Source organism: Allobosea sp. LjRoot9 (assembly GCF_964252745.1).
Classification (GTDB): Bacteria; Pseudomonadota; Alphaproteobacteria; order Rhizobiales; family Beijerinckiaceae; genus Allobosea.
In genome coordinates, this window is the sequence record NZ_CAXUPC020000003.1 from 224,949 (window position 1) to 586,558 (window position 361,610).

345 protein-coding genes, 2 tRNA genes and 1 other RNA gene (1 of these 348 only partly in view) are annotated in these 361,610 nt (G+C 66.4%); 134 read left to right on the forward strand and 214 right to left on the reverse strand.

Annotated elements, in window-relative coordinates; all coding sequences use genetic code 11:
* A protein-coding gene (locus tag ACSQ3P_RS15550) for an MmgE/PrpD family protein (RefSeq protein ID WP_436166453.1) crosses the window boundary here: on the reverse strand, window positions 1-1,094 show its 5' portion. It extends 337 nt beyond the left edge of the window; the window shows 1,094 of its 1,431 coding nt (coding positions 1-1,094); it begins with the start codon at window positions 1,092-1,094; its stop codon lies off the left edge, out of view.
* A 12-nt stretch (window positions 1,095-1,106) separates the two neighbouring features.
* Window positions 1,107-1,772: an FCD domain-containing protein gene (locus tag ACSQ3P_RS15555; RefSeq protein ID WP_436166454.1), complete on the reverse strand. Its 666-nt coding sequence runs from the start codon at window positions 1,770-1,772 to the stop codon at window positions 1,107-1,109.
* Between the two features lie 210 nt (window positions 1,773-1,982).
* On the opposite strand from ACSQ3P_RS15555, the gene ACSQ3P_RS15560 reads away from it, so the two are divergent.
* From ACSQ3P_RS15560 to ACSQ3P_RS15570, 3 genes are all read left to right on the forward strand, one after another.
* On the forward strand, window positions 1,983-3,044 hold the full coding sequence (locus ACSQ3P_RS15560; protein ID WP_310147084.1) for an ABC transporter ATP-binding protein: 1,062 nt from the start codon (window positions 1,983-1,985) through the stop codon (window positions 3,042-3,044).
* Window positions 3,045-3,096: 52 nt separating this feature from the next.
* Window positions 3,097-4,158 (forward strand): ABC transporter substrate-binding protein, encoded by a 1,062-nt coding sequence (locus tag ACSQ3P_RS15565; RefSeq protein ID WP_436166455.1) that lies wholly within the window; start codon window positions 3,097-3,099, stop codon window positions 4,156-4,158.
* A 114-nt stretch (window positions 4,159-4,272) separates the two neighbouring features.
* Window positions 4,273-6,003: an ABC transporter permease gene (locus ACSQ3P_RS15570; RefSeq protein ID WP_436166456.1), complete on the forward strand. Its 1,731-nt coding sequence runs from the start codon at window positions 4,273-4,275 to the stop codon at window positions 6,001-6,003.
* Here the strand turns inward: ACSQ3P_RS15570 and ACSQ3P_RS15575 are convergent, their stop codons facing one another.
* The gene (locus tag ACSQ3P_RS15575) at window positions 6,004-6,690 is read right to left on the reverse strand and encodes an FCD domain-containing protein (protein ID WP_436166457.1); all 687 of its coding nucleotides are present in this window, start codon (window positions 6,688-6,690) and stop codon (window positions 6,004-6,006) included.
* Window positions 6,691-6,826: 136 nt separating this feature from the next.
* On the opposite strand from ACSQ3P_RS15575, the gene ACSQ3P_RS15580 reads away from it, so the two are divergent.
* Both ACSQ3P_RS15580 and ACSQ3P_RS15585 read left to right on the forward strand, forming a co-directional pair.
* Window positions 6,827-8,245: an MmgE/PrpD family protein gene (locus tag ACSQ3P_RS15580; protein ID WP_436166458.1), complete on the forward strand. Its 1,419-nt coding sequence runs from the start codon at window positions 6,827-6,829 to the stop codon at window positions 8,243-8,245.
* Window positions 8,246-8,247: 2 nt separating this feature from the next.
* Window positions 8,248-9,315 carry an isocitrate/isopropylmalate dehydrogenase family protein gene (locus ACSQ3P_RS15585; protein WP_436166459.1) on the forward strand — a complete coding sequence of 356 codons (1,068 nt, stop codon included), beginning with the start codon at window positions 8,248-8,250 and terminating at the stop codon, window positions 9,313-9,315.
* Here ACSQ3P_RS15585 and ACSQ3P_RS15590 read toward each other — a convergent pair.
* Together ACSQ3P_RS15590 and ACSQ3P_RS15595 are read right to left on the reverse strand one after the other, a co-directional pair.
* Window positions 9,299-10,873 (reverse strand): rhodanese-like domain-containing protein, encoded by a 1,575-nt coding sequence (locus tag ACSQ3P_RS15590; protein ID WP_436166460.1) that lies wholly within the window; start codon window positions 10,871-10,873, stop codon window positions 9,299-9,301. The two genes, ACSQ3P_RS15585 and ACSQ3P_RS15590, sit on opposite strands and share 17 nt — an antisense overlap.
* On the reverse strand, window positions 10,873-11,838 hold the full coding sequence (locus ACSQ3P_RS15595; RefSeq protein WP_436166461.1) for an alpha/beta fold hydrolase: 966 nt from the start codon (window positions 11,836-11,838) through the stop codon (window positions 10,873-10,875). The genes ACSQ3P_RS15590 and ACSQ3P_RS15595 overlap by 1 nt, the downstream gene beginning before the upstream one ends.
* Window positions 11,839-11,915: 77 nt before the next feature.
* On the opposite strand from ACSQ3P_RS15595, the gene ACSQ3P_RS15600 reads away from it, so the two are divergent.
* Window positions 11,916-12,962 (forward strand): PdxA family dehydrogenase, encoded by a 1,047-nt coding sequence (locus tag ACSQ3P_RS15600; protein ID WP_436166462.1) that lies wholly within the window; start codon window positions 11,916-11,918, stop codon window positions 12,960-12,962.
* Here ACSQ3P_RS15600 and ACSQ3P_RS15605 read toward each other — a convergent pair.
* The 5 genes from ACSQ3P_RS15605 to ACSQ3P_RS15625 form a co-directional block, all read right to left on the reverse strand.
* Entirely contained in the window at window positions 12,947-13,648 is a 702-nt protein-coding gene (locus ACSQ3P_RS15605; RefSeq protein ID WP_436166463.1) for an ABC transporter ATP-binding protein, read from the reverse strand. The two genes, ACSQ3P_RS15600 and ACSQ3P_RS15605, sit on opposite strands and share 16 nt — an antisense overlap.
* Window positions 13,635-14,423: an ABC transporter ATP-binding protein gene (locus ACSQ3P_RS15610; protein ID WP_436166464.1), complete on the reverse strand. Its 789-nt coding sequence runs from the start codon at window positions 14,421-14,423 to the stop codon at window positions 13,635-13,637. The genes ACSQ3P_RS15605 and ACSQ3P_RS15610 overlap by 14 nt, the downstream gene beginning before the upstream one ends.
* On the reverse strand, window positions 14,420-15,367 hold the full coding sequence (locus ACSQ3P_RS15615; RefSeq protein WP_436166465.1) for a branched-chain amino acid ABC transporter permease: 948 nt from the start codon (window positions 15,365-15,367) through the stop codon (window positions 14,420-14,422). The genes ACSQ3P_RS15610 and ACSQ3P_RS15615 overlap by 4 nt, the downstream gene beginning before the upstream one ends.
* Window positions 15,367-16,239 (reverse strand): branched-chain amino acid ABC transporter permease, encoded by an 873-nt coding sequence (locus tag ACSQ3P_RS15620; RefSeq protein WP_436166466.1) that lies wholly within the window; start codon window positions 16,237-16,239, stop codon window positions 15,367-15,369. Before ACSQ3P_RS15620 ends, ACSQ3P_RS15615 begins: the two co-directional genes overlap by 1 nt.
* Before the next feature lie 187 nt (window positions 16,240-16,426).
* Window positions 16,427-17,602, reverse strand: coding sequence for an ABC transporter substrate-binding protein (locus ACSQ3P_RS15625; protein WP_436166467.1), 1,176 nt, complete (start codon window positions 17,600-17,602; stop codon window positions 16,427-16,429).
* A 296-nt stretch (window positions 17,603-17,898) separates the two neighbouring features.
* Between ACSQ3P_RS15625 and ACSQ3P_RS15630 the strand changes: the two genes are divergently transcribed.
* From ACSQ3P_RS15630 to paaE, 7 genes are all read left to right on the forward strand, one after another.
* Window positions 17,899-18,558 (forward strand): TetR/AcrR family transcriptional regulator, encoded by a 660-nt coding sequence (locus ACSQ3P_RS15630; protein WP_436166468.1) that lies wholly within the window; start codon window positions 17,899-17,901, stop codon window positions 18,556-18,558.
* A gap of 56 nt (window positions 18,559-18,614) precedes the next feature.
* Window positions 18,615-19,484 carry a phenylacetic acid degradation operon negative regulatory protein PaaX gene (paaX, locus tag ACSQ3P_RS15635; RefSeq protein ID WP_436166469.1) on the forward strand — a complete coding sequence of 290 codons (870 nt, stop codon included), beginning with the start codon at window positions 18,615-18,617 and terminating at the stop codon, window positions 19,482-19,484.
* Between the two features lie 120 nt (window positions 19,485-19,604).
* Window positions 19,605-20,594, forward strand: a complete 990-nt coding sequence (paaA, locus tag ACSQ3P_RS15640) for a 1,2-phenylacetyl-CoA epoxidase subunit PaaA (protein WP_436166470.1) — start codon at window positions 19,605-19,607, stop codon at window positions 20,592-20,594.
* 75 nt (window positions 20,595-20,669) lie between these two features.
* Complete coding sequence (gene paaB, locus ACSQ3P_RS15645; protein WP_436166471.1) at window positions 20,670-20,957, forward strand: 1,2-phenylacetyl-CoA epoxidase subunit PaaB; 288 nt, start codon at window positions 20,670-20,672, stop codon at window positions 20,955-20,957.
* A 10-nt stretch (window positions 20,958-20,967) separates the two neighbouring features.
* Complete coding sequence (paaC, locus tag ACSQ3P_RS15650) at window positions 20,968-21,744, forward strand: 1,2-phenylacetyl-CoA epoxidase subunit PaaC (protein ID WP_436166472.1); 777 nt, start codon at window positions 20,968-20,970, stop codon at window positions 21,742-21,744.
* Between the two features lie 29 nt (window positions 21,745-21,773).
* Window positions 21,774-22,262 carry a 1,2-phenylacetyl-CoA epoxidase subunit PaaD gene (paaD, locus tag ACSQ3P_RS15655; RefSeq protein ID WP_436166748.1) on the forward strand — a complete coding sequence of 163 codons (489 nt, stop codon included), beginning with the start codon at window positions 21,774-21,776 and terminating at the stop codon, window positions 22,260-22,262.
* Window positions 22,263-22,272: 10 nt separating this feature from the next.
* Window positions 22,273-23,358, forward strand: a complete 1,086-nt coding sequence (gene paaE / locus ACSQ3P_RS15660) for a 1,2-phenylacetyl-CoA epoxidase subunit PaaE (RefSeq protein ID WP_436166473.1) — start codon at window positions 22,273-22,275, stop codon at window positions 23,356-23,358.
* A gap of 144 nt (window positions 23,359-23,502) precedes the next feature.
* On the opposite strand, the gene paaK is transcribed toward paaE, so the two are convergent.
* From paaK to paaG, 3 genes are read right to left on the reverse strand one after another with little or no spacing between them, the layout of a single operon-like run.
* Window positions 23,503-24,831 (reverse strand): phenylacetate--CoA ligase PaaK, encoded by a 1,329-nt coding sequence (gene paaK / locus ACSQ3P_RS15665; protein WP_436166474.1) that lies wholly within the window; start codon window positions 24,829-24,831, stop codon window positions 23,503-23,505.
* 24 nt (window positions 24,832-24,855) lie between these two features.
* Window positions 24,856-25,272: a hydroxyphenylacetyl-CoA thioesterase PaaI gene (gene paaI, locus ACSQ3P_RS15670; RefSeq protein ID WP_436166749.1), complete on the reverse strand. Its 417-nt coding sequence runs from the start codon at window positions 25,270-25,272 to the stop codon at window positions 24,856-24,858.
* Window positions 25,273-25,328: 56 nt separating this feature from the next.
* A complete protein-coding gene (paaG, locus tag ACSQ3P_RS15675) occupies window positions 25,329-26,132 on the reverse strand; it encodes a 2-(1,2-epoxy-1,2-dihydrophenyl)acetyl-CoA isomerase PaaG (RefSeq protein WP_436166750.1) in 804 nt (267 codons plus the stop codon).
* Window positions 26,133-26,282: 150 nt separating this feature from the next.
* Between paaG and paaZ the strand changes: the two genes are divergently transcribed.
* A complete protein-coding gene (gene paaZ, locus ACSQ3P_RS15680; protein ID WP_436166475.1) occupies window positions 26,283-28,322 on the forward strand; it encodes a phenylacetic acid degradation bifunctional protein PaaZ in 2,040 nt (679 codons plus the stop codon).
* A 224-nt stretch (window positions 28,323-28,546) separates the two neighbouring features.
* On the opposite strand, the gene ACSQ3P_RS15685 is transcribed toward paaZ, so the two are convergent.
* Window positions 28,547-29,305 carry an alpha/beta fold hydrolase gene (locus ACSQ3P_RS15685; RefSeq protein ID WP_436166476.1) on the reverse strand — a complete coding sequence of 253 codons (759 nt, stop codon included), beginning with the start codon at window positions 29,303-29,305 and terminating at the stop codon, window positions 28,547-28,549.
* Window positions 29,306-29,441: 136 nt separating this feature from the next.
* Between ACSQ3P_RS15685 and ACSQ3P_RS15690 the strand changes: the two genes are divergently transcribed.
* A complete protein-coding gene (locus ACSQ3P_RS15690) occupies window positions 29,442-29,921 on the forward strand; it encodes a MarR family winged helix-turn-helix transcriptional regulator (protein ID WP_436166477.1) in 480 nt (159 codons plus the stop codon).
* 291 nt (window positions 29,922-30,212) lie between these two features.
* Here the strand turns inward: ACSQ3P_RS15690 and ACSQ3P_RS15695 are convergent, their stop codons facing one another.
* The 13 genes from ACSQ3P_RS15695 to ACSQ3P_RS15755 all read right to left on the reverse strand — a co-directional run bounded on the left by ACSQ3P_RS15695 (window position 30,213) and on the right by ACSQ3P_RS15755 (window position 44,410).
* Window positions 30,213-31,229 carry a Gfo/Idh/MocA family protein gene (locus tag ACSQ3P_RS15695; protein ID WP_436166478.1) on the reverse strand — a complete coding sequence of 339 codons (1,017 nt, stop codon included), beginning with the start codon at window positions 31,227-31,229 and terminating at the stop codon, window positions 30,213-30,215.
* The gene (locus ACSQ3P_RS15700; RefSeq protein ID WP_436166479.1) at window positions 31,226-32,113 is read right to left on the reverse strand and encodes a sugar phosphate isomerase/epimerase family protein; all 888 of its coding nucleotides are present in this window, start codon (window positions 32,111-32,113) and stop codon (window positions 31,226-31,228) included. The genes ACSQ3P_RS15695 and ACSQ3P_RS15700 overlap by 4 nt, the downstream gene beginning before the upstream one ends.
* Window positions 32,110-32,946, reverse strand: a complete 837-nt coding sequence (locus ACSQ3P_RS15705) for a carbohydrate ABC transporter permease (RefSeq protein WP_436166480.1) — start codon at window positions 32,944-32,946, stop codon at window positions 32,110-32,112. Before ACSQ3P_RS15705 ends, ACSQ3P_RS15700 begins: the two co-directional genes overlap by 4 nt.
* Window positions 32,943-33,800, reverse strand: coding sequence for a carbohydrate ABC transporter permease (locus tag ACSQ3P_RS15710; RefSeq protein ID WP_092168960.1), 858 nt, complete (start codon window positions 33,798-33,800; stop codon window positions 32,943-32,945). The genes ACSQ3P_RS15705 and ACSQ3P_RS15710 overlap by 4 nt, the downstream gene beginning before the upstream one ends.
* Window positions 33,801-33,918: 118 nt before the next feature.
* Window positions 33,919-35,151 carry an extracellular solute-binding protein gene (locus ACSQ3P_RS15715; RefSeq protein ID WP_436166481.1) on the reverse strand — a complete coding sequence of 411 codons (1,233 nt, stop codon included), beginning with the start codon at window positions 35,149-35,151 and terminating at the stop codon, window positions 33,919-33,921.
* Complete coding sequence (locus ACSQ3P_RS15720; RefSeq protein WP_436166482.1) at window positions 35,124-36,110, reverse strand: alpha/beta hydrolase fold domain-containing protein; 987 nt, start codon at window positions 36,108-36,110, stop codon at window positions 35,124-35,126. Before ACSQ3P_RS15720 ends, ACSQ3P_RS15715 begins: the two co-directional genes overlap by 28 nt.
* The gene (locus tag ACSQ3P_RS15725) at window positions 36,110-36,760 is read right to left on the reverse strand and encodes a GntR family transcriptional regulator (RefSeq protein ID WP_436166483.1); all 651 of its coding nucleotides are present in this window, start codon (window positions 36,758-36,760) and stop codon (window positions 36,110-36,112) included. Before ACSQ3P_RS15725 ends, ACSQ3P_RS15720 begins: the two co-directional genes overlap by 1 nt.
* A 357-nt stretch (window positions 36,761-37,117) precedes the next feature.
* Window positions 37,118-37,194, reverse strand: a tRNA-Arg gene (locus ACSQ3P_RS15730).
* Window positions 37,195-37,447: 253 nt separating this feature from the next.
* The gene (locus ACSQ3P_RS15735) at window positions 37,448-38,380 is read right to left on the reverse strand and encodes a 3-keto-5-aminohexanoate cleavage protein (protein ID WP_436166484.1); all 933 of its coding nucleotides are present in this window, start codon (window positions 38,378-38,380) and stop codon (window positions 37,448-37,450) included.
* A 43-nt stretch (window positions 38,381-38,423) separates the two neighbouring features.
* On the reverse strand, window positions 38,424-39,365 hold the full coding sequence (locus ACSQ3P_RS15740; RefSeq protein ID WP_436166485.1) for a 3-hydroxyacyl-CoA dehydrogenase: 942 nt from the start codon (window positions 39,363-39,365) through the stop codon (window positions 38,424-38,426).
* 205 nt (window positions 39,366-39,570) lie between these two features.
* Window positions 39,571-42,096 (reverse strand): branched-chain amino acid ABC transporter ATP-binding protein/permease, encoded by a 2,526-nt coding sequence (locus ACSQ3P_RS15745; protein WP_436166486.1) that lies wholly within the window; start codon window positions 42,094-42,096, stop codon window positions 39,571-39,573.
* A gap of 8 nt (window positions 42,097-42,104) precedes the next feature.
* Entirely contained in the window at window positions 42,105-42,980 is an 876-nt protein-coding gene (locus ACSQ3P_RS15750) for a branched-chain amino acid ABC transporter permease (RefSeq protein WP_310147140.1), read from the reverse strand.
* Window positions 42,981-43,144: 164 nt separating this feature from the next.
* Window positions 43,145-44,410, reverse strand: a complete 1,266-nt coding sequence (locus ACSQ3P_RS15755) for an ABC transporter substrate-binding protein (protein ID WP_436166487.1) — start codon at window positions 44,408-44,410, stop codon at window positions 43,145-43,147.
* A gap of 118 nt (window positions 44,411-44,528) precedes the next feature.
* Between ACSQ3P_RS15755 and ACSQ3P_RS15760 the strand changes: the two genes are divergently transcribed.
* Window positions 44,529-45,308, forward strand: a complete 780-nt coding sequence (locus ACSQ3P_RS15760) for a GntR family transcriptional regulator (protein WP_436166488.1) — start codon at window positions 44,529-44,531, stop codon at window positions 45,306-45,308.
* A 37-nt stretch (window positions 45,309-45,345) separates the two neighbouring features.
* Window positions 45,346-46,122 carry an SDR family oxidoreductase gene (locus ACSQ3P_RS15765; RefSeq protein WP_436166489.1) on the forward strand — a complete coding sequence of 259 codons (777 nt, stop codon included), beginning with the start codon at window positions 45,346-45,348 and terminating at the stop codon, window positions 46,120-46,122.
* Between the two features lie 159 nt (window positions 46,123-46,281).
* Here the strand turns inward: ACSQ3P_RS15765 and hisE are convergent, their stop codons facing one another.
* The 5 genes from hisE to ACSQ3P_RS15790 all read right to left on the reverse strand — a co-directional run bounded on the left by hisE (window position 46,282) and on the right by ACSQ3P_RS15790 (window position 51,063).
* Window positions 46,282-46,632: a phosphoribosyl-ATP diphosphatase gene (gene hisE / locus ACSQ3P_RS15770; protein ID WP_092168040.1), complete on the reverse strand. Its 351-nt coding sequence runs from the start codon at window positions 46,630-46,632 to the stop codon at window positions 46,282-46,284.
* A gap of 230 nt (window positions 46,633-46,862) precedes the next feature.
* Complete coding sequence (locus ACSQ3P_RS15775; protein WP_436166490.1) at window positions 46,863-47,372, reverse strand: RNA pyrophosphohydrolase; 510 nt, start codon at window positions 47,370-47,372, stop codon at window positions 46,863-46,865.
* Entirely contained in the window at window positions 47,369-48,589 is a 1,221-nt protein-coding gene (locus ACSQ3P_RS15780; RefSeq protein ID WP_436166491.1) for a divergent polysaccharide deacetylase family protein, read from the reverse strand. The genes ACSQ3P_RS15775 and ACSQ3P_RS15780 overlap by 4 nt, the downstream gene beginning before the upstream one ends.
* Window positions 48,590-48,760: 171 nt before the next feature.
* On the reverse strand, window positions 48,761-50,104 hold the full coding sequence (locus ACSQ3P_RS15785; protein ID WP_436166492.1) for a S41 family peptidase: 1,344 nt from the start codon (window positions 50,102-50,104) through the stop codon (window positions 48,761-48,763).
* Entirely contained in the window at window positions 50,104-51,063 is a 960-nt protein-coding gene (locus ACSQ3P_RS15790; protein ID WP_436166493.1) for a murein hydrolase activator EnvC family protein, read from the reverse strand. The genes ACSQ3P_RS15785 and ACSQ3P_RS15790 overlap by 1 nt, the downstream gene beginning before the upstream one ends.
* Before the next feature lie 45 nt (window positions 51,064-51,108).
* Between ACSQ3P_RS15790 and ACSQ3P_RS15795 the strand changes: the two genes are divergently transcribed.
* Window positions 51,109-51,405 (forward strand): hypothetical protein, encoded by a 297-nt coding sequence (locus ACSQ3P_RS15795; protein ID WP_436166494.1) that lies wholly within the window; start codon window positions 51,109-51,111, stop codon window positions 51,403-51,405.
* A 119-nt stretch (window positions 51,406-51,524) separates the two neighbouring features.
* Here the strand turns inward: ACSQ3P_RS15795 and rlmH are convergent, their stop codons facing one another.
* The 5 genes from rlmH to proB form a co-directional block, all read right to left on the reverse strand.
* Window positions 51,525-52,004, reverse strand: coding sequence for a 23S rRNA (pseudouridine(1915)-N(3))-methyltransferase RlmH (gene rlmH, locus ACSQ3P_RS15800; protein ID WP_436166495.1), 480 nt, complete (start codon window positions 52,002-52,004; stop codon window positions 51,525-51,527).
* Window positions 52,005-52,023: 19 nt separating this feature from the next.
* Window positions 52,024-52,380, reverse strand: coding sequence for a ribosome silencing factor (rsfS, locus tag ACSQ3P_RS15805; protein ID WP_244546325.1), 357 nt, complete (start codon window positions 52,378-52,380; stop codon window positions 52,024-52,026).
* Window positions 52,381-52,504: 124 nt separating this feature from the next.
* Complete coding sequence (locus ACSQ3P_RS15810) at window positions 52,505-53,134, reverse strand: nicotinate-nucleotide adenylyltransferase (RefSeq protein ID WP_436166496.1); 630 nt, start codon at window positions 53,132-53,134, stop codon at window positions 52,505-52,507.
* Entirely contained in the window at window positions 53,131-54,372 is a 1,242-nt protein-coding gene (locus tag ACSQ3P_RS15815; protein ID WP_436166751.1) for a glutamate-5-semialdehyde dehydrogenase, read from the reverse strand. The genes ACSQ3P_RS15810 and ACSQ3P_RS15815 overlap by 4 nt, the downstream gene beginning before the upstream one ends.
* A gap of 102 nt (window positions 54,373-54,474) precedes the next feature.
* The gene (gene proB / locus ACSQ3P_RS15820) at window positions 54,475-55,599 is read right to left on the reverse strand and encodes a glutamate 5-kinase (protein ID WP_436166497.1); all 1,125 of its coding nucleotides are present in this window, start codon (window positions 55,597-55,599) and stop codon (window positions 54,475-54,477) included.
* Between the two features lie 307 nt (window positions 55,600-55,906).
* On the opposite strand from proB, the gene ACSQ3P_RS15825 reads away from it, so the two are divergent.
* The 4 genes from ACSQ3P_RS15825 (at window position 55,907) to ACSQ3P_RS15840 (ending at window position 57,768) form a co-directional block, all read left to right on the forward strand.
* The gene (locus ACSQ3P_RS15825; RefSeq protein WP_068179468.1) at window positions 55,907-56,116 is read left to right on the forward strand and encodes a cold-shock protein; all 210 of its coding nucleotides are present in this window, start codon (window positions 55,907-55,909) and stop codon (window positions 56,114-56,116) included.
* A gap of 156 nt (window positions 56,117-56,272) precedes the next feature.
* Complete coding sequence (gene rpsU / locus ACSQ3P_RS15830; RefSeq protein ID WP_069693190.1) at window positions 56,273-56,536, forward strand: 30S ribosomal protein S21; 264 nt, start codon at window positions 56,273-56,275, stop codon at window positions 56,534-56,536.
* A gap of 86 nt (window positions 56,537-56,622) precedes the next feature.
* Window positions 56,623-57,000: a DUF6481 family protein gene (locus ACSQ3P_RS15835; protein ID WP_092168021.1), complete on the forward strand. Its 378-nt coding sequence runs from the start codon at window positions 56,623-56,625 to the stop codon at window positions 56,998-57,000.
* 456 nt (window positions 57,001-57,456) lie between these two features.
* Entirely contained in the window at window positions 57,457-57,768 is a 312-nt protein-coding gene (locus tag ACSQ3P_RS15840) for a hypothetical protein (RefSeq protein WP_436166498.1), read from the forward strand.
* 126 nt (window positions 57,769-57,894) lie between these two features.
* Here ACSQ3P_RS15840 and ACSQ3P_RS15845 read toward each other — a convergent pair whose 3' ends face one another.
* From ACSQ3P_RS15845 to ACSQ3P_RS15855, 3 genes are all read right to left on the reverse strand, one after another.
* The gene (locus ACSQ3P_RS15845; protein ID WP_436166499.1) at window positions 57,895-58,305 is read right to left on the reverse strand and encodes a DUF1801 domain-containing protein; all 411 of its coding nucleotides are present in this window, start codon (window positions 58,303-58,305) and stop codon (window positions 57,895-57,897) included.
* A 27-nt stretch (window positions 58,306-58,332) separates the two neighbouring features.
* Complete coding sequence (hisC, locus tag ACSQ3P_RS15850) at window positions 58,333-59,406, reverse strand: histidinol-phosphate transaminase (RefSeq protein WP_436166500.1); 1,074 nt, start codon at window positions 59,404-59,406, stop codon at window positions 58,333-58,335.
* 89 nt (window positions 59,407-59,495) lie between these two features.
* Window positions 59,496-60,125, reverse strand: a complete 630-nt coding sequence (locus ACSQ3P_RS15855) for a TetR/AcrR family transcriptional regulator (RefSeq protein WP_436166501.1) — start codon at window positions 60,123-60,125, stop codon at window positions 59,496-59,498.
* A gap of 131 nt (window positions 60,126-60,256) precedes the next feature.
* On the opposite strand from ACSQ3P_RS15855, the gene ACSQ3P_RS15860 reads away from it, so the two are divergent.
* A complete protein-coding gene (locus tag ACSQ3P_RS15860; RefSeq protein WP_436166502.1) occupies window positions 60,257-61,285 on the forward strand; it encodes a saccharopine dehydrogenase family protein in 1,029 nt (342 codons plus the stop codon).
* A 189-nt stretch (window positions 61,286-61,474) separates the two neighbouring features.
* Here ACSQ3P_RS15860 and ACSQ3P_RS15865 read toward each other — a convergent pair whose 3' ends face one another.
* Window positions 61,475-62,017, reverse strand: coding sequence for a hypothetical protein (locus ACSQ3P_RS15865; protein ID WP_436166503.1), 543 nt, complete (start codon window positions 62,015-62,017; stop codon window positions 61,475-61,477).
* A 164-nt stretch (window positions 62,018-62,181) separates the two neighbouring features.
* Here ACSQ3P_RS15865 and ACSQ3P_RS15870 point away from each other — a divergent pair, with 164 nt between their 5' ends.
* The 4 genes from ACSQ3P_RS15870 (at window position 62,182) to ACSQ3P_RS15885 (ending at window position 66,036) form a co-directional block, all read left to right on the forward strand.
* Window positions 62,182-62,751 (forward strand): sigma-70 family RNA polymerase sigma factor, encoded by a 570-nt coding sequence (locus ACSQ3P_RS15870; RefSeq protein ID WP_436166504.1) that lies wholly within the window; start codon window positions 62,182-62,184, stop codon window positions 62,749-62,751.
* Between the two features lie 48 nt (window positions 62,752-62,799).
* Entirely contained in the window at window positions 62,800-63,483 is a 684-nt protein-coding gene (locus ACSQ3P_RS15875) for a hypothetical protein (RefSeq protein ID WP_436166505.1), read from the forward strand.
* Between the two features lie 65 nt (window positions 63,484-63,548).
* Window positions 63,549-65,435, forward strand: a complete 1,887-nt coding sequence (locus ACSQ3P_RS15880) for a S8 family serine peptidase (RefSeq protein ID WP_436166506.1) — start codon at window positions 63,549-63,551, stop codon at window positions 65,433-65,435.
* Between the two features lie 301 nt (window positions 65,436-65,736).
* On the forward strand, window positions 65,737-66,036 hold the full coding sequence (locus ACSQ3P_RS15885) for a hypothetical protein (RefSeq protein ID WP_436166507.1): 300 nt from the start codon (window positions 65,737-65,739) through the stop codon (window positions 66,034-66,036).
* A gap of 85 nt (window positions 66,037-66,121) precedes the next feature.
* Here ACSQ3P_RS15885 and ACSQ3P_RS15890 read toward each other — a convergent pair whose 3' ends face one another.
* Entirely contained in the window at window positions 66,122-66,691 is a 570-nt protein-coding gene (locus ACSQ3P_RS15890; protein WP_436166508.1) for a chloramphenicol phosphotransferase CPT family protein, read from the reverse strand.
* Window positions 66,692-66,711: 20 nt separating this feature from the next.
* Window positions 66,712-67,377, reverse strand: coding sequence for an aspartate/glutamate racemase family protein (locus tag ACSQ3P_RS15895; RefSeq protein ID WP_436166509.1), 666 nt, complete (start codon window positions 67,375-67,377; stop codon window positions 66,712-66,714).
* A 202-nt stretch (window positions 67,378-67,579) separates the two neighbouring features.
* Here ACSQ3P_RS15895 and ACSQ3P_RS15900 point away from each other — a divergent pair, with 202 nt between their 5' ends.
* Both ACSQ3P_RS15900 and ACSQ3P_RS15905 read left to right on the forward strand, forming a co-directional pair.
* A complete protein-coding gene (locus tag ACSQ3P_RS15900; protein WP_436166510.1) occupies window positions 67,580-68,734 on the forward strand; it encodes a glycosyltransferase family 4 protein in 1,155 nt (384 codons plus the stop codon).
* A complete protein-coding gene (locus ACSQ3P_RS15905) occupies window positions 68,731-69,393 on the forward strand; it encodes a class I SAM-dependent methyltransferase (RefSeq protein WP_436166511.1) in 663 nt (220 codons plus the stop codon). Before ACSQ3P_RS15900 ends, ACSQ3P_RS15905 begins: the two co-directional genes overlap by 4 nt.
* A gap of 198 nt (window positions 69,394-69,591) precedes the next feature.
* Here the strand turns inward: ACSQ3P_RS15905 and ACSQ3P_RS15910 are convergent, their stop codons facing one another.
* A complete protein-coding gene (locus ACSQ3P_RS15910; RefSeq protein WP_436166752.1) occupies window positions 69,592-70,212 on the reverse strand; it encodes a chloramphenicol acetyltransferase in 621 nt (206 codons plus the stop codon).
* Here ACSQ3P_RS15910 and phnN point away from each other — a divergent pair.
* On the forward strand, window positions 70,211-70,816 hold the full coding sequence (gene phnN, locus ACSQ3P_RS15915; RefSeq protein WP_436166512.1) for a phosphonate metabolism protein/1,5-bisphosphokinase (PRPP-forming) PhnN: 606 nt from the start codon (window positions 70,211-70,213) through the stop codon (window positions 70,814-70,816). The two genes, ACSQ3P_RS15910 and phnN, sit on opposite strands and share 2 nt — an antisense overlap.
* 161 nt (window positions 70,817-70,977) lie before the next feature.
* On the opposite strand, the gene ACSQ3P_RS15920 is transcribed toward phnN, so the two are convergent.
* The 8 genes from ACSQ3P_RS15920 to phnG form a co-directional block, all read right to left on the reverse strand.
* Window positions 70,978-71,673, reverse strand: a complete 696-nt coding sequence (locus ACSQ3P_RS15920; protein WP_436166513.1) for a DUF1045 domain-containing protein — start codon at window positions 71,671-71,673, stop codon at window positions 70,978-70,980.
* On the reverse strand, window positions 71,670-72,809 hold the full coding sequence (locus tag ACSQ3P_RS15925) for an alpha-D-ribose 1-methylphosphonate 5-triphosphate diphosphatase (protein ID WP_436166514.1): 1,140 nt from the start codon (window positions 72,807-72,809) through the stop codon (window positions 71,670-71,672). Before ACSQ3P_RS15925 ends, ACSQ3P_RS15920 begins: the two co-directional genes overlap by 4 nt.
* Window positions 72,809-73,507 (reverse strand): phosphonate C-P lyase system protein PhnL, encoded by a 699-nt coding sequence (gene phnL, locus ACSQ3P_RS15930; RefSeq protein WP_310147169.1) that lies wholly within the window; start codon window positions 73,505-73,507, stop codon window positions 72,809-72,811. The genes ACSQ3P_RS15925 and phnL overlap by 1 nt, the downstream gene beginning before the upstream one ends.
* Window positions 73,508-73,557: 50 nt before the next feature.
* Window positions 73,558-74,364, reverse strand: coding sequence for a phosphonate C-P lyase system protein PhnK (phnK, locus tag ACSQ3P_RS15935; protein WP_436166515.1), 807 nt, complete (start codon window positions 74,362-74,364; stop codon window positions 73,558-73,560).
* 148 nt (window positions 74,365-74,512) lie between these two features.
* Window positions 74,513-75,439, reverse strand: a complete 927-nt coding sequence (locus ACSQ3P_RS15940) for an alpha-D-ribose 1-methylphosphonate 5-phosphate C-P-lyase PhnJ (RefSeq protein WP_436166516.1) — start codon at window positions 75,437-75,439, stop codon at window positions 74,513-74,515.
* On the reverse strand, window positions 75,436-76,554 hold the full coding sequence (locus ACSQ3P_RS15945) for a carbon-phosphorus lyase complex subunit PhnI (RefSeq protein ID WP_436166517.1): 1,119 nt from the start codon (window positions 76,552-76,554) through the stop codon (window positions 75,436-75,438). Before ACSQ3P_RS15945 ends, ACSQ3P_RS15940 begins: the two co-directional genes overlap by 4 nt.
* Window positions 76,554-77,156, reverse strand: coding sequence for a phosphonate C-P lyase system protein PhnH (gene phnH / locus ACSQ3P_RS15950; RefSeq protein ID WP_436166518.1), 603 nt, complete (start codon window positions 77,154-77,156; stop codon window positions 76,554-76,556). The genes ACSQ3P_RS15945 and phnH overlap by 1 nt, the downstream gene beginning before the upstream one ends.
* Window positions 77,156-77,608 carry a phosphonate C-P lyase system protein PhnG gene (gene phnG, locus ACSQ3P_RS15955; protein WP_436166519.1) on the reverse strand — a complete coding sequence of 151 codons (453 nt, stop codon included), beginning with the start codon at window positions 77,606-77,608 and terminating at the stop codon, window positions 77,156-77,158. The genes phnH and phnG overlap by 1 nt, the downstream gene beginning before the upstream one ends.
* A gap of 85 nt (window positions 77,609-77,693) precedes the next feature.
* On the opposite strand from phnG, the gene phnF reads away from it, so the two are divergent.
* Complete coding sequence (phnF, locus tag ACSQ3P_RS15960; RefSeq protein ID WP_436166520.1) at window positions 77,694-78,449, forward strand: phosphonate metabolism transcriptional regulator PhnF; 756 nt, start codon at window positions 77,694-77,696, stop codon at window positions 78,447-78,449.
* A 111-nt stretch (window positions 78,450-78,560) separates the two neighbouring features.
* On the opposite strand, the gene phnE (ACSQ3P_RS15965) is transcribed toward phnF, so the two are convergent.
* From phnE (ACSQ3P_RS15965) to ACSQ3P_RS15990, 6 genes are all read right to left on the reverse strand, one after another.
* Entirely contained in the window at window positions 78,561-79,415 is an 855-nt protein-coding gene (gene phnE, locus ACSQ3P_RS15965) for a phosphonate ABC transporter, permease protein PhnE (protein ID WP_436166521.1), read from the reverse strand.
* On the reverse strand, window positions 79,412-80,293 hold the full coding sequence (gene phnE / locus ACSQ3P_RS15970; protein WP_436166522.1) for a phosphonate ABC transporter, permease protein PhnE: 882 nt from the start codon (window positions 80,291-80,293) through the stop codon (window positions 79,412-79,414). Before phnE (ACSQ3P_RS15970) ends, phnE (ACSQ3P_RS15965) begins: the two co-directional genes overlap by 4 nt.
* A 162-nt stretch (window positions 80,294-80,455) precedes the next feature.
* Window positions 80,456-81,373 (reverse strand): phosphonate ABC transporter substrate-binding protein, encoded by a 918-nt coding sequence (gene phnD, locus ACSQ3P_RS15975; RefSeq protein WP_436166523.1) that lies wholly within the window; start codon window positions 81,371-81,373, stop codon window positions 80,456-80,458.
* A gap of 64 nt (window positions 81,374-81,437) precedes the next feature.
* Entirely contained in the window at window positions 81,438-82,256 is an 819-nt protein-coding gene (gene phnC, locus ACSQ3P_RS15980) for a phosphonate ABC transporter ATP-binding protein (protein ID WP_069693164.1), read from the reverse strand.
* Window positions 82,257-82,395: 139 nt separating this feature from the next.
* Window positions 82,396-82,866, reverse strand: a complete 471-nt coding sequence (locus ACSQ3P_RS15985; protein ID WP_436166524.1) for a DUF1348 family protein — start codon at window positions 82,864-82,866, stop codon at window positions 82,396-82,398.
* Window positions 82,867-82,941: 75 nt separating this feature from the next.
* Window positions 82,942-83,565 (reverse strand): TetR/AcrR family transcriptional regulator, encoded by a 624-nt coding sequence (locus tag ACSQ3P_RS15990; protein ID WP_436166525.1) that lies wholly within the window; start codon window positions 83,563-83,565, stop codon window positions 82,942-82,944.
* A 135-nt stretch (window positions 83,566-83,700) separates the two neighbouring features.
* On the opposite strand from ACSQ3P_RS15990, the gene ACSQ3P_RS15995 reads away from it, so the two are divergent.
* Both ACSQ3P_RS15995 and ACSQ3P_RS16000 read left to right on the forward strand, forming a co-directional pair.
* A complete protein-coding gene (locus ACSQ3P_RS15995; protein ID WP_436166526.1) occupies window positions 83,701-84,816 on the forward strand; it encodes an efflux RND transporter periplasmic adaptor subunit in 1,116 nt (371 codons plus the stop codon).
* Window positions 84,813-87,890 carry an efflux RND transporter permease subunit gene (locus tag ACSQ3P_RS16000; RefSeq protein ID WP_436166527.1) on the forward strand — a complete coding sequence of 1,026 codons (3,078 nt, stop codon included), beginning with the start codon at window positions 84,813-84,815 and terminating at the stop codon, window positions 87,888-87,890. The genes ACSQ3P_RS15995 and ACSQ3P_RS16000 overlap by 4 nt, the downstream gene beginning before the upstream one ends.
* 211 nt (window positions 87,891-88,101) lie before the next feature.
* Here the strand turns inward: ACSQ3P_RS16000 and pbpC are convergent, their stop codons facing one another.
* Window positions 88,102-90,267, reverse strand: a complete 2,166-nt coding sequence (gene pbpC, locus ACSQ3P_RS16005; RefSeq protein ID WP_436166528.1) for a penicillin-binding protein 1C — start codon at window positions 90,265-90,267, stop codon at window positions 88,102-88,104.
* A 250-nt stretch (window positions 90,268-90,517) separates the two neighbouring features.
* A complete protein-coding gene (locus tag ACSQ3P_RS16010; RefSeq protein WP_436166529.1) occupies window positions 90,518-95,770 on the reverse strand; it encodes an alpha-2-macroglobulin in 5,253 nt (1,750 codons plus the stop codon).
* Window positions 95,771-96,020: 250 nt separating this feature from the next.
* On the opposite strand from ACSQ3P_RS16010, the gene ACSQ3P_RS16015 reads away from it, so the two are divergent.
* Window positions 96,021-97,460: a S1 family peptidase gene (locus ACSQ3P_RS16015; protein ID WP_436166530.1), complete on the forward strand. Its 1,440-nt coding sequence runs from the start codon at window positions 96,021-96,023 to the stop codon at window positions 97,458-97,460.
* Window positions 97,461-97,484: 24 nt separating this feature from the next.
* On the opposite strand, the gene ACSQ3P_RS16020 is transcribed toward ACSQ3P_RS16015, so the two are convergent.
* From ACSQ3P_RS16020 to ACSQ3P_RS16060, 9 genes are all read right to left on the reverse strand, one after another.
* Window positions 97,485-98,684, reverse strand: a complete 1,200-nt coding sequence (locus ACSQ3P_RS16020; RefSeq protein WP_436166531.1) for a CaiB/BaiF CoA transferase family protein — start codon at window positions 98,682-98,684, stop codon at window positions 97,485-97,487.
* On the reverse strand, window positions 98,681-99,511 hold the full coding sequence (locus ACSQ3P_RS16025; protein ID WP_436166532.1) for an IclR family transcriptional regulator: 831 nt from the start codon (window positions 99,509-99,511) through the stop codon (window positions 98,681-98,683). The genes ACSQ3P_RS16020 and ACSQ3P_RS16025 overlap by 4 nt, the downstream gene beginning before the upstream one ends.
* A gap of 5 nt (window positions 99,512-99,516) precedes the next feature.
* Entirely contained in the window at window positions 99,517-100,275 is a 759-nt protein-coding gene (locus ACSQ3P_RS16030) for an enoyl-CoA hydratase-related protein (protein ID WP_436166533.1), read from the reverse strand.
* Window positions 100,276-100,289: 14 nt separating this feature from the next.
* A complete protein-coding gene (locus ACSQ3P_RS16035) occupies window positions 100,290-101,246 on the reverse strand; it encodes an NAD(P)H-dependent flavin oxidoreductase (RefSeq protein WP_436166534.1) in 957 nt (318 codons plus the stop codon).
* A gap of 11 nt (window positions 101,247-101,257) precedes the next feature.
* On the reverse strand, window positions 101,258-101,974 hold the full coding sequence (locus ACSQ3P_RS16040; RefSeq protein WP_436166535.1) for an ABC transporter ATP-binding protein: 717 nt from the start codon (window positions 101,972-101,974) through the stop codon (window positions 101,258-101,260).
* Window positions 101,967-102,680, reverse strand: a complete 714-nt coding sequence (locus ACSQ3P_RS16045) for an ABC transporter ATP-binding protein (RefSeq protein ID WP_069693150.1) — start codon at window positions 102,678-102,680, stop codon at window positions 101,967-101,969. Before ACSQ3P_RS16045 ends, ACSQ3P_RS16040 begins: the two co-directional genes overlap by 8 nt.
* Complete coding sequence (locus ACSQ3P_RS16050; protein WP_436166536.1) at window positions 102,667-103,620, reverse strand: branched-chain amino acid ABC transporter permease; 954 nt, start codon at window positions 103,618-103,620, stop codon at window positions 102,667-102,669. Before ACSQ3P_RS16050 ends, ACSQ3P_RS16045 begins: the two co-directional genes overlap by 14 nt.
* 11 nt (window positions 103,621-103,631) lie before the next feature.
* Window positions 103,632-104,504 carry a branched-chain amino acid ABC transporter permease gene (locus ACSQ3P_RS16055; RefSeq protein ID WP_436166537.1) on the reverse strand — a complete coding sequence of 291 codons (873 nt, stop codon included), beginning with the start codon at window positions 104,502-104,504 and terminating at the stop codon, window positions 103,632-103,634.
* Window positions 104,505-104,659: 155 nt separating this feature from the next.
* Window positions 104,660-105,826, reverse strand: a complete 1,167-nt coding sequence (locus ACSQ3P_RS16060) for an ABC transporter substrate-binding protein (RefSeq protein ID WP_436166538.1) — start codon at window positions 105,824-105,826, stop codon at window positions 104,660-104,662.
* 264 nt (window positions 105,827-106,090) lie between these two features.
* Between ACSQ3P_RS16060 and ACSQ3P_RS16065 the strand changes: the two genes are divergently transcribed.
* The 7 genes from ACSQ3P_RS16065 (at window position 106,091) to ACSQ3P_RS16095 (ending at window position 115,619) form a co-directional block, all read left to right on the forward strand.
* Window positions 106,091-108,172 carry a 3-hydroxyacyl-CoA dehydrogenase NAD-binding domain-containing protein gene (locus tag ACSQ3P_RS16065; protein ID WP_436166539.1) on the forward strand — a complete coding sequence of 694 codons (2,082 nt, stop codon included), beginning with the start codon at window positions 106,091-106,093 and terminating at the stop codon, window positions 108,170-108,172.
* The gene (locus ACSQ3P_RS16070) at window positions 108,169-109,866 is read left to right on the forward strand and encodes an AMP-binding protein (protein ID WP_436166540.1); all 1,698 of its coding nucleotides are present in this window, start codon (window positions 108,169-108,171) and stop codon (window positions 109,864-109,866) included. Before ACSQ3P_RS16065 ends, ACSQ3P_RS16070 begins: the two co-directional genes overlap by 4 nt.
* Window positions 109,867-109,880: 14 nt before the next feature.
* Window positions 109,881-111,065 carry an acetyl-CoA C-acyltransferase gene (locus tag ACSQ3P_RS16075; RefSeq protein WP_436166541.1) on the forward strand — a complete coding sequence of 395 codons (1,185 nt, stop codon included), beginning with the start codon at window positions 109,881-109,883 and terminating at the stop codon, window positions 111,063-111,065.
* A gap of 173 nt (window positions 111,066-111,238) precedes the next feature.
* Complete coding sequence (gene pimC, locus ACSQ3P_RS16080; RefSeq protein WP_436166542.1) at window positions 111,239-112,438, forward strand: pimeloyl-CoA dehydrogenase large subunit; 1,200 nt, start codon at window positions 111,239-111,241, stop codon at window positions 112,436-112,438.
* A gap of 152 nt (window positions 112,439-112,590) precedes the next feature.
* Window positions 112,591-113,739 (forward strand): acyl-CoA dehydrogenase family protein, encoded by a 1,149-nt coding sequence (locus ACSQ3P_RS16085; RefSeq protein WP_436166543.1) that lies wholly within the window; start codon window positions 112,591-112,593, stop codon window positions 113,737-113,739.
* On the forward strand, window positions 113,736-114,524 hold the full coding sequence (locus ACSQ3P_RS16090) for a 2-keto-4-pentenoate hydratase (protein ID WP_436166544.1): 789 nt from the start codon (window positions 113,736-113,738) through the stop codon (window positions 114,522-114,524). Before ACSQ3P_RS16085 ends, ACSQ3P_RS16090 begins: the two co-directional genes overlap by 4 nt.
* A gap of 99 nt (window positions 114,525-114,623) precedes the next feature.
* Entirely contained in the window at window positions 114,624-115,619 is a 996-nt protein-coding gene (locus ACSQ3P_RS16095; protein WP_436166545.1) for a DUF808 domain-containing protein, read from the forward strand.
* A 70-nt stretch (window positions 115,620-115,689) separates the two neighbouring features.
* Here ACSQ3P_RS16095 and ACSQ3P_RS16100 read toward each other — a convergent pair whose 3' ends face one another.
* On the reverse strand, window positions 115,690-116,370 hold the full coding sequence (locus tag ACSQ3P_RS16100) for a nitroreductase (RefSeq protein ID WP_436166546.1): 681 nt from the start codon (window positions 116,368-116,370) through the stop codon (window positions 115,690-115,692).
* 117 nt (window positions 116,371-116,487) lie between these two features.
* The gene (locus ACSQ3P_RS16105) at window positions 116,488-118,197 is read right to left on the reverse strand and encodes a lysine--tRNA ligase (protein ID WP_436166547.1); all 1,710 of its coding nucleotides are present in this window, start codon (window positions 118,195-118,197) and stop codon (window positions 116,488-116,490) included.
* Between the two features lie 167 nt (window positions 118,198-118,364).
* Between ACSQ3P_RS16105 and ACSQ3P_RS16110 the strand changes: the two genes are divergently transcribed.
* On the forward strand, window positions 118,365-119,540 hold the full coding sequence (locus tag ACSQ3P_RS16110; protein ID WP_436166548.1) for an amidohydrolase: 1,176 nt from the start codon (window positions 118,365-118,367) through the stop codon (window positions 119,538-119,540).
* On the opposite strand, the gene ACSQ3P_RS16115 is transcribed toward ACSQ3P_RS16110, so the two are convergent.
* The gene (locus ACSQ3P_RS16115) at window positions 119,527-120,129 is read right to left on the reverse strand and encodes an NADPH-dependent F420 reductase (RefSeq protein ID WP_436166549.1); all 603 of its coding nucleotides are present in this window, start codon (window positions 120,127-120,129) and stop codon (window positions 119,527-119,529) included. The genes ACSQ3P_RS16110 and ACSQ3P_RS16115 overlap by 14 nt on opposite strands.
* Before the next feature lie 107 nt (window positions 120,130-120,236).
* On the opposite strand from ACSQ3P_RS16115, the gene ACSQ3P_RS16120 reads away from it, so the two are divergent.
* Window positions 120,237-121,166 (forward strand): LysR substrate-binding domain-containing protein, encoded by a 930-nt coding sequence (locus tag ACSQ3P_RS16120; RefSeq protein ID WP_436166550.1) that lies wholly within the window; start codon window positions 120,237-120,239, stop codon window positions 121,164-121,166.
* 6 nt (window positions 121,167-121,172) lie between these two features.
* Here ACSQ3P_RS16120 and ACSQ3P_RS16125 read toward each other — a convergent pair whose 3' ends face one another.
* From ACSQ3P_RS16125 to uxaC, 9 genes are all read right to left on the reverse strand, one after another.
* On the reverse strand, window positions 121,173-122,006 hold the full coding sequence (locus tag ACSQ3P_RS16125; RefSeq protein WP_436166551.1) for a transporter substrate-binding domain-containing protein: 834 nt from the start codon (window positions 122,004-122,006) through the stop codon (window positions 121,173-121,175).
* A gap of 203 nt (window positions 122,007-122,209) precedes the next feature.
* Window positions 122,210-123,682, reverse strand: a complete 1,473-nt coding sequence (locus tag ACSQ3P_RS16130) for a mannitol dehydrogenase family protein (RefSeq protein ID WP_436166552.1) — start codon at window positions 123,680-123,682, stop codon at window positions 122,210-122,212.
* Window positions 123,679-124,959: a TRAP transporter large permease gene (locus tag ACSQ3P_RS16135; RefSeq protein WP_311913350.1), complete on the reverse strand. Its 1,281-nt coding sequence runs from the start codon at window positions 124,957-124,959 to the stop codon at window positions 123,679-123,681. Before ACSQ3P_RS16135 ends, ACSQ3P_RS16130 begins: the two co-directional genes overlap by 4 nt.
* A gap of 3 nt (window positions 124,960-124,962) precedes the next feature.
* Window positions 124,963-125,493, reverse strand: a complete 531-nt coding sequence (locus ACSQ3P_RS16140; protein WP_436166553.1) for a TRAP transporter small permease — start codon at window positions 125,491-125,493, stop codon at window positions 124,963-124,965.
* A gap of 179 nt (window positions 125,494-125,672) precedes the next feature.
* Complete coding sequence (locus ACSQ3P_RS16145) at window positions 125,673-126,656, reverse strand: TRAP transporter substrate-binding protein (protein WP_436166554.1); 984 nt, start codon at window positions 126,654-126,656, stop codon at window positions 125,673-125,675.
* 95 nt (window positions 126,657-126,751) lie between these two features.
* Window positions 126,752-127,093: a cupin domain-containing protein gene (locus tag ACSQ3P_RS16150; protein WP_436166555.1), complete on the reverse strand. Its 342-nt coding sequence runs from the start codon at window positions 127,091-127,093 to the stop codon at window positions 126,752-126,754.
* Window positions 127,090-127,854: a 2-dehydro-3-deoxy-D-gluconate 5-dehydrogenase KduD gene (kduD, locus tag ACSQ3P_RS16155; protein ID WP_436166556.1), complete on the reverse strand. Its 765-nt coding sequence runs from the start codon at window positions 127,852-127,854 to the stop codon at window positions 127,090-127,092. Before kduD ends, ACSQ3P_RS16150 begins: the two co-directional genes overlap by 4 nt.
* Window positions 127,854-128,705 (reverse strand): 5-dehydro-4-deoxy-D-glucuronate isomerase, encoded by an 852-nt coding sequence (gene kduI, locus ACSQ3P_RS16160; RefSeq protein WP_436166557.1) that lies wholly within the window; start codon window positions 128,703-128,705, stop codon window positions 127,854-127,856. Before kduI ends, kduD begins: the two co-directional genes overlap by 1 nt.
* Window positions 128,702-130,105 (reverse strand): glucuronate isomerase, encoded by a 1,404-nt coding sequence (gene uxaC, locus ACSQ3P_RS16165; RefSeq protein ID WP_436166558.1) that lies wholly within the window; start codon window positions 130,103-130,105, stop codon window positions 128,702-128,704. The genes kduI and uxaC overlap by 4 nt, the downstream gene beginning before the upstream one ends.
* Before the next feature lie 173 nt (window positions 130,106-130,278).
* Here uxaC and ACSQ3P_RS16170 point away from each other — a divergent pair, with 173 nt between their 5' ends.
* Both ACSQ3P_RS16170 and ACSQ3P_RS16175 read left to right on the forward strand, forming a co-directional pair.
* On the forward strand, window positions 130,279-131,022 hold the full coding sequence (locus tag ACSQ3P_RS16170) for a GntR family transcriptional regulator (protein ID WP_436166559.1): 744 nt from the start codon (window positions 130,279-130,281) through the stop codon (window positions 131,020-131,022).
* A gap of 95 nt (window positions 131,023-131,117) precedes the next feature.
* A complete protein-coding gene (locus tag ACSQ3P_RS16175) occupies window positions 131,118-132,500 on the forward strand; it encodes an amidase (RefSeq protein WP_436166560.1) in 1,383 nt (460 codons plus the stop codon).
* A 190-nt stretch (window positions 132,501-132,690) separates the two neighbouring features.
* On the opposite strand, the gene ACSQ3P_RS16180 is transcribed toward ACSQ3P_RS16175, so the two are convergent.
* The 12 genes from ACSQ3P_RS16180 to ACSQ3P_RS16235 form a co-directional block, all read right to left on the reverse strand.
* The gene (locus tag ACSQ3P_RS16180) at window positions 132,691-134,088 is read right to left on the reverse strand and encodes an FAD-dependent oxidoreductase (protein WP_436166561.1); all 1,398 of its coding nucleotides are present in this window, start codon (window positions 134,086-134,088) and stop codon (window positions 132,691-132,693) included.
* On the reverse strand, window positions 134,085-134,699 hold the full coding sequence (locus ACSQ3P_RS16185) for a cysteine hydrolase family protein (protein WP_436166562.1): 615 nt from the start codon (window positions 134,697-134,699) through the stop codon (window positions 134,085-134,087). The genes ACSQ3P_RS16180 and ACSQ3P_RS16185 overlap by 4 nt, the downstream gene beginning before the upstream one ends.
* Before the next feature lie 3 nt (window positions 134,700-134,702).
* Window positions 134,703-136,763, reverse strand: coding sequence for a hydantoinase/oxoprolinase family protein (locus ACSQ3P_RS16190; RefSeq protein WP_436166563.1), 2,061 nt, complete (start codon window positions 136,761-136,763; stop codon window positions 134,703-134,705).
* Window positions 136,760-138,454, reverse strand: a complete 1,695-nt coding sequence (locus tag ACSQ3P_RS16195; RefSeq protein WP_436166564.1) for a hydantoinase B/oxoprolinase family protein — start codon at window positions 138,452-138,454, stop codon at window positions 136,760-136,762. Before ACSQ3P_RS16195 ends, ACSQ3P_RS16190 begins: the two co-directional genes overlap by 4 nt.
* Entirely contained in the window at window positions 138,451-139,353 is a 903-nt protein-coding gene (locus tag ACSQ3P_RS16200) for an isocitrate lyase/PEP mutase family protein (RefSeq protein ID WP_436166565.1), read from the reverse strand. Before ACSQ3P_RS16200 ends, ACSQ3P_RS16195 begins: the two co-directional genes overlap by 4 nt.
* A complete protein-coding gene (locus ACSQ3P_RS16205; protein ID WP_436166566.1) occupies window positions 139,350-140,792 on the reverse strand; it encodes an MmgE/PrpD family protein in 1,443 nt (480 codons plus the stop codon). Before ACSQ3P_RS16205 ends, ACSQ3P_RS16200 begins: the two co-directional genes overlap by 4 nt.
* Before the next feature lie 7 nt (window positions 140,793-140,799).
* Complete coding sequence (locus ACSQ3P_RS16210; RefSeq protein ID WP_436166567.1) at window positions 140,800-141,501, reverse strand: ABC transporter ATP-binding protein; 702 nt, start codon at window positions 141,499-141,501, stop codon at window positions 140,800-140,802.
* Window positions 141,494-142,249 carry an ABC transporter ATP-binding protein gene (locus ACSQ3P_RS16215; RefSeq protein ID WP_436166568.1) on the reverse strand — a complete coding sequence of 252 codons (756 nt, stop codon included), beginning with the start codon at window positions 142,247-142,249 and terminating at the stop codon, window positions 141,494-141,496. Before ACSQ3P_RS16215 ends, ACSQ3P_RS16210 begins: the two co-directional genes overlap by 8 nt.
* Window positions 142,249-143,244, reverse strand: coding sequence for a branched-chain amino acid ABC transporter permease (locus ACSQ3P_RS16220; protein WP_436166569.1), 996 nt, complete (start codon window positions 143,242-143,244; stop codon window positions 142,249-142,251). The genes ACSQ3P_RS16215 and ACSQ3P_RS16220 overlap by 1 nt, the downstream gene beginning before the upstream one ends.
* Window positions 143,241-144,113 carry a branched-chain amino acid ABC transporter permease gene (locus ACSQ3P_RS16225; protein WP_310147282.1) on the reverse strand — a complete coding sequence of 291 codons (873 nt, stop codon included), beginning with the start codon at window positions 144,111-144,113 and terminating at the stop codon, window positions 143,241-143,243. Before ACSQ3P_RS16225 ends, ACSQ3P_RS16220 begins: the two co-directional genes overlap by 4 nt.
* Before the next feature lie 174 nt (window positions 144,114-144,287).
* The gene (locus tag ACSQ3P_RS16230; RefSeq protein WP_436166570.1) at window positions 144,288-145,508 is read right to left on the reverse strand and encodes an ABC transporter substrate-binding protein; all 1,221 of its coding nucleotides are present in this window, start codon (window positions 145,506-145,508) and stop codon (window positions 144,288-144,290) included.
* A gap of 68 nt (window positions 145,509-145,576) precedes the next feature.
* On the reverse strand, window positions 145,577-146,350 hold the full coding sequence (locus ACSQ3P_RS16235; protein ID WP_436166571.1) for a GntR family transcriptional regulator: 774 nt from the start codon (window positions 146,348-146,350) through the stop codon (window positions 145,577-145,579).
* 126 nt (window positions 146,351-146,476) lie between these two features.
* Between ACSQ3P_RS16235 and leuC the strand changes: the two genes are divergently transcribed.
* On the forward strand, window positions 146,477-147,934 hold the full coding sequence (gene leuC / locus ACSQ3P_RS16240; RefSeq protein WP_436166572.1) for a 3-isopropylmalate dehydratase large subunit: 1,458 nt from the start codon (window positions 146,477-146,479) through the stop codon (window positions 147,932-147,934).
* Complete coding sequence (leuD, locus tag ACSQ3P_RS16245; protein WP_436166573.1) at window positions 147,931-148,551, forward strand: 3-isopropylmalate dehydratase small subunit; 621 nt, start codon at window positions 147,931-147,933, stop codon at window positions 148,549-148,551. The genes leuC and leuD overlap by 4 nt, the downstream gene beginning before the upstream one ends.
* A gap of 45 nt (window positions 148,552-148,596) precedes the next feature.
* On the opposite strand, the gene ACSQ3P_RS16250 is transcribed toward leuD, so the two are convergent.
* The 3 genes from ACSQ3P_RS16250 to ACSQ3P_RS16260 form a co-directional block, all read right to left on the reverse strand.
* Window positions 148,597-149,127, reverse strand: a complete 531-nt coding sequence (locus ACSQ3P_RS16250) for a 2'-5' RNA ligase family protein (RefSeq protein WP_436166574.1) — start codon at window positions 149,125-149,127, stop codon at window positions 148,597-148,599.
* A 47-nt stretch (window positions 149,128-149,174) separates the two neighbouring features.
* Complete coding sequence (locus tag ACSQ3P_RS16255; RefSeq protein ID WP_436166575.1) at window positions 149,175-149,735, reverse strand: DUF4337 domain-containing protein; 561 nt, start codon at window positions 149,733-149,735, stop codon at window positions 149,175-149,177.
* Between the two features lie 225 nt (window positions 149,736-149,960).
* Window positions 149,961-150,908 carry a tyrosine recombinase XerC gene (locus tag ACSQ3P_RS16260; RefSeq protein WP_436166576.1) on the reverse strand — a complete coding sequence of 316 codons (948 nt, stop codon included), beginning with the start codon at window positions 150,906-150,908 and terminating at the stop codon, window positions 149,961-149,963.
* 160 nt (window positions 150,909-151,068) lie between these two features.
* Between ACSQ3P_RS16260 and ACSQ3P_RS16265 the strand changes: the two genes are divergently transcribed.
* Entirely contained in the window at window positions 151,069-153,255 is a 2,187-nt protein-coding gene (locus ACSQ3P_RS16265; protein WP_436166577.1) for a primosomal protein N', read from the forward strand.
* An 83-nt stretch (window positions 153,256-153,338) separates the two neighbouring features.
* On the opposite strand, the gene ACSQ3P_RS16270 is transcribed toward ACSQ3P_RS16265, so the two are convergent.
* Window positions 153,339-153,779, reverse strand: a complete 441-nt coding sequence (locus ACSQ3P_RS16270; protein ID WP_436166578.1) for a hypothetical protein — start codon at window positions 153,777-153,779, stop codon at window positions 153,339-153,341.
* A gap of 419 nt (window positions 153,780-154,198) precedes the next feature.
* On the opposite strand from ACSQ3P_RS16270, the gene ACSQ3P_RS16275 reads away from it, so the two are divergent.
* The 5 genes from ACSQ3P_RS16275 (at window position 154,199) to ACSQ3P_RS16295 (ending at window position 159,277) form a co-directional block, all read left to right on the forward strand.
* Entirely contained in the window at window positions 154,199-154,771 is a 573-nt protein-coding gene (locus ACSQ3P_RS16275; protein WP_436166579.1) for a F0F1 ATP synthase subunit delta, read from the forward strand.
* Window positions 154,771-156,300: a F0F1 ATP synthase subunit alpha gene (gene atpA, locus ACSQ3P_RS16280; RefSeq protein WP_092167804.1), complete on the forward strand. Its 1,530-nt coding sequence runs from the start codon at window positions 154,771-154,773 to the stop codon at window positions 156,298-156,300. The genes ACSQ3P_RS16275 and atpA overlap by 1 nt, the downstream gene beginning before the upstream one ends.
* A gap of 44 nt (window positions 156,301-156,344) precedes the next feature.
* Window positions 156,345-157,214 (forward strand): F0F1 ATP synthase subunit gamma, encoded by an 870-nt coding sequence (locus ACSQ3P_RS16285; protein WP_092167801.1) that lies wholly within the window; start codon window positions 156,345-156,347, stop codon window positions 157,212-157,214.
* A 61-nt stretch (window positions 157,215-157,275) separates the two neighbouring features.
* Entirely contained in the window at window positions 157,276-158,757 is a 1,482-nt protein-coding gene (gene atpD / locus ACSQ3P_RS16290; protein WP_092167799.1) for a F0F1 ATP synthase subunit beta, read from the forward strand.
* A gap of 106 nt (window positions 158,758-158,863) precedes the next feature.
* Window positions 158,864-159,277 (forward strand): F0F1 ATP synthase subunit epsilon, encoded by a 414-nt coding sequence (locus tag ACSQ3P_RS16295; protein ID WP_436166580.1) that lies wholly within the window; start codon window positions 158,864-158,866, stop codon window positions 159,275-159,277.
* 51 nt (window positions 159,278-159,328) lie between these two features.
* On the opposite strand, the gene ACSQ3P_RS16300 is transcribed toward ACSQ3P_RS16295, so the two are convergent.
* The 3 genes from ACSQ3P_RS16300 to ACSQ3P_RS16310 all read right to left on the reverse strand — a co-directional run bounded on the left by ACSQ3P_RS16300 (window position 159,329) and on the right by ACSQ3P_RS16310 (window position 160,725).
* A complete protein-coding gene (locus ACSQ3P_RS16300; protein ID WP_436166581.1) occupies window positions 159,329-159,712 on the reverse strand; it encodes a VOC family protein in 384 nt (127 codons plus the stop codon).
* A 143-nt stretch (window positions 159,713-159,855) separates the two neighbouring features.
* Window positions 159,856-160,368: an RNA pyrophosphohydrolase gene (locus ACSQ3P_RS16305; protein ID WP_436166582.1), complete on the reverse strand. Its 513-nt coding sequence runs from the start codon at window positions 160,366-160,368 to the stop codon at window positions 159,856-159,858.
* 51 nt (window positions 160,369-160,419) lie between these two features.
* A complete protein-coding gene (locus ACSQ3P_RS16310) occupies window positions 160,420-160,725 on the reverse strand; it encodes an ArsR/SmtB family transcription factor (protein ID WP_436166583.1) in 306 nt (101 codons plus the stop codon).
* 93 nt (window positions 160,726-160,818) lie between these two features.
* Between ACSQ3P_RS16310 and ACSQ3P_RS16315 the strand changes: the two genes are divergently transcribed.
* Entirely contained in the window at window positions 160,819-161,919 is a 1,101-nt protein-coding gene (locus ACSQ3P_RS16315; RefSeq protein ID WP_436166584.1) for an NADH:flavin oxidoreductase/NADH oxidase, read from the forward strand.
* A 165-nt stretch (window positions 161,920-162,084) separates the two neighbouring features.
* On the opposite strand, the gene putA is transcribed toward ACSQ3P_RS16315, so the two are convergent.
* Window positions 162,085-165,204 (reverse strand): bifunctional proline dehydrogenase/L-glutamate gamma-semialdehyde dehydrogenase PutA, encoded by a 3,120-nt coding sequence (gene putA, locus ACSQ3P_RS16320; protein ID WP_436166585.1) that lies wholly within the window; start codon window positions 165,202-165,204, stop codon window positions 162,085-162,087.
* A 131-nt stretch (window positions 165,205-165,335) separates the two neighbouring features.
* On the opposite strand from putA, the gene ACSQ3P_RS16325 reads away from it, so the two are divergent.
* The 3 genes from ACSQ3P_RS16325 (at window position 165,336) to ACSQ3P_RS16335 (ending at window position 168,776) form a co-directional block, all read left to right on the forward strand.
* The gene (locus tag ACSQ3P_RS16325; RefSeq protein WP_069693100.1) at window positions 165,336-165,791 is read left to right on the forward strand and encodes an Lrp/AsnC ligand binding domain-containing protein; all 456 of its coding nucleotides are present in this window, start codon (window positions 165,336-165,338) and stop codon (window positions 165,789-165,791) included.
* A gap of 201 nt (window positions 165,792-165,992) precedes the next feature.
* Window positions 165,993-167,057: an ABC transporter substrate-binding protein gene (locus ACSQ3P_RS16330; RefSeq protein WP_436166586.1), complete on the forward strand. Its 1,065-nt coding sequence runs from the start codon at window positions 165,993-165,995 to the stop codon at window positions 167,055-167,057.
* A gap of 102 nt (window positions 167,058-167,159) precedes the next feature.
* Entirely contained in the window at window positions 167,160-168,776 is a 1,617-nt protein-coding gene (locus ACSQ3P_RS16335) for an acyl-CoA synthetase (RefSeq protein WP_436166753.1), read from the forward strand.
* Here ACSQ3P_RS16335 and ACSQ3P_RS16340 read toward each other — a convergent pair.
* The 4 genes from ACSQ3P_RS16340 to ACSQ3P_RS16355 form a co-directional block, all read right to left on the reverse strand.
* On the reverse strand, window positions 168,745-169,893 hold the full coding sequence (locus ACSQ3P_RS16340) for a GNAT family N-acetyltransferase (RefSeq protein WP_436166587.1): 1,149 nt from the start codon (window positions 169,891-169,893) through the stop codon (window positions 168,745-168,747). The genes ACSQ3P_RS16335 and ACSQ3P_RS16340 overlap by 32 nt on opposite strands.
* 124 nt (window positions 169,894-170,017) lie before the next feature.
* Window positions 170,018-171,169 (reverse strand): CobW family GTP-binding protein, encoded by a 1,152-nt coding sequence (locus tag ACSQ3P_RS16345; protein WP_436166588.1) that lies wholly within the window; start codon window positions 171,167-171,169, stop codon window positions 170,018-170,020.
* Between the two features lie 18 nt (window positions 171,170-171,187).
* Window positions 171,188-172,090 carry a DMT family transporter gene (locus ACSQ3P_RS16350; protein WP_436166589.1) on the reverse strand — a complete coding sequence of 301 codons (903 nt, stop codon included), beginning with the start codon at window positions 172,088-172,090 and terminating at the stop codon, window positions 171,188-171,190.
* A gap of 10 nt (window positions 172,091-172,100) precedes the next feature.
* Entirely contained in the window at window positions 172,101-173,714 is a 1,614-nt protein-coding gene (locus ACSQ3P_RS16355) for a serine hydrolase (RefSeq protein ID WP_436166590.1), read from the reverse strand.
* A 187-nt stretch (window positions 173,715-173,901) separates the two neighbouring features.
* Here ACSQ3P_RS16355 and ACSQ3P_RS16360 point away from each other — a divergent pair, with 187 nt between their 5' ends.
* The 3 genes from ACSQ3P_RS16360 to ACSQ3P_RS16370 all read left to right on the forward strand — a co-directional run bounded on the left by ACSQ3P_RS16360 (window position 173,902) and on the right by ACSQ3P_RS16370 (window position 177,461).
* On the forward strand, window positions 173,902-174,807 hold the full coding sequence (locus ACSQ3P_RS16360; protein ID WP_436166591.1) for an EamA family transporter: 906 nt from the start codon (window positions 173,902-173,904) through the stop codon (window positions 174,805-174,807).
* Between the two features lie 265 nt (window positions 174,808-175,072).
* Window positions 175,073-176,242: an acetyl-CoA acetyltransferase gene (locus ACSQ3P_RS16365; protein ID WP_436166592.1), complete on the forward strand. Its 1,170-nt coding sequence runs from the start codon at window positions 175,073-175,075 to the stop codon at window positions 176,240-176,242.
* Between the two features lie 25 nt (window positions 176,243-176,267).
* Window positions 176,268-177,461, forward strand: a complete 1,194-nt coding sequence (locus tag ACSQ3P_RS16370) for an MFS transporter (protein ID WP_436166593.1) — start codon at window positions 176,268-176,270, stop codon at window positions 177,459-177,461.
* A gap of 33 nt (window positions 177,462-177,494) precedes the next feature.
* On the opposite strand, the gene ACSQ3P_RS16375 is transcribed toward ACSQ3P_RS16370, so the two are convergent.
* Window positions 177,495-177,767 (reverse strand): BolA family protein, encoded by a 273-nt coding sequence (locus tag ACSQ3P_RS16375; protein ID WP_436166754.1) that lies wholly within the window; start codon window positions 177,765-177,767, stop codon window positions 177,495-177,497.
* Between the two features lie 224 nt (window positions 177,768-177,991).
* On the opposite strand from ACSQ3P_RS16375, the gene ACSQ3P_RS16380 reads away from it, so the two are divergent.
* Entirely contained in the window at window positions 177,992-178,606 is a 615-nt protein-coding gene (locus tag ACSQ3P_RS16380) for a J domain-containing protein (protein ID WP_310147347.1), read from the forward strand.
* 141 nt (window positions 178,607-178,747) lie between these two features.
* Here the strand turns inward: ACSQ3P_RS16380 and ACSQ3P_RS16385 are convergent, their stop codons facing one another.
* The 5 genes from ACSQ3P_RS16385 to ACSQ3P_RS16405 all read right to left on the reverse strand — a co-directional run bounded on the left by ACSQ3P_RS16385 (window position 178,748) and on the right by ACSQ3P_RS16405 (window position 184,421).
* Window positions 178,748-180,754 (reverse strand): methylmalonyl-CoA mutase family protein, encoded by a 2,007-nt coding sequence (locus ACSQ3P_RS16385; protein ID WP_436166594.1) that lies wholly within the window; start codon window positions 180,752-180,754, stop codon window positions 178,748-178,750.
* A gap of 540 nt (window positions 180,755-181,294) precedes the next feature.
* The gene (locus tag ACSQ3P_RS16390; protein ID WP_436166755.1) at window positions 181,295-182,143 is read right to left on the reverse strand and encodes a cell wall hydrolase; all 849 of its coding nucleotides are present in this window, start codon (window positions 182,141-182,143) and stop codon (window positions 181,295-181,297) included.
* Between the two features lie 583 nt (window positions 182,144-182,726).
* Entirely contained in the window at window positions 182,727-183,209 is a 483-nt protein-coding gene (locus ACSQ3P_RS16395) for a DUF1178 family protein (RefSeq protein WP_436166595.1), read from the reverse strand.
* A gap of 146 nt (window positions 183,210-183,355) precedes the next feature.
* Window positions 183,356-183,613, reverse strand: coding sequence for a glutaredoxin 3 (gene grxC / locus ACSQ3P_RS16400; RefSeq protein WP_092167760.1), 258 nt, complete (start codon window positions 183,611-183,613; stop codon window positions 183,356-183,358).
* Window positions 183,614-183,659: 46 nt separating this feature from the next.
* Window positions 183,660-184,421, reverse strand: coding sequence for a ComF family protein (locus tag ACSQ3P_RS16405; protein WP_436166596.1), 762 nt, complete (start codon window positions 184,419-184,421; stop codon window positions 183,660-183,662).
* 317 nt (window positions 184,422-184,738) lie between these two features.
* Here ACSQ3P_RS16405 and ACSQ3P_RS16410 point away from each other — a divergent pair, with 317 nt between their 5' ends.
* The 4 genes from ACSQ3P_RS16410 to ACSQ3P_RS16425 all read left to right on the forward strand — a co-directional run bounded on the left by ACSQ3P_RS16410 (window position 184,739) and on the right by ACSQ3P_RS16425 (window position 186,925).
* A complete protein-coding gene (locus tag ACSQ3P_RS16410; RefSeq protein WP_436166756.1) occupies window positions 184,739-185,833 on the forward strand; it encodes an alkene reductase in 1,095 nt (364 codons plus the stop codon).
* A 132-nt stretch (window positions 185,834-185,965) separates the two neighbouring features.
* Window positions 185,966-186,040, forward strand: a tRNA-Glu gene (locus tag ACSQ3P_RS16415).
* Between the two features lie 210 nt (window positions 186,041-186,250).
* Window positions 186,251-186,472 carry a hypothetical protein gene (locus ACSQ3P_RS16420; RefSeq protein WP_436166597.1) on the forward strand — a complete coding sequence of 74 codons (222 nt, stop codon included), beginning with the start codon at window positions 186,251-186,253 and terminating at the stop codon, window positions 186,470-186,472.
* 162 nt (window positions 186,473-186,634) lie between these two features.
* Window positions 186,635-186,925, forward strand: a complete 291-nt coding sequence (locus ACSQ3P_RS16425) for a hypothetical protein (protein ID WP_436166598.1) — start codon at window positions 186,635-186,637, stop codon at window positions 186,923-186,925.
* Between the two features lie 324 nt (window positions 186,926-187,249).
* On the opposite strand, the gene ACSQ3P_RS16430 is transcribed toward ACSQ3P_RS16425, so the two are convergent.
* From ACSQ3P_RS16430 to ACSQ3P_RS16460, 7 genes are all read right to left on the reverse strand, one after another.
* Window positions 187,250-187,975 carry an amino acid ABC transporter permease gene (locus ACSQ3P_RS16430; RefSeq protein WP_436166599.1) on the reverse strand — a complete coding sequence of 242 codons (726 nt, stop codon included), beginning with the start codon at window positions 187,973-187,975 and terminating at the stop codon, window positions 187,250-187,252.
* 19 nt (window positions 187,976-187,994) lie between these two features.
* Window positions 187,995-188,831 (reverse strand): ABC transporter substrate-binding protein, encoded by an 837-nt coding sequence (locus ACSQ3P_RS16435; protein WP_436166600.1) that lies wholly within the window; start codon window positions 188,829-188,831, stop codon window positions 187,995-187,997.
* A 105-nt stretch (window positions 188,832-188,936) separates the two neighbouring features.
* Entirely contained in the window at window positions 188,937-189,407 is a 471-nt protein-coding gene (locus tag ACSQ3P_RS16440) for a MaoC family dehydratase (RefSeq protein ID WP_436166601.1), read from the reverse strand.
* A 10-nt stretch (window positions 189,408-189,417) separates the two neighbouring features.
* Window positions 189,418-191,004, reverse strand: coding sequence for an acyl CoA:acetate/3-ketoacid CoA transferase (locus tag ACSQ3P_RS16445; RefSeq protein WP_436166602.1), 1,587 nt, complete (start codon window positions 191,002-191,004; stop codon window positions 189,418-189,420).
* Window positions 191,001-192,143 carry an acyl-CoA dehydrogenase family protein gene (locus ACSQ3P_RS16450; RefSeq protein WP_436166603.1) on the reverse strand — a complete coding sequence of 381 codons (1,143 nt, stop codon included), beginning with the start codon at window positions 192,141-192,143 and terminating at the stop codon, window positions 191,001-191,003. Before ACSQ3P_RS16450 ends, ACSQ3P_RS16445 begins: the two co-directional genes overlap by 4 nt.
* Window positions 192,144-192,145: 2 nt before the next feature.
* Entirely contained in the window at window positions 192,146-192,526 is a 381-nt protein-coding gene (locus ACSQ3P_RS16455; RefSeq protein WP_436166604.1) for a tautomerase family protein, read from the reverse strand.
* Between the two features lie 3 nt (window positions 192,527-192,529).
* Complete coding sequence (locus ACSQ3P_RS16460; RefSeq protein WP_436166605.1) at window positions 192,530-193,582, reverse strand: LacI family DNA-binding transcriptional regulator; 1,053 nt, start codon at window positions 193,580-193,582, stop codon at window positions 192,530-192,532.
* Between the two features lie 144 nt (window positions 193,583-193,726).
* On the opposite strand from ACSQ3P_RS16460, the gene ACSQ3P_RS16465 reads away from it, so the two are divergent.
* Together ACSQ3P_RS16465 and ACSQ3P_RS16470 are read left to right on the forward strand one after the other, a co-directional pair.
* Window positions 193,727-194,674: a dihydrodipicolinate synthase family protein gene (locus tag ACSQ3P_RS16465; protein WP_436166606.1), complete on the forward strand. Its 948-nt coding sequence runs from the start codon at window positions 193,727-193,729 to the stop codon at window positions 194,672-194,674.
* Between the two features lie 29 nt (window positions 194,675-194,703).
* Entirely contained in the window at window positions 194,704-195,612 is a 909-nt protein-coding gene (locus tag ACSQ3P_RS16470) for a dihydrodipicolinate synthase family protein (protein WP_436166607.1), read from the forward strand.
* 136 nt (window positions 195,613-195,748) lie between these two features.
* Here ACSQ3P_RS16470 and ACSQ3P_RS16475 read toward each other — a convergent pair whose 3' ends face one another.
* From ACSQ3P_RS16475 to ACSQ3P_RS16545, 15 genes are all read right to left on the reverse strand, one after another.
* Window positions 195,749-196,456 carry an ABC transporter ATP-binding protein gene (locus ACSQ3P_RS16475; RefSeq protein ID WP_436166608.1) on the reverse strand — a complete coding sequence of 236 codons (708 nt, stop codon included), beginning with the start codon at window positions 196,454-196,456 and terminating at the stop codon, window positions 195,749-195,751.
* 10 nt (window positions 196,457-196,466) lie between these two features.
* Entirely contained in the window at window positions 196,467-197,207 is a 741-nt protein-coding gene (locus tag ACSQ3P_RS16480) for an ABC transporter ATP-binding protein (RefSeq protein WP_436166609.1), read from the reverse strand.
* Window positions 197,204-198,259 (reverse strand): branched-chain amino acid ABC transporter permease, encoded by a 1,056-nt coding sequence (locus tag ACSQ3P_RS16485; protein WP_436166610.1) that lies wholly within the window; start codon window positions 198,257-198,259, stop codon window positions 197,204-197,206. The genes ACSQ3P_RS16480 and ACSQ3P_RS16485 overlap by 4 nt, the downstream gene beginning before the upstream one ends.
* Complete coding sequence (locus ACSQ3P_RS16490) at window positions 198,252-199,142, reverse strand: branched-chain amino acid ABC transporter permease (RefSeq protein ID WP_436166611.1); 891 nt, start codon at window positions 199,140-199,142, stop codon at window positions 198,252-198,254. Before ACSQ3P_RS16490 ends, ACSQ3P_RS16485 begins: the two co-directional genes overlap by 8 nt.
* 66 nt (window positions 199,143-199,208) lie before the next feature.
* Window positions 199,209-200,390, reverse strand: coding sequence for an ABC transporter substrate-binding protein (locus ACSQ3P_RS16495; protein WP_436166612.1), 1,182 nt, complete (start codon window positions 200,388-200,390; stop codon window positions 199,209-199,211).
* A gap of 82 nt (window positions 200,391-200,472) precedes the next feature.
* Window positions 200,473-201,276 (reverse strand): enoyl-CoA hydratase/isomerase family protein, encoded by an 804-nt coding sequence (locus ACSQ3P_RS16500; protein ID WP_436166613.1) that lies wholly within the window; start codon window positions 201,274-201,276, stop codon window positions 200,473-200,475.
* Between the two features lie 35 nt (window positions 201,277-201,311).
* Window positions 201,312-202,853 carry an AMP-binding protein gene (locus ACSQ3P_RS16505; RefSeq protein WP_436166614.1) on the reverse strand — a complete coding sequence of 514 codons (1,542 nt, stop codon included), beginning with the start codon at window positions 202,851-202,853 and terminating at the stop codon, window positions 201,312-201,314.
* Window positions 202,846-203,370 (reverse strand): (2Fe-2S)-binding protein, encoded by a 525-nt coding sequence (locus ACSQ3P_RS16510; protein ID WP_436166615.1) that lies wholly within the window; start codon window positions 203,368-203,370, stop codon window positions 202,846-202,848. Before ACSQ3P_RS16510 ends, ACSQ3P_RS16505 begins: the two co-directional genes overlap by 8 nt.
* Window positions 203,358-204,185: an FAD binding domain-containing protein gene (locus tag ACSQ3P_RS16515; RefSeq protein ID WP_436166616.1), complete on the reverse strand. Its 828-nt coding sequence runs from the start codon at window positions 204,183-204,185 to the stop codon at window positions 203,358-203,360. Before ACSQ3P_RS16515 ends, ACSQ3P_RS16510 begins: the two co-directional genes overlap by 13 nt.
* Complete coding sequence (locus ACSQ3P_RS16520) at window positions 204,182-207,142, reverse strand: xanthine dehydrogenase family protein molybdopterin-binding subunit (protein WP_436166617.1); 2,961 nt, start codon at window positions 207,140-207,142, stop codon at window positions 204,182-204,184. Before ACSQ3P_RS16520 ends, ACSQ3P_RS16515 begins: the two co-directional genes overlap by 4 nt.
* Window positions 207,143-207,278: 136 nt before the next feature.
* Window positions 207,279-208,124 (reverse strand): helix-turn-helix transcriptional regulator, encoded by an 846-nt coding sequence (locus ACSQ3P_RS16525; protein ID WP_436166618.1) that lies wholly within the window; start codon window positions 208,122-208,124, stop codon window positions 207,279-207,281.
* Window positions 208,125-208,275: 151 nt separating this feature from the next.
* Window positions 208,276-209,286 carry a dihydrodipicolinate synthase family protein gene (locus ACSQ3P_RS16530; protein WP_436166619.1) on the reverse strand — a complete coding sequence of 337 codons (1,011 nt, stop codon included), beginning with the start codon at window positions 209,284-209,286 and terminating at the stop codon, window positions 208,276-208,278.
* Entirely contained in the window at window positions 209,283-210,404 is a 1,122-nt protein-coding gene (locus ACSQ3P_RS16535) for an NAD(P)/FAD-dependent oxidoreductase (protein WP_436166620.1), read from the reverse strand. Before ACSQ3P_RS16535 ends, ACSQ3P_RS16530 begins: the two co-directional genes overlap by 4 nt.
* Window positions 210,401-211,819, reverse strand: coding sequence for an FAD-dependent oxidoreductase (locus ACSQ3P_RS16540; protein WP_436166621.1), 1,419 nt, complete (start codon window positions 211,817-211,819; stop codon window positions 210,401-210,403). The genes ACSQ3P_RS16535 and ACSQ3P_RS16540 overlap by 4 nt, the downstream gene beginning before the upstream one ends.
* Entirely contained in the window at window positions 211,816-212,088 is a 273-nt protein-coding gene (locus tag ACSQ3P_RS16545) for a (2Fe-2S)-binding protein (RefSeq protein ID WP_083269924.1), read from the reverse strand. The genes ACSQ3P_RS16540 and ACSQ3P_RS16545 overlap by 4 nt, the downstream gene beginning before the upstream one ends.
* A gap of 162 nt (window positions 212,089-212,250) precedes the next feature.
* Here ACSQ3P_RS16545 and ACSQ3P_RS16550 point away from each other — a divergent pair, with 162 nt between their 5' ends.
* From ACSQ3P_RS16550 to ACSQ3P_RS16565, 4 genes are all read left to right on the forward strand, one after another.
* The gene (locus tag ACSQ3P_RS16550; protein WP_436166622.1) at window positions 212,251-213,060 is read left to right on the forward strand and encodes a transporter substrate-binding domain-containing protein; all 810 of its coding nucleotides are present in this window, start codon (window positions 212,251-212,253) and stop codon (window positions 213,058-213,060) included.
* 63 nt (window positions 213,061-213,123) lie between these two features.
* Window positions 213,124-213,798 (forward strand): amino acid ABC transporter permease, encoded by a 675-nt coding sequence (locus tag ACSQ3P_RS16555; RefSeq protein WP_436166623.1) that lies wholly within the window; start codon window positions 213,124-213,126, stop codon window positions 213,796-213,798.
* Window positions 213,798-214,493 carry an amino acid ABC transporter permease gene (locus tag ACSQ3P_RS16560; RefSeq protein WP_436166624.1) on the forward strand — a complete coding sequence of 232 codons (696 nt, stop codon included), beginning with the start codon at window positions 213,798-213,800 and terminating at the stop codon, window positions 214,491-214,493. The genes ACSQ3P_RS16555 and ACSQ3P_RS16560 overlap by 1 nt, the downstream gene beginning before the upstream one ends.
* Entirely contained in the window at window positions 214,465-215,202 is a 738-nt protein-coding gene (locus tag ACSQ3P_RS16565) for an amino acid ABC transporter ATP-binding protein (RefSeq protein WP_436166625.1), read from the forward strand. The genes ACSQ3P_RS16560 and ACSQ3P_RS16565 overlap by 29 nt, the downstream gene beginning before the upstream one ends.
* Before the next feature lie 45 nt (window positions 215,203-215,247).
* On the opposite strand, the gene ACSQ3P_RS16570 is transcribed toward ACSQ3P_RS16565, so the two are convergent.
* The 13 genes from ACSQ3P_RS16570 to ACSQ3P_RS16630 form a co-directional block, all read right to left on the reverse strand.
* Complete coding sequence (locus ACSQ3P_RS16570) at window positions 215,248-215,925, reverse strand: GntR family transcriptional regulator (RefSeq protein WP_436166626.1); 678 nt, start codon at window positions 215,923-215,925, stop codon at window positions 215,248-215,250.
* Window positions 215,922-217,355, reverse strand: coding sequence for a dihydropyrimidinase (gene hydA / locus ACSQ3P_RS16575; protein ID WP_436166627.1), 1,434 nt, complete (start codon window positions 217,353-217,355; stop codon window positions 215,922-215,924). Before hydA ends, ACSQ3P_RS16570 begins: the two co-directional genes overlap by 4 nt.
* Window positions 217,356-217,694: 339 nt before the next feature.
* Window positions 217,695-218,981 carry a Zn-dependent hydrolase gene (locus ACSQ3P_RS16580; RefSeq protein ID WP_436166628.1) on the reverse strand — a complete coding sequence of 429 codons (1,287 nt, stop codon included), beginning with the start codon at window positions 218,979-218,981 and terminating at the stop codon, window positions 217,695-217,697.
* 66 nt (window positions 218,982-219,047) lie between these two features.
* Complete coding sequence (locus ACSQ3P_RS16585; RefSeq protein ID WP_436166629.1) at window positions 219,048-220,442, reverse strand: amidohydrolase family protein; 1,395 nt, start codon at window positions 220,440-220,442, stop codon at window positions 219,048-219,050.
* A gap of 28 nt (window positions 220,443-220,470) precedes the next feature.
* Window positions 220,471-222,054 (reverse strand): ABC transporter substrate-binding protein, encoded by a 1,584-nt coding sequence (locus ACSQ3P_RS16590; RefSeq protein ID WP_436166757.1) that lies wholly within the window; start codon window positions 222,052-222,054, stop codon window positions 220,471-220,473.
* Between the two features lie 260 nt (window positions 222,055-222,314).
* Entirely contained in the window at window positions 222,315-223,214 is a 900-nt protein-coding gene (locus ACSQ3P_RS16595; RefSeq protein ID WP_069693050.1) for a LysR family transcriptional regulator, read from the reverse strand.
* 264 nt (window positions 223,215-223,478) lie between these two features.
* Window positions 223,479-224,909 (reverse strand): amidohydrolase family protein, encoded by a 1,431-nt coding sequence (locus ACSQ3P_RS16600; RefSeq protein ID WP_436166630.1) that lies wholly within the window; start codon window positions 224,907-224,909, stop codon window positions 223,479-223,481.
* An 87-nt stretch (window positions 224,910-224,996) separates the two neighbouring features.
* Window positions 224,997-225,872: a polysaccharide deacetylase family protein gene (locus tag ACSQ3P_RS16605; RefSeq protein ID WP_103719376.1), complete on the reverse strand. Its 876-nt coding sequence runs from the start codon at window positions 225,870-225,872 to the stop codon at window positions 224,997-224,999.
* Window positions 225,869-226,702 carry an ABC transporter permease gene (locus ACSQ3P_RS16610; RefSeq protein WP_436166631.1) on the reverse strand — a complete coding sequence of 278 codons (834 nt, stop codon included), beginning with the start codon at window positions 226,700-226,702 and terminating at the stop codon, window positions 225,869-225,871. The genes ACSQ3P_RS16605 and ACSQ3P_RS16610 overlap by 4 nt, the downstream gene beginning before the upstream one ends.
* The gene (locus ACSQ3P_RS16615) at window positions 226,699-227,589 is read right to left on the reverse strand and encodes an ABC transporter permease (RefSeq protein ID WP_436166632.1); all 891 of its coding nucleotides are present in this window, start codon (window positions 227,587-227,589) and stop codon (window positions 226,699-226,701) included. The genes ACSQ3P_RS16610 and ACSQ3P_RS16615 overlap by 4 nt, the downstream gene beginning before the upstream one ends.
* Window positions 227,586-228,695, reverse strand: coding sequence for an ABC transporter substrate-binding protein (locus tag ACSQ3P_RS16620; protein WP_436166633.1), 1,110 nt, complete (start codon window positions 228,693-228,695; stop codon window positions 227,586-227,588). Before ACSQ3P_RS16620 ends, ACSQ3P_RS16615 begins: the two co-directional genes overlap by 4 nt.
* A 51-nt stretch (window positions 228,696-228,746) precedes the next feature.
* Complete coding sequence (locus ACSQ3P_RS16625; RefSeq protein WP_436166634.1) at window positions 228,747-229,820, reverse strand: ABC transporter ATP-binding protein; 1,074 nt, start codon at window positions 229,818-229,820, stop codon at window positions 228,747-228,749.
* A 192-nt stretch (window positions 229,821-230,012) separates the two neighbouring features.
* Window positions 230,013-230,438: an Lrp/AsnC family transcriptional regulator gene (locus ACSQ3P_RS16630; RefSeq protein WP_310147429.1), complete on the reverse strand. Its 426-nt coding sequence runs from the start codon at window positions 230,436-230,438 to the stop codon at window positions 230,013-230,015.
* A 127-nt stretch (window positions 230,439-230,565) separates the two neighbouring features.
* Between ACSQ3P_RS16630 and ACSQ3P_RS16635 the strand changes: the two genes are divergently transcribed.
* Both ACSQ3P_RS16635 and ctlX read left to right on the forward strand, forming a co-directional pair.
* On the forward strand, window positions 230,566-231,630 hold the full coding sequence (locus tag ACSQ3P_RS16635; RefSeq protein ID WP_436166635.1) for an ornithine cyclodeaminase: 1,065 nt from the start codon (window positions 230,566-230,568) through the stop codon (window positions 231,628-231,630).
* 5 nt (window positions 231,631-231,635) lie between these two features.
* Window positions 231,636-232,577, forward strand: coding sequence for a citrulline utilization hydrolase CtlX (ctlX, locus tag ACSQ3P_RS16640; RefSeq protein WP_436166636.1), 942 nt, complete (start codon window positions 231,636-231,638; stop codon window positions 232,575-232,577).
* Window positions 232,578-232,604: 27 nt separating this feature from the next.
* On the opposite strand, the gene ACSQ3P_RS16645 is transcribed toward ctlX, so the two are convergent.
* The 19 genes from ACSQ3P_RS16645 to ACSQ3P_RS16735 all read right to left on the reverse strand — a co-directional run bounded on the left by ACSQ3P_RS16645 (window position 232,605) and on the right by ACSQ3P_RS16735 (window position 253,706).
* Window positions 232,605-234,224, reverse strand: coding sequence for an ABC transporter ATP-binding protein (locus ACSQ3P_RS16645; protein ID WP_436166637.1), 1,620 nt, complete (start codon window positions 234,222-234,224; stop codon window positions 232,605-232,607).
* Window positions 234,221-235,147: an ABC transporter permease gene (locus ACSQ3P_RS16650; protein ID WP_436166638.1), complete on the reverse strand. Its 927-nt coding sequence runs from the start codon at window positions 235,145-235,147 to the stop codon at window positions 234,221-234,223. The genes ACSQ3P_RS16645 and ACSQ3P_RS16650 overlap by 4 nt, the downstream gene beginning before the upstream one ends.
* Entirely contained in the window at window positions 235,144-236,085 is a 942-nt protein-coding gene (locus ACSQ3P_RS16655) for an ABC transporter permease (RefSeq protein ID WP_436166639.1), read from the reverse strand. Before ACSQ3P_RS16655 ends, ACSQ3P_RS16650 begins: the two co-directional genes overlap by 4 nt.
* 26 nt (window positions 236,086-236,111) lie before the next feature.
* Complete coding sequence (locus tag ACSQ3P_RS16660; RefSeq protein ID WP_436166640.1) at window positions 236,112-237,695, reverse strand: ABC transporter substrate-binding protein; 1,584 nt, start codon at window positions 237,693-237,695, stop codon at window positions 236,112-236,114.
* Between the two features lie 187 nt (window positions 237,696-237,882).
* A complete protein-coding gene (locus ACSQ3P_RS16665) occupies window positions 237,883-239,019 on the reverse strand; it encodes a M20/M25/M40 family metallo-hydrolase (protein ID WP_436166641.1) in 1,137 nt (378 codons plus the stop codon).
* 2 nt (window positions 239,020-239,021) lie between these two features.
* A complete protein-coding gene (locus ACSQ3P_RS16670; RefSeq protein WP_436166642.1) occupies window positions 239,022-240,182 on the reverse strand; it encodes a M20 aminoacylase family protein in 1,161 nt (386 codons plus the stop codon).
* A 23-nt stretch (window positions 240,183-240,205) separates the two neighbouring features.
* A complete protein-coding gene (locus ACSQ3P_RS16675) occupies window positions 240,206-241,705 on the reverse strand; it encodes a M81 family metallopeptidase (protein WP_436166643.1) in 1,500 nt (499 codons plus the stop codon).
* 285 nt (window positions 241,706-241,990) lie between these two features.
* Entirely contained in the window at window positions 241,991-243,226 is a 1,236-nt protein-coding gene (locus ACSQ3P_RS16680) for an amidohydrolase family protein (protein WP_436166644.1), read from the reverse strand.
* A gap of 29 nt (window positions 243,227-243,255) precedes the next feature.
* Window positions 243,256-243,744: a GAF domain-containing protein gene (locus ACSQ3P_RS16685; RefSeq protein WP_436166645.1), complete on the reverse strand. Its 489-nt coding sequence runs from the start codon at window positions 243,742-243,744 to the stop codon at window positions 243,256-243,258.
* 12 nt (window positions 243,745-243,756) lie between these two features.
* Complete coding sequence (locus tag ACSQ3P_RS16690; RefSeq protein WP_436166646.1) at window positions 243,757-244,671, reverse strand: branched-chain amino acid ABC transporter permease; 915 nt, start codon at window positions 244,669-244,671, stop codon at window positions 243,757-243,759.
* Window positions 244,671-245,534, reverse strand: coding sequence for a branched-chain amino acid ABC transporter permease (locus ACSQ3P_RS16695; protein WP_436166647.1), 864 nt, complete (start codon window positions 245,532-245,534; stop codon window positions 244,671-244,673). The genes ACSQ3P_RS16690 and ACSQ3P_RS16695 overlap by 1 nt, the downstream gene beginning before the upstream one ends.
* Before the next feature lie 15 nt (window positions 245,535-245,549).
* Window positions 245,550-246,755 carry an ABC transporter substrate-binding protein gene (locus ACSQ3P_RS16700; RefSeq protein ID WP_436166648.1) on the reverse strand — a complete coding sequence of 402 codons (1,206 nt, stop codon included), beginning with the start codon at window positions 246,753-246,755 and terminating at the stop codon, window positions 245,550-245,552.
* Window positions 246,756-246,833: 78 nt separating this feature from the next.
* Window positions 246,834-247,565 (reverse strand): ABC transporter ATP-binding protein, encoded by a 732-nt coding sequence (locus tag ACSQ3P_RS16705; protein WP_436166649.1) that lies wholly within the window; start codon window positions 247,563-247,565, stop codon window positions 246,834-246,836.
* A gap of 2 nt (window positions 247,566-247,567) precedes the next feature.
* A complete protein-coding gene (locus tag ACSQ3P_RS16710; protein ID WP_436166650.1) occupies window positions 247,568-248,332 on the reverse strand; it encodes an ABC transporter ATP-binding protein in 765 nt (254 codons plus the stop codon).
* The gene (locus ACSQ3P_RS16715; protein WP_436166651.1) at window positions 248,329-248,922 is read right to left on the reverse strand and encodes a TetR/AcrR family transcriptional regulator; all 594 of its coding nucleotides are present in this window, start codon (window positions 248,920-248,922) and stop codon (window positions 248,329-248,331) included. The genes ACSQ3P_RS16710 and ACSQ3P_RS16715 overlap by 4 nt, the downstream gene beginning before the upstream one ends.
* A 195-nt stretch (window positions 248,923-249,117) precedes the next feature.
* Entirely contained in the window at window positions 249,118-249,849 is a 732-nt protein-coding gene (locus ACSQ3P_RS16720; protein WP_436166652.1) for a maleate cis-trans isomerase family protein, read from the reverse strand.
* Between the two features lie 152 nt (window positions 249,850-250,001).
* Window positions 250,002-250,805, reverse strand: a complete 804-nt coding sequence (locus ACSQ3P_RS16725) for an SDR family NAD(P)-dependent oxidoreductase (protein ID WP_436166653.1) — start codon at window positions 250,803-250,805, stop codon at window positions 250,002-250,004.
* Complete coding sequence (locus ACSQ3P_RS16730) at window positions 250,805-252,682, reverse strand: TRAP transporter large permease (RefSeq protein WP_436166654.1); 1,878 nt, start codon at window positions 252,680-252,682, stop codon at window positions 250,805-250,807. Before ACSQ3P_RS16730 ends, ACSQ3P_RS16725 begins: the two co-directional genes overlap by 1 nt.
* Window positions 252,683-252,692: 10 nt before the next feature.
* Window positions 252,693-253,706 carry a TRAP transporter substrate-binding protein gene (locus ACSQ3P_RS16735; protein ID WP_436166655.1) on the reverse strand — a complete coding sequence of 338 codons (1,014 nt, stop codon included), beginning with the start codon at window positions 253,704-253,706 and terminating at the stop codon, window positions 252,693-252,695.
* A 248-nt stretch (window positions 253,707-253,954) separates the two neighbouring features.
* Between ACSQ3P_RS16735 and ACSQ3P_RS16740 the strand changes: the two genes are divergently transcribed.
* Together ACSQ3P_RS16740 and ACSQ3P_RS16745 are read left to right on the forward strand one after the other, a co-directional pair.
* Entirely contained in the window at window positions 253,955-254,833 is an 879-nt protein-coding gene (locus ACSQ3P_RS16740) for an IclR family transcriptional regulator (protein ID WP_436166656.1), read from the forward strand.
* A 35-nt stretch (window positions 254,834-254,868) separates the two neighbouring features.
* Window positions 254,869-256,506: an acyl-CoA synthetase gene (locus tag ACSQ3P_RS16745; protein ID WP_436166657.1), complete on the forward strand. Its 1,638-nt coding sequence runs from the start codon at window positions 254,869-254,871 to the stop codon at window positions 256,504-256,506.
* A gap of 92 nt (window positions 256,507-256,598) precedes the next feature.
* On the opposite strand, the gene ACSQ3P_RS16750 is transcribed toward ACSQ3P_RS16745, so the two are convergent.
* The gene (locus ACSQ3P_RS16750) at window positions 256,599-256,859 is read right to left on the reverse strand and encodes a hypothetical protein (RefSeq protein WP_436166658.1); all 261 of its coding nucleotides are present in this window, start codon (window positions 256,857-256,859) and stop codon (window positions 256,599-256,601) included.
* A 237-nt stretch (window positions 256,860-257,096) separates the two neighbouring features.
* Between ACSQ3P_RS16750 and ACSQ3P_RS16755 the strand changes: the two genes are divergently transcribed.
* On the forward strand, window positions 257,097-257,951 hold the full coding sequence (locus ACSQ3P_RS16755) for a PCC domain-containing protein (protein ID WP_436166659.1): 855 nt from the start codon (window positions 257,097-257,099) through the stop codon (window positions 257,949-257,951).
* Window positions 257,952-258,053: 102 nt separating this feature from the next.
* Window positions 258,054-259,010: an alpha/beta hydrolase gene (locus ACSQ3P_RS16760; protein WP_436166660.1), complete on the forward strand. Its 957-nt coding sequence runs from the start codon at window positions 258,054-258,056 to the stop codon at window positions 259,008-259,010.
* 106 nt (window positions 259,011-259,116) lie between these two features.
* Here ACSQ3P_RS16760 and ACSQ3P_RS16765 read toward each other — a convergent pair whose 3' ends face one another.
* Window positions 259,117-260,766 (reverse strand): AMP-binding protein, encoded by a 1,650-nt coding sequence (locus ACSQ3P_RS16765; protein WP_436166661.1) that lies wholly within the window; start codon window positions 260,764-260,766, stop codon window positions 259,117-259,119.
* Window positions 260,766-261,215, reverse strand: a complete 450-nt coding sequence (locus ACSQ3P_RS16770; protein WP_436166662.1) for a MaoC/PaaZ C-terminal domain-containing protein — start codon at window positions 261,213-261,215, stop codon at window positions 260,766-260,768. The genes ACSQ3P_RS16765 and ACSQ3P_RS16770 overlap by 1 nt, the downstream gene beginning before the upstream one ends.
* 168 nt (window positions 261,216-261,383) lie before the next feature.
* Here ACSQ3P_RS16770 and ACSQ3P_RS16775 point away from each other — a divergent pair, with 168 nt between their 5' ends.
* The 5 genes from ACSQ3P_RS16775 (at window position 261,384) to ACSQ3P_RS16795 (ending at window position 265,691) form a co-directional block, all read left to right on the forward strand.
* On the forward strand, window positions 261,384-261,644 hold the full coding sequence (locus ACSQ3P_RS16775) for an AbrB/MazE/SpoVT family DNA-binding domain-containing protein (protein WP_436166663.1): 261 nt from the start codon (window positions 261,384-261,386) through the stop codon (window positions 261,642-261,644).
* A complete protein-coding gene (locus ACSQ3P_RS16780) occupies window positions 261,641-262,036 on the forward strand; it encodes a type II toxin-antitoxin system death-on-curing family toxin (RefSeq protein ID WP_436166664.1) in 396 nt (131 codons plus the stop codon). The genes ACSQ3P_RS16775 and ACSQ3P_RS16780 overlap by 4 nt, the downstream gene beginning before the upstream one ends.
* Window positions 262,033-262,914: a 3-keto-5-aminohexanoate cleavage protein gene (locus ACSQ3P_RS16785; RefSeq protein ID WP_436166665.1), complete on the forward strand. Its 882-nt coding sequence runs from the start codon at window positions 262,033-262,035 to the stop codon at window positions 262,912-262,914. Before ACSQ3P_RS16780 ends, ACSQ3P_RS16785 begins: the two co-directional genes overlap by 4 nt.
* 141 nt (window positions 262,915-263,055) lie before the next feature.
* Complete coding sequence (locus ACSQ3P_RS16790; protein ID WP_436166666.1) at window positions 263,056-264,204, forward strand: hypothetical protein; 1,149 nt, start codon at window positions 263,056-263,058, stop codon at window positions 264,202-264,204.
* 116 nt (window positions 264,205-264,320) lie between these two features.
* Window positions 264,321-265,691 carry an ABC1 kinase family protein gene (locus ACSQ3P_RS16795; RefSeq protein WP_436166667.1) on the forward strand — a complete coding sequence of 457 codons (1,371 nt, stop codon included), beginning with the start codon at window positions 264,321-264,323 and terminating at the stop codon, window positions 265,689-265,691.
* A 211-nt stretch (window positions 265,692-265,902) separates the two neighbouring features.
* On the opposite strand, the gene ACSQ3P_RS16800 is transcribed toward ACSQ3P_RS16795, so the two are convergent.
* Complete coding sequence (locus tag ACSQ3P_RS16800) at window positions 265,903-266,922, reverse strand: zinc-dependent alcohol dehydrogenase family protein (protein ID WP_436166668.1); 1,020 nt, start codon at window positions 266,920-266,922, stop codon at window positions 265,903-265,905.
* A gap of 92 nt (window positions 266,923-267,014) precedes the next feature.
* Here ACSQ3P_RS16800 and ACSQ3P_RS16805 point away from each other — a divergent pair, with 92 nt between their 5' ends.
* From ACSQ3P_RS16805 to ACSQ3P_RS16835, 7 genes are all read left to right on the forward strand, one after another.
* Window positions 267,015-267,875 (forward strand): LysR family transcriptional regulator, encoded by an 861-nt coding sequence (locus tag ACSQ3P_RS16805; protein ID WP_436166669.1) that lies wholly within the window; start codon window positions 267,015-267,017, stop codon window positions 267,873-267,875.
* Window positions 267,876-268,177: 302 nt separating this feature from the next.
* The gene (locus ACSQ3P_RS16810; protein WP_436166670.1) at window positions 268,178-268,465 is read left to right on the forward strand and encodes an aa3-type cytochrome c oxidase subunit IV; all 288 of its coding nucleotides are present in this window, start codon (window positions 268,178-268,180) and stop codon (window positions 268,463-268,465) included.
* A 38-nt stretch (window positions 268,466-268,503) separates the two neighbouring features.
* Entirely contained in the window at window positions 268,504-269,643 is a 1,140-nt protein-coding gene (locus ACSQ3P_RS16815) for a Re/Si-specific NAD(P)(+) transhydrogenase subunit alpha (protein WP_436166671.1), read from the forward strand.
* Between the two features lie 26 nt (window positions 269,644-269,669).
* The gene (locus ACSQ3P_RS16820; protein WP_069693016.1) at window positions 269,670-270,101 is read left to right on the forward strand and encodes an NAD(P) transhydrogenase subunit alpha; all 432 of its coding nucleotides are present in this window, start codon (window positions 269,670-269,672) and stop codon (window positions 270,099-270,101) included.
* A 6-nt stretch (window positions 270,102-270,107) separates the two neighbouring features.
* Window positions 270,108-271,514 (forward strand): NAD(P)(+) transhydrogenase (Re/Si-specific) subunit beta, encoded by a 1,407-nt coding sequence (locus tag ACSQ3P_RS16825; protein WP_436166672.1) that lies wholly within the window; start codon window positions 270,108-270,110, stop codon window positions 271,512-271,514.
* A 90-nt stretch (window positions 271,515-271,604) separates the two neighbouring features.
* Window positions 271,605-272,084, forward strand: coding sequence for an N-acetyltransferase family protein (locus ACSQ3P_RS16830; protein ID WP_436166673.1), 480 nt, complete (start codon window positions 271,605-271,607; stop codon window positions 272,082-272,084).
* Between the two features lie 41 nt (window positions 272,085-272,125).
* Window positions 272,126-272,971 carry an alpha/beta hydrolase gene (locus tag ACSQ3P_RS16835; RefSeq protein WP_436166674.1) on the forward strand — a complete coding sequence of 282 codons (846 nt, stop codon included), beginning with the start codon at window positions 272,126-272,128 and terminating at the stop codon, window positions 272,969-272,971.
* An 8-nt stretch (window positions 272,972-272,979) separates the two neighbouring features.
* On the opposite strand, the gene ACSQ3P_RS16840 is transcribed toward ACSQ3P_RS16835, so the two are convergent.
* From ACSQ3P_RS16840 to ACSQ3P_RS16860, 5 genes are all read right to left on the reverse strand, one after another.
* Window positions 272,980-273,852 carry a tetratricopeptide repeat protein gene (locus ACSQ3P_RS16840; RefSeq protein WP_436166675.1) on the reverse strand — a complete coding sequence of 291 codons (873 nt, stop codon included), beginning with the start codon at window positions 273,850-273,852 and terminating at the stop codon, window positions 272,980-272,982.
* Window positions 273,853-274,078: 226 nt separating this feature from the next.
* Entirely contained in the window at window positions 274,079-274,312 is a 234-nt protein-coding gene (gene rpsU, locus ACSQ3P_RS16845; RefSeq protein WP_069693011.1) for a 30S ribosomal protein S21, read from the reverse strand.
* Window positions 274,313-274,599: 287 nt separating this feature from the next.
* On the reverse strand, window positions 274,600-275,700 hold the full coding sequence (locus ACSQ3P_RS16850) for a 5-(carboxyamino)imidazole ribonucleotide synthase (RefSeq protein WP_436166676.1): 1,101 nt from the start codon (window positions 275,698-275,700) through the stop codon (window positions 274,600-274,602).
* Window positions 275,697-276,218, reverse strand: a complete 522-nt coding sequence (gene purE, locus ACSQ3P_RS16855) for a 5-(carboxyamino)imidazole ribonucleotide mutase (protein WP_069693009.1) — start codon at window positions 276,216-276,218, stop codon at window positions 275,697-275,699. The genes ACSQ3P_RS16850 and purE overlap by 4 nt, the downstream gene beginning before the upstream one ends.
* Before the next feature lie 177 nt (window positions 276,219-276,395).
* The gene (locus ACSQ3P_RS16860; RefSeq protein WP_069693008.1) at window positions 276,396-276,614 is read right to left on the reverse strand and encodes a YdcH family protein; all 219 of its coding nucleotides are present in this window, start codon (window positions 276,612-276,614) and stop codon (window positions 276,396-276,398) included.
* A gap of 228 nt (window positions 276,615-276,842) precedes the next feature.
* Between ACSQ3P_RS16860 and ACSQ3P_RS16865 the strand changes: the two genes are divergently transcribed.
* The 3 genes from ACSQ3P_RS16865 (at window position 276,843) to ACSQ3P_RS16875 (ending at window position 278,056) form a co-directional block, all read left to right on the forward strand.
* Entirely contained in the window at window positions 276,843-277,031 is a 189-nt protein-coding gene (locus ACSQ3P_RS16865; RefSeq protein ID WP_092167646.1) for a YdcH family protein, read from the forward strand.
* A 212-nt stretch (window positions 277,032-277,243) separates the two neighbouring features.
* Window positions 277,244-277,504, forward strand: coding sequence for a GlsB/YeaQ/YmgE family stress response membrane protein (locus ACSQ3P_RS16870; RefSeq protein ID WP_069693006.1), 261 nt, complete (start codon window positions 277,244-277,246; stop codon window positions 277,502-277,504).
* A gap of 72 nt (window positions 277,505-277,576) precedes the next feature.
* The gene (locus ACSQ3P_RS16875) at window positions 277,577-278,056 is read left to right on the forward strand and encodes a YidB family protein (RefSeq protein ID WP_436166758.1); all 480 of its coding nucleotides are present in this window, start codon (window positions 277,577-277,579) and stop codon (window positions 278,054-278,056) included.
* Window positions 278,057-278,192: 136 nt separating this feature from the next.
* On the opposite strand, the gene ACSQ3P_RS16880 is transcribed toward ACSQ3P_RS16875, so the two are convergent.
* Together ACSQ3P_RS16880 and ACSQ3P_RS16885 are read right to left on the reverse strand one after the other, a co-directional pair.
* Window positions 278,193-279,821, reverse strand: coding sequence for an acyl-CoA synthetase (locus ACSQ3P_RS16880; protein WP_436166677.1), 1,629 nt, complete (start codon window positions 279,819-279,821; stop codon window positions 278,193-278,195).
* Between the two features lie 99 nt (window positions 279,822-279,920).
* Window positions 279,921-280,685 (reverse strand): sulfite exporter TauE/SafE family protein, encoded by a 765-nt coding sequence (locus tag ACSQ3P_RS16885; RefSeq protein WP_436166678.1) that lies wholly within the window; start codon window positions 280,683-280,685, stop codon window positions 279,921-279,923.
* 189 nt (window positions 280,686-280,874) lie between these two features.
* On the opposite strand from ACSQ3P_RS16885, the gene ACSQ3P_RS16890 reads away from it, so the two are divergent.
* On the forward strand, window positions 280,875-282,791 hold the full coding sequence (locus tag ACSQ3P_RS16890; protein ID WP_436166679.1) for a propionyl-CoA synthetase: 1,917 nt from the start codon (window positions 280,875-280,877) through the stop codon (window positions 282,789-282,791).
* A 48-nt stretch (window positions 282,792-282,839) separates the two neighbouring features.
* Here the strand turns inward: ACSQ3P_RS16890 and ACSQ3P_RS16895 are convergent, their stop codons facing one another.
* The 3 genes from ACSQ3P_RS16895 to ACSQ3P_RS16905 all read right to left on the reverse strand — a co-directional run bounded on the left by ACSQ3P_RS16895 (window position 282,840) and on the right by ACSQ3P_RS16905 (window position 285,841).
* Window positions 282,840-283,727 (reverse strand): MBL fold metallo-hydrolase, encoded by an 888-nt coding sequence (locus tag ACSQ3P_RS16895; RefSeq protein ID WP_436166680.1) that lies wholly within the window; start codon window positions 283,725-283,727, stop codon window positions 282,840-282,842.
* Between the two features lie 181 nt (window positions 283,728-283,908).
* Entirely contained in the window at window positions 283,909-284,631 is a 723-nt protein-coding gene (locus ACSQ3P_RS16900; RefSeq protein WP_436166681.1) for a DUF1013 domain-containing protein, read from the reverse strand.
* Between the two features lie 211 nt (window positions 284,632-284,842).
* Entirely contained in the window at window positions 284,843-285,841 is a 999-nt protein-coding gene (locus ACSQ3P_RS16905; RefSeq protein ID WP_436166682.1) for an NAD(P)H-quinone oxidoreductase, read from the reverse strand.
* Between the two features lie 194 nt (window positions 285,842-286,035).
* Here ACSQ3P_RS16905 and ACSQ3P_RS16910 point away from each other — a divergent pair, with 194 nt between their 5' ends.
* Window positions 286,036-286,236 carry a DUF1192 domain-containing protein gene (locus ACSQ3P_RS16910; RefSeq protein ID WP_436166683.1) on the forward strand — a complete coding sequence of 67 codons (201 nt, stop codon included), beginning with the start codon at window positions 286,036-286,038 and terminating at the stop codon, window positions 286,234-286,236.
* A 293-nt stretch (window positions 286,237-286,529) separates the two neighbouring features.
* Window positions 286,530-287,060 (forward strand): protease adaptor protein RcdA, encoded by a 531-nt coding sequence (gene rcdA / locus ACSQ3P_RS16915; RefSeq protein ID WP_436166684.1) that lies wholly within the window; start codon window positions 286,530-286,532, stop codon window positions 287,058-287,060.
* A gap of 234 nt (window positions 287,061-287,294) precedes the next feature.
* On the opposite strand, the gene rpmE is transcribed toward rcdA, so the two are convergent.
* A complete protein-coding gene (rpmE, locus tag ACSQ3P_RS16920) occupies window positions 287,295-287,528 on the reverse strand; it encodes a 50S ribosomal protein L31 (RefSeq protein ID WP_069692997.1) in 234 nt (77 codons plus the stop codon).
* A 134-nt stretch (window positions 287,529-287,662) separates the two neighbouring features.
* Here rpmE and ACSQ3P_RS16925 point away from each other — a divergent pair, with 134 nt between their 5' ends.
* Entirely contained in the window at window positions 287,663-289,459 is a 1,797-nt protein-coding gene (locus tag ACSQ3P_RS16925) for an ABC transporter transmembrane domain-containing protein (RefSeq protein ID WP_436166685.1), read from the forward strand.
* A gap of 147 nt (window positions 289,460-289,606) precedes the next feature.
* Here ACSQ3P_RS16925 and ACSQ3P_RS16930 read toward each other — a convergent pair whose 3' ends face one another.
* Together ACSQ3P_RS16930 and ACSQ3P_RS16935 are read right to left on the reverse strand one after the other, a co-directional pair.
* Complete coding sequence (locus ACSQ3P_RS16930) at window positions 289,607-290,473, reverse strand: urea carboxylase-associated family protein (RefSeq protein WP_436166686.1); 867 nt, start codon at window positions 290,471-290,473, stop codon at window positions 289,607-289,609.
* 42 nt (window positions 290,474-290,515) lie between these two features.
* Window positions 290,516-291,193: a cyclase family protein gene (locus tag ACSQ3P_RS16935; RefSeq protein ID WP_436166687.1), complete on the reverse strand. Its 678-nt coding sequence runs from the start codon at window positions 291,191-291,193 to the stop codon at window positions 290,516-290,518.
* 106 nt (window positions 291,194-291,299) lie between these two features.
* On the opposite strand from ACSQ3P_RS16935, the gene ACSQ3P_RS16940 reads away from it, so the two are divergent.
* Complete coding sequence (locus ACSQ3P_RS16940; protein ID WP_436166688.1) at window positions 291,300-292,163, forward strand: LysR family transcriptional regulator; 864 nt, start codon at window positions 291,300-291,302, stop codon at window positions 292,161-292,163.
* Between the two features lie 137 nt (window positions 292,164-292,300).
* Here the strand turns inward: ACSQ3P_RS16940 and ACSQ3P_RS16945 are convergent, their stop codons facing one another.
* From ACSQ3P_RS16945 to ACSQ3P_RS16990, 10 genes are all read right to left on the reverse strand, one after another.
* Complete coding sequence (locus tag ACSQ3P_RS16945) at window positions 292,301-292,618, reverse strand: c-type cytochrome (RefSeq protein WP_436166689.1); 318 nt, start codon at window positions 292,616-292,618, stop codon at window positions 292,301-292,303.
* A 96-nt stretch (window positions 292,619-292,714) separates the two neighbouring features.
* Window positions 292,715-293,527 (reverse strand): universal stress protein, encoded by an 813-nt coding sequence (locus ACSQ3P_RS16950; RefSeq protein ID WP_436166690.1) that lies wholly within the window; start codon window positions 293,525-293,527, stop codon window positions 292,715-292,717.
* 111 nt (window positions 293,528-293,638) lie between these two features.
* Window positions 293,639-294,655: a peptidoglycan -binding protein gene (locus ACSQ3P_RS16955; protein ID WP_436166691.1), complete on the reverse strand. Its 1,017-nt coding sequence runs from the start codon at window positions 294,653-294,655 to the stop codon at window positions 293,639-293,641.
* 55 nt (window positions 294,656-294,710) lie between these two features.
* On the reverse strand, window positions 294,711-295,679 hold the full coding sequence (locus tag ACSQ3P_RS16960; RefSeq protein WP_436166759.1) for a flagellar motor protein MotA: 969 nt from the start codon (window positions 295,677-295,679) through the stop codon (window positions 294,711-294,713).
* Between the two features lie 132 nt (window positions 295,680-295,811).
* Window positions 295,812-296,600 (reverse strand): inositol monophosphatase family protein, encoded by a 789-nt coding sequence (locus tag ACSQ3P_RS16965; protein WP_069692992.1) that lies wholly within the window; start codon window positions 296,598-296,600, stop codon window positions 295,812-295,814.
* Window positions 296,601-296,754: 154 nt separating this feature from the next.
* Entirely contained in the window at window positions 296,755-297,690 is a 936-nt protein-coding gene (locus ACSQ3P_RS16970; RefSeq protein WP_436166692.1) for a tetratricopeptide repeat protein, read from the reverse strand.
* Entirely contained in the window at window positions 297,687-298,340 is a 654-nt protein-coding gene (locus tag ACSQ3P_RS16975) for a thiamine phosphate synthase (protein WP_436166693.1), read from the reverse strand. Before ACSQ3P_RS16975 ends, ACSQ3P_RS16970 begins: the two co-directional genes overlap by 4 nt.
* Entirely contained in the window at window positions 298,337-299,491 is a 1,155-nt protein-coding gene (locus ACSQ3P_RS16980; RefSeq protein WP_436166694.1) for a benzoate/H(+) symporter BenE family transporter, read from the reverse strand. Before ACSQ3P_RS16980 ends, ACSQ3P_RS16975 begins: the two co-directional genes overlap by 4 nt.
* Window positions 299,492-299,685: 194 nt before the next feature.
* Window positions 299,686-300,006, reverse strand: a complete 321-nt coding sequence (locus ACSQ3P_RS16985) for an EthD family reductase (protein WP_436166695.1) — start codon at window positions 300,004-300,006, stop codon at window positions 299,686-299,688.
* A complete protein-coding gene (locus ACSQ3P_RS16990; RefSeq protein WP_436166760.1) occupies window positions 300,003-300,716 on the reverse strand; it encodes a GntR family transcriptional regulator in 714 nt (237 codons plus the stop codon). Before ACSQ3P_RS16990 ends, ACSQ3P_RS16985 begins: the two co-directional genes overlap by 4 nt.
* A gap of 87 nt (window positions 300,717-300,803) precedes the next feature.
* Between ACSQ3P_RS16990 and ACSQ3P_RS16995 the strand changes: the two genes are divergently transcribed.
* From ACSQ3P_RS16995 to ACSQ3P_RS17015, 5 genes are all read left to right on the forward strand, one after another.
* Complete coding sequence (locus tag ACSQ3P_RS16995) at window positions 300,804-301,712, forward strand: fumarylacetoacetate hydrolase family protein (RefSeq protein WP_436166696.1); 909 nt, start codon at window positions 300,804-300,806, stop codon at window positions 301,710-301,712.
* Between the two features lies 1 nt (window position 301,713).
* Window positions 301,714-302,439, forward strand: coding sequence for an SDR family NAD(P)-dependent oxidoreductase (locus tag ACSQ3P_RS17000; RefSeq protein ID WP_436166697.1), 726 nt, complete (start codon window positions 301,714-301,716; stop codon window positions 302,437-302,439).
* Between the two features lie 71 nt (window positions 302,440-302,510).
* The gene (dctP, locus tag ACSQ3P_RS17005; RefSeq protein ID WP_436166698.1) at window positions 302,511-303,500 is read left to right on the forward strand and encodes a TRAP transporter substrate-binding protein DctP; all 990 of its coding nucleotides are present in this window, start codon (window positions 302,511-302,513) and stop codon (window positions 303,498-303,500) included.
* A 6-nt stretch (window positions 303,501-303,506) separates the two neighbouring features.
* The gene (locus tag ACSQ3P_RS17010) at window positions 303,507-304,025 is read left to right on the forward strand and encodes a TRAP transporter small permease (RefSeq protein ID WP_436166699.1); all 519 of its coding nucleotides are present in this window, start codon (window positions 303,507-303,509) and stop codon (window positions 304,023-304,025) included.
* Window positions 304,026-304,041: 16 nt separating this feature from the next.
* Window positions 304,042-305,340 (forward strand): TRAP transporter large permease, encoded by a 1,299-nt coding sequence (locus ACSQ3P_RS17015; protein ID WP_436166700.1) that lies wholly within the window; start codon window positions 304,042-304,044, stop codon window positions 305,338-305,340.
* A 74-nt stretch (window positions 305,341-305,414) separates the two neighbouring features.
* Here the strand turns inward: ACSQ3P_RS17015 and ACSQ3P_RS17020 are convergent, their stop codons facing one another.
* The 6 genes from ACSQ3P_RS17020 to tkt all read right to left on the reverse strand — a co-directional run bounded on the left by ACSQ3P_RS17020 (window position 305,415) and on the right by tkt (window position 311,828).
* Window positions 305,415-305,738 (reverse strand): low molecular weight protein tyrosine phosphatase family protein, encoded by a 324-nt coding sequence (locus tag ACSQ3P_RS17020; RefSeq protein WP_436166701.1) that lies wholly within the window; start codon window positions 305,736-305,738, stop codon window positions 305,415-305,417.
* Window positions 305,739-305,799: 61 nt separating this feature from the next.
* The gene (fba, locus tag ACSQ3P_RS17025; RefSeq protein ID WP_069692981.1) at window positions 305,800-306,882 is read right to left on the reverse strand and encodes a class II fructose-bisphosphate aldolase; all 1,083 of its coding nucleotides are present in this window, start codon (window positions 306,880-306,882) and stop codon (window positions 305,800-305,802) included.
* Window positions 306,883-306,985: 103 nt separating this feature from the next.
* Window positions 306,986-308,176 carry a phosphoglycerate kinase gene (locus ACSQ3P_RS17030; RefSeq protein ID WP_436166702.1) on the reverse strand — a complete coding sequence of 397 codons (1,191 nt, stop codon included), beginning with the start codon at window positions 308,174-308,176 and terminating at the stop codon, window positions 306,986-306,988.
* Window positions 308,173-308,631, reverse strand: coding sequence for a hypothetical protein (locus ACSQ3P_RS17035; RefSeq protein ID WP_436166703.1), 459 nt, complete (start codon window positions 308,629-308,631; stop codon window positions 308,173-308,175). The genes ACSQ3P_RS17030 and ACSQ3P_RS17035 overlap by 4 nt, the downstream gene beginning before the upstream one ends.
* A 70-nt stretch (window positions 308,632-308,701) precedes the next feature.
* A complete protein-coding gene (gap, locus tag ACSQ3P_RS17040) occupies window positions 308,702-309,712 on the reverse strand; it encodes a type I glyceraldehyde-3-phosphate dehydrogenase (RefSeq protein ID WP_310147564.1) in 1,011 nt (336 codons plus the stop codon).
* A 118-nt stretch (window positions 309,713-309,830) separates the two neighbouring features.
* Window positions 309,831-311,828, reverse strand: coding sequence for a transketolase (gene tkt, locus ACSQ3P_RS17045; RefSeq protein WP_436166704.1), 1,998 nt, complete (start codon window positions 311,826-311,828; stop codon window positions 309,831-309,833).
* Window positions 311,829-312,153: 325 nt separating this feature from the next.
* Here tkt and ACSQ3P_RS17050 point away from each other — a divergent pair, with 325 nt between their 5' ends.
* The 8 genes from ACSQ3P_RS17050 to ACSQ3P_RS17085 all read left to right on the forward strand — a co-directional run bounded on the left by ACSQ3P_RS17050 (window position 312,154) and on the right by ACSQ3P_RS17085 (window position 317,235).
* Complete coding sequence (locus ACSQ3P_RS17050) at window positions 312,154-312,453, forward strand: DUF4164 family protein (RefSeq protein WP_244546312.1); 300 nt, start codon at window positions 312,154-312,156, stop codon at window positions 312,451-312,453.
* Between the two features lie 12 nt (window positions 312,454-312,465).
* Window positions 312,466-312,834, forward strand: coding sequence for a cell division protein ZapA (locus tag ACSQ3P_RS17055; RefSeq protein WP_436166705.1), 369 nt, complete (start codon window positions 312,466-312,468; stop codon window positions 312,832-312,834).
* A 72-nt stretch (window positions 312,835-312,906) separates the two neighbouring features.
* A complete protein-coding gene (locus ACSQ3P_RS17060) occupies window positions 312,907-313,416 on the forward strand; it encodes a YcxB family protein (protein ID WP_436166706.1) in 510 nt (169 codons plus the stop codon).
* A gap of 49 nt (window positions 313,417-313,465) precedes the next feature.
* Window positions 313,466-314,119, forward strand: coding sequence for a TetR/AcrR family transcriptional regulator (locus tag ACSQ3P_RS17065; protein WP_436166707.1), 654 nt, complete (start codon window positions 313,466-313,468; stop codon window positions 314,117-314,119).
* 48 nt (window positions 314,120-314,167) lie between these two features.
* Complete coding sequence (locus ACSQ3P_RS17070; RefSeq protein WP_436166708.1) at window positions 314,168-315,364, forward strand: MFS transporter; 1,197 nt, start codon at window positions 314,168-314,170, stop codon at window positions 315,362-315,364.
* A 241-nt stretch (window positions 315,365-315,605) separates the two neighbouring features.
* Window positions 315,606-315,762, forward strand: a non-coding RNA gene (gene ssrS, locus ACSQ3P_RS17075) — 6S RNA.
* A gap of 9 nt (window positions 315,763-315,771) precedes the next feature.
* Entirely contained in the window at window positions 315,772-316,350 is a 579-nt protein-coding gene (locus ACSQ3P_RS17080; RefSeq protein WP_436166709.1) for a 5-formyltetrahydrofolate cyclo-ligase, read from the forward strand.
* 57 nt (window positions 316,351-316,407) lie between these two features.
* Window positions 316,408-317,235, forward strand: a complete 828-nt coding sequence (locus tag ACSQ3P_RS17085; RefSeq protein ID WP_436166710.1) for a TIGR00282 family metallophosphoesterase — start codon at window positions 316,408-316,410, stop codon at window positions 317,233-317,235.
* A 243-nt stretch (window positions 317,236-317,478) separates the two neighbouring features.
* Here the strand turns inward: ACSQ3P_RS17085 and ACSQ3P_RS17090 are convergent, their stop codons facing one another.
* The gene (locus tag ACSQ3P_RS17090; protein WP_436166711.1) at window positions 317,479-318,843 is read right to left on the reverse strand and encodes a methyl-accepting chemotaxis protein; all 1,365 of its coding nucleotides are present in this window, start codon (window positions 318,841-318,843) and stop codon (window positions 317,479-317,481) included.
* A gap of 254 nt (window positions 318,844-319,097) precedes the next feature.
* Here ACSQ3P_RS17090 and ACSQ3P_RS17095 point away from each other — a divergent pair, with 254 nt between their 5' ends.
* On the forward strand, window positions 319,098-319,847 hold the full coding sequence (locus ACSQ3P_RS17095) for a YebC/PmpR family DNA-binding transcriptional regulator (RefSeq protein WP_436166712.1): 750 nt from the start codon (window positions 319,098-319,100) through the stop codon (window positions 319,845-319,847).
* Between the two features lie 102 nt (window positions 319,848-319,949).
* Here ACSQ3P_RS17095 and ACSQ3P_RS17100 read toward each other — a convergent pair whose 3' ends face one another.
* Complete coding sequence (locus ACSQ3P_RS17100; protein ID WP_436166713.1) at window positions 319,950-320,729, reverse strand: sulfite exporter TauE/SafE family protein; 780 nt, start codon at window positions 320,727-320,729, stop codon at window positions 319,950-319,952.
* 157 nt (window positions 320,730-320,886) lie between these two features.
* On the opposite strand from ACSQ3P_RS17100, the gene ruvC reads away from it, so the two are divergent.
* Genes ruvC through ACSQ3P_RS17125 form a run of 5 tightly spaced genes read left to right on the forward strand, consistent with a single transcriptional unit; the run spans window position 320,887 to window position 324,144 of the window.
* Window positions 320,887-321,402 carry a crossover junction endodeoxyribonuclease RuvC gene (ruvC, locus tag ACSQ3P_RS17105; protein WP_436166714.1) on the forward strand — a complete coding sequence of 172 codons (516 nt, stop codon included), beginning with the start codon at window positions 320,887-320,889 and terminating at the stop codon, window positions 321,400-321,402.
* 42 nt (window positions 321,403-321,444) lie between these two features.
* Window positions 321,445-322,062, forward strand: coding sequence for a Holliday junction branch migration protein RuvA (ruvA, locus tag ACSQ3P_RS17110; protein WP_092167576.1), 618 nt, complete (start codon window positions 321,445-321,447; stop codon window positions 322,060-322,062).
* Window positions 322,059-322,547: a GNAT family N-acetyltransferase gene (locus ACSQ3P_RS17115; protein ID WP_436166715.1), complete on the forward strand. Its 489-nt coding sequence runs from the start codon at window positions 322,059-322,061 to the stop codon at window positions 322,545-322,547. The genes ruvA and ACSQ3P_RS17115 overlap by 4 nt, the downstream gene beginning before the upstream one ends.
* A 26-nt stretch (window positions 322,548-322,573) precedes the next feature.
* Complete coding sequence (ruvB, locus tag ACSQ3P_RS17120; protein ID WP_436166761.1) at window positions 322,574-323,596, forward strand: Holliday junction branch migration DNA helicase RuvB; 1,023 nt, start codon at window positions 322,574-322,576, stop codon at window positions 323,594-323,596.
* A complete protein-coding gene (locus ACSQ3P_RS17125; RefSeq protein ID WP_436166716.1) occupies window positions 323,596-324,144 on the forward strand; it encodes a DUF3828 domain-containing protein in 549 nt (182 codons plus the stop codon). Before ruvB ends, ACSQ3P_RS17125 begins: the two co-directional genes overlap by 1 nt.
* 91 nt (window positions 324,145-324,235) lie before the next feature.
* On the opposite strand, the gene ACSQ3P_RS17130 is transcribed toward ACSQ3P_RS17125, so the two are convergent.
* Window positions 324,236-326,113: a glycosyltransferase family 2 protein gene (locus tag ACSQ3P_RS17130; RefSeq protein ID WP_436166717.1), complete on the reverse strand. Its 1,878-nt coding sequence runs from the start codon at window positions 326,111-326,113 to the stop codon at window positions 324,236-324,238.
* A 449-nt stretch (window positions 326,114-326,562) separates the two neighbouring features.
* Between ACSQ3P_RS17130 and ybgC the strand changes: the two genes are divergently transcribed.
* From ybgC to ACSQ3P_RS17195, 13 genes are all read left to right on the forward strand, one after another.
* Window positions 326,563-327,006: a tol-pal system-associated acyl-CoA thioesterase gene (gene ybgC, locus ACSQ3P_RS17135; RefSeq protein WP_436166718.1), complete on the forward strand. Its 444-nt coding sequence runs from the start codon at window positions 326,563-326,565 to the stop codon at window positions 327,004-327,006.
* Between the two features lie 43 nt (window positions 327,007-327,049).
* Window positions 327,050-327,697 carry a TetR/AcrR family transcriptional regulator gene (locus ACSQ3P_RS17140; protein ID WP_436166719.1) on the forward strand — a complete coding sequence of 216 codons (648 nt, stop codon included), beginning with the start codon at window positions 327,050-327,052 and terminating at the stop codon, window positions 327,695-327,697.
* Window positions 327,698-327,827: 130 nt separating this feature from the next.
* Window positions 327,828-328,265: a DUF2852 domain-containing protein gene (locus ACSQ3P_RS17145; protein WP_436166720.1), complete on the forward strand. Its 438-nt coding sequence runs from the start codon at window positions 327,828-327,830 to the stop codon at window positions 328,263-328,265.
* A gap of 331 nt (window positions 328,266-328,596) precedes the next feature.
* Window positions 328,597-329,307 carry a protein TolQ gene (tolQ, locus tag ACSQ3P_RS17150; protein ID WP_069692956.1) on the forward strand — a complete coding sequence of 237 codons (711 nt, stop codon included), beginning with the start codon at window positions 328,597-328,599 and terminating at the stop codon, window positions 329,305-329,307.
* An 11-nt stretch (window positions 329,308-329,318) separates the two neighbouring features.
* A complete protein-coding gene (locus ACSQ3P_RS17155; RefSeq protein ID WP_069692955.1) occupies window positions 329,319-329,765 on the forward strand; it encodes an ExbD/TolR family protein in 447 nt (148 codons plus the stop codon).
* A 55-nt stretch (window positions 329,766-329,820) separates the two neighbouring features.
* A complete protein-coding gene (tolA, locus tag ACSQ3P_RS17160) occupies window positions 329,821-330,999 on the forward strand; it encodes a cell envelope integrity protein TolA (protein WP_436166721.1) in 1,179 nt (392 codons plus the stop codon).
* Between the two features lie 41 nt (window positions 331,000-331,040).
* Window positions 331,041-332,342, forward strand: coding sequence for a Tol-Pal system beta propeller repeat protein TolB (gene tolB, locus ACSQ3P_RS17165; RefSeq protein ID WP_436166762.1), 1,302 nt, complete (start codon window positions 331,041-331,043; stop codon window positions 332,340-332,342).
* A 264-nt stretch (window positions 332,343-332,606) separates the two neighbouring features.
* The gene (gene pal / locus ACSQ3P_RS17170; protein ID WP_310147614.1) at window positions 332,607-333,110 is read left to right on the forward strand and encodes a peptidoglycan-associated lipoprotein Pal; all 504 of its coding nucleotides are present in this window, start codon (window positions 332,607-332,609) and stop codon (window positions 333,108-333,110) included.
* Between the two features lie 128 nt (window positions 333,111-333,238).
* A complete protein-coding gene (gene ybgF, locus ACSQ3P_RS17175; RefSeq protein ID WP_436166722.1) occupies window positions 333,239-334,168 on the forward strand; it encodes a tol-pal system protein YbgF in 930 nt (309 codons plus the stop codon).
* Window positions 334,165-335,220: a tRNA lysidine(34) synthetase TilS gene (tilS, locus tag ACSQ3P_RS17180; protein WP_436166723.1), complete on the forward strand. Its 1,056-nt coding sequence runs from the start codon at window positions 334,165-334,167 to the stop codon at window positions 335,218-335,220. The genes ybgF and tilS overlap by 4 nt, the downstream gene beginning before the upstream one ends.
* 111 nt (window positions 335,221-335,331) lie before the next feature.
* Window positions 335,332-337,257, forward strand: a complete 1,926-nt coding sequence (ftsH, locus tag ACSQ3P_RS17185) for an ATP-dependent zinc metalloprotease FtsH (RefSeq protein ID WP_436166724.1) — start codon at window positions 335,332-335,334, stop codon at window positions 337,255-337,257.
* A 251-nt stretch (window positions 337,258-337,508) separates the two neighbouring features.
* Window positions 337,509-338,852 carry a phosphoglucosamine mutase gene (glmM, locus tag ACSQ3P_RS17190; RefSeq protein WP_436166725.1) on the forward strand — a complete coding sequence of 448 codons (1,344 nt, stop codon included), beginning with the start codon at window positions 337,509-337,511 and terminating at the stop codon, window positions 338,850-338,852.
* A gap of 459 nt (window positions 338,853-339,311) precedes the next feature.
* Window positions 339,312-340,163 carry an outer membrane protein gene (locus tag ACSQ3P_RS17195; RefSeq protein ID WP_436166726.1) on the forward strand — a complete coding sequence of 284 codons (852 nt, stop codon included), beginning with the start codon at window positions 339,312-339,314 and terminating at the stop codon, window positions 340,161-340,163.
* A gap of 143 nt (window positions 340,164-340,306) precedes the next feature.
* Here the strand turns inward: ACSQ3P_RS17195 and gpmI are convergent, their stop codons facing one another.
* On the reverse strand, window positions 340,307-341,821 hold the full coding sequence (gene gpmI, locus ACSQ3P_RS17200; RefSeq protein WP_436166727.1) for a 2,3-bisphosphoglycerate-independent phosphoglycerate mutase: 1,515 nt from the start codon (window positions 341,819-341,821) through the stop codon (window positions 340,307-340,309).
* A 331-nt stretch (window positions 341,822-342,152) separates the two neighbouring features.
* Between gpmI and ACSQ3P_RS17205 the strand changes: the two genes are divergently transcribed.
* Entirely contained in the window at window positions 342,153-342,839 is a 687-nt protein-coding gene (locus ACSQ3P_RS17205; protein ID WP_436166728.1) for a glutathione S-transferase family protein, read from the forward strand.
* Between the two features lie 132 nt (window positions 342,840-342,971).
* Here ACSQ3P_RS17205 and ACSQ3P_RS17210 read toward each other — a convergent pair whose 3' ends face one another.
* Complete coding sequence (locus ACSQ3P_RS17210) at window positions 342,972-343,559, reverse strand: intradiol ring-cleavage dioxygenase (protein ID WP_436166729.1); 588 nt, start codon at window positions 343,557-343,559, stop codon at window positions 342,972-342,974.
* A 211-nt stretch (window positions 343,560-343,770) separates the two neighbouring features.
* Between ACSQ3P_RS17210 and ACSQ3P_RS17215 the strand changes: the two genes are divergently transcribed.
* Together ACSQ3P_RS17215 and ACSQ3P_RS17220 are read left to right on the forward strand one after the other, a co-directional pair.
* The gene (locus tag ACSQ3P_RS17215) at window positions 343,771-345,444 is read left to right on the forward strand and encodes a formate--tetrahydrofolate ligase (protein ID WP_436166730.1); all 1,674 of its coding nucleotides are present in this window, start codon (window positions 343,771-343,773) and stop codon (window positions 345,442-345,444) included.
* A gap of 218 nt (window positions 345,445-345,662) precedes the next feature.
* Entirely contained in the window at window positions 345,663-347,432 is a 1,770-nt protein-coding gene (locus ACSQ3P_RS17220; RefSeq protein ID WP_436166731.1) for a sensor domain-containing diguanylate cyclase, read from the forward strand.
* Here ACSQ3P_RS17220 and ACSQ3P_RS17225 read toward each other — a convergent pair whose 3' ends face one another.
* The gene (locus ACSQ3P_RS17225; RefSeq protein ID WP_436166732.1) at window positions 347,433-348,470 is read right to left on the reverse strand and encodes an L-idonate 5-dehydrogenase; all 1,038 of its coding nucleotides are present in this window, start codon (window positions 348,468-348,470) and stop codon (window positions 347,433-347,435) included.
* Window positions 348,471-348,611: 141 nt separating this feature from the next.
* Here ACSQ3P_RS17225 and ACSQ3P_RS17230 point away from each other — a divergent pair, with 141 nt between their 5' ends.
* Window positions 348,612-349,379 carry an SDR family NAD(P)-dependent oxidoreductase gene (locus ACSQ3P_RS17230; protein ID WP_069692944.1) on the forward strand — a complete coding sequence of 256 codons (768 nt, stop codon included), beginning with the start codon at window positions 348,612-348,614 and terminating at the stop codon, window positions 349,377-349,379.
* A 216-nt stretch (window positions 349,380-349,595) separates the two neighbouring features.
* Here the strand turns inward: ACSQ3P_RS17230 and ACSQ3P_RS17235 are convergent, their stop codons facing one another.
* Both ACSQ3P_RS17235 and ACSQ3P_RS17240 read right to left on the reverse strand, forming a co-directional pair.
* Window positions 349,596-351,605 carry a hypothetical protein gene (locus ACSQ3P_RS17235; protein WP_436166733.1) on the reverse strand — a complete coding sequence of 670 codons (2,010 nt, stop codon included), beginning with the start codon at window positions 351,603-351,605 and terminating at the stop codon, window positions 349,596-349,598.
* 110 nt (window positions 351,606-351,715) lie between these two features.
* Entirely contained in the window at window positions 351,716-353,008 is a 1,293-nt protein-coding gene (locus tag ACSQ3P_RS17240; protein ID WP_310147640.1) for an MFS transporter, read from the reverse strand.
* Between the two features lie 492 nt (window positions 353,009-353,500).
* Between ACSQ3P_RS17240 and ACSQ3P_RS17245 the strand changes: the two genes are divergently transcribed.
* Entirely contained in the window at window positions 353,501-354,337 is an 837-nt protein-coding gene (locus ACSQ3P_RS17245) for an IclR family transcriptional regulator (protein WP_436166734.1), read from the forward strand.
* A gap of 188 nt (window positions 354,338-354,525) precedes the next feature.
* On the opposite strand, the gene ACSQ3P_RS17250 is transcribed toward ACSQ3P_RS17245, so the two are convergent.
* The 8 genes from ACSQ3P_RS17250 to ACSQ3P_RS17285 all read right to left on the reverse strand — a co-directional run bounded on the left by ACSQ3P_RS17250 (window position 354,526) and on the right by ACSQ3P_RS17285 (window position 361,378).
* Entirely contained in the window at window positions 354,526-354,927 is a 402-nt protein-coding gene (locus ACSQ3P_RS17250; protein ID WP_436166735.1) for a low affinity iron permease family protein, read from the reverse strand.
* A 75-nt stretch (window positions 354,928-355,002) separates the two neighbouring features.
* Window positions 355,003-355,842 carry an S-formylglutathione hydrolase gene (fghA, locus tag ACSQ3P_RS17255; protein WP_436166736.1) on the reverse strand — a complete coding sequence of 280 codons (840 nt, stop codon included), beginning with the start codon at window positions 355,840-355,842 and terminating at the stop codon, window positions 355,003-355,005.
* Between the two features lie 238 nt (window positions 355,843-356,080).
* Window positions 356,081-357,193, reverse strand: coding sequence for an S-(hydroxymethyl)glutathione dehydrogenase/class III alcohol dehydrogenase (locus ACSQ3P_RS17260; protein ID WP_436166737.1), 1,113 nt, complete (start codon window positions 357,191-357,193; stop codon window positions 356,081-356,083).
* Window positions 357,194-357,225: 32 nt separating this feature from the next.
* Window positions 357,226-357,510 carry a metal-sensing transcriptional repressor gene (locus ACSQ3P_RS17265; protein ID WP_436166738.1) on the reverse strand — a complete coding sequence of 95 codons (285 nt, stop codon included), beginning with the start codon at window positions 357,508-357,510 and terminating at the stop codon, window positions 357,226-357,228.
* A 148-nt stretch (window positions 357,511-357,658) separates the two neighbouring features.
* Complete coding sequence (locus ACSQ3P_RS17270) at window positions 357,659-358,561, reverse strand: hypothetical protein (protein ID WP_436166739.1); 903 nt, start codon at window positions 358,559-358,561, stop codon at window positions 357,659-357,661.
* Between the two features lie 177 nt (window positions 358,562-358,738).
* Complete coding sequence (locus ACSQ3P_RS17275) at window positions 358,739-359,308, reverse strand: NUDIX hydrolase (protein WP_436166740.1); 570 nt, start codon at window positions 359,306-359,308, stop codon at window positions 358,739-358,741.
* Between the two features lie 28 nt (window positions 359,309-359,336).
* On the reverse strand, window positions 359,337-360,374 hold the full coding sequence (locus ACSQ3P_RS17280) for a DUF3616 domain-containing protein (protein WP_436166741.1): 1,038 nt from the start codon (window positions 360,372-360,374) through the stop codon (window positions 359,337-359,339).
* 32 nt (window positions 360,375-360,406) lie between these two features.
* Window positions 360,407-361,378 carry an alpha/beta hydrolase gene (locus ACSQ3P_RS17285; protein WP_436166742.1) on the reverse strand — a complete coding sequence of 324 codons (972 nt, stop codon included), beginning with the start codon at window positions 361,376-361,378 and terminating at the stop codon, window positions 360,407-360,409.
* Window positions 361,379-361,610 lie beyond the last annotated feature (232 nt).

The following is a 361,610-nucleotide window of genomic DNA, read 5'->3' on the forward strand; positions in this document are numbered from 1 at the left end:
TCTCCGGCCACGAAGGCGTCCTCGAATTCGTGATGGCTGGCGCGCCGGCACAGCACGATCATCGCCAGCAGCGCCGGCATGGAGAATTTGGCCTGCAGATGGTTCCTGGCGATCGGATAGCGGATCGGTTCGATGATGTTCTTGCCGGCGAAGAAGCGCACGCGCTCCACCTGCTCCGGTTTCAGGTCGTGATCGAGGACGAGCTTCAGCATCGCATCCATGGATTGATGCGTCAGGATGCCGGACGGGTAGGGCTTGATCGAGATTCCCGGGTTCTCGATCGTGAGCCGCCGACCGAAGCCTTCCTTGACCTTCTGCGCATCGAAGCCTTCCCCCATCACCGAGAAAAAGCCCCAGGGCCCGTCCAGCGCCGTGGGGTCGGCGTCGAAGCCGCGCGCAGCGAGAAGTGCGGCGGTGACGCCGTTCTCGCAGGCTCGCCCGACATGCAGCGGCTTGGTCATCGTGCCGAAATTGCAGCGGATGCCGGCGGCGAAGCTCGCCGCCATTCCGAGCGCATGGGCGAGCCGGTCTCCCGACAGGCCCAGAAGGTGGGCGGCGGCGACACAGGCACCGAACGTCCCGACCGTGCCGCTGGTATGATGGCCGCGCCTGTAGTGCCGTGGCGTCATCCATTCCGAGATCTTGCACTCGACCTCGAAGCCGAGCTGGAAGGCCAGCATCACCGCCTTGCCGTCGCGGATGCCGAGCCGCTCCGCCATGACCAGGGCCGCCGTCAACGGCGGAATGGTCGGATGCGTGAGCAGCCCGTAGATATGGGCCGGATCGTGCGAGACCTGCGTGTCGTCCCAGTCATGCGCATGGCCGGCGGTGCCCCAGACACGGGCAGCGAGGGCTGCCGGCACGCGGCGAGCGCCGGTCGCTGGCAGTGGCGCATCGGCCCGCCCGCCCTGTTCGAGGGCGTCAGCGATGAGGATTTCGACCGAATGCTCGCGACTGCCCGCGAGATAGAGGCCGAGCGCATCGACGATGCAGCGTCGTCCTATCCGTAAAGCCTCAGGCGAGAGGTCGGCATAGCTGGTGGTTTCGATGAAGTGGAGAGCTTGGCGGGTGATGTCGCTGGCGGCTGCGCTCACGGGAGGTCCCTCTCAAGTCAGATGGTTCGCCATCAGGCGTGTCTTGGCCGTAGCCACATGGTTGAAATGAGCGGCATAGGCGCGAGCGGGGTCGCGCGCGGCGATGGCTTCCACCATCTCGCGATGCTCTTCGTTGGAGGCGTGCACGGAATCCGCCAGCATCAGGTTGCGGGTGCGGTAGAGCCGCAATTGCTTGACGAGCGCGAGGTAATGCGTGGCAAGCGTGGCGTTGCCGGCGCGGGTGACGATCGCTTCGTGCAAGGCGAAATTCTCAGTGATGTAGCTCTCGAAATCATCGCGTGCGACGGCCTCGTCCATGGCTGCGACATGGCCTCGCAGGCGCTCGACATCCGCTGCGCTGGCCCGGATGGCGAGACATTGCCCGGCGAGGGCGAAAAGCGCGGCGCGCACATCGTAGATCTCGGCGGCTTGCGCGGCCGTGAGCCGTCGCACGAAGACGCCGCGGTTGGGAATGGTGTCGATCAAGCCGGTGCGGTCGAGCGAGCGCAGGGCCTCGCGAATGGGGCCGCGGCTGATGCCGAAACGCAGCGCCAGCGCCTGCTCGTTGATCTTGTCGCCGGGTGCGTATTCGCCGCCCAGGATCACGCGCTCGATCTCCTGCTCGATCAGCATGGGCAGGGAGCGATCCCTCAGCAGCTCGATGGCTTGGGCGAGCATTGGCTTTCCTTCCTTGGGAATCGTCGGTAAAATGTCGTCTGAAGAATGTCAACAATCTGCAAAATGAAATGCTTATTGTTGACAATCGGCTTTGAGATTCCTACCCTTCGGCCGCTAGCTCACACAGAGGCAGACGTGGCCCGGCTTGATGTCGGGCGACGAGCAACGCCCGGGCTGGTGTCGTAACGAGACGGCGTCTGGGAGGATGCATTGGCGTTTCTGGAGCTGGCCGACCTCACCATGCGCTATGGCGCGCTGACCGTGGTTGATCGCGTCGACCTCAAAGTCGAGAAGGGCGATCTCGTCTGCCTGCTCGGGCCATCGGGCTGCGGCAAGACGACGACGCTGCGACTGATCGCCGGTTTCATCACACCCAAGGGCGGTGAGATTCACGTCGGCGGACGCACGATCTCGTCCGCTGGGTGGAGCGAGCCTCCGGAGCGGCGGGGCATGTCGATGATCTTCCAGAGCTATGCACTCTGGCCGCACATGACTGTTCGCGAGAATATCGGCTATGGCCTGATGCTCAGGAAGATGTCGGCCGCCGAGATCGCGCGGCTCGTCGACAAGATTCTCGATGTCACGCGATTGAAGGCGCTTGCCGAGCGCTATCCCGGAGAGCTTTCGGGCGGGCAGCAGCAACGCGTCTCACTGGCCCGTGCGCTTGTCGTCGAGCCCGAGATTCTGCTGCTGGACGAGCCGCTTTCCAATCTCGACGCCAATCTGCGCGAGGAGATGCGCTTCGAGATCCGCCGCCTGCACGATGCCTTCCGTTACACCACGGTCTATGTGACGCATGATCAGGCCGAGGCCATGACCACGGCCGATCTGATCGTCGTGATGAATCAGGGGCGCATCGAGCAGGCCGGGAGTCCCGAGGAGATCTACGAGCGGCCGCAGTCGGAATTTGTTGCGCGCTTCCTTGGCGGCACCAATATCTTGAAGGGCCGCTGGCTCGATGCCGACACGGTGGAATGCGGTCCGCTGAAACTGCGTTGCGGCGCCGGCGATTTCTCCGCCGGTGGGGACGGCGTCGTCTCGGTGCGCCACCACGACATCGTGCTGGACTCCAAGCCCCAGGGCGACGGCCCTAACCGGACGCAGGGCACGGTCCTGCGTCAGGTCTATCTCGGCTCGCATCGCGACTACCTGATCGAGCTTCCCGGCGGCGCGCAGATTCGCACGGTGGCCGAGCCTCATCTGTCCATCGATCGCGGACAGCCCGTCTGGCTGCACTTTCCGCAGGAGTATTGCCGCGCCCTGGCTCGCTGAACGAGGGGCCAAAGGCCGTTTTAGCCAACGATAACAATCGGGAGGAACAAGAATGAAACGTTCAACGTTCGACAGACGCTCCGTGATGGCCGGTCTTCTTCTCTCCACGGCTCTTAGCGGCCTGCCCGCCCTTGCGCAGGCCCCCGCACCCTACGACGTCACGCCGGGGCTCATCGAGGCGGCGAAGAAGGAGGGCATCGTCACCTTCTATACCGCCACCGATGTCGTGGTTGCCGAGCGGGTCGGCAGCGCCTTCGAGGCGAAATATCCCGGCATCAAGGTCAAGGTCGAGCGCTCGGGCGCGGAACGCGTGTTCCAGCGCCTGAGCCAGGAATATGGCAGCTCGATCTACAACGCCGATGTGGTGGAAACCTCGGATGCGGTGCACTTCGTGCTGTTCAAGCGCAATGGCTGGCTGACTCAGGCCGTGCCGGCCGAGGTCGCCAAGGACTGGCCGAAGGAGGCCAAGGATCCGGACGGCTACTACGCCGCCTATCGCGCGCATCTCTCGGTCATCGGCTACAACACCAAACAGGTGAAGGCCGAGGAGGCGCCCAAGAGCCACGCCGACCTGCTCAACCCGAAATGGCGCGGCCGCATCGTAAAAGCCCATCCCGGCTATTCCGGCACGGTGATGACCGGGACCGACGTGCTGAGCCAGGCGCTCGGCTGGGATTTCTTCGAGAAGCTCGGCAAGCAGCGCATCATGCAGGTGCAGTCATCGACCGAGCCGCCGAAGAAACTGGCCCAGGGCGAGCGCTCCATCGAGGCTGACGGCAACGAATACAACATGTTCATGCTGAAGGAGAGCGGCGTTCCCGTCGAGATCGTCTATGCGACGGAGGGCACGCCGATCGCCATCGGCCATAGCGGCCTGCTCAAGAACGCGCCGCATCCCAATGCCGCGAAGCTGTTCTACTCCTTCCTGTTCGATCAGGAGACGCAGCAGCTCAACAGCGATTTCGGCGGGCTGCGCTCCTTCCACCCGCGCGTCAAGGAGAAGGAGACGCGCACGCCGCTCTCCAAGATCAAGCTGCTCTATTCCGACCCGATCAAGCTCGAGCCTAATATCGAGATGATCAAGAAGAAATACGAAGAGTATTTCGGCACCTGATCCGGTCGCGGCCGTCCTCCCGCGGCGCGGGCGTTCCGCGCCGTCCTTTCGCCTTTTGACGACATCAGCGCTCGGCGGCTTCGCGTCGCGTGCTGGCTGCGCACGGAGATCCGCATGACTGCGATAACCGGGATCGAGGCCGGGATTCCCACGCGCCGCATCACCTTCGACTGGTCGCGGCCGATCTTCGTACTGCTCACGGTGATCCTGGCGGTGCTGGTGGTGCTGCCGCTCGGCTGGCTCGGCTATTATGCGGTGACGGACCAGACGGGCAGCCTGAGCCTCGCCAATTTCAGGGCGCTGGTCACCGATGCGACGCTGCGCCGGCCCTTCATCGTCGCCATCACCATGTCGCTGAGCGTCGGGGCGATGTCCTGCGTCATCGCGGTCCCGCTTGCCTGGATCGTGGCGCGCACCGACATGCCGGGCCGCAGCATGGTACGCGGGCTCGTCATGGCCTCCTTCGTGACGCCGCCCTTCCTCGGCGCCATCGCCTGGGAGATTCTCGCCGCGCCCAATAGCGGCATCATCAATGCCGTCTATCGCGGGCTGTTCGGCCTGGACCCTTACGAATACCTCGTCGACATCTACACGCTCTCGGGGCTGGTCTTCGCCATCTCCTGCTACACGTTTCCTTATGTCTTCACATTGGTGACGAACGCGCTCGAACGTGTGCCGACCGAGCTGGAGGAGGCCTCCGCCATCCTCGGCGGCGGCCTTTGGCCGACCTTGCGCAAGGTGACGATCCCGCTCGTGCTGCCCGCCATGCTCGCCGGCTCGCTCATCGCGATCTTGCAGGCGCTGACGATGTTCGGCTCGCCGGCCATCCTGGCCCTGCCGGCGAACTTCCATGTCATCACCACCAAGATCTGGAGCCTGTTCCAGTATCCGCCCAAGCCTGGGCTTGCAGCTGCTGCCGCGCTGCCGCTGCTTCTCGTCACCATCCTGTTGCTGTGGACGCAGCGGCGTATCCTGGGCCGGCGCGGCTACACCACGCTCGGCGGCAAGAGCGGGAGCGTACGCATCACCGTGCTCGGGCGCTGGAAATGGCTGGCGCTCGGCTTCACCTTCCTCATCCTCTCGCTGACAGTGCTGATGCCCTATGCGGCGCTTGTGAAGACAGCGCTCACCCGCACCGTGGCCGAACCGCTGACTTTCGAGAGCTTCACGCTCCATCATATCTGGTTCGTGTTCTTCGAGTTCTCCGCGACCCAGCTCGCGCTGCGCAACACCTTCCTGCTCGGCTTCCTCACGGCGACCATCGGCACGGCGATCGCGCTCGTCGTGGCCTATCTCGTCACGCGCGGCACCTCGCGGGCGGCGCCCTATCTCGGCTATCTCGCGACCGCGCCGATCGCGATTCCCGGCATCGTGCTCGGTGTCGGCCTCTTCCTCAGCTATTCCAGCCCGATCCTGCCGCTTTACGGCACGCTCTGGATCCTGCTGATCGCCTTCCTGACCATCGAGATGCCGGCGGGCTATCAGCAGCTCTCCTCGGCCTTCAAAAGCGTGCATGTCGAACTGGAGGAGGCGGGGCGCATTCTGGGTGCGACGCGGATGACGACGCTGCGCACCATCACCGCACCACTGCTGCGCTCCAATGTCGTGGCGGCCTGGTGCTTCGTCTTCATCGGCACGATCCGCGAACTCTCCGCCACGATCCTGCTGACGACGGCGGACACCAAGCTCGTCTCGGTCATCATCTACGACCTGAACGAATCCGGTGATCTCGGCGCGATCTCCGTGCTCGGGATCATGCTGCTGATGGTCTCGTTCGCCGTCGTGTTCCTCGCCAATCGCCTGCCGCTTCTCGGGGGCGTGAGAGTCGGGCCGGTCCGTGGCTGATCAGGCGTCAGGATAATGACCGAGTGGGCCAAACAGCGCGCTACGGCTGATCAGGACATGCTCTTCCAGTGCAGCTTCGGCCCCTGCGGGATCACGTGCAGCGATGCGTTCGAGGATGGCGCGGTGCTCGTCATTGGAGGTCGCCATCCGGCCCGGCATGTCGAGAGTGCGGCGGCGCAGCAGGTGCATCTCGCGGTGGATCGCGGCGCATTCGGCTGCCAGGCGCGCATTGCCGCCGAATTCGACGATGGCCTCGTGAAAGCGCAAATTGCCGGGATAGAAGCTGTTCAGGTCGCCTGCCGCCATGGCGGCGTCCATCTCCTCGACATAGCCGGTGAGGATGGCGATCTGCTCGTCGGTGACGATCGGCGCCAGCAACCGGCCAGCCAGGCCATAGAGCGCCGCCCGGATCTCGTAGAGCTCGGCCGCTTCGCGCCCGTCGAGCGCGCGGATGAACACGCCGCGGTTGACGACGACATTCACCAGCCCGCTCTGCTCCAGCCCGCGGCAAGCCTCGCGGATCGGCCCCCGGCTGACCCCCAGCTTGGCGGCGAGCGCATTCTCGTTGAGCCGCTCGCCGGCACTCAGCTCGCCCCGCTCGATCATCTGCTCCAGCTCGCGGCGGATGATCGAGGTCAGCGACTGGTTGCGGCGAAGCTGCAGGGCGGAATCGATATCGAGACTCATGCCATGGGGTTCCTGCAATGGGTTCCGTGCGGTTGCCTCAATCTATCAGCCGCAAGTGGCGGATGCCATCGAATCTTAAACTGTTGACAATCGGCAAAAGACAATTAGACGCTGATGACCGATCCTGGAGGACGCCATGAAGACGCCCGATAATCTTTCGCCTTCGGATAACGGCCTGACGCGCTATGTCGCGAGCTTCATCTGCGAGGCTTCGCCGGCGGATCTGCCCGGCGATGTCGTCGCACTCGGCAAGAAATCGATCCTCGACGGGCTCGGGCTGGCGCTGTCGGGTTCGGTCGCCCATAGCGGCGACTATGTCCGCCGGCATCTGATGGATCTGAATCTCGGGGAGGGGCCGGCCACCGTGATCGGCTCGAAATTGAAGGTCGCGCCGCGTTTCGCTGCCTTCGCCAATGGCGTCGGCATTCATGCGGACGATTATGACGACACCCAGCTCGCGGTGGCCAAGGACCGGGTTTACGGCCTGCTCACCCATCCGACCGCGCCCGCGCTGCCGGCGGCGCTTGCGATGGGCGAGGCGAAGGGCGCCAGCGGGCGCGAGGTGATGCTTGCCTATCATCTGGGCGTCGAGGTGGAGTGCAAGATCGCCGAGGCGATCAACCCGCGCCATTACCAGACCGGCTTTCACGCCACGGCCACTTGCGGCACCTTCGCGGCGGCGGCCGCCAGCGCCAAGCTGATGGGGCTCAACCTCGACCAGACCCTGCGCGCGCTCTCCATCGCCGGCAGCCAGTCGGCTGGCCTGCGCGAGAATTTCGGCACGATGACAAAACCCTTCCATGCCGGGCGCTCGTCGGAGAGCGGCGTCGCGGCGGCGCAGTTCGCCGAATATGGCTGGAGCGCCACGGACAAGATCCTGGAGGCGCCGCGCGGCTTCTTCCGCGCCGCCGGCGGCGGCTATGACGAGGCTGCGATCCTGAACCAGCTCGGCGCGCCCTGGACCTTTGCGACGCCGGGTATCTCGATCAAGCCGCATCCGTCGGGCTCGCTCACCCATCCCGGCATGACCGAGATGCTGCGCCTCATCCGCGAGAACAAGATCACGGCCGGCGAGGTCAAGCGGGTTCGCATCGGCACCAACCACAACATGCCCAATGCCCTGATCCACCACCGCCCGAGCAACGAGCTCCAGGCCAAGTTCTCGATGGAGTTCTGCATGGCGGCCCTCCTGATCGAGGGCAAAGCCGGCCTTGCCGAGTTCACCGACGAGGTCGTGAACCGCCCCGACATCAAGGCGATGATCGAGCGGGTCGACTTCGTCGTCGACGAGGAGGCGGAGGCCGCCGGCTACGACAAGATGACGACCCTCATCGCCATCACGCTGAGGGACGGCCGGACGATCTCGGGCCGGGCCGATTTCGGCAAGGGCAGCCCGACCAACCCGATGAGCTATGAGGAGGTCTCCGACAAGTTCCGCGAGACAGCCGGCTTCGCCAGGCTTGCGCCGGAGCGGATCGAAGAGGTGATCGCCCTGGTGCGCGATCTGGAGACGCTGCCCTCGATCGAGCGCCTGATGGCGCCCTTGCGGCTGTGACCATGGCTCAGCTCGTCATCGGCGTCCTCGACGGGGACGATATCGGCCACGAGATCGTGCCGGCGGCGGTAGCGGTGGTGAAAGCTGCCGCTGCCCGGCATGGGCTGGAGATCGACTGGCGGCCGATGCCCATCGGCCGTGCCGCGCTCGACAGCCACGGCACGACGATGCCCGAGGGCACATTGGAGACGCTTGCGACCTTCGATGGCTTCATTCTCGGCCCGATCGGCCATCAAGCCTATCCGAAGGGGCCGGGCGCGATCAATCCACATCCGATCCTGCGCAAGCATTTCGACCTGTTCGCCAATGTACGCCCGACGCGCTCCTATCCCGGCATCGGCTGCATCTATGACGATATCGACCTCGTCATCGTGCGCGAGAACAACGAAGGCTTCCAGCCGGACCGCAACGTGGTGATGGGCTCCGGCGAGTTCAGGCCCAATGACGACCTGACCATCTCGGTGCGCGTCATCTCGCGCAAGGGCAGTCGCAAGGTCGCACGCGCCGCCCTCGATATTGCCCGCTCGCGCAAGAAGCGCCTGACGCTCGTGCACAAGAACACCGTGTTCAAGCTCGGCTGCGGCATGTTCGTGGAAAGCTGCTACGAGGTCGCGCGCGACTATCCCGACGTCACGGTCGACGAGGTGATCGTCGATACTTTCGCCATGCGCCTGATCCGTGATCCGCAGAGTTTCGACACGGTGGTGACGACGAATATGTTCGGCGACATCCTGACCGACGAGGCTGCGGGGCTCGTCGGCGGGCTCGGCATGGCGCCGGGCCTGTGCATCGGGGAGGGCGGGCTGGCCATGGCGCAGGCGACGCATGGCTCGGCCCCCGATATCGCCGGCAAGGACCTCGCCAATCCCTATGCGATGATCGAATCGGCGCGGATGCTGATCGAGCATCTCGGCCGCGCCAGGATGCTCCCGCAGGCGTTGGACGCAGCGCAAACGATGCAGGGTGCGATCGACAAGGCGCTGGCCTCACCGCAGACGCGCACGCGCGACATCCGTGGCACGGCCGGTACGCAGGCCATGACCGAGGCGATCGTCAGCGTGATCGGCTGAGGTCGACTGCATCCAGCCGGTACTCGCTCCGCTCGGCTTCGTCGAGCTGGCCGAGGAGGCCCATTTCCCAGGCGAGGTAGCGCCGGGCTGCATCGAGATTGCCGTCATGCCGGTCGTGCACGAAGAACAGGAAGTCGATCGCCTCAACGTCGGCAGGGGCGCCCAGTGAGGTCTCCAGGGCAAGTCCGGCATCGCGCCAGGTTTGCGCATCGCCCGCGATCCTGTGCACCGAGACAGCGCCGACCTCGATCAGCTCGATGGCGGCCAGCGCGGTGATATTCGCTTCCCCGGCCAGCAGGACGCGGCGCCCGGCCACCGCCGGCAGCCGAGGCCGGATCGACCATGCGGCGCCGGGCAGATGGGCAGCGCGATAGTCGAACGAGCCGCGCAGATCGAGCAGGAGGTCGCCATCCCGGGCTTGCGAGACGGCTTCGCTTGCCGCGACCTCAGGCAGTGCGGCAAGATGCAGCCGCCGGAAGGGCTCGACGGGCAAGCGCCAATCGGCGGGCCAGGCGTCGATGCCGGCGAGCACATAGGTCTCGTAGCCAAGCTGACGCAGCCAGAAGGCGGCAAGCGCCGCCCGCAAGCCGGTATCGTCGGCAAGGATGACGCGGGCGCGGCGCACGCCGATCCACTGATCCGTGGCTTGGACGAGTTGGCCGCCCGGCGCGGATCGCGCGGCGGCGTGCGGTGCGGCCGAATGCTCGGCGGGATCGCGCACATCGAGGAGATAGGTCGTCCGGTCCGGCTCGCGTGCAAGTCTTTCGGCCTTGGCGCGATCGATCTGCGGGAGGCCGTGTGCCGCCATGAAGGCATCGGCGCGCTGCCGGCTCGCATCGGTCTGCGCTGCTGGCAGCGGCGCGGCGGCCTGACCATGCGCCAGCGCGCGGCCCGACAAGGCCCAGCCCTGGGTGCCGTTCTCCAGGGCGAGCACAGGCAATCCGGGTTGCACGAGTGCGAGGCCTGCCGCCCCGATGATGCTGCGTGTGCGCCCCGCGCAATTGATCACGACCGGGTCGGCTTCCAGGGCGAGCGCCTCCCAGCGATGACCCGCCTCGCCATTGGGCATGGAGCGCGACCCGGGAATGGTCATCTTGGCGAATTCGACGGCGGGGCGGCCGTCGAACAGTTGAAAGGACCGGTGCTCGCTCCGCCACGCCTCGAGAGCATCGGGTCCTATAGCGGGAATGTGCCACTGCGCCTCGACCAGCTCGCCCAGCGTCTTGCTCGGCAGGTTCACGCCCTTGAACAGGGTGTAGCCTGCGGCCGCCCAGGCGGGGGCGCCGCCGTCGATCCAGTCAATCTCCGCATAGCCAAGCGCGGCCAGACGCGCCGCAGCGCGCCGTGCCACGCCGTCGCCCTCGTCGACCAGGATGATCGGCACGTCGCGGCGCGGCACGAGAGCCGTGACCATGACCTCAAGCCGGCTATAGGGGCAGGGGACAGCGAGGAAGGGATGACCCTCGCCGTACTGGCCGTGTTCGCGCAGGTCGAGGCAGGCGATCTCACTGGGCGCATGCAGGCGCCGTTTCGCCTCATGCGGATCGATCGCAGCCATCAGGCGGCTTCGCTGTAGGGCGCGGGTTCCCGGCCGGAGAAGAATTCGTGGAAGGTGGCGTAGACGAGGTCGGGCCGGTGCTCGGCCGGGTAATGCCCGGTCGGGATCGCCCAGCCGCGCAGGTCATGCGCCCATTCGCTCCAGGCCTCGATCGGCCTGAAATGCCGGCCGCAATGGCTGTTCGAACCCCAGAGCACGAGGACCGGGCAGTCGATCTTGCGTTTGCCGTAATCGGCCGTGTCCATGGCGAGGTCGAGCGTCACCGTGGCGCGGTAGTCCTCGCAGACCGCGTGGATCTGCTCCGGCGTCGTGCAGCGCGCATAGTCGGCCAGCGCCTCGGGCGTGAAGATCTCGAGCCCGACGCCCTTCTTGTTGAGCTTGTAGCGGATGTAATAATCGAGATCGGCGCAGATCAATCGCTCGGGGAAGGGCGCCTTCTGCGCCATGAAGAACCAGTGATAGGATTCCAGCCCCCAGCCCAGGCTGACATGAGTCAGGACATGGTGGGTCGGCACGATGTCGAGCGCCGCCAGCGCCGTGACGCGATGCGGCTGGTCGAGCGCCATGCGGAAGGCGACGCGGGCGCCCCGGTCGTGCCCCGCAATCGCGAAGCTGTCGAAGCCGAGCGCGTCCATCACGTCGAAATTGTCCTCGCCCATGGCGCGGAAGCTGTACTCGGAATGGTCCCCGCCGCCCTCAGGCTTGGAGCTGTCGCCATAGCCGCGCAGATCGGTCGCCACCACCGTGAAGCTCTGCGCCAGCGAGGGCGCGATCTTGTGCCAGCTCGCCAGGTTGAGCGGGTTGCCGTGGATGAGCAGCAGCGGCGGCCCACTGCCGGCGACGGCGACCTCGATCTCGGCGCCGCGGGTGCGCAACCTGCGCCGCTCGAACCCTGCCATCAGCACGGGGCCATGCGGCAATAAAGGTGGCCGGCTCGTATCGCCGCCCGATCGTTCCAGCATCATCGGCATTGCTCCTCGCCAGATCCCATGCGATGAATATCATATTGTCGACAATAAGCATCTTGAATCTGGGGAACGTCATGGCCGCCATGCAAGACAAGCCTCGCCTCGGCTTCCTCCTTGGAGACGCGACCGGCATCGGCCCCGAGATCGCGGCCAAGGTGCTGGCCGATGGCGGCTGGCGCGATCATGTGCGGCTGGTTGCGATCGGCGACCGGCGCGTGCTGGAGCAGGGCGCGCGCGATGCCGGGGTTCAATTGCGCTGGAGCAGCGTCACCGAAGGCGGCGAGATCGATTGGAACGCGCCCGAGGTTCCGCTGATCGATCTCGGCAATGCCGATCCCGCCGCGCTTGGACGGGGAGCGATGTCAGCGGAATCCGGTCGCATAACCGGTGAGACGCTGGCCCATGCGATCGGCCTCGCGCAGGCGGGCAAGCTCGACGCCATCACGTTTGCCCCGCTTAACAAGGCGGCGATGTTCGCGGGCGGCTGGCGCTTTCCCGACGAGCACAAGCTGTTCGCGCATCTGCTGAAGCATCAGGGCTATTTTTCGGAGATGAACGTGCTCGACGGCCAATGGATGTCGCGCGTGACCTCCCATGTCTCGTTGCGCGAAGCGCTCGACCTGATCGATGCGCGCGCGATCACGGATGCGGTGGAGCTGGTGGACCGGATGATGAAAAGCGCCGGCATCGCAAAGCCGCGCATCGCCGTTGCCGCGCTCAATCCTCATGCCGGCGAGAACGGCCTGTTCGGCCGCGACGAGATCGAGCTGATCCGCCCGACGGTGGAGCGGATCGCGGCGACGGGCATCGCCTGCACCGGCCCCTATCCCGCAGATACCGTCTATATCCGCGCCTTCGCCGGCGAGTTCGACAGTGTCGTTGCGATGTATCACGACCAGGGGCAGATCGCGACGAAGCTGAAGGGTTTCAACCGCGGCGTCACGGTGACGGCCGGGCTCGACATCATCTTCACGACGCCCGCCCATGGCACGGCCTTCGATATCGTCGGCAAGGGCGTGGCCTCGCCGGGCGCGCTCCAGACCGCCATTGAACTGGCCGGCCGGCTGGCCGCGGCGCAAGCCCGTGGCAGTATAGGAAACCTCGTTCAAAGCCCGAGATAGGCAGCCCGCATCTTGGGATCGGCCAGCAATGACTGGGCCGCGCCTTGATGAACCATTTTGCCGGTCTCCAGCACATAGCCGCGATCGGCGATGGCCAGCGCAGCCGAGGCATTCTGCTCCACGAGGAGGATCGTCATCCCCTGATCCCGCAGCGAGACGACGGCATTCAGGATCTGGTCGACCAGCAGCGGCGCGAGGCCCAGCGATGGCTCATCGAGCAGAAGCAGCTTGGGCGCGGCCATCAGGGCGCGAGCGATCGCGAGCATCTGCTGCTGCCCGCCTGACAGGCTCATCGCCGGTATGGCGCGCTTATCCTTGAGGATCGGGAACATCGCATAGGCTTGCGCCAGCCGCTCCGCGAACCCGGCGTCCTGTCTGCGGAAGGCGCCCAGGCGCAGATTGTCCTCGACGCTGAGCGGGCCGAAGACCTGCCGCCCCTCGGGCGACTGCGCGATACCGAGTCCAACACGGGCGTGGGCGGGCATGCGCTCGATCGGCCGCCCATCGAACAGGATGCGCCCTCCCGTCAGCGGCTGCACGCCGGAAATCGTCCGCAGCAGCGTCGTCTTGCCGGCGCCGTTCGAGCCGACCAGCGCGACGATCTCGCCCTGCGCCACGGTCAGGCTGACCTCGTGCAAAACCGCGATTCGGCCATAGGCCGAGGACAATCCTTCAACCGTGAGCACGATCGGCCTCCCTGCTGCCGTGATCGCCGAGATAGGCCGCGATCACCGCTGGATCGTCGCGGATCATGCGCGGCGTCCCTTCCGCGAGCGGGCGGCCCTGCGCCAGGACCAGGATCCGATCGGAAATCTTCATGACCAGCTTCATGTCGTGCTCGATCAGGACGACGGCCGCGCCCGACCGGGCGATCTCGACGATCAGCGCATCGATCGCCTCGGTTTCGATGGCGTTGCAGCCGGCGGCCGGCTCGTCGAGCAGGAGCACCTTCGGTTCGGCGGCGAGCGCACGCGCGATCTCCAGGCGCTTGAGCGCGCCATAGGGCAGCGAGCCGGCATTCGCGTCGGCGTGGGCGGCAAGGCCGACACGTTCCAGCAAGGCGAAGGCGGCGTCGCGCGTCAGGCGGTTCTGCCTGGCGACATTGGGCAGGCCGAGAAGGTCCGATAGGAACGACGAGCGTTCGGTGAGGTGGCGACCGACCATGACGTTCTCGATCGTCGTCATCCGGAAAAAGATCTGCAGGTTCTGGAAGGTCCGCGCCATGCCACGCCGCACCAGGAGATGCGGGGATAGTCCGATCATCGACTGCCCATCGAGCCGCACATCGCCCCTCTGTGGGCGATAGATTCCCGTGACGAGGTTGAACAAGGTGGTCTTGCCGGCGCCGTTGGGACCGATGATGGAGAACACCTCGCCGGGCGAGACCGAAAAGCCGACGCCATCCACGGCGACGACACCGCCGAAGCTGATGCCGAGATCGGAGACGCTGAGCAGGCTCATGACAGGCGCTCCGCAAGCCAGTCGCGCAGCGACGGCACGATCCCCGTCGGCAGCACGATCATGAAGACCATGATCAGCAGGCCCAGAACGGCCTGCTCGTACTCCTGCAAGGAGGTCAGCGCCTGGGGCAGAACGATCAGGAACGCCGCACCCACGACGGCGCCGAGAACGGAACCGAGACCGCCGATGATCACCATCGCGACGAACTCGACCGAGTGCATGAAGCTGGCCGCATCGGGTGTAATCAGGCCGTTCATGCAGGCAAGCAGCCCACCGGCTATGGCAGCATAGACGGCAGCAGTCACGAAGGCGGCGAGCTTCTTGGCCGCGACATCTACGCCTGCGCCCGCTGCCGCGACCTCGCTGTCGTGCACGGCGCGCAGCGCCCGGCCGGACGGGCTGTCGGCGATGTTGAGCGCAATCCAGGCTCCGACGAGCAGCACGGCAGCGCTGACCCAGTACCACTGCATCGCGCCGGCGATGCGCCAGCCGAACACCGTGAGACGCGCCACCGCCATGCCGTCGGGTCCGCCCGTGACCGCGCTCTCGCTCTGGAAGATCAGCGCCAGGATGAGGCCGAAGCCGAGCGTCGCGATGGCGAGGTAATAGCCTTTCAGCCGCAGGATCGGCCGTCCGACGACATAAGCAATGACGCCCGATAGTGCCGCAGCCAGAACCAGCGACAGCAGCGGCGAGAGGCCGAGATGGGTTGGGCCGATCGCCACGCCATAGGCGCCGATGCCGAGAAAGCCGGCATGACCGAGGCTGACCTGCCCGGCATAGCCCATCAGGATCGTCAGCCCGAGCGCGGCCAGAGCGAAAATCCAGACCAGCGCCGCCACGCGCAGATAAAAGGCCGACGGGGCGATCAGCGGCACCACCGCCATCATCAGCGCCAGGACAGCGAGCGTCGCCCAGCGCGACTGCAATGCGCTCCTGAGCATCAGACGCGCTCCACGCTGCCGCCGCCGAACAGGCCGCGCGGCATGAAGAACAGCACCAGAAGGATGGCGAGGAAGGCGACGCCGTCCTTATAGGTCGAGCTGATATAGCCTGCTCCAAAGGCTTCCATCAGGCCGATCAGGACGCCGCCGACCACGGCGCCGAGCGGATGGCCCATGCCACCCACCATCGCGGCGGCGAAGCCCTTCAGCGCAAACAAGGTGCCGATGTCGTAGCGCGTCAGCGTGATCGGCGTGACGAGGACGCCGGCGATCGCGCCGATGGCGGCGGAGACGCCGAAGGCGAGCGCGAGGATGACCTTGACATTGATCCCGACCAGGCGCGCCGCCAGCCGGTTGGCGGCAGTGGCGAGCACTGCCTTGCCGAGCAGGGTCCGTTCCAGGAAGAGATAGAGGGCGACAAACAGCACGATCGCGCCACCGATGACCCAGAGGCTCTGCGGCAGGATGGTCGCGCCGCCCAAAGCGATCGGGGCCGAGCCGGTGAAGGCGGGCAGCGAGTGGAACTGCTTGTCGAAGACGATCTGGGCGACGCCCTTGATGAAGATCGAGGCGCCGATCGTGACCATGATCAGCGCGACTGGCGAGGCGCCGCGCGCCGGTTCGATCGCCAGGCGATGCAGCAGCAATCCGACGGCGACCGCCGCCAGGATCGCGATGAAGGCGGCGAGCGGCAGGGAGAGGCCAGCCGCGGCCAGAAACACCGTGCCCATGCCGCCGATCATGACGAAGTCGCCCTGGGCGAAATTGATCACGTCGGAGGCGTTGTAGATCAGGGTAAAGCCGAGCGCGACGAGGGCGTAGACCGCGCCGACCGTCAGGCCTGAGAAGAGCAGTTGCAGGAACTCGGCCATGGCGTCTCGCACATGATCTGGAGCGTTTTCAAGCGAAGCGGAATCCGGCTCGCATGAAGAAACGCGTTAAAACAAAGGGCTGGAGCTATTGAGCGATCCAGTTGGATCGGAAATTGCCCTGGCGCCGGGGCTGAGGGCCGGGGTTATGCCCCGGGCCGGGGAAAGGGGTGGCCAGGCCCGGCGCGCCCTAGCGCGCGCCGACCTCGACCCAGCCGCCATTCCTGATTTCCAGCATCCGGAAGGACTCGGTGCCCAGCCCGAGATGGTCGGTCGCCGACATCGTGTAGATTCCGGTGACGCCGACATAGCCCTTGGTGGCTTCGAGCGCGTCGCGGATCTTCTGCGGCTCGGTGCCCTTGGCCTTCTGGATCGCCTCGACCACGAGTTGAATCCCGTCGAAGGCATAGCCGCCGAAGGTGGAGACGGGCTGGCCGACGGCCTTCTCGTAGGATGTCTTATAGGCGATCACCACCGCCTTCTGCTTGTCGGCGTCAGCGAGCTTGTCGGCGACGAGCAGGGCAGGGGCCGGCAGCCTTATGCCTTCAGCGGCGGGGCCGGCGAGATCGATGAAGCTCTTCGAGGCGACGCCATGGCTCTGGTAGAGCGGCAGCCCGATGCTGAGCTGGCCGTAGTTGCGCGTCACGATCGCCGGGCCCTGGCCGAAACCGGGGTTGACCACCGCCTGGAGCCCGGCGGTGTTCTTGATCTTGTTGAGCTGCGGCGTCATGTCGGAATCGGTCGCGCCATAGCTCTCATCGGCCACGATCGTGACACCGTAATCCTTCACGACCCGCAGGCACTGGGCGCGCATCGATTTGCCGAAGCCGTCGGTGCCCGAGATCATGCCGATCTTGGTCAGGTTGCGCGCCTTCATGTCCTCGAAGATCTTTTCGCAGGCGGTCTTGTCGGTATGCGGCGTCTTGAACACGAAGCTGCGCACGGGCTCGATGATCTCGATCGCGCCGGCGACGGAAACGAACGGCACCTTGGCGTCCTCGAAGACCGGGATCATCGCCATGGTCGTACCCGTCGTGGAACCGCCGACCATGGCGACGACCTTGTCGTCCTCGATCAGCCGCGTCGCGAAGGTGCGCGCCTTGTTGGCGTCGCCGCCATCGTCATAGAGCACGAGCTCGATCTGCCGGCCGAGCACGCCGCCCTTCTTGTTCAACTCCTCGACATAGATCTTGAGGGTCTTCGCCTCCGGGTCGCCGAGGAAAGCCGCAGGGCCGCTTGCGGAAAGGACGGCGCCGATCTTGATCGGGTCGGCGGCAAGAGCCGGCAGCGACAGCAAGGTTGTGACAGCAAGGGCTTGCAGCGCGGACGCGCGCAAGGATTGCCGTCCGAAGGCGGATTTCGTCATGGGGCGTTCCTCCAAGAAGGCCTGAGCTGGATCAAGCGCGGCGGTTGGCCCGCCGTTTTATTCCCATCGACATCGTAGCTGATGCCGATACGGTAGCAAGCTAAAATTAACCGGCCGATTGGTCAATCTTAAAAGCACGATTTGAGCGTATCATTGATCGACCAGTCGGACAGTCTTTGATATCCAGAAGCGACGGGACCGATTATTCAAGCTGGAAAGCGCAAGGCGGGACCCGCGGTATCAAGTCCGGCGAACGGGGCTGCGCTGGCAGCGACGACACAGGAACACGACACGCAATGGCTCGCACCCGCGCACAAGACTACGACGCCAAGCGGCAAACGATCCTGCAGCGCGCGGCTGAGCTCTTTGCCCAGTACGGCTATTCGGGAACCTCGATCACGATGATCGCGGAGGCTTGCGGGGCTTCCAAGGCGCTGCTCTACCACTATTACCCCGACAAGGTCGCGGTGCTGTTCGACATCCTGTTCGACCATCTCAACGATCTGGTGGCCGTCGTCGAGGAAGCGGGTCGTTCGGCGAAAGATCCCCAGGAGCGCCTCTACGCCCTGTCTGCCGCCCTGTTGGAAGCTTATCGCGACGCCGACGCCCAGCATCAGGTGCAGATAGCCAATCTCAAATTCCTGAGCGACGACCGGCAGGAGACGTTGCGCGCGCTGGAGCGCCAGCTCGTGGCGATCTTCGCCGAGGCGATCGCCGAGACGGTGCCGGAGGTGGGGCACGGACCCCTGCTCAAGCCGCTGACCATGTCCCTGTTCGGCATGCTGAACTGGCACTATCTCTGGTTCCGCGAGGGCAAGGGCCTGTCGCGCCAGCAATATGCGTTGATGGCCTCGCAGCTCATCACCGCTGGAGCTGCCATCGCTGCAGAGGCTGTGGCGCCTGCCACCGCCCGGCCGCCTCGGCGTCAAGCTGCATCCGCCAAGCGTGGGGCGTGATGCAGCTTATCTGTCCTGCCGCTTGCGGTTGCGGCGCCGGGCGCTACTGATCGCCGATGTCCCGCGCCACACTCGACCCGATCCTCGACCATCTTCGCGGCGAGCCTTCTCGGACCTGGTCGATCATCATCACCATCTATGGCGACGCGATCGTGCCGCGCGGCGGTTGCGTCTGGCTCGGCACCTTGCTCGCCTTCTTCCGGGCGATGGGGCTGTCCGACGGGCTTGTCCGTACGGCCATGTCCCGGCTGGCCTCCGACGGCTGGCTGGAGCGCATCAAGGTCGGCCGCAACAGCTTCTACCGACTGGCCGATAAGGGGCGCGACACCTTCCGGCACGCGTCGGAGCAGATCTACACGCTGCATTCGCCGCCTTGGCCGGGGCGTTTCGACATGGTGCTGTTCGACGGCGGCCCTGATCGCGAAGCCACGAAGGCGGTGATGGAGCGCGCGGGTTTCGGGATCGCCTCGCCCGCTCTCTGGCTTGCGCCAGCCGGCGCCGCGCTGCCGGAACTGGCAAACGGCGCGCTGCGCTTCGAGGCGGGCGGCGACCTCTCGACCAATCGAGCGCTTGCAGCGAGGAGCTGGCCTCTCGATTGCATCGCCGAAGCCTATCGCCGCTTCCAGGCTGCGTTCGAGCCGCTCGCGGCCGGCCTCGAGGGCGGCGTTCGCCTGTCCGATCTCGACGCGCTCGTCGCCCGCATCCTGCTGATTCACGAATATCGCCGCGTCGTGTTGCGCGACCCCGTCCTGCCCGCCGATATCCTGCCGGAGGATTGGCCAGGCGCGTCGGCACGCAGCCTGTGCGCTGCAATCTATCGCCAGGTGCTGCCCGGCTCGGAACGCTGGCTCGACCAGAACGCCAGCAATGAGAGCGGCGAGCCGCTGCCGCGTTCGAGCGAGATCGAGAGCCGGTTCACGAACTGAGGCCCGGGCGTCGGCGCATGCGCGCTCGCTTCGCCGTACCATGATATGTTACAAGAAATCATTGACTTTAATTTTTCTGTTACATATAAATTGGACCAACGAGAATAAGAGGAGGAGCGCATGTATACGCAGGCCCTCAACACCAACCCCGATTCCGGCGAACGCCAGCTTGAGGATGCCGGCCTCGCGGCCCGGTTCCAGGCCAGGGTCGATGCCGAGGAGCGGATCGAGCCGAATGACTGGATGCCGGCCGCCTATCGCCGGACCTTGACCCGGCAGATCTCGCAGCACGCCCATTCCGAGATCGTCGGCATGCTGCCGGAGGGCAATTGGCTGACGCGGGCGCCCTCGCTGCGCCGCAAGGCCGCCCTGCTCGCGAAAGTCCAGGACGAGTGCGGCCACGGCCTCTATCTCTATGCCGCCGCCGAGACGCTCGGCGCATCGCGCGAGGAGCTCGTCGACCAGCTTCTGAGCGGCAAGGCCAAATACTCCTCGATCTTCAACTATCCGACGCTGACCTGGGCCGATATCGGGGCGATCGGCTGGCTCGTCGACGGCGCGGCGATCATGAACCAGATCCCGCTTTGCCGCTGCTCCTATGGCCCTTACGCACGCGCCATGATCCGGGTCTGCAAGGAGGAATCCTTCCACCAGCGCCAGGGCTACGAGATCATGCTGACGCTGTCGCGCGGCACGCCCGAGCAGAAGGACATGGCGCAGGATGCGCTGAACCGCTGGTGGTGGCCTTGCCTGATGATGTTCGGACCGCCCGACGCCGCCAGCCTGCACTCCGACACCTCGACGCTGTGGAAGATCAAGCGCTTCTCCAATGACGAGCTGCGCCAGAAATTCGTCGACGCCACCGTGCCCCAGGCGCGGATTCTCGGACTTTCGCTGCCGGACCCGGAGCTTCGCTTGGACGAGGAGACCGGACACTGGCGCTATGGCGAGATCGACTGGGACGAGTTCAAGCAGGTGATCGCCGGCAACGGCCCGTGCAACCGGGAACGGCTGGCGGCGCGGCGCAAGGCCCATGACGAAGGCGAGTGGGTGCGCGAGGCGGCGCTCGCTTACGCGCAGAAGCAGCGCGGCAAGGCGCTTGCTGCCTGACGAGCGCTGCCGGCGGACTGAGCAAACACGACAGAAAGCGCGCCGGCAAAGGCAGCGCGGCAAGGGAGATGACGCATGGCCGGGCCGATGATGCCGCTCTGGGAGGTCTTCATCCGCAGCCGTAACGGGCTCGCGCACAAGCATGTCGGCTCGCTTCATGCCGCCGACGCGACGCTGGCGCTCCAGGCGGCGCGCGACGTCTATACGCGCCGCGGCGAGGGGCTCTCGATCTGGGTCGTGCCGTCGACCGCCATCATCGCCTCGGACCCGGGCGATGCCGGCATGATGTTCGAACCGGCGGAGACGAAGATCTACCGGCATCCGACCTTCTACGAAGTGCCTGATGATGTCGGGCATATGTGAGGACATCGCCATGCCGGTCGCATCGATCTCCGTCTCCGACACGCCGTTGCTGCGCTACACCCTGCGGCGCGCCGACGACGCCCTGATCCTGGGCCATCGGCTCTCGGAATGGTGCGGCCATGCGCCGATGTTGGAAGAGGACATGGCGCTGGCCAATATGGGCCTCGACCTGATCGGTCAGGCCCGCTCGCTCTACGCCTACGCTGCCAAGGTCGAAGCCGCCGGCCGCGACGAGGACGCCTATGCCTATCTGCGCGACGTGCGCGGCTATGGCAATCTCCTCCTGGTCGAGCAGCCCAATGGCGATTTTGCCCAGACCATGCTGCGCCAGTTCCTCTACGCGGCCTTCATCGATCCGTGGTGGCGGGCCATGATGGGCAGCACCGATGCGACGCTGGCTGCGATCGCCGCCAAGGCGGAGAAGGAGACCGCCTACCATCTGCGGCACGCCTCGGAATGGGTGGTGCGGCTGGGCGACGGCACGCCAGAGAGCCATAGGCGGGCGCAAGCCGCGCTCGATGCGCTCTGGCCCTTCACCGGAGAGATGTTCGAGGTCGATCCGAGCGAGCGGGGGCTGATCGCAGAAGGCGTCGCGATCGATCCCGAGAGCCTGCGCGCCGGCTGGTACGAGACCGTCGTCAGCGTGCTGGCCCAGGCGACGCTTGCCGTGCCGCAAAACGACTGGATGCAGAAGGGCGGGCGCAACGGCCATCATACCGAGCATCTCGGCCATCTCTTGAGCGAGCTGCAATATCTGCAGCGCGCCTTCCCCGGTGCCGTCTGGTGAACGCCGTCGCGCGCGATCGCGATGCGGCCGTGCCGGACGAGGCCCGACTCGACGAGGTCCGGCGGATCGCCGGCGCCGTCGTCGATCCGGAAATTCCGGTGCTATCGATCGCCGATCTCGGCGTGCTGCGCGAGGTGCGCCTCAATGACGGCAGGATCGAGGTCCTGATCACGCCGACCTATTCGGGCTGCCCGGCGATGACGATGATCGCGCTGGAGATCGAGCTCGCGCTGGAGCAAGCCGGCCTCGGGCCCGCCATGGTGACGACAGTGCTGTCGCCGGCCTGGACCACCGATTGGATGAGCGAAGACGGCCGGCGCAAGCTGACCGAATACGGCGTCGCGCCTCCTGCCAGGAGCGCCGGGCGACGGGCATTGTTCGGTACGGAAGAGGTCGCCTGCCCGCAATGCGGCTCGCTCGACACATCCCGGCTCGCCGAATTCGGCTCGACCTCATGCAAGGCACTCTGGCGCTGCAATGCCTGCCGAGAGCCTTTCGACTATTTCCGCTGCCATTAGTAGGGGCGCCATGTCCACCGCCACACCCCGCTTCCATCGCCTGGCCGTCCGCGACGTGAAGCGTGAGACGCAGGACGCTGTCTCGATCGCCTTCGCGGTGCCCGAGGACCTCGCCGCCGATTATCATTTCGCACCCGGTCAGTATCTGACCCTGCGCGCGACGATCGAAGGCGAGGACACGCGCCGCTCCTACTCGATCTGCTCGGGTCCGCAGGATGGCGAACTCAGGATCGCGGTCAAGCAGGTCGATAATGGCCTGTTCTCGACCTGGATCAATGGCAATATCGCCATCGGCGATGCGGTTGATGTGATGACCCCGACTGGCCGCTTCGGCCTCGAACGCGATCCGGGCGATGGGCGCATCCATGTCGGCTTCGCGGCCGGCTCGGGCATCACGCCGATCCTGTCGATCATCCGTGGCGTGCTGCAACGCGAGCCGACGAGCCGCTTCTTCCTGTTCTACGGCAACCGCTCGACCGAAGACATTCTCTTCCGGGCGAGCCTGGAGGAGATGAAGGATCGCTTCCTCGGGCGGCTTGCGATCTTTCACGTGCTGTCGCGCGAGGAGCAGGATCTGCCGATCTTGAACGGGCGGCTCGACGGCGAGAAGGCGCGGCTCCTGCTGCGCAGCATCGTCCCCGCAGTGACGGTCGATCATGTCTTCATCTGCGGTCCGGCCGCGATGAGCGAGGATCTGGAAGCGACCCTGCAGGAGATCGGCATTGCCGGGGACGCCATCCATGTCGAGCGTTTCGTCTCGGCGCTCGGTGGCCGGCCTCGGCCGAAACCCATCATCGTCGAGTCGAGCGCTCCGCCCGCCCATCTCGGGGCGATGATCGTCGATGGCAAGCGCCGTGAAATCCCGATCGCCGCAGGCGAAGCCATCCTCGATGCGGCCTTGCGTGCCGGCATGGACCTGCCCTTCGCCTGCAAGGGCGGCATGTGCTCGACCTGCCGGGCCAAGCTCGTCGAGGGCGAGGCGCAGATGACGGTGAACTACTCGCTGGAGCCGTGGGAGCTCAAGGCCGGGTTCATCCTGACCTGCCAGGCTCATCCGACCAGCGCGCGGGTGGTGGTGGATTTCGATCAGGTTTGATCGCAGCGCGCCTGTGCGTCATTGCGAGCACCCGGGTCTTGCCTTCGGCAAGCCCGAGTACAGGCTCCGCGAAGCAATCCAGGGGGCATAGAGCTCTTCGTCTGGACTGCTTCGCTGCGCTCGCAATGACGGGAACGGCTGGCCTTATCCCTTCGGGCGCTTGTCGATCACACGCTTGGCCTTGCCGGCCGAGCGCTCCAGCGTTCCGGGAGGCTGGATCATCACCCGTGTGGTGATGCCGATCGTGTCCTTGATCCGCGTCACCAGCCGCTCGGCCTGGACGGTCAGGCCGGCGCTATCCCACATCCCCTCACGAGCCTCGGCCAGCACCGTCATTTCGTCCATGCGGCCTTCGCGCGTCAGCTCGATCAGGAAATGGCCGGCGCACCAGTCGGTGGCGAGCAGCGCCTCCTCGATCTGGGTCGGGAAGACGTTGACGCCGCGCAGGATCATCATGTCGTCGCAGCGTCCGGTCACCTTCTCCATGCGCCGCATGCCGGGCCGGGCCGTGCCCGGCAGAAGCCGGGTCAGGTCGCGGGTGCGATAGCGGATGATCGGGAAGGCTTCCTTGCTGAGCGAGGTGAAAACCAGTTCGCCCGGTTCGCCGTCGGGCAGCACCGCGCCGGTCTCGGGATCGATCACCTCGGGCAGGAAGTGATCCTCCCAGACGTGCAGGCCATCCTTGGTCTCGACGCATTCCTGGGCGACGCCGGGCCCAATCACCTCCGACAGGCCATAGATGTCGGTGGCGTCCATGGCGAAGGCCTGCTCGATCTCCTCGCGCATCGCATTGGTCCAGGGCTCGGCGCCGAAGACGCCGAAACGCATCGAACTCGCGCGCGGATCAAGTCCCGCCTTGGCGAAGCCGTCCAGGATGGCGAGCATGTAGCTCGGCGTCACCATGATCACCTCGGGCTTGAAATCCGTGATGAGCTGGACTTGGCGCTCGGTCATGCCGCCCGACATCGGCACGACGGTGCAGCCGAGCCGCTCGGCGCCGTAATGGGCCCCTAACCCGCCGGTGAACAGGCCGTAGCCATAAGCGACATGCACCATCATGCCCGGGCGCGCGCCGGCGGCGCGCAGCGAGCGCGCCATGACATTGGCCCACATATCGATATCGGCCAGTGTGTAGCCGACCACGATCGGCCTGCCGGTGGTGCCCGAGGAGCCGTGGATGCGCGCGAGTTTCTCGCGCGGCACTGCGAAAAGCCCGAACGGATAATTGTCGCGCAGGTCCTGCTTCACCGTGAAGGGAAACTTGGCGAGGTCCGAGAGCTGGCGGAAATCGGAGGGGTGGACGCCAGCCGCATCGAAGGACTGACGATAATGCGGCACGTTTTCATAGGCATGCCGCAGCGACCAGGCCAGGCGTTCACGCTGGAGCGCCATGATTTCGTCGCGAGAGGCGCGCTCCGCCGCGTCGAGCCCGTCCTTCACCGCACCGTCGAATGCCATTGCACGAAGCGCCATGGTCGCCGTCTCCTTCCCTCAAGCTTATGACCGGATCGCGCTCTGCGGCGCGTTGGCGGCAGGCTCGATGAACGAGCCGCCGATGGTGCGGGAATGCCCGCGGAATTCGGCGATCGTCTTGCCGTCGCTGCTGACGCGGACATCGTAGATCCCGGAGCGGCCGCTGCGCGAGACTTCGCGGGCAGCGGCGACCAGACGGTTTCCGGCCTTGCCCGGCGCGATATAGGAGATACTGCAATGGGCGGCGACGGTGGTCTCGCCATAGGAGTTGCAGGCGAAGGCAAAGGCGCTGTCGGCGAGCGCGAAGATGAAGCCGCCATGGGCGGTGCCATGGCCGTTGGTCATGTCGGGCGAGATCGACATCGCCAGCACGGCCTCGCCCGGTCCGGTCGAGACGATCTCCATCCCCAGCGCCTGGCTCGCCTTGTCGCTGGCCCACATCACCTGGGCGGCGCGACGCGCGATCTCCTCCGGCGAGAGAGCGGCGACAGGCGCGGTCACGAGTCGCGCCCGGAAAAACGCGGCGGTCGCTTCTCCATGAAGGCGCTCACCCCCTCGCGATAATCGGGTGTGCGGCCGGCCTTGCGCTGGAAATCGCGTTCAAGGTCGAGCTGCTCGTCCAGGCTATTCTCTTGCGCGGCATCGAGCGCCTGCTTGATCAGGCTGAGCCCCTGCGTCGGCTGTGCCGCGAGATGCGCGGTCAACCGTTCGGCCTCTTCTTGCAGGGTCGCGTCCTCGACAGTTTTCCAGATCAGGCCCCAGGCTTCGGCGGTCTCGGCTGGGAGAGGTTCCGCCAGCATGGCGAGCCCGCGCGCCCGCGCGGGACCGACCAGCCGAGGCAGGAAGAAGGTTCCGCCCGAGTCCGGTACAAGGCCGACCTTGACGAAGGACTGGATGAACTTTGCCGAGCGGGCGGCCAGCACGATATCGCAGGCGAATGCGATATTGGCGCCAGCGCCGGCGGCGACGCCGTTGACGGCGCAGACCACCGGCTTGCGCAAAGCGCGCAGCCGCCGCACCAGCGGGTTGTAGAAGGCTTCGATCGTCGCGCCGAGATCGTGCGGTCCATCGCCGCCGAGACGGTCGCTCAGATCCTGCCCGGTGCAGAAGCCGCGACCGGTGCCGGTGAGCAGAACCGCGCGACAGCGCTCGTCGGCGCTGGCCTCGTCGAGGGCCGCGGCCAATGCCTGGTGCATGGCTTCGTTGAAGGAATTCAATCGCTCCGGGCGATTCAAGGTCAGCTTGGTCCAGCCGTCGCGCTGGTCGACGAGAAGCACGGGCTCCAAGCCTGTCGTCGGCATGCCTGTCTTCGGCTGCATCTCTATCCTCCCTGGGGTCGGGCTCTTCGAGAGCCTCTTGAATTAACCGGCCGATCGGTTAATCTTTTACGCAAGGAGCTCGCTTGTCAACCTGCGAACGCAAGGCTCCGCTGACCGGGAGGACACAAAGCCATGACCGCGATCCTGCAAAGCTATGCGCTCGACCAATGGTTCGAGGCATCCTCCGGTCTCGTTGATATTGCGAGCGCGATCGACGGCCGGGTTGTCGCGCGCGCTTCCAGTACCGGGCTCGACTTCGCCGCGGTGGTTGCGCATGCACGCGATGTCGGTGGGCCGGCGCTGCGGGCGCTGAATTTTCATCAGCGGGCCGATCTGCTCAAGGCGCTGGCTACCTACCTCAACACGCATAAGGAGCCGCTCTACGCTCTGGCTGCCGAGACCGGTGCGACGAAGCGCGACAACCTGATCGATATCGACGGCGGCATCGGCACGCTATTCGCTTATGCCTCGCGCGGGCGACGGGAACTGCCGAGCGAGCGTTTCGTGGTGGAAGGCGCAAGCGAGGCGTTATCCAAGGGCGGCAGCTTCGTCGGCCTCCATGTGCTGACACCGCTCCAGGGCGTCGCCGTCCACATCAACGCCTTCAACTTCCCGTGCTGGGGCATGCTGGAGAAGCTCGCGCCCGCCTTGCTCGCCGGCGTCCCCGTCATCACCAAGCCTGCGACGGCGACGGCCTATGTCACCGAAGCCGTCATCCGGCTGATCGTCGAGTCAGGCATTCTGCCGGCGGGCGCCTTGCAGTTCGTCTGCGGCGCGACCGGCGACCTGCTCGACCATCTCGCGGGGCAGGACGTGCTCTCCTTCACCGGCTCGCTCGGCACCTCGGAGAAGCTGCGCAACCACCCGGCCGTCTCGCGCAATGCCGTACGCTTCATCGCCGAGCGCGATTCCCTCAATGCTGCGGTGCTCGGCCCGGACGCAGGTCCCGGCACGCCTGAATTCGATCTCTTCGTGAAGGAGGTCGTGCGCGAGATGACGGTGAAGGCAGGCCAGAAATGCACGGCGATCCGCCGCATCTTCGTTCCGCGCGAGCTGGAGACAGTCGTCGGCGAGGCGCTGACCGTCCAGCTTGCCGCGATCAAGCTCGGCGACCCGCGTCTCGAGGAGGTCCGCATGGGGCCGCTGGTGAGTCTGGCCCAGCGCCAAGACGTCCGCGCGAAAGTGGCGCAGATCGCAGGCGAGGCTGAGATCCTGTGCGGCGATCCGGCGGGCGGCGCGGTGATCGGCGGCGATATCGCGACGGGAGCCTTCATGCAGCCGGTGCTGCTGCGTTGCGCCAAACCGCGCGAAGCCCGCCATGCGCACACGACCGAAGCCTTCGGCCCGGTTGCGACCTTGATGGGCTATGACAGCCTGAATGAGGCCGTCGCGTTGGTGGCGATGGGCGAGGGCAGCCTGGTGGCGTCGGTCTTCACTTACGACCAGGGGGTGGCCGAGGCGCTGATCTTTGGCATGGCCTCCTATCATGGCCGCCTGCTCGTCATCGACCGCGACTGCGCCAAGGAATCGACCGGCCACGGCTCGCCGCTGCCATACCTGCTCCATGGCGGTCCCGGTCGCGCCGGCGGCGGCGAGGAGCTCGGCGGCCTGCGCGGCGTGTTCCACTATATGCAGCGCACGGCCTTGCAGGGCTCGCCTGGGCGCCTCTCGCTGCTGACGGGCAGCTGGATCAAGGGCGCTCCCGCGCCCGTCGCGGCAACCCACCCCTTCAAGCTGGACTTCGACGCCCTTACCGTCGGCGACACGGTGGAGACCGGTGCGCGCGCGATCACGCTCGACGACATCGAGCATTTCGCCCATTTCAGCGGCGACACCTTCTATGCGCATATGGACGAGGAGGCAGCCAAGGCGAACCCGTTCTTCCCGGGCCGCGTCGCCCATGGCTATCTCATCCTCGCCTTTGCCGCAGGGCTTTTCGTCGATCCGGCGCCGGGACCGCTCCTGGCCAATTACGGCCTCGACACCCTGCGCTTCCTCAAACCGGTCTCGCCGGGCGACACCATCCGCGTCCGCCTCACGGTCAAGCAGAAGCAGGCGGCGCGGAAGCCGGAATATGGCGAGGTGCGCTGGGATGCCGAGGTCTTCAACCAGGATGGCGAGACCGTCGCGCGCTACGAGTTGCTGACGATGAGCGCACGCGTCGCGGCGTAGTCGAAGTCGCCACCGCTTGTCGCGTCTCCGGCTATTGCTGGCCAGTCGGGTCGTTTGAGGCGCGGCTGAAGCGGCGCTTTCGTTGCCGCTGAGCCGAGCGAAGGCGAATGCCGCGCTCCCCTCCCAAATCACCGCATGGCTTGATGAGCAGAAAGGGCGGGCCCGTTTTGGGCCCGCCCTTTCATGTCGATGACGACGAATTCGCTGGGTCGTCTCAGCTCAGCTCACTTGGCGTTTGCGGCCTTTTCGATGATCTCGGCGACGACGCCGGGCTTCGAGACGTAGACGGCATGGCTGCCCTTGGTCTCGACTACGGTCGATCCGGCGCGCTTGGCCATCTGGCGCTGGGCGGGCGGCGGGATCATGTGGTCGTCGGTGGCGACGAGATAGAAGCTGGGCTTGGCCTTCCAGGCCGGGTTGGTGACGGCGCCGGTCAGCGCGGCCACGGCCCAGGGCACCTGCGAGTCGGCCATGAAGGCGGCCGTCCTGGCATCGACATCCGCCGCGAAGGCGGCTGCGAACTTGGCCTTGTCGAGGGCCAGGAAGCCGTCGACCGGCGGCAGGATCGGCGGGACGGAAGCGCCCGGAGGCGGGTTGGCGATCAGCGAGGCGACCGACTCGCCCTTATCCGGAGCGAAGGCTGCGATATAGACCACCGCCTTGACCTTCTCGTCGGTGCCGGCCTCGCTGACGACGACACCGCCATAGGAGTGGCCGACCAGGACGACCGGCCCATCCTGCTGGGCGATCGCCCGCTTGGTGAAGGCGACGTCATCAGCGAGAGAGGTGGTCGGGTTCTGGACGATGGTGACGTTGTAGCCCTTTGTCTTCAGCTGGTTGTAGACGCCCTGCCAGCCGGAGCCGTCGACGAAGCCGCCATGGACGAGGACGACGTTCTTGACAGCGGGGGCGGCCTGGACAGTGGTGCCGGCGACGACGGCGGAGAGGGCAAGGGCGGCGGCGGAGATCAGGGTCTTGGTCATGACAGCGGTTCCTTTCCTGTATCTGCGATAATCATTATCGCGATAATCAATCTCATACCGAGCCACCCAGGGCTTGTAAAGCGATTTCTTTATCGCGATATTATTTTTCGCGAAGACGCCATTCCCGAGGACCCCGATGACCGATGCCCCGACCCTGCCGCTCGACGGCCAGCTCTGTTTTTCGATCTATTCCGCCTCGCTGGCGATCCAGCGCGTCTACAAGCCGATGCTCGACGGGCTCGGCGTGACCTACACCCAGTATCTCGTGCTGGGCGCGCTCTGGGAGAAGGATGGGCTGACGATCGGGGCGATCGGCGAGCGGCTGGCGCTGGAACCCAGCACGATCACGCCGGCGGTCAAGCGGCTCGAGGCAGCGGGGTTTCTGACCCGTCGGCGCAGCACCGAAGACGAGCGTCTGGTCGAGGTCCATCTCACGCAGAAGGGCATGAGCCTGCATCCCAAGACGGGCTGCCTGACCGATGCGCTGCTGCGCCATTCCGGCTTCGACGTGCCCGGGATGATCGAACTCAACAAGCTGGTCCAGACTCTGCGGCAGGGCATGCGCGACGCGACGGCCGGGCAGTCGGAGCTGGCGAAGGGAGATGTCGCGGATTGAACGAAGCCACGTGGTGGGGGCTCTGGCCGGGCCTCCCATGCATGCCCGCGAAAACAGCAGGCACGGCGTGCCATCCGACACAGCGGTTTCGCTTGGCTTCGCCGGAGCCGGGTGATTTCAGATTCCTCGCTTCGACGCTGAGCAAGCCCAGGAATTGACGGTCCTTCGGGATGAGGTGGGCATATTTTCATGTGCACCATGGCCGCCTACAGCAGCTTCCTCGGCGCCTTTCCCTGGCACGCGAACGCCTCGTTTCGGGCAAGACGCCGACGTCCGCTACTGACGCGGCGCCTATTCGGAAGCCGCAATGACCTGTTCGAGCAGGGCCATGGCTGCGGCGCCATCCGCTGCGCTCGGCGCCGCCGTCGTTTCGCCCCGCGCAGCCCGAACGAAGTCGCCGAGCAGGGCGTGATAGCCCTTGTGATCCTCATTGGCGGCGGCCGTAAAATTGGGCTCCCAGACCAGCGTATCCTGCCCGTCGATCAGGCTTGCCTCGGGTTTCGAGACCTTGAAGGGCGGATTGCGGAAATAACGGACCTCGTGGAGGTTGCGCACCTCGACGCGGGCATGGTCGCCCATGACCTGCCACCATTCCATCGGCGTGCCGCGCGATTGGTGCGTACCCATGACGAGCGTGCCGATGCCGCCATTGGCGAAGCGGAAATCGACATGGAGCAGCAATTTTCCGGGCGCCAGCTCGTGCCGCCTTGCGCCGACCGAGGCGACCTGCCCCATCAAATGCGGCACCAGGTCGAAATAATGCACGCAATGATGCAGATAGAAGCCGGAATAGTCCGGGTTATTGGCGAAGTAGGTCGGCGCGGTCATGTACTGCCCGAGGAAGCTCGCCGTTTCCCCGAACTCCGTCGAGCCGATGACATTCGCCGCGATGCGATTGGCCGTCGAGTAGCGCTTCATGAAGCCGAGCACGACCGGCACCTTGCGCTGCGCCGCGGCTTCAGCCAGCTCGGCGGCCTGTCGCGCCGTTGGCGCTGGCGGCTTCTCGATGAAGAGCGGCAGGCCGCGCGCGATGGCCGCCAGCCCGATCTCGTGATGCAGGCCGGGACCGACGGCGAGGCCGACAGCGTCGAGATCGTCGCGCGCGAGCAGGTCGCGCCAGTCGCGCAGACGGCTGGCCTCGGCGACGCCATAGCGCCGGCTGGTTGCGTTCAGCCGCCCCTCATCCGTATCGCAGAGCGCGACGATTTCGACATCATGCCGTGTCAGTTGCGGCAGCAGCATTTCGTTGGCGTGGGTGCCGCAGCCGATCCAGCCGACGCGCAGCGTGCTTGTCCGGGGGCCGGTCATGCCGTCCTCCCGGCGAAGGCGAGCGCGGCCTTGAGGAAAGCGATGCTGGCAGCCAGCGGCTCGTCCTCGTTCTCTGTTGGCGCGCGCCATTGGGCGAGCGGCGTGCCGGCCCGCTCATCGCTGCGCCGGAAGGGTTCGAGCACGATCGGCCCGCGATAGGTGACGTCGCGCAGGGCTCGTGCGATCGCGGGCCAGTCGATATGGCCGGAGCCGACGAAGCCGCGGTTGTTCTCGTTGGCCTGGAAATGCACGAGCTGCGATCCGGCTCTGCGAATGGCATCAGTGAGATCGAATTCCTCCATGTTCATATGGAAGGTGTCGAGCATCACGCCGACGGCGGAGCTGCCGACGCGCTCGACGATTTCGAGTGCGTGGCGGGTCGTGTTGCAGATATCGGTCTCGAAGCGGTTGAGCGGTTCGACGCCGAACAGGATGCCGGAATCGGCGGCGCGCCGGCCGGCTTGCGCGAGCCCCGCGACGATGGCGTCGATGCGGCGTTTGCGTTCGCTTTCATCGACGGGGGCGGGCGCTCGACCAGCGAAGACCAGCGGAGCGCCATAGAGTGGGCCGCCGACAATGGTCGCTCCCAAGGCGGCGGCGATATCGATGCAAGCTTCCAGATAGGCGATGCCGGCCTTGTGCGCGCCGATGTCGGCGCTGGCGAGGTCGCGGGTGAGATTGACCCGGGCGGCCAGCACGCAGGACAGGCCAGCGTCCCTGATCGCTGCGCGGGTCTCGACGAGATCGAGCTCGCCCGGCTCAGGCACCAGGAGCTCGACGACATCGGCTCCGGCCCGTTTGATCCGCTGGAAGCAGTCGAAATGCTCGCGCGCGAAGGGCCGCGCATAGAACATCGAGATCACCCCGATGGAATTCGTCATCATGATTTCACCGCTCCGGCCGTGAGTCCGCCCACGAGCCGCCTTTGCACCAGGAGAAACAGGAAGGTGACCGGCAGCGCGATCAACGTGCCGCCGGCCGTGAGAAGGCCCCATTGGATGGTGAATTCGCCGATGAAGAGCTGCAGCGCGACCGTGACGGTGCGCACCGCCTGGCCTGAGAGCATCATGGCGAAGAGATATTCGTTCCAGGAGGTGATGAAGATGTAGATGCCCGCGGTGACGACGCCGGGCATCAGCAGCGGCAGGATGATGAGGCGGATGGTCTGGAGGCGGCTGGCGCCATCGATCATCGCCGCTTCGTCGAGATCCCTGGGGATCGCGTTGAAATAGCTGGTCAGCATCCAGATCGCGAAGGGGATCGAAAAGGTCGAATGGCCGAGAATGACGCCAAGAAAGCTGTCGATCAGCCCGAGTCGACGCATCATCAGGAAGAGCGGGATGATGAGCAGCACGACCGGGAACATGTTGATGACGAGGAAGCCGGTCAGCAGGCCCTGGCGGCCGCGAAAGCGGAAGCGCGAGAAGGCATAGGCCGCCGGGATGCTGACTCCCAGGCCAAGCAGGCTGGCGCCGATCGCGATGATCAGGCTGTTGCCCAGGCTGCCGGCGAAGTTCGTGCGTGCGATCAGGTCGCTGTAATGCTGCAGCGTCGGCTCGCGCGGCCAATAGGTCAGGGGCCAGGTCGAGAGCTCCGCCTGAGGCTTCAGCGAGGTCAGGATCATCCAGCCATAGGGGCCAAGCGCGAAAAGGACGATCAGGAGGACGGGAAGCTCGACCTCCAGAATGCGCCGGGTGCGAGAGCGGCGCTCGATCATGTCTCGATGCTCCTCGCGGCCTGCCGGACATAGAGGAAGACGACGCCCAGCAGCATCGCGGTGAGGATCAGCGCCAGCGCTGCGCCATAGCCGAACTCCATGCTGCTCGAAGCGCGCAGGAAGGCGTAGAGCGGCAGGGTGTGGGTGGCGTAGCCCGGCCCGCCACCCGTCATGACCAGGATGACGTCGAGCGAATTCGCCACCCAGATCGTGCGCAGCAGCAGGGCGGTGGCGATCACGTCGGCGATTGCGGGCAAGGTCACGTGGAAGAGTTGTTGGGGCCCCGTGGCGCCGTCGATCTCGGCCGCTTCGTAGAGTTCGGCCGGCACGGTCTGCAAGCCAGCCAGGATGGTCACGGCGAAGAAGGGGAAGCCCTGCCAGATCAGGGCCAGCATGATGGCGTAGAGCGCGGTGTCGGGCCTCGCCAACCAGGCGATCGGCGCCGCGATCAGGCCAAGGCGCATCGCGATGTCGTTGATGACGCCGAGGTTGAAGTCGTACATCCAGGTCCACATCAACCCGATGATGACGCTCGGCAGCGCCCAGGGGATGATGACGAGCGACCGCGCCAGCCCGCGCCACCAGAAGCTCTGGTTGAGCAGTAAAGCCGCGGCGAGCCCAAGCAGGAATTGCAGTCCGACGACGCCGATGATCCAGATGAAGGATTGGCCGAGCGAGATCCAGAAGACCTCGTCGCTGGCGATCTTGGCGAAATTGCCGAGCCCGATGAAGCGGGCATTGTCGGGGTCGTAGAGCAGGTAGTCCTGCAGGCTGAGCCAGGCCGTCTGCGCGACGGGGACGAGCACGACGCCTGCCGTGACCAGAATGGCCGGGAGCAGGAACCAGAATGGCATCGAGCCGCGCCCAAGGGGCGGCCTGCGTCTGTCCATGGTGGTGAGCGAAGCCACGATGCGAGCCTGTCGAAACGAGGGCAAGGGGCGGGGGCTGGCCGTCCGGCCGCCGCCAGTCCCGTCAACCATGGAAATGCTGCTCGATGGCGCGCATCATCTCGTCGGGCTGGATCTGACCGAGCAGCGCTCTTTGCATGTTGGCCGGCCAGATCCTGGCGATGAAGTCCGGCGTCTTGGGCGAATCGGGCAGCGAGGCTGCGATCGGCAGCGAGGCGGCGCTCGCCTCGACGAAACGTTTGGGGTGCAGCGTCCAGTCCTTTGCCGCCGAGGACGCGATCGGCAACTGTCCGGTGAATTTGTTGAGCACCACGTTGTTCTCCGCGGTGGAGAGGAAGGCGCACCATTTGAAGGCGGCCTCGCGCGCCTTGCTGGCCGCGAAGACGGCGTTGGATTCATCGCCGAAATAGGTCCAGCCCTTGCCGTCCGGGCCACGCGGCACCGGCACGGCCGAGACCTTGTCGCCAAGCACGCCGACGATTTCGTTCGCCGAGCCGACATGGTGGATGGTCATGGCAGTGCGGCCGGCTTTGAAGGTATCGACGATCTGGCGGAAGCTGTCGGTCGGCGCCGAGGCAGGCACCACCTTGTCCTTGAGCGTGAGATCGACGAACCAGCGATTGGCCGTGAGCGCTTTCTCGCTGAGCATGCCGCCCTTTTCGAAGCTGGCGCCGCCGCCGAGCACGAACGGCCCCCAATGGTCGAACCCGCCGGCGCCGCCGCGCAGGCCGAAGCCAGAGAGGTCGGCCTTGGTCAGCGCCTTGGCCGCGCTACGGAAATCCTCGAAGGTCGCGGGCGGTTTCAGGCCCGCCTGCTCGAACAGATCCTGCCGGTAGTAGAGATAGAGCACGACATATTGCAGCGGCAGGTAATATTGCTTGCCGTCGGCGCCCTTGTTGAGCCTCCAGATGTTGTCGGCGATGTCGCTGCGTCCAGCCCAGCCGGCGATCAGGTCGTCGATCGGGGCAAGCGCCTTCATCTGCTGGAAGCGCGCGGCCCAGGACAGGCGGACCATGGCGCAATCGGGACCGTTGCCTGCGACGAGCGCAGCGAAGAGGCGGGTCTGGTAGTCGTTGCCGCCGCCCCAGGGAATGCTCTCCGCCTGAACCTTGATGCCAGGATTCTCGGCTTCGAACTTGGCGACGAGTTCAGCCGGCGAATGCTGCGGATTGTCGAAATGATACCACCAGCGCACGGTCGTCGCGCCTTGAGCGATGGCAGGGCGGGCGAGAGGGGCGGTAAGCGGGATGGACAGTGCGCTTGCGCCCGCTAACTTGATGAAAGTCCTGCGTTCCATGGTTGGTTTCCTCCGGTTTTTTTATCGTTGAGGTGGTCGGCAAGGTATCGGCCGCCGGCCGTGAGCATGGCGGCCGCCCCAGTGAGTTCCCGGCTCATGCGCAGGCAGCCATGCACGACGCCGGGAACATGGTCGAAACGGAAGGGCACCCCGGCTTCGCTGAGGCGCCGCGCCAGCACGATCGTGTCGTCGCGCAGCGGATCGAGCCCCGCGGCGCTGAGATAGAGCGGCGGCAGGCCCGCGAGATTCGACCGGACGGGCGCTGCGAGGCTCGCCGTGCCATCGGGTTCGCCGCCGAGAAAATTGCTCCAGTACCAGCGCATGTTCGCGCTGGTGAGCAGGTAGTCGCCGCCGCCAAAGGCCGCATGGCTCGGTGTCGAGAAATCGGGCTCGTAGCAGCCATAGAACAGCGCTGCGGCCGAGAGCGCCGGCAGGCCTTCGTCGCGCCGGCGCAACAGCGCCGCAAGCGCCAGATTGGCGCCGGCGGAATCGCCTGCCACGGCGATTGCGCCGGCGGGAATGGCTTCGCCCAGGCCGCCTTGCTCCACGAAGGCGATGGCGGCCATGAGATCGTCGAGCGGCGCGGGGAAGGGGTGTTCGGGCGCGAGCCTGTAATCGACGCCGAGGACAGCGCAGCCTGCTTCCACTGCGAGATGGCGCATGGTGCCGTCGTGGGTCTCGATCGAGCCGAAGGTCCAGCCGCCGCCATGGGCATAGACGATGACGGCGGACACCGGCGCGGCTTCGGGTTGGTAAAGCCTCGCGCGCATCGTGCCGCCGGGGCCGGGGATGGCAAGAACGCGTGCCGGGATGGCTGGAGCGCCTTCGCTCCAAGGTCGTGACGCGGCATCGACGGTCGCGCGCGCCTCGGCGATCGGTGCGGCGCGGAAATCGAAGGCCGGACCGGCGCGCATGCGCTCCAGAATCGCCTGCATCTGTGGATCGATCCAGGGCTGCATCAGGCGTCTCCGTCGCGCAGGACGATGGTGTCGATGTGCTCCGCGATCGCCCGCGACAAGCCCTCACCGTCGCGGGCCTCAAGCAATGCAAACAGCTCCCGGTGGCGAGCGGCTGTCTCGACCAGCGGGCGGCGATGGCCCGGCGCCCAGAGCTTCGAGCGATGCGAATGCAGCGTGCAGCGCGTCAGGATCTGCTCGAGCGCGTCCAGCCCTGAGAGCCGGAAGATGGTCAGGTGGAAAGCCATGTCCAGCGCGATCAGGGCATATTCGTCGCCGGCCGCGGCGGCTGCGTCCATATCGGTCTGGATGGCCTGCAGACGCTCCAGATTGGCGCTATCGACATGCTGGACCGCCCGCAATGCGCCGCGGAGTTCGATGCGGCGACGCAACGCCAGGATTTCCTCCGCCTCCTCGGGGTCGAGCCGGGTTACCATGGTGCCGCGATGGCCGGAGCGGGTGACGAGCCCGTCCTCCTGCAGGCGGAAGAGGGCTTCGCGGATCGTGCCTTGGCTGCAGCCATGCTCGCGCGCCATGCCGAGTTCGGTCAAAGCGCTCTCGGGGCGCAGCTCATTGATCATGATCTGTCGCTTCAGCGACTCGTAGACCACATCGCGTGGCCTTCGGATCAGACTGGGAAGGGGTGCGTTCATCAATATCGATAATGATAAATGCGTCTTCAATGTCAAGCGAGCTGCAAGCCGAGGTCAGCGGGGAGGGGCATGCTGCGCGGGTCGGAAACGGGCTTCAGCCGGCGAAGGCGGGAACGCTGGCCCTTTGCCGGCTCCCACACGATTCCCTTCCCGGCAGACTATCCTGGGTGCGCGAGATCGAGTTTGCCGATCCTTCGCAGAGCTTCGAGTGGGCGAACGACTTTGTTCACAGTCGCATTGCGACGTTGCTCAAGCCGAACGGGGCGCAGAAGCCTTGCAAGTTGAACAGCATGTGGACAGCGAGATCTAACGCCGTCGCTGTATATCCCAGGACTGATGCTAAGTCCTTGAAAAGAATGGCGCGCCCGAAAGGATTCGAACCTCTGACCCTCAGATTCGTAGTCTGATGCTCTATCCAGCTGAGCTACGGGCGCGTATCGGAGCGATCAGCGCGAGGCGTGCCGACCCGATGGCGCGGAGATAGCCGCTCTCGTTCGTCTTGGCAACCCTGAAATGATGCGCCGGCCAAGCTGATGTGGATGGCCGGCGGAAACAGCGGCTTGCCCGCTTGTAGAAGCGGTGAGCGAGCAGCCGCGATAAGAGCCACGTTTGATTTTGCACCTTCGCGTCGGGCCGCTTGCAGCGCCGTTGGGCTCTGCAAACACGGAACCGGGCTGTCAGAGCGCGTCAGAAATTGACCTTGTCGGCGCCCTTGAGCTGCAGCTCCTCGCGGGCATCCTCAGGTGTCGCGACCTCGAGGCCGAGGCCTTCGATGATCATGCGGGCGGCGCGGACTTGGTCGGCGTTGGATTTCGCCAGCTGTCCCGGCCCGAGCCAGAGTGAATCCTCCAGGCCGACGCGCAGGTTTCCACCCATCGAAACCGCCATCGCCGCGATCGGCAATTGATGGCGGCCGGCGCCGAGCACCGACCAGTGATACTGGTCGCCGAAGAGCCGGTCTGCGGTGCGTTTCATATGGATGACATCCTCGGGATGCGGGCCGATGCCGCCGAGGATGCCGAAGACCGACTGGACGAAGAAGGGCGGCTTGACCAGGCCTTTGTCGACGAAATGCGCCAGCGTGTAGAGATGGCCGATATCGTAGCACTCGATCTCGAAACGCGTGCCGTTCTCCGCGCAGGTGGTCAGGATGTTCTCGATGTCCTGGAAGGTGTTCTTGAAGATGCGGTCCTTCGAGCCTTCGAGATAGGGTCGCTCCCAATCATGCTTGAAGTCCTTGAAGCGGTTCAGCATCGGGTAGAGGCCGAAATTCATCGAGCCCATGTTGAGCGAGGCGACCTCGGGCTTGAAGTAAGCGCAAGGGCCGAGCCGCTCCTCGATGCCCATGGTCGGCGAGCCACCGGTCGTGATGTTGATGACGGCGTTCGAGCGCTGCTTGATGACCTTCAGGAAAGGCTCGAAAGCTGCGGGCGACTGGTCGGGTTGGCCGGTCACCGGGTTGCGGGCATGGAGATGGACCAGCGCCGCGCCGGCCTCGGCCGCACCGACCGCCGCATCGATGATCTCATCGGCGGTCACCGGCAGATAGGGCGACATGGAGGGGGTGTGGATCGCGCCGGTGACCGCGCAGGTGATGATGACTTTGCGGTTCTTCGCCATGGCGATTCGTCCTTTCGGGCTTGGGGGCGATCTTTGTTTGATCTCAGGAGGGTTTGCGCGTGGAGGCACGCTTATGCGCCTGCAGGGCTGCAAGTCGGGTGTCGCGCCAATCGCTCAGGTGCTTGACGCGATCGGGCGATTGCGTGCCAGGCCATTCGCGCATGACCTCGGCGACAATGTCCTCCCCGAAGGGATTGCCGAGGCCTTCGGACGATTTGACCATGCGATTCAGGGACTCGGCATAGCGGGTGCAATAGTCGGGAATGCCGCCGGGCGCGTTGAGCTCGATCGTCTCGAACGGCCCCATGAAGGACCAGCGCAGGCCGAGCCCGTCGCGGATCGTCTTGTCGACATCCTCGGCGCTCGCCACCCCCTCGCCGACGAGGCGGAAGGCTTCCGCCAGCAGCACGGCTTGGAGGCGGTTCAGCACGAAGCCGGGCTTCTCCTTGCGCAGCGTGATCGGCACCTGGCCGGCCTGCTCATAGAGCGCCTTGGCGCGGGCGACGATCGCAGGATCGGTCCAGGGCGCGGGTGCCAGCTCGACGATCGGCACGAGATGGGGCGGGTTGACGGGATGGGCGACGAGGCAGCGGGCGCGGCCCGCGAGGTTTTCGCTGAAGACGGACGCCATGATGAAGGAGGTCGAGGAGGCAAGGATGGTCGAGGGCGCTGCGAGCGCGTCCATCTCGGCGAAAAGCGCCTGCTTGGCCTCAACCGTCTCCGGCCCGTTCTCCTGGACGAGTTCGGCGCCGGCCAGCGCGTCAGTGAGACCGGTGGCGACGCGAATGCGGGCAGCCGAGCCCTTGGGATCGTCGACGAGGCCGTGGCTGGCGAGCTCCTCGAGATTGGCCGCGATATGGGTGCGGGCCTGATCGGCCGCGCCCGGCGCGACGTCATGCAGCGCGACCTCGAAACCGTGGCTGGCGAAGACGGTGGCCCAGGCGCGTCCGATCAGGCCGGAGCCGATGATGGCGATCTTTGTCATGCGAAAACACCCAGGCTTGGAAGTAGGGAAGCCACCACGTCATTCTGGGGCACGCCGCAGGCGTGAGCCCGGAACCCATAACCGCAGGTGGTTGTTGGCAAGGCGCGACGACGGCCGCGATTCATTCGGGATCTGCAATTGTTATGGGTTCCGGGCTCTTCGCTGCGCGAAGCCCCGGAATGACGGGGGAGAGTGGCCGCCATCATCACAGCCACAACACCTGCCGGCGCAGCGCCAGGTCCTGGCTGAGGGCGCGCGAGGGGCCGGTGTGGACGACCGCGCCGCGCTCCAGCACGACGGTGCGGTCGGACAACGCCAAAGCGAGATCGAGATGATGGTCGACGATTACGATCGCGATCTCCTGTCTCAGCTTGTCGAAGGCCTCGAACAATTCCTCGACGACGGCCGGCGCCAGGCCCTCGAAGGGCTCGTCCAACAGCAGCACGCGGGTGTCGCCGGAGAGCGCGCGCGCTACCGCCACCATCTGCTGTTCGCCGCCTGAGAGGTAATCGGCAGGCGAATGCCAGCGCTGCTTGATGCGCGGGAAGAAAGCGAAGATCTTGTCGTCGTCCCAATGCGAACCATTGCCGGTCAAGCGTTTGAGCCGGCCGAGTTCCATATTGTCCTTGACGCTCATGCCGGCAAAAAGCCCGCGTCCTTGCGGCACATAGGCGATGCCGGCGCGCGCGATCACGGCTGGCGGTTGCCTGGCGATATCGGAGCCTGCGAGCGTGATCGTGCCGGCCGCGGGCGGGGCAATGCCGGTGATGGTCTTGAGCAGGGTCGATTTGCCGGCGCCGTTGCGGCCGAGCAAGGCGACGATCTCGTTCTCATGCACGTCGAGCGCGACCTGCCGCAGGATATGGCTCTTGCCGTAATAGGTGTCGACGCCGTCGAGCCCGAGCAGCACGGCTTCGCGCGCGGCGCTCTCGCGCGGCTTTTCGGCGAGCGCATGGGCGCCCGAGCCGATATAGACCTCCTGCACGCGCGGCGATGAACGCGCATCCTCGACGGTGCCGTCGACCAGAACCGAGCCCTCGTTCATGACCGTGACATGGTCGGCAATGGCGAAGACGCGGTCGATATCGTGCTCGACCAGCAGCACGGGCAAATCGGTCGAGATCGACTTGATCAGATTGCCGACGCGTTCGCGTTCGGCGGCGGCAAGGCCGGCCAGGGGCTCGTCGAGCAGCAGCACGCGCGGCTTGGTCGCCAGCGCCAGCGACATGTCGAGCAGGCGCTGGCCGCCATAGCTGAGCGAGCCCGCTTCCGCGCTCTCGATGCCGCGTAGGCCCATGGTGTCGATGACCTGGCTGGTCTCGTCATTGACCTGCGCCAGCGAGGCGGCAGAGCGCCAGGGCGCGAAACGCTCGCCTGAGCGCGCCTGCACGGCCAATCGAACATTCTCGGCGACTGTGAGCGTCGGGAACAGGTTGGTGATCTGGAAGGCGCGCCCGATGCCGGCCTGCGTGATCGCTTCGGGCGAGAGCCCGGCGATCTGGCGCTCGCGCAGTCGGACCTCGCCGCGATCGGGCTTGAACAGACCCGAGATCAGGTTGAAGGCCGTGGTCTTGCCGGCGCCGTTGGGGCCGATCAGCGCATGCAGGCGGCGGTCCTGCATGGTGATATCGACGCCCTCGACGGCCTTGATGCCGCCAAAGCTCTTGGCGAGGCCGGTCGCGCGCAGGATCGGCCCATCGACGCTGTCGACGGGTTTCATGAAGGCCGGCAGCGTCACCGCGCCGGCCTGGCGGGCCGACATCGCCGCGTCGCCATCGGGCTGCTTGCGGAAGGGGCGCAGCAGGCGCTCTCCGACGCCAACGAGACCGGTCGGGGAGAAGACGATGAAGGCGACGAAGAGCAGGCCGAACCAGAACAGCCAGTTCTCGGTCGCGCTCGAGAGATAGTCGCGGAAGATGACGAAGAAGAGCGCGCCCAGCGCCGGGCCGAGGAAGGAGCGCATGCCGCCGATGACCACCATGGCCAGCAATTCGCCGGAGAAGGCGACCGAGATCGGGTCGGCCGAGGTCATGCGGTTGTTGAACAGCAGGAGCGAGCCGGCAAGCCCGGTCAGCCCGGCAGAGAGCGTGAAGGCCGCAAGCTTGTAGCGGTCGGTCGCATAGCCGAGGAAGCGGGCGCGCTGCTCGTTCTCGCGGATCGCGACAAGCACGGTGCCGACCGGCGAGCGCTGGAAGCGCCAGAGCGCGAAGACCACCGCCATGCCGATGGTGGCGACGAGCATGTAGAAGGGCAGGGCCGCCTCGAAATCGATGCCGAGGAAGAGTGGGCGCTTGATACCGCCCAGGCCATCCTCGCCGCCTGTCACCGCTGTCCAGCGAAAGGCGACGGAGTAGGTCATGGCGGCGAGCGCCAGCGTCAGCAGCGAGAAATACACGCCCTTGCGACGCAGGATCAGCGCCCCGAAGGCGAAGGCGATGAGCGCCACAAAGGCGACCGCGAGCAGGATCGGCAAGGCGAACTGGCCGGGGAACCAGTTGCGCTGCACCAATCCTGCGGCATAGGCGGCAAGCCCGAACCAGGCGCCATGGCCGAAGGAGACGAGCCCGGTCGTGCCGACCAGGATGTTCAGCGCCATGCAGGCGATGGCAAAGACGACGATCTCGGTTGCCGAGGTGGTGCCGAGCCCGATCGCATGCATCAGGGAGGGCAAGGCGAGGAGGCCTGCTGCCGCGATCAGGAGCGGGGCATAGTCGTGCCGGGAGGGTGTCATGGCGTCCCTCACTCGAAGCGCTGGATGCGTTCGCCGAACAGGCCGCGGGGCCTGAACAGCAGGACGAGCAGCATCATCAGATAGATCACGGCGGTCGACCATTGCGTGTAGCCGAGCCCGATGGTGATGCCCTTGACCAAGCCGACCATCAGCGCGGCCACCACGACGCCCCAGAAGGAACCCAAGCCGCCGATGACGACGACGACGAAGGCAGGCGTGATGATCTCCTGGCCCATGGCCGGGTGGATCGAATAGATCGGTGCCAGCAAGACGCCGGCGAGCCCCGCCAGCCCGATGCCGAGGCCGGCGACCGCGACCATATAGGGCTGCAGCGAGATGCCGAGCGCGCCGACCATGTCGGGGTTCTGCACGCCGGCGCGCACGACGCGGCCAAAGGCGGTGCGCTGGAGCAGGAACCAGAGGCCGAGCACGCAGGCTGCCGCAATCAGCAAGAGCAAGGCGCGGTAGCGGGAATAGATAAACTCGCCCAAGAAGATCTGGCCGCGCAATGCGGTAGGAATCGAGAAGGAGAGCGGCGGCGCGCCAAAAATCATGCGCAGCGACTGCTCGGCCACCATGGCGAGGCCGAAGGTCAGGAGCAGCGAGAGGATCGGGTCCGATCGGTAGAAGCGCTGGAACAGGCCGCGCTCGACGACGATGCCGATCAGCGCCACCAGCAGCGGCGAGGCGATGATCGCGCCGCCGAAGCCGATATGGGGCGCGAGCACGATCGTGAGATAGGCGCCGATGGCATAGAAGGCGCCGTGGGCCAGATTGACGATGCCGCCGAGCGAGAAGATCAGCGACAGGCCAAGCGCGATCAGGAGGTAATAGACCCCGTCGAGCAGCCCGTTCAGTACCTGCTGGATGAAGAGGGTGAGCAAGGGAGAGCCTTTGCAGTTTCGATCAATCTACCGCGCGGTCATCCCGGGCGACCGAAGGGAGACCCGGGATCCATGCCGGAACGGTTCAGGCATGGGTCCCGGATCGGCGCGGCTTCGCCGCTTGTCCGGGACGACGGCGCGGATTTGGCAAAGACGGAGCGTTCTCAGCTCATCTTGCAGATGGCCTCGTCGCCCTGGGTGGCGATGACTTCGAGATCCTCGCTCGGGCCGGGGACCGGCGGCGATGAGGTGAAGAGGTCCCACTGGTTCTTCACCTGCGCCGCCGGCAGAGCGGTGATCGTGTACATCTCGCTCATGAGCTGGTGGTCGGAGGCGCGGAAATAGCCGGGCCGCGTCTTCATCACGTCGAACTTCGCGCCCTTCTCCCAATATTCGAGGATCTTTGCGGTGTCCGTGCTCTTCAGCTCGTTCATCGACTGGGCCATGATCTTCACGGCCATGTAGTCGCCCCAGGCTTGGTTCTCCGGCGGCTTGCCGTATTTCTTGGTGAAGGCCGCGACGAATTTCTTGGTCTCGGGTGTGTCGATCAGGTGATGCCAGACGCAGGGCCAGACGCCGCCGAAATTGTCCTTGCCCGCGGCCCAGGCAAGCGCCGTGTCGAAGCCGAAGCCGGCGACCGGGAAGGTCAGTCCGAACTCGGAATACTGCTTCAGGAAATTGGTGATCTGGTTGCCGGCGAGGTTGGAGATCACCAGATCGGGCTTGGCGGCGCGGATCTCGATCAGCAGCGCCGAGAAGTCGGTCGCGTCGGTCGGCACCAGCTTGTCGGCGGCGAACTGGCCGCCATTGGCCTCCATGAAGCGCTTGGCGACCTTGAGCAGGTCATGGCCGAAGGCGTAGTCGGCGGTCAGCGAGAACCACTTCTTGCCCTTGACCAGCCCTTGGGCCATCAGCGAGCGGCCGCAGCTCTTCACATACATCGAGTTCTGATGCTCGACATGGAACATGTAGCGGTTGCAGCTTTCGCCGCGCAGCGCGTCGGAATTGCCGCCGGTGTTGACGAAGAGCGTCTTGTTGCGGGACGCGACCTGCGAGATCGTCAGGCAGGAGGCCGAGGAAATCTCGCCGAGGATGCAGGCGACCTTGTCGCGCTCGATCATGCGCTCGGCCTTGGTCGAAGCGGTCTGCGGATTGACCGAATCCTCCTTCAGCGCCTCGAGCTTGCGCCCGTTGACGCCGCCGGCCGCGTTGATCTCTTCGACTGCGAGATCGACGGCCATCACGCCGTACTCTCCGAGCGGGCCGAGGAAGCCGGTGCGCGGCGTCAGATGCCCGTAGCGGATGGCGTCGGGCGTCTGCGCCAGGATCAGCGAGGGGCTGGCGATCAGCCCGGTGGCTGCGCCCGCACTGATGCCGACCAGCGCCTGGCGGCGTGAGACGCGGATTTTCGATGGCTGTCGATCTGTCATAGGCGTTCCTCCCAGAACGGTTCCGCGCTTTGCGCTGGATTGTCGACCCGTGGTCTTTTTGAAGTCGCGGTCTTGGAGCCGCTTGTCGTGATCTGTGATCACAGTTAGGTTGGCAGACATGATTGGCCATGTCCAGCCCTCACCCGTTCCTGTCGCTGCAGCAGCCGAGGATGCGCCCGGCGCAGCGGAGATGCCGCGCGATGCCTGGGCGCTGGAGGAGGTCGGCGCGCTGGCGCGCGAGACCCTGGGCGAGCGGGTCACCGCCGAATTGCGCGCGCTCTTGGTCGCAGGTCGGCTCGCGCCGGGTGAGAAGTTGTCTCTGCGCCGCGTCGCGGAGGCGCTCGGCGTCTCGATGATGCCGGTGCGCGAGGCGGTCAGCCGGCTTGCCGCCGACGGGGCGCTCGAGGTGCTACCGGGGCGGGCGGTGCGCGTGCCGGTGCTGACGCTGGCACAGTTCCGGGAGCTGACGCGGCTGCGGCTGGTCGTCGAGGGCTTCGCCGCCGAGGAGGCGGCGCGCAAGGCGACCCCGGATCAGCTCGCCCGGATCGCGGCGCATGAGGCCGCCTTCCGGCAGGCTGCGAGCGCCGAGGCGCCGGACCCGGCCGGCGCTGTCGCGGCCAATCGCGACCTGCATTTCGCCCTTTACGAGGCGGCCGGCATGCCGAGCCTGGTCGAGATGATCGAGCGGCTCTGGCTCAAGGCCGGACCGATCCTCAATCTCGACATGCGCCACGAGCCGCGCCGGCTCAAGGGCGGCCGCGCCATGCAGGAGCATGAGAAACTGCTCGTGGCCCTGCGGCGCGGTGATGCCGCAGCGGCGCGAGCGGCGCTGGAAGCCGATATCGGCGCGGCGGCGGCACATATCGAACAGACAGGGCAGCTCGGGGAATCGGATTGATTCCGCCAGCGAGCCCGCAGCACAGGGAGAGAGCGTCATGGATTTGCAGATCGAGGGCTTGCGCGTGCTCGTCACCGCCGGCGCGGGCGGCATCGGGCGCGCGACGGCGCGCGCCTTCGCAGCCGAGGGGGCGAAGGTGCATATCTGCGACGTCGATCGTGAAGCGCTGGCCGCGATGGCGCAGAGTGACCCGGCGATCACGCAATCGGTCTGCGACGTCTCCGACCGCAAGGCCGTGGGCGGGCTGTTCGAGGAGGCGCTCGCGGCGTTGGGCGGGCTCGACTGCCTGGTCAACAATGCCGGCATCGCTGGGCCGACGGGCCGCGTCGACGAGATCGACCCGGCGGATTGGGACGCTTGCGTCGCCATCGACCTGACCGGCCAGTTCAACTGCACGCGGCTTGCGGTGGAGCATCTCAAGCAATCCGCCAACGCCAGCATCGTCAATCTGTCGAGCCAGGCGGGGAAGCACGGCTTTCCCTTGCGCTCGCCCTATGCGGCGGCGAAATGGGGGGTGATCGGCTTCACCAAGGCGCTGGCCGCCGAACTCGGCGAGTTCGGCATCAGGGCGAACGCGATCTGCCCGGGGCTGGTCGACGGCGCGCGCATCCAGAGCGTCATCGCAAACAAGGCGCGCAGCATGAACATCTCGCATGAGGAGATGGCGGCGCGGCTCTTTGCCGGCGTCTCGATCAAGCGCTTCGTCGATCCAAACGACATCGCCAAGCAGATCGTCTTCCTGGCCTCGCCCTTCGGCAAGACGATCTCGGGCCAGGAGATTTCCGTCTGCGGCGACACGCGCATGCTGAGCTGACGGAAGGCGTTCTGACGCAATAGCCTCGCGTTATTCCGGACAAGCCGCGTCAGCGGCGCCGATCTGGAATCCATCGAAGGGCTCCGGCGTTCCAGAATGGATTCCGGATCTCCGCTTTGGCGCGTCCGGGATAACGGAAAAGGGACAGCCTATCGGCCGTCAGCCCGCGTCGATTGGCTGGGCGAGCTTGATCGGGCGGCCCTTCGGCAGCTTCTCGGCGATGCCGTAGAGCTGCTCGCGGCGGTCGATCTCGCGCCAGACATCATCGGGCGCGATGCCGATCTCGCTCCAGAGCACCACCAGATTATAGATCAGGTCAGCGCTTTCGAGGATGGTGCGGCGGCGGTCGCCCTGCACGGCTTCGAGCCCGACCTCGACGGCCTCCTCGGCGACCTTCTTGGCCATTTTCGGCATGCCTTCGCCGAGCAGCTTGGCGGTGCGCGAAAAGGCGGGATCGCGCGAACGTGCTGCGAGGACGGCGGCGTGCAATCTGCTGACCGAATCAACCATTCCTAGAGCGTCACCCCGCCGCATGTGGGTTTCATGACAGCCGTGCCGGGATAGGCTCGACAGGCGAATCATTCGTCGGCTCAATTTAACGCGGATATGCCCAAGGGGAAGGAGAATTGGCGGGTATTGCGCTGGAAGCGCAGCGGTTACAGCATCGGTCCGATGCTGTAACTCTTTGAATTTGCATCGACTTCTTCTAAAAATCGGATTCCACTTTTCAGGCCGATGCTCTAAGGTTTGGCGAAAGGCGCAAACAATGTCGCGACCTGGAGATAGACCTCGCGCTTGAAGGGGATGATCAAGGCAGGCGTCCGCTCCAGCTTCTCCCAGCGCCAGGCATCGAACTCGGCCTTGTGGCCGCCGGCGGGGGTGAGCGTGTTGATCTCGTCATCAGAGCCGTCGAGGCGGAAGGCGAACCATTTCTGTGCCTGACCGCGCCAGCGCCCCCTCCAGGCCTCCTTGCCGATATCGACAGGCAGGTCGTAGCTGAGCCAGCCGGGCGCCTCAGTGAGCAGGGTCGCGGAGGTGACGTTGGTCTCCTCCTGTAACTCACGCCTCGCCGCCTGGAGCGGCGTCTCGCCCGCATCGATGCCGCCTTGCGGCATCTGCCATTCATGGCCTTCCGCGACATGCTCGCGCAGGCTGCGATTGGCGCGTCGGCCGATGAAGACGAGGCCCTGCGCATTGAACAGCGCGAGGCCGACGCAGGGGCGATAGCCCTTGGGCGGGTAAGCGATCATCGCAGAGAGCCTGTCGAGGACGGGTTTCGGAAGCCGCGCGCCGCGCTGACCGGCACGACGAGGATGCCCTTGGCCTCGAGCGACTGGGCCCAACGCGCGATCCGCTCGATCGAGACGGGCAGGGCGCTCGCCGAGGCGATGACGATGCCCTGCTCGCGCGCCAGCGTTTCCAGCATGGCGAGTTCCTTGTCGATCGCATCGGCTCGGGCAACCGTGTCGATGACGCGATCGACCTTCATCGCCGGGATCTGGGCGCGCGCGGCCGAGGTCGCGAGCAGGCTGCGCGAGGAGGAGCCGTCATCGACGACGATGAGCCCGCGCCCGGAGATCTCGCGCAGGATCGGCGAGAGCGCGGCGTCGTCCGCCGTCAGGCGCCCGCCGAGGAAATTGACGATGCCGACATAGCCGGTGAAGCGCCCGAGCACCCATTGCAGCCGGTCGATATTCTCAGCCGCCTTCGGGCCGGTCAGCAGGGTCTGCGGGCCAGGGTCATTGTCGGGATAGTCGAACGGCTCCATCGGCACCTGGAGGAAGATCTCGTGGCCCTCGCCGCGTGCGCGCTGGACGGTGCGCTCCAGCTCCGGACCATAGGGCGCGAAGGCCAGCGACACCGCTCCCGGCAGCTTTGCGATGGCGTCCGCGGTGCCACTCTGGCTGATGCCGAGGCCGCCGACGAGGAGGGCTATCCGCCCTGCCGGCTTGGTCGCGGGCTGCGGTCCGAGCGGGCGGGCATAGATCTGGGCGGGCGTCGTCCCGTCGGGGCCGGTCTTTGGCAGCAAGCCGTGGCGCGTGCGCTCGACCAGCCGGCTGTCGGGGGAGGAGGCGAGCTTTATCGTCGCGGCGCTGTCGGGAATGGTGATGACGATCGAGCCAGGCGCTTCCGCGCCCGCACCCGGGCGCACCACGGTCACGCCGGCTTCGGTTTCGAGCTGGCTGGCGTTGGCCTGGGTTCGGGCTTCCGGGGTGGAGGCCGCCGGCGTTGGCGTTGGCGATGTGGCTTGCGATTGGGGGCTACGTTTTTCGATCAGCGCCGTCGCCATTGGTTGGCCGCCATCGGGATCGCGGCGCGTCGCGACGAGGAAGAGGAGGGCGGCGACCGCAAGGCCGACAGCGCCGCTCGCGCCCAGGGCAAGCCAAAGGCCCCATGGTTTGCCATGAGGCGCGGGGCGATTCTGGCCAAGCGGCCGATTGAGCTCGGTGAGCGGCGTTCCGGCCAAGGGCAGCCGTCCTCAGCTAAGAGAGCAAAGACCTGAAGCAAGCATGCTGGTCCCCGAGAGCGGGTCCGGTTCCCGGCAGCACGATCGCGCGGCCCGAATCAACGGCCCGCGCGTCTAGTCTTGTCGTGTGGCGAGCCGCGCGTCGAGTGCCGGGCGGCGCGTCTCCCGTGCTCAGTTCGGCTTCGGCGCCTCGGGGGCGGGCGTCGGCGCAGGCGCGGCGGCGTCCTTCTTGACGCCGCGCAGCAGGTCGAGCGCCGCGATCAGCTGCGTGTCCTTCAACGGATCGTTGGGCACGTAGGAGGCCGAGCCGGACTGCTCTTCCTTACCGTCGACCGTCTTGAGATGGCCCTTGAGCGAGGCCTCGCCCTTGCTCTCGCCGAGCTTGTCCTTGAGCTCGGCCGGGATCTCCTGCGCGACCTCGACATCGGGCGTGATGCCCTTGGCCTGGATCGAGTTGCCGGACGGGGTGTAGTAGCGCGCCGTGGTCAGGCGCAGGCCGCCATTGGCGCCGAGCGGGATCACGGTCTGGACCGAGCCCTTGCCGAAGGAGCGCGTGCCCATGATGGTCGCGCGCTTGTGGTCCTGCAGCGCGCCGGCGACGATCTCGGCCGCCGAGGCGGAGGAGCCGTTGATCAGCACCACGACGGGCTTGCCCTTGGTCAGGTCGCCGCCGGGCTTGGCGTTGAAGACCTGCGTCTCCTCGGCGTTGCGCCCGCGCGTCGAGACGATCTTGCCGCGCTCGAGGAAGGCGTTGGAGACCAGCACGGACTGGTCGAGACGGCCGCCACGATTGTTGCGAAGGTCGATGACGTAGCCCTTGATCTTGTCCTTGCCGATCTCGGTGTTGACCTTCTCGATGCCCTTGCGCAGGCCCTCATAGGTCTGTTCGCTGAAGGTGCCGATGCGGATATAGCCGACATCGTTCTCGACACGTTCCTCGACAGCCGGCACCACGATGGTGGTGCGGGTCAGGGTGAATTCAAGCGGGTCGGTCTTGCCCGGGCGCTCGATCTTGAGCTTGACCTGGGTGTTGATGATGCCGCGCATCTTCTCGACGGCCTGGGTCAGGCTCAGGCCCTTGACCTCGTCGCCATCGATCTGGCGGATGATGTCGTTGGAGAGGATGCCGGCCTTGGAGGCGGGCGTGTCACGGATCGGCTTGGCGACCTTGAGGACGCCGTCCTCCATCGTGACCTCGATGCCGAGTCCGCCGAACTGGCCGCGCATGTCGGTGTCCATGTCGCGGAAGCTCTTGGCGTCGAGATAGCCCGAATGCGGATCGAGCGAAGAGACCATGCCGTTGATCGCGGCCTCGATCAGCTTCTGTTCATCCGGCTTCTCGACATAATCGGTGCGGATCTTCTCGAAGATGTCACCGAACAGATTGAGACTGCGATAGACCTCGGCGGAGGCCGCAACCGCGCTGGTCGAGGTGAACAGCTTTGTCTGGGTGACCAGACCGGTCAGGCCGGCGCCCATGACCGCACCGGCGAAAACGAGGGAAACCTTGCGCATCATCCGCGAACCTTTTCGCCTTGCGATTTCGTCCACCACGGCGTCGGATCGACCGAAACGCCGTCTTTTCTGAACTCAATATAAAGAACCGGTTGTCCGGTCCCAGAACCTACGATCGTCGCGGCAGCTTCCGACGTTTCGCCCATCACCGCAACCGGTTCTCCCGCGAGGACGAACTGATTCAGCGATACGTCGATGCGCTGCATTCCGGCCAGCAGCAAATAGTACCCTCCGCCGGCATTCAGGATCAAGAGTTGCCCGAAGGAGCGGAAGGGACCCGCATAAACCACCCAAGCGTCCGAAGGTGCCGAAACTAGGGCATTGGGACGCGTACTCACAGATATTCCACGCGTCGTGCCGCCTGCGCCGTCACTTTCGCCGAAACCACGCAATTGTGATCCCGCAGCCGGCAGGGGAAGCAAGCCCCGTGCCTCGGCGAAGGCGATCTTGGGCGCGAGCCGTGCGGGGTCCTTGAAGGCGAGCGCGGCCATGCGCTGGCGCTGCTCGCGGGTTTCTGATTCGAGGGCCTGGCGCGCCGTCTCGGCGGCGCGATTGGCCGTCGAGATCTCTTTTTCCATGCGCTCGACAAAATCGCGCAGGGAGCGCGCTTGCGCCGCGAGCTCGCCACCCACGCTGCGCTGCTCCTCGACGTCGCGAGCGGCGCCCGCTTCGCGCTCGCGCCTGGCCTCGATCAGCGAGGCCAGGCGCTGACGTTCCGTCGCCAGGCCTTCCAGCTCGGTGGTGATGGCCTTGCGGTCGCCGGTGATGTTCTCGCGCAAGCGCACCAGTTCGCCGAGATCCGAGCCCAGGATCTCGATTTCCTGGCGCAGATCGGGCACGACCGCGCCCAACAGCATCGAGGCCCGCACCGCTTCCAGAATATCCTCGGGGCGCACCAGCACCGCCGGCGGCGGACGCCGGCCGATGCGCTGCAGCGCCGCCAGCACTTCGGAGATCAAGCCGCGCCGGCCTTCGAGCGAGCGCCGGATCGCCGCTTCGCTGGATTGCAGCAGGCCGAGCCTGTCCTCGATCGCACCGATGCGCCGCTCGACGGCCTGGGTGCGCTGGGTCGCCTCGAGCAGGGCCTTGTTGAGGGCGGCGCGGTCGGCGCGGATGCCGGCGATCTCCGCCTCCAGCTTGCCGCGCGCTTCGGCATTGCCGGCCAGGCGCTGCTCGATCGCCTTGAGCTCGGCCTCGCGGGCCTGTTTCTCGACCTGCTTGGCCTGTGCCTCGCGGGTCAATTGCTCGGGGTCGGGGGATTGAGCGGCGGCAGGGAGCGAGGCGATGAGAAGGGCCAATGACAGAGTTGCAAAGGCTTTGCCGGCCTGCCGGCAGGACGTGCGGAAGCCATTATCCGGCATGCCGCGATGCCGTGAGCTGGCCGGGCTGCGCCATCCGCGAATCAGGGGCCGGAATGGTCTCATGCGCGATGATAGGGGTGTCCGGCGATGATCGTCATGGCTCTGTAGAGCTGTTCGAGCGCCAGCGCGCGCACGATCTGGTGCGGGATGGTCAAAGCCCCGAACGCGATCGTCAGATCGGCCCGGTCGCGGATCTCGTCGCTGAGCCCGTCCGCGCCGCCGATGACGAGGCTGGCCGCCGCCGTGCCGGCATCGCGCGCGGTCTCGATCCTGGCCGCGAAGGCGTCGCTGGTCAGGCTGCGGCCGCGCTCGTCGAGCGCGATCAGCAGCCCGGGTGCGAGTTTGGCGGTGATGGCCTGGGCCTCGTCGCGCTTGCGCTCATCGGGCCGGCGGCCGCGGCTCTCGGCGAGCTCGACGATCTCGGGACCGGACAAGCCCAGCCCGCGGCCAAGCGCCAGCGCGCGCTCGCGATAGCGCTCGCACAACTCACGTTCCGGCCCGTCCTTGAGCCGGCCTATGGCGATGATGGCGAGGCGCAACGGCGCGCGTCTCGCTGCCTTAACTAACGAGGCGCTCGTTGGGCCTGTCGGCGCCCCACATCTTCTCGAGATTGTAGAACTGGCGCACTTCCGGGCGGAAGACGTGGACGATGATGTCGCCCGTGTCGATCAGCACCCAGTCGCAGGCCGGCATGCCCTCGACCTTGGGCGTGGGCAGGCCCGACGCCTTGAGGGCTTCGACCAGGCTGTCGGCGATGGAGGCGACATGACGGTTCACCCGGCCCGACGCGATGATCATCGCATCAGCCAGTGAGGTCTTGCCGACCAGGTCGATGACCGTAACGTCTTCGGCCTTCATCTCTTCGAGAACATGCAATGCGAGGGCTACGCTGTCGGCGGATGGGTTTTCCGACACAGCGGCCTGGGGAAGCGGCTTGGGCTCGGCTTCACCAAGGGTTGAACGGTTCAGTTCCGTATCCTCTCGATCACGACGCGCTCACAGCGCGACCTGATCAAATTACGCTCAGCGAGGCTAAAATTCAATCGGATTCGGCCTGTTCGCGTAATTGCGTCGAGGAGAGACCGGAGCGGCGGCCGTGCAGGAAGATCCAGGCGGGCGGCTTCGCACCGGCGAGCGCGGCGCCCTGGCTCTCCGAAATCCGCCAGCGTGAGAGCCAGTTGGCGGCGGGCGAGGCGACCGAGCTGTGGGTCGAGCCCGGCCGGTCGATGATCGCGATCGGCATCATCCGGGCGATCGCGCGCCACTCGTTCCAGCGGTGGAAGCTGGCGAGATTGTCCGAGCCCATCAGCCAGACGAAGTGGACGCCGGGGCAACGCAGCTTCAGCGCGCGCAGCGTGTCGGCGGTGTAGCGGGTGCGCAGCCGCGCCTCGATCCCGGTGACATGGATGTGGGCGTGGTCGGCGATCTTGCGCCCGAAGGCGACGCGCTCAGCCAAAGGCGGCAGGGCGGCGTTGTCCTTGAGCGGGTTGCCTGGCGTCACCAGCCACCAGACGCGGTCGAGCTGGAGCCGGCGCAGCGCTGTCAGGCTCGCCATGCGGTGGCCGTCATGGGCCGGGTTGAAGCTGCCGCCGAACAGGCCGATGCGCAGGCCCGGCGCATGGGGCGGCAGCCGCAGGTGATCGCTGCTCAAGGCAAGATTCTGCGTCACGAACGAATCTGGCCGTCGCCATGGACACGGTATTTGAACGAGCAGAGCTGCTCGACGCCGACAGGTCCGCGCGCATGCATGCGCCCCGTCGCGATGCCGATCTCGGCGCCGAAGCCGAATTCGCCGCCATCGGCGAACTGGGTCGAGGCATTGTGCAGCACGATTGCCGAATCGACCTCGGCGAGGAAGCGCCGGGCGGTCTGGGCGTCGTTGGCGATGATAGCCTCGGTATGATGCGAGCCGTAGCGCTCGATATGGTCGATCGCGGCGTCGAGCCCTGCGACGAGCTTCACCGCGATGATGCGGTCGAGGAATTCCGTCGCCCAGTCCTGCTCGGTCGCGGGGGAGACGCGGGCGTCGAGTTCTTGCGTCGCGGCGTCGCCGCGCACGGCGCAGCCGGCGTCGAGCAGGGCGCTCACCAGCGGTTTCAGATGCGTTGCCGCACAGGCCTCGTCGACCAGCAGGGTCTCGGCCGCGCCGCAGACGCCGGTGCGGCGCAGCTTGGCGTTGAGGGTGATCTCGCGGGCCATGGCGAGATCGGCGCTGGCATGGACATAGACATGGCAGTTGCCGTCGAGATGGGCGAAGACCGGCACGCGGGCATCGCTCTGGACGCGGGCGACGAGGCTTTTTCCGCCGCGCGGCACGACGACGTCGACATGGCCGTCGAGGCCTTTGAGGATTTCGCCGACTGCCGCGCGGTCGCGGGTCGGCACGAGCTGGATCGCATCGGCCGGCAAACCCGCCGCTTCCAGCCCCTGGCGCAGGGCGGCGGCGATCGCAGACGAGGTGCGGAAGCTGTCGGAGCCGGCGCGCAGGATCGCAGCGTTGCCGCTCTTCAGGCAGAGCGCACCGGCATCCGCCGTGACATTGGGCCGGCTCTCGAAGATCACGGCGATGACGCCGAGCGGTGTCGCGACACGCTCGAAGCGCAAGCCATTGGGCTGCGTCCAGCTCGCCAGCACGCGGCCGACCGGATCAGGCAGGGCGGCCACGGAAGCGACGGCCTCTGCCACGCCGTCGAGGCGGGTCTGGTCGAGCAGCAGCCGGTCGATGAAGGCGGCGTTCTGGCCATTGGCCTTGGCGTCGGCGATATCGAGCGCGTTGGCGGCGAGGATATCCGCCGCGCTTGCGCGCAGGACGTCTGCCATCGCGATGAGCGCGGCGTCGCGTTTTGCCGCCGGGGCAAGCGCGACCAGACGGGCGGCTGCGCGCGCGCGCCGGCCGAGATCGCCCATCAGCGCCGCGATATCGCCGCGCTCCTTGTCGGAAGAGACCACGCGCAGGGCGCTCTCGCTCGTCATGACCGGCCTATCCAAACCCTTTAATGCCTTCAGACCTTAGCCGACGCCCAGCGCCATGTCGTCCCGATGGATCATCTCAGCGCGGCCGGGATAGCCCAGCACCGCCTCGATGTCGCGCGAGGCCTTGCCGAGCACCAGCGCCGCCTCGTTTGCATCATAAGCGACGAGCCCGCGTCCGAGCACCGTACCGTGCGGATCGCGGATCAGCACGGCGTCGCCGCGCGCGAAATCGCCCTCGATCCGGCTGACGCCGACCGGCAGCAGGCTCGCCCCACCGCGCAGGGCCCGTGCCGCACCCTCGTCGACATGGAGCGCGCCGCGCGGCTCGAGCGAGCCGGCGATCCAGGTTTTCCGCGCGGTCGCGGGCGTGGAGGCGGTCAGGAACCAGGTGCAGCGCGCGCCCTCGGCGATGGCACTGAGCGGGTTCTTGCCCCGCCCGTCGGCGATCAGCATATGCGTGCCGCCGGCGGCTGCAATCTTGCCGGCCTCGATCTTGGTGCGCATGCCGCCGCGCGAGAGCTCGGAAGCGGCCCCACCCGCCATGGCGTCGATCTGCGGCGTGATGCGCTCGACCAGCGGGATATGGCGCGCGCCGGGATCGCTGAGGGGCGGGGCGGTATAGAGACCGTCGATATCGGAGAACAGCACCAGCAGGTCGGCGCCGGCCATGGTCGCGACGCGGGCGGCGAGCCGGTCATTGTCGCCATAGCGGATCTCGGCGGTGGCGACGGTGTCGTTCTCGTTGATCACGGGGATCGCACGCAGATCGAGCAGGCGGCCCAGCGTCGCGCGTGCATTGAGATAGCGCCGGCGCTCCTCGGTGTCGGCGAGCGTCAGCAGAATCTGGCCGGCGGTGAGGCCGTGATGGCCGAGCGCCTCGGCCCAGGTCCGGGCGAGCGCGATCTGGCCGACGGCAGCTGCCGCCTGGCTTTCTTCCAGCCGCAATGGGCCCGACGGCAGGCCAAGCACGGTCCGTCCGAGCGCGATCGCGCCCGATGAGACGACGAGCACATCGGCGCCGCGCTGGTGCAGATCGGCGAGGTCCTCGGCGAGCGCGGCGAGCCAGGCCTGGCGCAAACGGCCGCGCGCCCGGTCGACGAGCAGGCTGGAGCCGACCTTGACGACGATGCGGCGGAACTGGTTCAGTGACGGCGTCTTCACGGCTGCGACCGGTTTGAACTTTCAGGACTTGTTGAACTTTCAAGACTTGCGGCTTTGGCTGTTGGCGAAAACGGCGCGCTTGTAAAGCGCTGCCGGTGGCGGCGCGGCCATGCCGAAAGCGGTTTCATCCGCTGGTTGCATTGACAAGGGCGATTCAAGCGCCCATATGAGGCCTGTCGATATTTAGGCCGAACGACGTGGCCCCGCGCATGAGAGTGCGCCTGCTGACGACCTTCACCGCTCAAAAAATCGAAAATTTGCGCGTGAGCGATCACGCGCTCCCACATACTTAGCGAAAGGTTTCGTTATGGCCGCTGGCACAGTTAAATGGTTCAATTCCACCAAGGGTTTCGGCTTCATTCAGCCGGATGATGGCGGGCAGGACGTGTTCGTCCACATCAGCGCCGTTGAGCGCGCTGGCATGCGCGATCTCCGGGAAGGTCAGAAGATCTCCTACGAGATGGTTCAGGACAAGCGCTCGGGCAAGATGTCTGCCGACCAGCTCCGCGCTGAGTGAGCCGCTAAGCCGCATCTGTCGGCATCGGAATTTGGGTTTGGCGACCACGGATGTACTGGCGCCTGAACCTTCCGGTCCAACGACGATGCGGTCCGACGAGGGGTCGGGGTTCATAGCCCGGCCCTTTTTCCGTCACTATAAACGCAGGAGACAGGCATGCAGGTTCTCGTCCGCGACAATAATGTCGACCAGGCCCTCCGGGTCCTGAAGAAGAAGATGCAGCGCGAAGGCGTCTTCCGCGAAATGAAGCGCCGTTCGGCTTATGAGAAGCCGTCCGAGAAGCGCGTTCGCGAAAAGGCCGACGCCATCCGCCGCGCCCGCAAGGTTGCGCGCAAGCAGATGCAGCGCGAAGGCTTGATCGCCGCGCCGAAGCCCAAGCCGAAGCCGGTCCGCGCTGGAGGCGCAGCGCCTGCGCGTTGATTTGGATACCAATTCGGCGCGATCTGGATTATTGGCCCCTCGCGGGGCACAGATCGCGCCCGTGACAACACGAGAGAAGGCTAGCCTTGAAGAACCCGAACGACCGCAGCTTCACTGATCGCAAGGCCAATTCCGCGGCCGCCAAGCAGGCGCTCCTTGAGCGTTTCAAGGCGAGGCCGGGTCCGGATGACCCGATCATGCAGCAGCGCCGCGCGGAGCGCCAGGCCATTGCCGATGCGCGCGCGGTTCGCGATGCAGAGAAGGCCGCTGCCCGGGCTGAAGCCGAGCGTCTGGCCGCCATCGAGGCCGCCCGCCTCGCCGAGGAAGAGCGCCTGGCCGAGATCGCTCGCGAAGCCGCCCGCAAGGCCGAGCAGGCCCGCCGCGACGCCGAGCGTCCGCGCAAGGTGCTGCTGGAAGCCGTGCAGTACGCCCAGCTCCGCGCCGCCGGCAAGGGCCGCCGCTGATATCAGACGATTGCCAGGGCGATCCGGTCCGCTTGGATCGCTCGGTTGCCCTGGATTCTTACTTTTAGTGCATTATCTTTAGGTGAAGCGGCGAGAGCTGCCTCGCCTGACGATGCTCTAGAGCAGTTTCCGATCCAAGTGGATCGTTCAACCGCTCTGGTTCTTTGTATTAAAGCGTTTTCTTCACGCGAACCGGTATCCACTTCGCTCGAAAACGCTCTAGCTGACGGGGTTCTCGCTCGCGGCCGATCGGCGGCAGGAGGCTCGGCAGTCGACGATTCCGGCCTTGGCCCTTGTGCCTCGGCCGGCGTGACACGCCTCCTCTCAGAGAGACGGGTCGTTTCGGGCCGCACGGTCCAAAACGCGAATTCGCCTCTCGGCTCAAGCGCAGCATCGGAGCGAGCCGCCATGGCGACGCGAGGACTCTCCGCCGACGAAATCAAGCGGCGGGCGCAAATGGCCTTCGACAAGGCCGACGCACGCAAACAGGAAGCATCGCGCGCGATGGAGGCCGAACAGGCCGAACGCGACGCCGTGATGCAGAAGACGGCCCGCTTGCGTGCGCAGCGCCTCGCCAAGGAAGCGGTGGAAGCCGAGACCGCGGCGATCGTTGCGGCTGAGCAGGCACAGGCCAAGGCCGAGCAGATCGAAGCCAAGGCCGCGGCGAAAGCCGCCAAGACCAAGGCGAGCACCGACAAGATCGCCAAGGCGGCGGAAAAGCTAGCCAAGGCCGCCGAAAAAGCGAAGAAGGCCGCCGCGCGCGTCTAGACCGGCAGACGCACGGTCTTGCCTCTGAGCGGACGCGGGTTTTCCCGGATTCAAGAAAAAGCCTGCCCGGCCCCGAGCCCGGCGGGCTTTTCTATTGGGCGTTTGTGCGCATGCCGCCGTATGCGCTTATCGGGCCGAAGCTCCGTTCAGGGCCATGGCCGCCCGAATGAGCGCCTTGAAGGCATCTTGATCGATGTCATCGCCCTCATGGAGATCGATGGCGCGTCTGGTGTTGCCTTCGAGGCTGGAGTTGAACAGGGCTGACGGATCCTCGAGCGAAGCGCCTTTGGCGAAGGTCAGCTTGACGACGCTCTTATAAGTCTCGCCGGTGCAGATGATTCCGGCGTGAGACCATACCGGCACGCCCCGCCATTTCCACTCCTCGACCACTTCGGGGTCCGCCTGCCGGATGAGCGCACGGATTTGGGAGAGTGTCTTGCCCCTCCAGTCGCCCAATTCCTCGATTTTCGCATCGATCAATCGCGCAGGGGATTCGCTTGAAGGGGATTCGCCCGTGGTCGTTGCGGTCTTTTTCATATCGTCGCTCCCCCTCGGCTTCTTTTTCTATGCGTTCGATGGCGTCGCAAGACACTCTGCCAGCGCCTCCGTCAGGCGGTCGAGTTCCGGCTTCGACCCGATGGTGATCCGGATGAAGTCGGATAGGCGCGGACCGGAGAAATGCCTGACGAGCACGGCGCGCTCGCGCAGCGCCACTGAGAGGGCCTGGCCGGTGTGGCCGGGGTGGCGGGCGAAGACGAAGTTGGCGCTGGACGGCAGCACATCGAAGCCAAGCCGGATCAAGGACGCGGTCAGGCTCTCGCGATTGGCGATGATGGCCGATCGCGTCTCTTGGAAATAGGCTTCGTCCTGGATAGCGGCGATGGCGCCCGCCTGAGCCGGGCGCCCGAGCGGATAGGAGTTGAAGCTGTCCTTCACCCGCGTCAGGGCTTCGATCAGCGCCTGGTCGCCAATCGCGTAACCGACGCGGAGGCCGGCGAGCGCGCGCGATTTCGACAGGGTCTGGACCACCAGCAGATTGGGATGGTCGCGGATCAGGGGAATGGCGCTGTCCGCGCCGAAATCGACATAGGCCTCGTCGATCACCACAGGCGCATCGGCCCGCGCGCTCACGAGCCGTTCGATCTCCGCCTGCGGCAGCGCGATCCCGGTCGGCGCGTTCGGGTTGGGAATGATGATGGCGCCGCCCCGGTCGAGATAATCGGCGATGCGGACGCGCATCCCGCCGTCGAGCGGGACCGTCTCATGCGCGATGCCGAACAGCCGGCAGTAGACGGGATAGAAGCCGTAGGTGACGTCGGGAAACAGCAGGGGCGCGGGCTGCTTCAGCAGCGCCGCGAAGGCATGGGCGAGCACCTCGTCTGAGCCGTTTCCGGCAAAAACCTGTTCGGGCGCGACGCCGTGATGCTCGGCCAGCACCTCCCGCAGCCGCGTGGATTGTGGGTCCGGATAGAGGCGCAGCGTCTCGGTGGCGGCGGACCGAATGGCTTCGAGCACCATTGGGGACGGCCCAAACGGGCTCTCATTGGTGTTCAGCTTCACCAACCCTGGAATCCGGGGCTGTTCGCCCGGCACATAGGGCGACAGACCCCGGGCAAGCTCCGACCAATAGCGGCTCATGCAAGCCTCTCCCGCTGCCATGTCCATCGCGTGATGAGGGTTCGGACTCCCGCGGTCAAGGTTGAGATCCGTTAACCTTTGGCCAGTGGTTACGGCCGCGATGCTCCCCGATGAGCTGTCCGGGCCGCCGCGATCAGGGCACGCGCCATTTGGAGGAGGATCGCCGTCGCGTCGTCGTCGGCCAGAATCTGGGAGCTGACAAAGGCCCCGTTGATGACCACCGCCAACTGGGCGGCAAGCTCGTCGGGCCGGTCGACCCGCAGTCGCTCGGCGATGCCGCGCAGACGGCGACGCAGTTCCTGCTTGTGCGTTCGGGCGACGATCCGGGCCGGGTGATCCTCGTCGGGGAACTCGGCGGCGACGTTGAGTTGGGGGCAGCCGCGATAATTGGGGCGGCCAACCCGCTCTCCGATCCAGGCCATGTGCGCCGCGAGCTCGGCTTCGCCGTCCTGTCCATGGGGCGCCGCCACGCGATCCCAGCACGCCCAGAAATCCTCGTCCTCCCGCTGCAGAAATGCGGCGATGAGATCGTCCTTCGTGCGAAAGTGACGATAGAGGCTCGTCTTCGCGATGCCTGCCGCCTCGACGACCAGATCGACGCCGACAGCCCGCACGCCCCGACGGTAGAAAAGGTCGGAGGCGATCGCGAGGATCCGCTCGCGCATGTCGACCTGGCCGGTTTCCGCGCTGGGCTGGCCGCCCGCCTGCTCAGTCTTCATGTGCCGCTCTCATGTGTCGTTCTCATGTGCCGTTCTTCTGGCATCGGCAGAGATAGCAGCTTCACGCTTGACGCGCTACAGACCTGTCTGTAACTAAAAGGAACAGACAGGTCTGTAGCGCTGAGGAAAACATGACTGATCAGCTTTTGAGAGCAGAGAGCACCCGGCCGGTGGTTGCGGTCTACGGGGCCTCCGGACATACCGGCCGCTTCGTGGTTCGGGAGCTGTCGCGACGTGGCTTCAGGGCCATCGCGATCGGGCGCGACGCAGCCAGGCTGGCGGCGGCCAACTTCCCCACGGGCGTCAGACAGGTCGTCGCCAGCCTTGAGGATCCCGCCTCGCTCGCCCGCGCCCTTGATGGGGCCGCTGCGATCATCAACTGCGCCGGACCGTTCCTCGATACGGCCGAGCCCCTGGTCTCGGCGGCATTGCAGGCGCGCATCCACTATCTCGACGTGACGGCGGAGCAAGGCAGCGCCCAGGTGACCTTCGCGCGCTATGCCTCGGCCGCCGAAGCGGCCGGCGTGGCCGTCATCCCCGCTATGGGCTTCTATGGCGGTCTGAGCGACCTCCTGGCGACCGCCGCCATGGGCGACTGGACCCGCGCCGATGAGGCGCGCATCGGGATCGCTCTGGACAGTTGGGAACCGACTGAGGGGACGCGCATCACAGGGCAGCGCAACACCGCCCGTCGCGTGACGATCTCCGGAGGGGCGCTGCAGCCGCTGGCCGATCCGGCGCCGAATGCCGTCTGGTCGTTTGCGGAACCCTTCGGCGCACAGGAGATGGTCGAGCTGCCCTTCACCGAGGCGGTCCTGATCGGGCGCCATCTTCAACTGTCCGAACTCCACACCTATCTGAACACGGCGCCGCTGCGCGATCTTCGAGACACGACAACCCCTGCGCCGGTTGCGGCCGACGCCTCGGGACGCTCGGCGCAAACCTTCCTCGTGGAGGTCGAAATCCGCCGGGGAAGCACGGTGCGCCGGGCGGCGGCCCGCGGACGGGACATCTATGCGATCACCGCGCCTCTGGTCGTCGAGGCCGTCGAGCGAATCCTGAGCATCGAGACGGCACAGGGCGGCGTCTTCGCTCCGGGCGCGCTGTTCGACGCCGCGAACTTCCTGGCGGCGCTCGCCCCCGACCTCGTCTTGTCCTGATCAGGGGCTGCGCGGCAGGATCATCGCAGCGGCGGCCACGCAGGCACTTCGCCAGCCGTTTTCGCTGCGCCGGGCGTGTCGAAGAGGCTGCGTGATTTGGGCCGCCATCGCGCGGGATGGCGGTATCGGCAAACACGGTTTCCGTGCCGAGGATTCGGGAGGGGGGCTTCGAAGTTCGGCCAGCGATGGTCAGGCGCGCCAGGACTGCGAGGCCGCGCTGACATCCTCCGCGAGGTAGGCCTGCAGATAGGTCGACAGGTCACGATAGCGGGACTCGCCATTGGCATCGTAAACCCAGAGTTCCGGCTCGTCCTCGAACTCGATCCAGAGCAGGTAGATCCTCTCATAGCTGTACTCGCTGCCGGCAAAGAGGGAGAGCCGTTCTGGCCGGAACAGGGTGGAGGCTTCATTCGGCCAGCCTTCCGCCGCTGCGATCTGCGACTGCTTTATCCCGTAGAGCAGAGCGTCGGCGGCCGTATCGGCTTCCGACCAAAGGCGCTCCATGTCTGCAGCCGAGAGCCAGTCTCCGTGGCTGGCGACCGTCCAGCGGCCACATCGCTCGAAGCGCTCCTTCAGCATGGGGCTGACGGGCCGATAGACGCCGGCTTGCAGCGTTGGAACACCCTTGCTGAACGGCTCGGGCGGCAGCAGCTTCGGGCGAAACGCTTCGTCGGCAGTTTCCCGATATCGAGCCGTCGCCGCGAACGCCATTTCGATCAGTGCCTTGATCACGGTCCGCCTCTCGCTGAGCCAACGCCTTCTTACTGTTACGCGCTCCACCTGTCCCGAAACACACGGAAACACTGGCGCAATGCGTGGGGCCGATTAATCTCGTTTCCGATTGAACCTTTCACGCGCTCGCTGCGACCAACTCTTGCGAGCCGGAATGCCGGGCCTTGAGGGCGATGCATACGGAATCGGACGACGACCTCGTCAAGCGGATCGCCTCGGGCGACCGGCTCGCAATGCAGGTGCTGTTCTCGCGGCACCAAATTCGGGTCTACCGTTTCGTGCTGCGGCTCGTCCGCGACGAGACGATGGCGGAGGATGTGATCAGTGACGTCTTCATGGATCTCTGGCGACAGGCCGATCGTTTCGAGGCACGCGCCTCGGTCGCGACCTGGCTGCTCGCGATTGCCCGCAACAAGGCCTATTCGCTGCTGCGCAAGCGGCGTGAGGCCGGGCTCGACGACGATTTCGCCGAAAGCATCGAGGACGAGGCCGACGACCCAGAGATCGTGCTGCAGAAGCAGGACAAGGGCCTGGCGATCCGCGCCTGCCTCGGCAAGCTCAGCCTTGAGCATCGCGAGGTCATCGACCTGGTCTATTATCACGAGACTTCGGTCGAGGAGGTCGCCCGCATCGTCGGCATCCCCGAAAACACGGTCAAGACGCGCTTGTTTCACGCCCGCAAGAAGCTGGGCGAACTGCTCAAAACAGCAGGCATCGACCGAGGCTGGCCATGACATGCCGATGCGTTTCTCCACTCACACGATCTCGCAGGGAGGTCTGTCATGACTGACAACATCGCGACCGACCCGAAGCGCGTCGAACTCGAGCAGTTGCTGCCCTTCTATGCCAATGGCCGGATTTCGGCGGCCGACAAGCTGCGCATCGAGACGGCGCTCACGGCTGATCCCGAACTGCGCCTGCGGCTCGACATCATCCGCGACGACATGGCCGAGACCATCCTGTTCAACGAGCAGCTCGGCGCGCCGTCACCGCGGGCACTCGATCGTTTGATGGCCGGCATCGAAGCCGAGCCGAAGCAGGCGCCGCTCTTGTCCCGCGCCAGGAGTGGCCTCCTGGGCTGGTTCGGGCAGTGGCTCGCGGCCCAGCCGCCGCGTCGGCTCGCTTACGCCAGCGCCGCGGCGCTGGCGTTGATCGCGCTCCAGGGCGTGGCGATCACCGGCCTTGCCGTACGGGGCGGTGGCGGCGGTTTCGAGACAGCCTCGGTGCCGGGCGTGCAATCCTCTGACCGCTACGTGCTCCTGAGTTTCGCGGCCGAAGCCAAGGCCGGCGACATCGCCGCTTTCTTCAAGCGCTATGACGCTTCGGTGGTCGACGGACCGCGCGCCAACGGCTTCTTCAAGGTCCGCATCGGCGATGCGAAGCTGACACCGGCGCAAGTCGACGCCATCGCGGCACGGATGAAGGCGGAGAGCGCCATCGTCAGCTTCGTTGCGCCTGCACCCTGACACCGCGTCATGCGCCGCCGAAACGACGTTTGTGCTATGATAAGCCCGGAAGAGGGACGAAGGTGATGTCACACTTTGTCGATCGCTTCGTCATGATCCGCGCTGGTCTGCGCCTTCGGCATGGCGCAGCGCTGGCGCTCCTGCTCGGCCTGATCGCCCCCCTCGGGGAGCTCCGCGCCCAGACCTATGGTGCGCGCGACTTCGACTATCCGGCGACGCGGCAGGGCGTCACGCGCGCCCAGCCTGCGCTGCGCAGCCAAACCGCGATTCCGACATCCCGTGAGAGTGCCGTGCCCGGCCGCGCCAATCCCGATCGGGTTGGGCGTGTCGAAACCGGGCGGCCTGGCCGCCCGCCGCGCTATCCAGGGCGAGGTGGTGGCTGGGGTCCTGCCGCGGTCGGCATCGGCGCCGGGATCATCGGTGGCATCATCCTCGACCAGGCGGCGCGGCGGCCGGTCTACGATCCTGATGAGCCCGAGCCGGTTTTGCCGCGTCGGCCGAGGCGGCCGATCATCCTCGATGGTGACGATCTCGACGAGCCGGTGCTGCGGCATCCGCGCCGGCCGGCTCCGGAGCGCGCCGCCGCGCCAGCGCGCCGGACGCCGCCCCCGGTACAGACGGTGCGCCCCGCCCCCGGGCAGCCGCGCATCATCGTCCCGGCCGCGAGCGAGCGCCGTTTCGTGGCCGACGAGATCCTGGTCGAGCTGGCGCCTAATGCTCAAGCCGATGCCGTTCTGCGCCGTCATCGCGCCACCCTGATGTCGAGCCGTCGCTTCGATCTGGCTGGCGTGACCATCATCCGGGCGCGTTTGAACGATGGCCGCAGCGCCCGCACGGTGCTGTCGCAGATGGCGGGCGATGCCCGCGTCGCCAGCGCGCAGCCGAATTACCTCTATACGCTCCAGCAGGATGCGCAGAAGCCGGAAGCGCCCAAGGACGAGGCCGTGCAAGCCGTGCCTGAAGCCGCAAGCGCTGCCAACGAGCCTGTCGTCTCGCTGCCGAAACCTGAGGATGCGGCGCCGGTCCTGGCAGCGCCGCCCGTCATCGCATCGCCCGAATTGCCGCCGGTCGCGCCATTGGTCTCCGTCGCGCCCAAGCGCGAATTGCAGCCGCAATATGTCGCCGAGACCTTGCATTACGATGCGATCCACAAGCTGGCTCGCGGCGAGAAGATCCGAGTCGCGGTGATCGATTCCGGTGCGGATCTGGCTCATCCCGAATTGCAGGGCGTGCTCGCCGGCAGTTTCGATGCGGTTGGCGGCGATACCGCGCCCCATGCCCATGGCACCGCGATGGCGGGCGCGATCATGGCGCAGGCGCAGTTGCAGGGCGTCGCCCCGGCGGCGCGCCTGCTCGCGGCGCGCGCTTTTTCCGGCAACAGTGCGCCGGCCTCGGCCAACGGCACGACCTACCACATCCTCTCGGCGCTCGACTGGGCGGCGGGTGAGGGGGCGCGGGTGGTCAATCTGAGTTTTGCGGGGCCGCAGGACCGCTTGCTGTCGCGTTCGCTCGCAGGAGCCAAGACCAAGGGCATGGTTGCGGTCGCGGCCGCCGGCAATGGCGGCGCGAATGCCGCTCCGCTCTATCCCGGCGCCGATCCCAACGTCATCGCGGTCACCGCGACCGACGCGCAGGACAAGCCCTTCGCGCAGGCCAATCGCGGCAGCTATATCGCGGTCGCGGCGCCGGGCGTCGATGTGCTCGCGGCCGAGCCGGAAGGGCGCTACGCCTTTTCCTCGGGCACCTCGATCGCAGCCGCCCATGTCTCGGGGCTGGTAGCGCTGCTTCTGGAGAAGCGCCCGGATCTCGAGCTGGAAGGCGTGCGCAAGCTCCTGATGGAGAGCGCCATCGATCTCGGCGGCAAGGGCCGCAACCCGATCTTCGGCGCCGGCCGCGTCGATGCGCCTGCCGCCCTGGCGCGGACGCTGCCGGTCTCGGCGGCGAGGCCCTGAGGCATTCAGTTGCCTTCATCCACGGCCGTCATTCCGGGGCTTCGCGTAGCGAAGAGCCCGGAACCCATAACCGCTGTCATTGCCGAACGAGGCGGCTCGGTCGAGCACGCTGTCTTTTCCACCTGCGGTTATGGGTTCCGGGCTCGGCCCTGCGGGCCGCCCCGGAATGACGGCGAGGATGTGCTTTCGGGAAGCCCACGAAAAATAATCGCTTCCCTTTGAACCTCCCGCTCGTCCGCTGCGACCAATGCTCATGGAGGGCGAATGGTTCGCCCCCGACTGGACCTCGGGAGATACCATCATGACCAGCTTCAAGAAGACCGCGACCGCCGCTCTGGCCGCTCTCACCCTCTCCACCGCCATTCTCGCCGGTGCAGGCAGCGCCGAAGCGTATACGCGCCATCGCGGCCATGGCTGGGGCGTCGGCGCCGGCATCGTCGGAGCGCTCGCCGTCGGCGGCCTGCTCGCGGCCTCCGCCAACCGCGCCTATGCCGAGCCCGTCTATGAGGAGGATGCTCCGGTGCGCCGCTGCGAGATGGTCGAGCGCGTCAACCGCTTCGGCGAGGTCGTCGGCTACCGCAAGGTCTGCAGCCTCTACTGAGCCCGCGCTTCACGATGGATCGTCCGATCGGCTCTCTGGGCGAAATGCCGAGGGAGCCGGCGGCGTTTTGCGAAGGAAGCCAGGCTTAGGCCTCCGCAAACTGCTCCAAGGCCGAGGGGCGCGGGCGTTCCAGCCAGAGTGCGATCAAGCGCTCGGCGTTCTCCTCAGGCAGCAAGGTGCTGTCGAACTCGGCGTCGTAGGCGCAATAGGCGTGGATGGCGTGATAGTCCCGACGGGCATCGCCGATCGGTCGATCGGCTCTCGCGATCTCGCGGCGTTCCAACTCCTCCAATGAGCAATGGATGCCGACGAAGAACACGTCATATCCCTTCAGGAGCCGGGCGGTTCGCTGCAGCCACTCGCGATTCTCCATGATGTATTCGACGATGAGATTGTTGCCGCAATCGAGATAGGCGGTCAGCGAACGTTCAAAGCCAGCAAAGAAGACGCCGCGGATCTCGGCCCATTTGAATTCGCCGCTCTTGATGCGAGCGGATGGAAGGACGCCGGCATCCCGCAGATGGTCGATCGAGATGTGCCAGAAGGACTCGCCGATCCTGGCCTGGACAGCGCGGGCGAGGGTGGATTTCCCGCTGCTGGAGGCGCCGTTGAGGAGGATGACCTTTCCGACTGTCACCGTGCTGGGTTCAGACATGTTCCGGTGGCCTCAAAACATTAGGACCGCTGCAGCACTCTTTCCATTGCCGCGGCCAAGCCAGCGGTCGGGCTGCTCATCGGCTTCGGGCCCTTCTTCACGAACCCGGCCGCGCCCGCCATCGACGCCTGGGCCAAAGCGACGATCGATGCGCCGTCATCATAGGCCGCGTCGGCAGCGTTCGCGATGGCTGCGAGATATCCGTCGCTGTCTCCGGCCTTGAACAAGGCCCATGCACCGGCGACGAGGCGGACTTCAACGGAGGCTCTCGATCGCCTGGCCGCTTCGGCAAAGAGTTCTGTCGTCGGCGCCACGGTCGTTTCGACGGCGCAGAGAGCGATGACCTTTCCGCCGACACTCGCCGCCCTCTCAGCCAAGGCGCCGTCCACTCTCAGGACAGGCACGCCTGCAGCCCCCGCGATGGTGGAAACAGTGGGCCCCAGCGTAGAGCAAGTCAGAATGACGGCGTCGGTATCATGACAAAGACCCAGCAGAGCCGAACCCGTCACCTGGACGATCTCCGGAGTGAGGCGGCCAGCTGCTTCTGCCGCCGCGAGAAGCTCCGCCCGCACCTCATGGCGCAGAACCCCCTTGGGGATTCCAAGCGCGTGAGCGGCGGCGTCAAAAACGGCGACATTGCTTTCGGCCGTGTGCAGGCAGGTTATGTTCACGACGTTGTCTTTCAAGGCAGGGCGTATTGCGAGCAAGACCCGACCGGGCTGCCGCTGACTATTCGATTTCTGTGATACGGCAGATCAGGAATTGCTCTGGATGCCGGACAGATCACTTGGCGGCAGGCTCCGGATCACGCGGTTCGATTACCGGCGACTCCGCCCAACACCCCACTCCCGCTTGACCTTCCGCGCCGCTTGCGCCTGATGTCGCGCCATGCGTCGCCCCAAACTCCTCTTCGTCGCCACGGAAGACTGGTTCTTCGCGTCGCATTTCCTGCCGATGGCGCGGGCTGCGCGCGAGCTTGATTTCGACGTCGTCGTCATCGCCCGCGAGCGTCATCACCGCCGCGTCATCGAAGCGACGGGAGCCCGTCTGATCGCGCTGGAGGCTGAGCGCCGCAGCCTCGATCCGCGCGCGCTTTACCGCCAGATCGCGGCGCTGAAGCGCCTGATCGAGGCCGAGCGGCCCGACATCCTGCATTGCATCGCCTTGAAGCCGATCGTGCTCGCCGGCCTCGCCGGCAAGCTCGCGGGCGTCGAGCGCCGCGTCTATGCGTTGACTGGGTTGGGCTTCCTCGGCGCCAAGCAGGGCCTGGTCGCGGGCGCGGCGCGGCTGGCCGTCCGGTTCTGGCTGCGTGCGGCGATCGACGGGCCGCAAACCCGCTTCCTGTTCGAGAACCCCGACGATCCCGTCTCGCTGGGTTTCGATCCGCAGGATGCGAGCAAGGTTGCGATCGTTGGCGGCGCGGGCGTCGATCCCTTGATCCTGATGCCGGAGCCAATGCCGGCGACCCCACCGCTCAAGGTCGCGCTGGTCGCGCGCATGCTCTGGTCGAAGGGCGTCGATCTCGCGGTCGAGGCGGTGCGATTGGCGCGGGCGGAGGGCGCGCGCGTCGAGCTCACGGTGCATGGCGCGCCGGACCCGTCCAATCCCAAGGCGATTCCCGAGGCGACGCTGAAGCGATGGGCGGCCCGGCCGGGCATCAATTGGGCCGGCCCGACACGCGATATCGAGGGCGTCTGGCGCCAGCACCATCTCTGCATCCTGCCCTCGCGCGGCGGCGAGGGTTTGCCGCGCACGATCCTGGAGGCGGCGGCCTGCGGCCGCGCGATCCTGACCACGGATGTGCCGGGCTGCCGCAGCTTCGTCCGCGACGGGCGCGACGGCATCGTGGTGCCCTCGGACGACGCCGCCGCGCTCGCCAAGGCGCTGATTACCTTCGCCGGCGCGCCGGCGCTGGCCGAGCGCATGGGCACGAGCGCGCGCGCAAGGTTGATCGACGGCTATACCGAGCGCGATGTGATGAACGCGGTCAAGGCGCTCTATCGCGGCCTGCTGGACCAGCCGACGACTGAGGTCGCGGCGTGAGCGCCGTAGCCATAGGGCTCGACCGGCGCGGCTTCATCCTGGCGCAGACGCGGTTGCTGCCGGTGCCGCATGCGCCGGAGATTTCGCTCCATGTCGCCGAGGAGGCGACGGAGCTCTGGCAGAAGACCGAGGATGAGCTCGCCACCCTCGGCCTGCCGCCGCCGTTCTGGGCCTTTGCCTGGGCCGGCGGGCAGGCGTTGGCGCGCTATCTCATCGATCAGCCGGGAAACGTGGCCGGCAAGCGCGTGCTCGATTTCGCCAGCGGCTCGGGGCTCGTGGCGATTGCCGCCGCCAAGGCCGGTGCAGCGCGGGTCGAAGCTTGCGACATCGACGCCTTCGCCGGCGAGGCGATCGGCCTCAACGCGCAGGCCAACGGCGTTCACGTCGAGGTTCTGCTCGACGATCTGATCGGCCGCGACGAGGGCTGGGACGTCATCTGCGCCGGCGATGTCTGCTATGAGCGCGCGATGGCGGAGAGCATCATTGACTGGCTCTCGCAATTGCAGGCGCGTGGCGCGACCGTGCTGATCGGCGATCCCGGCCGCAGCTATCTGCCTCGCGACAGGCTGGAGGCGCTGGCGACCTATCAGGTGCCGGTGACGCGCTCTCTCGAGGATGCCGAGATCAAGCAGAGCTCGGTCTGGCGGCTACGGGGCTGACGAGCACACCGGGTCATTTCGGGGCGTCGCCTCGGGTCCGACCTTTGGTCGGCCCAAGGGCAAACTCCGTGGCGAACCCGGAACCCACGACCGGGTGAGACCCCACGACGGCAAGGGTGTATCACCCGGTCGTGGGTTCCGGGCTCAGGCCTTCGGCCTGCCCCGGAATGACGGTGCTGGTTCCATGCGAAGCTTTCCTCACCCGCCATGCTTCTCCAGGAAGGCCTCGACCGACAGGCTGCGGAAATCCGCTAGCGCCGTGCGCAGGCGCGCATGCTCCCAATCCCACCAGGCCAGCGCCAGCAAGCGCTCGGCGATCGGCTCCGGGAAACGCCGGCGGATCGGCCTGGCCGGGTTGCCGCCGACGATGGTGTAGGGCGCGACATCCTTGGTGACGATCGCGCCGCCCGCGACCACTGCGCCGGTGCCGATGCTGCGGCCGGGCAGGATGATCGCGCCATGGCCGATCCAGACATCGTGGCCGATGGTCACCGGCGTCGAACGCCGCCAGGCAAAGAACGCGGCATCGTCCTCCGCATCGTCGAAATAGGCCGAAGCGCGATAGGTGAAATGCGACTGGCTTGCCCGCTGCATCGGGTGGTTGCCGGGGTTGATCCGGGTCATCGCCGCGATCGAGCAGAATTTCCCGATCGTCGTGTAGATGACATTGGAATCGTTCACGACATAGGAGTAGTCGTCCATCGACGACTCGACGAAGGACGTGCGCGCGCCGATTTCGGTGTAGCGTCCAAGCGTCGCCTGCCGCACCTGCGCGGTCGGATCGATCAGAGGTTCCAGTCCCAGTTTTTTGGCCACGATGTCGCTTCCTTCTCAGATCGCTTCAGGATTGCCGGTCGCAGCGCCGGGAGCTCTCATCCTCGTCGTCGGCCCGTCGGGAGCCGGCAAGGACACATTGATGGACGCCGCCCGTGCGGCGCTCGCCGGCGATGCCCGGTTCCACTTCGCCCGCCGCCTCATCACGCGGCCGGCGATGGCGGGCGCCGAGGATCACGACAGCTGCTCCCAAGCCGAATTCGAGGCGGCCGTCACGCGCGGCGAGATGGCGCTGAATTGGGGCGCGCATGGCTTGACCTATGGCATTCCCGCGACCGAACTTTCCGGCATCGCGCGCGGGCAGGTCGTGATCGTCAACATCTCGCGCGGCGTCATTCCGGTTGCCGAGCGGCTGGCCAGGCGGGCGAGCGTCGTCAACATCACCGCCCCTAACGCGGTGCTGGCGAAGCGGCTCGCCATGCGCGGGCGCGAGAGCGAGGCCGACATTGCAGCCAGGCTCGCTCGCGAGGCGCCCTTGCGGACGCAGAGCGCCGAACTGGTGACGATCCAGAACGACCGTACTGTGGCGGAGGCGGCGGCGGAGTTCGTCGCGATGCTGCGCGGGCTGATGGCAGCTGGAACACTCTGAGCCCTCATCCTGAGGAGCCGCAGAGCGGCGTCTCGAAGGATGGCCAGTGAGGCTCGGGTGTCGGCTGGAGCATCCTTCGAGACGCCATTCCTGGCGGAATGGCTCCTCAGGATGAGGGCTGAGGGGGTGGCCAACGCAAGTGGGTCGCCCGACCGTGCCCATCACCCCAGAACGAAACTGTCGAGCAGGCGGAAGCGGCTCTCGCGCGTGTCCTGCTTGAAGAGCGCGATCCGGTCGATCGCGACCGGGGCCGGCGGGACATGTTCTGCATAGGCCTGCGTCAGCGCCTGTTTGACGGTTAAGACCTGCTCGGCCGGTAGCGAGCCGGTCAGCGTCATGTGGAAGCGGAAGGCGTCGCCGACATAAGGGTAGCCATAGGCCTCGAGATAGGCCCGGTGCGCCGGCGTCAGCGGGCTCTTGAGGCGGCGCGCCAGATCGGCCGGGCTCAATGGGGCGCGGAAGGGCTCGAAGGCCTGGACGACGGAGAAGGCGAGGTTCTGCAGCGGCCGGCTCTCGGCTGAGGGCGTCAGTGCCACGAAGGAGCCGAGCGCGGTGACGCTGAGACCATTGAGCGGAACCGCATCCAGCCCCGAGGCGAAATTATGCGTGAAGGCGCGCAACTGGCCTTCCTGGCGGCCGACGGCCAGTTCGAACGGGGCTTTCAGCGTCGCGTGGAAGCCATAGCGCCGGGGCTCGGCGGTGAGCGTCGGCCAGCTTTCCGCATCGCAGCCGGTCGGGACCGTGAAAGGCGCATCCGCAGCCGTGATCGCGTCATAGCCAAGCGTCGCGCTGCCGAAGCGCCAGAGTGCGCTGTCGGCGGCGGGGGCGTAGTAGAGGGCGTAGCGCGGCGCGGTCAAAATGCCCGCTCGCCCTTCGACCAGACGGCGGCGATGACCGGCGTCGCGCCCAGCACCTTGAAGCGCACCAGGTCGGCGCGCAGGCCGGGCTTGAGATGGCCGCGATCCTTCAGGCCGAGGATGTCGGCGATTTTCCAGGTCACCATACCCATGGCTTGCGGCAGGGTGATGCCATGGCTGGCATGGAGCTTGAGCACGGCCTGGAGCAAGCTTGCCGGGACATAATCGGAGGAGAGCCCATCGAGCAGGCCCTTCTCGGCCAGCTCCGCGACCGAGACGCCGCCGGAATGCGAGCCGCCGCGCACGACATTGGGTGCGCCCGCGACCGTGGCGAGGCCGCGCTGCTTGGCGGCTTCCGCGGCCTCGATCGTGGTCGGGAATTCCGAGATCACGGCGCCCGACGCGATGCCGGCCTCGACATGTTCGAGCGTGGTGTCGTCATGGGTCGCGATCGGGATGCCGCGCGAGCCGAACATCTCGACGACGGCGCTCCAGTTGCGCGAGACATTGGCCGCGCCCTCCGACTGGCGGACGACGACATCGGCCTCGAACTCGGCCTCGGTCTTGCCGTTGCCCATGGCGTAGGTCTTGAGATGCTCGATGTTGCGCCATTGCCGCTGGCCGGGCGTGTGGTCCATCAATGAGACGAGCTGGACGAGCTCATCCTCCTGATAGGGCTCGATGTCCTTCAGCAGGTCCGGGCTCGTCAGTTCGCAGCGCATATGGATGCGGTGGTCGATGCGGAAGACGTTTTCGCGCCGACCCTCGGCCAGCGCCTTCATCACATCGGCGAAGATGTCCTTGCGGTAGTCCTTGGCCGAGAAGGGCGTGCCGGCGCAGATCGCGTCATAGACGGTGGTGACGCCGGCCGCCGCCATCTGCGCGTCATGGACAAGCGCGGCCGCAAGCCCGTTCGGCCAGAACACCTTCGGCCGGGGCATGAAGTGCTTCTCGACATTGTCGGTGTGCATCTCGACGAGGCCCGGCGCGACATAGTCGCCGTTCACGTCGATGGCGCCAGGCAGGGATGACTTGCCCTGATCGACCGATGTGATGCCGGTCTCGTCGAAGGCGATCGTGCCGGAGACGACATCGTTCTCGAGGATCAGTTTGGCATTGGTGAGAACGGTTTGCATCAGGCGGCCTTTCTGAAATCGGTGATGTCGAGATAGCGCGTGGCGACGGCCTCGCGCACCGCCTCGTCATGGAAGATACCGACGATGGCGCAGCCCTTAGCACGGGCTTCCGCGATCAGCGCGACCACGATGTCGCGGTTGGCGGCGTCGAGCGAGGCGGTCGGTTCGTCGATCAGCATGATCGGCGAGGGATCGACGAAGGAGCGGGCGATGTTGACGCGTTGCTGCTCGCCGCCGGAGAAGGTCGCCGGCGCGAGCCCCCAGAGCCGTTCGGGCAGGTTGAGCCGCGCCAGCATGGCCTTGGCGCGCTCGCTGGCTTCCACGGCGTCGACGCCACGGGCGAGCAGCGGGTCGCGCACGATGTCGAGCGCCGAAACGCGCGGGATCACGCGCAGGAACTGCGAGACGAAGCCAAGCGTGCGGCGGCGGATGTCGAGCACGGTGCGCGGCACGGCCGAGACGATGTCGATCTGGCGCCCGGCATGGGTGATGGCGATCATGCCCGCGCTTGGCCGGTAATTGCCGTAGAGGATGCGCAGCAGGCTGGATTTGCCCGCGCCCGAAGCGCCCGCCAGCACCAGCGCCTCGCCGGCGGCGACGCTGAAATTAACGTTGTCGAACACCGGCAAGCGGACGCCGCCCTGGTTGTGCAGGGTGAAATGCTTGGCGACGTTCTCGACGTGAATCATCGTGGTCATGATGTCAGTGCCTTGTGCGGGCGGAGTGACGAGGGTGTGACGGGTGGGCGTCACACACTCAGCACCGCCGAAGTCAGAAGCTGCGTATAGGCGTGGTGCGGATCGTCCAGCACCTGGTCGGTCAGGCCCTGCTCGACGACGCGGCCGTCCTTCATCACCATCAAGCGGTCGGTGAGGAGCCGCGCGACCGCGAGGTCGTGGGTGACGATGATGGCGGCGAGGCCGAGATCGCGCACCAGCACGCGCAGGAGATCGAGCAGGCGGGCCTGCACGGAAACGTCGAGGCCGCCTGTCGGTTCGTCCATGAAGACGAGGCGCGGTTCGGAGACCAGCACGCGGGCGATCTGCAGGCGCTGCTGCATGCCGCCCGAGAACTGACGCGGCCGGTCGTCGATGCGGTTCTCGGCGATCTCGACGCGCTGGAGCCAGTCGAGCGCGCGCTCGCGGATCTTGCCGTAATGCCGGTCGCCGCGATCCATCAGGCGCTCGCCGACATTGCCGCCGGCCGAGACATCCATGCGCAGTCCGTCGCGTGGGTTCTGGTGGACGATGCCCCAGGCGGTGCGCATCAGGCGGCGGCGCTCCTGCTCGGCCACCGAATAGATGTCGAGCGGCTGGCCCGAGCCCCGGAACAGCACCTCGCCCTCGTCGGGCCGATCGATGCCGGCGAGGCAGCGCAGCAAGGTCGACTTGCCCGAGCCGGATTCGCCGACGATGCCGAGCACCTCGCCCGGCCAGAGGTCGAAGGAGACGTCTTGGCAGCCGATACGCTCGCCATAGAAGCGGCTGACGCCGGCAACGGAGAGCAGCGGCTCGGGATCGAGCGCCGCCTCGGGGGGAGAAATGTGGACGGTCATGGGTTAGCTCCCGGCGCGCAGCGCTCCGCCGTCATGCTCGCCCTTGTGGCGAGCATCCACGTCTTGAACACCGCTCTCGCTTGAAGAAGACGTGGATGGTCGGGACAAGCCCGACCATGACGGAAGTGGGTGGGAACAGCGTGGGTACTCACGATTTCACCTCCTCGACCAGATGCAGTGCCGAGGCGTCGGCCAGCATCGTGCCGCGATGGCCTGCCTCCCGCCGCGTCTCGCAATGATGGCTGTCGGAGCAGACGAACATGCGACCGCCCTTGTCGTCGGTGACGACCTCGTCGAGATAGCTGTCGGTCGCGCCGCAAAGCCCGCAGGGCTCGTTCCAGCTCTGGATACGGAAGGGGTGGTCGTCGAAATCGAGGCTCTTCACGCTGGTATGCGGCGGCAGGGCGTAGATGCGCTTCTCGCGACCGGCGCCGAAGAGCTGCAAAGCCGGCGACATGTGCATCTTGGGATTGTCGAATTTCGGGATCGGCGAGGGCGCCATGACATAGCGGCCATTGACCATGACCGGGTAGTCATAGGTCGTGGTCACCTCACCGAAGCGAGCGATGTTCTCGTAGAGCTTGACCTGCATCAGCCCGTATTCGGCCCAGGCGTGCATCTTGCGCGTTTCGGCCTCGCGCGGCTCGAGCCTGCGCAGGGGCTCGGGCGTCGGCACCTGATAGACCATGATCTGGCCGGCCTTGAGCGGCGCTTCCGGGATGCGGTGGCGGGTCTGGATGATCGTCGCCTCCTCCGTCGCCTCGGTGGTGCGGGCATCGGCCGTGCGCTCGAAGAAGCGCCGGATCGAGACGGCGTTGGTGGTGTCGTCGGCGCCCTGGTCGATCACCTTCAGCGTGTCGTCGGGCCCGATGATCGCGGCCGTGACCTGGATGCCGCCAGTGCCCCAGCCGCGCGCCAATGGCATCTCGCGTGAGCCGAACGGCACCTGGTAGCCCGGCACCGCGACGGCCTTGAGCAAGGCGCGACGGATCATCCGCTTGGTCTGCTCGTCGAGATAGGCATAATTATAAGCCGGCTTTGCATCGTCGGCCGGAAGCGTCTGATGGGCGTTCATTCGGCTGCCTCCGGCAGGGTCTCTTGCTCGCGCGCCAGTCGCTGCTCGCGCTCGCGGGTGATGCGGCGGATCAGTTCGAGCTCGCCCTGGAAATCGACGTAATGCGGCAGCTTGAGATGCTCGACGAAGCCCGCCGCCTCGACATTATCGGAGTGGTAGAGCACGAACTCGTCCTGCTGGGCCGGGTAGTTGGCGGCCTCGCCGAATTCGCGGCATTTCAGCGCCCGGTCGACCAGCGACATCGACATCGCCTTGCGCTCGGAATGGCCGAAGGAGAGCCCGTAGCCGCGGGTGAATTGCGGGGCGACATCCTTCGAGCCCTGGAACTGGTTGACCATCTGGCATTCGGTCAGGGTGATCTGGCCGAGATCGACGGAAAAGCCGAGTTCCTCCGGCACGAATTCCACCGAGACCTCGCCGACCCTGATCTCGCCGACGAAGGGGTGGTTGCCGCCATAGCCGCGCTGCACCGAGTAGCCGAGCCCGAGCAGGAAGCCCTCATCGCCGCGCGCCATCGCCTGCAGCCGGACATCGCGATCGGCGGGGAAGGAGACCGGCTCGCGGGTGAGGTCGAAGGGGCGCGGATCGCCCTCGGGCGGTGCCTCCGCCTCCATCAACCCCTCCGCGCCGAGAATGTCGGGCACGCGCGGCATGTGGGTGTCGAGGGCCGTTGCGGCCGGGTGGGCCTCGCCGGCCGAGCCATTGGCCTCATCCATCAGCGCGAAATCGAACAGCCGGTGCGTGTAGTCATAGGTCGGGCCGAGCACCTGTCCGCCCGGCAGGTCCTTATAGGTCGCCGAAATCCGCCGCCGGATCGCCATCTCAGCGGTATCGACCGGCTCGGAAGAGCCGAAACGCGGCAGCGTCGTGCGATAGGCCCGCATCAGGAAGGCGGCCTCGATCGCGTCGCCCTGCGCCTGTTTCAGCGCCAGTGCCGCAAGGTCGAGGTCGTAGAGCGAACCCTCGTTCATGACGCGGGCGCAAGCGAGGCCCTGCTGCTCGCGGATCTGCGTAACCGTGAGCTCCAGCACAGCCTCATCGCCGCGCCGCGCTTCGGCGACAAGATCATGCGTGGCGAGGATCGCGGCCTCGCCGCCTTTGACCGCGACATACATTAAGCCATCTCCTCGATCTGCGTGGTGCGCGGCAGGCCGATCAGGGCGTCGCCGCAGCTGAGAATGAGATCGACGCCGAGCGGGTAGAGCTCGGCATTGGCCGCGACCTCGGCCCAGAAGCCGGGGCGCAAACCCTGCGGGGCGATGCTGCGGCTGCCGGCGATGCCGGGACCGCTCAGGGTCACGCTCCCGCCGCCGGTGAGGGCGGCGCATTGCACGAGCACCGTCGCGGAACGGTCGGGGAACTGGTCGTGGCCGTGGTCGAAGGCGGCGAGTGGCGGGGTCGCACTCGCGCCGTCGATGACCGCGAAGACCGCCCCGGCGGGAGCGTCGAGGATCGCCGCGCCGCAATGGAAGCGCAGCCAGGCGCCGGCCGGCCCATCGCGCAGCTGTTGCGGCAGGAAGATCGGCGTTTCGTAATCGGCCAATGTCAGCAAGGCGGTCGCGGTCGCGGCGCAAAGCCCGTCCGGCGGCAGGATCGCTCCGGACACTCTCTGCAGGGTGCCGGGCTCGGACAAGGCCGCGAGCACGGCGCGAAAGGCGGCTTGCGACTGGAAGACCGGATCCGTGAAGCCGGCTGCGATCAGGTTTTCGGTCTGCATCACGCGCCCCTGACCAGAGTGAAGAAATCGACCTTGGTCGCGGCCGCCTTGCGCGAGGCGTGGTCGCGCGCCGCGGCCTGCGTCGCAGCGAGCTGCGTCACGCCGGCGAGAAGCGCGCCATCGGCAGCCTCGCTCTGCAATCTGGCGTCGAGGATCGCGGCGAGGCGCGCCTTGCGGCCGTCGCGGCCGAGCGCATAGGAGAAACCCATTGCGCCATTCTCCAGCCTGACGACGCAGCGCGTCACCGTCGCCTCGCCGAGGTTGAAGCGCCGCCCGGCGCCTCCGGCGCGACCCTCGACCATCACCGTGCCGGTCTCGGGCGCCTTGAGGATTTCATGGGCCGGCAGCGCGGCGCCAACCAGCGTCTCGATCTCACTGCGCGAGGCGCGGGCGAGGATCGCCATCCAGCGTTGCCGCGCGCTCGTCTTGTCCGGATCTGTCTCGGTCATCATCATGCGCTGTCTGGTCACTCGCTAATGTCTAGACTATGATAGGCTGGTTGCCGGGAAAAGTCTATACATTTTGGATGAAATTTTGATGACGAGCGCTGCGCCGGACCTGAACGAGACCGTCGAGGAACACGGCACGGCCTGGCGTCGCATCGCGGGTGAGCTCGAAAGCGCGATCGGCCGTGGCGATTACGCCGTCGGGGATACGCTGCCGGCCTCGGTCGTGCTGGCTGAGCGCTATGGCGTGCATCGCCACACCGTGCGCCAGGCCTTCCGCCATCTGGCCGAGCAGGGGCTGGTCACGGTCGCGCGCGGCCGCGGCACCCAGGTCAGCGCGCGGCGCGTGCCCTATCCGATCGGCCGGCGTGTCAGCATGCGCAGCAATTTCGGCAAGCTCGGCATCGTCGGCTCAAGCGAGGCGCTGTCGACGGCGATGGTGACGGGCGATGCCGAGACCTGCGCGCAACTCGGCCTGGAGGCGGGCGCGCCGCTGTGGCGGGTTGAAGGCCTGAGCCGTGCCGACGGTACGCCGATGGGGACAGGCACGCATTGGCTCTCGGCCGAGCGCTTCCCGGATTTCGACCGCGTTTTCCGTGAGGCGAGCGCCTCGATGACGGCGGCGTTCAAGGCCGTCGGTATCGACGACTATGTCCGCCTCTCCACACGCTTGACCGCGCGGCTCGCCAGCGAGCGCGAGGCGCTGCTGCTCGAGATCGCGCCGGGTGCGGCCGTGATGGTCTCGGCGGCGATTGACGCCTTGCCGGACCTGACGCCGATCCATCTGGTCAACAGCGTCTTCGTCGGCGAACGCATGGAAATGGTGGTCGAGCCGTTCAAGGAGTGAGGGCTGCGGCCCGTCATGCTCGGGCTTGACCCGAGCATCTGTGAAACCAGCGTCCTTTGGTCGCGAGATTCTCGGGTCAAGCCCGAGAATGACGGAAGGGGCGCGTCGTCCTCACACCGCCCGTTGCCCGATGATCGCGAAGCGCAGTTTGCTGGAGAGGAAGTCGATGGCGGTCACGGCGGCCAGGATCAGCAGGATCAGGAAGGAGACCTGCTGCCATTCCAGCGTGCGGATGGTCTCGGCCAGGTAAAGCCCGATGCCGCCGGCGCCGACAATGCCGATGATGGTCGAGGAGCGGGTGTTGGATTCGATGTAGTAGAGCACCTGGCTCGCGATGACGGGGAGCACCTGCGGAATCAGCCCGAAGCGGATCTCGTGGAGCTTGCTGCCGCCCAGTGAGGTCACGCCCTCGACCGGCTTGCGGTCGGCCGATTCGATCGCCTCGGAGTAGAGCTTGCCGAAGGCGCCGAGATCGCTGGTCATGATCGCGAGCATGCCGGCGAAAGGTCCAAGGCCCACGACATTGACCCAGATCAGCGCCCAGATCAGCGCATCGACCCCACGCACCGTGTCGAGCGAGCGCCGCGCCAGGAAATGCACGACGCGGTTGGCGACGACATTCTTGGCGGCGATGAAGCCGAGTGGAAAGGCGAAGATCGCGGCCAGGATCGTGCCGAGGAAGGCGATTGCGATCGTCTCGAACAGCGCCTTCACGAAGAGCAGGGCGCGTGCCAGCGAGCCGGGGTCGGGCGGCAGCATCAGGGCGACGAAGATGCCGAGATTGTTGAGGCCGTGGATGATCTTCCAGATCGAGACCTCGAGCGTCGTCAGCCCGTAGAGGAACAGGCCGGTGAGACCGACGATGACGGAGATCGTGATCAGGCGCGTCTTCAGCGAACCATCGATCGCGGCCTTGTGGCGGGCGACGAGCGCGGTGCGGTCGTTGGCGGAGAGAGCGAGCGTCATCGGCCGTGCTCCAGGCTGAGAAGGGCGTGGCGCAGCCGCTCGGTGCCGTAGTCGATCAGCATCACGGTGACGATGATCAGCAGCAGGATGGCGCTGATGTCGGTGAAGTAGAATTTGCGGATGGCCTCGATCAGGTCCTGGCCGATGCCGCCGGCGCCGACGAAGCCCATGATCGAGGCACCGCGGACATTGATCTCGAAGCGCAGCAGCGAATAGCTGGCGAAATTGGAGAGGACTTGAGGCACCACGGCAAAGCGGATGATCTGCCACCAGCCGGCACCAGTCGCGGTCATGCCATCGACCGGCTTCATGTCGATGTTCTCGACCACTTCGGAGAACAGCTTGCCCATGGCGCCCATGGTGTGGATCGCGATGGCGAGCACGCCGGGCAGCGGTCCCAGACCGAAGGCGATGACGAAGATCAGCGCGAAGACGATCTCGGGGACGGTGCGGGAGAATTCGAGGAAACGGCGGGTGGCGAAGCGCAAGACACGCGATCTGCCGAGATTGGCAGCCGCGACGAAGCAGAGCAGGAAGCCGCCGAGTGTGCCCAGGATCGTGCCGGTATAGGCGATCAGGATCGTTTGCCAGAGCAGCTTGAGCCAGCCCTTGATGCCCCAGAACCATTCGGCCATGTCGGCACCGAACGTTGCGAGGCGCAAGGTCGGCATGGTCTCAAGGATGTATTTCGGGAAGCGCCAGGCGTTCTCGACGAACTTGCCGGGGTCGACCTCGGAGCCGAGCGCCGCGAGCCAGACGCAGACGAGGAAGATCACTGCTCCGATCAGCGTCTGCAGGCGCTTCGCCGACATGGCGCGGCGATAGCTCTCGACATGGGCATGGATCGCAGGGTCGTTGCGGTCGATCGCGAGGGTCATGGTGTTTAAGGTCCGTCGCGGGGAGGTCGTCACCGTCAGAGCGCCTCTCGCGTCATGCTCGCCCTTGCGGCGAGCATCCACGTCTTGATCACCGCATGCGACGACAGGAGACGTGGATGGTCGGCACAAGGCCGACCATGACGGGAAAAGTGAACGGGCGTTCTACGAGGACTTCTTCTTGCGGAGCGCGTCGACGAACTTGTTCAGTTCGATGATCGGGTCGTAGGCCTTGTTGTCGACGGCGACGAGCGGGCCCTGCTTGCCTTCATAGATCTTGTCGAAGGCGACCTTGTCCTTGGTGGCGAGGTTCAGCACCGCGTCGCGGATCGAAGCCTTGAGCGGCTCCGGCAGCTCCGAGAGATAGGCCATCGGCGAGTTCACGATCTGCGCGGACTTGTAGATGATCCGGAAATCCTCGGCCTTGACCATGTTCTTGCGGGCCATGCGCAGGAGGTTCGATTCCTGCTCGTCGTTCCACCAGTTGGCGGCGATGTCGACAGTGCCCTGGCCGAGCGCGATCACGGCGTTCTCATGGCTGCCGGTGTAGACGACCTTGGAGAAATAGGTCTCGGGCTCGATCTTCATGCCGTCGAGCGCGAAGCGCGGGACGTTGTTGCCCGAGGTCGAGTTCGGGTCGACGAGGCCGAGATTCTTGCCCTTGAGGTCTTCGATCTTCTGATAGGGCGAATCCTTCTTCACATAGAAGACCGAGTAATAGCCTTTGGTGCCGTCGAGATTGGTCTCGATCGCGAAGGCGTCGATCTTGGCGCCGGTCATCAGGGCGCGGGCGAAGGAGGAGGGGCCGTACATGCCGATATGGATGTTGCCGGCGCGCTGGCCCTCGATCAGGGCGGCATAGTCGCTGGCGATGCGCAGCGTGACCTTGGTGCCGAGCTCCTTGGCGAGATAGTTGACGAAGGGGGTGTAGCGCTCGACGACACCGGACGCGTTCTCGGCCGGGATGATGGCGAAAATGATCTCGGGATATTTCGCCTTCCAGTCCTGGGCGAAGGCGGGAGCGGCGAGCGAGGCGGCGAAGGCCGCGGTCGCGAGGGTGAGCGTATGACGACGGGTCAGCATGGTGAGCTCCTGTTGCGGGTTCGTTGAGTTTTCTGGGCGGGCGTTCCCGAGCGGGCTGTCCCGGTCAGGCGACGTTCTGCTTGGCGCGCTGGGCCTCGGAGGCCGCGATGGCATCGAGCGCATCGAGCGCCTCGGCGCCGGCATCCTTGGCCTCGATGCCGTAGAGCTCGGCCGCGATCTCGGTGGTCAGAGCGTGGGGCGGGCCGTCGAAGACGATCTTGCCGGCGGCCATGCCGATCAGGCGGTCACAATATTTCGAGGCGATATCGAGATGGTGCAGGTTGCAGACGACGGTGATGCCGTCCTCGCGATTGATGCGGAACAACGCATCCATCACGACCTGGGTGTTGCGCGGGTCGAGCGAGGCGATCGGCTCGTCGGCGAGGATGACCTTGGGCTCCTGCACCAAGGCACGCGCGATGGCGACGCGCTGCTGCTGTCCGCCCGACAGCGTCTCGGCGCGCTGGGCGAGCAGATGGCCCATGTCGAGCCGCTCGAGCGCGGCGATGGCGCGGATCTTGTCGTCCTGAGAGAAGCTCTTGACCAGGGTCAGGGCGGCCGAGCGATGGTTCAGCCGGCCGAGCAGGACATTGGTGAGAACGTCGAGGCGGCCGACGAGATTGAATTGCTGGAAGATCATCGCCGTGTCGCGGCGCCAGGCCCGCAAGGCGGCGCCCTTCAGCGCGGTCACGTCGCGCTCCTCGCAGACGATGCTGCCGCTGGTCGCGTCAGCCAGGCGGTTGAGCATGCGCAGCAGCGTCGACTTGCCGGCGCCGGAGCGGCCGATGACGCCGACCATCTCGCCTTTGGGGATGGACAACGTGACGTTGTCGACGGCGTTCTTGTCGCCGAAGCGTTTGGTCAGGCCTTCGATCCGAAGCATGCCGAATTCCGTTCGTCGGCCAAGCGCAACATCGCCCGGAGCGGCCGAGGGCCGTCCGGGGTCGCGCTTTCGAACGGGATGATCAGCTAGCCAGCGCAGATGACAGGGCGGTGACAGGGGGAGGAGCTGTCCCCGTTTGCTACAATCCCAATCCCGTCAGCCCTGGATGATCCGTCGGCCTGATCCGCCCCTCCCAGCGGAATTTGCGGTCGCTCTCCTCGATAGGCACGTCGTTGATGCTGGCCTCACGCCGGCGCATCAGGCCGTTCTCGTCGAACTCCCATTGCTCGTTGCCATGCGAACGGAACCAGTTTCCGGCATCGTCATGATGCTCATAGGCAAAGCGCACGGCGATGCGGTCATTGTGGAAAGCCCAGACCTCCTTGATCAGCCGGTATGCGATCTCCTTGGCCCATTTGCGTTGGAGGAAGGCGACGATCGCCTCGCGGCCCGAGAAGAACTCGGCCCGGTTCCGCCAGCGGCTGTCGGGAGTGTAGGCGAGGGAGACGCGCTGCGGATCGAGCGAGTTCCAGGCGTCCTCGGCCATGCGGGCCTTCTGGGCGGCGGTCTCGGCCGTGAAAGGCGGCAAGGGCGGGCGTTGCTGCGACATCTCGGCTCCTCCGGTGAAGGGCCGATCAGAGGTGGAAACCGCAGCCCGCGCAACCTCCTCGAAAGCGGGTTCCGCTCAGGCTGGCGCAACACCGCGCAGGAGCATCTCGACGCAGGAGCGGACATAGGCTTTGCGCTCGCTGGCGGGGATGGCGGGCATGCCGAGCAGTCCGCGAAGCTGATGGAAACCGCGCAACATGCCGATGAACTGCTCGGCCATGCGCCTTGCCTGCGCATTGGAGATGTGCTGCGCCAGCCCGTCACGCAGTTGTGATCGCTGCATCAGCAGGGCCGCGAGGTCGCTGATCATGCGCTCGACGCCGGCCTCATAGGCGGTCCGTCCGAGGTCTGGAAAGCGCGCGGCAGCGCTGAGCACCAGCCGGTGAAGATCGAGCGCTGCGGGGTGCAGCATCGTCGCCAGCGTATCCTCGCCGAGGCGGGTCAGGATGCTCGCCAGATCGGCGCCGGCCTTGCGCGGCTTGCGCAGCGGAATCGTCAGCTTTTCAGTGAGTTCGGCGCAGATCGCGCGGAACAGCGCCTGCTTGTCGGTGAAGTGGCTGTAGATGGTCTGCTTGGAGACGCCGGCGCGATGGGCGATCTGGTCGAGGCTGGAGCGCTCGAAGCCCTCGGCCAGGAACATCTCGGCTGCAGCCTTGGTGATGGCGCTGTGCTTGTCGGGTCGCGATAGCTCGGCAGGCATGCGCACATAATCCTGCGCATCCGTCGACGTGGCCCGGAGAGAGTTGGCCTCAGACATGCTTCCGCCCATAAAGGCCCTTATCAGACTGGACCGTCCAGTCTAGGTTAGTGCCGCGATCCCGGAGCGTCCAGTGTCATGAAGCGGTTTGTCCTACTCATCCTGATCGCCGGTCTGGCGGGTGGCGGCTATTATGGCTACCGCAGCTATCAGGCCAGCCTGCAGCCGACGCAGGCCCGTGCGGCTGCTCCGCCGCCGGCCGGCGTGCCGGTCGAGATCGGCAAGATCGAGGTTACGACCGTCTATGAGGAGGTCGAGGCCCTGGGCACGCTCGCCGCCGATGAATCGGTGGTGATCGCGCCCGAGATCGCGGGCCGCGTCATCGCGCTCGGCTTCAAGGAGGGCGAGCGCGTCCAGAAGGGCCAGGAGCTGGTCAAGCTCGACACGGCCATCCTCGACGCCGAACTCAAGCAGTTGCAGGCGGATCTGAGCCTGGCGCGCGACACTTTCCAGCGCAACCAGTCACTGGTGCAGCGCGGCGCCGGCACGCAGGTCGCGCTCGAACAGGCGACCGCCCAGCTCGCCTCCAACGAGGCCCGCGTCCAGCTCTCCCAGGCCAAGCTGGCGCAGTCGACCCTGACAGCGCCGTTCCACGGCGTCGTCGGCCTGCGCTCGGTCAGCGTCGGCGACTATGTCTCGGTCGGCAAGCAGTTGATCACCCTGACCAATATCGACCCGATCAAGGTCGATTTCCGTGTGCCCGAGATCTTCCTCGCCCGGGTCAAGGTGGGACAGACCATTCAGGTGAAGCTCGACGCCGTGCCGGGACGGGACTTTGCCGGCAAGATTTTCGCGATCGACCCGGTCGTTGACGTCAATGGCCGCGCCATCCGCCTGCGCGCCACGATCCCCAATGCCGATCTCTTGCTGAAGCCGGGCCTCTTTGCCCGCATCGTCATCGTCATCGACCAGCGCGAGAACGCCCTGATCATCCCCGAGACCGCGGTGGTGCCCGATGGCGTCGGCAAGATCGTCTACATCGTCGAGAACGGCAAGGCCAAGCGCGTCTCGGTCGAGCTCGGCAAGCGCCTGCCGGGCAAGGTCGAGATCGTGAAGGGGCTGACCCCCCAGATGCAGCTCGTCAGCGCCGGCCAGATGCGCCTGCGCGACGGCGCGACGGTGGCGATCAAGAACGCCCAACCGGCCTTGCAGACCAGCGCGGCCGAAACCGCCCCAGCGAGCGCCCTGCGATGAGCCTGTTCGAGCTCTTCGTCCGCCGCCCTGTCCTCTCGACGGTCCTGAGCCTGCTCGTCATCCTGATCGGCGCCGTCTCCTATACGCGCCTGACGGTGCGCGAATATCCCAATATCGACGAGCCCATCGTCTCGGTGCGCACGACCTATACCGGCGCCTCGGCCGAGATCATCGAGACGCAGGTCACGCAGATCCTGGAGAACTCGATCGCCGGCATCGAGGGCATCGAGATCATCTCCTCGACCAGCCGGCAGGAGAGCAGCAACATCTCGGTGCGCTTCCGCCCGGATGTCGATCCCGATGTCGCCGCCTCCGATGTGCGCGACCGCGTCAGCCGCGTGCGCGGCCGCATGCCCACCGAGATCGACGAGCCGATCATCGCCAAGGTCGAGGCCGACGCCCAGCCGATCATGTATCTCTCGCTGATCAGCTCGCGCCACAACCCGCTCGAACTGACCGATTTCGCCGACCGCTTCATCACCGACCGCGTCCAGAACATCACCGGCGTCGCCGAGGTCCGCATCCAGGGCGAGCGCCGCTACGCCATGCGGATCTGGCTCGATCGCGCCCGGATGGCGGCCTACACCATCACCGTGCAGGAGATCGAGGCGGCGCTGCGGGCGCAAAATGTCGAGATCCCGTCCGGCCGCATCGAGAGCAACAATCGCGAATTCACGGTGCTCTCGCAGACCAGCCTGACAACGCCCGAGCAGTTCCAGCAGATCGTCGTCAAGGACGCCAACGGCTTCCCGGTCAAGCTGCGCGATGTCGCCAAGGTCGAGCTCGGCGCGCTGGCCGAGCGCAACGCCGCCTGGTTCTCCGGCAAGCCCTCGGTTACGATCGGCATCGTCAAGCAGGCAACGGCGAACCCGCTCGACGTCTCAGCCGGCATCCGCGCGGCGCTGCCCGAGATCATCGACGATCTGCCGGATGGCATGGGGATCGAGACCTCCTACGACACCTCGATCTTCATCGACCGTTCGATCGAGGCCGTCTATCGGACAGTCGGCGAGGCGGTGCTGCTCGTCGTGCTGATCATCTTCCTGTTCCTGCGCTCGGCACGCGCGACGCTGATCCCGCTGGTCACGATTCCGGTTTCGCTGATCGGCTCCTTTGCGCTGATGTATGCCTTCGGCTTCACCGTGAACACGCTGACGCTGCTCTCGATGGTGCTCGCCATCGGCCTCGTCGTCGACGACGCCATCGTCGTGCTGGAGAATGTCCACCGACATATCGAGGACGGCATGGAGGCCAACAAGGCGGCGGTGCGCGGCATCAACGAGATCGCCTTCGCCGTCATCGCGATGACGCTGACGCTGGTTGCGGTCTATGCGCCGATGGCGTTCTCGACCGGGCGCACCGGCAAGCTCTTCGTCGAATTCGCCTTGACGCTTGCCGGCGCCGTGCTGGTCTCGGGCTTCGTTGCGCTGACACTGACGCCGATGATGTGCGCCAAGCTGCTCAAGCATGAGAGCTCGCATGGGCGGCTCTACAACCTGCTCGAAGCCGCCTTCGAGGCGATGTCGCGCGGCTATCGCCGCTCGCTGCGGGCGGCGCTCGCGATCCGCCCTGTCATCGTCCTGCTGGCGCTCTGCGTGGCCGGCGGCAGCTACTACTTCTTCACGCATCTGCGCTCGGAGCTCGCGCCGGTCGAGGATCGCGGCACGATTACCGCGATCGGCGTGGCGCCCGAAGGTGCGACGCTGGCCTTCACCGCCGATTATGCGCGCCGCGTCGAGGAATTCTTCTCCAAACTGCCGGAGGTGCAGAACTACCTGGTCATCGTCGGTTTTCCCGATGTGACGCGCGCCATCGCCTTTGCCCGGCTGAAGCCCTGGGAGGAGCGCACGCGCAAGCAGCAGGACATCGTCACCGAGATCAACAGGGGGCTCTCGCAGATCCCCGGCATCCGGCTCTTCGCGACGAACCCGCCCTCGCTCGGCCAGGGCGGCGCCAACAGCAAGCCGGTCGAGTTCGTGCTGCGCTCGTCGGAGCCTTACGAACAGATCAAGGGCTATGTCGACCAGGTTCTGGCGGAGGTCGCGGGCTCGCCGGTGCTGACGAACGTCGAATCCAACCTGATCCTCGACAAGCCGCAGCTCAGGGTCTCGATCGATCGTCAGCGCGCCGCCGATCTCGGGGTCGGTGTCGATGTGATCGGGCGCACCATGGAGACGCTGCTGGGCGGCCGGCAGGTGACGCGCTTCAACATGAATGGCGAGCAGTACGACGTCGTCGTTCAGGTCGCGGGCCAGGATCGCAACACGCCCCAGGCGATGCAGTCGATCTATCTGATGGGCCGCAACGGTGTGACGGTGCAGTTGTCGAGCCTGGTCTCGATCGAGGAGAACGTCGCTCCCAAGGAACTGATCCGCTTCAACCAGCTCCGCTCCGCCACCATCACGGCGGTGCCGGGGCCGGGCTATTCGCTGGGCGATGCGCTCAGCGTACTGGAGCAGGCCTCGGCCAAGGTGCTGCCCAAGACGGTGCAGATCGACTATTCCGGCCAGAGCCGCGAGTTCAAGCAGTCGGGCTCGTCGATCGCGATCGTCTTCCTGCTGGCGCTGGGCTTCATCTATCTGGTGCTGGCGGCGCAGTTCGAGAGCTTCATTGATCCGGTCGTGATCATGGTCTCGGTGCCGCTCTCGCTGACGGGCGCGCTCGCAGCCTTGTACTTCACCGGCGGCACGATGAACGTCTACAGTCAGATCGGGCTGATCACGCTGGTCGGCCTCATCACCAAGCACGGCATCCTGATTCTCGAATTCACCAACCAATTGCGTGAAGAGGGCAAGGAGTTGGTCGATGCTCTGGTCGAGGCGGCGGAGCTGCGCCTGCGGCCGATCCTGATGACGACGGGCGCGATGGTGCTTGGCGCGCTGCCGCTGGCCTTGGCGCATGGCGCGGGCGCGGAAAGCCGCTCGCAGATCGGCTGGGTCATCGTCGGTGGCATGAGTTTCGGCACGCTCTTGACGCTCTATGTGGTGCCGGTCGCCTATACCTATCTGGCGCGGGCGAAGCGCTCGGTGCACGGCCACGCCGTGCACGAGCCGCATCCGGCGCCGGCGGAGTGACGATCGCGCGCTTGCGCGTGGATCGTCATCCTCGGGCGGAGCCCTCGGGTCCGATTTTCGATCGGCCCGAGGATAAACTCCGCGAAGACCCGGGGATCTCTCCCAGAGAAGACCCGGGGATCTCTCCCAGAGAAGACCCGGGGATCTCTCCCAGAATGGAACGCCTGTGACATGAGATGCTCGGGTCAAGCCCGAGCATGACCGTGAGACCTTACTGCAGCCGCACCGACACGCTCTCGCTCGCGCCGGTTCCGTCGATCACCGAGATTCGGACGAATCCTCTTCCGGGTGGCTGCCAGGCAGCTTCACGGCGACGGGTCAGCTCCAGCACAGGCGCGCCGTCGACCAGCCAGGTATAGGGCGGCGCACCACCCGCGACCTTGAGGTTGAGCTGGCTGCGGCCGTCAAGCGCCGAGGCCGCGAGATCGATGCGCGCACCTTCCGGCGGGAAGGCGAGCTTCAGCACCGGCGTCGTCATCGCGGCAATCGTCTTGGGCACGTCCTGGCGCAGATGGCGCAAGGGCGGCGGCAGATGCGCGGCGGTCGCGATGATGGCATTGGGCGGCTGCGGGAAGGGGCGGGGATCGATGCCGGCCCGGGCGAAGGCGTCGAACAGGATCGGCGCCGCGACAACGCGTCCGACTAGCCCCGGCACCGCGCCGTTGTCGGCCCGTCCGACCCAGACGCCGATGGTGTGCTTGCGGTCGAAGCCGACCGCCCAGGCGTCGCGATAGCCATAGGATGTGCCGGTCTTGTAGGCGATGCGACCGGGCAGGGCGTTCTGAGGCGCGGGCGCGCCGAGCAGCGTATCGGTGACATACCAGGCTGCGACCGGGTCGACGAGGCGAGGCGCGGGCTCGCTCGCCTGGCTCTCTGTCTTCAGCCGCAGCGGCATCATCTCGCCGCCGCGGGCGAGCCCGACATAAAGCCGCGTCAGATCCTGCAGCGTGATCCCCAAGCCGCCCAGACCGACGGCCAGGCCTGGTGCGCCGCCTTCCTTCGGCATGGCGATGGCCGCGCCGGCGTCGCGCAATCGCGACAGGAAGCGCTGCGGCCCGAGCGCGGAGAGCAGCTCGACGGCGGGCACGTTGAGCGAGAGCTGCAGGGCTTTTCGCGCGCTGACCATGCCCTGGAAGCTCAGGTCGAAATTCTCCGGCACATAGATGCCGTAGCGCGCCGGCCTATCCTCCAGCATCGTCTCGGGGTGGGCGATGCCGTTATCGAAGGCGAGCGCATAGATGAAGGGCTTCAGCGCCGAGCCGGGCGAACGCAGGGCCCGCGTCAGGTCGAGCGAACCGGCGCGCTCGGCGGCGAAATAATCGACGCCGCCGACCGAGGCGCGGATCTCGCCGGTCTCATTGTCGGCGACGAGGATGGCGATCGAGACCTGGGCTGCGAGCCCTGTACTGCGCTCGCGGGCGAGGTTCTCCAGATTGGCCTGGAGGCGGCCGTCGATGGTGAGCCTGTGGGCGTGGGCGTCCGGGGCCTCGGCCACGACCTGCTCGGCGACATGGGGGGCAAGGTTGGGGAACGGCCTGCGCGTCGTCGGGATCGGCTCGTCCCGGGCTGCTGCGACTTCTGAGGCCGTCGCCAGCCCCGCCGCCTCGACACGCGCCAAGACCCGCTCGCGGGCTTTGCGGGCGGCCTCGTTGAGGCGGTCGGGTCGACGCGTTTCGGGCGATTGCGGCAGGGCGACGAGGAGTGCCGCTTCCGCCGTCGAGAGGCGCTTCGGCTCCTTGCCGAAATAGGCGAAGCTCGCGGCGCGTACGCCTTCGAGATTGCCGCCGAAGGGGGCGAGCGTCAGATAAAGGTCGAGAATGCCTGGTTTGTCGAAGCGGCGCTCGAGCTCGATCGCGCGGATGACCTGGCGCAGCTTGGCGGATAGCGAGCGCTCCTCGCGCGGCTCCAGCAGGCGCGCGACCTGCATGGTCAGGGTCGAGCCGCCGGAGATCACGCGCCCGCTCAGCAGCATCTGGCCCGCCGCGCGGGCAAGCCCGAGCGGATCGATGCCCCAATGATTGTCGAAGCGCTTGTCCTCATAGGCCTTGAGCATGGCGAGATAGCGCGGATCGACATCGTCGACGGTGACCGGGAGCTTCCAGCGCCCGTCATCGGTGAGGAAGGGCCGCAGCAGCTTGCCCTCGCGGTCGAGCACGACGGTCGAGCGATCCGAGGCGGCGGCGAGGTCGAGCGGTGGCAGGGTCGAGGCGTAGGCGAGGAGGGCGGTGGTGGCGGCCGTTGCGACGAGCCCAAGAGCGGCTGCGGTGATCTTCAGCTTGCGAAAGCGGCGGGTGCCTATCCCTTCTCCCCTTGCGGGAGAAGGTGGCAGCGCGAAGCGCTGACGGATGAGGGAAGGGAATGTGGCGCTTTTCGTCATGGTCGGGCTTGTCCCGACCATCCACGTCTTTCCTTTGGCGAGGGTGGTGTTCAAGACGTGGATGCTCGCCACAAGGGCGAGCATGACGGAAGATGTCTTGCCTTCCCTCACCCCAACCCTCTCCCGCACCAAAGTCGGGTGTTCCCGACTTTGGCATCCATCTCTGCCCATCTCGGGCAAGCCCGAGATGGGTGGGAGAGGGGGCTCGGTTGCGCTCGTCTCGTCGCCCTGTGCCTTCACGGCGAAGCCTCTACCGCGCCGACGAAATATCCACCGTTCCGAACGCGGTCCGCCCGAAACGATCCGGCCTGTACATGTCCTCGATTACGCCCGCCGGCGCGACATAGCGGCCGGGCGAGACGGCCCGGACGATATAGGCGACGGTAAAGGCGAGCTTCTGGCTCGAGCTGCCGTCGCGATCGAAGGCCGCGACATAGCGGTCGTCGCGGGCTTCCGTGTGCACCGGCGTCACCTCCTGCTTCAGCCAGTCGAGCCCGGCGACGGAGGCGCCCTCGGTCAGGTTGGCGTTCTCGATCTCGAGCCCGGCAGGTACGGGATCGACCAGCAGCACCCGGCCGTAGCGCAAGGCGGGTTCGGTGACGTTCAGCGCCACGACATAGCGCTCGTTCTGGCGCAGCCGCGCCGGATCGGCCTTCTCGCCCTTCATCGTGTAGATCACCCGCTCCAGGCCGAAGCCCTGATTCAGCGCCGGCTCCGCGCCGGTCGGAATGCCCGAGACGGTGATCACGGCCTGTGCCGAGGCGGCGCCTGGATTGGCGACGGTCAGCGGCTTGGCCTCCAGCGCTTCGGCGGAGATGGTGCGGTAAAGCGGTCCCTTGCGCTCGGCGCCATCGACCGTGAGCGTCATGCCCTCGGCGTCCTTGGCCAGCGCCTGGGCGGCGACGACCATCCACATCTGCTCCTGCGTCGAGGTGTAGCGCGCGCCGCCGCGCGCCGTGTCGACGATCGCAGCCGCGCGGGTGATGTCGGCGCGCTCGCCATTGGCTTCGGCGATCAGGGCGAGCACGCCCGCCCCGTCGCGCAGGCGCGTGCCGTAATCGGGCCGCGAGAGACCGTCGTCGCGCGCATCCTGCAACAGGCCGAGCGCGCTGGTGAAGGCGGCACGACCGCGGCCGCGATCGCCCAGCGCCGAGAGCGCGGCGCCGATCTGCCCGCGCGCCAGCGGCGTCGCGAAATCGGCGAGCTTGTTGTCGGCGAGATAGCGCAGATCGCCCATCACCGGCCGGCCGTTGCGGGCGAGCACATAGAGCGCATAGGCGATGCCGGCGGCCTCCTCCTTGTTGATCTCGCTGGTGTTGACGACCTGGTTGCGCAGGCGGTCGAGAGCGAGGTTGAAGGCGATCTGCGGCACCTGGAACTGGCGCTCGCGGGCCCGCGTCAGGAAATCCGCGACGAAGGCGTCGAGCCAGAGATCCTCGCCGCCGACGCCCCAGAGCCCGAAGGAGCCGTTGGCGCCCTGGCGGGCGAGCACGCGCTCGATCGCGCCATTGACGCGCTCATCGGCGTTGGCGTCGAGCGCGAGATTCTCGAGCGTGGCGAGCTTGTTGACCGAGAGCAGCGGCAAGGCGCGGCTCACCGTCTGCTCGGTGCAGCCATAGGGGTAGCGGTCGAGCGCCTTCAGCAGGGCCGGCACGTCGAGTGAGGCGAGTGGCGAGACCGAGACGGAGACCTGCCCGGAGTTCGGCACGAGATCGGCCATCAGGTCGGAGGAGACGGTGATCGAACCGCCATTGCCGGGAATCGGCCGGACGATGCGCCGCGCGATCGTATTGGCCGAGGGCTGCACGCGCACGGCGAGGTTCTGCACCGTGCCGATGCCTCCAGGCCCGGTGATGCGGACATCGAATTCGGCACGGCCGAGACCCGCCGCCGTGACCGGGATGGTGAGCTCGCTCTTGGCGCCGGCCGCGAGCTGGAGCGTTTTGCGCGTCGCGTCGGCGGCGACCAGCACGGGGCCCCGCACATCGAGATCGACGACATAGGGTCCGGCCGGGCCCTCGACATTGTTGATCGCGAGATGGAAGCGCGACTGGTCGCCGATGGCGAGGAAGCGCGGCAGCGTCGCCTGCGCGACGATCTGGTCGCGGATGATCACGTCGGCGCTGGCCTGCCCGGTGCGCCCGGCCGACCATGCCACCGCCATGACGCGGACCGAGCCGTTGAAGGCCGGCAGGTCGAAATCGACCTTGGCCATGCCGTCGGCGCCGACCTTGACCACGCCGGAATAGCGCGCGAGCGGTTCCTGCGTCGGCTTCTCGCCCTGAGCCGTGGGCGCGCCGTCGCCGCCGGTGCGGATCGCGCCGCGTACGCCCTGCATGCCGTCGATCAGATAGCCGTAGAGATCGCGCAGTTCATGGCCGATCTGGCGTTGACCGAAGAAGAACTTGCTCGGATCGGGCGATTCAAAGCGGGTCAGGTTGAGGATGCCGATATCGACGGCGGCGACCGTGACGAAAGCGTCCTCGCCCGCCCTGGCGCCGGTGACCTTGACCGGCAAGGACAGCGTCGTCAGCGGGCGCACCAGGGGCGGGGCGCCGAGATCGATGGCGAGCGTGCGGTTCTCCTTGCCGATCGCGAACCAGGACAGGCCGATGGCGCGGCCAGGCAGGCGCTGGGCGGCAGTGTCCATCGGGCGGTGAGCCAGCACGACGAGATAGGCGCTCGCGCCCCATTCGGCCTTGACGGGGATCGAGGCCGTTGCGCCACCGGCCGCGACGTCGATGGTGCGGATCTCGTTGACGCGGTCGCTGATCACGGCGAGCGTCGCCTTGCCGGCGAAGCGCGGCGCGAGGCGTACCTGCATGGTCTCGCCATCGGCATAGGCGTTCTTGTCGAGCGCGACGTCGAGGACATCGGGCGTATCGGCGGTCTTGTCGGCCTCGTAGCCGACGGTGAAGGACAGCGAGCTCTCGGTGGAATCGGGGCCGTCGGCGGCGACGTCGAGGCGATAATTGCCCCATTGCACCGCGGCCGAGATCGAGGCGGCGGCATTCGCGCTGACCGCGACCTCGCCATCGGCGACGCGGCGGGTCTGCTTCACGCCCTCAAAATTCCAGCGCCCGTCCTGGAAGAACCATTGATAGTTGCGGGTGACCTTGGACAAGGTCCATTTCACGCCGGGCCGCGCGAGGCGGCGGCCATCGCCATTGGCCATGATGACCTCGAAGCCGGCGGTCTGGCCATTGCCGAGCTCGCCATCCTTGAACAGCGGCTTGATGCCGAGCGCCGCGCCCTTGGGCACGATCGGCAGCGTCACCGAGCGGGCAATGGCGCGCCCCCCGGGCTCGCCGACGCGGATGGTGAATTCGGCCTCGAGCGGGCGGTTGGTCTCGGGCTGGGCGACCGGGTTCGAGACCGTGACCTTGCCTGAGGCGTCGGTCGTGGTGCTCTCCTCGAAATCGGTCTGGACCGGCTGGAACTCCTCGTCGGTGAGGCCGACCTGATAGCCGGCGAAGCCGGGGATCGCGCTTTGGGCGGCGGCGCGGATCGTCATCGAACCGTTGACGTCGAGCTCGGAGCCCGGCGCGCCATAGAGATAGCGCGCATTGACGTCGATCTCGGCGGGCTCGCCCGCCTGCAGCACCGGGGTCTTGGGCGTGAGCGTCAGTTCCAGGCGCTCGGGGACATAATCCTCGACCAGGAAGGAGGCCTCGCCGATCGCGGGGCCCTTCGGATCGGCATAGGCCTGGACACGCCAGGTGCCAGTCTGCGCGCCCGAGAGCAACGGGATCGAATGGGCCCGGCCGCCGGCGCCCTGGTCCTCGACCTGGCGGCGGCGATATTCGACGCCGTCGGGCCGCTTGACCACGATGGTCAATGGCAGGCCGGTGACGGCCGCGCCCTTGGCATCGCGCAGGAGGCTGGTCAGATAAACCGTCTCGCCGGAGCGGTAGACGCCGCGCTCGGTATAGAGATAAGCGTCGAGGCCTGAAGGCGCGACGCGGCCCTTGACGCCGCGATCGGAGAGATCGAACGCCGTCTGCTTCAGATCAAGGAAGCCGTAATCCTCGCCCAGCAGCGCCGTGACGAGGCCCGGCGCATTGCCGCCCTGGCCCTTGCCCAGCCCGGCATCGAAGCGGGCATAGCCATTGGCGTCGGAGCGCACCGTCCCCAGCACCTCGTTGTTGCGGGCGAGCAGCCTGAGTTCGGCATTGGCGACGGGGGCGGCGTCGGCGAGCGAGCGCACCAGCACATGCACGCCGTCGGGCCCGGAGAAGGAGGTCAGGCCGAGGTCGGAGACGACGAACCATTGCGTCGCGCGCGTCGTGCCGTCGTCATAGTCGCTGTCGGAATCGGTCTGCGCTGCTGCTACCTTGCCGCCGGTGGGCTTGGCGAACATCACATAGACGCCGGGCTGCAGGCGCCCGACCGCCTCGATCACCGGGAAGGCTGTGATCACGTCCTTGTTCAGTTCGGACTTCACCTCCATCGAGCCGGTCCAGACGCTCTGGCCCTTGTCGCTGGCGATCTGCTTTGAGGCGTAGGAACCGAGCTGGCCAAGGAAATCGTCGGAATGGACCGAGTTGATCAGGTTGCGGTCGCCGATCCGCATGACCTCAAGGTCAAGCCGGTCGGCATTGACGGAGACGACGGGAATGCCCTGCTGGCCGGTGCGCGGCAGCACGTAGTTCTTGCCGGTGAAGCGCACCGAAGGCGTGCGGTCGCGGACATAGACCTCGTAATCGGCCGATTTCAGCAGTTTCTCGTCGGGTATGGCCGAAGGCACGCCCTGGCGGATGACGAAGGCGTAGCGCTCGCCATGGCGCAGTCCATCGACGCAGATCTGGCGCTCCTCGGCCGAAACAGCGAAATCGCCCTTTCCACCGGAGATCGCGACATAAGGCGCGAAATCGACGCGGCCGCGCGCCAGCGGCTCGGAGAACTCGAAACAGGCGCGCGGCGAGGCGGCGTCGGCATCGACCTTGTTGGAGAGGATGCGGAAGCCGCGCTTCTCGCGCAGGGATTCATAGGAGGTGCGCAGGCCGGCATTGTCGGCGAGGTCGAGGCTCAGCCGGTAGGTCGTCAGCGCCGGCCGCCAGAGCTCGTTCTTCTCGAAGGTGCGGGCGAGCACGCCGAGCGATGCGGCCTCCTCGGGGCGCGAGCTGGCGCGCTGATAGGCAAGATAGGCGGCCGAGATCGCGCGTTCGCGCAACTCCCAGCGCTCGCGATAGTCGCGCGGCTCGATCGCATTGGCCGCATTCGCCATCAGGCGCCATGCGGCGGCGTTGTTGGGCTCGGCGACGACGGCGGCATTGGCCTGGGGCAAGGCGGAGCGGGCATCGCCGCGGGCGAGTGCGGAGGCGCCGATCCGCAGGGCCTCGCTCGCCTGTCTGCCGCTGACCGAAACCTCGCGCTTCAAGCGCTCCTCCAGCCGCTGCCCGTCGGCGGCGAGGTCGTTGCGGACATAGGCCTTCTGGGCAAGAGCGGGCTGCGCGGCGAGCGCCAGACCGAAAAGCAACGCGAGACGGGCGAGCAGGGTCATGGTCTTACGTCCTCTTCGGTCGAGCTTGCGCGTCAATCTCGGTGCGATCCGCGTCCGCCCGATGACAGCTCTGAGCCCGCGGGCAAGCTAGCATCAGCGCTTGCCGGCGCAATACGAAAGGTGCGGACTGCCCGATGAGGCGGGCTCTTGCTTGATCTTGCACCCGATCTTGTTCCGCTTCGTCATCGCAGTTGCGGGCGCGCGCGATCTGACGCTCAATGCGGCCTCCTTGCTGGGGCGGAGGCATGCAATGGCGAATGCGATCAGAACCCGTTTCGGGCGGGCCGTGGGGTTGCGGTTGGCCCTGGCCGCTCCTGCTTTTGCGTTCCTGCCGTCGATGGCGCTGGCGCAGACTCCCGCTCCGGCGCCCAACCCCCAGCTTGCGGCGGCGCAGGCGAGTTTCGAGGCGCTGCCCGAGGCCGAGCGCAAGGCGATTCAGACTGACCTGATCTGGGCCGGCCTGTTCAACGCGGCGGTGAGCGGCTCCTATGGCCCGCTGACCTTCCGCGCCATCAATGCGCTGAAAGCCGGGCGTGGCGAGCCCAATGGCGTGCTCTCGCCGGCCGAGCGTGCGGCGCTTGCACAAACGGCCCGCGGCGCGCGCGAAGCGGCGGGGTTTCGCCTGATCGATGACGCGCGCACCGGCATGCGGATCGGCATTCCTGAAAAGGTGCTGCCCAAGCGCGAGGCGACGCCGACCGGCGGCAGCCGCTGGCAGAGCGCCGACGGCAAGGTCACGCTCGATGCGACCACGAGCCCGCCGGGAGAGACGCTGGACTCGGTCTTCGAGAAGGCGACCCTGGTCAATCCCAATAATCCCGGCCGCAAGATCACCTACAAGCTGCTGCGCCCGGATTTCTTCGTGGTCACCGGCGAGACCGCCACGGGCAAGTTCTACCGCCGGTTGGCGTCGGGGCCGCAGGGCCTGCGCGGTTTTTCAATCGGCTACGACAAAACACTGTCGGCCAGCGTCGACAAGCTGGTGATCGCTATCGCCGGGAGTTTCGAGCCCTTTCCGACCGGGCCCGCGCCGGCGAGCCCGGCGAGCGCTATCGCCAGCGTCGCGGGCTCGTCGTCTCCGGTCGTTCGCCCGGTCGCGGCCCCGACAGAGCGCTATGGCGTCGGCCTCGTCATATCGGACAAGGTCGTGGCCACGGCGGCTTCCGCGATCGACGGCTGCCGCTCGCTGCGGGTCGGCGGGCGTCCGGCGCGGTTGCGCGCCAAGGATGATGCGAGTGGGCTTGCCTTGCTCGATGTCGATGGTGGGCCGGCGCTGACCGCGCTCGGGTCCCGCTCCGAGGCGCTGGGCGAGCGCGAAAACCTCGTCCTGGTGGCGTTCGGCGATGATGCCGGCAAGCGTGCCGCTCTCGCCTTGCCGGGACAAGCCGTCCGGATCGGGGCGACCGCCGCCGTGTTCGCGCCGCTCCAGCCGGGCCAGGCCGGCAGCCCGGTCTTCGACAGGCAGGGCCGCCTGGCAGGGCTGGTCACGGCCAACCCCTCCGACAAGATCCTGATCGCCGGCGTCGCGCCGCAGCGGGCCTATGCGGTGGCGGACGCGGCCGCCTTGCAGGCTGTGATCGCGAAGGCGGGGCTCTCGCTTCCCGCAGCAGTTGCCGGCGGTGAGCTCAGCACCGGCCGGGTCGTCGAGAAGGTCGGCAAGTCGGTGTTGCCGGTGGTGTGCGGGTTGTGATGCGCCTGGTCCAACGGACTTGGATCACCCGATCACGCCGTTGCCCTTGAGCGTGGCGATCCGCTCCGCGCTCAGGCCGAGATCGGCCAGCACGGCGTCCGTATCCTGGCCCAATCCCGGTGGACGGTGACGCAGGGGCGCGCGCTTGCCGTCGAGGCGGTAGGGCGGGGCGAGCACGGCTGGCGTGTCGGCATTGCCGGCGTCGTCGCTGACCATGCCGGCCTGCGTTGCGCGCGGCGAGCGCAGCGCCTGGTTCAGGCCCAGCACCTCGCCGCAGGGAATGCCGCCCGCAGCGAGCCGTTGCAGCAACAGCGCGCGCGGCCTTGCCCTCAGCTCCGCCTCGATCATCGGCAGCAACTCCGGGCGGTTCTGGGTGCGCAGCAGGTTGGTGGCGAAGCGCGCATCCTCCGCCAGGTCCGGCCGCTCGATCACGATCCGGCAGAAGCGCTCATACTGGGCGTTGTTGCCGACGGTGATGACGAGCGGGCCGTCGGCGGCGTCGAAGACGCCATAGGGCACGATCGAGGGATGGGCGTTGCCGTAGCGTGGCGGGTTCTCGCCCAATGCCAGCGCTTCCAAACCGTAATAGGAGGTGACCGAGAGGCCGCAATCGAACAGCGCCATCTCGATATGCCGACCCTTGCCGGTACGCCCGCGCTGGATCAGCGCAGCGAGCACGGCCTGGGCCGAATACTGCCCGGTGAAGAGGTCGACGATGGCGACGCCGAATTTCAGCGGCGGCTGGTCGTCATTGCCGTTCATGCCCATCAGCCCGGATTCGCCCTGGATGACGAGGTCGTAGCCGGGGCGCGAGGCTTCCGGCCCATCCGAGCCATAGCCGGCGATCGAGCAGTAGATCAGGCCGGGGTTGAGCGCGCTCAGCGCCTCGTAGCCGAGGCCTAGCTTGTCGGCGCCGCCGGTCTTGAAGTTCTGGATCAGTACGTCGCTCCTGGCGGCGAGGTCGCGCACGATCGCCAGCCCCTCGGGCTTGCCGACATCGACGCCGATCGAGCGCTTGTTGCGGTTGACGCTGTTGAAATAGCAGGTGTTGCGCTCGCCCAGCCGAAAGCCCCAGTCGCGCGTGTCGTCGCCGCGCAGGGGGTGCTCGACCTTGATCACCTCGGCACCGAGATCGGCCAGGACCTGGCCGCACCAGGGCCCGGCGAGGATGCGCGAGAGATCGAGCACGCGGATGCCGGAAAGGGGGAGGTCTTGCGTCGTCACGAACCCATCACTCCCTCCAGGCTCGCGGCGAGCGCGATCAGCCTCGGCCGGACCTCATCCATCAGGAAATTCCGGTCGAGGATCACGGTTGGCGCGCCGCAATTGATCGACATCGGCGGCAGGCCGCCGCCGGGCTGGAAGGCGACCGCGATGGCGCTCACCGTCGGCTGCCATTCGCCGAAGGAGCGGGCACAGCCCAAGGTCGCATAATCCTCCAGCGCCCGGTCGATGCCCTCGCGCAGGCGCGGCCAGGCGGCGTCGTCGACCGAGTGGATATCCTCCATGATCGCGCGCCGCTCGGCTTCGCCGCAGACGGCGAGATAGGCGCGGCCCATGGCGCTGCGCGCGAGCGAGAGCCTGGAGCCGGTATCCATGTTGAGTGCGATCGCGGCCTCGCCGCGGCAGCATTCGATATAGCGCATGCTGAGCCGCTCACGCACGCCGAGACCCACCGTGGCGTTGGCGAAGCTCGCGAGATCGCGCATGCCGGCCCGCGCCAGGCGGCGGACATCGAGCCCGGCGAGCGCGTTGGCGCCCAGCGCGATCAGCGCCGTGCCGAGCCGGTAGCTGCCGGATTCCGGGACATGGTGGAGATAGCCGAGCTTGGTCAGCGTGTAGGTCAAGCGCGAGACGGTCGAGCGGGCGAGGCCGCAACGCGCGGCGATCTCGGAATTGGCGAGTGCCGCCTCGCCACGCCTGAAGCAGGCCAGCACCTCCAGGCCGCGCGCCAGCGCCGTGACGAAATGGCGGTCCTCCTTGGGGCCGGCGAGTTCGTCGGTATGTGCGTTGGCGTCGGAGTGAGAGCTTGCTTGCAGGATGGCCTCCATCAGCTTTAGCGCTTCAGGAAGGCGGCGAAAGCGGCCTTGGCCTCGGCCGAGAGCAGCCGCTCGCCGAAGAGCCGGCCTTCGGTCGCGATCGTCTCGGCGACATGGGACGCGTTGCCGCGCTTCAGCAGCGACTTCGTCAGCGCGACCGATTCCGGCGGCAGGGCGGCGAGCGCCCTGGCCTTCTCCAGCGCGATGGCGAGCGCGCCGCCTTCCGCGGTCACGGCATTGACCAGACCGGCTTCAGCCGCGGTTTCAGGTCCGAAGGGCTCGCCCAGCATCAGCAGTTCGGCGGCACGCTTGCTGCCGGCGATCAAGGGCAGGAGATAGCTCGACGCGCCTTCGGGGCTCAGGCCCAGCGCGACGAAAGGCAGGCGGAAGCTCGCGCCCTTGGCCGCATAGGCGAGGTCGCAATGCAGCAGCATGGTGGTGCCGATGCCCACCGCAAAACCCTCGACCGCCGCGACGATCGGCTTTTTCGCGGTCGAGATCGCGTTGAGGAAATCCATGGCGACGCGCGGGCCGCTGTCGCTGACCGCGGCGAAATCCTTGATGTCGTTGCCGCTGGTGAAGCAGCCGCCGGCGCCGGTCAGCACGATCGCGCGGATCTGCGGATCGGCTTCCGCCGCCCCGATGGCGTCGATCAACCCCTGATAGCTGGCGCGGTCGAGCGCGTTCTTGCGCTCGGGCCGGTTCATCGTGACCTGGACGATGCCGGGCAGGACGGTTTGACTCAAGACGGTTTGGCTCAGGATGGTTTCGGTCATGGTCTCATCCTCGGTCAGCGGCTGCAGAGAGCGGCTTTCGCCTGTTCATATTCGGTCTTGAGGCGTTCGATCACGGTGGCGGCGGAGGGCGCGTCGTCGATCAGCCCGACGCCCTGGCCGGAGCCCCAGATGTCGCGCCAGGCCTTGGCGGTTCCCGAGCCGAAGCTCATCTTGCTCTTGTCGGCATGAGGCAGATCGTCGGGGTCGAGCCCCTGGGCTGCGATCGAGGGCTTGAGGTAGTTGCCGGGCACGCCGGTGAAGAAGGGCGTGTAGACGATGTCGGCGGCGGCGGCCTCGACGATCATCTCCTTGTAGCCCTGTGCCGCATTGCCCTCCTCGGTGGCGATGAAGCGGGTGCCGATATAGGCGAGATCGGCGCCCATCGCCTGGGTGGCGAGAATCGCCTGTCCGGTCGCGATTGCGCCCGAAAGAATGATCGGCCCATTGAAGAAGCGCCTGACCTCGCCGACCAGCGCGAAGGGGCTGAGCGTCCCGGCATGGCCGCCCGCGCCGGCGCAGACGAGGATCAAGCCGTCGACGCCGGCTTCGAGCGCCTTCTGGGCGTGGCGGATGGTGGTGACGTCGTGGAAGACGAGCCCGCCATAGGAATGGGCGGCCTCGACGACCTCATTGGGCGCGCGCAGCGAGGTGATGATGATCGGCACTTCCTGGCGGACGCAGACCTCCATGTCATGCATCAGCCGGTCATTCGAGGCGTGGACGATCTGGTTGACCGCGAAGGGCGCGATCTTTCGCATGGGGTCGGCGGCCTTGGCGGCGGCGAGCTCCGTCTTGATCCGGGTGATCCAGAGCTCGAGCTGCTCGGCCGGGCGGGCATTGAGCGCCGGGAAGGAGCCGACGACGCCATTCAGGCATTGGGCGATGACGAGCTCCGGACCCGAGACGATGAACATCGGCGAACCGATGACCGGGAGGCTGAGCGTGTCGGCGAGTGAGGCGGGCAGGGCCATTCTGGTCTCCGTCAGAAGCTCGCCGCGCCGGTTTCGCGGGCGAGGTAAAGATCGTGCAGGCGTTCCAGATCGACCTTTTCAGCCTTCTGGCTCAGGAGCAGCTTGCCCGAGCGCATGAGATGGACATGGTCGGCGACCGAGAGTGCGATATGCGTGTTCTGCTCGATCAGGGCGATGGTGACGCCCTCGCTCTTGAGCCGGCGGATGATCGAGAAGACCTCCTTGACGATGACGGGAGCGAGGCCCAGCGAGGGCTCGTCGATCAGCAGGATGCGCGGCTCGCTCATCATGCCGCGCCCCATCGCCACCATCTGCGCCTCGCCGCCCGAGAGCGAGCCGGCGAGCTGGCGATGGCGCTCCCTGAGGCGGGGGAAGAGATCGTAGACGCGCTCGAGATTGCGGGCGCGGGCATTGCGGCAGCGGCGCGGATAGGCGCCCAGCGACAGGTTCTCCTCGACGCTCATATCCTTGAAGACCATGCGGCCCTCGGGAACCATGACGAGGCCGGCCTCCAGCAGATCCCAGGTCCTGGCCTTGAGCGCACGCCCGTCGAGCCTGATCTCGCCCTGATGCGGGATCAGCCCCATCAGGGCGCGAAACAGCGTCGTCTTGCCGGCGCCGTTGGGGCCGACGATCGCTGTCAGCTCGCCCTGCGGAAAGCCGAGCGAGATATCCCAGAGCACGTTGATGGCGCCGTAGCCGGCGCGCAATTGCCTGACCTCAAGCATCGGCGGCTCCCGTATAGCTCTCGACCACGGCGGGGTTGCGGAAGACCTCGGCCGGCGTGCCGTCGGCGATCATCTGGCCGAAATTCAGCACGACGGCGCGCGAGCACAGCGTCGAGATCGTCTCGATGTCGTGCTCGACGATGACGATGGCGAGCTTGTAGCGCTCATGCAGTTCGCGCAGCTTGTCGACGAAGCGGCGCTTGGCCTTGCTTTCCAGCCCCGCCAGAACCTCGTCGAGCAGCAGGAGTTTCGGGTTGGTGGCGAGCGCCTTGGCGATTTCGAGGCGCTTCAATTCCTGCAGCGCGAGCTCGGTCGCGGCGTTGCGCTCGGCGTGCTCGCCCAGCTCCATCACCTCGAGAATCTCGTCGACGCGGGCGGCGTCGGCTTTGCCGGCGCCAAAGACCTGCGCGACGGTGAGGTTCTCGCGCACGGTCAGATGATGCATCGGCTGCGGGATCTGGAAGGTGCGGCCGAGACCCAGCCGGGCGCGGGCATGCAGTGGCAGCCGACCGATCTCGCGCTCTGCGAACAGGATGCGCCCGGTCTTTGGCCGGACCAGCCCGGATATGGTGTTGAACAGCGTGGTCTTGCCGGCCCCATTGGGGCCGACGAGGCCGAGGATCTCGCCGGCGCCCATGGCGAAGGAGACATCCTTCAATGCGGTCAACCCGCCGAAGCGGACAGTGACGTCCTCAAGCCGCAGCATGGGCGGCTCCCTTGGCTGTCTTCCGCTGGAACATTCCGAAGAGCCCGTTGGGTGCGATCAGGATCATGCCGGCGAGCAGGACGCCGAGCAGGATCTCGTGGCCGACCGGCAGCAGTTCCTTGGCGATGATCTGGTCGAACAGATAGATCAGCACCGCGCCTGCGACCGGCCCCAGGATGGTGCGGTAGCCGCCGAAGATCGCGGCGATGATCGGCAGGATGCTCCAGCTCGCCGAGAAGGCGTAATCGGGCTCGAGGAAGTTGATGATGTGAGCGTTCATCGCGCCGAACAGCCCGGTGATGAAGGCCGAGAGCAGCAGCATCCAGGCTTTCAGCAAGGTTGCGTTGACGCCGACGACGCGGGTCGCATCCTCGCTCTCGGCCATGGCGCGCAAGGCCGTGCCGACATGGCTGCGCTTCACCGCGAGATAGATCGCGGCGCAAATCGCTACCAGGACCACGAGCAGGCAGTAGCTGCCGACGCGGCTCGACAGGTCGAGCCCCAGGATCGTCGGCAAGGGCGGGAAGCGCTGGAAGCCGGCCGAGCCGCCGGTGATCGAGGTCGCCTCGGTCGCCAGGATCTTGAAGATATGGGCGTAGGCCAGGATGGCGAGCGCGAAATAGGGGCCCGACAGCCTGAGCGCCGGCAGCATCGCGACCGAGCAGAGCGCGGCCCCGCAGGCGCCCGCCAGCAGCGCGAGCGGCACGGGCAGGCCGAACTTCGCCGAGAGGATCGCCGAGGTATAGGCGCCGACGCCGAAGAAGGCGGCGTGGCCGAAGGAGACCATGCCGCCGAGATTGCCGAGCAGCGCCCAGGCGAGCGCGACGCCGGCGACGATGAGGCCGGAGACCATCAGGCCCATGACGTAGGAATTGCCGCCGAAGGCGATGGGCACGGCGATCGCGACGACGAGGATCAGGAGAGCGGGAAGGCTGCGCATCATCGGGCTCCTCAACCGCGTCTGGCGCGTGCGCCGAACAGGCCGTTCGGCATGAAGAAGAGCACGAGCAGGAAGAGCACCATGCCGACGAGCTCCTGCAATGCCGAGCTTGCCAATGTCACTGTCATCGCCTCGGTGACGCCGAGCAGCAGCGCCGCGCAGAAGACGCCGGGAATCGAACCGACGCCTGCCAGCACGGTGACGATGAAGGCCTTGATGGTGAGCCCGGGCCCGAGCGCCGGCTGTACGACGCTCATCGTATAGAGCGCCACGCCCGCCACGCTGGCGAGGATGCCCGCGACGATGAAGGCCGCGAGTTCGACGCGGCGCGGATCGATGCCCATCAGCATCGAGGCGTCGCGGTTGGAGGAGACGGCGCGCACGGCGCGGCCATACCAGCTGTTCTTCAGCCACCACCAGAGGCCCGCCATGACGGCAAGGCTGATGATGAAGGCGGTGATCTCGCCCTTCATGGCGTAGACCGAGCCGAAGGAGATGGCGTCCTGCAGGAAGGGCGATCCGGTCGAGCGCACATCGCTGGCGAAGACCAGGAGGATCGCATTGGTCAGGATGATGCCGATGGCGAAGGTCAGGATCAGCGAATTCAATTCGCGGTGTTCGCGGATGCGCTCGATCAGCAGATAGATCACGACGCTGACGATACCGGTCACAGCGAAGGCGAGTGGGATCGCGGCGTAAGGGTTCCAGCCGGTTCGACTCTCGATGACATAGGCCATGTAGGCTGCGAGCAGCACGAGTTCGCCATGGGCGAGGTTGATGATCTTCATCGCGCCGAAGGTCAGCGCGATGCCGAGCGCGACCAGCGCATAGACCGAGCCGACGAGCAGGCCGGAGAAGAGGGATTGCTGGAGGAGTTCGAGCATGAGCGGGGAGGAGAGCCTGGTTCGTTCATTCCGCCGTCACCCCGGGCGACCGAAGGGAGACCCGAGATCCATGCCGGAACGGTTCAGGCATGGATCCCGGGTCTGCGCTTCGCTGCGCCCGGGATGACGGCGTGGGCGTTACTGGGCGTATGCGATCACCACGGCACGGCGGGGTAGGCGAGCTTGCCGGTGGCGAATTCGGCCGGCGAGACCAGCGGGATCTTGCCGTCGCGGTGCTGGCCCATGCTGAGCGCGAAATTCGGGTTGTCGCCGACTTCATTGAAGGTGATGCGGCCGAGCGGCGAGGGGCGGTTGGTTGTCTTCATCTCGGCGAGCAGGCCCGCGCTCTTCAGCGTGCCGGCATCGGCGGAGCGGGCAAGCGCCTCGCTCAGCACCATCGTCTCGACGAAGGCGAGCGTCGAGGCGTACTCGATCTCCTTGCCGAACATCTCCTTGTAGACGGCGGCGAATTTCCGGCCCTCCTCGTCCTTCACCTCGACGGGGAAGGGCAGGAAGGTGGTGCCGATGACGTTTTGCATCAGGTCGGGGAAATCGGAATACATCTTCGGCGTCGCCAGCGACCAGGCGCCGACGATGGCCTTCACCGGGGGCTTGAGGACCTTGGCGGCGCGGATGATGCCGACATAGTCGTTCTCATAGGCCGACATGAAGATGATCTCGGACTTGTCCTGTAGCTTCACCTTGTTGATGATCGGCTTGAAGTCGGTGATGGCGGGGTCGAAGGGATGCAGCGTGACCTTGAAGCCCTTCTTGGCGAGGCTCTCCTCGAGCCCCTTCGCCAGCAGCATCGGCGCTTCCTTGGTGGAGGCGATGATCGAGACGCCGTTGGGCTTCACCTCTTCGATCAAGCCCTCGACGCCGCGCTGGTAGCCGGCATTGTTGTTGATCCGGAAGAAGTTCTTGTTGCCGCGCTGGACCAGCTCGTCGGAGACCGCGCCGCCGGTGATGTAGACCTTGCCGAGGCGGTTGGAGGTGTCGGAGGCGGGGCCGACGATGTTGGAGCCGTAGCCGCCGATGATCGCAGCCGCACCGTCGGAGGAGAGCTTCTCGACGGCGGTCACAGCCTTGGCTGGTTGGCTCTCGTCATCGATGACCGTGACTTTGATCCTGTGCTTGCTTTGGCTCTCGTTGAAGACCTTGAGCGCGACCTGCATGCCCTCGTTGAAGGCCTGGCCGGAACGGGCGAGCGAACCGGTCAGCGGCATATGCGCGCCGATCGTGATGTCCTCGGCGCGGGCGCCGGCGGCAAAGCTGATGGTCGCGGCGAGGCAGGCCGTTGCAAGACAATTCCTGCGGATCATGAATTCCTCCGAAGTGCTTCTTCACCGGGCCGTTTCGCGGCATGATGTGGCGTTGCCAATGGCATGGCACGGGGTTTTGGGAGCGGTCAAGCGGCAGACATCAATTCCGCATTGCAGCATGATGCGAGGTGCGACACCGGCTCGACCTGTTAAGTCTCGGGCCTGCATCTTGACAAAGTGCTGGCGAGCCACTTCCTAGGGACCATAAATGCAGACGGACGTTCTGCAATGCAGAACATAAATCTCGACTAGAGGAAAACGCTCATGGAGTTGGTCCAGCTTGCCCTTCGCGGCAGGGTCGCGGTCGCGACGATCGCCAATCCGCCGGTCAATGCGCTGAGCGCAGGCGTTCGCGCCGGGCTCGCCGAGGCCGTCGCGAAGGCCGGCTCCGATCCCGCAGTGGACGCGATCGTAATCGCGGCGGCCGGCAAGGCCTTCATCGCGGGCGCCGATATCAGCGAGTTCGGCAAGCCGCCGGCGGCGCCGATCCTGCCCGATGTGCTCGAGGCGATCGAGACTTGCGCCAAGCCCGTGGTCGCGGCGATCCAGGGCGTGGCATTGGGCGGCGGGCTGGAGGTGGCTTTGGCCTGCCATGCCCGCGTGGCTTCGCCCGCGGCCAGGCTCGGCCTGCCCGAGATCAAGCTCGGCATCATCCCGGGGGCCGGTGGCACGCAGCGCTTGCCGCGCCTGATCGGTGCGGCGAAGGCGTTTCCGATGATGCTGAGCGGTGAGCCGATCTCGGCCGACAAGGCGGCCGGATATGGGCTCGTCGACATGGTCGCGCTCGGCGATGTCGTCGAGGCGGCGGCAGCCCTGGCGCAGGACCTCGCGAGCAAGGGTGCGCCGCCCCGGACTGCAGACCGGATGGAGGCGTTGACCGCAGCCGATCGCGAGGCTTTTGAGGCGCTCGCAGCCGACGCGACCAAGAAGTCCGGCGACATGCCCAATGCGATGGCGCTGATCGAGGCGGTGCGCGGCGTGTTCACGCTGCCCTTCGCGGAGGGCATGGCGGCCGAGCGGGCGCTGTTTCGCACGCTCGTCGCCGATGAGCGCTCCAAGGCGCTGCGCTATGCCTTTTTCGCCGAGCGCGAGGCGGCCAAGGTGCCAGGCATAGAAGCGAGCGTAAAGCCGCGCCCGATCGCGAAAGCGGCCGTGATCGGCGCCGGCACGATGGGTGGCGGCATCGCCATGTGCTTCGCCAATGCCGGCATCCCCGTGACCCTGATCGAGACCGAGCAGGCCCAGATTGACAACGGCATCAACCGGGTCGCGGCGATCTACGAGATGTCAGTGACGCGGGGCTCGTTGACGCCGGAGAAGCGCGACGAGCGCATGGCGCTGATCACGCCTGCTGTGGGACTGACTGCGGCAGCCGATGCGGACATCGTCATCGAGGCGGCCTTCGAGGAGATGGGCGTCAAGAAGCAGATTTTTGGGGCGCTCGACGGTATCGCCAAGCCCGGTGCGATCCTTGCCAGCAACACCTCCTATCTCGACATCCCCACGATCGCGGCTGCGACCAAGCGGCCGCAGGATGTGATCGGGATGCATTTCTTCAGCCCGGCCAATGTCATGAAGCTCCTGGAGGTGGTGCGGCCCGCCGGCGTCGCCGATGATGTGGTGGCGACTGCGGTGGCGCTCGGGCGCACGCTCGGCAAGGTGCCGGTCGTGGTCGGCAACTGCTTCGGTTTCGTGGGCAACCGTATGCTGGCGCAGCGCACGCGGGCGGCCGAGCGTCTGCTGATCGCCGGCGCGCTGCCTCATGAGGTCGATGCGGCCGTGACCGCTTTCGGCTTCAAGATGGGCCCCTTCGCGATGTCGGATCTCGCCGGCAACGATATCGGCTGGCGCACCCGCAAATCATTGGGGAAGAAGGCCGCGGTTGCGGATGCTCTCTGCGAGGCCGGGCGCTTCGGCCAGAAGACCGGCAAGGGCTATTATCTCTACCCGGCAGGCGCACGCGCGGGCCAACGCGACCCCGAGGTCGAGGCCTTGATCGCGCGCATCTCGACGCAGAAGGGGGTGACGCGGCGTTCCTTCACGGCCGACGAGATCGTGGCGCGCCTGATGGACCCGATGGTCAATGAGGGCGCGCGCATCCTCGAAGAAGGCATCGCGGCGCGGCCGGGCGACATCGATATCATCTGGCTCAACGGTTATAACTGGCCGGCCTGGCGCGGTGGGCCGATGCATTGGGCCGATACGGTCGGGCTCGACGTGATCGTCAAGCGGCTCGAAGCCCAGGCGGCCGAGAGCGGCGACGCGACGCTCGAACCGTCCCCGCTGCTGCGCAGGCTCGCCGCTGAGGGCAAGGGTTTCTCGGAGCTGAAGGCGCAGGCCGCATGAGCGCGGTCGGGAATTCCGGTCCGCGGCCGGTCTGGCAGCAGCGCTTTCCCAAAGCCTGCGACTGGGAGGCGAGCGTCGAGACCGGCATCGTGCCGGATCTGCTGGCGGCTGCCGTGGCGGCGCGCCCGGATGCGCCCGCGATCGAATTCCGCGAGCGCCGGACGAGCTATGCCGAACTTGACGCCATGGTGGCGCAGCTGGCGGCCGGGCTGATCGCCGATGGCGTCAAGCGCGGAGACCGCGTCGCGCTGCTGCTGCCCAACACGCTCTGGCACCCGATCGCCTTCTTCGCCATCGCGCGCTGCGGGGCGAGCGTGGTGCATCTCTCGGCGCTGGATGCACCGCGCGAGTTGGAGCACAAGCTCAAGGCGACGAAGCCGGGCCGATTGATCACGACCAATCTGCCAGGCTTCCTGCCGAATGCACGGAGCCTGCTGGAGGCAGGCGCCGTTCCGCGCCTGCTCGTCGGCGAGGATGGCCGCTGGGGGCGGGGCGAGGCCGCACCGCTGGCGATCCCGAACCAGGCGAGCGTCGCCCGGCTCGACGATCTCATGGACGCAGCTCCACCCGCGTCATGGCCTGTCGTCTCGCCCGACGACGTCATGCTGCTGCAATTCACCGGCGGCACCACCGGCCTGCCCAAGGCGGCGATGCTGAGCCATGGCAATCTCGTCTCAGCCGTGAACATCTATCGGCTCTGGACCGATGGCGAGCCGCTGGAGCCCGGCGCGCAGAAGACGATCTGCGTGTTGCCGCTGTTCCATATCTACGCGCTGACGACGCTGCTGCTGCGCCATATCCGCGACGGCAACGAGATCCTGCTGCGCCAGCGTTTCGATGTGGAGACGCTGATCGCCGATATTTCGGTCAAGCGCGCGACGTTGTTCTCCGGCGTGCCGACGATGTGGTTCGCTCTCTTGAACCGCGAAAGCGTCGAGGCTGTCGACTTCTCCTCACTGCGCTCCTGCGTCTCCGGCGGCGCGCCACTGCCTTTCGAGGTGCAGACGAAGCTCGAAGGCATTCTCGGCGTCCGGCTCAATAATGGCTGGGGCATGACCGAGACTGCGCCGGCCGGCTCGCGCGTGCCCGGCGACGCCAAACCGCGGCCGGGGCTGATCGGTGTGCCCTTGCCGGGCATCACCATGAAGATCGTTTCGCTCGAGCCCGAGCGCGACGATTTTCCGCCCGGCGAGATCGGCGAGATCGCGATCAAAGGGCCCAATGTCTTCAAGGGCTATCTCGACGACGAGGCCGCGACGCAGGAGGCCTTCCATGAGGGCTGGTTCCTGACGGGCGATCTCGGCCGGATGGATGAGGATGGGCTGTTCGAGATCGTCGACCGCCGCAAGAACATGATCATTTCAAGCGGCTACAACGTCTATCCCGTCGCGATCGAGAGCGCGATCTACGAGCACCCGGCGGTGCAGGAGGTCGTCGTGATCGGCGTCGATGACGCCTATCGCGGCCAGGCGGCCAAGGCCTTCGTCAAACTCAAGACCGGCCATGCGCCGTTCTCGCTGGAAGAGCTCTCCGTCTTCCTGAAGGACCGGCTCGGCCGGCACGAAATGCCGCGCGCGCTCGAATTCCGCGAGAGCCTGCCGCGCAGCGCTGCCGGCAAGCTGCTGGCCAAGGTGCTGGTGGCCGAGGAAAAACAGAAACAGGCGGCCCCGGCCGCTACCGATTCCGCTGCATAGGACAAAGCTCAGCCATGACCGAAGCCGTCATCGTCTCCACTGCCCGCACGCCGATCGGCAAGGCCCATCGCGGCGCCTTCAACCAGCTCCGCGGCGCCGATATGGCCGCCCATGCGATCCGTCACGCGCTCGCTCGCGCCAAGGTCGAGCCTGAAGCCATAGAGGAGGTGGTGCTGGGCTGCGGCTATCCGGAAGCCGCGACCGGCGGCAATGTCGCGCGCCATGCGGCGCTGGTCGCCGGCATCCCGGTACAGTCGGCCGGCGTCACCGTCAGCCGCTTCTGCGCCTCGGGTCTGGAGGCGATCGCCCATGCGGCGCGGCGCGTGATCCTGGATGGCGTGCCGGTCGCGGTCGGCGGTGGCGTCGAGTCGATCAGCCTCGTGCAGCCGGTGGTCCGGCGCGAGCTGACCCAGAACGACTGGCTGATGGCCAACAAGCCGGCGATCTACACCTCGATGATCGAGACCGCCGACAATGTCGCGCAGCGCTACGGCATCTCACGGCAGGCCCAGGACGAGTTCTCGCTGGAGAGCCAGCGCCGCACGGCCTCGGCCCAGCAGCGCCAACTCTTCGATGACGAGATCGTGCCGATGAGCGCGGTGATGGCGGTGACCGACAAGGCGAGCGGCGAGGTGCGCCAGGAAGAGGTGACGCTGTCGAAGGACGAGGGCAACCGGCCCGATACGACGCTGGAGGGTTTGCTCAAGCTCAAGCCGGTGCGCGGGGAGGATCAGTTCGTCACCGCCGGCAATGCCAGCCAGCTCTCGGACGGCGCCTCGGCCAGCGTGGTGATGTCGGCCAAGGAAGCGGCGCGGCGGGGCTTGTCACCGCTCGGCACCTTCCGCGGCTTCGCCTCGGCCGGCTGCGAGCCCGACGAGATGGGCATCGGCCCGGTTTTCGCGGTGCCGCGCCTGCTGGAGCGCAACGGCCTGACCGTTTCCGATATCGATCTCTGGGAACTCAACGAGGCCTTTGCCTCGCAGTCGCTCTATTGCCGCGACGTGCTCGGCATCGATCCCGACAAGGTCAACGTCAATGGCGGGGCGATTGCGATCGGCCATCCCTTCGGCATGAGCGGGGCGCGCCTTGTCGGCCATGCGCTGCTGGAGGGCCGCCGCCGCAAGGCGCGCTATGCCGTCGTCACCATGTGCGTCGCAGGCGGCATGGGCTGCGCTGGATTGTTCGAGATCAACAATTGAGGTCGCGATGACCCGCCTCGTCATTCCGGGGCCCGGCGCAGCCGGGAACCCGGAACCCATGACGGGGTACGACGGCCGGGTCGCCATGGCTCAGCCAGTCGTGGGTTCCGGGTTCTCGCTGCGCGAGCCTCGGAATGACAGGACGGTTTGGCACATATGAGGAAAGCATAGTCATGGACCTTCGCTTCACGCCCGAGGAGATCGCGTTCCGCGACGAGGTGCGGCAGTTCTTCCGTACCGAAGTCCCAGCCGAGATCCGCAAGAAGGTCTCCGAAGGCCGCGGCATGACTCGCGAGGATTACATCACCTCGCAGCGCGTGCTGAATGCCAAGGGCTGGGCTGTGCCGCATTGGCCCAGGGAATGGGGCGGGCAGGACTGGACGCCGATCCAGCGCTATATCTTCACCGAGGAGATGCTGCTGGCTGCCGTGCCGCTGCCCTTGCAGTTCAACTGCTACATGGTCGGCCCGGTGATCGCCGCTTTCGGCAATCAGGCGCAGAAGGAAAAGCATCTCGCCAAGATCGCCAATCTCGACGAGTGGTGGTGCCAGGGCTTCTCCGAGCCGGGCGCTGGGTCCGATCTCGCCTCGCTCAAGACCAAGGCGGTGCGCGAAGGCGACCACTACATCGTCAACGGCCAGAAGACCTGGACGACGCTTGGCCAATATGCCGACTGGATCTTCTGCCTGGTGCGGACCGATCCCGCAGCCAAGAAGCAGGCTGGCATCTCCTTCATCCTGATCGACATGAAGACGCCGGGCATCACGGTGCGCCCGATCATCACGCTCGAGGGGCGCCACGAGGTCAACGAGGTCTTCTTCGACAATGTGAAGGTGCCGGTCGAGAACCTGGTCGGCGAGGAGAACAAGGGCTGGGACTACGCCAAGTTCCTGCTTGCCAATGAGCGTACCGGCATCGCCCGCATCGGCCTCTCCAAGGAGCGGCTGGCGCGGATCAAGCGCCTGGCCAGGGAGATGCCGGCTGGCGAAGGCACGCTCTGGGACGACCGCGATTTCCGCGAGCGGGTGGCCGAGGTCGAGATCGAATTGAAGGCGCTGGAGATCACGCAGATGCGGGTCGTCGCTGCGCAAGGCAAGCGCGACCCCAACAAGCCCGACCCGGCCTCCTCGATCCTGAAGATCAAGGGCTCGCAGCTGCAGCAGGCGACGACGGAGCTTTTGCTCGAGGTGGCCGGGCCCTTCGCATTGGCGGCACCGGTGCGCTCGGGCGACCTGACCAATGACTGGCCCTTCGACTATGACTGGGCCGACGCGGCCGCCGCCAGCTACTTCAATAACCGCAAGGTCTCGATCTATGGCGGCTCGAACGAGATCCAGAAGAACATCATCGCCAAAGCGGTGCTCGGACTGTGAGACAGCTCGATAATTCTACCAGCGAGGCCGTCTGACGCGGTCTTCTGCGCTTCCGGTGCTCACGGACAAAAGTCCGCTCCGCTCCGGTTCTCGAACACCACGCCAGCCGACTCACGCTGGCGAATTCTCAAGCTATCTCACGCGGGTGCGCCATGGATTTCGACCTTTCTTCCGAACAGACGCAGCTCAAGGACGGTGTCGAGCGGCTCGTGGCTGCGACCTATGGCTCGCTCGAACAGCGCAAGGCGCAAGGCGCCGGCCCGCTCGGCTTCAGCGAGAAGAGCTGGGCGCAATTCGCCGAGATGGGGCTGCTCGGCATTCCCTTCACGGAGGAGGAGGGCGGCTTTGGCGGCGGGCCGGTCGAGACGCTGGTGGTGATGGAGGCGCTGGGCAAGGGGCTGGCGCTGGAGCCTTATCTCGCGACCGTCGTGCTCGGCGGCGGGGCGGTCAGGCTGGGCGGATCGGATGAGCTCAAGCAGCGCATCATTCCCGGTATCGTCGAGGGCAGCGCGAGGCTGGCGCTGGCCTTCACCGAGAAGCAGTCGCGCTACGACCTCAACGACGTCGGCACCACGGCGCGCAAAGCGGGCTATGGCTTTGTGCTGGAAGGCGCCAAGAGCGTCGTCATCAATGGCGACAGCGCCCAGCATCTCGTCGTCAGCGCCCGGACATCAGGCAACCGGCGCGACAAGGCTGGTATCAGCCTGTTCCTCGTCGCGGCCGATGCGCCCGGCGTGAAGACCCATGGCTATGCGACGCAGGATGGTGGGCGTGCGGCCGAGGTCGCGCTGTCGGGCGTTCAGGTCGGGGCGGCCGACTTGATCGGTCCGCTGGACCAGGGCCTGCCGATCCTGGAGCGCGTCTCCGAATTCGCCATGGCCGCGCTCGCGGCCGAGGCTGTCGGCATCATGGAAGCTCTGCATGGGCTGACGGTGGAGTATCTCAAGACGCGCCAGCAATTCGGCGCGCCGATCGGCAATTTCCAGGTGCTGCAGCACCGTGCCGTCGACATGCTGATCGCGCTGGAGCAGGCGCGCTCGATGGCGGCCTATGCGGCGATGATGGTAGAGCATGACAACGCCGCCGAGCGCGGCGCAGCGCTCTCGGCGGTCAAGGTGCAGATCAACCGCTCTTGCCGCATCGTCGGCCAGGAGGCGGTGCAGCTCCATGGCGGCATCGGCATGACGATGGAGTATCTCGGCGCGCATTACTTCAAGCGCCTGACCATGATCGAGAGCCTGTTCGGCGATACCGCGCATCATCTGCGCCGGGTCGATGCAGCTGGTGGGCTGGCGGCATGAAGCCGGACGACAAGCTGCTGGCGGCGACGGCTTTCCTGCTCGCGCATTGGCGCGGGGGAACGAAATGCGCGGCGATGCCGGAGGTTTTGCGCCCGGCGGATCTACGCGAAGCCTATGGCATGCAGGCGCTGTTCGAACAGAGCAGCGCGTCGCCGCTGTTCGGCTGGAAGATCGCCGCCACCAGCAAGGCGGGACAGGCGCATATCGGAGTCGCTGGACCGCTCGCCGGACGGATTCTTGCCGAGCGTGTGCTGGCGGATGGCGCGACGACCTCGCTCAGCGGCAACGCCATGCGCGTGGCTGAACTCGAATTCGCTTTCCGGATGGGTCGCGATCTGATGCCGCGCGAGACGGTCTATTCGCAGGACGAGGTTTTGGCGACGGTCGAGAGCCTTCATCCTGCGATCGAGTTGCCGGATTCGCGCTTCGTGGATTTCGCCGCGGCTGGAGGCGTCCAGCTCGTTGCCGATAATGGCTGCGCCCATGAGTTCGTGCTTGGCAAGAGCACGGGCGCGGCGTGGCGCGGGCTTGATCTCGCGGCGTTCCGGCCGGTCGCGCGGATGCCAGGCCGGCAGGATCAGGAAGGCCTCGGCGCCAATGTGCTGGGCGATCCACGCATCGCGCTGACCTGGCTGGTCAACGAACTCTCCGTCCTAGGCGTGGTGCTGAGAGCAGGCGAGGTGGTGACGACGGGAACCTGCCTCGTGCCAATCGCGATTTCGCCCGGAGACAGGCTCGACGCCGATTTCGGCGTGCTTGGGCGGGTCGCGGTGGCCTTCTCCTAACCAACCCTGCTCCCAACCAACCTTGCTCCGGCGCTGTCATATCAGGGCCATTCATGCTTGTTTCGCTGCATTGCGGCAGAAGCGGCATGGGAGGGCCCCGTGAGTTCAGGACTGTTTGCCCTGCTCGACGATATCGCTGGATTGGCGAATGTCGCGGCGGCCTCGCTCGACGATGCCGCCTCCCAGGCCGCCAAGGCCTCGGCCAAGGCTGCCGGCATCGTCATCGACGATGCGGCCGTGACGCCGCGCTATGCGGTCGGTTTCGCTGCCGATCGCGAATTGCCGATCATCTGGCGGATCGCGCTCGGTTCGCTCAAGAACAAGCTCCTGATCCTGTTGCCGGCGGCGCTGGTGCTGACGCTCGTCGCGGCCTGGGCGATCACGCCGCTGCTGATGATCGGCGGTGTCTATCTCTGCTATGAGGGCGCGGAAAAGCTGATCGAACGCTTCCTGCCGCATGCCGGGCATGGCGAAGCGGCGGCGGATGGTGAGCCGCTCGACTCCAAGGCGCTTGAGAACCAGAAGATCAGCGGCGCGATCAAGACCGATCTCATCCTCTCCGCCGAGATCATGGCGATCACGCTCGCCAGCGTCTCGGACTCGTCGTTCTGGACGCAGGCACTGGTCCTGGCCGTGGTCGGCCTTGGCATGACGGCCTTCGTCTATGGCATCGTCGCTCTGATCGTGAAGGCGGACGATGCCGGCGTGGCGCTGGCGAAGCGGCGCTTTGCGCCCGTGCGCCTGCTGGGGCGGGGCCTCGTGGTCGGCATGCCGTATTTCCTCAACCTCCTCGGCGCGGTCGGTACGATTGCCATGCTCTGGGTCGGCGGCGGCATCATCATTCACGGCTTTGCCGGCTATGGGCTGGCCGGGCTCGAACACGTCATCCACGATCTCGCGACGGCGAGTGGCCGCGTCGTGGCTATTCTCGCGGCTGCGGTCGAATGGCTGGTGACGGCGGGGCTCTCGGCAGTGTTTGGACTACTGATCGGCGCGGTCGCGGTGCTTGCGATGCATTTTGGCGTCACACCGCTCCTGAAGAGCATCAGGAAGAGCGCGCCGAAGGCCTCGCTCGACGGCCAACCTGGCGCCTGAACCCGCTCAACTATAAAAGGTGAGAGCATTGCTCTTGCGAAAAACCGGTACCCACTTTTTCGCGCAATGCTCAAGGAAGCCAGGTCGTGAAACCCTCGACCGGCTCGCGCTCCGGGATCAGAGCGTTCGCCGGCGCATCGGGATCGACCTTGCCGATGGCGATGCCGCAGACCACCACCTCGTTCTCGGGGATGGCGAGTTCGCGCCGCACCACCGGATGAAAGCGGGCGAAGATCGCCTGCGGGCAGGAGTTCAGCCCATGCCCCTGCGCCGCGATCAGGATGTTCTGAACGAACATGCCGAGATCGAGCCAGGAGCCGATTTCGAGGTCGCGGTCGATCGTCACCATCAGAGCGACTGGGGCGTCGAAGAAACGTAAGTTTGCGGCCGTCTGTCGCCGCATGCCCGCGACATCGCCCTTCTTGACGCCGAGCAGGCCGTAGAGATCCCAGCCGACCTTGCGGCGACGCGAGAGATAGGGCTCGCGGAAGCTTTCGGGGTAGTAGCGGTACTCCTCCGCCGCCGGCAGGTCCGGCGAATCCAGTGCCAGGAGCAGGCCGGCTTCCAACCGGACGCGGCTGTCGGGGCCGATCACCCGGACCTTCCAGGGCTGCATGTTGGTGCCGCTCGGCGCCTGTGCCGCGACCGCCAGGATACGGCGAACGAGTGCTGGCTCGACAGGATCGGGCAGGAAAGCGCGAACGGCGCGCCGGGAGGCGATGGCGCTTTCGACGGCTTCGACCGCGGTCATGCAAGTTCCTCCCGCTACACTGTTTTTATCATTGCGAGGAGGGACAGCGACGAAGCAATCCAACGGGGACTGCGCGAGCCCTGCTGGATTGCTTCGCCGCGCTCGCAATGACGAATGTCACCCCGCCTTGCGCGCTTCGACGAAGGCCGCGTGTTCGCTCACCAGCTCGCCGGCAAGCGCCTTGGCGATCAGCGCGCGGGTCTCGGGGATGCCGTAGATCGCCACAAAAGAGCCGAAGCGCGGGCCCTGATCCTCGCCGAACAGCACCTGGTAGATCGCCTTCCACCAGTCGCCGCTGACGCCGGGCCGTTCGGGTGTCGCGCCCTTGGCGGTGAGGTTCTGGTAGCGCGGAACCGCGCGGGCGACATCGAGCGCCGTGTCCTGGACCATTTCGGCGGTGGCGTCCTGCGGCAGGGCCGCAAGAGCCGCATCCAGCGCGAGGAAGGCCGCGCGTTCGGTCTCGTCGGCGGCGCGGTAGGTCTTCGCCGGCTTCACGAAATCGCGGAAATAGGCGATCGCGTAGCCGACCAGCGCGTCGAGGCGCGGATGGGTGGCAGGCGAGATCGCAGGCGAATAGCGCTGCAGGAAGCCCCAGAGCACGCCCTTATCCTCGGAATTCGCCACCGCGACGAGGTTCATCAGCAGGCCGAAGGTGATCTGCGTCCTGGTCGCGTTCTCGCCTTCCCCGGAGGCGATGATTTCCGGCTGGGGAGGCTCGCCATTGTGGATGTGCCAGGCCGGGTTGCCGAGGCGGTTCTTCCAATCCTGCCGCTCATAGCCGCCGAGGAACTGCAGATACTCGTCGACCGCGCGCGGAATGACGTCGAAATGCAGCTTCTTGGCCTCGCGCGGACGCGAATACATGAACAGCGACAGGCTCTCGGGGCTGGCATAGGTCAGCCACTCGTCGATAGTCAGGCCGTTGCCCTTCGACTTCGAGATTTTCTGGCCCTGCTCGTCGAGGAAGAGTTCGTAGTTGAAGCCCTCCGGCGGGGTTGCATCGAGCGCGCGCGTGATCGCCGAGGAAACCTTGACCGAGTCGATCAAATCCTTGCCGGCCATCTCGTAGTCAATGCCGAGCGCGGTCCAGCGCATCGCCCAATCCGGCTTCCACTGCAGCTTGACATGGCCGCCGGTGACCGGCGTGACGAAGCGCTCGCCCGTGGCCGGATCGGCCCAGGCGATGGTGCCGGCAGCGACATCGACCTCGTCGATCGGCACCTGCATGACCACACGAGTCCCGGGGTGGATCGGCAGGAAGGGCGAGTAGGTCGCGGCGCGCTCCTCGCGCAATGTCGCCAGCATGATCTTCATCACCGCGTCGTAGCGGGCGAGGATCTTGAGCAGCGTCGCGTCGAACTCGCCGGCCTTGTAGGCATCGGTCGATGACTTGAACTCGTAATCGAAGCCGAACTGGTCGAGAAAGGCGCGCAGGCGGGCATTGTTGTGGCGCCCGAACGAGTCATGCGTGCCGAAGGGGTCGGGTACCTCGGTCAGTGGCTTGCCGAGATTGGCGGCGAGCAGTTCCTTGTTGGGCATGTTGTCGGGCACCTTGCGCAGCCCGTCCATGTCGTCGGAGAAGGCGATCAGGCGCGTGGGAACGGCATCGCCTGTCAGCACGCGGAAGGCATGGCGCACCATCGAGGTGCGCGCGACCTCGCCGAAGGTGCCGATATGCGGCAGGCCCGACGGTCCATAGCCGGTCTCGAACAGCACCTCTTTCTTGCCCGATTTCTCGATCCGCGCGACGAGCTTGCGTGCTTCCTCGAACGGCCAGGCGGCCGAACGCTGGGCGGCGTCAACAAGGGCGGGGTCGAAGGCGGGCATGATCGGGGCGGTCCTCTCCAGGAATTGGAAAAATGAGCCTCGGGCTTTGGCAGATCGCAAAGGGGGGCGTCAATGCGTGTCGCTGGGACGGGGCATCCGCGCCGGCGGCTTGCCGAGGCCTCGTGCGGGTATAGGCTGCAGCCCGCCTGGCCTGAAAGGACACCGCCTTGGATCGTGATCTCCTCGACAAGCTGACCGCATGGCGGCGCCATCTGCATGCCCATCCGGAGCTTTCGCTGCAGGAAAGCGCGACGAGCGCCTTCGTGCAGGCAAAGCTGGCCGAGCTTGGCGTGCCGTTCACCGCAGGCGTCGGCGGCAATGGCGTGGTGGCGACACTCAAGCGCGGAACCTCCGACCGCTCGGTCGGCCTGCGCGCCGACATGGATGCGTTGCCGATCAACGAGGCGAACGATCTGCCTTACAAATCCGGCACTGCGAATGTCATGCATGCCTGCGGCCATGACGGCCACACCGTCTCATTGCTCGGCGCGGCCGCCTTGCTGGCGAAGGATGAAAGCTGGAGCGGCACGGTGCAGTTCCTGTTCCAGCCCTCGGAGGAGAACGGCCAGGGCGCACGCGCAATGATCGCCGATGGCGTCTTCGAGCGCTTCCCGATGGAGCGCGTCTTCGGCCTGCACAACTGGCCGGGGCTGGAGGCGGGTACGGTCGCGGTGCATCGCGGCCCGGTGATGGCCGAGCCCGGACGTTTCAAGATCACGCTGCACGGGGTCGCCGGCCACGCCGCAAAGCCTGATCTGACGCGCGATCCCGTCACCGCCATGGGCCATCTCATCGTGGCGCTGCAGACCATCGTGGCGCGCAATGTCGATCCGATGGATTCGGCCGTGGTCTCGATCGGGCAGGTGCATGGCGGTCTGGCGTCGAACCAGATCCCGACCAGCGTCTGGATCGAGGGCACCTATCGCACCTTCAAGCCGGCGGTGCGCGACCGGGTCGTGCAGCGCCTGCGCGACATCTCCGCGAACATTGCCGCAACCTATGAGATGACGGCGGAGGCCGCCTTCATCACCGGTGGGCTTGCCACCATCAACACGCCGCTGGAGGAGGAGATCGCAGCCACTGCCGGCAAGGCCGCTGGCCTGACCGTCAGGCGCGACATGCCGGCCAGCACGACGGGCGAGGACTTCACCTACTTCCTGCAGCATCGGCCCGGCGCCTATGTCTGGGTCGGCAACGGCCCGGCCAGGGATGGCGGCGAATTGCACAATGACCGCTACAATTTCAACGACGCCATCCTGCCGGCGACGGCAGGATGGCTGGCGGCGGTGGCGAAGCAGTCGCTGGAGGGCGAGCTCTCCAACGCGCCGGTCAGTCGAATTTGACCAGATTGTGGATCGGCAGCGGGCCGCCGGGGAACTGGGCGAGGTGCGCGCCGAGCGCGAGCGGGCCGAGATCGATGCCGAAGAAGCCCAGGCTCTCGACCAGGGCGGCCACCTCTGCCTTGGCCTTGGCGTCGTCGCCGGAATAGAACAGCACGCGCCGGCCGCCCTCGGCCTTGGGATCTGCTTCCAGCTGTTTCGCGATGAGATGGTTGAAGGCCTTGACCAGCCGCGCGCCCGGGACGAGATCGGCGACGATCTCGCTGGAGAGGCGTCCGTTCAGCTCAGCCGGCTTGAATAACGGCGCCTCGATCGGGTTGTTGGCGTCGATCACGATGCGGCCGTTCCAGTCCGGCAGGCCGGCGAGCGCGCCAGCCAGCTTCGACCAGTTGACCGCGATGAGGACGATATCGGCCTTCGCCGCTTCCTCGCGCGTGCCGGCTTTGATGGTCGGGCCGAGTTCCGCGACGAGCCCTGCGAGAGAGGCCGGGCCGCGGCTATTGGCGATGGTGGCCTTGAGGCCGTTCCGGGCGAGGGTCTTGGCGAAGGCCTGGCCGATATGGCCTGCGCCGATGATGCCGATGGTGGTCATGGGAAAAGCTCCGTTCTTGTTGGTGGAGCCGATATCGCCTGTTTCACCCTCTCGAATTAGCCGGTAATGGCTGGAATTATTTTCAAGCATATGTTGAAAATAATTGCATGGAGACGCTCGCCAATCTTGAATCCTTCGCCCGCAGCGCGGAGACGCTGAGCTTCTCCGAGGCAGCGCGGCGGTTGTCGCTGACGCCGGCGGCGGTGAGCCGCAATGTCGCGATGCTGGAGCGCAATCTCGGCGTCAGGCTGTTCCAACGCTCGACGCGCAAGCTGACGCTGACCGAGGCCGGCGAAAGGTTCCTGCTGGGGATCGGCGACAATCTCGATGGGCTCCAGGCAGCGATCTCCGGCGTGGTGCGGGAAGGCGGGGAGCCGGCGGGTGTGCTCAAAGTCAGCCTCAGCCCAACCTTCGGGATCGACCATATCCTGCCGCTGCTGCCGGCTTTCCTGGCGCGTTATCCCCGCATCCGGTTGGACTGGCGTTTCGAGAACCGGCCGGTCGATCTGATCGCGGAGGGATTTGATGCGGCGATCGGTGCTACGTTCGCATTGTCTCCCGGCGTGGTCGCGCGGGCGCTGGCTCCGGCCCATATCATCGCGGTGGCGTCGCCTGCCTATCTCGCTGGGCGGGCCTGGCCCACGGACCCTTCCGATCTCGCTGGGCTGGACGGGATCGTGATGCGCTCGGCCCGCACGGGCCGCCCGCGGCACTGGACGATGCGCAATGCAGCCGGCGTCGAGATGGCGACCGCGCAGCCGGAGACGATCGTGCTGAACGACCCCACCGCGATGTGTCGCGCGGCGCAGTTCGGGCTCGGCGTCACATTGGTCGCCGTTCCCGATGTGCTGGCGGCCCTGGAGAGCGGCGCGCTGATCCGGCTCGTGCCGCACTGGTATGCCGATGCCGGTTCGATCTCGCTCTATTACGCCAGCCGCACGCTGCTGCCGGCGAAGACCCGCGCCTTCGTCGATTTCGTCACCGAGGCGTTCAGGCGCGAGCGGCTGGCGGAACGGTTCGCGGGGAGCTTGGGGTAGAGCCTTTCAGAACGGGCTCACCGGGAAGAACCGGAGATAGAGCCGCGCATAGCTGCCGTCGTCCCAGAGCGATTGCAGCGCGTAGTCGAGGCCGCGCTTCAGGGCGAGGTCGTCCTTGCGGGTGAGGAAGCCGACGCCCTCGCCGAAATAGCGGCTTTCCAGAAAAGGGCTGCCGGTGAAGGCGAGCTCGCCGCCGCCGGTCCCGGCCAGCAGGAGCGAGAGCGCGACGCCGTCGGCGAAGACGAACTCGGCCTCGCCGCTGCGCAGCGCTGCGATCGCGCCCGCAAGCGTGCCGGTTTCGCGGCGCTGCACGAAGGGCAGGAGCCGCTCGAGGAAGGCCTGATGTGCGGTGCCGCCCACGACTGCGATGCGCTTGCCCTGAAGCGTGCGCGGATCGAGATCGGCCCGGGCGTTGCCGCGGGTGGTGATGAGGCGGGCGGTGCTGCGGAAATAGAGATGGCTGGCGGCGAAGCGGCTGCGCAGCTGCGGGGTGAGGTTGAGCGCCGCCGCCAGCACGTCGCCGCGTCCCTCGGTCAGTGAATCGAGCAAGGTATCGAAGCGGCGCGCCTGCACCGTGCAGGTCCAGCCGAGCTTTTCGCAGGCGGCGCGCGCGAGCTCGACCGAGAAGCCGGTCAGCGTGCCGTCGGGCGCGGAAAAATGCAGTGGCGGATAGTCGTCGTCGGTGAGGAAGCGGACGATGCGGGGCGGGCCGGGCTCGGGCCGGTCGAGCCTGATGCGCTGATCCCAGAAGTTCGGGACGACGACTCGCGACTGCGCCGCCGCCTGGCTTGCGGCCAGTGTCGAGACGGCAAGAGCGAGGATGGCGAACAGGCGCATCATCGGCACATCTGGCGCGAGCTTGGCGGCGCGCGCAAGGGGCCTGTGATCGCCTGCTACATTCTGACCCGACCGCGCCGTCATTCCGGACAAGCCGCGTAAGCGGCGCAGATCCGGAATCCATCGTAGAGTTCAGCGCCCTCCGATGGATTCCGGGACGACCTTCGGTCGCCCGGAATGACGGTGGGGTTCCTCCAGCGAACTCGTTATGAAGCCAGTGCCGCCGCTGCCGCCCTGGCTCCGTGCTCGAACAGTTTCGCGAGCTGAACCTCGACCGCTTGGGTGAAGGCGGCTTCGCGCGGCAGCTCCGTGCCGAAGATGCTCTCGATCCCGAGCAGCGCCCCGCTCAAAGCCTTCGCGTCGCGGCCGGCCGAAACGGCGCGCTTGGCGAATTCGGCGGAGAGCGGGTCGCGCACGTCGATCGCGCCGTCCTTTTCGTCGCTGCCGGTGACGTAGCGCATCCAGGCTGCGACGCCCAGTGCAAGATGGTCGATCGGGGCGCCGGCCTTCAACCGGTCGCGGATGGTGCCGAGCAGGCGTTGCGGCAGCTTCTGCGAGCCGTCCATGGCGATCTGCCAGGTGCGGTGGCGGATCGCCGGATTCTGGAAGCGGGCGAGGAGAGCGCTCGCATAATCCGGAAGGGCGACGCCTTGCGGCGCGGGCACGGTCGGGATGACTTCGCTCCAGAGGCCCTGCAGGAAGCGAGCGAGGACTGCATCGCCGCTGGCTTGCGCGACCGTCTCATGCCCGGCGAGATAACCGAGATAGGCTAGGCTCGAATGCGCGCCGTTGAGCATGCGCAGCTTCATGAACTCGAAGGGCGCGACCTCCGAGACGAGCTGCGCACCGACCTCGCCCCAGGCCGGGCGGCCGATAGTGAAGACGTCTTCGACGGCCCATTGCCGGAAGGGCTCGCCGATGACGGGGGCGGCGTCGTGCAATCCGAGCAGGCTCTCGACCTCGGCAACGTCGGCTTCGGTGGTCGCAGGCACGATGCGGTCGACCATGGTCGAGGGGAAGGCACTGTGGGCCTCGATCCATCGGGCGAGCTTGTCGTCGCGCAAGGCGGCGAAGTCACGGATGAGGCCGCGCAGCACGTTGCCGTTGTGGGGAAGGTTGTCGCAGCTCATTGCGGTGAAAGGGGCAAGGCCCTCCGCCTTGCGGATCGCAAGCGCGGCGGTGATCAGGCCGATCGCCGAGCGCGGCGCATCGGGATGGTCGAGATCATGCAGGATGTCGGGATGGTCTTCCCGGAGCCGGCCGGTCGCGGGATCGTGGCAATAGCCCTTCTCGGTGATCGTCAGCGAGACGATGCGGGTCTCGGCCGAGGCCATGCGGGCGATAAGGGCGGCAGGATTCTCGGGCGCGACGAGCACGTCGAGGACGGAGCCGATGACACGCAGCTCCGGACCGGCAGCCGCGCGCTTCAGGAAGGCGTAGAGCCCGTCCTGCGGCTTCAGCCGGTCGCGCTGGTCGGGCCGCTGCAGGCTGGCTCCGATGATGCCCCAGGCACCGAAATCCCGCTCGAGCGCGTCCTCGGTATAGTCGGCGAGATGGGCGCGGGCGAAGGCGCCCAGGCCGAGATGGACGATGCCGGGCTTGAGCTGCGAGCGGTCATAGGCCGGGCGGCGAATGCTCGCGGACAGGCCGGCGAGGCTTGTGGTCGTCAGTCTCGTCAACGGAATACACTCGGCAGCCAGAGGGACACGCTGGGCACATAAGTGACCAGCATCAGCACGGCAATGCTTGCGCCGTAGAAGGGCCAGATCGTCTTCATCGACTGCCCGATCGAGATGCGCCCGATGGCGCAGGCGACGAACTGCACCGAGCCAACCGGCGGGGTGTTCAGGCCGATGCCGGCATTGAGGATCAGGATCACGCCGAAATGAACGGGGTCGACGCCGAAGGCCTTGACCACGGGCAGGAAGATCGGCGTGCAGATGATGATCATCGGCGCCATGTCCATGAAGGTGCCGAGCACCAGCAGGATGAGGTTGATCATCAGCAGGACGACGATGGGATTATCGGAGACCGCCTTCATCGCGCCGATTGTCGCCTGCGGCACCTGCAGGAAGGCCATCAGCCAGCCGAAGGAGCCGGCGGTGCCGATCACGAGCAGCACCATCGCGGTGGTGCGCACGGCGCCCAGCGTCGCCTCGACGAAGCCGTTCCAGCTGAGCTGCCGGTAGACCAGCACGGTGACGAGGAGGGCGTAGACCACGGCCACGCAAGAGGACTCTGTCGCGGTGAAGACGCCCGAGCGCACGCCGCCGAAGATGATGCCGATCAGCAGGATGCCGGGCAGCGCCAGCACGACATAGCGGCCGACCGCCCTGAAGCCCGGAAAGGCCTCGGCGGGATAGCCGCGCCGGACCGCCACCGCCCAGGCCGTCACCATCAGCGCCAGGCACAGCATCAGGCCCGGAATGACGCCGGCGGTGAAGAGGTCGGCGATGGAGAGGTTACCGCCCGCCGAGAGCGCGTAGATGATCATGTTGTGCGAGGGCGGGATCAACAGCGCGATGATCGCGGCGTTGGCCGTGACGTTCACCGCATAGTCGGCGTCATAGCCACGCTTGACCATTTGCGGGATCATCAGCCCGCCGATGGCGGAGGCGTCAGCCACTGCCGAGCCCGAAATGCCCCCGAAAAGCGTGCAGGTGACGACGTTGACCTGGCCGAGGCCGCCGCGCAGATGGCCGACCATGCTGGAGGCCATCTGGACGAGCTTCTCGGCGATGCCGCCGCGGATCATCAGGTCGCCCGCGAAGATGAAGAACGGGATCGCCATCATGGCGAAGGCGCCCATCCCCGAGCTCATCTGCTGGAACACCACCACCGGCGGCAGGCCCATATAGACGACGGTGGCGAGCGAGGCGATGCCGAGACTGAAGGCAACCGGCGTGCCGACGAGCAGGAAGAGGCTGAAGACGCCGAACAGGATCCAGAGTTCCACGGGTCACTCCTGCGCGGCGGCGAAATGGGAAAAGCCGATCGAAGCGCGGCGCTCGCCGGTCAGGAACAGCATCAGTTTCTCAAAGGAGAACAGCGCGATCAGCGCCCCGCCGGCCGCAATCGGGACATAGTCCCAGCCGCGCGAGATGCCGATGATCGGCATGCGGTCGGTCCAGGTGCCGGCGGCGAGCTGCCAGCCATAGCCGAACATGGCCAGCCCGAAGAGCAGCACGGTGACCTCGGTCAGGATGATCAGCGCCTTGCGCAGCAGCGGCGGCGACATGGCGAGGCCGACCTCGAAACCGAGATGGTCGCTTTCGCGCACGCCGACGGCCGAGCCGAGCAGGATGAACCAGGCCATCAGGAAGAGCGAGCCGGCCTCGACCCAGATCGGCGTGTCGTTCAGCACGTAGCGGCCGAAGACACCCCAGGCGACCATGACGGTCATCAAGACGAGCCCGGCGCCCGCCAGCAGGAGCGCGGCGATGCAGAGCTTGGCTCCCAGGCGCGTCAGGAATCGTGTGAAGAGGTGCATCGGGTCTCCGGGCGTCTGTTTCGACGGGCAGGCTGGATCGTCATTGCGAGCGAAGCGAAGCAATCCAGGAGGGCTCACGCGACGGCCCCTGGACCGCTTCGTCGCTTCGGCTCCCCGCAATGACGGGCTTTGCGTCCGATCCGGAGACCGGACGCCAGGACTTACTTAACCGCGTGGCCTCACTTCACCGCCTGGATCGCCGCGACCATGTCCTTCAGCTTCGCGTCGGTGACGAACTTGTCGTAGACCGGCTTCATCGCGTCGATGAAGGGCTGCTTCTCCAGCGCGTTCACCTGGGCGCCGCCAGCTTTCACCTTGGCTTCCGATTCCTTCTCGCGCGCATCCCAGAGCTCGCGCATCTTGAGGACGGAGTCCTTGGCGGCGACCCGGATCAGCTTCTGGTCCTCGGGCGAGAACTTGGCGAAGCTGCGCTTCGACATCACCAGAACCTCAGGCGAGAGCGAGTGTTCGGTGATGGAGTAGAATTTCGAGACCTCGAAATGCCGCGTCGATTCATAAGACGGCCAGTTGTTCTCGGCCCCGTCGATGACGCCGGTCTGGAGCGCCGAATAGACTTCGCCGAAGGGCATCGGCGTGGCGTTGGCGCCGAGCGCCGAGACCAGGGCGACGAACATGTCCGACTGCTGGACACGGATCTTCATGCCCTTCATGTCGGCGGGCGTCTTGATGGCGCGCTTTGAGTTGTAGAAGGAGCGCGAGCCGGAATCGTAGAAGGCGAGCCCGACCAGGTCGTGCTTGTCGAATTCGGAGAGCAGATTGTCGCCGATCGGCCCGTCCATGACCTTTCGCATGTGATCGACGGAGCGGAAGATGAAGGGCAGGGATGGCACATTGGTCGCCGGGATCAGATTGTTGAACGGCGCCATGTTGATGCGGTTCATGTCGATGACGCCGAAGCGGGTCTGGTCGATCGTGTCCTTCTCCTGGCCGAGCTGGGCGGAGTGGAAGACGTTGATCTTGATGCGGCCATTGCTGCGCTGATCGAGCAGCTGGCCCATGTATTTGACCGCTTCGATCGTCGGATAGCCGTCCGGGTGGATGTCGGTCGAGCGCAGGGTGACGTTCTGAGCGCTTGCCATGCCGGTGACGGCGGCGAACATGGCTGCGCCGGCCAAGGCCGCGATGGTGCGTTTGGTCAACATTGTCGGTTTCCTCTCCCAATTGTCGTGCGCCGGTTTTTCCCGGTCGTTCTTGCCCTTGATGGGCGGCCAGCCGGCCCCTGCCGGTCAGGCGAAGATCAAAGAAACTCCTCCCGCATCGGCGTGAAGGAATCGACGAGCTGCCCGGCCTCGACCGCGACGACGCCGTGGACGAGATCGGCAGGCACAAAGAAAGTGTCACCGGCGATCAGGCGCTCGGTCCGGCCGTCGATGGTGACGTCGAAGACGCCGCTCTCGACATAGGAGGCCTGCCGGTGCGGATGGCTGTGCGCCTTGCCGACAGCGCCGGCGCCAAAAACGACGCGCACGACCATTAGATCGGGGCCATAGGCCATGATCTTGCGCTTCACGCCGGGTTCGGTCGGCTCCCAGGCCAGGGTGGCCTCGTGCTGGAAGAAGGAATTGAGACGGTTCGTCATCGCGCCAGCCAGCCTCCGTCGACGGGAAGGATCGCGCCATGCATGTAGGCCGCCGCATCGCTCGCCAGAAAGACCGCCGCACCGCCGATGTCCGAGGGCTGGCCCCAACGCGCGGCGGGAATGCGGGCGAGGATCGCGGTGCTGCGCTCCGGGTCGGCGCGCAGGGCTTGCGTGTTGTTGGTCTCGATATAGCCGGGCGCGATCGCGTTGACGTTGATGCCCTTGGCCGCCCATTCGCAGGCGAGCAGTTTGGTCAGCCCGGCAAGCCCGCTCTTGCTCGCGGTGTAGGAGGCGACGCGGATGCCGCCCTGGAAGGAGAGCAGCGAGGCGATGTTGACGATGCGGGCGCCGCGACCGGCGGCAAGAGCCGCCTTGGCGAAGGCCTGGCTGAGGAAGAACGCCGCCTTGAGATTGAGGTTCATCACCTCGTCCCAGTCGGCCTCGCTGAAATCGAGCGCGTCCGCGCGGCGGATGATGCCGGCATTGTTGATGAGGATGTCGAGCGGGCCGGCAGTGGCCACTGCGCCTGCGATCGCAACAGCCGCGCTGCCGGGCTGCTGCAGATCGAGTTGAAGCGGTACGGCGCTTGCGCCCGCCGCCTCGATCAGCCCCAGCGTCTCGCTCATATCCGAGCGCCCCGCCGCCACGATTGTCGCTCCGGCCTCAGCCAGCGCCAGCGCGATGCCCTGGCCGATGCCGGTATTGGCGCCGGTGACGAGCGCGGTACGGCCTTCGAGCGAGAAGGGTGAGCGGCGGGTCATCAGCGCAGCGTCTCCACGGGCGCCGGATCCATGTCGGTGAATTCGACATTGTCGCCGGCCATGGCCCAGACGAAGGCGTAGTTCGAGGTGCCGCAGCCGCAATGGATCGACCAGTTCGGCGAGATCACCGCCTGCTCGTTGGCGACCAGGAGATGGCGGGTTTGCGTCGGCTCGCCCATGAAATGGAAAACGCGGTGGGCGGGGTCGAGGTTGAAGTAGAGATAGGCCTCCATGCGCCTCGTATGGGTGTGACAAGGCATCGAGTTCCAGACCGAGCCCGGCTCCAGCGCCGTCATGCCCATCACCAGCTGGTTGGTGCCGGTGGTGTTGGGCATGATGTATTGCCGGATGGTGCGCTTGTTCGATGTCTCGGCCGAGCCGAGATGGATGGTGTTGGCGTCGCTCTTCCGGATCAATTGGTGCGGCGCCTCGCGATGCGCCGGGGCGCTGGTCAGGTAGAATTTCGCCGGGTTTGCGGCGTCCGCGCTGGCGAAGGAGACCTCCTTCGCGCCGAGCCCGACATAGAGCGCGTCGAGATTGGGGATGTCGAAGCGCTGGCCATCGACGGTGACGCTGCCTGCGCCGCCGAGATTGATCACGCCGAGTTCGCGCCGCGCCAGGAAGAAGGGCGTGCCCGTCGGCGCGAAGGGCTCGAGCGTCAGCGGCTTTGCGGCAGGCGTCGCGCCGCCGACGATCATGCGGTCGTAATGGCTATAGGTCAGCGTGACCTCGCCGGGCACGAAGATGCGCTCGATCAGGAAGTCGTCGCGCAGGGTCTGCGTTTCATAGCGCTTCACATCGCGCGGATGAGCGGCCTGGCGTTCGTCGATCGTCTTCGTCGCGGAGGTCACAGCTTGTAGGCCTCCTTGGCCAGGCGGTAGGCAAGGTCATGGGCGATCTCGGCGGCCTCGTCCTCGTCGAGCCGGTGTTCGGCGACGAGCTTGGCGAGGTAGGTGCAGTCGCAGCGGCGGGCGACGTCATGGCGCGCTGGGATCGAGAGATAGGCGCGGGTGTCGTCGTTGAAGCCGACGGTGTTGTAGAAGCCGGCGGTCTCGGTGGTCAGCTCGCGGAAGCGCAGCATGGCCTCGGGCGCATCGAGGAACCACCAGCCCGGTCCGAGCTTCAGCGCCGGATAATGCCCGGCGAGCGGCGCGAGCTCGCGCGAATAGCTGGTCTCGTCGAGCGTGAAGGCGATGACGGTGAGGTTGGGCTCGTTGCCGACAGCGTCGAGCAGCGGCTTCAGCGCCGTGACATAGTCGGTCTGGCGCGGAATGTCGGCGCCCATGTCGCGGCCGAACGCCTCGAACAGGCTGGCGTTGTGGTTGCGGAAGGAGCCGGGGTGGATCTGCAGGACGAGCCCGTCATCAAGGCTCATCTTGGCCATCTCGGTGAGCATCTGGCCGCGGAAGAGGTCGGCATCCTCGGCCGAGGCCTTGCCCTTGACGACCTTGGCGAAGAGCTTCTCGGCTTCAGCCTGCGAGAGGTTGGCGGTGCGCGCCGTGGCATGGCCATGGTCCGAGGAAGTCGCGCCGCGCTCCTTGAAATAGGCCCGGCGCTTGCGATGGGCCTCAAGATAGCCGGTCCAGGCGAAGACGTCCTCGCCGGTCAATTCGCCGAGGCTGGCGAGGTTCTCGGCGAAGCCCTCGAATTCGGGATCGACGACGCTGTCAGGCCTGTAGGCGGTGACGACCTTGCCGCCCCAGCCGGAGGCGCGGATCATGTCGTGCCATTTCAGATCGTCGAGCGCGCCTTCGGTGGTCGAGATCGCCTCGATGTTGAAGCGCTCGAACAGGGCACGTGGCCTGAACTCCGGCTGCTCGAGCTTCCCGGCGATGACGTCGTAGATCGCATCGGCATTGGCGGGGGTAAGCCGCTCGTTGACGCCGAAGATGCTGGAGGCGGCGTGCTCGAACCACAGCCGCGTCGGCGTGCCGCGGAAGAGATGCCAGTGGCTGGCGAAGAGCTTCCAGATGGCGCGCGGATCGCTCTTGGCCGGCTTGCCGCCCTTGCGGGTGATACCGAGCTGCTCCAGCCGGACGCCTTGCGAATAGAGCATGCGGAAGATGTAATGGTCCGGCTTGACGAAGAGAGTCGCGGGATCGGGAAAGGCCTTGTCCTCGGCGAACCAGCGCGGATCGGTGTGGCCATGCGGGGAGATGATCGGCAGATCGCGAATGCCCGCATAGAGCCGTCGCGCGATACCGCGCGTCACCGGATCGGCAGGGAAGAGGCGATCATCGTGCAGCAACATCAAGCAGGACTCCAGAGACGCGCCGGCCGGGGCAAGCTGAGCAGCGTCGGATAGATATACTAATATACTAGCGTGTCAAACCGCGCCATGTTATCGCGATTGAATGCCGCGGCACGATTGCTGCGGCTTTGTGGCAAAGGGGAGTTTCGCTGGGCGTGGATGAGACGAGGGCGATGTCGGAGATAGCGAGTGCGCGGGAGGCGGCGGTCGATCCCGTACGCCGCGAGCGCCGGCCGATGCGCGGCGCCGGGACATCCTCCGGCCGCTCGACGGCGGCCTCGCTGGTGCAGGACGAGATGCGGCGCGCCATTCTCGCCATGCAGATCGCGCCAGGTGCGGCTCTCGTCGAGAAGGAGCTGACCGCCCGTTTCGGCATCAGCCGCACGCCGGTGCGCGAGGCGCTGATCAAGCTGAAGGAGGAGGGGCTGGTCGAGGTCTTTCCACAGGCCGGCACCTTCGTGGCGCGGATCCCGATCGAAGCGATTCCGGAAGCCGTATTCATCCGGCAGGCGCTTGAATGCGCCACCGTCGACCTCGTCGCGGGCATCGCGACGCCGGAGATCGTGGCGCGGCTCGATGCGGTGATCGCGCGCCAGCATGAGGCCTTCGACGAGGGCGACCAGGAGCGCTTCCACCTGTTCGACGAGGCCTTCCACGAGACGATCGCGATCTGCGCGGGCTATCCCGGCATCTGGAAGCTGGCGCACGCTGCCAAGAGCCAGATCGATCGCTGCCGGCGCATGACGCTGCCGGTGCCGGGCCGGATGGAGATGGTGATCCGCGAGCATCTCTCGATCGTCGATGCGGTGCGGCGGAAGGACGGCCCGGCGGCGCAGGCGGCCATGCGCAAGCATCTCGGCACATTGCTGCCGGACCTGGTCCATCTGCGTGCGACGCATCCCGACTATTTCGTCTGACCGCCCTGCGCGGCGCGGAGCTTGCTAGAGGCGGGGATGACGCGCGACGCTGGCGTTGCCTGTCACAGCCGAATCCAGGACGAGGATACTCCCCGATGACCAACCCCGCCGATCTGAGCGCGGCCGATCTGCTCGATGCCTATCGCGCCAAGACGCTCTCTCCTGTCGAAGTGACGGAGGCCGTAATCGCCCGGATCGACGCCTATGAGCCCAAACTCAAGGCGCTCTATGCCTATGATCCGACTGCCGCGCTCGCCGCCGCCAGGGCTTCCGAGGCACGCTGGTTCAAGGGCGAGGCGCTGCCGCTCGACGGCGTGCCGGGTACGATCAAGGAGAATATCGCGACCAAGGGCGTGCCGATGCCGATCGGGACGGCGGCGCGCGATCTCGTTCCGGCGACCGAGGACGCACCGGTCGCGGCCCGGCTGAACGAGGCGGGCTTCATCACGCTCGCCAAGACGACGATGCCCGATTACGGCATGCTCTCCTCCGGGCTCTCCAGCTTTCACGAACTCGCCCGCAATCCCTGGAACCTGGCGATGAACCCGGGCGGTTCCTCTGCCGGTGCGGGAGCAGCGGGCGCTGCCGGTTACGGCCCCTTGCATGTCGGCACCGATATCGGCGGCTCGGTCAGGCTGCCGGCCGGCTGGTGCGGGCTCGTCGGTCTGAAGCCCAGTTTTGGGCGCGTGCCGATCGATCCGAGCTATTACGGCCGTGTCGCCGGCCCGATGACGCGCACGGTGACCGACACGGCGCTGATGATGCGCGAATTGTCCAAGCCAGACACGCGCGACGGCATGAGCCTGCCGCCGCAGGAGATCGACTGGCTGTCGCTCGACATCGACCTGAAGGGCCTGCGGATCGGCCTGCAGCTCGACCCCGGCATCGGCATCGAAGTCGAGCCCGAGACGAAGGCCGCGATCGAGGCGGCGGGCAGGGCTTTCGCGGCAGCGGGCGCGACCGTGACGCCCGCGCCGGCTTTCATGACGCGCACCATGCTCGACGGGCTCGATGATTTCTGGAGCCAGCGCGCCTGGGCCGATATCGGCGCGCTGACGCCGGAGAAGCAGGCCAAGGTGCTGCCCTATATCTTCCAATGGGCGGAACGCGGAAAGGCGCTCTCGGGCGAACGGGTCTATCGCGGCATGAGCCAGATGCTGGCGATCAAGGACGCGGCGTTGAAGCAGAGCGCGCCGTTTGATTTCGTGCTGTCGCCGGTCTCGCCGGTGCCGAGCTATCCGGCCGAACTCGCTTCGCCGATCCATGATCCGGATCGGCCCTTCGAGCATATCTGCTTCACGCTTCCCGCCAACATGTCCGACCAGCCCTCGATCTCAGTGCATGCCGCGATGACTAAAGGCGGCCTGCCAATCGGGCTGCAGATTACCGGGCGGCGTTTTGATGATCTCGGCGTGCTGCGGATGGCGAAGGCCTGGGAGGAGATGCGTGCGCCGATGCCGGCGTGGCCGTCGCTCTAATCCAGTTTTCCCCGCGAAAATACACCGTCATCCTGGGCTTTGCCCTCGGATCCGATCTTCGATCGGCCCAAGGATAAACTCCGCGAAGTCCCGGGATCCATCGTAGAGCGTAGTGCCCTCCGATGGACCCCGGATCTGCGCCGCTTCGCGGCTTGTTCAGGATGACAGCGGCGGTTCTGGAACTCGATATCTAGGCTGAGGAAGAGGCTGCTGCCCTGCCGGCAATCTCGCCCAGCGCGACAGCGGTCAGCAGGCCGTTGCCGGAAAGGTAGCCTGAGGCCTGCGCGCCGGAGACGCCGACCGCCGCGCCGCCGCAGGCGTGGAGATTAGGGAAGGCCCGGCCGTCCTTGTCCAGGACGTGGGCGGCGTCATCGACGCGCAACCCGCCCTGGGTATGGAACAGTGCGCCAGTGACGCGGGCCGCATGGAATGGCGCTGCCAGAGGTGGCACATTTGAGAAGTCGCGACCGAAGCGATCCTGCCCTTCGCCGCGCTTCAGCGCGGCGACCTCGGCCGCGGTGGCCGCCAGCGCGGCTTCCGGAAGGCCGGTCTTCATGGCGAGGTCTTCGATCGAGGTCGCGCTGACGATCGCGCCTTGCGCCTCGGCGTTCTGGAAATCCTCGAACTGGCGCGCGATGCCGGCGATGCGAGCATCGAAGATCGTCCAGGCCTTGCCCGCGGGCTGGCGCAGGACGTTGGCGGCCTGTTCGGAATAGCCATGGCTCTCGTCGGAGAAGCGCTCGCCCAAGGCGTTAACCTGAAAGCCGCCCTCCATGATCGTCGCCCAGCTGATCAGGATGCCATGCGGCTGGGCGACCGAGCCATGGCCCTGATGGCCCGACATATCGACAAGCTCCGCGCCGATCTGCTCGCCCCAGAGCACGGCGTCGCCCTCATTGCCGGAATGGCCGAACCAGAGCGCCTCTGTCATTTTCGGGATGTGGCGCGCCACCAGAGCGCGGTTGCCGCCATAGCCATTGCAGGCGAGCACGAGCGCCTTGCAGCCGATCCTCTCCTCGCTGCCATCGGGGCGGGTTCCAGCGATGCCGGCGATTGCCCCGTCCTGCCTCCGGAACAGGGTGGTGGCGCGAAACCCGGTCAGGATCGGAATCTCCTGAGCCTCCACAGCCTCGCGCAAACGGTCGATCAGCTCCGAGCCGGTTCGCTTGGGCAGGCCGTGCATGCGTCTGGCGGAATGGCCGGGATAGGAGAAGTTGGTGATGACGTCGAAGGGCAGGCCATGATGGTCGGCGAGCCACTCCAGCACCGGTCCGATGCGCTCGGCCAAGTGCCCGACCATGGCCGCATCGGGCTCGTGATGGGCTTTTTCGAGGATGTCCCGGGCGAACAGGGCCGGGCTGTCCTCGATGTCGGCCTGCCGCTGGAAGCGCGTGCCCGCGGCCGGGATGAGCCCGGCTGAAAGCGCGGTCGAACCGCTGGGAACGGCATCGCGCTCGACGATGACGACCTCGGCTCCGGCCTCCTTCGCGGCGAGCGCGGCGACGAGCCCCGCTGCGCCTGCGCCGATGATCAGGACATCGGCCTCGGCCTCGAAGGCGATGCCGTCGACTGGGCGGACCGCGTTCATGGCGCAGCGATCTCCGCCATTACACCGGCGATCGTGGCGATACGGGCCACGGGCTTGAGCGCGGCGATGGCCTCTGCATGCATCGCCTCGGTCGGGGCGGCGCAGCCATCTTCCAGCACGGCCACGTCGATGTCCCGGACATGGGCGTCGCGTACCGTCGAGGCGACGCCGCCATTGGTGACGATGCCGCAGACGATCAGCTGCTCGATGGCGAGCTTGCGCAGCAGCCATTCCAGCCTGGTCTGGTAGAAGGCGGAATAGGCGATCTTCTCGACTGCGATATCGATGGGCTGCAGGGTGTCCACCACCTGGTGGCCCCAGCCGCCGGGCAGGAAATCGCCCTTGCGCAGGAAGGGCCGCATCTGCAGCAGATGCGGCGAGATCAGCGGCTCGCCGCCACGCCCCGGCACCAGGGTGAACTGGGTTGCGGCGACGAGCCCGCCCTTGGCGCGGATGAGGTCGGCCAGCGGTTTGAGCTTGGCTGGCAACGCCTGTGCCTGCGGGGAGGCGGCCTTGCCGCGCGCATAGGCGCCGTCGGGGTGGATGAAGTCGTTCTGCAGATCGACGATCAGCAAGGCGGTGTGGGCGAGGGAGGTGATGGCGGCCGCCATGGCTCAGCTCCTGAGGATCACGAGGTTGCCCAGCGCGTCGACCTCCGCCGTCAGGCCGGGATCGAGCAGGATCGTGGCGTCGGATTGCTCCAGCATCGCCGGTCCCTCGATCCTGGCGCCGACAGGCAGATCAAGCCGCGACCAGATCGCCGTCTCGCGCCACTGGCCCTCGAGATAGACCTGGCGCGAGCCGCGCCTTGCGGCTTCCAGCGTCGCGCCCTCGGCCGGCGCCAGTGCCGTCAGGTCGAAGGCGGGGCGGCGGCCGATCGCGGCGGTGCGCAGTGTGACGATGCGCACGGGAATGCCGGGCAAGAGGCGGCTGAAGGCAGCGCCATAGGCCTTGTCGAAGGCCTCGCGGATGATGGTGCTGGTCACGCCGGTGCGCCCCTCGGTGAGCGTCACCGGCAGGGGCACTGCGACCGTATGGGTCTGTCCGAGATAATGCATGTCGAGCTCGTAGAGCACGTCAATGCGCTCGACGCTCAAACCGGCATCGCTGACAATCGCATGGGCTTCTGCGCCCGCCTCGACCATGCGGGCGTCGAGGGTGGCCGCGTCGAGACCGTCGAGCATCAAATTCACCGTCTGCACGCCGTCATGGCGGATATCGGCGATGACGCAGCCGAGCGCCGAAGTGACGCCCGGGAAGCGTGGTACCAGCGCGCCGCGCAGGCCGACCTCCTTGATCAGCGCGCCGGCATGGAGCGCACCGCCGCCGCCGAAGGGCATGGCCAGGAATTTTGCTGGATCATGACCGCGCTCGATCGAGACCAGCCGGATCGCGCCGGCCATGCGGGCATTCGCGATCTTCACGATCGCTTCCGCCGCCGTCATCACGTCGAGCCCAAGCGGCTCGGCGATCTTGCGACGGATCGCCTCGCGCGCGGCCTCGACATCCAGGCTCTGCAAGGTGCCGAGCGGTTTCGAGCCGTCGATGCGGCCGAGTACGAGATTGGCGTCGGTCAGGGTCGGGCGGTCATTGCCCCCGCCATAGCAGACCGGGCCGGGGCGCGAGCCGGCGCTTTCCGGCCCCACTTCGAGCAGGCCGCCGGCATCGACACGGGCGATCGAGCCGCCGCCGGCGCCGATCGTGGTGATCTCGATCATCGGCGTGCGGATCACCATGCCGAAATCGATCGTGCTCTGGGCGGCGAGCGCAGCCTCTCCGCCTGCGATCAGCGAGACGTCGAAGGAGGTGCCGCCGAGATCGCCGGTGATGACATCGGGGAAGCCGGCGGCGCGGGCGATTGCGGCGGCGGCAATGACACCAGCCGCCGGCCCCGACAGCGCGGTGCGGACGGGGAGCTTGCGGGCGGTGGCCGTCGACATCACGCCGCCATTGCTCTGGACGATGTGGAAGCGGCCGGTGAAGCCATCCTGCGCCAGCGCATCCTCCAGCCGGCCTAGATAGGAGCCGACCAAAGGCTGCAATGTGGCATTGAGCGCGGTCGTCGAGGCGCGTTCGAATTCGCGGATCTCGGGCAGGATCGCGCTGGAGCAGGCGAGGTGCTCGTTCGGCCAGACTGCGCGGGCCGCTTCCAGCGCGGCGCGTTCATTGGCGGGGTTGGCGTAGGCGTTGATGAAGATGATCGCCAGCGCCTCGCAGCCTTGGCGCGCGAGTGTCTGGGCGGCCTCGCGCACGGCGTCGAGATCGACGGGTGTGCGGATCGTGCCGTCGGCAAGCGTCCGCTCGGGCACCTCCAGCCGGTTCTCGCGGCTAGCAGCGGGGGTGAAATCGCCCCACAGCCCCCAGGTCTGGCGGCGGTCGCGGCGGCGCATCTCCAATGCGTCGCGGAAGCCCGGTGTGGTGATGACGCCGACCTTGGCACCCTTGCGCTCGAGCAGGGCGTTGGTGCCGACGGTGGTGCCGTGGACGATCGAGGCGAGGCTGGAGACGGGCCCGAAGCTGGTCAGGCCGGCGATGAAGCCCTTGGCCTCGTCGCCACGCTGCGACGGAACTTTCGCGACGCGGAAGCGCTTTTCCGCTTCGTCGAACCAGAACAGATCGGTGAAGGTGCCGCCGACATCGACGCCGACGACGGCTTTGGGGGAGGGGGAGATCATCGTCCGGCCTCCAAATCCACGCCATACTGTGCTTGCGCGGCCTCCGCACTCACATATCCGTTCGCCACATCGCGCCGCACCGCGGCCGCATCGCGCTCCCTTGGCTCGCCATAGCCGCCACCGCCGGGGCTTTCGAGCCGGACGCGCTGCCCTTTGGCGATGTGGATGTCGGTGATCTTGGTGACGAGCGGCGGCGATGTCGGGCCGTCCGGGCCGTCATAGACGAAGCGGTTCATCGCGGCCGGGCCGCCGCCGACGACGCCGAAGGGCGGGAATTTGCCGCGCTCGCCGAGCAGGAAGACGTCAGCGCCCGACTGCGCCAGCGCCTCGATCTCGTAGATCGCACCGCAGCCGCCGCGATGACGGCCGGCTCCGCCGGAATCGGGCCGCAGCGCCCATTGCGTGAACATCACGGGATAGGCCGCCTCGAGGATTTCCGCCGGCGGGATCGTCGCGGTCGAGATCGGATTATTGCCGTGGTTGAGGCCATCGCCTTCGGGATTGCCGCCCAAGCCCCCGCCGAAGAAGGAGAACATCACGAAGCGCGAGCCGTCGTCGCGGTGGCCCGCCAGCGAGAGCGCGTTGATCGTGGCATAGGGCGAGCCATTGGCGCGCTCGGGCGCGATCTGGGCGAAGACGCCGAAGACGGTGTCGATGACGCGCAGGATCGTCTCGGTATAGCCGCCGACGGGCTTGGGCGCCTTGACGCCGAGCAGGGTGCTGTCGGGGATGATGAAGCTGATCGGCTTCAGCACGCCGGCATTGGCCGGGACATGCGGGAAAATGTGCTTCAGCGCGACATAGCAGCAGGCGACCGCGGTGGAATAGGCGATGTTGAGCGGGCCCTGGCAGGGCGGGGCGGAGCGCGAGAAATCGAGCGTCATCAGATCGCCCGCGATCGTCAGGTCGAGCGCGATCCTGAGCGGCGTATCGGTGATGCCGTCATTGTCGAGGAAATCGTCGAAGGAATAGCGGCCGTCCGGGAGGGCTGCGATCTCGGCGCGCATCAGCGCCTCGGCGCGGGCGCTGAAGGCGTCGAGCGCGGCATCGACGGTGGCGACGCCGTAGTCCGCCAAGAGCGCGTCGAGGCGCTGCTCGCCGAGATCGAGCGCGTTCAACTGGCCGTTGAGATCGCCCCAGTTCGATTGCGGCAGGCGCGAATTGGCATTCAGGATCTCGACGATGTCGTGCTGGAACTCGCCCTTGCGAACGAGCTTCACCGGCGGGATGCGGAAACCCTCCTGAAAGCTTTCCGTCGCCTTGGCGTTGAAATTGCCGGGCACATTGCCGCCGACATCGAGCCAGTGGCCGACCGAGGCCAGCCAGCAGAACAGTTTGCCGTCGCGGAAGATCGGCCGCACCAGGCGCATGTCGTTGAGATGCGTGCCGCCCTCATAGGGGTCGTTGAAGAGCCAGGTGTCGCCGGGATCGTTGTTGGCGCCGGCCTCGACCCGGTCGATCACGGCCTTCACCGCAAAGGCCATGGCGCCGACGAAGATCGGCAGGCCGGACGTACCCTGCACCAGGGTCGCGCCGGTCGTGGCGTGGTAGAGGCCGTGGCAGGCGTCATGCGCCTCGGCGATGATCGGGTTGAAGGCGGAGCGGTAGAGCGTCGCGTCCATCTCGTTGGCGATCTGCTCCAGCCGGCCCTTCAGCACGGCGAGCGTGACGGGATCGAGCGTCATGGTCATGCCTGCTTGCTCTTTTCGGCCGCCGCGATGATCTGGTCGGCTTCATAGCTCCGGCCGGCCGCGATCATTTGGGGCGTGCCGATCACGGCGTTGAGCTGGTCGAAATCGAACATCTGGTTGCGGAAGGCGTCGGTCGAGCCGTCGCGCTTCAGCGTGCCGTAGAAATCCTGGGCGGCGCGGGCGAGCGCCCGCACGATGCCGCCGGGGAAGATGACGAGCGAGAAACCGAGCGCCTCCAACTCCTTTGCCGATTTGATCGGCGTGCGCCCGCCCTCGACCATATTGGCCATCAGCGGCGCCAGGCCCTTCAGCTCGGCGGTGACGCGGCCAAGCTCGTCGGCGGAGCCTGGCGCTTCGACGAAGAGCATATCCGCGCCGGCCTGCGCATAGAGATGGGCGCGTTCGAGCGCGGCTTCAAAACCCTCCACCGCGATGGCGTCGGTACGGGCGATAACGAGCGTCTCCTGCGAGGCGCGGGCATCGACGGCGGCCTTGATCTTGCCGACCATCTCGGCGGCGGCGATCACGCTCTTGTCGGCGAGATGGCCGCAGCGCTTGGGAAAGCTCTGGTCCTCGATCTGCAGGGCATTGGCGCCGGCGCGCTCGAACAGGCGCATGGTGCGCTGCATATTGAGCGCATTGCCATAGCCGGTGTCGGCATCGACGATCAGCGGCGTCGCGATGCGGTCGCGGATCATGGTGATGGTGTCGGCAACCTCTGCCATCGAGACCAGGCCGATATCGGGCCGGCCGAGGCGGGTATAGGCGATCGAGGCGCCAGAGACGTAGAGCGCCTCGAAGCCGGCCGCCTCAGCCAACGAGGCAGTGAGCGCGTCATAGACGCCCGGCGCCAGCACGATCTCCGCCTGAGCGAAGCGTGCCTTCAGGGAAAGGGTCATGATTGGTGTCCGTTCGGGGTAGCGGGCGCGGCTGCGAGCAGGGCGTTCAGCGCGTCGAGTGTCCCGGCCTGTGGCAAGGCATCGACCTGGGCGAGGATCGCGGCGGCATGAGCCTCGCCCCAGACCGGTCCGGCGAGATCGAAGAATTTCTCGCGGATCTCGGCTGCGCTATAGGGATCCTCGGTGTCGCCGCGATTGGTCAGCGCTTCCGCTTCCAGCACGCGGCCATTGGTCAGGGTGATCGTGACCTTGGCCGGGCGTAGCGCCGGCAGCTTGGCGGTCGCGGCCTCGTCCTCGCGGACGAAGATGCGGCGAGCGAGGTCGCGGGTGACGGGTTCGAGCCGCGCCGGTTCGCGGAAGGCCTCGACGGTCGCCGCACCATGAACGATCGTGGTCGCGATCGAGAAGGGCAGCGAGAACTTCGCCGCCAGCATGTTGTGCGGCTCCTGGCCGGCGAGCTGCGCCGCCCAGATATAGGTGCCGACATCGATGCGGGCGATCTGCTCCGGCCTGATCCGGCCGCCCTCGCTGGTCACGATCCGGCTGAGCGCGTCGAGCGCGCCGTGATTATAGCGGCAGCAGGCGTGGCGCTTGAAATAATTGCGCGCGATCTCCCAGTGCTGCCCCAGCGCCTCGACCATCACGTCAGGCTGCCAATTATCGGCGATGACCGAGCCATAGACGGTGCCCAACCCATCGGCCTCGCCGGTGAAGCCCGAGGCGACGAGACCATCGACCATCAAGCCGATCTGGTTGGAGAAGCCCGCGAATGTGTTGCGGACCGTGCCGCCTTCCAGCATCGTCCGGCGGCTGGTGGTGAGGCCGAGCGAGGAGGCGACGTTGATCGTCTCGATCATCGCGGCGGCATCGCGCTTGTGCAGCCAGGCGATGGCGACGGCGGCCCCGACCGTGCCCCAGGTACCGTGCGGATGCATGGTGATGCGCAGTTTCGAGGCGATGCCGATGCGCGCGCCGATCTCGTAACCGAGCGCGATCGCGGTGATCACCTCCTTGCCGCTCGCCTTGGCCTGGACGGCTGCTGCGAGCACAGCGGGTACCACATGGATGCCGGGATGGCCGCGGGCGAACTGGTTGCCCTCGTCGAGCTCCAGCATCGTACCGGCCGTGCCGTTGAGGAAAGCGGCGAGGCTCGGCGTCGCCTTGCGGCCGCTGCCGATGATGGCGGCGCCCGAGACGTCGTCGGAGGGGGCGAGCCGGTTGGAGAGCGCGATCGTCTCCGGCTCCTGCGCGCCGGCGGCGATGGCGGCGGCCGAGTCGGCGATGACCTGAACGGTACGAGAGATGACCTCGGGCGGCAGGTGCTCGAAGCGCAGATCGGCGCAGAAGGTGGCGAGCTCGCTGAGCCAGCCCGGGGTGGCGGGGCGCTGCATCACGGGTTCGGCGCGGGGCTGGGCGCTGACGGCGGCGTTTGCGTTCATGACGGCCTCACAATCCGAGATAGGCGTGTTTCAGGGCCGGGTCGGCGGCGATCCGGCTGGAGGGGCCGGCGACGACGATGCGGCCGTTTTCAAGCACATAGGCGCGGGCGGCGAGTTCAAGCGACTGCACGACATTCTGCTCGACCAGCAGCACGGCGAGGCCCTCGCCGGCGATGCGGGCGATGAGCGCAAACATCTCCTCGACCAGGAGCGGCGAGAGGCCGAGCGACGGCTCGTCCAGGATCAAGAGCTTCGGCTCGCCCATCAACCCGCGCCCGATGGCGAGCATCTGCTGCTCGCCGCCCGATAATGTGCCGGCGGCCTGGCCCATGCGTTCGCGCAGACGCGGGAAGAGCTGGAACATGCGCTCCAGATTGGCCTCGCGCGCCGGCTTGCCGCGCCGGTAGCTGCCGAGCACGAGATTGTCGCGCACGCTCATATTGGGGAAGATCCGGCGCCCCTCCGGCACATGGATCAGCCCGGCGGCGACGATGGCCGAGGCCTTGAGGCCGGCGATCTCCTGACCCAGGAAGCGGATCGTGCCGGCGCGCGGCTTGATCAGGCCGGACAAGGCGCGGTTCAGCGTCGTCTTGCCGACGCCGTTGGCGCCCAGCACCGCGACGATCTCGCCTGGTTTTACCTCCAGGCCGATGCCGCGCAGGACGTCTGCGCCGCCATAGCCCGCGATCAGATTTTCGACCTCAAGCATGGTCTGCTCCCATGCTCGGGGACCCCTGCAGCCGCTTGGCTGCGCCTTGGCCGAGATAGGCCTCGATCACGGCCGGGTCGGCGGCGATCTCGCTCGGCGTTCCCTGCGCGATGATGCAGCCCTGGGCCAGCACATGGATGTCCTCGCACAGGCTCATCACGGCCTGCATGACATGCTCGACCATCAGGATGGTGACGCCCCGGTCGCGGATCTGGCGGATGACCGGGATCATGTCGCGGATTTCCGAGGGATTGAGCCCGGCCAGCACCTCGTCGAGCAGCAGAAGCTTGGGCTCCGTCGCCAGCGCGCGGGCCAGTTCGAGCCGCTTGCGGCCGGAGACCGTGAGCGAGGAGGCCGGCTGGTCGAGCATGGCGCCGAGACCGACGAGGCTTGCGACCTCGCGCGCCCGGCTTTGCGCCTCGGCCCGCGCCGGATGGCGCAGATAGGCACCGACGGCGATGTTCTCGACAACGCTGAGGCCGGCGAAGGGTTGGACGATCTGGAAGGTACGGGCGATGCCGGCCTGGGCCCGCAGATGGGCGGGCTGCGCCGTGATGTCCTGGCCTGCGAAGAGGATGCGGCCTTCGCTGGCCTTCTCGAACCCGGCGATGACGGCAAACAGGGTGGTCTTGCCGGCGCCATTGGGGCCGATCAGCCCGGTTATCGAGCCGGCAGTGACCTTGAGGCTTGCGGCATTGACCGCGACGAGCCCGCCGAAGCGCTTGGTGATGGTCTCGACGGCGAGCATCAGGCGGCTCCTTCCGTCTTGGCGTCGGTCGTTTTGGACGTGTCCTGGCCACGGCCCAATCGCTTCAACAGCCCCATCATGCCGTCGGGCGCGAAGGCGATCGCGGCGACGAGCAGTGCGCCATAGATCACGAGATCGATGCCGGGAATGCCGCCGGCGAAGAGCTTCGTCAGTTCGCCCAGGCCATGCAGCGTCACTGCGCCGACGATCGGTCCAAGCGGGGTGCCGATGCCGCCGATGATCGGGGCGATCAGCGCCTCGATCGAGATCCAGGAGCCGTAAGCGATGTTGGCGTCGAGATAGAGGTAATACTGCACATAAAGCGCGCCGGCCGCGCCGGTGATGCCGGCCGAGAGCGTGATCGCCTTGAGCTTCACGGCAAGCGTGTCGACGCCGAGTGCGCGCGCCGCATCCTCGTTCTCGCGCACGGCAGCAAACCAGGCGCCGAGGCGCGAGCGGGTGATTGCCGTCGTCAGCAGCAAGGTGAAGCCGACGAGTGCGAGCGCGATCCAGACGAAGGCGGCGCGGCTGGCGAACTGGAAGTTCTCGGGCCGGATATCGAGCTTGATCAGCGTGCCGGCCGCTCCGCCGGTGAAAGCCGAGGCATTGGCGAGGATGCGGAAGACCTCGGCGAAGGCGAGCGTCACCAGGGCGAAATAGGAGCCGCGCAGCCCCGAGCGGAAGCTGAGATAGCCGATGATCCAGCCGACCAGCGCCGCAATCGCGATGGCGGCGGTGAAGGCTGCCCAGGCATTGACGCCATAGCGCGCCTGCAGGAGTGCGGCCGCATAGGCGCCGCTGCCGAAGAAGGCGGCGTGGCCGAAGGAGAACTGGCCGCAGAGCCCGCCGAGCAGATTCCAGCCCTGGGCCGCCAGCGCGATGATCAGCGTGAAGACGATGAAGTTCAGCACCGTGTTGGCGGTGACGAAGACCGGGATCAGCGCTGCCAGCAGGAGCAGGACGAGCGCGGGGGCGAAGGCGCGCGAGGTGCTCATGCGCGCGCTCCGAACAGGCCGGTGGGCCGCACCAGCAGCACCAGGATGAAGATCAGGAAGATGCCGATCTGGCCCAGGCTCTCGCCGAAGAACAAACCGCACAGGCTCTCGACCACCCCGATGAAGAGCGCGCCCAGGAGCGCGCCGGGGATCGAGCCCATGCCGCCGAGCACGACGATGGTGAAGGCGACCAGCACGAAGGCGTTGCCGGCGCGTGGCGTTACGTAAAAGGTCGGCATCAAGAGGCAGGCGGCGATAGCCACGCAGGCCGCGCCCAGGCCGAAGGTGACGGCGTAGATATGGGCGACGTCGATGCCGGCCAGCGCCGCCCCGGTCTTCTCGCGGGCAACCGCGCGGATCGCCTTGCCGGTGTCGGTGCGGGTGAGCAGCAGGCCCAGCAGCAGCGCGACCAGTAACGCCACGCCGAAGGCGAGCACGCGTGGCAGCGCCAGAAAGGTGAAGCCGAGATCGATCGAGGAGAAGGCGTAGGGCACGTCGATCGAGCGCGTATCGGAGCGGAAGATCGCGAGCATGGCGTTCTCGATCAGGATCGAGAGGCCCAGCGTCACCAGGAGGATGTTGCGGTCTTCGCCATGGCTTGCCGGGCCGATGATGAAGCGCTGCACGCCGTAGCCCAGCCCGAAGAACAGCGGCGTGACGATGAAGAGCGCGATGTAGGGATCGAGCTTGAAGACGGTGTGCGCGACATAGACGGCAAACATCGCCGCCGTCAGCGTCGCGCCATGGGCGAAATTGATGATGTGCAGCACGCCATAGACCAGCGTCAGGCCCAGCGCGATCAGCGCATAGACCGAGCCGGTCATCAGGCCGTTCAGCACGGCTGCGAGGATGATGTCTGGTGCGAACATGAGGTCTCCCCTTCTCCCCTCGTGGGAGAAGGTGGCGCGAAGCGCCGGATGAGGGGGCGCCGTGCCCTTTGACATGCGAAGATGTGGAAAGCGCTCGGCGCCCCCTCATCCGTCTCGGCTGCGCCGAGCCACCTTCTCCCACGAGGGGAGAAGGGAAGCTGCGGCGTCAGCGCTTCACGCCGGCACGGGGAAGATCGGCTTGGCGTCGGCGAAATCGGTCGGGAAGATCACCTTGATGTCGGCGCCCTGCACCTGCGTGTTCACCGGCGCGCCGCCCTCGTTCTGGCCGTTGACGAACTTGGTCGGGCCATAGGGCATGATGTGGCCGGCGAAGGTCGAGGCCGCGAGCGCCTCGGTCAGCTTGGCCTTGTCGCCGGAGCCCGCCGTCTCCAGCGCGTCGGCGAGGAGCTGGACGCAGGAGTAGTTGAGCGGGATGTTGTAGGTCCAGAACTTGCCGGAGGCTTCGACCTGCTTGCGCAGCGCCTCGGCGACAGGCTTGCGCGGATCGTGCCAGTGATTGCAGTCCATCACGAACTGGGCGGCGTCCTGGAATTCCTTGACGAAGCGGAAATTCGAGGCCGCGCCGTTGAGCACGGCGTAGATGCCCTTCGGCTTGATACGCTGCTGCTGCATGGTGCGGGCGAGCAGGGCGAATTCGCCGTAATAGCTCGACGGAATCACGAGGTCGGGGTTCTTGGCGCGGATCTGGAGCGCGACATTCGACATATCGCGCGACGGCGTCGGATGGGCGATCGTGTCCAGCACCTCGAAGCCGCGCTTGGGCAGTTCCGCCTGCATCAGCTTGGCCATGCCCGAGCCGAAGAGCCCATCCTCATGCACCAGCACGACGGTCTTCGCCGGCTTGCCGGCGGCGTCGTTGAGCTTGGAGAGATTGTCGAGCGCGGTCTTGGTCACCGTGCCGAAGCCGGGGCCGAAGCGGAAGGTGTTCTTCAGGCCCCGCGTGACGATCGAATCGGCGACGCCGACATCGACGATATAGGGCAGGTCGTAGCGCGCGGCGGCCTGGGAGGCGGCAAGGCAGATCGGCGAGGCGAAGCCGCCGACGATCGCGACCACGCCCTCGGCCTGCATGCGTTCGACTTCGGCCGTGCCGCCTTCGGGCGTCGAGCGAGCGTCGCCGAAGACCATCTGGAGTTTCGCGCCGCCCATCGACTTGATGCCGCCGGCCTCGTTGATCGCCTTGATCGCGGCCTCCGCGCCGATCTGGCCCTGCTGGCCGTCATAGGCGAGCGCGCCGGTGACGGGCTGCAGGATGCCGACCTTGATGGCGGGGGCCTGCGCGCGCAGCAGGCCGGGCATGGCGATGGTCGCCGCTCCGCCGATAGCCGCCGTCGTCAAAAGCGTGCGGCGGGAAAGCTCGGTTGTCCTGGTCATCTCACGTTCTCCTCTGTTCTGTTTGCGGTGCGTCGGGCCCGGTCTCGCGCCGGGCTTGTCTCGAGCGATCAGCCGGCCTGGGCCGGTACGGGCGACCAGCGCCTCTCGCCGGCCTCGCCGGCGCGGTGAAGCTCCATCTGGAAGGAGTAGCGGTCGGGCCGGTAGAGCGCGTGCAGATGCTCGACGCCGCTGCCGTCAGGCCCGAGGACGACGCGCGTCAGGGACAGGAGCGGCGAGCCGATCTCGAGGCCGAGCGCCTCGGCGACATCAGGGCCGGCCAAGGTCGCACTGATCGCCTGGCTGGCGCGCTCGACCAGCGCGCCCGAGCGTTCGAGCAGCGTCAGCAGCGGCACGGTCGCGAGATCGGCCTCCGAATAGGTCAGGCCGATGCGCTCGGGCACATGCGTCGTCAGATAGGAGAAGGGCTGGCCGTCGATCAGGCGGACGCGAACCGAGCGCTGGGTGCGCTCGCCCGGGTCAAGCGCGAGCGCCTGGGCCACGGCCTCGGGCGGCTGGACATAGGAAAAGGCGAGCAGGCGCACGCCGGTGCGGCGGCCCATCTCGACCAGATGGGTCAGCATGTTCGAGAAATCCGCGACAATCGGCCGGGGCGCCTCGGGCTCGCGTACGAAGGTGCCGGCGCCGACGCGACGGTCGATCAGGCCGTCCGTCGCGAGGCTGTCGAGCGCGCGACGGATGGTGACGCGCGAGACGCCGTGCTGCAGCGCCAGGGCCGGTTCGCTCGACAGGCGCGTGCCGGGCGAAATCTCGCCGCTGGCGATGCGCTCACGCAGCAGCAGATAGATGCGTCGCGCCTTGAGAGGTTCGAGCGAAGCGTCCACGCGGGGCCTTTCGATGACGAATGATCTGACTGTCTATCAGAACAATTACCTGTCTAGCGTATAGGACAACTCGCTTGCGTCAAGCGTCGTGTGGTCGCTATGATCAGCTGGGAAAGGGTAGGCCCGATGACAGCCGCAAGCATGACCGCCGGAACGCCTGGGAGCGGAAGCAAGTCCGAGGCCGGACCGCGCACGCTGTTCGACAAGCTCTGGGATGCACATGTCGTGGTCGAGCGGCCGTCAGGCGATGCACTGATCTGGATCGACCGGCATTTCGTGCATGAGGGCTCGTTTCATGCCTTCGCTCAGGTCGCAGGGCGCGATGGGGTCGTCGTGGAGCCCGGCCTGACCTTCGGCATCGCGGACCATTACGTGCCGACGCGCGGCCGCGACCACATCGCCAATCCCGAGATCGCCCGGATGATCGACGATCTGGAGGCGAATACGGCGCGCCATGGCGTTGAGCTCTTCGGGGTGAACGATCCGCGCCAGGGCATCGTCCATGTCGTCGGGCCCGAGCAAGGGCTGACGCTGCCGGGGCTGACCATGGTCTGCGGCGACAGTCATACCTCGACCCATGGCGCCTTCGGGGCCTATGCCTTCGGCATCGGCGCCTCGGAGGTCGCGCATGTGCTGATGACGCAGACGCTCTGGCAGAAAAAGCCCAGGCGCATGCGCATCAGCATAGACGGCACACCTGCTCCGGGTGTCGGGGCGAAGGACTTCATCCTCAGCATCATCGCGAAGATCGGCGCCGACGGGGCGCGCGGCTATGCTGTCGAATATGCCGGGGAGGCGGTGCGGGCGCTCTCTATGGCGGGCCGCATGACCATGTGCAACATGTCGATCGAGGCGGGCGCACGCTGCGGGCTGATCGCACCCGACGAGACGACTTTCCGCTGGATCGCCGGCAAGCCCTATGCGCCCAAGGGAGCGGCCCTGGAGGCAGCCATCGCCGCGTGGCGTCAACTGCCGAGCGATGCGGGTGCCGTTTTCGACCGCGAGATCGCGCTCGATGCAGGCGCGATCGCCCCCATCGTCACCTGGGGGACGAGCCCGGAGGATGCGCTGCCGATCGGCGCCAGCGTGCCCGATCCCGCCGCGCTCGCCGATGATGGCCGCGCCACCGCCATGCGCGATGCGCTCGCCTATATGGGGCTGCGGCCGGGGCAGAAGCTCAGCGAGATCGCGGTCGACCGCGTCTTCATCGGCTCCTGCACCAATGCCCGCATCGAGGATCTGCGCGCGGCGGCGAGCGTGCTTGCGGGCCGCAAGGCGCGCGTGCCTGGGTTGGTCTCGCCGGGCTCGAGCCAGGTGAAGCGGCAGGCCGAGGAGGAGGGGCTCGATCGCATCTTCATCGCGGCCGGGCTCGAATGGGTCGAATCCGGCTGCTCGATGTGCGTCGGCATGAACGGCGACAGCGTGCCCTCCGGCGAGCGCTGCGCCTCGACGACGAACCGCAATTTCCGCGGCCGGCAAGGGCCGGGCGCCCGCACCCATCTGATGTCGCCGGCCATGGTCGCCGCTGCGGCCGTGACCGGGCATCTCACCGATGTCCGGCCGATGCTGGAGGGCCGGTCGTGAAGCCATTGACCCAGGTTAGCGGCGCTGCTTGCCCGCTTGGCCTCGCCGGCGTCGATACCGACCAATTGATCCCGGCCCGTTTCATGAAGCGCCCGCGTTCGGAGGGCTATGGCGGTTTCCTGCTGCATGACCTGCGCCGGGACGATGCCGGGGTCGAGAAGCCCGACTTTCCACTCAACCGCCCGGCCTGGCGCGGGGCCGAGATCATGGTGGCGCGGCGCAATTTCGGCTCAGGCTCGTCGCGGGAGGCGGCGGTCTATGCGCTGGCCGATCATGGTGTCCGCGTCGTGCTGGCACCGACCTTCGGCGACATCTTTGCGTCCAACGCGGTCAAGAACGGGCTTTTGCCGGCGGTGCTCGACGAGGCCGACATCGAGGATCTGCTGGCGGCCCTGACCGCGACACCGGATCTGCCGGTCAGCGTCGATCTCGCGGAACAGACGGTTGCCTGGGGCAATCGCGCGGTCACCTTCGCGATTGATCCGGTCTGGCGCGAACAACTGCTCAATGGCTGGGACGATATCGACGTGACCCGGTCTTTTGCCGGTGAGATCGCGCGGTTCAAGAGCGCGGATGCCGTTGCACGGGTCTGGGCGCGGCCGATGTCGGAGGATTGAAGGCAGGCATGCCCGTAGAATGATCTGGTATGCGGCTACCGCTCTTTAGGCCGGTAAAAGCGCGCACTCCTTTATGATCGCAACAGGCGGAAAATTGACGCAATCAGCCGTGTCGAAGACAACTTCGAATGGCTTGATCGCTCGATTGGCAAATTCGAGCGCCTCACTGAGGCAATCGCTCTTGACCTGGGTCGCGAGCGTGCAATGGGGAACCCAAGCATCTGGACGATAATGCGCCCGGCACAGAGCTGGATCGATCAAGTCATGCAATTTTGCATGCGCTTGATTCAGGGCTGAGCAGAAAGTCGGCTCTGCCCAGAGCACGAAGGGCGTCGCTTCAAAGTAGCGAAGGCCGTTGAAAGCGATACGAAATACTGACTTGCCTAGAAATGCCGCGTCGAGGGCGGAGATGACCTCATCTCGCTCGATCTCGTCGTAGATCGCTAATGTGATGTGCGGTGGATAGGCCAGAGCATGCATCGAGGACTGATCCTCGAAACGACTGGCCTGTTCCCAAAGAGCCCGTATTTTGCTCGCGGTTTCGTTTACAGCTTTGACGCTGATCGCAATGGGCATCGGTTTCTGGTCCAACGGACGCGAGCTAAGCTCTAACGGCTTGCACCTCAGAACAGCAGATGCGGGGCGAACATCGCCAGGCTCATGAAGCCGAGGGCCAGGGCGCCGAGGCCGCCGCCGACGAAGGCGAGCATGACGACGCCGGTGATGATCGAGGCCGAGGCGACGACGATGCCGATCTGCAGCAGGCCCGAGGCGATCTCGAAATTCTCGTTCTTGGCCTTGTAGTCGTCGCGCTCATGCTCGGCCGCTTTGGCGCGAGCCATCAGTTCCTTGCGGCCCTCATTGGTCTCGGGCTCCGAATCATAGCGCGCGGCAGTGGCTTTCCAGCCGTCGATCCGTTTCTGCATGCGCTCGCGGGCGGCCGGGTCGATCGTGGCGGCGAGGTCGATCTCCATCGCGTCCGACGCGGTGCGTACAGTGGTTCCGCGAATCGTCTTGGCCTGGAAGAAGGCCCATAGATTCGAGGCTTCGATGTTCTTAGCGACGGCCTCGTTCTCGGCCTGCTTGCCGCCGATCTCGGCCAGCGCCAGCATGAGTGCGAGAATCGCGATCAGCAGCGCGATCTTCTTGTTGCCGCCTTCCGGCGCCTCGAAATGCTCAGACATGTATCTCCCCCTGCGCCCCGCGATTCGCGGTTGAACGCCATGTCCTTCCTTCAAGGCGACAGGTGAATGTCGGCTGAACGGGTTTCGCGCCTTTTCCGCGTCAGAGCCGGATGATTTCAGACGGGGTCACTTCGTGATCCCGTCTGAAATCTGAATCCGTCTCTCATCCGAGAGTTAGAGCAGGATCAAAGCGAAAAACCGGTTCCCACTTTTTCGCATCCTGCTCTAGCGCCCGGCGCGGGGATGGGCGGCGTCATAGGCCGCCATTAATCGCGTCGAGTCGATGCGGGTGTAGATCTGCGTCGTCGAGAGCGAGGCGTGGCCGAGCAGCTCCTGGATGGCGCGCAGATCGCCGCCGCGACCCAGCAGATGGGTCGCGAAGGAGTGTCGCAGGGAATGCGGTGTCGCCGAAGAGGGCAGGCCGAGTGCGCCGCGCAAGCCCTCGACCGCGAGCTGGATGATGCGGGGCGAGAGTGCGCCGCCCTTGACGCCGAGGAAGAGCGGACCATCCGGCGGCAAGCGCCAGGGGCAAAGCGCGATGTATTCGGCGATGGCCGTCACCACGGCTGGCAGGACAGGGACCATGCGGGTCTTCTGGCCCTTGCCAATCACCGTCAAGGTATCACCGGCACTTGTCGGCGCCTGGGCGCGGGTCAGCGACAGGGCCTCCGAGATGCGCAGGCCGCAGCCATAGAGCAGCGCCAGCACGGCGGCATCGCGGGCCAGCACCCAGGCCTCGCGCTCTTCGCCGGCGCGGATGTCGACCTGCGTCACGGCCTTGGCGGCGCGGGCGTCGAGCGGGCGCGGCAGCGATTTGCCGATGCGCGGCCCGCGCGTCGCGGCGAAGGCTGCGGCTTTCAGCTTGCCGGTGCGCTCGCCGAAACGGGCGAAGGAGCGCAAGCTCGCGAGTTGGCGCATCAATGTGCGGTTGCCGACATTCTCGCGCCGGCGCTGGCCGAGGAAGGCGCGCAGGTCGAAGGGTTTCAGCGCCGCGATATCGGCCAGCGAGGCCGGACCGCCGAGATGGCCTTCCAAAAAGGCGGAGAATTGGCCGAGGTCACGGCCATAGGCTTCGAGCGTCTTGGGCGAGAGTCGGCGCTCATTTGCCAGATGGGCGAGCCAGTCGCGGCGCAGGGTGTCGAAGTCGGTCACGTCTTTAAGCCTCGCCGTCATGGTCGGGGCTGTCCCGACCATCCACGTCTTTGAACCGCGCCTTTTCCGTCGAGGGGGCAAGACGTGGATGCTCGCCACAAGGGCGAGCATGACGCAGTGGTTCAGCAAAGCATGACGCTCCCGCCTTAACAGGTCGCGAATCGATGCTAGACACGCGGCCATGAATGATGAGCCAGACAGCGGGGAAGGCGGCGGCACGGTCGACGTGCTGATCCCGCTCGGGCTCGACCAGGCCTATAGCTATGCGGTGCCGAACGGGCTCGCGCTCAAGCCCGGCGATGTCGTGCAGGTTCCACTCGGCCCGCGCGAGACCGTGGGCGTGGTCTGGAGCCAGGGCTCAGGCCGCGGCGGCAATCTCAAGCGGGTGACGGGGCGGGTCGACATGCCGCCGCTCGATCCCGCCCTGATGAAGCTGGTCGACTGGGTTGCCTGGTACACGCTCGCCCCAAAAGGCTCGGTGCTGGCGCTGGTCCTGCGCCGGCAGCCCGACGATACGCCGGAGCGGCCCAAGCTCGGCGTCAGGCTCGTCGGCGCGCCGCCCGCCCGCATGACGCCGGCCCGCGCCCGCGCCATCGCCGCCGCTGAGGGCGGCCTGCTGACGGGCAAGGCGGCGCTGGCGGAGGCCGCCTCTGTCAGCATGGCGGTGATCGACTCGCTGGTCGATGCCGGCACCTTCAGCGTCGAGGCGCTGCCGCGCGACGCTGTTGCGGCGATGCCCGATCCCGATCACGCGCAGCCGGTCCTGTCGGAGGGGCAGGCGGCGGCGGCCAAAGAGCTGGTGGCTTCGGTTCAGGCCGCGGCGTTCGGCGTGACCCTGCTCGAGGGCGTCACCGGCTCGGGCAAGACCGAGGTCTATTTCGAGGCGGTGGCGCAGGCGATCCGGCAGGGCCGCCAAAGCCTGATCCTGATGCCGGAGATCGCGCTGACGGCGCAGTTCATCGACCGTTTTGAGGCGCGCTTCGGGGTCAGGCCGGGCCTCTGGCATTCGGCCGTGACGGGCCGCAAGCGCGAGCGGTTGCAGGCGGCGATCGCGAGCGGCAAGGCCAGGGTGGTAGCGGGTGCGCGCTCGGCCCTGTTCCTGCCCTATCGCGATCTCGGCCTGATCGTCGTCGATGAGGAACATGAGGCCGCCTATAAGCAAGAAGACGGCGTCAGCTATCATGCCCGCGACATGGCCGTGGTGCGCGGGCGCATCGAGAACGCGCCGGTCATCCTGACCTCGGCGACGCCCTCGCTGGAGACGCGCGTCAATGCCGAACGTGGGCGCTACACCCATCTCAAGCTGCCCGAGCGCTTCGGCGGGCGCGAATTGCCGACGCTGGGGCTGGTCGACCTGCGCCAGGACAAGCCCGAACGCGGGCGCTGGATCTCGGGGGCGCTGATCAAGGCGATCCAGGACAATCTGGAGGCCAAGGAGCAGTCGCTGCTCTTCCTCAACCGGCGCGGCTATGCGCCGCTGACGCTGTGCCGCGATTGCGGCCACCGTTTTCAATGCCCGAACTGCTCGGCCTGGCTGGTCGATCATCGCTTCCGGCGGGCGCTGGTCTGCCATCATTGCGGCCATGTCGAGCGCCGGCCGCATGAATGCCCGGCCTGCCATGCTCCCGAAAGCCTCTCGGCCTGCGGGCCGGGCGTCGAGCGCTTGGCCGAGGAGGTCGCGACGTTGTTTCCGCAGGCGCGGGGCATCGTGCTCTCCAGCGATTTTCCCGGCGGCACCGAGCGCTTGAAGCAGGAGCTGATGGCGGTCGCGTCGGGCGAGTTCGACATCGTCATCGGCACGCAGCTCGTCGCCAAGGGCCACAATTTTCCGGGCATGACCCTGGTCGGCGTGGTCGATGCCGATCTCGGCCTGACCTCGGGCGATCCACGCGCGGCCGAGCGGACCTTCCAGGTGCTGCGGCAGGTCACGGGGCGGGCCGGGCGCGGCGAACGGCCCGGCCGTGCGCTGCTGCAGACGCATGATCCCGGGCACCCCGTGCTGAAGGCGCTGATCTCGGGCGATCCAGAGCGGTTCTACGCCGCCGAGACCGTTTCGCGCGAGGCGGCCGGCCTGCCGCCTTTCGGGCGGCTCGCCGGCTTGATCGTGTCGGCCAATACGGCGGCGGAGGCGGAAGGGCATGCGCGCGCTCTGGCGCGCTGCGCCGATGCACCCGACGGTGTCTCGGTGCTGGGGCCGGCGGAGGCGCCGCTCGCAGTGCTGCGCGGGCGCCACCGCGTGCGATTGATCGTCAAGACGACGCGCGAGGTGAACTTGCAGGATTATCTGCGGGCCTGGCTCAAGCGCGGGCCGAAGCCGAAAGGCTCGGTCAGGGTCGCAGTCGATGTCGATCCGCAGAGCTTTTTGTGAGGCGCCAGAGCATCGCGCGAAAAAGTGGGTACCGGTTTTTCGCAGGAGCAATGCTCTCAGCTTTTAGAATCGATCACGTCGCCTCACCGCAGCGGCGCGATATTGAGGATGAGGTCGCCATAGTTCGGCTCGCCGCCGGTCACTGTGCGCAGATAGAGCTTGTCGCCGATCTTGAAGAAGACCGAGGCGCGCGAGGAGGCGTCCTCCATCGTCACATAAAGGGTGTTGCCGTAGCGGATCTCCCATTTGCCTCGCGTCGGCTTCTTGCCGCCCGATTCATAGAAGCCGACATGGAGCGGGCCGGAGATGGTGTAGTCGTGATTCCTATAGAGCGAGATCACGGTCTTGTCGCGGAAGGTGAGCCGCCGGCCGCCGACCGTCTCGTCATTCAATTGCATATAGCGGATTTCCGCTCCGCCCTGGGCGAAGGCCGGTGACGGCGCGAGCAGCCAGGCTGCGGCAAATGCGCCGACCAGGATATGAAGGCCCGTGACGAGCCCGAGACCGATCCTGTTCCTCGCCATGTCGATCTCCGTATCCCCGCTTGTGCCGATGCTTCGGCCGGCAGCGGGCGAGCGGGATCGATCCAGCCCGTGTCGGGGTCCGATGCATTCGATCGTTCGACGAAGTTAGAGCATGGCATCGAAAAGTGGAAACCGGTTCTCGGTGGGTGGCGGGCTCCAATTCGGCGGGGAGAGCCGATGGATGGTTGATCGCAGGGAGGCGAAAGCCCGCCCCGCGCCATCCCCAGATTGAGACCGAACTGTGGCGTTCTTCGGGTTGCGCACCCCCGGATCGCATGCTAGTGCACCGCCGCATTCTCGGTGTTAAGTGCGCTTGGCAGCGCGCATTTCGCCTGATCGATACATCGCAGCGCTAGGACGATGCACTCCGCCCTCGCAGGGGGTCGCCGGTGTGGTCCTTTGAACGAGAGACGTGACGCGTGGCTGAAGGCGGATCGCAGGATCGAGTACTGGTTTCGGGCGTCGCCGGGCGCTACGCCACGGCGCTCTTCGAGCTGGCGAGCGAGGCCAATGCCATCGACGCCGTTTCCGCCGACCTTTCCAGCTTCAGCACCATGCTGGCCGAGAGCGCCGATCTGCGCCGGCTGGTCGAGAGCCCGGCCTTCTCGGCCGAGGATCAGGTCGCCGCGATCAAGGCGATCCTCGCCAAGGCAGGCATCTCCGGCATAGCCGGGAACTTCATCGGGCTGGTCGCCAGCAAGCGCCGCCTGTTCACGCTGCCGGGCATGATCCAGGGCTATCGCAACCTCGTTGCCGAGGCCAAGGGCATCGTCAGCGCCGAGGTCACGCTCGCTGAACAGCCCACGGCCAAGCGCGTCGAGGAAATCCGGTCCGCCCTCAAGGGCGTCGCCGGCAAGGATGTCGATGTCGCGATCAAGATCGATCCGGCGCTGATCGGCGGGCTCATCGTCAAGATGGGTTCCCGCATGGTCGACGCCTCGCTGAAAACCAAACTCAATTCAATTCGTCTTGCCATGAAAGAGGTCGGCTGATGGAAATCCGCCCCGCTGAAATCTCCGCGATCCTGAAGGCCCAGATTTCTAACTTTGGGTCCGAAGCCTCCGTCACCGAGGTCGGCCAGGTTCTCTCCGTCGGCGACGGCATCGCCCGCGTCTACGGCCTCGACAAGGTCCAGGCCGGTGAGATGGTCGAGTTCGAGAGCGGTGTGCGCGGCATGGCGCTCAACCTCGAGAGCGACAATGTCGGCGTCGTGATCTTCGGCTCCGACCGCGAGATCAAGGAAGGCCAGACGGTCAAGCGCACCGGCGCGATCGTGGACGTGCCGGTCGGCAAGGAGCTGCTCGGCCGCGTCGTCGACGCGCTCGGCAACCCGATCGACGGCAAGGGCCCGATCAAGGCCAAGGCCCGCGCCCGCGTCGACGTCAAGGCGCCCGGCATCATCCCGCGCAAGTCGGTGCATGAGCCGATGGCGACCGGTCTCAAGGCGATCGACGCCCTGATCCCGATCGGCCGCGGCCAGCGCGAGCTGATCATCGGCGACCGCCAGACCGGCAAGACCGCCGTGGCGCTCGACACGATCCTGAACCAGAAGGCCAACAACGAAGGCACGGATGAGAGCCAGAAGCTCTACTGCGTCTATGTCGCCATTGGCCAGAAGCGCTCCACCGTCGCCCAGTTCGTGAAGGTGCTCGAAGAGCGCGGCGCGCTGGAATATTCGATCGTCGTCGCCGCGACCGCGTCCGACGCTGCCCCGATGCAGTTCCTGGCGCCCTTCGCCGGCTGCGCCATGGGCGAGTATTTCCGCGACAACGGCATGCATGCCGTCATCATCTATGACGATCTGTCGAAGCAGGCCGTCGCCTACCGCCAGATGTCGCTCTTGCTGCGCCGCCCGCCGGGCCGCGAAGCCTATCCCGGCGACGTGTTCTATCTCCACTCCCGCCTGCTCGAGCGCGCCGCCAAGATGGGCGATGCCGCCGGCAACGGTTCGCTGACGGCGCTGCCGGTCATCGAGACCCAGGCCAACGACGTCTCGGCCTATATCCCGACCAACGTGATCTCGATCACCGACGGCCAGATCTTCCTCGAGACCGACCTGTTCTACCAGGGCATCCGCCCGGCCGTGAACGTCGGCCTCTCGGTCTCGCGCGTCGGTTCGGCCGCGCAGACCAAGGCGACCAAGAAGGTTGCCGGCAAGATCAAGGGCGAGCTCGCGCAGTATCGCGAGATGGCCGCCTTCGCGCAGTTCGGTTCCGATCTCGACGCGGTCACCCAGCGCCTGCTCAACCGCGGCGCGCGCCTGACCGAGCTTCTGAAGCAGGCGCAGTTCTCGCCGCTGAAGATGGAAGAGCAGACGGTCGTGATCTATGCCGGCGTCAACGGCTATCTCGACCCGCTGCCGGTCAACAAGGTCCGCGCCTTCGAGGACGGGCTGCTGGCGCTGGTGCGCGGCAAGCATATCGATCTGCTCAACGCAATCCGCGACAGCAAGGATCTTTCGGACGCGAACGCCGCGAAGCTGAAGGATCTCGTCACGGACTACGCCAAGTCGTTCGCCTGAGGCCGCGCGGGGCGCTCAGCGCTCCGCCAATATGAGGATCGTCGATGCCTTCCTTGAAGGATCTACGAAACCGCATCGCCTCCGTGAAGGCGACGCAGAAGATCACCAAGGCCATGCAGATGGTGGCGGCTGCGAAGCTGCGCCGGGCGCAGGCTGCGGCCGAAGCGGCGCGTCCCTATGCCGAGCGCATGGAGACGGTGCTGGCCAATCTGGCCTCCGGCGTCTCGGGCTCGAGCGCGCCTAAGCTGATCGCCGGCACGGGCGCCGACAAGGTGCATCTGCTGGTGGTCTGCACGGCCGAGCGCGGGCTTTGTGGTGCGTTCAACTCCTCGATCGCGCGTCTGGCGCGCGACAAGGCGAATGCGCTCAAGGCCGAAGGCAAGACGGTCAAGATCATCTGCGTCGGCAAGAAGGGCCATGACGTCCTGAAGCGCCAGTTCGAGAAGGACATCATCGAGCTGATCGACCTGCGCGCTTTCAAGCAGGTCGGCTTCGTCAATGCCGAGGCGATCGCCCAGAACATCCTGGCGCGCTTCGCCGAGGGCGAGTTCGACGTCGCGACGCTGTTCTTCTCGAAGTTCAAGTCGGTGATCTCGCAGATCCCGACGGCGCAGCGCATCATTCCCGCCGAGATCCCGGCCGGCACGAAGGCGACCGAGGCCGTCTACGACTACGAGCCCGACGAAGGCGAGATCCTGGAGACGCTGCTGCCGCGCAACCTCACGGTGCAGGTGCTGCGCGCGATCCTGGAGAACGCGGCTTCCGAGCAGGGCGCGCGCATGTCGGCGATGGATTCCGCCACGCGCAATGCCGGCGAAATGATCAAGAAGCAGACGCAGCTCTACAACCGCTCGCGTCAGGCGATGATCACCAAGGAACTGATCGAAATCATCTCCGGCGCGGAAGCGCTCTAAACGTCTAGCAATTAGGCTGGCATGCCGGCCACCCGACACGCTGTACCCGAGGTTCGAAACCATGGCCAAAGCCGCTACCAAGAAGACCGTCGCCGCAGAGAAGCCTGCCAACACCGGCACCGGCCGCATCGTGCAGGTTATCGGCGCCGTCGTTGACGTGCAGTTCGACGGTGCTCTGCCGGAGATCCTGAACGCGCTCGAGACGGATAACCTTGGGAACCGCCTGGTTCTCGAAGTCGCCCAGCATCTCGGCGAGAACACGGTCCGCACCATCGCGATGGACTCCTCCGAAGGCCTGGTTCGCGGCCAGTCGGTCACCGACACCGGCGCGCCGATCTCGGTGCCGGTCGGCGATGAGTGCCTCGGCCGCATCATGAACGTCATCGGCGAGCCGGTTGACGAACTCGGCCCGATCGGCGCTGCCACGACGCGCGGCATCCACCAGCCGGCGCCGTCCTATTCCGAGCAGTCGACCGAGGCGCAAATCCTCGTCACCGGCATCAAGGTCGTCGACCTGCTGGCGCCTTACGCCAGGGGCGGCAAGATCGGCCTGTTCGGCGGCGCCGGCGTCGGCAAGACCGTGCTGATCATGGAGCTGATCAACAACGTCGCGAAGGCCCATGGCGGCTATTCGGTGTTCGCCGGTGTCGGTGAGCGCACCCGCGAAGGCAACGATCTCTATCACGAGATGATCGAGTCCAAGGTCAACGTCGATCCGAAGGAGCATGGCGGCTCGGCCAAGGGCTCGAAATGCGCCCTGGTCTACGGCCAGATGAACGAGCCTCCGGGCGCCCGCATGCGCGTCGCCTTGTCGGGTCTGACCGTCGCCGAGCATTTCCGCGACCAGGGCCAGGACGTGCTGTTCTTCGTCGACAACATCTTCCGCTTCACGCAGGCGGGCTCGGAAGTGTCGGCTCTGCTCGGCCGCATTCCCTCGGCGGTGGGTTACCAGCCGACGCTGGCGACCGACATGGGCAACCTGCAGGAGCGCATCACCACCACCAATAAGGGCTCGATCACCTCGGTGCAGGCGATCTACGTGCCGGCCGACGACCTGACCGACCCGGCGCCCGCGACCTCCTTCGCCCACCTTGACGCCACGACCGTGCTGTCGCGCTCGATCGCGGAAAAGGGCATCTATCCGGCGGTCGACCCGCTCGACTCGACCTCGCGCATGCTCTCGGCGGCGATCGTCGGCGAAGAGCATTACGCCATCGCCCGCCAGGTCCAGCAGATTCTCCAGCGCTACAAGGCGCTGCAGGACATCATCGCGATCCTGGGCATGGACGAGCTCTCGGAAGAGGACAAGATCTCGGTCGCCCGCGCCCGCAAGATCGAGCGCTTCCTGTCGCAGCCCTTCCACGTCGCGGAAATCTTCACCGGCTCGCCGGGCAAGCTGGTCGCGCTCGAGGACACGATCAAGGGCTTCAAGGGCCTGGTCGAGGGCAAGTACGACCACCTGCCGGAAGCCGCCTTCTACATGGTCGGCTCGATCGACGAAGCGATCGAGAAGGCCCAGCGCCTGGCCGCCGAAGCGGCGTAAGGGGCGTCATTCTCGGGCTCGTCCCGAGAAACTCTGGACGAGTGCACACTGGTTTTCGAGATGGCCGGGTCAAGCCCGGCCATGACGAGCCCGGAAGAGAGTAGCAATGGCAACCTTCAAGTTCGAACTCGTCTCGCCTGAGCGCATCCTGTTCTCGGGCGATGTCGTCAGCGTCATCGTTCCGTCCGTCGAGGGCGAGATCACCGTGCTCGCAGGCCATGCGCCGCTGGTCGCGACGCTGAAGGCGGGCATCGTCTTCGTCCAGACGACGGACAGCAACGGCAAGGAATTCTTCGTCAATGGCGGCCTCGTCGAGGTCAACCACGCCGCGACGACAATCCTGGCCGAGCAGGGCCGCTTCATCGAGGACGTCGATACGGCCGTCCTCGATCAGGAAATCCTGACGGCCGAGATGAAGTATACCGGCTCGCATAATGACGACGAGAAGAAGCGCCTGCACGACACGCTCGTCCAGCTCCGCGAGTTCAAGCACGTCTTCGAGCAGCGCAAGGCGGCGTAGGCGTCAGCCTTTACCTCAGAGACTGTCAAAAGGCCGCGTGAGCGGCCTTTTTCATGCGGAGTAGCTGATGAACTCCAGCAGCGAGCCGTCGGGATCGCGGAAATAGACGCTGGTTCCCGGGCCGCCACGGCCGAAGCGCGGAACCGGGCCGAGTTCAATCGCGACCTTCCGCGTCTCCAGATGCGCGATGGCGTCGACGATCGGCCCCGCCCAGGTGAAGCAGAGATCGCTGCCTCCGGGCGGCACCGGCAGGCGCGCGACCGGGATCGGGTTGAGGCCTGGCCCATGGCAGTTCAATTGCGCCGCGCCGATACGATAGACGAAGCCCGCGCCGTTGCGCAGAATCTCGGCTCCGATCACGTCGCGGTAGAAGGCATTCGAGCGCTCCCAGTCCGAGACGTGAATGACGCAATGGTCGAAGCTGATCGGGCTCATCGCAGTCTCCTAGAGCAGGATGCGAAAAAGTGGGTACCGGTTTTTCGCATTGATCCTGCTCTCACTTCTAGATGAGAGACGGATTCAGATTTCAGATGGGATCACTTTGTGACCCCATCTGAAATCATCCGGCTCTCGGGCCGTCAGGGTGAGGGCGGGACACTAGGCGCGGCGAAATGCGAGAAGGCCTTCACGACACGCTCATAGACCGGTCGCTTGAACGGCACGATGCGCGCCGGCATCTCAGCCAAGGGCAGCCAGGCCCACTCACTGAACTCGGCCGGCTCATCGCCATTGGGGCGAGTGATGTCGATCTCGCTGTCCGGCCCTTTGAGGCAGAAGGCGACCCAGCGCTGCCTCTGCCCCCTGAAGGCGCAGAGCTTATGCGCCGGGCCGTCATAGGGCGGGAAGTCGTAAGTCCACCAATCCTCGGTCACTGCCAGGAAGGTGGCGCTGGCCACGCCTGTTTCCTCAGTGAGCTCGCGACGCGCTGCCGCAACGATGTCCTCGTCGGGATCGATGCCGCCTTGCGGCATCTGCCAGTCGAAACCGGGCTGCACGATCTCCGGGCCGGCGCTGTGCGAGCGGCCGGCGAAAACCAGGCCGCTGGCGTTGAACAGGGCGATGCCGACATTGGGGCGATAAGGCAGGTCCATCCAGCGAGCTTAGGACACCGTGTCGGCGAGCGAAACGGGCGGACGAGAACCTCAGTCGTTGCGGGCCGAGAGAACACAGGAAAGCAGCCCCGGGAAACGGCGCTCGATGTCCTCCCGACGCAATGCGTTCATCCGTGTCGCGCCCTCGTTCCGTGTCCGGATCAGCCCGGCTTCGCGCAGGACGCGGAAATGATGGGAGACGCTGGATTTCGGACGGTCGCCTTCGAGCGCCTGGCAGCTCGCTTCGCCTTCGGCTGCCAGCCTGCAGACGATCTCCAGCCGAAACGGATCGCTCAACGCGTGAAAGACGTCCTCGATCGCGATCTCTTCCGAAGCAGGCAGGCGGGCATGTCGCATGGTGACGAGCCTATCACAGGGTTTTGATGTTGCCAAAATTCGAAAAATATCGAACTATCGAATAATCGAACCCCTTTAGCGCGGAGCCGCTCAATGCCTGGTCTTTTCGACCCCTTCAGCCTGAAGAACGTCACGCTTCGCAACCGTATCGTGACCTCGCCGATGTGCCAGTATTCGGCTCAGGACGGCGTCGCCAATGAATGGCACCGCGCCCATCTCGCCGGGCTGGCGCGGGGCGGTGCCGGCCTGGTCGTCATCGAAGCCACCGGCGTCTCGCCGGAGGGGCGGATCACGCCCGCCTGCCTCGGACTGTGGAACGACGCGCAGGCCGAAGCGTTGGCACCGATCGTCGCCGAGATGGGCAAGGCCGGTGCGGTCGCCGGCATCCAGATCGGCCATGCCGGCCGCAAGGCCAGCGCCAACCTGCCCTGGGAAGGCGACGACCATATCGCGGTCGGCGATCCTCGCGGCTGGGAGACCATCGCGCCGTCCGCCGTTGCTCAGGGCGGCGGCCTCGGGCGTGTGCCGCGGGCGATGACGTTGGCCGATATCGAGCGCGTGCGCGGCGATTTCGTCGCCGCGGCGGAGCGGGCCCGCGATATCGGCATCCAGTGGCTGAAGCTGCATTTCGCCCATGGCTATCTGGCGCAGAGCTTCCTGTCGCGCCACGCCAACAAGCGCGACGACGCCTATGGCGGCAGCTTCGAGAACCGCGCCCGCTTCCTGATCGAGACGCTCGTGGCGGTCCGCAAGGTCTGGCCGGAGGATCGCCCGCTCTCGGCCCGGCTCGGCGTGATCGAATATGACGGGCAGGACGAGGAGACGCTGGTCGAGGCCATTGAACTGGTGAAGCGCCTCAAGGCCGAGGGGCTCGACTTCATCGATGTCAGCGTCGGCTTCTCGACCAACGAGGCCAAGATTCCGTGGGGGCCGGCCTTCCTGGCGCCCGTTGCCGAGCGTGTGCGGCGCGAGAGCGGCCTTCCGGCCTCGACGAGCTGGTACATCAGCCAGCCCGAGCAGGCCGATGCGCTGGTGCGCGAGGGCAAGGTCGATCTCGTCACGCTCGGCCGGCCGCTGCTGGCCGACCCGCACTGGCCTTATGCGGCGGCAAAGGCGCTGGGCATCGAGGACGCAGCCTGGAAGACGCTGCCGGCGCCCTACGCCCACTGGCTGTCGCGCTACCGCGCCGCGTGATGCAAGAGCGTGATGCAAGAGCCGGATGATTTCAGATGGGCTCACGAAGTGATCCCATCTGAAATCTGAATCCGTCTCTCACCTAAGAGTTAGAGCAGGATCGATGCGAAAAACCGGTTCCCACTTTTTCGCATCCTGCTCTAGAGGGGCCTGTGGCCCCTCCTGTCACTCCCCCATGGCGATCAAGCTGGCATTGCCGCCGGCGGCGGCCGTGTTCACCGTCACGGTCTGCTCGGTGGCAAAGCGCATCAGGTAGTTCGGCCCGCCGGCCTTGGGGCCGGTGCCCGAGAGGCCATGGCCGCCGAAGGGCTGTACGCCGACGACCGCGCCGATGATGTTGCGGTTGACGTAGATGTTGCCGGTCGAGAGGCGGCTCACGACCTCCTCGACGGTGGTCTCGATGCGCGAATGCACGCCCAGCGTCAGGCCGTAGCCGGTCGCCTCGATCGCTTCGATGACCTTGTCTAGCTGACCCGACTTCCAGCGGACGACATGCAGGATCGGGCCGAAATGCTCGCGATCGAGCTCCGCGATGCTGTTCAGCGAGACGACATGGGGGGCGACGAAGGTGCCGCCCAGCGCGGGCGTGTCGCCGGCCCAAACGATGCGGCCAAGCTTGCGCATTGCCTCGACATGGCTGTCGAGCCGCTGCTTGGCGGCGGCGTCGATGACCGGGCCGATATGGGTCTCGATCCGGCGGGGATCGCCGAGCTTCAATTCGCCGCCGGCGCCGGTGATCATCTCGACCATCTTGTCGGCGACGTCCTCCTGCACCACGAGCAGGCGCAGGGCCGAGCAGCGCTGGCCGGCTGAGCGGAAGGCCGACATCACGACGTCGTCGGCAACCTGCTCGGCCAGCGCCGTCGCATCGACGATCATGGCGTTGAGGCCGCCGGTCTCGGCGATGAGCGGGACGATTGGCCCATCCTTGGCTGCGAGAGCGCGGTTGATGGCACGGGCGGTCGCGGTCGAGCCGGTGAAGGCGACGCCGGCCACAGCGGGATGCGCGACCAGCGCCGCGCCGAGCGCGCCGTCTCCAGGAGTGAGGTGCAGGGCCGAGACGGGCACGCCGGCCTCGTGCAGCAGGCGCACGGTCACGGCGGCGATCAGCGGCGTCTGCGGGGCGGGCTTGGCGACGACGCTGTTGCCGGCGACGAGCGCGGCCGCGACTTGCCCGGCGAAGATGGCGAGCGGGAAGTTCCACGGCGCGATGCACAGGAACGGGCCGCGCCCGCGCAGGATCAGGCGGTTTTCCTCGCCGGTCGGGCCGGGGAGGGCGGTCGGCGTGGCGAATTTGGCCTCGGCCTCGGCGGCATAATAGCGGCAGAAATCGACCGCCTCGCGAACCTCGGAGATGGCGTCGTCGAGCGTCTTGCCCGCCTCGGCCTGGAGCAAGGCGAGCAGCAGGCCGCGCTTTGCCTCCATCAGGTCGGCGGCCTTGCGCAAAGCTGCGGCGCGCGTGCGGGCCGGCGTGCGATTCCACTCATCGAAGCCGGCCTTGGCGGCGAGCATGGCGCGGCCGGCCAAGGCGGCGTCGGCTTCCGCGACAGTGCCGATCGCCTTGCCGTCGATCGGCGAGAGGACCGGGCGGGGCGTTCCACCCACTGTCTTGCCGTCGATGATCGTGCCGGCGTCCGGGAAGGGCTTGGCGGTGGCTGCCGCGATCTCGGCCAGCAGGGCATCCAGGCTCTCGGCATGGCCGAGCTCGACGCCGGCCGAGTTCTTCCGCGACGGGCCGTAAAGGTCGGCCGGCAGCGGGATGCGACGATGCCGGGCGGCGCCCGCATTGCCGATCAGGTCGGCGGGCGGCACCAGCAGTTGCGCGACCGGCACGTCAGGATCGCCGGAGACGCTGACGAAGGAGGAGTTGGCGCCGTTCTCGAGCAGGCGGCGCACGAGATAAGCGAGCAGATCCTGATGGCCGCCGACCGGCGCGTAGGTGCGGCAGGCATAGCCCGCCTTGTCCGCCAGCAGCTTCTCATAAAGCGCTTCGCCCATGCCGTGCAGGCGCTGGAACTCAAAATTCTCGGCGTCACCGGCCATCTCGGCGACGCTCGCGACCGTCAGCGCGTTATGCGTCGCGAATTGCGGGATGATGCGCGGCCGCAGGCGCAGCAACTGCGCGGCGCAGGCCTCGTAATTCAGGTCGGTCATCGCCTTGCGGGTGAAGACGGGGTAGTCGGCGAGACCGCGCTCCTGGGCGCGCTTCAACTCGGTGTCCCAATAGGCGCCCTTGACGAGGCGCACCATCATGCGACGGCCATGGGCCTCGGCCAGCGCCGCGATATGGTCGATCACGGCCGAGGCACGCTTCTGATAGGCCTGGATGGCGAGGCCGAAGCCGTCCCAGCCGGCGAGCGAGGCATCGGCCACCACGGCGTCGATGACGTCGAGCGAGAGTTCGAGCCGGTCGGCCTCCTCGGCGTCGATGGTGAAGTTGAGATCGTAGGATTTGGCCTGCTGTGCGAGCTTGATGACCTTGGGCGTCAGTTCGGCCAGCACGCGCTCGTGATTGGTCGCGTCATAGCGCGGATGCAGGGCCGAGAGCTTGACCGAGATGCCCGGCCGGTTCGGCAGCGGCTCATTGCCGGCGGAGCGGCCGATCGCGTCGATCGCGGCGCTGTAGGAGGCGAGATAGCGGTCGGCGTCGGCTTGCGTGCGTGCGCCTTCGCCCAGCATGTCGAAGGAATAGCGATAGAGCTTGCCGGTCTTGGAGCCGGCGCGCTTCAGCGCCTCCTCGATGGTCTGGCCGAGCACGAAATGGTTGCCCATCACGCGCATGGCCTGGCGCGTCGCGGTGCGCACTGTCGGCACGCCGAGGCGCTTGGCGAGGCTGCCGATGATGCCCGTCGGCGTTTCGCCGGGTTGGATGACACGCGCGGTGATCCCGAGCGCCCAGGCCGAAGCCGAGACCAGGAAGGCGTCCGATTTCGATTCGTGATTGGCGAAGTCGCCCTGGCCGAGCTTGTCTTCGATCAGCCGGTCGGCGGTCGCCGCGTCGGGCACGCGCAGCAGCGCCTCGGCCAGCACCATCAGGGCCAGCCCCTCCTTGGTCGAAAGCGAATATTCGCGCAGCAACTCCTCGATGCCGCCCAATCCGACCTTGCGGGTGCGGATCGCCTCGATCAGTTCGGTGGCGCGGGCGTCGATGCGCGCCTTGGCGGCAGGCTCGCGCCGGGCCCTAGTCAGCAGCGTCGCGGCGGTCGCGCCATCGTCTTCCGCATAGGGAACGCGGAAAGCGGACAGGGCTGGCGCTTCGACGAAACGCGGGGCGGCGGTGGCCATGAAACGGCTCCAGATGAGTGGGGCGGGATGATCTGAAGGATCGGGCCTCTTGGGCCGCATATCAATTGGCTATTTTCCGATATTGCCCGTATTAATGTTGGTTTCTGGCTTTAATTATAGAGAATAATCCCGTGCTGGACCGCACCGACCGCCGTATCCTCTCCCTTCTGCAATCCGACGGCCGCATTGCCGGCGTCGAGCTTGCCGAAAAGGTCGGGCTCTCGCCGACGGCGGTGGGCGAACGGCTCAAGCGCCTGTCGCGCGAGGGCTACATCACCGGCTATCGCGCGACGCTCGATCCGCTGAAGCTCGGGCTCAACCTGCTGGTCTTCGTCGAGGTCTATCTCGACAAGACGACGCCCGATGCGTTCGAGCGCTTCGCTGCGGCCGTGAAGCGGGCGCCCGAGGTGCTGGAGTGCCACATGGTCGCCGGCGGCTTCGACTATCTGGTCAAGACGCGCGTCGCCGACATGAATGCCTATCGCCGCTTCCTCGGCGAGGTTCTGCTGGCCCTGCCGGCGGTGCGTGAGACGCGCACCTATGCGGTGATGGAAGAGGTCAAGACCGACGGGGCGCTGCCGCTCTGATTCCCGAGAGCAGGATGCGAAAAACCTGATCGAGCGGAACGCCGCTTTTTTCTTCGCGCTCTGCTTGCGCAAAGGGCGCTTTGTACTTGACCTGTCGTGTGGCTCCGCCAGTTTGGAGGCATGATCGTTCGGCCCGCCGGTCGCCGGTTCGATCTCTACGTTCAGCCAGGTCCGCGCCCGTCCGTTCCTCCGGAGTTCGAGATGCCCAACCCTTCGCATGCCCCGGCCGTGGCGTTGTCCCGGCGTGGCATCGCCCGCCTCGGTGCAGCTTTCCTGCTCGCGGCGACCGCGCCCTTGGCGATGATCGGGCCAGCCCAGGCGCAGACGACCGTGCGCTTCACGCTCGACTGGCGGTTCGAGGGGCCGGCGGCTCTGTTCCTGATGGGGGTCGAGAAGGGATACTTCAAAGCCGAAGGGCTCGATGTCGCGATCGAGCCCGGAAACGGCTCGCGCGAAGCAGTGCCGCGCGTGGCCTCGGGCGCCTATGATGTCGGCTTCGGCGACGTGAATTCGCTGATCCGCTACCGCGACGAGAACCCCGGCGTCGATCTCAAGGCCGTGATGATGGTCTATGACAAGCCGCCCTTCGCGATCGTCGGGCGCAAGAGCCGCGGCGTCAGCGCCGATGTGAAGAGCCTGGAAGGCCGCAAGTTCGGCGCGCCCGCGGCGGACGCGGCTTTCGCGCAATGGCCGATCTTCAAGACCATCAACAAACTCGACGACAGCAAGATGCGGCTGGAGAATGTCGGCTTCCCCGTGCGTGAGCCGATGCTGGCTTCGGGCGAGGTCGACGCCGTGTTCGGCTACGCCAACTCCTCCTATATCAACCTGAAGTCGCGCGGCGTCCCGGTCGACGACATCGTCGTCCTGCTGATGGCCGATTACGGCGTCGAGCTCTACGGCAACGCCATCATGGTCTCGCCCAAATTCCTGGCGGAGAAACCCGAGGCGCTGCGCGGACTGCTGCGGGCGCTCGCCAGGAGCATCAGGGACACCGTCGCGGATCCCGACCTCGGCGCGCAATTGGTGATCAAGCGCAACGACATCGCCAGGGGCGAGGTCGAGTTGGAGCGCCTGAAGATGACGCTCGACCAGAATGTGGTGACGCCCTTCGCCAAGGCGAACGGGTTCGGCGGCATCGACAAGGCGCGCTGGGAGCGTGCGCTTGACCAGATCGGCCTGACCTACAGCTTCAAGGACAAGGCAAGAGCGGGCGACGCGTTCACGGACGCGTTCCTGCCGCCGGTCGCGGAGCGGCAATTCTGAGCGGTCTTGCCTCGCCGCGGCAGGCTTGACCTAGCGCCAAGGTGACAGCGCGGGGCGCTCTGCCTATCGTGCCGCGCCTTTTCGCCGGACCCCATCACCTTGATACTGCCCGATCTGCGCGACTATGACGGCTTGCGTGCGGCCTTCCGCTGGCGCATCCCCGCCCGCTACAACATCGCCGTCGACATCTGCGACCGCTGGGCGGCTGCCGAGCCGCAGCGCACCGCGATCATCGAGGTCTCGCAGGACTGGCGGGTAAGCCCGGTCAGCTTCGGGCATCTGCGCGAGCAGTCGAACCGGCTCGCCAATGCGCTGCGGTCGCGCGGCGTCGGGCGGGGCGACCGGATCGCGATCCTGCTGCCGCAGGGGCGCAGCGTGCTGACAGCTCATCTCGCCGCCTACAAGCTTGGCGCCATCGCGGTGCCGCTGGCGGCCCTGTTCGGGGTCGATGCACTGGCCTACCGGCTGGGCGACGCCGCTGCCAAGGTCCTGATCACGGATGCGGCCGGGCTCATCAAGGTCGGGCAGATCGCCGAGCCGCTGCCCGAACTCGGTTTGGTGATCTCGACCGACGGCGCGCAGGGGGCGACGCAGGATTGGGAAAGCCTGCTGGCGCAGGCGAGCCCGGATTTCACGGCCGTCGATACCGGTCCCGACGACCCGGCCCTGATGATCTACACCTCCGGCACCACCGGCAATCCCAAGGGCGCGCTGCATGGCCACCGCGTCCTGCCGGGCCATCTGCCGGGCGTGCAGATGCCGCATGAGTTCCTGCCACAACCGGGCGATCTCGCCTGGACCCCGGCCGATTGGGCCTGGGCCGGCGGCTTGCTCAACATGCTGCTGCCCAGCTTGCATTTCGGCGTCGCCGTCGTGGCGCGGCCGGTGACACGCTTCGAGCCGGAGGAGGCCTATCGCCTCATCGCCGATCTCGGCATTCGCAACGCCTTCGTGCCGCCGACCGCGCTCAGGATGCTGCGCAGCGTCGACAGGCCGCGCGAGCGCTTCGCGCTCAAGCTGCGCACGATCGCTTCGGCCGGGGAGGCGCTGGGCGCCGAGACCCTGGCCTGGGGGCGCGAAGCGCTGGGGCTCACCGTCAACGAGGCCTATGGCCAGACCGAGTGCAATCTCGTGCTCGCCTCCTGCGCTACGATCGGCATCAGCCGGCCGGGCTGCATCGGCAAGGCGGTGCCGGGCCATGAGGTCGCCATCATCCGCCCCGACGGCTCCATCTGCGCGGCGGATGAAGAAGGCCAGATCGCAGTGCGTCGGCCCGACCCGGTGATGTTCCTGGGCTATTGGCGCAAGCCCGAGGCGACGGCGGAAAAATTCATCGGCGACTGGATGACGACCGGCGATCAAGGCGTGCAGGATGCGCAAGGCTATGTCCGCTTCATCGGCCGCGACGATGATGTCATCACCTCGTCGGGCTATCGCATCGGACCGGGCGAGATCGAGGATTGCCTGCTGAAGCATGAGGCGGTGTCGCTGGCGGCCGTCGTCGGCAAGCCCGATGCGCTCAGGACCGAGATCGTCAAGGCCTTCGTCGTGTTGAAAGCCGGCCGCGAGCCGTCCGAGGCGCTCGCCGCCGAGCTTCAGGCCTTCGTGCGCAAGCGGCTCTCCGCGCATGAATATCCGCGCGAGATCGCGTTTCGCGATGAGTTGCCGCTCACCACCACCGGCAAGATCATCCGGCGGCTCTTGCGGGCGGAAGCCTGAAGCCGCGCCGCAGGGCCGCGCGCGCTCGGCCGGCGAGATCGCGCGGCTTGCCTGTGGCCCGGGGCAAGAGCCGCACCTCGCCGAAACCGGCGGCGTCCGGACCGCTGGTTGATGGCACTGGCTGCAGGATCGTTCGGTCCGGCGCCGCTTGCCGCATCAATGCGAGCACGACTTGCTCGGGGAAGAAGGGCGCTTCGCTCTCCTCCCGCGCGGCCATGTAGAGCCAACCGCCTTTCGCCCGCCCGATGACCAGCGCACCGGCGATCGGCCGCCCGTTCAGCGTCAGCAGGGCGACACGGGATTGCCTGGAACGGGCAAGCGCCCGTGTCATGGCGCGCAGGAAGCCGACCTCGCGAGTGTCTTGCAAGACCGCCTTGCCGGCGCGGCCTTGCGGGCCGGAAGCCTCCATCGCCAGCAGGATCTCGACCGCGTCCCGCAGTTCCGTGCGCGATGTGGCCTCGACCAGCTCGAGTTTGCCGCGCCGTGCCAGGGCCTGCTGCATCGCCTCGATATCGTTGGGCGCTGGTGCGCTGTGTCGCCGTGGAAGCGGCAGGTTCGCAGGGCTCAAGGTCGTGCCCAGCCCGAGCGTTTCGGCGGCGCGCCGGATCGGTGCGATCAAGGGGCTCGCCATGTTGATCTGGCGCAGAACCAGCCCGCGCCCCTCCAGCACCCAGCCCTGGCGCAGGCTCAGCACGGCCGCGAGGACGGCTTGCGCCTGCGCGGCGTCGAGCAATGGCGCCCCGTTGAAGATGCGCCGGTCGGAGAAGCCGATCAATTCGTCGGGCACGAATAGCCGGTTGCGCGGAAAGCAGGGGATCAGGCCAAGAAGGCGTCGCTGCGCGGAACCGGTCGGTCCCTGCCAGGCGAGCAGCACCGCGACGTCGCGGAAGGCGATCAGGTGTTGCGCTGCCGCGAGCGCGAAATCCGGCTCGAAGAACAGATTGGGCTCGATCGCGCGCGCGGCGAGCTCCGTCCAGGCCTGCCGGATCTCGCCGCAGGCGGAGAGCAGGCGGATCTCGGTCGTGATCGCTGCGTCCGGGGCTCGGCTTGGTGCGGGCGCGGCATAGGCCGTGAGCTTGCCCGGGGAGAGGCCCTTCAAAGCGATGATCTGATTCATGCGATCCTGCCCGGCGCTGTGCTGGATCGTCCTGGCGCGGGCTTGTGCCGGATCGGCACGGCGCGGCGTTGGGAGCAATCCCCGGTCGGGAGGACTTCAAGAATGGGGCCGTAAGGCTCCTGCCTCAGGCCGTGACATTATGGCCGGAGGCCGCAGCTCTGGCATGGGATGTCTGTCCGAGAAAGGCGGCCCAGAGCCGCTCCACCACGGTGGGGTCGATATCTCTAACGATGAGCACGAGTCGGGAGCGATGGTCGGCGTCCGGCCAGGCCTCGAGCAGGAGCGGCGGATGCAGGATCTGCTGGACGGCATGGACCAGCAGGGGCTGCCCGGGATGCTCGGCGAGGTTCACCAGCCCCTTCAATCGCAGCAGCTTGGGGCCATGCGTCGAGCGCAGCAGGGTCCAGAACAGATCGAAGGTCGCCTGCGCGATCGGCGCATCGGCTGTGAGCGCGAAGGCGCGGATGCTGGCATCGTGCCGGTTCACGTCGTGATGGTCATGCCCGTGATGATGGTGGTGGTCGTGTCCGTGGTGGTCGTCATGAGCATGGTCGACATGAGCATGATCCTGGCCATGATGGTGATCGGCCTCGCCGAGAGCCTCGTCAGCGAGCCATTGCCGTAGCATCTGCGGACGTTCGGCGAGATCGTAGAGCCCGGAACCGACGAGAGCCTTCGCCGCTGCATCGGGCTTCAGCAGGGTGATGCCCGGGTTGAGCGCGGCCAGCCTGTCGCGCAGCGGCGCGAGTTCGGCCTCATTGGGGGCGAGGTCGGCCTTGGTCAGGATGAGGCGGTCGGCCGCGACGACCTGCTTCACCGCTTCCTCATGGGCGTCGAGCGTCGCCATGCCGTTGACGGCGTCGACCAGCGTCACCACGCCGTCGAGCTTGAAGCGCATGGCGAGATAGGGGTGGTTGATCAGCACGTTCAGGATCGGCGCGGGGTCGGCGAGGCCCGTCGTCTCGATCACCACGCGCTGGAACGGCGCGATCCGGCCATTGTCCCGGCGGCGCAGCAGATCCTCCAGCGTGACGATGAGATCGTCGCGGATCGTGCAGCAGAGGCAGCCGGAGGCGAGCAGGATCATGTTCTCCTCGACGCCCTCGATCATCAGGTGGTCGAGGCCGACCTCGCCGAATTCATTGACGATGACGACGGTCTCGGAGAGCGCCGGGTCCTTGAGCAGGCGGTTCAGTAGCGTCGTCTTGCCTGCGCCGAGGAAGCCGGTCAGCAGGGTCAGTGGGATTGGGGCGGGTCTGGTCTCGGGGCCGGTCATGCGTCTGGGCTTCTGGCTTCAGGCCGGCGCCAGGAGGCGTCGATTTTGTTCTAGTATTACATTAGCCATGATCGCGGCCACGACAAGGGCGCCGCCGGCATATTGCAAGGCGCCGAGGCGTTCGCCGAGCATGAGGGCTGCGACCGCGACGGCGAAGACCGGCTCGGCGCAGAAGGCGAGGCCGGCATTTCCGGGAGCGACGCGCATCAGGGCCAGGACCTGGAGCAGGAAGCCGATCAGGTAGCCGCCGATCGTCACCGCGACCGCGCCGGGCGCGAGCGCCAGCGCGCCGGGCGACAGGAATCCGCCCATCAGGACAAGGATGCCGGCGGCGATTGGCAGGATCATCAGATGTGACCAGAACAGCCGGGGTAGCAGCGGTGTCGTGGGGCTGGCGTTGGCAGCGAAGAACTGCGTCGCGGCGAGCACACTTGCCGCCAGCGCGAGCATGAGCCCGCGCGGGTCGAGGCCGTGGAGGTCCGGCCCGACCACCATCGCGACCCCGGCAAAGGCGAGCAACGCCACCGCCAGCCGGTCCAGGCTGAAGCGGGCCGAGGTGAGCAGGGGCTCGGCCAGGATGATCAGGATCGGGAAGGTGTAGAAGACGACGGCGGCAACGCTGACCGGGACGAAGGCGACCGAGGAGAGATAGGCGCAGCCGACCCCCGCGCTGGCGAAGCCGAACAGGGCCAGGGCCCGGCGCTCGCCGCGTGGCACGGCGAGCGAGGCGCGCCAGAGCAGGGCGACCAGGCTGGCGAGCGCCAGCATCAGGAAGACGCGGTAGAACACCAGCAATGGCCCGCTGAGGCCGGCTTGTCCTGCGATCTGGGCGCTGACGATATTGGTGCCGTACGCGGCCGCCGAGCCGAGGGCGAAGAGGAACCCGTGCTGCCTGGCGGCGCGGTCGCGATCGGCGGTCAAGGCATGTGGCTCAGGCGTCGTCGTTCGGCTTGGGCTTGGGCGCCGGCGTAGCCTTTGTCTTCGCCGGTGGCTTGGCGGGCTGGAGCTTGGCTGCGGCCTGGCCGGGCTTGGCCTTCTCCGCCTCGCTCTTGGAATCGGTCTTGCTGTCGCCTTTGGGTTTGGCGAGCAGGGGCTTGGCCGGCGGGCGGGCTGCGGGTTTGATGCCGGCTGCTGCACCGGGGCGCAGGCTCGAGGCCGTCGCCTTGCCCGGCTGCACGGCGCCCTGGAGCTTGAGAGGCCCGGCCTGGAAGGCATCGGCCGACGGTTGCGCTGCGCCACCCGTCGGAGCGAAGGCGGTGGTCGCTCCCGGGATGCCACCATTGCTGGAGGCTGTGCGGGGCCGTGTGTCGCCGAACAGGCCCGGCGTGCCGCCGCCGAACAGGCTGGCGGCGACAGGCTTGTCGGGCGCGATCACGGGTGTCGCGCCGCGCGCGAACTGGCTGTCGGGCCGGCCCGTGGCATTGGCCGCAAGCGGGGCGGAAGCCGAGCCAGCCGTGCGGCCGAAGGCGACGGGAACGGGGGTGGTCTCGGCGCGCGGGCCCAGCACGATGCGGCCGGACGGCGCGCGCGACAGCATGGCACCCGTCGCGCGCGGCTGCGGGCTCATGGCCAGGAAGCGGTCGCCGGCGCCATCGGCGTTGCCGCCGACCCCGCCGGCGGTCGTCAGGCCGGAGATCGGCCCGGAAACATCGACATCGTCGGCGAGCGCTGCCCCGCCGCCCTTGCGGCGGACATCGTCGCAAATATTGGGGGCACGGGTTCCGCTGGCGGGAAGGGAGGTGACGTCGTAGCCGAGGCCGCCCCATTTGCCGAAACCCTCGTCCAGCAGCTGCGCGGCCTTCACGGTGCGCTCGGCGCCCGAGAGTGCGCCCAGCACGACCGCGATCAGGGTGCGGCCGCCGCGCGTCGCGGTTGCGACCACATTGAAGCCCGAGGCGCAGACGAAGCCGGTCTTCATGCCGTTGATGCCGGAATAGCGGCCGACGAGCCCGTTGGTGTTGTTCAGCACCTGCTTGCCGAGCTGGACCGAGGGCGTGTTCCAGTAGTCGGCGTAATCCGGGAATTCGCGCATCAGCGCCATGGCGAGGATTGCGAGATCGCGCGCGCTGGCCTGCTGCTCGGGGCTGTGCCAGCCATTGGGATTGACGAAACGGGTGTCGCGCATGCCCAGCCGCGCGGCTTCCGCATTCATCATGCCGACGAAGGTCTCGACATTGCCGCCGACGCCCTCGGCGATGACATAGGCGATATCGTTGGCCGATTTGACCAGCATGATGCGGAGCGCGTTGTCGAGCGTGATCTCCTGCCCGGCCTTGATATAGACCTTGACGCGCGGTTGGCCGGCCGCAAGCTTCGAGACCGGGATCGCGGTCTCCAGGCCGAGCCGCCGCTCGCGCACCGCCTTCAGGGCGAGATAGGTCGTCATCATCTTCGTCGTCGAAGCCGGGTGCCAGGCCTGGCTCGGATTCTCGGCCGAGAGAACCGCGCCGCTCGAGGCGTCGATCACGAGGCTGGTGCCAGCCGCTGCGGGTCCGGCGAGAACAAGGCCAAAGGCGAGGACGGCGGCAAGGCGGGATGAGATCATCGTGCGGTCTTGAACCTGTGGGGACGCGGAGACGGAAGCTGGCGGGTTCAACGCGACGCGTGCGGCATTTTCGAGACGGCGGACGTTTTTGTTCGCCCGCAGACGCATACCTACCCGGAGCGGAGCGATTTGCCTAGTCGCGGCCAGGGGTCCAAAAGGCCTCTGCCCTTGTGATGGATTAAGCCGCGTGAGCCTCGCCCTTCTCTGGATTCCCGCGACGATCGCGGCCTCGCTCCTGCAGACCGCGCGCAATCTGACGCAGCGCTCGCTGACCGACATCATCGGCGTCGTCGGCGCAACGCAGGTGCGCTTCCTGTTCGGCCTGCCCTTCGCGCTGCTGTTTCTGGTCCTGGTCTGTCTCGTCGCGGCCCGGACGCCGCCGGCGATCGACGGCAAGGTGCTTGCCTTCGCGCTCGGTGGCGCGCTGGCGCAGATCGCGGCGACCGCACTGATGCTGGCGGCGATGCGCACCCATTCCTTCGCCGTGACGACCGCCTACACCAAGACCGAACCGGTGCAGGTGGCGATCTTCGGGGCGCTGCTGCTGGGCGACCCACTTGGCTGGGGGAAATTCGCGGCGATCATCGTCGCGACGATCGGCGTCATCGTCGTGTCCTGGAAGCCCGGCCAGAAACTGACCGCCGCCGGCATGCGCCCGGCTGTGCTCGGCATCGGGTCGGGAGCCTTCTTCGCGCTGTCGGCGATCGGCTTTCGTGGCGCGATCCAGGCTTTGCCGGAGGGTGGCTTCTTCATCCGCGCCACGACGATCCTGGCGCTTGGCCTCACGCTCCAGACCGTGCTGCTGACGTTCTACATGCTGGTCGCGAACCGCCCGGCCCTGGTCATGAGCCTGCGCAACTGGCGCCGCTCGCTCTCGGCGGGCTTTCTGGGCGCTGCCGCCTCGCAATGCTGGTTCCTTGGCTTCTCGCTGACCAGCGCCGCAAATGTGCGCACGCTTGCGCTGATCGAGGTGCCGCTGGCGCAGATCGCCTCGCGCCGCATCTTCGCGGAAGGCACGAGCCGCCGCGAGCTGGTGGGCATGGCGCTGATCGTTCTCGGCGTCGGCGCGCTGCTGTTGCTGGCGATTTCCTGACGTCTTCGCTCCGCTTTTGATCGGTAAAGAGACGATAAAGCCCGTCTTAAAAGCAGTTTCCGATCCAATTGGATCGTTCAACAGCTCTGGCTCTTTATCTTAACGCGTTTTCTTCACGCGAACCGGTGTCCACTTCGCTCGAAAACGCTTTGGTCCGCATCGTGGCCCCTCTTTCCGCGCACGGTAGAAATGCGCTTCTGCCGGCTTGCAGGGTGCGCTTGCGAAGCGCACTTAGACTGAAAAGCTGGTTTTCAGGGAGAATGTCATGAGCGCTGCGATCGTCGGCTGGGCCCACACGCCGTTCGGCAAGCAGGATGCCGAGACCATCGAAAGCCTGATCGTGCGGGTCGCCACCGACGCGCTGGTCGATGCCGGGATCACGGCCGACCAGGTCGATGAGATCGTGCTCGGGCACTACAATGCCGGCTTCTCCGCGCAGGATTTCACTGCCTCGCTCGTGCTGCAGGCCGACCCGGCGCTGCGCTTCAAGCCGACCACCCGCGTCGAGAACGCCTGCGCTACCGGTTCCGCCGCAGTGCATCAGGGCGCGCGCGCGATCAGGGCCGGCGATGCCAAGATCGTGCTCGTCGTCGGTGTCGAGCAGATGACCAAGACGCCCTCCGCCGATATCGGCAAGTTCCTGTTGAAGGCCTCCTATCTCAAGGAGGAGGGCGAGACGACCGGCGGCTTCGCCGGCGTCTTCGGGCAGATCGCGGCCGCCTATTTCCAGCGCCATGGCGACCAGTCGGATGCGCTGGCGATGATCGCCGCCAAGAACCACAAGAACGGCGTCGACAACCCCTATGCGCAGATGCGCAAGGATCTGGGCTACGCCTTCTGTCGCGAGGAGAGCGAGAAGAACCCTTACGTCGCCGGCCCGCTGAAGCGCACCGACTGTTCGCTGGTCTCGGACGGCGCGGCAGCGATCGTGCTGGCCGATACGGAGACCGCGATGGGCATGCGCCGCGCCGTCGGTTTCCGCGGCATGGCCCATGTCCAGGACTTCCTGCCGCTGTCGCGGCGCGACATCCTGAAGTTCGAAGGCTGCACCGTGGCCTGGAAGCAGGCGCTGGCGCAGGCCGGCGTCACGCTCGACGACCTTTCCTTCGTCGAGACGCATGACTGCTTCACCATTGCCGAACTCATCGAATATGAGGCGATGGGCCTGACCCGGGAAGGCGACGGCGCACGCGCGATCAAGGAAGGCTGGACCCAGAAGGACGGCAGGCTGCCGGTCAATGTCTCCGGCGGCCTCAAGGCCAAGGGCCATCCGATCGGCGCGACCGGCGTCTCCATGCATGTGCTGAGCGCGATGCAGCTCGTCGGCGAGGCGCCGGAGGGCATGCAGGTGCATGACGCCAAGCTCGGCGGCATTTTCAACATGGGCGGGGCGGCGGTCGCCAACTACGTCTCGGTGCTCGAGCGGATCAAGTGACGCGGCCGATACGCCGGTTCGCCCTGTGACCGTCTTCTTCGCGCTGCTGCCGGCCTATTTCCTCTCGATCTTCTACCGGTCGTTCCTGAGCGTCATCGCCAACCCGGTGATGGCGGATTTAGGGATAGGGCCGCGCGAACTCGGCTTTCTCGGCGCGGCCTGGTTCATCGCCTTCGCCGTCTCGCAATTCCCGATCGGCTGGGCGCTCGACCGGCTTGGACCGCGGCGAACGGTCACGGTTGCGATGGCGGTCGGCTCGGTCGGAGCGGTGCTCTTTGCCATGGCGAGCAATGCCCTGGCGGGGACCTTTGCCATGGCGCTGATCGGTATCGGCTGCGCGCCGATCTTCATGGCCTCGCTGTTCCTGTTCGCGCGGACGGCGGAGCCGGCGCGCTTCGCCTTCCTGACTTCGGTGCTGATCGGCCTCGGCTCGCTCGGCAATATCCTCGCGGCCGGGCCGCTGGCGGTCGCTTCGGCGCATTATGGCTGGCGGACGGCGATGCTGGCGATGGCAGCGTGCTTCCTGGTCGCGACGCTGCTGGCCGCTGTGCTGCTGCGCGATCCGCCACGGGCGGAAAGCGCTTCCGGCAAGGCTGAGGGCCTGGTCGAGGGGCTCGCCAGCATTCTGCGATTGCGGCCGCTCTGGCTGCTCGCGCCGATCACCCTGATCGGCTACGCCATCGTGGCGACGGCGCGGGGCTTGTGGATCGCTCCCTTCATGGGCGACGTCCATGGTTTCGACGCCATCACCGCCGGCAATGCCGCGACCGCGATGGCGCTAGCAATGGTCGGCGGCGCCTTCCTCTATGGTGGGCTCGAAAAATTTGTCGGACGGGTCAAGCCGCTGGTGCTCTGGGGCACGGTCGCGACGGCGGTCGCCTTCGCCTTGCTGGCGCTGACGGGCGGTTCCTCGGCTGCGCTGGCCGTCGTGCTGTTCTCGGCGATCGGAGCTGTCGGCTTCACCTATGCGGTCCTGATGGCGCATGCGCGCATCTTCTTCCCGGCCCATCTGCTCGGGCGCGGCATGACGGCGGTGAACTTCCTGTTCATCTCGGGCGCTGCTCTGCTCCAGTCCGGCTCGGGCTGGTTCATCGCGACCCAGCGCGCCTCAGGCTTCGACGCGGCGACGACCTTCGCCAACCTGCATTGGGGGTTTGCGGCGCTGCTGCTTGGGGCGGCTGTGGTCTATGCGTTCACGCCGGAGCGGGCGGAGGGGTAAGGGTCTCGGGCCCGCGTTACGCCGTGAGCGGGCTCAGCTCTCGCCAGGACCACGCGCCACGATCGCCAACGCATGCACGCCATCCGTCAGCTCCTGCGCCAGCGCGGCGTTGACCATGCGGTGACGCTCCAATCGGCTCTTGCCGGAAAAGGCTTCCGATACGATATCAACCCTGAAATGCGTCTCGCCGCCTTCGCGCCAACCACCATGGCCCTGATGCTGGTGCGATTCATCGATCACCTTCAAGCGCTGCGGCGACAAGGCGCTTTCCAGCTTCTTGGTAATGCGTTCAGCCATTGCGGTCATGATCGCGACATTCTTCCGGTCGTCATAGAGCCGGATGATTTCAGATGGAATCACGAAGCGGTTCCATCTGAAATCTGAATCCGTCTCTACATCTTAAGAGTGAGAGCAGGATCAATGCGAAAAACCGGTTCCCACTTTTTCGCATCCTGCTCTTGGGGGGATCGGCTGGTGCATGTTGCGCCGCACTTGCCGGTTCCGATTGCGCGTCTCATAACCATTCGAGCATGAACTTCAACTCACGCCTTTTCGACCGTATCAGGATCGGCCCTTCCGAGGCGGAAGCGGTCGAGGAATCCGATGCGCCCCGCTGCGACCACGCCGGCTGTTCCCGGGTGGGCGAATTCCGCGCGCCCCAGGGGCGCGGCCGCGAGGGCAAGTTCTTCCTGTTCTGCATGGAGCATGTGAAGGCCTACAACGCGACCTATAATTATTTCGCCGGCATGGATGACGAGGCGCTGGCCGCCTATGCGAAGCAGGAGGAGATCGGCCATCGGCCGACCTGGAAGCTCGGCGTCAACTCCAAGGCGGCGCGGATGGCCCAGCGCGGGCGCGTGGCGGGTGGCGGTGAGGCCGATGTGCAGGACGGCTTCAACATCTTCGGCTCCCGGCGCGCCCAGGAGGCGGCCAATCCGGAGCCGCGCGTCGGCGTCGTCGCCAGGAAGGCGCTCGAGGCTCTCAATCTCGACATCACGGCCGATTCCGCCGCGATCAAGGCGCGCTACAAGGAACTGGTGAAGCGCTTCCACCCCGACGCCAATGGCGGCGACCGCTCGCGCGAAGGCACGCTTCAGGAGATCCTGAAGGCCTATCAGCAATTGAAGAGCGTGGGGATGGTTTAGGGTGTCATCCCGTGCGCGCTGCGGCACGAAGTGACGCGGCGCAGACACGGGACCGCGCGACGAGAAGGCGCCCTTTCCTGAAAACGGTTCCGCATCTGCGCAGCAGCATTGCATGCTGCAGCGCGTGCGGGATGACAGGAGCTACCGCCCCTTCGCCGCCAGCCCGGCGACATCCGCGATAATGCCGTCCAGGGCGAAATCCTTCGGCGTATAGACCGCCGCCACCCCCATATTGCGCAGGGCGTTCTCGTCATCGGGCGGGATGATGCCGCCGACCACGACAGGGGTGGTCATGCCCGCGACGCGCAGGCGGGCCGTGACGTCACGCACCAGCGGCAGATGCGAGCCCGAGAGGATCGACAGGCCGATGATGTCAGCGTCGGTTTCCTGAGCCTGCGCCACGATCTCCTCGGGCGTCTGGCGGATGCCGCCATAGCTCACCGCCATCCCTGCGTCGCGGGCGCGGACGGAGATCTGCTCGGCGCCGTTGGAATGGCCGTCGAGCCCCGGCTTGCCGACAAGGAAGCGCGGCGGGCGGCCGAGCTTTTCGGTCGCGCGGGCGACCGCTGCTTTGACCGTGGCGAGGCCTGCATCGTCGCCGAGCTTGGTCGTGTCCACGCCTGTCGGGGCGCGGTACTCGCCAAAGATCTCGCGCAGGGTCTGGGCCCATTCGCCGGTGGTGACGCCGGCCTTGGCGCAGGCGATCGAGGCCGGCATGACATTGCGCGTTTCCTTCGCTGCGGAGGCCAGCTCCGCCAGCGCGGTTTCCGCTGCCTTCGTGTCGCGGGCCGAGCGCCAGGCCTTGAGCCGGCCGACCGCCTCCAACTCGACCGAATCCGGCACGGTCACGACATTGCCTTCGCCGGCCGAAAGCGGCGAGGGCTCGCTATTGGTGAATTTGTTGACGCCGATGACGATCTGCTCGCCGCGCTCGATCGCCTCGATCCGGCGGGCGCCGTTCTCGACCAGCGCCTGCTTCATATAGCCGGTCTCGATTGCCGCCAGCGCGCCGCCCATATCGGCGATCTTCGCCAGTTCCTCGAGGGCGGCGGCCTTGAGATCGGCGACCTTGGCGTCGATCACCGTGGAGCCGTCGAAGATGTCGCCGAATTCGAGCAGATCGGTCTCATAGGCCAGCACCTGCTGCATGCGCAGCGACCATTGCTGGTCGAAGGGGCGCGGCAATCCCAGCGCCTCGTTCCAGGCCGGCAGCTGGACGGCCCGGGCGCGCGCCTTCTTGGAGAGCGTCACAGCCAGCATCTCGATCAGGATGCGATAGACATTGTTCTCGGGCTGGGGCTCGGTCAGCCCGAGCGAATTGACCTGCACGCCATAGCGGAAGCGGCGCATCGCCTCATCCGCAACGCCGTAGCGGCCAAGCGTGATCTCGTCCCAGAGCTCGACGAAAGCCCGCATCTTGCAGAGCTCGGTGACGAAGCGCATGCCGGCATTGACGAAGAAGGAGATGCGCCCGACGACCTCAGGGAACTCCTCGGCGCTGACTTCTGGCCGCGCGCGGATCGAATCGAGCAGCGCGATCGCGGTCGCCAGCGCGAAGGAGAGCTCCTGTACCGGCGAGGCGCCCGCTTCCTGCAGATGATAGGAGCAGACATTGGTCGGGTTCCATTTCGGTAATTCGCGGGCCGTGAACACGACGATGTCGGTGGTGAGCGCCATCGAGGGGCGCGGCGGGAAGACATAGGTGCCGCGCGAGAGGTATTCCTTGACGAGGTCGTTCTGGGTCGTGCCCTGCAGCGCGTTACGGGCTGCGCCCTGCTCATCGGCCACCGCGATATAGAGCGAGAGCAGCCAGGCCGCCGTCGCGTTGATCGTCATCGAGGTGTTCATCTGCGCGAGCGGGATATCGGCGAAGAGCGCCCGCATGTCGCCGAGATGGCTGATCGGCACGCCGACCTTGCCGACCTCGCCGCGCGCCAGCACATGGTCGGGGTCGTAGCCGGTCTGCGTCGGCAGATCGAAGGCGACGGAGAGGCCGGTCTGCCCCTTGGCGAGGTTGTTGCGATAGAGCCTGTTGGATTCCGAGGCGTCCGAATGGCCCGCATAGGTGCGGAAAATCCAGGGCTTGTCGCGCGGCGTGGGCTTGTCGCGTTGCACCGTCTGCCGGCCGTCGGGCTTCGTCGCGGTCATGGCGTTTCCCCGTATTGCAGAGCAATCTGAATGTTGCACTGCGGCGAAGATAGCGCCAGAGCCGCGGCGATGTCCCCCTCGACGTTAGGCTGACGAAAATTTGGCGCGAGCGCGTCCGGTTTTCAGGGAAATGCGCAGCCCTTCGATCGCTAGCCATTCCCCGCGCCGTCATTCCGGACAAGCCGCGCAAGAGCAGGATGCGAAAAAGTGGGCACCGGTTTTTCGCATCGATCCTGCTCTCACTTTTGATGAGAGACGGATTCAGATTTCAGATGGGATCACTTCGTGAGCCCATCTGAAATCATCCGGCTCTTGCGGCGCTGATCCGGAATCCATCGAAGGGCGACGCACTCTACGATGGATTCCAGGTCTCCGCTTCGCTACGCCCGGAATGACGGCGTGTAGGTGTCTGGACAGAGCCACTCCGGGGAGAATGACGTCTTGAAAAATGCTCCAGGAGGATCCGGTGCAAGCTGGAGCATCCTTCGAGACGCGCCTGCGGCGTTCCTCAGGATGAGGGCTGGAGTTCCGAACCGGGGCTTATCGCGGCGAAAGGCTGCCCTTGATCTCGACGGTTGACGGCATAAGCGCCGCCAGGCGCCGGTCGACCTTGGGAGGAGCGGCGAAGGCGCGCTTGGTTTTGGGCAGATCGAGATCGAGCGGCCGGTCCGGCGGCAGCCGCACATTCTTGACCAGCATCACCGCGGGGGTGTCGAGCGCAAGCGTCTTGGGGGCGGGTGCCTCGAACGCAGGCGTCTTGGGGGCGAAGGCCAGCGGCGCGGATGCGAAGGAGGTGGAGGCGGCGGGCGAAGCCGTTGCAACAGGCGCGGGCGCGGAGGCCTCCGCCACCTGGAATGCCGGCTCCTCGATGCGCCGGCGCTCGGGCCGCTCGCCCTTCACATAGAAGGCGTTGCCGCCGGCGACCGTCATGTAGTGCATATTGGTGTAGCCGAAGCGCAGCCCGGCCGTGTGGAAATGCTTGGCCGGTCCGATCGTCTCGTTGCGGCGGCCGTTGAGGATGTCCTCGGCGATGGCCTCGATCTTCGGCAGGTTTTTTTCCGTCATCGGGCGCGTCAGGACGCCGGACGCGAACTGGCGCGGAGCTCCGACCACGCCGCAGATCGTCTCAGGGTATTTGGGCGCCTCGACCCGGTTCATCACGACCGTGCCGACGCTGAGAAGGCCCGCCTCGCTCGACCGGTTCGATTCGAAATACATCGCACGAACCAGGCAGTCCTTTTCCCGGGGGTCGGCCTTCGCCAGGGCGACGGCGCGCTTGCGCGCGGCGGCCGGCTCCTTCGTTGCCGGCGCGGAGACCGCAGCCGTCTGGACGGGCGAGACGCTGCAGGCGCCCAGAGCGGGCGCCAGCAGCGAAATCAGAAGCGGGATCGATCTACTGCCGTGGCGGGCAACTCCGTGGGAACGGAGACCATGTGCAGCGATCACGATCCGCTTCATGCGGCAACTCCTGGGTTCGGGATCCTGAATTGCCGTGTGCGGCGCAGCGGGATCACGGGCAAGGAAACCCATAACCCTTAACAGAAAGCTAATCCGGAAAGGAAGGGCAGAGGCAGGAAAGGGAGCTCCGGGAGCGCTTTCCTCCGGCGAAAAACTCGCTAAGATATTATCAGTAAACGAAAAATTTTAACGCTCGAAGCGACGGGATTTCGTCTGCTGCGCCGCGAATGCCGCGCTGGAAAGGCGAGACATTCCAGCCGGAGCGACGCGCCGAGCCGGCTTGCAGGGAGCGCTTCATCGGAAACGCTTAGAGCCTTGCGCGAAAAACTGGGCACCGGTTTTTCGTAGGAGCAATGCTCTTGGAGGGTGATTTTAGCCTGAACCACACCGTCATTGCGAGCGCAGCGAAGCAATCCAGGGCGGCAGAGCTCGACGTCCCCTGGATTGCTTCGCTGCGCTCGCAACGACGGCCCGGATGGTATCGAAACCCAGCTAGGCATCGATGAAGAGCGCTTCAATTCCCTGCGCGGGGCAGGCGGGGCAGGGGCATGAAGGCGACGCCCTCCTCCTGCAGCATCTTGGCGTCGTCGGGTGTCGCCTCGCCATAGATGGCGCGGCCGTCGCTCTCGCCGTGATGGATCTTGATCGCCTCCTCGGCGAAGCGCTTGCCGACATTCTCGGCGTTCTCGGCGACATGCTTGTGCAGAGCCACAAGCATCTCCCGGAAGGCGATCTCCTTCTCGCCCATCAGGGCGACCGGAGCCGGCGCGGCGGCGACCTCCGTCGTGGCTGCATCCGGTCCGGTCTCAGTCGGAGCGGTCCGCTCGCGATCGGTGCGCGCGACATTGGGTGCCATGATCGCGCGCTCGACCTTGGCGCTGCCGCAGAAGGGGCAGCTCACCAGGCCACGCCCGGCCTGCTCCTCGAAGCTCGCCGAGGTCGAGAACCAACTCTCGAAGTCGTGGGCGTTGTCGCAGATGAGGGCGTAGCGGATCATGTCAGTGCGAGGGACCGGTGCTGAATTGCATCTCCAGCAGGTAATCCCTTACGAGCCCTTTGCAAGCAGCCTCTCCAGGCAAGTCGCGTTCCTGGCAAGTCGCGTTCCTGGCAAGTGGCTTTCCCGCCAAGCGGCTCTGCCGCGCCTCACGCCGCCAGCAGCTTGTCGAGCTCGCCGCGCGAGTCGAGCGCGTACAGATCATCGCAGCCGCCGACATGGCTGGCGCCGATGAAGATCTGCGGCACCGAGGTGCGCCCGCGCGCCTTGGCCGTCATCGCCTGGCGCAGCTCCGGCTTGCCGTCGACATCGATTTCCTCGAAGGCGACGCCCTTCTTCGTCAGCAGCGCTTTCGCCTCCTGGCAATAGGGGCACCAGGAGGTGGTGTAGATCGTGACCGGCGGCATGGAATGACTTTCGTGGATAGTGCGTTGCACTGTATTTAGTGCGCACTTACGCATCCGTCACCACCCGGGCGAAGGTCAGTACGTCGACCTGGGCCGCGCCGGCGCGGAGCAGGGCGCGGGCCGAGGCGTTGACGGTCGAGCCCGTGGTCAACACATCGTCGATCAGCAGGATGCGCCGCCCCTCGATCTGCCGCCGCGCGGCGAGAGGGACCTTGAAGGCGCCCTGCAGGTTGTCGGCGCGCTGCGCCCGCGTCAGCCCGACCTGCTGCCTTGTGCGCTTGACCCGCGCCAGCAAGCCAGGCGCGAGCGGGACCCGGCTCTGCCTGGCGACGACACGGGCCAGCGCCGCGGCCTGATTGAAGCGCCGGCTCCAGAGCCGGGTGCGATGCAGCGGCACCGGCACGATCATCTCAGCCTCCCCCAGCAATTCGCGCCCGGCCTGCGTCATCATCCGGCCCAGCGTCAGCGCCAGTTCGAGCCGGTCGTCATATTTCAGCCTGTGCACCAGTTCGCGTGCGGCGCCGTCGAAACGGCAGACCGCGCGCGCCCTACGGAAGACCGGTGGGTCGGCGATCGCAGCCGGCGAGAGCAGGCCCTCGCCGAGATCGACCGCAAAGGGCGTGCCGAGTCGCTCGCAGAAGGGACGCTCGATGAAGCCGATGCCGGCCCAGCAGGCGGGGCAGAGCGCCTGCGCCTCCCCGGTCGCGGCATGGCAGGCGATGCAGCTCGGCGGATAGACGATGCCGAGCGCGGCATTGAGCCCGGCGCGCAGCGCATGGCGGCCTCCATGGAGAAGGCGGGCGCGCAATCCCGGTCTCCCCGATGAGGGCTCGGCGGCGTCGATCGTCTCCAAACAGGCCTCCGCGGAGAAAATCCTTTCGGCGATGGCAGGGGCGCTTCCCACGCCCCTGCCATTCCACTGTGTCATGCCTATCTGACCCTTGTCGAATGCCGATGCCGCCGGGCGCGGGCGCTGTGGGATGCTCGACAGCTCTTTGTCTGAACGCGTTTTCTTCACGCGAACCGGTGGCCATTTCGCTCGAAAACGCTCTTGTCAATCATGCGGCGCCAGCCGCGATCCTGAGGATCACTCCGATGAGCCAATCCAACTCTGCCGAATCTGCCTTGCCCGAGCCTGCCCTGTTCACGCCGCTTCGCCTCGGCGACATCGAACTCAAGAACCGCGTCGTCATGGCGCCGTTGACGCGCAATCGCGCGACGCGCGGCAATGACGCTCCCAATGATCTGAATGTCGAATATTACCGCCAGCGCGCCGGGGCGGGGCTGATCATCACCGAGGGCACGCAGGTTTCGCAGCAGGGCCAGGGCTATGTCTGGACGCCGGGCCTGTACAGCGACGCGCAGATCGCCGGCTGGAAGGCCGTGACCGACGCGGTCCATGCGCAAGGCGGCAAGATCATCGCCCAGCTCTGGCATGTCGGCCGCGTCAGCCATGTCTCGCTGCAGCCGGATGGCCAGGCTCCGGTCAGCCCGTCGCCGATCACCGCCAAGACCAAGACCTATATCGAGAGCGGCTTTGCCGAGGTCTCGACCCCGCGCGAACTGGCGCTGGCGGAGATCCCCGCGATCATCGGCGAGTTCGTCACGGCCGCCGAGAACGCCAAGGCCGCCGGCTTCGACGGCGTCGAACTGCACGGCGCCCATGGCTATCTGATCGACCAGTTCCTGCGCGATGATTCCAACAAGCGCAGCGATGCCTATGGCGGCTCGATCGAGAACCGCGTGCGCTTCGCGCTCGAGGCTGTCGCAGCCGTGTCGAAGGTGTTCGGCAAGGGCCGCATCGGCATCCGCATCTCGCCGGTCAGCCCGGCCAATGACGCGCGCGATTCCGATCCGCAGGCGCTGTTCACCTATCTGGTGACGAAGCTCAGCGAACAGGGCATCGCCTTCATCCATGTCGTCGAGGGCGCGACGCGCGAGGCGCGCGACTATCTGCCCTTCGACTATGGCGCGCTGCGGCGTGCCTTCAAGGGCGGCTATATCGCCAATAACGGCTTCAACCGCGAGCTCGCCATCGAGACGATCGAGAAAAGCGAGGCCGATGCCATCGCCTTCGGCCGGCTCTTCATCGCCAATCCCGACCTTGTCGCGCGATTGGAGCGCAACGCCCCGCTGAACGAACCCGATGTCGCGACCTTCTATGGCGGCGATGCGAAGGGCTATACCGACTATCCCGCCTTGGCCGACAAGGCGGCCTGAGCCGCCGGGCGCGGTCTCGATTGGCTCTGCGGCGACGGTCATGAGCCGTCGCCGCGAATTCCTTGCGGGCTTTGCGCAAAAAGCAGTTGCAGAGCGGCCGCAGCCCGATTACACAGCAGCCCTTGCCGCGCTGCTCCCATCGTCTAGCGGTTAGGACGTCGCCCTCTCACGGCGAAAACTGGGGTTCGATTCCCCATGGGAGCGCCATCGGCGCCAAAATCACCTGTTTTAAAAAGGCTTTTCTCCTCATCTTGCCCCGCCGGCAATTTTGGTGGGACAATCTTGGTGGCTTTCCGAAAAGCCGGCGGCGGATGCCTGCGGGCGGATGCTGTTCAGGGAGGCGTGTTTGCCCATGATCGCGGATGGTCGGGCGCTGGTGGCCGTGCTACCGCGCCCCCTCAGCGATGGGGGACGTGGATGAGTTTGATAAAAGCATTTCAGATCGAAGTGACCTCGGCGACTGAGACCTTGAAGCAGGTCTTCTTTGTCGAAGCGGATTCGGAAGAGGCTGCAGTCCTGGCCCTGACTGCCCATTCGGGCTTGCTGCCAGATCCGGTCTTCAAATTGCAGCGGCGCCTGAGCGATTCAGAACTTGATCTGCATCAGATCGGCCCTGGCACAATCAGTCAGTGGATTTAGGCTAGCTGCGGTGTGGGTGGATCAAGCTTGCCGCCGGCCAGAGCCGGCCGCGGCCTGCAGTGCCGGGCCAACAGCACTGCTGACGCAGCCTCTGGCGCAGCCGACCCGTTGCCACCATCTACCGTCTGAGGGCGCCAGCGCGTCCGTGGGCGGGTGTGTGCGATGTGTGAGGGACTCTCCGATTCTGAACTGCAACGGCTCGGGCAGTTGATCTATCTTGAGATGGCCAAGCAGCTCGGTCGCGATGCGCGCAGCATGATCGACGCTGATCACGATCTCCGCGCTGTTGTCGTCGACGGGTCCGTCGATCTGGTCAAGGTCGCGGCCGTGGTGGCCAAGCGGTACTGTGTGAGTTTGCCTGACGTCGAGATCGTCACGGAGGTGGTGCCGGTCGCGAGCCCGTGCGACGGTCGCTCGAGAGCAACGGGAGCCGCGCGAGCAGCGGCATCGTAGCCGGATCGACCCCGGTGCCGTGTAACATGTCGCCGAGCCGCTCGTCCTGCCTGAGCCATCCGATCCAACCTCTCTCGGGGGGAAGCGCCCGATTCTCTTTTCGAGATTGCTGGCCCTGTTCTCGAAGTCGGCAGACGGCAGGTGCGCAGCATTGGCTGCGATGCCCAGGATCCGCGCATTGGGCAGCGTGAGCGACATTGAGCTCGCCGCATCGGGCGCTTTCGAGCGAAGTGGACAATGGTTCGCGTGAAGGAAACGCGTTGAAACAAGGAGCTAGGGCTGTTGAACGATCCAATTGGATCGGAAACGGCTTTTGATCTGGAATCAGACGGCCTCCCCAGTGACGGCGGGCCGGACCGGCTTCGAGGCCGGTGCGCTTTTGCCGGCTTCTCCGTAGCCACGGCCGTAATACGCCTCCAGCCTGACCTGCACGAGGTTCCACAAGCTCGTCAGCGCGAGATAATAGACTGCGGCCACCAGATAAAGTTCCAGCACCTCGAACTTCTGCTGCATCAGCATCTGGCTGCGCCGCATCAGCTCCTCCATCGAGATGATCGAGGCCAGCGAGGTTGCCTTGAGCAGGCCGTTCAGCGAATTGCCCAGGGGCGGGATGATCAGGCGCAGCACCTGCGGCAACAGCACGAGGCGCAATGTGTGCCAGCGCGACAGGCCGAGCGCCTTGGCCGCCTCCCTTTGCCCCCTGGCGATGCCGTTGAAGCCGCCGCGGATGGTTTCCGACAGATAGGCCGCCTCATTGAGGCTGAGCGAGAGCAGGGCCGACATCAGGACACCGAAGCGGATGCCGATCTGCGGCAGCGCGGTGTAGATGATGACGAGTTGCACCAGGAGCGGCGTGCCCCGGAAGACCCAGACATAGAATGCCGCCGGCGCCGAGAAGAGGCGGCGCGGCGACATCCGCGCCAGCGCGACCACGAGGCCGAGCACGAGCCCGATGATCATGGTGGTGACGGTCAGGCCGATCGTCACCAAGGCGCCTTCGAGCAGATAGGTGTTGGTGAGATAGGACAGGAAAGCGTGGACGTCGAACATCTTCCCGCCCCTCTCCGGTTCAGTTGGTCGGGCCGTCGCCGCGGATGGCGAAGCTCGTCGCGGCAAGCTTGGTCATGCCGAACTTCTCGAACAGCTTGTCGTAGGTGCCCTCCGTGCGGATCGCGGTGAGCGCCTCGGCCACGGCTTGCGCCACCTTCTTGTCGCGGAAGGCGAAGGTGATGTCGGTGCCGGCGACGTCCTTCAGCCAGATCTTGGCGATGCCGCGCTGCACGAGGGCATTGGCGGTCTCGTTGATGTTGATCGCGGCCTCGAGCTGGCCGGCGCGGAGCGCGGCCGAGGTCTCGGTGACGGTCGAGAATGTCCGGAAATCGATCGGCTTCAGGCCCTTGGCGACCATCTCGGCATTGAACTCGCGCGACTTGCGCTCCTGATAGGTTGCTGTCTCGACGCCGACGACGCGCCCGGCGAGATCCTCGAATTTCTCGAGCTTCAGGCTTGATTTGGGGTCGGTGTAGATGCTGAGCGCCTGCTGGGCATAAGGCACCATGAACAGGATCTTCGAGCGCTCTTCGGTCCAGAACAGGCCGGTATTGATCGTGTCGAAGCGGCTGGCGCGCAGACCCGGTATCATCGGCGGGAAGTCCATCCGGACGAAGACCGGTTCAAGGCAGATGCGCTTGGCGATCTCCTTGGCGAGCTCGACGTTCAGGCCTTGCAATTCGCCCTTCTCGTCGACGAATTGCTGCGGCGGCAAGGTCGGGTTGATCGCCATCTGCCATTTGCCGGCCTCGATCAGGCTGGCGGCCGGCACCTTGGAGGTGCAGCTCTGGGCGTTGGCGCCGCTCGCCAGGCAGACGAAGACGGCGAGGGCGGAAAGGGTCTTGAAAAGGCGCATCGCGTGGTCTCCCGTGCAGAAGAATGAGTGGCGGATCAGGCGTTTCCCCGGTCTTTTCTTGGTTGGGTCGTCTTGGTTCCGTCGTCTTGGGCCCGCGTCGGCGGCTCAGTCCTCCGCCTGCCGCGTCAGGATCAGCGAGACGTGGCGGGCTTCCGTCACCACCTCGTCGCGCTGGTTGATCAGGTCGAGCGCCTCGACGACGATGCCGCGGCCGGGATTGCGGGTCGGGCGTTTCTCGACGAAGCGGAAGCGCACGCGCAGGCTGTCGCCGGCGACGACCGGCGCCATGAAGCGGACCGCATCCCAGCCGAGCGAGGCGACGGAGGTTTCCTCGTAGAGCTTCAGCTCCGACTTCAGCCCCTCCATCAGCGACAGGCCGTAGAGCCCATGCGCGATCACGGCAGGGAAGCCGCGCGAATGGGCATAGCCCTCGTCCAGATGCAGCGGATGATGATCGCGCGTGACATCGGCGAAGGCGGCGATGTCGGCGGGCGTGACGCTGTGCGTCGCACTCTCGAACTGCGCGCCCAGTTCGATATCCTCGTAGTAGAGATTGATCGTCGCGGTCGCGCTCATCGCATCCCCCTCAGGCGACCTTGCGCGTGCGCGCCGGCAGTTCGAGGAAGCTGCGGCCAATCCCCATCGGGCCCGGCCGGAAGATGCGCGCATCCATTTCGCGAAGATCCGGACTGATGCGGGGCCTGAAGCCCATATGCGCCAGCACATCCTCCTCGAGCCGGGCGCCGGGCGCGATCTCGGTCAGCGTCACCGCGCCCTGGTCGAGCTGGAACACCGCCCGCTCGGTGACGTAGGAGACCTGCTGCCCGCGCTCGGCGGCGAGCGCCGCGCTGAAGCTGATCTGCCCGACCTGCGGCACGAACTTGCGGAAGGCGCCGTCGCGGCGGATCAAGAGGCGGCCGTTCTCGACGCCGATATCGAGCTTGCCGCCGGTCATGGTGCCGTTGAAAACCAGCCGCTTGGCGTTCTGGGTGATGTCGATGAAGCCGCCGGAGCCGTCGCGGCGGTCGCCGAAGCGCGTGACGTTGACATTGCCGGCCTCGTCCACCTCGGCGAAGGAGAGAAAAGCGCAGGTCAGCCCGCCGCCATCGTAGAAATCGAACTGATAGGCCTGGTCGAGGATGGCGCGCGGATTGATCGCCGTGCCGAACTCACGCGCATGGCCCGGCACGCCGCCGACGACGCCCGATTCCACCGTCAACGTGATCAGATCCTCGATGCCTTCCTCGGCCGCGACGTTCGGGATCATCGCCGAGATGCCGACGCCGAGATTGACGACGTCGCGCGGGCGCAATTCGAAGGCGGCGCGGCGGGCGACCACACGCCGCTCGGTCAGCGGATCGGGCGCGATCATGGCGACGGGCACCCGGGTCTCGCCGCAGCGGGCGGGATCGTATTGCGTGCCATAGGTCTGCATCTGCTCGGGCTCGAGCACGACATGATCGACGAGGAAGCCTGGGATCTTGACCATTTGCGGATGGAGCGAGCCGCGCTTTACGATGCGCTTGACCTGGCAGATCACCGTGCCGCCGGCATTGTGCACGGCCTGCGCGATCGACAGGTCCTCACGCGTCGTGCCCTCGTGCTCCATGCTGACATAGCCGTCCTCGTCCGCCGAGGTGCCGCGAATGATGGCGAAGCTCGGCGGGCCGGGCACGCGGTAGAGCAGCCATTCCTGCCCCTGCAGTTCCAGCAGCTCGACCAGCGGCAAGGTGGTGCGCGCATTCATGCGCCCGCCATCCTGGCGCGGGTCCATATAGGTCTTGAGGCCGACATGGGTGAGGACGCCGGGATGCTTGGCCGCCATGGCGCGGCAGAGCTGGCTCATCACGCCCTGGGGGAAGTTGTAGGCGTCGATCAGCTCGTCGCGCACCAGGCGCATGAACGGGACCTGCAGCCCGAAATTGCCGCCGATGACGCGCGCGATCATGCCCTCATGCGCGAGATGGCAGAGGCCCTTCTCGGTGACGGCGCCGACGCCGGTGATATTGATCAGCGTCAGCCCATGGGGACCCGCGCCATCAAGGAAGCGCGCTTCGAGCGCGGCAAGGATCGCCTCTGCCGCGCCGGTGCCACCATTGCCGCCGACGATCAGCGTGTCGGCGTCGCGGACGAGGCCCGCCGCCTGCTCGGCCGTGATGATGCTCAGCGTCATGCGGCCTCCTTCTCGACCTGCCGGGCGATGATGAGGCGCTGGATCTGGTTGGTGCCCTCATAGATCTGGGCGAGGCGGACGTCGCGGAACAGCCGCTCGATGCGGTATTCGCGCGAGTAGCCATTGCCGCCATGGATCTGGAGCGCATTCGAGACGTGCTTCATCGCCATGTCGGTGGTGAAGAGCTTGGCCTGCGCCGCCTCCTTGGCGATCGGCTGGCCGACATCATGCAGGCGCGCGGCATGGTGGATCAGCAGGCGCGCCGCGGCGATGTCGGTCGCCATGTCGGCGAGCATGAACTGCACCGCCTGGAAGCCGATGATCGCCTGCCCGAATTGCCGGCGGGATTTGGCATAAGCCGTGGCGTCCTCGAAGGCGGCCTGCGCCATGCCGAGCGCCATCGAGGCCATCATCAATCGGCTGAAGTTGAAGTTGCTCATCGCCATCTTGAAGGCCTGGTTCTCCGGCCCCATCAGGCTGTCGGCCGGCAGGCGCACATCGGAGAAGGCGATCTGGCAGTCCTCCAGGCCGTGCATGCCCAGAAGCTCCTCGTTCCTGCCGCGCGCGATGCCCGGCAACGCGCCGTCGACGAGCAGGCAGGAGATCGCCTTGTGCCCGGTCTCGGAGCCGGTTCGTGCGAAGACCATGATCCGGTCGGCGATCCCGCCCAGCGTCACCCAGGCCTTGGTGCCGTTCAGCAGCCAGTCCTTGCCGTCGCGGGTGGCGGTCGTCTTGATGCCGGCGACATCGGAGCCGTGGTCGGGCTCGGTGACGGCGGTGGCGGGGATGATCTCGCCGCTGAGGATCTGCGGGATCAGCGCCTTATGCGCCTCCGTGCCGTGCTGGTCGAAGAACAGCACCGCCTCGACGGGGATCGCGAAGGCGTTGGCGACGGCGCCGGAACAGCGCGCCAGCTCCTCCATGGCGATGCAGGCAGCGACGGAGTCCAGTCCGGCCCCGCCGGCGCCCTCGCGCAGGCAGATGCCGAACAGGCCGAGATCGGCCATGCCCTTGTAGAGCGCGCGATCGAAGCGGTCGTCGCGGTCGATTGCGGCGGCGCGCGGCAGAATCTCGGCTTCCGCGAAGCGGCGCGCCGTCTCGCGCAGGGCCTTCTGGTCGTCCGTGTAGAAGCGGTCCATCGCTACGCGTCCTTCGTATCGCTGGCGAGCCTGGAATCGTGGGCGACCTCGTCCTTCTCGCGGTCGAGGAAGTAGACGGCGACATCCGCGCCCGGCACGCCGTAAGCGGCGCAGACGCCCTGCGTCAGCGCCACGGCGGCGGCGCGGCGTTGCGCTTCGCTGCGGCGATAGGCGTGGACCTTGAGCAGGATGCGCTGACTGGTTTGTGCCGAGCCCATCTCGCCGGCATGGGCGTAGTCGCCGGGGGCAACCGGCAGGAAGAACAACGTGATCGTCTCAGGCCCGACACCGAAGGCCGAGATCAACCCCTCGGTCGCCGATTTCGCCAGCGCCGCCTTGCCGGCGGGCGATACGGGCGGAGCGAGGACTTCGATATAGGGCATCGGTCAGGCCTCGCTTGCTTGAGGAGCGAGAGATCGGCAGGAATCGCGCTTCACCAGCCGGGCGCCGACGCGGTATTCGCGCGCGCCCTCTGCGTTGTGACCATTGCCGGCGTTGTGACCATTGCGGGCCTCGATGCGGTGCAGCAGCCGGTCGACCGCGAGGTTGGCGAGGTCGCGCGCGCCGTTGTCGACGACGCTGATCGCGGGACGGTGCCACTCGAACCAGGGCGTATCCTCGTAGCAGAGCAGCGACAGATCATCGGGAATCGAGAGGCGGCGCTCAGCCGTCACGCGCAGCACCCCCAACGCCGATTCATGGTTTGCGACGAACAACGCGGTCGGCGGCGTGGCGAGGTCGAGGAGCGTGCGGCAAGCCACTGCCCCGGTCTCCGGCTCATAGCGCCCGGCATGGATCAGGGCTTCGTCCACGGCAATATCGGCCTCGCGCAGCGCCCGGATATAGCCCGACAGGCGTTCGCGGCCGGAGGTCGTGTCCTGCCGCCCGACGACGAGGCCGATGCGCCGGTGCCCGAGGCCGATCAAATAGCGCGTGCCGGCATAGGCGCCCTGCGGGTCGTCCGCCAGCACGGTCTCCAGTTCCGCCTCGTCGTCGCGGCGCACCACGCAGACGACCGGGATATCGCCAGCCTCCAGCGCAGCGAGACGAGCGCCGTTGCGGCCGGTCGGCACCACGATCAGCCCGTCGACACGATGGTCGGCGAGCGTGCCCAGCATGTCGCTCTCCTGCTGCGGATCGTCACCGGCGATGCAGAGCAGCATCTGGTAGCCGAGCGCCTTCAGCCGCGCCTGCACCACTTCCGCCATGACCTGGAAGGAGGCGTTGGCGAGATTGTGGATCAGCAGGCCGACGAGGCGCGACTGCCCGGTCTTCAGGCCGCGCGCGATCGTGTTCGGCCGGTAGCCGAGCTCCCCGGCGATGCGCAGCAGGCGCTGTTGCGTGCGCTCGCTCGCAAGCCCCCCGCCGCCCAATGCCCGCGACGCGGTGCTGACCGAAACGCGGGCCGCCTCTGCCACATCTTTGAGCGTGACGCTCATGAACCCTGCCGTTAAATTGGAAACGATTGCAAAACGCTATTGCCGCGATATGCGCTGCGCAAGCCCAAATAATGGATTGTTGGCGCCTATTGCGGCATCACACTCCGCAAACGTTTCCAGTATTCCTTGCGAGAGGAGCACCGCATGGACCTCAAAGGCATCGGGGGCATCTGGCCCGCTTCCTTGACGCCCTTCGACAGGGCCGGCGCGATCGATGACGCCGCCCTGCACGCCCATGTCGCCGAACTTGCCGGCACGAGCGGCGTCCGCGCCGTCGTGGTCAACGGCCATGCCGGCGAGACCGCCTCGCTGACGCGCGCGGAGCGTGCTGATGTCATCGGCGCAGCGAAGGCCGCGACGGGCGGCAAGGCCGGCGTCGTGGCCGGCATCGTCGCCGATGATACGCGGGGCGCCGTTGCGCTGGCGCGCGACGCGGCACAAGCGGGCGCCGATGCGCTGTTGCTGTTTCCCCCAGCCCTGTTCGCCCAGGGCGCCAATGCCCGCCCGGAGATGGCCTCGCGTTTCGTGGCGGAGGTCGCTCAAGCGGCCGGCCTGCCGATCGTGCTGTTCCAGCTTTCGCTGACGTCGGGCCTCGGCTTCTCCAATGAGGTGCTGCTGCGCCTCTGCCGCGAGAACGAGAGCATCATCGCGATCAAGGAGGGCAGCGACACGCCCCAGGCCTATGAGGACAATCTGGCGGCGCTGCGCGCGCTCGACCGCCAGGTCATGGTGCTGACGACCAATAATAGCTGGCTGATGGCCTCGCTGGCCTATGGCGGCGACGGCATCCTCTCGGGCATAGGCAGCGTCGCCTCGCCGATCCTCGCCGAGATCTTCGAGGCGATGGCGCGCGGCGATCTCGATGCAGCGCGCCGCGCCAATGCCCGCCTGCGGCCGCTATGCCGCGCCTTCTACCGCGCGCCCCATCTCGACGCCCACAACCGGATGAAGACCGCGCTGCACCTGCTCGGCAAGTTGCCGAACCCCGATCCGCGCACGCCGCTTCTACCGGTTGAGGCGGAGGAGCGCAGTGCGATTGCCCAGGCGCTCGCCGGCGCCGGCCTCATGCCCGGCCGCGCAGCCGCCGCCTGAACCAGATCCGTCCCATCGAAGGCCTCTCCATGAAAACCTTTCGCGGCACCTATACCGTCATGATCACGCCCTTCACGCCCACGGGCGATGTCGATGTCGAGGCCTTGCGCGCCTTCGTCGACTGGCAGATCGAGCAGGGCATCCATGGGCTGATCCCGCTCGGCTCGACGGGCGAGTTCCTCTCGCTCGACGATGACGAGAAGGTGCTGGTGGCGCAGACCGTGATCGGCCAGGCGGCCGGCCGCGTGCCGGTTTTGATCGGCACGGGCGCGGAGGACACACGCGAGGTGGTGCGCCTCAGCCGTCGTGCTGAAAAAATGGGCGCTGACGGCGTGATGATCATTCCGCCCTTCTATTCGACGCCGACCGACGAGGAACTCGTGCATCACTACCGGACGGTGGGAGATGCGATCGGGCTGCCGATCATGGTCTACAACAACCCCGCCACGGCTAATGTCGACCTCAGGCCCGCCTTGGTCGCTCGCATCGCCGAGATCGACAACTGCCTCTACATCAAGGAATCGACGCTGGAGGTGACGCGCGTTCGCGACATCATCCGGCTCTGCGGCGAGCGGATGACCGTGTTCGGCGGCATCCTCGGCTTCGAATCCTTCGTCGAAGGCGCGCAGGGCTGGGTGGCCGTGGCCTCGAATGTCGCGCCGGCGGCGATGGCGCGGATCTTCGAGCTGGTGGCTGATGACGATGCGATCAAAGCGGCGCGCGCACTTTACCTGGAGCAACTGCCGCTGATCGAGTTCGTCGGCGGACAAGCCTATGTCGCTGGCACCAAGGCGCTGCTCACCCATATGGGCTTTTCGGCCGGCGCGCCGCGCCCGCCGCGTCTGCCCTTGCCGGCGGCTCAGGATGCGGCGGCGCGCGACCTCGTCGCGCGCTTAGGCCTCGCTTTCGCGCCTGAGAGCCAGCGAAAGGCGGGCTGACCAGTCGTTGTCGAAGCGCCGGCCTATTGTACTTCGACCAGGCTATGGTGGCTTCAGGCCGTTCCTTTAGCCCGATAGCCGGCGGTATCGAGTGCCGCCGCGAGCGTGCGCAATTCGTCCGCCCGGCGCATCGCAACTAGACAGCGATGAGCCGCAGCAGTTGCTCGCGATCCGGTTGGGACTCGGCCTCGCCGCTGAAGACGATCTGGCCGCGCTCGACGACGTGGAACCGGTCGGCGACAGACAGTGCTTCATGCACGTTCTGCTCGACCAGCAGGATGATCGCGCCCTGGTCGCGCAGTTCGCGCACGATCGCGAATATCTCGGCGACGATCATCGGGGCGAGGCCCTCGCTCGGCTCGTCGATCAGGACGAGGCGCGGCTTGCCGACCATGACCCGGGCCATCGCCAGCATCTGCTGCTCGCCGCCCGACAGGGTCGTACCGAGCTGGTGGCGACGTTCGCCCAGCCGGTGAAAGCGGTCATAGATGCCCTCGATCGTCCGCTTCTCATCCTTCGATGAGCGGCCCTTGACCTGGAGCAGGCCGAGCGAGAGATTTTCCTCCACGGTCAATCCGGGAAAGATGCGCCGGTCTTCCGGCACGAAGCCGACGCCGGCATGGCAGATACGGTCGGGCGTCAGGCCGGTCAGCGTCGTGCCGTCGAGCGTGATCGCGCCTTCGCTGGGGCGCACCCAGCCCGCGATGGTCTTGAGCAGCGTCGTCTTGCCGACGCCGTTGCGGCCGAAGATGCCGATGACCTCGCCCGGGCCTGCCGAGATATCGACGCCCTGGATGATGTGGCTACGGCCGTAATGGCTGTGCAGTCCGCTGATGGCGAGCATGGCCGGTTCCTCACGCATGTCCGAAATAGGCGGCCTGGACGGCAGGATCGGCCCGCACCAGATCGGGTGGGCCTTCGGCCAGCTTGCGGCCCTGATGCATGACCACGACATGGTCCGACAGGTCCATGACGAGGCCGATATCGTGCTCGATCAGAAGTATGGTGACGTCGTCGGTCAGGCTGCGGACGAGCCTGGCCGTCTCGGCCGTGTCGCCATGGCTCATGCCCTGCGTCGGCTCGTCGAGCAGCAAAATCTTCGGTTCCGAGGCGAGGCAGACCGCGATCTCGAGCCGGCGCTGGTCGCCATGAGAGAGGTTTCCGGCCAGATCGTCGCGCTTATGGGCGAGCTGGAAGCGCTCCAGCATCTGGCCGGTCTTGGCCAGCGCCCGCGTCGAGCGGCCGACAGGCAGAAAGGCGCGCCCGGTCGGCTCCAGCACCTGCGCCGCCAGCCTGAGGTTCTCTGCGACGGTGAGTTCCGGAAACAGGCTGGTGATCTGGAAGGAGCGCGAAAGCCCGGCTGCCTTGGTGCGCTCGGGCGCAGCACCTGTCATGTCGACGCCGTCGATCAGGACCTGGCCATGATGGGGTTTGAGCGCTCCGCTGATCAGGTTGAACAGTGTCGACTTGCCGGCGCCGTTGGGCCCGATCACGGTCGTGATCTTGTGGCGCTGCGCCTGGAAACTGACCTGATCGACGGCCTTGAGGCCGCCGAAGGAGATGCCGAGATCGCGGATATCGAGAACCGGCTTCATGGGGAGGTCCTCGCGGTTTCGGCGATGATCGCGGGCAGGTCCGCAGGATCTGCCATCGCAACGGGGGCAGGGCGCCGGCGCGAGAGCCGGGATTCAAGGGTGGGCCGCACAACGCCCACCAGCCCCTTGGGCAGGAACATCACGCACAGCATGAAGAGCAGGCCGATGACGATGAGGTGGTGCTCGGTCCAGCTGCCGATGATCGATTTGAGGATGACGAGCAGGACCGAGCCGTAGATCGCCCCGATCAGCGTGCCGACGCCGCCGAGCACCACCGAGATCACCGCATTGCCGGAGGTCGCGAAGAACATCAGCTCCGGCGAGACGAAGCCGCGCAGCATCGGATACAGCGCACCCGACAGCCCCGCGATCACGCCAGCCAGCACATAGGCCGCCATGCGCGCGCGCCAGACCGAGTAACCGAGGAACGGCACGCGCTTCTCATTTGCCTTCAGCGCGGTGAGGACGCGGCCGAAGGGCGTGTCGAGCAGATAGGCGGTCAGCGCGTAGAGCGCCATGATCACGGCAAGCACGATCAGGAAAAATCCGACGGGACTGCCCGCCGAGACGGAGAACGGCCCCAGCCCGATCTCGATCACCGGGATGCCGATCATGCCGTCGGAGGCGCCCAGTTCGCGGGTGTTGTAGACGACCTTAGCCATGACCTGCGCCAGGCCGAAGGTGATCAGCGCGAAATAGACGCCGCGCACCCGGTTGGCGATCAGCCCGCCGATGACGGAGGCGATCAGCGTCGCCAGGAAAGCTGCAGCCATGGCGAGCCAGAAGGACGGCAGCTTCATCAGAGTCAGGGCCGAGACATAGGCTCCGATGCCGAAATACAGTGCCTGGCCGAGCGAGAGCGCGCCGGAATAGCCGAGCAGCAGATCGACCGACAGCGCAAGCCCGGCGAAGATCAGCGCTTCCGTGCCGAGCCGGAGATAGAAGGTGTCGCCAGTCGCGGCGCCGATGGCTGCAAGGCCAAGCGCGGCGAGGACGAAGAGCAGCGCGAGCAGATGGCTCGCGCGCATGGATTGCGTCAGCCGGTCATGCATGGCCGAGCCTCCCGAACAGGCCCTGCGGGCGGAAAACCAGGAAGGCGACCATGGTCCCGAAGACGATCGGGTCGGTCCAGACCGGCGAGATCACGAGGCTCGCCAGCGCCTGGACCTGGGTCAGCAGGAGGCCTGCGACGACCGCGCCCCAGATCGAGCCCATGCCGCCGACGATGACGACCGTGAAGGCGAGCAGAATGAAGTCGCGTCCCATGGTCGGAAACACCGAATAGATCGGTGCGAGCAGCACGCCGGCGAGCCCGGCAAGGCTGACGCCGAAGGCAAAGGTGCCGGCATAGACCAGCGAGACCGGCACCCCGAGCGAAGCCGCCATGTTGCGGTCGAAGGCGGCGGCGCGGACCATCGCGCCCAGCCGCGTCTTGTAGACGACAAAGGCCACGCCGAGCACGATCGCCGCGCCGACCAGAATGAGGAAGATCCGGTAGTTCGGCAGGATGATGCCGAGGATCTCGGTCGCGCCGGGGATGGGGGTCGGCGGGCGCTGGGTGTTGGCGCCGAAGACGATCTTCAGCACGTCCTCGACGATGAGGCCAAGGCCGAAGGTCACGAGCAGCGTGGTGACGTGGCGGTCCTTGGTGTCGAAGACCGGCCGGATCAGCAGCCGTTCCGCGGCCATGCCGAGGGGAACCATCAGGACCGGCACCAGCACCAGCAGGAACCAGAAGCCGATGCCGGCCGCGCCGAGCGCCAACGCCGCATAGGCGCCGATCGCATAGAACTCGCCATGGCTCATATTGATGACGTCGAGCATGCCGAAGATGATGGTCAGCCCCAGCGCCACCAGCACCACCGCAACCCCGAGCGCGAGCCCGTTCACGACCTGCGGGGCAAGGACGAATTGGAGATAATCGATGGGGGTCATGGCGGGCCTCGATGCAGGACGCGACGCGAAGCCCCCTCCCGCAGGGGAGGGGGCCGTTGGTGGCGCTCAGAAGCGCGTGCAGGCGTCGGGGCCGATGGCGTTTTCCGAGGAGACGTTGTCGATGATGTCGAACTTGCCCTTGGTCACGCGCACCACATACATCGGCTGCATGGCCTGGTGGTCGCCGGCGCGGATCGTCTTGGTGCCCTGTGGGGTCTGCCAGCTCAGGCCGCGCAAGGCCTCGCGCACCTTGTCGGTCTCGGTCGAGCCCGTCTTCTCGACGGCCGCCTTGTAGGCGAAGAGAAGGCCGTAGCTGTCGGCGCCGTAGAGATCGGGATCGGTCTTGTTGGCCGCGCGGAAGGCCGCGACGAAGGTCTTGTTCGCGGGGCTGTCGATCTGCGGGGAATAGCCGACGCCGGTGGCGAAGCCTTCAGCGGCGGCGCCGATCGCGGTGATGTTCTGCGAGGTCACGGTGCCGGACGCACCGACGACGGTCAGGCCTGTAAGCAGTCCGAAATCCTGCAATTGCGTCAGCAGGCGCACCGTGTCGTTGCCGGCGACGGAGGTGTAAAGCACCTGCGGGCGGGTCGCGCGAATCTGGCCGAAATACTGCGTGTAATCCTTGGAATCGAGCGGTGCGAAGACCTCGCCACCGGTCGCCGAGCCGGTCTTCTCGGCGCTGCTCTTGAACGCGGCGACGGTAGAGCGGCCCATCTCGTAATCGGGCCCGAGATAGTAGACCTTGGCCTTGGGCTTCTCCTTGGCAAGCCAGGCCGCGAGCGCGACCGATTGCTGCTCGGCACGCGCGTTCACCCGGAACATGTTGGGCGAGCATTTGTCTGTCGTGATCGAGTCGGCGAAGGAGACCGTCGTCGCCGCCAGCTTGGCATTGCGCTCGGCGAGCTGGGCGACGGCGAGCGTCGAGCCGGAATTGACGGTGCCGGTCAGGAAGTCGACCTTTTCGACCTGGAACAGTTTCTCAGCCTTCTGCACGGCGACGGACGGATTTGCCTCCTCGTCCTCGAACAGCAGATTGACCTGGCGCCCGGCGATGCCGCCGGCCGCATTGATTTCCCTGGCTGCGAGTTCGAGCCCCCAGCGGACCTGCTGGCCGATCGGCGTGTAGGTGCCCGAGAGCGGCGTGACGACGCCGATCTTGATCGGGCCCGACTGGGCGAATGCGCCGCCGCTCAGGGCTGTGGCGGCAAGCAGGCCGGCGGCGAATGTCGTGATGGCTGCGGTCTTCATGGTCGTTTCCCTCTTGCTTGGCTTGTTCTGGTTGGACAGCTTCAGGCGACCGCGCGGCGTGTCCTTCGCCGCGCGGATGAGCTCAACGCCCGCTGAATTTCGGGGCGCGCTTGGCGTGGAAGGCCTCGACGCCCTCTCGAAAATCGTCGGACTGGCGCAGGCGGCTGTAGCAGTGCCCCTCCAGTTCGATCGCGATGGCGAGCGTCGAATCCTCGGTGTCGTTGAGCAGCTTCTTGGCGGTGCGCTGGGCGATCGGCGAGAAGCCGCGCAATTCATCGACCAGCCGGTCGGTCGCCGCTTCCAACTCGGCGTCGGGCACGCATTCGGTGGCGACCCCCCAGTCATAGGCCTGCCGCCCGGAGATGCGCTTCGAGCGCATCACGATGTCCTTGGTCCGGGTGATGCCGACCATCTTCTGGAGCCGGGCGGAGCCGCCGGAGCCTGGAATCTGGCCAAGCTTCTGCTCGGGCAATGCGTATTGGCAGGTCTCCGAGACGATGCGGAAATCGCAGGCGAGCGAGATCTCGAAGCCGACGCCGAAGGCGTAGCCGCGATTGGCGACGATCACCGGCTTGGTGCAGCGCGCGGGGGCGGCGATGTTCCAGGCGAGCTTGGAGACATGCTCCGGGGAGGCTTCGAGGAAGCCCTTGATATAGCCGCCGGAAGAGAAGTTCTCGCCGATGGCGCGCAGCACGATGACGCGGACGCGCTCATCCTCGTCCAACGCCTCGAACACCTTCCGCAACTGGTCGCGCTGCGGCATCGAGATGACGTTCATCGGCGGGCGGCCGAGGATGATGTCGGCGCGCTCGCGGGCGGCATCGATCTCGACACTGAAGCCGTCCAGATCGGCCAATGCGGGATGAAGCGGGGTCGGGGCGTTCATAGGATCGGTCTTTCGCTCGTTGTGAAGGGAGACGGTCATCCGGCGGTGGCGGGCTGATCGCGTTCGTACGCGCCGGCTACCAGTTCGCGGCGCAGCAGCTTGCCGACGGGCGATTTCGGGATGGCCTTGACGAATTCGAAGCGGCGCGGGCGCTTGAAATTGGCGAGCCCGGCTGTCTTGCAATGCTGGTCGAGTTCATCGGCGCTGACCGGGCCCGCGCGCTGGACGAAGGCGACGACGATCTTGCCCCAGCGTTCGTCGGGCAGGCCGACGACGGCGACCTCGGACACGCCCGGATGCAGCGAGAGGCAGCTTTCGATCTCGACCGGGGAGACGTTCTCGCCGCCGGTGATGATCATGTCATCGACGCGGCCTGAGACGTAAAGGTCGCCATCGCCGTCGAAATAGCCGGTGTCGCCGGTGAAATACCAACCGTCGCGCAGGGACTTGGCATCGGCCTCGGGGCGCTTCCAGTAGCCCTCGAAGGCCTCGTCGCTTGCCGCCAGCGCGACGATCTCGCCCTCTTCGCCGGCGACGGCGCTTTCATTGGCCGATCTCGCACCGAGCTTGACCACGCGGATGAGCTGGTTCAGCCCGGCCCTGCCGGCGCAGCCCGGCTTGTCGGCGGCCTTCTGGTTGATCGTGAAGGTGTAGATTTCCGACGAGCCGTAGTGATTGACGAAGAGCTCCGGGGAAAAGGCCTCGGTGAGCTTGCGGAGCAGTCCGTCGGTCATCGGCGCGCCGGCGAAGCCGAGCTTTCGCACGCTGGTCACGTCAGTCTGTGCGAAGCGCGGATGGTGGACGACGTCGTGGTAAAGCGTCGGCACGAGGTAGAGGTTGGTGATAGCCTCCGTCTCGATCAGCGCCAGCGCCTGGCCGACATCGAAGCGCGGCTGGCAGACGAAGACGCCGCCGATCAGCGACATGGCGATGAGCGAGCGCACGCCCATGGTGTGATAGAGCGGCATGACGCCGAGCGTGCGCTCGCCGTTTGCATAAAGATTCTGGGCGACATGGGCGAGGCCCGCCATGCGCTCGGCGCGGTGCCGGCGCGGCACGCCTTTGGGCTTGGCCGTGGTCCCGGAGGTATAGAGCATCAGCGACCAGGCGTCGGCGGCAACGCGCGGAACGATTGTGGCAGCAGGCTCCGCCACCATCTCGGCGAAGGTCAGCTCGGCCTGGCCCGCATCGGCACCCACAGTGATGCGCGGGATGGATGAGGCGAGCCGGCTCTCGCGGATCGCCGGCCCGGCGACCGCCTCGAACGCGATCGCACGGGCGCCGCAATTCTCGATGACGAAATCGATCTCGTCGGCTTTGGCGCGCCAGTTGATCGGTACGATGGTCAGGCCCGCGAACTGGCAGGCCCAGTGCAGGGTCGCAGCCTCCCAGCGGTTCTGAAGTACGGTGACGAGATGCTCGCCGGGCTTCAGGCCCATGCCGTCGAAGGCCGCGACCAGCGACGAGATCCGCGCAAGCCATTGCGCATAGCTCAACCGGACATCGGCATCGACGATCGCGAGCGCATCGGGGTCGCGCGCGACGCTGGCCATGAAGCTGGTGCCGAGATCAAACATGGGCAGGTTCCGGGAGGGATGGCGCATCGCGCAACTGGGCGGCGGCTTCGAGCGCGGCCCGGATGATCGGCGTGTAGCCGGTGCAGCGGCAGAGATGTCCGCCAACGACCTCGCGCAGCTGTTCCTCGGTCGGGTGAGGCTGCTCGCGCAGGAAAGCATCGAGCGAGATCAGGATGCCGGCGGTACAGAAGCCGCATTGCAAAGCGTGGTGGCGGCGGAAGGCGGCCTGCATCACCGACAGCCTGTCGGCAGCGGGGCTCAGACCTTCCACCGTCCTGACATCATGGCCTTCGAGCTGCACCGCGAGCGTCAGGCAGGCACGCGCGGGTGCGCCGTCGATCTGGATGGTGCAGGCCCCGCAGACGCCGTGCTCGCAGCCGACATGGGTTCCGGTGGCGCCCAGCCTATGCCGCAGCGCGTCGGTCGCCAGCAGACGCGGCTCGGCCTCCAGCGACACCGGCCTGCCGTTCAGCGTGAAGGCGACGCGGTGGCGCGTCGTGGCGCTCAGGCGCGACATGACAGTGCCTCCGCGATCGTCTCGCGGCCGAGCAAGCGTACGAGGTCGCGGCGCAGCCGCGCGGTCGCATGGAAATCGTCGCGTGCGTCGAGATCCCAGGCGAAGGCGTTGAGCGCGTCCGACAGGGCAGACCCGTCCAGCAAAGGAAAGCTGCGGCGCTCCGGCTTGTCGGCAACGCCTGCGACGGCGAGGTGAATCGCATCCGCCGTCACCACCGCGGCACAGCCGACGATGGCGAAATCGCCGTGGCGGCGCGCGACCTCCCTGAAGGCATGGCCGGTTCCGGGGCGGGCGGCCGGGAAGACGACCGCTTCGATCAACTCGTCGTCGCCCTTGTCGGTCACCATCATGCCGGCAAAGAAATCGCCCGCTTTCACGGTTCGGCTCTTCCTGCGCGATCGCAGCCTGATCTCGCCGTCGAGAGCCACGAGGCAGAGCGGAATCTCGGCGCTTGGATCGGCATGAGCGGCCGAGCCGCAGACGGTGCCGCGCGCCCGTGTCTGGTAGTGGCCGAGCCAGGGCAGCGCGGCCGCCAGCAGCGGCTGTTCGGTACTGAGGTCGGGCCGGCGCATCAGTGCGGCCTGCCGCACGCCGGCGGGCACGATGATGGCATCGCCCTCGCGCCGAACCTCGTCGAGCCCAGGGATGCCCATCACGTCGATCAGCACGGCGGGCTTGGCCAGCCGCATATTGAGCATCGGCAGCAGCGATTGGCCGCCGGCGATGATGCGGGCATCCGAGCCATGCCGGGCGAGCGCGTCCAGGGCCTCGGACAGGTCGCTGGCACGGATATAGTCGAAAGCCGCGGGCTTCATCCGCGCCTCCCCAACAAGCGGGAGAAGAAGCCGGTCCTGGCGCCTGCAGGGGCGGCCTTGCGCGCAAGCGCCGCGAAGAACTGCCCGATGATGGCCTTGGCCGCGCCGTCGAGCAGGCGTCCGCCGATGGCCGCGACCTTGCCGCCCACGGCGGCCTCGTAGCTATAGGAGATGACGGTCAGCCCGCCTTCGCCAGCCGACAGGATCACGCGGCCGGACCCGCCGCCGGTGCCGAGCGCGCCGGAGACCGAGCCGGTCAGCGTCGCGGCCTTTGGCTCATCAAGGTCCGAGAGCCTGATCTCGGCCTTGTAGCGGCCCTTCACCGGGCCGACGCCGAGCGTCACATCGGCCTTGAAATGCGTCTCCGACAGCTTCCTGACGCCATGGCAGCCGGGGATGATCGATGCCAATTGGTCCGCGTCGAGCAGCATCGCCCAGATCGCTTCGGGCCTGGCCGCGACCTTGGCCTGTCCTTCCCCGCGCAGCGTGCGGTCGCCCGGCTTGGCCGCGCCCAGCTCGGCTGCCCGGCCGCGATCCGATGCTGGTCTCGCCGGTTCCGGGGCGGCGACGAGCGCTGCGACCCGAGCCGGCGTCAGCGGCAAATTGAGTTCCGCGACCCCGACTGCGTCGGCCACGGCATTGGCGAGGCAGACCGGCGTCGACATGCAGTTGCCTTCGCCGACGCCCTTGGCGCCGAGCGGCGTGAAGGGCGATGGCGTCTCGATATGTAGGATCGCGATATCGGGCGTCTCGGTCGCTGTCGGCAGCAGGTAGTCGGCGAAGGTGCCGGTCAGGAAAGCGCCATCGTCGGCATAGGCGAGTTCCTCGTGGAAGGCCGCGCCGAGGGCCTGCGCGAAGCCGCCCCTGATCTGCCCCTCGACCATGCCGGGATGCAGCACGCGCCCGCAATCATGCATGGTGACATAGCGGTCGATGCGAACCTTGCCGGTATCGACATCGACCTCGACGCCCGCCATGTCGAAGATGAAGCCGTGGCAGAGCGAGGAGTTGACCTGGTCATCCTCCGTGGGCGCGGAGAGTTCCGGCGGCGTCCAGAAGGCGGTCTCCCGGATCGCCTGATCGACTCCGTCGGGCAGCAGCGCCGGCGACCAGTGCGAGAGAGCAGCGACGCGGCCGAAGGGCAGTGTCTTGGTCGCGTCGCCCGTCGCGAAGACGGCGCCACCCGCAAACCCGATCTGCGCGGGTGCGACTCCGAGCTGGCTCGCGGCGATCGCGGCCAGCTTGTCGCGCAGGCGGGTGGCAGCCAGATGCGCTGTGCCGGCCACGGCTGCGGCAAAGCGGCTCGAATAATTGCCCGATGCGATCGACCAGGCGTCCTTGCCGGTATCGAGATCGACGACGACGCTGATCGCCTGGCGCGGCAGGCCGAAGACATCGGCCACGACCTGCGCCAGCACCGTGCGATGGCCCTGTCCCTGCGGCACCGAGGCGACATGGACGCTGACCGAGCCGACGGGATCGAGCGACACGGTCGCCGTCGCCTGCGCGCCGTTCTTAGGGCCGGCCTTCTGCCGCTCGGCTGCGGTGAGAACCGTGGTGATGTAGCCCATATTGGAGACGCTGGGCTCGACGGTGGCCGCAAAGCCGATGCCGTAGCGCCTGCCGGCGGCGCGGGCCTCATTGCGGCGCCTCTCCAACTCGGCGAGCCGGCCGTCTGCCACGGCGAGGTCGATTGCCTTCACATAGTCGCCGGAATCATAGAGCGCGCCCGAGGCCGTGCGGTAGGGAAACTGCCGGCGCTGAATGAGGTTGGCGCGGATCACGGCCAGCGGATCGAGCCCGAGCTCCACGGCGATGCGCTGCATCAACCGCTCCAGCGCATAATAGACTTGCGGGCCGCCGAAGCCGCGCACGAGGCCGGTTGGGGCCTTGTTGGTCAGCACGACGCGGTTGCGGATGGCGAGACTCGCAATGTCGTAAGCGCCGGTCATGTTGCCGTGCATGCGGTAGAGCGTGGCGGGCTCGGGCGCGCGCGGATAGGCGCCACAATCCTCGACCTGGTCCCAGTCCAGCGCCGTGATGCGGCCCTGGCTGGTGACGGCCGCCTTCAGCGTCGTGACGCGGTTCGTCGCCGCCACGGCGGCGCTCAGATGCTCGAGCCGATCCTCGATCCATTTGACCGGGGCCCCAGCCAACCGCGCGGCGACGCTGATCAGCACCGCATAGGGTGCCACGCCCTGCTTGACGCCGAAGCTGCCGCCCGAATCCGGCGGCATGCGCAAGCGCAGCCGGTTGCCCGGGACCTTCAGGCAGCGCGCCATCACCGCATGGATGCTGAACGGACCCTGGAAATTGGCGAGGATCTCGTAGGCGTCCTCATGAGGATCGTAGTCGGCGACGACGCCGAAGGTTTCCATCGGCGAGCCGGTATTGCGCGGATAGGCGATCGAAACTTCGACGCGGTGCGCAGCTTCCTCGAAAGCGGCCTCCGGCTCGCCATAGCGAAAGCGACGGTCGCTGACGAGGTTGGCTCCGGCCTTGTCGTGGAGGATCGGCGCATCTGCCCCGAGGCTCGCCAGCGGATCGACGACGCAGGCGCGCGGTGCGTATTCGATCTCGATTGCGTCCAGGGCGTCCTCGGCGAGATACCGATCCTGCGCGACGACGATCGCGACCGGCTCACCGACATAGCGCACGCGCTCGACGGCCATCGGCCAGTTCTCGACCGCGACCTTGAGGCCTGCGACCATCGGCGTCGTCAGCCTCGCGAGGTCACGGCCGGTGACGATCGCGGCGATGCCGGGCATGGCGGCGGCGACGGCGCTGTCGATGGAAAGGATATCGGCATGGGCATGGGGCGAACGCAGGATGGCGGCATGGAGCGTGCCGGGCCTGACGCCGAGATCGTCGATGAAACGGCCGCGGCCGGTCAGCAGGGCCGCGTCCTCGACGCGCTCCACCGATTGTCCCGTCCATGAGATGGTCTCTGGCCGCACCGACGCCTGCTCCCGACGACGCGCTCTTGATGGGCGTCTGGGGCGGGAGGCTCGGCGATCAGCGGTCGTGGCGCGATCCCGCAGGGTCTCGCGACTTACCGAAAAGTCTCAAAATGATGCGGCGGCGGAAGGCTTCCTACCGGCCCAGCCGCGCCACCTGCCTGAAGGCGCTCGGCGCGACGCTGCAGTGATCGCGGAAGAAGCGGGTGAAATGGGCGGGCACGCTGAAGCCGAGCCGGTCCGAAATCGCCGAGAAGGTCTCCTCGCCCTCGACGATCGCACCGACCGCCATCTCGACCTTGACGACATTCAGGAAGACATGCGGCGTCACGCCGGTCGAATCCTCGAAGATGCGAAAGAAATGCGCTCGCGAAAGACCTGCCTCCTTCGCCAGCCTGTCGATGCTCAGAGGAGCGGCCGGATCGCTACGCATCAGCGAAATCGCCTTGCCGACGCGCCAGTCGATCGCATTGGCGCGCGCGATCTCGCGCAGCGAGGCTCCAACCGTGCGCCAGGGCGTGAAACGCTCGATCACCGCGATCATCAGTTCCGACAGCAGGGCCTCCTGCTGGCGCGAGGCGCCGGGCTCGTGAACCATCTCGGCGGCAAGGTCGAGCGCGGTCTGGCGGATATGCGCCGTGACCTCTCCGGCCGAATGCTCGAAGAACCCCGGAGCGCCGCTCGCCGCCCAGTTCGGCCTGAAGCTGCGCAGCCAATCCGGCTCGATATACAGCGCGAGGATCAGCGCGTTCTTGCGGCGCGAGTCGTGAATATAGGCGTGGCTCTCCCAGGCATTGACCAGTACCGCGAGATCATCGGTCAGCGGCGCGACATGGTCGCCGACGAGGAACTGGGTATCGTCGCCATCGACCTTGAGCAGGACATGACAATGGGGATGCGCGTGCCGGACCAGACTTCGGTCCATGTCGAGCAACGCCACCCGCCCGAAGGCTCCATGCGCAATGCGCAAGGCATCCGACATGCCGTTTCCTCACTCCGGCTGATTTCCAGCTCTTGATCCCCGTCCTCATACAGTAGCGGTCGCCTTACCGGCGCTGCAAGCATCGTTCCTGCGTCGGTCTGCGTTTCGAGATCATGCTGTGGCCGCAGTCATGAAGCGTCGCTCGGCTGGCTCATCGGCTGGCTCGCCTTCCCAGTGCTGCTCCCGCAACGGCGTCCACGCCAATGGGCCGAATCTCGTAGCCGGCGGTCTGGAGGGCCGCCGCGAGCGTGCGCAATTCGTCCGCCGTTGCCGATAGCTGTGGCGGCCGCAACACATCGTTCGGAAGGCGTCCCAGCAGCTTCAGGCAGGCTTTGAGGCGTGCGGTCGCGCGTCCGCCCGGCGCATCGCGATAGACGGCGACGGAGAGCGGATAGAGCTTTTCATGCACCGCCCGCGCCCGCGTCCAATCGCCGGCCTCGGCCGCGTTCCAGAGCGCAACCACGAGTTCCGGCACCACCGCAGCCAGACTGACCTGGCTGCCGGCGCTGCCGATGATGTAGCTCGTCAGCAGATGCTCGTCACCCGAGCCCAGCACGCTGAAATCGGGGCGAAGCTTCTGGATCAGCCGCAGATTTTCCTCATAGGCCGCGACTTCCCAGCTTCCCTCCTTGATGGCCAGGAAGCGCGGATCCGTCACCAGGCGCCCCAGCACGGCCGGCGAATAGGCCATGGCACCTGCGCTGACCGGCGCACCGTAAAGCATCAGCGGCGCGCTCGTGGCGTCGCGCACGCGCTCATGATGCTCGATCACGCAGGCATCGGCATGCCCGAGCGCCCAGCTATTGGGAGGAAACACCAGCAGCCCGTCGGCGCCGGCCCCCTCCAGCACGGCCGCTTCGCGCGCAGCCTCCAGGCTGGATTCGTGGTTCACGCCGGAGACGATGAGGTACTCACGCGGGCAATGTGCGCGTGCGATCTCGACGACACGGCGCTTCTCGGCCAGCGACAGCACGAAATTCTCGCCGGCATGGCCGTTGACCAGCAACCCATTGATGCCGGGAACGGCAGTGACGGACGCAATATGCTGCGTCAAGGCCGCCTCGTCGATCGAGAAGTCCGGCTTCATCGGCACGATCGTCGCCGCATGGATGCCGCGCAGGCGTTCGGAAAAGGACTTGGTTTCTGAAAAAGACGTGGTCATGCATGGCCTCGCGGGGCGTCGCCCGGCGAAAGCAGGCGATCGATCGGAAAGAGCGGAAGTTCGGGTTCGCGCCCGAGCAAATGGTCGGCAAGCAGGCGCGCGATATAGGGGCCGCTCGTATAGCCGGAGTGGACGCTGCCGCAGACATAGGCGCCGTCGACGCCGGGAACCGGGCCGACGGCGGGCAGCGCATCTTTCGTCTCGGCCTCGAGCCCGGCCCAGGCGCGCGCCAGCCTTGCGCTCCGCAGCGCCGGAATGGCGTGGCAGGCCAGGCGGACATTGCCGATGAGCCGGTCGGGTAAAAGCTCGACGCCGCCTCGCTCGCGATCACCCAGGCCCTGCCAACCGCCGCCGATCACGACGGTGCCGTGCGGGTATTGCTTCAGCGAAAGCAGGCCGTTGGCGATGCCGACGACGGTGCGCATGACAGGAGCGACACGCTCGCTGACCGCGAGCTGGTTCACCAGCGTCTTGATCGGCAGATGCACGCCAAGCCAGGCCAGCATGGGTTCGAGCCAGACACCGCCCGCAAGGACGATGCGACGCGCGCGCACGAGTCCAGTTGGCGTCTGCAGGGCGAAGCTGCCAGCCTCGCGCTCGACACCGGCGACGGGCGTGTATTCGCGCAGAGCGACGCCTTCGTCGAGAAGCGCGCGGCGATAGGCGAGCCCGGTCAGATAGGCGTTGGCGAAGCCATCGACGCGGCAGTAGCCGGCCAGCCGCACCTTGTCGGAGACGCCGGGCTCGACCGCGCTGGCCTGCGCGCCCGTGATCAGCTCGATCGGCGCTCCCGCTTCGCGCCGCTTGCCGGCGCGATAGGTCAAAAGCTCCTCCTCCCGCTCGGTGAAGGCAAGCGAGAGCCCGTCGCAGATGACGACCCCGACCTCATGCCCGAGCCATTGCCGGGTCGAGGCCCACATCGCATGGGCGCGCAGCGCATAGGGAATCAGCGCGACCCGCGTCATCTGCATCGTCAGCGTGCCGGCATTGACGCCGGACGCCTCGCGGCAGAGGGCGCCGCGCTCGAGCAGGGTCACATCCATGCCGCCGCGCGCCGCGAACAACGCGACGGTCGCACCATGCACTCCTCCCCCGACAACGGCGAGATCGTGGATCACAGGGGGGCGGGCTCCGGAATGGGGATGTCGGAATAGTCGAACGCTCCCATCAGGGCGTCGAACGGCACGGGGCGCAGCGGCGGTCGTCCGGTCCAGTAGCCGGCCTGCTCGCGCGAACCGACCTTGCTCGCCAGCAATTCGGCGGCGACGTCGCCGCACATACGGCCCTGGCACGGGCCCATGCCGCAGCGCGTGAAATGCTTGAGCTGATTCAGCTCATGCGCGCCCGCCTCATGCGCCGCATCGATCTCGCCGCGCGTCACATCCTCGCAACGGCAGACCACCGTTTCCGGCGCGATCGCCGCGACCTGCGCCGGACGAAGCGCCATGATGCCGGCCATCGCGTCGGAGAAGGGGCGGGCACGCGCGATCGCGGCCAGGATCGGATCTGCGATTTGCGCAAACCGGTCGGCAGGCACAGCGCCGGCATCATGGGCAGCGGTGAGACCCGCCAAACGCCCGGCCTGCTCGGCGATGATGGCGCCGCGCAGGCCAGCGCCGTCGCCACAGGCAAAAAGGCGCTCGACCGTGGTCCGGCCATAGGCATCGAGCACCGGGACGAAACCACCACGCAGGCGATCGAAGCGATGTTCGGCGCGCAGGAGCTTGGTGACCTCGGCGCCCGGAACGAGCCCGTGGCCGATGCAGAGCGCGTCGGTTTCGAGCGTGATGTCCGGTCCGCTCGCATAAGCCCCGTCACGACCGACAGGCGCAATCACGATGCGCTCCAGCACATGCCGCCCCTGCGCCTGCCTGATGGCGTGGCCGAAATGGACTGGAACGCGCGCGGCGCCGATCTTCACCGCCCAGCCAAGGCCGCGCCCGAGCAATTCTGGTTGCGTCGCCAATGACGGCAGGGCCGCGAGCCAATCGCGGCGGCCGGCGAGATCGACGATTCCCGCCACCTCACCGCCGAGCTTGAGGATACCGGCCGCAACAGTGACGAGAAGCGGTCCGCAACCGGCGACGACAACCTTCCGCCCCGGTGTCACGCCCTGCGATTTGATCAGCACGGTCGCGGCGGCAAGGCCGATGACACCCGGCAAGGTCCAGCCCGGAAATGGCACGACGCGCTCATGCGCGCCTGTCGCAGCGATCAGGCCTGGCGCCTCGACGGTCTCGTTGCCCTGTGGACCGAGTGCATCGACGCGAAAGCTTCCACCGACCGACCAGATGCGGCGACTGAGGCGCAGATCCACCTTCGAGGCAGAGATCTGGGCCCTCAGGGCGTCGCCGCTTCGCGCCTCCGCCGAGACGGGCAGGCCCGCGAGGCCAGGCAGCGGCTGGCGCCAAACCTGTCCGCCGGCACCGTCCTGCTCGTCCAGCAGGGCCACCTTCAGCCCGGCCTGCGATGCCACTATCGCGGCATTGGCGCCGGCCGGACCGGCTCCGAGCACGATCAGGTCATGCGTCACGGCACGCCCCTCAGCTCGACCGCCATGCCGGCGCGCACGGGCGTCAGGCAGGCTTGCCGCAGGGCGCCATCGACGTGGAGCACACATTCCTGGCAAACGCCCATATGGCAGAAGGCGCCTCGCGGAGCCCCAGTGGGGCTCGCGCGCAACCGCAGGCGCCCGGCCAGGGCAAGCGCCGTGGCGAGCGGATCGCCTGCGCGCGCCGAGATGCTGTCGCCATCGACCATGATCGCGACGAGTGGCCGCTCGTCCTGCACAAGACGCTTCATCACCGCGCGAACCCATCCTCGCCTGCCTGCGGATCGAGCAGGTCGTGACGCCATTTGCGACTTTACAGATCGCATGAATGTATACAAACTGTCTACCGTTCATGCAATGGCGGCGGCGCTAAATCCTGCCATCGCGCAACGGCTCTTCGGGAGAATGCAAGCATGTTGAAGAAGTTGCTCGCCGCCGGCGCTGTCGCCATCGGCTTGACGGGCCTGGCCGCCCCGGCTTCGGTCGCGGCACGGACGCTGGACGAGATCATCAAATCGGGCACGATCCGCGTCGGCGTGAACCCGACCTTGCCGCCGCTCGGCAAGTTCGACGACAAGAACGAGATCGTCGGCTTCGACGTCGATTTCGCCACCGAGATCGCCAAGACGCTCGGCGTGAAGCTCGAAGTGGTTCAGACCGGCTCGCCGGACCGCATCCCCTTCGTGGTGTCCGGCAAGATCGACTTCGTGATGGGAGCGATGACGCGCAATCCCGAGCGCGCGAAGGTCATCGACTTCACCGTTCCGGTTCACACCGAGGTGCTTGGCGTCCTGACCACCAAGGACAAGCCCTTCACCGACTGGAAGCAGTTCAACGAGCCGTCCGTCACCTTCGTGCAGGTGCGCGGTTCGACGCCGGTCAAGTTCATCGAGGACAACCTCAAGAACGCCAAGGTCACCCTGCTCGACAACTACCCTGACGCGGTGCGCGCTCTGGCGCAGGGGCGCGGCACGGCCATGATCGACGTGATCGATTTCATGGGCGAGCACATGGCCAAGCACAAGGTCGAGTGGAAGGTCGTCGAGACGCCGATCGACATCTATTATTGCGGACTTGGCGTCTCCAAGGCTTCGACCGGCCTGAAGGACTGGCTCAACGTGGCGATCTTCGAATTGCACCGTCGCGGCAAGACCGACGAGATCTGGAAGAAGTGGTTCGGCATGGACATGATCAAGCCCGTCGGCGCCACGCCTTATTTCTGATCGCGGACAAGGCCTGTCCGGCCGGGACCCTGCGTCCCGGCCGGATCAGCCATTCGGGGCCCAATGAGCTACACGCTGCAATACGGCCAGATCTGGCCCTACCTTCCGCGCCTGTTCGACGGGGCGTGGATCGCGTTGCAGATCGCGGTCCTTTCCTTCTGCGGCGGGCTCGCCATCGGGACGGCCTGCGCGGCGGTGAAATCCTTCGGGCCGCGCTGGCTCGCCCGCATCGTCAGCGTCTATGTCGTGTTCTTCACCAACACCCCGCAGCTCGTGCAGATCTACTTCCTCTATTTCGCGCTGCCTGACATGGGCGTGCTGCTGTCCTCCTTCGCGGCCGTGCTCATCGGCATGACGCTGAATGCCGGAGCCTATCTCACCGAAATCCAGCGTGCGGGCTTCGAGAGCCGGCGCGTCTCCGAGATGGAGGCAGCCGAGGTGCTCGGTTTCTCCAGGCTCCAGCAAATCCGCTATGTGATCCTGCCGCATATGGCGCGTGTCTTGTTTCCGCCGCTGTCGAACCACTTCATCATCATGACGCTGGGCACCTCGATGGCAGCCGTCTTCGGCGTCGAGGAATTGACCGGCCAGGCCTTCAACATCAACTCACAGACGTTCCGGTCGATCGAGATCTTCTCGGTCACTGCGCTGTTTTATGTCGCGCTGACGCTTGCGGCTTCCGTGCTGCTTGCCGCCATCGGCCGCTATGTCTTCCGGGCTCGTACGGGGCTGATCTGATGCTGTCGCAGATCATCGAGGAGTGGCCGCGCTTCGCGACCTATTACAACCTCGTCTTCATCGCCAAGGCGGCCTTGACGACGCTTGCCCTCTCGGCGCTCGGCTGTGTCGTCGGCTCGTTGCTCGGGCTCGCTTTGGCCGTGACGCGCCTGACCCATGGCCCGGCTCTGCTGCCGTTGCGCCTGCTTGCCATCGGCTTCATCGAGCTGTTCCGACGCGTGCCCTTCCTGGTCACGCTGATGCTGTGCTTCTTTGCCTTCCAGGCGACCGGAGCCGATGTGCCGCTCTTCGTTGTCGCGGCTGTGACCGTGACATTGATCGCCGGCGCTTTCCTGGGCGAGATCGTTCGCGGCGGCCTGAATGCGGTCCATCGCAATCAATGGGAGGCGGCGGCGGCGATGAATTTCAGCCTGACCGAAACCATCCGCTATGTGGCGCTGCCGCAGGCCTGGCGCCTCATCCTGCCGCCCGCCTTCGGCTTCTTCGTGATGTTCATCAAGGACACGGCGCTGGCCTCGCAGATCGGCGTGGTGGAGCTCACCTTCGTCGGCAAGGTCCTCAACAACAAAGGCTTTTCGGCCGCGCTCAGCTTCGGCGCGATCCTCATCGTCTATTTCGCAATTTCCTATCCGCTGGCGCGGTTCGGCGCCAGGCTGGAGGCCAGACTTGCATCACCTCGACATCGCGGGGCTTGACGCCCATTACGGCAAATTGCCCGTGCTCTCCGGTATCGATCTGACGGTCGGCCGGGGCGACATCATCGGGCTGATCGGGCCGTCAGGCTCCGGCAAGAGCACGATCCTGCGCGTGCTGATGGGGCTGTTGCCGCCGTCGGGCGGCACCGTCAAACTCGACGACGAGCCGGTGAACCATGCCGACCAGGCGGCGCTGCGCCGCCTCCGCGACCGCATCGCCATCGTGTTCCAGCAATACAACCTCTTCCAGAACATGACGGTTCTGGAGAACGTCACCATCGCACCGGTGAAGATCAAGAAGCGGCCGCGCGCCGAGGTCGAGGCGGAGGCCAGGGCCTTGCTGGCCAAGGTCGGCCTGGGCGACAAGCTTACGCGCTATCCCGACGAATTGTCGGGCGGCCAGCAGCAGCGCGTCGCCATCGCCCGTGCGCTGGCGCTGAAACCGGAGATCCTACTTCTCGACGAGGTCACGGCGGCGCTCGATCCGGAGCTGGTCTCGGAGGTCCTGGACACGATCCGGGTGCTGGCGCGGGAGGGCATGACCATGCTGATCGTCTCCCATGAAATGGCCTTCATCCGCGAAGTCGCCTCGAAGGTCGTCTTCATGGCCGATGGTCGCGTCGTCGAGACCGGCTCGCCTGCGCAGATATTCGACGCGCCGCAACATCAGCGCACGCGCGATTTTGTCTCGAAGATCCTGCGCCACTGAGCCACCGGCCGCCCCCTTGCTCGCGTTCGGCGCGGGCGCAGACTCTCAGCGCACGTTGTCGAGCGCCGACTTGCCGAGGCTGCGGATATGGTTCTGCACCGCCCGGCGCGCCGCCTTGTGATCGTCATGCTCCAGCGCCTCGACAATCGCGAGATGCTCGGTCGAATCCGGTTCGAGCCGATCGGCCAGGCGCGCGATCTCGAACAGCCGCGTCGTGACCCGGAGCTTCCGGATCAGCTCGGCGAGCACATCATTGCCGCAGTGGCGGGCGAACAGCTCGTGCAGATTATCATCGGACGCCCAATGCGCATCGGTATGATAGGGCACTGTCGTCCGGAGCTGATTGATCTCCAGCTTGACCTTGACCATCTCGCCCGCCGGAATCCGGCCGGCCGCCAGCGACGCCGCCTCCGGCTCGAGAAACTCCCGGCATTTCAGGCTCTGCAGATATTCGCCGAGATCGACATTGCGCACCAGATAGGAGCGCCCGGTTCCCTTGATGACGAGCCCTTCGCCTTCCAGACGCTGCAAAGCCTCGCGCAAGGGGGTGCGCGAGATGCCGAGGCTGTCGGCCAGGCGCGCCTCAACGATCATCTCGCCGCCGCGCAGATGGCGTCGGCGGATCATCTCCGAAATCGCGTTGTAGGCGAGGTTCGACAAATTGAAGCCGCCGGCCCGGACGATTTCCGTCTCCCCGGCTTCCGCTTGATCGACGTCATTCATGATTGGGCCCGGCCCTCGAAACCGCGCTTCGCATAGGGTGAGCGTGCGCGTGACAGGTGAATGCCATGCCCCTTCCGGCCGATGAGAGCGCCGTCCTCGACCACGACGCGGCCACGGACCATGGTGAGAACCGGCCAGCCGATGATCTCGCGTCCTTCATAGGGCGTATAATCGGCGCCATCCTGGATCAGATCATGGGTCAGCGTGACGCGCTTCCCGGGATCCCAGATCGCGATATCGGCATCGGCGCCGACCGCGATCGTACCCTTGCGGGGATAGAGCCCATAGGTCTTTGCAGGATTGGCCGCGGTGACCGCGACGAAGGTCTCGAGATCGATCCGCCCCTTCGAGACACCTTCTGAAAACAGGATCGGCAACCGCGCGCCGACGCCCGGAATGCCGTTCGGCACCCAGCGGAAGCTCGTCTTGCCCTTGGGCACGAGCTTGCCTTGCGGATCGTCATAGCGAAACGGGCAGTGATCGGAGGAGAAGATCGTGAAAGCGCCGTTGCGCAGGCCCTCCCAGCACGCTTCCTGGCTGGCCGTATCGCGCGGTGGCGGCGAGCAGACATATTTCGCGCCCTCCATGCCGAGCCCGTCGAGATCCTTCTCAGTGAGGACGAGATACTGTGTGCAGGTCTCGCCGAGCACGGTCAGGCCCTTGTCCTTGGCCCAGCGGATCTGCTCCATCGCCTCGCGGTTCGAGACATGCACGATCATCACCGGCACGTCGACGAGCTCGGCAAGCGAGATCGCGCGGTGCGTCGCCTCGCGCTCGACCGCGATGGGGCGCGACGTCGCGTGGTATTTCGGCGCGATCCGCCCTCCACGCTCGAGCTGCTCGGTCATGAAGCGAATGGCGTCGTAATTCTCGGCATGGACCATGACGAGCGCGCCGGTCTCGCGCGCGACCGACATGACGTCGAGAATCTGGCGATCGTTCAGGGCAAGCCCCTCATAGGTCATGAAGATCTTGAACGAGGTGTAGCCATCCTCGACCAGCGCCGGCAGCTCCTGGCCGAGAAGCTGCTCGCTCGGATCGGAGATGATCATGTGGAAGCTGACATCGACATGGCATTCGCCATCGGCCTTGGCATGATAGGCCTTCAGCGTCTCTCGCATGGAACAGCCCTTCTCCTGCAAGGCGAAGGGCATGATGGTGGTGGTGCCGCCCAGCGCCGCGGAGCGCGTGCCGCTCTCGAAATCATCGGCCATCACGATGCCTTCGCCGGAAGGTTGCGCGATATGGACATGCGCATCGATCCCGCCCGGCAGCACGAGCTTGCCTGTGGCGTCGATCACCTGCCTGGCCTCGCCGAGGCTTTCGCCCAACGCCACGACCCGTCCGTCCCGAATGCCGACGTCGCAAATGATGCGGTCCGCCGCTGTGATCACCGTGCCGCCGCGGATGATGGTGTCGTAACTTGCCATGCTCGTTTCATTCCCACTTGCCGAGAGCGAAATTGTATACAAACTGCGCGCAAAAGGAAGGTTGCATATCGTCGTCTGCAACCTTTTGACCAGGCGGGAAGGGGGCATTGCACGCGCCTCAAGATCCGGCCAGCGAAGCCTACAGAGAACATGACCAGGCGAGCAGATTATTCGGTGCAGCCCAGACGCCCGCCACGAGCGATACCCGAATGGGGCTCCTCAGGATGAGGGCTCACGGAGTTTCCAAACGGGCGCTTGGTGCCGCATCTGTCCGGCTGCGGGTCGCCGACAGCCTGGGATGAGGCGGCTGCCCCGGCGCGGCCGGGATCGCACCTGTCTTCAGGCGGCCTGGTCCGCGACCCAGCTCGTCAGCACGGCGCAGGCGTCGAGGAAATCGTCGATCTCCATCTCTTCATGCGGGTTGTGGCTGCCGTTTTCGTTGCGCACGAAGATCATGCCGACGGGGACGCCTGCTGCCGCGAAAGCCGCCGCATCATGCGAGGCGGGGCTTCCCATCATCGTACCGGGCAGGCCCAGGCTCTGCGCCGCCGCCTGGAGCTGGGCTGCGATTGCGGGGTCGACCATGCCGACGCTGGCGGAAGCGCGCGGGCCCAGGGCGAAGCTCACATGACGCCGGGCCTCGATCTCGCTGATGATCGCCAGCATGCGCTCCTCGAGATGCGACAGCACGGCCGGGTCATAGGCGCGCACATCGAGGCTGAAATCGAAGACGCCTGGCACCGTGGTCAAACCATGCATGCTGGGGTCGGTGTGGAAGCGGCCGAAGGTGATGGCGAGCGGGACGCCGGCGGCGTCCTGCTCCGCCCAGAGCCGGTCGAGCGCCATCGCCAGCTCCGCGCCGGCCATCGCGGCGTCGCGGCGGAAGCGGCGCGGCGTGCCGACATGGTCGTGGCGTCCATTGATGCGCGCGTTGGGGTAGCGGAAATTGCCGGGGATGCCGCTGCAGATGGCGAGCGGGAGCTCCGCCTCGACCAGGCTTGGAGCCTGCTCGATATGGACTTCGAGGAAGGCGCGGATCGTTGCCGGATCGAGCTCCCTGCGGCCTTGCCGGAGCGCCTCGACATCGCCACCGCATGCGGCGATGTGGCTGGCGAGATCGCGCCCGGTGTCGATCCGCTTCGCGTCGAGGGCGCCGTTGGGCAATGTGCCCAGCGCCGAGCGGCTGCCGATATAGGAGACCTCGAACCAGACGCTCTCCTCGGCCCGCACGCCCATCACGGTGATGTCGCAGCGCGGGCGCAGTCCCAGCGCCTTCATGGCGGCGATGACCGTCAGCCCCGCCACGACGCCGGCCGCGCCGTCGAAATTGCCGCCATGGGGCACGCTGTCGAGATGCGAGCCGAGCAGGATGCGCGGCGCGCCTTGCTCGCTGCCCGGCCAGGTCAGATAGGTGTTGGCGGCGGCGTCGCGACGGAGCTGCAGCCCTTCATCCGCGCCATGGCGGGCGATGAGCTCATGCGCGAAATTCTCGCCCGCGCCATAGGTGTCGCGCATGATGCCGGGCTCAGCCCGGCTGCCTTCGGCCAGGCGGTCGAACAGGCTTTCGACGACCGGGCGCTGGGCCGCGATCGCTGTCCTGATGGCTTCGGGAGAGATGGGCTTCATGGGCATTGTCCGGCTTGGGTCTGGTCGTGTTCGGGCCTGATCGTATTTGGCGGTGAGGGGTGTCGCTCACGCGTCGAGCCAGCGCAATTCGCCTTGCGGTGGCGCGATGTCGGGATTGTTGGCGATCATCCGCTCCCAGACGCGCTGGGTGACGGCCTGGGCTTCGTCGAGCAAGGCCTGTTCGTCGAGCGTCAGCACCTTGCGGTCGCGCATCACGAACTCGCCGTCGACGATGACGGAATGGACGATGCCGGGATGGCCGTAATGCACGAGATTGGAGACCAGGCGGATCAGGGGGCGCATCACCGGCTGGTTGAGGTCGATGATGGTGAGATCGGCCTTCTTGCCGGCTTCCAGCGAACCGATCTGGTCCTGCGCACCGACTGAGCGGGCGCCGTTGCGCGTGATCATGTCGAGCATGTCCTGCGGCTGGGGATCGAGGCCGCCTTCGGTGTCGCGGCCGCGCCCGCCGCGATGCAGGATCAGGCCGATCTTGAGGGCATGGAACAGATCCTCGGTCATGTTGTCGGTGCCGAGCGCGATGTTGACGCCGGCGTCGCGGATCAGGCCGATGGCGACGGTGTGCGGGCCCTTGCGCGAGGAGTTGGCGGGATTATGCGCCATCTGCACGCCGCGCTCGGCAAGCAGCGTGATGTCGGCGGGCGTGCAATAGGTCCAGTGGGCGCAGGTCAGGTCCGGGCCAAGGAAGCCCTCGCGGTCGAGATAGCTGGCAGGCGTCAGGCCATGCGCCGCCTTGACGGCTGCGATCTCGCCCGGGCTCTGCGCCAGATGACAGGTGCGTGTGAGGCCGTGATGCTCAGCCATGTCCTTGAGCCTGCGCAGCATGGCGGGCGAGCAGTTGTCGGGGGCATGCGCCGCGACCTGGCAGTTGATGCGGCCGTTGCGGGCGCCGTTCCAACCCTCGATCAGCATCTGCGTTCGGTCGAGGAAGCCCTGTCCGAAGGCCTCGTCGATGCCGTATTCGCCGAAGCGGATCTTGCGCGTGTCGATATCGGCGCAGCTTTCCGACAGCCAGAGCCTCAAGCCCGTATCGGCCATCGCCCTGGCATAGGAGGGAACATGCCGGAACGGGTCGACCAGCGTCGTCGCTCCGCTGCGGATCGCCTCCAGGCAGCCGAGCGAGGCCATCACCGCCCGCTCATGGTCGCTCATCGTATAGGAGACCGGCGACATGTAGCGGTAGATGATCTCGCCATCCCAATCCTCGACCGTGCCGCGCAGCGCGGTCAGGACGGTGTGGGTATGGGCGTTGATGAAGCCCGGCAGCACGGCGAGCCCGCGCCCGGAGATGCGCTCGCAATCCGGATAGGCCTGCTCCAGCGCTGCCGTCTCGCCGATCGCGGCGATGCGGTCGCCGATGATGGCGATCGCGCCGCGCTCGATGATGCGCCGCTCGTCGTCGCAGGTGACGACGGTGGTGTCCGTGATCAGCAGGTTCATCGCGCGCATCCCATCAGGCCGGCCTCGGTCAGCTCCGCTTCATATTCCAGAACACGGCGGTGCCGTTCATGATGCCGCTGAGGTCGGTGCGGAAGAGGGTCGGCTGCTTGTACTGGCCGATCGGGTAATAGGGCACCTCCTCGAAGGCGGTCTTCTGGATTTCGTCGCAGATGCGCTTCTGCCCGGCATCGTCGCCGGTCGAGAGCCATTGCGTGCGCAGCGCTTCGATCTTCGGACTGGAGACCCAGCCGGGGAAGGCGCTGTCGCCGCGCAAGGTCGAGTGGACCAGCGGGTTGAGCCAGTCCATGCCTTGCCAGTTGCCCACGAAAGCGTTCCAGCCGCCCTGGTCGGCCGGGCCCTTGTTGACGCGGCGCTTGAGCACCGAGCCGAAATCAAGCGCGGTGTATTCGACATTCATGCCGGCCTGTTTCATCACATCGGCTGCGATGTCGCCGAGCGGCTTCTGCGCCAGCGAATCGGCCGGCACCAGCAGCACAACCTTCTCCCCGGCATAGCCCGCCGCCTTGAGGTCGCGCTTGACCTTGTCGTAGTCGCGCGGGCCGCGGAAGATATCGAGACCGACCTCGCTGCCCATCGGCGTGCCCGGCGTGAAGTAGCCGAGCGGGCTGTGGCGGAAGGCGGGATCGTCGCCTGCCACCGCGATCATGAAGGCCTCCTGGTCGATCGCGCCGAGCAGAGCGCGGCGGATCGCCGGATTGTCGAAGGGCGGCTGCAGATGGTTGACCCGCATCTGGCAGGTGAAGCCGAGCGGATCGAGCACGGCGGTGCGGACGGATTTGCTGCGGGCGACGATGGGCAGCAGGTCGTGCGGCATCGCCTCCTGCCAGTCCTGCTCGCCGGCCTGCACGGCCGAGGTGCCGGTCGCGGCATCTGGCATGGTCGTCCATTCCACGCGGTCGAAATTCACGATCTTGGGGCCCGACGTCCAGTCCGGCGTGCCGCCCTCGCGCGGCTTGTAGCCGGCGAAGCGCTCATAGACGTTGCGGGCGCCGGGCACCCGCTCATCGGCCTTGTAGCGGAAGGGGCCCGAGCCGATCACCTCGGGAATGAGCTTGAACGGATCGGTGTTGGCGAGCCGCTCCGGCATCATGAAGCAGACCGGCGCGGAAACCTTGCCGAGCGCATAGGGCAGATAGGGGAAGGGCGCCTTGAGGCGGAAGCGTATCGTCCTGTCGTCGGGCGCGGAGAGTTCGTCCGTCGCCTGCATCAGAGCGTCACCGGCAGCATCCCGCTTGGCCCAGCGCTTGATGCTGGCGACGCAATCGCGCGCCGTGACCTTTTCGCCGTCATGCCAGGCGAGGCCGTCGCGCAGCGTCAGGTTCCAGAGCTTGCCGTCATTCTCGACCGTATGCCCCTCGACCATCTGCGGCGAGATCTCGAGCCTGGTGTTCATGCCGTAGAGCGTGTCGAACACCATGAAGCCATGGGTGCGGGAGACCTGGGCGGTCGCGTAGATCGGGTCGGTGAAGGCGAGGTCGATCACCGGGATGAATTTCAGCGTCGTCGCTGACGCAGCCCGCACCAAAGCGGGGCGCGAGACGAGGCCCGTTGCGGCCGTGCCTGCGAGGAAGTGGCGACGATTCAGCATTATGGGTCTCATCAATCATGGCGGCATGGGCGCAAGCCTTGTCCGAGCGAACGCGCTGATGCGGATCGCCAGGGCCGACGCGGCAGGGAATGTGGAACGCCCGGCGCTGCCGGGATGATATGCGCTTAGAGGCTGTTATGAACCCCGAGGACATCGTTCTCGTGGTTCATAACAGCCTCTAGGGACTGTGCGGCAGGTGCCCTGGCCGGGCAATGCCCGCACCTATGCTTTATTCGGGGCCGCCATTTGCCGGGCGAATACCGTCAGGCGAGCTTGCCCGCGACCTCTCCGACAACGACGCGCACCTCACGCAGGAAGGCTTCGGCGGCGCGCGACAAGGGCCGCTTGCGCGAGCTCACCACGGAGGCTGAAACCTGCACGGCGGGCTCGAAGGCCCGGATGGCGAGGTTGTAATGGCCGCTGAACAGCGGCGACAGCGGATCGACCACGGCGACGCCGACGCCATTCTCGGCGAGCACGCAGGCCGTGTTGCAATAGCGGACCTCGACGGCGAAATTGAAGGGCTCGCCGGCCTCGGTGAAAGCCTGGCGCACGATGGTGCCCATCCTGCTGCCGCGCTCGAGCGCAATGAAGGGCACGCTCCTGAGGTCGCTGGGATAGATCGTGTTCTTCTCGGCGAGAGGGTGGTCGGGTCGCATCACGCAAACCATCCGCTCGGAGAAGAACACCTCGGCGTTGAGCGCGCGGTTTTCGTTTAGCCCCATGACGAAGCCCAGTTCGGCGACGCCGTTCTCGACGCTGTCGATGACATTCTCGAAGCGGCGCACATCGAAGAACACCCGCATCTTCGGCCGCTTGGCGAGGAAGCTGCCGAGCGCGCGGGGAATGACGCTGTAGCCCAGCGGCGGCGTGGCGATGAGCCGGACATGCCCGGCCCGGTTCTCCTTCAGATCTTGGACCCTGGCTTCCAGGGCGGCGTGCATCTGGAAGATCGGATCGGAGTCCTGGTAGATCGCCCGCGCCTCGGCGGTCGGGAACAGCCGGTTATTGACCCGCTCGAACAGCGGGAAGCCGATCTGGCCTTCCAGATGCTTGATCGCATTGCTGACGGCGGGTTGGGACAGGCCCAGTTCCTGGGCGGCCCTCACCGTCGTCTCGCATCGCATGACGGCGCGCAACAGCTCGATCTGACGCAGGTTCATATTCTTGCTCTGAATAGTGTCGGGGTGACCCTATTTCAGGAGCAAATCATATGCCAGCTCGGTTGTTGGCTCTGCCGCCGTCATTCCGGGGTAGGCCGTAGGCCTGAGCCCGGAACCCAGAACCGATGCGCCTGATAGCAAGGGCGATGGGGATGCTTTCGTGGGCTTGGCATCAGTGGGCTTGGCATCGGCTCTGGGTTCCGGGCTCTTTGCTTTCGTGAAGCCCCGGCTTTCGCGACGCCTCGGAATGACGGCGGTGTTCGATCACGTCCAGCGCAGGCTGGGGGGCGAGAGTTCATCGACCGAACGGCCGGCCCAATCCAGCGAGGAGGCTTTCGCCAGCGCGCGTCTCTGGGCCTCTTCCAGTCCGGCGGAAGCCGCCTGGTAGTCCATGGTCATGACCTTGCCGCCTTGCACCACTTGCCGGCCGGCGACGAAGACATGGGCGACCGCGCGCTCGGCGGCGGCGTTGATCAGGCTCTTCAGCGGATCGCGCGTCGGGCGCATCATCGGATGCGTCAGGTCGACCATGACGAGATCGGCCTGGGCGCCTGTCGCGAGACGGCCGATATCCCTGCGTCCGAGCAGTTTTGCGCCGCCCAGCGTCGCGGCGCGGAAGACCTGGCCGGTGGTGACGACGGCATGGCTTTCGCCGGTGATGCGGGCATAGACACCGGCGTGGCGCAGCTCTTCCAGCATGTTGTGGGGGAAGGTGTCGGTGCCGATGCCGATATTGACGCCGGCGGACAGATAGCGGCCGAGATCGCGCAGTGTGAAACCGCGCCGGCCGAAGACGGTCGGACAATGCGCGACCGAAGTGCCGGTTTCGGCGAGGCGCGCCAGGTCGGTGCGGGTCGGCCAGCGCACCCAGGGATGTTCGTCGAGGAAGATGGCATGGGCGATCGACGCGTTCGGGCCGAGAAAGCCGACGCTGTCGAGCCACTGGATCGGCGAGAGCCCGCTGCGGCGGACCATCTCCTGGAATTCGCTGATCGACTGCCCCGCATGGGTCTGGATCGGGATGTTGCGCTCAGCCGCGCCGGCGATCGAGGCGCGGAACAGCTCTTCCGTGCAGGTGTCGATCTGGGCCGGGCAGGCGATACCCGACAGCCGGCCGGATTCATGCGCCAGGGCCGTGTCGATGATCCGGAAGGCCTCCTCCATTGCCTTGCGCCCGGCCGCATCGTCGAGCTCGTATTCGACGGTGTAACCATTGCGGGTGAACCAGCGGCCATTGCGGTACATCGGCGCCATGACCATGCGCAGGCCCGAGGCCGCGGCGCGGTCGAGCCAGCCATCGCTGGGGAAGGAGAGGTCGACCAGCGTGGTGACGCCCGACATCAGCAATTCCGACCAGGCGACATGGTTGAGATGCGGGATGCCCTCAGTATCGGCGCGGAACAGCCAGAGGAACTCGTAGAGCGAGGAATTGTAGAGTTTCGGGCTGCCGACCTCGTCGGTCATGCCCTTGTTTCCGGGCTCGCTCGACGGGTGCGAATGGATGTCGACGAGCCCCGGCATGACCATGAAGCCGCGCCCGTCGATCTCGCGGTCGACCGGGCCGCCCCAGCCCTCGCCGAGATGCAGGATGCCGCTCTCGTCGAAGACGACGTCGCAGTCGCGGCGATAGACGTGGTCGTCGTTGGCGGCGTCATAGGCGATGACGACATCGGCGCGGGAGATGCGGGTGGTCATGAGATCCAGTCCGTGGCGGCGGGGAAACAAAAGGATCGAGCCGCGCTACGCCTTATCGGGCGCGGCGCGGCTCGGGAGTGGCGAGTTTCAGAGGCCTGCGGCCTTTTCCTGCTCGATATAGTGGGCGGCGATCTCCTGGCCGGTGGCGATCCAGACGTCGCCGTAGCTTCTGGCCCGCGTGATGAAGTCACGCAGGATGCCAAGCCGCATCGGCCGGCCGGTGACCTGGGGATGCATGACCATGGAGACGAGGCCGCCCCATTCACGGGTCTGCTCGAGCTCACCATTCCAGATCGACAGCACATGCTCCTTGGGGAACATCGGGCGCGGGCTGAAGCGCTGGCTCAGCCCGTAGAGCCAATCGTCGAAGGATACGTTGACGGGCAATTCGACGGGACCGCGCGAGCCGTCGCGCAGCTTGTGGCGGTAGGGGCGGATGTCGTCGCGGAAGGACGAGGAATACAGGATGCCGCGATCGCGCAGATAGCCCAGCAGCTCGTGATAGTTCTCGCCCGAGGGCGCCCGGTAGCCCACCGGCGTGACGCCGAGCACGCGCTTGAGGGAGTCGAGCGCCTTGTCGATCTCCTCCTTGTCCTCGGCGAAGTCGGCGGGGTCGGGCCGCTTGTGCAGATAGCCGTGATGGCCGACCTCATGCCCGTCCTTGACGATGCTCTCGCACATCTTCGGATGGGCATCGACGACCCAGCCCGGGATGTAGAAGGTCGCCTTGATCTCTTCGGCGCGCAGATAGTCGAGGATCTTGGGAATGCCGACGCGCTCCTCATAGGCGCCGAAGGACATCGTCACGAGGCGGTCGACGTTCTTGAAGTCGTATTGCAGCCAGGCCGTCTCGGCATCGACGTCGAAAGCCGGAAAGACGGCGCAGCTTGCGCCGTTGGGCCAGGGGAACTCGGGAGCGGGATCCGAGAGATTGGCTGAGATGGTCGGGATGTCGGGGATCATAGGACTTCCTTTGCTAGGCGTTGGACACGGCTGCGTCGCGCGACCTCGACGAGGAGGAGCGCGGCGATCGAGACGATGATCAGGATGGTGGACACCGCCGTCAGCGACGGGTCGAGTTCGAACTTGACCGATTCCCAGATCTTTTTCGGCAGCGTCGTGGTCCGCGGTCCCCCGAGGAACAGCGTCAGCACCACCTCGTCGAACGAGGTCAGGAAGGCGAAGGCCCCGGCCGAGATCAAAGCGGGGCGAATAGCCGGCAGCACGATATGCCAGAAGGCGCGCGGGAACGAGGCTCCGCAGGAGCGCGCCGCCAGTTCGATGGAGCCGTCGAGCCTGCGGAAGGCCGCGCCGACGATGACGATCACCACCGGCAAGGCAAGCAAGGTATGGGCGAGGAAGAGGCTCGTCGACGTACCGATCAGCCCGAGCTTCGAGAACAGCATGTAGAGCCCGAGCGCCAGCACGATGACCGGCACCACCATCGGCGAGATCAGCAGCGCCTCGGCGAGGCGGCGACCGGGAAAGCGGCCTTTCGCCAGCCCATAGGCCGCCGGCACGCCGATCAACAGCGAGGCCAGTGCGACCAGGCTCGCGAGCCAGAGCGAGAACCAGCCGGCCTCGCGCCAGGCGCGGCTCTCCCACAGCGCATGATACCAGCGCAGCGACCAGCGCGAGGGTGGGAAGCTGAACAGCGTCGTGTCGTTGAAGGAGACGACGATGATGACGGCGATCGGCGCCAGCAGGAACAGCATGGTCAGGCCCGCAAGGAGCCATAAGGCGGAGCGCCCGGTATTGATGCGCGGCTGCAGTGATACGGAGGACAGGCTCATCGCCCCTCCATTCCGGCGATGCGACCGGCCCCTGCGAAGGCCGCGCCGCAGGCGAAGACCAGCGCGACGAGCCCGAGCAGCGCCAGGCTCAGCATAGCGCCGAACGGCCAGTCCAGCAGATCGCGCACCACCATCTCGATCAGCGAGGCGATGGTGAGGTCGTTGGGGCCGCCGAGCAGAGCGGGCGTGATGTAGAAACCGATGGCGAACATGAAGACGAGGGTCGCGCCGGCGGCGAGGCCGGGCAGCGATTGCGGCAAGGTGACATGGATGAAGGCCGCTGCAGGCGAGGCGCCGAGCGAGCGGGCGGCACGCGGCAGGCCGGGATCGAGGCGCGAGAGGATCGACCAGATCGGCAGCACCATGAAAGGCAGCAGGACATGGACCATGCCGATCTGCACGCCGATGCTGTTGAACAGCAGGGCGGCCGGCCGCTCCAGCAGGCCCCATCCAGTCAGCCACTCGTTCACGATACCCTTGCGCCCGAGCAGGATCATCCAGGCGAGGCTGCGAGCCAGCACGCTGGTCCAGAACGGGATCATCACGGCCGCGGTCAGCAGCATCGCCAGGCGCGGCCCCGTCGTCGCCATCAGATAGGCGTAGGGGTATCCGATCAGCGCGCAGATCAGGGTGGTGATCGCCGCGATCTTGAAGGTGGTGAAGAAGGCATAGTGATAGGTGTCGTCGCCGATCAATCGCGAGAGCTGGGCGAGGCTCGCTCCGGAGCCGCCCGGCCCCTGGAAAGCCCATCCGAACAGCGACAGCATCGGGAGGAGATAGACGATCGCGCAGAAGGCCAGAGCCCCGGCGATCATCAATCCCGGCCGCGCACGCCAGGCGCGCGCGGCCTTGACCGAGGGAACGGCGCTGGCAGTGACCAGCGTCATCCGCGCTTGACCATCCAGCGGGCGTAGCGCTCGATCTGGTTCTCGTTGTTGGTCTTGCCGTTCTCGGCGGTCTTCCCCCACCAGTCGATATCGGTCCAGAACTGCTTGGCGAGGTTGTCAGGCGAGGTGTTGAGCTCCTTGGCCTCGGCCTCGCTCAGATGCGCGAAGGCGTCCTGCGAGGACGGGCCGTAGGGAATGCGCTTGGCGAGCTCGGCCTGGACCTTGCCGTCGATGACGAAGTTCAGGAACTGGTAGACGGCCTCCGCATTGCGCGCGCCTTTGACGATCGCCCAGTTGTCGGGGGCGAGCTTGCCGCCGGCGAATTCGACATCGATCGGAGCGCCGTCCTTCTTCGCCACCAATCCGCGCGGGCCGATGGTGCAGCAGATGTCGATCTCGCCGCTGGAGAGCAACTGAATCGCCTCGGCGTGGTTGGCGTACCACTTCGTCACCAGCGGCCTGAGCTTGTCATGCGAGGCCCAGGCGCGCTCGATGTCGAGCGGATAGACCTTGTCGGCCGGCACGCCATCGGCAATCGCGGCGAATTCGAGCTGCGGCGAGAGCCCGCCGCGGAAGGGGAAGGAGCGGGCGCCCTTGAACTTCACCCCGTCCCAGACATCAGCCCAGGTCTTGGGCTGCGTCCCGTTCGGGAAGGCCTTGGTGTTGTAGACGATGTTGAACGAGTAGATCAGGTGCCCGAGCCCATAGGGATGGTGCAGCACGGACGGGATCTTGCCGAGCCTGGCCTTGTCGAGCTTGGAATAGTCGATCGGCTCGAGCAGCTTGGCGTTGACCATGGCCAGGATCGCCGGGATGTCGGTGTCGAGGATGTCCCAGGTGATGTTGCCGCTGTCGACCATCGCCTTGACCTTGGCGGCTTCCGGCGGTCCGTCATCGCGCACGCGGATGCCGGTCGCCTTTTCGAAGGGCGTGAACATCACCTCGCGCATCGCCGTGGTGCGCGAGCCGCCCCAGCCTGCGACGACGATCTCGCCCTTGTCGGCGCGAGCCGGCGTGACATGGACGAAGGGGCTGGCGATGGTGAGCGAAGCGCCGGCGCTGCCGAGAAGGACGGAGCGTCGGGATAGGCCTGAGCGATCGGTCATGATGGTGTCCCCTTGTTGTGAATTCATGCCTTGTTGTGAATCCATGGCTTTTCAGGCGGCAAGCAGCACGGCGTCGTCAGGGGCCCAGCCGATCTTCACGGCCTCCCCGATCTTGGCCTGATAGGCATCGGCCCGGTTGGCCTGCTTGATCGTGAGCTCGGGCCCGCCATCGAGGCGCAAGGTGAGCCGGGAGATCTCGCCGACATAGACGATGTCCTGAACCGTCGCGCGCAGGCCGCTGGCGGGAGCGTCGACCGCCGACAGGCTGGCCTTCTCCGGCCGCAGCAGGAAGGTCGCCGCATCGCCTTCGCGCAGCGCGCCCGGCCGCGCCGGCAAAGGTGGCCCGCCGGCCGCCGGCAACAGCGCCTGGCCGGCCGCGCCGCTGCGCACGACCTTGCCGCCGATCATCGTGCTCTCGCCGATGAAGCCGGCGACGAAGGCGTTGACGGGGCGCTCATAGAGGTCGGTCGCGCTGCCGATCTGGATGATCTTGCCGCCATCCATCAGCGCGATCCGGTCCGACAGCGTCAGCGCCTCCTCCTGATCATGCGTGACATAGACGATGGTGATGCCGAGCTGGCGGTGCAGCCGCCTGATCTCTGTCTTCATCGTCTCGCGCAGGGAACGGTCCAGCGCCCCCAGCGGCTCGTCCATCAGCAAGAGCCCGGGCTCGTAGACCAGGGCGCGGGCGAGCGCTACGCGCTGCTGCTGCCCGCCCGAAAGCTGCGCCGGCAGGCGCTCGCCGAGCCCGGCCAGCCCGACCCGCGCCAGCGCGTCCGCGACGCGCCGGGCAGCTTCTGCTGTGGGAACGCGGCGCATCTTCAAGGGGAAGCCGACATTGCGCGCGACATTCATATGCGGGAACAGCGCGTAGTTCTGGAACACGACGCCGATGCCACGCCGCTCCGGCGGCAGATGCGTGATCGGCTGGCCGTCGAGCACGATCTCGCCGGTATCGGGCGGGGTGAAGCCCGCAATCATCATCAGCGTCGTGGTCTTGCCGGAGCCGGAGGCGCCGAGCAAGCTGACGAATTCACCCGCGGCGATGTCGAGCGAGACGGAGGCGACGGCCTGCGACGGGCCGTAGCTCTTGCCCAGGCTGTTGATCTGCAAGCTCGCGCCCATTGCCGCCCCCCGTCAGCCTATGGGGTCCGAAGCGTCATCACGCCGGGCCGGGCCAATCTGCCTGGAGCATAACAAACAACCGGCCCGCGACGAGCCGGCCGCGATTTGCCGAGCTATCATTTATCACGCTGGCCTATTCGCGCGCTTTATAAGCTCGCGCGGACCCCAACTCGTACGGACCCCGCGGCAGGTTCAGACCGAACTGAGCAGGATGCTGGTCTCGCTGTTGAGAATGCCGTCGATGGTGCGCACCTCGCGCAGCACCCGGTCGAAGTCGCTGAGGCTGTCGGCACGGATCTCGGCGATCAGATCCCAGGTTCCGTTGGTGGTGTGCAAGGAATGCAGCTCGGGCAGACCGCGCAGCTGCCTGATCACGGCCGTCGTCGAACGGCCCACGACCTCGATCATCATGATCGCCCGAATGGCCTTGGCGTCATAATCCTGCCGGAAGCGCACGGTGAAGCCGAGCACTGCGCCGGATTCGATCAAGCGGTCGAGCCGGCTCTGCACGGTGGCGCGCGAGACGCCGAGAATGGCGCCGAGCTTGGAGATCGGCGCCCGCCCGTCCTCGCGGAGCGCCGCGATCAGGCGATGGTCCAGTTCGTCGAAAACATGCATGACAATCTGCTTGATTGAAGTGAGCGTTTTGATCAGAAAATCGAGCATAAACGAACTTGTTCGTAATTCTCTATACAAATTGCCTTGGCCTAGAATCCCGTATCGCAACAGCATGCACGGCAACGGCATGCACGGGAGGTGCGCCATGGTTCAGTATGTCGGCGTCGAGAACATGGTTCGCCTGATCGCCTCGATCGGCATCGAGCCCTATCTGATCGGCTTGTCCGGTTATATCGAGGCGGATTTCCGGCGCTGGCCCTCCTTCGAGAAGGCGCCGCGTGTCGCCAGCCATTCCCGCGACGGCGTGATCGAACTGATGCCGACCAGCGATGGCGAGCTCTACGGCTTCAAATATGTCAACGGTCACCCGAAGAACACGCGCACCGGCCTGCAGACGGTGACCGCCTTCGGCGTGCTCTCCGATGTCGAGACCGGTTATCCGCGTCTGCTCTCGGAGATGACGATCACCACGGCCCTGCGGACGGCTGCGACCTCGGCGCTGGCGGCGCGATATCTTGCCCGCGAGGACGCCAGCGTCATGGCGATCATCGGCCTGGGCTCGCAATCGGAATTCCAGGCGCTTGCCTTCAAGGCCCTGCTCGGCATCGACAAGCTGCGCGTCTTCGACATCGATCCGGCTGCGACTGCCAAGTTCCTGGCCAATCTGGCTCCGCATGGTTTCGAGATCGTGGTCGCGGCCAGTGCGCAGGAGGCCGTGCTCGGCGCCGACATCATCACGACGGTGACCGCCGACAAGCTCAACGCGACGATCCTCTCCGACAACATGGTCGGGGTGGGGGTCCATATCAACGCGGTCGGCGGCGACTGCCCGGGCAAGACCGAACTGCAGCGCGACATCCTCCTGCGCGCCGATGTCTTCGTCGAGTTTCCCGAGCAGACCCGGATCGAGGGCGAGATCCAGCAGATGGCGGCGGATTTTCCCGTCACCGAGCTGTGGCGGGTGATTACCGGCGCAACCGCGGGCCGCTGCGCCCGCGACCAGATCACCATCTTCGATTCCGTCGGCTTCGCCACCGAGGATTTCTCGGCGCTGCGCTATCTGCGCGACCAGGTCGAGGGCACGGCCTATTACGACGACATCGACCTTCTCACCGCACCGGAAGACCCGCGCAACCTGTTCGGACTGCTCGGCCAGCCCGCCGCTTGGTCGCGCGTCGCGCTGGGAGCCTGACGGCCATGCAGAAGCTTTCCGTGCAGGCGCCCAGAAGCGTCGTGATGATCCGCCCGCATCATTTCAGCCCCAACCCGGCGACTGCCGCGGACAATGCCTTCCAGGCCAATGACGCGCAGCGGACAGCCGTGGCGATCGCCGCTGCGGCGCATGGCGAGGTCAGCAGGGCGGCGGAGCGGCTGGAGGCTGCGGGCGTCCGGGTTCATCTTTTCGAGGATGAGGGGACAGCGACGCCCGACTCGGTTTTTCCGAACAACTGGTTCTCGACCCATTCGGGCGGCCATGTCGCGCTCTATCCGATGTTCTCGCCGAGCCGACGCCAGGAGCGGCGGCAGGATGTCGTCGAGATGCTGAAGCAGCGCTATCGCGTGCAGGATGTGATCGATTATTCCGGGCTGGAGCAGGACGGCGTCTATCTCGAAGGCACCGGCGCGATGGTGCTCGACCATATCGAGCGGGTCGCCTATGCCGCGCGCTCGAACCGCACCAATGAGGTGGCGCTGGAGCGCTTCTGCACGCATTTCAACTTCGAGCCGGTGATGTTCGATGCCGTCGATGCGCAGGGTCGGGCGATCTACCACACCAATGTCTTGATGTGCATCGGCACGGATTTCTGCCTGATCGGGCTGTCGACGATCCGCGATGCGGCGCGGCGCGACGAGATCGCGGGGCGCCTGGCCGAGACCGGCCGGATCGTCATCGACCTCGATCATGAGCAGATCGGCGGCTTCGCCGGCAATGCCATCGAATTGCAGGGCCGGGACGGGCGGATCGTCGCCTTGTCGTCGCGCGCGCTCGCGGCGCTGCGGCAGGACCAGCTCGCGATCCTGGAGCGGTCGGTGGCCCTGCTGCCGCTCGACGTTCCCACCATCGAGCTTGCCGGCGGCTCGGTGCGCTGCATGCTGGCGGGCATCCATCTGGCGGCGCGCAGCACTGTCGCGGGTTGAGCCGGGACGAGACGAGGCGGCAAGCTCTCAGGGTTCGCCGACGCTGAATTCGCGACCCGGCGCGGCGTCGATCAGGGCGCGCGTATAGGCGTGGGCGGGGGCCGAGAAGACCTGGGTGGTCGCGCCCTGCTCGACGATGACGCCTTTCTCCATCACGACGATGCGGTCGCAGATCTGGGCTGCGACGCGCAGGTCGTGCGTGATGAACAGGATGGCGAGGTTGAAGCGCTCCTGCACGTCCGCCAGCAGCGCCAGCACCTGCTTCTGCACGGAGACGTCGAGCGCCGAGACGGCCTCGTCCGCGATCAGGATCTCGGGCTCCATGGCGAGTGCGCGGGCGATCGCGACACGCTGGCGCTGGCCACCGGAGAACTGATGCGGGTAGCGGTCGAGCGCGCTCGGCTGCAGGCCGACCAGCGCCATCAGGTCGCGGGCGCGCGCCATCGCCTCGGCCGGCTTCAGGCCGAAATTGCACGGCCCCTCGATGATGGAATCGCCGACCGTGCGGCGTGGATTGAGCGAGCGATAGGGGTCCTGGAACACGACCTGAATCTTGCGGCGGTAAGTCCGCAGGCGCCGCTCCGGCAGCATCGCGATGTCGATGTCGGGGACGAGGATCGCGCCGCGCGTCGGCGGCATCAACCGGGCGATGCAGCGCGCCACCGTGGTCTTGCCCGAACCGGATTCGCCAACGATCCCGACCGTCTCGCCGCGATGGATCTTGATGTCGACATCGCGCGCGGCGTGGACGACCTGCTCCTTCTTGAACAGGCTCTTGGAGCTGTAGGTCTTGCCGAGACCAACGGCTTCGAGCGCGATCGGCCCCGTCACGGCCTTGCGCCTGGCGGGCTTCAGGCTCGGCACCGCGCCGATCAGCATGCGGGTATAGGGGTGCTGCGGATTGGTCAGCACCTGCGCGGCCGGGCCCTGCTCGACGACAAAACCCTTCTCCATCACCACGACCTTGTCGGCGATCTCGGCGACGACGCCGAAATCATGGGTGATGAACAGCACGCCCGTGCCGCGCCGGCCCTGGAGTTCCTTGATCAGGCGCAGGATCTGGGCCTGGGTGGTCACGTCGAGCGCGGTCGTCGGCTCGTCGGCGATGAGGAGCGCCGGATCGAGCACGAGGGCTGCGGCGATCATCACGCGCTGGCGCTGCCCACCGGAGATCTGGTGCGGGTAGGAGGCGTGGATGCGCTCCGGATCGGGCAGGCGCATCGCCGCCATGATGCCGAGCACCTTTGCGCGCCGCTCGGCCGCATCGAGCTCGGTGTGGATGCGCAGCACCTCCTCGATCTGGTCGCCGATGGTCAGGACCGGGTTCAGCGCCGTCATCGGCTCCTGGAAGACCATGCCCATGCGGTCGCCGCGCAAAGCGCGCAGGCGCTGGGGGGAGGCTGCGAGCACATCCTCGCCCTCGAGCAGGATCTGGCCTGCGACGGGCTTCAGCAGTTTCGGCAGCAGCCCCATCACCGAGAACGCGGTGACGGATTTGCCGGAGCCGGACTCGCCGACGACGCAGGTGATCTCGCCCGCGCCGACATCGAAGGAGACGTTCTCGACGGCATGTGCCCGGTCGCCGCCGCCGGGCAGGCGGATGCTCAGGCCCTTGATCTGGAGAACAGGCATGGGGGCGTCGCTCATCGGCCGGCCATCTTGGGATCGAGCGTGTCGCGCAGGCCATCGCCGAGCATATTCACCGCCAGCACCGTGATGCCGAGGAAGATGCCGGGATAGAGGATGTTGTGCGGGAAGACGCGGAAGACATTGCGGCCCTCGGCCATGATGTTGCCCCAGGTCGGGGTCTCCGGCGGAATGCCGATGCCGAGGAAGGACAGGATCGCCTCGACCAGGATGGCCGAGGCCGCGATGAAGGTGCCCTGGACGATCAGCGGCGCGATGGTGTTGGGCAGGATGTGGCGCACCATCAGCAGCGGCAGCCTTGTGCCCTGCATGATCGCGGCTTCGACATAGGGCTCCTCGCGCACCGAGAGCACGATCGAGCGCACGAGGCGGACGACGCGCGGGATCTCGGGCACGATGATCGCGACGATGACCGCCGTGAGGCCGGCCCGGAACAGCGAGACCACGGCGATGGCGAGCAGGATTGCCGGGATCGCCATCAGCCCGTCCATGAAGCGCATGATCACGGCGTCGAGCGGCCGGATATAGCCGGCGACCAAGCCGAGGATGAGGCCGATCGAGATGCTGACGGCCGCGACCGAGACCGCGATCATCAGCGAGACCCGTGCGCCGTAGACGACGCGGCTATAGACGTCGCGGCCAAGCGAATCCGTGCCCATCCGGTGCTTGAAGACCGTGGTCGAGCCGTCATCGGCGCGGATCGTGCGCTCGACGCCGGGCACCCGGTTGCGCGCGCTCGGATTGATGGCGGCGGGGTCGATCGTGCCCAGGAACGGCGCGAGCAGGCCCATCAGCGCCATGACGAGGAGCACGGTGCCGCCGATCAGTACGGCCGGGTTGCGGATGAGCCGGCGCAGGGCGTTGGCGTTGGGACGCCCCGCATCGGGCAGGGCGGGAGCGATCAGGCTGGGTTCGGCGCTCAATATTTGATCCTCGGATCGAAGAGGCAGTAGGCCAGGTCGATGCCGAGATTGATCGCGACATAAACGACGGAGAACAGCAGGATCACGGCCTGGATCGTGGGGTAGTCGCGCGCGAGCACCGCATCGACGGTGAGGCGCCCGAGGCCCGGTATCGCGAACACGCTCTCGGTGACGACCACGCCGCCGATCAGGAGCGCGATGCCGATGCCGACCACGGTGACGATCGGCACGGCGGCGTTCTTGAGCGCGTGCCGGAACAGGATCTTGCGCTCGACCTGTCCCTTGGCGCGGGCGGTGCGGATATAATCCTCGCTCAGCACTTCGAGCACGCTGGCGCGCGTCATCCGGGCGATGAGGGCGATGTAGATTACCGACAGCGTCACCGCCGGCAGGATCAGGCGCTGGATGAAGCCGCCAAAGCCCCCCGAGATCGGCTGATAGCCCTGGACGGGAAACCAGCCCAGCGTGATCGCGAAGACGTAGATCAGGAGGTAGCCGATGACGAAGACCGGCACCGAGAAGCCGAGCACCGAGAAACCCATCACGACCCGGTCGATCCAGGAGCCGTGCTTGTAGGCTGCGAGCACGCCGAGCGGAATCGCGATGCAGACGGCGATCAGCATGGTGGCGATGGCGAGCGAAAGCGTCGGCTCGATGCGACCCAGGATCAATTCGCCGATGCTCTTCTTGAAGAAGAAGCTCTCGCCGAGATTGCCATGCAGCAGATTGCCGGCCCAGATACCGAACTGGGTGATGATCGGCTGGTCGAGACCGAGCTTGGCGCGGATCGCCTCGATCTGCGCGGTCGTCGCGTTGTCGCCGGCGATGACCGCGGCGGGGTCGCCTGGCGTGAGGCGCAGCATCAGGAAGACCAGCACGGCGACGATCCCCAGAACGGGAATCGTCGCGAGCAGGCGGCGCAGGATGTAGCCGAACATGAAGCTAGCCTGTCAGCGCGGGCGCCTCACTTCTTCTCGAGGTTCCAGAACACCGGCGCTGCCGCCGTCAGGATTCCGCTGATGTTGGCGCGGGTCGCGATCGGCACCGTGTACTGGCCGAGATGGACATGGGTCACAACCTCGCGCCAACGCTTCTGCACGGCTTCGACGATCGCCTTCTGCTTGGCCGGGTCGGTCTCGCGAGCGAAATCGTCGCGCAGCTTCTCCATCTGCTCGTCGCAGGGCCAGCCAAAGGCGGCCTTGTCGCAGCTCGCATTGAAGAAGCCGGCCATCACCGGGTTGAGCACGTCGGCCGAGACCCAGGCGGTCAGCATGGCGTTCCAACCGCCCTCCGCCACGGGGGTCTTGCGCACGCGGCGCGCGACCACCGACTGCCAGTCCGAGGACTGCATGTCGACCTTGAAGCCGCCCTTCTCCATCAATTGCTTGGCGACGGGCGCCAGGTTGGTCAGCGACTGCAGATCGGTCGAATGCAACAGCACCACCGGCGTGCCGTCATAGCCGGCCTCCTTCAGGAGCTCCTGCGATTTCTTGAAGTTGGACTCCAGCAATCCGTCCATCCCAGCTTCCGTCGCCAGAGGCGAGCCGCAAATGAACATGGCTTTGCAGGTCTTGTAGTAGTCGGGGTTGCCAACGACTGCCTCGAGGAAATCCTTCTGGTTCAGCGCATAGGTCAGCGCCTGCCGGATCTTGGGGTTGTCGAAGGGCTTGATCGTGTGGTTGGGCCGCAGCGTGTATTGCAGGCCGAGCGGATTATAATCGATCAGCTTGATCGACTTGTCGCTCTTGAGCAGCGGGATCAGGTCGAAGGAGGGCTGTTCGATCATGTCGATCTCGCCGGCAAGCAGGGCGTTGACCGCCTGCTGCTGGTCGGAGATCGCCAGCCATTCGACGCGATCGAGCTTGGCGACCTTGCCGCCGGCGAGGCCGGAGGCCGGCTCGGCGCGCGGCTTATAGTCCTTGAACTTGGTGTAGACGATCTTGTCGCCCGGCTTCCATTCGTCGGTCTTCAGGACGAAGGGGCCCGAGCCGATGAATTCGGAGATCTGCGTGTTGGGGTCGGTGTCCGCGACGCGCTTGGGCATCATGAACGGCACGTTCGAGGACGGCTTGCCGAGCCCGAAGATCAACAGGCCGGTCGGCGACTTCAGCTTGATCGTGAAGCTCTTGGCATCGTCGATCGCCATCGCGTCGACGAAGGACATCAGCTTCTGGCCGATGGGGTCCCGCGCCGCCCAGCGCTTGATCGAGGCGACGCAATCTTCCGCCGTGACCGGCTTGCCGTCATGCCAGAGCAGGCCGTCGCGCAGCGTGAACTTGTAGGTCAGCTTGTCCGGCGACTCCGTGAAGCTGTCGACCATCTGCGGCTTCACATCGCCCTTCTCGTCGAGCGCGAAGAGGGTGTCGTAGATCATGTAGCCGTGGTTGCGGACGATATAGGCCGTGGTCCAGATCGGATCGACGATCTTCACGTCGGAATGCATGACGACCTTCAGCGTCTGCGCCTGGGCCGAGAGACCCCCGGAGAGAACACTGCTTCCGGCCAGCAGCGCGGCGGCTGCCGTGACGATCTTCCAACGCGACATCATGCACTGATCTCCCCTTATGACCCATTCGGGCGGTTATTTCGATGATCGTGATCTGGCTGGTCGTGACTTTTGTGACTTGGTGCGTTCGTGTTCTTGTGTGTCCCGATCCGTCGGCCTGCGTATGCAGGGGCCATGCCATGGGCAGGGCGGGAAGCTCCCGCGAAACGGGAGCCTCTGTCAATCGCGCTCAGGCCGAAAGCCGTGTCAGCAGCCCGGCCATCAGGCGGGTGCGCTGGGCCAGGCTGTCGACCTCGATATGCTCCTCCAGCGTGTGATAGCCGGCGCCGAGCAGGCCGAGCCCGTCGAGTGAGGGAATGCCGGCCGCCCCGGTGAAATTCGCATCCGAGCCGCCGCCGGCCGAGCCATGATCGAGTTCCCAGCCGAGTTCGCCGGCGATGCCGCGCGCAAGCTCATAGAGCCTGAGCGTTCCGGCGTCCGGCTCCCAGACCGGTCGGGTGACGCCGCGCGTGATGGTGAAGCGCGTGCCGTCGGGATTTTCGGTCGAGAGGGCCAGCATGCGCTCGACGCCACGATCGAGGTCCGACTGCCTTTTGGCCATGCTGAGCGCCTCGGCCCGGCAGGTCGTCGGCACGCAATTGACCCATTGCCCGCCCGAGATCACGCCGACGCTGAAGGTGCAGTCGTCGCCCGTCATCTCCTCGATGGCGATGAGCTGGCGCGCCATCATGTTGATGGCGGAGCGGCCGTCCTTCAGGCGCGAGCCGGCATGGCTCGGCCTGCCCTCGGCGAGCAGGTTGAACCTGGCGATGGCGTAGCGGCCGGTGACGACGTCGTTGCCGGGGCGGCCGGGCTCGGGAACCAGGATGTAGCGGTGCTGGCCGGCATGCTGCATGATCAGCTCGCGCGTGCCGGGGCTGCCGATCTCCTCGTCGCTGGTATAGAGCACGCTGACCGGCAGCGGCGTCTCGATGCCGGCCTTGGCCAGCGCCACGATCGCCTGCAGGCCGGCATAGGCGCCGCCCTTCATGTCGAGGATGCCCGGCCCGTAGCAGCGCGTGCCCTCGCGCCGGAAGGGCAGGGCCTTCAGCGTTCCTACCGGATGGACCGTGTCGAGATGCGACATCACCAGGATGCCGGGTTCGCCGCGCCTGGGATGGGGGAAGTCGCCGCGCACGCAATCGCCCAGGCCCGGTGGGCCGGGAATGCGGGTCACGGTCGCGCCGACGGCCGCGAGATCGGCGGCGACGAGATCCATCATCCGGTTCACGGCCGCGACATCGAAGGTCGGGCTCTCGCACTCGATCCAGCGCTTCAGGCCGGCGAGCATCGCGTCGGTGTCGAAAGTCAGCGTGTCGAAGGACATGATCAGGCGGCCAGTCGCGTTTCGACGAGGCGCGCGAGCAGGCTCGCGCCCACCGGCAGGATGCCGTCGTCGAGGATGAAGGAGGGATTGTGCACCGGCACGCTGCCGGCATGGCCGACCCAGCAATAGGCGCCGGGCACCGCGCGCAGCATGTCGGCGAAATCCTCGCTGCCCATGATCGGCTTGACCTCGGTCAGCACATTGTCGGCGCCGACGATCTCGGCGGCGACCTTGGCTGCGGCCTCGGCCTGCGGGCCATGATTGACCAGCACGTCGAAGATATCGCGGATATCGACATCGATCTGGACGCCGAAGGTCAGCGCCATGCCGGCCGCGATCTCGCGCATGCGCTCGCGGATCAGCTTGGCGATGTCGGGCGAGAAGGTGCGGATCGTGCCGGCGAGCGCCGCCTCCTCGGGGATGACGTTATAGGCGGAGCCGGCATGGATCTGCGTGATCGAGAGCACGGCGGCCTCGCGCGGATCGGCGTTGCGGCTGACGATGGTCTGCAAGGCGGCTGCCAGCGAGATGGCGACGATGACGGGGTCGCGCCCGACATGGGGCATGGCGCCGTGGCTGCCCCGGCCGGTGATCTTGATGTCGAAGAAATCCGCACCCGCCATGGCCGGGCCGGGGAAGACGGCGATCTGGCCGGGGTCGAGATTGGGTGCGTTGTGCAGCCCGTAGATCTCGTCGCAGGGGAAGCGCTCGAACAGCTTGTCGGCGAGCATGGCGCGGGCGCCGCCAAGGCCTTCCTCCGCAGGCTGGAACACGAACACCGCCGTGCCGGTGAAATCGCGGTTCTCGGCGAGATAGCGCGCCGCGCCGAGCAGCATCGTGGTGTGGCCGTCATGGCCGCAGCCATGGAAGCGGCCGGGGATGGTCGAGCGGAAGGGCAGGTTGGTGGTCTCGTCCATCGGCAGGGCGTCCATGTCGGCGCGCAGGCCGATGCGCTTGCCCGGGCCGCCCTTGCCCTGGAGGATGCCGACCACGCCGGTCTTGCCGACGCCGGGATGCACCTCGATGCCCCAGGATGCGAGCTTCTCGGCGACGATGCCGGAGGTACGGACCTCCTCGAAGCCGATCTCGGGATGGGCATGGATATCGTGGCGGATCGCGACGAGGTCGTCCTTGAAGGCTTCGATCTGGGGCAAGGTGGGCATGAACAAACTCCGAAGGACGAGGATCAGCCGAAGACGGGGCCGAGCGGCGCGGTGCGGATGCCGGGGCGCAGATGCTTCCACGGCAGGACAGAGGGATCGACCGGCATCGGGCCGGGCGCGGCGCAGACCAGGATCGTCTGAGCGATCGGCTCGAAATCGGCACGGAAATGCACCGAGCTCTTATTGACCAGGATCGCCTGCTCGGTCGGTTCGATGCCGACCTGGCGATACATCGCCTGGTCGGCCATCTGCGCCTTGCGCGAGCCGACGACGATGCGCACGCCGCCGATGCGCAGCGCCGCGCAGGGGCCGAGATTGATGCGCGAGCCGCCATAAAACGGGCCGGGCGCGACGAAGCGCCCTTCGGATAATTGCTCGACCACGAACTCGCCCTCGAGCGGGACATCGTCGGGGATGCCGGATTTGGCGCCGAGCGAGAGCCTGATCGTGGCGCCGACACCGGCCTTGTGCGCCGCGGCTGCCGCCGCCGGATCGACGATCACGCCGATCGCGGCGCGCTGCGCGCCATTGCGTACCAAGGCCCGCGCCATCCCCATCGTGTCGGAATCGCCGCCGGCGCCGGGGTTGTCCTGCGTGTCGGCAATGACGATCGGTTTCGAGGCTCCCTCAGCCAGCCGCATCGCCTCCAGCACGCCCTCATCGGGCTGGAAGACCTTGCCCTTGAAGGCGGCTTCGCTCGCCATCACCCGGGCGAAGACGGCATCCGCCGCGCGGTCGGCCTCGGCTTGCGTCGCGCCATAGGCCAGCACGGTCGCACCGCAATCGGCGAAATCGGCGGCGGGAAAGCCGGGCAGGAAGGAGAGCGTCGGCACGCTCTCGCCTTCGAGCGCCGCGAGCTCGGCATAGATCGTCTTGCAGGGCTCCATCGCGGTCGCCTGCCAGGCGATCGGGATCAGATAGGGCACCTGGCGGAAAGCCTTGGCATGGCGCGTCCTGGTGTCGATCAGCTTCGCCAGATAGGTCGTGGCGCGGCTGCCGGTCTCAGCCATGTCGATATGCGGATAGGTGCGGTAGGCGACGAGCCCGTCGGCTGAATCCATCATCAGCTGCGTGATGTTGCCGTGCAGGTCGAGGCTGGCGACGAGCGGAATCTCGGGGCCGATCGCGGCGCGCACCCGGCGCAGGGTTTCGCCCTCGCCATCGGGATAGGCCTCGCTGACCATGGCGCCATGGAGGTCGAGATAGACCCCGTCGAGCGGCAATGCGGCGCTGATGCGTTCGACCAGCTCGTTCAGCAGGGTTTCGAAGGCGTCGGCCGTGACATGGGCCGAGGGACTGGCCGCACACCACAGCGTCGGCACCATCTCCCAGCCGAGCGCCTTGGCCTTCCCAACGAAACCGGCCGCGCCGACATTGACGTTGTGCACAGCGGCGAAGATATCGTCGCCACGCGCAAGGGAGGGCCAGCCGCCGCCCTGGATGAAATGCTCGATCGAGGCCTTGCTCGGCGCGAAGGTGTTGGTCTCGTGCAGGAAACCGCCAAAGGCGATACGTGGCGACATGACGGTTCCTCGATCATTGCAGCGAGGCGGCAGGTAAGCACGCAAGGCCCATGGGGGCCAAGGTTCAATTCTGGTCAGACGCCTGCGCGATTATGCATACGGTCGCCGCTTTAGCAGGCAGGGTCTCGCTTTAGCAGACAACCCTTTCCGTCATTGCGAGGAGCAAAGCGACGAAGCAATCCAGGGGGCGTGGAGAGAGACCTCCAGGACTGCTTCGCGGAGCCTGTACTCGGGCTTGCCGAAGGCAAGACCCGGGTGCTCGCGATGACGGGTAGCTGGCTCGCCTCAGTTCAGGCTGGCGCGCTTCACGAAGGCGCCGCCCTTCATGATCAATGGCATGTGCTTGCCCTGGCGCGTCAGCAGCGAGAGATCCTTGAGCGGGTCGCCGTCGACGACGATCAGATCGGCATAAGCGCCTGCCGCCACCGTGCCGATCTTGCCCTCGAGCTTGAGCAGCTTGGCGGCGATATGGGTCGCCGAGGCGATCACCTCATGGGCCGGCAAGGCGCGTCCGCGGATGACGAACTCCTCCGACTGGTAGCGATGCATCTCGCCGAGCAGGTCGCTGCCATAGGCCATGGCGAGACCGGCCTTCTTCATGATCGCGAGCGATTCCATGCCGGCGGAACGGACGACATCGACCTTGGCGACGGAATCGGGCGGGAAGCCGAGCTTGGGGCCATCGCTGACGAGCTTGTCATAGGTTACCAGCGTCGGCACGGCGACTGCGCCCTTGGAGGCTGCGAGCTTGGCGGTCTCAGTCTGGATCAGGTTGCAGTGCTCAAGCGAGTGCACGCCGGCCTCGACGCAGCGGCGGATCGCCTCGTCGGTGTAGACATGGGCGGAGACGTAGGTGCCCGCCATCTTCGCCTCCTCGACGATCGCCTCCAGTTCGCTGACGGAGAAGCCGAGGAAATGGATCGGATCGGTCGGCGAGGCGCAGCCGCCATTGGCCATGATCTTGATGAAGTCGGCGCCGCCCTTCATCTCCTCGCGCGCGGCGCGGCGGACCTGGTCAAGCCCGTCGCAGACGCGCCCGAGCGCGCCGAGGCGGTGGCGGTCGCTCACCGCCGCGCGGTCGTCATAGCGGCCGCGGAAATCGGCGTGGCCGCCGGTCTGGCTCAGCGCCTTGCCGGAAATGACGAGGCGCGGCGTCGGGAAATGGCCTTCCTCGGTCGCCTGCTTCAGGCCGAAATCGGCGCCGCCGACATCGCGCACCGTGGTGAAACCGCGCAGCAGCATCTCGCGCATGATCACGAAGGAGCGGGCGGTGACGAGCGAATCCGGCAGCAGGGCGTTCTTGCCGAGATCGGCGACGCCGGCGACGACATGGACATGGGCGTCGATCAGGCCGGGCATCAGGGTCTTGCCCTTGAGGTCGACAACCTTGGCCTTGGCCGAGGTCACGGATTTGCCGACCTCGCGGATGGTGCTGCCCTCGACGAGGACGCTGACAGGAGCGCCCGCTTCGGGCGCGGTGCCGTCGACGATGCAGGCATTGGTGAAGAGGGTGGAAGCCACGGGTGTTCTCCGCTGGAGCAGGATGGGTGTCAGAGCGCGCGCGCGGCGGCGCGGGCGGCCAGGAAGCCGGGCACGATCATCGGCGCAAGACGCTCGATGGGAGCGACATGCTCCTCGCGATAATGGCCCTCGGGCGCGAGCAGGTTGATCGTGCCGATGACCTTGCCGTCATAGATCGCGGGCACGTTGATGACCGAGCCCAGCCCCATGCTCTCGATCAATTCATGGTCGAAGAAGGCCCAGCGGATGCCGGCCTTGTCCTTGCCGAGATAGGGCTTCTGGCCCTCCATGACATGCTTGCCCCAGGGCGTTGGGCCCATCGGCTTGCGGCCGGAGACGGGATATTCGGTCGGCCGGTTGGAATAGATGCGCGCGACCTCGGAGCCGTCGACATAGAGCAGCGTGAACAGTTCGTGCCCGACAAGGCGCTTGGTGATGGCGTCGAACGCCTTGAACACGGTATCGGGCTGGCCTGGCTCCTTGAGCAGGGCCGAGAGGGTGGCGAGATCGTCTGACATGATGGGCTGCTTTCAGGCGGTGGGCGTGGGTTGGCGAGGCGCCTTGGGAATTCGCTCGGGCATGATGCCTTGCGGGCGTAGATGCAGCACGAGGATCAGCGCGACGCCGATCATCATCTCGCGCATGGCGGCGATCTGGACGGGCTGGAGACCGGGCAGCCATTCCGTGGCGAAGCGCGTCGCTTCCAGGAAGATCACGACGAGATAAGCGCCAAGCACCGCCCCGCTGGGACGGCCGACGCCGCCGGCGGTGACCGCGAGGAAGATGTAGATCGTGATCAGCGGCTGGAAATGGTCCGGTGAGATATAGGACTGGAAATGCGCGTAGAGCGCGCCTGACAACGCGGCGATCGCGGCCGAGAGCGCGAAGGCCTGGAGCTTGAAGCGCAGCACGGCCTTGCCGGCGAAGGCGGCGAGCTGTTGATCCTCGCGGATCGCCTTCATGGCGCGGCCGTAGGGGGAGAGATCGAGCCGCCGCAGCAGCGCCCAGACCAGGAGCACGATCAGCGTGACGAGGCCAAGATAGAAGATGCTGAAGCCCTGCAGGCCGAGCTCGACCTTGAGCGGCGCCTTGATGCCGGAGATGCCGTCCGAGCCCTTGGTCAGCCAGCGTTCGTTCAGCGCGACGAGGCGGATGACCTCTGCGAAGCCCAGCGTCACGATGGCGAGATAGTCGTCGCGCAGGCGTAAGGTGGCGAAGGTGACGACGAGGCCGACGACCGCGCCGACCACGAGCGCAGCTCCCCAGCCGATCAGGACGGGCGCTCCGGCTCCCGTCGCGATCGCGGAGGCATAGGCGCCGACCGCGAAGAAGCCGGCGAGGCCGAGATTGACGAGGCCGACCCCGCCCCAGATCAGGTTGAGGCTGAGCGCGAGCAGGGCGTAGATGCCGCAGAGCGTCAGGGTGAAGATGACATAAGACAGCATCAGGCCGCCCTTTCGCCCAGGATGCCGCGCGGGCGGAAGGTCAGCATGATCAGGATCGCCACAAACCCGACGGCGGTGCGATAGGTCGCCGGCACCGCGATCAAAGCGAGTTCCTCGGCGATGCCGAGCGCGAGCGCGCCGACCACTGCGCCGGGAATCGAGCCGAGCCCGCCGAGCACCGCTGCCGCGAAGACCGAGAGCAGGACGCGGTAGCCGGTGAGCGGGTCGATCGAGGTGTCGAGCCCGATCAGCACGCCGCCGACGCCGGACAGCCCGGCGCCGAGGAAGACCGTGACGATCGCGATCCTGGCGGGGTCGATGCCCTTCAGGCGGGCGAGGTCTGGATTGTCGGCAACCGCGCGCATCGCCTTGCCGAAACGGGTGTAGCGCAGGAACAGGAACATCGCCGCCATGATCACGACGGAGAGGGCGAGGCTCTGGAGCTGCTGTGGACCGATGCGCAATTCGCCGAAACGCAGGTCGCGCGCCAGCGGCAGATCATAGCCCTTCATATCGTTGCCGAAGATGAAGCGGATGATGTTCTCCAGCACGAGGTTGAGCGCGATCGAGGCGATGGCCACGATCAGCGCGCCATTGTCGCGCAGGCGCTTCAGCGAGGTCTCCTCCGCCACGACGCCGACCACGCCCGTCACCGCAAAGGCGATGGCGAGCGCCGGCACGACGGGAAGCCCCGCCACCGCATTGGCCCACCAGGCGGCGAAGGCGCCGATGGTGGCATAGGAGGCGATGGCGAAGTTCGGATAGCGCAGGACCGCGAAGATCGCGGAAAAGCCGATCGCCGGGACGGCGATCAGCGCCCCGGTCATCAGCCCATTGATGAGCGCCTGGAGGAGGAGGGTCACTGAGCCAGGTCCCGATCAGGCGATCTTGACCAGGGCGATCTTGCCGGACTGGACCTGCTCGTAGCGGAACTTCGAGTCGCTGATATCGCCGATCTCGGTGAAGTCGCAGGGACCGCTGGCGCCGTCATAATCGACCGCCTGTTTGGCGGCGATCGCCTTCAGCCCGTCGACGGCGCTGTCGATCTTGGCGCCGCCGGGAGCCTGGCTGACCTTGCGGATATTGTCCTTGATCGCGGAGCCCGAGGCGTCGCCCGCGATCGCGATCGCCATCAGCACGAGGTTGATGTGGTCGTAGATCTGGGTGGTGTAGGGATCGGGCGAGGCGACGCCGATGAGCTTCACCAGCTTCTCATAGGCCTTGGAGCCTTCGGCCGGCGAGGGCGAGATCATGAAGGTCTTGTCGACGACCTCGGCAGGGACGCTCTCGATCAGCTTCTGGTTGACCGAGTAGCCGAAGGCGATCTTCAGCCCCTTGAAATCAGCGCGGTAGAGATCCTTCAGCATCACGGCGGTGTCGGGGGTGTAGCCGCCGAAGACGATAGCGTCGGGCTTGAAGCGCAGCACCTCGTCGATCTCGGTGCGGTAGGCCGGCTTCTTGTCGTCATAGATCAGGGAGGCGGTCTCGCCGCCGGCTTTCTTCACGGCCTCGGTGATGTTGTCGAACTGGCTCTTGGCGAAAGGCGTCTGCGGCGAGAGGAAGAAGACGCGCTTGGCGCCCTGGGCGATCGCGAACTCGCCGAATTTGCGGCCCTGCAGCGTCGTCGTCGGCTGGGTGCGGATCAGATAGCCCTGATGCGGCAGGGCTGTGATCGAATCCGCACCGGAGGTGGTGCAGAGGAAGGTCTTCGATTCCCAGCAGAGCGGGGCGACGGCGGTGGTCACCGAGGAGGCCCAGGTGCCCAGGATCGCCGAGACCTTGTCGACGTCGATCAGCTTGCGCGCGGCGCGCACGCCAGCTTCCGGATTGGTCTGGTCGTCTTCCGAGACGAGCTCGACCTTGCGTCCCAGTACACCGCCGGCGGCATTGACCTCGTCGACGACCGCCTTCACGGCCTTGACCATTACTGGGCCATAGGGGCCGCCCGAACCGGTCAATGGCGTCAGCGTGCCGATCCTGATCGGCGCGCCCTGCGCAAGGGCGAGCTTCGGCAAGGCGGAGAGGCCGGCAAGCGCGGCAGCGCCGCCGAGCAGCGTGCGGCGGTCGGTCAGGAACTCGGTCATGGTCATCCCCTGTTATGTTTGCTGGTTCTTGGTCGGTCGGCTCGGATCAGGTTGGCTTGGATCAGGTCGGCATCGTGATCAGCCGCCGAGGAAGAGGCGGCGGATTTCGGGGTCGGCGGCGAGCGCGGGGCCTGAGCCCTCGCGATTGTTGCGGCCGGAGATGAGGATGTAGCCGCGCGTCGAGATCTCGAGCGCTTCCAGCGCATGCTGCTCGACCATCAGGATCGGCAGGCCGCCCTTGTTCAGAGCCATGATCGCCTCGAACAGCTCCTCCGCCGCCCTCGGCGAGAGGCCCGCCGTCGGCTCGTCGAGCAGGAGCAAGGCAGGGGCGTTCATCAGGCCCATCGCCATGGCGAGGATCTGGCGTTGGCCGCCCGAAAGCGTGCGGGCGAGCGCGCGGCGCTTGCTCGCCAGCATCGGGTAGCGGGCATAGAGTTCCTCACTGCGCTCGCGCACCTTGCCGGGGTCCTGGAAGCCGCTGATCTCGAGGTTCTCCGCGACGGTCATCGCGCCGAAGACGTTGCGCTCCTGCGGCACGAAGCCGATGCCGTGCTTGGCGCGTCCGAGCGCGCCCTGGCTGGTCACGTCGGCCCCGTTCAAGATGATCGCGCCCTCGCGCGCAGACACCAGCCCGGCGATCGTCTTGAGCAAGGTCGACTTGCCGGCGCCATTGGGGCCGATGATCGCGACGATCTCGCCGGCCCCGACCCGCAGCGAGCATCCCTTCAGGATCTGTTCGGCGGCGCCATAGCCGGCGACGACGCCATCGACGGCAAGCAGGTCGCCATTCGCCAGGCCGTCATTCGCCATGTTCAATGCCGCCTCCCGAGATAGGCTTCCTGCACGCGGATGTCGGAGGCGACCTCGTCGAAGCTGCCTTGCGTCAGGGTCTTGCCCTCGGCCATCACGATGACGGGCGCGCAGAGCCGCTTGATCAGCGCCATGTCGTGCTCGATCAGGCAGATCGTCAGCCCGTCCCGGTTCAGCGCGATGAGGTGATCGGCGATCTGCTCGGTGAGGCTCGGATTGACGCCGGCCATCGGCTCGTCGAGCAGCAGGATCTTGGGGGCGGCCATCAAGGCGCGCCCGATCTCGACCAGCTTCTTCTGCCCGCCCGAGAGCGCTGTCACCGGGTTGTCCAGCACATGGTCGAGCTTGAGCCGCCGGGCGATGCCGAAGGCGCGCTCAGCGAGTTCCTGCTCGCGCCGCCGTGCCGCGGTCGAGCGCAGCATCGCCGCCAGCAGGTTCTCGCCCGGCTGCCCGGCACCATAGAGCATCAGATGCTGGAAGACGCTGAGCTTGGGAAAGCCGCGGGCGAGCTGGAATGAGCGCACCAGCCCCGCCGCCACGAGCTTTTCAGGGGCTAAGCCGGTGGTCTCGACCGAGCCCAGTCGGACCGAGCCGGCCTTGGGGCGGTAGAGCCCGGAGACCGCGTTGAACAGGGTCGACTTGCCGGCGCCGTTGGGGCCGATCAGCCCTGTGAAGGAGCCGGCGGGAACGGCGAAATCGACGCCGCGCAGCACATGCACGCCATAGAAATCGAGCTTCAGCCCTTCGATGGTGAGGGCCGCGGTCATCGTGCGCCTGCCTTGTGTCTGGAATCCTGCGTGGAGGCGGCCTGGATCGGGAATTGCTGGCGGACCTGCTGCTTCCAGAAGGTCAGCATCCCCTGATAATAAGCGGGGTCGTTGGGGCGCAGCACCGTCTGGCTGATCATGCCGCGCACGAGGCACATCGTCGCGTTCATGACGATGCGGGTATGATCGGGGTCGACGCCGGTGCGGGCTGCGAGCGCGGTCCAGATCGCGTCGAGACCGGCGTGGAATTCGCGCACGGTGGGGATGAGGTCGGCTCTGAAGTCGGGATTGTGCCGAGCTTCGGGCTGATACTCCATCGTGACGTAGAACAGCCGATCGTCCATCATCTGCCAGATGTAGTCGACGATCTCGTCGCTGGAGCCGCCACGGGCAATGAAATCCTCGGCGAAGCGATGCAGATCGCGGGTGGCCTTGCCGAGCATATCGGCGACGGAGGCGCTGATGATCGCTTCGCGGGTGGTGAAATGATGCGTCAGCGCGCCGCGTGAAACACCGGCCTGGCGGGCGATCTCCGGGGTGGTGGTGCGAGCGAGGCCGCGGTCATGCAGCAGGTCGATCGTCGCGTTCATCAGCCGCGTCGAGGTGTCCGCGCTGCGTTCCTTTTGGGATCGTCTTTTACCGGTTCCGCTCACGCCAAGCCTCAACCCACAGGATGGGCGAAAGCTGCGACTCGTTTTGCAAACAGTCAAGCATGTTTCTTATGCGCCCAATGCCTGGATCGGAGGCGTGTGCGGAGAGGTCGCGGGATTAAGCGGTTCGGATCGTCAGAGGCTGAAAATCCGGCCCCAGCCTGCGACGGCCCGGCTGGTCTCGATGCCGGCTGCCCCGAGCGCGGCCCAGACACCGGCCGCCGTCGAATCGATGACGGGCAGGCCTGTCTCCGCTTCGAGCATGGCTGCGACGGGAGCGCCGTTGAAATTGGTGCAGAAGATGACGATCGCCTCGGCTGCCCCCTCCGCCACGGCCGCTCGCGCCATCGCGGCGATCTCGCCTGGCGGCACCGCGCCATAGGAGAGATTATCGCTCAGGCCGGCATGGCGCTCGGCGGTGACGGCAAAGCCCTTGGTCGTGAAATTGGCGATGCTCCGCGCTTGAGCGGCTGTGGTGTAGGGCGTGATCAGCGCGATGCGTCGGGCCTCGAGCCGCTGCAGCAAGGTGAGCGTCGCCAAGGCCGAGGTCACGGCGGGCAGTCCGGTCCGCGCGGTGATGTCGGCGCAGAGCCGTTCGTCGATGTCGAAGCCGTAATCGCCGCCCTTCGAGCCGTTCCAGCAGATCGCAGCGGGCTCGGCATGGCTCAACAGTTCCGCCGCCTGCAGCATCGCCGGCCAGTCATAGGGGTTGGCCGCGGCCTGGTCGGGGCTGGTGTTGCCGAAGACGGGGATGCGCGTGAACAGGGGCGTCACGCCGTGCAGCGTGGCGCAGATCGCTTGCGTCACGCGCTCGACGGTGCGGTTGCCCGAGGGCGTGATCGTGCCGATGGCGATGTCGGTTTGCATGGTTCCAGAGCATTGCGCGAAAAAGTGGGTGCCGGTTTTTCGCATGAGCAATGCTCTAAACTTCAGGAATCGATCACTTGCATTCGGACGGAACCGTCCGAATGCAAGTGATCTAACGCAGCAAGATGCAGGCCAGCCGCCCGAGACGATGCTCAGCCCAGCGGGGCGACGGCGCAGCTCTGGCCGCCATCGACCGGCAGGCAGACGCCGGTGATGAACTGGGCTTCGTCGGAGGCAAGGAAGACGGCCGCGTTGGCGATGTCCCAGGCGGTACCCATCTTGCCGAGCGGCACGGCGGCGTTGCGCGCCGCGACCATCTCCTCGACCGAGGCGTATTGGCTGGAGATCTGCTTGTAGATCAACGGCGTGTCGATCATGCCGGGCATGATGCAATTGGCGCGGATGCCTTGCCTTGCATATTGCATGGCGAGGCCGAGCGTCGCCTGGTTCACAGCCGCCTTGGTCGCGTAATAGGCGAAATAGGGGTAGCCGGTCCAACGGATCGCCGCGAGCGAAGAGATGTTGACGATCGCGCCGCCGCCGGCCTTCAGCATATGCGGGATCACCGCCTTGGAGCAGCGGAAGACCGGGCCGAGATTGAGGTCGACCGCCGCCTTGAACTGCTCTTCGCTGAGCTCGACCGGGCCGCCCATATGGGTGACGCCGACATTGTTGTGCAGGATGTCGATGCGGCCGAAGCGGGTCATGGTGGCGGCGACGGCTGCGTCGATCGAGGGTTGCTGCGTGACATCGGCGGCAAGCGCGATCGCGACACCGCCTTCCCCCGCGATGATGCCGGCGGTCTCGTCGGCGGCAGCCTGGCTGATGTCGATGCAGGCGACGCGGGCGCCTTCGCGGGCGAAGGCGACGGCAGCGGCCTTGCCGTTGCCCCAGCCCGGCCCCGACGAGCCGGCGCCGAAGACGATGGCGATCTTGCTCTTCAGACGATCGGCCATCACAGGAACCCGATCGAGAACCAGGGCACCGCCGCGACGATGATCAGGCCGATCAGCAAGGCCAGCATATAGCCCCAGATCGGGCCGATGCCCTCGTCGGGATTGACCTTGCCGATGGCACAGGCCGCGTAATAGCCGACGCCGAAGGGCGGTGCGAACAGGCCGAGCCCCATCGCGAGCACCACGACCATGGCGTAGTGCACCTCGTGGATGCCGACGAGCTTGGCGATCGGGAACAGCAGCGGGCCGAACAGAACGATGGCGGGGATGCCTTCGAGCACGCTGCCCAGGATGATGAAGGCAAGAATCGATACGGCCATGAAGCCGATCGCGCCGCCGGGCAGATGGGTCATGATCTCGACCAGCGTACGAGAGAACCCCGATTGCGTCAGGCCCCAGGCCATGGCGGACGCCGCCCCGATGATGATCAGGATGGCGCCGGAGAGCGATGCCGTGTCGATCAGGATCTGGCCGAGGCGGGACCAGTTGAACTGGCGGTAGACCAGAAGCCCGATGATCAGCGAATAGACGATGCCGATGGTCGAGACTTCTGTGGCGGTCGAAACGCCCTCGACGACGGCGGCGCGGATCAGGAAGGGCAGTGCCAGCGCCGGCAGCGCGATGATGAAGGTCTTGCCGATCTCGGGCCATTTCGCCTTTACGACATGGCTGAGATCGTCATGGCGATAGCGCCGCGCCACGACGAAGCAGAGCCCGATCGCCAGGACGACGCCGGGCAGCAGGCCGCCGGTGAAGAGCGCCGCGATCGAGACGCCGGTGACGGAGCCGATGGTGATCAGCACGATCGAGGGCGGGATCGTTTCTGTCTGCGCGCCCGTTGCCGAGAGCAGGGCGACGAGGTCGCCGGGCTTGGCGCCGCGCGCCTTCATCTCCGGAAACAGCGCCGGTGCGACCGCGGCCATGTCAGCTGCCTTCGAGCCCGAAATGCCCGAGACGAGGTACATGGCGCCGATCAGCACATAGGAGAGGCCGCCGCGGACATGGCCGAGCATGCTCGCCAGGAAGCGCACCATCGCCTTGGCCATGCCGCACATCTCGATGAGCAGGCCGAGGAAGACGAAGAGCGGCACGGCGAGCAGGATGAGATGGCTCATGCCTTCGTCCATGCGCCCGACCAGGGTCATCGTCGGCACGCGCGTGGTCAGCGCGAGATAGCCGAAGGTGGCGAGCGCGAAGGAGAAGACGATCGGCACGCCGGAGAAGACGCAAAACCCGACGACGCCGACGAAGAAGATGATCAGGTTGAGGTTGCCCAGCGTCTTGAGCATGGGGCCGAGCCACCAGAAGCCGGCGACGGCGACGGCGACCAAAGCCAGCGCCAGCAGGGCCTGCGGCACGCCCGAGCGCATGGTCAGGCGCAGCAGCGAAAAGGCGATCATCAGGCCGACGCCGACCGGAAAGGCGGCCGCGCGCCAGACATTGGAGATTTCCATCGCCGGGGTGGTGATGAAGGCTTCTTCCTCGGCCCAGCGGAAGGCAGGGCCGATGATCAGGAGCAGGAAGCCGAGACCGGCTGCCACGCCCAGCGCGTCGAAGAAGTTGCGCCATTCCGGCGTGCAGCGCGAGACCAGCGCCGTCATGCGCATATGCTCGCCGCGCCGGAGCGCGACGACGGCGCCAAGCATGGCGAGCCAGAGGAACAGGGTCGAGGCGAGCTCGTCCGACCAGGTCAGCGGCGTGTGCAGGAGATAGCGGGCAACAATGCCCGAAAACAGCACGACCACCTCGGCAACGACGAGGATAGCGGCCGGTATCTCGACGATGACGCCGAGAACGCGGTCGATCTTCGCGGCAAGGGGGCGGCGTGGCGCCGCCGCCGTTGCGGGCGGCGTCGCGAATTCGGACACGGTGTCCATGGTACAGGCGTCAGCTCAGCGAGCCGACGGCGGCCTCGAGGGTCGCCCAGGCGTCCTTGCCGAACTTGGCTTCCCATTCCTTGTAGAAACCGGCGCTCTTGAGCTTGTCGCGGAAGAGGGTGGCGTCGACCGTGTTGAACTTCATGCCCTTGCCGGACAATTCGGCCTGCAGGTTCACCGTCAGCGCGGCGACGTCGGCGCGCTCGGCGATGCCGGCCGCGTTGAGGTGCTTGGCGACGATGGCCTGGATGTCCTTGGGCAGGGCATCCCAGTTCGCCTTGTTAGCCAGGAGCCAGAAGCCATCCCACATATGGTTGGTCAGCGAGCAGAAGCTCTGGACCTCATAGAGCTTGGCCGTCTCGATGATCGCGAGCGGGTTCTCCTGCGCGTCGACGATCTTCGACTGCAGGGCGCTGTAGACCTCGTTGAAATTGATCGTCGTCGGGGCTGCGCCGAAGCCCTTGTACATCGAGGTCCAGAGCGGAGCGGGCGGAACGCGGATCTTGAGGTTGTTCAGATCGGCCGGGGTGACGATCGGCTTGCCCGAGCTCGTGGTCTGGCGGAAGCCGTTGTCCCAGATCTTCTCCATCGCGAAGATCGAGCGGCTCTTGGCGATCTCGGCGCGGACATAGTCGCCGAGCTTGCCGTCCATCGCCTTCCAGACCGTGTCGTAATCCTTGAAGGCGAAGCCGACGCCGTTGATCGCGGCGGCCGGCACCAGGGTCGAGAGGATCAATCCCGAGAGGGTGAAGAAATCGACCGCGCCGGAGCGGATCTGGCCGAGCGTGTCGGTGTCGGAGCCGAGCTGGCTCGAAGGGAAGATCTGCAGCTCGAAGCGGCCGCCGGTCTCTTCCTTGATCTTGCTGGCGGCTTCCTGCGCGCGCTTGTTGAGCGGATGCGTCAGCGCCAGGTTGTTGGCGAATTTATAGGTGAATTCGGCCGCCCGCGCCCGGCCGATGGAAAAGCCGGTAACGGCAAGGGCGCCGGTGCCGGCGGTAAAGCTGCGGCGTGTCAATTTCGTCATCTGGTTTCCTCCCAAGTCTTCAGGCCGGACTCTCCGCGGGTTTGCCCGCGCGAGAGCTGTAATCGCAGCGACAGCCCTCGCTCCGGTTTCGGAGGGCCGCGTAACCTTAGGCCGCGACCTCCTGGCCGCTAGCCTGCTCGAACCGTTCCATATCGTGGATCGCTTAGAGCCAGTATTCTTTATCCTTGACGAAATACAAGTGATGAAAGAGTTGTCAACGCAATAAGGACGTTAAAAGGGTCCACGATATGGATCGTCCAGATCTTGCTGTGCGGGAGGCCAGCTCCGAACCGACCGGTGCGCAAAGCATCGGGCGGGCGGCCGCCTTGCTGCGACTGGTCGCGTCGAGCCGAACGCGCGGCGCCAGCCTGAGCGAACTCGTCGACGGCTCGCGGCTGCAGAAGCCGACTTGCCGCCGCATTCTCGTGGCGTTGATCGAGGCCGGGCTGATCGAGCAGGAGGCGGCGACACGGCGCTATTTCCTCGGGCCTGAATCCTTCATTCTCGGCACCATCGCAGCCGATCGTTTCGGAATCCACCGGCTTGCGCAGGAGGGCGTCGTGCGTCTGGCGCAGGCGACGGGCGATGCCGCCTTCCTGCAGGTCAGGCGGGACTGGACGGTCGTCTGCCTGCAGCGCGAGGACGGCGATTATCCGATCCGCTCGCATGTGCTCGCCCCCAGCGACAGGCACCTGCTCGGGGCCGGCGTCGGCGGCATCGCGCTTTTGGCCGCGCTCGACGATGAGGGGGTCGAGCAGGCGATGACGGCCAACGCCGCGCAGTTTCCGCAACGCTATCCGATGCTGTCGCGCCCGATCGTGGACGATCTCGTCGCGGAGGCGCGTGAGCGTGGTTATGCGATGAATCGCGGGCTGCTCTTCCCCGGCTCCTGGGGCATGGCGATGGTCGTGCGCGATGCGCAGGGGCGGGCCGACGCCTGCCTCTCGCTGGCCGCGATCGAAAGCCGGATGCAGCCGGACCGCGAACCCTTTCTCGCGCAATTGCTGCGCGAGGAGGTCGCCAGGCTCGAGGCCAGGCTGCGCGAATTCCGCATCCAGGACGAAGCCCGGCCGGCACAGCCGGGCGTATCCGCGCCGTTGCGCCGCCGCGCCGGCGAACGGAGATGAACCATGACGATCCGCCGCGACAAGGAGAGCGCAGCATGACCGAGACCGCGCTGAAAACCGGCATCGCGCCCAAGGGCGGCGTTGCTCCAATGTCCAAACGCGTGATGAACCTGGCCCATATCGCGACGCAGAATGCGCGCCGCTTCGGGGAACGGGCCGGCTTCATCTGGGGCGAGCGGACATGGAGCTGGGGCGAGATCGACGCGCAGGTCTCGGCGCTGGCTGCCGGCTTGCGCCAGCGCGGCATCGGCAAAGGCGACCGCATCCTGGTCCATTCCAAGAATTGCGACGCGATGTTCGTCTCGATGTTCGCCGCCTTCCGCCTAGGTGCGGTCTGGGTGCCGACGAATTTCCGGCTGCTGCCCGACGAGGTCGGCTATCTCGGCACCTTCTCGGGTGCCAAGGCCTTCATCTGCCATGGCGATTTTCCGGCTCATGCGGCGGCCGTTGCCGCCTCGGAGCCTGCACCGGAGTTCATCTGGCGGATCGGGCCAGGCGAGTTCGGCGAGGCCGAGGTCGGCGAGGTGATCGCGCGCCATCTCGGCGAGCAGGTCGCCAATACCGCGGTCGAGCATGATGATCCGTGCTGGTTCTTCTTCACCTCCGGCACGACCGGGCGCTCGAAGGCCGCCGTGCTGACCCATGGCCAGATGGGCTTCGTGGTGACGAACCATCTCGCCGATCTGGTGCCGGGCTCGACCGAGGCCGACGCTTCGCTCGTCGTCGCTCCGCTCTCGCATGGGGCGGGCGTGCACCAGCTCGTACTGTCCTCGCGCGGCGCGGCGACGATCCTGCTGCCGACCGAGCGCTTCGACATCGACGAGGCCTATCGCCTGATCGAGCGGTACAAGATCACCAACATCTTCACCGTGCCGACCATCCTGAAGATGCTGGTCGAGCATCCGGCCGTCGACCAGCACGACCATTCCAGCCTGCGCCACATCATCTATGCGGGCGCGCCGATGTATCGCGAGGACCAGAAGGCCGCGCTCGCCAAGCTCGGCAAGGTACTGGTGCAGTATTTCGGGCTGGGCGAGGTCACCGGCAACATCACGGTGCTGCCGCCGGCCCTGCACGAGGCGCAGGACGGTCCCGATGCGCGCATCGGCACCTGTGGCTTCGAGCGCAGCGGCATGGAGGTGCAGATCCAGGACGATGCCGGCAATGCAGTTGCGCCGGGCGTGCAGGGCGAGATTTGCGTGATCGGCCCTGCGGTCTTCGCCGGCTACTACGACAACCCTGAAGCCAATGCGAAATCCTTCCGCAACGGCTGGTTCCGGACCGGCGATCTCGGCCATATGGACGAGCAGGGTTTTGTCTACATCACCGGCCGCGCCTCGGACATGTACATCTCCGGCGGCTCGAACATCTATCCGCGCGAGATCGAGGAGAAGATCCTGACCCATCCGGCGATCGCGGAGGTCGCGGTGCTCGGCCTGCCTGATCCAGTCTGGGGCGAGATCGGCGTCGCGGTCTGCGTGGCGCGCGCAGGCGCAAGCGCGACCGAGGCCGAAATGGCGGAGTATCTCGCGACGAAGATCGCCCGTTACAAGATGCCCAAGCGCTTCTTCTTCTGGGAGGCCTTGCCGAAATCCGGCTATGGCAAGGTGCCCAAGCGCCTGGTCAAGGACGAACTTGAGGCACGCGGTGAATTGGACTGGCTGCGCTCGTGACGGCTGCCGCGATGGATGGCTTCAACCGGCGGATAGGCTCCATGACGACCGGAACAAGGTCGCCATGGAGCCCAGGAACGCGCTGGTGCCGATCAGCGGTAGTAGTAGCGGCGGTGACGGCGGTAATGCCGACGGTAGTGCCGGCGATGATGGCGGCGATGATGGCGATAACGATGGCGGCTGAACGCTGCGTCGACATCATCGAGCGACTGGGTGGCACGCGGCTCGGCCGGCGCGGCGCCCACGGGCTCCGGAGCGAGCGTCACCGGCGCGGCCTGCGCCATCGCGACAGCGCCGACGCTGGCGGCAGCCGCCCCGCCAATCAGGCTCAGGATAAAAGAGCGCCTATCCATCAGGTTATCCTCTCTTGATCGTTGATGACCATTCCAGGTCGAACTGGCCCGGAACGGACTGAGCGAAAACATCTGGCGGGGCCGTTGGTTCCGCCGCCACGCTGAAACGAGGTTGCCATTGTCCTACCAGCACGCGCCGGTTTTGCCGTTGGGCTCGGTATTCCATCCGCATGACCGCTTTTTACCCGACCGCGATCCCGTCATGATGCGCTCGGTTTTTTCTGAGAGGACGAGGTCATGAGGCGCATCGAGCAGCCCGGTCCCGCCGCGCCCGAGCGCGTCGAATGGGCGGAATGCCATGGTTTGCGCTTCGAGATGACGCTGCAGCCCGGCTTGCCCTTGCTGGAGGCCGTGCGGCGCAGCTTTGCCGCGGCGGGCTTCACCTCAGGCGTCGCGCGGATCGATGGCGCGGCCTTGTCGTCCTTCACCTATGTCATGCCGGCCCTGTCGCAGACGCCGGAGCATGCGGCCTTCTACAGCGAGATCTTCCGGCCGCCCGGCATCGCCCGCATCGAGACCGGCGCGCTGACCTTCGGCCTGCGTGACGGCGCGCCCTTCTTCCATTGCCATGCGCTCTGGCAGGAGGCGGGCGGCAAGCGCAGCGGCGGCCATATCCTGCCCGACGAGACGCTGGTGGCCGAGGCGATCACGCTCCCGGCCGTCGGCATCGATGGCGCGGGTTTCGCGGCCTATGTCGATGCCGAGACCAATTTCAAGCTGTTTGGCCCTGCGACCGTCCCCTTGCTGGGCGCGACGCGGGAGGGGCGCTTCTTCGCCCTGCGCGTGCGCCCGAACATAGACCTTGCCGGTGCGTTGGAGCAGTTCTGCGCCGAGCATGGCGTCAAGCGCGCGACGATCCATGGCGGCGTCGGCTCGACGATCGGCGCGCGCTTCGAGGACGGCCGGGCGGTCGAGAACTTCGCCACCGAGATCGCGATCAAATCCGGTCGGGTCTGGAGCGAGGGGCAGCGCATGATTTCGGAGATCGACGTGGCGCTGGTCGACTACACCGGCGCTATGGCGCAGGGCCGCCTGACGCGCGGCGACAACCCGGTGCTGATGACCTTCGAGCTGGTGCTGGAGGCGGGGTGAGGGCTGGGCGCTGATGCTTCGGCGCTGGCCGAAGTGATTGCGCGCGACCTGTCCGACGCGCGGATGCATGCTTCCGTCTGACTGATGAGGCGGAAGACAATCGTGAATCACATCACCGCATGCGGATCGGAAACGGCTGGAGACGTCACATATCTGTGCGGGCGGGATGGCGAGCCGACCTTGCTCCTGCGCCGCATCGCCGGGACGGGACCGAGCGTGGTCTATGTCCATGGCGCGACGTTTCCGTCAGCGCTTTCCGTCGCCTATCGTTTCGGCGGCCTGTCCTGGATGGACGACCTGGCGGCGCGCGGGTTTGACGTCTGGGCCTTCGACTTTGCCGGTTTCGGCGGCTCCGACCGCCCACCCGCCTTTGAACACGCCGCATCCGAGAGCCCGCCCTATGGCCGCGCATGCGATGCGCAGGTGCAGCTCGCGCGGGTTCTGGCGCATGTCAGGCAGGTCACGGGCCGTGCCAGGCTGTCGTTGATCGCGCATTCCTGGGGCACGATCGTGGCCGGGCTCCATGCCTCACTCCAGCCCGGGACCATCGCACGTCTGGTCTTCTTTGGGCCGATCGCGCAGCGGGAGGAGGCGCAGCCGGCGACGGGCGATAGCCCCGGAGGCTGGCGGTTGGTTTCGATCGCCCAGCAACTCGCCCGATTCGTCGAGGACGTTCCCGCAGGCCATCCTGCAGTGCTGATCGAACCTGGGCTGGCCTCGTGGGCCCCGGCCTATCTCGCAAGCGATCCAGGGGCGGCGGCAAGGCGGCCGGTTCCGGCCGTCCGGATTCCGGGAGGGCCGGCCGCCGACATCAAGGCGGCCTGGGCGGGCGGCCTCGCCTACGAGCCCGCAAGGGTTCTGGCGCCGACACTGATCGTGCGAGGCGCCTGGGACGGCCTGTGCACGGACGATGATGCGTTGTGGTTGCGCGGGCGGCTGGGGGCTGCCGAGACGCGCGATGTCAAAATCGCCGAAGGCACGCATCTCATGCATCTCGAACATGCGCGCCTTGGCCTGTTCGAGGCGACGGGGGCCTTTCTGATGAAAACCTGGTTCTAGATTTTTGTTTTAACGCATTTTCTCCGCGCAAACGCTTCGCGTTTGTCGCGAGGGAACCGGCATCCACTTCGCTCGAAAATGCTCTGACGCGGGCGAATTCAGACTTTCATCGGTCGCCGCCAGATTTCTTCCGCGCCACCTCCAGATCGCGCAGATCCTTGCGCCTGATCTTGCCGGTCGCGGTCATCGGCAGTTCGGTGACGAATTCGATCTCTCGGGGATATTGATAGGCGGCGAGCCGCTCCCTGACGAAGGCCTGGATTTCGGCGGCGAGGGTGTCCGAGGGGGCAAAGCCCGGTTTCGGCAGCACGAAGGCCTTGACCACCTCGGTGCGCAACGGGTCGGGGCTGCCGACGACGGCGACCATCAGCACGGCGGGATGGCGGATGACGCAGTCCTCGATGTCGCCGGGGCCGATGCGGTAGGCGCCGCTGGAGATGATGTCGTCGTCGCGGCCCTGGAACCAGAAATAGCCCTCGGCGTCGCAGGCGCCGGTATCGCCGGTGACGAGCCAGTCGCCGACGAATTTGGCCGCCGTCGCCTCGGGCTGGCGCCAGTATTCCAGCATCATCACCGGGTCGGGGCGGGCAACCGCGATCAGCCCCTGCTCGCCGGCCGGCAGCTCCTCGCCCTCGGGCGAGATCACCGCGACGCGGTGGCCGGGCACGGCGCGGCCCATCGAGCCCGGCACGATCGGAAACAGGCTGGCGCAGTTCGAGACGATCAGGTTCGCCTCGGTCTGGCCGTAGAACTCGTTGACCGGAAAGCCGAAGGTCTCCTCGCTCCAGGCCAGCATGTCGGCGCCCAGCGTCTCGCCGCCCGTGCCAATCGAGCGCATCGCATAGTCGAAGCGCTGGCGCGGCCTCTCGACCTGCCGCATCAGTTTCAGCGCCGTCGGTGGCAGGAAGGCGTTGCGGACCTTGTGCCGGGCCATCAGCGCGAAGGCGGCTTCCGGATCGAATTTGCGGGCGCGCGAGGCCAGCACCGGCACGCCGAAACAGAGGCTCGGCAGCAGCACGTCGAGCAGGCCGCCGGCCCAGGCCCAATCGGCCGGCGTCCAGAAGAGGTCGCCGGCTTGCGGGAAGAACTCCTGTGGCAGTTGCACGCCGGGCAGATGGCCGAGCAGGACGCGGTGGGCATGGAGCGCGCCCTTGGGCTTTCCCGTCGTACCGGAGGTGTAGATGATCAGAGCTGGATCATCGGCCCGCGTATCGATGGGCGCAAAACGGTCGGAGGCCTTCGCCAGTTCTGCGTCGAAATCGAGATTGGTTCCGGTCGTTTCTCCGTCGCCGATGACGAAGATGCGCTTGAGGTCGGGCAGGGTGGCGCGGATCGTCTCGATCTTGCCGATGTTCTCGGCATCGGTGATCAGCGCCGCCGCGCCGCTGTGCTGCAAACGGTGTTCGAGCGCGTCCGGCCCGAACTGGGTGAAGAGCGGCAGCGCGATTGCGCCCATCTTGTAGATGGCGAGATGAGCCATCGCCGTCTCCGGCCGCTGCGGCAGCAGGATGCCGACGCGGTCGCCCGGCCGGATGCCATGGCCGCGCAGCATATTGGCGAGGCGGTTGGAGCTCAGTTTCAGCTCGTCGAAGCTGAAGGTCGCGACGCCGTGATCCTGATCCTCATAGATCAGCGCCGGCTTGCCGCTGCCATCGGCATGGCGATCGCAGCAGGCGACGCCGATGTTGAAGCGCTCCGGGATATCCCAGCGGAAAGCCTCGAAGGTGTCCCGGTAGGTTGCCGCCCGCGTCAGCATCAGCCTTGCTCCGGCCGGCGCTTCATCAAAAGCTTGAGATGGCCGGTCTGAACCTGCTCGCCGCGCTGGTTGAAGACATCGAGCCTGAGGGTGACGACACCGCGATCGGACTTGCGCGAGGGCTTGCGATCCACGAGCGTGACCACGGCATGGACGGTATCGCCGATCCTGACCGGCCCGGCGAAGCTCCAATGCAGGTCGAGCAGGCCCATGGTGGTGGCGTCGACCAGGTTCTGCTGCGACACCAGGCCGATCGCCATGGCAAGCGTCAGTGGGCCATGAGCGATGCGCTCGCCGAACGGGGTCGTGGCGCAATACTCGCTGTCGACATGCAGCGGGTTGAAATCGCCGGAGAGCCCGGAAAACAGCGTGATGTCGCCTTCGCCGACGGTGCGGCCGCGCGTGACAACGCGCAGATCCTCGCCGAATTCCTCGAAATAGAGGCCCATCGTTTCCGTTCCCGATCGTCGTTTTGGCGATTAGGCGCGCGAAGGGGGCGAGCTGACAAGGCCGGGCGTTGCCGCTTTTGCTCACGAGGGAAGTGCGCGGATGGCGTCTGCCACGCAGACAGCGGCCTGATGTTGTGTTATACATGTCGTATAACGGAGGGGTTGCCAATGAACGAGCGCAGCAAACCAGAGGCCGGTGGTGCGACGGTTCTCCAGATTCGTAAGATCGGCAACTCTCTCGGTCTGATCCTACCGAAGGAGTTATTGGCGCAGCTGGGCTTTTCCGAGGGCGATCAGCTCGAGGTGGTCAGGCAGCCCGAGGGTGGAGTCAAACTGCAGCGGCATGATGATCAGCACGCTCGGGCGATGGCGATCGCGCGGCAGGTCATGAAGGACTACGCCAATACAATGCGCGAGCTTGCTAAGTGAGCGAGCCGCTCTGGCTGTCGGTCGAATTGATTCGGGACATCCATGCCGAACAGCTTGCGATTTATGGCGGGCCGGAGGGCATCCGTGATCTGGGGCTGCTCGAGTCGGCGCTTGCCCGTCCCATCAACCGTTTTGCTTATGGCGAGACCGATATGGCGGCTCTCGCTGCTGCCTATGCCTTCGGATTGGCGCGGAACCATCCGTTCGTCGATGGCAACAAGCGCGCCGCCTTCCTTGCTATGATGACGTTCCTGCGCCTGAACGGCATTCCTTTTGCGCCGGCAGATGCGCTGGCCGCTGCCGCCATTCTGGCGCTAGCCGCCAGCGAGGTCGACGAAGAGGGGCTGACCCGCTGGATTCGCGACAACTGGCCCAAGGATATGCCTGCATGACCACCCCTATCTGGATCGAGGCCGCGATCAACGGACCCTGGGGCAAGGAGCGCCAGCCCGGCATTCCGATCGCCATTCCCGACATCGTTGCTGACGGCATCGCGGCGGTCGAGGCGGGGGCGGCGATCGTGCATCTGCATGTCTACGACGTCGAGACCGGTCGCCAGCGCGACGATTGGCAGCTCTATGCCCGGGCGATCGAGGGCATCCGCGCCAAGGTCGACGCCATCGTCTACCCGACCATCCCGATCCTCGGCTCGGGCTATGCCGGCGACATGCTCGGCTCTGGCCGCTACACCCATCTGGAGGAACTCGCCAAGCGCGGCCTGGTCGAATGGGGCGTGCTCGATCCCGGCTCCTGCAACTGGACGACCTTCGCCGGCATTCCCGGCGGCGAGCCCGGCTTCATCTACCAGAACCCGGGCGAGCATATCCGCGAGGGCATGGCGGTGGCCCATGCCCACAGGATCCATCCGAGCTATGCGATCTATGAGCCCGGCTTCACACGTTTGGGCGCGGCGCTGGCCAAGGCCTATCCGGGGCTGCCGACGCCGATCTACCGCCTGATGTTCTCCGATGCCTTCGCCTGGGGCTTTCCGCCGAAGGCCTATGCGCTCGACGCCCATCTTGCACTGCTGGCCGAAGATGCGCCCGGCGCGCCGGTGATGATCGCGGGGCTCGGCGTCGATCTTTCCGGGCTGATCGCGCCAGCCGTGGCGCGCGGCGTCCACGTTCGCGCCGGGCTGGAGGACGCGCATTTCGGCTGCGTGAAGACGAATGCGGAACTCGTGGCGGAAACGGTGAAGCTGGTCGAGGCGGCCGGCGGGCGGGCCGCGAGCGTTGTCGAGGTGAGGGCTGATCTCGCGGCGCGGCGCTAACCCGACGGGCGGACCAGCAGTTTTTGCCGGGCAGGGTAATTCCTGCCCGGGCGGCCTGGCGGCATATTCATAGTTATCAAGACCTTAAAGCTGGCACAGTCCCTGCTCCGGAGCGTCGAACGCCACGTCCGGAGAGCCGCGATGTCCACGACCATCGGCGCCAATACCTCCTTGCTCCTGAACTACACCCGCAGCGGGCAGGCGGTGCTCGACGCCCAGCCCTCGCTCGCGCAGCTGCTCAGCGAGGATGCGACGACGGGCTCGCAACTCCCGGCATCGGCGACCGTTGCCCTGTCCGACGAAGCCAAGGCCTATCTCGCGCGGACCGCCGCAGCGACTGCGGCCGATTCCGGCACGACGCTGGCCACGCGCGCGGCGAATGCGCGGCAATGGTTCGATCAGCAATATCAAGCGCTCGGCATTTCCTCGGCGCTGATCGACGGCAAGGTCGCGGTCGATCTGAGCGGGCAGGGCCGCGCGACCTTGTCGGCGGTGGCGTCGAATGCGCAGGGGCTGTTCTCCAAGGATGAGAGCACTGCTGCCGCGGCGGCTCTGCAATCCCGCTTCGACACGGCGATCTCGCCGCATGTCGTCATTGCCCGCCATACCGGGAATTACGCCGCGCTTTACGACGCTGCGCTGAAATATGCCGACGAGGCCGGGCCGGACGAGCGGGCGACCACGGCCTGGCAGGATCAGAAGCAGGCTCTGCTCGACGGCGCTGCCGCCGCTCGGAAGACGCCCGGCAAGGCGCCCGACACCGGCAACGCCAATGATCCCGTCAAAGCCCTGCTCGGCAAAACCACGCCCAGCGGGTCGCTGACGCCCCAGACCACGATCGCCGCGGTTGCCGCCAATGCGCGCTCGCTGCTGGACGATCAGGCCAACAGCGCGAAGGACAAGGGCATCGAGCTTGTGTTCGATGCGTCGCGCAAGGATGGCCAGCAGGTGGATTTCGCCAAGTTCGACAACCGCTCCTTGGCGGCGGTCGCCCTCAATCAAGGCGCGGCCTTCTCGCCGGGCGAGGTCCGTGCGGCCAAGGCGGAACTCGACCAGCGCAGTCGCGCGAGCGTGCTCGATACGCTGAAGGCGACATCCGGGGGCAGCGACGGCACGAGCGCAAGCCTTGCCCTGGTCAACCGATATGCCGCCATGAGCGCCGAGGAAAAAGCCGCGCTCGGGATCAGCGAGGGCTTCACCAAACAACTGGTCCAGACCTATCAGAGCATCCAGGCGACCCAGGGGCGGCTGGGCGGCAATTCCTCGCAGGGACTGGTCGGCTACCTCTGACCGGGAGGAGCGCCAGAATCTCAACCTCTCGCGGCTGAGGCGATCGGCTGCATTGGTGTTCGCGGCGGCGCGACCTACATCGTGACGACGCAACCGCCAGAGGCGCGCCGAACCCCATGTCCGACCACGACAGCGAAGCCAACCGCTTTTCCGCCCGCGCCGCGCGCTATGCCCGTGTCGGGGCCAATGTCGGCGGGGTCGCGGCACGCATCGCCGGTACGCGCCTGTTCGGGCTGGATGGTCGCAACGTCGGCAATGCCGAGGCATTGGCCAAGGCCTTGGGCGGGCTGAAGGGCCCGATCATGAAGGTGGCGCAGCTCGTCGCCACGATTCCCGATGTGGTGCCGCCGGAATACGCCGCCGAATTGCAGAAGTTGCAATCGCAGGCGCCGCCGATGGGGGCCGCCTTCGTCAAGCGCCGGATGCTGGCCGAGCTCGGGCCGCAATGGCGCGAGCGCTTCGCCGAGTTCGATCTGAAGCCGGCCGCCGCGGCCTCGCTGGGGCAAGTGCATCGCGCGACGACGCTGGAGGGCGTGCAGCTCGCCTGCAAGCTGCAATATCCCGACATGGAATCGGCCGTGGAGGCCGACATCTCCCAGCTCGACATCCTGTTTGCCTTGCACCGGCGCATGGACCCGGTGATCGACACGACCGAGATCGCCAAGGAGATCGGGGCACGGGTGCGCGAGGAGCTCGATTACATTCGCGAGGCGAAGCATATCGCGCTCTACCAGGAGATCCTGGCCGATACGCCGGAGGTGCGCGTGCCCCGGCTCGAAGCCTCATTGTCGACGCGCAGGCTCCTGACCATGCATTGGCTCGAGGGCAGCCCGATCCTGTCCCATAAGCAGGACGGCCAGGAGGCGCGCGACCGGATCTCGACTGCGATGTTCAAGGCCTGGTGGCGGCCCTTCAGCCATCACGGCGTCATCCATGGCGATCCGCATCTGGGGAACTACACCGTTTTTTCAGAGGGTGACACGCCGGCGGGCATCAACCTGCTCGACTATGGCTGCATCCGCATTTTCCCGCCCAGTTTCGTCGGCGGCGTGGTCGATCTCTATCGCGGCCTGCTGGAAGGCGACGCCGCCCGCGTCGTGCATGCCTATGAGACCTGGGGCTTCAAGGGGCTGACCAAGGATCTCGTCGATACCTTGAACATCTGGGCGCGTTTCATCTACGGGCCGCTGCTGGAAGACCGGACACGCCGCATCGCCGAGGATGTCAGCCCGGCCGAGTACGGCCGCAAGCAGGCCTTCCAGGTGCATCAGGCCCTGAAGCAGCGCGGGCCGGTGACCGTGCCGCGCGAATTCGTCTTCATGGACCGCGCCGCGATCGGGCTTGGCGGCGTCTTCCTGCATCTCGATGCGGAGCTGAATTTCCACAGGCTGTTCGAGGCGGAGATCGAGGAATTCGACCTGGCGCGGGTGACGGAGGTCCAGCGGGCAGCCCTCCAGCGCGCCGGGCTCCAACGGGCAGACGTGTAGTGGCGGACGCTGATGCGGGGTGCGCGGCTTTCAGCGAAGCGATCGTTCGTGACGCCTCGCGCTTGACGCAAGAGCAGGATGCGAAAAAGTGGGCACCGGTTTTTCGCATTGATCCGGCCCTCACTCTTGGATGAGAGACGGATTCAGATTTCAGCTGGGATCACTGCGTGAGCCCATCTGAAATCATCCGGCTCTAGGTGCCTGAACCGGGTCACGGGTCGGGGAATTCGAGCACGACCTTGCCGAAATGGGTGCCGCTTTCGAGGAAAGCCAGCGCTTCGGCAATGTCTGTCCAGCCAAAGCGGCGAGCGATGATGGGCGTCAGCCGGGTCGCCGAGATTGCCCGGTTCATCGCCTCGAACGACGCGCGCGAACCGACCGGGATGCCGCGGACCCGCAGCTGCCGGCGGAAGATGTCGAGCGGATTGATCGCCCCTTCGGTGCCACCGAGATATCCGATGATGCTGATCTGGCCGCCGCGCCGCGTGGCACGCAGCGATTGTGCGAAGCTCTGCGGGCCGCCGACCTCGACGACATGGTCGACACCCTGCCCTTCGGTCAGTTCGAGGACAGCTTCCGCCCAATCTGGCACGCGCTGGTAGTTGATGCCGGCGAAGGCGCCGAGCGTTCGGGCTTGGGCGAGCTTCTCGTCGCTGCTGGATGTCGCGATCACGCGCGCTCCCGCCGCAATCGCAAATTGCAGGGCAAACAGCGAGACGCCTCCCGTGCCCTGGACGAGGACGGTGTCGCCAGGTTTCAGCGCGCCCTCCGTGACGAGCGAGTGCCAGGCGGTGACGGCGGCGCAGGGCAGAGTCGCAGCCTCGGCGTGACTGAGATGGGCGGGCGCCGGCACCACGCCCTGCTCGTCGAGGCAGGCATATTCGCGCAGCATGCCGTCAAGCGGGCCGCCGAGCTGGTAGGCCGCCTGCGCCATCTCGAAGCCGCCGGCGACCCAACGCTGCCAGAAGGTCCCGCAGACGCGGTCGCCGACCTTGACCCGCGTCACGTCGCTGCCGATCGCGACAACCTCGCCGACACCATCGGAGAGCGGGACGAGAGGCGCTGGAAAGCTGGTGTGGTAGCGGCCTCCCGCGATCTCGACATCGCGGTAATTGAGTGAAGCCGCCTTGACACGAATGACGACCTGCTGTCGCGCCGGTTCGGGAATTGGCCGCTGGACGCATCGCAACCGCTCGAGACCGGTGCCGTTGTCCAAAATGATCGCTTTCATTCCGTCCTCCTTGATGAGGTCGGAGCTTGGACTTGCCGCGCCTTGATCTCAAATTCATAATAATCAGAATGATTATGCGTGTGAGGTAAGCCATGCTCGACGAGATGCGAACCTTTGTGCTGCTGGCGGAAGAGGGCTCGATTCAGAAGGTCGCGCAGCGCCTGCCTCTGACCCAACCGGCAGTGACGCGCCAGATACAGCGCCTGGAACAAGCGCTCGGCGCGGAGTTGCTCGACCGTCGGCAGAAGCCGCCGGGTCTCACGCCGGCAGGAGCGGAGGCGTTGCGGCGTTGCCGGGATATCCTCGCCGCCTATGCCGATCTGCGGCTGATGACGGCACGAGGCGAGCCGGAAGGCGTTTTGCGCCTCGGTCTGACCCATGGGCTGGCTGACCGCGATTTCGCGGCAATCGCAGCGGAGGCCGCGCGGCGTTTTCCGCGTGTGACGCTTCGGCTGACGACGGGATGGAGTGAGCCCTTGCGCGAGCAGCTGCATCGCGGGCAGCTCGACGCCGTACTCGTTCTGTCGGATCCGCAGGCCGCGGGACAAGCCGGCCTGCTTTGCGACGAGGAACTGAGAGTTGTCGCGGCGCCGGAGCGTGCCGAGACAGATCTTGCAAACGCTGCATGGATATTGAGCCCCGAGCCCTGCGATGCTCGCCGCGCCTTGGCGGCAGCGCTGAGCCGGCGCGGCTGGCAACTGCGGATCGTTGCCGAGGTACAGGATGCAACCCTGCAACTGGCGCTGGTGCGGGAAGGATTAGGCTTCGGCCTGATGCCGCAGCGGCGCCTTGGCGAAAAACCGCCGGCGGGAATCGTTGTGGTCGGCGGCGCGGAACTCACAATCAAGTTGTCGTTGGAGGTGCTGTGTTCTCCCCATCTTCGCGGCCTCACCGACGTCGTGGATTTGATCGTGGGACAATTGAAAGCAGCAGTGGAAGGGCGCTCCATCTGAACAGCTCGTAAGGCGAATTCCCGGCATCGGCTTTTATTCTGCGGCTTCGAAGCCATCGTGGCCAATGCCGTTCGAAGCTGGACCCAAGGTAAGGCTTTGGCCCGCGCTAAGCTCATTGTGTCGTCAGTTTGACCGCGGTTGTGGTCTTTCAATCGATTAGATCCGACCGTTCTCGCAATTTTATGTCGTGAAGTCCGGAAATCCGCCTAATAAACAGGCTCAATTCCGGTGACGATGCGTTGCCGACCCAACGCGGGTGCGCTACAGGGCAAGAGGATTTTCTTCAATCTCGGGAACCACCCATGGCCGATCACGGGCATCACGCCGCCGACATTCCGCAGATGGACTACGCCGAGCATGAGCGGACCTATCAGGGCTTCATGCATTTCGCCGAGGTCGGCACCGTCGCCTGCCTCGCCATCGTCGCGGCGCTGGCGGTGGGCGGCACCAAGCATGCCTGGGGCGTCGCCCTCATCGGCACTTTGCTGACGCTGGTCGGCACGGTTGTCGGGATCGCGTCGAAGTCGATTGCCTGGAAGGCTCCGGCCGTTCCCTTCGCGCTGATGATGGTCGCGCTCGTTCTCCTGTAAGATCCGCCTCCGCCAAGCCTGAAAGGCCTCGCCCTGCCATGCGCATTGCTGTGCCAGCCGAAACGCAAGGGGCGGAAACCCGCGTCGCCGTGACGCCGGAGACCGTCCGCAAGTTCATCGGCCTCGGGGCCGAAATCGTGGTCGAGAAGGGCGCCGGGCTCGCTTCCGGCATCAATGATGCGGATTACGAGGCGGCGGGCGCGAGCATCGCCAAGAACGCCAAGGATGCGCTCAAGGGCGCGGCGATCGTGCTCAAGGTGCGCCGCCCGGCCGAAAGCGAGATCGCGGGCCTGCCGTCCGGCGCGCTCGTCGTCGGCATTATGGACCCTTATGGCAACGAGGCTGCGGTCGAGTCCCTGGCCAAGGCCAAGGTCGCGGCCTTCGCGATGGAGTTCATGCCGCGCATCACCCGCGCGCAGGTCATGGACGTGCTCTCCTCGCAGGCGAACCTCGCCGGCTATCGCGCAGTGATCGACGGCGCCGCCGAATATGGCCGGGCGTTGCCGATGATGATGACGGCGGCCGGCACTGTCCCTGCTGCGCGTATCTTCATCATGGGTGTCGGCGTCGCCGGCCTGCAAGCGATCGCGACGGCGCGGCGTCTTGGCGCGATCGTGACCGCGACCGATGTGCGCCCCGCCACCAAGGAGCAGGTCGAATCGCTTGGCGCCAAGTTCCTGGCCGTCGAGGACGACGAGTTCAAGCAGGCGCAGACGGCAGGCGGCTACGCCAAGGAAATGTCTGGGGAATACCAGGCCAAGCAGGCCGAGCTGACGGCGAGCCACATCGCCAAGCAGGACATCGTCATCACCACCGCGTTGATCCCGGGGCGTCCCGCGCCGAAGCTGATCTCCAAGGCGATGGTCGAGAGCATGAAGGCCGGTTCCGTGATCGTCGATCTCGCGGTCGAGCGCGGTGGCAATTGCGAACTCGCCAAGCCCGGCGAAATCGCGGTCACGCCCAATGGCGTCAAGATCGTCGGCCATCTCAACGTGCCCGGCCGTTTGGCCGCGACCTCGTCGCAGCTCTACGCCAAGAACCTCTTCGCCTTCGTCGAGACGCTGATCGACAAGAGCGCGAAGACGCTCGCCGTGAACTGGGACGACGAATTGGTGAAGGCGACCGCCCTGACCAAGGACGGCGCGGTGATCCATCCGAATTTTGTGCCGAAGGCCTGAGCGAAAGCTGGGGGGAGTCCGACACCATGGCTAATCCGACACCCGAACAAGCACTCGAACAGGCCCGCTCCGCCGCCGCGCTGGCGAAGCAGGCGGCCGAGCTCGCCGAGAAATACGCCGAGCAGGCCGCCGCAGCGGCAAGCGTCGCGACAGGCGTCGACCCGACGGTGTTTCGCCTCGCGATCTTCGTGCTCGCCGTCTTCGTCGGCTATTACGTGGTCTGGTCGGTGACGCCGGCGCTGCACACGCCGCTGATGTCGGTCACCAATGCGATCTCCTCGGTCATCGTCGTCGGCGCGCTGCTTGCGGTCGGCGTCCAGGCCGCTCCGGCGCTGGGCGACGGTCCGGTCTGGGCCAAGCTCTTCGGCTTCGTGGCGCTGATCCTGGCTTCAGTGAACATCTTCGGCGGCTTCCTCGTCACCGAGCGCATGCTTTCGATGTACAAGAAGAAGGGCTGAGCGCCGATGGCCGCCAATCTCTCCGCCCTGCTTTACGTCGTCTCCGGCGTCCTGTTCATCATGGCCCTGCGGGGCCTGTCGCACCCGACCACGTCCCGCCAGGGCAATTTCTACGGCATGGTCGGGATGGGCATCGCCATCCTGACGACCGTGGTGTTCTTCCCGCCGTCGGGCTTCTCCGGCTGGTTCCTGGTCGTGCTGGGCATCGCCATCGGCGGCGGCATCGGCGCCTATATGGCCCGGCGCGTGCAGATGACGCAGATGCCGCAGCTCGTGGCCTTCTTCCACTCGCTGGTGGGCCTTGCGGCGGTGCTGGTCGCTGCGGCTGCACTCTATGCGCCGGGCGCCTTCGGCATCGGCCAGGTCGGCCATATCCATGGCGGCAGCCTGTTCGAGATGGGGCTCGGCGTCGCCATCGGCGCGATCACCTTCACCGGCTCGATCATCGCCTTCCTCAAGCTCGACGGGCGCATGAGCGGCAAGCCGATCATGCTGCCGCAGCGCCATGGCATCAATATCGGGCTCGGCGTCGCGCTCGTCGTGCTGCTGCTGGTCCTGATCAAGACCGAGAGCCATGTCGTGTTCTGGCTGATCGTGCTGGTCTCGTTTGCGCTCGGCGTGCTCCTGATCATCCCGATCGGTGGCGCGGACATGCCCGTCGTCGTCTCGATGCTGAACTCCTATTCCGGCTGGGCTGCTGCAGGCATCGGCTTCACGCTCGGCAACATGGCGCTGATCATCACCGGCGCGCTGGTCGGTTCGTCCGGCGCGATTCTGTCCTACATCATGTGCAAGGCGATGAACCGGAGCTTCATCTCCGTCATCCTCGGCGGTTTCGGTGGCGACGATGCCGCGGCGGGCGCGGCCGGGGCGGTCGAAGCGCGGCCGGTCAAGCAGGGCTCTGCCGATGACGCCGCCTACATCATGAAGAACGCCGCCAAGGTCATCATCGTGCCGGGCTACGGCATGGCGGTGGCTCAGGCCCAGCATACGCTGCGCGAGATGGCCGATCTGCTGAAGAAGGAGGGCGTCGAGGTGAAGTACGCCATCCATCCGGTGGCGGGCCGCATGCCTGGCCATATGAACGTGCTGCTGGCCGAAGCCAATGTGCCCTATGACGAGGTCTTCGAGCTCGAGGACATCAACTCGGAATTCGGCCAGGCCGACGTCGCCTTCGTCATCGGCGCCAATGACGTCACCAACCCCGCCGCCAAGACCGACAAGTCCTCGCCGATCTACGGCATGCCGATCCTCGACGTCGAGAAGGCCAAGACCGTGCTCTTCATCAAGCGCGGCATGGCGGCTGGCTATGCCGGTGTCGAGAACGAGCTGTTCTTCAGGCCCAACACGATGATGCTGTTCGGCGATGCCAAGAAGGTCACCGACGATATCGTCAAGGCGATGGCGCACTGACGCAGTCGCGCGGGCATCACAATGCTGCAAAGGGCCGGCGTCATGCCGGCCCTTTTCGTATGGAGTTCTTCTTTCGATGGGGATCTTGCCGTGACACTCTCCATCCGCCCGATGCTGGCGAGCGACAGGCCCGCCGTGCTGGCGCTGCTGCTTGAACTGACGGCGCATGAGGCGATGTTGAGCGCGGAGCGCGCGACTGGGCCCGTTGCCGCCGCTGCCTGCCTCGCCGACGATGCGGAAAAGGCCGCCGAGTATGGCGGTGCCCAGATCGTCGTCCAGCAGGGCGATGAGGTCGTCGGTTATCTGGCGCTGCGGCTCGGGCGCATCGGCCCCTTCATGCACGAGCATTTGCGCGACCACGTCTATATCGAGAACGTCGTGGTCGCCGCCGCTTGCCGGGGAACCGGGATCGGGCAGCTTCTGCTGGCGGAGGCGGAGCGCTTCGCCCGCGAGGCTGGCTGCAAGGTGCTCCATCTGAGCGTCCTGGAGGGCAATGACGTGGCGTTGACCGCCTATCGCCGCGCCGGTTTCGGCAATTTCGCGCTGGAAATGGCCAAGGTTCTCGATTGAACGTCGCGAGACCGCCATGGTGGCGGGAGAGGATGATCGGCATGAAACTGCTCGGCCGCCTCCTGCTCGTCGCCTGCGCCCTCTATTTCGCCGGGCTGGCCGTCCTCTTCGTCAGGCAGCGCGACCTGATGTATCCGCGCAATCCGGCGCGTGCCGATATCGCTTCGGCGAACCTGCCGGGTGTGATGGAGGTTCCGCTGACGACGGCTGATGGCGAGCGGCTGGTGGCCTGGCTCGTGCCGCCACGCGCAGGCAAGCCAGTGCTGCTGTTCTTCCACGGCAATGCCGGCAATTTCGATAGATCCATCCGCCAGGCCCGTTTCCGGGCGCTGACGGAGGACGGCACCGGCCTCTTCGCTGTCAATTATCGCGGCTATGGCGGCTCGACCGGCAGCCCGACGGAGGAAGGCATCCATCTCGATGCCCGCGCCGCCTATGGCGAGGCGGTGGAGCGCTTCGGCGCAGCGCGGCTGGTCGGCTATGGCGAATCGCTGGGCACCGGCGTCGTGCTGCAACTGGCGGCGGAGGTCCCGCTCTCGGCGGTCATCCTGGAGGCGCCCTATCTCTCGACGGCCGCGGTGGCGCAGGAGATTTACCCTTACGCGCCAATCCGACTCGTGATGCTGGATCAGTTCCGCTCAGAGGCGGTGATCGGGCGGGTGCGTGCGCCGCTGCTTGTGCTGCATGGCGAGCGCGACGGCGTGATCCCGTTCAGGCAGGGGCAGGCGCTTTACGAGATGGCGAACCCGCTCAAGCGCTTCATCCGCTTTCCGGCTGGCCACCATGAAGATCTGCCGGCCCGGGGCTCGGTGCCCGAGGTCAGGCGCTTCCTCGCGGATGTGGCGAGCGGTGCTCTGGCAGGCGCTGAGAGCCGCACGGTCGAATAGGGAGCAGCTCAGCTCCGGAATAGGCCGCCGCCCAGCCCGCCGCCGCCCAGGCGCGACTGGCCGGCGCGGGCGGTTGTGTTGTTGCCGTCGAGGCTCAGCGCGCGCTGATAGCTCTCGCTCGCCTCCGCCTTCTTGCCAAGCTTCTCATAGGCGAGCCCGCGCCCGGCCCAGGCCTCGGCGTTACGGTTGTCGACATTGAGCGAGGCGGTGAAGTCCTCGAGCGCGGCGTCATATTTGCCGACCGCGATCAGGCTCTGGCCGCGCGCCGTGTAGGGCGGGGCGTTGTAGGGGTTACGGTCAATCACCGAATCGAAATCGGAGATCGCGTGCTGATGCTGGCCTTCCTTCTGGTAGACCAGCCCGCGGGCATGGAAGGCCTCGGCGGATTCAGGGTTCAGGCGGATCGCGGTGTTGAGATCGGCCAGCGCCTGCTGGCTGTTGCCTTGCAGGCGCAGCAGATTGGCGCGCCCGACATAGGCCGGTCCGTAATTCGGGTTGGCGGTGGTGGCGCGGTTGAAATCGGCGAGGGCGGCATCGTTGCGCCCGCTCTGGCGCAGGGCCAAGGCGCGATTGGTGTAGGCGGAGGCGAGATTCGGATCGATCTGCACCGCCTTGGTGAAGTCGGAGATCGCGTCCGAGAATCGGCCGACCCGGGCATAGGCCGCGCCGCGCGTGTTGTAGGCGTTGGGGTCGTTCGGGTTGCGGGAGATGACCTCGCTCAGCGAGCCGATGTTCACGCTCGCATCGGCGGACGAGTTGGTGTCGATCTCCGCCACCGCCGGCTGGGAGCCGAGACTGGAGACGGTATCGCAGCCCGCCAGCGCCAAGGTGATGCCCGCTGCGGCCAGCCAGTTCCTGCCGCGATCCATGCTTTGCTTCATCGGTCCTGGTTTCCGTGCCTTGCCTGTCGCACGCGGCAGGCTTGCCGTTCGCGACCTGATTGCGCCCCCCAACCGACAGCGCGCTGCGAAAGAAACAACGCCTGCATTGTGCCAAGACTTGGTTAACGGCGCTCGAAAAGCAACAGCGCCCGGAGCGGGCTCCAGGCGCAGTTGGGATCTAGTCGATCTTCCCTGACGGCGACCGGTGCCGCCGCACGAAGGAAAATCAGGGGCGCTTGGGCTTCACCGGCGCGGGCAGGAGGCCTTCGCGCTGCAGCTTCTTGCGCATCAGCTTGCGGGCGCGACGCACGGCTTCCGCCTTTTCGCGCGCCTTCTTCTCGGAAGGCTTCTCGTAATGGCCGCGAAGCTTCATCTCGCGGAAAACGCCTTCGCGCTGAAGCTTCTTCTTGAGAGCGCGGAGAGCCTGATCGACATTGTTGTCGCGAACGAGAACCTGCACGTGAGTGTCCGTCTTTAGCGGGTTGGTCTAAAAAGTCGGGCGAGCGGGCCTGCCAGGCAGGTCGCTCGAAGGATCGTGCGGATAACAGAAATCAATCCGGCTGTCCACGCCGCGATGCAGCGAAAATGCGCGAAAAATCGGGTTTCGCGCGCCTTTGCGTTCTGGAACCGGATGATTTCAGCTGGGATCACAGAGTGATCCCAGCTGAAATCTGAAGCCGTCTCTCATCTAAGAGTGAGAGCAGGATGCGAAAAACCGGTGCCCGCTTTTTCGCATCCTGCTCTGGATCAGGTTTTTTCGGGCGTGACCCGCGTGACATGGCCCATCTTGCGGCCCGGACGGGCGTCGCGCTTGCCGTAGAGATGCAGATGCGCGCCGGGCTCGGCCAGGAGGTCGCGCCAGCGCAAGGCCGCAACGCCGATGAGATTCTCCATCTCGACACGGCCGCGCCGCGCCGCCGAGCCGAGCGGGAAGCCGCAGACGGCGCGGACATGCTGGTGGAACTGGGAGGTCTGTGCGCCCTCGCTGGTCCAATGCCCGGAATTATGCACACGCGGCGCGATCTCGTTGACGATCACGCGCTCGGCCGGACCTTCGCCGACCACGAACATCTCGACCGCGAAGACGCCGATATAGCCGAGCGCGTCGCCGATCCGCCGTGCGGCAGCGATGGCGGCCTCGCCCGTCTTCTGTGACAGCTGCGCCGGCACGCGGGTGAAGGCGAGGATATGGTCGCGATGCTCGTTCTCGCAGACGTCGAAGGCGGCGAATGCGCCGTCGGCGCCGCGCGCCGCGACGACCGACACCTCGCGCGTGAAGGGCACGAAGCCTTCCAGGATCGCGGAGAAATGGCCGATCGCCTCATAGGCTTCGGCGAGGTCGCTTCCGGCGGCGATCTTGACCTGGCCCTTGCCATCATAGCCGAAGCGCCGCGTCTTCAGGATGCTGGGGCGGCCGAGATCGGCGACGGCGGCCTCGAGATCAGCCAGCGAATCGACGGCGCGGAATGGGGCTACGGCCAAGCCCAGCTCGGCGACGAAGCTTTTCTCGCTGAGCCGGTCCTGCGTTACCGCGAGCGCGCGCGCTCCGGGGTGCAGCGGCGTGCGCGCTGCCAGGAAGGCTGCGGTCGCGGCCGGCACGTTCTCGAATTCATAGGTCACGACGTCGACTGCATCGGCGAAGCGCGCCAGCGCCGCTTCATCCTCATAGTCGCCGACGGTATGGCGGGCCGCCACGTCGAAAGCCGGGCTGTCGGGCTCCGGCGCGAAGATATGGGCGCGAATGCCGAGATCGGCGGCGGCGAGCGCGAGCATGCGGGCGAGCTGGCCGCCGCCCAGGATGCCGAGCATGGCGCCAGGGGCAAGGCCGCTGGAATCGGGCGTGCTCATTTTTCGTCCTTCGCGGGGCGTGTCTCGTCCTTCACCGGATGTTCGGCGATCGCGGCGCTCTGGCGGGCGCGGTAGGCGTCGAGACGCTTGGCCAGCGCCTCGTCGCTGAGCGCCAGCACGGCAGCGGCGAGGAGAGCGGCGTTGACCGCGCCGGCGCGGCCGATGGCGAGCGTGCCGACCGGGATGCCGGCCGGCATCTGCACGATCGAGAGCAGGCTGTCCTGACCCGACAACGCCTTCGATTCGACCGGGACGCCGAAGACGGGCAGGGGGGTCAAGGAGGCGGTCATGCCTGGCAGATGAGCTGCGCCGCCGGCGCCTGCGATCACCACTTTGAAGCCTTCGGCCTTGGCGCCGCGGGCGAAGGTGAACATCCGGTCGGGCGTGCGATGGGCGGAGACGATGCGCGCATCATAGCCGATGGCGAGCGCGTCCAGCGTCTCGGCGGCATGGCGCATCGTCGCCCAGTCGGACTGGCTGCCCATGATGATGGCGACGGCGGGGCTGGTCTGGGCCATGAAACGGATCGCTTCCGGAGCTTCGCGGCAGAAAGAGCCTGATGTTACCCGAAAACCGGGATCCGCTTTTCGCTAGGGCGGACCTTCGGCTCGGCATCCTGCTCCGAGGACAAGGAAGCGCGCGATCTAGACCACGCAACGCTGCGGAAGCAAGCGGCGAATCGCCGTTATCCTTGCTCAGGCGATGATATCGGGGGTCAAAGCGTCCTCGATCTGGGCGATGCGGTCCTTCAGATAGAGCTTGCGCTTCTTCAGGCGTTGCACCTGGATCTGGTTGACCGCGCCGACCCGCTCCAACGCGTCGATGGCGCTGTCGAGGTCGCGATGCTCCTCGCGCAGCCGTGCCAGTTCCGTCGTGAAAGCCTCGACCTCGTCAGGGCTGAGCTCGAATCCCATGAATCCATCTCGTGATCGCCGCAATCGGGCGCGACTATGCTGAGACGCCGCACGCGCCGCAAGAGCGCGGAGCCTGCGGCGGAGGCAGGAGCGCATCATATTCGCGCCTTCCGAGACATAGGCCGTTCACGATCACAGAATCTCATGGTGCGGCGCGAGATTGCCCCGCAGACGTGAAGCCGGCTCTGTGTCAGACTGTCTCGTCAACCGCTCATCAGGAGGATCCAGATGTCGCTGCAGACCCATCTCGTCGAGCTCGAACGGAAGCATCGTCAACTCGAAGAAGCCATCGCACAGGCTGTATCGAGCCCGTCCTCGGACGATCTCAGTGTGGTCGAGTTGAAGCGCAAGAAGCTGATGCTGAAGGAAGAGATCGAGCGGGTACGGCAGACGATGCCGGACCGAACTCTGCATTGAGGGCCTAAGGCGGGCCATTAGCGACCCGTTCTGGAGATTCTATTTCACGAGATCAGCCGGCCCCGCAAGGGGCCGGTTTTTCATTGGCGAAACCCGGTGGAGGCAGGCCCTCCCGCACTCCGCCGGCGGAGATTCGGCGCCATGTCGGGAGGGCCGGAACTTCTTTCTGCGTCGGATGTTGAAGGGGGCGTGCGGAAGCGAGGGAGGCTGTCTTGGGTATCGTCTGGACCATCATCGTCGGTTTCATCGCCGGCATCGTCGCGAAATTCATCATGCCGGGCCCGAACGAGCCTTCGGGCTTCGTGCTGACCACGATCCTCGGAATCATAGGGGCTTTTGTCGCGACCTATCTCGGCCAGTCGCTCGGCTGGTACGCGCCAGGCCAGGGGGCGGGGCTGATCGGCGCAATTGTCGGCGCGATCGTCGTGCTTCTCGTCTGGGGCATGATCAGCGGCCGCAATCGCGCCGTCTGATCGTAGCGATCTCATCCCGAAACAGGAGTTAGTGCCGTGAGTGATGACAACAGCAGCAGCGGCTTTCCGTCGATGACCGCACTTCTTGGACTTCTTGCCGTCGCCGGCTACCAGAACCGCGACAAGATCGCCGAATGGCTCGGCGGGCGAGGCCAGCCTGATGCCGGGCAGGTCGCCGGGCAAGTCTCTGCGCCGCAGCCGGGGCAGGCTGGAGCTGCGCCCCAGGGGAATGGCGGCCTTTTCGGCAGTCTCGGCGGCCTGCTGGGCGCCGGCGGGGCCGGGGCCGTGCTCAATAGCGGGCTTGGCGAGCTCGTCGACCGCTTCAAACAGGCGGGGCAGGGCGACAAGGCGGATTCCTGGGTGCAGCCGGGCCCCAACAAGGCGGTCGCGCCGGGCGATCTGGAGCAGGCTCTCGGGCCGGAGGCTCTCGACGCGATCGCGCGTCAGACCGGGCTGTCGCGCGCGGAACTGCTGGAACGGCTCGCGCGCGTGCTGCCGGAGGCGGTCGATCGTTACACACCCGACGGCAGCCTCAGCCGCTCCCCAGCTTAAAACGCCATCGATCGAGGCGGGTGCCACTTGGCGGCAAGGATTCTCCGCCTACTGCTCTGGCGCGGCTTGCGCCCGTTCGGCTGCTTCCGGCCGAACGGAGGGCTTGGCTGTAGCCTTGCCGAGAGGCGGCGCAGGGTCAGAGCGCGCGCGCCATTTCGCGCAGCTTGAACTTCTGGATCTTGCCCGTCGAGGTCTTGGGCACCTCGATGAAGACCACGGAGCGTGGGCATTTGAACGAGGCGAGCAGGCCTTTGCACCAGGCGATGATCTCGGCCTCGGTCACACTCTGTCCCGGCTTGAGTTCGACGAAGGCGCAAGGGGTCTCGCCCCATTTCTCATCGGGCCTGGCCACCACAGCGGCCGTCTGCACGGCCGGGTGCTTGTAGAGCGCATCCTCGACCTCGATCGAGGAGATATTCTCGCCGCCCGAGATGATGATGTCCTTGGAGCGGTCCTTGAGCTGAATATAGCCGTCGGCATAGCGCACGCCGAGATCGCCAGTGTGAAACCAGCCGCCTTCGAATGCCGCCTTGGTCGCCTTCGGGTTCTTGAGATAGCCCTTCATCACGACATTGCCGCGCATCATGACCTCGCCGAGCGTCGTGCCGTCATGGGGCATGGGCTCCATCGTCTCGGGATCGCGCACGTCGAGGCCTTCCAGTGCCGGGTAACGTACGCCCTGACGCGCCTTCAGCGTCGCCTGGTCGGCGGCCGGCAATGCGTCCCAATCCCGGTTCCATTCGTTGACGACCGCCGGGCCGTAGCATTCGGTCAGGCCGTAGAGATGGGTGACCTCGAAACCGGCCTGCTTCATCGCGCCGAGCACGGCTTCCGGGGGCGGGGCCGCAGCGGTGAAGAAGGCGACCTTTTGCGAGAAGTTGCGCTGCTCCTCCGGCCGGGCATTGAGCAGCGTCGACATCACGATCGGCGCGCCGCAGAGATGGGTGACGTGGTGGTCGGCGAGCGCGTCATACATCGCCTTGGCGCGGACCTGGCGCAGGCAGACATGGGTGCCGGCCAGGATCGAGATCGTCCAGGGAAAGCACCAGCCATTGCAGTGGAACATCGGCAGCGTCCAGAGATAGACCGGGTGCCTGCCCATGCTGCCGGTGATGACATTCGAGGTGGCGAGCAGGCTCGCGCCGCGATGATGGTAGACCACGCCCTTGGGGTCGCCGGTAGTGCCGGAGGTGTAGTTCAGCGCGATCGCGTCCCACTCGTCTGATGGCATCGCCCAGGCGAAATCGGCGTCGCCGGTTGCGAGGAAGTCCTCGTACTCGACCGTCCCGACACGCTCGCCGGGCCCGTCGTAGACCGGGTCGTCATAATCGATGACCAGCGGTTTTACCGTGCACAGCGCCAGCGCCTCTTTGATCGTCCTGGAGAATTCGCGGTCGGCGATCACGACCTTGGCCTCGCCATGGTCGAGCGAGAAGGCGATGATCGCGGCGTCGAGCCTTGTGTTCAGCGTGTTCAGCACGGCGCCACACATCGGCACGCCGTAATGGCATTCGAGCATGGCAGGCGTGTTGGGCAGCATGGCTGCGACGGTGTCGTTCTTGCCGATGCCGTGCTTCTGCAGCGCCGAGGCGAGGCGGCGCGAGCGGGCGTAGAACTCGGCGTAGGTCCGGCGCAGCGGGCCGTGGATGATGGCAACATGATCGGGGAAGACGCTCGCGGCGCGCTCCAGGAAGGGCAACGGCGTCAGCGGCTGGAAATTCGCCGGGTTGCGATCGAGGTCGGTGTCATAGGCGCTGATGGTCATGGTGGTGTCGTCTCCCTCGGCCGTGCGACAGCCTTAGCCTCTGCGGGCCTTGCGGGTAATCCATCCCTTTTTCCGAGAAGGCGCAATCGATGCCGGGCCTCAACCCAGCAGATGCAGCCCGCGCACGCCGTCGAAGACGAGCTTGCCCCCGACCGCCAGCAGCAGCCAGTAGATGATCGTGTAGAAGCGCTCGGCCGGGACGCGGCGCACCAGCCAGACGCCGGCGATAGTCGAGACGATCGCGACCGGAAACAGCGCAACCGAGGCGGTGAGGTTCGCCGTGGTGAACTGCCCGAGCGCGAGATAGGGGCCGAGCTTGATCAGGTTGAGCATGGCGAAGAAGATCGCGCCCGTGCCGACGAAGACGGCAGGGGCCAGGCGCTGCGGCATGACGTAGATCTGGAAGGGCGGGCCGCCGGCATGGGCGATCATGCTGGCAAAGCCGCAGAGCGCGCCCCAGAACGAGCCGGCGCCGTAGCTCGCCTGCGTCACCGGCGCTGCCGCCTTGCCGTCGCTCAGCATGCGGCGCAGCGCAAAACCCATCGAGATCAGCCCGATCGCGAGCCCCACTGCCGCGTCCGAAACCTTCGCCGCCAGCAGATAGCCGGCGAGGATGCCAAGCAGCGCGCCGGGCAGCAGCGTCGCGAGATTGCTCCGGTCGAATTCGCGGCGATAGGACCAGACCGTCACGACATCCTGCGAGATCAGCAGCGGCAACATGATCGCCGCCGCCTGGACCGGCGAGACGACGAGCGCCATCAGTGGCAGCGAAAGCAGGCCTAGCCCCGAGAAGCCGCCTTTCGACAGGCCCATCAGAATGACGGCGGGCACCATGGCGGCGAAGAAGGCGGGGTCGAGGATCATGGAGTCGGCATGGTTGCGTCACAGCGACGCAAGGACGGCTGAAAGGCCTCCATGCTGGGCGAAAGTCGCACGGCCCTGCGCTTGCGCCGGAAGGGGCGAATGCTCACGATCCCGCGCAAAATGAGCCTCCGCCGCTGTCGGTTGATCTGCGGGTGTAGGCCAGAACAGGGCGAAGAGGATACGCGTTCCATGAATGCCCCGCATGCAAGCGGCTACGCCGAAACCTATGCGCGCTGGCAGGCCGATCCGGAAGGATTCTGGGCGCAGGCCGCTCAGGCCGTCGACTGGATCAAGCCGCCCAAGGCGATTTTTGACGCGACGCAGGGAGCCTATGGCCGCTGGTTCCCCGATGCGACCTGCAACACCTGCTTCAACGCGCTCGACCGCCATGTCCGCGACGGCCGGGGCGAGCAGGCGGCGCTGATCTACGACAGCCCGGTCACCGGCGCGAAGGCGAGCTACACCTACGCGCAGGTGCTCGACGAGGTCGCGACGCTTGCCGCCGTCCTGCAGGATCTCGGCGTCGGCAAGGGTGACCGCGTCATCCTCTACATGCCGATGATCCCGGAGGCGGCTTTCGCGATGCTCGCCTGTGCGCGGATCGGGGCGGTGCATTCTGTGGTGTTCGGTGGTTTCGCGGCCAAGGAACTGGCGACGCGCATCGATGACGCCACGCCCAAGCTCATCCTGACCGCAACCTGCGGCATCGAGCCGAGCCGCGTCGTCGAATACAAGCCGCTGCTCGATGCGGCGATCGATCTGGCGCAGCACAAGCCGGAGACCTGCCTCGTATTGCAGCGGCCGCAAGCCGACGCCTCGATGCATGTCACCCGCGATAGGAACTGGCGCACGCTGACTGCGGCCGCCAAGGCTGCGGGCCGCAAGGCGGATTGCGTCGAGGTTGCCGCGACCGACCCACTCTATGTGCTCTACACTTCGGGCACGACGGGCCGCCCCAAGGGCGTGGTGCGCGACAATGGCGGCCATATGGTCGCGTTGAAATGGACGATGGACAATCTCTACGATGTGAAGCCCGGCGAGGTGATGTTCACCGCATCCGATGTCGGCTGGGTCGTCGGTCATAGCTACATCGTCTACGGGCCGCTGCTGCAGGGCGCGACGACTGTTCTCTACGAAGGCAAGCCGGTCGGCACGCCCGATCCCGGTGCGTTCTGGCGGGTCATCGCCGAGCACAAGGCGGTGGCCCTTTTCACTGCGCCCACCGCCTTCCGGGCGATCCGTAAGGAGGATCCGCAGGCGAAACATCTTGCCGACTACGATTTGTCGCATTTCCGGGCGTTGTTCCTGGCCGGCGAGCGGGCCGATCCCGATACGCTGAAATGGGCCGAGGAGGTGCTGAAGGTGCCGGTGATCGACCATTGGTGGCAGACCGAGACCGGCTCCTGCATCGTCGGCAATCCGATCGGGCTCGAATTGCTGCCGGTCAAGCCCGGCTCGCCGACCGTGCCGCTGCCGGGTTACGATGTGCAATGCCTCGACGAAGGCGGCCGGCCCGCGCCAGCCGGGACGATGGGAGCGATCGTGGTCAAGCTGCCGCTGCCTCCCGGCGCCCTGCCGACGCTGTGGCAGGATGACGAGCGCTTCAGGGAAGGCTACCTTGCGGCCTTCCCCGGCTACTACAACACGTCGGATGCCGGCTTCATCGATGCCGACGGCTATGTCTTCATCATGGGCCGCACCGACGACATCATCAATGTCGCCGGCCACCGGCTCTCAACCGGTGGCATGGAGGAGGTGCTGGCCTCGCATCCGGCCGTGGCGGAATGCGCCGTGGTCGGTATCAGGGACGCCCTCAAGGGCGAGCAGCCCTGCGGTTTCGTCGTGCTGAAATCCGGCGTGACCCAAAGCCCGGCCGAGATTGAGCGGGAGCTGGTGGCGCTGGTGCGCGACAGGATCGGCCCGGTAGCGGCTTTCAAGCTGGCCTTGACGGTGAACCGGTTGCCGAAGACGCGCTCGGGCAAGATCCTCCGCGCCACGATGAAGAAGATCGCCGATGGCGAGGACTATGCGATGCCTGCGACGATCGAGGATCCCGCCGTGCTGAGCGAAATCGGGGTAGCGCTGAAGGGCAGGGGGCTGGGGTAAGGGCGTGTCATTCCGGGGCGCGCCGAAGGCGCGAACCCGGAATGACGGTCAGAACCCGATCGTCGCGCCATTCCAGTTCAGCAGCCGCTCTGGCCACTCCAGCCGCATCAGGTCCTCGCCGATGATCAGCGGGCCGGCATAGCCTGCCTGCCTGACCTCGCGGGCGAGCGCGGCGGTGTCGGCGGCGGGCGGCACGAGATGGGTCAGCGCCAGCGCTCTTGCGCCGGAACGCTGTGCCAGCCCCGCCACCACCTCCGGCGTCATGTGGTAGCTCTGGACCGAGGCGACGGTCTCGGCGGAACGGACGCCTGCGACGACCGGCATCTGGCTTGAGATGAAGACCTCGCAGACGAGCAGGTCGCAGCCCTGTGCCGCCCGCTCCAGCGACGGCGTCAGCCGCGTGTCGCCGGAGAAGACGATGCGGCTATCGCCATGGGAAAAGGACAGCCCGAAGGCCGGCTCGACCGGCTTGTGATCGACGAGGAAGGCCTCGATCGCGAGGTCACCGAGGCCCGATACGATCCCCTCGTGCAGCTCCTCGAAGATGACCTCCAGCCCGGTGGCGTCAGGGCGTTTCTCGAAGGCAATGCGCAGGGCGCGTTCGCGGGCGAAGGCCCCGTATTGCCCGCGCATATTGGCGAGCGCCGGGGCCGGGGCCATGACGCGCCAGGGCTTGCTACGGCCCTGATGCCAGGAGGAGACGACGAGCTGGTAGAAATCGACCAGATGGTCGGAGTGCTCATGGGTGACGATGAGCAGGTCGATATCGGCGCCCTGGTGACCGGCGGCGACGAGGCGCTGGCTGACGCCCGAGCCGCAATCGACCAGCACTTTGCACCCCACTGCCTGGATCAGATGCGAGGGGCCGGCGCGGCGCAGGCTGACTGGCGGTGCACCGGTGCCGAGGAAGGTGAAAGCTAGCGTGTCATCCATCATGGCGCGAGGCTGTCAGGCGGCGAGCATCTTCGCAAGTCGGGCGACGCGTAGGCGATATAGTCGAGACCACGCAGGCGCTGGCCCGCCTCACTGCCCGCTTCAAAATGGAAGGCGGGCCAATCCCCATTGCAAGGGGAGTGGCCCGCCAGGTCGCTTAAGCCTAGGAAACGCCAGGAGAAGCTCAGTCTTCCTCGTCTTCCTCGGCCGGGCGCTTGAGCTGCTTCAGCTTGGAGAAGACCGAATCGACGTCGATGGCCTCTTCTTCCTGACGCTTCGGCTTGCCCATATCGGCGAAGGTCTGGTTGAGCGCGGGCGCTGGCGCGGTCGTCTCCTCGGCGGGGAGCAGAGTCGAGCCGATTTCGGCGATCGCGGCAGGACGGTCCTTGGCGGCGCGGCCGACCTCGAAATCGAGATCGATCTGCGAGCACAGGCCGAGGCTGACCGGATCGATCGGCGACAGGGTCTGGGCGTTCCAGTGGGTGCGGTCGCGAATCTGGGCGATGGTCGACTTGGTCGTGCCGATCAGGCGGATGATCTGCGCGTCCTTGAGCTCGGGGTGGTTGCGTAGCAGCCAGAGGATCGCGTTGGGGCGGTCCTGGCGCTTGGAGACCGGGGTGTAGCGCGGCCCCTTGGACTTCTTCATCTCCGGCACCTTGACCCTGCGCTCGGCGAGCTTGAGGTGGTGGCTCGGGTTCTTGGCGGCGCGCTCGAGCTCTTCGCGGGTGAGCTGGCCCGAGGTGATCGGGTCGAGGCCCTTGATGCCGGCGGCGACTTCGCCATCAGCGATGCCGCGCACTTCGAGCGGGTGGAGTTTGCAGAACTCGGCGATCTGCTCGAAGGTCAGGGAGGTGTTCTCGACGAGCCAGACCGCGGTGGCCTTCGGCATCAGCGGGGGTTGTGACACGGGACGTCTCCTGAATCTCGAAAGCCGGTCTCAGACCGGGTCAGCGTCGCGGACAATAGCTCTCATGCGCAGACCGGCCTCCTCGGCCGGCCATCCAAATCATCGACGATGAACAGGATGGCGCGGCTTATAGGCAAAGCCGGGGCGGGTGTCCATGAAAAGCGTGAGCCGACCCGTCATTGCTTTGCCGTGCTCGCAATGACGATAGGCCTCACATCGTCAGCACGATCTTGCCGATATGGGCATTGCTTTCCATCAGCGCGTGGCCGGCGGCGGCGTCAGTGAGCGGGAAGGTCGCGTGGATCACCGGCTTGCAGCGCCCGGCCTCGATCAGCGGCCAGACCTTGGCCTCGAGTTCGGCGGCGATCCCGGCCTTCTCGGCGATGGTGCGCGGTCGCAGCGTCGAGCCGGTATGGGTCAGGCGCTTCATCATCAGCCTGCGGTAGTCGACCTCCGCTTTCGGACCGTTGAGGAAGGCGATCTGGACGATGCGGCCGCTCTCGGCCGCGGCGTCGTAATTGCGGTTGATATAGTCGCCGCCGACCATGTCGAGGATGAGATCGACGCCGCGCCCGCCGGTTGCCTCCTTGGCGGCCGCGACGAAATCCTGCTCGCGGTAATTGATCGCATGGTCGGCGCCGAGGTCGCGGCAGGCCTGGCATTTCTCCGCTGAGCCCGCGGTCGCCAGCACCTTCGCGCCAAAGGCCTTGGCGAGCTGGATTGCGGTGGTGCCGATGCCCGATGTGCCGCCATGGACCATGAAGCTCTCGCCGGCTTGCAGGCGGCCGCGCTGGAAGACGTTGGTCCAGACGGTGAAATAGGTCTCAGGGATGGCGGCCGCCTCGATCAGCGAGAGCCCGGCCGGCACGGGCAGCGCGTTGCTTTCGTGGACCACGGCATACTCGGCATAGCCGCCGCCGGCGACGAGCCCGCAGACCTTGTCGCCGAGCTTGAAGCGGCTGGCGCCCTCGCCGAGCGCGACGACCGTGCCGGCGATCTCAAGGCCGGGAATATCCGAGGCGCCGGGTGGTGGCGCGTATCCGCCCAATCGCTGGAGCACGTCGGGACGGTTGATGCCGGCGGCGGCGACCGCGACCAGCACCTCGCCGCGTCCCGGCTGCGGCACGGGCCGCTTCCAGGCCTGGAGAACCTCGGGGCCTCCTGGAGCCTCGAAGCCGATTGCGGTCATCGTCTGGGGCAAGGCGGTCATCGGGTTCCGGTCCTGTACGAAAGAGCTGAAGCGGGGGGCTGTGCGGGAGGTGTCGGCCCGCGCATCGGGCGAGAGTGAAGTTGCGGGCGCGTAGTGCTTTGATCTTGCATCGGCTTGTCCCGAAAACCGGTTCCCACTTTTCGGACCGATGCACTACTCTGCGCCGCCATCGAGTTGTCGAATGTGAGGCCGCCATGTCGATCTTTCCAGAGGATGACCGTCCGAAGCTGAAATCCGTGCATGAAATAGGGCAGGATCTCTCGATGCTGTCGCTGGCCGAGATCGACCAGCGCGTCGAGGCGCTGAAGGCCGAGATCGAGCGGCTGGCCGAGGCCCGGGCCAAGAAGGACGCTTCGCGTTCGGCGGCCGACGCCTTCTTTCGCAAACCGGATTGAGCCAGCCTTCTGCCCTTGCGTCATTAAGGGTCTCTTAACGATTCCAAAGTATGAATCGCATTGTCCAGTTTGTCTGGATGTCGAGTGGCTCCTGCCCACTCTGTTTGACGCCTCCCTGTTGACCTTCGAGCCGCCCCAGGGCGGCTCTTTTTTCGGTTGCATTACCTCGTTAAGGTTAACCCAATCTTACCGCAGCCCTGATCGCGCTTCGGCGTTATCCTTGCGGTGTTGTCGGCCTGAAGCGTTGCCGCGTCCCTGACGCGAACGCTGTTGTGCCGAAGGGGGACACCGCGATGAACGATGTGCTGATGCTGGAGCCGCAGGTTGACGATGGCGCGATCTCCTTTGCGCGCGGCTTCGTCAAATCCGACGCCTTCATGCTGCTGTTTCGCGAGGGCATGGGGCTGGTCGAGCAGACGGCATCCTATCTCGACGGCGACGGGCGGGCCGAGTCGGCGGCCCTGCCGCGCGATGTCGCGCTGACCTACGCCACCGAGAGCATGCGCCTGACGACGCGATTGATGCAAATCGCCTCCTGGCTGCTGGTCCAGCGCGCCGTCGCCGAAGGCGAGATGACGGCCGAGCAGGCCCGCGCCGAGAACAACAAGGTCAGGATGTCCGACGCCGCGGGGCAGCCCGCCCATGACGAGGTGGCTCGCCTGCCGCAGGCGCTGCGCGATCTGATGGCGCATTCGGTCCGCCTGCAGGAGCGCATCCGCCATCTCGAAGGCCAGATGTCGGGCACCGGCCTTGCCCGCGAGCAGGCCAATCCGGTGCAGGACCAGCTCGCCAACCTGCAGGCGCGGCTGGGTCTTGGCCGCTAGAGCAGGATGCGAAAAAGTGGGCACCGGTTTTTCGCATTGATCCTGCTCTCGCTCTTAGATGAGAGACGGATTCAGATTTCAGGCGGGATCACTTGGTGATCCCGCCTGAAATCATCCGGCTCTTGGCCATCTCGCAGGCGCGACCAATCGCCGCCGAAACGTAAAAAGGCCCGGCCGATTTGGCCGGGCCTTTTTGATTTAAATCAGGGGCGACCGTAGCCGATCGCCGCTAAATCACTTCTTGCCGAGAGCGCCGAACGCGCCAAAGCGGGAATTGAAGCGCGAAACACGGCCGCCGCGGTCGAGCATGTGCTGCGTGCCGCCGGTCCAGGCCGGGTGGGTCGTCGGATCGATGTCGAGATTGAGGGTGTCCCCCTCCTTGCCGAGCGTCGAACGGGTGAAGTATTCCGTGCCATTGGTCATAACGACCTTGATGGTGTGGTAGTCGGGATGGATGCCGGTCTTCATGGCGAAATCCTCAATCGATAAAAACGGGCCTGCCTCGATCAGCGGGCATGGATAGTCGGCCCGTCGAATAATTTCGTATGAGCCTGTCTGTGAAGTCGCCAGCGCCATAGCGCAGGCGGGCCGGCAGTGCAAGCATGACAGGACAAAGACGCGTGGCCGAAGCCAATAAAGACGATACCAAACCGAGGCTCGATTTCCGCTCGCTGTCCTCGTTCTGGCCTTATGCGCTGGCCCAGAAGGGTCGGATCGCGCTCGCCCTGCTGGCGCTGGTCGTGGCTTCAGCCGCGACGCTGGTTCTGCCGCTGGCCGTGCGCCGCGTCATCGATGTCGGTTTTTCCGGCGGCGAGCAGCGAATGGCCAACAGCTATTTCCTCGTTCTCGTCGGCATCGTCGCAATCCTGGCGCTGGCGAGTTCGGCGCGCTTCTACCTCGTCATGACGGTGGGCGAACGCATCGTCGCCGATCTGCGCTCGGACGTCTTCGCGCATCTGACCAAGCTCGAGCCGGCCTTCTTCGATTCGAGCCGGGCGGGCGACCTCGTCTCGCGGCTCACCGCCGATACGACGCAGATCAAGTCGACTTTCGGTTCCACGGCCTCGATCGCGCTGCGCAACGGCATCATGGTCATCGGCGCGCTCGGCCTGATGATCTTCACCAGCCCGCAGCTCTCGGCCATCGTCATTGCCGCGATCCCGGTCATCGTCCTGCCGCTGGTGTTGTCGGGCCGCTCGGTGCGCCGGCGCGCGCGGGCGGCGCAGGACCGGCTCGCCGACGCCTCGGCCTTCGCCTCGGAAGCGGTCGGTGCGATCCGTACCATGCAATCCTTCGGGGCCTCGCAGCAGACGGCGGCGCGTTTCGCCGCGGCCTCGGACGATGCCTTCGGCGCCTCGCGCTCGGCCACTGCCTCGCGCGCGCTGCTCTCGGGCGTCGCGATCTTCCTGGTCAGCGCCAGCGTCGTCTGGGTCTTGTGGACCGGCGCAACCGAGGTGTTCGAAGGCCGCATGACCGGCGGGCGGCTGTCGCAGTTCATCCTCTATGCGGTGATGGCGGCAAGCTCGCTCGGCCAGCTCTCGGAGGTCTATGGCGAGATCTCGGCTGCTGCCGGCTCCGCTGGGCGCCTCGGCGAAATCCTGGCGATGCAACCCGCCATCGCCGCCCCGCCGAATCCGCGGCCGATGCCGCTGCCTTCGCGTGGCGAACTCTCCTTCGAGCAGGTCTCCTTTGCCTATCCCGGTCGCAGCCTGTCCGCGTTGCACGGGCTCAGCTTCAAGGTCCGGCCCGGTGAGCGCGTCGCGCTGGTGGGACCTTCAGGGGCGGGCAAGAGCACGGTGCTGCAATTGGCGCTGCGCTTCTACGATCCCGCCAGCGGCCGCGTCGTCGTCGATGGCGTCACCGGGCCGGAGGCCGATCCCGAGGATTGGCGCCAGCGCTTCGCATTGGTGCCGCAGGAGCCGACGGTGTTCGGCGTCTCCGTTGCCGACAACATCGCCTATGGCCGGCCCGAGGCCAGCCGCACCGAGGTCGAGAATGCAGCGCGGCTTGCCGCCGCAGACGGCTTCATCCGCAGCCTGCCGCAGGGCTACGACACCATCGTCGGCGAACGCGGCGTCACGCTTTCGGGAGGCCAGCGCCAGCGCCTGGCGATCGCGCGTGCGGTGCTGAAGGACGCGCCGATCCTGCTGCTCGACGAGGCGACGAGCGCGCTCGATTCCGAGAGCGAGCGGGCCGTGCAGGATGCGCTCGATCGATTGATGCAGGGCCGCACCACCCTGGTCGTCGCCCATCGCCTCGCCACCATCCTCTCGGCCGACCGCATCCTGGTGATGGATGAGGGACGCGTCGTGGAGGACGGGACCCATGCCGAACTCAAGGCGCGCGGCGGGCTCTATGCGCGGCTGGCGGCGCTGCAGTTCGGGCTGGAGGCGGCGTAAAGGCGCTTCCTCCCGTCGTTGCGAGCACCCGGGTCTTGCCTTCGGCAAGCCCGAGTACAGGCTCCGCGAAGCAATCCAGTGTCGTAGAGCGCTATGCCCCCTGGATTGCTTCCTCGGCTTCGCCTCCTCGCAATGACGGAAAGCGCCTCAACCCTCCGCGCCGTGCGTGCGCGGATAGGCGTTGCGCTCCGGTGGCGTCCACCCGGTGAGCAGCGCGGGCTCGGTCGCGAAGATCTCGACCTTGAGCGGGTAGCAGGCGGCCGCGTCGCTTGAATGGCTCGCGCTGCAATCGCCACCGGGGCAAGCCGAGAGCGCGCCGATGAGGTCGATCTCGGCGAAGAACTCGATGTAGTCGCCCGGGCGGACCGGGCTCGCCTTCATGAAATACTGGTGCGTGTCGCGGGTGAAGCCTGTGCACATGAAAACGTTGAGCACGTCGTGGACGTGCTGCTCGACCTCGCGCGCCGGGACGCCCTTGGCGGCGCCGAGCGCGCGGGCGAGGTTCGAATGGCAGCAATGATGATAGTCGCCGCCGCTCAGGAGCCGGTTGGTGTAGGGGTCGCAGCGCGTGCCGATGACATCGTGGATGCCGCCGCCATCTTCGTCCCAGCCATACCAGCCGAGCGTATCATGCGTGATCGTCGCCATCGGCCGCAATGAGGGCAGGGTGCTCCAGAGCCGGTTGCCTGTGCCGAGATGGGTTGCGTGCAGGGCCCGCGTCTTGCCGCTGAAGAAGCGCTCGGAGAGATCGTCGGTGTTCCAGAGATTGAGGTCGCCGACCTGCGGGCCCTCGATGCTGGTGATGCGGAAGAAATGGCCCTTGGGCACGTGGAAGGCGCGCCCGTCGCGGGGTGGGACGATGACCTCGTCGAGCTTGGTCAGGCTTTGGCGCGCCGCCTGCAGCATCGCCATGTCGACGCTGGGCAAGGTCGCGTTGGGATAGACCACCACGGCGGGCTTGCTGCGCCGCTCGGCGGCATCGGCCGGGGCTGCTGTCGTCACTGCGTCCTGCATGGTCCCAATCCGTGAAGGTGGCATGTTTCGTCTCTACCTGCGTCAAGCTGTTTCGGCGAAGGCCCGGATCGTCATGGCGGCCGCGCCGACCGCCTTGATCGGAACGGCGAAGAAGCGAAAGCCCGATGTCGGCAAGTGATCGAGATTGCGCAGATTCTCGACGATGAGGATATCCTGGCCGAGCAGGATCGAATGGGCCGGCCGCGCCGGATCGTGACGGGTATCGACATTGGTCGTGTCGACCCCGAGCAGGCGCGCGCCGCGGGTGCGAAGCGCCTCGATCACATCCGCGTCGATGAAGGGATAGTCGTCATAGGCCGGCTTTCCCCAATGGGCGTCCCAGCCGAAGCGGATCAGCACGGCGAGGCCCGAGAGGTCGGCGGGCAGGTCGATGCGGCTAAGCCCGATGCGCTCGCCGGGGCGCGCGGCGGCGACGCTGAGGCACAGCCCTGGCAGGACGAGCTCGTCGAGGCTCAACGCCGCGATGTCGCGGCGCTCCTTCCAGCGGTGCCGCGGCGCGTCGAGATAGGTGCCGATCGAGGTCTGGAAAAATACCTCGGTGATCTCGAAACTGGCCTTGCCCTCATAGAACGGCGCGGAGGCCTCATGCGTCACGAAGGGCCTGATCGCGGCGGTGAACTGCTTGACCTCGCCGTCGCGCCGCAGCGAGAAGCCGGGCATGCCGTCGGTAAAGTCATGGCTGAGGTCGACGAGAGGCATCGCGGCAGGATTCCGGATTCGGGGAAGGCCAAGTAAGGCTGATCGGAATGCCAGCGCAATCTTCGATTTCTTGCGCCAAGGGCAAGTATGACTTAGCCTCGACGGCATGAGATATCCTCCCCTTGGCGGCTTGCGCGCCTTCGAGGCGGCGGCCCGCCATGAAAGCTTCGCGGCTGCCGCCGCCGAGCTGAACCTGACGGCGGCTGCCGTCAGCCAGCATGTGCGTGCGCTTGAGCTGTGGCTGGGCGTCCCGCTGTTCCTGCGTCATCCGCGCGGCGTGGCGCCGACGGCTGCCGGGAGGGATTTCGGCGCGGCCGTCTCGCATGGGCTGACGCATATCGCGCTCGCGGCAGGGCAGATCGCCGCGAAGACGCGCCGGACCCTGGTCAGCCTGGCCTGCCTGCCCTCGGTTACGACACGCTGGCTGATTCCGCGCCTGCCGCTGTTCCGGGCAACCCATCCGGAGATCCAGCTCAATCTGGTCTATGCGCTCGATGCGCGCAGTCCGGCCCAGGCCGGCGTCGACCTGCTGATCCAGCATGGACCCCGGCCTGGTGCAGGCGCGACCGCGATCCTCAGCGCTGCCACGCGCCCGACCTGCTCACCCGAATTCCTGGCCCGGCACGGGCCTTTCGCGGCTGCGCGCGACCTGTTGGCCGCCGAGTTGCTCCATGACGAGACCCAGTCTGCCTGGGGGCGCTGGTTCGCCGCCGCCGGGCTGAACGCCCCGATCGGGGGCGGGCCGATCTTTGCTGACTTCAACCTCCTGGTCGCCTCGGTCATCGCCGGGCAGGGCGTCGGGTTGTGCCCGACCTCGCTCATCGCCGATGAACTCCAGCGCGGTAGCCTGACGACGCTGTTCGAGCAGCCCTCCGACGAGGACAAGCAGTACTGGCTACTGGAGGCGGGCGGCCTGTCGCGTGAGGCGGCGATCCTGCGCGACTGGCTCGTTGCCATGAGCCGGGGCTGAGATCCCGCTGCTAGAGCGCTTTCGAGCGAAGTGGATACCGGTTCGCGTGAAGAAAGCGCGTTAAAACAATGATCTAGAGCAATTGAACGATCCAACTGGATCGGAAATTGCTCTAGTCGCATGTCCCGATCAGGACACTACCTCGGTGGAAGCGCCGCATAATAGGCAGCGAGCGCTGCGATCTCGTCGAGCGACATGGCACGGGCCATGAAGCGCATCTCCTTGTGGGCGCGCTTGCCCGAGCGGAAGGCCAGCATCTGGTTGGCGAGATAACGTTCGTTCTGACCGGCGAGATGCGGCACTTCGCTGTCGCGCGCGATCCCGTCCAGGCCATGGCAAGCGGCGCAGCCCTCGACTGAGGAGGCACGGGGCTCGGCGCAAACGGGCGAGGCCGCGAGCACCAATGCCAGCGCGAGCCAGAACGCCCCAGTCGGCCGCCGGTTCAGAATAGGCATCGGATCGGCCCCTTCAGTCTTCGCGAGCCATCACTGCGTCATCAGCCATATGGCTGCACGAGGCACAAAGAAGGGGGCTATTTCGTTGAGCCGAAGTCAATGGGACATCAGCACCGGTACCGTCATCGCCTCTAGGATCGAGCGGCTTACGCCGCCCAGGATCGCCTCGCGCAGGCGCGAATGGCCATAGGCGCCCATGACCAGCAGGCCGGAGCCATTGTCGGCCACATGCGAGAGCAAGGTATTGGCGACAGAGATCTCGCTGTGAAAAGCCCGGTATTCGGCCTCGATGCCGTGGCGCAGGAGATGGCGGGTGATCGCCTTGCCATCGCTGTCTTCGGCCGTGCGGGACACGTTCACCACCTCGACCTTGTTCGCCATGCACAGCAGCGGCAGGGAATCGGCCATGGCGCGCGCGGCAGCGACGCTGCCGTCCCAGGCCACGGTCACAAGGTCGAGCCGCAAGGCGGAGGGGCCGATATAGGGCACGATCAGGATAGGACGGCCCGTCTTGAGCAGCAGACCTTCCAGATAGAGATCCGAGGGCTTGGGCTTGCCCGGTTCCTGCTGCTCAATAACGGTCAGATCGGAGCGGCGAACCGCTGCGTACAGGATATCGTGGCCGGCGCCATTCGGGTTGCAGACAAGGGCGTCGTCGAGCGGAACCTGGGCAGCTGCTGCATCCTGCTTGAACCTGGCGGCCGTGCCCTGAGCCGCCTGAATTGCGCTTTCCTGCTCGGCGACGGCCAGATCATAGCGGACCTCGGAATAGGCGGCTGCGTTGAAGGGCCCCTCCGCTGCGACCGAGACCGCGGTGATCACGGCGCGCAGCTCCTTGGCGAGCGCGAGCGCGAACGGAACCGCCCGCCGACCGGTCTCGTCCAAAACGACAACGATATCCTTGATCATGGCCGATGCCTCTGCCGCTATGCTGGATCAACGGCAGGCATTTTCAGCCGATCCGCGGCCTGCGCCTTGATGCAGCGCAAAGTCGCGGCGACCGAGGACGCGCGAGCGGGGTCAGCGCTCGGTGATCTTGAACTCGATGCGCCGGTTGCGGCGCCAGGCCTCGTCGTTGTTGGCGACGTCGAGCGGCTGGAATTCGCCGAAGCCGGTCGCGGCGATGCGGTCGTTGGGGAGGCCGCGCGTAATCAGGTACTCGACCACCGCCACCGCGCGCGCGGTCGAGAGGCTCCAGTTCGAAGGGAATAGGGCTGAGCGGATCGGACGGTTGTCGGTATGGCCGTCGACGCGCAGGATCCAAGGAATATCCGGGGGCATCTCGCGGCCGAGATCGACTAGGATCGCGGCGAGCTTGTCGAGTTCGCCGCGACCTTCCGGCTTCAGCACAGCCTGGCCGGCGTCGAAGAAGACCTCGGACTGGAAGACGAAGCGGTCGCCGACGACGCGGATGTCGGGCCGCGTGCCGAGCACCTGGCGCAGGCGGCCGAAGAAGTCGGAGCGGTAGCGCGCCAGTTCCTGCACGCGCTGGGCCAGCGCCACGTTCAGCCTGGAGCCGAGCTCGGAGATGCGCGCCTGCGATTCCTTGTCCTTGGTCTCGGAGGCGTTGAGCGCCTGCTCCAGCGCCGCGAGTTGGCGGCGCATCGCCAGGATCTGCTGGTTGACCAGATCGACCGTCGCCTGGGCGCGGGCCGAGAGCTGCTTCTCGCTCTCGAGCGCCTTCTGGGTCTCGGAGAGCTGGGCCGGCGCGTCGCTGGCTTGCGCATCGAGCAGGCCCTGGACACGGCTGCGCTCGCCCTGCTCGCGCGTGAGTGTCGACTGCAACAGGGTCAGGTTTTCCTGCGCCTGCCGGTTCGAGGAGCGCTCCAGCGCGAGCAAATCGGTCAGTTCCGAGATCTGGCGGTTGAGGCGGTCGAGCGCGGTGTCCTTGCCGGTCAACTCCTGCGACAGGAAGAACTGACCGAGCACGAAGACCGAGAGCAGGAAGACGATGCCGATCAGCATCGTCGAGAGCGCATCGACGAAGCCGGGCCAGAAATTGATCTCGTCACGGCGGTGGGAGCGGGAAAGGGCCATGCTTAGCGGCTCCTGCGGATCAGGGCGTTGTTCCGAGCGTGTCGTGTCTGCGCGCTCATGGCTCCGTGACGTGGTCTGCGGTCAATCTCTCGATCAGGCGCTTCATGTCCTTCTCGCGCGAGGCCTGCGCCTCGACCCAGTCGCGAATGAGCTGCTGCTCCGCGCGCATATGCTGGACGAGACCCTGGATGCCCTCGGCGAGGTTGGAGAGCGCCTGGGTCGCGGCGCGGTTGTTGGCTCCGCTCTCGGCCATGGCCGCGCTGAGCTTGTCGAAGCGGTCGTTCAGCGCGTCGCCCGTGAAGGGCTGGGAGGCGGTGATCGAAGTGGCGCTGGCTGTGCGCGTGCCGAGCCAGCTCTCGATCTCGTTGCGGAAGCGGCGCTGGGCCTGGGCGACCTGCAATTCCAGGAAGCCGAGGATCAGCGAGCCGGCGATGCCGAAGAGCGAGGAGGAGAAGGACAGGCCCATGCCGGCGAGCGGGGCGGCGAGGCCGGCCTTGAGCTCGTCGAAGAGCACGCCGGCTTCCGCGCCGGTGCGCAGCGACTTGATGACGGAGCCGACGGAGGAGACCGTGTCGAGCAAGCCCCAGAAGGTGCCGAGCAGGCCGAGGAAGACGAGCAGCCCGGCGAGATAGCGCAAGACCTCGCGGCCGTCATCGAGCCTGACCGCGATCGATTCCAGAACGGTCGAGGCCTGGGCAGGGGCGAGGCTGCCGCGATCGAGTTGAGGCAGCACGCCGCTGAGCGGGGCGATGACCTGATGACGCTTGACCTCCGCCTGCAGCGGCGCGGCGGCGAGGCGGGTGGCGGCGCGGGCCTCGCTATAGAGGCGCCAGAGCTCGCGCAGCGCGATCAGCACGCCGACGAAGAGCGAGCCGAGGATCAGGCCGTTCAGGCCGGGATTGGTCATGAAGGCGGTGGCGAGACCGCCTTGCAGGATGTAGCCGAGGAAGCCGATCAGCGCGAGGAACAGGAGCGCGCGGACGACATAGCGCAACGGACGCGAAAAGCGGGTCTCCTCCCGCATCGTTGCGACCGTGATCTTCTCGGCCGCTATGCCCTCATCCGCCATGCTTCGTCTTCCGTTCAGGTCTTGCCGCCTGCGGGACTGTCGCCTCCAGCGCCGCCGGGATCAAGCGTGAAAGAGCAAAGATATATGTCAGCCTGCCGACTTGAGCGCCGCGCGCAGTGACTGTTCACCGACTTCATTGCCGCAGATGATGTCTTTGGCACTGGTCGGCTGCTTGCCGTCGAGCGTGCCGAAGGTGCCGCCGGCCTCACGGATCATCACGGCACCGGCCGCGAAATCCCAGGTGTTGAGGCCGCGTTCCCAATAGGCGTCCATGCGGCCTGCCGCGACATAGGCGATGTCGAGCGCGGCCGAGCCCATGCGCCGGACATTGGCGAAGCGCGTCATCACCGCGCCCAGCTCATGCAGGAAGAGCGGGTGCCCGCCCTTGCCGATATGGGGCACGCCCATGCCGATCAGCATCTCGGCGGGCTCGCGGCGGCCCGAGACGCGCATGCGGCGGTTGTTGACATAGGCGCCCTTGCCCTTCTCGGCGATGAAGAGTTCGTCCTTGGCGGCGTCATAGACCACTCCGGCGATGAACTGGTTGTCGCGCTCGAGCGCGACCGAGATGTTCCAGTGCGGGATGCCGCGCAGGAAGTTGTGGGTGCCGTCGAGCGGGTCGATGTGCCAGCGGTTGCTCTCGTCGGTGCCCTGGACGACGCCGCTCTCCTCCATGACAAAGCCGTAGCCGGGGCGGGCCTTCTCCAGCGCGGCGCGGATGATCTCCTCGGCTTTGGTGTCGGCCTTGGAGACGAAATCGCCGGGGCCCTTGGCGAGCACCTGCAAATTCTCGATTTCGCCGAAATCGCGCTTCAGCGAGCGGGACGCCTTCATCACGGCGTCCGTCATCACGGTCATCAGGGGGGAGCGGATCATCGATACCTCAGGGTGCAGCAGCCGAACGGCGGCGTCGTGACGCCGGTCAAGATGTAAAAGAGCTGGCCGGAACGTCCCGAGCCCTCATCCCGAGGAGCAGCATAGCGGCTCCTCGGGATGAGGGCTGAAGATGTCAGCCTCGAAGTTCAGCCGGTCACTTGCTCGTCTGGCCGGGCGACGTCAAGGCCGCGCCTTCGATCCGGGTCGCGGCGAGCGCCGCGGCGCGGCCCTGCTGCTCGGGATTGAGGCGGTCGAAAAGCTGGTCGAGACCGGCATCGTCCAGCCCCCGGGCGCGGGCGGCGAGGTGCCAGGCGGCGGCCTCGATCGAGTCGGGCGCGATGCCGCGGCCGGACTGGTAGAGCCGCGCCAGCCGGTTCTGGGCGATCGGGTTGCCCTGGTTCGCGGCGCGCAGGAAGAGCCTGGCGGCGGCGGTCTCGTCCTTGGCGACGCCGGTGCCGTTGAACAGCATGATCGCGTATTCGACCTCGCCGGGCACATTGCCGACCTGGGATGCCTTGGCCATCCATTCGGCGGCCTTGGTCTCGCTCTGGGGCAGGCCGCGTCCCTGCTTGGAGAGGATGCCGAGCGCCATGAGCGCGTCGCCGATACCGGCGTTCGCTGCGATCTCCAGGCAAGCGATGGCGCGCTTGTCGTCCTCTTCTTTACCCGTCGCGAGCAGAGCGAGGGCGAGGTTGTAATTGGCGGCGGGGTGGCCGGCGGCGGCCGCCTTGCGCAGCAGCGTGCCGGCGCGTTCGGGATCGCGCTTGCCGCTGCGCTCGTCGAGGAGGGCGGATGCGAGTGCATAAGCCGCGTTGATGTCGCCGCGCGCGGCTGCGCGGTCATACCATTCGGTTGCGATCTTCTGGCTTTCGGGCACGCCGAGCCCCAGGCGATAGATCTCGCCGAGCAGGGTCATGGCGGCGGCGTCGTTATTGTCGGCCTCGACGCGCTTCAGCGCCTCGTCCAGGGCGCGGCGGTAATGGCCGGCCTGATAGGCGCCGTAAGCCAGATCGGGCTCGGCGGCGCTGGCTGCGGCCGTCGTTCCCAGGAGCATGCCGGCGAGCACGAGGCCGCGGCAGGTCCGGTTCATCGCGCGGCCTTTCGGGCGGCGTGGGCCGCGATGGCGACATTGGCCTGCGTCACCAGCGCGCGAATGTCGCAGGCTTCGTCGAAGGCCCAGGCGCCGAGCGCGACGAATTCCGCTCCGGTCTCGACCAGAGCTGCAATCGATTCGGCGTCCGGTGCATAGGCGACGCAGGGCGTCTCGAAGATCTCGGCCCACCAGGAGGCGCGCTCGATCACCGCGGCCAAGGGCGGCAATGAGCCGTCCGGGCGCGGCTCGCCAAACATCACATAGTCGACGCCCGCCTCGCCGATATCCATGGCGTCGTGGCGCGCGCGCAAGGAGCCTGCGCCGATGATACGCTCGTTCTTCAGGCTGGAGCGCGCCTCGGCGACGGCTTCCGGCCCGTTGGTGAGGTGGACGCCGTCGGCACCGCCGCGCGTGGCGACAAGAGCGGGGGCCTCGACGATGAGCGCGACATTGGCCGACTGGACGGGGCCGACGAGGCGTTTGACGCGCTCGATCTTGCTGCGTTCGTCGCCCTCGGAGAGGCGCAGCAGCACGGCCGCGACGTCGCCGCCGGCGAAGGCCTGCATCAGGCGGAAGGCCATCGCCTCGGCGTCCGCGACAAGCGGGGTGACGAGCATCAGGCGGGTGGGTGTGGGTGCGTTGGTCATGATCGTGCGCGCAAACGGCCCATGAGTGCGTCCAATGTCAAGACACCAAGCCCGATGACGAGACTCCAGAAGGCCGAGCCGACGCCAAACAGCGAGAGGCTCGAGGCCGCGACAGCGAAGGCGAGGACGGCGGCGAAGCGCTCCTTATCGGAGGACATGGCCTGTCCGAGCGCGCCGGTGAGCGAGCCGACGAGGCCCAGCCCCGCGACGGCAATGATCAGCGCCTTGGGCATGGCGATGATGAAGGCAAGCAGGAGGCCGGCGCAGGCCGCGATGGCCAGCCAGAGGAAACCGTAGACGACGCCGGCCTTCCAGCGCTGGGCGGGGTCGGGATGAGTGTCGGGGCCAGTGCAGATCGAGGCGCTGATCGCAGCCATGTTGACCATATGGGCGCCGAACGGGGCGGTGAGGAAGGAGGCCAGGCCGGTGACGAAGAGGCTCGCCGTCGTCGGCGGCTGATAGCCCGCCGCGCGCAGGACGGCGAAGCCGGGCAGGTTCTGGGCCGCCATGGTGACGAGATAGAGCGGGACGCCGACGCCGAGCATGGCGGCAATATCGAAGCGCGGCGTGACGAATTCGAGGCCGCTCAACGACAAAGGCCCGGCGGGCCAACTGGCAAGGCCGCCCAGGAAGCTCAGGACGAGGCCGGCGCCCAGCGCCGCGATGACGCCGAGGAACGGGTTGATCAACCGCGCCAGCAGGAAGACCGCGAGCAGGGGCAGCACGAGCGCGGGGCTCAGCCGCATCTCGTCGAACACCGCGACGACGAAGCGGAAGATCACGCCGGCAAGCATGGCCGCCGCGATCGGCATCGGAATGCGCTCGATCAGGGCGCCGAGCGGCCGGAACGCCGCGGTCAGCATCATCAACAGCGCCGCCAGCAGGAAGGCCCCGATGGCGGTCGCGAGGTCGAGCCCGCTCGTCGCCGCGATCAGGGCTGCGCCGGGCGTCGACCAGGCGCAGATGATCGGGAGCTTGTGGCGCCAGGACAGCCAGATGCTGGCGAGGCCCTTGGCGATGGCGAGGCCGGCGATCCAGGACACGGTCTGGGCCGGCGTCGCGCCCACGGCCTGGGCAGCGGCAAGCACCACGGCGACGGCCGCCGCGAAACCGACGAAGGCCGCGACCAGCGCGGAGAAGACGATCGACATGGGCGCTCTTGCGACGCTCTCGCGAAAGGGCGACGACGCGCCCGGGGCGTCCCTTCAATCAGAAAAGCCGGAGCGTCGGAAGCCTTGCGACATCCTGCGGCCATGAAGTGCGCGCGGACCGGAGCCTTTCTGGCGCGGGCTCCTCAGGATGAGGCCCGATCAAAATTCCTGCTGATGCTCAATCGTCTTGATGCTCAGTCGTCCTGGCTCATGACCAGATGGTACACGCGGCCCTTGAACAGCGGCATGATCGTGCCGAGCTCACGCCGCACCTCCTGCCGGATCTCGCTCGCCAGCGCCTGATGCATCGCCTCCAGGCTGTCGAAATGGAGGTCGAAGACGACATAGACCGGCGGCGCGCCGGCTTCCTGCTCGGCCGCCCAGCGCAGCTTGAGGTCGCGGATGCCGGGATAGCGTCGGATCGCCGGCAGCACGGTTTCGCGCATCTGACGGTCGAAATGGGCGCGGTCGATTTCGGGCACCTCGCCCTCGAGAACGGCTGAGCGAATGATCATCGGGACTTCTCCTCGGAGGTGTCCAGGCCGATCTGCAACAGGCGCACGACGCTGGTCTGGGTGGCGTGGAGATGGGCGTCGAGCAGGGCGCAGGCGCGCTCCACCTCTCGCGCCAGCACAGCTTCCATAATGGCGGCGTGCTCGCTGTTGACGTCGCGGACCTCGGCCGGCGCTTCCCGATGATGCAACAGGCGGATCTTGCGATAGCGCTCGGAATGGTCGGCGAGCGTGCCCCAGAAGCGCAGCAGCCAGTCCGAACCGCAGGCGGCGACCAGGGCAGCATGGAAGCGCCGGTGACGGTCCTCCCACAAGGTCGCCGCTTCGCGGTCCTCCTGCGAGGCTGGCAGCGGGGTGCGCGAGAGCATGTGCATGGCCGCGACGATCTCGGCCTCCCAGGCGGCGTCGCCGAGTGTCATCGCCTTGGTCAGGCAGAGCCGCTCGATTTCGCGGCGCGTCGCCATCAGATCGGTGAAGGCGCTGAGCGAGGTCTCGGTGACGCGCGAGCCGCGATGCGTCTCGGCCGCGACGAGCCCCTCGGTCGAGAGCCGCATCAGAGCCTCGCGGATCGGCGTCAGGCCGAGCTGGAAGCGGTCCTGCAGGTCGTTGGCGCGCAGGCGCTCGCCCGGCATCAGGTCGCCATGCAGGATCTCGCCGCGCAGGCGCTGATAGGCTCGCTCGGCTTGAGAGCGGCTCTCCGTCAGGGTGTCCATCGCCACCGCACATTTCATGTTGACTCGCAGATTTTATAAAATCATCCTGATCTCATAGCAAGACGGCTTTGAGTGGAGATGACGGCGATGGCGCATGCCGGATGGGCTCTGACGACGGTCGAGGTGGCGAGTGGGCCCGTTGCCTGCCTCGAGGTGGAGGGCAAGCTCTATGCTCTGGAGTCGTCGCTGGCGCGGGTCGGGTTTCCCGGTCAGGCCAGCGTCATCGGCCTGTTCGCGGACTGGGGGCGTGCCGAAGGGGCTCTTGCGATAGCCGCCGCCGAGGTCGATCCGGCCGATCTGGTCACGGCCTCGCGCCGTCTCGCACCGCTGCTTTACCCCGGTAAGATCCTCTGCGCCGGCGCGAATTATTTCGACCATCTCGCCGAGATGGGCATGCCCGGCGCCAAGAAGGAGGAACAGCGGCTGTTCTTCTTCATGAAGCCGCCGCGCAACGCGGTCGTCGGCGAGGGTGCGACGGTGCGCATGCCGATCGGCACCGAGAAATTCGATTGGGAGATCGAGCTCGCCGCCGTGATCGGCAAGACGGCGCGCAATGTCTCCGTCGAAACCGCGCTGTCGCATGTGGCGGGCTATACGGTCGCGATCGACTTCTCCGCCCGCGACCACAACCGCGCGCCGGAAACCTTCTACAAGCTCGACTGGGTGGCGGGTAAGGCCAACGACACCTGCTGCCCGCTCGGCCCGCGCTTCGTGCCGGCCTCGGCTATCGCCGATCCGCAGAATCTCGGCTTGAAGCTCGCGGTCAATGGCGAGGTGAAGCAGGATGGCCGCTCCAGCGACATGATCTTCTCGCTCGCCGAACAGATCGCGACGGCGTCGCGGATCATGACGCTCGACCCCGGCGACCTGATCCTGACAGGGACGCCCGCCGGCGTCGGCGTGCCCAAGGGCACCTTCCTCTCCATCGGCGACACGGTCGATGCCGAGATCGAGGGCGTCGGTAAGCTCAGCGTCGTCATCCAGGCGGCGGCCTGAGATGGCGGCCGCGCCCGTCGCATTCGTGACAGGCGGCGCGTCCGGCATCGGGCGCGCGACGGTCTTGCGGCTGATCGCCGATGGCTTCCATGTCGTCGCGGCCGATCGCGATGCGGAGAAACTGGCGGAGTTGGGCGCGCAGGATCGGACCGGACGGCTTGAAACCTGCGTGCTCGATGTCTGCGACCGGCCGGCGGTGGCGGCGGCGATTGCGAGGCCCGCCTCGCTCGACGCGCTGATTTGTGTTGCCGGAGCCTATCAGCCGCGCGCCTTCGACGAGATCAGCGATGCGGATTTCCGCATGATGCTGGATGTGAATCTGCTCGGCGTCTTCATCGCTGCGCAGGAGGCCGCGCGCCGGATGCCGGCGGGGGCGCGCATCGTGACGGTGTCGTCGCGGGCCGCCATCGGCGGTACGAACTTCGCCCATTACGTCGCCTCGAAAGCCGGCGTGATCGGCCTGACCCGCGCCATGGCGATGGAGCTGCGGCCGCGCCAGATCGCGGTGAACTCGGTCGCCCCGGGCTTTACCGACACGCCGATGACGCGGGCCATGCCGGCCGACCAGTACGCCAGGGCCCAGGCGCTGGAGCCGAGCGGGCAGGCGGCCGCTCCCGACGACATTGCCGGGGCAATCGCCTTCCTGGCTTCGCCGGCGACGAAATTCATCACCGGTCAGACCTTGTTCGTGGATGGCGGCAAGTCCCTGGGCGGTCTTGGCTTGTGAATTTGGGCCTGTGAATCCGGGTCTGTGAACGAGACGTCCTGATCGCAACGCATAATGAGGGGAAAACAACGATGACGACGCGGCGTGGGATCATCAAAGGCGCACTGGCTGGTGCGCTCATCGGCTATGCGGGACGGGGCGCGGCGCAGGCATCCATGCAGATCCGCATCTCGACGGCGGCCCCGCCGAGCGATTTCCTGGCCAAGGCGCTCGATGCGCTGAAGGCCGAGATCGACGGCGCCTCCGCTGGCTTGAACGTCAGCGTCCACACCGCCTCGACCCTGTTCAAGCAGGGCACCGAGGTGCAGGCGCTGCAGCGCGGCAATCTCGAAATGAGCACGATGACCACCTTCGAGGTGGCCCAGCAGGTGCCCGAGCTCGGCTTCTTCAACCGCGGCTATCTGTTCAAGGACCATGCCCATCTGCGCCGCGTCTTCGACGGGGCGATGGGCGAGGAATACCGCAAGGTCGTCTCGGAGAAGATGGGCATCGAGATCCTCGCGACGCATTATCTCGGCACGCGGCAGGTCTCCCTGCGCACGAAGCGCAATGTGAAGGGGCCGGCGGACCTCGCTGGGACCAAGCTGCGCATGCCGGCGGGACCGGAATGGCTGCTGCTCGGCCGGACGCTGGGGGTGAGCCCGCTGCCGCTCGGCATGCCCGAGGTCTATCTCGCGCTCAAGACGGGTACGGTCGACGGTCAGGAAAACCCGCTCTCGATCTTCAACGCCGCAAAACTCTACGAGGTGAGCGAGCAGGTCGTGCTGACCTCGCATATGCTGCAGCCGGTGTTCTTCGCCATTGCCAAGCCGGTCTGGGCCAAGCTCTCGGCGGCGCAGCAAGCGGCCCTGCAGGCTGCTGCGCGCAAGGCCGCCAAGGCGGGCGATGATGGCCGCCTCGCCGATGAGGCCAGCATCATCGATGCGCTCAAGGGCCGGGGCCTGAGCGTGGATGCGATCGATCTCGCGCTGTTCCGCGAGGGGGCCGACAAGGCCTATTCCGGGGCCGACGCGACCAAGGCCTGGGACATGGCCTGGCTCAAGCGCGTCACCGAGGCCTGAGGCGCCATGCAGACGGGCGTGGCGGTGGAGACGCAAGGCGAGAGCACAACCGGCTGGGGCGCGCGGCTGCGCCGCTTCGCGACCGCTGTCCCGGCGCTGATGTTCGCGCTCGTCTTCCTGATCTTCAACTACAAGATCATCACTCGCTATCTCGAACATGACGAGGCGGCCTGGGCCGACGAGGTCTCGGTGATCCTGTTCATCTGGATCATCTTCTGGGCCAACGCCTTCGTCGTGCGCGACAAGGAGCAGATCACCTTCGATCTGGTCTATCGCCCGCTGCCGGAGCGCTGGAAACGCGTCATGGCGCTGGCGCGGCTTGTCTTCGTCGGCGGCATCTTCGTCTGGGCGCTGCCGGGTTCGCTCGACTACATCGCCTTCCTCTGGCGCGAGCGCACGCCGGTGCTGAACCTGCGGCTCGACCTGATCTATTCCTGCTTCGGCCTCTTCCTCATCGCCGTGGTGGCGCGCTCGGCTTGGCAGATCGTCAAGCTGCTCGGGCCGCGCTGGCGCTCGCATATCTGACGGGAGACGGGGACGTATGTCCGACGGGTTGTGGGTTTTGATGGGCGTCTTCACTGCCGCTGCCGTGCTCGGCGCGCCGCTCGGCCTGTCCATGCTGGCGGCGGGCTTCGCCTATATGATCTCGACGCATCAGGATGTCGGGCTCGTCGTCGACCAGACGATGAACGGGCTCTACAATTCCTATCTGCTGATCGCGGTGCCGCTGTTCATCTTCGTCGCCAATGTGATGAATGCGAGCGGGGTGATCGAGCGCTTGCTGCGCTTCGGCTCGGCGATGGTCGGGCATCTGCCGGGCGGGCTTGCGCAGGTCAATGTCGTCTCAAACCTGATCTTCTCCGGCATGAGCGGCTCGGCGGTCGCCGACGCCTCGGGGCCGGGCCTGATCGTGGCGCGGATGATGACCAAAAACGGCCGTTACCCGCGCGGCTTCGCTGCGGCGACCTCGGTCGTCTCGGCGACGCTGGGGCCGCTGATGCCGACCTCTATCCCGATGATCTTCTATGCGCTGATCGCCAATGCCTCGGTTGGCGCGATGTTCCTGGGCGGGCTCGTGCCGGCCGGGATGATGGCGCTGGCGCTGATGGGCGTGATCGCGATCATTTCACGCCGCCGCAATTTCCCGCGCGAGGAGAAGGTGTCCTGGGGCGCGATGCCGGCGGTCTTCGGCCGGGCATTGGCGCCGCTTGCACTGCCCGGCATCCTGCTCGGATTGATCTATTCCGGCGTCACCACGCCGACGGAGGCTGCCGCGATCGCGGCGAGCTATGCGCTGATCCTGGCTTTCGTCGTCTATCGTACGCTGAAGCCCGCGCAGTTGCTGGTCGTGATGGGCGATACGGTGAAGGCGACCGCGATGATCGCGCTAATCATGGCCGGCGCCTTCGTCTTCAACTATGCGGTCGCCAATGAGGGCGTGCCGAAGCTGATCCAGTCGACCCTGCTTGCCTGGAACCTCTCGGCGACGCAGTTCCTGCTGATCGTCGACTTGCTGATGCTGCTGCTCGCGATCGTGCTCGACGAGGTCACGATCCTGCTCGTCATCGTGCCGTTGATCGTGCCGGTGGCGCAGGGGCTCGGCATCGATCTCGTGCATTTCGGCATCGTCGTGGTGCTCAACATGATGGTCGGGCTGACGCTGCCGCCGCATGGGCTGCTGCTCTTCGTCATGGCAGGGCTCACCGGCACACCGCTCTCGGAGATCTTCCGGGAGGTGCCGCCCTTCATCATCGCGATGCTGGCGATCGTGCTCGCGGTGACGTTCTTTCCGGAGATTGCGCTGTGGCTGCCCAGGACGGCGGGGCTGATCAAGTCGTAGAGAAGCGGTCCGTCAGACCGATGCTGTGGCCGGATTGTGCAGCAGATGCTGAAGCGGCGGCCCGCTTGAACGGCTCACGGCAAGTGACGGGAGACTTTGCTTTCCAGCAGTCGGACAAGGGCTGGATCCATGAAAGCGTAGTTGTCCGGGATGTCGAGGCAAATGAGGCGGGCCGATTTCATGTGCCTGCCGAAGCGCTGCCGCAGCTTGGTGCCGTGAACGCGCTCCATGACGAAGATCACGTCAGCCCAGGCGGCCAGTTCGGCCGTCATGGGCACATCTGCATCGTGGTTCGTGCCAGCCGACGCGACTTCGATGTCGCGTCGTGTCGAGAAGACCTGCTCGGCCGTCGGGCTGCGCAGGCGATTCCGGCGGCAGACGAAAAGGACCTTCTTCACGAGAAGGTCCGGAGACAGCCGATCAGAGCGGAGCGACGCTCCGCCCTGTGGTCTAGGACGCTCACGCCGCCTTCGGCTTGCCGAAGGTCGGGTCGAGCTCGCCCTTGGCGTAGCGCTTGGCCATTTCGGCGGTGGTCGCGATGCGCTTGATCTTGCTTGCCTGGCCGGCTGTGTTGAACTCCTTCAGCCGCAGCGTGCAGAGCTTGGTCATCGCCTCCATGGCGGGCTTCAGGTATTTGCGCGGGTCGAACTCGCCGGGGTTCTCGGAGAGGATCTTCCGGATCTGGCCGGTCATCGCCATCCGGTTGTCGGTGTCGATGTTGATCTTGCGCACGCCGTGCTTGATGCCGCGCTGGATCTCCTCGACCGGCACGCCCCAGGTCTGGGGCATCTTGCCGCCATACTGGTTGATGATGTCCTGGAGGTCCTGCGGCACCGAGGACGAGCCATGCATGACGAGATGCATGTTCGGCAGCTTCTTGTGGATCTCCTCGATGACATGCATCGCCAGGATCGCGCCGTCGGGCTTGCGGGTGAACTTGTAGGCGCCGTGCGAGGTGCCCATGGCGATGGCGAGCGCATCGACCTTGGTCTCGGCGACGAACTTCACCGCTTCCTCGGGGTTGGTCAGGAGCTGGTCATGGCTAAGCTTGCCCTCGAAGCCGTGACCGTCCTCCTTCTCGCCTTCGCCTGATTCCAGCGAACCGAGCACGCCGAGCTCACCCTCGACAGAGATGCCGCCGAGATGGGCCATTTCGGTCACGGTCTTGGTCACGCCGACATTGTAGTCCCAGTCGCCGGGCGTCTTGCCGTCGGCCTTGAGCGAGCCGTCCATCATCACCGAGGTGAAGCCGGCCTGGATCGCGGTCATGCAGGTCGCCGGCTCATTGCCGTGGTCGAGATGCACGCAGACCGGGATGTGCGGATAGATCTCGGTGACGGCGTCCATCATGTGCTTGAGCATGATGTCGTTGGCGTAGGAGCGGGCGCCGCGCGAGGCCTGGATGATGACGGGGGCGTCGGTCGCGTCTGCCGCCGCCATGATGGCCAGCGCCTGCTCCATGTTGTTGATGTTGAAGGCGGGCACGCCGTAATCATGTTCGGCGGCGTGATCGAGCAACTGGCGGAGCGTAATACGGGCCACGGAGGTCCTCCCGGTTGGCGTCAGGTTTCCGGGAGGATGTAGGGCCAATGGCCCTGTTTCGCAAAGAAAAAGCTGCGCTCGTCGTGAACGGAGCGGCGAGTTTTCAGCTTAGTCGCAATGCCTCGACGCCCGGCAAGGCCTTGCCTTCCATCCATTCCAGGAAGGCGCCGCCCGCGGTCGAGATGTAGGTCAGGTCGTCGGCGACGCCAGCATGGTTCATGGCCGCGACGGTGTCGCCGCCGCCGGCGACCGCGACGAGCTGACCGGCCTTGACGCGCTTGGCGGCGGCCTTGGCGACGGTGACGGTGGCCGTGTCGAAGGGCGGCAGTTCAAAGGCGCCAAAAGGCCCGTTCCAGACCAGCGTCTTGATCTGGTCGAGCTTGAGCACGACCTCGGCAACGCTCAAGGGGCCTGCGTCCAAAATCATCTCGTCGGGCTCGACCTCGCCGATCTGGATGACGCGATGGCCGGGATGGGCCTTGAATTCGCGCGCGACCAGCGCATCGACCGGCAGCATGATCTCGCAGCCGGCGGCCTTGGCCTTGGCCTCGATCTCGCGGGCGGTGCCGACGAGATCGTGCTCGCAGAGCGACTTGCCGACATTGATGCCGCGTGCGGCGAGGAAGGTGTTGGCCATGCCGCCGCCGATGACGAGCACGTCGACCTTCTTGACCAGGTTGCCGAGCAGATCGAGTTTGGTCGAGACTTTTGCACCGCCGACGATCGCCATCACCGGGCGGGCAGGGTTGTCGAGCCCGGCAGAGAGAGCCTCGAGCTCCGCCTGCATGGAGCGGCCGGCGAAGGCCGGCAGGACATGGGCGAGGCCTTCGGTCGAGGCATGGGCGCGGTGCGCCGCCGAGAAGGCGTCGTTGACGAAGAGGTCGCCATTGGCGGCGAGCGCCTTGACGAAGGCGGGGTCGTTCTTCTCGTCGCCGGCGTGGAAGCGGGTGTTCTCAAGCAGCAGGACTTCGCCGTTCTTGGCGGCCGAGACGGCCTTGGCGACGTCGTCGCCGATGCAATCCTCGACGAAGGTGACGGGCTGGCCGAGCGCATGGGCAAGTGCCACCGCGACCGGCTTCAGGCTGTCCTTGGCGTCACGGCCCTTGGGGCGGCCGAAATGGGCGAGCAGGATGACCTTGCCGCCCTTGCCGGAGATCTCGCGGATCGTCGGCAGCACGCGCTCGATGCGCGTCGCGTCCGTGACCTTGCCGTTCTCCATCGGCACGTTGAGATCGACGCGAACAAGCGCGCGCTTGCCCGCCAGGTCGAGGCCGCTCAGCGTGTTGAAGCTCATCGCGACAGCAAGCCTCCGAACAGGCCCGGCACGCCGAATTTGAGCACGAGCACGGTGAGCAGGACCGTCAGCACCGCAGTGGCGAGGCCGGTGACGAACAGCGCGCCGAAGCGCGGCGTCGCATCGACGCGCTGGCGCAGGGCAGCGACCTCGTCGCGGATGCTGGCGAAATCCAGGGTCGCGGCGGCGCTGTCGACCTTGTGGGCGCTGCGCTCCAGCGAGGCTTCGGCGCGGGTCAGCACGGCCTCGTAGCGGGCGAACTTCTCCTCGATGCGCGCCGCCTTCTCCTCGATGCGGGAGAGCTGGTCGAGGCCGCGTGGCTCGCTTGCGGGCGTGTCCGCAGCCGGCGTCGCGCTGCCGACGATGTAAGGCGTGCCATGGGACGGCGCCGGCGTCACGATGGTCGGCTCGGCGGCGCTGGCCGGGGCTGCGACGGTCGGCTCGATCTTGGCCATGGGATGTCCGTTCATGCGAGGAAAACAGGGAAGGCCGCGCCCAGATGGGCGCGGCATCGCTCGGGTTGGGTCAGAGCAGCTTGGCCATGGCGACGGCGGTGTCGCTCATGCGGTTCGAGAAGCCCCATTCATTGTCGTACCAGGACATCACGCTGACGAACTTGTCGTCCATGACCTTGGTCTGGTCGAGCGCGAAGGTCGACGAGGCCGGATCGTGGTTGAAGTCGATCGAGACATTGGGCTGGTCGGTGACGGCCAGGATGCCCTTGAGCGGCCCGCGCTTGCTGGCCTTCAGGATCGCCTCGTTGATCTTCTCGACCGTGGTCTTGCGCTTCGAGATGAACTTGAAGTCGACCATCGAGACGTTCGGGCAGGGAACGCGCACCGACACGCCATCGAGCCGGCCCTTGAGCTCGGGGATGACGAGGCCGATCGCCTTGGCGGCGCCGGTCGAGGTCGGGATCATCGACATGGCGGCGGCGCGGCCGCGGTAGAGATCCTTGTGCATCGTATCCAGCGTCGGCTGGTCGCCGGTATAGGCATGGACCGTGGTCATGAAGCCCTTGTCGATGCCGACAGCGTCATGCAGCACGCGCACCAGCGGAGCCAGGCAGTTCGTGGTGCAGGACGCGTTCGAGACGATGACGTGGTCCTTGGTCAGCTCGTGATGGTTCACGCCGTAGACCACGGTCAGATCGGCGCCGTCGCAGGGCGCCGAGACCAGCACGCGCTTGGCGCCGGCGGCGAGATGCGCCGAAGCCTTGTCCTTGGTCGTGAAGATGCCGGTGCATTCGAAGGCGATGTCGACGCCGAGCGCCTTGTGCGGCAGGTCCTTGGGATCGCGGATCGCGGTGACCTTGATCGGCCCGCGGCCGACATCGATCGTGTCGCCTGAGACGGTCACGGTGCCGGGGAAGCGGCCATGGACTGAGTCGAAGCGGAAGAGATGGGCGTTGGTTTCGACAGGGCCGAGATCGTTGATCGCCACGACCTCGATATCCTTGCGCTTCGACTCGATGATCGCGCGCAGGACGTTGCGCCCGATGCGGCCGAAGCCGTTGATCGCCACCTTGACCGTCATCTCAATCCTCTCCTTCGCCGGGTTTCGGCGTCTGGGCCGTCATACACGCGGGCAAATCGGCCAAACGATGACCGAACGCAAGGCCCTTTGCGGGAATATCTGCCCTGTTTCGCAAGCGTCAGGCGTTATGGCGCTTCATTGCTGCTTCGACCACTGCGTCAGGCGTAATGCCGAAATGCTTGTAGACCTCCTTATATGGGCCGCTGGCTCCGAAGGAGTGCATGCCGATGAAGCCGCCATCATGGCCGATCACGGCATCCCAGCCGAAACGGACGCCGGCCTCGATCGCGATCTTGATCGGCGCGGAGCCGATGATGGCGCTCTGCGTGGCCTCGTCCTGGGCCAGCAGCAGCTCCAGCGAGGGCACGGAGACGACGCGGGCGCGCACGCCCTTCTCGGCGAGGAGCTTGCGTGCCGCGACCGCGATCTCGAGTTCGGAGCCTGAAGCGAAAAGCGAGACCTGGGCCTTGCCGCCTTCGGCTGCGAGCAGTTCGTAGCCGCCCTTGGCCGAACGGTTGGTCGCGGTCGCGTCGGTGCGCAGCTGGGCGAGATTCTGGCGCGAGAGGGCGAGCACGGTCGGCCCCTTGGTGTTCTCCAGCGCGCACTGCCAGGCTTCGGCGGTCTCGATCGCATCGGCCGGGCGGAAGACATGCATGTTCGGCATGCAGCGCAGCGAGGCGATCTGCTCGACCGGCTGATGGGTCGGGCCGTCCTCGCCCAGGCCGATCGAGTCATGGGTCATGACATAGACCACCGGCAGGCCCATCAACGCGGCGAGCCGCATCGAGGGGCGGGCATAGTCGGCGAAGACGAGGAAGGTGCCGCCGCCGGTGCGGAAGCCGCCATGCAACGTGATGCCGTTCATCGCGGCGGCCATTGCGTGCTCGCGGATGCCGTAGCGGACATAGCGGCCCTTGGGCGTCTTGATCGTGAAATCCTCGGCGCCCTTGGCCCGGGTGTTGTTCGAAGGCGTCAGGTCGGCCGAACCCATGACCAGTTCAGGCATCGCCGGCTCGATGACGTCGAGGGCGAGCTCGGAGGCCTTGCGCGTCGCGATGGTGACGGGGCTGGCGATCAGCGCCTTCTTATGGGCGAGGATCACCTTGTCGAGCTTGGCGGGGACCTTGTGGGCGAGACGACGTTCGAACTCGGCGCGCTTGCGCTCGGAGAGCGTGGCGAAGCGCTCCTTCCATTCCTTGTGGGCGGCAGCGCCGGCAGCGCCGAAGCCGCGCCAGGCCTTGAGCACATCGGCGGCGACCTCGAAGGGGCCGCCGGTGATGCCGAGCGCCTTCTTGGCGGCAGCAAGCTCTTCCGCGCCGAGCGGTTCGCCATGCGCCTTGGAGGTGCCGGCCTTCTTGGGCGCGCCGAAGCCGATCACGGTCTTGCACGCGATCATGGTCGGCTTGTTCGACTTCTGGGCGCGGCGGATCGCGGCCTCGATTGCCTCGGGGTCGTGTCCGTCGACGCGCTCGGAGCGCCAGCCGCAGGCTTTGAAGCGCGCGACCTGGTCGACCGAGTCGGAGATCGTCAGCGGGCCGTCGATCGAAATGCCGTTATCGTCCCACATCACGATCAGCTTGTTCAGCTTGTGATGGCCGGCGAGCGCGATGGCCTCGTGGCTGATGCCCTCCATCAGGTCGCCATCGGAGGCGAGCACATAGGTGTGGTGGTCGACGACCTTCTTGCCGAACTCGGCGGCGAGCATGCGCTCGGCCATGGCCATGCCGACGGCGGTGGCGAGCCCCTGGCCGAGCGGGCCGGTGGTGGTCTCGATGCCGGCGGTCATGAAGTTCTCGGGATGGCCCGGGGTCTTCGACTCGAGCTGGCGGAACTTCTTCAGATCGTCGAGCTCCATGCCCGGCACGCCGGTGAGATAGAGCAGGGCGTAGAGCAGCATCGAGCCATGGCCGGCCGAGAGCACGAAGCGGTCGCGGTCGGGCCAGCGCGGATCGGCGGCGTCATAATTCATGACGCGGGTGAACAAGACGGTCGCGACATCGGCGGCACCCATCGGCAGGCCGGGATGGCCCGATTTCGCCTGCTCGACGCCATCCATGGCGAGGGAGCGAATGGCGTTGGCGAGCTTGTCGTGCTGGCTCCGGTCGATCGATGTCATGGTATTTCAGGCTCCCGCCGGCGAATGGGGCAAGGCCGCGGCCGGCTCCCGTTCCAAAGACGGGGCGACGGCGGTCGCTATGTATGATCTCGGCCGATTGCCGACCGGGCTCGATTAGGCTGCCGGATCGACCTGAGTCAATTCGCTCCTCAGGCGTTTCGGCCATGCGAGGGGCAAGGCCGGGCCCGAGACGGCGGCTGAGCAACTGCGCGCAAGCCCTTGGGATCGGGCGGCTCCTGGCTGGGCTTGCGATTCACGTTTCGCCCCAAGATGCGCTAGTGTCGCGAATCGAGTGAGCCGGCTTCGTTCTGGAGGAGGAAAGACGGTGGCGAGCCTGATGCTGGAGAATGCGCTCGCGCGCCTCGACGGCGCGCTGGGACAGCTTGAAGCCGCCGCCCGCCGCCGCATCGAGGCGGAACGCGGGCGCGCCAATCTCGAGACGGAACTGACCTTGATGCAGGACGACCGCGCCCGGCTCGCCGCCGAGCTCGACGGCGCCGTGTCCCGGCTCGGCGAGGTCGAAAGTGCCGCCACCGATGTCGATCAGCGGCTGGAGCGGGCGATGAACGTCATCGGCGCGGTGATCACGCGCGCGCAGGCCGAGATGCCTCATCTGGATCATTGAGCGGGGGCGACCATGCCGCAAGTCAACGTCACCATCGCCGGGAAGGCCTATCGTATGGCCTGCGGGGAGGGCGAGGAGCCGCATCTGGAGGGGCTGGCCCGGCTCTATGACGGCAAGATCGATGAGATGCGCCAGGCCTTCGGCGAGATCGGCGACATGCGCCTGCATGTGATGGCGGCGCTGATGGTTGCCGACGAGGTCTCCGAGCTCAGGCAGAAGGTCACCGCGATGGAGAGGCAATTGGCCGCCGTGCAGGGCGATGCCGGCGCGGCCGATCATCGCCTGAACGAGGTCGAGGATCGTGCGGCCGAGGCGCTGATGGCAGCGGCCGAGCGCATCGAGGGCGTGGCGCGCAGTCTGGTCCCGGCGCCAGTTGGCTGATATTGCGGGGCTTTCGATCACGTTTCCGCGGCTGCCTGCGAAGCCGCCGGGAGTTCCTGAATGCCGGCTGACATGAACCGCTCGGTGAGCTTCACCCTGACGGCGGACGACTATGCGGCGGCGAACAAGCTGCATGTGCTGAATTTCTACCGGGACCGTTTCCGGCTCGCCATGATCGCTGCAGGTGTGCTGCTCTACGTGCTGTTCATCGTCTCCGACTATGCCAGTGGCTGGTCCTTCGGGACTTTCGCCGGCATCGTTCACCTGTTCGCGTTCTTTCTGCTGCTGATGCCGTTCCTGAGCTATTTCCTGTTCGCGCCGGACATAGCGCGGAAGACTTTCCGGAAGCAGAAATCGCTCCAGCAGCCGCTCACCTGGTCATGGTCGGAAGCGGGGCTGAAGGTGACGAGCGATGGCGGCGAGTGGCTCACGCCCTGGGATCACTATCTCAAGTGGGCTGAGAATGCCGAGATGTTCCTGTTCTACCAGGCGCCACGCCTGTTCCAGATGGTGCCGAAACGCGTCCTGACGCCGGAACAACTGGCCGAGTTGCAGGGATGCGCCGATCGGGTGGCCGGGTAGGGAAGCGAGGCCTGGGAAGCGGCTTCTCCAGATCGGCCTTGATTCGGAAATGATCGTTTCCTATAAATGGGGCATGGCCAATGTCGCCCCATCACCCGCATCGATCTCCGTTTCGCGCAGCCGCGGCCGGCCGCGCGAATTCGATATGAATGACGCACTCGACAAGGCCGTGCGGGTCTTCTGCGCACGCGGCTATCACGCTACCTCGATCGGCGACCTGACCGAGGCCATGCAACTGGCCCAGGGCAGCGTCTACAAGGCCTTCAAGGATAAGCGGGCGGTGTTTCTGGCGGCTTTCGATCGCAACAAGGCTGTGCGCGCCGAAAAGCTGCAGGACGCCATCGGCGCTGGCGGGACAGGGCTCGAGCGTATTCGCAAGGTCCTGGCCTTCTATGCCGAGGCCTCGCATGGCGCCGAAGGGCGGCAGGGCTGCCTGATCGTCGGCAGCGCGGCGGAGCTGGCGATCTTCGATGACGAGGTGGCGCAGCGGGTCGCGGCGAGCCTCGACAGGAACGAGGCGCTGCTGGCCGGCCTGATCCGGCAAGGGCAGGCGGACGGCTCGATTCCAGCCCATCTCGATGGCCTGGCTACCGCCCGAATGATCCTCTGCCTGCTCCAGGGCATGCGCGTGGTCGGCAAGATCGGCCGCGTCCGCGACGAGATGGCGGCCGTGGTGCAGGTCGCGATGAAGGCGCTCGCCTGATCTTTTTGACGATTTAGGAAACGATTATTCTCTATTATGGAGTTGCCCATGGCTATCGCCGCGACCGCCGACAACCCGCCTGACGAAGGTGCGGTTTCTCCCGGGATCACCTTCGTTCTGGCGATGGCCTGCGGGTTGATCGCCGCCAACATCTATTATGCCCAGCCTCTGGCCGGGCCGATCAGCGCTGCGCTGGGCCTGTCTGCGCAAGCGACGGGGCTGATCGTCACCCTGACGCAGATCGGCTATGGGCTGGGCCTGCTGCTGATCGTGCCGCTTGGCGACCTGATCGAAAACCGCCGCCTCGTCCTTACCATGATCGGCGTCGCCACGCTCGGCCTGCTCGGCGCGGCCCTGTCGACCGAGGCCCTGCCCTTCTTCGCCGCGGCGCTGTTCATCGGCCTCGGCTCCGTCGCGGTGCAGGTGCTCGTGCCCTATGCCGCGCATATGGCGCCCGAGGCTGTGCGCGGTCGTGTCGTCGGTAATGTCATGAGCGGGCTGATGCTCGGCATCATGCTGGCGCGCCCGGTCTCCAGCTTCATCGCCGGATTGTCCTCATGGCACATGGTGTTCTTCCTCTCGGCCGGGGCGATGGTCGCGCTCGCCCTGCTCCTCTGGCGGACCCTGCCGCGCCGCGTGCCGGTGGCGAAACTCCGCTATGGCGAGCTGCTGGCATCGATGGGCCATCTGGCGGCGACGACGCCGATCCTGCAACGGCGCGCGCTCTATCAGGCCTGCCTGTTCGCCGCCTTCAGCCTGTTCTGGACCACGACGCCGCTGCTGCTGGCCGGGCCGGTATTCCAGCTCTCGCAGACCGGCATCGCCTTGTTCGCACTGGCGGGTGTGGCGGGCGCCGTCGCCTCGCCGATTGCCGGGCGGCTCGCCGACCGCGGTTGGACGAGGTCGACCAGCGTCTTCGCCATGCTCTCCGTCGCGGTCGCTTTCGCGATGACCCATCTCAGCGAAGCGGGCTCGACCTGGGCGCTTGGATTGCTGGTGGCGGCGGCGATCCTGCTCGATTTCGGCGTCTCGACCAATCTGGTGCTGGGACAGCGCGCGATCTTCGCACTCGGAGCCGAACATCGCAGCCGCCTCAACGGGCTCTATATGGCGACCTTCTTCGCCGGCGGCGCGATCGGCTCGGCGCTTGGCGGCTGGGCTTTTGCGCAGGGCGGGTGGCCGCTCGCTTCCTGGATCGGCTTCGCGCTCCCGGTCGCGGCGCTGGTCTATTTCGCGACGGAGTAATGCTAGAGCAGGATGCGAAAAAGTGGGAACCGGTTTTTCGCATTGATCCTGCTCTAACTCCTAGATGAGAGAGGGATTCAGATTTCAGACGGGGTCACTTTGTGACTCCGTCTGAAATCATCCGGCTCTAGCGGAGCGCCATCCTCGGCGCGCTGCTCCCGACTGTGGACAGCCGAACTGAAACGCGCTCCGGCCGAGATGCCCACTGGCGCTTTGCCGGCGCGCATCTTACATTGCTGATGCGGGGCTGCCTGGTGCGTGCGAGAACTGTATTCCCGGGCCCATACGACTCCCTAGGGAGCTGTCCCTGACCGGGTCCCTGGACCCGGACACACGGCGCCCACCTACTTTAGTAGGTGTCCCGGGATCGAAATCTCCACGGCCAAGGTGGCTCCGTACTTTCCATCATGACCAACGCACTCTCCGACAGCGCCGCCCACAGGAAAGCCGCCCTGCGCGAGGCCGCTCTGGCGCGCCGCGACGCGCTGGAAATCGACGATCGGCTGGAATGGGACCCGGTGATTGCCGAGCGGGTGCTGGCCTTGTCGGCCCTGTCGGGAGATGGCCCGGTCTCGGCCTATTGGCCGATGCGCTCGGAGGCCGATCCGCGCCCGATCCTGGAGGCGCTGCACACGCACGGCATGCCGCTCTGCCTGCCCGCTATCGTCTCGGGCGCCATGCTGTTCCGGCGCTGGGCGCCCTGGGAGCCGATCGTGCCGGGCGGTTTCGGGACGCTTGTTCCCGAGCCTGGTCAAGCCGAGGTCAAGCCGAGGATCCTGCTGGTTCCGCTTGCCGCTTTCGATCGACGCGGCTTCCGCATCGGCTATGGCAAGGGTTATTACGATCGGGCGCTGACCGAACTCGGTGCCGTCACGAGCATCGGCATCGCCTATGCAGTACAGGAGATCGAGGCGGTGCCAGATGAGCCGCATGATCGCAGGCTCGACTGGGTGGTGACCGAACAGGAAGCGATACGCTGCGGTTGATTCTGCCGCGCATTCGCGCGACGGAGGACGCCTCGCAGCCATCCGAGTTCTCATCCCATGCGTTTTCTCTTCCTCGGCGATATCGTCGGCCGCCCCGGGCGGGTCGCGGTGCAGGAGCGTCTGCCGGCCCTCCGCCAGCGCTGGAGCCTCGACTGCGTCGTGATCAACGGCGAGAACGCGGCGGGCGGCTTCGGCATCACAGAGGCGATCTGCGACGAACTGCTTGCAGCGGGTGCGGACGCGGTCACGCTCGGCAATCATTCCTGGGATCAGCGCGAGGCGCTCGTCTTCATCGAGCGCCAGGACCGGCTGGTGCGTCCCGCGAACTACCCGACGGGTACGCCGGGGCGCGGCGCGACCGTGATCGAAGCTGCCAATGGCGCGCGGGTGCTCGTCGTCAATGCGATGGGGCGCATCTTCATGGATGCTCTCGACGATCCTTTCGCCGCTGTGGCGCGGGAGCTTTCGGCCTGCCCGCTGGGCGAGGTCGCGGATGCGGTGATCGTCGACTTCCATGCGGAGGCGACGAGCGAGAAGCAGGCGATGGGCTATTTTCTCGATGGCCGTGCGAGCCTCGTCGTCGGCACCCACACCCATGCGCCGACCGCCGATACACGCGTGCTGCCTGGCGGCACCGCCTTCCAGTCCGATGCCGGCATGTGCGGCGACTATGATTCGGTGCTCGGCATGCAGAAGGAGGAGCCGATCCGGCGTTTCCTGCAGAAGACGCCGGGCGCGCGGCTCGAACCCGCCACCGGCGAGGGCACGCTGTCTGGCGTCGCCGTCGAGATCGACGATGCGACGGGGCTGGCGAAGGCGGTCTGGCCGGTCCGGCTGGGCCCGCATCTGAGCGAGGCGGTGCCTGTCGGCTGGGAGCGCGCCTGACCGGCGCAAGAGTAGGATGCGAAAAAGTGGGAACCGGTTTTTCGCATTGATCCTGCTCTCACCCTTAGATGAGAGACGGATTCAGATTTCAGATTGGATCACTTGGTGAGCCCATCTGAAATCATCCGGCTCTAAAGCATCGGCCCGAAAAGTGGGAACCGATTTTCGGGACAAGCCGATGCAAGATCAAAGCTCTACAGCATCAGACCGAAGACGATATTCGGTCTGATGCTGTAAGCAGCCTCAGGCGGCGCGATTGCGCTGCATCAGGTGATCGAAGGCATCGGCGAGCGACGCGGCCTTGGCGGCCAAGGTGCCGGCGAGGTTGAGCACGTCGCCGACGCTGTTGCCGGCCTCCTGCGCCATCAGGCTGACGCCGCCGACGCTTTGCGCCACCTCTTCGGTGCTCTGGGCGGCGAGATTGACGCTGCGGGCGATCTCCTGCGTCGCGGCGCGCTGTTCCTCGATGCCGCTGGCGACTGTAGCCGTGGTCTGGTCCATCTGCCGGACGAAGGAGACGATGCGCTCAATCGCGGCGACGGCTTCATGGGTCGCCAGCTGCATCGAGGGCACCTGGGCCGCGATCTCGTCGGTCGCCTGCGCGGTGCGGGCGGAGAGCTGCTTCACCTCGGTTGCGACGACCGCGAAGCCGCGCCCGGCCTCACCGGCGCGGGCGGCCTCGATCGTGGCGTTCAGCGCCAGCATGTTGGTTTGGGCGGCGATGGTGCGGATCATCTCGACGATGGAGCCGATGGTCTGTGCCGAATGCGCCAGGCTCTTGACGATGATGTCGGTCTCGAGTGCGGCGGCGTTGGCGTCATGGGCCATGGTGGCGGCGCGCGACACCTCGATTGCGACCTGATCGAGCGAGATCGACAATTCCTCGGCCGCGCCCGCGACGCTGTGGACATTGGTCGAGGCTGCGTCGGAAGCCTGCGAGGCGACGATCGCCTGGGTGCCGGTGTCCTGGACCACGCCGTTCATGGTCTTGGCCATGGCTTCGACGGTGCCGGCGCCGGAATTCACCGCGCTGACGACCTCGCGCACGGTGACCCCGAAGGCGGCGAATTCGGTACTGACGCGCTCGCTGCTCTGGCGCTGCACCTCGGCATAGGTTTCCAGTAGCAGCTCGAGGTCGAGCTGGGCGGCCTTGTTGAGAGCGGCGCGCAGCGCGATGCGGCGGCGGAATTCCTTGCGGCGCCAGAAGCCGTTCATCGCCCGCAGGGCGTCGCGGTCGAGGCCCAGTTCGGCTCCGATCCGGTTCGAGACGATGGCGTGGCAGATGACGACCGCATAGGCGGGAACGCCGTGATCGTGAAAGGCGACGGCGAGACGATGCGCCGATTCCATGAAGCCGTCGTCGAGTTCGCCCGAAGCCAACTTGATCCAGTGGGTGAGGCGCAGGGCATGGACCTCGGGCAGGCGCAGCGCCCGCGCGGTTTCGGGCCAGGGATCGAACTGGGGATGCAGCTCCTCCAGCAGCGCGGGCAGCCGCGTCCTGGCGAATTGCGATTGCTGGCGCAGGAGCTTGAGATCGAACGACTCGATCTGGAAGGCGCGAAAGCGCGTCTCCTGTTCGGCGATCGGGTTGCTGGAAAGTAACGTCATGAAGTCCGGGTTCTTCGCGTGCCGCTCCTCGGCACGCGGACAACTCTGCAAGCTCATGGCAAATATTGACTTAACAGAAGCCCCAAGCGGGACGATCATGCGCAATTGCGGCTCGCCGGGGCCGTTGCGGCGGCTCTTGTCCCGGTGGCTTGCCTGTCGCCGAAGCCGGCGCTTATAAGGCCGGTCTCCCGCCATGGCCGCCGAAAGACGGGCCAGGCGATGTGCGCAGACGTGACAGCAGAGGCTGAATTGCCATGGCCGGCCATTCCCAGTTCAAGAACATCATGCACCGCAAGGGCAAGCAGGACGCCGTGCGCGCCAAGCTGTTCTCGAAGCTGGGCCGCGAAATCACCGTCGCCGCCAAGATGGGCATGCCCGATCCGAACATGAACCCGCGCCTGCGCATGGCCGTGCTGGCCGCGCGCGCCGAGAACATGCCCAAGGACAATATCCAGCGCGCCATCAACAAGGCGGCCGGCGGCGAGGGCGATAATTATGACGAGGTCCGCTACGAGGGCTACGGGCCGGGCGGCGCTGCCGTCATCGTCGAGGCGCTGACCGACAACCGCAACCGCACCGCATCCGCCGTTCGCTCCTATTTCACCAAGTCGGGGGGGGCGATGGGCGAGAGCAACTCCGTCTCGTTCATGTTCAACCGCGTCGGCGAGATCAGCTATCCGGTTGAGGCGGGCGATGCCGACAAGCTCATGGAGGCGGCGATCGAGGCCGGGGCCGACGATGTCATCAGCGACGAGAGCGGCCACACCATCCTGTGCGCTTTTGATGCGCTGAACGAGGTCTCGAAGGCGCTGGAAGCGGCGCTGGGCGCGCCGGCCTCGGCCAAGCCGGTCTGGCGGCCGACGACGACGGCTCCGCTCGACGAGGAAAAGGCCGCCTCGATGATGCGTTTGATGGAAGCGCTGGATAATGATGACGACGTCCAGAACGTCTTCGCCAATTTCGAGATCGCCGACGAGGTGATGGCCAAGCTCGGCGCAGCCTGACGAATTGCTCGTCATTCTCGGGCTTGACCCGAGAATCTCAGGCGGAAAGAGGCTCATCCGGCAAGAGATGCTCGGGTCAAGCCCGAGCACAACGGGCGCTGCTCAGCGCCCGATCAGCCCATCCCATACCGGCAAGCTGACCAGCGCGCTCAGGAAAATGACGAGATAGGCGATGCGGCGGAAGGCGGCGTCCGACGCCAGCGTGAAGCCATGCGTGCCGGCCCAGAGACCCACACCATAGACGGCGCAGAGCGGCAGCGCCATCAGCGCGGCCCCGCTCGTCAGGATGCCGTTCAGCCACAGGATCGTGCCGCTGATCAGTGTCGATATGCCGAAGAAGGTTTGCAGGTTGGCGCGTGTCTTGTGCTTGTCATTGCGCTGCGCGCCCAGCCAGAACACCGCGAGCGGCATGCCGCCGATGCTGGCCATGCCGTTGAACAACCCCGACAGCACGCCGACGCCGAGCGAAAGCGGGATGCCCGGCCGGCCGTGATAGCGCCAGCCCGAGGCCATCAGCGCGACGGCGGTGAGCACGAGCCCGGCCAGGATCCAGCGCATGGTCTCGCGATCGAGCCAGATCAGGAGCCAGATGCCGGCCGGCAGCGCCAGAGTCGCGGTGGCGAGCAGCGGCAACACCTCGCGCCATTCGGCGTTCTTGGCACTGCGCGCCGCCAGCGGCAGCGCATAGGGCAGGTCGATGAACCAGATCAGTCCCAATGCCGCGACCGGCCCGAGCACGATGCTGGCCAGCGGCATGAAGACCATGGCGAAGCCGAAGCCGGTGAAGCCGCGCACGATTCCGCCGAGCGCTGTCGCTGCCAGCAGGATCGCCAGTCCGGAAGCCGAAATGCCGGGAAGGAGCGTGTTCAGGAGATCGTTCATTTGCGGAGGGCGAGAGAAGAAGAAAGTTCTCTTCGCACCAACATGTATCTCCGGCTGCGGGCAACCCTTTCCTTGTGATGCGATCGATGCGCGCCGGTCATCGATCGTTAGGGTGGAGATGGAACAAAGCATGTCCACGGTTTAGGCTCATCGCTACATGGCAGCTCCGATTCGCATTCTTGGCCTCGATCCCGGTCTTCGGAAGACCGGCTGGGGCGTCGTCGTTTCGGAAGGCAGCAAGCTCAGCTTCGTCGCCTGCGGCTGCGTCGAGAGCGATGGCACGCTTTCGCTGAGCGAAAGGCTGCGGCAACTGCACGAAGGCATCGACCGCGTGATCGCGACCTGGACGCCCGACGAGGTCGCGGTCGAGGAGACCTTCGTCAACCGCGATCCGCAATCGGCGCTGAAGCTCGGCCAGGCGCGCGGCATCGCCCTGGTTGTGCCGGCGCTGGCGGGGTTGGACGTGGCGGAATATGCGGCCAACCTCGTCAAGAAGACGGTGGTCGGCGTCGGCCATGCCGACAAGAAGCAGGTCCAGATGATGATCCGCGTGTTGCTGCCCAAGGCGGAGACGAAGTCCGCTGATGCGGCCGATGCGCTGGCGGTCGCGATTTGTCATGCCCAGCACCGCGGCATGCGAACCCTGGTTGCGCAGATGCGGGCCTCCGCGTGAGGCGCTACAGCTTGTATCCTGCTCTAAGCGGCGAGGCCTTCGATGATCGGTAAGCTCAAGGGCCTGATCGATTCCTATGGCGAGGATTTCGTCATCCTCGACGTGCAGGGCGTCGGCTATGTCGTGCAATGTTCGTCGAAGACCCTGCAGCGCCTGCCCAAGCCCGGCGAGGCGGCAGCACTCTCGATCGAGACGCATGTGCGCGAGGATGCGATCCGGCTCTACGGTTTCCTGTCCGACAATGAGCGCGACTGGTTCCGGTTGATGCAGATGGTGCAGGGCGTCGGCGCCAAGGTCGCGCTCGCGATCCTGTCGATCCTGGAGCCCGGCGCGCTGGCAACCGCGATCGCGACCAACGACAAGGCGGCGGTGGCGCGCGCGTCTGGCGTCGGACCCAAGCTCGCCCAGCGCATCTGCGCCGAGCTCAAGGACAAGGCCCCGGCCTTCGGCCATATCGATCCCGGTGTGGCGCAGCTCGCCGGCGCGCTGGAGGACAGGAAACTGCCGCAGCCGGTGGCGGATGCCGTCTCGGCGCTCTCCAATCTCGGCTACCCGCAGGCGCAGGCTGTGGCGGCCGTGGCGGCGGCGTCGAGGGCAGCGGGCGAGGGAGCCGGCACGGCGCAGCTCATCAAGCTCGGGCTGAAGGAATTGGCGAAATGAGCGCGCCCTGCGCCGGCATCATCCGTGACGTCGAGGACAAAAGCGCGTTCCTGGCGCTGATGATGGCGAGCTGGGGCTCGCACAGCATGATGATCGGCGTCCATGTCTATGACTGCGCCGAGCTCGATCTGCTCGGTGTCTTCGCGCCGGATGGCGAGGCCATGGCCTATGCGAGCTGGACCATGCGCGGCGACGTCGCACTGCTCTGTGCGCTGCATTCCGTCGCTCCGGGACAAGGCGCTGCCATTCAGCTTCTCGACGCGGTCAAGGCTGCGGCCAAGGCCAAGGGTGCGGTCAAGCTGCGCGCCATGCTGACCAATGACAACTTGCCGGGCCTCGTCTTCTACCAGAAATGCGGCTTCCGCTTCTCAGGGCTTTATGTCGAGGCGATCGACGCCTATCGCTCGGTGGTCCCGACGATCATCAAGACGGGTTATCAGGGCCTGCCTGTGCGCGACGCGCTCGAATTGGAGATTGAATTGTGAGCGATGCGCCGCGCCGTCCCGGCCTGATGACAGCCGACCGTCGCGACGACGATAGCGAGAGCTCGCTGCGGCCGCTCTCGCTTGCCGATTTCACCGGCCAGGCCGCGGCGCGGGCCAATCTCCAGGTCTTCATCAACGCCGCCAAGTCGCGCGGCGATGCGCTCGACCATGTCCTCTTCGTCGGCCCGCCAGGGCTGGGGAAGACGACACTGGCGCAGATCGTGGCGCGCGAGCTCGGCGTCAATTTCCGCTCGACCTCGGGGCCCGTCATCGCCAAGGCCGGCGATCTCGCGGCGCAGCTCACCAATCTCGAGGAGCGCGACGTGCTCTTCATCGACGAGATCCACCGGCTCAGCCCGGCGGTGGAGGAAATCCTCTATCCGGCGATGGAGGATTACCAGCTCGATCTGATCATCGGCGAGGGGCCGGCAGCGCGCTCGGTCAAGATCGACCTGCCGAAATTCACCCTGGTCGGCGCGACCACCCGGGCCGGCCTGTTGACGACGCCGCTGCGCGACCGCTTCGGCATCCCGATCCGATTGCAGTTCTACACGGTCGAAGAGTTGCAGGGCATCGTCGCGCGCGGCGCCCGCGTGCTCGGCGTGCCGATGTCCGATGACGGCGCCAACGAGATCGCCAAGCGCTCCCGCGGAACGCCGCGCATCGCCGGGCGCCTGCTCAGGCGCGTACGCGACTTCGCCATCGTCGACGGAGACGCCATCGTCACGCGCTCGGTTGCCGACAAGGCGCTGCACCTGCTCGATGTCGATGCGATCGGCCTCGACCAGATGGACCGGCGCTACCTCACCATGGTCGCGATCAATTTCGGCGGCGGCCCGGTCGGGATCGAGACGATCGCCGCCTCGCTCTCGGAGCCGCGCGATGCGATCGAGGAGATCATCGAGCCCTTCCTGCTGCAGCAGGGCTTCATCCAGCGCACCCCGCGCGGCCGGCTTCTGACGCCGCACGCTTTCCGCCATCTCGGCATGCCGGAGCCCGCGCGCGAGACAACGCAGTTCGGGCTGTTCGGGGATGGCGAGGAGGAATGATGCCGCTGACGATCCTGACCGCCCTGCTGGCGATGGCGTTGACGCTGCTGCCGGCTGTCGGGGTAGGGGCGGCATATGCGGCTGAAACCTCGCCTGAAGCCACGATCCGTGAGGCCTATGCGATCACGATCCGCGAGCTTGCCGACATCGAGGCCGGCAAACCCGCCAAGCCTCCCTTCCGGCCGCCGCACCGGCAGCGATTGATGACCAAGGAACTCTCGGCGCTGTTCGCGCGCGACGAGCAATTCATGAAAGAGAGCGGGGATCAGGGCAATATTGGCTCTGATCCCTTCATCAGCGGGCAGGATGGCGAGGTCAAGCAACTGCGCGTCACGGTCGCGGAGCGCTCAGTCGCGAGCGCCACGGTCTTCGCCGACTTCATCAGCTTCGGCCCGGTGCGCGTCACCTTCTGGATGAAGCTGGAAGATGGGCGCTGGCGCATCGACGACATCGTCAACCGGATGGAGGGCAAGGACTACACGGTTCGCAGCCAGCTTTCGCAGCCCTATGACTGCGGCTCCTTCATGAAAAAGCCCTGCAAGCGGTAGCACCCAAACCGACCCGTCGATCGCAGGTTCCGGGGAGATATAGGCCGCAGGCCAGCTTCTTTGGGATCAGGGCGTCGGTGGGTTTGCCTGCTCATCTGAGCTTGCGCCATGGCTCCCAAGACGCCCGTTGCCGCGGTGGCCATGCGAGCGTGAAATCGTCGGCGGCATTGTCGAAATTGGGGCTGTAGAACGGATCGTTCAGCAATTCGCCGCGCCAGGATGCCTGCATGAAGCGGCCTTCGCGGTGGAAGCGGTCTCGCGTGTCCGGCCTGTCGTCGGAGGGGCGGGAGGCCGATTCAAGATGGTGGAGCACGGCATTGGGCGTCCAGACGACGCGCAGGCCATGCTGGCGGACTTTCATGCACAGGTCGACGTCGTTGAAGGCGACCTTGAGCCTCGTATCGTCCAGGCCTCCGACAGCCTCGTAGACCTCGCGGCGGATCGCAAGGCAGGCTCCGGTGACGGCGCCGACGTCCCGGGTCAGGCCGAGATGGCCGAAATAGCCGGGATCCGTGGCGCTGCGGAACAGGCCGATATGGCCGGCGATGCCTGGGCCGCCGTCGAAGGAGCCGGCGCCGAGCCTGACCCCGGCATGCTGGATCTTTCCGCTGCCGTAGAGGAGCTTTGCGCCGACAGCGCCGATATCGGGCCGAACCGCGAGGCTGACCAACTCGTTGAGCCAGTCGTCGGCGATGACCTCGATGTCGTTGTTGAGCAGGAGCAGTACCTCGCCCCGCGCCTGGCGGACGGCGACATTGTTGAGGGCGGAGTAATTGAACTCTCCGTCGATGCGCAGGATGCGCACGCGCTCGTCGCGTTCGAGGGTGTCCAGGAGAGCCAGGGCATCGTCCTCGACGCTGCCATTGTCGACGACGATGATCTCGAGCGCGGGATAGGTCGTCTTTCGCAGCAGCCCGTCCATGCAGCTGCGTAGAAGTGATGCGCGATCGCGCGTCGGCACGATCACCGTGACGAGGGGCGCCGGATCGGGAACCGGCCATTCGACGCGGTTCCATATCCTGGCGAGCGGAGCTTCCGCGACCTTGGCGGTGCTGTGCCCCATGCGGTCGAGATGCCGCCTCACGGCCATGCGGGCATTGCGCAGGCAGGCTTCCAGGCGCCGCTGCGAGAAAGAACCGCCGCCGGATTCCTGTCGCCAGTGATACAGAACGAATGGAACATGCCTGATGCGGCTCGGATCGATCGCTTCGATCGCGCGCAAGGCGAGATCGTAATCTTGGCTGCCGTCCAGCGACGGGTCGAGGCCGCCGACCCGCTCGAGCAAGGCCCTGCGGTAGACCGCGAGATGGTTGATCAGGTTCTGGCCCAGCAACAGATCGTAACTGTATTCCGGCTTGAAATAGGGCTCGCTGCGCCGGCCCGCCTCATCGACCTTGTCCTCGTCGGAAAACAGCAGATCGGTCCCGGGATGCCGCTCCAGCTCGGCGGCGATCTCATAGAGCGCCCGCTCGGCCAGGAGGTCGTCATGGTCGAGCAGGGCGACGAATTCGCCCGTTGCAAGTGCGAGCGCGCTGTTGGTCGCCTCTGCGATGCCACCATTTGTCTCGCGTCGAATCCAGCGAATGCGCGAGTCCAGCGCAGTCTGCTCGCGCAGAATGTCGGCGACGTGGCTGGAGGGCGATGCGTCGTCGGCGATGCAAAGCTCCCAATGCGGATAGACTTGGCCGCGCACCGACTCGATCGTCTCGCGCAGGATGCGCGCAGGCGTCTGATAGGCAGGCACCACCACCGAAATCAGCGGGCGGCGTGGCATTGCCGCGATATGGCGGCGGATCGCGGACCGGTCGACGGCGCTCAACGTGTCGTAGGACGAAATCCATTTGCTGTAGGATAATCCGGCGCGGGGCCGCATGGCCGGAGGCGCGAAGGGGGCCGCGAGCAGGTCTCTGACGGCAGGCCAGCCACCGCGCGAATAGCGCTGCCTGGCCAGTTCCAGGCGCCGGGACATCCGCTGAGGGGTCGCCAGCCAATAGCACAATCGTGTCGCGGCGCGCGCATAGGAGCCCTTTCGCTGCCACTATGTGCTGTCGGCTATCTTGTAGACTGTCTGATGCAGGACCATCCGCGCCTCGTGCTGCGTCCGGACGGAATTGCCCGGCAACCGTTGTCGCTGCGGATGCCGCTGCCGCGGCGTGGCGCTTCTTGGGCAGTTGATCGACGGAAATGTCGCCCGGCGTTGCCGGATTGTTTCAGGCTCACGGCTGCGCCGGATCATGCGAGAGCAGGATGCGAAAACGTGGGAAGCTGTTTTTCGGATTGATCCTGCTCTCACTTTTAGATGAGAGGCGGATTCAGATTTCAGATGGGATCGCTTTGTGATTCCATCTGAGTGATTCCATCTGAAATCATCCGGCTCTAGAGGTCCGGTGGACCCATCGCCGAGGCGCCGCATTTCGCATGCGACGCCTTCGCACAGCAGAGTATTCGATCGTGACCGTCCACCGGCTTTCCGTGCGCGTCTATTACGAGGACACCGATTTTTCCGGCGTGGTCTACCACGCCTCCTATCTGCGCTTCATGGAGCGCGGGCGCACCGAATTGATCCGGTCGCTGGGCATCGAGCAGCGCGAATTGTTCGATGGCGGCACCGCGCTCGGCTTCGCCGTGCGCAAGATGGCGATCGAGTTCATCCGGCCAGCAGTGATGGACGATCTTTTGACGGTGGAGACACGCTCGGTCGCGGCGCGCGGGGCAACGATGGATGTCGAGCAGCGGGTGCTGCGCGGTGAGGAGGTCCTGGTCACGGCCCAGGTCCTGGTCGCCTGCGTCGGCGGTGGGCGGGCGCGGCGGATTCCGGACGGACTCAGACGCAGGCTCGAGGGCGGGACGGACGACGCGTAATGCGTAGTCGACGCTGGCCCGGCGCCATGTTAGCGCTCGATACATGAGCTGGAAGCGCAACATCCCCGATCCGCCACGCGGCTATCATCACGGCAATCTCAAGGAGGAGCTCGTGCGCGCCGCGCTCGGGCTGATCGGGGAGAAGGGGCCGAACGGCTTCACCTTCGCCGAGGCCGCGCGGCTTGCCGGCGTCAGCCCGGCCGCGCCCTATCGGCACTACCGCGACAAGGACGCGCTGCTGGCCGATGTCGCGGCGCGCGGCTTCCTGGTGTTCGAGGCGGCGCTGTTGCGCGCCTGGGACCAGGGCAGGCCGGATCCGGAGACGGCGTTTCACCAGCTCGGGCGCGCCTATCTCGCCTTCGCCCATGACGAGCCGGCCTATTACTCGGCGATGTTCGAGGCCGGGGTGCCGCTCGATGCGAGCCCCGAGCTGCGCAACGCGGCGGACCGTGCTTTCCAGGGCCTGCGCGCCGCCTCCGAGGCCTTGATCGTGCTGCTGCCGGTGGGCAAACGGCCGCCGGCGCTGATGATGGCGCTGCACGTCTGGGCGATGTCGCATGGCGTCGCGGCGCTGTTCGGCCGGGCTGATGGCGGCCGGCGGCCCTTGCCGATGTCGGCGGCCGAGCTGCTCGAAGCCGGCATGCTGATCTATCTGCAAGGGCTGGGACTGGGCTCTGACACGCGCGGCTAGGCGCGTTCTCACGCGAATCGGTATCCACTTCGCTCGAAAACGCTTCTGCAGGCCCATCTTGACAAAAGGCCAGGCTGCTTCCATTTATGTAAATGTGATTTACATTCACTCCTTTCACGGTGAGGGAACAATGCCGATCGTCGCGAAGCTGGACGAGTTTGGGAGAGGGGCCTGGATCGCCTTCACGGTCCTTGGCTTCATGGTTTGGTGGCCTCTGGGTCTGGCGACCCTGGCCTTTACGATAGGGAGTGGTCGCATGGGATGCGGATATGCCGGGGCTGGCCGTCAGGAATATCGGATGAGCCGTCTCCAGGAGAAGATGGACCGTCTGCGCAGCCGCATGGGCGGCGAGGGCGGTGGTTTTGGCGGCGGCTGGCATCGCGGCCCGTCGAGCGGCAACCGCGCCTTCGACGAGTATCGCCAGGAGACACTGCGTCGTCTCGAGGACGAGCAGCGCGAGTTCCACGACTTCCTGGGACGGCTGCGCATGGCCCGGGACAAGGCCGAGTTCGACCAGTTCATGGCCGACCGGCGCGGCGTAGAGGCCACCCCGCCCAACGCTGGCTGACACTTAAGACGCATAACGACCTGTCGTTGCAGCCTCGCCCGCCCCGGACAACCGGGGCGGGCATTTTCGTTTGCGGCCCCTGCTCAGGCCTGCGCTGGCCGCATGGCGCGTATACCGGGCATTAACCTTGCTGGAGGCTTAACTCGATCCCGAGCATGCGTTTCGCAGGAAACCCCGTTTCGGCCCATCTTTCGCCGGATTTTCAAGCGATTGACGGCACCGGCAGTTCCCCGGATCGCGGATCGGGCGGCGGCGTGGGGTCTCTCGCGACGCGTGCGGCGGGGTTGCGTCGGGAAATCCGGCGCACTCGCTAATGCAGAAGGATGACAGGATGAACCCCGCCGATGTCGCGCAAGCCGCGCCGCAGATCGACATGTCGTTCTGGACGCTGTTCTGGCACGCTCATATCGTCGTCAAGCTGGTGATGTGCGGATTGATCGGTGCCTCGATCTGGTGCTGGTCGATCATTATCGACAAATCGCTGCTCTATCGCCGCACGCGCCGGGACATGGACGCCTTCGAGGAGGGGTTCTGGTCAGGCCGTTCGCTCGAGGAGCTCTACCGCGACCTCTCCAGCAAGCCGGCCAATGACATGGCTGCCGTCTTCGTCGCAGCGATGCGGGAGTGGAAGCGCTCCTTCGAGAATGGCGGGCGCTCGGTTGCCAGCCTGTCGCAGCGCATCGACAAGGTGCTCGACGTCACCATCCAGCGCGAGACCGAGCGGCTCGAATCGAAGCTGCTCGTGCTCTCGACCATCGCCTCCTCGGCGCCCTTCATCGGCCTGTTCGGCACGGTCTGGGGCATCATGCATTCCTTCACCGCCATCGCCGTCTCGAAGAATTCGTCGCTTGCCGTGGTGGCGCCCGGCATCGCCGAGGCGCTGTTTGCCACCGCGATCGGCCTGTTCGCCGCGATTCCGGCACTGATGGCCTATAACAAGCTTCAGGCCGAGGTCGCCAAGGCGCAGAATCGACTGGAGGCCTTCGCCGACGAATTCTCCGCGATCCTGTCGCGGCAGATTGACGAGCGGCTGGCGGCGTAGGGGCAAGCGAAATGGGTATGTCAGCAGCATCCGGCGCGAAGGCCGGGGGGCGGCGCGGCCGGCGGGGCCGGCGCCATGGCGCCATCGCCGAGATCAATATGACGCCGTTCATCGACGTCATGCTGGTGTTGCTGATCATCTTCATGGTCGCGGCGCCCCTGATCGCGACCGGTGTACCGCTCGATCTGCCGCAGACCGGCGCCAAGCCGATCAATGTCGACCAGAAGCCGGTCACCATCGCCATCGATAGCAAGGGCCAGATCTTTCTGCAGGACCAGCCGACGCTGGAGCCTGATCTGGTGATGAAGCTGCAGGGCCTCGCCAAGCAGGGCTTCGACGAACGCATCTATGTCCGCGGCGATCGCATGGTCGATTACGGCCGCGTCGCCTCGGTGATGTCGACCATCACATCGGCGGGTTTCAAGCGGGTCGCGCTGGTCACCGAACCGGCGCGGTGAAGACGAGTGCAGTGAGGGTGTTCCAGGCGTGAAGCTAACGACCTCCGAACCGGGCATGATTGTGTCGGCGCTGGGCCACGCGACGTTTCTCGTCGCGGGGTTGCTGGCGTTCGCCTCGCCGGTGCCGCTGCCGGAGAACGAGGAGGCGATCGCCGTCGAGGTGGTCGATCCCAGCGCGCTGAACCAGGTCACGCGCGGCGAACGCAAGGCCGAGAAGGTCCAGGAGCAGCCGATCCAGCGCGCCGAGCGCCAATCCGAGATCGTCGAGCGCAAGGAGGCGGGCGAGGCCAAGCTGGACACGCCCGCGCCGCCGAGTCGCCCGGTGGAGCTCAAGATCGCCGACGACAACGCGGCTGCACCGCTGCCGCCTTCGCGCGCCGCGCTGCTGCCGAAGGCCGAGCCGAAGGTCACGCCGCCGGAGCCGGTGAAGCAGCCGCCGCAGAAGGCCGAGCCCAAGGCGGAGCCGAAACCCGACCTCAAGCGCGAGGAACTGGCGAAGCTCGCCGAGGACGCCGAACTCGAATCCAAGGCGAAGCAGGCCGAGGAAGAGGCCAAGGCCGCCGCCAAGGCGAAGTCCGAAGCCGAGGCTCAGGCCAGGCAGGAGGCGGCCGCCAAGGCCAAGGCCGATGCGCAGGCCAAGGCGGAAGCCGCCGAGGCTGCGAAGCAGAAGGCCGAAGCCATCGCCAAGGCAAAGTCTGAAGCCGAGGCCAAGGCGAAGATCGTCGCTGCCGCAAAGGCGAAGCAGGAGGCTGAGGCCAAGGCCAAGCGCGAGGCTGAGATCGCCAAGAACTTCAACCCGACCGATATCGCCAAGCTGCTGCAATCGAAGGAGCAGGCGCAATCCTCGGGATCGGCTGCGCCGCAGGTCAACCGTACGGCTTCGCTGGGCACCGAGCGCGGTGCGGCGCAGAAGCTCAGCCCTTCGCTCCGGGCCCAGCTCATTGGCATCATCCAGGACCAGCTGCTGAAGTGCTGGAACGTGCCGATCGCGCTCGCCAACGCCAAGGGCTCGGTAGTGCCTTCCGTGCGGATGAAGCTGAACACGGATGGCTCGCTGGTGGGGCAGCCTGGCGTCGTCAACTCTTCGTCAGATCCGCTGTTCAGGGTGGCGGCCGATTCTGCCCTGACCGCAACCCGCCGCTGCGCGCCTTTGCGCATTCCGGCTCAATTCGCTTCCTATTATGACGACTGGCGCGACGTCGTCGTCAATTTCGACGCAAGGGACGTACTGTGACCCTCATCGACCGCAAAATCCTTTCGCCGGTTGCCAACGGGCTGACGCGTCGCGGCGCGCTTGCCCTGGGCGGTGCGGCGTTGCTCGCCCCAGTCGTGGCGAAGGCCGAACTCGTCATCGATCTGCGCGGCGGCTCGTTCCAGCCGCTGCCGATCGCCATTGCCGATTTCGCCGGCGATGGCGGCGTGCTGGTCTCGGGCGTGATCGCCAACAACCTCAAGCGCTCCGGCTATTTCACGCCGATCGACAAGAGCCGCCATCCCGACAGGAATCCGCCCTTCGATTCCGTTCCGCAATTCGAGGCCTGGAAGGCGGCCGGCGTCCAGGCGCTGGTGACGGGCCGTGTCTCGCGCGACGGTTCGGGCCGCATCAAGGCCGAGTTCCGGCTCTGGGACGTGACCACCGGCACGCAGACCGACGGCCAGCAATATTTCACCGACCCGAGCAACAACCGCCGCGTCGGCCACATCATTTCCGATGCGATCTTCACCAAGGTCACCGGCGTCGGCGGCTTCTTCGACACGCGCGTCGTCTTCGTCGACGAATCCGGGCCGAAGGAGAACCGGCGCAAGCGCCTCGCCATCATGGACCAGGACGGCGCCAATGTGCGCTATCTGACCAATGGCGACGTCTCCGTGGTGACGCCGCGCTACTCGCCGGTGGCCCAGGAGGTCACTTATATGTCGCAGCGCATGGGCGAGCAGCCGCGCGTGCATGTGCTCAACATCGAGACCGGCCAGCGCCAGGTCGTTGGCAATTTCCCCGACATGACCTCGAGCCCGCGCTTCTCGCCCAATGGTGCGCGCATTGCGCTCTCCCTCCAGCAGGGTGGCAACGCCAATCTCTACGCCATGGATATCGGCTCGCGCACCACGACGCGGCTGACCTCGACGGGCGCGATCGACACCTCGCCATCCTATTCGCCTGATGGCACGCAGATCGTCTTCGAGAGTGACCGCGGCGGTTCGCAGCAGCTCTATGTGATGCCTGCGGGGGGCGGGGAGGGCAAGCGCCTCTCCTTCGGCGCCGGTTCCTATTCGCAGCCCTCATGGTCGCCGCGTGGCGATCTGATCGCCTTCACCCGGCGTGGCGCGGGCGGTTTCGCGATCGGCGTGATGCGTGCGGACGGTTCGGGCGAGCGGGTCTTGACCGAAGGGTTCCACAATGAAGCGCCGAACTGGGCGCCCAACGGCCAGTACATCATGTTCTTCCGCGATCCCGGCGGGCAGTCGGGCGGAAAACTCTATATGGTCGACATCACCGGGCGCGTCGAAGTGCCGGTGCCGACGCCGGCCTTCGCCTCGGACCCGACCTGGTCGCCGCTGCTGACGGCGGGGCGCTAGAGCCGATGCGAGAAGCCGGTTCCCACTTTTCGCACGCTGCTCCCGGGAGTGTCAGTTACGGAATTGGGCCAGCCAGGCGATGCAAATCGGCCACATCGAGTGAAATGCCGCATTTCGCAGCGTTTGGTTAACCATATGCCGCAATGCCGCCACTTCGCCTTGTTTTGGCAAGGTCTCGTTTAGGTTGACGCTTCATTGATGGGCTCCTGTGCAACGCCGTCCGTGAGCCGCGCCCCGCAGATTCGATTGCCCCGGAGTCAAACCATGCTTGCCACTCTTCTTGCCGGCGGCCGCGCCGTCCGCTTCGCTGCCGCGATCGCGGCCTCGCTCGCGCTCGGCGCCTGCGCCAACAACAACCAGAATGCCGACGGTTTCGGCGCCGGCGGCGCCGCCACGCCCGGCAGCGCTCAGGATTTCGTCGTTAATGTCGGTGACCGCGTCTTCTTCGAAACCGACTCGACCGATCTGACGTCGACCGCGACCGCCACGCTCGACAAGCAGTCGGCCTGGCTGCAGCGCTATCCGCGTTACACCTTCGTGGTCGAAGGTCATGCCGACGAGCGCGGCACGCGCGAATACAACTTCTCGCTCTCGGCCCGCCGGGCCCAGACCGTGCGCGACTATCTCGCTTCGCGCGGCATCCAGGGCAACCGCATGCGCATCGTCTCCTACGGCAAGGAGCGCCCGGTCGCCGTCTGCAACGACATCTCGTGCTGGTCGCAGAACCGCCGCTCGGTGACGGTGCTCGACGGGGCCGGCGGCGTCTGATCGCCACCCAGTCTCCCGTTCAAGCTCGGGCCGGCGCCTTCCGAAGAGGAAGCCGCCGGCCCTTTCATATTTTGGCCGTGGTGAGGGCGTGTTATAGCGCCCAAACCAAGCGCAACCGGTTGTCGACAATGCTCAAAGACGTCGCTTTTCATCGCAAGGCCCATTCCGTGCTGGTCGTACTGGCCGCAGGCTGGATGGCGTTCGCCACAGCGGCCCCCGCGAGAGCCCAGGACGCGGCCGAACTCACCGTGCGCACCGCGCGGCTCGAGAACCAGCTGCGTCAGCTCTCCGGGCAGATCGAGCAGCTCCAGTTCGAGAACAAGCGTCTCACCGAGCAATTGCGCAAGTTCCAGGAAGATGTCGATTTCCGCCTGAACGAGCGTGGCGGCGGCCGCGCTGGGGGGGGCGCACCTGCAACGGCGCCGAGCAACGCACCTGCTGGTGGCCAGCGCCAGCGGCGCGGCGATGCCTTCGATCCCACGACGCAGCAAGGGGCGGCCGGCGCGCCGCGCTCGCTCGGCGGCGGCGTGGAAGGGATCATCGAGGAGGATTTCGCGGGAACTCCGGGTCAAGGTCCGCTCGATATCCAGGGCGTCGGGCGCACCGTGCCGCAAGGAGCCTTGCCCCCGGCGGTTCCGCGTGGGCCGAGCGTGGCTGCGACCGGCGGCGCGAGCTCGGCCAAGGAAGCCTATGACATCGCCTATGCCTCGGTGCTGCGTAAGGAATATGAGCAGGCCGAGATGGGCTTCCGCCAGTTCCTGCAGAGCTATCCGCGCGACCGGCTCGCCGCCGACGCGACCTATTGGCTGGGCGAGAGCTATTTCCAGCGCCAGCGCTATCGCGAGGCGGCGGAGCAATTCCTGAAGATCTCACGCGAGAACCCGCGTTCGAACAAGGCGCCCGACAGCCTGCTCAGGCTCGGCATGGCCCTGAACGGGTTAGGCGCGCGCGATCAGGCCTGCGCCACCTATGCCAAGGTCGGCGTAGACTATCCCGCGGCCTCCAGCGCTGTGCGTCAGGGCGTTGAGCGCGAGCGCCGCCGCTCCGGTTGCGCTTGAACGCGCAGCCGGCCCCGGTCGCGGAGCACGAGCCGATCCTCGCCGGCGAGGCGGAGGCGCTTTTCGCCGATCTCGCCAATGAACCCAGATTGCTCGTCGCTGTCTCGGGCGGGCCGGATTCGGTCGCGCTGTTGGCTTTGCTCGCTGAATGGGCGGGCTGTACCGGGCGGCCCGAGATCGTCGCCGCAACGATCGATCATGGTCTACGCGAAGGGTCCGCCGCCGAGGCGCAAGCCGTGGCCCGGCTTTGCGACGGGCTCGGCGTTCCCCATGCACTCCTGCCCTGGCTTGGTCCAAAGCCCGCCACCGGCTTGCAAAACCGGGCGCGAACAGCCCGCTACCATCTGCTTGCCCGCGAGGCCGAGCGGCGCGGCGGCGCGGTGGTCGTCACCGCCCATACGCTGGACGACCAGGCTGAGACCCTGCTGATGCGCATGGCGCACGGCTCGGGACCAGCCGGGCTTGTCGGCATGCGGGCGCGCAGCCGCCGGGACGGCATCACGCTGGCGCGGCCGCTGCTGAGCGTCTCCAAGGCGCGGCTCGTTGCGACCGCCCGGGCACGCGGCCTGTGGTTCGCGGCCGATCCGAGCAATCTCGACCCGCGCTTCGAGCGCGTGCGCTGGCGCATGCTGATGCCGGTGCTGTCGGAGGCCGGGCTCGACGCCGATCGCCTGGGGACGCTGGCGACGCGGCTGGCGCGCATGGAGAGGGCGCTGGCGAGCCAGGCCGAGGCGCTCTGGCCGGCGATCGTCATGCCCTGCGACGAGGCCGGTGCGGTCAAGCTTGGCTTCGCCGCCCTGCTCACGCATCCCGAGGAGATGGTGTTGCGCCTGCTGGCGCGGGCCGTCGATAGCGTCGCGGCCGATGAAGACGCGGTGGCGCGGCTGGAGAGGCTCGAAAGCTGCGGTTTTGCGTTGATCGAGGCGACGCGGGCGCGGTTTGCCTTGACACGGACATTGTCGGGGTGCGTGCTGACGCTCGGTCGCGATGGTGTCCTTTGCGTGCGGCGCGAGCCTGTCCGCAAGCGGGGTGTTCACCCTGCGGCGTCATAAGGTCTGGTCGATCGGCCCGTTTCCCTTGGCAAGGGCGTGTGCCGCACCTAGATTAGCCGAGCAAACCCTTGGCCTCCTCCGGCATTCCCGGCAGGCCCGATCGGACTGGTGATGAATCCGAACTTCCGTAATTTCGCCCTTTGGGTGGTGATCTTCCTGCTGGTTCTGGCGCTCGTCACGCTGTTCCAAAGCCCAAGCCAGCGCGCCAGCACCAATGAAATTCCCTACAGCCAGCTGATCAACGAGTCTGAGGCCGGGCGCATCGCCAATGTCGTGGTCGCCGGCCAGGAGATTTCCGGCACCTTCTCGGATGGCCGCAGCTTCGTGACCTATGCGCCTTATGGCGACCCGGCACTGCTCAAGACCTTGGCCCAGAAGGGCGTTCAGGTCTCGGCGCGGGCGCCGTCCGAGGGCACGCCCTGGTTCATGGCGCTGCTGGTGAACTCGCTGCCCTTCGTCATCTTCATCGGCCTGTGGATCTTCATGTCCCGCCAGATGCAGAACGGCGCCGGCAGGGCCATGGGCTTCGGCAAGTCCAAGGCGAAGCTCCTGACCGAGGCGCATGGCCGTGTCACGTTCGAGGACGTCGCCGGCATCGACGAGGCCAAGGAGGACCTTCAGGAGATCGTCGAATTCCTGCGCGATCCGCAGAAGTTCCAGCGGCTGGGCGGGCGCATCCCGCGCGGCGTATTGCTGGTCGGCCCTCCCGGTACCGGCAAGACCTTGACCGCGCGCGCCGTCGCCGGCGAGGCAAACGTGCCGTTCTTCACCATCTCGGGTTCCGACTTCGTCGAGATGTTCGTCGGCGTCGGCGCGAGCCGTGTCCGCGACATGTTCGAGCAGGCCAAGAAGAACTCGCCCTGCATCATCTTCATCGACGAGATCGACGCGGTCGGCCGCCATCGCGGCGCCGGCCTCGGCGGCGGCAATGACGAGCGCGAGCAGACGCTGAATCAGCTGCTCGTCGAAATGGACGGCTTCGAGGCGAATGAGGGTGTCATCATCATCGCCGCCACCAACCGCCCCGATGTGCTCGACCCCGCGCTGCTGCGCCCGGGCCGTTTCGACCGTCAGATCGTCGTGCCGAACCCCGATGTCGCCGGTCGCGAGAAGATTCTGCGCGTCCACGTCCGCAAGGTGCCGATGGCGCCGGACGTCGACCTCAAGATTCTGGCCCGCGGCACGCCGGGTTTCTCGGGCGCCGACCTGATGAACCTCGTCAACGAGGCGGCGCTGCTTGCGGCCCGTCGCGGCAAGCGCATGGTCACCCATGGCGAATTCGAAGACGCCAAGGACAAGGTCATGATGGGCGCCGAGCGCAAATCCATGGCGATGTCCGAGGAAGAGAAGAAGCTGACCGCCTATCACGAGGCCGGCCACGCCATCGTCGGCCTTTATGTTCCCGCCGGCATCCCGGTCCATAAGGCGACGATCATCCCGCGCGGTCGTGCGCTCGGCATGGTCAAGTTCCTGCCGGAGGGCGACCGCTATTCCATGAAGTTCAAGGAGTTCACCTCGCAGCTTGCGGTCGCCATGGGCGGGCGCGTGGCGGAAGAGATGACCTTCGGCATGGAGAACGTTACCTCGGGCGCGACCGGCGACATCCAGCAGGCGACAAAGATGGCCAAGGCCATGGTCACCCAGATGGGCTATTCCGAAGAGCTCGGCCTGGTCGCTTATGGCGACAATCAGGAGGAGGTTTTCCTCGGCATGTCGATGGGCCGGACCCAGAGCCTGTCGGAGGCAACCGCGCAGAAGATCGATAGCGAGGTCCGCAAGCTCGTCCACCAGGGCTATCTCGACGCCAAGGCGATCCTGACCGAGCGCCATGAGCAGTTCGTCGAGGTGGCCGAGGCGTTGCTCGAATTCGAGACGCTGACCGGCGACGAGATCCGCGACCTCATCGCCGGCAAGCGCCCGGTGCGCGAGACTGACGACACCCCGCATGCACCGCGCGGTTCAGCGGTTCCCAGCGCCGGCCGCGGCCGCAAGCGTGGCGAGCCCGACGCCGGGCTGGAGCCGCAGCCGCAGATCTGAGGCTAAGTCCTCTCCCGATTGGAAAAGGCGGCCGTATCGGCCGCCTTTTTTCTTGTGGGCCGTAATCTTCTCCTGGAATGGCGCAATGGCTCCGAGTGTAACTGCCCGATCGCAGTCGCGATGGCGCCGTCCTGCGCCCTTTCTGCGCGTGGTCGGATAGGATTCGTCACAAATCGTGAGAAGGCGGAAACCAATTCCGGCTATAGAAGGGAGCCGGATCGGGCCTGAGGGCTCGTGTGGACAGAGCAAACATGACACGCAAATATTTTGGAACCGACGGCATTCGCGGGCGCGCCAACGGCGTCATCACGCCCGACCTCGCCTTGAAGGTCGGTCAGGCGACCGGCATTGCCTTTCATCGCGGCGAGCATCGCCACCGCGTCGTCATCGGCAAGGATACGCGGCTCTCGGGCTATATGATCGAATACGCCATGGTGGCGGGCTTCACCTCCGTGGGCATGGATGTGATGCTGCTCGGCCCGATGCCGACGCCGGCTGTCGCGATGCTGACGCGCTCGATGCGCGCCGATCTCGGCGTCATGATCTCGGCTTCGCACAACCCCTATGAGGATAACGGCATCAAGCTGTTCGGCCCCGACGGCCACAAGCTCAATGACGAGGTCGAGGCCGAGATCTCGGCCCTGCTCGATTCGGATCTGTCGCCGCGGCTCTCGACCTCGCCGATGCTCGGTCGGGCCAAGCGCATCGAGAGCGCCCATGCCCGCTATATCGAATTCGCCAAACGCACGCTGCCGCGCAATATGAGCCTGGAAGGCCTGCGGATCGTGGTCGATTGCGCCAATGGCGCTGCCTACAAGGTCGCCCCCGAAGCGCTCTGGGAACTTGGCGCGGAGGTCATCGCGATCGGTGTCGAGCCGGACGGGCTGAACATCAACAAGGATGTCGGCTCGACCCATCCCTCCGCCTTGATCCAGAAGGTGCGGGAATTGCGCGCCGATGTCGGCATTGCGCTCGACGGCGACGCCGACCGCGTGTTGATCGTCGATGAGCAGGGGCAGGTCGTCGACGGCGACCAGCTCATGGCGGTGATCGCACGCAGTTGGCAGGAGGATGGGCGGCTCTCGCAGCCGGGCATCGTCGCGACGGTGATGTCCAATCTTGGCCTGGAGCGCTATCTCGGCGGCCTCGGCCTGTCGCTGGCGCGGACCTCGGTCGGCGACCGCTATGTGCTCGAGCATATGCGCGCTCATGGCTTCAATGTCGGCGGCGAGCAGTCCGGCCACATCATCCTCTCCGATTACGGGACGACGGGCGATGGGCTGGTCGCTGCGCTGCAGCTTCTTGCGGTGGTGAAGCGCCAGGACAAGCCGGTCTCGGAGGTCTGCCACTGCTTCGAGCCGCTGCCGCAGATCCTCAAGAATGTCCGCTACAAGCAGGGCCATCCGCTCAAGGAAAAGCCCGTCGTCAGCGCCATCGAGGCGGCGACGCAATTGCTCGGCGCGGGCGGCCGGCTCGTCATCCGCCCGTCGGGCACCGAACCGGTGATCCGTGTGATGGCAGAGGGCGATGACGCCGACCTCGTCATGCGCGCGGTCGACGATGTCGTCGAGGCCGTGACGAAGGCTGCGGCGTAAAGGCCAACTGGCGCTGTTGCTTATCCTCGGAGCCGCTCCGTCATTCTGGACGAGCGGCCCTCGGGTCCGGCCTTCGGCCGGCCCAGGGACGCAGCTCCGGGATGCATCATAGAGCCAGACTCGTCAAAGGATTGGCCCTCCGACGGATCCTGGGATCTCGCGGAGTTTATCCTTGGGCTGCTCGAAGATCGGAGCCGAGGGCGAAGCTCAGGATGACTTGCGATTCCGGGCCAAGATGATCAACCTGGCCACGGCCGCTGCGTCCCAGCGGATTGGCTGGCCGTTAACTCGAAACCCATCGCGGTTAGGAATTCGGTAAGTATTGGGGCGGCCTTCACTCTTTTTTCAGGTTAAGCGTTAGGGTTAAGTCTCGTTTAAGAAATCTCTGTCAACGTCCTTCCCATCGGTAACTCGCGCGAGCTGCGTTCTTGGCGTCGCGCAAACTCGAAGGACACTGCCATGGGCAGCCTGAAAATCCTTGCGCTGGCAGGCGTCATGGCTGTCAGCGCCTCCGCGCTTGCAACCGCCGCCGATTACATGCCGGCTCCGCCGCCGCCCGAGCCGCTCGGCCTCAAGGGGTCGATCTCGAGCGGCGTCTATCTGCGCGGCGATATCGGTGTCGGCTATCAGTCGGTCAGCAAGTACCATCAGGACGATGTCGCAACTTATGGCGGCAGCTTCTTTGGAGCGGCCGAGGGCAACCACGCGGTCTTCGGCGGACTCGGCATCGGTTACCGCTTCAACAACTGGTTCCGCGTCGATGCGACCGGCGAATATCGCGGCGGCTCGACGATCGGCACCAACGACATCATCTACAACCCCTTCGCGGGGGTGAACCAGACGAACACCTACAAGGGCAACCTGTCCTCGATGGTGGCCCTGTTCAACGGCTATGTCGATCTGGGCACCTGGAACTGCCTGACGCCTTATATCGGCGCCGGTATCGGCTATGCCTCGAACAGGATCACGGGTCTGACCGATCAAGGCATCGTCGGCATCTCGCCGACGCTCGGCACGGCCGCCAGCGGCACCAAATCGGGCCTCGCCTGGGCGCTGATGGCCGGTGTCGGCTACGAGGTGAACAAGAACCTCACGCTCGAATTCGGCTATCGCTACCTCAATCTCGGCGATGCCCGCTCCGGCTCCATCAACAACGCCTTCCTCGCCGAGAGCTACGCACCGCTCAAGGCCAAGGACATCGACAGCCACGATTTCAGGATCGGCATGCGCTGGAATTTCGGCGAGTCGGATTGCTGCGGTCCGGTCGAGCGCCCGGTGGCCTATGCGCCGCCGACTGTGCGCAAATACTGAGAGCCGGCGAAATCTCGCATTCTGGCGGCGCGGACCTCGGGTCCGCGCCGTTTTCGTTTCGGGCTCCAGCGATCAGAGCATTGTGCGAAAAAGTGGGTACCGGTTCCTCGCCTTCGAACGATTTCGTCCGAAGGCGACGCGATCTAGCGCAGCAGCGAGCGGCCGGTCATCTCGGCTGGCTGCGGCAGGCCGATCAGGGCGAGCAGCGTCGGGGCAATATCGGCGAGGCGGCCTTCCGCCAGGGCCATCGCGCCGCTGCCGACCAGCATGATCGGCACGGGGTTGGTGGTGTGGGCGGTATGCGGCTCCCCCGTCACCGGATCGACCATCAATTCGCAATTGCCATGGTCGGCGGTGACGATGAGCGAACCGCCTGCTGCCGTGATCGCGTCGGCGATGCGCCCTAGGCCGGTATCGACCGTCTCGACGGCCTTGATCGCGGCTGAGAGCACGCCGGTATGGCCGACCATGTCGGGGTTGGCGAAGTTCAGCACGACGAGATCATAAGCGCCGGACTGGATCGCCTCGACCGCCCGCTGGGTCAGTTCGGGCGCCGACATCTCAGGCTGCAAATCATAGGTCGCGACCTTGGGGGAGGGCACCATGACGCGGTCCTCGCCCGGATAGGGCGTTTCCTCGCCGCCATTGAAGAAATAGGTGACGTGCGGGTATTTCTCGGTCTCGGCCATGCGGATCTGTGTCATCCCGGCCTTGGCGACCGTCTCGCCGAGGCCGTTGGCGAGCGTCTGCGGGGCGAATAGCGCCGGCATCAGCGGGTCGAGCTCCGAGCTGTAGGAGGTCATGCTGACAGCCTTGGCGAGCACGGGTCGGCGCGGACGCGCGAAGCCGGCGAACTCAGGCTGAAGCACCGCACCGAGAATCTCGCGAATGCGATCCGAGCGGAAATTGAAGCTGAGCAATCCGTCGCCGTCTTGCATGCCGCTAAAGCCTGCGATCACGGCGGGCTTGATGAACTCGTCGGTGGTGCCTTGCGCATAGGCGCTGGCGATGGCGGCCTGCGCATCGGCGAAGGCTTGGCCTTCGCCCAGCACCATGGCGCGCCAGGCCTGCTCGACCCGTTCCCAGCGATTGTCGCGGTCCATCGCGAAATAGCGGCCCGACAGCGTCGCGATCACAGCCTGCGGCGGCAGCGCGGCGCTGAAGGCCGCGACATATGCGGCGGCCGATTGCGGGGGCGTGTCGCGGCCGTCCGTGAAGATATGGACGCGGACCGGAATGCCATGCCGAACCAGGATTTGCGCCAGCGCGACGGCGTGATCTTGATGGGCGTGGACTCCGCCGGGCGAGACCAGCCCGAGCAGATGGCAGGCGCCGCCGCTGGCCTTCAGCGCCGCGATCAGGCCTGTGCCCTCCAATGCGCGTGCGATCGAGCCGTCGGTGATCGCCTGGTTGATGCGCGGCAGATCTTGCATCACCACGCGGCCGGCGCCGAGATTGAGGTGGCCCACCTCCGAGTTGCCCATCTGGCCGCCCGGCAGGCCGACATCGAGGCCCGAGGTTCTGAGGGTGGCGTGTGGGGAGGCGGCCCAGAGCCTGTCGAAATTCGGTGTGTTGGCGAGGCGGACGGCGTTGTTCTCGCTCTCCTCGCGGCAGCCCCAGCCATCGAGGATCATCAGCATCACGGGGCGTTTGGGCATGGGCTGTCCTTCAGGCGCGGTTTCGGAGCAGGGGAGGCCGATAGCACGGCCTGGTGTCGCGAGCGAGGCGGTGCAGGCCGTGCGAGGCGCTCATGCCCGTCCACCCATTCTTGATGGGCGAAGCAGCTGCCGGCCGCCTATGCTGCGCGCCATCCCCGGCTCCCGTTCAAGAACGGACGCATGAGGGCGCCGAGCCAAGAGCAGGATGCGAAAAAGTGGGAACCGGTTTTTCGCATTGATCCTGCTCTCACTTTGAGATGAGAGCCGGATGATTTCAGATGGGATCACACGGTGATCCCATCTGAAATCATCCGGCTCTAGGAGATGACGCGTGATCAAGTTCTATTATCACCCCTCGCCAAACCCCGCGAAGATCGCCCTGTTCCTGGAAGAGGCCGGTCTGCCCTACGAACTCGTGCCGGTCGATACCCGCAAGGGCGAGCAGTTCAAGCCGGAATTCCTGGCGATCAACCCCAACGCCAAGACGCCGGCATTGACCGATGGCGATGCCACCATTTTCGACAGCAATGCGATCCTGCTGTATCTCGCCGAGAAGACCGGCCAGTTCCTGCCGGAGAACACGCCGAAGGCGCGCGGCGAGATGTTGTCCTGGCTGATGTTCGTGGCAACCGGCATCGGCCCCTATTGCGGCCAGGCAGTGCATTTCAGCCGCTTCGCACCGGAGAAAATCCCCTATGCGATCAACCGCTATGCCCGCGAGGCCGAGCGGCATTGGGGCATCATCGACGCACAGCTCAGCAAGCATCGCTACATGCTGGGTGACGCCTACACCCTGATCGACATGTCGGTCTGGGGCTGGGCGACGCGGCTGTCCTTCGCGGTCGGCGACGAATGGGCCACGAAATTTCCCAATGTGAAGCGCCATCTCGACGAGATATCCGCGCGCCCCGCTGCGCAGCGAGCCGTCGCGCTGAAGGATGCCTTCGCCTTCAAGGCGGATTTCGACGACGAGGCGCGGAAATTCCTGTTTCCGCAGAACGCGCATCTGGTGGCTTGAGCCAGCTAGAGCATTTTCGAGCGAAGTGGACACCGGTTCGCGTGAAGAAAATGCGATAAAACAAGGAGCTAGGGCATTTTCGCGATTCGGAGAAATGCGGAAATACCCTAGCGGCCGGGCGGATCTTCCGTGTCAGGCCGCGATCACGAAATCGAAGCGGCCGAGCTTTCCCCCCTCGGCCGCGCGGATCTGCATCAGGAGCGACTTGTCGTAGATGCCGTCCCTGGCATTGCCCGGCTCGTCGGGGAAATAGAGTTGCGTCGTCAGCACGGGGCCGGTGCCGGCCCGCAGCTTGACGTGGAAATGCCGTGTCCGACCCGGATAGAGCCCGGGAACGCGGGTGATGAACTGATAGCGGCCCTGCTCGTCGGTGAACTGGTGGCCGCGAAAGCGGAAGCCGGAATTGTCGTAATCGCCACTGTCATTGGCATGCCAGAGATCGACCAGGGCGCCAGTGACAGGGCGGCATTGCCGGGTCAGGACGAAGCCGGACAAGGCCAGGATGTCGCCGGGGCCGTCCCCACGCAAATCGCGCTTCAAGGGGGATGACGGGACGAAATAAGGGCCCTCCGTCTGCCGCTTCGTCGCTGCGGCCGGGGCGCCGCAGGCGGGCGTGAGCGGCAGTTCGGCCTCTTGCGCCACGGCAAGGCGCGGCAATGCCAAAGCGGCGAACCCGGCCGCGGAGAGGCTGGCTGCAACGAGGTCGCGTCTGCTGATCATGGTGTCGGCTCCGGTAGGAGTTCGTTATCTAGCCCATCAAGAGGGCCGAAAGCCGGCGCCTGCTTGTCTGCGTTTTTCTCAACTCCGCTCCGCTCGACAGCGCGCCTGATTTGCAGGAAAGCAGTGGCAGCACGGCCGGTTTCGCGGCAGTGTCGCAGCGCCGATTCCGCGCCCGCCGCTTCAGGCTCCGGCGCGCTCCCATGAGGATGGAATGCCGACCGATATCGAAATTGCGCGCGCGGCGACGCTGAAGCCGATCGCAGCCATCGCCGACAGAGCCGGCATTCCCCAGGAGGCCCTCAACCCTTACGGCAAGTTCATCGCCAAGGTCGATACATCGGCTATTCCCGATTTCGCGAGCAAGCCCGATGGCAAGCTGATCCTGGTCACGGCGATCAGCCCGACGCCGGCGGGCGAGGGCAAGACGACGACGACGGTGGGGCTCGGCGACGGGCTTTCGCGCATCGGCCGGAACACCATGATCGCGCTGCGTGAACCTTCGCTGGGGCCCTGCTTCGGCGTGAAAGGCGGCGCGGCTGGCGGCGGCTATGCCCAGGTCGTGCCGATGGAGCAGATCAACCTGCACTTCACCGGCGATTTCCACGCCATCACCAGCGCGCACAACCTGCTCGCGGCGATGATCGACAACCATGTCTATTGGGGCAACGCGCTCGGGCTCGACACCCGCTACATCGCCTGGCGGCGGGTGATGGATATGAACGATCGGGCCTTGCGCTCGACAGTCTCCTCGCTCGGCGGGGCCAGCAACGGCTTTCCGCGCGAGGACGGCTTCGACATCACCGTCGCCTCAGAGGTGATGGCGATCTTCTGCCTGGCGAAGGATCTGCCGGATCTGGAGGAGCGTCTTGGCCGGATCGTCATTGGCCGCACGCGCGACAAACGTCCGGTCACGGCGGCCGAGCTCAAGGTGACAGGCGCGATGAGCGTGCTGCTCAAGGACGCCGTGATGCCCAATCTGGTGCAGACGCTGGAAGGCACGCCGGCCTTCGTCCATGGCGGCCCCTTTGCCAATATCGCCCATGGCTGCAATTCGGTGATCGCAACGCGGGCCGCGCTCAAGCTCGCCGATTATGTCGTGACGGAAGCCGGCTTCGGCGCCGATCTCGGGGCCGAGAAGTTCTTCGACATCAAATGCCGCAAGGCCGGCCTCAAGCCTGCCGCTGCCGTCGTCGTGGCGACCGTGCGCGCCTTGAAGATGCATGGCGGCCTGGCCAAGGACAGCCTGGCCAGGGAGGATCTCGCGGCGCTGGAGGCGGGGCTGGCCAATCTGGCGCGGCATGTCGAGAACATCCGCAAATTCGGTGTGCCGCCGATCGTGGCGATCAATCATTTCACCAGCGACACGGTGGCCGAGCATGACCTGATCCGCAGCTTCTGCCGCAACCATCTCGGCGTCGAGGCGGTGATCTGCCGCCACTGGGCAGAGGGTGGAGCCGGCACCGAGGAGCTGGCGAGCAAGGTCGTGGCGCTGGCGGAGGGTGGCGAGGCCGATTTCGCGCCGCTCTATCCCGACGTCATGCCGCTCTGGGACAAGCTCGAGACGGTCGCGCGCGAGATTTATGGCGCCGCCGGGCTCGTCGCCGACGCCAAGGTGCGCGCGCGCTTTGCCGAGCTGGAGGGCGCCGGGCACGGGGCACTGCCGGTCTGCGTGGCGAAGACGCAATACTCCTTCTCCGCCGACCCGACGCTGCGCGGCGCGCCCTCAGGCCATATGGTGCCGGTGCGCGAGCTCAGGCTCTCGGCCGGAGCAGGCTTCGTCGTCGCGATCTGCGGAGACATCATGACGATGCCCGGCCTGCCGCGTGAGCCTGCGGCCGAGCGCATCCATATCGATGCGAACGGTCAGATCGAGGGGTTGTTCTAGAGCATTTTCGAGCGAAGTGGACACCGGTTCGCATGAAGAAAATGCGATAAAACAAGGAGGTAGAGCATTTCCGCGATTCAGAGAAACGCGGAAATGCTCTAGCGGATATCGGCCGCGCCTTTACGTCATACCGGTATGACGGGTGGAATTGTTGCCGAATCAGCTCGGTCTGTTGTCTTGCTTCTGCAGCAGGTGGCAAGCTGGGAACTATGCTCACGATGCACGCCAATCGTGTCCGCCTCTTCTTCCTGTCGAGCTTGAAGGGCCGGGTCCTGGTCCTGACCTTGGTGGCGCTGCTGGCTGTCGCCGTTCCCTCCGCGATCGCCTTTTCCTGGATCGTCAACCTCACCGTGGTGAAGCTCGGCACGCTTTTCGCCGAGAAGCAGATCCTGTTCGATCGCTATCGCGGGCTGGAGTCGCTGATGCGAGAGGTCTCGCTGGCGGAAACCGTCGCGCGCTCTCCAGCGATCCTCGAATGGGCGCAGGACGAGGACGATCCGGCCAAGGCGCAGCGCGGCCTTGCCGAGCTCGAGCATTACAGGCTGTCCTTCAAGGACAAGAGCTATTTCATGGTGATCGGCAAGTCGGGGAATTATTACTTCAACGACAAGGACAACGCCTATCAGAACGACCGCAAGCGCTACACGCTCTCGCGCGAGAACCCGCGTGACGGCTGGTACTACAAGACGGAGGCGCTTGGCTCCGGCTGTCATCTCAATGTCGACCATGACGATAATCTGCAAGTCACCAAGGTCTGGATGAACTGTATCATCCGCCAGGGTGAGCATGTGCTCGGCATCATCGGGACCGGAGTGGACCTGAGCCAGTTCATCCGCGAGGTCGTCGATATCCCGCAGACCGGCGTGCAGAGCATGTTCGTCGACCGCAACGGTGCGGTGCAGGCGCATCGCGACCCGCGCCTCGTCGACTTCCACAGTCTTACCAAGGACCTCAAGGCCAAGAAGACGGTGTTCCTGCTGCTGGATGGCGAGGAGGATCGCGCCGCGCTGTCGCTGATGATGGCGCAGGTTTCGCGCGGGGACGCGCTGGTACAGTCGCGCTTCATGAGTGTGGGCGGGCACAAGACGCTGGTTGGCGTTGGCTATCTCGACCGTCTCGGCTGGTTCAACATCACCCTGATGGATGTCGATGCGATCATCGACCGGCGCCTCTTCGCGCCGATCGCGATGCTGTTGGCCGTGATCCTGCTCGTGGCGGCGGCGCTGATGACCTATCTGTTCAAACGCAGCGTGATCGACCGGCTGGCGCGGGTCGAGACCTCGGTCAACAACGTCAGGGGCGGGGCTTTCACAGCGGTGGCGGCCGACAATGCGCAAGACGAGATCGGGCGCCTGTCGCGCGCGCTCGACGAGATGGCGCGGGCCGTCGCTGACAATACCGACCGCTTGGAGGCGATGGTGCGCGAGCGCACCGAGACATTGGAGCGGCTGGCCCATGCCGATCCGCTGACGGGCGTGCTCAACCGACGTGGCTTCGAGGATGCCTTCGCACGCGAACAGAATCGGGCAGGCAGGGCCGGGCGGCAATCGGGTCTCGCGCTGGTCGATCTGGATCTGTTCAAGTCGATCAACGACGAGCATGGCCATCAGGCAGGCGACAAGGCGATCCTCGAGATCGTCGGGAGGTTATCGGCTGTGCTGCGCAGTTACGATATCTGCGCGCGCTGGGGCGGGGACGAGTTCTTCCTGCTCATCGCGGAATGCGATCTCGGCTCATTGTCGAGCGTCGCGTCGAAGCTGGTGAGCGTCGTTGCGCGGGAGCCGGTCCGCTTGGCTGACGGGACCGAGATCGCGATGACCGTCAGCGTCGGAGCTTGCCTCGTCTCTCCCAGTCAGAGTTTCCAGGCGGCGGCCGCGCAGGCCGATGCCGCCCTCTACGCGGCAAAACATAACGGGCGTGGCAGCTTCGCCATTTACGACGCGAGCCGCCATGGACGGCCTGGAAAACCCACGCTGCGACTTGGCTGATCAGTCGAAGGCGAGCTGCACCTTCATCGCCTTCGATTTGTCGGCGGCGAGATCGAAAGCCTCGATCGCGCGCTCGACCGGGATCGAGGCCGTCAGCAGCGGCGAGAGATCGATGCTGCCTGAGCCGATCATCGCCACTGCCCAGTCGAACTCCTCATGAAAGCGGAAGGAGCCACGCAGGTCGAACTCCTTGGCGACGAGCACATTCATCGGCAGGGTGAAATTGCTGCCGACGCCGATCTGCACGATGGTGCCGCCCGAGCGCACCACATCGAAGGCTCCCGTCAGTGCGTGCTGATTGCCTGAGGCCTCGAACATCACGTCGAAGGCGCCCTTCTGCGCGCCATATTCCGCCTTCAACCGTTCCGGCTCGGCCATGACGTTGATCGCGGCGGTCGCACCCATCTTCAGCGCCGTCGGCAAGGGGCCATCGACCACGTCGGTCGCGACGATCTCGGAGGCTCCAGCTGCCTTGGCCGCCACCACCGCCAGGACGCCGATCGGGCCCGAACCCGTCACCAGCACGCGCTTGCCAAGCAGCGGGCCGGCGCGCTTGGCGGCATGCAGGCAGACCGAAAGCGGCTCGGCGAAGGCGGCCATTGCCGCGCTGACGCCGGGCGCGACCTTTACCGCCTGGCGCTCTTCGACGACGAGAATGTCGCGGAAACCGCCCTGGACATGGGGAAAGCGCATCGCCGAGCCGTAGAACAGCATGTCGGTGCAGTGCTGCTGCTGGCCCATCTGGCAATAACGGCAACGCCCGCAGGCGCGGCTGGGATTGACCGCGACGCGGTCGCCGGGCTTGACGCGCGAAACCTCGCCGCCCACGGTCTCGACCGTGCCGGCGATCTCATGGCCGAGGATCATCGGCTCCTTGACGCGGATCGTGCCGAAGCCGCCATGCAGGTAATAATGCAGGTCGGAGCCGCAGATGCCGCCGGCCTCGATGCGTACGCGGACATCGAGCGGCCCGAGCTCAGGGGCGGTCGTCTCCTCGACGCGCAGATCCTTCTCGGCATGGATGACGACGGCGCGCATGGCGTTCTCCCGGTGCAAGAGTTGGCTATCTTGGGCCAGCTTGCGATTGTCTAATCGATTGAAAGATGCTTACCGAAATCGGGCCTGCGCAGGCAAACGCAAACTGCGCGGGTCAGACGCGCCGTAACCGGAGATCCACCGATGTCGCTTTCTCTGTTCAGCCTCGCAGGCAAGATCGCCCTGATCACCGGCTCCGGCCAGGGCATCGGACTGGCGCTTGCCGAAGGTTTGTCGGAAGCCGGTGCTCATGTCGTGCTCAATGGCCGCGACAAGGCCAAGCTGGAAGCGGCGGCGAAGACGATCTCGGCTGCCGGCCGCAAGGTCTCGGTCGCTCCCTTCGACGTCACGGATCAGGCGGCTGTCGAGGCCGGCGTCGCGACGATCGAGGCCGAGATCGGGCCGATCGACATCCTGATCAACAATGCGGGCATGCAGAAGCGCGCGCCTTTCACCGAGTTCCCGGTCGAGGGCTGGCACGAGGTCATGGCAACGAACCTGCATTCGGTGTTCTACGTCACGCAAGCCGTGACCAAGCGCATGGTGCCGCGCAAGCGCGGCAAGGTCATCAGCATCGGCTCGGTGATGAGCGAGCTCGGCCGCGCCACGATCGTCCCCTACACCGCCTCCAAGGGCGCGGTGAAGATGATGACGCGGGGCCTGGCCGCCGAGCTCGGCAAGCACAACATCCAGGCCAACGCGATCGGGCCGGGCTATTTCACCACCGAGATCAACAAGGCGCTGATCGCCGACGAGGCATTCTCAGCCTGGGTCAGCAGCCGCACGCCGGCCGGTCGCTGGGGCGAGACGAAGGAGTTGGTGGGCGCCGCGATCTTCCTGTCCTCGGCGGCATCGGACTATGTCAACGGCCATCTCTTGATGGTCGATGGCGGGCTGACCGCGGTGGTGTGAGGGCAAGCAGTCCTAACTCGGACCTTCGCCGTCATCCTGGACAAGCCGGCCCCGGGTCCGGCCTTCGGCCGGCCCGAGGACAGGCTCCGCGGCGCGGCTCCGGCTCCGGGATCCATCGAAGGGCCAATCCTTTGACGGGCTTGGCTCTACGATGGATCCCGGGACGCCCTGCGGGCGCCCAGGATGACGCAGTGGTTCCGAGGCCAACGATGACATTCAGTTGCGCTTCCCCTGCGGATCCGGGTGCCCGTCGATGCGCATCTGGAAGAGGAAATAGGTCGGCGAACAGAAGCCGTAATCCTTGACCAGATCGGCCGCGCCGGGCACGTCGTCGGGCATTGCCTGGCACATGTAATCCTCACGGCAGAAGCTTGTGGCGCTGCAGGTGCCGCGATTGCCGCGCGTGACGGATTTGGCGAGGCAAGCGTCGAAATTATTGGTCGCGACGCAATCGTCGAAGGCCTTGCCGCCAGCGAGGCCGCAAATCTCGTCGGGCGTCTTGCCGCCCGCAAAGCCGGCGAAATTCTTGTCGGCGGCGTTGCATTGGCGATAGGCCATGCCGCCGGGCACGCCGATCTTGGCCGGCCGGCAATTGAAGCTGTCTTGCGAGAAGCTCTTGGCGAAGGCGCCGAACTGCCCGGTCAGCTTGTAGGTGTCGAGATAGGGCTTGCCGGTGACCGTCGTGATCGCGCCGGAGAGGCAGGGCTGGCCTGAAAAATTCCGGGCTTCCTCCAGCTTCAGGCATTGCCCGAGCTCGGTGCCGACAGAGGGGTTGGCGATGATCGCCTTGCAGGTCGAGCCGCTGCCGCAGGTCCAGCTCTCGCCGAAGCTCGAGCGGGCTGCATCGGTGAGGCACGGCATCGTCAGCCCTGCAGCGCGATAGCTGAGCGGCTTGCCGGGCTGCCAGCTGGCAGGTGGCGCGAAGGAGAGCGGGCGATAGCGGTCGGGTTCGCGGCCTGCCGCCATCGCCTCGATATAGGCCGCGCGGCGGCTGGTCTCGGCGTGGAAATGCGGGGAGACGCCGGTCTTGATCCGGTTCAATGGCGATGTGCTGGCGTCGTCGAGCCCGAACATATGGAAGCCGGCTGTCGCATTGGCCTGGTGGCAGCCCATGCAGGTGCCGTTGTCCAAGCGCTCGATGACGCCACGTGCCGTGCGGACCAGGCGCGTCGCGCCCAGATCCAGGCTGGCCAGCGCGCTGGCCGGCAGGATTTCGGTGAAGGGATGGTTGGCGAGGCGGGCACTGCCGAAGGTCGAGTACGAGATCGCCTTCGTCGCCAGAAAGCGCGTCGGCAGCAGGTAGACGCCCTGGTCGATCGCCGGAACATGGTCGCGGACATAGTCGACGAGGTCCTTGCGCAGAGCTGCATCGGCCTTCAGGCGGGCAATGTCGGGCGTGTTCTCCAGCGGCTTGGGCGAAAGCGTCGGCGCGCCGTCCTGTTTCGAGGCTGCGAAGACCCGCAGCAGATAGGCGGCCTGCCCACCGAACTGCGTTTCCATGCCGGAGGGAAAGCGCACGATCTGCGCATTGATCTCGACCTGCTTCAGGTTCAGCCGGGCCCGTGCGAGTGGCCCGTCGATGATCGCCTTGGCGCTGACGGCAGCCGTCGCGCTCGTCTGCTGGGACAGCCAGAACGCGGCCGTATCGTTGCAGGTCTCGCCGGGCAAAGCCGCGGCCGTGAAGACGGCGTTCAGCGTGAAAGGCAGGCGCGAGGCGAGCTGGCGCCTCAGCTTCGGATCCTGGAACGCGTAGGCGAGGCGATAGATCAGGCGAACCTCGCCGCAGCCGGTCTCGCCGCCCAGGCTGGCGAAATCGCGCCGGTCGAGCCGGTTGACGATGGCGCTCAGCCGAAACTGCGCGATCGGCGAATTCAGCCAGCCGAGATCGATGATGCGGCCGACATTGCCATCGGTGACTTCGAACAGCTTGCGTCCATTGACGGCCATCTCGGCGCGCAGGCCCGAGACGTCATCGCGGACATGGCTCGCGATGACGCGGAAGGCTGCGCTGGTGCGCGTGAGATCGGCGGTCGAGGAGGCCTGCGCCTGTCCGAGGATCGCACCGAGAGAAAAGCCCCCTGCTTCGATCTGCCGTAAGGTCGCGACGTCCTGGATGTCGGTCAGCACAGGCCGGCGATTGGGAGGCTGCTGCGCCGATAGTTCGATCGTCGCCATTGCCGGAATGAGCGAGGCGAGGGCGATCCAAGGGCCAGCCGACCAGCGCATCCGCTCTCTCCGCACTGAGGCGCCGTCTCGCTATGATGTGAGGATAGCGAGACGGCGGTGCTCTCGTCCAGAGCGTTTCCGATCCATTGGATCGTTCAACAGCTCGAGATCTAGCGTACGCCGAGCCGGCGGCAGAACCACAGGCTGATGATGCTCAGCATGATGATCGCCGTCAGATAGATGCCGGGGCTGGTGCGGTCGCCGGTCTGGGCGACGAGCGCGGCAGCGACCAGCGGCGTGACGCCGCCGAACAGAAGCTGGCCCAGCACATAGCTCAACGAAATGCCCGTCGTCCGCCGCCGGACCTGGAAGAGGTCCGAGAGCAGGGCCGGCGCGGTCGCGAAATAGCCGGAATACATCACGAAGGCGAGCAGTGCCTGGATGGTGACGAGCTTGGCAAGCGTCGGCTCCTGCACCAGCCAGATGAACAGCGGATAGGTCATCAGCAGGCCGATGACGGCGAAGACCAGCATCACAGGGATACGGCCGACCTTATCGGAGAGATGTCCGAACATCACCGGCATGACCGTGTTGATCAGGCCTGCGACCATCGTGCCGATCAGCGCCTGCTCCGTCGTGAGCTTCAGCGTGGTGATGGCGAAGGTCGGCATGTACTGGTTCATGAAGCTGCCGGCGGCTCCGGCCGCGACCACGCCCGCGCCGATCAGCACGATGCGCTTGTCATGAGCGGCGATCTCCCGCAGCGGATTCTTGGCGTGCTCGGTCGTGGCGAAGAGCGGGCTCTCCTGCGCGCGCTTGCGGATGTACCAGGCGACCGGGCCGATCATCACGCCGAAGATGAACGGGATGCGCCAACCCCAGGCCAGCACCTGCTCGGGTGTCAGAAGCGTGTTGACCGCGTACGCCGAAAGCGAGGCCAGAAGCACCGAGAAGCCCGAACAAGCCCACTGGATCGAGGCATAGAAGCCGGCTCGCTTGGGGTCCTGCTCGGCCATCAGCGCGGTTACGCTGCCGAACTCGCCGCCAGCCGAGAAGCCCTGCACCATCCGCGCCAGGATCAGCAGAACCGGAGCGGCCAGGCCAATGGTGGCGTAGGTCGGGAGGATCGCGGTCACGCCCGTGCCGACCATCATCAGCAGGGCCGAGAGCACCATGGCGGGCTTGCGGCCCGCCTTGTCGGCATAGGCGCCGATAACCATGGCCCCGAGCGGGCGCACCAGCCAGGCCGAGGCGAAGGTGCCCAGCCCGAGCAGGATGCCCACCGTCGGGTCGGCAGTCGGGAAGAACAGCTTGGCGAAGACCGGCACGAACATCGCGTAGATGACGAGGTCGTACCATTCGAACACTGCCCCGATCGAGCCGGCGAGGACAGTGCGCCGGATCGCGCGGTCACGCTCGGTCTGGGTCAGGGCAACGGGAGGCGTGAGCGCGATATCGGTCATGACATTGGTCTTCCTGCTGGAGGGACACCGCGCTGCGGCTCGCGAGTAAAACGACTGATGGAGAAGGCCTCGATCGGCGTTGGGCTTTCGCCGTCGCGGATGAGTTCGGCCAGGACCTCGCCGACGCCGGGCACGATCTGGAAGCCCGCGCCGGCGAAGCGGAAGGCGTGGAACAGGCCAGGCGTCGTGCCGCTTGATCCTTGCGGGCGAGGCGATGGAGCAGCGGCATCTCCGCGCCCCTCATACCGATCCGGCGGGAAAGACGTCGAGGCCAAAGGCGACGCGTGCGTCACCATCGACAAGGCTCGGCGATGGCAGCGTCGGAAAACCCATCGACACCTCGAGCGGAAAGCACGCGATCGATCTCGGATCGACGCACCGGACTGCGGTGCAGTGAGGTGAGCGTCACCATCGAGGTGGGTCAACGATAAATTCCATATGACAAAATTTTTATTGTCATAATTTCGCTATATAGAATTTTATCGTGATCTCATGAGTGATGTTGTCGATATTGCTGAAACTGCCGGACCCCAATCTAGCTTGCGCCGGGCCCTGGCCCTGCTCCGCGTCATCGCGGCGGGCGATGCTGCCGGCATGCGTCTGAAAGACATCGCCCTGACGGCCGGCTGCGGCCAACCGACGGCTCATCGCGCCTTGCGCGACCTGATGGCGGAGGGTTTCGTCGAGCAGGCAGCGGGCGGCAAGCGCTATCGGCTCGGGCTCGACTTCTTCGTGCTGGCGGCGCGGGCGGGTCAGGCCGGAGGCCTGCGCGATCTGGCGCGCCCGGCGTTGCTGCGCTTGTCGGCGACCTTGAGCGACACCGTCTTCCTGCTGGTGCGTAACGGCTATGACGCGATCTGCCTGGACCGGATCGAGGGACCCTTCCCGATCCGCACCTTCACCGGCGACATCGGCGGCAAGGTACCGCTCGGCCTCGGCCAGGGCAGCCTCGCCATGCTGGCGCATTTGCCCGAGGCTGAGCGCGAGGCGGTGATCCGCTTCAACATGCCCCGCCTGCTCGATCGCGGCTATCTCGACGAGGCGGCGCTGCGTAGCGCGCTCGACACGACCCGGGCACAGGGTTGGGTCAATCTCAACAGGGGCCTGATCCCAGGCATGGCGGGCGTCGCCGTGCCGATCCTCGATCCCGAGGGCCGCGCCGTCGCCGCGCTCAGCATCGGCACGCTGGCGGAACGGCTGCGCGAAGAGCGCCTGCCGAACATCGTCGCCATGCTGCGAGTCGAAGCGGCAGCGCTTGCGGCCCGGCTCAACCCGTTCGACAGGGCGCTGCGCTATCCCGCGCGCAGCCTCGGCACGATCGCCATGTGACAGTCTTGCTACGTGACAGTCTTGCCATGTGACAAACTTGCCTCGCAGGCGCCAAGGGATGCTGCGGTGCAGCGAAACGGCTGCCCCGCATTTGACGGGCGCCAAGAATTTGACGGGCGCCAAGACTGCTTGGAAAGGAGGTGAGCGAGGAAGGGTTGGCTGACGATCTGCCACATCTAGAGACGGCTTCAGGCCGGCTTACCGTTACGGGCCTTGCTGGCGCGCAACTCGAATTCCTGGCGGATCGCCTCGAGTTTCTCCTCGTCGAGCTCTTCCAGATCGAGCAGTTCCTCGCGCGCGCCCTCCAGCCGCACGATCAATTCGTCGAGCTTGATCTGCATGGCGGCGCTGTCGCGATTCTGGCTGTTCTGGATGATGAAGACCATCAGGAAGGTGACGATGGTCGTCGAGGTGTTGATCACCAATTGCCAGGTGTCGTTGAAGCCGAAGAAGGGCCCCGATAGGCCCCACAGGACGATCACCGCGACGGCAACGACGAAGGTCTGCGGCTTGCCCGCCCAACGTGCCGTCGCCCGCGACAGGCGGGTGAACAGCGAGCGATCGGTCAGCAATGCGACATGAGACGGCATGGCGATTTCCTCGGGCCGGATTTCGGCCTGGAGATTCAACGCATGCCGGGGGGCGCCGTTCCGCCGTCGAATGGCTCAGCCGGGCAGCAGGCGCCGCGCATGCCAGCCAATATGCTGGGCCATGAAGGTCGAGACGAAGTTGTAGGAGTGGTCGTAGCCCTCGCGCATCGTCAGTTCGAGCGGGATCTCGGCCTGGACGCAGGCAAGCTCCAGGAGCCAGGGCCGCAATCCCTCCTGCAGGAAGCCGTCGGCGGTGCCCTGATCGACCAGAAGGTCCTTGAGGCGGTGCCCGTCGGCGATCAATGCGGTGGAGTCGTAAGGCCGCCATGTCGTCTCGTCCGACCCGAGATATTTCTCGAAGGCGGGCCGCGACCAGCCGGCGGTCGAAGGCTGGGTGATCGGCGCGAAGGCCGAGACGGAGGTGTAACGCATCGGATTCTTGAGCGCGAGCGTGATCGCGCCATGGCCACCCATCGAATGGCCGAAGATGCCCTGGCGGCCCATGTCGAGCGGAAAATGCTGGGAGACCAGTGCCGGCAATTCGTCGCGGATATAGCTCTCCATGCGATAGTTCTTCGCATAGGGCTCCTGTGTCGCATCGAGATAGAAGCCGGCACCGGAGCCGAATTGCCAGTTATCCGGCTCGTCGGGAATGCCCTCGCCGCGTGGTGAGGTGTCGGGGCAGATGATGGCGACGCCGTTGGCTGCAGCGGCGGCGCGGTACTCGCCCTTGTCCATGACGTTCTGGTGCGAGCAGGTCAGGCCCGAGAGATACCAGAGCACCGGCACCGGCCCGTCCTCGATCTGCTGCGGCAGGAAGATCGCGAAGGTCATCGGGCAGGCGCAGACCGCGCTGTCATGGCGATAGACACGCTGTGAGCCGCCGAAGGCCTTTGAGGAGGAGATGAGTTCCATGGGCTTTCCCTTTGGGCGTGGCACGACGCCTGTCATTCCGGACGGCCGGAGGCCGGGCCCGGAACTCACGACCTGGTGAGTTCCGTGCCCGATCGGCTTACCGAGGTCGTACCCAGTCATGGGTTCCGGGTTCAGCGCGGAGTTTATCCTTGGGCCGACCAAAAGTCGGACCCGAGGGCGCTGCCCCGGAATGACGCGATGGTTCAGTGCGTCATGGATGCGGCTAAAGAACGGCCGCTCAGTACACCACGACCGATCTGATCGACTTGCCTTCATGCATCAGGTCGAAGCCGTGGTTGATCTCGTCCAGGCTGAGCTTGTGGGTGATCAAGTCGTCGATGTTGATCTTGCCCTCCATATACCAGTCGACGATTTTCGGCACATCGGTGCGGCCGCGCGCGCCGCCGAACGCCGTGCCCTTCCAGACACGGCCGGTGACGAGCTGGAACGGGCGCGTGGCGATCTCCTTGCCGGCCTCGGCGACGCCGATGACGATCGACTCGCCCCAGCCGCGATGGCAGCACTCCAATGCCTGCCGCATCACATTGGTATTGCCGGTGGCGTCGAAGGAGAAATCCGCGCCGCCGCCGGTGAGATCGACGATCGCCTGCACGACCTTGTCGTTGCCGACTTCCTTGGGGTTGATGAAGTCGGTCATGCCGAACTTCTTCGCCATCTCCTGCTTGGCCGGGTTGATGTCGACGCCGATGATCTTGTCGGCACCGACCATGCGCGCGCCCTGGATGACATTGAGGCCGATGCCGCCCAGCCCGAAGACCACGACATTCGCGCCCGGCCAGACTTTCGCCGTATAGATCACCGCGCCGATGCCGGTCGTCACGCCGCAGCCGATATAGCAGATCTTGTCGAAAGGCGCGTCCTCGCGGACCTTCGCCAGTGCAATCTCGGGCAGGACGGTGAAATTCGCGAAGGTCGAACAGCCCATGTAGTGGAAGACCTCACCGCCATCGCAGGAGAAGCGGCTCGTGCCGTCGGGCATCACGCCTTGGCCCTGGGTGGCGCGGATCGAGGTGCAGAGATTGGTCCGGCGCGACAGGCAGGATTTACAGCTGCGGCATTCCGGCGTGTAGAGCGGGATGACATGGTCGCCGGGCTTCAGCGAGGTCACGCCCGCGCCGATCTCGCGCACGATGCCGGCGCCCTCATGGCCGAGGATCGCCGGGAACTTGCCCTCGGAATCCAGGCCCGACAGCGTGTAGGCGTCGGTGTGGCAGATGCCCGTCGCCATGACCTCGACCAGCACTTCGCCGGCCTTGGGGCCGCCGATCTCGATGGTCTCGATGGTCAGCGGCTTGCCCGCTTCCCAGGCGACGGCGGCGCGTGTCTTCATCGGGTGTGTCCTTCTTTTTGCGGTTTTTGCAGTTATTTCAGGTAGGGGCGGATGGCGCGCATGATCTGCGTGATCTCCGCCTCGCCGTCTTGCGGCGCGGTCTTTCCGCTCGTCCTTCCCAGTATGGTTTCGCGCAGATGGCTTTCGAGGACCTCGGCCATCAGCCCGGTCGCCGCGCCGCGCAGCGCCGAGAGCTGCTGGAGCAGCGCGCCGCACGCATCGCCGCGCTCGACCGCGAGGACGAGCGCATCGGCCTGCCCTCTGATCCGGCGCAGCCGGGCGATGGCGCGCTTCTTCTCTTCAGGTGTATGCGGCATGCGACCAGGATACTGGGGCGGAGTATGAGGCCGGACGCTAATATGGCCCCGACGAGCCTGTCAATGCCGCTCCTGCGGACTTGAATCAAAACGGCGGCCGCGTTGCCGCGGCCGCCGTTCAGGACATGCGTGGAAATGGCTCGATCGTTCAGAAGCTGTAAGCCGCTTTCACCTTGACCAGATGCTGGCTGAAATTGGTCAGGTCGAGATCGCCGGGCTGGCCCTTGGCCTTGCCGGCGACCTGGATGTTGTAGGCGGCCGAGAGCGCGAGCTGCTTGGTCGCCTGCCAGTAGACGCCGGGGCCGGCGAACGTCGCGTAACCGGCCTCGGTGCCGAAGCCGAGATCGTTGTAGCGGCGCTGATGGCGCACTTCGCCGCTGAGATAGATGCCGTCCACGGCCTGCCAGGCGAGCGAGGCGCCGAGCGTCAGCGTCGAGCTGCGGCCATAGGGGCTGGGGCCCGTCCAGGTCAGGTCGTGCGAGACATTGAGCGCGGCGTAGAGCTTGCCCGGGATCAGCGTCTTGTCGGCGAAGAGCCGGATGCCGGTGTTGTAGCCGGTGAAGCGGCTGGCGCCGTCGGGATCGGTGCTGTTGACGCTGGGATCGATCACCACGGTCAGGCCGATGCCGTGCAGGTCACGACCGAGCAGCTTGTATTTCATCTCGACGCCGGCGCCGTAGCTCGTCGCATCGGCGCTGACGCCGCCGAAGGACGCGTTGGTCACGCCGCCGAGCAGATAGGGGCCGACCTCAAGGCAGGGCAGCAGGCCGTAGGAGCCCTGAAGCTGAGCGCTGTGGCTGTTGAGCGTGCCGCTGCGCGTGCCGTAACCACCGCCATAGGTCAGGCTCGGGCCGAAGGAGCCTTTATCCGCGACATCCGAGCCGGTGGTGAAGCCGAAGGCGTCGGTCGGGATGCCCTCGCTCTCGCTGCAGGCGGACAAGGTGGCCGGAACCGTAGGCGCGCCCTTGCGCGAGGGCAGGTCGGCGGCGGGGGAGACGGTTGCGGCAGCGGCCGAGCCGAGCAAGGCGAGAGCGACGGATCTGAGCGACATGGGCGGGTTCCGGTTGAGGTGAGAGACCCTTATGCAAATGCGAATGATTTGCAACATCTGATTCCGCGATTATCTCGCGAAATCAGGATGCCTGAGCCGGAAAGGCTGCGCGAGAGCCGGCGGCGGCCGGGTTGCGCAATGCGACGGCATGTTGCGCTGCGGCAACATGGGCTTGTGTCAGCGCGGCGCCATATCGCCGAGCCGGGCATGGACCCGCGGCGCGATCGCGGCCAGTTCCGCCACGGATTTCCAGGCTGCGGCATGGACCTCCTCGACCTGTGCGACGAGCGCCAGCGCCGGGTCGGCGAGGAAGAGATATTGCAGGTCGTGATGGACATGGTCGGGTTCGCCGCGGGCGGGCTTGCCGGGCACATCATGGCTGTCGATGGCGAAGGGCAGGTCGCCGCCCTGGTGCCAGGGATGCAGCGCCAGCCCCTGGACGCCGGTCTCCTCGATCGCCTCGCGCGCCGCTGAATGGTGGAAGGCCTCGGCCGGCTCGTAATGGCCGCCGGGCTGGAGCCAGCGGCCGATCACGACATGGTCGATCAGCAGCACCCGGGCGTGGTCGGGCGAGAGCACGATCGCGCTGGTGGTAAGATGGCCGGGCATGGTCGCGCGCTCGTCGAGCGCATCGCCTCGCGCGATCTGCCAGCGCAGCAGCGCCAGATGCTCGCGCGGGGAGGCGACCTCGCTGCGATAGCGTGCGACGATCGATGACAGGCGGCCGAGGAAGGATAGAGCGGTCATGCGCCCGGTCTAGCCGATTCTCTGGTGTTCAGGGCGGGGGCAGGCGGTATTCCTCGAACTTGCCGTTCCGGGGGCCGTCATAGCCGATCAGGACGGTTAGTCCGGCGGCGTCCTCGCCGGTGATGACGAGCGCCTCGGCCTTGGCGCTGTCGCGGCTGCGCAGCCTGCCCAGCTCCCGTACCGCCTCGGGCCGCGCCGGATCGATGAGCATCACCGCATAGTCCAGATCCTGTTCCTGCGCCGGGCCGACCAGAGCCAGCAGCCGGCCATCCCCAAGGGCTGCGAGATCGCGAAAGCCGCGCTGGCCTCCGAGCGGGACCGCAACAAGCCTGGGCTCGCCGCGCGCCGGTTCGTGTCCGGTCGCGAACAGGTCGGCGAGGCTCGCGCCGACGAGGAAGGCCTTGCCGTCGAGCGAGGGCGCGCGCAGGCCAGCCCAGAGCCGGTCTCCGGCAACGGCGATGGCCTCGACATTCATGCCGTTGGCGCTCATCAGATCCCGGCCGAAGAAGCCGCCGGCGGAGCCTGCCCGGCGCAGCAGGTCGCTCAGGCGATAGGTCAATTCGGGCGCGCTCTCGGCCCGGCCATTGGCGTCGACCCTGATGCGGGCGAGGTGGAAGGCCGAAAGCCGGAACTGGCCGGAATGGCGCGAGCAGCCATGCGAGCCGGCGACATAGAAATAGGGTGCGGAAAACGCGACGCTCTCGCCGTCGAGATCGCGGAACTTGCCCTGCTCGGGACAGGCTACCGCTGGTGGAGCGCCGAGTGTCGCTGGCGATGGCCCGTCGCCAAGCAGCGGCACGCTCTCGCCGGGTGCGAGGGCGCCGTCATTGAGCGTCGCGAATTGCGCGGCCGTGTTCTCGTCGTTGATCAGCAGGCAGCGCTGCTTGCCCTCGCGCGCCGGCATGCAGGCCATGCCGCTGACGTCATGGGCGGCCTTGCCGGGCTTCTTGCTGGCGAAGTCGCCCGTGGCCTCGATGCGACGCAATGGCTGCAGCGTGTCGGCCAGGGCAGGCAAGGTTGCAAGCAGGGCGCCCGCGAGCAGGGCGCAGAGCCGCAGACGCCGCATGATCCGTTTCCCCCCGGGGTTCATAACAGCCTCTAGCCCTCCAGCCAGGATTTCATCACGCGCCAGAAGGCGAAGCGCTGCTTGCTCGAGACCAGCGTATGCGCCGCGCCTGGAATGATGGTGAGCTGCTTGTCGCCATTGGGCAGTTTTTTGAAGAAGTCGCAGATGTCGTCCATCGAGGCGATGCCGTCATATTGTCCGCTGATCATCAGGACCGGCGCGGTGACGCGGTCGGGATGAACCACCGGCAGATTGACCGTCATGTCGAGATAGGTGCCGGCGGGCACGCTGTCGCCGAAGGGCAGTTCGGCCTTGATGAAGGCGTCGATCACGTCCTGGTCGGTGGTGTCGGGCTTGTCGCGGGTGAAGATGCTGCCCAGCATGCCGGCATCGCGCGGCCGGCGGTTATGGGTGCGGAAATACTCAGCCTGCTCGGCCCGCTTGCTGAGCGTGCCCGAGCCTTGGCCGGTATAGGTGAAGGCCTGCAGCACCAGCCGCCCGACGCGGTCCGGCCGCGCCATCGCATAGGCGCCGACGCGCAGCGCGCCCGAGCTTTCGCCCATCATATGCATGCGTTCCTGGCCGGTCTCGCGGCGCACGAGGTCGCCTGCGACGGTCAGATCCGCGACGCCGCTGGCGATGTCGGAATTGCCGGAGGTGCGCGTGGATTTGCCATAGCCCTCATGGTCCATGGTCCAGACATCATAGCCCCAGCGCGCCGCGACATTCATCAGCGAGATGTCGTCGCGCCCAGGAATGGTCAGGTCGTATGTCGGCCGGCCCGAAGCCGAGGAGCCATGCACGAAGAACAGCACCGGCAATGGCTTGCCGCCCGGCGGCCCGACGCGCTTGCGATAGATCGCAAGCTCCACGCCGGGCGCCTTCGTGGCGCTGTATTCAGCGCTCCAGATCGCGGCTTCCTCGGCGTTTGCGCCCTGGCTGTCGAGCGACGAGGCCAGACCGCCAAGGGCCGCCCCCTGAAGCAGCGTGCGACGGTGAAGCATATGCGACCCTCCCGGAGCCTGATCTTGGTTTCGGTCAGAGTAGGAGGGGGGAGGCGGGGGCGACAAGCGAAGCTGCATGGCTTGCGATCACCAATGCGAGATCGAGAGGGCGGAGGGAAGCTGCGACGCGCAGCGCCGGATGAGGGGGCGCCGTGCCCTGTCCGGTTGGCGCCACGTTTTCAGGCCAGGCGGTGAGCTCACAGCGCCCCCTCATCCGTCTCGGCTGCGCCGA

Coding starts and splice junctions, on each gene's coding strand:
- ACSQ3P_RS15555 (WP_436166454.1), bottom strand. CDS start 1,772: ATGCTCGCCCAAGCCATCGAGCTGCTGAGGGATCGCTCCCTGCCCATG.
- ACSQ3P_RS15565 (WP_436166455.1), top strand. CDS start 3,097: ATGAAACGTTCAACGTTCGACAGACGCTCCGTGATGGCCGGTCTTCTT.
- ACSQ3P_RS15570 (WP_436166456.1), top strand. CDS start 4,273: ATGACTGCGATAACCGGGATCGAGGCCGGGATTCCCACGCGCCGCATC.
- ACSQ3P_RS15575 (WP_436166457.1), bottom strand. CDS start 6,690: ATGAGTCTCGATATCGATTCCGCCCTGCAGCTTCGCCGCAACCAGTCG.
- ACSQ3P_RS15580 (WP_436166458.1), top strand. CDS start 6,827: ATGAAGACGCCCGATAATCTTTCGCCTTCGGATAACGGCCTGACGCGC.
- ACSQ3P_RS15585 (WP_436166459.1), top strand. CDS start 8,248: ATGGCTCAGCTCGTCATCGGCGTCCTCGACGGGGACGATATCGGCCAC.
- ACSQ3P_RS15590 (WP_436166460.1), bottom strand. CDS start 10,873: ATGGCTGCGATCGATCCGCATGAGGCGAAACGGCGCCTGCATGCGCCC.
- ACSQ3P_RS15595 (WP_436166461.1), bottom strand. CDS start 11,838: ATGATGCTGGAACGATCGGGCGGCGATACGAGCCGGCCACCTTTATTG.
- ACSQ3P_RS15600 (WP_436166462.1), top strand. CDS start 11,916: ATGGCCGCCATGCAAGACAAGCCTCGCCTCGGCTTCCTCCTTGGAGAC.
- ACSQ3P_RS15610 (WP_436166464.1), bottom strand. CDS start 14,423: ATGAGCCTGCTCAGCGTCTCCGATCTCGGCATCAGCTTCGGCGGTGTC.
- ACSQ3P_RS15615 (WP_436166465.1), bottom strand. CDS start 15,367: ATGCTCAGGAGCGCATTGCAGTCGCGCTGGGCGACGCTCGCTGTCCTG.
- ACSQ3P_RS15620 (WP_436166466.1), bottom strand. CDS start 16,239: ATGGCCGAGTTCCTGCAACTGCTCTTCTCAGGCCTGACGGTCGGCGCG.
- ACSQ3P_RS15625 (WP_436166467.1), bottom strand. CDS start 17,602: ATGACGAAATCCGCCTTCGGACGGCAATCCTTGCGCGCGTCCGCGCTG.
- ACSQ3P_RS15630 (WP_436166468.1), top strand. CDS start 17,899: ATGGCTCGCACCCGCGCACAAGACTACGACGCCAAGCGGCAAACGATC.
- paaX (WP_436166469.1), top strand. CDS start 18,615: ATGTCCCGCGCCACACTCGACCCGATCCTCGACCATCTTCGCGGCGAG.
- paaA (WP_436166470.1), top strand. CDS start 19,605: ATGTATACGCAGGCCCTCAACACCAACCCCGATTCCGGCGAACGCCAG.
- paaB (WP_436166471.1), top strand. CDS start 20,670: ATGGCCGGGCCGATGATGCCGCTCTGGGAGGTCTTCATCCGCAGCCGT.
- paaC (WP_436166472.1), top strand. CDS start 20,968: ATGCCGGTCGCATCGATCTCCGTCTCCGACACGCCGTTGCTGCGCTAC.
- paaE (WP_436166473.1), top strand. CDS start 22,273: ATGTCCACCGCCACACCCCGCTTCCATCGCCTGGCCGTCCGCGACGTG.
- paaK (WP_436166474.1), bottom strand. CDS start 24,831: ATGGCGCTTCGTGCAATGGCATTCGACGGTGCGGTGAAGGACGGGCTC.
- paaI (WP_436166749.1), bottom strand. CDS start 25,272: ATGTGGGCCAGCGACAAGGCGAGCCAGGCGCTGGGGATGGAGATCGTC.
- paaG (WP_436166750.1), bottom strand. CDS start 26,132: ATGCCGACGACAGGCTTGGAGCCCGTGCTTCTCGTCGACCAGCGCGAC.
- paaZ (WP_436166475.1), top strand. CDS start 26,283: ATGACCGCGATCCTGCAAAGCTATGCGCTCGACCAATGGTTCGAGGCA.
- ACSQ3P_RS15685 (WP_436166476.1), bottom strand. CDS start 29,305: ATGACCAAGACCCTGATCTCCGCCGCCGCCCTTGCCCTCTCCGCCGTC.
- ACSQ3P_RS15690 (WP_436166477.1), top strand. CDS start 29,442: ATGACCGATGCCCCGACCCTGCCGCTCGACGGCCAGCTCTGTTTTTCG.
- ACSQ3P_RS15695 (WP_436166478.1), bottom strand. CDS start 31,229: ATGACCGGCCCCCGGACAAGCACGCTGCGCGTCGGCTGGATCGGCTGC.
- ACSQ3P_RS15700 (WP_436166479.1), bottom strand. CDS start 32,113: ATGATGACGAATTCCATCGGGGTGATCTCGATGTTCTATGCGCGGCCC.
- ACSQ3P_RS15705 (WP_436166480.1), bottom strand. CDS start 32,946: ATGATCGAGCGCCGCTCTCGCACCCGGCGCATTCTGGAGGTCGAGCTT.
- ACSQ3P_RS15710 (WP_092168960.1), bottom strand. CDS start 33,800: ATGCCATTCTGGTTCCTGCTCCCGGCCATTCTGGTCACGGCAGGCGTC.
- ACSQ3P_RS15715 (WP_436166481.1), bottom strand. CDS start 35,151: ATGGAACGCAGGACTTTCATCAAGTTAGCGGGCGCAAGCGCACTGTCC.
- ACSQ3P_RS15720 (WP_436166482.1), bottom strand. CDS start 36,110: ATGCAGCCCTGGATCGATCCACAGATGCAGGCGATTCTGGAGCGCATG.
- ACSQ3P_RS15725 (WP_436166483.1), bottom strand. CDS start 36,760: ATGAACGCACCCCTTCCCAGTCTGATCCGAAGGCCACGCGATGTGGTC.
- ACSQ3P_RS15735 (WP_436166484.1), bottom strand. CDS start 38,380: ATGGCGAAGAACCGCAAAGTCATCATCACCTGCGCGGTCACCGGCGCG.
- ACSQ3P_RS15740 (WP_436166485.1), bottom strand. CDS start 39,365: ATGACAAAGATCGCCATCATCGGCTCCGGCCTGATCGGACGCGCCTGG.
- ACSQ3P_RS15745 (WP_436166486.1), bottom strand. CDS start 42,096: ATGACACCCTCCCGGCACGACTATGCCCCGCTCCTGATCGCGGCAGCA.
- ACSQ3P_RS15755 (WP_436166487.1), bottom strand. CDS start 44,410: ATGACAGATCGACAGCCATCGAAAATCCGCGTCTCACGCCGCCAGGCG.
- ACSQ3P_RS15760 (WP_436166488.1), top strand. CDS start 44,529: ATGATTGGCCATGTCCAGCCCTCACCCGTTCCTGTCGCTGCAGCAGCC.
- ACSQ3P_RS15765 (WP_436166489.1), top strand. CDS start 45,346: ATGGATTTGCAGATCGAGGGCTTGCGCGTGCTCGTCACCGCCGGCGCG.
- hisE (WP_092168040.1), bottom strand. CDS start 46,632: ATGGTTGATTCGGTCAGCAGATTGCACGCCGCCGTCCTCGCAGCACGT.
- ACSQ3P_RS15775 (WP_436166490.1), bottom strand. CDS start 47,372: ATGATCGCTTACCCGCCCAAGGGCTATCGCCCCTGCGTCGGCCTCGCG.
- ACSQ3P_RS15785 (WP_436166492.1), bottom strand. CDS start 50,104: ATGCGCAAGGTTTCCCTCGTTTTCGCCGGTGCGGTCATGGGCGCCGGC.
- ACSQ3P_RS15815 (WP_436166751.1), bottom strand. CDS start 54,372: ATGGGCGATCTCGGCCGGCGCGCGCGCGCAGCCGCCCGTCTGGTCGCG.
- ACSQ3P_RS15825 (WP_068179468.1), top strand. CDS start 55,907: ATGGCCGCTGGCACAGTTAAATGGTTCAATTCCACCAAGGGTTTCGGC.
- rpsU (WP_069693190.1), top strand. CDS start 56,273: ATGCAGGTTCTCGTCCGCGACAATAATGTCGACCAGGCCCTCCGGGTC.
- ACSQ3P_RS15840 (WP_436166498.1), top strand. CDS start 57,457: ATGGCCTTCGACAAGGCCGACGCACGCAAACAGGAAGCATCGCGCGCG.
- ACSQ3P_RS15845 (WP_436166499.1), bottom strand. CDS start 58,305: ATGAAAAAGACCGCAACGACCACGGGCGAATCCCCTTCAAGCGAATCC.
- hisC (WP_436166500.1), bottom strand. CDS start 59,406: ATGAGCCGCTATTGGTCGGAGCTTGCCCGGGGTCTGTCGCCCTATGTG.
- ACSQ3P_RS15855 (WP_436166501.1), bottom strand. CDS start 60,125: ATGAAGACTGAGCAGGCGGGCGGCCAGCCCAGCGCGGAAACCGGCCAG.
- ACSQ3P_RS15860 (WP_436166502.1), top strand. CDS start 60,257: ATGACTGATCAGCTTTTGAGAGCAGAGAGCACCCGGCCGGTGGTTGCG.
- ACSQ3P_RS15875 (WP_436166505.1), top strand. CDS start 62,800: ATGACTGACAACATCGCGACCGACCCGAAGCGCGTCGAACTCGAGCAG.
- ACSQ3P_RS15880 (WP_436166506.1), top strand. CDS start 63,549: ATGTCACACTTTGTCGATCGCTTCGTCATGATCCGCGCTGGTCTGCGC.
- ACSQ3P_RS15885 (WP_436166507.1), top strand. CDS start 65,737: ATGACCAGCTTCAAGAAGACCGCGACCGCCGCTCTGGCCGCTCTCACC.
- ACSQ3P_RS15890 (WP_436166508.1), bottom strand. CDS start 66,691: ATGTCTGAACCCAGCACGGTGACAGTCGGAAAGGTCATCCTCCTCAAC.
- ACSQ3P_RS15900 (WP_436166510.1), top strand. CDS start 67,580: ATGCGTCGCCCCAAACTCCTCTTCGTCGCCACGGAAGACTGGTTCTTC.
- phnN (WP_436166512.1), top strand. CDS start 70,211: ATGTCGCTTCCTTCTCAGATCGCTTCAGGATTGCCGGTCGCAGCGCCG.
- ACSQ3P_RS15925 (WP_436166514.1), bottom strand. CDS start 72,809: ATGCAAACCGTTCTCACCAATGCCAAACTGATCCTCGAGAACGATGTC.
- phnL (WP_310147169.1), bottom strand. CDS start 73,507: ATGACCACGATGATTCACGTCGAGAACGTCGCCAAGCATTTCACCCTG.
- phnK (WP_436166515.1), bottom strand. CDS start 74,364: ATGACCGTCCACATTTCTCCCCCCGAGGCGGCGCTCGATCCCGAGCCG.
- ACSQ3P_RS15940 (WP_436166516.1), bottom strand. CDS start 75,439: ATGAACGCCCATCAGACGCTTCCGGCCGACGATGCAAAGCCGGCTTAT.
- ACSQ3P_RS15945 (WP_436166517.1), bottom strand. CDS start 76,554: ATGTATGTCGCGGTCAAAGGCGGCGAGGCCGCGATCCTCGCCACGCAT.
- phnH (WP_436166518.1), bottom strand. CDS start 77,156: ATGCAGACCGAAAACCTGATCGCAGCCGGCTTCACGGATCCGGTCTTC.
- phnG (WP_436166519.1), bottom strand. CDS start 77,608: ATGATGACCGAGACAGATCCGGACAAGACGAGCGCGCGGCAACGCTGG.
- phnF (WP_436166520.1), top strand. CDS start 77,694: ATGACGAGCGCTGCGCCGGACCTGAACGAGACCGTCGAGGAACACGGC.
- phnE (WP_436166521.1), bottom strand. CDS start 79,415: ATGACGCTCGCTCTCTCCGCCAACGACCGCACCGCGCTCGTCGCCCGC.
- phnE (WP_436166522.1), bottom strand. CDS start 80,293: ATGACCCTCGCGATCGACCGCAACGACCCTGCGATCCATGCCCATGTC.
- phnD (WP_436166523.1), bottom strand. CDS start 81,373: ATGCTGACCCGTCGTCATACGCTCACCCTCGCGACCGCGGCCTTCGCC.
- phnC (WP_069693164.1), bottom strand. CDS start 82,256: ATGCTTCGGATCGAAGGCCTGACCAAACGCTTCGGCGACAAGAACGCC.
- ACSQ3P_RS15985 (WP_436166524.1), bottom strand. CDS start 82,866: ATGTCGCAGCAACGCCCGCCCTTGCCGCCTTTCACGGCCGAGACCGCC.
- ACSQ3P_RS15990 (WP_436166525.1), bottom strand. CDS start 83,565: ATGCCTGCCGAGCTATCGCGACCCGACAAGCACAGCGCCATCACCAAG.
- ACSQ3P_RS15995 (WP_436166526.1), top strand. CDS start 83,701: ATGAAGCGGTTTGTCCTACTCATCCTGATCGCCGGTCTGGCGGGTGGC.
- ACSQ3P_RS16000 (WP_436166527.1), top strand. CDS start 84,813: ATGAGCCTGTTCGAGCTCTTCGTCCGCCGCCCTGTCCTCTCGACGGTC.
- pbpC (WP_436166528.1), bottom strand. CDS start 90,267: ATGACGAAAAGCGCCACATTCCCTTCCCTCATCCGTCAGCGCTTCGCG.
- ACSQ3P_RS16010 (WP_436166529.1), bottom strand. CDS start 95,770: ATGACCCTGCTCGCCCGTCTCGCGTTGCTTTTCGGTCTGGCGCTCGCC.
- ACSQ3P_RS16015 (WP_436166530.1), top strand. CDS start 96,021: ATGGCGAATGCGATCAGAACCCGTTTCGGGCGGGCCGTGGGGTTGCGG.
- ACSQ3P_RS16025 (WP_436166532.1), bottom strand. CDS start 99,511: ATGGAGGCCATCCTGCAAGCAAGCTCTCACTCCGACGCCAACGCACAT.
- ACSQ3P_RS16030 (WP_436166533.1), bottom strand. CDS start 100,275: ATGACCGAAACCATCCTGAGCCAAACCGTCTTGAGTCAAACCGTCCTG.
- ACSQ3P_RS16035 (WP_436166534.1), bottom strand. CDS start 101,246: ATGGCCCTGCCCGCCTCACTCGCCGACACGCTCAGCCTCCCGGTCATC.
- ACSQ3P_RS16040 (WP_436166535.1), bottom strand. CDS start 101,974: ATGCTTGAGGTCAGGCAATTGCGCGCCGGCTACGGCGCCATCAACGTG.
- ACSQ3P_RS16045 (WP_069693150.1), bottom strand. CDS start 102,680: ATGCTGCGGCTTGAGGACGTCACTGTCCGCTTCGGCGGGTTGACCGCA.
- ACSQ3P_RS16050 (WP_436166536.1), bottom strand. CDS start 103,620: ATGCGCAGCCTTCCCGCTCTCCTGATCCTCGTCGTCGCGATCGCCGTG.
- ACSQ3P_RS16055 (WP_436166537.1), bottom strand. CDS start 104,504: ATGCTCGAACTCCTCCAGCAATCCCTCTTCTCCGGCCTGCTCGTCGGC.
- ACSQ3P_RS16060 (WP_436166538.1), bottom strand. CDS start 105,826: ATGATCCGCAGGAATTGTCTTGCAACGGCCTGCCTCGCCGCGACCATC.
- ACSQ3P_RS16065 (WP_436166539.1), top strand. CDS start 106,091: ATGGAGTTGGTCCAGCTTGCCCTTCGCGGCAGGGTCGCGGTCGCGACG.
- ACSQ3P_RS16070 (WP_436166540.1), top strand. CDS start 108,169: ATGAGCGCGGTCGGGAATTCCGGTCCGCGGCCGGTCTGGCAGCAGCGC.
- ACSQ3P_RS16075 (WP_436166541.1), top strand. CDS start 109,881: ATGACCGAAGCCGTCATCGTCTCCACTGCCCGCACGCCGATCGGCAAG.
- pimC (WP_436166542.1), top strand. CDS start 111,239: ATGGACCTTCGCTTCACGCCCGAGGAGATCGCGTTCCGCGACGAGGTG.
- ACSQ3P_RS16085 (WP_436166543.1), top strand. CDS start 112,591: ATGGATTTCGACCTTTCTTCCGAACAGACGCAGCTCAAGGACGGTGTC.
- ACSQ3P_RS16090 (WP_436166544.1), top strand. CDS start 113,736: ATGAAGCCGGACGACAAGCTGCTGGCGGCGACGGCTTTCCTGCTCGCG.
- ACSQ3P_RS16100 (WP_436166546.1), bottom strand. CDS start 116,370: ATGACCGCGGTCGAAGCCGTCGAAAGCGCCATCGCCTCCCGGCGCGCC.
- ACSQ3P_RS16105 (WP_436166547.1), bottom strand. CDS start 118,197: ATGCCCGCCTTCGACCCCGCCCTTGTTGACGCCGCCCAGCGTTCGGCC.
- ACSQ3P_RS16115 (WP_436166549.1), bottom strand. CDS start 120,129: ATGACCACCATCGGCATCATCGGCGCAGGCCATATCGGCCAGGCCTTC.
- ACSQ3P_RS16120 (WP_436166550.1), top strand. CDS start 120,237: ATGGAGACGCTCGCCAATCTTGAATCCTTCGCCCGCAGCGCGGAGACG.
- ACSQ3P_RS16125 (WP_436166551.1), bottom strand. CDS start 122,006: ATGATGCGCCTGTTCGCCATCCTCGCTCTTGCCGTCTCGACACTGGCC.
- ACSQ3P_RS16140 (WP_436166553.1), bottom strand. CDS start 125,493: ATGCACCTCTTCACACGATTCCTGACGCGCCTGGGAGCCAAGCTCTGC.
- ACSQ3P_RS16145 (WP_436166554.1), bottom strand. CDS start 126,656: ATGTTGACCAAACGCACCATCGCGGCCTTGGCCGGCGCAGCCATGTTC.
- ACSQ3P_RS16150 (WP_436166555.1), bottom strand. CDS start 127,093: ATGACGAACCGTCTCAATTCCTTCTTCCAGCACGAGGCCACCCTGGCC.
- kduD (WP_436166556.1), bottom strand. CDS start 127,854: ATGACCCGCCGCTCACCCTTCTCGCTCGAAGGCCGTACCGCGCTCGTC.
- uxaC (WP_436166558.1), bottom strand. CDS start 130,105: ATGTTGCTGCACGATGATCGCCTCTTCCCTGCCGATCCGGTGACGCGC.
- ACSQ3P_RS16170 (WP_436166559.1), top strand. CDS start 130,279: ATGTCGGAGATAGCGAGTGCGCGGGAGGCGGCGGTCGATCCCGTACGC.
- ACSQ3P_RS16175 (WP_436166560.1), top strand. CDS start 131,118: ATGACCAACCCCGCCGATCTGAGCGCGGCCGATCTGCTCGATGCCTAT.
- ACSQ3P_RS16180 (WP_436166561.1), bottom strand. CDS start 134,088: ATGAACGCGGTCCGCCCAGTCGACGGCATCGCCTTCGAGGCCGAGGCC.
- ACSQ3P_RS16185 (WP_436166562.1), bottom strand. CDS start 134,699: ATGGCGGCCGCCATCACCTCCCTCGCCCACACCGCCTTGCTGATCGTC.
- ACSQ3P_RS16190 (WP_436166563.1), bottom strand. CDS start 136,763: ATGATCTCCCCCTCCCCCAAAGCCGTCGTCGGCGTCGATGTCGGCGGC.
- ACSQ3P_RS16195 (WP_436166564.1), bottom strand. CDS start 138,454: ATGACCATGACGCTCGATCCCGTCACGCTCGCCGTGCTGAAGGGCCGG.
- ACSQ3P_RS16200 (WP_436166565.1), bottom strand. CDS start 139,353: ATGACCCTTTCCCTGAAGGCACGCTTCGCTCAGGCGGAGATCGTGCTG.
- ACSQ3P_RS16205 (WP_436166566.1), bottom strand. CDS start 140,792: ATGAACGCAAACGCCGCCGTCAGCGCCCAGCCCCGCGCCGAACCCGTG.
- ACSQ3P_RS16210 (WP_436166567.1), bottom strand. CDS start 141,501: ATGCTTGAGGTCGAAAATCTGATCGCGGGCTATGGCGGCGCAGACGTC.
- ACSQ3P_RS16215 (WP_436166568.1), bottom strand. CDS start 142,249: ATGCTCGCCGTCGAGACCATCACCAAGCGCTTCGGCGGGCTCGTCGCG.
- ACSQ3P_RS16220 (WP_436166569.1), bottom strand. CDS start 143,244: ATGAGCACCTCGCGCGCCTTCGCCCCCGCGCTCGTCCTGCTCCTGCTG.
- ACSQ3P_RS16225 (WP_310147282.1), bottom strand. CDS start 144,113: ATGTTCGCACCAGACATCATCCTCGCAGCCGTGCTGAACGGCCTGATG.
- ACSQ3P_RS16230 (WP_436166570.1), bottom strand. CDS start 145,508: ATGACCAGGACAACCGAGCTTTCCCGCCGCACGCTTTTGACGACGGCG.
- leuC (WP_436166572.1), top strand. CDS start 146,477: ATGACAGCCGCAAGCATGACCGCCGGAACGCCTGGGAGCGGAAGCAAG.
- ACSQ3P_RS16250 (WP_436166574.1), bottom strand. CDS start 149,127: ATGCCCATTGCGATCAGCGTCAAAGCTGTAAACGAAACCGCGAGCAAA.
- ACSQ3P_RS16255 (WP_436166575.1), bottom strand. CDS start 149,735: ATGTCTGAGCATTTCGAGGCGCCGGAAGGCGGCAACAAGAAGATCGCG.
- ACSQ3P_RS16260 (WP_436166576.1), bottom strand. CDS start 150,908: ATGACGGCGAGGCTTAAAGACGTGACCGACTTCGACACCCTGCGCCGC.
- ACSQ3P_RS16265 (WP_436166577.1), top strand. CDS start 151,069: ATGAATGATGAGCCAGACAGCGGGGAAGGCGGCGGCACGGTCGACGTG.
- ACSQ3P_RS16270 (WP_436166578.1), bottom strand. CDS start 153,779: ATGGCGAGGAACAGGATCGGTCTCGGGCTCGTCACGGGCCTTCATATC.
- atpA (WP_092167804.1), top strand. CDS start 154,771: ATGGAAATCCGCCCCGCTGAAATCTCCGCGATCCTGAAGGCCCAGATT.
- ACSQ3P_RS16285 (WP_092167801.1), top strand. CDS start 156,345: ATGCCTTCCTTGAAGGATCTACGAAACCGCATCGCCTCCGTGAAGGCG.
- atpD (WP_092167799.1), top strand. CDS start 157,276: ATGGCCAAAGCCGCTACCAAGAAGACCGTCGCCGCAGAGAAGCCTGCC.
- ACSQ3P_RS16295 (WP_436166580.1), top strand. CDS start 158,864: ATGGCAACCTTCAAGTTCGAACTCGTCTCGCCTGAGCGCATCCTGTTC.
- ACSQ3P_RS16300 (WP_436166581.1), bottom strand. CDS start 159,712: ATGAGCCCGATCAGCTTCGACCATTGCGTCATTCACGTCTCGGACTGG.
- ACSQ3P_RS16305 (WP_436166582.1), bottom strand. CDS start 160,368: ATGGACCTGCCTTATCGCCCCAATGTCGGCATCGCCCTGTTCAACGCC.
- ACSQ3P_RS16310 (WP_436166583.1), bottom strand. CDS start 160,725: ATGCGACATGCCCGCCTGCCTGCTTCGGAAGAGATCGCGATCGAGGAC.
- ACSQ3P_RS16315 (WP_436166584.1), top strand. CDS start 160,819: ATGCCTGGTCTTTTCGACCCCTTCAGCCTGAAGAACGTCACGCTTCGC.
- putA (WP_436166585.1), bottom strand. CDS start 165,204: ATGGCCACCGCCGCCCCGCGTTTCGTCGAAGCGCCAGCCCTGTCCGCT.
- ACSQ3P_RS16330 (WP_436166586.1), top strand. CDS start 165,993: ATGCCCAACCCTTCGCATGCCCCGGCCGTGGCGTTGTCCCGGCGTGGC.
- ACSQ3P_RS16340 (WP_436166587.1), bottom strand. CDS start 169,893: ATGAATCAGATCATCGCTTTGAAGGGCCTCTCCCCGGGCAAGCTCACG.
- ACSQ3P_RS16345 (WP_436166588.1), bottom strand. CDS start 171,169: ATGACCGGCCCCGAGACCAGACCCGCCCCAATCCCACTGACCCTGCTG.
- ACSQ3P_RS16355 (WP_436166590.1), bottom strand. CDS start 173,714: ATGATCTCATCCCGCCTTGCCGCCGTCCTCGCCTTTGGCCTTGTTCTC.
- ACSQ3P_RS16365 (WP_436166592.1), top strand. CDS start 175,073: ATGAGCGCTGCGATCGTCGGCTGGGCCCACACGCCGTTCGGCAAGCAG.
- ACSQ3P_RS16375 (WP_436166754.1), bottom strand. CDS start 177,767: ATGACCGCAATGGCTGAACGCATTACCAAGAAGCTGGAAAGCGCCTTG.
- ACSQ3P_RS16380 (WP_310147347.1), top strand. CDS start 177,992: ATGAACTTCAACTCACGCCTTTTCGACCGTATCAGGATCGGCCCTTCC.
- ACSQ3P_RS16385 (WP_436166594.1), bottom strand. CDS start 180,754: ATGACCGCGACGAAGCCCGACGGCCGGCAGACGGTGCAACGCGACAAG.
- ACSQ3P_RS16395 (WP_436166595.1), bottom strand. CDS start 183,209: ATGATCCGCTACGCCCTCATCTGCGACAACGCCCACGACTTCGAGAGT.
- grxC (WP_092167760.1), bottom strand. CDS start 183,613: ATGCCGCCGGTCACGATCTACACCACCTCCTGGTGCCCCTATTGCCAG.
- ACSQ3P_RS16420 (WP_436166597.1), top strand. CDS start 186,251: ATGAGTTTGATAAAAGCATTTCAGATCGAAGTGACCTCGGCGACTGAG.
- ACSQ3P_RS16425 (WP_436166598.1), top strand. CDS start 186,635: ATGTGTGAGGGACTCTCCGATTCTGAACTGCAACGGCTCGGGCAGTTG.
- ACSQ3P_RS16430 (WP_436166599.1), bottom strand. CDS start 187,975: ATGTTCGACGTCCACGCTTTCCTGTCCTATCTCACCAACACCTATCTG.
- ACSQ3P_RS16435 (WP_436166600.1), bottom strand. CDS start 188,831: ATGCGCCTTTTCAAGACCCTTTCCGCCCTCGCCGTCTTCGTCTGCCTG.
- ACSQ3P_RS16440 (WP_436166601.1), bottom strand. CDS start 189,407: ATGAGCGCGACCGCGACGATCAATCTCTACTACGAGGATATCGAACTG.
- ACSQ3P_RS16445 (WP_436166602.1), bottom strand. CDS start 191,004: ATGACGCTGAGCATCATCACGGCCGAGCAGGCGGCGGGCCTCGTCCGC.
- ACSQ3P_RS16450 (WP_436166603.1), bottom strand. CDS start 192,143: ATGGACCGCTTCTACACGGACGACCAGAAGGCCCTGCGCGAGACGGCG.
- ACSQ3P_RS16455 (WP_436166604.1), bottom strand. CDS start 192,526: ATGCCCTATATCGAAGTCCTCGCTCCGCCCGTATCGCCCGCCGGCAAG.
- ACSQ3P_RS16460 (WP_436166605.1), bottom strand. CDS start 193,582: ATGAGCGTCACGCTCAAAGATGTGGCAGAGGCGGCCCGCGTTTCGGTC.
- ACSQ3P_RS16465 (WP_436166606.1), top strand. CDS start 193,727: ATGGACCTCAAAGGCATCGGGGGCATCTGGCCCGCTTCCTTGACGCCC.
- ACSQ3P_RS16470 (WP_436166607.1), top strand. CDS start 194,704: ATGAAAACCTTTCGCGGCACCTATACCGTCATGATCACGCCCTTCACG.
- ACSQ3P_RS16475 (WP_436166608.1), bottom strand. CDS start 196,456: ATGCTCGCCATCAGCGGACTGCACAGCCATTACGGCCGTAGCCACATC.
- ACSQ3P_RS16480 (WP_436166609.1), bottom strand. CDS start 197,207: ATGAAGCCGGTTCTCGATATCCGCGATCTCGGCATCTCCTTCGGCGGC.
- ACSQ3P_RS16485 (WP_436166610.1), bottom strand. CDS start 198,259: ATGCATGACCGGCTGACGCAATCCATGCGCGCGAGCCATCTGCTCGCG.
- ACSQ3P_RS16490 (WP_436166611.1), bottom strand. CDS start 199,142: ATGACCCCCATCGATTATCTCCAATTCGTCCTTGCCCCGCAGGTCGTG.
- ACSQ3P_RS16495 (WP_436166612.1), bottom strand. CDS start 200,390: ATGAAGACCGCAGCCATCACGACATTCGCCGCCGGCCTGCTTGCCGCC.
- ACSQ3P_RS16500 (WP_436166613.1), bottom strand. CDS start 201,276: ATGAACGCCCCGACCCCGCTTCATCCCGCATTGGCCGATCTGGACGGC.
- ACSQ3P_RS16505 (WP_436166614.1), bottom strand. CDS start 202,853: ATGTTTGATCTCGGCACCAGCTTCATGGCCAGCGTCGCGCGCGACCCC.
- ACSQ3P_RS16510 (WP_436166615.1), bottom strand. CDS start 203,370: ATGTCGCGCCTGAGCGCCACGACGCGCCACCGCGTCGCCTTCACGCTG.
- ACSQ3P_RS16515 (WP_436166616.1), bottom strand. CDS start 204,185: ATGAAGCCCGCGGCTTTCGACTATATCCGTGCCAGCGACCTGTCCGAG.
- ACSQ3P_RS16525 (WP_436166618.1), bottom strand. CDS start 208,124: ATGTCGGATGCCTTGCGCATTGCGCATGGAGCCTTCGGGCGGGTGGCG.
- ACSQ3P_RS16530 (WP_436166619.1), bottom strand. CDS start 209,286: ATGACCACGTCTTTTTCAGAAACCAAGTCCTTTTCCGAACGCCTGCGC.
- ACSQ3P_RS16545 (WP_083269924.1), bottom strand. CDS start 212,088: ATGAAGCGTCTTGTGCAGGACGAGCGGCCACTCGTCGCGATCATGGTC.
- ACSQ3P_RS16550 (WP_436166622.1), top strand. CDS start 212,251: ATGTTGAAGAAGTTGCTCGCCGCCGGCGCTGTCGCCATCGGCTTGACG.
- ACSQ3P_RS16555 (WP_436166623.1), top strand. CDS start 213,124: ATGAGCTACACGCTGCAATACGGCCAGATCTGGCCCTACCTTCCGCGC.
- ACSQ3P_RS16560 (WP_436166624.1), top strand. CDS start 213,798: ATGCTGTCGCAGATCATCGAGGAGTGGCCGCGCTTCGCGACCTATTAC.
- ACSQ3P_RS16570 (WP_436166626.1), bottom strand. CDS start 215,925: ATGAATGACGTCGATCAAGCGGAAGCCGGGGAGACGGAAATCGTCCGG.
- hydA (WP_436166627.1), bottom strand. CDS start 217,355: ATGGCAAGTTACGACACCATCATCCGCGGCGGCACGGTGATCACAGCG.
- ACSQ3P_RS16580 (WP_436166628.1), bottom strand. CDS start 218,981: ATGAAGCCCATCTCTCCCGAAGCCATCAGGACAGCGATCGCGGCCCAG.
- ACSQ3P_RS16585 (WP_436166629.1), bottom strand. CDS start 220,442: ATGAACCTGCTGATCACGGACACCACCGTCGTCACCTGCGACGACGAG.
- ACSQ3P_RS16595 (WP_069693050.1), bottom strand. CDS start 223,214: ATGAACCTGCGTCAGATCGAGCTGTTGCGCGCCGTCATGCGATGCGAG.
- ACSQ3P_RS16600 (WP_436166630.1), bottom strand. CDS start 224,909: ATGACCACCCGCATCTCCCGCGCCGATGTCGTCATCGCCTATGACGCC.
- ACSQ3P_RS16605 (WP_103719376.1), bottom strand. CDS start 225,872: ATGATCCCCGACATCCCGACCATCTCAGCCAATCTCTCGGATCCCGCT.
- ACSQ3P_RS16610 (WP_436166631.1), bottom strand. CDS start 226,702: ATGAGCCTGTCCTCCGTATCACTGCAGCCGCGCATCAATACCGGGCGC.
- ACSQ3P_RS16615 (WP_436166632.1), bottom strand. CDS start 227,589: ATGACGCTGGTCACTGCCAGCGCCGTTCCCTCGGTCAAGGCCGCGCGC.
- ACSQ3P_RS16620 (WP_436166633.1), bottom strand. CDS start 228,695: ATGACCGATCGCTCAGGCCTATCCCGACGCTCCGTCCTTCTCGGCAGC.
- ACSQ3P_RS16625 (WP_436166634.1), bottom strand. CDS start 229,820: ATGGGCGCGAGCTTGCAGATCAACAGCCTGGGCAAGAGCTACGGCCCG.
- ACSQ3P_RS16630 (WP_310147429.1), bottom strand. CDS start 230,438: ATGCATGTTTTCGACGAACTGGACCATCGCCTGATCGCGGCGCTCCGC.
- ACSQ3P_RS16635 (WP_436166635.1), top strand. CDS start 230,566: ATGCACGGGAGGTGCGCCATGGTTCAGTATGTCGGCGTCGAGAACATG.
- ctlX (WP_436166636.1), top strand. CDS start 231,636: ATGCAGAAGCTTTCCGTGCAGGCGCCCAGAAGCGTCGTGATGATCCGC.
- ACSQ3P_RS16645 (WP_436166637.1), bottom strand. CDS start 234,224: ATGAGCGACGCCCCCATGCCTGTTCTCCAGATCAAGGGCCTGAGCATC.
- ACSQ3P_RS16655 (WP_436166639.1), bottom strand. CDS start 236,085: ATGTTCGGCTACATCCTGCGCCGCCTGCTCGCGACGATTCCCGTTCTG.
- ACSQ3P_RS16660 (WP_436166640.1), bottom strand. CDS start 237,695: ATGATGTCGCGTTGGAAGATCGTCACGGCAGCCGCCGCGCTGCTGGCC.
- ACSQ3P_RS16665 (WP_436166641.1), bottom strand. CDS start 239,019: ATGTCCTTCGACACGCTGACTTTCGACACCGACGCGATGCTCGCCGGC.
- ACSQ3P_RS16670 (WP_436166642.1), bottom strand. CDS start 240,182: ATGCCCACCTTGCCCCAGATCGAAGCCTTCAAGGACGACCTCGTCGCG.
- ACSQ3P_RS16675 (WP_436166643.1), bottom strand. CDS start 241,705: ATGTCGCCACGTATCGCCTTTGGCGGTTTCCTGCACGAGACCAACACC.
- ACSQ3P_RS16685 (WP_436166645.1), bottom strand. CDS start 243,744: ATGTCAGACGATCTCGCCACCCTCTCGGCCCTGCTCAAGGAGCCAGGC.
- ACSQ3P_RS16690 (WP_436166646.1), bottom strand. CDS start 244,671: ATGCTGTCTTATGTCATCTTCACCCTGACGCTCTGCGGCATCTACGCC.
- ACSQ3P_RS16700 (WP_436166648.1), bottom strand. CDS start 246,755: ATGACCGAGTTCCTGACCGACCGCCGCACGCTGCTCGGCGGCGCTGCC.
- ACSQ3P_RS16705 (WP_436166649.1), bottom strand. CDS start 247,565: ATGGCGAATGACGGCCTGGCGAATGGCGACCTGCTTGCCGTCGATGGC.
- ACSQ3P_RS16710 (WP_436166650.1), bottom strand. CDS start 248,332: ATGACCGCGGCCCTCACCATCGAAGGGCTGAAGCTCGATTTCTATGGC.
- ACSQ3P_RS16715 (WP_436166651.1), bottom strand. CDS start 248,922: ATGAACGCGACGATCGACCTGCTGCATGACCGCGGCCTCGCTCGCACC.
- ACSQ3P_RS16720 (WP_436166652.1), bottom strand. CDS start 249,849: ATGCAAACCGACATCGCCATCGGCACGATCACGCCCTCGGGCAACCGC.
- ACSQ3P_RS16725 (WP_436166653.1), bottom strand. CDS start 250,805: ATGGCCGATCGTCTGAAGAGCAAGATCGCCATCGTCTTCGGCGCCGGC.
- ACSQ3P_RS16730 (WP_436166654.1), bottom strand. CDS start 252,682: ATGGACACCGTGTCCGAATTCGCGACGCCGCCCGCAACGGCGGCGGCG.
- ACSQ3P_RS16735 (WP_436166655.1), bottom strand. CDS start 253,706: ATGACGAAATTGACACGCCGCAGCTTTACCGCCGGCACCGGCGCCCTT.
- ACSQ3P_RS16740 (WP_436166656.1), top strand. CDS start 253,955: ATGGATCGTCCAGATCTTGCTGTGCGGGAGGCCAGCTCCGAACCGACC.
- ACSQ3P_RS16745 (WP_436166657.1), top strand. CDS start 254,869: ATGACCGAGACCGCGCTGAAAACCGGCATCGCGCCCAAGGGCGGCGTT.
- ACSQ3P_RS16750 (WP_436166658.1), bottom strand. CDS start 256,859: ATGGATAGGCGCTCTTTTATCCTGAGCCTGATTGGCGGGGCGGCTGCC.
- ACSQ3P_RS16755 (WP_436166659.1), top strand. CDS start 257,097: ATGAGGCGCATCGAGCAGCCCGGTCCCGCCGCGCCCGAGCGCGTCGAA.
- ACSQ3P_RS16765 (WP_436166661.1), bottom strand. CDS start 260,766: ATGCTGACGCGGGCGGCAACCTACCGGGACACCTTCGAGGCTTTCCGC.
- ACSQ3P_RS16770 (WP_436166662.1), bottom strand. CDS start 261,215: ATGGGCCTCTATTTCGAGGAATTCGGCGAGGATCTGCGCGTTGTCACG.
- ACSQ3P_RS16775 (WP_436166663.1), top strand. CDS start 261,384: ATGAACGAGCGCAGCAAACCAGAGGCCGGTGGTGCGACGGTTCTCCAG.
- ACSQ3P_RS16785 (WP_436166665.1), top strand. CDS start 262,033: ATGACCACCCCTATCTGGATCGAGGCCGCGATCAACGGACCCTGGGGC.
- ACSQ3P_RS16790 (WP_436166666.1), top strand. CDS start 263,056: ATGTCCACGACCATCGGCGCCAATACCTCCTTGCTCCTGAACTACACC.
- ACSQ3P_RS16795 (WP_436166667.1), top strand. CDS start 264,321: ATGTCCGACCACGACAGCGAAGCCAACCGCTTTTCCGCCCGCGCCGCG.
- ACSQ3P_RS16800 (WP_436166668.1), bottom strand. CDS start 266,922: ATGAAAGCGATCATTTTGGACAACGGCACCGGTCTCGAGCGGTTGCGA.
- ACSQ3P_RS16805 (WP_436166669.1), top strand. CDS start 267,015: ATGCTCGACGAGATGCGAACCTTTGTGCTGCTGGCGGAAGAGGGCTCG.
- ACSQ3P_RS16810 (WP_436166670.1), top strand. CDS start 268,178: ATGGCCGATCACGGGCATCACGCCGCCGACATTCCGCAGATGGACTAC.
- ACSQ3P_RS16815 (WP_436166671.1), top strand. CDS start 268,504: ATGCGCATTGCTGTGCCAGCCGAAACGCAAGGGGCGGAAACCCGCGTC.
- ACSQ3P_RS16820 (WP_069693016.1), top strand. CDS start 269,670: ATGGCTAATCCGACACCCGAACAAGCACTCGAACAGGCCCGCTCCGCC.
- ACSQ3P_RS16825 (WP_436166672.1), top strand. CDS start 270,108: ATGGCCGCCAATCTCTCCGCCCTGCTTTACGTCGTCTCCGGCGTCCTG.
- ACSQ3P_RS16835 (WP_436166674.1), top strand. CDS start 272,126: ATGAAACTGCTCGGCCGCCTCCTGCTCGTCGCCTGCGCCCTCTATTTC.
- ACSQ3P_RS16840 (WP_436166675.1), bottom strand. CDS start 273,852: ATGAAGCAAAGCATGGATCGCGGCAGGAACTGGCTGGCCGCAGCGGGC.
- ACSQ3P_RS16850 (WP_436166676.1), bottom strand. CDS start 275,700: ATGAGCACGCCCGATTCCAGCGGCCTTGCCCCTGGCGCCATGCTCGGC.
- purE (WP_069693009.1), bottom strand. CDS start 276,218: ATGGCCCAGACCAGCCCCGCCGTCGCCATCATCATGGGCAGCCAGTCC.
- ACSQ3P_RS16860 (WP_069693008.1), bottom strand. CDS start 276,614: ATGGGATTCGAGCTCAGCCCTGACGAGGTCGAGGCTTTCACGACGGAA.
- ACSQ3P_RS16865 (WP_092167646.1), top strand. CDS start 276,843: ATGTCGCTGCAGACCCATCTCGTCGAGCTCGAACGGAAGCATCGTCAA.
- ACSQ3P_RS16875 (WP_436166758.1), top strand. CDS start 277,577: ATGACCGCACTTCTTGGACTTCTTGCCGTCGCCGGCTACCAGAACCGC.
- ACSQ3P_RS16880 (WP_436166677.1), bottom strand. CDS start 279,821: ATGACCATCAGCGCCTATGACACCGACCTCGATCGCAACCCGGCGAAT.
- ACSQ3P_RS16885 (WP_436166678.1), bottom strand. CDS start 280,685: ATGATCCTCGACCCCGCCTTCTTCGCCGCCATGGTGCCCGCCGTCATT.
- ACSQ3P_RS16890 (WP_436166679.1), top strand. CDS start 280,875: ATGAATGCCCCGCATGCAAGCGGCTACGCCGAAACCTATGCGCGCTGG.
- ACSQ3P_RS16895 (WP_436166680.1), bottom strand. CDS start 283,727: ATGATGGATGACACGCTAGCTTTCACCTTCCTCGGCACCGGTGCACCG.
- ACSQ3P_RS16905 (WP_436166682.1), bottom strand. CDS start 285,841: ATGACCGCCTTGCCCCAGACGATGACCGCAATCGGCTTCGAGGCTCCA.
- ACSQ3P_RS16910 (WP_436166683.1), top strand. CDS start 286,036: ATGTCGATCTTTCCAGAGGATGACCGTCCGAAGCTGAAATCCGTGCAT.
- rcdA (WP_436166684.1), top strand. CDS start 286,530: ATGAACGATGTGCTGATGCTGGAGCCGCAGGTTGACGATGGCGCGATC.
- rpmE (WP_069692997.1), bottom strand. CDS start 287,528: ATGAAGACCGGCATCCATCCCGACTACCACACCATCAAGGTCGTTATG.
- ACSQ3P_RS16925 (WP_436166685.1), top strand. CDS start 287,663: ATGACAGGACAAAGACGCGTGGCCGAAGCCAATAAAGACGATACCAAA.
- ACSQ3P_RS16930 (WP_436166686.1), bottom strand. CDS start 290,473: ATGCAGGACGCAGTGACGACAGCAGCCCCGGCCGATGCCGCCGAGCGG.
- ACSQ3P_RS16935 (WP_436166687.1), bottom strand. CDS start 291,193: ATGCCTCTCGTCGACCTCAGCCATGACTTTACCGACGGCATGCCCGGC.
- ACSQ3P_RS16940 (WP_436166688.1), top strand. CDS start 291,300: ATGAGATATCCTCCCCTTGGCGGCTTGCGCGCCTTCGAGGCGGCGGCC.
- ACSQ3P_RS16945 (WP_436166689.1), bottom strand. CDS start 292,618: ATGCCTATTCTGAACCGGCGGCCGACTGGGGCGTTCTGGCTCGCGCTG.
- ACSQ3P_RS16950 (WP_436166690.1), bottom strand. CDS start 293,527: ATGATCAAGGATATCGTTGTCGTTTTGGACGAGACCGGTCGGCGGGCG.
- ACSQ3P_RS16955 (WP_436166691.1), bottom strand. CDS start 294,655: ATGGCCCTTTCCCGCTCCCACCGCCGTGACGAGATCAATTTCTGGCCC.
- ACSQ3P_RS16960 (WP_436166759.1), bottom strand. CDS start 295,679: ATGCGGGAGGAGACCCGCTTTTCGCGTCCGTTGCGCTATGTCGTCCGC.
- ACSQ3P_RS16965 (WP_069692992.1), bottom strand. CDS start 296,600: ATGATCCGCTCCCCCCTGATGACCGTGATGACGGACGCCGTGATGAAG.
- ACSQ3P_RS16970 (WP_436166692.1), bottom strand. CDS start 297,690: ATGAACCGGACCTGCCGCGGCCTCGTGCTCGCCGGCATGCTCCTGGGA.
- ACSQ3P_RS16975 (WP_436166693.1), bottom strand. CDS start 298,340: ATGACCAACGCACCCACACCCACCCGCCTGATGCTCGTCACCCCGCTT.
- ACSQ3P_RS16980 (WP_436166694.1), bottom strand. CDS start 299,491: ATGTCGATCGTCTTCTCCGCGCTGGTCGCGGCCTTCGTCGGTTTCGCG.
- ACSQ3P_RS16985 (WP_436166695.1), bottom strand. CDS start 300,006: ATGATCATTCGCTCAGCCGTTCTCGAGGGCGAGGTGCCCGAAATCGAC.
- ACSQ3P_RS16990 (WP_436166760.1), bottom strand. CDS start 300,716: ATGGACACCCTGACGGAGAGCCGCTCTCAAGCCGAGCGAGCCTATCAG.
- ACSQ3P_RS16995 (WP_436166696.1), top strand. CDS start 300,804: ATGGCGCATGCCGGATGGGCTCTGACGACGGTCGAGGTGGCGAGTGGG.
- ACSQ3P_RS17000 (WP_436166697.1), top strand. CDS start 301,714: ATGGCGGCCGCGCCCGTCGCATTCGTGACAGGCGGCGCGTCCGGCATC.
- dctP (WP_436166698.1), top strand. CDS start 302,511: ATGACGACGCGGCGTGGGATCATCAAAGGCGCACTGGCTGGTGCGCTC.
- ACSQ3P_RS17010 (WP_436166699.1), top strand. CDS start 303,507: ATGCAGACGGGCGTGGCGGTGGAGACGCAAGGCGAGAGCACAACCGGC.
- ACSQ3P_RS17015 (WP_436166700.1), top strand. CDS start 304,042: ATGTCCGACGGGTTGTGGGTTTTGATGGGCGTCTTCACTGCCGCTGCC.
- ACSQ3P_RS17030 (WP_436166702.1), bottom strand. CDS start 308,176: ATGAGCTTCAACACGCTGAGCGGCCTCGACCTGGCGGGCAAGCGCGCG.
- ACSQ3P_RS17035 (WP_436166703.1), bottom strand. CDS start 308,631: ATGGCCAAGATCGAGCCGACCGTCGCAGCCCCGGCCAGCGCCGCCGAG.
- gap (WP_310147564.1), bottom strand. CDS start 309,712: ATGACGGTCAAGGTGGCGATCAACGGCTTCGGCCGCATCGGGCGCAAC.
- tkt (WP_436166704.1), bottom strand. CDS start 311,828: ATGACATCGATCGACCGGAGCCAGCACGACAAGCTCGCCAACGCCATT.
- ACSQ3P_RS17055 (WP_436166705.1), top strand. CDS start 312,466: ATGCCGCAAGTCAACGTCACCATCGCCGGGAAGGCCTATCGTATGGCC.
- ACSQ3P_RS17060 (WP_436166706.1), top strand. CDS start 312,907: ATGAACCGCTCGGTGAGCTTCACCCTGACGGCGGACGACTATGCGGCG.
- ACSQ3P_RS17065 (WP_436166707.1), top strand. CDS start 313,466: ATGATCGTTTCCTATAAATGGGGCATGGCCAATGTCGCCCCATCACCC.
- ACSQ3P_RS17070 (WP_436166708.1), top strand. CDS start 314,168: ATGGCTATCGCCGCGACCGCCGACAACCCGCCTGACGAAGGTGCGGTT.
- ACSQ3P_RS17080 (WP_436166709.1), top strand. CDS start 315,772: ATGACCAACGCACTCTCCGACAGCGCCGCCCACAGGAAAGCCGCCCTG.
- ACSQ3P_RS17085 (WP_436166710.1), top strand. CDS start 316,408: ATGCGTTTTCTCTTCCTCGGCGATATCGTCGGCCGCCCCGGGCGGGTC.
- ACSQ3P_RS17090 (WP_436166711.1), bottom strand. CDS start 318,843: ATGACGTTACTTTCCAGCAACCCGATCGCCGAACAGGAGACGCGCTTT.
- ACSQ3P_RS17095 (WP_436166712.1), top strand. CDS start 319,098: ATGGCCGGCCATTCCCAGTTCAAGAACATCATGCACCGCAAGGGCAAG.
- ACSQ3P_RS17100 (WP_436166713.1), bottom strand. CDS start 320,729: ATGAACGATCTCCTGAACACGCTCCTTCCCGGCATTTCGGCTTCCGGA.
- ruvC (WP_436166714.1), top strand. CDS start 320,887: ATGGCAGCTCCGATTCGCATTCTTGGCCTCGATCCCGGTCTTCGGAAG.
- ruvA (WP_092167576.1), top strand. CDS start 321,445: ATGATCGGTAAGCTCAAGGGCCTGATCGATTCCTATGGCGAGGATTTC.
- ACSQ3P_RS17115 (WP_436166715.1), top strand. CDS start 322,059: ATGAGCGCGCCCTGCGCCGGCATCATCCGTGACGTCGAGGACAAAAGC.
- ruvB (WP_436166761.1), top strand. CDS start 322,574: ATGACAGCCGACCGTCGCGACGACGATAGCGAGAGCTCGCTGCGGCCG.
- ACSQ3P_RS17125 (WP_436166716.1), top strand. CDS start 323,596: ATGCCGCTGACGATCCTGACCGCCCTGCTGGCGATGGCGTTGACGCTG.
- ACSQ3P_RS17130 (WP_436166717.1), bottom strand. CDS start 326,113: ATGTCCCGGCGCCTGGAACTGGCCAGGCAGCGCTATTCGCGCGGTGGC.
- ybgC (WP_436166718.1), top strand. CDS start 326,563: ATGCGACGCCTTCGCACAGCAGAGTATTCGATCGTGACCGTCCACCGG.
- ACSQ3P_RS17140 (WP_436166719.1), top strand. CDS start 327,050: ATGAGCTGGAAGCGCAACATCCCCGATCCGCCACGCGGCTATCATCAC.
- ACSQ3P_RS17145 (WP_436166720.1), top strand. CDS start 327,828: ATGCCGATCGTCGCGAAGCTGGACGAGTTTGGGAGAGGGGCCTGGATC.
- tolQ (WP_069692956.1), top strand. CDS start 328,597: ATGAACCCCGCCGATGTCGCGCAAGCCGCGCCGCAGATCGACATGTCG.
- ACSQ3P_RS17155 (WP_069692955.1), top strand. CDS start 329,319: ATGGGTATGTCAGCAGCATCCGGCGCGAAGGCCGGGGGGCGGCGCGGC.
- tolA (WP_436166721.1), top strand. CDS start 329,821: ATGATTGTGTCGGCGCTGGGCCACGCGACGTTTCTCGTCGCGGGGTTG.
- pal (WP_310147614.1), top strand. CDS start 332,607: ATGCTTGCCACTCTTCTTGCCGGCGGCCGCGCCGTCCGCTTCGCTGCC.
- ybgF (WP_436166722.1), top strand. CDS start 333,239: ATGCTCAAAGACGTCGCTTTTCATCGCAAGGCCCATTCCGTGCTGGTC.
- ftsH (WP_436166724.1), top strand. CDS start 335,332: ATGAATCCGAACTTCCGTAATTTCGCCCTTTGGGTGGTGATCTTCCTG.
- glmM (WP_436166725.1), top strand. CDS start 337,509: ATGACACGCAAATATTTTGGAACCGACGGCATTCGCGGGCGCGCCAAC.
- ACSQ3P_RS17195 (WP_436166726.1), top strand. CDS start 339,312: ATGGGCAGCCTGAAAATCCTTGCGCTGGCAGGCGTCATGGCTGTCAGC.
- gpmI (WP_436166727.1), bottom strand. CDS start 341,821: ATGCCCAAACGCCCCGTGATGCTGATGATCCTCGATGGCTGGGGCTGC.
- ACSQ3P_RS17210 (WP_436166729.1), bottom strand. CDS start 343,559: ATGATCAGCAGACGCGACCTCGTTGCAGCCAGCCTCTCCGCGGCCGGG.
- ACSQ3P_RS17215 (WP_436166730.1), top strand. CDS start 343,771: ATGCCGACCGATATCGAAATTGCGCGCGCGGCGACGCTGAAGCCGATC.
- ACSQ3P_RS17220 (WP_436166731.1), top strand. CDS start 345,663: ATGCACGCCAATCGTGTCCGCCTCTTCTTCCTGTCGAGCTTGAAGGGC.
- ACSQ3P_RS17225 (WP_436166732.1), bottom strand. CDS start 348,470: ATGCGCGCCGTCGTCATCCATGCCGAGAAGGATCTGCGCGTCGAGGAG.
- ACSQ3P_RS17230 (WP_069692944.1), top strand. CDS start 348,612: ATGTCGCTTTCTCTGTTCAGCCTCGCAGGCAAGATCGCCCTGATCACC.
- ACSQ3P_RS17235 (WP_436166733.1), bottom strand. CDS start 351,605: ATGCGCTGGTCGGCTGGCCCTTGGATCGCCCTCGCCTCGCTCATTCCG.
- ACSQ3P_RS17240 (WP_310147640.1), bottom strand. CDS start 353,008: ATGACCGATATCGCGCTCACGCCTCCCGTTGCCCTGACCCAGACCGAG.
- ACSQ3P_RS17245 (WP_436166734.1), top strand. CDS start 353,501: ATGAGTGATGTTGTCGATATTGCTGAAACTGCCGGACCCCAATCTAGC.
- ACSQ3P_RS17250 (WP_436166735.1), bottom strand. CDS start 354,927: ATGCCGTCTCATGTCGCATTGCTGACCGATCGCTCGCTGTTCACCCGC.
- fghA (WP_436166736.1), bottom strand. CDS start 355,842: ATGGAACTCATCTCCTCCTCAAAGGCCTTCGGCGGCTCACAGCGTGTC.
- ACSQ3P_RS17260 (WP_436166737.1), bottom strand. CDS start 357,193: ATGAAGACACGCGCCGCCGTCGCCTGGGAAGCGGGCAAGCCGCTGACC.
- ACSQ3P_RS17265 (WP_436166738.1), bottom strand. CDS start 357,510: ATGCCGCATACACCTGAAGAGAAGAAGCGCGCCATCGCCCGGCTGCGC.
- ACSQ3P_RS17270 (WP_436166739.1), bottom strand. CDS start 358,561: ATGTCGCTCAGATCCGTCGCTCTCGCCTTGCTCGGCTCGGCCGCTGCC.
- ACSQ3P_RS17275 (WP_436166740.1), bottom strand. CDS start 359,308: ATGACCGCTCTATCCTTCCTCGGCCGCCTGTCATCGATCGTCGCACGC.
- ACSQ3P_RS17280 (WP_436166741.1), bottom strand. CDS start 360,374: ATGCGGCGTCTGCGGCTCTGCGCCCTGCTCGCGGGCGCCCTGCTTGCA.
- ACSQ3P_RS17285 (WP_436166742.1), bottom strand. CDS start 361,378: ATGCTTCACCGTCGCACGCTGCTTCAGGGGGCGGCCCTTGGCGGTCTG.